The sequence below is a fragment of the Streptomyces sp. CA-106110 genome (genome assembly GCF_050936285.1).
Taxonomy (GTDB): Bacteria; Actinomycetota; Actinomycetes; order Streptomycetales; family Streptomycetaceae; genus Streptomyces.
In genome coordinates this window covers 6,314,045-6,773,285 of sequence record NZ_JBNJNB010000001.1, presented here as the reverse complement: position 1 = coordinate 6,773,285, position 459,241 = coordinate 6,314,045, and the positions used below count along the sequence as shown (strand labels likewise).

Below are 459,241 nucleotides of genomic sequence, written 5' to 3'. Positions count from 1 at the left end.
AGCGGCGGTGCTGGCGCAGCGGGTTCCTGCGGCTGTCCTCACCGCTCGCGGAGGAACCGGTTCCGCTGGGCGTGGGGTGGCTCTTCCAGGACATCACCGAGGCCAAACAGACCGAGCAGGAGGCGGCTCTGCTGCGCTTCCGCTCGAACCAGCTCCACCGCGCCGCCCGCGCGGCGGCCGAGTGCGAGGACCCTCTGGAGGGGGCCACCGTCCATCTGGACTTCGCGCTGGCCGGATTCGCCGATCACGCGCTGATCGACCGGGTCGCGGGCGGCGCCATGGCGGACGGGGAGAGTCCGGTGCGCCTGGTACGGGCCGCCGAGACGCCGTCCGGCACGCCGGGGCCCAGCGCGCTCACCGGCAAGGCGGGGCTGCCCGTGCGGTACGCCGAGGGACATCCGGCCCTGCAGTGCGTCGCGCGTACCGGATCCGTACGGGCCGGCGCGGGAGACGTGGACCCGGAGCAGGCACACCGGTGGGCACTCGACCGGCGCTGGCCCGCGGACGCGGTGCACGCGCTGTGCACGGTGCTGCGCAGCCGGGGCCGGACGCTGGGCGTGGTGACGTTCCTGCGCGCGGCGGGGCGGAGCCGGTTCGAACGGGCGGACGCGGTGTACGCGGAGAGCGTCGCGGCACGGATCGCCGCCGCGCTGGACCTCGCCGACATGGCGGCCCCGGAGGCGTAGCCGCCCTTCCGGCCCCTGCTGCCGGGGACGCGGCTGGCTACTGCCGGTAGAAGATCCGGTCGCCGTACTCCCGCATGACCCGGCCGTTCCACTCGTGGCCGCCGTCCACGTTCCCCGACCTGAGCAGGGGCGGTTCGATGCCGCGGTCCGCGAGGGCGCCCGCGGCCTGGGCCATCACCGCCTGGAGCAGGGCGGTGGTCACCACCGTGGAGGCCGGGGCGAAGGGGGCGGGGATGTTGTCGACGCTGAGCTCCGCGTCCCCCACGGGGATCTTCGAGTCGAGGACGATGTCGCAGTGGTCCTTCAGATAGGTGCCCGAGGCGTGCCGGGACTTCGTCTCCGAGGCGTACGCCACCGAGGTGACGCCGATGACCTTGACGCCGAGGGCGCGCGCGTTCGTCGCCATCTCGACGGGGAGCGCGTTGCGGCCGGACAGGGAGATGATCACCAGCAGGTCGCCGGCACGGAGCGGGCTGGAGTCGAGGACCGCGCCCGCCAGCCCGTCGACCCGCTCCAGGGCGGAGCCCAGGGTCGCCGGCATCACATCGACCCCGACGACGCCGGGGACGGCCAGCAGGTTCATCAGGGCGAGGCCGCCCGCGCGGTAGACGAGGTCCTGGGCGGCCAGCGAGGAGTGCCCGGCGCCGAAGGCGAACAGCCGGCCGCCGTCGGCGACGGTGTCCGCGATCAGGGTGCCCGCCGCCGCGATCTGCTCCGCGTCCTCGTCCCGCACCCGGCGCAGCAGCCCGATCGCCGCCTCGAAGAACCGCCCGGCCAGCTCGCTACCGCTGCGCGGCTTGCCGCCGCCCGGCTCGTCACTCATCGGCGACGCCCCTTCGAAGTCTCGGTGTCCCGTTCCCGACGGACGGCTGACGCACGGCGCACCGCCACGCACCGGCGTCCGTGACGGTCCGTGTCGCGGATCACGTTGCGGTCTGGACCAGTGCCGTGTCAATACGGTCGGTGGGCCCCCGGGACGGCCACGCTGTCCCGGGGGCGCGGCGAACCTTACGAGAGCCGTGACCCCTGGTTCGGCCGGCGCTCCACGGTTGTCAGTGCGATGCGTCAGAATTGAATCCAGGGCCAGCGCACACGCCGGTGAGCCGTCGAGCCTCCGGCAGATCTCATCGAGGGGCACGTATGTCCGGACTGATCGACACGACGGAGATGTACCTCCGCACCATCCTCGAGCTCGAGGAGGAAGGCGTGGTCCCCATGCGCGCCCGGATCGCCGAGCGGCTCGACCAGAGCGGCCCGACGGTCAGCCAGACGGTGGCCCGGATGGAGCGCGACGGACTGGTGTCGGTCGCCGCGGACCGCCACCTGGAGCTCACGGACGAGGGCCGCCGCCTGGCCACGCGCGTCATGCGCAAGCACCGTCTGGCCGAATGCCTGCTGGTCGACGTGATCGGCCTCGAGTGGGAGCAGGTGCACGCCGAGGCGTGCCGCTGGGAGCACGTGATGAGCGAGGCGGTCGAGCGCCGCGTCCTCGACCTGCTGCGCCACCCCACCGAGTCGCCCTACGGGAACCCGATCCCGGGCCTGGAGGAGCTGGGCGAGAAGGACGGAGCGAACCCGTTCCTGGACGAGGGCATGGTGTCCTTGGCCGAGCTGGACCCGGGCTCGGACGGGAAGACCGTCGTCGTACGGCGGATCGGCGAGCCCATCCAGACGGACGCACAGCTGATGTACACGCTGCGGCGCGCAGGCGTGCAGCCCGGTTCCGTGGTCAGTGTGACGGAGTCCGCGGGCGGGGTCCTGGTCGGCAGCGGCGGCGAGGCGGCCGAGCTGGAGTCCGAGATTGCATCCCACGTCTTCGTGGCCAAGCGCTAGGGCGGCGCCGTGAGGGCCCAGGGTCGCCCCTGGGCGCGCCCGGCCGCGCTCCGGCGCGGAGCCGGGGCCTCCGCAACCGCCGGAATCGACGGCTCTGGATGTCCTGATCATCCGACGATCCGTCAAGCGGTGTGACCCCTGCGCCTGCTGTGACGGCCCCGCGATCCGGCCCAAAACCAAGATTCAGTGTGCGGAATCGCAGCGCTCGCGCCGTCGGCATGCGAGGCTGTCGCATGAGGCATATGACCTGAGAGCTCTTGGCCAGCGGGTGACACCCATATCCCCTGGACAGGGAGGGGGCGGAAGGATGTGCCGCAGGCATGGGAAGGGCCCCGGCGCCCCAGGGCGCCGGGGCCTGTCCTCCCCTGTTCCGACCCGGAGCCCCGAGCTCTCAGGGTCGTCCCCCGCGGACCGTTTTTCCCCGAGCGGTCCGCCTCTCGGTGAAGATCTCCCCCCGGAATCGGCGGCCAACCCTCGAGGGAGGTCACTCGAAGGAGGGGTGTTGCCTCCAGAAGCAGCATTTTCGAATAGCCATTCGATAGCGTGGGCGTGACGGTCCCACCGGACCATCGCTGCACCGACCGGCGCGTCCCGCACCGGAGCGAGCACCAGGCACGAGCGCACCAGGACGACCACCCGGTGACAGCGGTGACCAGCAGGAGCAGCACGACAGCGGTAGCAGGACCAGCGAGTGGACCAGCCGCTCCGGGCGAGCGGGCGGTCCGGGCCGAGCAGGGGGGTGCCAAGAGGATGGTGCGGCGCATCGACGTCACCGGAGCCGGCGGCTTACGCCTCGCCGCGTGGGAGTTCGCCGACCCTCCGAAGACCGGAGAGGGCGAGGGGGCACCGGGCGTGCTGTTATTGCACGGGCTGATGGGGCGCGCCTCCCACTGGGCGTCCACAGCCCGCTGGCTCTCGGGGCGGTACCACGCCGTGGCGCTCGACCAGCGCGGCCACGGCCAGAGCGACAAGCCCCCCGAGGGGGAGTACACCCGCGAGGTCTACGTCGAGGACGCCGAGGCCGCCCTCGAACAGCTCGACCTCGCCCCGGCCGTTCTCATCGGCCATGCCATGGGCGCACTGACCGCCTGGCAGCTCGCCGCCAAGCGCCCCGATCTGGTGCGCGGCCTGATCATCTGCGACATGCGGGCCTCCGCGCTCGGCGCCGCCTCCCAGCGCGAATGGGAGAAGTGGTTCAAGTCCTGGCCCCTGCCCTTCGCCACGATCGCCGACGTCCGGAAGTGGTTCGGCGAGGACGACCCCTGGGTCGAGCGCCCGAACCGGGCCCGTGGTGAGTTCTACGCCGAGGTGATGACCGAGTCGGAGGACGGCTGGCGGCCCGTCTTCGAACCGGAGCAGATGCTGAAGTCCCGCCACACCTGGGTGTACGACGCGCACTGGGAGGAGCTGGCGCAGGTGCGCTGCCCTGCCCTGGTCGTCCGCGGCCTGGACGGCGAGCTGGGCCGCGCGGAGTCCCAGGAGATGGTGCGTGTTCTGCCCCGCGGCCGGTACGCGGAGGTCGCCGACGCCGGACACCTCGTCCACTACGACCAGCCCGAGGCCTGGCGAGCGGCCGTGGAGCCGTTCCTCGAAGAGGTTTTCCTGCCGTGACGGGCGGACATGGCGGCCGGCCGTAGGTCATCCACCGACATCCCGGAAAAACAGTTGATCCTGGCGCGATCGGTTCTTAGGGTGGCAGGTACTTCGGAAAGGAGGTGGTTCGGCAGATGTATGAATACCGGACGGAAGAGGTGACTGCGGGCTAGCGGCCCGCCGTCGTACTCGGTTCGGCGCCGGACCAGTGCATGGCACGCCCTGCGCAGCCGGCCAATCCAACGCAGTCACCCGACCCGCGAGCTCGCCGGTACGTCCGGCCGGCTCCCCCGCCGACAGGCGGAGGACCTGAGCTCGCGGGTCGTCTGCGTCTACGGGCGGCCGTCGAGGCCTCAGGGGCTCAGCCGCTCCACCCGCCACGACCCGTCCGGTTCCGCCACATAGCGGAGGCGGTCGTGGAGACGGTTCTCGCGGCCCTGCCAGAACTCGACCGTCCGGGGGGCGATACGGAAGCCGCCCCAGTTCGGCGGCACCGGGACCTGGGACCCTTCGGGGTAGCGGGCGCTCAGCTCTTCGTACGCGGTGTCGAGTCCGGTGCGGGAGGGGATCACCGAGGACTGGGCACTGGCCCAGGCCCCCAGCTGGGAGCCGTGCGGCCGGGTGCGGAAGTAGGCGGCCGTCTCGTCGCGGCCGGTGCGGCGGGCGATGCCCGTGACGATCACCTGGCGGGCCATCGGGTGCCAGGGGAAGAGCAGCGAGACATGGGGGTTGGCCGCCAGTTCGCGGGCCTTGCGGGACTCGTAGTTGGTGTAGAAGACGAAGCCCTGCTCGTCGTACCCCTTCAGCAGAACCGTGCGTGAGCTCGGGTGCCCGGCCGCGTCCGCGGTGGAGACGACCATGGCGTTCGGCTCATAGATCATCCCGGCCACCGAGGCCTGCGCCGCCTGCTTGAACCAGAGGGAGAACTGCTCCATGGGGTGGACGGCGAGGGCGGACTCGTCCATGCCCTCGGCGCGGTAGTGGGCCCGCATCTCGGCGGGATCGTGCGCCAGGTCCTCGGCGGGGGCCTGGGCCGCGGCGCGTTCGACGATGGGTTCGATCTCCGGCTCCGCGGCGGAGGATCCGGCGTCGTGGTGCGCGGTGCCTTCGGAGGCCGGATCGGCTGCGGGGCCGGGGGCGGGTTCGTCCGGGAAGCGGTCGGTCACGCCGTCATCTTGCCGTATGCCTGCGGCACTTCGGGGGGGGTGTGGTTCATCACTGCGTGGCACTCAGTGCCGCAACCTCTCCCCAAAGGTGGCACTCGGGGATATCGTGCAGATGCCGGTCGCGGTGGATGACCGCCGACCGATCGGGGCATCACCCGGGTGACCGTTTCGGACCGCGAGTCTTTCGTCAGTGACCGTGGATCCGGGACGGCAAGCTTCCCGGCAGCTGACGTCCAGCGCACGGTCCCGTCCCCTCGGCCCGTGGACGACGGCCGACGGGAATCCCACAGACCACATCCGCCGCACACATCACGAGGAGCCGCCTGATGTCCGACTTCGTACCCGGGCTCGAGGGAGTCATCGCGTTCGAGACGGAGATCGCCGAACCGGACAAGGAGGGCGGTGCCCTGCGGTACCGGGGTGTCGACATCGAAGACCTGGTCGGTCAGGTCTCGTTCGGCAACGTCTGGGGGCTGCTGGTCGACGGCGCCTTCAACCCCGGGCTGCCGCCCGCCGAGCCGTTCCCGATCCCGGTGCACTCCGGCGACATCCGGGTGGACGTGCAGTCGGCGCTCGCCATGCTCGCCCCGGTGTGGGGGCTGAAACCGCTCCTGGACATCGACGTCGAGGAGGCCCGTGACGACCTGGCGCGCGCCGCGGTCATGGCGCTCTCGTACGTCGCCCAGTCGGCACGTGGCCAGGGGCTGCCGATGGTGCCGCAGCGCGAGATCGACAAGGCGAGCTCCGTCGTGGAGCGGTTCATGATCCGCTGGCGCGGCGAGCCGGACCCGAAGCACGTCGCGGCCGTGGACGCCTACTGGACGTCGGCCGCCGAGCACGGCATGAACGCGTCCACGTTCACGGCGCGGGTCATCGCCTCGACGGGCGCGGACGTGGCCGCGGCACTGTCCGGCGCGGTCGGTGCCATGTCGGGGCCGTTGCACGGCGGTGCTCCCTCCCGTGTCCTCGGCATGATCGAGGAGATCGAGCGCACCGGTGACGCGGAGGCGTATGTGAAGCGGGCCCTGGACCAGGGCGAGCGGCTGATGGGCTTCGGTCACCGGGTGTACCGCGCCGAGGACCCGCGGGCGCGCGTGCTGCGCCGTACCGCCCGGGAACTCGGAGCCCCGCGTTTCGAGATCGCGGAGGCGCTGGAGAAGGCCGCCCTGGAGGAGCTGCACAACCGCCGCCCCGACCGTGTCCTCGCCACGAACGTGGAGTTCTGGGCGGCGATCATGCTGGACTTCGCCGAGGTCCCGGCGCACATGTTCACGTCGATGTTCACCTGTGCCCGGACGGCGGGCTGGTCGGCGCACATCCTCGAGCAGAAGCGGACGGGCCGCCTGGTGCGCCCCTCCGCCCGCTACGTGGGTCCCGGCCCGCGCGGCCCCCAGGAGATCGAGGGGTACGCGGCCATCGCGCGCTGAGCGATCGAGAAGGACCGCGAAGGGGGCGGGGCGAGCGCGGGACCGGTGCAGCCGGCCGCGCCGTCCCCGCCCCCTTCGGCCGACGGGGGCTTCGCGCTCCGCCCCGCTGTCACGCGGGGCTGAGCAGATCCGCGTGGTGGCGTTCGGCGGCCAGCGGGTGTGCCCGCAGCTTGCCCTTCAGCTCGTTGAAGCCGTACTCCGCGAACAGCGGGTTGGCCGGGTCGTCAGTGACACCGGGCGCGGTGGAGGCGTACGGGAAGGGCAGCGGTTCGATGCGGGCGTCCAGGCGCGGGTTGTAGAAGAACGGCACGGAGAACCGCTCGACGGCGCCGGGCGGGCTGACGACCCGGTGGTTGGTGGCGAGCAGATAGCCGTCGGTCGCCACTTCCAGCAGCTCGCCCAGGTTGACCACGAACGCTCCGTCGAGCGGCGGCACATCGTGGAACCGCCCGTCCGCGCGGTGCACCTGCAGTCCGCCGATCCGGTCCTGGAGCAGCAGGGTCAGGAACCCGTAGTCCTTGTGCGCACCGACGCCCTGCTCCGCGCCGTCCGAGGCGCTGCCCGGATAGCGCACGAGCTTGAGGTGGGGGTGGGCGTGGTCGCCGAAGACCGGGTCGTAGAAGCCGGCCGGTGCGCCGATCGCGGTGAGCAGTTCGTGGAGCAGCCGCCGGGCGACCCCGCTGAGCCGGTCGATCCAGGCGAGCGCGGCGGTACGCAGTTTGGGGAGGGCGGCGGGCCACTGGTTGGGGCCCTGGAGCCACCAGTACGCGGGCTCACCGGGGCCCGGGGCGCGGACAGGGCGTTCGGCGCCTATGTCGAGCTGGTCGCGCCAGTCCCGGGTACCGCCGGTGCGTTCGTCGCCGGTGCGGGTGTAGCCGCGGAAGTGGGGCGAGTTGACGTTGTCGAGGGCGAGGCGGTCGGCTTCGGGAAGCGCGAAGAAGGCGTGCATGGCGCCGAGCAGCGCGTCGGTCTCGGCCTTGGTGACTCCGTGGCCGACCAGCTGGAAGAAGCCCACGTCATGGGCGGCGCTGTGGAGCTGCGCGTGAAGCAGCGCCCGGGCCTGGGGGCCACGGTCGGCCGCGGAGAGGTCGATGATCGGAAGTTGGTCGTACGACGGTTTCGTCATGGGGGGCGTCCGCAGGGTGTACGGGGGCACGGATCGGCCGCCGGGGGTGGGGCGGCTCCTGGGTGCCACGGGGGCGGAAGAGGGGGCTGGATCAGGCAGAGCGCCGACAGCCCATGCTCGTGACGCGCACGTAGTCCACGTGCCGGCGTCGGACGAGCATCGGAAGCATGGGGCAAGAGTACTGCGGGGTACACGAGGCGTGAGTGTGGCGGTCCCCACGCATGCCGCCCTGCCCTCAGCCCAGCGCCTCCTCCAGCAGCTGCGCCCACTGGGCCACCACTCGCTCGCGGCGGGCCCCGTCGTCGGTGAGCAGGTTGGCGAGACCGAGGCCGCGGGCCATGTCGAGGAGGCCCTGGACGGTTTCGCGGACTCCGGGGCGGGATTCGTCGGCGTCGAGGAGGTCGACGGCGATGCGATGGGTCTCGCGGCCGACCCGGGCTTCCAGCTCCGTCACCCGCAGCCGCAGCTGGTCCTCGTTGGAGGCGGCCACCCACAGATGCAGAGCCGCCCGGAACAGCGGACCGGTGTACAGGTCGACGAGGGCGGCGACCACCGCGCGCCGGTCGGAGTCGGCGGCCCCCTGCGGGAACAGGGCCCGTGTCGCGGTGGAGCGCTCCTCGGCGACGTACTCGACGGCAGCCGTGAACAGGTCCTCCCGGGTCGGGAAGTGGTGCTGGGCGGCACCCCGGGAGACTCCGGCGCGTTCGGCGACGACGGAGACCGTGGAGCCCGCCCAGCCGTGTTCGGCGAGGCAGGCCACGGCGGCTTCCAGGAGCCGCTGCCGGGTGGCGCGGCTGCGGTCCTGCTTGGGGACGCGTTCGACCGTGTTCACTCCCATACCGTGCTCCCGGTCGCAGCGCCGGCACGCACCGCGTTCACACCACCCACACGGGATCCCGTCGTTCGAGGAAGGCCGTCATCCCCTCGCGGGCCTGCGGGGAGAAGAACAGCCGGGCCGAGAGCGCGGTCAGGTCGGCCGCGTCCCGGTCGAAGGTCTTCAGCACAGTAGCCGTGAGCAGCCGTTTCGTCTCGGTCAGGCCCTGGGGCGAGGCCCGGCGCAGCCCGTCGAGCATGGGCGCGAGCACCTCGTCGACGTCGTCGCTGGCCGCGGTGAGCAGCCCGGTGCGCACGGCCTCGGCGGCGTCGAAGCGTTCGCCGGTGAGGTAGTAGCGGGCGAGGGCCCGGGGGTCCGTGCGGGGCAGCAGGGGCAGGGAGATCACGGCCGGGGCGACGCCGATGCGCACCTCGGTGAAGGCGAAGTCGGCCGCGGCGGAGGCGGCCGCGATGTCGCAGGCGCCCAGCAGGCCGAGGCCGCCCGCCCGTACGTGCCCGGTGACCCGGGCGACGACGGGCTTGCTCAGCTCGACGATCTGCCGCAGCAGGGCGACCAGGGCCTCCGGGTGGGGCGGGTCCCGAAGGTCGGCGCCCGCACAGAAGGTGTTCCCGGTGTGGGTGAGGACGACGGCGCGTACCTCGCGGTCCTTGCCGCAGTGGGTGAGGGCGTCGGCGAGCGCGCCGACGAGCGAGGACGACAGGGCGTTGCGGTTGCCCGGGGAATCGAGGGTGAGGGTGGTGAGGCCCCGGTCGTTCGCCGTGCGTACGAGATCGGTCACGCGTGCTCCCTCAGCTGCCGGCGCAGGATCTTCCCGGAGACCGCCCTCGGCACTCCGTCGATGAAGGTGACGCGCCGGACCCGCTTGTAGGGGGCGACGCGTTCGGCGACGTACATCATGATCTCGCCCGCGGAGAGGTCGTCGGCGCCCGGACGGCGCACCACGAAGGCGTGCGGCACCTCGTTGTTCTCGTCGTTGTAGACACCGATGACGGCGGCGTCCACGATGCCCGGGTGGGTGAGCAGCAGGGCCTCCAGCTCGGCGGGCGCCACCTGGAAGCCCTTGTACTTGATGAGTTCCTTGACCCGGTCGACCACGAACAGCCAGCCGTCGGCGTCGACATGGCCGACGTCCCCGGTGTGCAGCCAGCCGTCCCGGTCGATCATCGCGTCGGTCGCCTCCGGCCGGCCCAGGTAGCCCTTCATCACCTGGGGGCCCCGGATGGCTATCTCGCCGGTCTCCCCGACGCCGAGGTCCTTGTCGGGGTCGTCGAGGGACAGGATGCGCATCTCGGTGCCGGCCACCAGCTTGCCGACGGTGCCGGGGGGCGCGTCGGGGGCGTCGAGGGGCACCACGTGGGTGCACGGGGACAGTTCCGTCATGCCGTAGCCCTGGCCGATGGGCGGCAGGCCGAGGCGCTCGGCGCAGGCCACCGCCAGGGTGGCGTCCAGGGGGGCCGCGGCGCTGATGATGTACTTCAGCGACGACAGGTCGTACTGCGCGACGGCCGGGTGCTTGGCGAGGGCCAGGACGATCGGCGGGGCCACGTACAGGCCGGTGATGCGCTGGTCCTGGATGGACGCCAGGAAGCTGTCCAGGTCGAAGCGCGGCAGCACGACGACGGTGGCCCCCTGCCGCAGGGGGGCGTTCATCAGGGCCGTCATGCCGTAGATGTGGAAGAAGGGCAGCACGGCGAGGATGCGCTCGCCCGGGCCTGTCCCGATGAGCGGGCGGATCTGCGCGAGGTTGGTGCCGATCTGCCGGTGGGTGAGCATCACGCCCTTGGGTATGCCCGTGGTCCCGGACGAGTACGGGAGCACGGCGACGTCCTCCACCGGGTCGATGTCGACCACCGGTTCCGGCGCGGCCGACGCCAGCATGTCGATCAGGGAGCGGTGGCCCGGCGCGCTGTCGCAGACGAAGATCTCCCGGATGCCGCCCGCGAGTTCGGCGGCGCGCCGGGCCGTCTCCAGCAGCGGGGAGACGGTGACGATCCAGCGGGCCGCGGAGTCCCGCAGTTGCTTGGCGAACTCCTCGGCCGTGGCCAGCGGGTGCACGGTCGTGACCGAGGCGCCCGCGCGCGTGGCGGCGTAGAAGGCGGCCGGGAAGGCGATGGTGTTCGGGCTGTGCAGCGCGAGCACGTCGCCCTTGCGCACGCCCGTCTCCGCGAGTGCGGCCGCGATGCGCCGGTGGAACCGGTCCAGTTGGTCGTACGTGAGGGTGGTGCCGTCCGTTCCGTCGATCAGGGCGGGCAGCTCACCGAACTCGGCGGCCCGGCCCAGGACCGTCTCGTGGATGGGGAGTTCGAGGGACGGGACGTCTGCGTACTCGCTTCGGAACACGGTTCCTCCTAGCGCGACGGGGTGCGCCTAGTACGACTTGGGCAGGCCCAGGGTCTGATGGGAGACGTAGTTGAGAATCATCTCCCGGCTCACCGGCGCAATACGAGACACGCGCGCGGCCGTAATGAGCGAGGCGAGCCCGAACTCACGCGTGAGGCCGTTGCCGCCGAGGGTGTGGACGGCCTGGTCGACCGCCTTGACGCAGGCCTCCCCGGCGGCGTACTTGGCCATGTTGGCGGCCTCTCCGGCGGCGACGTCGTCCCCCGAGTCGTAGAGGAAGGCCGCCTTCTGCATCATCAGGCGGGCCAGCTCCAGGTCGATGTGGGCCTGGGCGAGGGGGTGGGCGATCGCCTGGTGGGCGCCGATGGGCTGCTTCCAGACGGTACGGTCGCGGGCGTACTCCACGGCCCGGGAGATCGCGTAGCGGCCCATGCCGATCGCGAAGGCCGCGGTCATCACGCGCTCGGGGTTGAGGCCCGCGAACAGCTGGAGCAGTCCCGCGTCCTCGTCGCCGACGAGCGCGTCGGCGGGCAGTCTGACCTCGTCCAGGGTCAGTTCGAACTGCTTCTCCGCGCTGTTCAGTTCCATGTCGATCCGGCGCCGCCCGAAGCCGGGCGCGTCCCTGGGGACGATGAACAGGCAGGGCTTGAGCCGTCCGGTGCGGGAGTCCTCGGTGCGGCCGACGATCAGGGTCGCGTCGGCGATGTCGACGCCGGAGATGAAGACCTTGCGGCCGCTGAGGATCCAGTCTCCGTCGTCGTCACGGCGGGCGGTGGTGGTGATGCGGTGGGAGTTGGAGCCGGCGTCGGGTTCGGTGATGCCGAAGGCCATGGTGCGGCTGCCGTCCGCCAGACCGGGCAGCCACTGCTCCTTCTGGGCGGTGGTGCCGAAGCGGGCGATGACCGTGCCGCAGATCGCGGGTGAGACGACGAGCATGAGGAGGGGGCAGCCCGCGGCGCCCAGCTCCTCGAGCACGATGGAGAGTTCGGCGATACCGCCGCCACCGCCTCCGTACTCCTCCGGCAGGTTGACCCCGAGGTAGCCGAGCTTGCCCGCCTCGGACCACAGTTCGCTGGGCCGGCGGTTCTCGGCGACGACCGTGGTGAGGTAGTCGCGGCCGTAGCGCTTGCCGAGGGCGGCCACGGCCGCTCGGAGGTCTTGTTGCTCCTGAGTTTCCATGACGGCGGTCATTGCGGCTCCTCGGAAAGGTGCGGATTCGTCGTGGCTGGTCGCGCTCACGCGGCGGCGCCGCATGTCGATACGGTGCGGGCCCCTATCGGGGCGCGTCGTCCTGGACCACGGCCAGCAGCGTGCCCACGTCCACCTGCCGTCCCGGCGTCGCGTCGAGGGTCGTGACCGTCCCGGTCACCGGTGCCGTGATCTTGTGCTCCATCTTCATCGCCTCCAGCCAGAGCAGCGGCTGTCCGGCCTGTACGGCGGCGCCGACGGCCAGCCCCTCGGCGATGCGTACGACCGTGCCGGGCATGGGCGCGAGCAGGGAGCCGGGGGCGTGGTCGGCGGTGGGCTCCCGGAAGCGGGGCAGGGCCGTCAGGGCGGTGGGGCCCACATACACCTGGTCGCCGTACCGGGACACCGCGAACTTCCGCCGGACGCCGTCCGCTTCGAGGACCACGAGACGGGCGTCCGCGTGCACCACCCGCACCCCGTCGGCGGCCAGGCCCTCCCGCGTGTGCCGGTAGCGGACCTCGTGCTCCTCGCCCGCCATGAGGTAGCGCTTGACCTGCGCCTGGGACGGCAGGTTGCGCCAGCCGCCGAACCGCGAGCGGCCGTGGGCGTCGGCGAGGGCCGCGGCCAGAGGGGCGTACGGATCGGGAGCGGGCTCGGTCAGTTCGGCGAGGTGGCGGTCGTAGAAGCCCGTGTCCGTGCGGGCCGCCGTGAACTCCTCGTGGCGCAGGGAGCGCACGAGCAGGTCCCTGTTGGTCGCCGGTCCGTGGATCTCGGCCCGTTCCAGTGCGCCCGCCAGCCGGCGAATCGCCTCCGCACGTGTGGGGGCGTGGGCGACGGCCTTGGCGAGCATGGGGTCGTAGTGGACGCCGATCGCGTCGCCGTCCGCGTACCCGGTGTCCAGCCGCACGTCCGGTACGGAGAGGCGGTGCAGCGTGCCGGTCTGCGGGGCCCACGCCTGCGCCGGGTCCTCGGCGTACAGGCGGGCCTCGACGGCATGGCCGCGCGGGCGCGGCGGCTCGCTCTCGAGCGGCTCGCTCTCGAGCGCCTCGCCCTCCGCGACCCGGATCTGCAGGGCCACCAGGTCGAGGTCGTACACCGCCTCGGTGACCGGGTGCTCCACCTGGAGCCGGGTGTTCATCTCCAGGAAGTGCGCGGTGCCGTCCGCGACCAGGAACTCCACCGTGCCCGCGCCCACATAGTCGACGGCACGCGCGGCCCGCTCCGCCATGGCGCACAGGGAGTCGGTGAGTTCGGGCGAAAGGCCCGGTGCGGGGGCCTCCTCGACCACCTTCTGATGGCGGCGCTGGAGGGAGCAGTCGCGGGTGCCGAGCGCCCACACCGTGCCGTGTGCGTCGGCGAGGATCTGCACCTCGACGTGGCGCCCGCCCTCCACGTACGGCTCGACGAACACCTCGTCGTCGCCGAAGGCGCTCAGGGCCTCGGCGCGCGCGGCCGTCAGCTCGGCGTCGAGGGCGCCGAGGTCCCGTACGACGCGCATGCCCCGTCCGCCGCCGCCCGCCGCCGCTTTGACCAGGACGGGCAGGTCGTCGGCGGTGACCGTGGCCAGCGGCTCCAGGCCCATCAGCTTCTTCGCGCGGGTCTTGGAGGCCATCGCCTCGATCGCCTTCGGCGGGGGACCGATCCACACCAGGCCCGCGTCCAGCACCGCGCGGGCGAAGTCGGCGTTCTCGGACAGGAAGCCGTAGCCGGGATGCACGGCGTCGGCACCGGAGGCGAGGGCCGCCTTCACGATCAGGTCGCCGCGCAGATACGTGTCCGCGGGCGCCGCGCCCGGCAGCCGGACCGCCGCGTCGGCCACGCGCGCGTGGAGGGCGTTCGCGTCGGCGTCCGAGTGCACGGCGACGGTGCGGATGCCCAGCTCACGGCAGGTTCGGACGATACGGCAGGCGATCTCGCCGCGGTTCGCCACCAGAACGGAAGTAATCACGGGCCTCACATCCGGAAGACGCCGAAACCGCCACGCGCGCCCTCGTAGGGCGCCGTGTGGATCGCGGACAGGCACACGCCGAGGACGGTACGGGTGTCGCGGGGGTCGATGACGCCGTCGTCGTACAGCCGCCCGGACAGGAACATCGGCAGGGACTCGGACTCGATCTGCTGCTCCACCATGGCGCGCAGGGCCGCGTCCGCGTCCTCGTCGTAGGGGCGGCCGCGGTCCGCCGCGGACTGCCGGGCGACGATGGAGAGCACGCCGGCGAGCTGCTGCGGGCCCATGACCGCCGACTTGGCGCTGGGCCAGGCGAACAGGAAGCGCGGGTCGTAGGCCCGGCCGCACATGCCGTAGTGCCCGGCCCCGTACGAGGCGCCCATGAGCACGGACAGGTGCGGCACCCGGCTGTTGGACACCGCGTTGATCATCATCGCGCCGTGCTTGATGATGCCGCCCTGCTCGTACTCCTTGCCGACCATGTAGCCGGTGGTGTTGTGCAGGAACAGCAGCGGGATGTCGCGCTGGTTGGCCAGCTGGATGAACTGGGCGGCCTTCTGGGACTCCGCGCTGAAGAGCACGCCCTGGGCGTTCGCCAGGATCCCGACCGGGTAGCCGTGCAGGGCGGCCCAGCCGGTGCACAGGCTCGTCCCGTACAGCGGCTTGAACTCGTCGAAGTCGGAGCCGTCGACGATACGGGCGATGACCTCGCGCGGGTCGAAGGGCACCTTCAGATCACCGGGGACGATCCCGAGGAGTTCCTCCGCGTCGTACTTGGGCGGGGCCGCCGGGCCCGGATCGGGGTACGCCTTGCGGTGGTTGAGGCGGGCGACCACGCGCCGTGCCTGCCTCAGGGCGTCCTGCTCGTCGACGGCGAAGTAGTCCGCGAGGCCCGACACACGCGCATGCATCTCGGCACCGCCGAGGGACTCGTCGTCGCTCTCCTCGCCGGTGGCCATCTTGACGAGCGGCGGGCCGCCGAGGAAGACCTTCGCACGCTCCTTGACCATGATCACGTGGTCCGACATGCCCGGGATGTAGGCGCCGCCCGCCGTCGAGTTCCCGAAGACGACGGCGACGGTGGGGATTCCGTCGGCCGACAGCCGGGTGAGGTCGCGGAAGATGGCCCCGCCCGGGATGAAGATCTCCTTCTGGGACGGCAGGTCGGCGCCGCCCGACTCGACGAGGCTGATGCACGGCAGCCGGTTGGCGAGCGCGATGTCGTTGGCGCGCAGCGCCTTCTTCAGGCTCCACGGATTGCTGGCACCGCCGCGCACGGTCGGGTCGTTCGCGGTGATCAGGCACTCGACGCCCTCGACGACGCCGATACCGGTCACGAGCGAGGCGCTCACCGTGTACTCGCTGCCCCAGGCGGCGAGCGGGGACAGCTCCAGGAACGGTGTGTCCGGGTCGAGGAGCAGTTCGATGCGCTCGCGGGCGAGCAGCTTGCCGCGCCCCCGGTGCCGTTCGACGTACTTCTCGCCGCCGCCCGCCAGGGCCTTGGCGTGCTCGGTCTCCAGCTGGGCGAGTTTGGCGAGCAGGGCGTCGCGGTTTGCCCGGTGGTCTGGGTCGTCGACGTCCACGGCCGTGGAAAGGGCCGTCACGGGCGGGCCTCCGGGGTGTGGGACGGGCGGGCGGCGGTCACAGGAGGGCCTCCGGCAGATCGAGGTGGCGGGCGCGCAGCCATTCGCCGAGGGCCTTGGCCTGCGGGTCGAAGCGGTACTGCGCGGCGACGCCCTCGCCGAGGAGCCCCTCGACGACGAAGTTGAGGGCGCGCAGGTTCGGCAGGACATGGCGTACGACGGTCAAGGACGCGGTTTCCGGGAGGAGTTCGCGGAAGCGGTCGACGGTGAGCGTGTGGGCGAGCCAGCGCCAGGCCTCGTCCGTGCGCACCCACACCCCGACGTTGGCGTTCCCGCCCTTGTCCCCGCTGCGGGCCCCGGCGACGAGACCGAGCGGTGCGCGCCGGGACGGACCCGGGGGCAGCGGCTCGGGCAGGGGCGGTTCCGGTACGTCGTCAAGGGCGAGGGTGCCGTGGGCCGGGACCACGGGGATCCGTCGTCCGTCGTGGAGGACGGCCTCGTGGCCGACGGCGTCACGGTCGACGTGGACCGCCTCGAAGACCCCGTAGGGGGAGCCCTTTCCCGGTGGCGCGACCAGGTGGAAGCCCGGGTAGCTCGCGAGCGCCAGTTCGACCGCCGCGCCGCTGAACGCCCGGCCCACCGCCTCCTCGGTCCGGTCCCGTACGACCAGCCGGAGCACGGCGCTCGCCGTCTCCTCGGTCGGTGCGTCGGGGTGATCGGTACGGGCCAGGTCCCAGCGGACCTCGGCGGGGTGGGACTTGGCCGCGTCCAGGGCCGCTTCCATCTGGGCCCGGACGAGCCCGGCCTTGGCCTTGATGTCGAGTCCCGTCAGCACGAAGGCGACCTCGTTCCGGAACCCGCCGAGCCGGTTCAGGCCGACCTTGAGCGTCGGGGGCGGCGCCTCCCCGCGCACCCCCTCGATACGCACCCGGTCGGGTCCCTCCTGGGTGAGTCGGACCGTGTCCAGACGGGTGGTGACGTCCGGGCCCGCATACCGGGCGCCGGCCGTCTCGTAGAGGAGTTGCGCGGTCACCGTGCCGACGTCCACGACGCCGCCGGTGCCCTCGTGCTTGGTGATGACGCTGCTGCCGTCCTCGTGGAGCTCCGCGATCGGGAAACCGGGCCGGAGCAGCCGCTCGGTCGGGTGCTCGCCGAAGAAGGCGTAGTTGCCGCCGGTGGCCTGGGCCCCGCACTCCAGGACGTGCCCGGCGGCCACCGCGCCGGCGAGCCGGTCGTACTCCTCGGCGCCCCAGCCGAAGTGGGCGGCCGCGGGCCCGGTGACGAGCGCAGCATCCGTCACCCGCCCGGTGACCACGATGTCGGCCCCCTCGCGCAGGCACGCCGCGATGCCGTGCCCGCCCAGGTAGGCGTGGGCGGCGAGGGCCCCGGGGTGGGACGCGGTGAGGTCGTCGCCCTCCACATGGGCCACGCGTGCCGGGATGCCGAGCCGGCCGGCCAGTTCCCGGACCGCGTCCGCGAGTCCGGCCGGGTTCAGGCCGCCCGCGTTCGTCACGATCCGCACGTCCCGCGCACGGGCGAGGCCCAGGCACTCCTCCAACTGGCCGAGGAACGTGCGCGCGTAGCCTCCGGCAGGGTTCTTCAGGCGGTCACGGCCGAGGATCAGCATGGTCAGCTCGGCGAGGTAGTCGCCGGTGACGACGTCGAGCGGGCCGCCGGTGAGCATCTCGCGCAGGGCGTCGAAGCGGTCGCCGTAGAACCCGGAGGCGTTGCCGATGCGGAGGGGGCGGATGGGCGTCGGGAGGGTCAACGGGACTCCCTCTCGCCTTCCGCGCCCGATGCGCCCTTGGGTGCCCGCCCCTCGCCCGGCGGTCCCGCGAACGCCTGCGCGATGTCGAGCCATCGGTCGGCGTCCGGTCCTTCGGCCCGCACCGCGAGGTCGGCGCGGTGGGCGCGCTGGGTGACCAGCAGACAGAAGTCGAGCGCCGGGCCGGTCACGCGCTGGGCGGCGTCCTCGGGCCCGTACACCCAGACGTCGCCGCCCGTGGGCGCGGCCAGCTCCACCCGGAACTCCTCGCCCGGCGCGGTCAGTCCGCGTACCGCGAAGGCGAAGTCACGCGCCCGGACGCCGATGCGCACCACATGCCGCAGCCGGTCGGTCGGGGTGCGCCGCACACCGAGCGTGTCGGCGACGTCCTGCCCGTGCGCCCAGGTCTCCATCAGCCGGCCGGTGGCCATGGAGGCGACGGACATGGGCGGTCCGTACCAGGGGAAGCGAGTGCCCAAGGGGGCGGCGCGCAGGGCGCGGTCCAGGGCGGCGCGGCCCTCCCGCCACTCGGCGAGCAGACGGGCGGACGGCAGTGCGGCCCCCTCACGCGCGGCATCGTCGACCCAGGTGCCGGGGGACGCGAGCGCCTTCTCCACCTCCACCGCGAACGCGTCCGCGTCCGTCACGGCCAGCAGGGCGGCCCGGTCCGTCCAGGCGAGGTGTGCGATCTGGTGGGCGACGGTCCAGCCGGCGGCAGGTGTGGGGAGGGCCCATCGGCTGTCCGCCAACCCGGCCACCAGCCGGTCGAGTTCCTCGCTCTCCCGGCCCAGATCGTCGATCACTGACGATGCGTCGGACACGATGCGCTCCCCTCGGGGCACGACGGTGTGCGTGGGGAGCATGGCAGCGGGCGCAGAAACAAGCAAGCGTGCTTGCATTGATTTTCCCTCGCAGGACGGAGCGAGACGGCCGCGGGCACACGGCGCGCGGGTCCGCCAGGGAACGCACAGCGTGGGCCCCGGGGAGACAACCGGCACCCAGGTTCTCAAACCAACACCCAGGCATTTCTCAGCTTTTCACAGCCCCCGTTTGCCGTTCCTTGCCGTATTTCGCACTCAGCGGCGTGTAGGTTCTTCGATGTCGGGCGGAAAAGTAATTCCCGAGACAACAACCGGGAATTCCTCCGCCGCCCGTCAGAGAATTCTCGCACCCTTGCACGCAAAAACCCCAAGGAGTCGGAATGAGCTTCAAGAAGCTTGCCCCGCTGCCCGCCAAGCCCAAGTCGAAGCAGCTCCCGCCCCCGCCGCCGCCGAAGCCGAAGAAGAAGCACACGCCGAAGCCGCTGCTCAAGCCGCTGCCCGGCCACGCCAACTGAGTTCAGCGACGGTAAGGAGGACCGACGGTGCACCGTCGGTCCTCCTCGCTTTTCTCCGCCTGTTTTCCGAGCGATTCACAGCTTGCGCCGAGCTTTTTCAAAGGGGTGACCGATCCGTATGACAGAACCTTTTCCCGGGCCCCGGTTCCATTGATCGACCGCGCCCCCGGTCACGGATTGAGGAGGGTCATGGCCCGACACAGGAGCACCGCACGGCAGGACGACGAGCACACCTGCGAGGACGACGCCGCCGAGGCCACCCCGGCCGTCCCCGCCCGTACCGCCTTCCGGCGCTTCTGGCCCCTCACCAAGGGGCTGCGAGGCCGGCTGGTGGTCGTCTGGGTGTGCACGGTGCTGGTGGCACTCGCAGAGACCGAAGCCATCCTGCTGTTCGGCGAGCTCACCGACCACGCCCTGGAGAGGGGCTCGTTGAGCGCGTTCTGGGATCCGGCCGCCGCGTGGCTGGGCATCGCGGTGGCCGGCGCGATCGTGGCGTACGCGGGCAACTCGCTGGCCGCCTGGGTGACCGAGCGCTTTGTGATGCGGCTGCGGGAGCACGTCTTCGACCACGTACAGCAGTTGCCGCCGCACTTCTTCCAACGGCACCGGCAGGGTGACCTGTTGTCCCGGCTGACCAGTGATGTGGAGGCGATCGAGACGCTGGTCGTCTCGGGCCTGGTCGGCGCGGCGTCGGCGGCCTTCAGCGCGCTCTTCTACGCGGCCGCCGCGTTCTGGCTGCGCTGGGACCTGGCCGCCGCCACCTTCGTCCTGGCCCCCTTGTTCTGGCTGGCGGCCCGGCGGTTCTCCGGCTCCATCAAGGACGTCTCGCGCGCGGGCCGGGTCGCCGACGGCGCGATCACGTCCGTTGTGGAGGAGTCGCTCGGCACCATCGTGCTGACCCAGGCGTACGGCCGCCGGGACGCCGAGCGCAGGCGGCTGAGCGTGGAGGCCACCGCCTGGTTCCGGGCCTCGGTCCGCTCGACGCGTCTCAACGAGGCGTACGAACAGCTCGTGCAGGTCATCGAGACGGTGTGCGTGCTCGCGGTGATCGGCATCGGCGCCTGGGAGATCTCCACCGGCCGGATGACCCTCGGCCGGCTCCTCGCCTTCGCCGCCTTCCTCGGCTACCTCTACCCGCCCGTCCGCGGTCTCGCCCAACTCGGTCTCACCGTCACGGCCGCCACCGCCAGCGCCGAACGGCTGATCGAGATCCTGGACGTACGGCCCTCGGTGAGCGATCCGGACCGCGCCTCGCTCGCGCCGGCCGGCCGCCCCGACGGCGCCGTCGAGGTGCGCGACGTCTCCTTCCGCTACCCCGGCGCGGACAGGACGGCACTGGAGAGCCTGTCGTTCTCGGTACGGCCCGGCGAGCTGGTGATCGTCACCGGGCCGAGCGGCGCGGGCAAGTCCACGGTCTCCAGGATGCTGCTGCGCTTCTACGACCCCGACTCCGGCGCGATCCTCCTCGACGGGACCCCGATCAGCGCGTTCCCGCTGGCCCGGCTGCGCGAGTACATCACGCTGCTGCCTCAGGAGACCCTCGTCCTGCACGACACCGTCCGCGCGAACATCGCCTGCGGGCGGCCCGGCGCCGGCGACCAGGCGATCTTCGAGGCGGCGCAGGCGGCCGACGCGCACGACTTCGTCATGAGGCTGCCCGCTGGCTACGAGACCGAGGTCGATCCGAACGCGGCCCGGCTCTCCGGTGGGCAGCTCCAGCGCCTGGCGATCGCGCGCGCCATTCTGCGCGACGCGCCGGTCCTCGTCCTGGACGAGCCGACCACCGGACTGGACGCGATGGCCGCGCGCCGGGTCGTCAAGCCGCTGCGGCGCCTGATGGCCGGCCGCACCACGATCATGATCACGCACGATCTCAACCTGGCGCCCGACGCCGACCGCATCCTCGTCGTCGACCAGGGCCGCATCGTCGAGACGGGCCGCCACGAGGAGCTGCTGGCCCGGGGCGGGGCGTACTCCCGTCTGCACCACTCGCAGAACAACGCGCTGATGGACACGGGGGAGCTGCGGCTTCCGCTGTTCCCGCAGACGGCGGGGCCCGCAGATGGCGCACTCCTGGGCACCCCGATGGAGTACGCGGACGGGGTACCGGTGGGCCACCGGACCCTCGACGGCGACCACATCGGCCAGGCCTTCACCCCGAACGGTGTGCCCGCCGCGTACCACGGAGACCGGCGGGCCGATCCGTACGCCGTGCTCCAGCCCCCGGACGCCCCGGACCACGCATCCGGCGCCGCCCCCGGCCAACGGGCGGACGGCCGCCCGCTGTTCCGCGACGGGACGCCCTGGTACGGCATCTGACGCGCCCGCGACGCCACCCGTACAGGCGCATAAAGGGTTCACACGCCTGACTGAGTCCATTACCCTGGACCGTCAGGTGCACCATGCTGAACAAACTCCGCGTCGACTCCTCTGGAAGGCCCCGTGAACACGCCCAGCGCCGCCCCCTCCACCCCGGCTGCCGCGACCGGACCGGCTCCCGCGCACCCGGCGCCCGGCGGACCGCGCCTGCTGGGCGGCTCCCTGGGTCCCGTGGGCCTGGTGCTCGCCGGAGGCATCTCCGTCCAGTTCGGCGGGGCACTCGCGGTGACCCTGATGCCCCGTGCGGGCGCTCTCGGTGTGGTCACCCTGCGGCTCGTCGTCGCGGCCGTGGTGCTGCTTCTCGTCTGCCGGCCGCGGCTGCGCGGGCACTCGCGCGCCGACTGGGGCACGGTCGTCGTCTTCGGTATCACCATGGCCGCGATGAACGGCCTCTTCTACCAGGCCGTGAACCGCATCGCGCTGGGGCCCGCCGTCACCCTGGAGGTCCTCGGCCCGCTAGCCCTGTCCGTACTCGCCTCCCGGCGGGCGGTGAACCTCATCTGGGCGGGCCTCGCGCTGGCCGGCGTCTTCCTGCTGGGCGGCGGGGGCTTCGGGCACATGGACCCGGCGGGCGTGGCCTTCGCGCTCTCCGCGGGCGCGATGTGGGCGGGGTACATCGTCTTCAGCGCCCGTACGGGCCGGCGGTTCCCGCAGGCCGACGGGCTCGCGCTCGCGATGGCCGTCGCGGCGGTGCTGTTCGTGCCGCTGGGGATCGCCGAATCGGGCTCCAAACTGCTCGTGCCGACGACGGTCGGGCTCGGCGCGGCCGTGGCGATGCTCTCCTCGGTCCTCCCCTACACCCTGGAGCTCCTCGCCCTGCGCCGTCTGCCCGCCTCCACCTTCGCGGTCCTGATGAGCCTGGAACCGGCGCTCGCGGCGACCGCGGGCTTCCTCGTCCTCGGCCAGTCCCTGACCGCGAGTCAGACGGTGGCCATCGTCCTGGTCATCGCGGCGAGCATGGGCGCGGTCCGGACGCAGGTCGGGCGGGGCAAGGTGCCGGCGGAACCGGAGGCGTAGAGCACGGCGACGCTCACCGGCGCGACATGTAGAGACCCAGCGCCCTGTGCAGCAGCCGGTTGAGCGGGAGATCCCACTCGCCCAGGTACTCCACCGCGTGCCCGCCCGTGCCGGTCTTGAACCGGAGCAGGCCCAGCAGGGGGTCGGCCTCGTCCAGAGTGTCGGAGATGCCGCGCAGGTCGTAGACGGCGGCGCCGCTGCCATGGGCGTCGGTCATCATGCGCCACTGGATCGCGTTGCTCGGCTGGACCTCGCGCCGGCGGGCGGTGGAGGCGCCGTACGAGTACCAGACGTGTGTGCCGACCGTCAGCATCGTCGCGGCGGCCAGGACGTCGCCGTCGTGGTGGGCGAGGTAGAGCCGCATGCGGTCCGGGTCCTCCGCGGTCAGCGCGGCCCACATCCGCTGGAAGTAGGGCAGCGGGCGCGGGATGAAGCGGTCGCGCTCGGCGGTCTCCGCATAGAGGGCGTGGAAGACCGGCAGGTCGTCGTATCCGCCCTGGACCACCTTCACGCCCGCCTTCTCGGCCTTCTTCACATTGCGCCGCCACTGCTGGTTGAGGCCGCTCCGGACGTCCTCCAGCGTCCGTCCCTCGAGCGGCACCTGGAAGACGTAGCGGGGCTGACCCGCCGCGAAGCCGTCCTCGCCGCCCGCTCCCGTCTGCCGCCAGCCCATGCGGCGCAGCCGGTCCGCGACCTCCATGGCGCGCGGCTCGTGCTCGGTCGCCGGCACCTCCCCGAGCCGCCGGGCGTGCGGGTCCGCGATGGCCGCCTTGACGGCGTCCGCGCTCCAGCGGCGGACGACCACCGGAGGGCCCATCCTCACCGAGAAGGCCCCACGGCTCCTCAGATGCGCGACCATCGGCCGGAGCCACCGGTCGAGGTCCGGCGCATACCAGTCGATCACCGGGCCCTCGGGCAGATACGCCAGACACCGCTTGAGCCTCGGCAGCGGGCGGAGCAGGACCAGGCCCACACCGACCGGCCACCCACCGCCCTCCTCGAACCAGCCGAGGCTCTCCGCGTGCCAGTCCGGCTTCACGTCTCCCCACGACGGCACCTGCATATGGCTGACCGACGGACGCGAGGCGACGAACTCCAGGTGCTCCTCGCGGGGGATCGGGCGGATGCGGAGGGTCATGCGGAGCTCCTCGGATGGTGGACGGCACGTCGACGCCGATACGGACGCGGCCGGCCCGGAATCCGGTTCAGGACACCGGGGGTCCGTCACCGGCCGGGCCGAGGGGCACGCTCAGCCCCGCTTCTTCATCCTTCCGGGCAGCTCCGGTGCCGCCACGTCGTCCGCGTGGAGTTCACCGCGTTGGTCGTCACCTGCCGGTCCCCTCCAGCCCCTCCGCCAGCACCTCGGCCAGATGCCGCGCGCGGCGGCCCGCGAGCTGCTCCATCTGGGTACGGCAGGAGAATCCGTCCGCGAGGAGGACCGCGCCCTGAGGAGCCGACCGCACCGCGGGCAGCAGGCGCTCCTCCGCGACGGCCCGCGACACCTCGAAGTGGCCCTTCACGAAGCCGAAGTCGCCCGCGAGTCCGCAGCAGCCGCCTTCCAGTTCTCCGGTGAGGCCCGCCGCCTCGCGCAGCCGGCGGTCGGCCGTGTCGCCCAGGACCGCGTGCTGGTGGCAGTGGGTCTGGCCGACCACCGGGCGGTCCACCGCGGGAGGAGTCCAGCCGGGGGCCAGGCCCTCCAGGGCCTCCGCGAACGTGAACACTCCGGAGGCGAGAGCGGCCGCCCGCGGGTCGTCGTGCAGCAGCTCCGGCAGATCGGTGCGGAGCGCCGCCGCACAGCTCGGTTCGAGGACGACCACCGGGAGACCCTCCTCCAGCACCGGTTCCATCAGGTCGAGCGTGCGGCGCAGAACGGTGCGGGCCCGGTCCAGCTGGCCCGTGGAGACATAGGTCAGGCCACAGCAGACCCGGCCGCGACGGGCCGCCGGCCGTGCGCCGCCGTCCCGTGCCGAACGCGCGCGTGCCGTCGGCGGCAGGACCGGTCTCAGTCCCGCCGCCTCCAGCACGCGCACGGCCGCCTTGCCCACCGCCGGGGACAGATGCTCCGTGAAGGTGTCGGGCCACAGGACAAGCCGCGGTCCGCCACCCGCCTCGGTGCGCGTCCGTCCGTCCCACCACCGGCTGAAGGTCTCCTCGGCCAGCCGCGGAATCCCCCGCTCGGGTGCGACGCCGCCCAGCCGCCTGCCCAGCGCCGCCAACGGCCCGGCGGATGCGAGGGCGTTGACGACCGGCGCCGTGCGCGTACGGGCGACCGCCCGCAGCCACACCGGCAGCCACCCCATCGCGTAGTGCGCGGCCGGTCTGCGCCGCCCCGCGTAGTGGTGGTGCAGGAACTCCGCCTTGTACGTGGCCATGTCGACGCCGACCGGGCAGTCCGTGCGGCAGCCCTTGCAGGACAGGCACAGGTCCAGGGCGTCCCGCACCTCGGTCGACCGCCAGCCTTCGGTGACCACCTCGCCCGCCAGCATCTCGTGCAGCAGCCGGGCCCGCCCGCGTGTGGAGTGCTCCTCCTCGCCCGTCACCCGGAAGGAGGGGCACATCACGTCCGTCCCGGACACCGTCGTGGTACGGCACTTGGCGACGCCCACGCACCGGCGCACCGCGGCCGAGAAGTCGCCGCCGTCCGCGGGGTAGCCGAAGGCGACCTCGACCGGCTCGCGGGGCAGGACCGCGAACCTCAGGTTCTCGTCGAGCCGGGCCGGGCGCACCAGCATCCCCGGGTTGAGCAGGTCGTCCGGGTCCCAGACGGCCTTGGCCCGCTCGAAGAGGGCGACCAGTTCCGGTCCGTACATCTTCGGCAGCAGCTCCGCCCGCGCCTGGCCGTCGCCGTGCTCCCCGGAGAGCGAGCCGCCGTGGGAGACGACCAGGTCCGCGATGTCCTCGGAGAAGCGGCGGAAACGGGCGATACCCGCATCGGTCAGCAGGTCGAAGTCGATGCGGACGTGGATGCAGCCGTCCCCGAAGTGGCCGTACGGCCGCCCGCGCAGACCGTGGTCGGCCAGCAGGCGTCTGAAGTCCCGGAGATACGGGCCGAGTCGGGCCGGCGGCACCGCGCAGTCCTCCCAGCCGGGCCAGGCCTCCGTACCTCCCGGGGCCCCCGTCCCGGAGGTGTCCGCGGGGATCCGCGTGGCCGTACCGCTCGCGTCCTCGCGCAGGCGCCACAGCGCACGCTGTGCCGCCGGGTCCGTGACCACCAGGGAGTCCGTCGCGTCGGCCGCCCGGACGATGGCCTCCGCATGCGCGCGTGCCTCCGGCGCGCTCGCTCCGCCCACCTCCACGAACAGCCAGGCGCCACCGCGCGGCAGCCCCGCCGACGGCGGCACGAGGTCGGCGGCCATGCCCTCCAGCGTCAGCGGGCCTTCCCAGCCCCCGACTTCGCCCGAGCGGGGGGACCGCGACGGCCGCAGTCCTGCCGCGGCCTGGGCCGCCGCGCTCTCGTCCCCGTACGCCAGCACGGCGAGCGCATGCGCGCGGGGTGCCTCGACGAGGTCCACGACCGCCTCGGTCAGCACGCCCAGCGTGCCCTCCGAACCGCAGAGGGAACGCGCCACGTCCGCGCCCTTCTCCGGCAGCAGCGCGTCCAGCGCGTACCCGGAGATACGGCGCGGCAGCTCCGGATACCCCGTGCGCAGCAGCGCCAACTCGCCCTCCACGAGGGAGCGCAGACCCTCCGGGGCGCCCCGCCAGTCGCGGCCGGGGGTCAGCGCGGCGCCCCGCGCGGTCAGCACCGACAGCTCGCGCACGTTGTCCGCCGTGGTGCCCCAGGCCACCGAGTGGGAGCCGCATGCGTTGTTGCCGATCATCCCGCCCAAGGTGCAACGGCTGTGCGTGGAGGGGTCCGGGCCGAAGCGCAGGCCGTGCGGCGCGGCGGCCTCCTGAAGACGGTCCAGGACCACGCCCGGCTGCACCACCGCCGTGCGTGCACCGGGATCCAGGGACACGATCCTGTTCATGTGCCGGGTGAAGTCGAGGACCACGCCTGTGCCCGTGGCCTGCCCGGCGATCGACGTGCCGCCGCCGCGGGCGACCACCGGCACTCCGTGCGCCCGGCACACGTTCAGCGCCGCGGCCACGTCGTCGGCGTCCCGGGGGGCCACCACACCGAGCGGCACCCGTCGGTAGTTGGACGCGTCCATGGTGTGCAGCGCCCGCGCCGCCGTACCGAACTCGACCGCGCCGCGCATCGCCGCGCGCAGCCGCGCACCCAGCGCGCCGACGTCCACGCCCGCCGGCCCGTGCCCTCGTCCACCTGGATCCGTCATGCTTCCCAGCATGCCTCCCCTCACTGACAGTGACCGTCCGGGATCACGCCGATACCGTCTCGTGAGCCGGCGCCGACACAGAACGAACCGAGCCGAATCGCCATCGGCTGATCATTCGGCCCGTCATGGGTCCCCCGCTCGAGGGAAGCCGCGCGTGGGGGAGTTCGCGGGCAGGGCAGTTCGGGCCACGGCCGGGGCCTGGGGTGCGGCCTCCCGCGGACCGCCGACAGCCACGTCTCATCGAATGGATACGCTTCGCCCGGGTTTCGCGAAACGGATACGCTCCCCTGCGTGGCTGACATCCAGATTCCTGCTGACCTCAAGCCCGCTGACGGCCGTTTCGGCGCGGGTCCCTCCAAGGTGCGGGTGGAGGCGCTGGACGCCCTCGCCGCCACGGGTAGCTCCCTGCTCGGCACGTCCCACCGCCAGGCCCCGGTCAAGAACCTGGTCGGCAAGGTACGCGAGGGCGTCCGCGAGCTCTTCCAGCTCCCCGACGGCTACGAGGTCATCCTCGGCAACGGCGGCTCCACCGCGTTCTGGGACATCGCGACCCACGGTCTGATCGAGAACAAGTCGCAGCACCTCAGCTTCGGCGAGTTCTCCTCCAAGTTCGCGAAGGCGGCGAAGCTCGCCCCGTGGCTCGCGGAGCCCACGGTCATCTCATCCGACCCGGGCACGCACCCTCAGGCGGGGGCGGAGGAGGGCGTCGACGTCTACGCCCTCACCCACAACGAGACGTCGACGGGCGTCGCGATGCCGATCAGGCGCGTCGAGGGGGCGGACCCCGGGTCCCTGGTCCTCGTGGACGCCACCTCCGGCGCCGGCGGTCTCCCCGTCGACATCGCCGAGACGGACGTCTACTACTTCGCCCCGCAGAAGTCCTTCGCCTCCGACGGCGGCCTGTGGATCGGGATCTTCTCGCCGGCCGCACTCGAGCGCGCCGAGCGCATCCACGCCTCCGGGCGCCACGTGCCGGAGTTCTTCAGCCTCCCCACGGCGATCGACAACTCCCGTAAGAACCAGACGTACAACACCCCGGCCCTCGCCACCCTGTTCCTGCTCAACGAGCAGGTGGAGTGGCTGAACGGCCAGGGCGGCCTGGACTTCGCGGTCCGCCGCACGGCCACCTCCGCGCGCACGCTCTACGGCTGGGCCGAGGACGTGAAGTTCGCGACCCCGTTCGTCGCCGACCCGGCCAAGCGCTCGCAGGTCATCGGCACGATCGACTTCTCCGACGAGGTCGACGCCGCGGCCGTCGCCAAGGTGCTGCGCGCCAACGGCATCGTGGACACCGAGCCGTACCGCAAACTCGGCCGCAACCAGCTGCGCATCGCGATGTTCCCGGCGATCGACCCGGCGGACGTCGAGGCGCTGACGAAGTGTGTGGACTACGTGATCGAGAAGCTCTGACCTGTCGCCGCGTCACCGAGGGGCGCTCCGGTACTCACCGGGGCGCCCCTCGCGCATGCCTGACGGTCAGCGGGGGCCGCGGCGCAGCAGCCGTTTGAGGCCGAAGACGAGGACGAAGCCGACGGCGAGCACCAGGGCGCCGACCTTGTAGTCGGCTTTCATGGCCGCTCTCCCGCTGGCGTCGCCCTGCGCACTCTCCTTCCCGGACGGCGACTTGGAGCCGCCGGCGCCCTGCCGGTAGGGCACGCCCTCGGCCTGCACGTCGCTGTCGGTGCCCTCGCTGCCGTACAGGAGCTGCGACCCGTCGGTGGTGTACGTGACCGACTCGCCCTGCCGCTGCAGGGGCACCTCGAGCCGGCCCTGCCGCTTGATGTGCCCGTCGTTCCACGCGTACGCGATGCCGCCGAAGTAGCCGCGCACGGCGAGTTGCCCGCCGTCCGGTGAGAAAGCGGCGTCGGTGGCCCACAGGTCGACGGTGGCGACGGGCCGGAAGACGTTCGTCCCGGTGGACGACAGCTCGGCCGGGCCCTCGTAGAGGTGCCCGCCTTCCTCCTTCTTGTCGATGATGTAGACGCGCCCCGTCTTGGGGTGCACCACGAGGGACTCCGCGTCCCGGGGCCCGTTCGAGTACTTCACCACGTACTGGGTGGCGCGGACCGTCTGGTCCTTGAGCACCTTGGGCTCGGGCAGCTTGTAGATCCACACGTACGGCCAGGTGCCGCCGAGGTTGTCGCCGATGTCCCCGACGTAGATCTGGTTCCCCGGGCCGATGGAGATGGCCTCGACGTCGCGCGGTGTGCCGACGCCGCGGAGGGTGACGGTGGCGACCGTCTTCCCGGTGCGGCCGTCCACGGCGTAGATGTACGGGCCGTCGTCGCTGTCGTTGTGGGTCCAGTAGATGCCCGGGTGCAGCCGTGAGGCGGCGAGCCCGCTGGACTCGGTGATGCGGGGGTCCGTGATGGTGAAGCCGCCGCCGTCACCGGCGGCGGAGGCGGGCGCGGCGAGCGCACCGATGAGAAGGGCCCCGGCAAGGAACGCGAGCGATCGACGCATGCCCTCAAGCCTGCCATCCGCGGGCCCGTTCATCGGCCTCCTTGATCAACACAGCCGATTTCCACCGTGCGTGTCGATCCTCACACCCGCCCCGCCCCATACGTCCTCCCTGCGTCCGAGGACGATCGTCCATGATGAGCGGATGCTCAGGTTCATGCCCGTAGGCGATTCCATGACGATCGGGAGCGCGGGCGAACACACATGGCGCTACCGGCTGTGGCAGCACCTGTGCGCGACGCACGGCGGCCCGTTCTCGCTCGTGGGGCCGCGCGAGACACTCCATGACAAGGCGACGGACGCGCCGACGTCGTACGCCTACGCCGAACCCGGCTTCCCGCGGGCCCATCTGGCGGGCTGGGGCGAGGGCTGGTTCCACATGGTGCCGCTGATCGCCGACGCCGTACGGGAGTCGCGCGCAGATGTGCTGCTGGTCTCGCTGGGCCTGATCGACCTGGGCTTCTACACGAACGCGGAACAGACCGCGGAGAACGTGAGCAGATTCGTGGCCGAGGCCCGCACGGCGAACCCGCGCATCCGCATGGTCCTGCTCCCCGTGATCCCGAACATCCGGGCCGAGGCTGACGACTCGTTCGCGACCCAGGTGACCCTCTTCAACGAGCTTCTGGCGAAGGCGGTGGCGGATCTGGACGAGCCCCGCTCGCCGCTTCTGCTCACCTCGATCCCCCGGTCGTACGACTTCCACCGGGACACCTACGACGGCACGCACCCGAACGCGAGCGGCGAGCACAAGATCGCGGAGGCGTTCGCGGGGGCGATGTGGGAGGCATGGGGGGTCGGGCACACGTACGCGGCCGGAACAGGCTGACTCGATCCCGGCGTCCCCTGCTCACGGTGCGGCTCCCTTGCCTAGAGCGCACTCCACGCATTTGGCTAGGCAGTCATGAAGTACACGCAGCTCGGACGCACAGGACTCAAGGTCAGCCGGCTCGTCCTCGGGACCATGAACTTCGGCCCGCAGACCGACGAGGCCGACAGCCACTCGATCATGGACGCGGCGCTGGACGCGGGCATCAACTTCTTCGACACCGCCAACGTGTACGGCTGGGGCGAGAACAAGGGCCGCACCGAGAGCATCATCGGCAACTGGTTCGCCAAGGGCGGTGACCGGCGCGACAAGGTCGTCCTCGCCACCAAGGTCTACGGCAACATGGCCGCGGACGGCGACGCCTGGCCCAACCACGACAAACTCTCCGCCCTCAACATCCGGCGGGCGGTCGACGCCAGCCTCCAGCGGCTGCAGACCGACCACATCGACCTGTACCAGTTCCACCACATCGACCGGCGGACCCCCTTCGAGGAGATCTGGCAGGCCATCGACGTCCTGGTGCAGCAGGGCAAGATCCTCTACGCCGGATCCAGCAACTTCCCCGGATACAAGATCGCCCAGGCCAACGAGATCGCCGCGCGCCGGCACGGCACGATCGGCCTCGTCAGCGAGCAGTGCCTCTACAACCTCGCCGAGCGTCGAGCCGAGATGGAGGTGATCCCGGCCGCGCAGGACTACGGGCTCGGGGTCATCCCGTGGTCGCCGCTGCACGGCGGGCTGCTCGGCGGCGTCATCAAGAAGGAGGTCGAGGGCGGCCGCCGCGCCACGGGCCGCTCCGCCGACGCCCTGGCCAACACCTCCGTGCGGGCACAGGTCCAGGCCTACGAGGACCTGCTCGACAAGCACGGCGTCGAACCCGGTGAGGCAGCCCTCGCCTGGCTGCTGACCCGTCCCGGTGTCACCGGCCCCATCGTCGGCCCGCGCACCGCCGGGCAACTGGAGTCGGCCCTGCGGGCGGTGGAGCTGGAGCTGTCCGAGGAGCTGCTGGCCGGGCTGGACGACATCTTCCCGGGTCCGGGGCCGTCCCCGGAGGCGTTCGCCTGGTGAGCTCGCACGGCTCCCGGTAGGCCGGGCCGGCCGCGCTCCGCATCACCTGCCGAGCGCGGCCGCCACGGCTACGACGGCGAACAGCAGCACAAGCGCACCGGCCATGATCTGGTTCCGTGTTTTCGGGTCCACTCTTCGAGACTAACCGGCACGCTCTAGGAACCGTCCGCCGGACCATGCCCCGCGCGCCCGAGCGGCCAGCGGGCGACCGGCTCGTAGCGGGGCTGCTCACCGGGCACGCCGGACCTCGGCAGGTTGCTGCGGACCAGGACCAGCTCGTCCACCGTCCAGGTACTGCTGCGGAAGTCGCGCAGGGTCTCGACATACGGCCGCGCATCCACCGCGTCACGGCTGCGCGCCACCGTCAGGTGGGCCTTGTAGCGGCGGTGCTCCCCCATGGATACGCCCGCCTTGCGCGCCGCCGCCTCGGAGCGGTCGGCCAGCAGCCCCAGGGTCGGCAGGTCGCCCTCGGCGCCCGCCCACACTGCCCGCCCGTGCCCGAACTGCCCGCCGCCCCGCAACGCGAGCGGGAAGGACGGCGTACGGCGTGCCACGCTCTCCAGGCGCGCCGAGAGCTCCGGTAGGACCTCCTCGTCGACCTCCCCGTAGAAGGCCAGCGTGAAGTGCCAGCCGGGCCGGCCGGTCCAGCGCAGTGCGTCCGCCCCGGGCAGCCGCTTCAACTCGGCCACCTCACGGGCGAGCTCGTCGGTGACGTCTTCCGGTGGCAGGAGCGCGACGAAGAGTCTCATGGGACCAGTCTCCCCGGGGTGCCCTTGAAGGTCCGGGCGTGTCCTGGTCACCGTGCGTATCGTTGTACCGCGCGACTGCATGCAAACAGGCAGCAGCGCGGAGGAGCGGCACAGTGACTGTTCTGGCAGACAGGATCGAGATGGCCGACCAGGGCGAGGAGCTCAGCCTCGACACTATGTTCGACTGGCTGGAGCGGATGCACATCCCCGAGGGTTTCAAGACCGAGATCGTCGAGGGGGGCATCTTCGTGACGCCGCAGTGGGCCACGCACTGGCAAACCATCCTGGACATTGCCGAACAACTGCGCGCCAAGTACCCGCGGAGGAGCGTGCAATCAGACGTCCGCATCGACTACCCCGGTCATCTCAACGGCTTCGCGTCCGACGTCGTGGCGTTCGCGAAAGACGCCCGGGGGGACGCCAAGGGCCGCTGGCGTCACCAGGACGTCGAGTTCGTCGCCGAGGTGATCTCGAGGGACACCGCCCGCAACGACCACGGGCCGAAGAAGGCCGCCTACGCCGCCGCCGAGGTGCCGGTGTACCTGATCGTGGATCCGTACACCGGCACCTGGCATCTGCACACCCTGCCGAAGGACGGCGCATACCGCGGCGAGCTCACCCTGGACTTCGGCGAGGAGATCGACCTGACCGGGACCGTGGCGGGGCTGGTCCTCAAGACGGACGAGTTCCCTCGCGACTGACCCCCGGCCCACAGGGGCCAGGGGCCCGCTCTACGCCGCCGTCGCCAGCTCCTCCCGCCGCTCGCTCGGGACGAAGCGGACCTCCGGGCGGCCGCGGTTCCAGCCGACCGACAGGCGCAGCCCGCCGACCCGGGCCAGGACCAGGCCGATCGTGACGGCCGCCGCGGCCGAGACGGCACCGCCGAGGGCGAAGCCGACCCGCGGGCCCCAGGTGTCCGTGATCCAGCCGACCAGGGGCGCGCCCAGCGGCGTACCGCCCATGAAGACCATCATGAACAGGGCCATGACGCGGCCGCGCATCGCCGGGTCCGTGCCCATCTGGACAGTCGTGTTCGCGGTGACGTTCACGGTCAGACCGAAGATCCCTATCGGGACCATCAGCAGCGCGAACAGCCACAGCGACGGGGCCCCGGCCGCCACGATCTCCAGCACGCCGAAGGCGGCCGCCGCCGCGATCAGCACACGCAGCCGGGCCGCGCCGCGGCGGGCGGCGAGCAGCGCACCGGTCAGCGAGCCGAGCGCCATCAGCGTGTTGAAGAGGCTGTAGGCGCCGGCGCCCGCGTGGAAGACATGCCCCGCGTACGCCGACAGCCACACCGGGAAGTTGAAGCCGAAGGTGCCGATGAAGCCGACCAGGACGATCGGCCAGAGCAGCTCCGGTCGCCCGGCCACATAGTGCAGGCCCTCACGGAGCTGGCCCTTGCCGCGCGGGGCGCGCTCCACCGTGTGCAGCTCACGGGCCCGCATCAGCAGCAGGCCGGCGATGGGGGCGAGGAAGGACAGTCCGTTGAACAGGAAGGCCCAGCCCGTGCCGACGCCGGTGATCAGGACACCGGCCACCGCTGGGCCCACCAGACGGGCGGACTGGAAGTTCGCCGAGTTCAGGCTGACCGCGTTCTGCAGCTGTCCGGGGCCGACCATCTCGGAGACGAAGGACTGGCGGGCCGGGTTGTCCACGACCGTGGCGAGTCCCACGGCGAAGGCCGCGAGGTAGACGTGCCAGACCCGGACGTCGCCGGAGAGGGTGAGGAAGGCGAGGACGATGCCCGTGGCACCCATCGCCGACTGCGTGACCAGCAGCGCCGGGCGCTTGGGGAAGCGGTCGACGAGAACGCCGCCGTACAGGCCGAAGAGCAGCATCGGCAGGAACTGCAGCGCCGTGGTGACACCCACGGCGGCGGAGGAGCCGGTCAGGCTCAGCACCAGCCAGTCCTGGGCGATGCGCTGCATCCATGTGCCGGTGTTGGAGACGACCTGGCCGAGGAAGAAGAGCCGGTAGTTGCGCACGCGCAGCGAGCTGAACATGGAAGAGGTGCGGGGCTTCGCCCGTTCGACGGGCTCGGCGCTCCCGGCGGGGGTGGGGGCCTGGTCGGTCTCGTGGATGGACGGGGAGTCGTGGGTGGCTGGTGCGGGGGCGGAAGCTGCTCCGGTTCCCGAACTCAAAAGGGTTCGCCTCCTTGCGATGACGGCTTCGTGCGTACGCGGGTGGGGGCCGCGTCTGTCATGGGTGCGCACCGGTCACAGGTGCGCGAGCTTCTCCAGCACGGGGGCGGCGGCGCGGAGTTTCGCCCACTCGTCCTCGTCCAGGCCCTCGACCAGTCCGGCCAGGAAGGCGTTCCGCTTGCGGCGGCTCTTTTCGAGCATCGCCTCGGCCTGCTCGGTCTGGGTGACCACTTTCTGGCGCCGGTCCTCGGGGTGCGGCTCGAGCTGCACCAGACCCTTGCTCTCCAGCAGCGTCACGATTCGGGTCATCGAGGGCGGCTGGACGTGCTCCTTGCGGGCGAGCTCGCCCGGTGTGGCGGAACCGCAGCGGGCCAGGGTGCCGAGCACCGACATCTCGGTCGGGCTCAGCGACTCGTCGACCCGCTGGTGCTTGAGTCGGCGCGACAGGCGCATCACAGCGGAGCGGAGAGCGTTCACGGCGGCAGCGTCGTCGCCATGGGTCAGGTCAGCCATACCCTTAGGATAAGTCATTACTTTCCCTAAAGACCACCGGAGTGCGCCGCCTTTCGGGTGACACAGGCCACTGGCCGCCGCTTGCTCTTGATATTGTCCGTGAAGCTTCTGAGCTGCACTTATCACCCAAACGAGTGATCCATCGGCGGAACGTGACGCACCACCCGCCCGAGTCCGGCAACCCTCATAGCCATGGGGACCAACGTGCTCAGCGTGCGGATGGACCGGGAGCTGCTCGACCGCATCCGGCATCGCGCCGCCCAAAGAGGGATGAGCGTCCAGGACTATGTCGTCCGGACGCTCATCCGAGATGACTTCGACGAGCGGTTCAAGGCCGCCGTCGAAGAGACGGAACGGTTCTACGGGGTCACCTGACCTGATCCGCCGGCAGCCCCCGGCGGATCAGGTCAGGCCCAGTGCCGGCATCAGGTAGTAGAAGCCGAAGACCGCCGCCACCACGTACATCGGGGCCGGCACCTCGCGGCCGCGGCCGGCCGCGAGGCGCAGGATCACGAAGGTGATGAAGCCCATGCCGATGCCGTTCGTGATCGAGTAGGTGAAGGGCATCGTCATCATCGTCACGAAGGCGGGGATGGCGATCGTGTGATCCGACCAGTCGATCTCCTTCACGGAGCTGGACAGGATCAGGAAGCCCACCGCCACCAGTGCCGGGGTGGCCGCCTGGGACGGAACCATGGTGGCGACCGGGGTGAGGAAGAGGGCCACGGCGAACAGCGCGCCCGTGACGACGTTCGCGAAGCCCGTGCGCGCGCCCTCGCCGACGCCCGCCGTGGACTCCACGAAGCAGGTGGTGGCCGAGGAGGAGCTTGCACCGCCCGCCGCGACGGCGATGCCGTCCACGAAGAGGACCTTGTTGATGCCGGGCATGTTGCCCTCGGCGTCGGTCAGCTTGGCCTCGTCGCTGATGCCCATGATCGTGCCCATCGCGTCGAAGAAGCACGACAGCAGGACCGTGAAGACGAAGAGGATCCCGGTCAGCACACCGACCTTGCCGAAGCCGCCGAACAGGCTGACCTTGCCGATCAGGCCGAAGTCCGGGGTGGCGACGGGGTTGCCGGGCCACTTCGGAACGGTCAGGCCCCAGGACGGGATCTTGGCGACCGTGTTGAGGATCAGCGCGAGGACCGTCATCGAGACGATCGAGATCAGGATCGCGCCCTGCACCTTGCGGACGATCAGCGCGAAGGTGAGCAGCGTGCCCAGGATGAAGATCAGCACCGGCCAGCCGTTCAGATGGCCGTCGCCACCCAGCTGGAGCGGGACCGTGGTCTGCGCGACGTCCGGGATGCGGGTGACGAAGCCGGAGTCGACAAGACCGATCAGCATGATGAACAGGCCGATACCGATCGAGATGCCCTTGCGCAGGCCGAGCGGCACGGCGTTCATCACCCGCTCGCGCAGTCCGGTGGCGACCAGCAGCATGACCACGACGCCGGCGAGGACCACCATGCCCATCGCGTCCGGCCACGACATCCGGGGGGCGAGCTGGAGTGCCACGACCGTGTTCACGCCGAGGCCGGCCGCCAGGGCGATCGGGACGTTGCCGATGACGCCCATGAGCAGCGTGGTGAAGGCGGCGGTGAGGGCGGTGGCGGTGACGAGCTGGCCGTGGTCCAGGTGGTGCCCGTACATGTCCTTCGCGCTGCCGAGGATGATCGGGTTCAGCACGATGATGTAGGCCATCGCGAAGAAGGTGGCGAAACCGCCTCGGATCTCACGCGGCAGCGTGCTGCCCCGCTCGGAGATCTTGAAGTAGCGGTCGAGGGCTCCGGAAGGGGACCGGGTGCCCGGCTGCTGCGGGGCGGGGACCTTGGCGGGGGCCGAGGTGGGCATACAGGACCTCAAGGGTGCGGGGGATCTCGAACAAAAAGTGATCGAGTCTCACCGCCGTCGGATCTCCAGCGGATTCCCCATGTGCCCGTTGGAGGTTCCTACGAACATAAGCGGCCAGACTCGAACTGTTTCAGTATGAACATATAAGGCGCAGATCGCTATCTCCGCGCGTAGACCCTTGGCAGGCACAAGCCTCCGCGGAGCACTCGGGGTGTCCGCACCCCGCGGACACGCTCCTCGTAAGCTGTGCCCATGGCGAAGTGGACCCCCAGGCACGAGGCGCCGGAGCCCCTTGAGGGCCCCGTGGTCGCCACCATCACCGGCGGCACGATCCTCTGGTTCGTCCTCTTCCTGGCCCAGCTCCCCTTCTACGGCTGGTTCGCCGACCACGGCCACACCTGGTGGCTGTGGACGTGCCTGGCCGGAGCGGGCCTCGGCTGCATCGGCATCTGGTACGTCCGCAGGCGGGACGCGGCCATCAAGCGGGCGGCCGCTCAGCAGTAGGCGGGTTCCGTACAACCACCGCACGACCCCCGTCCCCCTCGGGTCGGATCTTTGGGGCCCTCGGCGGGTGAAGGCACAAATCCGCACGTACCGTCGAATGCATGACGCACATCGACGCGGGCGCCGAACTCGATCCCGTCCACCCCGCCCCCGTGCCGGGGCGGACGCGGGGACTGTCCGCCGCCGAGGTGGCCGAACGGGTCGCCCGCGGTCAGGTCAACGATGTTCCCGTCCGCAGCAGCCGCTCCCTGGGCGAGATCGTCCGCGCGAACGTCTTCACCCGCTTCAACGCGATCATCGGTGTGCTCTGGGTGGTCATGCTGTGCGTGGCGCCCTTCCAGGACAGCCTCTTCGGTTACGTGATCATCGCCAACACCGGCATCGGCATCATCCAGGAGTGGCGCGCCAAGAAGACCCTGGACTCGCTCGCGGTGATCGGCGAGGCGAGACCGACGGTGCGCCGGGAAGGGGTGGCCGTCGTCGTGGGCACCTCGGAGATCGTGCTGGACGACGTCATCGAGATCGGGCCCGGCGACAAGATCGTGGTCGACGGCGTCTGCGCCGAGAGCGACGGGCTGGAGATCGACGAGTCGCTGCTGACCGGTGAGGCGGACCCCGTGGTCAAACGGCCCGGGGGCCCGGTGATGTCCGGCAGCTTCGTCGTCGCCGGCAGCGGCGCCTTCAAGGCGACCAAGGTGGGGCGCGAGGCCTACGCCGCCCAGCTCGCCGAGGAGGCCACCCGCTTCACGCTCGTCCACTCCGAACTGCGCAGCGGTATATCCACGATCCTCAAGTACGTGACCTGGATGATGGTCCCGACCGCGATCGGCCTGGTCATCAGCCAGCTGGTGGTCAAGCAGTCCGGGTTCAAGGACTCCCTGGCCCGCACGGTCGGCGGCATCGTGCCCATGGTGCCCGAGGGGCTCGTCCTGCTGACCTCCGTCGCCTTCGCCATCGGGGTCATCCGGCTGGGGCGCAAGCAGGTCCTGGTCCAGGAGCTCCCTGCGATCGAGGGGCTCGCCCGGGTCGACACCGTCTGCCTGGACAAGACGGGCACCCTGACCGAGGGCGGGATGGACGTCACCGAGCTGCGGCCGTTGCAGGGCGCCGACGAGACGTACGTCCGCCAGGTCCTCGGCGCCCTCGGCGAGTCGGACCCGCGCCCGAACGCCTCCCTCCAGGCGATCATCGACGCCTACCCGGACAGCGAGGAGTGGCGCTGTGTCCAGGCGCTCCCCTTTTCCTCGGCCCGCAAGTACAGCGGCGCGTCCTTCAGCGAGGGCGACGGCGAATCCAGTACATGGCTCCTGGGCGCCCCCGACGTCCTGCTGGATCCCGACGACCCGGCCCTGACCGAGACCGTGCGACTCAACGAGCAGGGGCTGCGCGTGCTGCTGCTCGCCCGGGTCTCAGGGGACCTGGACGACCCCCGGATCACGGCGGGCGCCCAGCCCACCGCCCTGGTCGTGCTGGAGCAGCGGCTGCGGCCCGACGCCGCCGACACTCTGCGCTACTTCGCCGACCAGAACGTCCGCGCCAAGGTGATCTCCGGCGACAACGCGGTGTCCGTCGGCGCGGTGGCCGGAAAACTCGGCATCGCAGGCAAGGTCCTGGACGCCCGGCGCCTGCCCTCGAACCAGACCGAGATGGCGAAGTCGCTCGACAAGGGGACCGTGTTCGGACGGGTCACCCCGCAGCAGAAACGGGACATGGTGGGCGCGCTCCAGGCGCACGGGCACACGGTGGCGATGACGGGCGACGGAGTGAACGACGTGCTCGCGCTCAAGGACGCGGACATCGGCGTCTCGATGGGCTCCGGCTCGGAGGCGACCCGGGCCGTGGCCCAGATCGTGCTGCTGGACAACAGCTTCGCGACGCTGCCGTCGGTGGTCGGCGAGGGCCGGCGCGTGATCGGGAACATCACCCGGGTGGCCACGCTGTTCCTGGTGAAGACGGTCTACTCGGTACTGCTCGCGGTGCTGGTGGTGTGCTCGCAGGTGGAGTACCCGTTCCTGCCCCGGCACCTGACGCTGCTGTCGACGCTGACGATCGGCATCCCCGCCTTCTTCCTCGCGCTCGCCCCCAACAAGGAGCGGGCGAAACCGCACTTCGTGCGCCGGGTGATGCGGTACTCGGTCCCGGGCGGGGCCGTGGCCGCGATCGCGACCTTCGTCACCTATCTGATCGCCCGGCACCACTACACGGGTCCTGGCTCACTGGACGCGGAGACCAGCGCGGCGACCCTCACTCTGTTCCTGATCTCCATGTGGGTGCTGGCGATCGTCGCCCGGCCCTACACCTGGTGGCGCGTCACCCTGGTGGCGGCGATGGGCGTGGCGTTCCTGTTCGTCCTGATCGTGCCCGCCCTCCAGCGCTTCTTCGCACTGAAGCTGGTCGGGGTCGCCATCCCGTGGATCGCGGTGGGCATCGCGGCGCTGGCGGCGGTCGCCCTCGAGTTCGTCTGGAAGCGGGCCGACCGCCGCGTGCCCGCGTGAGCTGCACCGTGGGCCACATGCTCTGGCGGCCGTAGCCGGTCGAGCGCACGAAACGGTCCGGGGCCGCCCCGTCGGAGCGGCCCCGGCCTGAGGAATCGGGTAGGAGGGCCGGGTCGCCCGGCCCTCCTCCCACACCACCGGACATGCGGGTCACGCATCCGGCGGTTCATCGAGCTGATCTCAGTCGTTGCCAGGTCGGCTTGAGTGTGAGCAGACCGAGGTCGTCCCAGTAGGCGTTGGGCAGTGCCCGCTGGAGGACGGGAGAGCCCGCGATCCGCCAGTAAGCCTTGCTGCTGTTCCCCCACTGGTGGGAGAACGACTCGCTGATTCCGAGCCTGCGCAGGTTCGCCCGGCGGGTCCGGGGGATCTTCCACTCCTTCCAGCGGATCTGCCGCATCCTGCGGCGGAGCCACTCGTCCAGATCCCGGAACGGCCTGGAGGCGTCCGAGAGCTGGAAGTAGCCCATCCATCCGGTCATGAAGCGGTTGAGCATCGCGATACGTTCGTCCATCGCGATGCTCCACCGCCGCGAGGTCAGCTCCCGGATCTTCGTCTTCCAGCGCGCCAGCGCCCTCGGATCGATCCGGATCTTCACCCCGCTCCGGGTGAAGTAGAAGCCGAACCCCAGCAACGTCGCGACGGAGGCTGGGACTACCTTCGACTTCTCCCAGTTGACCTTCAGTTTCAGCCGCTGCTCGACCACGGCCGTGACCGAGTCGAGCACCCTGTGAGCGGCCCGTTCGCTCCGCACGAAGACACGCACGTCATCGGCGTAACGCACGAACCGGTGACCGCGCCTGAACAGTTCCCGGTCCAGGTCGTCGAGCATGATGTTCGACAAGACGGGCGAGAGCGGGGATCCTTGCGGGGTTCCCTCCGCGCTCGGCATCTTCACGCCGTCCACCATGATCCCGGCTTCCAGATACCTGCGGATCAGTCTCAAGACCCTGCGGTCACCGACCTTGCGCGCCACCCGCGCCATCAGGACGTCATGCTGGACGCGGTCGAAGAACCGGTCCAGATCAAGGTCCACGACCCACCGGTGGCCGTCCTCAATCGCCCGCCGCGCGACCCTGACCGCCTGGTGGGCGGACCGGCCGGGACGGAACCCGAAGGACGACCCCGAAAACTCCGGGTCGAAAATGGGCACGAGCACTTGCGCGATGGCCTGCTGGATCAAGCGGTCCAGCACCCGCGGCACCCCCAGCATCCGCTCGCCACCGCCAGGCTTCGGGATGACCACCTGACGGACCGGCGCGGGCCGGTAGATGCCCGCATCAAGAGCGGACCGGACCTCTGACCAGTGCACCAGCAGCCACGGACGCAACTCCGCCGTGGTCATGCCGTCCACCCCCGGAGCACCCCGGTTCGCCTCGACACGTCCAAGCGCCGCGAGCAGGTTCTCCTTCGAGAGCATCAACTCCCACAAGGACAGCTCCTGTTCGCGGTGAACGTCTTCCATGGAGTGCGCCGACCGGCCACTGCGCGCCGCCGTGGGCTCTGCCGGATGCACCGGCTCCTCCCCCTGCGGCCCTGCGGAAGCAGGTTTACTGCGGTCCACGTGACCGGCACGAGCAACCACCACATCACCCGTTCCACTCGATGTTCGGCCCTTCCCAGCCCGCCGCCCCGCGACTCATCCCGGCTGGTACTACGACCTCTGCTGACTTCTGCCCGGTCAGACAGCACCTTCCGGCGCTGCCCGTCGGCGCGGCGACGTCTTCAGCACAACCGACACCCGGACAGATCTCCCCAGGTAAGAACGATCACTGTCCCTGGATCCCCGCCGCGTTTACGCACTGGCCTTCTTGGCAGTGACGGGCTTCACCTTCTCGTGCAGGCTCACCCGACCAGCACGCCTCATACGCGGTTCGTGTTCCTCGGTACCCAGGTCTCGCCTCGGGCTTCCTCCAGACCCCATCTCACGATGACGCCCTTGCCTCCGGCTCGGGGTTAGCACCACCTCTTCCCCCAGGGGACTTCCACCCCCAAGCAATCGCCCATGCTGGGCACACACGGAATCGGCCCCCGCGTCCCGGACGGGACGCGGGGGCCGAGCCGTACCTGGGGTCAGATCACTTCACGTCGACGTAGTCAGCGGTGGCGCTGACGCCCGCGACGGTCGGGCTGCCCGCGAAGCTGTAGCGGAAGTAGCCGTCGGTGGACGCCTTGACCGTGGTCTTGAGGGCGCCCGTCGAGGACGTCTTGATGGACTTCACCGTGGTGTAGGTGGTGGAGCCCTTCTTGCGGAACTGGAGCTTGACGTACTGGCCCGCGTAGCCGGCGTACGTGCCGTTCTCCCAGTTGGCGCGGGAGAGCTTGCCCGCGACGGTGATGGTGCTGCCCTTCTTCACCGGCTCCGGGGTGGCGTCCGTGGTCAGCTTGCCGCCGCGCAGCACCTTGACGCTGCCGAGGTTGCCCTGCTGCTTGGAGTCGCCGTTCATGGTGATGGCGAGGCCACCGGCCGTCCAGGTGCCGGCGTCGGAGTTTGCGAGGTCGGACCGGTAGACCGTGAGGACGGCCGTGCAGCTGAGAACCGTCGACGAGGTGGCGGTGCAGGTGCCCGGGTCGTCGGCGATCTCCAGGTTGGTGGGCTTGGTGATCGAGGAGCCGCGGTAGATGAGCGGTCCGGTGGCGAAGTTGGCGGTGCTGGTGTCGAGACCGGCGGCGTGCGTCACGGTGTAGGTGACCGGCACGTTCACCTTGGTGCCGGTGCCGAGAACGATCGCCTTGCCCTTGTTGACCTTCATGTTGGAGAAGGTGACGTTGAGCGTGGCGGTGGCACCCGTCCTGGCGGTGACGGAGCTGAAGGAGGCCTTGGCGGACGGGGCAGCAGCCGCCTGGGCGGCCGGCACGGCGAAGGCGGAGATGGCCAGGGCGCCGGTGAGGGCGGCCGCAGTGGCGCGAATACGCATTGCGTTCTCCACGTGGAGAAAGGGGCCAGGGGTTGCCCACCCTGGGGCCCAAGTGTCTGGGGAGTCTGTTGACTCGGATGATCAGATCAACTGCCGAAACCCTTGGTTGTGCACGGCCAAGCTTTCTTTGCCGTCGCATTACCGGGGCCGCCCGGCGGCACGTTCCGCGCACACCGCCCGGAGCCGCGGGCACCGCCCGACGGCTCCGGGAGGAGGGTCAGGGCCTCAGTCGAACCAGCGGTCCCGCGCCAGTTCCTCGGTGCGGGACGGGTCCTCCAGCAGCGCCGCGACCTCGAAGCGGCGCGGCCACTGCCCCGCCGCCCAGGCGAGACCCGCGGCGACGCCCTCCAGGGTGGCGGCGTGGAGCACGCCGTCCGAGGCCAGGCGCCAGTCGATCTCCACACCGTCCACGACGAGCTCGTCGTGCTCGATGTACGACGCCGGCGTGGCCGGACCCAGCAGGACCCGTACGGACTCCGGTACGTCGTGCTCGACGCCCTCGGAGGTGACCTCGCCCGTCACCGACTCACTCAGCCGCCGCACCTGGAACAGCTCGGCGAGTTCGGCCGCCCGCGTCGGGCGCACCGGCAGCAGCGCGACGCCCTCGGTGAAGGGCAGCAGATCGGGCGAATCGACGACCACCGCGTCGGCGGCGTCCACGACGGCGACCCGGCCGTCCACGACCGCGCGCAGGTCGTCGGGCAGCGTCACCTGCTCCGGGTCCAGTTCGGCCAGGGCCCCGTACAGACCGTGGAGTTGGGCGGCGGACACGGGCCGCTCGGGTTCGGCGAGCCGGTCCAGCAGTTCCGCGGCACCACCGGGCTCCTCCAGCAGGGCCGCCACCGAAGTCCTCACGCCGAGGGCCCGCAGCACCTGTTCGTCGTCGAAGCCGGTCGCGTCCGCCTCGTCGTACAGACCGTGCAGCAGCGGATCGCCGCCCGCGGCCCGCAGACCGGCGGGGCGCCGTCCGTCGAGCACGGGGTGACCGCGCAGCCACCAGGCCGTGTACGGCCGGACGATCTCGTGCGTGCCGTCCGGCAGCAGGATGCGCACGGGCTGGGTGAGGGCGTCCCGCAGCGGGGGCTGCGAGAGCAGGGCGAGTGCCTGCGGCCAGCGGTCGTCGTCCACGAGGTCGAGGTCGCGTACGGCGACGATCTCGGTGGCCACCGGTGGTACGGGCGTGTCGGGCAGCCGGTCCAGGACGTCCTCGCACCACACGTCGACGGCGTCGAGGAGCCCGACGTCGTCGGGTTCGGCGAAGTCCGACTCGCGGGGCTCCAGTTCGTCCGGGTCGAGGACGACGTCGGTGGCACGCACCAGGGTGAAGTTGACCAGCACCCCGCAGGCAGCCAGCGGCTGTTCACCCCAGCGCTCGGCCAACTCGGAGTCGACGAAGGCCAATTCACCCTCACGCATGACGCGCGCGAAGTAGCTGCCGGGCAGGACCAGTTCCCCGGCGGGTGCGGGTTCGCCGTCCTCGTCGGGCAGGGCGAGCGCGCCGAGCCAGGGCTCCTCACCCGGTTCGAGCCCGGCGTCCCGGACGAGCGCGAGCACGGTGTCGGCCAGCTCCTCGGCGTCCAGGCCCTCCTGGTCCCAGCCGGGGCCCTCGTCGTCGAGCGAGGCGGCGACCGCTGCCCGCACCTGCGGGGTGGTGAGCACGGCGCGCGGGGTGGCCGGCAGGGCCCCCAGCTTCTCCAGCAGGGGGTGCGCCGCGTCCGGGTGCGCGACCTTGAGGCCCAGCCGGGCCAGGGTCTCCGGAGCCACCGGCGGACCCTCCACGGTCGGCAGCAGGATCTGCCGCGGTCCGATCGTCGTCCGTCCGTCGGCCAGCGGCACGGGCAGGCCGGACAGCCGGTCGGGGTCGACCCCGACCAGGCTGTTGTACAGCCGCCACCACCAGTCGGGCTCCTTCTCGAGACCCGCGAGCCGGTCGACCGCCTCCGTCAGCGGCACCCGGTCGACCCCCAGCGTCCGCAGCTCCACGCGGCGCTCCAGACCGGCGGGCAGCAGACTCGGCAGCACCTCGGCGAGGACCCGCACGGTCTCGGCGCCGGCGCCCTCCACGATCTCGGCGTCCCGCGGGCGCAGCGCCTCCGGCAGCTCCACGTCGTCGCCCGCGTCGTTAGCCGGCGGCAGGAAGGCGGTGCGCGGCAGCCGGTCGAGGACGGCCTGGCGCAGCGCGCCGTCCAGCGCGCCCTTGCCGAGCGGGCCGGGGACCAGGTCGATGATGCCCGGGGTCACCGGGCGCCAGACGCCGAGGAGTTCGGCGTACGCGTCGGCCGCCCGCTCCACCAGGAAGTCGGTCAGCGGGCCCGGGGCGGTGTGCCGGCGGGTGGTGTCCAGCGGGAACGAGGCGATGAGCAGGGCGGGTACCCCGAGGGCCTCGTCGCTCGGGGTGGGGGCGTGCACGACCGGTGCCGTACGGGGCCGGGCCGGGGTGCCGTCCGCGTTGACGGGGACGGCCCAGGTCACGGACCAGTGTGGGCGCAGCCGCTCCTCCACCGGGCGGTCGGCGAGGAGGTCAGGGGTGAGGGGGCCGTGCTGGGAGACGGTCCGCCAGCGGGTGGTGCCGTCCCGGGAGTCCTCGACGACGGTGTCGGTGCCGTCGGTGCGGCGGCGCAGCGTGCGCAGGCCCGTGCCCTCGATCTCGACGACGACCTCTTCGAGACCGGGCAGGGCGAGCAGGAGGGCGTCGTCGACGGCCTGGAGGAGCCGTTCGGCGAGGTCGGCGGCGGCCGTGTCGCGCAACGGGAGGATGACGACGGTGTCGTACGGGTCGGGAGCGGTCCCCTCGGCGGGGAACGGCAGCCGCAGCAGCGGTACGTGCCCGTCGCGGCGGCGGATCTCGTCGCCGAGGCCGGGGCTGCGCCGGGCGGTCTCGCCGGCCAGTTCACGGGCCTCGGCCAGGGACCAGCGGACACCGCCGTGCCGGCCGACGACCGCGGGCTCGTCGCTGACCGCGAGGACGGCCGCGAAGCCGACGCCGAAGCGGCCCACGGTCACGTCATGGCTGTCGCGCTTGGCGGAGGCCCGCAGCGTGGAGAGCGACTCGACGCCGACCGCGTCGAGGGGCGCGCCGGTGTTGGCGGCGACCAGCACACCTTCGCGGAGGGTGAGCCGCAGGCGGCCGGGGACCTGCGCCCGGGCCGCGGCGTCGGCGGCGTTCTGCGCGAGCTCGACGACCAGGCGGTCGCGGTACCCGCCGAGTACCAGGTCCTCCTCGGCGTTGGCGTCCTCACGGAACCGGGCCGGGCTGGTGGCCCAGGCGTCCAGCACCCCGTGCCGCAGGCGGGCCGTGCCGAACGGGTCCGCGCCCTCGGCTGCCGGCTGCACGAACTTGCTCACGGTTCACTCTCCCTCTCAGCGCGTGCGGGACGAAGGTACCGTGCGCCGGGGACACCGCGGCTCGCGGAATGCGCCGTCTGCCCGGTGGGCGGGCCGGGGCCGTCGCACCCGGACCGCGGCTTGCGGGACGCTCTGCCGGTTACGAGTGCCCCAGCTCCGCAGACGACTCGTCAGGCACCGCGGGCACCGAGCCCGAGTCCGGAGAGGGCCGCAGCGGGAAGGGCTCCACCTTCGTCTCGTCGACCACCGGGGGAGCCGGCCGCGGTGTCCTCGGCATGACCGCCGCCTCCGAGTGGGCGCCGCACCCGTACGACAGGGAGACCATACGGCCGTCCGCCGGGGAGAACTCGTTGGCGCACACGCCGAAGGCCTGGCCCAGCGAGCCGCCGACCGGCACCAGGAAGGCGCAGCTGGCGCAGGTCGCGGGCGCCGCCTGGGCCATTTGAGTCTTCGGACCGAACGCGTCCTCCCAGCGGTCCGCCGCCATGTGCAGTCCGTACCGGGACAGGACCCGGGCGCGTCGCATGCCCAGTTCCTCCGCCACCGCGGCGATCGTGCCGCGCGACGGGGCGATCGGCAGGTTCGCCGGAGCTCCCGCGGTCACCTCCGCGTCCTCCGCCTCGACCAGCTCCGCCATCTCACCGGAGACCGCGGAGTTCGGCGGCGGCTCGTCCTCGCCCGAGTAACCGGGCTCGAGACGCAGATCGTCCGCGTCCGTCGGCAGCAGGTCGCCGGGGCCGAGGTCACCGGGGCGCAGCCGCTCGCTCCACGGCACCCACTCCGGCGCGAGTAGCGCGTCCTCGCCGGGCAGCAGCACCGTCTCGTCGAGCGTGACCACCTTGGCGCGCGACGCCCGCGCCACCGTCACCGCCCAGCGCCAGCCCCGGTACCCGAGCTCCTTCGCCTCGAAGAAGTGCGTGACAACGCGGTCGCCCTCGGAGACCGTGCCGACGTGCTCGCCGACGACACCGGGCGCGGCGGCCTCCTCGGCGGCGGCTCGGGCGAGGTCGACCGCCTCGGCGCACAGACGGTCGGGGGTGCGGCTTCGCGTTGTCGCTGCGCTCACAGGTATCGCTTCTCTCCTACGCCGTCTCACGGTGCGCCCTTCCTCGGCTGGGGGAGCGGACGGAGCGGACCAACGGACCGCGTCGACGTCCGCGCCCGATCGCGCTCGGGCGCACCTACACCACCCATTCTGCGGGATGGATGAGAGGCGCGCGGCCGAGAACAATCGCCACGGCGCGCTAGGCACGCTACCTTCTCCCGGCCTCCCGGCCCACACCGAGTCGCTGGCCTTTCCCGGAGCCCGGTCCTCCGCGGGCCGGACCGGTGCGTCACGCGGACGGCCCCCCGGCCCGCCGGCCGGTTCCCGCCCTCGGGCCTGTCGGGCCCTCCGCGGACGCCACTCCGCCCCCGTACGCGCGGTAACCGCACTACCCCCGGCTTTCTCGGGGCACTATGACGGGGTGGCAGCCGCGAGGTCGTCCCATGGAACCGCCGGGGCAGGGGGAGTCAAGGGACGCAGCCAGGAGGGCGGTTCGGGCCGGTTCGGCGGGTCCGTCCGCGCGGTCGGCCGTGCCCTGCACCTGCCCGTCACCGGCGCCGCCCGCGGAATCCGCCGGGCCACGCACGCGCACGGCGCCGGCGAGTCCGGTCTCGGCAAACTGATCGAACTGCACGCGGTCAACGGCGCCGGCGATGTGATGATCACGGTCGCTCTCGCCTCGACCGTCTTCTTCTCCGTGCCGACCGACGAGGCCCGCGGACGCGTCGCGCTCTATCTCGCCATCACCATGGCGCCGTTCACGATCCTCGCACCGGTGATCGGCCCGCTCCTGGACCGGCTCCCGCACGGCCGCCGGGCCGCGATGGCGGGCGCGATGCTCGCCCGTGCCCTGCTCGCGCTGATCATCGCGGGCGCAGTGGCCGGCGGGGGCCTGGAGCTGTATCCGGCCGCGCTCGGCGTGCTCGTCGCCTCCAGGGCGTACGGCGTCATCCGCAGTGCCGTGGTGCCACGGCTGCTGCCGCCGGCCTTCTCCTTGGTGAAGGCCAACTCGCGGGTCACCCTCAGCGGCCTGCTCGCGACGGGCCTGGCCGCTCCCGTGGGCGCCGCGCTGCACACCGTCGGCCCGAGCTGGCCGCTCTACGGCGCCTTCGTGATCTTCGTCGCGGGTACGTTCCTGTCCTTCTCGCTGCCGCCGAAGGTCGACTCCGCCAAGGGTGAGGACATCGCGTTGCTGGCGGCGGACCCCGAGCACCTGCACGGGTCGCGCCGCACCACGGCCCGGCGCCCCGGGCTGCGCACGGTCGGGCCCGCCGTGACCCACGCCCTGGGCGCCAACGCCGCCCTGCGCTGCCTGTCCGGCTTCCTGATCTTCTTCCTCGCCTTCCTGCTGCGGGAGCACCCGCTCACGGGTGAGAGCGCGGCGGTCTCGCTCGGCGTAGTCGGCGTCTCGGCGGGCGCGGGCAACGCGCTGGGCACGGCCGTCGGGGCATGGCTGAAATCGCGCGCACCGGAAGTGATCATCGTGACGGTGGTGGCGATCGTGCTGGGCGTGGCGATCACCGCCGCGATCTTCTTCGGCGCGTTCCTGGTGGCGTGTCTGGCGGCGTTCGCCGGGTTCGCGCAGGCGCTGGCCAAGCTGTCGCTGGACGCGCTGATCCAGCGGGACGTGCCGGAACTGGTCCGCACCTCCGCGTTCGCGCGCTCCGAGACGCTGCTGCAGATGGCCTGGGTGCTGGGCGGGGCGATCGGCATCTCGCTGCCGCTGAACGGTGTGCTGGGGCTCGTGGTCGGCGCCGCCATCGTCGCGGCGGGCTGGCTGCCGACCGTGCGGGGCCTGCTCGCCTCGGCGCGGCGCGGCGGCACGGAGCGAAGGCAGGCCGCCTGACCACAACCCCCGGCACCTGATCGCACGAGTGCGCGGCACGTCGCGCACCCCAGGTGGGGAGCGGCTCGGCGGTGCCCGATAGCCTTCGGCCATGACCGCACTGCGTTCCCGCCGCGCCGTAGCCGCCCTCGGCGCCGTTTCCGCCGGACTTCTCCTGCTGTCCGCCTGCAACAAGCCGACCCCGCTGGCGACCATCACGGTCGGCACGAACTCGGTGAGCTCCCAGACCGACTGCTACAACGACGGCAACGAAGTCGCGGCCGCGGATCTGGCGAAGTGCCTGACGTCCAAGGACGTCAAGTCGATCAAGGTCGACCCCGATGAGACGGTCCGCTTCGGTGTGGACCCGAGCATCGCGGACCAGGGCTGGACGATCCTGCTGAACGGTCAGCCGCTGACCGAGTCCAGCAAGAAGACCTACCGCACGATCCCGGGCAGTGTGTTCTTCAACGCGCAGTACGGGGCGAGCGGCAACTCGACGCGCGTCTCCATCAAGGAGGGCACGACTAAGGTGACCGGTCTGTGGACCTTCAAGCTCGAGAAGGCCTCCTGACCACGCCCCGCGCACATGTCCTGGTGGCCACCGCCGTCCCGGTCGAGCGGGATGCGGTGGCCCAGGCGTTCCCGTCCCCGGCGGTCGAGATCCCCCTTCCCGGGGTGACCCTGCACCGCACGGGCGCCCTCGACCTGCTCGCGGCCGGCGTGGGCCCCGCCCTCGCCGCCTCCTCCACCGCCTGCGCGCTCACCGCCGCCGCGCTCGACGGCACCCCGTACGACCTCGTCGTCTCCGCCGGCATCGCGGGCGGATTCGCACCGCACGCCCCCGTCGGCTCGCTCGTGATCGCCGACGACATCGTCGCCGCCGACCTCGGCGCCGAGACCCCGGACGGATTTCTGCCCGTCACCGCACTCGGCTTCGGCACGGTCAATCACCGGCCACCGAATTCACTCGTACGAGACCTCGTCGCCGCCACCGGTGCGCTCACGGGGGGCGTCCTGACCGTCTCGACCGTCACGGGGAGCGCCGCACGCGCCGCGGAGCTGCGCACCCGGCATCCGCACGCGCTCGCCGAGGCGATGGAGGGCTTCGGCGTCGCCGAGGCGGCCATCGCGCACGGCACACCCGTCGTGGAGATCCGCGCCGTGTCCAATCCCGTCGGACCGCGCGATCGCGCCGCCTGGCGCATCGGCGACGCCCTCGCGGCCCTCACCGAGGGTTTCGGGAAGCTCGCGCCCGTATTGGAGAGTTGGAAACCAGCATGACCGCAACCAGTGAGCCCCTCCGGATCGCCTACTCCCCCTGCCCGAACGACACCTTCGTCTTCGACGCCTGGGCCCACGGCCGCATCCCGGGCACGCCGGCCCTCGACGTCACCTTCGCCGACATCGACATCACCAACGGCATGGCCGAGCGCGGCGAGCTCGACGTGCTGAAGGTGTCGTACGCCGTCCTGCCGTACGTCCTCGACGAGTACGCCCTGCTTCCGTGCGGCGGCGCGCTGGGCCGCGGCTGCGGGCCGCTGGTGCTCACCCGGGAGCCGGGAGCCGATCTCACGGGCCGCACCGTCGCCGTGCCGAGCGAGAAGTCGACGGCGTATCTGCTCTTCCGTCTGTGGGCCGCGGACACCGTGCCCGGCGGGGTCGGCGAGATCGTCGTCATGCCGTTCCACGAGATCATGCCGGCCGTGCGCGACGGGAAGGTCGACGCGGGCCTCGTCATCCACGAGGCGCGGTTCACGTACCAGAACTACAGGCTGCACAAGCTCGCCGACATGGGCGAGCACTGGGAGGACGCCACTGGCCTGCCCATTCCGCTGGGCGCGATCATCGCCAAGCGCTCGCTGGGCGCGGACACGCTGAAGCTGCTCGCCGAGTCGGCCCGCACGTCCGTACGCGTGGCCTGGGAGGACCCCGAGGTGTCGCGGCCCTACGTCATGGAGCACGCACAGGAGATGGACCCGGCCGTCGCGGACCAGCACATCGGGCTGTACGTCAACGAGTTCACGGCCGACCTCGGCGAGGACGGCTACGCCGCGGTCCGGGGGCTGCTCACCCGTGCCGCGGCCGAGGGGCTGGTGCCGCCCCTCGGCCCGGACGCGCTCGTCTTCCCCTGACCGGGATCAGACGTCCAACTGGTCGGCGACCGCGCGCAGCAGGCCCGCGATCTGCTTGCCGGAGGCCTTGTCGGGGTAACGGCCCTTCTCCAGCATCGGGGTGATGTTCTCGAGGAGGGTCGTCAGGTCCTGGACGATGGACGCCAGCTCGTCCGGCTTCTTGCGCTGCGCGGCGGCGACCGACGGGGCCGGGTCCAAAAGGGTGACCGACAGCGCCTGGTCGCCGCGCTGACCGGCGACGACTCCGAACTCCACGCGCTGGCCCGGCTTCAGGGCATCGACTCCGGCGGGGAGAACCGAGGAGTGGACGAAGACGTCGCCGCCGTCGTCGCGGGAGAGAAAGCCGAAGCCCTTCTCGCTGTTGAACCACTTGACCTTGCCGGTAGGCACGTCTGTCCTCGTCCTCGTACTCGTCGGAAACTGCGTCTGCAAAGTGTTTCGGTAAACGGCTCTGGATAGCACTGCAGCGGGCCGCACGGACCCGCCGGTACCAAGGCTAATGGTCCGGGGCCCGGTGACAAGACGTCGCCGAGTGGTTCCTCGCGATGGGAACTACCCTGGTCCGGTGCGTGACAAAACCCAAGCGAATTCCGCCGCGGCCGGCGACCGTCTGATCCGTGCCGGTGCCATCGTGTTCTTCGTCGGAGCGGTGGCCACTTTGGTCACGGTCGCCCCGTTCCTGCTCGGAACGAAGCCTTTCCCCACCTACATGTTCGGCCTGAGCATGCTCATGGCCGTCGGCTTCCTGATGGCCGGGGCGGGTGTGTTCCAGTCGATCGCGCAGGGCCGCCGGCGAGCGCGCGGGGCCCGTTCCTAGCGCCTCGGACCGAGCCCGGCCGCTACCGGGACCTGTACGCCGTCAGCCAGGCGGGGAACTCGGTGAGGCCGGCGAGGACGACGTCGGCGCCCGCGGCCCGCAACTCGTCGGCGGTGCAGGGCCCGGTGGCGACGGCGACGGAGAGGGCGCCGGCGCTGCGGGCGCCCCGGACGTCCCCGATGTGGTCGCCGACGTAGACGGCGGCGCCGTGCTCGACGAGTGCCTCCGCCTTCTGCTCCGCCCACAGGTCGCCGATCACCGCGTCGGGCTCGATACCGAGGTGCTCCAGGTGCAGCTTGGCGTTCGGCTCGAACTTGGCGGTGACGACGATCGCGCGTCCACCGGCCGCCCGTACCGCCTCGATCGCCTCACGGGCGCCGGGCATGGCGGGCGTCGCGGCGATGGCGATGGCGGGATACATCTCCCGGTACAGGTCCGCGGTGGCGGCGATCCCGTCCGCCGGGAACCAGTGGACGAGTTCGTCCTCCAGCGGCGGCCCGAGCCGGGTGATCGCCAGATCGGCGTCGATATACGTCCCCGTACGCGCGGAAAGCGCCTGGTAGCAGGCGTGGATTCCGGGCCGGGAGTCGATCAGCGTCATGTCCAGGTCGAAGCCGACGGTGAGGGCGCGAGAGGTCATATGGGCGATTGTCCCAGGAGGGCGTGCCCGAGGACACGGGGCTCCGGCCGTCGCCCCGCGCCGCGGCGCCGCCGCCTCATCTGACCCGTTGTGACCGCCAGGCCAGGTACAGGGCGGAGGCGACGGCGGCACCCCGGACCACCCACGGCCAGGTCTGCACCACCGCGTCGTTCATATGGCCCTGGGCGATCGGGTCGCCCCAGCGGCCGTCGGTGCGGCCCCAGATCCAGACGATGCCGGCGGCCGCGGCCAGGCTCGGCATGCCCACGACCGCCCACTTGGACTCGGCCCGCGTCAGCCGGCGGGACGCCCCTGCGATGAGCCAGCCGAGACCGAGGGCGATCCAACTGCCGAGCACCGCGCCCGCGACGAGCAGCCCGGCGGCCAGGAGAAGCAGCGGGTTGCGCCGGCCGGTGAGCCGGAGCAGCCGACGGCGCGGCGCCGCGGTGTCCTCGGCCGCGGGGGCGGCCTCCACGGCCGTCTCCGAGTCCTCGGCATGGCCGCCCTGCGGCTTCGGCGGGTCGGCCGGCGGCGGTTTCAGCAGTTCGGGGATCTCCACGCCGCCGACGAACCCGGGCACGGCGTCCCCGAGCTCGAACCCGCCGCCGCGCGGGCCGTCGACCCGCCACCAGTCCGGCACGGCGGCGCTGTCGCCCAGTTCGTCCGCACCGGCGAGATGGGGCGGGGACGGCGTGTTGCGGGAGGTGCCTGCGGGATCCGCGGACCGTGGCCGGGGCACGACGCGCCGCAGGCCCTTGGGCCGGTCCCCGGAGTCGTCGGCGCGCTGAAGGGGGACGGCGGCGGGACGGCTCACCGAGCCGCCGGGTGCGGAGTCGTCGGACGCGGCGGCCACGACCTCGTCCGGTGTGCCGAGGCGGGCGAGGATCCGGCGGACCGCGGCCGGGCTGTCGACCGGGGACTTCGCGCGCCGCCGGTCGATCTCGTTGCGCAGGTCGGACACGAGCCGCATCCGCGCGGCCGACGGCAGCTGGCGCTGCTGGGCCACGTCGCCGACCCGGCTCAGATAGTCGAAGACCAGTTGGTCGCTCTCGATCCCCACGAAACCCCTCCGGGGTGGGCCGATTTCACCCCGTACCGTATCCCGCGCATGCCCTCTCCGGGCGCTCCGCCCCGGGCCCGACGGGCCCGGGCGCCGCCCGCGTCCTCGATCGCCGGACGGGCCCGTGGCGCACGACCGGGCTGAACCGTGCCGTCCTCGGCACCACCGTGACATGACCCGCTACCGTGGACCGGATGACCCCCGAGGAGCGCTCACGCAAGGACTCGTCGGCCACGGGAAGCGGCGCCGCCGCCCCGCGTTCGCTGGCCGAGTCGCTGCGCGCGCGGGACGACGCCTCTCTGTCCGCTCTCCTTCGCGCCCGCCCGGACCTCATCACCCCCGTCCCCACCGACCTCACCCAGCTCGCCACGCGGGCCGCCACCCGGGCGAGCGTGGTGCGGGCGCTGGAGCGTCTGGACCGGTTCGCCCAGCAGACCGCGGAGGCCCTGGCCGTCGCCGGGGACCCGGCCACGTACGCCGAACTGCTGGGCCTGATGGCCGGTGACGCCGGCGCGGAGGGCGACCCCGCGGTCGCCGAGGCCTTCCCGCGCGCGCTCGCCACGCTGCGCGAGCAGGCCCTGGTGTGGGGCGACGACGAGCGGCTCCGGCTCGTGCGCACGGCCCGGGAACTGCTCGCCCCGTCCCCGCAGCACCCCTCCCCCACCGGCCTCGGCCCCACCGCCGCCGAGACGACGGCCGGCATGTCCCCGGGCCGTATCCAGGAACTCCTGACCACCGCCGGGCTGCCGACCACCCACGACGCCGTCTCCGCCGTGGCCTCCCTCACCGCCCTGTTCACGGACCGCGCGCGCATGGCCGCGCTCCTCGAGACCGCCCCCGCCGAGTCCCTCGAGGTGCTGTCCCGGCTGGTGTGGGGACCCCCTTACGGCCAGGTCACCCCCGATCCCGCGGCGCGGCTGCGCTGGCTGCTGGACCGGGGTCTGCTGCTGCCCACCGCTCCCGGCACCGTCGTCCTGCCCCGCGAGGTGGCCCTGCATCTGCGTTCGGGCCGCGCCCACCGGCACACCGAGCCGCTGCCACCCGCCGTGGAGGCCGCCGCCACGCACCGCCCGCAGATCGTGGACGCGACGGCGGCGGGCCAGGCCTGCACCGCGCTCGCGACCGTCGAGGAACTGCTGAAGGACTGGGACGAGGGCGGCCCTTCGGTACTGCGCGCGGGCGGGCTGAGCGTGCGGGACCTCAAGCGGACGGCCGTGGCACTCGACGTGTCCGAGCCCGTGGCCGCCTTCTGGGTCGAACTGGCCTACACGGCGGGCCTGCTGGCGTCGGACGGCGAGGCCGACGAGCGGTACGCGGCGACCCCGGCGTACGACGAGTGGCGGGAGCTGCCCGCCGCCGAACGCTGGACCCGGCTCGTCACCGCCTGGCTGGACGCGACCCGCACCCCTGGACTCGTCGGCGGTCGCGACGCCAAGGACCGTACGCTCTCCGCGCTCGGCCCCGGCCTCGACCGCTCGGCCGCGCCCGAGGTCCGCCACCGGGTCCTCACCCTGCTCGCCGGGCTCCCCGAGGGTGCCTCCGCCGCCCCGGAATCGGTCCTGGCCCGCCTGCGCTGGGAACGCCCCCCGCGCGCCGACCGGCCCGCGGCCGACGATCTGCGCACCCGCCTCGCCCAGTGGACCCTGTCGGAGGCGGAACTGCTGGGCGTCACGGGCCGCGGGGCCCTGTCCGCGCAAGGCCGCGCCCTGATCGGTGCGCCCGGGCCCGCGGACCACGCACCGCCCACCGAGGCGGCCGGCCCGGGCGACAAGCTCCCCGTCCACCGGCAGCACCACCGCCCCACCCCCCATGTCCCCCTCACCGCCGCCGAACAGGGCGCGGCGGCCTCCCGCGCCGCGCGTCTGCTCGCCCCCCTGCTGCCCGAACCCCTGGACCACGTCCTGCTCCAGGCGGATCTGACGGCGGTGGCACCGGGCCCGCTGGAGCGGCCGCTGGCCGACATGCTCGATGTGCTCGCGGACGTCGAGTCCAAGGGCGGCGCGACGGTGTACCGGTTCACGCCCGCCTCCGTGCGCCGCGCCCTGGACGCCGGCCGGACCGCCTCCGACCTGCACGTGTTCCTCGCGGCGCACTCCCGCACCCCGGTTCCGCAGCCGCTCACGTACCTGATCGACGACGTGGCCCGCAAACACGGCCACCTGCGCGTGGGCGCCGCCTCGGCGTATGTGCGCTGCGACGACGACGCCCTGCTGAACGAGATCCTCGCCGACAAGCGCTCGGCCGCCCTGCGCCTGCGCCGGCTGGCCCCGACGGTCCTGGCCGCCCAGACCGACCCCGCGGCACTCCTCGAAGGCCTGCGCGCGCTGGGCCTCGCGCCAGCCGCCGAGTCGGCGGAGGGCGACGTCCTGATCACCCGCGCCCACGCCCACCGCACCCCACCGCGCACCGCGCCCGAGCCGGTCCCGGAGGGTCCCCCGCCGCCCGACGCCACCCTGCTCACAGCGGCTCTGCGGGCCATCCGCGCCGGCGATCTGGCCTCCACGACACCGCGCAAGACCACGGGAGCCCCCAACGCGAGCGGGGACCTGCCCCGCACCACCTCCGCGGAGACGCTGGCCACCGTGCAGGCCGCCGTCCTCACCGGCGAGTCCCTCTGGATCGGCTACGTCAACGCCGAGGGGACCGCCAGCCAGCGGGTCATCGGCCCCATCCGCGTGGAGGGCGGCTTCGTCACGGCGTACGACCACACGGCCGACGAGGTCCGGACGTATCCCTTGCACCGGATCACGGGAGTGGCGGAGCTGGCGGACGAGGACTGACCGGCGGGCCCGGTCGGCGGTCCGCGACCGCGAGCTTCTCGTCCCGCCGCGCACCGCGCCGCTCCGGTCGGTCATGACCCGTATCGGCGGGCGGGAGCCGCACGTGGGGGCTGTGGGCCGTGCGCCATGCCCTGCCGTGATCACCCCCGGATGAGGCACACTGGACGTTTGGCCACAGGGAAAGGGTGCCGCGCGTGAATGGTCCTCTCATCGTCCAGTCCGACAAGACCCTGCTTCTCGAAGTCGATCACGAGCAGGCAGACGACTGCCGTCGGGCCATCGCGCCGTTCGCCGAACTGGAGAGGGCACCCGAGCACATCCACACCTATCGGGTGACCCCGCTCGGACTGTGGAACGCGCGGGCCGCCGGGCACGACGCCGAGCAGGTCGTGGACGCGCTCGTGCAGTACAGCCGCTATCCGGTGCCGCACGCGCTGCTGGTCGACATCGCCGAGACCATGGACCGGTACGGACGGCTGACCCTCACCAAGCACCCCGCGCACGGGCTGGTCCTGACGACCACCGACCGGCCCGTCCTGGAGGAGGTGCTGCGCTCGAAGCGGATCGCCCCGCTGGTCGGGACCCGGATCGACCAGGACACGGTCGCCGTCCATCCCTCCGAGCGCGGGCAGATCAAGCAGGCGCTGCTCAAGCTGGGCTGGCCCGCCGAGGACCTCGCCGGTTACGTGGACGGCGAGGCGCACCCCATCGAACTGCGCGAGGATGGCTGGGCCCTGCGGCCCTACCAGAAGCAGGCCGTGGAGAACTTCTGGCACGGCGGCAGCGGCGTCGTGGTCCTGCCCTGCGGCGCCGGCAAGACGCTGGTGGGCGCCGGTTCCATGGCACAGGCCAAGGCCACCACCCTCATCCTCGTCACCAACACCGTCTCCGCACGACAGTGGAAGCACGAACTGGTGAAGCGGACCTCGCTCACCGAGGACGAGATCGGCGAGTACTCCGGTACGCGCAAGGAGATCCGGCCGGTCACCATCGCGACCTACCAGGTGCTCACCACCAAGCGGAAGGGTGTCTACCCCCACCTGGAGCTGTTCGACTCCCGGGACTGGGGACTCATCGTCTACGACGAGGTGCACCTGCTGCCCGCGCCCGTCTTCAAGTTCACCGCGGACCTCCAGGCGCGGCGGCGGCTCGGGCTCACGGCGACCCTGGTGCGGGAGGACGGCCGTGAGTCGGACGTGTTCTCTCTCATCGGCCCCAAGCGGTTCGACGCTCCCTGGAAGGAGATCGAGGCGCAGGGGTACATCGCGCCCGCCGACTGCGTGGAGGTGCGGGTCAACCTCACCGACTCCGAGCGACTCGCGTACGCCACCGCGGAGACCGAGGAGAAGTACCGGTTCTGCGCCACGACCGACACCAAGCGGAAGGTGACGGAGGCCCTGGTGCGGCGCTTCGCGGGGCAGCAGATCCTCGTCATCGGGCAGTACATCGACCAGCTGGACGAGCTGGGTGAGCACCTGGACGCGCCCGTGATCAAGGGCGAGACCAGCAACGCACAGCGTGAGAAGCTCTTCGGTGCCTTCCGCGAGGGCGAGATCAGTGTGCTCGTCGTCTCCAAGGTCGCGAACTTCTCCATCGACCTGCCGGAGGCGACCGTCGCCATCCAGGTGTCGGGGACGTTCGGGTCACGGCAGGAGGAGGCGCAGCGGCTGGGACGGGTGCTGCGCCCCAAGGCCGACGGCCATCAGGCGCATTTCTACTCGGTCGTCGCCCGCGACACCATCGACCAGGACTTCGCCGCCCACCGCCAGCGCTTCCTGGCGGAACAGGGCTACGCGTACCGGATCGTGGACGCCGACGAACTGCTCGCCGAGAACTGAGATCGAGAGCGCGGAGCGAAGCCGGAGAAGAAGCCACAGACGGTGTACGAGTGGTCACGTTCCGTCAGCCATGGAGCGGACCCTCGCACTCCGGGCGGTGCCGCCCGTGCGTTCGGGCGCCGCGTGGACGCCGTCACCGGCTGCTGCGGACGCCCGCCTCTTCGCCGTACTCGCCGAGGAGGACCACGTCGATCGCGGCGCCGAGGAACACCTTGACGGCGCGCACGGCGTCGCCGAGGCGATGGCGGTGACGGTTGCCGTCGACGGCGGTCGCGCCGGACGGCGGCCCGTGCCGGGCCGGGGTGAAGGTACCTGCACTCATGTCTCCATGGTGGAACCGCCTGACCCGAATGGCGTCGGACCAAGGACGTAACCTGCGCGGCTTCCCCGTCCCCCTCCGGTCGGGGTCCGTGTACTCCTCCGGAGGGATCCCGTCCCCTAGGGCAGGCGGACACGCGACCCCGAGGCGCCGGAAAAACCGTTGGCCGACCCATTCACCCGTCACCTAGAATCTCCTCTCTTGCCCGCCTCCCTTCACGGAGGGCCGTCGTCCGGACGGAAACCGGACGGCACCACCGCCACCCGTCACCGCGCCGCCCGGCCGGTGCGCCCACGCGCCCCGCCCAGCCCGCCGCCCGCCCCGGAGGCACCTTTCCGTGTCCACCCCGTCCGCCCCGTCTGCTCCCGAGCCCGGCTCCCCCCTGTCCGCCCCGTCCGCGACCGATCCTCTCTCCCGTGAGCGCTCGCATCTCGCCGCCTCGCGGGCCGCGCTGCGCGCGATGCGCGAGGACGTCGAGAACCTCGACATCAGAGACGTCACCGCGAACTGGGTCAACGCCGAGGTGCTCGCCCGGCAGATCGACGAGCGCATCAAGGCCCTCGCCGATCTCAGCCACACCCCGCTGTTCTTCGGCCGCCTCGACTACCTGCACGCGCCGGGCGCCGATCAGGCGGAGGGAGCGGACGGCGAGCGCTTCTACATCGGCCGGCGTCATGTGCACGACGGCGACGGCGACCCGATGGTCATCGACTGGCGCGCGCCCGTCTCACAGCCGTTCTACCGGGCCTCGAAGAAGGACCCGATGGACATCGGGCTGCGCCGCCGCTTCGGCTACACCGGGGGCGACCTCACCGCGTACGAGGACGAGCACCTCTCCGACCCCGGCGAGGCCGCCGCCGTCAGCAAGCTGCTCCAGCAGGAGATCGAGCGCCCGCGCGTCGGCCCGATGCGCGACATCGTGGCCACCATCCAGCCCGAGCAGGACGAGATCGTGCGGTCCGGACTGTCGGGAAGCGTCTGCGTGCAGGGTGGTCCCGGCACCGGAAAGACGGCCGTCGGTCTGCACCGGGTCGCCTACCTTCTGTACGCGCACCGCGAGCGGCTCGCCCGCACCGGCACCCTCGTCATCGGGCCGAACAAGTCCTTCCTGCACTACATCGAGCAGGTGCTGCCCGCGCTCGGCGAGCTCGAGGTGCGGCAGGCGACGGTCGACGACCTGGTCGCGCATGTCGAGGTCCGCGGCACGGACACCGCGGCCGCCGCCGTCGTCAAGGGCGACGCGCGCCTGGCCGAGGTGCTCCGCCGCGCCGTCCGCTCGCACGTGACGACGCCCACCGAGCCCGTCGTGGTGGTGCGCGGCTCCCGCCGCTGGCGTGTGCCGGCCTACGAACTCGAGGAGATCGTGCGAGAGTTGCTCGACCGTGACATCCGCTACGGCGCCGCCCGCGAGGCCCTGCCGCAGCGGATCGCGCATGCCGTGCTGGTCCAGATGGAGCGGGCGGGAGAGGCACCCGACGACCGTGTGCAGGACGCCGTCGCCCGCAGCGCCGCGGTGAAGGCGGCGGTCAAGGAGATCTGGCCGGCGGTCGACCCGGCGAAGCTGGTCCTGCGGCTGCTCACCGACGCCGACTTCCTCGCCGTGCACGCGGACGGGATCCTCGACGAGGACGAGCGGAAGACGATCCTCTGGGCGAAGCCGGTGCGCTCGGTGAAGTCCGCCAAGTGGTCGCCCGCGGACGCCGTGCTGATCGACGAGGCCACCGACCTCGTCCAGCGCACCCACTCGCTCGGGCACGTCGTGCTCGACGAGGCGCAGGACCTCTCCCCGATGCAGTACCGGGCAGTCGGCCGGCGCTGCACGACCGGTTCGGCGACCGTGCTCGGCGACCTCGCCCAGGGCACCACCCCCTGGGCCACGCGGAGTTGGCAGGAGGCGCTCACCCACCTCGGGAAGCAGGAGGCGATGGTCGAGGAGCTGACGGCCGGTTTCCGTGTGCCGACGGACGTGATCACGTATGCCTCCCGGCTGCTGCCGCACATCGCGCCGGGCCTGACGCCGGTGGCGTCGGTGCGTGAGAACCCGGGCTTCTTCCAGGTCCGCCCGATCAGCGAGGCCGGCGAAGTGGTCTCCGCCTGTGCCGAGTTGCTGCGCAACGAGGGCTCGATCGGCCTGATCGCGGCCGACGCCAGGGTCCCGTCGCTCGCCGAGGCGCTCGCCGCGGCGGGCATCGGCCACCTCGTCCCGGGCGAGGAGACGACCCGGGAGACCCGGCTGACCCTGGTCCCGGCCTCGCTCGCCAAGGGCCTGGAGTACGACTACGTGGTCCTCGACGAACCGCAGGCGGTCGTCGACGGCGAACCGGACGAGCGAACGGGTCTGCGCCGGCTGTACGTGACCCTCACCCGAGCGGTCTCAGGCCTGATCGTCACCCACGCGGCCCCCCTACCGCCGCAGCTCGCCTGAACGGGCTGCTCGACAGGACGGCGACGGCCACCGCGCCCGCCCCACCACCCGGCGCCCGCCGCCGTGATCCGGACGCACACCCGCGTCGGCCCGCTGCAACACCGTCGCCTTCCGGTGATCGCGCTGGCCGGCGGACGCTGGTTCGTTGCGGCGGGCGCGGGGCCGATGGACGGCGAGGAGGGGCGGCCACCCCCACCGTGCGTCTACGTGTGCTGTCCTGGCAGCCGGAGACCGCCGCCCCCTGCACCCGACCGAGACCGGTGGCACGCGCGCCGGTCCCGGATCCCTCACGACCCGGCGACCAGGAGAGCCGGCCTCCGACACCGAACACCAAGGGCCGCATCCCGGCGACAGGGAGGTCGCTCGACCCCTGAGCCCGACTGTGGACGCTGCTGCCAAGGCCGCGGGCCGGTCCCCAATCCCTCACAGGCCGACGGCGAAGCCGGGCCCCGGCGACCGGACATCGTTCGGCGTCCGCGCGCCGCCCGTGGTATCCGTGGCCGCGCCAGGGGCACGCGGGCAGCGGGCCCAGGGGGCTCACCGGCAGGTGTCGACCGCCGTACGCCATTCCCGGACCGCCTCCACGGAGACCGGCGAGTCCCAGCCGTCGGTGCGGGCCGCCCCGCCGATGTGGAAGGCGTCGACCCCCGCGGCGCGCAGCCGGGGCACGTGTTCCAGACGCAGGCCTCCGCCGACAAGGAGCCGCTGGTTGTAGCCGGGCTCGCCGCGCCGCGCGGCCTCGGTGACGAGTGTGGGCAACCCGTCGTCCACGCCGTCCGGCGAACCCGCCGTGAGATAGGTGTCCAGGCCCGGCTGATCGGCGAGCTGCTTGCGCAGGGCGTCCCGGTCGGCGGCCCGGTCGATCGCGCGGTGGAAGGTCCAGCGGCAGCCCCCCAGCACCGCGACCAGCCGCTCCACGGCGCCGAGGTCCGGGCTGCCGTCCTCGCCCAGGAAACCGAACACGAACTCGTCGGCACCGGCAGCGCGCAGCTCGCGCGCGGTCCGGACGAGGTCCTCGACGTCACCGGCCGCGAAGCCGTCCCGCAGCCGGAGCATCACGCGCAGCGAGATGCCGACGGCGGCGCGGATCCCCGCGAAGGTCTCGGCGGGCGGGGTGAGCCCGTCGGCGGCGATGTCGGTGACCAGCTCGAGGCGGTCCGCGCCTCCGGCCTGGGCGGCGACCGCGTCCTCGACGCCGAGGGCGATCACCTCCAGGACTGCACGCGTGCTCATAGGACCCCTTCCATCGGTGTTCCCTGGAGCAACTATAGGTCTAGTCCAATTTAAGGGTACGGCGGCGCGGTGTTGGGGGCGAGAAGATCACGTAGCCCGGCGGTCCCCGGGGCGCGGACGGTCGCGGAAGTCGCCTGGTCCCCGCCGGCCGGCCGGTGGGCCGTCGGCCGCTCACCGTTCGTGCCGGCCGGGCACAGCGGTCCGCCCCCGGAACACGGAAGAATGCCCGCATGACCGATCTCGACGCGTTGCGTTCCCGTTGGCTGCGCACTCTGCTCGCGGCGCGGAAGGGCGCCCCGGAGCCCGACCCCGCGCCCTTCGCCGACAACCTGCTGCACCGCTGGTCGGAGCCGCAACGCCGGTACCACACGGTCGAGCATCTGGCGGCGGTGCTGGACCGCGTCGACGTTCTGGCGGAGTTCGCCGACGACCCGGAGGCCGTGCGTCTGGCCGCCTGGTTCCACGACGCGGTCTACCAGCCGGACCGCTCGGAGAACGAGGAGCGCTCCGCGCGCCTCGCCGAGCGCGCGCTCCCCGAGGCGGGGGTGGCGCGGACCACGACGGCCGAGGTCGCCCGTCTGGTGCGCCTCACGGTCACCCACGACCCCGCCGACGACGACCGCAACGGCCAGGTGCTGTGCGACGCCGACCTGGCGATCCTCGCCTCGCCCCCGTCCGCGTACGCCACGTACACGGCCGCCGTCCGCGAGGAGTACGGCTTCGTGCCGAACGACGCCTTCCGTGCGGGCCGTGCCACCGTCCTCCGCCAACTTCTGGAACTGCCCCAGCTGTTCAGAACCCCGTACGGGCAGGAGCGCTGGGAGGCGACTGCCCGATACAACATCGGGTCCGAGCTGGAAATGCTGTCGCTCTGAGAACCGGCGCCGCCTACCCTGCTCGGCATGCGGAGCATGGGTGGGGAACGGGTGACGGAAGCCGTCGAGGGGGCCGTGGCCGCGTTGCGGGTCGGCGTGGACCAGGACTGGAGCAAGGTCAGGGCGGGGCGGCTCGAGTGGGACTGCCGCCGCACCGCCGAGCACATCGCGGGTGACCTCTTCGCGTACGCCGGGCAGTTGGCGGGGCGGGCGCAGGACGCGTACGTGCCCTTCGACATCGTGCTCGAGGACGACGCCGGCAACGAGGGCGCACTGCAGGTGATCGAGACCGCGGGAGTGCTGCTCGCCGCCGTCGTCTCCACCACGCCCCGCCAGGTGCGGGCCTTCCACCCCTACCCCTTCCGCAGTGCGGAACGGGAGGGGTTCGCCGCGATGGGCGTCGCCGAGGTCCTGCTGCACACGCACGACATGGCGCAGGGCCTCGGACTCGCGTACGAACCGCCCGCCAAGCTCTGCGAGGACGTACTGACCCGGCTCTTCCCGCACGTGAGACCCGACCCCGACCACTGGCGCACCCTCCTGTGGGCCACAGGCCGCGGCGACCTGCCGGGACGCGCCCCCGTGACCGAGTGGCGCTGGAGCAACAACCCGGTGATCCCCACCGCACGAATCACTCTTCAGGGCGTCACTCCGGCGGCCGCCACCGATCTGCGTCTGGGCGGGACGGGCGGCTTCGAGTGGCTCGACGGCGGCCCCTTCGAGGGCACGCGCGACGCGGCCGGCATGCTCCTGAAGGCGTACGCGGCGGGGGTGCACCGGCCGGAGTGGGGGGTGTTCGTGCTCGTGCGGACCGAGGACGGCCGGGCCGTCGGGAGCATGGGCTTCCACGGTCACCCGGACGAGGAGGGCCGCGTGGAGGTCGGCTACGACCTGGTCGAGGGCGCCCGGGGGAACGGCTACGCCACCGAGGCGCTGCGCGCCCTCGCGGCTTGGGCACTGGCCGGGCGCGGCGTGCGGACCCTCCTCGCGACCGTCGACCGGGCCAACATCCCCTCGCAGGGCGTGGTCACACGGGCCGGGTTCACCCGTGTGAGTGAGGACGAGCAGACCTACGCGTACGCACTGGACGGCTGAGCCCGGGAACGCGGCCCTTGCGCCTGCGCAGCCCGGACGCGTGCAGCAGCCGCACCACGTCGCGGCTTCTGACCTCCACCGCCCCGGCCCGCACCGCGTCCGCGTACCGGTCGGACGGGAGGTCGTAGTGGTCGCGTTCGAAGGCGCGGCGCGGTAGGTCCAGGTCCTCGGCGAACGCGTGCAGTTCCTCGAACGAGACGTCGCTGATCAGGTGCGACCACATACGGCCGTGGCCCGGCCAGGTGGGAGGGTCGACATAGATCGTCACGAGGACGGCATCCCGCCCGTCGCCTGCGCGAGAGCGCCGACCGCCGCGACCTTCACGCCCGCCTGGGAGCACACCCAGTGCGGATCGGGGCCGAGTTCCGGCTCGACGTCGAGAGCGTGCGGGTCGCCGGTGCCGCAGACGGGGCACAGAGGCCAGCGCCCGTATCGCTCCAGCAGTGCGTCCTGGACGTCCTGCGCGACCAGTCCCGCCACGTACTCCGCACCGTCCGGCCACTGTTCGACCCACCATCGACGCTGTGCGACGGAGTCCTCGACGATCGAGACGACGTCCGCCTCGGCGACCTCGCCCGCGACCAGATCGGCCAGCACGAGGGCGCGAGCAGCGTGCAAGGCCTGCTCCAGGGGGCTGATGGGGTCCATGCACCTATTGTGCGCACTCTTGACCCGACGTCCGAACGGAAAATATCTTTCACTTCGTGTCCCAGGATGTGAAGGGAATTTTCCCGGGGTCCGTGGGCCCGGAGGCGCCGCCCGCCCCCGCCGCGCTCTCCGCAAAGGTGCGGACCCTCGCACCCTCGATGACCCGGTCCATGCAGCGCGTCGCCGAGGCGGTCGCCGGTGACCCGGCCGGCTGCGCGGCCCTCACGGTGACCGGGCTCGCCGAACTGACCGGGACCAGCGAGGCAACCGTCGTCCGCACGGCCCGACTCCTCGGCTATCCCGGCTACCGCGACCTGCGGCTCGCCCTCGCCGGACTCGCCGCCCATCAGCAGTCGGGCCGCGCCCCGGCCGTCACCGCCGACATCGCCGTCGACGACTCCATCGGGGACGTCGTCGCCAAGCTCGCCTACGACGAGCAGCAGACCCTCGCAGACACGGCGGCCGGAATCGACACCGTGCAGCTCGGAGCCGCGGTCGCGGCGCTCGCCACCGCTCGCCGCATCGACGTGTACGGCATCGGGGCGTCCGGGCTCGTCGCCCAGGACCTCGTCCAGAAACTGCTGCGCATCGGGCTCATAGCGCATGCGCCCAACGACCCCCATCTCGCGGTCACCAACGCAGTCCAGCTGCGCGCGAAGGACGTGGCGATCGCGATCACGCACTCCGGCTCCACCGGCGACGTGATCGAGCCGCTGCGCGTGGCCTTCGAGCACGGCGCGACGACCGTGGCGATCACCGGCCGTCCGGACGGGCCCGTGACGCAGTACGCCGACCACATCCTCACCACGTCCACGGCGCGCGAGAGCGAGCTCAGGCCGGCCGCGATGTCCTCGCGCACCAGCCAACTCCTGGTCGTGGACTGCCTGTTCGTCGGCGTGGCGCAACGGACGTACGAGACCGCGGCGCCCGCCCTGTCCGCCTCGTACGAGGCCCTGGCGCACCGTCACCGCCCACGCGGCGGAACGAAGCGGTGACGCTCCGCGGGAAGCCAGGACCGAACGAGGCAGTACGGCCGCGGGTCCCACGGCCGGTCACGCAGTTCCCGGCGCGCCAGCGAGGGCGCGACACCACACGCACCGGAAAGAGCCGTCCGTCATGACCCCCTCGTCCCGCCCCCGCGATCTCCGAGCCGAGCTGGAGACGCTGACCACCGAGGCGTTCCGGCCCGAACTGGCCAAGATCGACCAGCTCCCGACGCTGGAGATCGCGAAGATCATGAACGGCGAGGACGCGACCGTGCCAGCCGCGGTGGCCGCCCGGCTCCCGCAGATCGCCGCCGCGATCGACGACATCGCCGAGCGGATGGCCCGCGGTGGCCGCCTCGTCTACGCGGGCGCGGGCACCGCGGGACGGCTCGGCATCCTGGACGCCTCCGAGTGCCCGCCGACCTTCAACACGGACCCCTCGCAGGTGGTGGGCCTGATCGCGGGCGGCCCCGGCGCGATGGTGACCTCGGTCGAAGGCGCGGAGGACTCCCGGGAACTCGCGGCCGAAGATCTCGACGCGCTGGGGCTGACGGACCGTGACACGGTGGTCGGCGTCTCCGCCTCGGGCCGTACGCCGTACGCCGTCGCGGCGGTGGAACACGCCCGGGCGCACGGCGCACTCACGGTCGGCCTGTCCTGCAACGCGGACAGCCCCCTCGCGGCCGCCGCCGAGCACGGCATCGAGATCGTCGTCGGACCCGAACTGCTGACCGGCTCGACGCGTCTGAAGGCGGGCACCGCGCAGAAGCTGGTCCTCAACATGCTCTCGACGATCACGATGATCCGGCTGGGCAAGACGTACGGGAACCTGATGGTCGACGTCCGTGCCTCCAACGACAAGCTGCGGGCCCGCTCCCGCCGCATCGTGGCCCTGGCCACGGGTGCGTCGGACGAGGAGATCGAACGCGCCCTGGCCGCCACCGACGGCGAGGTCAAGGACGCGATCCTGACCATCCTGGGCGATGTGGACGGACCGTCGGCGGCCCGGCTGCTCGCGGAGAGCGGGGGGCGGCTGCGCCTGGCACTGGACAAGGCGGGGAGCTGACCCCGGTCCGCAGCCTTCTCCAGCCGGAGAGCGGTGAGGGCCCCCGCGCGGCTCGGCGCCGCATGAGGCACCCGGTACCTCATGCGCCGCCGGCCTGCGCATTCGTGCCGAAGCAGCGTCACGACGTGGCGCCGGAGACCTCACCTGCCGGTTCCTGCGCGCCTGATCCCGTGGCGGACGAGGACCGCTCGTCGGCCGGGCCGCGGCGCGGGATGAAGGACGCCACGGCGAAGGCGAGCAGTGCGGCACCGGCGCCGATGGCCAGGACGGTCTTGAATCCGCTCTCCGCGGGCAGGGTGACGGGCCCGAGAGTGGTGGTCATGTGGGCGAGGATGACGCCGGCCACGGCGCTCGCGGTGGACGTACCGATGGACCGCATCAGAGTGTTGAGGCTGTTGGCCGCCCCGGTCTCGGACGCGGGCACGGCGCCCATGATGAGGGCGGGCATCGCACCGTAGGTGAAGCCGACACCGGCGCCGATGACACAGGAGACCAGCACGAAGTGCCAGACCTGGTCCATCAGCAGGATGTTGATTCCGTAGCCGGCGGCCACGATCAGCGAGCCGATCATCAGGGTGACCTTGGGTCCCTTGGCGCGTGAGACGGCGGCGGAGACCGGGGCCGTGGCCATCATCACCAGGCCGGAGGGTGCCATGACCAGGCCGGCCGTCAGCAGGGACTTGCCGAGGCCGTAGCCGGTGGCCGCGGGCAGCTGCAGAAGCTGGGGGATGACGAGGGACATGGCGAACATGCCGAAGCCGAGCGCCACCGAGGCCAGGTTGGTGACCAGCACCTGACGGCGGGCCGTGGTGCGCAGGTCCACCAGCGGCTGCTCGATGCGCAGTTCGAAGAAGCCCCACACCACCAGGATCACGACGGCCGCGGCGAACAGGCCGAGCGTGGTGCCGCCGCTCCAGCCCCAGTCGGCGCCCTTGGAGACCGCCAGCAGAAGGCAGACCAGACCGGCCGCCATGCCGAGGGCGCCCAGCACGTCGAAGCGGCCGCCGCTGCGCACCGCCGACTCCGGTACGAATACCAGGACGAGCACGGCCGCGACCGCACCGAGCACCGCCGAGGTCCAGAACAGCACGTGCCAGTCGAAGTTCTCGGCGATCACCGCGGCGGTCGGCAGACCGAGGGCGCCACCGACCCCGAGGGAGGCGCTCATCATCGCGGTCGCCGATCCCAGCCGCTCGGCGGGCAGTTCGTCGCGCATGATGCTGATGCCGAGCGGGATGACGCCGGACGCCAGTCCCTGGAGGGCGCGTCCCACGATCACCGGCGTCAGGCCGTCGCTCAGCGCCACGGTGACCGAGCCCAGCACCAGCATGGCCAGCCCGACCAGCAGCATGCGGCGCTTGCCGTACATGTCGCCCAGTCGGCCCATCACCGGGGTGGCGACGGCGGCGGCGAGCAGGGTCGCGGTGACGGCCCAGGCCGTGTCCGCCGACGAGGCGTTCAGGAGCTTGGGCAGCTCCGGGACGATGGGAATCACCAGGGTCTGCATCAGCGAGACCACGATGCCGCCGAAGGCGAGCACCACGACCAGGAGGTTCGATCCGGGTGCTGGGGATGCTCCGGCGGGCCGGGTGGGTGCGTCGGACATGGGAGGGCGCCTCCGTCGGAGTGCAGGCGTGCTTGACTCAGGCAACCTTAATCCGATTGATTGACTTAAGCAAGCGAAAAACGAGGTCTCGGCGTTCTCCGTCCGGACGCGCAGCCACCCCGCGCCGCTCGGGACGCGGGGTGGCGCGGGTCGCTCAGTGCAGGGTCTTCAGGGCTGCGGCGTCGTAGGGCTTCAGCTCGTCGAAGCGGCCCTCGAGGACCTTCCGGGCCCACTGCGGGTCCTGGAGCAGCGCGCGACCGATGGCCACCATGTCGAACTCGTCGCGCTCGAGGCGGTCCAGCAGGTCGTCGATCCCCTTGAGCGGGGCGCCCTCGCCCTGGAAGCCCTTGAGGAAGTCGCCGTCCAGGCCCACCGAGCCGACGGTGATCACCTGCTTGCCGGTCAGCTTCTTGGTCCAGCCCGCGAGGTTGAGGTCGGAACCCTCGAACTCCGGGAGCCAGTACCGGCGGGTGGAGGCATGGAAGACGTCGACACCGGCCGCGGCCAGCGGGGTCAGGATCGCCTCCAGCTCGTCCGGGGTCTCGGCGAGCCGGGCGTCGTAGGCCTCCTGCTTCCACTGCGAGTAGCGGAAGAGGACCGGGAAGTGCGGCGAGACCGCCTCCCGCACGGCGGCCACGATCTCCGCGGCGAACTTCGTGCGGGCCACCGGGTCGCCGCCGTACCCGTCGGTGCGCCGGTTGGTGCCCGACCACAGGAACTGGTCGAGCAGATAGCCGTGGGCGCCGTGCAACTCGACGCCGTCGAAGCCGATCCGCTCCGCGGCGGCGGCACCCTCGGCGAACGCGCCGATGACATCGTCCAGGTCCTGCCGGGTCATCGCCTCGCCGGCGCCCTCGGTGCCGTCAAGGCGCAGTCCGGAGGGGCCGACGGCGGGCGCGTCCGCGAACGGCGGCTGACCCTGCCTGCGCACCATGCCGATGTGCCACAGCTGCGGCACGATCGTCCCACCGGCCGCGTGCACCGCTTCGGCCACCTTGGCCCAGCCGGCCAGCTGCCCCTCGCCGTGGAACCGCGGGACGCGGTCGCTCTGACCGGCCGAGTCGTGGCCCACATAGGTGCCCTCGGTGACGATCAGGCCGACGCCAGCGGCCGCGCGGCGCTCGTAGTACGAGACCACGTTCTCGCCGGGGACGCCGCCCGGCGAGAACTGTCGGGTCATGGGCGCCATGACGATCCGGTTCGGGACGGACAGGCCGTTCAGCGTGACGGGACGGGACAGGATCTGGGCCGCTCGGGAGGCGGAGGCGGGGGCAGTCACGTGGGGGAGCTCCTCGGCAGGGATCGGACTGGGGGAACCAGCTGGTATGTGCACATGCATCGATATCTGCGCGTAGAAGACAACCCGTCCGGTCGGTATGGCATTCCGGCACGCGGGCGGCCCCTCGTGTGATCCCGGGCACGCCCGAGGGCGGCACCCCCTGTCTGAAGGGGGTGCCGCCCTCGGTCTGAAGGACGGTCGATCAACCGGGGTTGATCAGAAGTCCATGTCACCGCCCGGCATGCCGCCACCGGCGGGCGCGGCGGCCTTCTCCGGCTTGTCGGCGATGACGGCCTCGGTGGTGAGGAACAGCGCGGCGATGGAGGCGGCGTTCTGCAGCGCGGAACGGGTCACCTTCGCCGGGTCGATGATGCCTTCCTTGACCAGGTCGACGTACTCGCCGGTCGCGGCGTTCAGGCCGTGGCCCGGGGTCAGGTTGCGCACCTTCTCCACCACGACGCCGCCCTCGAGGCCGGCGTTGACGGCGATCTGCTTCAGCGGGGCCTCGAGCGCCAGCTTGACCGCGGCGGCACCGGTGGCCTCGTCGCCCTCGAGCTCCAGCTTCTCGAAGACCTGGGAGGCCTGCAGCAGGGCCACGCCACCACCGGCGACGATGCCCTCCTCGACGGCGGCCTTCGCGTTGCGGACGGCGTCCTCGATGCGGTGCTTGCGCTCCTTGAGCTCCACCTCGGTGGCGGCACCGGCCTTGATGACGGCCACGCCGCCGGCCAGCTTCGCCAGGCGCTCCTGCAGCTTCTCGCGGTCGTAGTCCGAGTCGCTGTTCTCGATCTCGGCGCGGATCTGGTTCACCCGGCCGTTGACCTGCTCCGAGGAGCCGGCGCCGTCGACGATGGTGGTCTCGTCCTTGGTGACGACGATCTTGCGGGCGCGGCCCAGGAGGTCCAGGGTCGCGTTCTCCAGCTTGAGGCCGACCTCCTCGGAGATGACCTCGCCGCCCGTGAGGATGGCGATGTCGCCGAGCATGGCCTTGCGGCGGTCACCGAAGCCCGGGGCCTTGACGGCGACGGACTTGAAGGTGCCGCGGATCTTGTTGACGACCAGGGTCGACAGGGCCTCGCCCTCGACGTCCTCGGCGATGATCAGCAGCGGCTTGCCCGACTGCATGACCTTCTCCAGCAGCGGGAGCAGGTCCTTGACCGAGGAGATCTTCTGGTTGGCGATCAGGATGTACGGGTCGTCGAGGACGGCCTCCATACGCTCCATGTCGGTGGCGAAGTACGCCGAGATGTAGCCCTTGTCGAAGCGCATGCCCTCGGTGAGCTCCAGCTCGAGACCGAAGGTCTGCGACTCCTCGACGGTGATGACGCCTTCCTTGCCGACCTTGTCCATGGCCTCGGCGATCAGCTCGCCGATCTGGGTGTCGGCGGCGGAGATGGAGGCCGTGGAGGCGATCTGCTCCTTGGTCTCGACGTCCTTCGCCTGCTCGAGCAGGGCGGCGGAGACGGCCTCGACGGCCTTCTCGATACCGCGCTTCAGGGCCATCGGGTTGGCACCGGCGGCCACGTTGCGCAGGCCCTCGCGGACCAGCGCCTGGGCGAGCACGGTCGCGGTGGTCGTACCGTCACCGGCGACGTCGTCCGTCTTCTTGGCGACTTCCTTGACCAGCTCGGCGCCGATCTTCTCGTACGGGTCCTCGAGCTCGATCTCCTTGGCGATGGAGACACCGTCGTTGGTGATCGTGGGGGCACCCCACTTCTTCTCGAGGACGACGTTGCGGCCCTTCGGGCCGAGGGTCACCTTGACGGCGTCCGCGAGCTGGTTCATGCCGCGCTCGAGGCCACGCCGCGCCTCCTCGTCGAACGCGATGATCTTGGCCATGTGAAGTGGTCCCTCCAGGACTGGGGGTGATTACTTCGGACCGCGCCCGCGCCCGCGACGGACGGCCCCGGCCGGAGGTTCCTTGCCCCACCCGGTCCGCGGCCTCACCGACCCGGTCCTTCTTTTGTCACTCTCACCTTCAGAGTGCTAACGCCAATGATTAGCACTCGCCCCCTCCGAGTGCAAGGTGCGCCCGCGGAGCGGGCTCGTTGAGGGGTGGCGGCCGGGTGGCGGGTGGGCGCACGGGGATCACCAGGTGAACGGAGGCTGACCAGGGCGCGCCCGCGCGCCCCCGCCCCGGGCAAACCGAGGGGCTCGTACCCCGAACCGGGATACGAGCCCCTCGACACGTCGAACAGTTCAGTCGTCGGCGCGTTCTTCAGCCGGCCAGTCGGACCATGTCCGCCTGCGGCCCCTTCTGACCCTGCGAGATCTCGAACTCGACCCGCTGGCCCTCTTCCAGGGTGCGGTAGCCGTCCATCTGAATCGCGCTGTAGTGGACGAAAACATCCGCACCACCGTCGACCGCGATGAAGCCGTACCCCTTCTCCGCGTTGAACCACTTGACGGTGCCCTGAGCCATGCCTAACTCCCCTATTACTGGCCCTTGCACAGATCCACACTTCGCGGACCCGGGTCAGACCTCACCCCCCAACGGTTGGGGGCGTGCGCCGGAACGCGTCGACCGCGGCTGAATGTATCTGTCCAACTGCCGTCTGCAACAGGTCAATCGGACGAGAATTCCGGGCACGACCGGTCGGGAATGTACGGAGAATTCATCCGAATTCAGGGCAAGTCGGGCCCTGCAAAAGGAGCGAATGGCTCAAAAGCCCTGCCTACTTTGGCTACTTCTTATCGGCCTACGGCAGGAACTCAGAGCACCCGGCGGGGAAACCGGGAGCGGGTTCCCCAACTGTACCGTGCTCAACCATGCAGAATTGCCCCCTCCGCTTGTCTCACGGAGAGGGCAATTCGATGAACTCTCGGTGACCTGAGTTACCGAGGGTAATGATCGGGCGGGCCGAGTGACCGTCAGCCGCCCGCCACCGCCGGGATGATGGAGACGCCGGCGCCGTCGGGCGTCACCGTCTCGAGACCCTGCTCGAAGCGGACGTCGTCGTCGTTGACGTACACGTTGACGAAGCGGCGCAGCTTGCCCTGGTCGTCCAGGACGCGGGCGGCGATGCCGGTGTGGTTCTTCTCCAGGTCGGCGATGACCTCCGCCAGGTTCCCGCCCTCGGCGGGAACCTCGGCCTGGCCGCCGGTGTAGGGGCGCAGGATGGTCGGGATGCGGACGGTGACGCTCATGGGGTGTGACCTCCGGTGGGGTACGGCCGGCGGGACGGGCGCTCAGACGAGCCCGGCCGCGCGGAAGGAGTCCAGGTTCGGGCGGATCGTGGCGGTGAGCCCGGTGCCGGCCACCGCGTCCAGCGTCTTGAGACCGTCGCCGGTGTTGAGGACGACCGTCGTCTTCGCCGGATCGAGGACACCGCTCTCGATGAGCTTGCGCGTGACACCGACGGTCACGCCACCGGCCGTCTCGGCGAAGATGCCCTCCGTACGGGCGAGCAGCTTGATGGCATCGACGATCTGATCATCCGTCACGTCCTCCACCGCACCGCCCGTGCGGCGCGCGATGTCGAGGACGTACGGGCCGTCGGCCGGGTTGCCGATGGCCAGCGACTTGGCGATCGTCTTCGGCTTCTGCGGCCGTACGACGTCCTGGCCCGCCTTGAAGGCGACCGACACCGGCGAGCAGCCCTCTGCCTGCGCACCGAAGATCTTGTAGGGCGTGTCCTCCACGAGCCCCAGCTTGATCAGTTCCTGCAGCCCCTTGTCGATCTTCGTCAGCTGCGAGCCGGAGGCGATCGGGACCACGATCTGGTCGGGCAGCCGCCAGCCGAGCTGCTCGGCGATCTCGTACGCCAGGGTCTTGGACCCCTCCGCGTAGTACGGACGGAGGTTGACGTTGACGAAGCCCCAGCCCTCGCCGGCCGGGTCGCCGATCAGCTCGGAGCAGAAGCGGTTCACGTCGTCGTAGTTGCCCTCGATGCCGACGAGGTCGCCGCCGTAGATCGCGGCCATGACGATCTTGCCCTGCTCCAGGTCGTGCGGGATGAAGACGCAGGAGCGGAAGCCGGCACGGGCCGCCGCGGCGCCGACCGCGCCCGCGAGGTTGCCGGTCGAGGAGCAGGAGAGCGTGGTGAAGCCGAAGGCGCGCGCCGCCTCCAGCGCCTGGGCGACCACACGGTCCTTGAAGGAGTGCGTGGGGTTGCCGGAGTCGTCCTTCACATACAACCCGCCGGTGACGCCCAACTCGCGCGCCAGGTTGTCCGCCTTGACGAGCTTGGTCCAGCCCGGGTTGAGGTTCGGCTTGCCGGCGACGTCCGCCGGGACCGGCAGCAGCGGCGCGTAACGCCAGATGTTGGCGGGGCCGGCCTCGATGCGCTTACGCAGTTCCTCGGTGTCGTAGCCCGAGAAGTCGTACGCGATCTCCAGCGGGCCGAAACACTCCTCGCAGGCGAAGACCGGGCCGAGGGGCACCCGGTGGCCGCACTCACGACACGAGAGAGCCGCGGCGGGACCGAGATTCACGGAGTCGGTGGTGCTTGCAACTGTCTGCACAGCCATGTCAGGCGAGGCCCTTTCTCCTCATCTTCCTCACGACGCATCTCGCCGTGAGACGGATTTGGCACCTTCCCTAGTCGGGAGCCTCGCGAAGACGATCAGGAGCGATCTACGAGAACCGACTGGAGGGTTGCCGGGGCTTCATCGGGCCGTGTCCCTCTGCCCCTCTGGATGAGCGGTATGCGGTTGTTTCACCGTGGTGAGCGACGGCGACCCCCGACATGCGATGGTCACCGGCGTTGTTCAAGACTGTAACCGAAGGCCAGGACAGTTGAGAGAGTCGTCCGAACCGCGAGATGGACGGATCACCACCCGCACCCCATGCGAGTCCCACTCGGGGATCACTTCCGATCTCTTCTGCCGACCACCGCCGTACGAACGTGAGGAGCCGCAGACTGTGCTGGAAGAAGTAGAGCGCTGGCTGAGCACCCGCTCCTGGTCCGTCGCCGATCGCCCGCTCCACCAGATCCTGGCCGCGAAACGCTCGTCCGGCTCAACGGTCAGTGTGGTGCTGCCCGCGCTCAACGAGGAGGAGACGGTCGGCGACATCGTCGCCGCCATCCGCCACGACCTCATGCAGAAGGTCCCGCTCGTCGACGAGATCGTCGTCGTCGACTCGGGCTCCACCGACCGCACCTCCGAGGTCGCCGCGGCGGCCTGCGCGAAGGTGGTGCACCGCGACGCGATCCTGCCGCGGATCCCGGCCGTGCCCGGCAAGGGCGAGGTGCTGTGGCGGTCCCTGCTCGTCACCCGTGGCGACATCGTCTGCTTCATCGACGCGGACCTGAGGGAGTTCTCCTCGGAGTTCGTCTCCGGAATCGTGGGCCCGCTGCTCACCGACCCCGGCGTGGACCTGGTGAAGGCGATGTACGACCGGCCGCTCGGCGCCACGGCCGGCCAGGGCGGACGTGTCACGGAGATGATGGCCCGCCCGCTGCTCAACATGCACTGGCCCCAGCTGGCCGGATTCGTGCAGCCGCTCGGCGGCGAGTACGCGGCCCGCCGTTCCCTGCTGGAACGGCTGCCGTTCCCGGTCGGGTACGGGGTGGAGCTCGGCATGCTGGTCGACGCCCTGCACCTGGTGGGCCTGGACGCCCTCGCCCAGGTCGACGTGGGGGTGCGCAAGCACCGCCACCAGGACGGTCAGGCGCTCGGCCGCATGGCCGCCGCGATCTACCGCACCGCACAGCTCCGGCTGGCCCGCGGTCATCTGATCCGCCCGTCCCTCACCCAGTTCGAACGGGTGGCGGGTGGGTTCGAGCCACGGACGTACTCGGTGGACACGGAGGAGCGGCCGCCGATGGAACAGATCGCCGAGTACATGGAACGAAAGGCGGCCTGAATGGCTGCGGAACCCGTTGTATACGGCTCCGCATACGGCTGAATGGAACGTTTGAGCGTTTAGGCTCCGGGCTAGGTTTCGTGGCATGGCTTCCCCGCACACGGCTTCCGTACTTGTCGCCTCCAACCGCGGCCCGGTCTCGTACACGCTGGACGAGAGGGGGGAGCTCACCGCCAAGCGGGGCGGTGGCGGACTGGTCTCCGGACTGTCGGCGATCGGCCCGGACACGGACGCCGTCTGGATCTGCTCCGCCCTGAACGACGCCGACCGTGAGACCGTCCGGCGCACGGGCGGTGCGCTCGATCCGGCCGACACCGGCGGGCAGCGCGTACGGATGCTCGACATCGACGCGCGGGTGCACGCCGACGCGTACAACGGCATCGCGAACTCGGTGCTGTGGTTCGTGCACCACATGCTGTACCAGACGCCGCTCGAGCCGGTCTTCGACGCGGCGTTCCGGCGCCAGTGGAAGGCCTACGAGGAGTACAACCGCGCGTTCGCCGAGGCACTCGCCCAGGAGGCGGGCCAGGGCGCGGCGGTCCTGATCCAGGACTACCACCTCACCCTGGCCCCCCTGATGCTCCGCGGTCTGCGCCCGGACCTGCGGATCGGTCACTTCTCGCACACTCCGTGGGCGCCGCCGGAGTACTTCCGGATGCTGCCCGACGACATCGCGGCGCAGGTGCTCGGCGGGATCCTGGGCGCCGACCGGGCGGCGTTCCTGACGCAGCGCTGGGCGGACGCGTTCACCGAGTGCTGCCACGCGGTCCTCGGCCCCGGCAGCGCCTCGGGCACGCGCATCGGTGTGCACGGACTGGGCGCTGACGCCGACTTCCTGCGGTGGCGGGCGCACCAGCCGGACGTGAACGAGCGGATGGCGGCGCTGCGGCAGCAGATCGGCACGACTCCCGACGGCAGGCCCCGGAAGACGATCGTGCGGGTGGACCGCACCGAGCTGTCGAAGAACATCGTGCGCGGGCTGCTGGCGTACGAGGAGTTGCTGGAATCCCGGCCCGAGTGGCGCGAACGGGTCGTCCACATCGCCTTTGCGTACCCCTCCCGCCAGGACCTGGCCGTCTACCGGGACTACACCGCGGAGGTGGAGCGGGTGGCGACGGAGATCAACTCGCGGTACGGCACCGCGGACTGGACTCCGGTCGAGCTGCATGTGAAGGACGACTTCGCGCGCTCGCTGGCCGCGTACCGGCTGGCGGACGTGGCCCTGGTGAACCCGATCCGGGACGGTATGAACCTGGTCGCCAAGGAGGTCCCGGTGGTCTCCGACGGAGGCTGCGCACTGGTGTTGTCCCGGGAGGCCGGGGCGTTCGAGGAGCTGGCCGAGGACGCGGTGCCGGTGAACCCGTACGACATCGGGGGCATGACGGCGGCCCTGCACCAGGCGCTGTCCATGGGACCGGGTGAGCGCGCGGAGCGCACGAAGCGGTTGGCCGCGCAGGCCACGGCGCTGCCCCCGGCCCGGTGGTTCCTGGAACAGCTGGCCGCGCTGGAGGGTTGAGCGGTCCGCTCCGGGCCGCCGACCGTCCGCGGGCCGCTCGTGCCGACGGCCTGCCCCCTCGCCCCTATCGGGGCGGTTCGGCGAGCCGCTGTGCCAACGACCTCAGCAGCCGCACCACTCCTCCGGGGCCGTCGACCACCAGATCCGCGCGTTCGGCCAGTTCGGTGACCTCCTCGCTGCCGCTGCAGACGAGGAGACCGGACACGCCGTCCGAGCGGAGCTTTTCGACGGCCGCGAAGGCGGACAGGTCGCCGAGGTCGTCGCCGACGTACATGACCGCTCCCGCACCGATCTCGCGCAGGTACTCCAGCAGGGCCACCCCCTTGTCCATGCCCGGCGGGCGCAGCTCCAGGACCATGCGGCCCGGCTCGACGATCAGCCCGTGCCGGGTGGCGAGGTCGGCGAGGGGTTCGCGCAGGGCCTCGAATGCGGCTTGCGGATCCTCGGCGCGGCGGGTGTGCACGGCGACGGCACGCCCCTTCTCCTCGATCCACGTCCCCCCCCAGGCTCCGATCCGGTCGAGGACGCCGGGGAGTTCGGCGCGGACGGCGGCGACGCCGGGATGCGGGGCGGGGGCGTCGACAGTGCCGGTGCGGGCGTCCCAGCGTTCGGCGCCGTAGTGGCCGAGAACCACGAGGTGTTCGAGTCCAGGCACGTCCGCGAAGCCGCCGTGGCGGACGGCGACGCCGGCCGGGCGGCCGGTGACGACCGCGACGGAGGCGACCTTGGGGGCGAGGGCCGCGAGGGCCGGCACCGCGTCGGGGTGGGCGCGGGCCTGATCGGGGTCGGGGACGATCGGGGCGAGCGTCCCGTCGAAGTCGAAGGCGAGAACGGCCCGCTCGGGCCGGGCGAGGATGGCGTCGAGACCGTCGCGCCCCGCCGGGGTGGCGGGCGTCGGCAAGGAGTCCGTGTGGCTGCCCATGACACGACCCTATCCGCGCGAGGGCGGGCTCACGCATGGCTCGGGGATGCGCGGGCGGCGCGCCCCGCCGCGCGGCGCGCTCAGCGCTCGGCGCGGCGGGACTCGCGGACGCGGCGGAGCCGGTTGACGGTGACCGGGGCGTGCGCCAGGGCTCTCGGATCGTCGAGGAGGGCGTTGAGCAGCTGGTAGTACCGGATGGGGGCGAGACCGAGCTGCTCGCGTATGGCACGCTCCTTGGCCCCCGGGCCGGAGAAACCGCGTCCCTCCAGAGCGAGGATGGCCTTCTCGCGAGGGGTGAGGTCGTCCATGGAGGAACCGTAGCCGCAGGGTCCGACAGTCGGCCCGTCGCGGCCCCCCACCCCTCGGCCGAAGCCGAGAGGAAGATCGAGGGGCGAGAGCGAGCCCCAGGCCGGTCGGCCCGGGGTACGGAAGCGCGGTCCCCGGGGACTGATCCCCGAGCGGACCGGCACCTTTCCTGCCTGCCCCGCCGGAGGCTAGCCCGCGGAGCTGTTGTCGGCCGTCACCGCCGACCGCTGCAGCCCGCCCAGGATGGCCGCCGGGCTGCCGCCGGGGCCGACCGCCTTGCCTATCTGCTGCTTGATGTCCGCGCTGACGCCCGCCCAGGACGTCTTGCCGGCGGGATACAGCTCCGAGGTCGGCAGTTCCTCGAGGAAGGGCGACAGATCCGCGTCCTTGGGCGACGCCGTCATCGTCTCCTGTGCCGAGCTCGTGACCGGCAGCAGGTCGTACTCCCGCGAGAACGCCAGCACGTTCTTCTCGTCGTACACGTAGTCGAGGAACGCGCGGATCTGGTCCTGGTGGCCGCCCTGCCTGAACGCCGTCATCCAGTCCGCCACGCCCATCGTGGACTTCGCCCGGCCGTCGGCCCCCGGCATCGGCACCATGCCGAACCGCACGCCCTTCGCCCGCGCCGTCTTCATCAATGAGGGATGCCCGTTCAGCATGCCGACCTCGCCGCGGGTGAAGGCGGCGAAGGCGTCGGCGCGGTTCAGCTTCCCCGGCGCGACGGGACCCGTCAGGCCCTTGTCCACCAGCTCGTCCTTGAGCCAGTCGAAGGTGGCCACGGTCTGGGCGGAGTCGAGGTCGTAGGAACCGAAGCCGTCCAGGTATCCGTCGCCGCCGCTGAGCAGCCACTGCATCGTCTCCGCCTGCGCCTCCTCCGGGCCCAGCGGCAGCGCGTACGGGAACTTCACCCCCTTGGCCTTCAGCGCCCGCGCGTCCGCCGCCAGTTCGCTCCAGCTCGTGGGAGGGGTGATCCCCGCCTCGGAGAACAGCGTCTTGTTGTAGAAGAGGAGCCGCGTCGACGCCGCGAACGGCATGCCGTACTGAACGCGGTTCACCTTCCCGGCGTCGCTCAGCTCGGAGGCGAAGTCGGCCTGGACGGGGATCGAGAGCACTTCGTCGGCCCGGTACAGCTTCCCCGCCGCCCCGTAGTCCGCGTACGCCCCGATCTGCGCCATGTCCGGCGCGTGGCCTGCGGCGACCATCTCCTTGACCTTGCGGTCCACCTCGTTCCAGGAGTAGACGCCGACCTCGACCTTGATCCCCGGGTGCTCCGCCTCGAAGTCGTGGACCAGCTTGTCCCAGTACTTCTTGGAGCTGTTCGCCGGTGAGTCCCCGTAGTCCGCGGCCACCAGCCGCAGCGTCACGTCATCGGAGCCGGCCGGGCCTCCGCAGGCCGCCAGAGTCCCTGTCGCTCCCAGAGCGGACACCGCCGCGATCAGACCCTGCTGCCATGTCGTCCTACGCGTCCTGCGCCGCTGCACTTTTCTAGACCAACCCTGTTGTCTTGCTATTTGGACTATCGACATCAGGTCTACACCACGTGAGTGGACTAGACCTCTTACGGGTGCAGGCGCCACACTGTTTCCGTGAGACATGTCATCGCCCTCGACGTGGGCGGCACCGGGATGAAGGCCGCCCTGGTCGGGGCCGGGGGCGAGCTGCTGCACCAGGCGCGCAGGGCCACCGGCCGCGAGCGCGGGCCCGAAGCGGTGGTGGAGTCGATCCTCGGCTTCGCCGCCGAGCTGCGCGCACACGGCGAGCGGCACCTCGGCGAGCCGGCCGCCGCCGCGGGCGTCGCCGTCCCCGGCATCGTCGACGCCGACCGCGGCATCGCCGCCTACTCGGCCAACCTCGGCTGGCGCGATGTACCCCTGCGTGACCTGCTCAGTCACCGCCTGGCCGGGGCGCCCGTCGCCCTCGGGCACGACGTGCGCACCGGAGGGCTCGCCGAGGGCCGGATCGGCGCGGGCAGGGGAGCGGACCGCTTTCTGTTCGTGCCCCTCGGCACCGGCATCGCGGGCGCCATCGGGATCGGCGGCCGGGTGGAGGCCGGCGCCCACGGCTTCGCGGGCGAGATCGGCCATGTCGTCGTACGGCCCGGCGGGACCCCGTGTCCGTGCGGCCAGCACGGCTGCCTGGAGCGCTACGCGTCCGCGGCGGCGGTGAGCGCGGCATGGGCCGAGGCCTCCGGGAACCCGGAGGCGGACGCCTCGGACTGCGCGAAGGCCGTGGCGTCCGGTGAGCCGAACGCCGTCCGGGTCTGGCAGGAGGCGGTGGACGCACTCGCCGACGGCCTGGTCACCGCCCTCACCCTGCTGGACCCGCGCACGCTCATCATCGGTGGCGGGCTCGCCGAGGCAGGGGAAACGTTGTTCACACCGCTGCGGGACGCCGTCCGGCGGCGGCTCACCTTCCAGAAAGCGCCGTCGATCGTCCCCGCGGCCCTGGGAGACACCGCGGGATGCCTGGGCGCGGGACTCCTCGCCTGGGATCTCCTCGAATCCACCGACCGTTCGGAGGTAACCACCTGATGGCCGCTAGCAAGGTTCTCGCCGGTGCCCGGGTGGTGCTGCCCACCGGGATCGTCGACGACGGCCGCGTCGTCGTCGAGGGCACACGGATCGTCGACGTCGGTGCTCCAGGGCCGGAGGCCGCCGGAAGTGCGCAGGTGACCGACGTACGGGGCCACTGGCTGGTACCCGGATTCGTCGACATCCACAACCACGGCGGCGGCGGTGCCTCCTTCTCGGGCACGGCCGAGGACGCCCTGGCGGCCATCCGCACCCACCGGTCGCACGGCACCACGACCCTCGTCGCCTCGACCGTCACGAACGACATGGGCTTCCTGACCAAGCAGGCCGGGTTGCTGTCGGAACTGGCCGAACAGGGCGACATCGCCGGCATCCACTTCGAGGGACCGTTCATCTCCCCGTGCCGCAAGGGCGCGCACTCCGAGGAACTGCTGCGCGACCCCGATCCGGCGGAGGTCCGCAAGCTGATCAACGCATCCCGCGGCCACGCGAAAATGGTCACCCTCGCCACCGAACTGCGCGGCGGCATCGAGTCGGTGCGGCTGCTGGCCGAGCACGGCGTGATCGCCGCGATCGGGCACACGGACGCGACGTACGAGCAGACGGTGCAGGCCATCGACGCGGGTGCCACGGTCGCCACCCACCTCTTCAACGCGATGCCGCCACTCGGCCACCGCACCCCGGGCCCCATCGCGGCGCTCCTGGAGGACGAGCGGATCACGGTCGAACTGATCGACGACGGCACGCATCTGCACCCGGCCTCGCTCCAGCTGGCGTTCCATCACGCGGGCGCGGGGCGGGTCGCGTTCATCACGGACGCGATGGACGCGGCCGGTGGCGGCGACGGGCGGTACATGCTCGGCCCGCTCGAGGTGGAGGTGGCCGACGGCGTGGCGCGCCTGGTGGAGGGCGGCTCGATCGCGGGCTCGACGCTCACCCTGGACCGCGCGTTCCGGCGGGCGGTCACAGTCGACCGGCTGCCGGTGCAGGACGTCGTCGCGGCCATTTCGGTCAACCCGGCGAAGCTGCTGGGCGTTTACGACCGCACGGGCTCCCTGGAGCCCGGCAAGGACGCCGACCTGGTGCTGCTGGACGCGGAATTCGCCCTCAAGGGCGTGATGCGCCGCGGCGAGTGGGTGGTCGATCCCCAACTGGGGTGATTCATCCGCTTGTTGACGCAAGGCGGTCGGTCCGGGGTACTGGGCCGACCGCCTCTGATTTGGCATGATCGAGCCTCCGCACATGCCGACGGCACGCGCCATCCGGAACCCCTGGACCGCGCAGCGCACCGTCACCTTCGAGGGAGGTCCCCAGGTGATCCTGACGGTCACGCTGAACACCGCTCTCGACATCACCTATCGCGTGCGCGCGCTGAGGCCGCGCGGCTCGCACCGGGTGACCGAGGTCGCCGAACGCCCCGGCGGCAAGGGGCTGAACGTGGCCCGGGTGCTCGCCGCACTCGGCCACGAGGTGACCGCCACGGGCTTCGCGGGCGGCGCGACGGGCCGTTCCGTCCGCGACGGGCTCGGCCGCACGCCGGGCGTGGTGGACGCGCTCGTCCCGGTCGAAGGCGCGACCCGGCGCACGATCGCGGTCGTCGACCGGACGACCGGCGACACCACCCAGTTCAACGAGCCGGGACCGGTGATAACCCCCGCCGAGTGGGCCGCGTTCCTGAAGACGTACGGGGATCTGGTGCCCTCGGCCACGGCGGTGGCCCTGTGCGGCAGCCTGCCGCCGGGCGTGCCGGTGGGTGCGTACGCCCAGCTGGTGCGCACCGCACGAGCGGCGGGCGTGCCCGTGCTGCTGGACACGAGCGGTGAACCGTTGCGCCGCGGCGTCGCCGCGCGCCCGGACATGGTCAAGCCGAACGCCGAGGAACTGGCCGAACTCACGGGCTCCCACGAGCCGTCGCAGGCCACCCGGGACGCCCGTCGGCGCGGGGCCCACACGGTGGTCGCCTCGCTGGGCGCGGAGGGTCTGCTCGCCGTGAACGCGGAGGGCCGCTGGCGTGCCGCCCCGCCGCGCCGGTTCCAGGGCAACCCGACGGGTGCCGGCGACTCGGCGGTCGCGGGCCTGCTGTCGGGTCTGGTGGAACGCCTCTCGTGGCCCGCCCGCCTGGCCCGGGCGGTGGCCCTGTCCGCGGCGACCGTACTGGCGCCGACGGCGGGCGAGTTCGACCGGCGGGCCTATGAGGAGTTGCTGGAGCAGGTGACTATCACCCAGCAAAACGCCGCAGCTTGAGTCCTTATCGATTTTCTGCCACCCAAGTCGGCGCAAAAATGGCGGCAGCAAACCGCAACCCCGAAATAGCATGAGCGCGTCAACTTACCCTCTGGAAGAGGCTAGAAGATGCGTAAGTCACTCACAGCCGCAGGAATCGTCGGTGCTTCACTGCTCCTGGCTATCGGGATCTCGAGTTCCGCCTATGCAGCCGACCCCGTGTACCGAGGATGTACCACGACAGGCGCTTCTGGCCTGTTGAGGATATCCGACTGGGACAATCCCGGCTCCACCGTGGGCATTCACATGGAGATCAGCGACACCGCAGCCGATGGCCACCACGTGCGCATGCGCTTCGTGTCCAAGCAGACAGACGGCAAGGTTCACTATTGGGCGTGGCACAAGAACACCGGAGGTACGGGCACCATCACGTACAACACCACGGCGTCAGATAGTCGAGGTATCTTCGATGCCGGTGTCCAAGTGGCTCGCTTCGAAGGCGACACGCTCCTGAACTCGTGCACGGACTGGAATTAGGCATCTCGCGTATTCCGCGAATATAGCTAAAGTAAGTGGAGCCGTGCGGCGTGCAAGGCTCCACTTATTCTGAGTCGTTAATTGTCCCAGCCCTCAGTCAGCCAAAACTGGTCGAGATAGGTGTTGCACTGGTTCCCCTGCTCGCAGGAGATTCGGATGGTATTGGTGCCCTTGTTGAGCTGGACATAGTTGTACGTCTTCGTCCACCCCTTCTCCCAGTCCCCCTGGGGTGCCTGCGCCCAGTTCTTCAAGGACAGGGGGGTGGTCTGGGCAGTCCCGTTGACCGTGAGGGTGGCCGTGGCGTCGACGCCGGGCACGCCGTATCCGGTGTGCAGCGTGTACTTGCCGGTCGCGGGCACGTCCACACTCCAAGTCACGGCAGCGCCGACGTTGTTGAAGCCCTGGACGTAGATGCCGCCGTCGGACTTGGCGCCCTTCACGTCGGAGGCGAGTGCCGTACCGCCTTCCAGCCGCAGCGCCTTCGCGTCGACCTTCGGCAGTTCACCGGCGGTCGCGGAGGCGGACGCCGACGCGCTCGAGGAGGCGCTGTGCGAGGCCGCCGGGCTGTTCGACTGGCCGCCCGCCGCGTTCTTGTCGTCGTCCGAGTTGCCGCCGATCATGGCGACCGAGATGCCGATCACCACCGCGGCGACCACCGCGATCGCACCGATCAGCAGGCCCTTGGTGTTCGGGCCCCGGCCCCGTCCGCCGCCTCCCCCGCCGACCGGGGTCTGACGGGTCGTGGGCGCGGCCCCCGGCACGGTCTCGGGCGCGGCGTAGTGCGCGTTCGGCTGACCGTAGGCGGTCTGGCCGTACGTCTGCTGCTGCTGCGGGACCTGGCCGTAGGCGGCTGTCGCGGGCTGCGGCTGGGGCTGCGGCTGGCCGTACTGGCGCTGCCCGACCGCACGCACTCTGTTGACAGAGCCCGGGTAGCCGTAACCCCCTGTGGGCGGCTGTGCGCCGTTGGCCTGACCGTCGGCGTAGAGATAGCCGAACGGATCCTCGTCCTCGGGCGTGCTCTCGCCGTTGTTGCCGGCCGTCATCCCTAGGTCTCCTCAGCAGGTGCGGGTCCAGATACATACGGGGCTGAATGGCGAGCCTACCCGTTCCGCGGACCCCAGACGGATGTTCTTCCCGTCACCCATACGCCGACCTGCGGCCTAACCGGCGCGCCGATGCTGTTTGGGACGAGATCGTTTCTCTACGTACATGCGTTCGTCAGCGGATTTCAACACTTCGTCCGCCGTCATTCCACAGTGCGCCCAGCCGATGCCGAAACTCGCGCCGACCCGCATGGCGCGGCCGTCGACCCGGATCGGCTGGATGATCTCGTTGCGCAGGCGCACCGCGAGGTCCTGGGCGTCGGCCTTGCCGAGCCCGTTGGCGAGGACGACGAACTCGTCGCCGCCGAGCCGGGCGACCGTGTCCCCGTCGCGCACGCCGCGGCTGAGCCGCCGGGCGACCTCGATGAGGACGGCGTCGCCCGCGTTGTGCCCGAACCGGTCGTTGATCGACTTGAAGCCGTCGAGGTCGCAGAAGAGCACCGCGAGCCCCTTGGTGCCGTCGTCGGTGTCACCGTCCGGGGCGACGGTGTGCACATGGTGGTCGAAGGCGTCGTACGGGCCCGGGGCGGCATGGAAGTCGAAGGTGTGCCCGGGGCCGTCGAACGCCGGGTGGCCCACCCCGTGATCCCCGTACGCGGCGTCCAGGGAGTCCGCCGCGCCCGGTGGCAGGGACTGCGGGCGCTGGCAGAGACGGGCGGACAGCCGGGAGCGCAGCTCGGCGGAGTTGGGCAGGCCGGTGAGCGAGTCGTGCGAGGCCCGGTGGGCGAGCTGCAGCTCGCGGCGCTTGCGCTCCTCTATGTCCTCGACGTGGGTGAGCAGGAAGCGGGGCCCGTCGGCGGCGTCCGCGACGACGGAGTTGCGCAGGGAGACCCAGACATAGGTGCCGTCCCGGCGTCCGAGCCGCAGCTCGGCCCGCCCGCCCTCGGCGGAGGTCCGCAGCAGCGTGCCTATGTCCTCGGGGTGCACGAGGTCGGAGAAGGAGTAGCGGCGCATGGCGGAGGCGGGCCGGCCCAGCAGACGGCACAGCGCGTCGTTGGTCCGCAGGATGCGCCCGTGCTGCTCGCCGCCCATCTCGGCGATGGCCATGCCGGAGGGGGCGTACTCGAAGGCCTGCCGGAAGGACTCCTCGCTGGCGCGCAGAGCCTGCTGCTCCCGCTCCAGGCGGACCAGGGCCCGCTGCATGTTGGCCCGCAGCCGCGCGTTGCTGATGGCGATGGCGGCCTGGAAGGCGTACATCTGCAGCGCCTCCCGGCCCCAGGCCCCGGGGCGCCGCCCGTTGCGCGGCCGGTCGACGGATATGACCCCGATGAGCTCACCGCAGGAGCCCTGCACGCCCGGCGTGTACATGGGTGCGAAGAGGCGGTCGGAGGGGTGCCACTCGTCCTCGAAGCGGGGCTCGGGACCCTCGGTGTGCCACTGCGGCACATCGTCCTCGTCGAGGATCCAGCCCTCGGTGTGGGATATGAACCTGAGGTCGCCCCAGGCCTCGCCCATGCCCAGCCGGCGCTCCCAGGCGGCGCGGGAGCCGACCCGTCCGGTGATCAGCGACTCCGCGGCGGAGTTCCCGGCGAATGCCGCGACGACGAGGTCGCCGTCCGGGCGTACGAGGTTGACGGCCGCCAGCTCGTAGCCGAGACCGGTCACGATGCCGTCGGCGACGGTCTGCAGTGTGTCGGCCAGGCTGCGGGCGGTGTTCATGTCCGCCATGACCTGATGCAGCTGCCGCAGGGTCGCAAGGCGGACATACGGCTCCGACTCGGTCTCCATTCGCCCTCCCCTCGAGGTCTCGCAGCAACTCCAGGGACGCGTCGGCGTACTACGGTTCTCCCGGTTTTCCTAGGTGCGCTACCCGGCGTACTCCGCGCGTAGCGTCGTACAGCGCCCCCGCCACTGAATCACAGCGCGCTCCCCACTAGGTACACAGGGTCAACAAATAACGGCCCCTGTGACTCAAGTCACAGCGAAAGATGAACAATTGAGTGGTGATTCCGCGTTTTCTCTGTGCGTTTACAGAACACAATTGGGCGCCTGTGCAGATCTTGTGATCATACGCGCCAACGGAGTGCGGTCCAGAGTCTGTTGACTTTACGGCATGCCTCCCGTCGCGGCCGGTCCGGGGTGCGCGCAGGCCTCCCGCAGCGCCCCGGGGGGGGCCTCCCCCGGCGTCCGCCGATGGTCCTAGGTCGCGGTTCGGGCCCGGGCCCGATGTGCGGGTTCGAGGGCGCCGACTAGCGTTCCCGACGTGCTGAAGACTCCCCCTGCCACGCCCGTGCCCGTCGCACCGCCCGCCTCCGGGCATGCTGAGGGGGTGAGCAACGACGAGTTCCGCGCCGCCATGTCCCGGCTTGCCGCGGGTGTGGTCCTGGTGACCTCGCGCGAGCCGGCGCTGGACCCCGAGGGGCCCGGCGCCGAGGACGTCGGCATGACCGCAACCGCTTTCATGTCGGTGTCCCTGGACCCGCCCCTGGTACTGGTCAGCCTGCGCGAGGGTTCCCGTATGGACGACCTCCTCGCCGAACAGCCCCTGTGGGCCGTCTCGGTGCTCGCGGAGAGCCAGCGGCACATCGCGGGCCGGTTCGCCATGAAGGGCCGCATCAGCGACCGGCTCCTGTTCGAGGACATCCCGTACGTCCGCGGGGAAACCTCCGACGCCCTCCTGGTCGGCGGCGCGCTGGCGACCCTGGAGTGCCGTACGGAGCAGCGCGTGGCGGCCGGCGACCACACCCTGGTCATCGGCCGCGTGCTCGGCGCCCGGGTACCGAGTGCGGAAGGCGGGCCGCTGATGTACTTCCGGGGCCGCTACCGGCATCTGGGTTGAGGGAGTTCGCCTTCCCCGGACGCCCTGTGAAGGCATGGAGAATTCGCTTTCCTGCTCCGCCGTTTTCCGTCGCTAATTCGAAAAGGAGCCTTTTAACTCCAGTCCCTCCCCGACCGGCCGCGCTTGGTTTCCGAGCGCTGCTTCTTCTCGCGCAACCGGCGCTCGTTGATCCCCCGGGGGATGCGGGTCGCCCTCCTGGGTCTGGGCGGTGGCGCCGTCGCCTCGGCGAGCAGCGAGGCGAGGCGCACGGCGGCGGCCTCGCGGTTGCGCCACTGCGAACGGTGCTCGGAGGCGCGCACGGTGACGACTCCGTCGACCAACCGCCCCGCCAGCCGCTCGAGGGCCCGCTCCTTCCACACCGGGGGCAGCGCCTCGGTCCTCGCGAGGTCGAAACGCAGCTCGACCTGCGTGTCACTGGTGTTGACGTGCTGCCCGCCCGGCCCCGACGACCGCGAGAAACGCCACATGAGCTCGGCCTCGGGAAGCGAGACGGAGCCGCGGATGGTGTACGGACCGGACATGCCCCCATGGTCGCGCGGACCCGCGGCCCGCGTCACGCGAATATCGCCGGCGCCCGGCGCCGCCCGAGACCGCAGGTAAAGAAAGTAAAGAGATACGGAACCATCAGGACCCCTCTTGGCGTTGATACCGGTAGCTGTAGCTTCGTCCCCGTACGAAGCCAGCGCACAGGTACCGCACCGCGTACGCGACCGAGGGAAGGGACTCCCAACAATGGCTGTAAGCCTGTCCAAGGGTGGCAACGTCTCGCTCACCAAGGAGGCTCCGGGCCTGACCGCCGTCACCGTGGGCCTCGGCTGGGACGTCCGCACCACCACCGGCACGGACTTCGACCTCGACGCCTCGGCGATCGCGGTCAACAACCAGGGCAAGGTCTACTCCGACGCCCACTTCGTCTTCTTCAACAACAAGCAGACCCCGGACAACACGATCGTGCACACCGGTGACAACCGCACGGGTGAGGGCGCGGGCGACGACGAGGCGATCAACGTCAACCTGGCGGCCCTCCCGGCCGACATCGACAAGATCGTCTTCCCCGTCTCCATCTACGACGCGGAGTCCCGCTCGCAGAACTTCGGCCAGGTCCGCAACGCCTACATCCGGATCGTGAACCAGGCCGGCGGCCAGGAGATCGCCCGCTACGACCTCTCCGAGGACGCGGCCACCGAGACCGCCATGGTCTTCGGCGAGCTGTACCGCAACGGCGCGGAGTGGAAGTTCCGCGCGGTCGGCCAGGGCTACGCCTCGGGCCTGGTCGGCATCGCCCAGGACTTCGGCGTCAACGTCTGACATCCCGCAGCAGGCCTGAGCGGGAGCCCCCGGCGCGGTGTGCCGCGCCGGGGGCTCCCGTCTGTCCTCCCGGGGCGCCGGGTCCCAGCTTCCCGAAGGTGCGCCGCCGGGTCCGCGATACGTTGACTCCGTGATCCTCGAGCCCCTCCGCCTCACCCGCGACCACGACATCCCGGCGCCGCTGCTCACCGAACTCACCGCGCTCTACGCGTCCAACCGCGACTTCCACGCGCTCAGCGGTGACTTCCCCGACCCGGCCGACATCCGCCCGGAGCAGGTGGCGACGGCGCTGGCCGGGGAGTTGGTCAACCCGGACGTGGAGGTCCTCCTCGCCCGCAGTGCCGGGCGCCTGGCGGGAGTCGTGATCACTCTCGTCCACCACCCGGACCCGGCCGACCCGGACCCGTGGATCGGCCTGCTGATGGTGGACGCGGGCATGCAGCGGCAGGGCCACGGCCGGCGGCTCGTGTCCCTGGTCGAGGACCGTTTCCGGGCCGCGGGCCGCACCGGCCTGCGTCTTGCGGTGCTGGAGAACAACCCCAGGGCGCTGGCCTTCTGGACGGCACTCGACTACGAGACGATCGCCCGCCGGCCGGACCTGCAGCACGGCCGCCCCTGCTTCGTGATGCGCAAGGAGCTGTAGGGAACCCCCGTCACCGTCGCGCCCTGGGCCGAGGCCACCGACGTAGACCAGTCCCCGGAACGGGTGTCTCCCGTCTCCGCGGGTGGGCCGGAGACGGGAGGGACCGCTCACTTGCCGGTGAGGAACTCGTCCCTGGAGAGGGGGCGGTTCACGATGCGGATGTCACCGACGTTGCCGTGGAAGACCATGTCGATGGCGCCCGCGTACGCGTGGCCACCCACCAGCCAGGGCAGTCCGAGCGAGGTGATGCCCTGCGACACCCGGCTCGGGTTGTCGGCGACCGGGGCGCCCTCGACGTACAGCCTCGTGTAGCGGCCATCGTTGACCACCGCGAGGTGCCACCACTTGAGCTCCACCAGGCCGTGACCCCAGTTGGTCGTCGGGTAGGTGTTGTTCAGCGGGTAGTGGTTGAACTGCGGCTCGCGGCCGTTGTTCGAGATGGAGAGCTGGGCCAGGGGCTCGCCCGGGTCGGTGTTCTTGCCGTGCTTGCCGGCGTCTCCGGCCGAGCCCCGGCGGCTGAGTATCGACGCCCAGCCGTTCTTGCCGGCGTCCCAGTCCAGCGGCATCATCACGAACGTCTCGATGGTGTACCCGCTCTTGAACGTCTCGGCGTTCAGCGGAGCCTTCTCCCCCGTGGTCAGGTACGTGCCGTGAAGCGGGTTCCTGCCACCGACGAACTTCAGGCTCGCGTGCGCGGGCTGGTCGGTGTGGTGGTCGGCGGACCAGGTCAGCGCGTCTGCGGCCGTGCCCGGCAGGGTCACCACCGTCAGGTCGTTGCCCTTGCCGGACAGGTCGTGGATCGTCTGGCCCGCGGTGAGCGAGGTGCCGGGCGCGCCCTGGCCGTCGAAGCGCCAGTACGCCAGCGTGCCCTTCACCAGCTCCTTGCTTGCCGGGCGGGCGGGCCGGACCGCGACCGGGGCGAAGCTCGCGAACCGCTCGTCGAAGTCGATCGCCATCGAGAAGTCGTCGACCGGGCCGGTGACCTGGGCGATCTCGGCGGCCAGCTCGGTGCGGGACTCCGGGTCCTGGGCCAGGATCCACGGGTTGATCGTCTCGACGTCGATCGTGTTGCGGGCCAGGTCGAAGTGGTACAGCCGGATCATGCCGCCACCGCCGAAGTACCGGTTCTGGTAGTTCGTGATGTGCATGTGCACGTCGTTGCCGGAGGCGTTCTTCTGCGTCATGCGCCCGGGCGGCCAGTAGTGGCCGTTGAGGGTCAGGAAGACCTGGTCGTTGTCATTGATCAGCTTGTCCCACATCGCCTGGCCGTTGCCCACGATCACGGCGTTGTTCTCAGGGTCGCCGGACTCGTACGGGAAAACGTTGTCATCGTACGGCGAGGCGACGATGTCGTGAGACGTGACGATCACCGGCATCTTCGGGTGGGCCTTGATGACCTTGTTCGCCCACGCGTAACCCTGGTCGGTGGTGCGCCAGTCCAGGGCCAGCAGCAGCCACGAGCGGCCGGCGGCCTGGAAGATGTGCGCCGTGTTGTAGCCGGTCTCGTCCGACCCGGCGAAGGTCTTCGAGTGCCGGAACCGCTGCGGGCCCATGGTCTGGAGGTACGGCGTGTCGCCGCGGCTGTCGTCGCCCGAGACGTCGTGGTTGCCGGCCAGCACGCTGTACGCGGCACCGTGCGCGTCCAGCACGGCGAACGCCTTGTCGACCTCCTGGAACGACAACGGGTCGGCGTCCTGCGTCAGGTCACCGAGGTGCGCCATGAACACGATGTTGTTGTCGGCGGTCCCGCTGTTTTCGATGATGTAGCGGAACGACTCCTCCTGCGGCGTCCGGTTGACGCTGTCCTGGGAGCCCCAGTACAGGAACTGGGTGTCGGGCATGACCGCGAGGGTGAACTGGAGGGCGGTCTGATCCGGTCTCCACGTCCCGGACTTGCCGGTCTTGGCGGCGTCCGCGGCGAAGGCGGGCGACGCGCCGACTCCTACGGCTGCCGCTCCCGCACCGGCCAGCGCCGCGTTGCGCAGAAAGCCTCGCCGGCTCTGCCCGGTCGTGTCGTGTGACGGAGTATCACCGTGAATGGACATAGGGGCCCTTCCCGGGTCGATGGTTCAAACAGCAACGACGCTAGTCAGAAGCGACCCAAGGCGGGCAGACGTCAGATGACGAACGAAGACCGAGTGTCTGTCCGGGACTGAAAGCTCGCCACAAGTGATGCCCACAAGCTGATCTCTTGATGAGCACGCGGTGACCGACAAGGAACCGGGGCTCAGGCCGTGCGAGTCCGCCTAGGCGTGTGACGGTTTCCCGTCCCCGTACAGCCAGTCGCGCCAGATCGCGCGGAAGTCCTTGCCCGGCGCCTTCTTCTCGACGTACGCGGTGAAGTCGGCGGTGCTCGCGTTCCCAAGACGGTGGGTGGCGGCCCAGCCCTGGATGATCCCGTAGAAGGCGTCGTCGCCGACGGTCTGGCGGATCTTGTGGAGGACCATCGCGCCACGCTCGTAGACGGGCTTGTCGGAGACGTGCGCGGCGCTCGGCGGCCTCCCGGGCGGAAACGCCCAGATCGCCTCGTCGTCAGCCGGGTCGTCGTAGTAGTCGCCCCGGTAGAGCGCGTCGAAGATCTGCTGGACCGTGTCGCCGCCGTGGTCCTCCTGCCACAGCCACTCCGCGTAGGTCGCGAAGCTCTCGTTGAGCCACATGTCCTGCCAGCTCTCCGGTGTGACGGAGTCGCCGTACCACTGGTGGGCGAGCTCATGGACGAGGGTCTCGGTGTCGGGGGGGCCCGGGAAGACCGGACGGGTCTGGGCCTCCAGGGCGTACCCGGCGTCCTCCGGCCGGTCCACGATGGCGCCGGTGGAGGAGAAGGGGTAGGGGCCGAAGTTGTGCTCCTCCCACTCCAGGATCTCCGGGATCTTCGCCAGGACATCTCGGCTCGCCCGCGACTGGGTCGGGTCGACGGCGACGTACACGGGCAGGCCGTCGCGCAGGGTGGAGCGGGTGACGGCGTAGTGCCCGATCGCGACCGTGGCGAGATAGCTCGCCATCGGCTGTGCGGTGCGCCAGGCGTAGGTGGTGCGGTCGTTCTTCGTCGTCTCGCTCGTCAACTCGCCGTTGGAGACCGCCTGGAGTCCCTTGGGGACGCTGACCGTGATGTCGTACGTGGCCTTGTCGGACGGGTGGTGGTTGCCGGGGAACCACGCCATCGAGCCCGTCGGCTCACCGAGCGCCAACGCGCCGTCGGCGGTCCTCAGCCAGCCCTCCTTCGAGCCGTCCGTGTCGGTGATCGTCTCGGGGGTGCCCGCATAGCGCACCGCCGTGCTGAACGTCTCGCCCTTGTCGAGGTCGCCGGCCGGGCGCACGGTCAGCTCCTGGCCCGCACGGCTCCAGCGCGCCGCACGGCCCTCGACCGAGACGCCGGCCACGTCGAGCCCCTTCAGGTCGAGGTCGAACGCGGACAGGTCGCGGGTCGCGCGTGCCGTGATCACCGCCTTGCCGGTGAGGTGACGGCGGCCCGGGTCGTAGTCCAGGGTGAGGGCGTAGTGGGTGACGTCGTACCCGCCGTTGCCCATCCTCGGGAAGTACGGGTCGCGCAGACCGGATCCGCCGGGCGTACCGCGCACACCGCCGTCGCACGCGGCGAGCGCCAGCGCCAGGACGACGGACGGGACAAGCCGTACGGAACGGGACATGCCTGAGATCCTATGGGGCGGCCCACGACGGCGCGGGCGACCACGGCGTGACACCATCGCCCCCGTGCTCGACATCGGCTACGCCCTCTCCAATCGCTTCCCCGACCCCCCGCAGACCGACTACCGCCGCGCGGACGTCCACGCGCTGCGGCACGACCTGTTCTGCGGTGACGTCTACCTGGCGGACACGGAGGCGGACCGCGAGCTGTCCACAGCCTGGGGATGGGTGCCGGTGCTCGACTTCGCGTGGGCGCTGTGTGACATCGCCGAACGGCTCGATCGCGACCCCCTCGGCAGCCGGGCCGCACGGCCGCAGCACGCGGAGCTGGACTTCACCGAGTCTCCCGACCGCCTGCTCTTCGAGCGCCGCTTCGGCTGGGTGGACATCGAGGCGGAGTGGCTCCCGGCGGCCGAGCCGCCGCTGACCTTCTCCCACACCGAAGTGCGCCGGGAGGCCCGCGACTTCCTGCACGACCTGATCGCCGACCTCACCGACCTGCACGAGGACCTCGGCGAGAACCCGGCGATCTGGACGCTTCAGGCCCGTTTCCCGAGGATGCGCCAGACGCCGCGTCGGTAGGGCACGGTCGGCCCGCACCCTTCTTTCCTGGTCCGCGGGGGAGGCCGGAGGTGATTGTCAGTGGCACAGGGCACGATGGAGGGCATGGTGCGAGGCGATCGGGTGGTCAAGACGGCGCGGCGGCCCGAGATCCGGCTGCCGGAGCTCGTGGCTTTCGAGGACGGCGTCCTGGAGCCGGACGGGGACTACGACGGGCTCGAGTTCCAGGACGCGGACTTCGCAGGGCAGGACGGCGGGGGCGTCCGGTTCATGGACTGCGCGCTGACGGGCTGCGCCATGGATGAGACGCAGCTGCGCCACGCGCGCGTGCTGGACTCCGTACTCACGGGTGTACGGGGCGTGGGTACGGACCTCGCCGAGGCGAGTCTGCGCGACGTGGAGCTGGTGGACGCCCGGCTCGGCGGGGTGCAGCTGCACGGCGCGGTGCTGGAGCGTGTGCTGGTGCGCGGCGGCAAGATCGACTATCCGAATCTGCGCAAGGCACGGCTCAAGGACGTCGTCTTCGAGGGCTGTGTCCTGATCGAGCCGGACTTCGCAGGCGCCCGGCTGGAGCGGGTCGAGTTCGTGGACTGCGTCCTGAAGGGAGCCGATCTCACGGCGGCGACCCTGGTGGACGTGGATCTGCGCCGCGCGGCGGAGCTGGACATCAACCGCGGGATCGACCGCCTGTCCGGCGCGGTGATCAGCCACGCCCAGCTTCTGGACCTGGCCCCCGTGCTGGCGGCGGAGATGGGCGTGCGGGTGGCGGGGGACGACTGAGGCGGGGGCTCCACCCGGGCCCCCGGCGTTCCTACGCCTGACGCCCGAACTGCGCCAGCGCCGCGTCCGTCAGCCGATACACCGTCCACTCGTCCTGCGGACGGGCGCCCAGTGCCTCGTAGAAGTCGATCGCCGGCCGGTTCCAGTTCAGGACCGACCACTCCAGGCGCTCATAGCCGCGCTCCACACAGATACGCGCCAGTTCCCGCAGGAGTGCCTTGCCGTACCCGGCGCCGCGGGCCTGCGGGCGCACGTAAAGGTCCTCCAGGTAGATACCGTGCACGCCCCGCCAGGTGGAGAAGTTCAGGAACCACAGCGCGAAGCCGACGACCGCGCCACCCTCCTCCACGACATGCGCGAACGCCGCCGGGCGCTCACCGAACAGGGCCTCGTGGAGCTGCTCCTCGGTGGCCCGCGCCTCGTCGAGGGCCTTCTCGTACTCGGCCAGTTCGCGGATCAGGGTATGGATGACGGGGACGTCGGCGGGGGTCGCGGTGCGTATCACCGTCGCAGTCTCACACAGAACGGGCGGGACCCGCAGGCCCCGCCCGTCCTCTCAGCCGCTGGTCAGCGCGGCAGCCACCGTCAGACCCCAGCCCGGCGGGCACGGCGAGCACCGCCGCCCCTGCCCGTCTCCCGCGGTACCTCTCGATCCGGTCAGCGGACAACCGGCCTTGTCGGTCTGCTCACTGCGGATCCGTCCTTGTGACCGCCAACTCCCTTGAGTGGCAGGTTCTTCAGTGCCGCCCGGCCACCCGGTCGGCGAACTGGGCCAGCTTCGAGGACTCGGCGCTGTGCGTGGTCAGTTCACGCCGGTCCGCCGTGCGGTAGGTGGCGTACATACCGTGCACGCCGAGCCACCGCAGTGGCTCCGGCTCCCACTTGCGCACCCGGTGGTTCACCCAGGGCAGTGTGGTCAGGTTGGTCGCGCCCGCCTGGCCCGAGTCCTGCCGGACGAGGTCGCGCAGTGTGCGGGCGGCGAGATTCGTGGTGGCGACGCCCGAGCCGACGTAACCGCCCGCCCAGCCGAGGCCCGTCGACCGGTCCAGGGTCACCGTGGCGCACCAGTCGCGCGGCACCCCCAGCACACCCGACCAGGCGTGGGCCACCTTCACCCCGGCCAGCGACGGGAAGAAGCGGATCAGGATGTCGTACAGCGCCTCGACGGTGGCCGGCTGCGTACGGCCGTCGTTGTCCGTGCGGGAGCCGAAGCGGTAGGGGACGCCGCGGCCGCCGAGCGCGATCCGGCCGTCGGCGGTGCGCTGCGCGTACATGTACGCGTGCGCCATGTCGCCCAGCGTCTCGCGCCCCTCCCAGCCGATCCGCGCCCACTGCTCGTCGGTGAGCGGCTCGGTCGCGATCATCGAGGAGTTCATCGGGAGCCAGGTGCGCTTCTGGCCCTTCAGCGACGCGGTGAAGCCCTCGGTGCAGCGCAGGATGTAGGGCGCCCGGACCGTGCCGTACGGCGTCACCGCGTGCTTCGGACGGATCTCCGTGACCGGTGTGCACTCGTGGATCGTGACTCCGAGCGCCTCGACGGCCGCCGCGAGACCCTTGACCAGCTTGACCGGGTGCAGCCGTGCCCCGTGCGGGGTCCAGGACGAGCCGACCGCGTCGGCGACCCTGATCCGCTCGGCGGTCTCCCGGGCGCCGTACAGCTCGCGGTCCTTCTCGCCGAACGACAGCTCGTGCTCGTGGAACGCCTTCAGCCGGGCGAGCTGCGCGGGGGTGTAGGCCACTTCCAGGACGCCGCCGACATGCACGTCGGCGTCGATGCCCTCCTCCTGGGTGACCCGCACGACTTCGGCGACGGTCTCGTTCATCGCCTGCTGCAGCCGTACGGCGGCCTCGTGACCGTGCAGCGCCGCGTACCGGTCGCGGCCTGCGACGCCGTTGTAGAGCCAGCCCCCGTTGCGTCCGGAGGCGCCGTAGCCGCAGAACTTCTGCTCCAGCACGGTGATGCGCAGGAAGGGCGCGGCCTTCTTCAGGTAGTACGCGGTCCACAGACCGGTGTAGCCGCCACCGACGATGACGACGTCGGCGGACCCGTCCCCGGCGAGGGGCTCCCGCTGGGCGGGGAGGCCGTCGTCGGCATACCAGAAGGAGACGCCGCCGTTGACGGCGCTGCTCACTGCGCTGCTCATGTGCCGGACGTTAACTCCTGAGGAGGGCCAGTGTCTCCTTCGGATTCCATGGTTTTCCGCGGCCCCGGGTCAGCGGACAGCACGCCAGACCGATCAGCACCGCGATGAAATGCCCGAAATCGGTGAACGTGGGCGAGGCAGCGAGGGGGACGGCGTACACCAGCAGCACGACCGCCAGATAGGCGTACCGCCAGGGCACCGCGATCCGGTACGTGAGCACGGCGACCACTCCGGCCAGTGCGTAACTCACCCCGATGTCGAGCGTGTTGGCCGCGGACTCCGGGGCCGCCCCGTCCCGTATGGCCTGCAGCAGCGCGCCCTCGCCGGCCAGTGTGGCCAGCACGTGCGCGGCGACGCACACGGCCAGCCAGCGCGCGGTGCCCAGCCAGCGCTCCGCCTGCGCGTGGAAGACCGTGTAGAGCGCGGCGCAGGGCAGCCAGTGCCCGCCGTCGATCCACATCGCACTGCTGATGAACACGCGCACCGGGTCGGACGACAGCTGGTTGATGTTGGTGGACCGGTGCCGCAGGAAGTTCTCCTCGAACTGCGGCGGCATGTGGTGCAGGGCCACGGTGGTGACGAACAGGATCAGCAGCCAGACGTAGGTGCCCGGGGCGCTGCGGACGTAGCCCGCCACCGCCGCCACCCCGCGTCTGATTCGTATGGCCCTGTACACATACGCAAGTATGGTCGGGAAGGTGATCGACATGCCTGGCAAGCAGGCCACCGCACAGCGGAAATTCAGCGGCGCGGCGGGGCCCTCGCACAGTTGACCGCCGGCCGGGTCCGGCGCGGACCCCACGGGCCGACTCCCGTGCCACACACGGCGATCGGCCTCGAGGGGACGCGGCCGATGCAGACACGCCGCCGGATGGCCGATCCGGCTTTCAACGGCCCATCCGGTCATAGCGTACAGAATATGACGAAACGCAATACCGCCTATCTCCTGTGCACCACCGCGCTCCTCGGGTCGGGAATCAGTTGCTCGGCCGCCACCGCCGCGGGCCCCATGTCCCACATGGTGCGTCCCGGGGATTCGCTTCAGAAGGCCGTGGACGCCGCCGGGCCCGGCGACACCATCGTCCTCGCCTCCGGCACCTACCGTGAGAGCGTCCGGGTGACCAAGTCCGGGCTGACCCTGCGCGGCACGGGGAACACCGTGATCGCGCCGGCCGCATCCTCCTCGAACGCCTGCGCGCGAGCCGGTAGCGGCATCTGCGTCGAGGGGACGAACGGCCACCCGGCCGAGAACGTCACGATCGAGTCACTGACCCTGTCCGGCTTCTCCAAGAACGGACTGTGGTCGTCGCGGGCGGACGGGCTGACGGTCCGCCAGGTGACCGCTGAGAAGAACGGTCAGTGGGGCATCTCGCAGGAACGTTCCATCCGCGGCACGTTCGTCGACAACACCCTCCGGGACAACGGGAACGCGGGACTGTATCTCGCCAACACGTTCACGACCGAGGCAGGAGCCACGGACACCCGCGGGACGCTGATCGGACGGAACCGTCTGCAGGGCAACCGGATCGGCATCACCCTCAAGCGCCTCAGAAACCTGACCGTCGCGACCAACGACATGACCGCGAACTGCGCGGCGGTGTTCGTCATCGGTGACGAGAACAAACCGCGGGCCGGGGCCCTGACCCTGAGCGACAACTACATCCACAAGAACAACAAGCTCTGCCCGAAGACCGCCCGGGTGCCTGTCGTCCAAGGCGCCGGGATCGTCCTGACGGGCGGCACCGAGAACATCCTGATGACGCGCAATACGATCACCGACAACGTGGGCAACTCCCCCTTCGCGGGCGGCATCGTGTTCTTCAAGAGCTGGTTGGGCGTCCCGAACGAACGGAACCAGGTCATCGGCAACACGCTGCAGCGCAACTCCCCGGCGGACCTCGTCAAGGCGGACACCGGACAGGGCAACACCTTCCAGGGCAACTCCTGCCGGGCCTCCAAGCCCGCGGGACTGTGCTGACCCGGCCGGCGACCGGCCGCGGACCAGAGAGGAAAGGCAGCACATGACGACCGCAACCACCGCCCCGCCGACGACCGCGAACCCTGCGCCCCCGCCGTCCATGCGGCTGAGGGAACTCGTCTTCGGGGCCGCGTGCGCCGCCGCCCTCCGCGCGGCGGCCCGCCTGGGCGTCGCCGACGCCCTCGGCGACGCACCGATGCGCGCGGAGGACCTCGCGGCCGCCGTAGGGGCCGAGCCCAAGCCGCTGCGACGGCTGCTGCGAGCCCTGTCCTGCTACGGCGTCTTCACCGAGCACGAGGACGGCACCTTCACGCACACCGACATGTCCCGGCTGCTGCGCGAGGACGACCCGAACAGCCTGCGCAACATCTCCCTGTGGTGCACCGAGCCCTGGACCTGGGAGGCATGGCCGCGTCTCGACCAGGCCGTGCGCACCGGCCGGAACGTCGTACAGGACCTGTACGGCAAGGAGTTCTTCGTCTATCTCAACGAGGACGCCCCGGAGTCGGCCGACGTCTTCAATCGGGCCATGACGACCTCCAGCAAGCAGTCCGCGCAGGACGTCGCCGAACTCCTCGACCTGTCGGGAAGCTCGTCGGTGGCGGACATCGGCGGCGGCCAGGGCCACGTGGTGGCCAGCCTGCTGGAGAAGTACCCGTCGATGCGGGGCACCCTGCTCGATCTGCCCCGCGTGGTGGAGAAGGCGGACCCGCGGCTGCGCCCGGGAGGCGCGCTCGCGGACCGCATCAGCATCGTGCCCGGCGACTGCCGTACGTCCATCCCGGTCCATGCGGATGTGTACATCATCAAGAACATCCTGGAGTGGGACGACGAGAGCACTGCCCGGACCCTGCGCAACGTCATCGAGGCGGGCGGCCCCAAGGCGCGGGTCGTGGTCATCGAGAACCTCGTCGACGACACCCCCTCCATGCGGTTCAGCACCGCCATGGACCTCTTGCTGCTGCTCAACGTCGGCGGGGCCAAGCACACCACCAAGAGCATGGTCGACCGGCTGACCGCCGCGGGTCTGATCATCGACACGATCGACCCGGTCAACCCCTATCTGCACGCCTTCGACTGCACCGTCCCGGCATGAACGGCTGCGGCCGGCCCCGCGGGGCCGGCGCTCGCACACCACCGGTCGCCGGGCCCGCGCCGACGCGGGCCCGGCGACCGGTGGCCGTGCGGGGGGTTCAGACCGCGGCGTGCCGCTCCCACAGATAGAAGCGCTGCGCCATGGCGTCCTTCGGGGAGCGCCAGGTCGCGGGGTCGTACGCGCTGACGTACGCCGACAACCGCTCGCTGATGTCCCGGAAAGCAGGGTGCTCGGCCACCTTGACGATGGCGGGACCGGGCTCCCGCTCCGACTCGACGAGATGCATGTACACATCGCCGAACTGGAAGAGGCTGCGCCGGGTGACCCCGACGAGGTGCGGCAGTTCTCCCCGGTCCGAGTCCTCGAACACCTTGGCGATGTCGGGGGCCGATCCGGGGGCCATGCGGGCGACGATCAGGGCCTGGTGCATGAGCTCCTCCGTGCGGTTCAGTCGGCCAGGACCGGCGCGGGCCGTTGCCCGGCGGCGGCCTTCTCGATCTTGTCCCGGATCAGGCCCATCTGGACCTTGGAGTTCCGGTTGATGTTGTCGGTCATCCAGGCGTCGTCGACCGGTGCGTCCGGCCGCATCTCGAAGTCCTGCGTCCAGACCATCCGGGTGCCCTCGGGGACCTCCTCGTACTGCCACCGGATGTTCATGTACGCGAAGGGGCCGGGTTCGACGCGGCGGGCCTTGACGCTGAGCGAGGGGCGGTCCGTCTCCCGCTCGGAGACCCAGCTCCACACGGTGCCCTTCTCGTCGGGATGCATGGTCAGCCGGAAGGTCGTCCGGTTCCCCTCGCGCGAGAGCACGTCACAGGCGGCGTACTCGCTGAACAACTGCGGCCAGTTCTCGAGGTCGTTGGTCATGTCCCAGACCAGATCGACCGGGGCGGCGATGGTGACGGCGTTCTCCGTGTGTCCGGCCATGTCAGGCTCCTGCCATGAGAGTGCTGTTGACGAGGTCGAGGAACTGTCGGGGGGTCTTGCACCGTTCCGCGTCGGGCGGCATCTGCGTGCCGTGCCGGTTCTCCAGCTCTCCCACGATGCCGAGCAGGCCGAGCGAGTCGACGCCGAGGCTGTCGAAGCCCGTGTCGTAGCACTGCTGGAGTTCCTGCGGGGCGACGGTGACCCCGGCGGCCTTCTTCATCAGGTCGGCCAGTTCTTCCAAGGTGATGCGGTCACTCATGCGGTTTCTCTCCTTTGCTCCAGGACGGCCTCAGAACGAGGCGTCGCCGGCGTCGCGCCGCAGCACGAGCGCCGAGTTCGACCCCATGAGTCCCCGGCTGAGGACCAGCGCCGTGCGCAGCTCGGCGGAGCGGGCGCGGCCGGTCACCAGGTCGAGGTCATGGTTGATGTCAAAGACGTTGGGGGTGGGCGGGATCAGTTCGTGCTCCATCGCGAGCACCGCGGCCGCGGTGTCCAGGACGGGTGCCGCGCAGTAGCCGCGGCCTATCGCCGTCTTGGGCGCCGTGACCGGCACGCGGCGGCCCAGGGCGTCGGCGATGGCCAGCGCCTCGGCACGGTCCGCCTCGGGCACACCGAGGGCGTCGGCGAAGACGACGTCGACCTCCTCGGGGGCGCAGCCCGCCTCGTCCAGCGCACCGCGGATCGCATGGACCAGTCCCTCCCGGGACAGATCCCAGCGGGAGGCGCCGGTGAAGGTCGCCGCGTGTCCCGCGATGGTGGCCCGTACCCGGGCACCTCGCTCACGGGCCGAGGCCGCGTCCTCCACGACGAGCATGGCGCCGCCCTCGGCGGGCACGAACCCGGAGGCCTCGGCGGTGAACGGGCGGTAGGCCCGTGCCGGGTCGTCGACGGTGCTGAGCTCCTCGTAACCGAGCTGGCAGACCATCGAGTACGGGGCCAGCGGGGCCTCGGTGGAACCGGCGACCATCACGTCGGTACCGCGTGCCACGGCCCGTGCGGCGTGCGCCAGGGCGTCCAGGCCGCCCGCCTCGTCGGCGGCGACGACCGAGCAGGGGCCCTTGAAGCCGCGGCGGATGGAGATCTGGCCGGTGCTCGCCGCGTAGAACCAGGCGATGGACTGGTAGGGGCCGACGTAGCGGCTTCCCTTCCCCCACAGCTGCTGGAGTTCCCGCTGGCCGAACTCACCACCGCCGGAGCCGGCCGCGGTGACCACACCCAGGGAAAACGGCGCCTCTTCGGCACCGTCCCGGCCGATCCGGGCGTCCTCCAGCGCGAGATCGGCCGCGGCCATCGCGAAGTGCGAGAACCGGTCGGTCTGCACGATGAACCGTTCCTCGATCACCGACGCCGGCTCGAAGGAGCGGACCTCGCCGGCCACCCGCAGCGGCAGATGGTCGCAGCCTTCGCGGGTGATCCGGTCCAGGACGCTTATGCCCTCCCGAGTGGCCTTCCAGAAGGTATCGATACTCGTTCCGTTGGGCGCGACGACGCCGATTCCGGTGACGGCGGCGCGCCGGGCGCGGGCTGCACTCATCGTGTCCTCTCCCTCTGCCGGGTCATGATCACCGCGGACTGGAAGCCGCCGAACCCGCTGCCCACGGAGAGGACGCTGTCCAGTCTCCGCTCGCGTGCGACGCGAGGCACATAGTCCAGGTCGCACTCGGGGTCCGGGATCTCGTAGTTCGCGGTCGGCGGTACGACCTGGCGGTCCAGGGCCAGCACACAGGCCACGACCTCGATCGCGCCGATCGCCCCGAGGGAGTGCCCCACCATGGACTTGATGGAGCTCATGGGCGTGTCATAGGCGTGATGGCCGAGGGCCTTTTTCACTGCCGCCGTCTCGTGCCGGTCGTTCTGCCGGGTGCCCGAGCCGTGTGCGTTGACGTAGTCGATCGCCGAGCCGTCGAGGCGGGAGTGGTCGAGCGCCGCCTCGATGGCCCGGGCCATCTCCACGCCCTCGCTGGTCAGACCGGTCATGTGGTAGGCGTTGCCGAAGGTGGCATAGCCGCTGAGCTCGCAGTACACGCGCGCGCCACGGGCCCGGGCGTGCTCCAGCTCCTCCAGGACCAGCACCGCGCCACCCTCGCCCATGACGAACCCGTCACGGTTGTTGTCGAAGGGCCGGGAGGCGTGCGCGGGGTCGTCGTTGTTCGGGGATGTGGCCTTGATCGCGTCGAAGCAGGCCATGGTGATCGGTGAGATCGGTGAGTCCGAGGCACCGGCGATGCAGACGTCCGCCCGGCCCTCCTCGACGGCGTGGAAGGCGTATCCGACCGCGTCGAGCCCGGAGGTGCAGCCCGTGGAGACGGTCTGCACGGGCCCGCTCGCGCCGAAACGTTCCGCCACCGCCGAGGCGAGTGTGCTCGGCGAGAACGCCCGGTGCAGATGGGGCTCGGCCTCACGAGGGTCCACGTCCCAGCGCTGCCCGTGCCGGCTGACCAGGACGTAGTCGTGCTCCAGACGGGTGGTGCCGCCGACCGCGGTCCCCAGGGACACCCCGACCCGCCAGGGATTCTCCCGGGCGAGGTCGAGGCCGGCATCCCGTACCGCCTCGTCGCCGGCGACGAGGGCGAACTGGATGTACCGGTCGGCGCGTGCGATCTGCTCCGCGTCCAGCCCGTGGGCCGCCGGGTCGAAGTCGCACTCGGCGGCGATCCGCGAACGCAGGCTGCTCGGGTCGAAGAAGGTGATGCCCCGCGTCGCGGTACGGCCGTTGGCGAGCAGATCCCAGAACGCCGGGACGCCGATGCCGCCCGGTGCCACGATGCCTATGCCGGTGACCGCCACGCGCCGGGTCATGAACGGACCTGACCTCGGTCGGCCGCCCGGGCACCGCCCGCCTCGGCTCCTTCCGCGGCGCCGACCGCGACGGCGTCGGACTCCTCCGTGTCCACATGGCCGAGCTGCGGGCGCGGCGCCAACGGACCCAAGTGGAAGACGATGCGGGCCTCGTCGTCCCCGACGTTGCGGAAGCGGTGCCGCATGTACGCGGGGATCATGAGCCCCTGCTCGGGCCGCAGCGGATAGGGGTCGCCGTCCAGGTCGACCCCCAGCTCGCCGCAGACGACGTACACGAACTCCTCGGAGTACGGGTGGTAGTGCTCGCCGATGCGGTCGCCGGGCTGCACGATGGCCACGCCCATGAAACCGCTGGTGGAGCCGACCGTGGCCGGCGTGAGCATGGCGCGCAGATCGCCGCCGCGTCTGCGGTTGGGGTCGACCTCGTTGAGATCCACGATTCTGGGACGGGGTTTGATCACGTCGTTTCCTCCGATGGTGTGCTTCGTCGACATGGGGGCGTGGCCGCCGCGGCCCGCGGGGTTCCGCTCAGGCGTCGGGCGAGGACCGGCGGTCGGTGATGGGTTCCATGCGGGCGAACGCGAGGAATCGCGCGAAATCGCCGTTCTGCAGCGCGGCACCGTCCGCGCCGACGGCCGCTTCGTCGAGGAGGGCGCCCATCTCGGCCGCCCGTGCGCGGTCCGCGAGACCGAGGGACAGGCCCGGGTCGGCGTCGACGTCGCCCCGCACGTCGATCAGCCGCACCACGATCTCGTCGCGCTGGAAGATCGTGCTGCTGCAGACCGGGTAGCGGGGATCCTCGGCCGCCGCCGCGTCCTGCTGGGCCAGCAGCCGGGCCAGCTGCATACCGCAGCCCTGCCGGGCCGGGTAGTACAGGGCGTGCCGCTGCGCCTCCGAGCAGGACTGATCCCCCGTCACATGGTGCACGGCGGGCAGCGCCGCCCGGGTGAAGAAGACTCGGGCGGCCTCCGGGTCGTTGAGGTCCCGTTCGAGCTCCAGATACGGGTTGATGGCCTCCTCGACGGCCCGGATCTCGGGCTGCTGTGCGACATGGCGCAGCGCGGCGAGCAGATCGCCCTCCACCTCGATCGCCCGCACGACCCGGTTGCCGTGCATGAACAGCGAGGTGCGGCACAGCCGTGTGGTGTCGTCGACCTCCGACTCGGGCGAGGCGTAGTCGGCGAGGATCTTGGCGACGACCTGCTCGCTGCCGGGCTTGACCGTGAAGGTGAGCGCATGACGGATCTTGCCGTCGCCGATCCGGGGAGCGACCTGGAGACGGCGCTCGGAGGCGCCGGCCCGCGCCTGTGTCCCGGTCTCGCGAACGATGTGGAAGCGCAGCGAGCGGGTGTCCCGGACACAGCTGTGCAGCGGTCGCACCATCTGCACGTGCTCCTCGCTGTTCACCCAGTCGAGGAAGGGCGGGGCGCTCTCCCACTCACTGGTGATCAGCCACTGGGACGGATTTTCAATCGACTGGCAGAGCTGGTCACTCATGTGTCCGGGTACGGACGCGACCTGGCTGCACAATTGCTCGTACGCCTCCAGGAACTGCTGCTGAGCTCCGTCGTAGACATCCACCAGCAGCACGACACGCAGCCCGGAGCCGTCGAAGACGGACTGGGACACCCGTTTCGACACCTGTCGCGCCAGCGGTTCTGAAACACGTTCAGACGTTGTGGTCATCCTGGACACTTCTCCTTCACGAGGGGGCGGAGGCAACGTCGAGCCGCGGGTGACGCGACGTCAGCGTTCCTCGATCGTGTGCCGGTCGCAGGGAGTGCGCGACTCGTATGAACCACGTGGGTGACTGCGCAGGCGGACCCTCTCCCGGAGGGCACGGAAACTGCGGCGCGCCTCACACCCGCGCCTTTTCCTCCGGAGGCAACCGATGCGTGAAGGAGCCGACCACCGGGTTCCGGTCCTCGTCGCCGGCCGCTCCGTGATGGGCCTGTCCATGCCGCTTTTCCCGGGCCACCACGGGGTGCGGCACACCCTCACCGAGCGGCACGCCGCACCTTCCGTCCACCCACGTGGACGCGGCAACTACGCCCGGACGATGGAACTACAGCCAGAACGACCTCGAATCCGTCCTGCTGCGCGGCGCCCGGGAACTCGGCGGCGACCTCAGGTACTTCCACCTCATGGAGGCCTTCGAACAGCACCCCGAAGGAGTGACCGCGGGCGTGCACGACCGGAGCAGCGGACGGCGCCGCACGGTCTGCGGGGACTACCTCGTCGCGGCCGACGGCCCGCGCAGTCCGGTCCGAACTGCACGCCGACGCGGTCGGTGTTCCATGCCGGTGACTGTGCCCACGAGATGCCCTCTCACCTGGGCCGCCGGCTCGAACACCGGCATCCAGGACGCGCCCGATCTGGCGTGGAAGCCGGGCGCCGTGCTCGGCGGCTGGGCACGGACAAGGGCTGCTGGAGAGCTAGGGAGCCGAGCGCCGGCCCTGACCACCGGTACCCGCGCCTCCGCCCGCTCCGTGGAACACAGCCACCCGGGCTTCTCCCCGGTCACCGGCGCAGGACTCGACGGCACCCGGAGCGGCATGCTCGCCGTCGCCCTCAGACGCCGCTCCCCCCGGGGGTGCCGCCGTGGGTGCGGATCCGACCAGCCGGTGGTGCCCGCCCCGGATGCGGCTGATCGGCGGACCCAGGAGCCGGGTCCGCAGCTGTGGCTTCGGCGCGCCGGCGCCCGGCTGTCCACGCTCGACCCGCACGAGCGCTCGATGGTGCAGACCCGTCGTTGACGGCATGTCACACAGCGAGCCCCCTGCCGGATTCGAACCGACGGCTTTCGCAGGACGGTCCGGCCGATCGGGAGCCGGATGTGCGAGGCAGGTCCTGTTCGGCCCACACGACCTTGCCGCCCGATTCCCAGCGGGAGCCCCAGCTGCGGGACATCTGCGCGACCAGGCCGAGTCCGCGGCCGTTCTCGTCCACGGGGCTCGCCCGGCGCGGACGCGGGGCGTAGGCCTCGGTGTCGGACACCTCGCAGGTCAGGACCTTGTGCCGCTTCAGGCACAGACCTATCGGGCCGGAGGCGTGGCGGACGGCGTTGGTGACCAGTTCGCTGACGATCAGCTTTGTGGAGTCCTCGAGATCCTCCAGGCCCCAGGCGCTCAGCTGACGGGACGCCAGGTTGCGCGCGCGGCAGACGGAGGTCTCGTCGGGGGGAAGCGTCCAGGAGGCCACCTGGCTCGGGGCGAGGAAGCGGGGGCGGACGAGGAGCAGGGTGATGTCGTCGCACGACGCCTGGCTCGGGAAGGACCTCGTCGCGATGTCGCAGAGGTCTTCCAGGGACCGGCCCGGTTGTGCCAGGGCGGTACCCAGGCGGTGCATCCCCTCCTCGATGTCGTGGTCGCGGGCCTCGATCAGGCCGTCGGTGTACAGGGCGAGCAGGTATCCCTCGGGCAGTTCCAGCTCCACGGCCTCGAAGGGGTCCCCCAGCCCGATACCCAGGGGGGTACCGGTGGGCAGGTCGGGGAAGGTGACCCGGCCCTGCGGGTCGACGATCGCAGGCGGGGGATGTCCGGCTCCCGCGATGGTGCACCGGCGGGTGGCCGGGTCGTAGACGGCGTACAGGCAGGTGGCGCCGACGGTCGGCGGGAGCTGGTCCGGGGCGTCGACGTCTTCTTCCTCGGCCAGCCGCTGGACCGTGTCGTCGAGACGGGTCAGCAGTTCGTCGGGGGGCAGCTCCATGACGGCGAGCGTGCGCACGGCTGTGCGGAGCCTGCCCATGGTCGCGGCGGCGTGCAGGCCGTGCCCGACCACATCACCGACGACGAGGGCCACCCGCGCGCCGGACAGCGGGATCACGTCGAACCAGTCGCCCCCGACTCCGTGGTCCACATCGGCGGGCAGGTAGCGCGCGGCCGCCTCGACCGCCATGCCGCCCTTCAAACGATGGGGGAGCAGGTTGCGTTGGAGCGTGAGGGCCGCGGTGTGCTCACGGGCGTACCGGCGGGCGTTGTCCAACGACAGCGCGGCGCGGCTGACGAGTTCTTCGGCCAGGAGCAGGTCGGCCTCCTGGAACGGCACGGGATGCTCGGTGCGCACGAACAGCACCACGCCCAGCAGGCCGCGGCGCGCGCGGATGGGAACGGCCATCAGCGAGTGCATGCGGTTCTCCCGCATCCTCTGGGCCAGCACCGGTACGCCGTCGGTCCACAGGCCCGGAGCGATGTCCAGGGTGGGCTCCAGATGCGATCTCCCGGTGCTCAGGACGGCGGCGAACGGTGAGGCGGGAAGCACGGGGACCGGCTCACCGCGCACCCACGGGGATTCCGGCACTCCTTGGTGGATCGAGGCCAGACCGGCCCGTCGGAAAACGGGGAGGCGCCCGTCCGTCGGCCCGATGCGGACCGGGGGCCCCTCGCCGAACGAGACCGACTGTTCCAGGTCCACGGCGACATAGTCGGCGAGCAGGGGCACGGCGAGGTCGGCCAGCTCCTGGCTGCTCTGCATCACGTCCAGGGTGCCGCCGAGGCGCGAGTTGACCTCCCCGACGACGGCGAGACGCTCGCGGACCTGCCGGTTCTCCGTGACGTCGGCGCTGATGACGCACACCCCCAGTGATTCACCGTCAGCGCCCTGGAGGCAGTTGAACGAGACCGCGAACGGGTGCTCCGGGCCCTGGTTCGTCGGCAGCCACGTCCGGTACTCGTGGACCTTCGTCGTACCGCTTTGGATGACCTGCCGCATCACCGCCTCGTGTGCTTCGGCCTTGGCACCGGGCAGTGCCTCGGTGAAGCGGCGTCCGAGCCGCCGCTCAGGGGCAAGGCCGTCGTGGCTCTCCATCACGTCGTTCACGAAGGTGCACCGCAGCTGCCGGTCGCGCACAGCGACACCGATCGGCGCGCGCGCCAGGAGCAGCCCCCGCACCGATCCGTTCACCACCTCCCCGGACAGCGCGCCGGTGTCGGTCACCGACGCGAGCCAGCGCGCTGCTCCGTCCTGACCCCGCAACATCGTGATCCGCAGGCTGACGTCGAGCACCCGGCCGTCCCGGTGGCGCACCGCCGTCACACCCGGCCAGCCGCTTCGGGCACGGCACTGCTCGACGAACGCCGATGTCGTCGCCGCTTCCCAGAAGGACGGCAGCACCAGTGCGGCGGACCGGCCCACGACGTCCCGGGCGGAATATCCGACGAGGCGTTCTGCGGTCTTTGTCCATCCGGCGACCACCCCCTGATCGTCGAGCAGCGCGATTGCCGTGTCGGACATGTCGGACGCAGTCAACTGCTTACCGAGTGTCGCTGCGTCGAGGGTGGTCATCGTCATCGAGTTGCTGTCCTCGGGTGTCTGTAGGGTCGGCTGCACAGGACGCGAAAGCATGATTCGCCCCTTTTGGATATATGACCGACTAAAGCCCTGTTTTATGACGGCACTGCAGTGGTGGCCGATACGGCCACGGCCCAGGTCGATGTCCCCCGTGAATGCCGAACGCCCCGGACCGACCATCGGCCCGGGGCGTTCGTACCGCTCAGCGGTGGAGCCCCTGTCGAATTCGCCCCGTGAGCACGTACCCGGCGCCGAAGCGGCGTCGGGATGCCCGGAACGAATCCCCCCTGCCGACGAGTGCCCGGGGGCACGGGATGTCGGGCAGGTGCTAGCGGATTTCGTAGGTCCCATCCAGTCGGGCGCGGCCGATGACGTGGCCGGCGATGGCGGCGATCACCTCATCGAGGGCACAGCCGGCCGGCAGCCCGGGGGCCTGGTCGAGGGCGAAGAGCTGGAAAACATAGGCGTGGGGTCCGTGCGATCGGATCGGCATGGGTCCGGCCCAGCCGCGGCGGCCGAGGCCGCCTTTCCCGTGCCGGATGCCCGGAACCGGGCTGGGGTCGGCGAGGCCGTTCTCCGGGATGCCGTCCAGGGAGGGGTCGATGCCCAGCGTGAGCGCATGGGTGGCCGGCTTCCCGAGAGGGACGTCGGGATCTTGCACGATGAGCACGAGCTCGACGGCGCCGGCCGGCGGCCGCGTCCAGGTGAGGGCGGGTGAGATGTTCGCGCCGAACAGCCTGCCGCGATGCCTTTCCGGCATGGGTGCCCCGTGATCGAAGGCGGGGCTGGTCAGGGTGAAGTTCTCCGGGGCCTGCAGGTCGGGGCGGACCCAGACGAGGGTGTGGTGACCGGCGCGCCGGTTACGCAGTGCGACGCCAAGGGGGTTTGCGGGCATGACTGCAACTCCTCCTAACTGTGAATCTCGCTGCCTATGAGCCCGAGTTGCGGCCGGCGGCCGGCCGGCGACATGAGCACGGCCGTCGTCGCGTCGTCGCATGCCTCGGGGTACGGGGCACGGGGCACCGCGCAGTGAGCGCGGAGCCGGTGCTCACTGTTTAGGTATAAGAAAGATCTCTTTAGGTATACTAAAGAACTATGGAGAAGAAGGCAACTGAAGATCAGCCCGCCGAGGCAGAGGCGGCCGACCTCGGTGGACAGTTGCGCTCCGCCGTCGGACGCCTGTACCGCCGCTTCCGCAGCGAGCGCCCCGAAGGCAGCCTCGGAGACGCGGCACTCGCCGTGCTCACCCGTCTCCACAAGCACGGACCACAGACCCTCACCGAACTCAGCGAGCACGACCGGGTGTCGCCTGCCTCCATGAGCCAGACGGTGAACCGCCTCACCTCAGCCGGCTACGCCGTACGCACCCGCGACCCGGACGACCGCCGCAAAGTGCTCTTCAGCGCCACCGCAGAAGGCGACGAACTCGCCGGCGCCGCCCGGGCCCAGCGCAACGCCTGGCTAGACGAACAGCTACGCGCCCTCAGCGCCGAGGACCGCGCGGTGATCGCCCGCGCCTCAGCACTGCTCATCAGCATCGCCGACTCCTGACTGGCCTTCACCACCCGCACGGGCCGCCGGATCCTTCGTACCTCCGTGCGGCTCAGCCGGCCGTTGGGACCGCCCCGAACCTGCTCGGCATCTTCGTCGTCCTTCCCACACATCTGGTCGCATGCGGCAAGGCCGGCGTGGCGCCGCAGCCCGGGGCGGGTGAGGTGAGGCCGACTCAAAGCAACCTGACATGATCGCATCGCCCCAGCTCACGCGCGGTAGGGCCTGTGAAAAGAGGGCGATCATGGGGTTGCTGATCTCGGACGTATTCCTCATTGTTCTCGAATGTGGCCTGATGGGGATACAGCTTGTCGGTGCGATCCTTATTCTTTTGAGTTTGACTTTGTTCGTCAGGCATTACGCGACTGCGCGTAGGCGAAAAATCGGTGGCGGCCTGCCGGAAGTGACGCCGTGGGCGGCGTATGCGCTTGGCGGCATCGGTGTTTTCTTCCTGGTTCCCGCCTCAGTAGCGCTCTTTACCGGGAAGTGGCTAGGCGTTTTCGAAACCTGGGTGGTGTAGGTGCAGCGGCTCTGGACGGACCGTCACCCCTGCTAACGTCCCCTCGTGCCTTCGGAGATACCGCGCCTGGTACTCCAGTCGCACTTCGTGATCTGACGGGGCGACGGGCGGGGTGGGGGCGCCGGGGCATGGGCGAGGCCACCTGTTGATCATGGTGTTGTGACGCAACATGAAGATCAGGCGGCCTCTGCCGTCAGCATAGATCCCTCGCTGTTCCAGGAGAAGTTCGACGAGCTCTCCGCCGAGCTGGCCCCGCTGTTCGCCCGCCGCGAGCCTCGGGCACACGCCTGCGCGTACATGCGCGGCCTTCTGGCCGACCTGCCGCGCAAGAACTGCTGGACCGTGGCCGAGCACGCCGGGCAGACGCGGGCGTTCGGGATGCAGCGCCTGCTCTACCAGGCCACCTGGGACGAGGACGGCGCCCGCGACGCGGTGCGGGACTTCGCCATACGCCACCTGGCCGCGCCCGGGGCAGTGCTGGTCTTCGATGAGACCGGACAGGAGAAGAAGGGCACCGCCACCGCCGGGGTCGGACGCCAGTACACCGGCACCACCGGGCAGGTCAGCAACGCCGTGGTCGCCGTGTACTGCACCTACGCTAGCGCCCTGGGGCACTGCCTGATCGACGGCGACCTGTACGTCCAAGACCACTGGGCCAAGGACCCCGACCGGTGCGAACAGGCCGGACTGGGAAGGAACTTCACCTTCCGCACCAAGACCGCCATCGCCCTGGAGCAGGCCCGGCGCACGCTCGCCGTCGGCGTCGAGGTCGACTGGGCGGCGGGCGACGAGGTCTACGGCCGCAGCTCCAAGCTGCGCGGCTTCTTCGAGGAACAGGCCATCGGCTACGTCTTCGCCGTCGGCGTCAACTTCCAGGTGCCCACCGGAGCCGGGCCGATCCGGGCCGACCTGCTCGCGGCATGGAAGGTCCCCAAACGAGCGTGGAACCGACTCTCGTGCGGACAGGGCGCCAAGGGGCCACGCGCCTACGACTGGGCGCTGGTCGCCACGGCCGGCCCCCGGCACCATCTGCTGGTCCGCCGCTCCCTCACCGACCCCACCGACCTGGCCTTCTTCTACACCTACGTGCCACCGGGCCGGTCCATGGCACTGGCAGACCTCGTCAAGATCGCCGGGATCAGGTGGGCGGTGGAGGAGGACTTCGCCAACGGGAAGGACGCCGTCGGCCTGGACCACACCCAGGCCCGCCGCTACCGCTCCTGGCGCCGACACGTGGTGCTCGCGATGGCCGCGCTCGCCCTGCTCGCCGTGATCGCCAGCCTGGACCGACGCACCCATCCCGACCCGGTCCTGCCCACCGACGGAGCTGCCGAACCGCCCGAGGACTTCGGTCAGATTGCCCTGACCGTCACCGAGGCCCGCCGCCTGTTCCAACTGTTCACCGCTCTACTGCGGGACCTGCCCACCGCCCTGGCGACCCGCCGCATGGCCTTCCACCTGCAATGGTCCACCTGGCGACGTCGCCACCAAGCCCGCTCCCGCTGGCACCACTACAAGCGACGCCTCGCCGCCCTCGCCTGAACCCACGCCCCGACCACCCGTCAGATCACGAAGTGCGACTGGAGTACTGGTGGACGAACTCGTCACACAGATGAAGTCCGGCTCCGCTCCCGCTTACCGAGCCGCGATGGAGCGGCTTGCGGACACCGCTCAGGCAGGAGGTCCCGAGAGCCTAACGGCCACCGTGGAAGCCCTCGCGCCCTTGCTGCCGGGTCTGGGCGGGGACTTCGCGATGACCGCGGTTCTGGCGGGCGCCTGCGTCGAGTGGGGTGCGTCCCCCATGGCTCTCGTCGACGTGCTGCCGCAGCGTGCCTCGGAAGCCATGATGCTCAACGAGGTGGTGCCGGAATTCTGGGCCAAAGCAGCACGCGGGCGGCCACTGCCCGAACCGGTGAGCGCCAGCAGCCCTCAGTTGGTGCGGACGCTGACCAGACTGACTCGATGGCGCCGGGGTGTCGACAAGGGCACGATGACCCGCATCGCCATGTCCTGGTTCGACATGGAGGACTGGCTCAAAGCCCTGATCACCGTCATGGCGGACGCAGGTTTCCGTGCGGCAGTCTCCGACGACGTCAAAGCCGAGTTGCGCGAACATGCCGCCGCGGTCGGACACCGGTCTCAGCTGGCTGCCTGGGTCGGCGCGCTGGCTGCCGTCCTTGACGATGAGCCGCTGGTCGTCATCGACCCCCGCACACATCGGGGATACGCCTTCACGATGAGTGGTATCGGGGACAACGGCCAGTTGCACATCCTCCTGGCGGATCGACTCGTCGGGGACCCCGGGCAAGGCCTGGTCGCTGGGAATCGCCCAGCGCGGTCCTGGGTCGAGGCGGCGACCAGCGGCAACCCCTACCTCGGCCCCGACGACCCGGCGATCCGCTGCTTCCGCCTCTTTGACGGCCGGGGGACGTACATCAGCCCGGAAGGCGTGCCCGCCGACATAGACCCCCTCGACGGCACCCGCGTCCTCGTCCTGCACCCGCCGAACGGCAACTACGCCATGGGCGTTGGTCGAGTGTTCGAGCACATGATGCCGACCCTCCGTCTCGACCGGATCCTGGAATCGACCGAGACGCAGCACTGGCTCGCCCGACTGGCTCCCGCCGTCGAGAACGACCTGATGGCCAACTAAGAACCGCCGCACCCCCTCGTTCCGCGCACCCTGACATGGGCTGACACGACCATCGATCGCGGCTCAGCCTGAAGCCGCCTCGTTCGGCCGGCGCGACTCGGACGGCACCCGGGGCCAGGGTCAGGGCTTCGGCGTAGTCGGGTGGCGTCCGATTTGTACTCAGCGAGGCCGACCTCGACAAGATCAAGACGGTTCGCGCGAACGCCGTGCCATGGGAGGCGGCGGCGTCCCGCCACAGTGCGAAACCGCCGCCCACCCTCCCTCACAGCTCTTGCCTCATCTATCGAGATTCGATAGATTCCCATCGCAACTCGATGGAAGGATGGGTCATGGGAAAGCTGGCAGTACGTGCGCTGCGCGCCGTGCTCGTGGTGGTGCTCGCCGGCACCGTGTTCGTACAGGCAGGGATGGTGTGGGCGTTGGTCAGCGGGAACGACCCGGAGGACGGATCGCTCCCTCTGACGCCGCTGCGCGTGATCACGATCCTGGGCATGGTGTCGGCCCAGGTCGCCCTGGTCTGCGTATGGCGGCTGGTGACGATGGTGCGACGCGGAACCGTTTTCTCCCATGCCGCCTTCCGGTACGTGGACGGCGTGATCGGCGCGTTCGTGGCGGCTGCCCTCGTGTGGTTCGCTGTCACGATCATCAATGCGCCGGGCCAGCGGGACGACCCGGGCGTCACCGTCATCATGGGCGGGGTCGGCGTGGCCATCCTGGGCGTCGCGCTCATCGTGCTCGTGCTGCGGATGCTGCTCGCCCAGGCCGTGGCGCGCGACGCCGAAGCGGCGCAGATGCAGGCCGAGTTGGACGAGGTGATCTGATGCCGATCGTCGTCGACATCGACGTGATGCTGGCCAGGCGGAAGATGTCCGTGGGCGAGCTCGCGGAGCGCGTAGGGATCACGCCCGCCAACCTGGCGGTACTCAAGAACGGCCGCGCCAAGGCGGTGCGCTTCGCGACGCTCGCCGCGCTCTGCGAGGCGCTCACGTGCCAGCCGGGCGACCTGCTGCGCTGGGAGGCCGAGGACGCCGCGGGCGGATGACGTACCACCCGGGGGCGTGAAAACGCCCAAGAACGGCCGAGCCCTCCCCGTGCCTCTCCCGCTGATCTGCCTGTCGGCTCTGCGCCGGCACCGGATGTGACAGACCGAGGCGGCCCGGCGAAAGGGAGTGGAGCCGTCCCCGTCCTCGTACATGTTCACCACCCGCACCGGCCGCCCGATCGATCCGCAGAACATCAACCGGTCGTTCTTCCCGATTACGGCCGCCGCCGTCCTTCGGCGCATCCGCCCACACCACGCCCGGCACGGCTGCATCACGCTCCTCACCGCGGACGGCGTGGCTCCCCGCGAGATCCTCGGTAACAGCCAGATCAGCATCACGATGGACGTCTGCACCCACGTGACATCGGACACACAGCCCGAGGCCATCAGCCACTTGGACCGCCTGGTCAGGCGCCGCCTCGACCGTGAGTGACCGCCCCCGTTGATGTCACCCGTGGATGTCAAACGCCCCGGACCGATCATGGTCCGGGGCGTTGGTACTGCTGGGCAGGGGAGCCCCCTGTCGGATTCGAACCGACGACCTTCGCTTTACAAGAGCGGCGCTCTGACCAGCTGAGCTAAGGAGGCGTGCACATGCGCGCCTGTGCAGTGTACCCAGGTCCGGGACCGGCCCTGTCGAAAATTTCCGCGAAGTTCACAGTGGCCCGAGTGCTGACAGAGCAGGTGAACGCGAGGTACCGTCCTGAGCCAGTTCACTCGTGTGGACTACACCACGACGGAACCCCCGTAGTGGACACACCACCTTTACAACGGATCGTCCGGCACGTTCCTGCCGGTGAAGGGGGCCCATTCACCATGGCCACTGTCTCGTTCGACAAGGCGACCCGGATATACCCGGGTTCCGAGAAGCCCGCCGTCGACTCGCTCGACATCGAGATCGAGGACGGAGAGTTCCTCGTCCTGGTCGGCCCGTCCGGCTGCGGCAAGTCCACCTCGCTCCGCATGCTGGCGGGGCTCGAGGACGTGAACTCCGGCACCATCCACATCGGTGAGCGTGACGTCACGCACCTGCCGCCCAAGGACCGGGACATCGCCATGGTGTTCCAGAACTACGCGCTCTACCCGCACATGTCCGTCGCCGACAACATGGGCTTCGCGCTCAAGATCGCCGGCGTGAACAAGGCGGAGATCCGCAGGAAGGTCGAGGAGGCCGCGAAGATCCTCGACCTCACCGAGTACCTGGACCGCAAGCCGAAGGCGCTCTCCGGCGGTCAGCGTCAGCGTGTCGCCATGGGCCGCGCCATCGTGCGTGAGCCGCAGGTCTTCCTCATGGACGAGCCGCTGTCCAACCTCGACGCCAAGCTGCGTGTCTCCACCCGTACGCAGATCGCCTCCCTGCAGCGCCGCCTCGGCATCACCACCGTCTACGTCACCCACGACCAGGTCGAGGCCATGACGATGGGCGACCGCGTGGCCGTGCTCAAGGACGGCCTCCTCCAGCAGGTGGACTCGCCGCGGAACATGTACGACCGTCCGGCCAACCTCTTCGTCGCCGGCTTCATCGGCTCCCCGGCCATGAACCTGGTCGAGGTCCCGATCATTGACGGCGGAGTGAAGTTCGGCAACAGCGTCGTGCCGGTCAACCGCGAGGCCCTGAAGGCCGCCGCCGACAAGGGTGACCGCACGGTCACGGTCGGCGTGCGCCCGGAGCACTTCGACGTGGTGGAGCACAACGGCGACGCCGCCGCGTCCCTGTCCAAGCACGCCGATGACGCCCCGGCGGGTCTCGCCATCTCCGTGAACGTCGTCGAGGAGCTCGGTGCCGACGGCTACGTCTACGGCACCGCCGAGGTCAGCGGCGAGTCCAAGGACCTGGTCGTCCGCGTCGGCGGCCGCCAGGTGCCGGAGAAGGGCTCGAAGCTGCACGTCGTGCCGCGGCCGGGCGAGACCCACGTGTTCTCCACCTCGACGGGCGAGCGCCTCACCGACTGAGCACCGCCCGGAGCGGGTCGCACCGCCACGGACTGACGAAGAGGGCCCCGCAGCCTGCTGCGGGGCCCTCTTCGTTGTCGACAAATACCCCGGCAAACAAGGCATTTCGATGTCGGCGTCAACCCCATACCTCGGAATTCCCGCTTCTACATCCCCCGAACCGGTGACTAATTGTCGCCAAATCACTACCCCGCGCTACCCTCACTCGCGTGAAGCACACCACTACTCCACGGACTCGGCGCGGCCGTGGCCCCGCCCGCCGGATCGGCCGCACCCCCGCCCTCGTACTGCCTGTCGTCCTGGTGCTGTCGGGGACCCTGGCGGTCACCCGCGTCAACTGGTCGGGCGGTTCCTCGAACTCGGTGCTCGCCGCCTCCGCCGAAGACGTCTCGACGCGCGCCTCCTCCCGCGCCCCGCAGGACGTGCTGCGCGACAAGCTCCTGCTGGAACTCCAGGAGACGAACCCCGGCGTCGCGCTCACCCACCTCCAGCAGGCGGTCAACGGCCGCCCGTCGCTGGCGAGGCACTGCGCCGCCATCGCCCGTGCCCTGGGCCGGGCCGCCGTCCGCATGTACGGCCCCTCGCGCGCCCAGTCCTACGCCCGCCCGGTCTGCGACACCTCCTTCGCCTCGGGCGTCACCGCGCAGCGCGGCTGAGGCCGCCCGGCCGGGACGGGGCGCGCGTCGTACAGTTCGGTCATGACCGATCCGAGCGCCGCCGCGCGCCCCGTCCAAGCCGTCATCCTGGCCGGTGGCCAGGGTTCACGGCTGCGGCCGTACACCGACGACCGGCCCAAGCCGATGGTGGAGATCCCGGGCACCGGGACGCCGATCATCGGGCACCAGCTCGCCTGGCTCGCCGAAGAAGGCGTCACGGACGTCGTGGTCTCCTGCGGCCATCTCGCCGACGTCCTGGAGCGCTGGCTGGACTCGACCGACCTGCCCCTCCACGTCACGACGGTCGTCGAGTCCGAACCGCTCGGCCGCGGCGGCGGGCTGCGGTACGCCGCCGAGCACCTCCCTCACCCCGACAAGCCGTGGTACGCCACGAACGGTGACATCTGGACCCGTTTCTCGCTGCGCGACATGGCCGACTTCCACACCGAGCGCGATGCCGTCGCCACACTGGCGCTGGCCCGTCCGCGCATCCCGTGGGGCGCCGTCAAGACGGACGGCTTCGGACACATCACCGACTTCATCGAGGCCCCGCCGTCGACGTTCGAGATCAACGCGGGTGTCTACGTCTTCGCCGCCGAGTTCGCCAAGCTGCTCCCGGAGCGCGGCGACCATGAGCGCACCACCTTCCCGCGCCTGGCCCGGGAACGCCGCCTGGCCGGCTTCCCGATCCCCCAGGGCGCGTACTGGCGGGCCATCGACACCGCGAAGGACCTCACGGAGGCGGCGAAGGAACTGGCGGCGCTGGGGCGTTGACGCCCCGCGGAAGTCCCGCCCATAGCACTCCGTCCCGTCCTGCCACACGAAGGGGCCCCGCACACCGGCGAGTGTACGGGGCCCCTTCCGCAGAGCCGCCCCAGGGGCTATCCCAGCAACCCGCCCACCAGGTGTTCCGAGCCTCCTGAGCCACTGCCTCCGGTGCTGCCGCTCGCCCCGCCCGTGGAGCCGCCGGTGCCGGTGCCACCCGAGGACGACGGACCCGCGCTCGTGCTCGGTGCCTGCTGCGCCGGTGCCGAGTGACGCGGCGGGACGTGGCCCGTGGTGCCCTGGGTCTGGCTCGGGCTGCCGCCGGAGACCGTGCCGGTCGCACCGGCGGCCGTGCTCGGCGTCGTGGCCACGCTCGACGGCGACGATGTCGCGCCGTGCGTCGACGCCGGCGAGTGGGGGGCCGAGGGGCTCGCCTTGTGCTGCTGCTCGCCCGGTGTCTCGGGCAGTGGCGAGCCCGGCAGTTCGTTGCGCGGCGCCTCGCCGGGGCCGGGCACGACCACCCGGTTCGCGTCCCGCACCGCCCCGCCGAGCAGCGATCCGACCAGCAGCGTCACCCCGGTCACCAGGGCCGTCACCAGCGCGCCGCGACGCAGCACGTACTGCCGCAACTGCCAGATGTCCGCCCGCGGTCCGAGCCGGCGCCAGGCGCTGCCCGCGAGCCGCCCGTCCACGGAGTACACGGGCGCCCCGGCGATGATCAGCGGTGACCAGGCGGCGAGGTAGATGATGTCGGGCGCGTCGTACGCGGGCGCCGTCCGCCAGTTCACGGTGACGATCAGGGCGGCCGACAGGAGCCCTCCGACCGAGGCGGCGACCCGCTGCCACAGCCCGAGGACCGTGAGCACGCCCACGAGCACCTGGAGGAAGGCGACGACGAGACCGGTGCCGACGGGATGGTGGAGCGCGAACTGCCGCAGCGGTTCGGCGACTTCCCAGGGGTGCAGCGTGTTGAGCCAGGTGACCATGGAGCCCCGCTTGCCGCCGTCGAAGTAGACGGGGTCGCAGAGCTTGCCCATGCCGGCGTAGGCCGAGATGGAGCCGAGGAAGATGCGCAGCGGCAGCAGCACCACGCCGAGGTTCATCCGGCGGCCGGGGTAATAGGCGTGCCGCACCGGGTCGGCACTGTGCCGCGGCGCCCGCCGTGTCGGCTCCCCGCCCCGGCCCGCGAACTCCCCTTCGTCGTAGGGGGATCCGGGGTACGCGGGTGTGTCGTACGCGGGCTCGTCATAGCCGGGTGGCGCGTAGGCCGGTTCGTCGTACGCGCTGCCGACGCTCCGCATGCGCGGCAGGAGCCGGGTCTCGCCATGGCCGTGCCGGCCCCCGACGGCCGGCGGCTCGAAGGTCCGCGTGGCCGGCCCGTCGTCGTAGCCGCCTGCCCCCGGCAGACCGTCGACCCCGACCCGGGGGATGACCTGGGTGGCGCCCGCGTCCACGGCCAACTCCTCGCCGTGGCCCACGCTCGAGCTCCGCACGGCCTGCAGCAGCCGGTGGGCCCCGGTGTCGTCGGGCGCGGACCTGCCGCTCCAGACGACGGGCCGACGGCGGCCTTCGGACGCCCCGCCTCCGCCGGCCGGACCGACGACGGACATGTGCGCCATGGTGTGCGGGGAGGTCACGTCCCGCGCGATCCGCGGGGACTGAGCACGCCGCGTGGACGCGCCCAGCTGTACGCGGAAGCTCGCATGATTGACGATGACCTGCGCCGGGTCGCTCGGCACCTTCACCATGCTCAGCGCGGGAGTGTCGTCGAATCCCGACGATCGGTCCCCCGTGGGTGTGCGGGGCGTTCTGGTCTCCACACTCATCTAACCGAGTGACGTGTGGTTAGGACACTGCTTTGACCGCGCCGATCTGTCCGGACCCCGTCAAGCTCGTCCTGCACGACCGAATGAGCCTGTACGGGCGAACACATGAACACCCGTACAGGCTCTCAGCCATGGGTGTCAGGCCCGTCGGCGGGCCGTCTCGTACAGCACGATGCCCGCCGCCACACCGGCGTTGAGTGACTCGGCGCCGCCCGGCATCGGGATACGCACCCGGAAGTCGCAGGTCTCGCCGACCAGCCGCGACAGCCCCTTGCCCTCGCTGCCGACGACGATCACGACCGGGCCTTCCAGGGCCTCCAGCTCGTCGACTTCGACCTCCCCGTCGGCGGCGAGACCGACGACCACGATCCCCGCCTTCTTGTACGCCTCGAGAGCGCGCGTCAAGTTGGTGGCACGCGCGACGGGCGTACGGGCGGCCGTACCGGCCGACGTCTTCCACGCACCGGCGGTCATCCCGGCCGCGCGACGCTCCGGCACGACGACGCCGTGGCCGCCGAAGGCGGAGACGGACCGGACCACCGCGCCCAGGTTGCGCGGGTCGGTCACCCCGTCGAGGGCGACGATCAGCGGGTCCTCGCCCTCGTCGTAGGCGGCGTCGGCGAGGTCCTCCGGGTGGGCGTACTCGTAGGGCGGGACCTGGAGGACGAGCCCCTGGTGGTTGAGTCCGTTGGTCATCCGGTCGAGCTCGGGGCGCGGGGCCTCCATGAGGTTGATCCCGCCGCGCTCGCCCGCGAGCTGCAGTGCCTCGCGCACGCGCTCGTCGTTGTCGATGAACTGCTGCACATAGAGCGTGGACGCGGGCACACCCTCGCGCAGTGCCTCCACGACCGGGTTGCGCCCGACGACCAGCTCGGAGGAGGACTTTCCGCCCGTACGGCGCTGGGGGCGCCCCTGCGACCGGCGGATCTTCGACTGCGCGGCGCGCTGCTTGGCGTGCCCCTTGCGCATTTCGGCAGGGGGAGTGGGGCCCTTGCCCTCCAGGCCGCGGCGCCGCTTGCCGCCGCTGCCGACCTGCGCGCCCTTCTTGCCGGACATGCGGCGGTTGTTCGCGGCCATGACCTACCCGTCTCTTGAAAGCGTCGTACGTACGTCTATGAAGTGTGCCGCCCGGAAGGCCGGGCGGCACAATCGATCATCGGATCGGTGCTGGGCTCAGCGCGGGCCGAGCGTCCAGCGGGGACCCTGGGGGCTGTCCTCGATGACCAGGCCCGACTGGTTCAGCTGGTCCCGGATGGCGTCCGCGGTGCCCCAGTCCTTGCGGGTCCGGGCCGCCTCGCGCTGCTGGAGCACGAGACCCACCAGGGTGTCGACCACACCGTGCAGATCATCGCCGCGGTCGCCCTCCCCGGCCCACTGGGCGTCCAGCGGGTCGAGACCGAGGACGCCGAGCATGGCCCGCACCTCGGCGAGCCGGGCCACGGCGGCCTCCTTGTCGTCGGCGGCCAGCGCGCTGTTGCCCTGCCGGACCGTGGTGTGCACGACGGCGAGCGCCTGCGGCACGCCCAGGTCGTCGTCCATCGCCTCGGCGAAGGCGGGCGGCACCTCGGGGGCGGGCTCGACGACACCGCCGGCCTTCTCCACGACGCGCTGCACGAACCCCTCGATCCGGGCGAACGCGGACTCGGCCTCGCGCAGGGCCTCCTCGCTGTACTCGATCATCGAGCGGTAGTGCGGGGTGCCGAGGTAGTAGCGCAGGACGATGGGCCGCCAGCGCTTGACCATCTCGGAGACGAGGACGGAGTTGCCCAGCGACTTGGACATCTTCTCGCCGCTCATGGTGACCCAGGCGTTGTGCGCCCAGTACTGCGCGAAGTCGTCGCCGAAGGCCTTGGCCTGGGCGATCTCGTTCTCGTGGTGCGGGAAGATGAGGTCGAGTCCACCGCCGTGGATGTCGAAGGCGGAGCCCAGGTACTTGTGGGCCATGGCGGAGCACTCCAGGTGCCAGCCCGGCCGGCCGCGGCCCCACGGGGTCTCCCAGGAGGGCTCACCCGGTTTGGCGGCCTTCCACAGCGCGAAGTCGCGCTCGTCCCGCTTCCCGGTCTCCCCCTCGCCCTCGGGCTGGCGCAGATTGTCCAGCTCCTGGTTGGAGAGTTCGAGGTAGTCCGGGAAGGAGCGCACGTCGAAGTAGACGTTGCCGTCGGACTCGTAGGCGTGGCCGCGCTCGATGAGGCCGCACATCATCTCGATCATCTCGGGGATGTGCCCGGTGGCCCGGGGCTCGTACGTCGGCGGGAGGCAGCCGAGGACGTCGTACCCCTCGTTGAAGGCACGCTCGTTCTCGTACCCGATCGCCCACCAAGGGCGGCCCTGCTCGGCCGACTTGTTGATGATCTTGTCGTCGATGTCGGTCACGTTGCGGATGAACGTGACCTCGTAGCCGCGGTACTCGAACCAGCGGCGCATGATGTCGAAGTTGAGGCCCGAGCGGATGTGCCCGATGTGCGGCGGCGCCTGCACGGTGGCACCACACAGGTAGATCGAGACGCAACCCGGCTTGAGCGGGGTGAAGTCACGGATCTGCCGGGCGCTGGTGTCGTGCAGGCGAATAGTCACGAGTCCAGGGTAGTGGGCCGGGACCAGTGCCTCACGCCCCTTCCGGCCAAGGGCGACGCATTCGTGACGAACGTCAGGAACACCGGCGCCCCGGACACGGCGACTCCCGACCAGGACGCCGGCAGCCGCCTCTCAGAGACTCCCGGCCACCTTGCGCGGGACGATCCGCACCACGACGCGTTCCGCGTCCTGCGCCGACGCCGGGTCGAACTCCGCGTACTTCTTCCCGGTGTACTTGAGCGAGAGCTCGTCGATGAACGCCTGCCCGCCCTCCGTCGTGATCTCCGCCGTGCCGCGGAACTCCGCGTACTCGTACGGCGACTCGGGGTCCTCGACCACGACGCTCACCCGGGGGTCGCGGTCGAGGTTCTTCTTCTTGCGCCGGTCGACGGTCGTGGAGACGAGGAGATGGTCGCCGTCCCTCTTCACCCATACCGGGGACAGCTGCGGGCTGCCGTCCGGCTGAACGGTCCCGAGAACGATGAACACGGGACCGTCGAGCAGGGTCTTGAGCCGGTCGGACAGTGCGGCGGTCGGCATGGCCACCTCCGGAACCTGGGTCACTGGTGGCTCTGCGGGTACCCCCGCACGCCCTCAGCTCACCTGCACCACGAGCGCGGTGGCGATCGCCATCAGCCCTTCGTCCCGACCGGGGAAGCCGAGACCGTCCGTCGTCGCGCCGGACACGGAGACCGGTGCTCCTGCCGCCTCCGAGAGGATCTTCTGGGCCTCCTCACGACGTTTGCCGATCTTCGGACGGGGGCCGACCACCTGGACGGCGATGTTGCCGACCTCGAAGCCCGCCTCGCGCACGATCCGCGCGGCCTCCGTCAGCAGCGTGACCCCCGACGCACCGGACCACTCCGGCCGCCCGGTGCCGAAGTGCTGTCCCAGGTCACCGAGGCCGGCGGCCGAGAAGAGCGCGTTGCACGCGGCGTGCGCGACCACGTCCGCGTCCGAGTGGCCCGCCAGACCGGTCCCCTCGCCCTCCCACTTCAGGCCGGCGCACCACAACTCGCGCCCCTCCTCGAAGGCGTGGATGTCGGTACCGATGCCGACCCGGGGCAGCAGCGGCGCCTCAGAAGCCATCGTTCAGCCTCCTGCGGGTCAGGACCGCCTCGGCCAGCACCAGGTCCAGCGGCCGGGTGACCTTGAAGGCCTCCTCGTGGCCGGGGACCACCACGACCTGCAGCCCGAGCTGCTCCACCATGCTCGCGTCGTCCGTGACGTTGTCCGTCACCGTCTCGTGGGCCCGGATCAGCGTCGCCCGGTCGAAGCCCTGCGGAGTCTGCACCGCGCGCAGCCGGGCGCGCTCGGGCGTGGCGACGACCGGTTCCGGCTCGCCCGGCGTACCGGCCGGCTCGACCTCCTTCACCGTGTCCGCGAGCGGCAGCGCCGGCACGACGGCCGGCGCGCCCTCGCGGACGGCCTCGATCACCGAGTCCACCGTGTCCACGGGAACGAGCGGGCGGGCCGCGTCGTGCACGAGGACGATCTCGTACTGCGGCGGCAGCGCGTCGAGGCCCAGCTTCACCGACTCCTGCCGCGTCTCCCCGCCCGGGACGACCAGGAAGTCGGTCCTTTCGGGGAGGGCGTGCGCGTCGAGCAGCGACTTGACCTCGGGCGCCCCGTCGGGCGGGGCCACGACGACCACGAGGGAGACCGCGCGGGAGGCCGCCATCGCGCGCACCGCATGGATGAGCATGGGCGTGCCGTTCAGCGTGCGGAGCGCCTTGGGGGCACCCGGACCGAGGCGGACACCGCGGCCCGCGGCGGGGATCACCGCGGCGATGGGGGTCTCCCCCGCCCGAGAGGCGCCGAGAGCCTGTGAGGCTTCGGTGGGCGAAGTGCGCGAATCGTCAGACATCGGTTCCTGTCAGGTTTGTTTGCTCGGCGGGGGTGGGTATGGCCTTGGGGGTACCCCCGGCCCGAGGCTGGGGGAGTGCCGGGCGCGACGCCCTGACCGGTCCCTTCCGTGACCTCCGGTCGAGCGGCGGCCCGGGCCCGGCCCGCCAAGTATCGGGGGGTTTCCCGTACCGGGGGTGTCCCGCCGGCGTACGGCACCGGGGCAGAGTCCCACCTTTCGGCGAGGCCCCGTGCCGTGATACCCGGGCACGAACATGCCGCAGCGCCCGGCGACTGCAAAATGCGTCATCGGGCACCGCGGCATGTGCATACGTGCTGTGCGCCGGTCCGTCCACCGGACTCCCCCGTCGGGAAGCGGGCGGGGCGGAACGAGCGTCAGGACGCGAGGACCTCGTCGAGCAGCGCCTCGGCCTTGTCCTCGTTCGTGTTCTCCGCGAGGGCGAGCTCGCTCACCAGGATCTGCCGGGCCTTGGCGAGCATGCGCTTCTCGCCGGCGGACAGTCCGCGCTCACGCTCGCGCCGCCACAGATCACGGACGACTTCCGCGACCTTGATGACGTCGCCGGAGGCGAGCTTCTCGAGATTTGCCTTGTAGCGACGCGACCAGTTCGTGGGCTCCTCGGCGTACGGCGCGCGCAGCACCTCGAAGACCCGGTCCAGCCCGTCCTGACCGACCACATCACGTACGCCGACGAACTCCGCATTGTCCGCTGGCACACGCACCGTCAGGTCGCCCTGGGCGACCTTCAGCACCAAGTAGGTCTTGTCCACGCCTTTGATCTGGCGAGTTTCGATGGCCTCGATCAGCGCGGCCCCGTGATGGGGATAGACCACGGTGTCGCCAACCTTGAACGTCATGTGACAGGTACCCCTTCCGTGGCTATCCAGGGTAACACGGAAACCGCGTCTTCTGAATGGCGTTTTCGCAGGTCAGGGCATATCTCGGGGCTTGACAACCACGACAGGAACGTGCTGCGCAGGGGGAGCGGAACGGGGTATTCGCAGGTCGGAGCGGCTGCGCGGGCGAGGGGAAACCCGCACGTTACACACATCGAAGGGCTCTGAACAGGTCCGAAACATCCCCCTCTGTCCCGCCTCAAGCGATCGACTTCCGCTACTCCGTTCGGTGCCCGGGAGGCCGGTACGAGACGAATCTTGAATTGATCAAGGTGCCGGATGAACCCCCGGCTGTTGTCCCTGTGATCGATTTTCGGACCGCCAAGCATTCCTTAAGGTAAATCCCCGAGCCGGGATCCGAGACGCTTATGTGAATGCAGGACAACATCGAGGTCAATGCGGCTGGTGAGACATCTGGGAACTCTGCGGCGAACCGTGCGCCGAGATGGGCTCGCCGTCCGGAGCGCCCGCCTCCGCCGTCCGGCGCGGATGCCCCGCCCGGGGGAAGTCGACAGCTTGCCGCGATGTTGGGGAGGGTCGGGTGCGGAGGCCGGGGAACGGCTCGGTAACCTATGGCCGCTGACAAACACTTAGGGCGGCTTTATCAGGGAGTCGTCCTGCTCCGCCCACGTTCAAGGAGTTGCCGCCGCCGTGAGCAGCAGCCTTCGACGCGGCGCCCTCGCCGCCGCCGCCATCGCGTTCTCGATCGCCTCGCTCGCCGCGTGCGGTGCCGGCAACAACGCCCAGACGCTCGAGATCAAGCCGGACAACGCGGCGACCAGCGTCGGGAGCATCAAGGTCCAGAACGCCCTTGTGATCACCCAGCCCAATGCGCAGGCCACCGGTCCCGCCGCGATCTCGGCGACGATCTTCAACACCGGCCGCACCGCGCAGACGCTGGACTCGATCAGCGTGGAGGGCGGCGGCACCGCCGAGCTCCGCCCCGCGAAGGGCAGCGGCCCGCTGACCATTCCGGCCCTCAGCTCCGTCATCATCGGCGGCAAGGACAATGCCGCCGCCACGCTGAGCAGCCCGGGCTCGGGCGTCCAGGACGGCAACGCGCAGAAGGTCACCTTCACCTTCAGCCAGACCGGCGACGTCAGCCTGCGGGCGTTCGTCGTCCCGGCCGAGAGTTACTTCACCAAGTGGGGACCGAGCAACGTCCCCGCGATGCCGACCGCCACGGAGTCGCCGACCGGGTCCGCCGGGAGCCCCAAGCCGTCGAAGCCGGCGACGGGCTCCCCCGCGGCCGGCTCCTCCGCCGAGGGAACGGCGACCGAGTCGAGCTCGACCAGGCACTGACACCGGAGCGGGCCGGCAGCGTCACACGCTGCCGGCCCGCCTTCGTCTCTCCGGACCACGCCCTCGCGCCGGCGCAGCCGCGCCCCGCGACCGCGGCGGCAGCCGCGCACCCCGGCTCCGGTACGGATCACCCACGCCCAGCGCCCGGCAGGGGGCGCCCCCCGGTACGCGCGAAGGGCGGTACCCCTCGCGGGGTGCCGCCCTTGGTCGTGCAGTACGCGCGCGTGGAGGCCCGAGCACTCCCTCGCGCGCGTTCACGGCACGTACGCCGCGTTCCGCCTGTGCGGATCTGTGCGCCGATCGGCCGCCTGCGCGCTGTGTGCGCACTCGGCCGCCTGTGCGCAGTCCGGCGCGCATGCGCCCCTGCGGGGCCTCTGCGCGCCGCCGCCTACGGCTCGCCCTCGGTTTACGGCTCGAACTTGTAGCCGAGGCCGCGGACCGTCACCAGGTAGCGCGGAGCACCCGGGTCGGGCTCGATCTTGGCCCGCAGGCGCTTGACGTGGACGTCGAGGGTCTTGGTGTCGCCCACGTAGTCGGCGCCCCAGACGCGGTCGATCAGCTGCATACGGGTCAGCACACGGCCCGCGTTGCGCAGCAGCATCTCCAGCAGGTCGAACTCCTTCAGCGGCAGGTCGACCTTCGAGCCGGACACCGTGACCACGTGGCGGTCGACGTCCATGCGCACCGGACCCGCCTCCAGGGCGGCCGGTGTCACCTCCTCCGGCTCACCGCGCCGGCGCAGGACGGCACGGATGCGAGCGACGAGCTCGCGCGAGGAGAACGGCTTGGTGACGTAGTCGTCGGCCCCTATTTCGAGCCCGACAACCTTGTCGATCTCGCTGTCCTTGGCGGTCACCATGATCACCGGGACATTGGACCGGCCGCGCAGCTGCCGGCAGACCTCGGTGCCCGGCAGGCCGGGCAGCATCAGGTCGAGAAGGACGAGATCGGCGCCGTTGCGCTCGAACTCGTCGAGACCGTCGGGCCCCGTGGTCGCGATGGCGACTTCGAAGCCCTCCTTGCGGAGCATGTAGGACAGGGCGTCGCTGAAGGACTCCTCGTCCTCGACGACGAGCACTCGGGTCACGGAAGGACCTCCGGGGCGGGAAGCGGTTCGTACGGGGATGAGACGGTGGTCGTCCCGTCAGAGCGGCCGGCCTCGTCATCGAGGTCGGACGGGTGGTCGGTCGCGCGGTCGCGGGCCGCACCCGCCTCCGGCAGCCGAAGGGTGAACGTGGAGCCCTGACCCTCGGAACTCCACACCGTGACCTCCCCGCCGTGCGAGGCGGCCACATGCTTGACGATAGCGAGGCCCAGGCCCGTACCGCCCGTGGCACGGGAGCGGGCCGGGTCGACGCGGTAGAAGCGCTCGAAGATGCGCTCCTTGTCCTTGTCTGAGATGCCGATGCCCTGGTCGGTCACGGCGACCTCGATCAGATCCCCGCCGTGCGCGGACACCCGCCGGGCGGCGATGCCGACCCGGGTGCGGGCCGGCGAGTAGTTGACGGCGTTCTCGACGAGATTGCCGAGGGCGGCGGCCAGTTGGCCACGGTTGCCCCACACATGCAGGTCGGCGGTGCCGCCGGCGGCCATGGTGATCTGCTTGGTGCCGGCCTGGTGCCGGCAGCGGTCGATCGCCTCGGCGACCAGCTCGTCGACACGTACGGGTTCGGCGTCCTCGAGAGGGTCGTCGTTCTGCACCCGCGACAGGTCGATCAGTTCCTGCACCAGGTTGGTCAGCCGGGTCGCCTCGATCTGCATCCGGCCCGCGAAGCGCTCCACGGCCTCGGGGTCGTCGGAGGCGTCCATCACTGCCTCGGAGAGCAGCGACAGGGCACCCACAGGAGTCTTCAGCTCATGGCTGACGTTGGCCACGAAGTCGCGGCGCACCGCCTCTATCCTGCGGGCCTCCGTGAGGTCCTCGACGAGCAGCAGCACCAGCCGGGAGCCGAGGGGCGCCACGCGCGCGGACACGGCGAGGGCTTCGCCCCGTCCGGTGCCGCGCCGCGGCAGGTCCAGCTCGACCTGTCGTATCTCGCCGTCGCGCCGGGTGTCACGTGCCATCTGGAGCATGGGCTCGACGGCGAGTTTGCCGCCGCGCACGAGTCCGAGGGCGTACGCTGCCGAACTTGCCTTCACAACGGCGTCGGCCTCGTCCAGGACGACGGCCGAGGACCGCAGCACGGACAGCACCGTGTCCACGCCGGGCGGAAGCACCGGGTCCGTGTGCAGGGAAGTGCGCGTGGGCCGCTTCTGGTCGCGCTCGCTCCAGCGGAACGCCAGCATGGCGATGACGCCGGTGAGCACTCCGGCGATCGCAGCCGCTGCGGCGACCGCCGCGTTCACGTCCATGCGTCCAGGTTAGGCATGCCGATACGCGAGTCCACAGCCATCAGAGTGCGACCTCGACCACTCGTCGCCCAGAGTTCACCTTGGAGCCAGTATCGGTTCATTTGGGGTGCCGGAAACGGTCGCGTAGGGACCGGAACGTGGCACCGTGGGTGCCCAGGGTGCCGTGTACGCCGTGTTCGCCATGGTGACGTCGGCCCCGGCCCCCGGCCCCCGAAGCAGACGTGAGAGAGGGACATCCTGATGCGGGACGCGTACCACGAGGAACTTGACTCGATCGGTGAGGGTCTGGTCGAAATGGCCCGGCTCGTCGGGTCGGCGATCGGGCGCGCCACGACGGCGATCCTCGACGCCGACCTGAAGCTGGCCGAAGTCGTCATCGAGGGCGACAAGAAGATCGACGAACTCCAGCACGACCTGGAGGCGCGCGCGATAGCACTCCTCGCCCGCCAGCAGCCGGTGGCGACGGACCTTCGCATCGTCGTCACGTCGCTGCGGATGAGCGCGGACCTCGAGCGCTCGGGCGACCTGGCCCAGCACGTCGCCAAGCTGGCCCGGCTGCGCTTCCCCGAGCGCGCCGTACCGCACGACCTGGACGCCACCATCCTGGAGATGGGGCAGCTCGCGCAGCGTCTGATGGCGAAGGCCGCGGAGGTCATCGTCAGCAAGGACATCGACCTGGCGATGCAGCTCGAGCAGGACGACGACGAGATGGACCAGCTGCACCGCACGCTCTTCCAGCACCTGATCGACGAGCGCTGGAGCCACGGCATAGAGACGGCCGTGGACGTCACCCTGCTGGGCCGCTACTACGAGCGCTACGCCGACCACGCGGTCGCGGTCGCGAAGCGTGTGGTCTTCCTGGTGACGGGTGAGCACGCGGACGATCTCCAGCCGGACATCCAGCCGTAACGGGCGTCGAGGGCGGCGCCTGGCCCCGGCCTGACGGACGGGTGGTTTCCCCGGTTCCGGCGAGACGTCCGTCGCGGAACCGGTATCCGCCCCGGGGGCTTGAAGGAGCCCGGCCGGTCGTGCGCGAGCATCTGTGCGCCGTTGATGCGCCTGTCCGCAGGGGCATGAAATGGGAACAGGCACCAGTCTCGAGGAGGGACCCATGGCGGAGACCCCCAGCACGCCCGACCCCACGCAGGAGCGCGAGACCCAACAGCCCATCGAGATCAAGAGCCTCCCGCTGGTCGGCGCGTGCGGCTGCGGCTCCGGCTGCGGGTGCGGATGCCAGTCGGGCGCGCCGTGCCAGTGCGGCTGACGCCGTACGAAGCGGACGATCTCGCTGCGCTCTCGCACAAAGAGTGACCACGAAGGGCCCCGGCACGCAGCCGGGGCCCTTCGCGTCCGTAGCAGCCGCGGTCGGGCCGGAGCAGCATGGAGGGAGAGCAGGCGAGCGCACCCGGAAGGAGGTGCGAGGCCATGACCCAGTTCATGGACGTCCACCACGGTATGAAGGGCATCACGGACGACCAGCTGAAGCAGGCGCACAAGGCCGACCTCGCGATAGAGAAAGAAGAGGGAGTGCACTTCGAGAGGGCCTGGGCGGACCCGGAGTCCGGAACGATGTACTGCCTCTCCGACGCCCCCTCGGCCGATGCGGTCCGCCGCGTCCACGAACGCGCAGGCCACAAGCCCGACGAGGTCCACCCGGTCCCGCTGTCCATCTGGTGACCCTCCGACGGCCCGGGCGCACACCGCCACATGGTCCGTTTCTCCCTGAGCGGCTGTCATCGGCCGTCGCCGGCTGCTGCCTTCCTCGGTCGTGGGTCGCATGAGGCCGGGTCGGCGGATCGGCTGAGTCGCCGTCGACGTACTGCGGCGCAGGGAGCGGATGATTCCATGAACGACCTGTACTCGGGCACGGGCATCACCGCCGACCTGTCGGTGCGGGACCTCTACATGGCCGAGACGCTGCGCCGGCACGTGGAACACGCCGAGCCCGGCGCCCGGTTCGTGCTCGCGGCGCACAACAACCACATCCAGAAGACCCCGAACTTCTTCGGCGGAGCGACCACCGCGTTGCCGATGGGACAGCACCTGGCGCGAACGCTCGGCGAGAACTAAGTGGCGATCGGCGTCACGTGCACCGACGGCCATGTTCCCGAGATGCACCCGGACGCCACCGTGCCCGTGGGGTTCACCCTCGGCGACGTGGCTCTGCCCGACCCGCAGCCCGGCAGTCTCGAGGCCGCTCTGATCGAGGCCGGCCTGCGCGAGACGGCCACGCTCACCGACCTGCGCCACGCGCCCACCGGTCCTGACGGCGGTGAGCTGCTGACCAGCATCCGCACCCAGAGCGCCGCCATGCACACCCCGCTGGGCGAAGCATTCGATGCGGTCATCTCGACCCCGACGGTGACCAGGGACCGCACGGTCACGTTCTGAGCGGGCGCGACCGGCCCGCCAAAGGGCCGAGGAGCAGACCCGCGTCGCCCACTGGGGCGCGCCGAACGCAACCCGGTCCCGGTGCGTCATAGGAGCGGTACTGCCGGGAGCCCACACCGCGACGCCTGTGCTCGTCACCGTCGGACCCTGGGGGACCCATGCCCGCACGCACCGCCCAACTACTCCTCGTCCTCACCCTGTTCGCCGCAGCGGGCGGGGCCGTCACCGGCTGCGACAGCGAACAGGGAGGCGGTCGTGGTACTCGGTCCCACACCCCCGACCCGGTGGCGAAGGCCCGCGCTCGCCAGGTCGCCGACGCCTGGGACGGCTCCGAGGCCGCCCGGGCATGGCGGAAGGGTTACTACCCGATGGGCGAGACCGTCCAGCTGCCCGAGCACGCCTTCCATGACGGAGACGACAAGCAGGCCTACGGGGCCCAGAACTTCGTCCTGCGCGGCGAACTCCCCGCCGCTCCGCGGAAGAACGGCCAGGTGAAGTGGGAGAGCGGCGCCTCGCTCACGCTGCCGCTGATGGAGGCGCGGCAGGCGTACGAGACAGTGGCCCATGGCGGCCACGACGGACCGCACCTGACCGTGACCGGGGCGAAGCTCGGTGAGATGACCCTGGCCACCAGCCGCGGCCCGGCGACCGTCCCGGCCTGGCTCTTCACCCTGGACGGCTACGACACTCCGCTCAAGCGGGCCGCCCTGCGTCCCTCGAAGGCTCCCACGCCGCCGGTCACGCCGGTCGCGGAGGGGACCACCGCCACGTTGTGGCCGCTTCAGGGACTGGTCGAGACGGCGGGGGACGGCCGGTCCGTCACGGTGATGGCCGGTCACGGGGCCTGCGACGACGGTCCTGCCGTGGACGTACTGGAGACGGGCGGGAGCGTGGTGCTGTCCGCGTCCATCGTCGGGACGATGGACGGTCCCTGCACCAGCCAGATGCTTCGCGAGAAGGTGACGGTGAAGCTGGACCGGCCGCTCGACGACCGTGTGCTCCTGGACGCGTTCACGGGGCGGCCGGTGCGGCACGTGAACTGACCGGGCCAAAGCCAGTGCTGTGGCCGCATTGCTTCGCCGGCTCGGCGGTTGGACGGGCGTTGCCGTTCGTTCCGACCGCCGGCGGTGCGGTGGCCGAGCCTGTGCGGGTACGCAGACCGACGGATCAGTCCGCAGCGTCCACCCGGGGGGGTCCCTCGCGGAACTGGGCAGCGGCAACGCGGTGGCGTCGGCCCGCAGTCCGAACCGCTCGCGGAATCCGCGGGGGTTCGTCCTGCCCATCCGCTCCACTGATGTCGTACGCCGCCGGGCCGCCGACGCACTCCTCGCCTTGCGGGACGTGCTCGGCGGCGCCCGCACCGGCACCGCGGATCTCGGCCCGTCCGCTGCCCGCTTCGACCACAGCCTGGAACGGCTGGTCAAGGCGGCCCCGCCGCTGGAGGCCCACCGCCGACTGGTTCAGCACCGACTGGTGCCACAGTGGCCGGGCGCGCGGAGGCCCACCGGGCCGCACCCACCGGCGCGCGGTTGGCCACGCTGTGTCCGGTGGTGAAGTCGTGGCACTGCGCCCCTCCGCCTACAGGCCGGAGGGGCGCAGTGCCACATGTCCGCGACAGGGTTGAGCTGGGCGCTGCTCCTCTTCGGGAAGACCTCGAAGCCGGACCGCGGTAGCCGCTGGTCCAGTCAGCCGTGGCCCGACGCCCGCTGTCGGATCAGGTTCGCCCGGCGACAGCCCGCCGGGCGAACCCCATGGACCGGCCGGCTCAGTACCAGAGCTGGTTGTCCGCGTACGAGCAGGACCAGATCTGGACTTGGGTGCCGTCTTGCCAGCCGGCATCCCTGGCGTCCAGGCATTTGTTGGCGTAGACGTTGACGAATGCGTATTGCGGCGCGCAGATCGAATGATCTGCGTTGCAGTAGTTCTTCACGAAGACCTGCCGCCACTCCTGGCTGGTCGTGGCATAGCAGTGCCACTGATGCACGATGGTGCCGTCGTTCGTCCACGGGCCCTGGATGTCCATGCAGCTGTTGCTCTGCACATTGCGGAACTTGTAGACGTGGTCCGCCACCTTGTCGAAATACCAGCGCTGGTTCTGGGTCGGACCATTGTCGTGCCAGAGATGGATGGTCGTGCCGTCCCCGGTATACGGGTAGGCGACGTCGAGGAGTTGATGGTCGGCTATCTCACTCGCGTGCAGGTTGGCCCATACGTACGGGCCGTATGTCGCGGCCTGCGCGGCAGGAGCTGCGGCAAAGATGCCGAACACCATGAGGAAGCCGGCCAAGAGTACGGTCACTCTTCGACGCGGACGCAGCAGACGATTCTTCACTGAACCCCCCGGTTGTCGATTACGTCCCACTGGGCACGCACTCTGGCATGGACACGACGGGAGCCACAAGGAACTCGGCGCAGAGAAATAGTCAAATCCTGTGCAGCAAGGGGTAGTTCAGGCCACATGCGTCCCGGCCCATCGGCTTGTTTCGAAATGATCGTTCAGCACGCTTGGGGTGGTCTTCCCTTTGATCGTGGACACCGGGAGTCCGGGACTGTGGTTTCAGAGGAAATAGCGCCGGGTGGGAAGCAAGAGAAACCACGGCAAGCGGTACACGGAGCAATTCGAATGGGACGCGGTCACGCTCGCGCGCTCCTCCGGGAAGACCGTCACCGAGGCGGCCCGGGATCCCCCGGGCAAGGGCCGCGAGCATGCCGCCGCGCGCGAGCACGGCGAATCAGTCAGGGGCCGTTGCGCTGTGCGGCGCCCGCTCGAGACCGCAGGTCCCCGCGGTTCCCCGTGCGATCGGGCACGGATGGGGCACGGGCACCTTCCGATCCGTAGCTCTACAGAGATCGGCCGTTTCAAGGCCATACCGGACAGCGGGACACCGGTGAGGGCCACGGTGGGGCCCTTGGCGGGCCGGCGACCCTGACGCTTGGGGGGGACCGTGGTCTGGCTCATCTTGAGCGACGTCCCCTTCACGACACTCTGATCCCCGTCGGCGCGCGCCGCGCACTCGCTACCCGCACCCCGCCGGCCGGGCATAGCTGTTTCTCATCTCGTCGGAGAAGTTTCATTGGGCCGCCACAGAGATCAACGAGGCTCTCCCCTCGGCTACATCTCCCCCGCACGCCGGCCCGACCTCGTTCGGCGCGGCGCTCGTTTGATGTCATGGAGACAACGTTGTCAGAAACAAGTGCAGGCGGTCCGAACCCGCCTCGCAGAAGAAGGCGCGGCACGACCGCCGTGTCGCTCGCGGCGGCCGCCGCCCTGCTGGGCGGCGGCCTGGTCGTCGCGGGCAACGCGGCCGCGGACTCGCAGCCGGTCACGCCCGACCCCGGTGCCGCCGGCGCGGACGGCACGTCCTGGCTGCCCAAGTCGCCCGACCAGTGGCCGCTCGTGGTCAACGAGAGCCGGACCCCGGACGAGACGATCACCCGTGGTATCGACTACCACACCGACACGTACCAGACCGTGGGCGGCACCCAGCACGCCACCGAGCTCGACGTCGACCTCACCGACGAGAACCTGCGGATGGGCGTCGTCGAGTCCCACGACAAGCTCACCGATCCGAACAGCGAGATCGTCACCTCGATGGCGAACCGCACGGGCGCGGTCGCGGGCATCAACGGTGACTTCTTCAACATCCACGACACCGGCCGCCCCCAGGGCATGGTGGTCATCGACGGCCGGCTGGTGAAGAGCCCCAGCCCGAGCTGGAACCAGAACCTGGTGGTCCGGACCGACGGCTCGATCGGCATCGGCAAGGAGTCCTACTCCGGCACCCTCACCGACGGCTCGGTAAGCCACGTACTCAACTCGGTCAACACCGTCGAGGACATCGCCTCCCACAAGCTGGTGCGGCTCACCCCCGACCTCGGGGCCACCGGGACCATCGCGGCTTCCGTGGTGGTTACCGGGCACCGCGACCCGTCCGACAACGGCGTGCTCGTGATCGACCAGGTCTCGCAGAACGTCAAGTCCATCCCGGCGCTGCCGGCCGGCACCGAGGACCTGGTCGCCAACAGCACCGCGGGCCAGTGGCTGACCGCGAACGTGCACGTCGGTGACCACGTCTCGGTCTCCGAGAAGATCAGCCCGGACAACGCGCCGCAGCAGGCGCTGTCCGGCGGCGCCGTCCTGGTCCAGAACGGTCAGCGGGCCGTACCGCTGCAGGGCACCGGCGAGAACAACATCAACGACCCGGTCACCGCGCTCGGCGTCACCCAGGACGGCAAGCGCGCCGTCGTCGCGGTCTTCGACGGCCACAAGCCCGAGGACACCGCCGAGGGCCTGACCCGACCCCAGATGGCCGGCTGGATGATGGAGCACGGCGCGTACAACGCGCTGCTGTTCGACACCGGCGGCTCGAGCGAAATGGTCGTGCGCCGGCCCGGTCAGCAGCAGACCTCCGTGGCCAATGTGCCCTCGGACGGCCAGGAGCGTCCGGTCGCCAACGGCTTGTTCTTCTACACCACCGAGACCAAGCCGCAGCCCGCGGTCCAGGCCGTGGTCAACGGCGGCGCACCGCTCGCCATGCTCCCCGGCACCACGCTGCCGCTGGACGCCTACGCCCTGGACGAGCGGCACAACCGGGCATCCGACAAGGTGCAGTTGTCGGTCGCCCCGTCGGACCTGGCGTCCCTGCAGGCCGGCCCCGACGGTGAGACGATCACCGCTTCGGACCAGACCGGGCACGGCAAGATCCGCTTCTCCGCCGGCCGGGCCAAGGGCAGTGTCGACCTGGTGGTGACGGACAAGCTCGCGTCCCTCACGATGGACCCGGCGACTCCCAACCTGACCAACGGCGCGACCCAGCAGTTCACCGTCAGCGGCGTCACCGATCACAAGGACCAGCCGGTCGCGCTGCTGCCGAGCTCGCTGAAGTGGACGGTCACCCCGTCCGACCTGGGCACCGTCGACCCGGCCACCGGCGTGTTCACCGCGGCGAGCGACGGCAACGGTCTGGCGACCGTCACCGCGAGCGCCGGCGGCGCCACGGTGTCCGCCTCCGTCGCCGTCGGCGAGCGCTCCGAGCTGATCGCCCCGATGACCGACGTCGACAACTGGTCGCTCACCCCGCACAGCGCCACGGCCAGCCTGTCCCTGTCGACGACCGAGAAGGCGCAGCCCTCGGACGCCGGCTCGATGGACGTGCACTACAGCATCCCGGCCGGCAACGGCGTGAAGCAGATCGTGGTGTCCCCGAAGGTCAAACAGTCCTTCCCGCCCGCGGACGAGACCCAGCAGCCCCAGGCTGTCGGTATCTGGGTCAAGGGCACCGGCACCGGTGGTGACGACACCCCGCTGGGCACGGGCAACCTGACCCTGGCCGAGTCCTACAGCCAGGTCAACGGCCAGTCCGTCACCTTCTACCCGTCCACCGTGACCCACGACGGCTGGCGACTCATCGTCGCCGACCTGCCCGCCGGGCTGCAGTTCCCGCTGACCCTGGGCTTCGTGGACTTCCTGGTCATCAGCCCGTCCAAGCAGCTCTCGGGCGATCTGTACATGAGCGACCTGCAGGCGCTCTACTCGCCGCGTCCGCCGGCCAAGCCGACGTACGTGCCCATCCCGCAGAACCCGAAGTGGCTCCAGTTCACCGAGGACAAGTCGTCGTTCGGCTCCGACGGCACCACGATCGCCGCGCTGGACGACGCGCACACCAAGGCTGACGACCCGGGCTCCACCGGAAGCGTGGTCCTCAAGCAGGACGAGGACGAGCTGAAGGCGCTGCCGCAGGACCTGACCGGGCCGCTGTCGCTGCAGGCCCTGGGCGACATGAGCGACAACGGCACCATGCCGTACCTGTCGTACATGAAGTCCCTGCTCGACGCGGGCGTGCCGTACCACGAGATGGTCGGCAACCACGAGATCACGCAGGGTGGCGACCCGGAGAACAAGAACTGGACCAGCCTGTTCGGGGCGACGCACTACGCGTACACCCAGGGCGCGGCGAACGTCGTCGTCACTGACAACGCGCACGGCGGCATCCTTGCCTCCGATCCGTACCAGATCCCGGCCAACGACCCGCCGCAGTTCCAGTGGCTGGCCGACCAGCTCAGCGCCAACACCTCGCCGGTGCTGTTCGTGGTGACCCACATGCCGGCGTACGACCCGCACGCGGTGAAGAACAGCCAGTTCTCCGACCGGTGGGAAGCGCAGATGTACGAGGCGCTGGTCAACAAGTACCAGGACAGCCACCCGGACGTGCACGTCCTCATGCTGTACGGCCACGCCCGCGGGTTCGCCGAGAACGTGCTCAACGGCCTGGGCCAGGACGACCCGAACGGCGTGCCGAACTTCGTCATCGCCGATGCGGGCATGCCCGCCTACGCGCCCGTGGAGGAAGGCGGGTTCTACAACTACGCCCTCTTCCACGTGCTGCCCGACGGCCAGGTCCAGTTCTCGGTGGAGCCGACGCTGACCGGCATCGACGTGGCCAGCCCGGCTACGACGATCGAGCAGCACCAGAAGGTGCAGCTCACGGCCACCGGTACCACCCCGACCGGTGACGACCTGGCGGCGCTCCACGTGCCGATCGCCGACCCGGCCTCGCACGTGTGGAGCACCTCCGACCCGGATGTGGCCACCGTCGACGCGGCCACCGGCGAGGTCTGGGCCCATGGCCCGGGCACGGTGGAGATCTCCGTGAAGTCCGGCGGTCACACCGGCTCGATCACCCTGACGGTGACCAAGCCGGCGTCGGTCGGCTGATCCCCGCTCACCCATGGGCTGCCCGCCCCGGAGCCTCCGGTGTCCGGGGCGGGCAGCCGCATCGAACACGACACGGCACTGTGCGAGGCCGCGGCAGTACCAGCAAGGTGTTCAGGACCCCTCTGGGGCCGTGGGCGGCCGGGTCACGTGGACGGTGATCCACGCCGACGCCCTGCAGTCGCCGGTCGCCGGCTCCTAGCCGAAACACCCTGGGCCATCGGCGTCCTGCCGGAACCCACGCAACGGGCACGGTCCCGGCCGGGTAAGAGAAAAGTGCTGCCGGAGTACTAATCCGCTTCGAGACTGAGCTGGCAGATCGGACACGTCACTTCCGGCTCGCCCGCACCGAGCGACGCGATTCCCAGCAGGAACACAACGGCAACGGCAGCCAGCAGGCCGACCCAAGCCGGCTTGATGACCGCAGGCCAAATCACGAAGAGAAAGATCTTCTCGACCATGTCGAAAACGAACCCCTCGACGATGGGGCTCGCCGTTCTCCGGTCCACGGGGAGCGGGTAGTACTGCGCCACGACTGCGACGACCACCGCCGCCAACTCCGCGATCGCCAGCGCGCGGAAGTAATGGCAGACCTTGAGGTGCTTCACCGGCGGGACCCGCTGTTCGCAGTACCGGCAGTATCTCTCGATGTCCTCGACCGCTTGCCCGGCCATGCCCCGTTTCCCCCTGCGCACTGCCCAGTTGAGTGGATGGTGCCAGGGCGGACGAATCCGGTCAATGGGAACGGACTGCGTCAAGCCGTTGCCGCCGCCTTCGACGCCACCAAACCGACGCGACATGACGGTTGAGGACTCGTACGCTCCGAACCAGAGAGGGGTGGGGAGGGCAATGGCCGACGAGTACTACTTGCTGGTGTGCGACGACGTACCCCACGACGTAGTGCTCACTGATCCGGGCGTCCGCTTGCTGGATGTCGCTCAGGTCGTGCGCCGTCTGACGGGGCTGAGCCTCTGGCGCAGCAGGGTTCTGGCAACACAGGTTCCCACCGTGATTCTCGACGGCGTACCCAAGGAAGACGCCGCGGCAGCCGTCGCAGCCCTCCGCGGTGTGGGAGCACAGGCAGAGACCCTCACCCTCGGCACCTAAGTGGCGTTCGCCGTGTGACGCCCTCCGGGCCAGGCCGCGCGCCCGAAACGAGGCCGTCGGTCAGGTCACCCCGGCAGGCTACCGGCGCCACTCGCCCTCCAAGTAGCTCTGCTCTCCGAGCGGCCCGATGGGTGTGTCACCACACTCACAGGTCTCCGTCTGGCTGCGTCATACCCCTGTTCACCATGGTGTCAAGTAGGCGCAGCGGAACGGGGTTTAACACACACCTCACTGATAAGATCATCGGGCTTTCGGTACGCTGACGCCGCGTCATGCACGCGTCACGGGGGATAGTCCTTGCCCAGCGCGAAGGAGTAGCCGTTGGTCCGCGAATGAGCCCGCAGCGCGGTGCGAGGCCCGCGACTTCGGCCACCTCCGCGCGGCCCGCACATACCCCCGCGATGCGACTTGAAGAGAGTTTCATGACGTCATTGATGAAGGATCCACTACTGTGGATCTCGCTAGCAGTGCTGATCGCTGCGGTCACCGCAGTGATGCTCGCCCGGAGAACCAACATGGCTCTCCGGAAGCAGAGCGCGGATCTTCATACAAACGCGAGCAGACTCGGCTCAGAGCTCCAAAGGCTGCACCACGCGAACGCTGCCCTTCATACCGAGCAAGAGCGCTCCCTGGCGCAGGTCCGCAGTGACGCCGAGGAGGAGACGAAGGCCGTCCTCCGGGCGTGGATGCGCGACATCCAGGTCCTCGCCGATGAACAGCAGCGCTCCATCAGCGATCTGGCCCGGCTGAAGTACGGCAACGATCCCGAGATCCTCGTCGACTTCATGACGATCGACCACACCAACAGCCAGTTCGGCCGACGAGCCCAGGGCATCGCGGCCCTGTGCGGCGGCTGGCTCGGGCGCCGCGAGAGCGCGGCTCCCGTCCTTGACGTGGCGCGCAGCGCCCAGGGGCGCATCAAGCATTTCGACCGAGTGCGGATCCACAGTCAGGTCAACGTCGCGGTTTCCAGTACTGCCGTGGAGCCGGTCGCGGTCGTCCTGGCCGAGCTCCTCGACAACGCCACCAACTACTCGGCGCCCGGCACGCCCGTCGAGATCAACATCCAGGCTGTGCCGACGGGTGTGTGTCTGATCATCGACGACGCCGGTCTCGGCATCGCCCAGGAAGAGAAGGAGCGCGCTGCCGCACTGCTCAACACGCAGGGCCCCGTCTCGATCACCAGCCTCGGTAGCCCGCCGCGCGTCGGTTTCGCTGTCAGCGGTGTACTCGCTGCCCGGTATGGCTTCAAGGTCTCCGTCGATTCCGTTTCGCCGTACGGCGGCGTCCGCGCGGTCATCCTCCTGCCGGAGAGTCTCTTGACCCACGATGTCCCCGAACCTGAAGCCGAAACCACCCCGTCCGCCGAAATAGCAGAGCCTTCACCGCGTGGCGGCCCCGTCACGGCCCCGGTGGCGATCGTCGGGAGGACGGCGGGCGGTCTGCCCAAGCGTCAACGGGCGGTCGCAGTGGTGCCGCCGGCCGCATCGACGGCAGACGAGCCGGAACTGGAGCACGACAGTGAGGTGACCGCGGCGCGCCTTGGCGCCTTTGCACGCGGGACCGTCCGCGGGCGGGACATGACTATCACGGAAGGAACTCAAGACCAGTGAAGCGCGATCTGTCGTGGGTGCTGAATGACGTACTGACCGTGCGTGGTGCCCGCCATGCGATTCTTGTCTCCGCTGACGGCCTGCTCCTGGAACGCTCCAGCGAGATCCCCCGGGATGAGGCGGAGACCAACGCCGCCGCGATGAGTTCGATGCAGTCGCTCAGCCGCGCTGTCGCCGGCTTCGTAGCAGCCGGCAAGGGGGTCTGGAAGCAGACTTTGATGGAGTACGACGGCGGCTGGATCTTCCTGATTGCAGCAGGCAGCGGGGCCTACATGGCAGTCTCCGCGGACTTGGACGTCGACATGGAGGTCATGTCGATCCGCATGCAGCAGCAGGTAGCGGCTCTCGGGCAAGCATTGAGTACCGAACCGCGTCAGAGCGCTGGTGCTGAGGCATGAGCGAGCACGGCGAGGATGCTCCGGTCTCCAGCGAACTCGTCCGTTCCTACGTCATCACGGGCGGTCGGCGCCTGCCCTCGGCCGATGATCTTTCGCTGCACACGCTTGTCACGCTGGCGCCTGATCGGCAACTGCCCTTGGGCGCCAGCCCGGAAGCACGCGCCATCTGGGAACTGTGCTCGGGGGGCTACCTGGCCGTGGCGGAAGTGGCTGCGCACCTGGGGCTGCCGGTGGGTGTCGCCCGTTTGCTCCTGACGGATTTAGCGGAGCAAGGTCACCTGCTGCGTCGTTCTGCGCCACCCCGTGCCAAGACTGAAGAGAGAGCCGTGATCGAGAAGGTGTTGCATGGACTCCAAGCCCTCTATGCCTGAGCCCCGGTACGTCTCGGGCGCGGTGACGACCGCCGCCAAGATCCTCGTGGTGGGGCACTTTGCCGTGGGCAAGACCACGTTCATCGGCTCGCTGTCCGAGATCGCCCCGCTGCGCACCGAGGAGCGGATGACCCAGGCATCCGCCCACGTGGATGACCTGCGCGGTGCGCCCGACAAGGTGACGACCACGGTCGCCCTGGACTTCGGACGGCTCACCCTCGGCAACGAGGTCGTGCTGTATCTCTTCGGGACGCCCGGTCAGCAGCGGTTCATCCAGCTGTGGGAGGACATGGCCCGCGGTGCGCTGGGGGCGGTGATCCTTGTCGACCCCGTGCGGCTGGCCGACTCCTTCCCGGTGATCGAGCTTGTCGAGAAGTACGGCCTCGAGTACTCCATCGCGGTCAACTCCTTCACGCCGGACGTCCAGTACGACGAGGCCGAGATCCGCGAGGCGCTTGACCTGCTCCCCGACACCCCCGTCTCGTACTGCGACGCCCGGCACCGTGAGTCGTCAGCCAACGCGCTGATCACTCTCGTGCAGCATCTCCTTGCGCGTACGGCCTGATCCACCTGGCCGCCCCCAGCCTCTCCACCCGCCCGGACCGCAAGGATGCCGGGACCACAAAGGACCCGATCTCATGGACTTTCAGCAACAAGCCGCGCCGGGCGCCCCCGCACGGTGCCCCATGTACACGCCGGAGTTCGCCGCCGATCCGCACGGCGCTTACGACAAGATGCGTGCCGCCGGGCCCGCGGCTCCGGTCGAGCTCGCCCCGGGCGTCGAGGCCACTCTTGTCGTCGACTACCAGGCAGCTCGGAGCGTGCTGCAGAACCCCACGGACTTCGTCCGAGACCCTCGGCGCTGGAAGGCCCTCAACGAGGGCCTCATAGCATTGGACAACCCGGTGCTGCCGATGATGGCGTACCGTCCCAACACCTTGTTCACCGACGGCGCCGTTCACCTGCGGTTTCGTAAGGCAGTCACGGACAGTCTCGCCCGGCTCAACGTCGGGCGGATCCGCCGAGACGTCGAACCCATTGCTGCCTTCCTGATCGACCAGTTCAGCGAACGCGGGCGAGCCGACCTTCTCAACGACTACGCCAAACTGCTGCCGCTTCTGCTGTTCAACCGGCTCTTCGGCTGCCCTGCCGGAATCGGAGACAGGCTCACCAGCGCAATGTCGGCCATGTTCGACGGCAGGGACGCACTGAAGGCCAGTGATGAAATAACGGCCTGCCTCATGGAACTGATCAAACTCAAGCGGCGTGACCCCGGCGACGATGTCACCTCCTGGCTCATCCAGCATCCCGCCGGCCTGGCCGACGAGGAACTCAAGGACCAACTGGTCGTGCTCATGGGCGCTGGCATCGAACCCGAGCGGAACCTGATCGGCAACGCCCTGCTCCTGCTGCTGTCCCGCGGCTCCTCGAGCCGGGGCGCGGGCATGCTGCCCGAGGAGGCACTCGACCACGTCCTGTGGCACAACCCGCCCATCGCCAACTACGCCACGCACTACCCGGTGCGTGACGTCGACCTCGGCGGCGTCCGCGTCGAGGCCAACACACCCCTGGTCATCAGCTTCGGGGGCGCGAACAACGACCCGGCCCTCGGGGCAGCCCGCCAGTCACTCAGCAAGGGGGCTCACCTCGCGTGGGGCGCAGGCCCGCACTCGTGCCCGGCGAAGAGCCCGGCGACGGTGATCGCACTGACCGGGATCGAGGCTGTCCTCAACGCGCTGCCCGACCTGACTCTCGATGTGCCGGCGGAAGAGCTGCAGTGGCGACCCGGCCCGTTCCACCGGGCCCTGGCCACGTTGCCGGTCCGGTTCACGCCGACCCCGGGAACCCGGGTGGCCGCACTCCACAGCCCCGCACAGGCTCCGCGGACCACGGCGGAACCGACCCTTGTCCCCGCCGCCCCGTTCGTCCAGCAGGAGACTAAACCGGCGAAGAAGGGATTTTGGAGCACCTTCCTCGACATCTTCCGCGTATAGCGCAGGCGAGTGCACCCGCCTCGCCGCACACGACTGGCACCTCGCCGACACGGCCACGAAGTCGGCCTGGACGAGGCCCGGCTCGGCCGTCTGAGGTCAGCAGGCTTCGGCCACGTGTTGCGGCGGGGCGTGCTGGACTACCACCGCAGCCTGAGCGGGCAGTGTTGCTGCCCGGCGACGGGGGTATCTGCCACCACTCTGCCGCAGCCAATCGTGGTGATCCTCACGCTGTGAAGAGTGATCAATTCAAGCTACCGTTCGAAGCCGTGACTGCTTCTCAACTCCCCCACATACAGGGGATATCAGCGGATTTCGCCCGCACCCTATTCGGGCCTCACGCAGAGCAGATCCACGAGCCCTGGAGGCGCCTGTTCAACGGAACCCGGTTCGCCTTCCAGGAGGGCCTGAGCCCACAGGAGCGCACGGCGCTCTCCTACGAGCGACTGAACTTGATCAACGAGACTGTTCCCGACCCGGTCGGCCTGGCCACGGACATCGAATCCCTCACCGCGATGCACGAATGGGCTGGTGTCGTGGACGCCGGCATGGCAACCATCGCGAGCATCCACTGGAACCTCCACATCGGCAGCCTGGTGGACCATGACGTCAAAGGACGGGATCTGTCCTCGTACGCCCGCATGGACCGCATCGGCACGTTTCTCTGCACCGAACTGGACCACGGCAACGACGCCGCGTCGCTGGAGACAACCGCGACGTTCGACCGTGCAACGAGCGGTTTCGTCCTCCACACGCCGACGCCTGGTGCCTGCAAGTGGATGCCGAACACGTCCTCGACCGGGGGGGCCAAGAACGCCGTCGTGGCGGCGCGCCTGGTGGTGGACGACGTCGACCACGGTGTGTTCCTCTTCCTTACTCCTCTGACGGACAGTACGGGCCTCCACTATCCGGGCGTGGAGGTACGGCCCCTCCCGCAGACGGCGAGCGCTCCTGTCGACCACTGCGCCACGTACTTCCACCAGGTGCGGCTGCCGTTCGAAGCGCTGTTGCAGGGCGAGCACGGCCGCCTGTCCCGTGACGGCAGGTTCACCAGCTCGCTGGGCAATCCGCGCAAGCGTTTCCTGCAGTCTGTGCGCCGCGTCCATGCGGGCAAGCTCTGCATGACCGCCTACAGCCTCGGCGTAACCCGGCACGCTCTGGCCGTCGCGATGCAGCACTCCCACCGGCGGCTCACCTCAGGGATGACGACGGGTCGCAAGGTCTCGCTGATCGAGCACCGCAGTCACCACGCTCCCCTTCTGGCGGCTGTCGCCACCACCTACGCCGCGACGTTGCTGCACCGCGACGTCGTAAGGCAGTGGACAGGCGGGGCGGGGGCTGAGCAGGAGGAGACCGAGCGCCTGGCGGCCGTGGCCAAGGCGTGGGTCACCTGGCAGGCGAGGGCTGTGATGACGGAGTGCCGGGAGCGGTGCGGCGCGCAGGGCCTGCTGCTCTCGAATGGCATCGCCGGCCAGCTGGCTGCGAACGAGGGGACGATCACGGCGGAGGGCGACAACCGCGTGATCTGGGTCAAGGCCGCGGGCGAGATGCTTCTGGGCGGGTTCACCCCGGCACCGCTGTCCGAGTTGCCGCCGAACCGCCGCACTCTGGACGACCCCGCCTACCTCCAGGACCTGCTGGCGGATGTCGGACGGATCTGGCACGGTCGGGCCCGCAGCCGACTGCGCACAGGACGCCGCGGCGATCCCCTCGCGCGTTGGAACGGGACTGTCACGCCCGCGCTGAACCTGGTTGAATCGCACGTGTACCGCCTTGCGGCGCAGGCCCTGCTGGACGCCGCCGGACGGGCGTCCGGCCCGAAGACCCGGGCGGTTCTCGGGCACCTGCACGCCCTGTTCGCGTTGCGCCAGGTGAAGGCCCACAGCGGGGACTTGCTTGCCGCTGGCCGTCTCACCGCCGACCACGTGCAGCAGCTGCCGGACGTGGAAGAGGCCGCGATCGAGGCGCTCGTGCCGTACAGCCTGCAGCTGACCGAGGGCTTCGCTGTCCTGGACGGATTCATGGGCGAGCATCCGATGCTGCGCGCTCCGGCCCCCGCTGCCGAGCTGGCACCCGCCTAGCTCGGGCGGACTCTTTGCCGGCGCTGCTGCAAGACAGGCGGCAGCGCCCGGCTTTCACATGGCGTACAGGGCGCGGTGCGTGACGTAGGTGAACCTGTCGCCGGCGCTGAGGATCTGGACGACCTTCTCGCAGTGGTCCCGATACGCGCGCTCCTGCTCAGCATTGAGCGTGAGAGTCGTCTCCGGTCCCTCGAGCATTGCCCGGCGGATGCCGGGGAGCAACTGCGGCGGAGACGGCAGGCAGAAGACCTGCAGAACGCGGCGGAGGCGGTCCACAAGGTCGACGTCGCCACCGCCGTCGACGTCGCCACCGCTGTTGATCTCTCCCAGCACGCTGGTCAGCGGATCGCCCCACGCGTCCAGCTGTGCCCGCCGCAGCATCGTGTAGCAGGCCTGAAGATGACCGACGTGCTGCCCGTCGTCCAGGGCGTACAGCCGCGTCAGGCGCTGCCCTCTCCACCAGCCCAGCCGTCACCATCGCACGCATCCAGGGCAAAGCCATCGGCGCCGGCCTCGCCCTGGCCCTGCCTGCGATCTGCGCGTCGGGGCTGATACCGCCACCTTCCGGCTCCCCGAACTCGCCCTCGGCCTCCCCACCGCCTGGGGAGGCCTTCTCCCCCGCCTCCTCAACGAAGTCGGCGCCGCACGCGTCCGGGAGCTCATCCTCACCAGCCGCGCCTTCACCGCCCACGAGGCCCTGAGCCTTTCCATCCTGCAGAACGTCGTACCCGAACACGACCTCGACGCCGCGGTGACAGCCTGGGCCAAGCCCATCCTGCGCCGCTCCCCCTCCGCGCTTCGGATCAACAAACTCCTGCTCAACGCCCACGGCGCAGCCAGTCGCCTGGCCGACGCATCCAGCCTCGACGCCGAGCTGATGGCATCCGTACTCGCCGAAGCCGAGTACGGTCGCGCGCAAGTCCATCGGCGCACCGGGCACCTGATCTGAGCGCGTCGCCTCTCACTCGTCAGTCTCTCCAACAAGCCGATCTTCCTGAGGGACGCCACCTGCTCAGGCGGGAGGCGTCCCTCTCGGGTACAAGCGCTTGTGCCGAAGCATCAGGCCCCCTACCAGCGGAGAACCCGCAGGTAGGGGGCCTGATCAGTACCGTTTACTTCTTCTTGCCCTGGTTCTTGACCGCCTCGATGGCCGCCGCGGCTGCCTCCGGGTCGAGGTACCGGCCGCCCGGGGTGACCGGCTTGAAGTCGGCGTCGAGTTCATAGAAGAGCGGGATGCCCGTCGGGATGTTCAGGCCGGCGATGTCCGCGTCCGAGACGCCGTCGAGGTGCTTGACGAGGGCGCGCAGGCTGTTGCCATGGGCCGCGATCAGGACCGTGCGGCCCGAGGCGAGGTCCGGGACGATGCCGTCGTACCAGTACGGCAGCATGCGGAAGACGACGTCCTTCAGGCACTCCGTCCGCGGGCGCAGCTCCGGCGGCAGGAGCGCGTAGCGCGCGTCGTTCGCCTGGGAGAACTCCGAGTCGTCGTCGAGCGGCGGCGGCGGGACGTCGTAGGAGCGGCGCCACAGCATGAACTGCTCCTCGCCGAACTCCTCGAGGGTCTGCGCCTTGTCCTTGCCCTGCAGGGCACCGTAGTGCCGCTCGTTCAGGCGCCAGGAGCGGTGAACCGGGATCCAGTGCCGGTCGGCCGCCTCCAGCGCGAGCTGCGCGGTGCGGATCGCGCGCTTCTGGACGGAGGTGTGGACCACGTCGGGCAGCAGGCCGGCGTCCTTGAGCAGCTCACCGCCGCGGACCGCCTCCTTCTCGCCCTTCTCGTTCAGGTTGACGTCCACCCAGCCGGTGAACAGGTTCTTCGCGTTCCACTCGCTCTCGCCGTGGCGGAGGAGGATCAGCTTGTACGGTGCGTCGGCCATGGCCCCGAGCGTAATCGAAGCCTCCGCGCACTCGCGCCCGCGCCCGCCTGGCGGACCGCCACCCCCTCGGACGCCCACCGGTTGACGGCTTCTGTTAATTGAGTGGCCGGTCCCGACCGCTCGATCGTAAGTTGTGCTTGCCGCCCGAGCCGCTTACATACGTGGGGACCCGCCAATGCCACTCGCCGCCCTCAGACGTGCCGCCCGCGAGACCGTCTCGGGGCTCCCCCGTGAGTTCTGGTGGCTGTGGACCAGCACACTCGTCAACCGGCTGGGTGCCTTCGTCGCCACCTTCATGGCGCTCTATCTGACACTGGGCCGCGGCTACTCCGCGTCGTACGCCGGCCTCGTCGCCTCGCTGTACGGACTGGGCGGAGTCATCTCCTCCATCGGCTCGGGCGTGATGGCCGACCGGCTGGGGCGCCGGCCGACCCTTCTCGTCGCCCAGTCGTCGACGGCCGTCTCCGTCGCCGTGCTCGGCTTCATGCGTGATCCGGTCGCGATCGCCGCCGTCGCCTTCCTGGTCGGAATGGCGAGCAACGCCTCCCGGCCCGCCGTGCAGGCGATGATGGCCGACATCGTCCGGCCCGAGGACCGGGTCCGCGCCTTCTCCCTCAACTACTGGGCCATCAACCTCGGTTTCGCCATCTCCTCGGCGGCGGCGGGCTTCATCGCCGAGTTCAGCTACCTGGCGGGGTTCCTGATCGAGGCGGGGATGACGATGGTCTGCGCGATCGTGGTGTTCGCCAAGCTGCCGGAATCACGGCCCACCCGGATCGGCAAGGAGGCAGTCGAGGAGGTGGGACTCGGCACCGTGCTGCGCGACGGCCGCTACATGAGCGTGGTCGGCCTGTCCTTCCTCGTCGCGCTGGTCTTCCAGCAGGGGTCCGTGGGCCTGCCCGTGGCGATGGGCAAGGCGGGGTTCACGCCCGCTGACTACGGCATGGCGATCGCCGTCAACGGCGTACTGATCGTCGCGCTGCAGATCCCCGTCACGCGTGTCATCCAGAAGCGCGACCCGCGCCGGCTGCTGGTGTTCTCGTCCCTGCTGGCTGGATACGGGTTCGGGCTGACGGCCTTCGCCGGCTCGGTCGGGATCTTCGCGCTCACGGTCTGCGTGTGGACGCTTGCCGAGATCGTGAACGCGCCGACCCAGACCGGTCTCGTCGTCCGTCTCTCCCCGGTGCACGGACGCGGCCGCTACCAGGGCATGTACACCATGTCCTGGTCGGTGGCCGGCCTGGTCGCCCCGGTGATGTCCGGCTTCGTCATCGACCGGCTCGGCGCGGCATGGCTGTGGGGGCTGTGCGCGGTGGTCGGCACGGGCGCCGCGGCCGGGTACGGAGCACTGATGCGCCGCCTCCCGGCCGAGGGGACCGCAACGGGCCCGGCCATGGCGGTGGCCGAGGCGGAGGCCGGAGCGGCCTGACGGGGGCACCCCGTCCTGGGGTGCCCCCGCACCGGGCCCGGGCTAACGCCCGTCCCACACCTCGCTCGTCAGGAAATGGTTGTCGTACAGCTCCTGCACCTCCAGCAGCGTCTCCGGCGGTACCTTCCCGAGGCCGACGCGCGCCAAGTGGCGGAAGTACTCGAAGCGTTCGATGCCCGGGGTGATGACGATCAGGATGTCGGCGTCCTGTCCCGGGGCGGCGGCGAAGGCGTGCGGCATGCCCGGCGGCACGACGGCCAGGTCGCCCTGCTCCGCCGTGACGACCCGGTCGCCGGACAGCAGTTGGGCCGTGCCGTCGAGCATGTAGAACATCTCGGCCGAGCCGGCGTGGTAGTGGGGCCGCGCCCCGTCCGCGCCCCCGTTGAGGGTGACGCGTTGCGTGGAGAGCGCACCGCCGGTCGCGCTGCTGTCGGCCAGCAGCCGCACGGTCGTGGGGGCACGGCCGACGACCTCGGCGTCGGCGGAGCGGACGATCACGGACGAGTCGAAGTGCGGCACGAACAGCGACATTTCAGAACTCCTCGGTAGGCGCGTCGGCGGGTCAGGCGAGGAAGAGCAGCGCTGCGGCCGCGAGCACGACCACCGCCGTGGCGAAGTGGATGCCGAAGGCGGCGGCACGCGTACCGCCGTGGCGCAGCACGATCAGCGTGTCGCCGAGCGGCACCAGCGCGGCGGCCACCATGAACCAAGCCTCGACGCGCACTCCGGCGAACGCCAGCAGAGCGAGGCCCAGTATGCCGGTGGCGGCGTCGCGCAGGCCCTTGATCTCCAGGTAGGCGGCGTCGCCGGCGGGCTTGGCGGGGACGCCGTAGCCGGTGGCGGCCGCCCGGGGCTGGAGCAGGAAGCGGGCGCCGATCACGAGAACGAACAGGTCGAGCAGAAGGGCAAGGCCGTAGGCGGTGGTGGTGAGCACGTCGGACTCCTTGCTAGCGCTGCTAGGTATTGAAGCTAAGTTAGCAGAGCGTCGACAGGAAGTCTAGCAGTGCTAGAATCCCAAACATGTCGATCCAGACACGCCGCGAGCGCGAACGAGCGGAACGCGAGCAGCTCATCGTCACGGCCGCGCGGGAACTCGCGGAGGCCGAGGGCTGGGACGCGGTGACCACACGGCGGCTCGCCGACGGGATCGAGTACAGCCAGTCCGTCCTCTACAGCCACTTCAAGGGCAAGGAGGCGATCATGGCCGCCGTCGCCGTGCAGGGCTTGGAGGAACTGGCGGGCGAGCTGTACGCGGCACGCACCTCGGCGCCCTCACCGCGCGACGCGCTCGGCGCGGTGGGCCGGGCCTACGCCGGCTTCTGCGAGCGGCGCCCGGCACTGTACGACGTGATGTTCACGCTCACCGTGGATCTGCCGTTCGCGACCCCCGAGGCACCCGCCCCGCTGCACGCCGCCTTCGGCGAACTGCGCCTGGCCGTCAACCCGCTCGCCACCGACGAGGACCCGGGGGAGCTCACCGAGACCGTGTGGGCCGCTCTGCACGGCCTGCTCACGCTGATGCGCAGCGGTCGGCTGCGCCGCGAGCAGCACAACCGCCGGCTGGCCCTTCTGATCAGCCGTTTCTGCCCGCCGGACAAGTGACGGGGCCAAGCGACGGGCTACAACTCCCGCTGGGCTTCGTACAGGTTCCGCGGCCGTACGACGTCGGTCGTGCCGTACAGCTCCAGGCGGGAGTGCAGATCGCCGGTGAAGTCGGGCACATCGATCTGGTCGAACTCCGTGACCTCGTTCAGACCGACGGTGGCGGAGTAGGGCGCCAGTTGGTCGATCCTCATCAGGCCCGCCCGGCCGTTGGTCACACGGACGTTCCAGTGGGTGAAGCGGGCACCGAACAGCGGGCCGGCGGAGGCGTCCCCACCGTGGCGGCCGTTGTTGTTCACCGTGATGTCCGTGCGGACGTTCGCGAACGGCAGCCCCCGGTGCGAGTCGAAGGTGCCCATCTGCATCTCGCCGCGCGGCCAGACGTTGTAGGAGGACAGGCCCTCCACATTGATGCCGTGGAGCTGGGTGTTCGGCGGGGCCGGGACGGTGCGCTGCTCGATGGCGAAGTCTTCGATCAGGTTGTCGTGCGAGCCCTCCCGGCAGAAGTACGGGTGGTGCGAGCCCCGGCCGGCCACGCGGGTGCGGCGCAGGGTGCACGAGGAGGCGGAGACCAGGCCGAAGCCGTTGTCGACGTGCCGTACGACGACGTCGTCCGCCCAGCAGTCGTACGTGCACTGGAACACGACGCCGTTGTAGCCCTTGTCCAGCAGGTGCGGGGACTGCGGGGTCTCGACCGCCTGAAGGGTCAGCCCCTCCACGCCCGCACCGGTGAGGGCCCCCACGTGCGTGGTCAGACGCGGGTCCCACTCCGGACGCACGTCCAGCGGAAGGGGTCGCTCGAACGTGACCTTCCGGCCGGCCACGCGCGCGATGCGCACGGGCCACTCATAGGGCACGTACGACGTCAGCTTCGTCTTGTCGTCCCAGTAGTACGCCTCGGGGCCGGGGCCCCCGCCGGACATGTGCTCCAGGAGGGTGTGGCCGGCGTCGTCCGCCAGGCGCAGAAGGACGAGTTGACCCGGCCTCAGCCGCCCTGCGTCGGCGACCGTCACCGACCAGGAGCCCTGCTTGGCGGGGGACACCGCGGTCAACGTCTCCCACTCGTCGCGCTTGTTGCCCGTCCAGCCCTCGAAAGGCCACGCCTTGGCCTGGACGGCCGCGATCAGGGAGTCCCAACGGGCCGTCGGCGCCAGCCAGATGAGGCCTCCCGTCCAGGACCAGGAGGACTTGTCGCCGCCGTACCGGGAGCCATAGACGCCGATGAGCTCGGTGAGGTTCTTCGTGGCGTACAGCGTCGTACGGTCGCTGCCCGCGCCCCGCAGGACGACGTCGTCGTACCCGATGCGGATCAGGCCGTCGATGCGGTAGGTGCCGGGCGGGATGATGACCGTGCCACCACCGGCCCTTCCGGCGGCGGCGATGGCACGGTTGATCGCGGGGGCGCAGTCCGTCGTGCCGTCCGCCACGGCGCCGTAGGCGGTCACGTCGGCCACCGCGGGACGGCGGGGCAGACGCGTCGCTCCGGCGCGATAGCCGGCCCGGCCCACGCACGGAATCTGCGGGTGGGTGAACGGCGTGCGGACGAACTCCCGCCACAGGGCGGGAACCTCGCCCCTCGGTCGGGCAGGTGCGACGGCCGCCGCCGGCGTTCCGGTCACGGCGACGGCCGCCACGGCGATGGCGCTGCCGAGCAGGCCCCTTCTGCTGATGTCCGCGTGCCCCATGCCCATGCCCGAACCGCCTTCCAAGGACGTCAAGGACTCTCAGAGACGTACATATCCATGGATGTGAACAACGTTCAGAGGTGCGTTGGCGGTGAGCGTGCCACGCAGGCCATAGGCGGGAAAAGAGTCCTGCAGCGATTGACTGGTACGGACCGGGAGGTCAGCTCTCGGACCGCTCGGTCAGGTGACTGAACGCTTCCAAGTTGCGGGTCGACTCACCGCGGGAGACCCGCCACGCATACTCCTTGCGGATCGCGGACGCGAAACCGAGCTCGAGTAGGGTGTTGAAGCTGCCGTCGGCCGCCTCCAGGACGGAGCCGAGCAGCCGGTCCACCTCGTCCGCCGTGACCGCGGCCAGCGGCAGCCTGCCGGTCAGATAGATGTCGCCGAGCGGGTCGACGGCGTAGGCGACGCCGTACAGCTTGAGGTTGCGCTCCAGCAGCCAGCGGTGCACGGCCGGCTCGTTCTCGTCGGGATGCCTGATCACGAAGGCGTTGAGCGAGAGGGAGTGCCTGCCGACGATCAGCGAGAGGGTGGTCGACAGCTTGCGCGTCCCGGGGAGCTTCACGACGTACGAACCCGTCTTCGGACTCTCCCACTCCAGCTCGGCGTCCTTGAGAACCCCTTCGACGATCTGTGCCGCCCGCTGTTCGTCAGACATGCGGGCAGCGTACGCGACGGCTCTCAGGCGCCGTACGCGCGCGCCCGGCGCCGGTGCGCCTGCATGGCCGCCGTGTACACCCCGGCCGTCGCAGAGGCGGCCGTGTCCCAGCCGAACGACTCGGCGTGCCGCGCCGCGGCCCTGCCCATGCGGCCGCACAGCCCCGGGTCGTCCGCGAAGTCGCGCAGCACGCGCGCGTAGGCGGCGGGATCGTGGCCGTCGACGAGGACGCCCGTCTGCCCGTGTTTCACCGCCACGGGCAGCCCGCCGACCGCGGCCGCCAGCACCGGAGTACCGGCCGCCTGCGCCTCGATGGCGACGAGCCCGAAGGACTCGCTGTACGACGGCATGACCAGCACGGAAGCGGCGCGGAACCAGTCCGCGAGCTGGTCCTGCTCGACGGGCGGGCGGAAACGCACGACGTCGGCAACACCCAGCCGGGCGGCGAGTTTCTGCAGACCCTCCGGTTTGGCGAGGCCGCTGCCGCTGGGTCCGCCGACCACGGGCACGACGATGCGGGAGCGCAACTCCGGGCGTTCGTCGAGCAGGACGGCGACGGCGCGCAGCAGCACGTCGGGGGCCTTGAGGGGCTGGATGCGCCCCGCGAACAGGGGGATCAGCGCGTCCTGCGGCAGCCCGAGCCGGGCCCGGGCGGCGGCACGGCCGTCGGCGGGCCGGAAGCGGTCCAGGTTCACACCCGGATGGACGACGGCGACCTTGCCCGGGTTCGCCGCGTAGTGCCGTACCAACTCGCCGGCCTCTTCGGCGGTGTTGGCGATGAGCCGGTCGGCGGCGCCCACGATCTGGGTCTCGCCGATGACACGGGCCGCGGGCTCGGGGGTGTCGCCCGCGGCGAGAGAGGCGTTCTTGACCTTGGCCATGGTGTGCATGGCGTGCACCAGAGGGACGCCCCAGCGCTGGGCCGCGAGCCAGCCGACATGGCCGGAGAGCCAGTAGTGGGAGTGCACGAGGTCGTAGTAACCGGGGCGGTGACCGGCCCAGGCCTGCATCACACCGTGGGTGAAGGCGCACAGCTGTGCGGGGAGGTCCTCCTTGGCCAGCCCTTCGTACGGTCCGGCGTCCACGTGCCGGACGAGGACACCGGGGGCGAGCTCCACGGCGGGCGGAAGAGCGGCCGTGGTGGCCCGGGTGAAGATCTCCACCTCGACGTTGATCTCCGCGAGACGCTGCGCCAGCTCCACGATGTACACGTTCATGCCGCCGGCGTCGCCCGTGCCGGGCTGGTGGAGCGGGGAGGTGTGCACGGACAGCATGGCGACACGACGCGGCCTGCGGTGCGGCAGCCGCAGCCGCGAGGCAGCCGGGGAGCGACGCCCGAGCCTGCTCACGTACTGGCTCACGTGGCGTTCCTCCTTGTCGCGGGCATGCCGGGTGGGAGAGCGCAGAAGCCCTCTCAAGTGATCCGAACGCCGGAGGAAAGCAGTCCATTTCCCTCTCCGGCGGCTTTGCCGAATCATTACCCTCTATCGCTCAACCGTTCGACGCCGTTCGGCGTGCGGCGCGCCGCGGGACGGACGGCGCACGGCGGCGCCTTCCCCGCCGATCGGTTGTCCACAGGCCGGTGCGGTGGGTTGTCCACAGGCCGGTCCCGCCCCCTGGCCGGCCGCTTACTCTCGTACGCATGCCAACCCGCGCCGCGTCCCGCCCCGTGGGTACGGTGACGCGCGGGACCACCAATCCGAACCGCCTGCGCCGGATGGACCGCTGGATCGCCGCGGTCCACGGTGCGGAGCTTCGCCGTACGGCACACCCGGTGGCCGTCGACCTCGGGTACGGGGCCGCGCCCTGGACCGCGGTGGAACTACTGCAGCGGCTGCGCACGGCGGCACCGCTCACCCGTGTGGTCGGCGTCGAGATCGAACCGGCCCGGGTCGCGGCCGCGCAGCCGTACACCCGTGAGGGCCTGATCTTCCGGCACGGCGGCTTCGAGGTGCCCATAGCGGGCCGCCCGTCCCTCATTCGTGCCGCGAACGTCCTTCGGCAGTACGAGGAGGGCGAGGTCGCCGCGGTCTGGGAGCGGCTGCGTGCCCGGCTCGCCCCCGCGGACCCGGCGTCCGGTTCGCGCGGCGGGCTGCTCGTCGAGGGCACGTGCGACGAGATCGGCCGCCGCCACGTATGGGTGGCCCTGGGCCCCGAGGGTCCGCGCACGGTGACCTTCGCCACCCGGCTCGGATCCCTGGAGCGTCCGTCCGATCTGGCGGAACGGCTCCCCAAGGCGCTCATCCACCGCAATGTCCCGGGCGAGCCGGTGCACACCTTCCTGCGCGACTTCGACCGCGCCTGGGCCGCCGCAGCGCCCTACGCCTCGTACGGCGCGCGCCAGCGCTGGATACGCACCGTCCGCCGGCTGACGGCGGACTGGCCGGTCACGGACGGCCCGGCGCGCTGGCGCCAGGGGGAAGTCACCGTGGCCTGGGGAGCATTGGCGCCACGCCGCTGAACCCGGTCCCACCTGCGGGGAACGATCTCCCTGAGTCGTTCGTCACATTCGCGGGGAGATCGCCGCAAGAGGGCGCGCACGGGGGAGAGTGATCGTCGTACGAAGTGCGGCAGGGGAGGGAGTTTTTGCGCGGCTTGGCCCCGCCCTCTGTCACTTTGCACGCCGGCGTGCCACGATCCCCCAGGGCGACCGTAAGTTACTGACGGTAAATCAGATGTGAGGAAGAAGTATGGGATCCGGGAAGCGGACCCTGACCACGGTGGCCATTGCTCTGGTCTGTGCGGTCACCGTGCTGGGCACACCAGGAGGGGCTTTTGCCAGCCCCGGCCGGCCGACTCCGGCATCTACACCGTCCAGCGGTTCAACTCGCGTTGCCGGCAAGGACCTCGAAGCCGTCCGCAAGAAGCTGGACGACCTCTACCACGACGCAGCGGTGGCCACCGACGCGTACAACGCGGCCCAGGAGAGGACCAAGAACCAGTCGGCGCAGATCGTCCGGTTGGCCCAGGAGATCGTCAAGGGCCAGGAGAAGCTGGCCGATCTGAAGGACCGCGCGGGAGCCGCGGCCCGCGCGCAGTACCGCGGAGGCGGCCTGCCGCCGGGAGTCCGGCTCTGGCTGAGCGACAACCCGCAGCAGTTCCTCGACGGCGCCGGCACAGCCCTCCAGGGCGAGCACGCGACCGAGGGTCTGCTCGCCGACATGACGCGCACCCAGCACGACTTGGAGCAGTACGCGCGCGACGCCGCCGACCGGTGGCAGGAACTCGACGCCAACCGCGAGGCCAAGGCCAAGGCCAAGAAGAAGATCGAGAAGCAGATCGCCGCGGCGGAGAAGCTCGAGTCACAGCTGAAGAAGCAGGAACAGAAGCGGCTGCAGGAGCTCGAGGACGAGGCCGCGCTCAAGGCGCAGACGGCCTGGCTCGACTCCGGGATACTCAAGGAACTCCGCGGCAAAGCCTCCGGGGAGGGCCGGAAGGCCGTGAAGTTCGCCGCCGATCAGCTCGGCAAGCCCTATGTATGGGGAGCCGAGGGCCCGAAGTCGTACGACTGCTCGGGACTGACCTCCCAGGCCTGGGCCGCGGCCGGAACGGTCATTCCGCGCACCTCGCAGGAGCAGTGGAAACATCTCCAGCACGTCGACGTCAAGGACATGCGCCCCGGCGATCTGATCATCTACTTCCACGACGCCAGCCATGTGGCGATGTACGTCGGCGACGGCGCGATCATCCACGCTCCCCGGCCGGGCCGGACGGTGACGATCGCAGGCGCGGGCTCGATGCCGATTCTGGGGGTCGTACGGCCGGACGCGTAGGGCCGTCCCCCGTGAGCCTGTTGATCACCCGTCGGGCTCATGGGAGGACGGGCCCTACCCCTCAGCGAACGGCCGAGTGGCGTGCCTCACGTGACGCGCCCCACGTGACCGCGCGCACTCCACGCGACCCCCAAACCCAGGCCCCACGTGACATTCGTCATCCCCGTCCCGGGCCCACCGTGTCCAACTGCGGTAGGGGATGCGGCATATGACGCTGGCCGGTTGCCTTGCGCCCCTCACCAAGGCATTCCGTTGCGCCCTCTGCTACCGCTATGGTCCCGGTCGGTGGGTCGAGGTCCCTCGCCCCACCATGCCCTCGGGGGGAGGGAAGGAACCGACACGATGCCCGTACCCGTACCGCGGCCGAGGGCGATGCCGGCCGCGGAGAGTGGTCAGGCTCAAGCCGAGTCCCGGCCCGGGATCCAGGCCGCTCAGGGCCAGGCCCCCCGTGGCACGGCCCCGTCCGACACGCTCACCCTGCTGGTGATCGAGGACGACCCGACGGGCCCGCCGATCGTGCCCGAGATGCTCGATTCGGCAGGCCGCCCCATACGGCTGCGCACCGCCCGCAACCTCACCGAGGCCGAGCGGCTGCTCACCCATGACGTCCAGTGCATCCTGCTGGACCTCGCGCTGCCCGCTCCCGGCCGGGCGGCCGCGGAGGACGACGAGTTGGCCGTGCTGCGGCATGTGCTGCAGCTCGCGCCTCGCCATGCGGTCCTCGCCCTCACCGCGTCCTGCGACGCCGAGCGCGGTGCCGAGGCGGTGCGTGTCGGTGCCCAGGACTATCTGTTCCGCGACGAACTGGACGGGCGGCTGCTGAGCCGCGCGATCCGCTACGCGGTCGAGCGGAAGCGCTCCGAGACGGCCGAGCGGCGGCTGACCGAGTCCAGGCTGCGGGCCCAGGAGAACGCCCGTCTGGAGCGCGGCCTGCTGCCCAACCCGCTGCTGGACGGCTCCTCGCTGCGCTTCGCGGCCCGCTACCGCCCCGGCCGTTCCCGGGCACTGCTCGGCGGTGACTTCTACGACACGGTCCGTACGCCGGACGGCACGGTGCACGCCATGATCGGCGATGTCTGCGGGCACGGCCCGGACGAGGCGGCGCTCGGCGTGGAGCTGCGTATCGCCTGGCGCGCGCTGACGCTGGCGGGTCTGTGCGGCGACGAGTTGCTCTCCACGCTCCAGCAGGTCCTGGAACACGAGCGCGACAACGAGGAGATCTTCGCGACGCTGTGCACGGTGGACATCGCACCCGACGGTCGCCGCGCCGGACTGTGCCTGGCCGGTCACCCGTCCCCGCTGATCGCCCGCCCGGACCGGCAGGCCGAACTGTTGCCGTACAACAACAACGGCCCGGCGCTGGGTCTGCTGCCGCGCGCCCGCTGGCCGCGTATGCAGGTGGAGCTCGGCCCCGCCTGGAGTCTGATGCTCTACACCGATGGACTGATCGAGGGCCGGGTCGGCGAGGGCGGGGAGCGCCTCGGCCTGGAGGGCATGGTGGAACTGGTCCGTCGCCGGCTGGCCGAGGGCCTGGGCGGCGAGGACCTGCTGCGCGCGACGGTCAACGAGGTCCGCGACCTCAACGGAGGGGAGCTCGCGGACGACGTGGCCGTCGTCCTGCTCAGCCGCGCGCCGTAGGGCGAGGGCACGCCGCGCCGCAGGACGAGGACACGCCATAACCCGGCCGCGGCACGACAGCCGCGGTCCGACCCGCACCGCCGTCCTGCCGCGGCCGTCGGCCGTCGGCGCATGTGCCGCGGCCCGGTCGGTCACCGTCCGCCGTTGTACGGACCGTAGGGCCCGTCGCTGCTGCTTCCGCGGCGGCGACGGCCCCAGCCGCCGCCCGAGACCTGCTTGAGTGCGGGCCGCACGTCCACGAAGAAGACGATCGAGGCGACCAGGCCCGCGAGCTGCAGGAAGAGCATCGGCACCAACAGGTTCACCGCGACCGCGATACCCAGGATGATCAGCCAGAAGCCCTTGTTCTGCTTGTTGGCCGCCCGGTAGGCGTCATCCCGGTACAGCACCGCCATCACCAGTGCCACCACGGCGAGCACCAGCATGGCGAGATAAAGCAGCGACAGAACGCCGCCGAATGCCGTCATCAGCACAATGCCCACCACCCGGGTCGAGTCCTTTGTATGGCCACCGTACCCATGTCCTGCGGCCGTGTATCAATGAGAACGGGCCGGACACTCCAGGAGTGCCCGGCCCGTCGCATGTGGTCCGACACCCGGTGCTTACTTGGCCGGCGGCGTGGTCTTCTTCGCCACGGGCTTCTTGGTGGGGGCCGGGGCCTTCTTCGCCACCGGCTTCTTGAGGGCGGTGGGCTCGGCCTTGGCCTCGGCCTCCGCCGGCTTGGGCTCGTCCTTGACCACGACGGGCTCGGGCTTGCCCTCGACGGCGACGGCCAGGTCCTCGATCTCGTCGGCCGCCTCGCCGCGCCAGGTCTTCACGGCCTGCTCGCCGTGCTCGGCGACCTTCTCGTAGGTCTCACGGGCCTTGACCGCGTACTCGGCGGCCACGCCGACGCCGCGCAGGGCGAAGTCCTGGGCGGTCTCGCCGAGCTTCTTCAGGTCGGCGTCGAGGTTGTTGCCGAACTTCTTGATGTCCGAGTCCAGGCCGTTGAGGAACTGGCCGACCTTCGACTGGATGGTCGTCTGGGTCTCCTTGACACGGGCACCGGCCTCCTTGGAGAAGGCCGTGGCCCTGTCCTGGACCACCTTCCGGTCGGTGTTGCGCACGGCCTCGATACGGGCAGGGGCCTCGGTGCGCAGCTGCTCGACCAGAGCGGGCACCTTCCTGGCCTGCTGGAGGGCCAGGTCCGCGGTGCCCGCGGCGAAGTAGAGCGGGGTCGGGTCACTGAGGGTCTTGCGCAGGTCGTTGGTGATGGCCATGGAAATGGATCTCCCGCTTCGGCTTTCGGCTGAGGGTTTTGGGTGGTCCGCTGGGTGCTTTCCGCTCGTCCCGGTCATCCGATCTCCGGGTCAGCCTGCGGTCTGCAGCGGACCGGCATCGCCGTCGCCGGCCGTATGGGGGTCGGGCTCTGCGGTGTCCTGGGCTGCATCCGTGTCCTGGGCCTGCGGACCGCCCTCGCCGGACGTGTCCGCCCGGGCCGTCTCGAAGCCGTTCTCCTTGCGGAAGGACTCGTAGATCTGGAGAAGCACCTGCTTCTGCCGCTCGTTGAGTGTGGGATCGGCGAGGATGACGGCACGTGTCTCCACCTCGTCCCGGTCCCGCTCGGCGTCGAGAATGCCGGCCCGCACGTACAGCGTCTCGGCGGAGATCCGCAGCGCCTTGGCGACCTGCTGCAGCACCTCCGCGCTCGGCTTGCGCAGCCCGCGTTCGATCTGGCTCAGATACGGATTGGACACCCCGGCGGCGTCGGCGAGCTGCCTGAGCGACAGCTGCGCATTGCGCCGCTGTTCGCGCAGGTACTCACCGAGATTGCCGACGTTGAGCGATGCCATGTACCCACCATGCCGCACCGGCGCTAACAATTGCAAGCACCTGCTTGCAAAAGTGCGCTTCGCCACGCGCGGTGTCGCACGGTCGACGTACCTGACACCCCCGCCTGGACGGCGACAAGCCGAGGCACCACCACGCGGACGAGTGACGAACGAACCGGTGACAGGCCTCGCATACCCCACGGATCGGCGCCGACACGGGCACCCGGAAGGCACAAGCGCACCTTCCTCGACGTACATGAGAAGGGTGTGAACCCCGAAGGACAATCACCCGAAGGAGGTCTTCGGGTAAGTGGTTCGACCCGGACGCGCACGCGTCAGAACGCCACCGGGTGGCCCTGCTCCCGGAAAGCCGGATCCATCGCTTCCCGGGCTGTGCGCCCGTTCGTCGCCCACGGGGCGAGCGACGATGTGACACGGTCCAGGTCCGGCACGTGGGCGAGACCGAGGGGTTTCTCGGCGGCGGTCAGCACCTGGTGCACCTTGTGGGCCTCCTCCTCCAGGACGGGTTCGCCGGCCTCCGGCCAGGAGTCCAGGAGCTGGGTGGCGCGGATGACGTCGGTGAACACGGACTGGGCCCGCTTGAAGTCGAGCAGTCTGGGGAGATCCTCTTCCCAGCCGTTCGTGCTTCCCTCTCTCTCCTCTTCCATCGCCTCGCACCACCGCTTGGCCATCAGATCGTGCTGCGCCTTCGGATAGCGCATCAGATACAGATGAGTGGCCAGGTCGTAGAGAGGGTCACCGAACATCGCCAGTTCCCAGTCGATGGCCCACAGCCCGCCCAGGTCGTCGACGATGAAGTTCTCCCGGTGCAGATCGGCGTGCAGCAGGCAGAAGGGCCGCTCGCTCAGGCCGGCGACACGCTCTCTGAGCCGGTCGAAGGACGATCCGTCGAGCCCCAGCGAGGCGAACAGGTCCGGGAACCTGGTCAGGTTGTCCCGGTACACGCGCTCTTCGGCGAAACAGATGAGGCGCTCCAGGAACCCCTCGGTGTCCCCGTCGGCAGGCCGGTCCTCGGGCCTGCACTCGCGCTCCACCTCCAGCGACGTCGGCGTCACCTTGGCCATCTGGCGGAACAGGCGCAGGATCTGGGCCGTGATGCCGTCGGGAACCTCCGTGCCGGATGCGTACCGCGTCCCGAGCGTCTCCCCTTCGATGAACCTCTGCAGGCGCACCCCGTCGGCGACTTCGATGAGTTCGGGGATGCCCGAGATACGGCCCTGGAGAGCGAGCAGCAGCGTTTCCTCCGACGCGAAGCACCGGCGGTCGAACCAGAGCAGGTTGCTGCGCGGCTCCCGGCACTTGCCCCGCATGGAGTAGGACCCGGTGATCGCGGCGGGCAAGGGGATCACATAGGTCTCGTGGTGATAACCCGCAAGCGGCCCTTCGACCGCGCCCGGATCAGCGCTCATCTCGGTGGCGCGATCCCGCGCGGCGAAAGAGACACGTTCGGCTGACATCGTTCGTTCCCTGGCCTGAAAGCGCACCCGTGGTGCGGAAGTGATGCACGGTACTCCCCCGCGGTGAGCATGGTGCCAGAAAGGATTCTTGCAGCGTGTCGGTCGCCCCCGTGGCGGAACGAACGACCTGGCATACGCCAACCGTGTGGCCCGGCATGGTGGTCGCCCCCGGTCCTCGCACCTACGAACGCCGCGCGCCTGCTCCCGCCGAATGGCACGGTCGTCGACACTGACGAGGTGATCACCAGTGGAGGCACGCACGACGTACTCACCGACCAGGAGACCCTGAAAGGGCTTCTGAACCGTGTGCGCGCCGTGCTGTTCGACTTCGACGGCCCCCTGTGCGACCTCTTCCGGGGGCGGTCGACCGCGTCCATCGCCGACGAGGTCAAGGTCAGGGCCCGGCAGGAATGGAACCTGTTGGACGCCGGGGCCGAGGCGTGCACCGACTCTCACGGCATGCTTCGCGAGCTCGCCGGGATGCTGGACCGGTACGGGCAGAGCGCGCTCGGCGGACCGCCCGTCTGGGCCGACACCATCGTCAAGAAGCACGAATACGCGGCGGTGGCGTCCGCCGGGGCCGTCGACGGCGTGCACATCTTGGTGGACGCACTGCATGCCCTCGGGAAACGGCTGCTGGTCGTGACCAACAATGCCCCGGGGGTGGTGCGGGCCTTTCTGGAGCGAACCGGCCTCGAGCCGAAGTTCGACGGCATCTACGGCCGGGACCCCAGGGATCCGCGCCGCATGAAGCCGCATCCCGATCCGGTCCTGCGTGCCCTGCGGCGCCTTTCCGCGGTGGAATCGGACGCGGTGCTGCTGATCGGCGACCAGGTGACCGACTTCTTGGCGGCGCGCGAGGCGGGAGTGCTCTTCCTCGGTTACGCGCAAGCGGAGTCGCGCGCCCGGGAATTGGACGCCTTGCGGCCGGAGGGTGTGATCAGCTCCTACGCCCCGCTCATCGGTGCAGCGGCAGAACTTCTCCGCGAGGCCGCGACCCAGTCCCCGGGTCATCCCTGCGCATCGATGGCGATGAGGTCCCAGACCGAGTCGAACCAGGACTGCATGCGGTCCACGAACGCCGTCCCGTAGAAGTCCGGGTCCTCGCTCTTCTCGAAGTGCAGCAGACGGGCCCCGAGTCCATCGACGTCGATCGCGTCTATCTCCTCCATCGTCGGCAGCACGATGGGCCGCTGGATCACCTCGTACATACCGAACAGCGCTTCACGGCCGTTCAGGAGATAGAGCTTGAAGGGCGGCGGGATGGCGACGTACCGGATGCTCACGTCGACCTGCGGGACGTGGCCCTGAGCCCGTAGTTCCTCGAGCTTCCTCCGCAGCGACGTCGTGCTGTCGTGCGCGATCTTCCGCAGGCGCTCCAGGGGGCGTACGTCCTTCGGGTCCGCGAGGGCCCGCAGATAGGGCAGAGGAAGGTCCTCGGCGGGAATCAGCATGCGCAGGGCTATGCGCTGCGGTGCGATCTCCCCGGTCCGGATCCGTTCTCCCTGCAAGGTGATACTCGAGTCCAGGGACTCGGACGTCAGCGTGAAGACGTCGAGCGTCACCTCGGGTTGCTGGAACGCCTCGGAGATCCGCGATGAGACCGTGCTGTGCGACCGCCGGACGGGCGCCGTCGCGTCCGGACGAGGCTTACCCGCCGGCTCCGGCTGCTGCTCGCCCGTGGAGACCACACGGGACCCGCTGCCCTGCCGGGACTCGATGAGGCCTTCGTCCCTCAGCTTCGCCAGCGCTCGCTGCACGGTGTCGCGCGAGACACCGAACTGGTCGGCGAGCTCACGCTGGGTCGGCAGCAGCGAGCGAGGTGCGTAGCGGCCGACGACGATGCGGGACCGCAGTTCGTTCGAGACCCGCTCGAACTCCCTGCCGCCGCCCTCGTCACCGATGCGCTCGCCACCCACACGCCGACCGTACCGCTCCCGACTGACAAGCAAACCAGTTTCAGTCAAATAAGCATCCCAACCGGCCTGCCAGTTAACCGATCAACCTTCAAGGGGATGACCAGATTAAGTCAACCAGTCCAATAGGACCGAAGGTTGATCGCTTCTCTGCACCAGAGGCTACCCGGGGGAGTCATGGTCGTCCTTGAACTGCTCTACCGCGTACTGCTCATAGAGCTCCAGCAGGTCTTCGTCTCCCGATACGGCGTGTGGGGAGCCCTCTGTCTCTTCTTCATCGGCGTCGGAGCGCGGGCCCGGAACACGGCATGTCTGTCTGCCGGCGCCGTGCTCTTCGTTCTTCTGATGTCGCAGGCCTGAGGATCGCCCGGCCACCCACCCAGTCAACCAGTCCAATCGCGCGAGCAATCGGCGCGAGAGCGCGGCGGCGGATCAGGCCTGTGCGCGCAGGACCCGCAGCACCGACTCCAGCGAGCGCACGATCACCTGGGCGCCCGCGTCGCTGAGGAGTTTCTCCTTGTCCTCGTTGCGCGCATAGCCGAGGAAGGGCACGCCCGCCTGTTCAGCGGCCTGGAAGTCGGACGGGGTGTCTCCGATCATCAGGGTGGCCCTGTGAGCCGCTCCCATCGCCTGCAGGGCCCGGTTCAGGTGGTACGGGTCCGGCTTCTGCTGGTGGAGTTCGTGGGTGCGGCCGTAGATGTGCGGAGTGAAGCATTCGGCGAGTCCGCGATGCGTCAGGTACGCGGAGACCGTGCGCGCGGAATTGTTGGTGGTGACGGCGAGCCGGGCGCCGAGCGCGGTCCAGGTGCGTATCAGCGGGTCGGCGTACGGGGTGGGCTGCGCGCTGGAGACGGCCCTCAGTTCCCGCTGGGTGAGCATCTCCTCCAGGTCGGCCACCAGGTCGCTCCCCCGGTGCCGCTGATCCACCGCGTGCAGAACCGCCTGCGGGTCGGGGTCCTCCTTCTCCTCCTCGGTCAGCAGCCTCAGGAGCCCCTGCGCCTCCAGTCGCTCCACGAGTTCCCGTGCGATCTCCGACGCCGAGTAGCCCGCGAACAGCCGGCAGATCGGCCCGTCGAAGTCGAAGAGGACGAAGCGCGCGCTGGTGATCAGTTCGCGGAGTTGTTCCGTCAGTTCTGTCACCGGATCAGTCTGCGTCGTGTCAGGAGTCACTAGGAGAGTGTCAGGTCCGTCGTGATGGTTTCCCAGAGGGCGTCGAACCACTTCTGGGATTGGTCGACGAACGCCGCGTCCCGCTGGCTCGTCCTGCGCTCGAAGGAGAACAGGAGGGACGTGGTGCCCCAGGTGTCGTACATCTCCAGGGTCTGGCTCCCCACCTCCTCCTCGCGCTTGGTGAGCATGTAGTACGCGATCAGGGCTTCCGAACCGTTGAGGAGGTACAGCTTCACCGGTGGTGTGAAGGGGAGCGCCCGGAACGCCACATGGACGTCGATCTTGTGCGATGTGCGCAGGGCCTGGAGGTTGTGGCGCAGGACGTGGCCCTGGGCGTTGCGCTGCTCGAGCCAGCGCCGGTGGACCGGGTCCTCGTCGCCGGCGCTCTTGACCGAGATCGGGAACGCCAGGTTGATGTCCCGGGAGGGCAGGAGGATCCGCACGTCGATCGACTGGGGGCGGATACGGCCCTCGTGGATCAGGCGGACCGGTTCGCCGAGCGCCAGCATCAGCGTCTCCGCGGTCAGACAGGCCGCGTCTATACGGACGTGCGGCGCCGCGAACGCCTCCGTCAGCCGCGGGGCCAGGGCCACCATCGTCGGCTGGGGCTCGTCCCTGACCGGCTGCGGTTCCGCGACCCTGGGCGGGCTGCCCTTGGTGACATTGCTGAGCAGGCCGTCCTCCTGGAGGGCGCGCAGGGCCTGGCGGACCGTGCCCCGCTCCACTCCGAACTCCTCGGCCAGCTCGGCCTGGGTGGGCAGGCGGTCGCCCGTCTTCAGGTCGCCGGTACGGATGCGGTCCCGCAACGTGTCGGCGATCTCCTGTGGCGAGAGTCTTCTGCTGCCGTTCACTGCGACGTTCTCCTGGGTCACGACCAAACGCTACAACCCACGTCCATCTATGTGGAGTTGTCTGATGATTGTTTATAAGTAGATACCAACTGGGGATAACTTCAATGGAGTTGGTAGCCAACTCTACCGAGTTGGCGGAGGATTTGCCTCCTCTCGCCAATCAACCGCAGGTAGTCATCCCATGCACACGGCTCGTTCCCCCGCTGCCCCGTCCCCCGGATCCGGGAGATCCGAACTTCAGGAAAGAGGTGCCGCCGTGCCCGCCCTCGCACTCCTCTCCGCCCTCTTCGTCGTCGGCTTCGACCAGTTCGTCCAGTGGAAGTACGGCACGATGGGCATGATCGGCCTGCTGCTGCTCACCGTCGGCGTCAAGGCGAAGAGCCCCACCTGCAGCTCCGTCGGGGCCGTGGTCCTCGCCCTGACGGTCACCCAGCCCGCCCTGTGAACAACCCGCCCCGCGAACAAGGGGGCGGCTAGCTTTCGAACTCCAGCTCCGAACTGATGGTCTCCCACAGCGCGTTGAACCACAGATGCGACTGCTCCACGAAGGTCGTGTCCCGTAGGCCCGTCCCCTGCGCGAAGGGGAACAACATGGACTGGGTGCCCTCCGCGTCGTACATCTCCAGGTACTTGTGGTCGATCTCTGCGCCGCGGCGGGTCACCGTGTAGTAGGCGAACAGCGCCTCCGCCCCGTTGAGCAGGTACAGCTTCACGGGCGGAGTGAAGGGCAGCGCGCGGAAGGATACGTGCACATCGATGCCGTGCGTGCTGCGCAGTGTCAGCAGGTTGTGTCTGAGTACCTGGCCCTGTGCGTTGCGCTGGGCCAGCCAGCGCCGGCGCAGTCGGCCGTCGTCCGTGTCCTCCACCGGCGCGGGGAACGCCAACTCGATCCGGCCGCTCGGCAGCAGGACACGCACATCGACTTTGGCCGGTTTGATGCGCCCCGCGTGAATCGCGCGCAACGGCTCGCTCATCGCGAGCGTCAGCGACACCGACGTCAGGCACAGGGCGTCTATCTCCACGTGCGGAGCCGCGAAGGCGGCGGATATCCGTGGGGCGAGCGCCACCATCGTGGGCTGCGGCGTCGCCTCGAGGCCGGACGGCACCCCGCCCACGAACCGTGCGACGGTGGCCGGGCTGCCCTTGGACACATTGGTGAGCAGATGCTCCGACTGCAGGATGCGCAGCGCCTGGCGCACCGCTCCCCGTTCCACGCCGAACTCGTCCGCCAGCTTGGCCTGCGTGGGCATGCGCTGGCCCGGCCGCAGCGCTCCGGACCTGATCCGGCTGCGCAGCTCGTCGGCCACGTCGTGGTGTGACCTCTGTGGCCGTTGTGACCTCTCCCGCCCGTTGACGGCGGCACCTTCCGGCTCCACGGCGAAACATTACAACTTCACGCCATCTTTGGGCAGTTCAGCGATAGGTGGTTATGAGACGACTCCAGCTGGAGATAACTCAATTGAAGTTGGTCGCCAACTTCGGCGAGTTGAGCAAGCTTGAGCGGCCTTGCGAGACATGGTCCTACTTTCGGGAGGTTGGTCACGTTCCCGGGACGGGAACGCCAGGTGCTCAAGCCGGCAGGACGACTGATCGGACTCCCTTCCGGAGGGGAGCCGGGAGCTCGGTCGGTCGCCATCGCCCGCACCCTCACAACCACAACTGAATCGCTACGGATGCACAGCAAGGAATGCCACCACCCGCACGGAAGGAGTGCCACCCAAGGGCCCGCAAGGGCTCAGAAGATGTCCGGGCACCACGGTCGCCTGGATGTACGCAGCAGGGCGTCGGCGACAAGGGCGGCGCCCTTTTGCTGTTCCCGCACGCGCCCGAGCGCCGCGAGCCGGACCGCGGACTCGTCGCCCAGCCACAGCGTCGCCAACTCGGCCACAAGCATGGTCAGATGGGGCTCCCGGTCGGTCGGCACGCAGGTCGCGCCGTCCGGTCCCGCCTCCAGCAGGTAGCGGCCCGAGGCCAGCCCCGCCTCGTCGACGATCTCCAGGACGAGCGTGCCCCGGGCGTCGTACGTGCGTGCCTCCAGTGCCCTTGCGACGTCGAGTATCCGCACCCACAACCAGTCCGCGTACGTGGTGAGACGCGCGGCGCGCGGGTCCGGCAGGAGGTGCGGCAGCAGATCGTCCGGGGCCCGGTACCCCGACTTGACCGCGGTGACCCAGTCGATCGAGCAGAGGTAGTGCCACAGGGCACGCTCGGCGGCCGGGCCGGTGGTGATCAGGCTTCTGACCTTCGCCGTGTTCAGAGGCCTCTTGTCGTCGCCCCAGTGGTCGTCGCACACATACGTGGCGAGGCCGTCGACCTCGCCGGACGCGGAGCGGTGAACGGCGTAGAACGGCTCGGTCCAGGGCCGGGCGTCCAGACGGATCACGCCCGTGTGCTTCTGCCACCAGCGCTCGTCGCGGGTGACCACGCCGGGCCGGCTGCGGCGGAGGCGCTCGTGGAGCTCGGGGCCGAGCTTGCGTACGTCGGAGCCGTCCACGAGGTCGATACGGCCGCCGTCGTCCGGGGCGGGGCGGTGGCGGTCGAGGCCGGTACGCGGAACGTCCACGGTCCACTCGGCGGTGTGGGTGGCCGGGCCGAAGCCGTAGCGGCCGTAGATGGGGTACTCGGCGGCGATGAGTGTGGCGACCACGTCACCGCGCTCCTTCGCTGCGGCGAGGTCCCGCGCCATCATGCGGCTGAGGATGCCGCGGCGGCGGTGGGTGGCGGTGACGGAGACGTTGGTGATGGCGTCGGCGGGGACGGGCGCGCCCCCGACGGCGGTGAGCTCCTGCGGGAAGGAGCGGAAGGTGGCCACACAGCGACCGTCGTCGAAGGCGCCGAGGGTGCGGGACGGGATGATGTACGTGCCGAAGTCGGCGACGTCGTGGTCCGAGGGGTGCGGGGGCTGGAGGAAGCCGGTGCTGAGGGCGCGGCTCCAGTCCCGGATCTCGGGTTCGGTGATCGGGCGTACGTCGATGTCCTCGCTGCGGCTCATGTGAACACGCTAGGGGGACGGTCAGCAGGGTGTCGCGCGGATTTCCCGCGCGCGGAGCAGGGCGGTGCCGCCCTACCGCCCTCGCGGCCGGCCGCCCCGGACACCCCGCGAGCCTCGGCCGCCTGGCGTCCCGCGGGCGCACGCCGAGCCCCGGACCAGAAGGGCCTCCGGCCGCCCAGGAGCCCCGTCCCGGGGCGCCGCCCCGCACACCCCGCAGACCTCGGCCTCCTGGCGTCCCGCGGGCGCACGCCGAGCCCCGGACCAGAAGGGCCTCCGGCCGCCCAGGAACCCCCTGTCGCACTGACGCCCCTGTCCGCCCAGGAGCCACCGTCCACCGGACCGGCCGAGGACGAGGGCCGGCACGGCCGAATGAGCGCGGGCCGGCCAGCGGCAGCGCACGCCGTCCTCTCAAGGCCCTTCGCTCAAGAACGAGGCCACGGCCGCATCACCGAACGGCCTAGAACACCGCTCGTATCTCCCCGACCTCACGCTCCCCGCCCAGCAGCGGTGCCTTGCCTATGCGGTCCACCACCGGGGCGTCGATGCCCATCAGGTTCAGAGCGCGGGCCAGGACCGGGCCCAGTGCCCGGGTCGCGCCGTCGTCCACCTTGAAGGCCATGGCCCGGCCGTTCGGGAGGGCCACCGCCTGGACCGCCTCCGCGCCCATCTTCGACAGGGCGCCGGGAATCTCGCGCATCAGCCAGGTGTCGGGACGGCGCGTGCCCGCCACGTACTCCGGGTGGGCGTGCATCGCGTCCGCCACGCGGCGTTCCGGCGTGCCGGGCGCCGCCAGGACGAAGGAGCGGAAGGCGTGAGCCAGGCCGACGAGGCTGATCGCCATCAGCGGCGCCCCGCAGCCGTCCGTACCGACCGCCGCCACGGACTCCCCGGCCGCCTCCTCCACCACCGAGTGGATCAGCTGCTGCAACGGGTGCGCGGGATCGAGGTACGAGTCCATCGGCCAACCCCGCAGCGCGCAGGCCGCCAGCATCGCGGTGTGCTTGCCGGAACAGTTCATGGCGACCCGCTCGCGGACGGCGCCGGAGGCCAGGAACGCCTCCGCCTCCGCGGGGTCGAGCGGCAGATCCGGCGGGCACTGCAGCCGCTCATCGGTCAGACCGTGCTCGGTGAGCATCGTGCGCACCAGGTCCAGGTGGAACGCCTCGCCCGAGTGGCTGGCGGCAGCGATCGCGAGCCGTTCCCCGGTCAGGTCGAGGCCCGCCCGCAGAATGCCGGCGGCCTGCATCGGCTTGTTGGAGGAGCGCGGGAAGACCGGGGCCTTCACGTCACCGATCGCGAACTCCACGGAACCGTCGGCTGCCAGCAGCACCAGGCTTCCGCGGTGCCGCCCCTCGACGAACCCGGACCGCACCACCTCGGCGAGCACCGGGGACACGGAGGACGGAGCGGACGGGAGGGTCTGTACGGACGTCGTCATGGGCGGTGGCCTTCTGGACGGGAGGACCCGCCCCGGTGCCGCCCGCGGGGTCCACCCGGCACGGCGTCGCAGGCGGCCGCCGGGGTCCCGGGGCCGCCGTGCACACTCGGGGCCCCGGGTTCGCCGGGGCCTCCGCGTCACATGAGCAGGTCGTCTACTTGTGCTTCCCCCTCACGGTACCTGCGTGCGATTTCGGCGCTGCAGTCGTCCGCCGTGCGCTGCAACTGCTGCCGCCGCCGGGAGACCTGCCGCTCGTACCGCACGAGTCGGCCCATGCCCGCGCCCAACTCCTCGTCCGTACGCGCCTGGAGGTCCGACAGCTCGACCTCGGCGAGCATCTCGGCCGCCAGCCGCCGGTACTCCTCGCCGTGCGGTGTGCCGACCGTCACATGGCGGGCTGAGGAACGGTTGCGGGCGGGCGCGTCCCTGAGGATCTCGGGGAGCCGGTTCACGACCCCTTCGAGGATCCGTCCGCCGCGCCGGGCGAGCTCCGCCCGCAGGATGTCAATGCGGCCCTGGAGCAGCCGCCGTACGTAGCTGAGATCGGCCTCGTCCCGCTGCGCGTCCCGGCGCAGCGCGCGCAACTCGGTCAGCAGCAGCGCGGACAGGTCGGGTCCGGGCAGGTCCGCGGGCGACGGGCTGTCCGTGCGCTGCACGGGCGCCCGGCACTCCCCGGCGTTTCCCGTACGGGCGGCGGGCGCCACACCTCCGGGCCGCTGCTCGGCACTGGCTGTGCTCATGTACTTACCGTCCCCTCGACCGGAGCGGCACCCCCCACGGATGCGCCGCAACACACGCATCGTGCCACCCGAAGTGGCCGCTATGTGACCGAGTGTCCCTGATCTGCCCCGGATGGAGGGGTTGGGGGCCGATAAGAATCCCCTCTTAAGAGATCACCGCAGGACATCGAGCGGATGCGTTCGTGGGCCGTGGCGAGAAGACCCGGGGACCGTGGACGGCCGCTTCCCGGTGTCCTCGAGCGACACGGCATGATGGTCGGCATGCGTGCGGTGGTGCAGAGGGTGGACGGCGCGAGCGTCGTCGTGGACGGCGAGACGGTCGGCGAGATCAGCGGTGAGGGCCTGTGCGTGCTCGTCGGGGTCACGCACGAGGACACCAAGGAGAAGGCGGCCCAGCTCGCCCGCAAGCTCTGGTCGATCCGCATGCTGCACGACGAGAAGTCCTGCTCCGACATCGACGCGCCGCTGCTGGTGATCAGCCAGTTCACGCTCTACGGCGACGCCCGCAAGGGCCGCCGTCCCACCTGGAACGCGGCCGCCCCGGGCGATGTGGCCGAACCGCTCGTCGACGAGGTGGTGGCCCAACTCCGTTCACTGGGCGCGACGGTGGCGACGGGCCGGTTCGGTGCGCAGATGCGCGTGTCACTGGCGAACGACGGCCCGTTCACCGTGCTGCTGGAGATCTGAGCCCTACGGCTCCACGACCACTTCCTGTGCCGCCGCCGTCGAGTCCGCGACCAGCCGGGCGTCGACCGGGACGTTCCGCTTGACCAGGGCGAGGGCGATCGGGCCCAGTTCGTGGTGGCGTACCGAGGTCGTCACGAAGCCGATCTTGCGTCCGTCCGGGCCCTCGTCCGCGAGGTGCAGCTCGGTGCCGTGCGGCGGCAGGTGGACCTCACTGCCGTCGAGGTGCAGGAAGACCAGCCGGCGCGGCGGCTTGCCCAGGTTCTGCACCCGGGCGACCGTCTCCTGGCCGCGGTAGCAGCCCTTCTGCAGATGCACGGCCGAGCCGATCCAGCCCAGCTCGTGCGGGATGGTGCGGTGGTCGGTCTCGAAGCCGAGGCGGGGGCGGTGGTGCTCGACGCGCAGCGCCTCGTAGGCGAGCAGCCCGGCCGCGGGACTGTTCTTCTCCGCGTACGACTCCAGGTCGGCGCGCGGGAGGAAGAGATCGCGGCCGTGCGGGGTCTCACGGACCACGACGCCTTCGGGTGCCTCGGCGATGGAACCGGCCGGCAGGTGCACGACCGCGAAGTCGTCCGTGCGGTCGGCGACTTCGACCCGGTAGAAGAACTTCATCGACTCCAGGTAGGCGGCGAGGGCGGCCTGGGTGCCGGGCTCGACATGGGCCCAGACCGTCTTGCCGTCGTCCACCAGGTACAGCGCGTGCTCGATGTGGCCGTGCGCGGACAGGACGAGCGCCTCGGTGGCCTGGTGGGGCGGCAGTTCGCTGACGTGCTGGGTGAGCAGAAGGTGCAGCCAGCTCAGCCGATCCTCGCCGCTGACGGCGATGACGCCGCGGTGCGAGAGATCCACGAATCCGGAGCCGTCGGCAAGCGCACGCTGCTCGCGGAACAGGTCGCCGTAGTGGGCGGCGACGCCTTCGTCCACTCCCTCGCCGGGAACGGCGCCGGGCAGGGACAGCAGAGGACTCTTCATACCGTCCAGCCTACGATGGGGTAGTTGAATTCTTGAGGGAACAGTCCCGGCACCGGCCGAAGATCGCGAAGTGCTTCATATCGGTTTGGAAACCGAAGGTGTCGCGGAGCTTCGCGGTGAACTCGGCGGCCACGTCGAGGTCGGCCTCGATGACGTTCATGCAGTCACGGCAGACCAGGTGGATGTGGTGGTGCCGGTCCGCGAGGTGGTAGGTCGGCGCGCCGTGCCCGAGGTGGGCGTGGCTGACGAGACCGAGCTCCTCCAGGAGCTCCAGGGTCCGGTAGACGGTGGAGATGTTGACCCCCGACGCCGTCTTCCTCACCTCGCCGAGGATGTCGTCGGGGGTCGCGTGCTCCAGAGTGTCCACGGCTTCGAGCACGAGTTGCCGCTGCGGGGTCAGCCGGTAGCCGCGCTGCCGCAGATCGCTCTTCCAATCGGTGCTCACCACACTGGAAAGTCTAGAACTACTTGAAGAAGGCGATCCCGTCGTCCGGAAGGTCGTCGGGCAGCGCCTTCGCCCAGCGCTCGACGTCCTCCGGGGTGACGACCTTCTTCAGATGGGCCGACATGTAGGGACGCAGCGGGACCTCGGGGGTCTGCTTCTCACCCACCCACATGAGATCGCTGTTGACGTATCCGTACAGCCGCTTGCCGCCGGTGTACGGGCCCGATGCCGCCGTCCGGGCGACGGCGTCCGTGGCGATGTCGATCTGCGGCTTCTTCACGGCCAGCTCGCCGTACCAGACCTCGACGACCCCGTCGTCGCGGACCATGGTGACCTCGACCTTGCGGTTCGCGTCGATCCGCCAGTAGCCGGCCTCGGTCTCCAGCGGCCTGACCTTGTTCCCCTCGCCGTCCAGCACCCAGCTGTGGGAGTGGTACTCGAGGAAGTCCCGCCCGTCGTGGGTGAAGGACACCTCCTGGCCGAAGTTGCACTTCTCGGAGCCGGGGAAGTCGTGCACGCCCGCCCCTGCCCAGTTGCCCAGCAGGAAGGCCAGAGGGACGAGGTCCTTGTGGAGGTCGGACGGAATCTCGATCATGAGCAGCTTTTCGTAGTGGAGGTCGTGTACACCGGGGGTACGGGGCTCAGCGCTGGCCCTCGTACAGCTTCTTCACGGTCAGTCCGGCGAAGGCGAGCACGCCGAGGCAGACCAGGACCAGCAGGGTTTCGAAGAAGATCTCCACAGGTGCTCCTTGGTGGGCGAGGGTGGGTACGCAAGAGCCGGGTCCCACTCTAGTCGGGTGGAACCCGGCCCTCTCTCCGAGGTCGGCTCAGCCCAACAGCTCGCTCTGCAGGACGACCGTCTGCTGGAACGGCACGGCCTTCGCACCGCCCTTTCGGGACTGGACGACCAGCGCAAGGACGTCACCGGCGGCCAGGTAGGCGTGGCGAACCTGCTCAGCCCCGTACGGCTTGGACTCGGCGTACGCGAAGCGCTCGATCCCCACGACCCGGGACGCGACCGGGAAGTCGTCATCGGCGACCGAGGCCTCGGTTCCACGCAACGGGTACTCCGGCTCGCTGTAGGGAGCCAGTTCGGTCCGCAGTTCGTCCGCGACGGCCCCGGTGTCGAAGTGGAGCAGATAGATCCGGGTGTGCGTGCCGTCCTGCGTGGTCCAGCCCCGGGCCGCGATGTGCCGCAGACCGTCGTCGGTCAGCCGCTGGCCGAACTCCTTGCGGTCCTGCTTGTCGGAGTACTCCGCGAGGAAGCTTTCGGTCGGCAGCCAGCCGTCCTTCCCGCGCAGCGCCTTGTCCTCCTGAGCTCCCGCGGGGGCGGGCAGCACCAGGGCACGCAGGTCGGCGTAGTGCGAGCCGACCACGTTGGCCTCGGCGAACGGACCGGGGCTGCCTGACGGCAGCGGCGGCCGGACGATCTCGGGGAAGGTCCAGCGCCCGTCCGCCTCGGTGGCGAGGCCGGGCACGTCCGTACGGTCCATGCTCGTGATGCCGAACGCCGCGGACGCGCCGACCGCCGCGAAGACGGCGACCGCCGCGGTCCAGCGCAGCACGCCCCTCAGTACCCTGCGGTCCTTCTTCGCGGGCGGCGGCCCGGCGACAGCGAACGCGCCGGCACCGCCGGCCGCCGGAGCCGCCTCGGGCACCGGGGGAGCGGCCATCGGCTGCATGGCCGCGGCATCCATCGGGCTCTCCGGCACCACCGGCTGATCCGTGGTCTGCTGCTCGGTCATACCGCCTCCCGGGGTCCTTGATGCGGTCCAGTTGTGCGCGGAGCAAGGCCGCCGCGCCCTTCTTGTCCAGTGGCTTGGCCCCGGACACGGTGGCGCTGACCAGGACATCACCCTCGTACGCGGAGCAGACCATGTGGTCGATCTTCTCGTCGCGGACCGTCGGCGGCAGGAAGCAGCGGGCGTTCTTGTGGCCCTCGATCGTCGGCCCCGCCCGGAACACCTTCATGGCGCCGAGGAACTCCTGCTGGAAGGCCGCGATGGAACGCACCGTCCGCCGGCTCTCCATACGGGACAGCACGATCTCGACGGTGAAGGCGTCCTTCGCGTACGAGGTGGAGACGGTCGCGCTCTCCGAACTGAGGTAGCTGCGCATCGCCATGCCCTGGATGTGCTCCTTGTCGATCTCCTTCTCCAGCTGCAGCCGCTGCGAGCGGGGCAGGGTGCGGAGCGACTCCTTGCGCAGTTCGGTGGCCTGCCTACCGCTCAGCTCGGCGTCCGAGCCGAACTCGCCCATGTCCGGACCGCGACCGTAGCCGTTGGTGCCGAAGGGCAGCAGCATGCCCTTGAGGCCGGTGGCCTCGGCATGGACCTTCTTTTCCGCCTTGGCCTCCGGCAGGCGCCAGACCGGCGCGCCCGGATCGCGGTCGGCGTTCTGAACGGTGACCACGGTGTACCCGGCGCCGCCGAGCACCGCGAGGAGCAGCACGGCGCTTCCCGCGATCACTCCGGCGCGTCGGCGGTGGGCGGGTCGCGCACTGTCGGGTGCGGCCGCCTCCGGCGCCGCGAACGGGTCTCCGGCCGGGGCCACGAGCCCCGGCTGTCCGGCCTCGTCCACGGGTCCGAGGGGAGCGGGATTCTGCGGGTTCTCGCTCACAGCCGTCCCATCTGCTGCTCGGCCAGGCTCATGATCTCTTTCTTGGTGATCGCTTTGGTGTCGGTGACGAAGACGTCGACGGAGATGTCACCGCGCCAGGCGTGCGCCTCGGCCGAGTACAACGGGAGGTAGCCCGGCTTCTGGTCGGGCGTCGAGTCCACGTATGCCATGCCGTCGCCCGTACCGGGGATCGGCCAGCCGTGCGAGCCGGAGTCCCGTTCCGCCCAGTACGATCCGTTCTCCGCCTGATCCGCGGCGTCCAGGTCCTCCACCTGCCGGTACTGGACGAGGTGGATCTCGACGTAGTGCGTGTCGGTCGTCCGCCAGGAGGTGATGGCCGCACGCCGGAACTCGCTCGCGATCTGGTCGGGGAAGGCCTCGTCCGGCTTCTCGTAGGTCTCCGCGTACGAGGCGAGGCTCAACCAGCCGTCGTCACTCACCGAGTACGGGGCTTTCCGGGCCCCGGCCGGCCGCTCGACCAGCAGCTTGCGCAAGTCGCCGTCGGTCTTCACACGGCGGTCCTGCGCGGCCGACAGCGGCTCCGCCTCTCCCTTGGCCTGCTTGACCACCGGCTGGGACAGCGGCGGCAGCGGCGTGGGCGTACGGCCCGCTTGCACGACATAGCCCGTGCAGGTTCCGGCGACGATGCCGAGGACGGCGGCACCGCCGATGAGCATGGCGGTCCGGCCGCGCCGACGACGGCGGGGTGCGCCGTCCACGGGCCCGTCCGGTGCCTGCTCCCAACCTCCGGCCGGGCCCTCAGTCCCTTCCGGCACCCGCGCTTCCGGTGCTTCCGGTGTTTCCGGTGTTTCCGGTGCCACGACGGGACTTTCCGGCTGTCCTTCGGGTCTTTCCTGTTCTTCCAAGACGTCCCCCCACGGAACGTGAAGCGCGATCTTGTGTCCGCGCCTCGCAGAAGACCCATGGGTAACGTTAGGAGTTGTAAAGGAGTTGATTACGATTCAGGCATGGCGAAGAAGCTCGTGATCAAAGTGACGGCAGGATCGGACGCACCCGAGCGCTGCTCCCAGGCGTTCACCGTGGCGTCCGTCGCGGTGGCCAGTGGAGTCGACGTCTCGCTCTGGCTGACCGGTGAGTCCTCGTGGTTCGCGCTGCCGGGCCGGGCCGCGGAGTTCGAGCTTCCGCACGCGGCGCCGCTGCCCGACCTGATCGAGGCGATCATGGCGGCCGGGCGGATCACCTTGTGCACCCAGTGCGCGGCCCGCCGCGACATCACGGAGAAGGACGTCATCGACGGCGTACGGATCGCGGGCTCGCAGCTGTTCGTCCAGGAGGCGCTGGCGGAGGACACCCAGGCACTCGTGTACTGAGGCGTGCCCGGCAAGGGCGCCGGACACCGGCTAGTGGCGCTTCTTGCCGTCCAGCTCGTCCCACCACTCGTCGGACTTCGGGTCCCCGGACGGGTCGTCCCACCAGCGGTCGTCGGGGCCGCGACGGTTCGCCACCATGGCCGCCAGCGGCGGGATCACCATCGCGACCACGCACATCCCCACGGCTGCGGGAATGGACCACAGCCGTACGACGCCCCAGGCCAGGACGAACAACCCGATGCAGGTGGCCATCATGGCGAAGTAGACGTGACGCCGTCGTGCGTACATACCTCCAGGCTATGCCCGCACATGCCGAAGGGCCGCACCCCTGCCGGCGATCGTCCAACCCCCGGGGGATGCGGCCCTTCAGCCGTGCACGCACGGTCCCTCGGACCGTCGTGGAGTGCCGTCAGACGGCGATGGCGACCTCCGCGAGGCCGCCCGTCCGGGCGACGACCGTGCGGTCCGCGGTGCCGCCCGGCACCAGGGCGCGTACGGTCCAGGTGCCCTCGGCCGCGTAGAAGCGGAACTGTCCGGTCGCCGAGGTCGGGACCTCGGCGGTGAACTCGCCGGTCGAGTCCAGCAGGCGCACGTACCCGACGACCGGCTCGCCGTCGCGGGTCACCTGGCCCTGGATCGTGGTCTCACCCGGCTTGATCGTCGAGGCGTCGGGGCCGCCGGCCTTCGCTCCACACATGTGTACTTCCTTCGGTAGGTCGGTAGGTCCGGGGGTCCCGGGTTACTTGGCGGCGCCGAGCTCGATCGGGACGCCGACGAGGGAGCCGTACTCGGTCCAGGAGCCGTCGTAGTTCTTGACGTTCGGGACCTCGAGCAGCTCGTGCAGGACGAACCAGGTCAGCGCCGAGCGCTCACCGATGCGGCAGTACGCGATGGTGTCCTTGGACAGGTCGACGCTCTCCTCGGAGTAGAGCTCCTTGAGCTCGTCGTCCGACTTGAAGGTGCCGTCGTCGTTGGCGTTCTTCGACCACGGGATGTTGCGGGCGGTCGGGACGTGGCCCGGACGCTGCGACTGCTCCTGCGGCAGGTGCGCGGGAGCCAGCAGCTTGCCGGAGAACTCGTCGGGCGAGCGGACGTCCACCAGGTTCTGCACGCCGATCGCGGTGAGCACGTCGTCACGGAAGGCGCGGATGGACGCGTCCTGCGGCTTGGCCTTGTACTCGGTGGCCGGACGCGCGGGCACCTCGGTGCCGTCGACCAGCTCGCGGGCGTCCAGCTCCCACTTCTTGCGGCCGCCGTCCAGGAGCTTCACGTTCTCGTGGCCGTACAGCTTGAAGTACCAGTAGGCGTAGGAAGCGAACCAGTTGTTGTTGCCGCCGTAGAGGATCACCAGGGTGTCGTTGGCGATGCCCTTCTCCGACAGCAGCTTCTCGAAGCCGGCCTGGTCGATGAAGTCGCGGCGGACCGGGTCCTGCAGGTCCTTCGTCCAGTCGATCCGGACGGCGTTCTTGATGTGGTTCTTGTCGTAGGCCGACGTGTCCTCGTCGACCTCGACGACGGCGATGTCGGAGTCGTCCAGGTGCTCCTGCAGCCAATCGGCGTCGACCAGGACGTCGCTGCGGCTCATGCTCTTTCTCCTCCGGGGCAGTTGCGGCGGGGTGTGCGAGTCGGAAAGGGTGTGATACGCGGCTTGGCGGTGGCGTACACGGCACACGGATGGCCCGGTGTCAGGTCCGGGGCCGGGGATGCGGGAGACCGCTCTCCCGTTCAGGAAGTGCGACAGAGCATGGCGGCGACACGGCACAGGTCTACTGCCCGCCGCTTCGTGAGATCCGCCTGTCGCTGCATGATGTCGATCGTAGGGACGGACCGCCGGACGTGTCACCGGGGTGTCACATGGTGAGATGCGATCGTCCACGATATGAGAGCGATCGAGTGACACGACTGCCACGGCGCCGCCCCCGGGCGTCCCGGGCCGTCGTCCCATCTGCCGTACGGACGCGGGCGTCTCGCTCTACGGACACCCGCCGTCCACAGCCATGTGTCGTACTACCCCGCGAGCTTGACGTCCGAACCCTTCACCGTGACCTCCACACCGGCGGGTGCCGCCTGCACCTTGTCCAGTCGTATGCCGCCGGGCAGCTGGTCGATCGCCTGCTGGAAGTCGGTGACGGCGCGTATCCGGTCCTCGGCCGGCGCGACGCCGGCGATCTTGGGCAGGGAGTCGGCGTGCACCTTCATCTTGTTGTTCTGCACGGTGACCGAGCTGAGCACGTAGACCGTGGGCAGCTTCTTGCCGAGGAAGGTCGGCTCGACCGCGACCTTGAGCTTGCCGTTGCCGCCGTCCGAGAGGCCGACCACGCGGGCGGTCAGACCGGGCCCCGCCTGGGTCGGCTCGGCCTTGGCCGTCCTGAGCAGCTCGTCGTACGTGATGAGCGCGGTGCCGGTGGCATCGGCCGCGGTGGCGGAGCTGTAGTCCCCGGAGAACCTCACGTCCTTCATGTCCGCGTTCAGATCGTCTATGCGGATCTGCTCGCCGCCGTCGCCGGTAGGTGCCTGGTAGTTCTTGATACCGACCTCGACGTCGTCCAGCTCACCGCCCGCCATCTGGGTGAGGAAGGGGAAGCCCTTGATGGACACGTCCGGGGTCTGGGCCAGGTTCTGGGTGGTCCTCAGCTTGTCGGCGGCCTCGCTCTCCGCGAAGTGCACCGCGACGCGGTCCACGATCACGAAGAGAACGCCCAGGACGACGGCGACGATCAGCAGTATCCGCAGTGCGCGCATTCTCGGTGTTCCCCCACCTCGCCGTCATCGACAACGGCGGTCGCTGACGGCCGGGTGACCGCCGAGCGCGACTGTAACCCTGCACGGTCGGGCGGCCACCGAATTGTCGATCACCTGTGACATACACGCATCCGGCGGCCGGCCGTACGAGCGGGCGCGCACGGCCGGGCACCGTCAGCCGATGGCACGCCCCAGCAGGTAGACCACCGGCGCCGCCGCCGTCAGCGGCAGAGCGACGCCTGCCGTGAAGTGGACGAAGCGCGAGGGATAGTCGTAGGAGGCCACCCGGTGGCCGATCAGGGCGCACGCGCCCGTGCCCAGACCGAGGAAGGCCCCGGAGCTGCCGAGGCCGGTGGCGCCGCCCATCGCGATACCCGCACCCGCCGCCGCCAGCAGGGCCACGACCACGGAGGCCGCGGTCGGCAGCGGCAGCGCCCGCGCGAGGACCGTCACCGCGACCGCCACGGCGCCCACGGTGACGGCGTGCGGCGCGGCCGCGAGGTGGCCGGCCGCGGCGATCGACAAGGCGGCCGAGGCGACGGTCGCCATCAGGCCGTGCATCCGCGTGTCCGGGTCGGCGTGCGACCGCAGCTGCAGGACGAGGGCGAGCAGCACCCACACGCCGAGGGTGCCAAGGATCGCGGCGGGCGCGTGCTCCCGGCCTGCCACGAGCAGCGCGACGTCCGCGGTGACCGCGCCCAGGAAAGCCAGTGCGATGCCCTGACGGGCCGGCCACATGCCGTTCAGCCGGAACCACCCCGCGGCCGTCACGCCCTGGAGGATCACCAGCGGTACGACCAGGGCGTACGTCCCGAGAGCCGCGCCCCCGGCCAGCAGCGCCCCCAGCGCGGCCGTCAGCGCGGCGGGCTGCAGCCCGGGTTCGATGATCGGCGAACGCCCCTCCAGCCGGGCCCGCTGGTTGGCGGGGAGGGCGGAGACGTCGACGACCGGGGCCTGGGGCGCGGTCGTCGTCCGGGTACCGCCGCCGCCCTGGTCCGCCGCCCAGCCGCCACCCTGGGCTGCCGCCGCCCAGCCGCCGCCCTGGGCTGCCGCCGCCCAGCCGCCGCCCTGGTCCGCCGCCCAGCCGCCGCCCTGGGCGGTCGTGCCGCCGGGGCCCGACGGATGGGCGCGGCCGTCGGCCCCGGACGCCGGGTAACCGTGCGGCCCGTAGCTCTGGGCCTCGGGCGGCAGGGGCTGTGCGGCCCCGTAGGGCTGCCCCTCCCACTGCTGCGCGTAGGGCTGCTGCTGTTGCGGATACGCGGCGTTCGGGTCGTACCACCCCTGCTGCTGCGCCTGCTGCGGGTGGGGCTGCTGCTGATAGGGGTCGTACCCCGCGTCGTAGCCCTCGTACGGCTGGTTGCTCATCGCTTCGCTCATCCTCCTGCGAACGGCGGGAGCACCTCGACCGTGCCGCCCTCGGCCAGCCGTACCGTCTCATGCTCACGGGTGCCCACGGGATCACCGTCGACGAGGAAGGAGCATCGCCGCAGAACGCGGACGAGTTCGCCGGGGTGTCGCTCGCGGGCCGTGTCGAGCGCCTCCGCGAGCGTGATCGCGTCGTACGGCTCCTCGGCGGTCCCGGCCGCGGCCTTGGCGGCGGCCCAGTAGCGCACCGTGCCCTTTGCCATCTGCTTCCTCAACTCGGTCGTGGTGAACACGGTCAGGCTAGCCCGCGCGGGAGACGACCCATGCGCCGATCCGCTCCAGCAGCTCGTCGTCGCTGGCGTGCTCGGCGTGGCCCATGCCGGGCTCCAGCCACAGCTCCGCGTGTCCGGGGGCGGCCTCGGCCAGCATCCGGGGGTGGTCGAGGGGGAAGTAGCCGTCCTGGTCACCGTGCACGATCAGCAGCGGGGTCGGCGCGATCAGGGGGACGGACTCCACGGGCGAGACCGGGACCGGGTCCCAGCCGCGGTGTTGGATACGGGTGCGCAGACCGTAGCGGCCCACCAGGCGTCCTGCGGGACGGGTCACCAGCCAGTGCAGCCGCCGCATGGGGGCGGTGCCCCGGTAGTACCAGCGCGCGGGAGCGCTGACGGACACCACCGCGTCCGAGTGCGCTCCTTCCTGATGGAGCGCCGCGTGCCGCAGCACCACCGACCCGCCCATCGAGAAGCCGACGGTGGCCACCCGCGTGTGCCCCAGCTCGCGCGCCCATCGCACCGCGGCCGCCAGGTCGAGCACCTCGCGGTCACCGACCGTGGACCTTCCCCCGGACGCCCCGTGGCCCCGGAAGGAAAAGGTGACCACCGCGCCGTGACGTGCGAGGGCGCCGGACACCCGGCGGACGTGGGGCCGCTCCAGATCCCCGGTGAAGCCGTGCGCGACGACGATCACGAGATCTCCGAGGTGGCCGGAAGATGCACGTCCGGTGTCGTGGGCAAAAGGGCCCGGATCGTATGCGGCGTCGATCGACACCCCGTCGGCCGTGCGCAGGAACGTCCGTACCGGCCCCCGACGTGCCGTCTCAGAGTGCGGACCAATCGTGGATGGTGCCATGTGACCTGCCCGACCAGTGCTCATGTGGGCTATTCTGCTGGGCAGAGGACTCGGGCAGCGCAGCCCCCGGGTCCTTTTGTGCTTTCGGAAGCGCTGTATACGAAGCGGGAAACCGCTGGTGTACGGGCCGTGGAACGCATAGTTGAGTCCCCGGGCGCGGGATTCACCACCGTACGAAGCAGTGCCGCAGACTCCCCCACGGCCTCAGGGCGTGGGAGGTGCCCCACTCGCAGGGACCGAGGAGGAACCAGACGTTATGGGCGAGCGAACCGTGCACGGACGTATGTGGACCAAGGCGGGTGAGGCACGATGAGTTCTCTGCTGCTCCTGACCAATGCCCTTCAGCCGTCGACGGAGGTGCTTCCCGCTCTCGGCCTGCTCCTGCACAACGTGCGAGTGGCTCCGGCGGAAGGCCCTGCTCTGGTCGACACCCCGGGCGCAGACGTCATCCTGATCGACGGACGCCGGGACCTCCCCCAGGTGCGCAGCCTGTGCCAGCTGCTGCGGTCCACCGGCCCCGGCTGCCCCCTGATCCTCGTCGTCACCGAGGGCGGCCTCGCGGCCGTCACCGCCGACTGGGGCACCGACGACGTCCTGTTGGACACCGCGGGTCCCGCCGAGGTGGAGGCGCGGCTGCGCCTTGCCATGGGTCGCCAGCAGCTCGTCAACGACGACTCCCCGATGGAGATCCGCAACGGCGACCTCTCCGTCGACGAGGCGACCTACAGCGCCAAGCTCAAGGGCCGCGTCCTCGATCTGACCTTCAAGGAGTTCGAGCTCCTGAAGTACCTCGCCCAGCACCCGGGCCGCGTCTTCACCCGCGCCCAGCTGCTGCAGGAGGTCTGGGGCTACGACTACTTCGGCGGTACACGCACGGTCGACGTCCACGTACGAAGGCTGCGGGCCAAGCTCGGACCCGAGCACGAGTCGCTGATCGGCACCGTGCGCAACGTGGGCTACCGGTTCGTCACCCCCGAGAAGGGGGACCGCGGGGCGGAGGACGCGAGGGCCAGGGCGGCCCAGCCGAAACCAGAGGACAGGGACGAGGCGGCAGCCGTGTCGGCAGCCGAGGTCACGGCTGAGGCATAGAACCTCGTACGCCCTGCCCAGGGGCGGTCCATCCGCGTAGACTCCGCGCGTGGCCAAGGTGACTCGGGACGATGTGGCAAGGCTGGCGGGCACGTCCACCGCCGTCGTGAGCTACGTCATCAACAACGGACCCCGGCCGGTCGCCCCGGCCACGCGCGAGCGTGTCCTCGCCGCGATCAAGGAACTGGGGTACCGGCCCGACCGGGTGGCCCAGGCCATGGCGTCGCGGCGCACGGACCTCATAGGCATGATCGTCCCCGATGCACGGCAGCCCTTCTTCGGCGAGATGACGCACGCGGTCGAGCAGGCCGCCGCCGAGCGCGGGAAGATGGTCCTCGTCGGCAACACCGACTACGTGGCCGAGCGAGAGGTCCACTATCTGCGGGCCTTCCTCGGTATGCGCGTCTCGGGCCTGATCCTCGTCAGCCACGCGCTCAACGACCACGCCGCCGCCGAGATCGAGGCGTGGGACGCCCGGGTGGTGCTGCTGCACGAGCGGCCCGAGGCGATAGACGACGTCGCCGTCGTCACCGACGACCTCGGCGGCGCCCAGCTCGCCGTCCGCCACCTCCTGGAGCACGGCTACGAGTACGTCGCCTGTGTGGGTGGCACCGCGCAGACCCCGGCGGTCGGCGACCCGGTCTCCGACCACGTCGAAGGCTGGCGGCGCGCGATGCAGGAGGCCGGGATCCCGACCGAGGGCCGGCTCTTCGAGGCGCCGTACAACCGCTACGACGCCTACCGGGTGGCCCTGGAACTGCTGTCCGGCCCGAACCGTCCGCCGGCCGTCTTCTGCTCCACCGACGACCAGGCGATCGGCGTGCTGCGGGCGGCGCGCGAACTGCGCATCGACGTGCCGGGTGAGCTGGCGGTGGCCGGCTTCGACGACGTCAAGGAAGCCGCGCTCACCGACCCGCCGCTGACGACCGTCGCCTCGGACCGCTCGGGGATGGCCCGGGCCGCCGTCGACCTGGTACTGGACGACGGGCTGCGGGTCGCCGGGTCCCGGCGGGAGCGGCTGAAGCTGTTCCCGTCCAGGCTGGTCGTGCGGCGTTCCTGCGGGTGCGAGGGCTGAACCCGGGCCCGGCCGCCACCCCGCTGGAGAGTCTCTGCCGCGGGCACCGTTGATCGAGCCGTGCCCTCTGCCGTGCCACGTGCGACGGCTGCTCTCTCCTTGCTGAGGGACCGCTCCTCTGCGAACTCCGCGAGCTCCGTGAACCGCTCAGGTTCCGTGAACTGCTCGGACTCCGCCCGCTCCGCGGTGCCTTCACCTCCGCGCGCACCTTCCCCAGCCCGGCCCGGAGGGAAATCGCCCGGGCGGGGCTGTCGGTTGTCCGCCCGGACCTTGAACACCGGCCTTTCAGGGCCGGTCGCCGCAGTGAGGTGCCGCCGCCGGGTGTCCGGGACGCGGAACGGCCCGCCGGTGAACCGGCGGGCCGTCACAGACGCTGCGTGCAGCGCGCTCAGAACAGCAGGTTGTAGCCGTTGAAGCCGGTGCCCAGCTTGATGCGAGCGCCGAAGAGGCCGGTGGAGGCCTTGTTCGTGCCCCGGTACAGCCACAGCGTGCCGCTGGAGTCACGGGTGATGACGTCGGCGATACCGTCACCTGTCACGTCGCCGTTGGTGACGTACTGGGTGAAGTTCCAGCCGGTGCGTGCCAGGATCCTGGGCGACCACGGCGTGTGCGCCTGCTGGGTACCGCGGTACAGGTACAGGGTGCCGTTCGGGTAGCGGACCAGCAGGTCGGCCTTTCCGTCGCCGGAGAAGTCGCCGCGCCCGAAGATCTTCATGCCCTTCCAGGACTTGCTGACGACCTTGATCTTGGCGTTGAACTGGCCGTTGCCCTTGCCCGGGTAGAGGTACACAGAGCCGTCGGAGTCCACCGCGACCAGGTCGGGGCGGCCATCACCGGTCATGTCGCCCGGGATGGCGTACGACTTGTAGCCGCCCCACACCGTGCTGATCTGCATCCAGGTGAACTCCTGCGAGGCGTGGTCGAAGTAGCTGCGGTACAGCTTCCCGTCGCCCTTGTCGCGGATGATCAGGTCCTGGTAGTAGTCCCGGTCCAGGTCGGCCTGAAGACCCCAGCTGATGGTCTGCCAGCCCTTGCTCTGGTAGGCGGCCCGCCCCAGCGAGGTGCCCTTGCTGTCCAGCTCGAACAGACCGCCCGAAGGCGTACGGGCCAGCAGGTCGGCGCGGCCGTCGTACGACAGGTCGGCGTCGTCGATGCGCGGCTGGGCGCCCACGGTGTACGTGGAGACCTTGGTGAAGACCGGGTAGGCGCCCTGGGCCGTGCAGCCCTCGACGCCCCACGAGACGATGCCGACGATCTTGCCACCGACCACCAGCGGGCCGCCGGAGTCACCGTTGCAGGTGCTCTTGGTGCCCTCGTCGGTGCCCGTGGCCGGGGTGCCGGCACAGATCATCGAGCCCTCGCGGAAGTAGTCCGCACCGAGGACCGAATTCATGGCGGAGTTGCAGGTGGAGTCGGCGACCAGCGGCAGGGTGGCCTTGCGCAGGTTGGCGGACAGATCCGAACCGCCACCCGCGGTCAGGCCCCAGCCGTACACCGTGGCACTCGTGCCCGCGCGGTACAGCGTGCTGTCGTTCGAGGCAGCGAGCTGCAGCCAGCGCTGCTCCAGCGGGCGGTCCAGGGTGAGGACGGCGATGTCGTTCTGGACGGTGTCGGGGTTGTAGTGCTGGTGGCTCCACTGACGCATGACGCCCGCGACGGTTCCGCTTGCGTAGTCGTCGAGTGCGGTGGCACCGGCCAGCACCGTGCCGTTCTTCGCCCAGTTCAGGCCCGCGACGCAGTGTGCGGCGGTGAGGACCTTGTTCGGGGCGACCAGGGTGCCGCCGCAGAAGTAGCCCTCGTCGGTGGCGGGGTCGTAGTAGCCGAGCTGGACCATCCAGGGCGCGGAGGCGATGGTGGTCTCGGTGCCGCCGATGATGAACGGGGACACCTTGCTCGACCCGGTGGAGGCGGCAGGTGCCCCGGAGGCGGCCTGTCGCTTCTGCTGCGTGTTCTGGGCCGCCTGCTTCCTGGCGGCGTTGAGCAGTCGGTCGCGCAGTTCCTTGTCCGAGGCCTTCGGCTTCGGGGTGGTGGTCTGCTGCCGGAGTACTCCGGGCTTCGGGAGTCCGCCCGCGGCGGCGGCCGGCTGGGCCGCCAGGGCGCCGGCGCCGGCGAGGGCCAGCGCGAGGGCGGCCCCGGAGAGCGCTGTGGCGGGCTGTCTCCAGCGGCCGCGCAAGGCACGTATCACTCAGGGCTCCTGGGGTGATGTCGTAGAAACGGGCCCGAGAAGGGCAAACGACACACCGGCCCGACGCAGCGCACGCATGGCATGGCAGCGCTGTACGGTCGGGCGAAACCGCGGAGCCCCCCTCCGGCGCCATGATCGTAGGCCCCGGGAGTTCCCTCGCACACTCATCGCACAGACGTCAGACAAATGTTCGCCCGTCGGACACCTGATGTTTCCTTGCCCTTCGGTGTCGCGATTCTCTGGGCCCATCGCACCCCGGACACCCTTCCCGGGCCCGAGCCCGTCGGAGCCGCTCTCACAGCGACCCGGAGCGACTCCGAGCCGCCTTTAAATCGGGCATACACGGTTCTGTCGGGCTTCTCAGGGACGACTCAGGTGGCTCTCATGATCCCGGGACACTCTCTATTACATGACCGAGAGCTACCGCCGCAGCGGCGAGTACCAGTACCCCGAGGGTGACGGGCACCAGTTCGCACACCCCGGGCAGCAGCACACCTCCTCCTCCGTGAACCCCGAGTGGCCGCCCCCGCCGGCGTACCAGCCGGCGCAGCCGGTGACCGTCGAACCGGGGACCACGGTGTGGCCGGGCCGGCAGGCCGCCTCGGGTCACGGCGGCGACGGCAACGGCGGTGACACGGCTCTCCTCACCGCGGTCCCCGGCGGTTCCGGGGTGCCCACGCCGAACAAGCGCGCCAAAGGCCCGCTGGCCCTCGTCGCCGCCGTGGCGATCGTCGCCGCGGCCATCGGCGGCGGCACGGCCTACGGCATCCAGGAGCTAACCGGCAAGACCACCGTCTCCTCCAGCTCCACCAGCACCACCGTGGTGCCCTCGAGCAAGAGGGGCACGGTGGCCGGAGTCGCCGCCGCGGTCAGCCCGAGCATCGTGGAGATCAGCGCCACCTCGAACGCCGGCGAGTCGACCGGCTCCGGGGTGATCATCACGGGCAACGGCGAGATCATCACCAACAACCACGTCATCTCCGGCGCCTCCTCGATCAAGGTGACGACGAGCAACGGCAAGTCGTACCCCGCCCAGCTCGTCGGCACCGACAGCAACAAGGACCTGGCGCTGATCAAGGTGCAGGGCGCCTCCGGCCTGAAGACCGCCACGCTGGGCAACTCCGACGGCATCCAGGTCGGCGACACGGTTGTTGCCATCGGCTCCCCCGAGGGCCTGACCGGCACCGTCACCAGCGGCATCGTCTCCGCCCTCGACCGCGACGTCACGGTCTCGACCGACGAGAACCAGGACCAGGGCAACGGCCGGTGGCCGTTCGAGTTCGGCGGCCGGCAGTTCAACGGCGACACAGGCTCGTCCACGACGACGTACAAGGCGATCCAGACGGACGCGTCCCTGAACCCGGGCAACTCCGGCGGCGCCCTGATCGACATGAACGGCAACATCATCGGCATCAACTCGGCGATGTACTCGGACGCTTCCGACTCGACCTCGTCGAGCGCCGGCAGCGTCGGCCTGGGCTTCGCCATCCCGATCAACACCGTCAAGTCCGACCTGGCGAAACTGCGCTCCGGCTCCCAGAGCTGAAGCGGGCGTCCCGCCGGGCGATCGGTAAGGAGTACGACATGATCAAGCAGGTTCTGCACGAGGCGACCGCTCCCGTCGGCCCCGCCGGGGTCTCCCTGGCCCTCGCCGTGGCGTACGAACTCCACGCGCCCGCGGCACGGACCTCGCGGAGGATCGTGGTGAAGACGCCCGAGCCGCGGGTCCCGGAGGTCGCGGTGCCGCAGCTGATGGGCCTGCGCACCAGCGCGGCACGCGTCCACCGCCGCAAGGTGCCGCTGAACCGCCTCACCGCGGTCCTGGGCTGACCCCCCGCCCAGGAGTCCCCGGCGAAAAGCCCGAGCCGTCCTTTCCGTCCCCCGCCGGGAAACGTGCGAGGCTGAATGTGTGCAGCCCCGTCCCACCGCATCTCGAGGAACACCACACCCATGAGCCCCGCCGAAGGCGACCGTGAACCCCAGCGCATCCTGATCGTGGACGACGAGCCGGCGGTGCGCGAAGCACTCCAGCGCAGCCTCGCCTTCGAGGGCTACGACACCGAGGTCGCCGTGGACGGCGCGGACGCGCTGCAGAGGGCGACCGCCTACCAGCCCGACCTGGTCGTCCTGGACATCCAGATGCCGCGCATGGACGGCCTCACCGCCGCGCGCAGGATGCGCGGCGCGGGCACCACCACACCCATCCTCATGCTCACCGCCCGTGACACGGTCGGCGACCGCGTCACCGGCCTCGATGCCGGAGCCGACGACTACCTGGTCAAGCCGTTCGAACTGGACGAGCTGTTCGCCCGTATCCGCGCCCTGCTGCGCCGCAGCTCGTACGCCGCCGCCGCGGTCGGCACCCCGGAGGACGAGGCACTGACCTTCGCCGACCTGCGCATGGACCTGGCCACGCGTGAGGTCACCCGCGGCGGACGGCCGGTGGAGCTGACCCGCACCGAGTTCACGCTCCTGGAGATGTTCATGGCGCATCCGCGCCAGGTGCTGACCCGTGAGCAGATCCTGAAGGCCGTATGGGGCTTCGACTTCGAGCCGTCGTCGAACTCCCTCGATGTGTACGTGATGTACCTGCGCCGCAAGACGGAGGCGGGCGGCGAGCCGCGCATCGTGCACACGGTCCGGGGTGTGGGCTACGTCCTGCGGCAGGGCGGCGCCGAGTGATCAAGCGGGTCCGTTCACTTCCACTCCGCTCACGGCTGGCCCTGCTGGTGGCCGCGGCCGTGGCGTTCGGTGTGGCGGCGGTGTCGATGAGCTGCTGGTTCATCGTGCAGGGCAAGCTGTACGCGCAGGTGGACAGCAACCTCAGGAGCAACAGCGGACCGGTCCGGGCCGGAGGCCTGGCGAGCGTCCGGGCCGAGTGCACGACCACCCCGTCCCCGCAGGACGACCGCGGCCCCGAGGTCAACATCTACTACACGCAGGTCGTCAGTGCGACCGGGCAGGTCTGCGTCTACCAGAACTCCGCCGGCCTGGTGAAAGTCACGGACAGCGACACGGAGATCGCCGCCAACCCGACCCACGGCATCCTCCACAACAGCACCGACAGCAAGGGCAACCCGGTACGGGTGCTGACGACCCCCCTGCTGAGCGACGGCCCGGCGGGCCCGCAGCTCTACCCGGGCTACGCCCTGCTCCGGGCCTACCCGCTGAAGGACACGGACAAGACGCTCAAAGACCTCGCCGTGATCCTCCTCATCGTCTCCGGCCTCGGCGTCGTGGCCGCCGGAGCCGTCGGACTGGCCGTGGCCCGTGCGGGCCTGCGCCCCGTCGACAAGCTCACCGAGGCGGTCGAGCACATCGCCCGCACCGAGGACCTGACCACGCACATCCCGGTGAACAAGGAGAGCGAGGACGAGATCGCCCGGCTGTCCCGCTCCTTCAACTCGATGACCTCGGCTCTCGCCAGCTCCCGCGAACTGCAGCAACAGCTGATCGCCGACGCGGGCCACGAACTGCGCACACCGCTGACGTCACTGCGGACGAACATCGAACTCCTCACCCGCAGCGAGGAGACCGGCCGCCCGCTCCCCGCGGAGGACCGCAAGGCGCTGCTCGCCTCGGTGAAGGCACAGATGACGGAACTGGCCTCACTCATCGGGGACCTGCAGGAACTCTCGCGTCCCGAGAAGGACCAGCACGCCGGCAAGGCGCAGGTGGTGGAGATGCAGGACATCGTGGAGTCCGCGCTGCGCCGCGCCCGGCTGCGCGGTCCGGAGCTGACGATCACGGCGACCCTCCAGCCGTGGTACGTACAGGCCGAGCCGACCGCGCTGGAGCGGGCGGTGGTGAACATCCTCGACAACGCGGTGAAGTTCAGCCCCGAGGGCGGCACGATCGAGGTCTCCCTTCTGCGCGGCGCCCTCACGGTCCGCGACCACGGCCCGGGTATCGCGGCCGAGGAACTGCCGCATGTCTTCGACCGCTTCTGGCGCTCCCCCTCTGCCCGCGCCCTGCCGGGCTCCGGCCTCGGCCTGTCGATCGTGGCCCGCACGGTCCAGCAGGCGGGCGGCGAGGTGTCCCTGCGGCCGGCGGAAGGCGGCGGCACGGTGGCGACGGTACGGCTGCCGGGGGCGTCGATCGCACCGCCGGAGACGGCACCGAGCGAACTTCCCTGATCCGGCCGCCCCTTCACCGTCGCGCGTCGACCGGAACCCGGCGGGACTGCTGCGCGTCGTGGCCCCGGTCCCGCGAGGTCGCCTCAGCGCGGGCCCGTCGCCTCGCTCGGAAGAGTGACATGTACGAGTACCAAGTTGCCGTCGGTCTGCTTGGCTCCGCCCGCCAGAAGGCCCGTCCCCGCCGGTGGCGGGAACGGGCCTTCGATCAGGCGCGTCGATCAGTGCGCCCGGGTCACTGCACCAGGGTGATCCGGTCCGCCGCCGGCACCGGATAGGGCGCCGCGGCCGACGAGTTGGCCGTCAGATAGGCGCCGAGGGCCGCCAGGTCGTCGCCACCGACCAGCACGTTCGCGCCCTTGCCGAGCTCCGCGAAGCCGTCGCCGCCGCCCGCGAGGAAGGAGTTCATGGCGACGCGGTAGGTGGCGGCCGGGTCGATCGCCGTGCCGTTCAGCTTCACCGAGTCCACGACCACGCGCGCGGCGCCCGACTTCGTCAGGTCCAGCGTGTAGGTCAGGCCGCCGGACACCTGCAGGATCTTCGGCGAGGCCTCGTTCGCTCCGCTGATCTGCTGCTGCAGCGCCGTGATCAGCTGGGCTCCGGTCAGGTCGACCAGGTTCACCGTGTTGGCGAACGGCTGGACCGTGTACGCCTCCCCGTACGTCACCACACCGTCTCCCTCACCACCGCTCGCCGCGTAGGTGAGCGGCCCGCGGATACCGCCGGGGTTCATCAGCGCGACGGCGGCCTTGGGGTCGAGGGACTTGGCGTACGCGAGCTGCGCGTCCGCGATCAGGTCGCCGAGCGGGGACTCGGTGCCGCTGGTGCCGATCTCGCCCGCGATGTACCCGATGGGCCGGGAGGCGACGGGGGCCGCGAGCGTCTTCCACTTGTTGATCAGGTCCGTCAGGTCGGCCGCCTTGGCGACGTCACGAGTGACCACGCGGTTCGCCGACTTCACGGCCGTACGGGCGATGTCGCCGGTCCAGCGGTCGTACGTCAGCGTGGTGTCCGTGTACAGCCGGCCGAACGAGGACGCCGACGTCACCATGCGGGGGCGGCCCGCCGGGTCGTCGATCGTGCACACGTACGCCTGGTGGGTGTGGCCGGTGACCAGCGCGTCCACGGCCGGGGTGACATGCCGGGCGATGTCGACGATCGGACCGGAGATGCCGTCCCCCGCACCCGGGCTGTCGCAGTCGTAGTTGTACGCGCCCGACGCGGGCGCGCCGCCCTCGTGCACCAGGGCGACGATCGACTGGACGCCCTGCCGCTGGAGCACCTTGGCGTACTTGTTGATCGTCTCCACCTCGTCGCCGAACTTCAGGCCCTTGACGCCCTCCGCGGTGACGATGTCCGGGGTGCCCTCGAGCGTCACGCCGATGAAGCCGACCTTGATGCCGTGGTTCTTCCACACCCAGTAGGGCTTGAGGATCGGCTTGCCGGTCTTCTCGTCGGTGACGTTCGCGGCGAGGTAGGGGAAGTTCGCCCCCTGGAACTCTTCGCTGTCGTCGTAGCAGCCGTCCGTCGGGTGGCAGCCGCCGTTCTGCAGCCGGGCCAGTTCCCTGGCACCCTCGTCGAACTCGTGGTTGCCGACGCTGGTGACGTCCAGGTCCAGCTTGTTGAGGGCGTCGATGGTCGGCTCGTCGTGGAACAGCCCGGAGATCAGCGGCGAGGCGCCGACCATGTCACCGGCGGCCGCGGTGATCGAGTACGGGTTGCCCTTGCGGGCCTGCCGCAGATGTGTGGCGAGGTACTCGACACCACCCGCGTCGATGCTCTTGGTGGTGCCGTCCTTCTCGAGCTCGGTGACCCGTCCCGAGGAACCGGCCGGCGGCTCCAGGTTGCCGTGCAGGTCGTTGAAGGACAGCAGCTGGACGTTCTGGTAGCGGCCGGGGAACTCGTGACCGTGGCCGGGCCGGCTGCTGTGGGCGTCGGCCGGCAGCGCGGCCACCAGGGCTCCGACGGTGGCCAGGCCCGCGGCGGCGCCCAGGATGCGGTGAAGACGTCTGTGCCGGTAGATCGGCGGCATGTGCCCCCCTCTGTGAAGTGCGCAGGGTGCTGCCCGGCGCACGCAGCCGGACCCCGACGCACGCGTTGTGTAAAGAGCGTGCCAAGACGGCGGTCCGCGCAGCTTAGGGTCAACGCGCGTAGCGTAACAGGGGGTTCAGGGTTACAACCAGGTTGCCTTTACCTCCCCTTTCCCCGGTCCTCCCCTTACCCTCGTACCCATGACCAGCGACGACACCGACCGCCCGGCACTGCCCCGCTCCCTCGAGACCGTCACGACGCTCTCGCCCGAACAAGCCGAGACCGTCCTCGCGCTGCTCGCCGAGGCCGCCCGGGTGGACGGCCAGCAGGCCGTGTCCGAACAGGGGCGGCTGCAGCTGCGCGGCGGTGAGCGGGAAGGCGTGTCCCATCTGCTGCTGTCGGTCGACGGCACGCTCGTCGGTTATGCGCAGTTGGAGGACACGGACCCGGTGGAGGCCCCGGCGGCCGAACTGGTCGTGCACCCCTCGTACCGCGGCCACGGGCACGGCCGGGCCCTGGGCGCCGCGCTCCTTGCAACCTCCGGCAAGCGACTGCGGGTGTGGGCGCACGGCGGTCACTCGGCCGCCCGGCACCTCGCCCAGGTTCTCGGCCTCTCCCTCTTTCGTGAACTGCGGCAGCTGCGCCGCCCGTTGACCGACCTCGACCTGCCCGAGCCGAAGCTGCCCGACGGCGTGACCGTACGCACCTTCGTGCCCGGCCAGGACGACGCGGCCTGGCTCGCCGTCAATGCGGCGGCCTTCGCCCACCACCCCGAACAAGGCTCTCTCACCCAGCGCGACCTCGACGACCGCAAGGCCGAGCCGTGGTTCGACCCTCAGGGCTTCTTCCTGGCGGAACGCGAGGGCGAGCGGGGCCCCGAGCTGATCGGCTTCCACTGGACCAAGGTCCACGCGGAGGAGCAGCTCGGCGAGGTCTACGTGCTGGGCGTCCGCCCTGGCGCCCAGGGCGGCGGCCTCGGCCGGGCCCTCACCACGATCGGCCTGCGTCACCTCGCTGCCCAGGCCCTGCCGACCGCCATGCTCTATGTCGACGCGGACAACAAGGCGGCGCTCACCGTCTATGAGCGGCTCGGCTTCACGACCCACGAGACGGATCTGATGTACCGCACGGAGACGTGAGGAGCGGTCGGCCCTCAGCGGCCGCCTGGTTGTGTCAGCGGTGGGCCCGGCCCAGTGCAAGGCGCCTCGCGGTCGGCTCCGGCAGAAGCGCCGCGCCCACCGGCAGACTGAGCACCAGGAGTGCCGCCCACCGCTGATGGGCCGCCACCCAGCCGGGGGCGCCCACCGCGGCGAACAGCGCCCACCGCTCGGGCAGCAGCACCGCGAGTACCGTGCCCGCCAGCAGTGCCGCGGCCACGCCCGGCCCCGGCTGCGGCTCCTCGGTGAACCGCACGGCCGCCATCGCGCCGGTGAGCGCCAGGGCCGCGAGGACCGCCGCCTCCAAGCTGACATCCGCGACCGGAGGCCGTATCTCCCCAGGTACCAGGAGCAAGGCCACCCCCCAGCCGAGGGCGGCCTGCGGTACGACCAGCGCCAGCCGCAGTTCGGTCCGCACCGTCCGCCGGACCGGCACCACCGCGGTGATCTGCCGTGCCGGGTCGTCCAGCAGGAACGCCAGCCCCAGTGCGAAGGCGACCGCGGCGGACCTCAGGAGGGCAAGGGCCAAGCCGGCGTCGGCACCGCCGGGTGCCAACCGGGTGACGGCCGGGAGAGCGAGGCCCAGCCCGCCCGCGGCGCCGAGTACGCGCCGGGGGAGGGAGCGCCACACCGGCGGAAGAAGAGCACGGATCTCTGCGTACCTCTGCGCTACCCCTGGCATGACTTCTCGATCCCGGCACCCTCGGCCCCCGGTACGCCGAGCAGCTCCGCCGCCCGCGCCTCCGTTGTCTTCGGGGAGGTCAGCTCCGTCCAGTGCGCCTTCACCCTGGCCGTGACGCTGTAGCGCGGACGCTTGAGCAGTTCGCGGACGATCCGGGTCTGTTCGGCACTCATGGCGAGCGGGTCGGTGGGCGTCAGCGCCACGGCGGCGTCCCCGAGGCCGTCGTCCACGCGGACGCTGCGGAACGCCGCCATCGGATCGTCCTGCGCGGCCAGCGCCAGCCACATGACAGTCACCACCCGTGCGTCGCACATTCCGGAGGCCGCCTGCTCGTCACCGGCGACGAGGACGGAGGCGACCCCGACGGCGAACTCGGGGATGCGATTGCCGCCCCAGCGTGTGCCCACCGTGACCTCGCCCGGTGTGTGCCGGGGAGCGGTGGAGGAGTCGCTGTGCAGGTCGTGGACCATCGGTATCCGCTGGCGGATCGTCATCCGCGCCCCTGCGGCACCGCCGCCCGCGAGGGCCTGGACCCGGTCGGCCGCCCGCGCCCAGTCGTCCCGCCAGGCGGTCCACTCGGGGAAGGAGCAGTACGTCGATCGGCCGTACACCGCGCACGACTGGAACTTCTCCGGCGTACGGCTCAGCTTTGCGCGTGCGGCGGCCAGGGCGGGCTCGTGGCTCGGTGACTGTCCCGCGATCCCCGCGCCGGTGGCGACGAGCGCGACGACCGTCAGTGCCTTCAGCATGCGTGTGCGTCCGCCGCTCAGGAGGACCGTGACGCCCAGCAGCAGTGCCGTGAGGCCCGCCAGATACAGGGCGTGCCAGGCGGCCGGGCGGCCCAGGACCTCGGAAGGGATGGGCGAGGCGCCGTGGTCGGAGACGACCGGGTCCAGCCAGGTCAGCCAATGGGTCTCCCCTCCGGTGACGGTGGAGGCGACCAGGAGCGCGGCGAATCCCACGACCACGAACAGCGGACCGCCGGCCGTGCTGGGGTACAGCCGCGCGATGAGTACTCCGAGCACTCCGGACAGGAGCACCACAAGCGGCGCCACCACCAGTTCGGCCGGCGATCCGTGCCCGACCGCCCCGGGCCGCAGCGCCGCGGCACCGAACTCGACGGCGGCGACCACCGCGGTGACCGCCGCGAACGGCACGACGGACAGCATGTGCGCCACCGCGCGCTGCCAGCGCTCCATCACCAGCACGTCGAAGAGCCGGTCCGTGCCATGGCGCCGGGAACGGAGCGAAGCGACGTTCACACACATGAGGACGGCGACACCGAGGAGCATGGCGCCGGACTGGGTGGCACGGTCCGCGTCGTGGAGGACCGGGAAGTCGTCCATGCCGTCCCGGGAGAAGAGCAACTTCCAGACCGCTGAGCCGACGTACAGCGTGAAGAACACGAACACCGGGATGGTCAAGAGAAGTTCGCGCGCCTCGAGGCGGGCGAGCGCGAGAACGGCGGAGGCCGACGTGCGAGCGGCCCGCGTGGGTGCGGGGACCACCGGGGCCTCCTTGTCGAGGACCGTGCTCATACGGACGCCACCTCCGCGGGCTCCCCGTCGAGGACGAGCAAGTACCCGTCCTCCAGTGTCGGTTCGAGGAGGTCGGCGCCCTTCGGAGGGTCGCCGACGTTACGGAAGGTGCCCAGGCCCGTGCGCCAGCCGGCGCGGGCGCCCGGGTCCCGTTGCGTACTGCTCCAGACCCGGCCCGCCGCCCGAGCGGTCAGCTCGGCCGGGGTGCCCTCGAAGCGGACCCAGCCCCGGGCCATGACGATCACACGGTTGCAGAGCATGGCCACGTCCTCGGTCTGATGGGTGGACAGCAGGACCGTGCGGCCCTCGCCCGCGTCCGCGATCAACTCCCGGAACCGCATGCGCTGTTCGGGGTCGAGACCGACGGTCGGTTCATCGAGGAGCAGCAGACCCGGGTCCCCGACGAGGGCCGCGGCGAGGACGACGCGCTGGCGCATACCGCCGGACAGCCGCTTGATGCGCTTGCCGCGCACATCGGAGAGGTCGACGGCTTCGAGCACACGCCGCACCTCGAGGTGACGGGCGGCGCGGTCGGTCAGCTCCTTGAGGATGGCCACGTAGTCGACGAACGCGAAGGCCGTGAACTCTGGGTGGAAGCCCGGGTTCTGCGGCAGATAGCCGAGCCGGCGCCGTACCTCCTGGCGTCCGGCGGCCGTGTTCGGATCGTGCCCGAGGACGGTGAAGGCGCCCCTGTCGGCGGGCACGGCGGTGGCGAGCACCCGCAGCAGGGTCGTCTTGCCCGCGCCGTTGGGCCCGAGAAGACCGGTGACCCCCTCACTCAGACGCAGAGAGACATCGTCCAGAGCGGCCGTGCCGCCGTAGCGCAGGGTCAGGCCGGAGGCCGAGACGGTGGGAACGGTGGTCATGAGGTGCTCCTGTTGACGAAGTCGGTGAACAGCAGGGAGGGCGCCGGGGAGGCGTCGAACCTGTCGCGCAGACGGTGCAGCACGGCGGCCGCGACGACGGCGACCGCCGCCGCCACGCCCTGGCCCGCGCCGGTGAACGGGGCCGGCGTGCCGTCGGCGGTCACCTTGGCGACCACCAGCAGGGCGACCCAGCCGCCGCTGACCAGGGCGGGAGCGAGGACCGGGCCCAAGCGGGCGGTCAGCGCGAGCCCGGTGGCGGTCAGCGCCAGGGCGGGAAGCAGCCAGGCGAGGGCCCGGAGCCCGTATCCGGGGAGGGCCAGCGTCGCCAGCCCGTTCAGCGCCAGGCTCGCGACGAGCACCGCGACCGTGCGGATCATGAGCAGGCGGAAGCCGTGCAGCGGGGCGACGAGAGTGAGCTCGTACGTCCTGTCGAGGGCCGGGCCGTAGGACAGCGCGACACCCGCCAGCGGGAGCAGCGGGGCCAGTGCCAGGAAGTAGGCGGGCGAATCCGCTGCGTACACGCTGGCCACCGTCATCACCAGGACCAGCAGGACCGCTCCCAGCCAGGAGGCGCGCAGCACCGGTGTCGCGGCGAGCAGTCGCGCTGTGTGATCGGCGACCCCCACCCTCGTGAGCAGTCCTTCGAAAAGTCCCGGCCGGGGAGCGTCGAGCTCGGCGTCCAGCCGCTCCCAGCCCCGGTCCAGGGCGAGCGGGTCGCCGACCTCGGCAAGCGCCCCGCGGCAGGACGCGCACGTGACCAGGTGTGTGTCGACCGACCACAGCCGCGGCGCCTCGAGTTCGCCGCGTACATAGGCGCGAAGATCGTCGGCGTCCGCATGCCATCCGGTGGCGCCGTGCTTCTCGTCCCTCATGCCAGCTCCTCCCGCAACCGCCTGCGCGCACGCAGCGCCCTCGTCTTGACCGTGCCCGGGGGAATGCCGAGCAGGACGGCCGCCTCCCTGGTGCTGAGCCCGTCGATCACCGTCGCCTGGAGGACGGCCCTCAGCTCGGGCGAGAGCCTGGTCAGGGCGCCCGCCAGGCCCCCGTGCTCCACTCCGGCCAGGACGCGCTCCTCCGCCGAGGCCTCGTGGCGGTGCCGCAGCCTGGCCAGGGTCTGGCGCAGACGGCCGCGCGCGCCGTCACCGCGCAGCGCGTCCACCAGCCGCCGGGCGCCGATGCGCCAGATCCAGCCGGCCACGTCGCCGTCCTCGTGGTAGCGCGCGGTACCGCGCCAGACCGCCAGGAACGTCTCCTGCACGACGTCGTCGACGACCCCCGGATCGGCGCACCGGCCGCGCAGCCGTGCCGTGAGCCACGGCGCGTACCGCCGGTACAGCTCCTCGAAAGCGTGGCGGTCACCGTCTGCCGCGGCACGCAGCAGCTCCCCGTCACTTCTCGTTTCCCTCACGCCCCTTCATCGGACGAGCCCTCGCGACCGGTTCACGTTTCAGGGCAGAATTTCAGTGGCGCGGCGGCCCGTGCCCACTGAGCCCCAGGACCGGGACGGTGCGCGCCCCCCTTCCAGCTCTCCCGTACGCCGCAGCGCCGCCCGTAGACGTCCGCGAGCCCCTCCGCGCTATCCCGCACGTCATGTCGCTGTAACCGCTGATTCAGACGGGCTTGCGACGCTCGGCCAATGAACGCCGCCGTGCCAGAGCCCTCACCGCCCCCGAAGAACGGGGCCGGTGCGGAAAGCGGGCGTCCTTTCGCCGACATGCCGCCCGGTCGCTTCGACGCGCCCATCACCCGGTCGGCGCGGAACAATGGGTATATGAGCCAGCAGAACGCCCAGGCACCGGCCCACCCGTCGTCCCCCGCCACTGACCATGACGGAGAGTCCTCGGGTCGCGCGAACGTGCAGAATGAGCAACCCTCTGTAGGGTCCCTCGCCGCGCACCGCCCGCACCCCGTGCCGGCGACGGTCTCCGACCTGGAACCGGACATCGACTCCGACCTCTCGTCGTACGAGGTGGCCGAGGGCGCCCAGCTGCCGCAGGGCCGCTTCCTCGACCGGGAGCGCAGCTGGCTCCAGTTCAATGAGCGCGTGCTCGAACTGGCCGAGGACCCGAACACGCCCCTCCTGGAGCGGGCGAAGTTCCTGGCGATCTTCGCCAGCAACCTGGACGAGTTCTTCATGGTCCGGGTGGCAGGACTGAAGCGCCGCATCGCCACCGGCGTCGCCACCCGGTCCGCGTCGGGTCTGCAGCCCCGCGAGGTGCTGGAGATGATCTGGGCCCGTTCCCGCGAGCTCATGGCCCGGCACGCGGCCTGCTTCCAGGAGGACATCGCCCCGGCGCTCGCCGAGGAGGGCATCCACATCGTCCGCTGGAGCGAGCTGACCGACAAGGAGCAGGCGCGCCTCTTCACGCTCTTCCGGCACCAGATCTTCCCGGTCCTCACGCCGCTGGCCGTCGACCCCGCGCACCCCTTCCCCTATATCTCGGGGCTCTCGCTCAATCTCGCGGTCGTCGTGCGCAACCCGGTCTCGGGCCACCGCCACTTCGCGCGCGTCAAGGTCCCGCCGCTGCTCTCCCGCTTCCTGGAGGCCTCCTCGCAGCGGTACGTCCCGATCGAGGACGTCATCGCCGCGCACCTGGAGGAGCTGTTCCCGGGTATGGAGGTGCTGGAGCACCACACCTTCCGGATAACCCGCAACGAGGACCTCGAGGTCGAGGAGGACGACGCCGAGAACCTGCTCCAGGCCCTGGAGAAGGAGCTCATGCGGCGCCGCTTCGGGCCCCCTGTGCGCCTGGAGGTCGAGGAGTCCATCGACCAGTACGTCCTCGACCTGCTGGTGCGTGAGCTGAAGATCTCCGAGGCCGAGGTGTACCCGCTGCCCGGTCCGCTCGACCTCACCGGTCTGTTCGGCATCGCCAACCTCGACCGGCCCGAGCTGAAGTACCCGAAGTTCATCGCGGGCACCCACCGCGACCTCGCGGAGGTCGAGTCGGCGTCCGCGCCCGACATCTTCGCGGCGCTGCGGGAGCGGGACGTGCTCCTGCACCACCCGTACGACAGCTTCTCGACCTCGGTACAGGCGTTCCTCGAGCAGGCGGCCTCCGATCCGGACGTGCTCGCCATCAAGCAGACGCTGTACCGGACCTCGGAGACCTCGCCGATCGTCGACGCGCTCGTCGACGCCGCAGAGGCAGGCAAGCAGGTCCTCGTGCTGGTCGAGATCAAGGCGCGCTTCGACGAGCAGGCCAACATCAAGTGGGCCCGCAAGCTGGAGGAGGCCGGCTGCCACGTCGTGTACGGACTGGTCGGCCTGAAGACGCACTGCAAGCTGTCGCTGGTCGTGCGGCAGGAGGGCGAGACGCTCCGGCGCTACAGCCACGTCGGGACGGGCAACTACCACCCGAAGACCGCACGCCTGTACGAAGACCTGGGGCTGCTGACCGCGGACCAGCAGGTCGGCGCCGACCTGTCCGACCTGTTCAACAGGCTCTCGGGCTACTCGCGCCGCGAGACCTACCGCCGGCTGCTGGTCGCCCCCAAGTCCCTGCGCGACGGGCTGATCTCGCGGATCAACAAGGAGATCCAGCACCACCGGGCCGGGCGTCCGGCCTACGTCCGCATCAAGGTCAACTCGATGGTGGACGAGGCGGTCGTCGACGCCCTGTACCGCGCGTCCAAGGCGGGCATCCCCGTCGACGTCTGGGTGCGCGGCATATGCGCGCTGCGCCCGGGTGTGACCGGCCTGTCCGAGAACATACGGGTGCGGTCCATACTCGGCCGCTTCCTCGAGCACTCCCGGGTCTTCGTCTTCGGCAACGGAGGCGAGCCCGAGGTGTGGATCGGCAGCGCCGACATGATGCACCGCAACCTGGACCGCCGTATAGAAGCACTGGTCAGGGTGGCCGACCTGGCGCACCGGGCGGCCCTCAACCGGCTCCTCGAGACTGGTATGTCCGACACGACCTCCTCCTGGCACCTGGGCCCGGACGGAGAGTGGACACGGCATGCCACCGACGCGGAGGGCCAGCCCCTGCGGAACATCCAGGAGATGCTCATAGACGCCCGGAGGCGCCGGCGTGGCACAGCAACACCTTGATCCTCACACCGACCCCGCGGCCGGGCGCTCTGCCGGGCTCTCGACTCCGCTGGAGCGGGGGGATCCTCAAGAGCAGGGCGGCATCCCCACGAGGGACGTCCTCGCGAGCTACCTGCGGGCTCAGGCGACCGAGTTCCTGCGCTCGCTGCGGCAGCACCGGGAGACCGGTGCTGCCGGGGGTCCGCCTGCCCGAGCCGAGGCACGGGTGGAGGAGCGCGGAACGGACGACTCCGGCGACGCGGCGCTCGCGCTGCGCCGCTCGGCCCGCCGTATCAGCGGGACGCTCCACACGTTCCGCCCGCTCCTCGACGCGGACTGGTCCGAGGAGATGCGACCCGAACTCGCCTGGCTGTCCGGCACGCTGGCCCGCGAGCACGCGTACGCGGCCCGGCTCGAGCGGCTGCTCCTCGCGCTGCACCGGCTCTCGGGCTCCTCCGTCTTCCCGGCGCAGGCGGGGGGCGCCGCGGAATCCACCGGTAGTGGACCGCGCACCCAGACCGCCGCTCCGGAGCGCGGCAATCTGACCGTGGGCGCGGCGAAGGCGGGCGCCCTGCTGGAGCGCCAGCTGACCCTGGCCCGGACGCGCGCCCACTCCGCGGCCCTGCAGGCCCTCGGGTCGAGCCGCTTCCACGCGGTGGCGGACAGCGTCGCCGTGCTCGCCAGCGAGGTACCGCTCACGCCCGCCGCGGCCGGCGCCGACCTGCGCCCGCTGGCCGCCGCGGCCGAGGAACGCATGTGCGACGCGGTGGCGGCGCTGCCGCTGGTCACCGCGGGCCACCCGTACAACGCGGAGGCTCTGATCTACGGGCTGTCCCCGGACCCGGCCCCGCACCCGCAGGATGGCCCCTGGCATCAGGTCCGACTGCTGCTGCGACTGCACCGCTACGCCCGTGAGGTGCTGCACGGCGGGTACGGGGAGGCGCCCGTCGACGTCCGGCTGCTGGCCGCGGGCCAGGCCCTGAACCGGCACCGGGACGCCTCGGAGGCGGCCGCCGCTGCCGCCGCCGCTGCGCGCACCCCGCGCATCGCCCCGGCGACGGCCTACGCCCTCGGCGTCCTGCACGCCGACCAGCGCCACGAGGTGGAGGCCGCCCGCTACGCCTTCCAGCAGTCATGGCAGCGGCAGGCGGTGGGTACTCCGTAGGTCCGGCGTTCTGCGACAGGCACTCGTACGACGGCACGGCGCGCTCCCGGGCGCGCCGCAGGCACGAGGAAGGAGCGGGAACACTCCATGACCGAGGACGACATCATCCGGGCGGCGGGCTGTGTGCTGTGGCGCCGCTCCCCCGTCGACGGCGAACTGGAGATCTGTCTCGTCCACCGGCCGAAGTACGACGACTGGTCCCACCCGAAGGGCAAGCTCAAGCGCGGGGAGGTCCCGCTCACGGGCGCGCTGCGAGAGGTGGGGGAGGAGACGGGTTACGGCGCGGTGCCCGGCGCCCGCCTGCCCACCGCCCACTACGAGGCGGGCGGCCGCCCCAAGCAGGTCGACTACTGGGCGGCCGAGGCGACGGAGGGCTTCTTCACCCCGAACCACGAGGTGGACCGCATCCTGTGGCTCCCGCCGACTACGGCCCGTCACCGCCTGACCCAGCCCCGCGACCGGGATCTGGTCGACGCCCTCCTGAGCGCACTGAACCTCACGTGATCGCCTTCGCAAAGGGCCGCCCCGGCATTCGGAGCGGCCCTTCGCTCTCCGCGGCGGGGCGGCCGCGCAGCGCGGCCCGGCGCCCTTGGACACTCGGCGTTCACCATCACGGACCGTGTCCGGACCATCATGGGCGTGCCATAAAGCGCTTCGGTGATCAGGATCTTCCGGACATGAATGACCTTGCTCAGATGCGTAGAGTTACGAGCATCCGGAGTGTCACTCGGAACCACCCTGTGTCCTTTATGTAAGCGTTCCGTGATCTAACCGCACCGTCTATAGGGGTTCACCCTGCGTTCACTTATGGCCATAAGCGGCTTCACCTGATCTGCCTACTTTCGGCCTTACCTGATGGAGGACGCGATCTGGAAATGCGCGTCCGCATCAACCACAACTTCGCACGCCGCCGATCAGGACGGCGGCAACTGGAAGGAACTCCCGAAAGTGAAGCTTCAGCGCATGAACCGGCGGGCCATCACCCTCGGTGCTCTCGCCGTCTCCGGCGCCCTGGCCCTCACGGCGTGCGGCTCCGACGACACGGGCAGCAAGAACGGTGGCAGCAGCGCCTCCGCCTCGTCGTCGACGAACGCCAGCTCCATCAAGTGCGACGCCAAGGGCGGCCAGCTTCTCGCCGACGGCTCCTCCGCGCAGAAGAACGCGATCGACGCCTGGGTCGCGCAGTTCAGCCAGGCCTGCCAGACCCAGATCAACTACAAGGCCGGCGGCTCCGGTGCCGGTGTGACCTCCTTCACCCAGGGCCAGCTGGCCTTCGCCGGCTCGGACTCCGCGCTGAAGCCCGAAGAGGTCGCGGCCTCCAAGAAGGTCTGCACCGGCGGCCAGGGCATCGACCTCCCGATGGTCGGCGGCCCGATCGCCCTCGGCTACAACCTGCCGGGCGTGGACAACCTGGTCCTGGACGCCAAGACCATCGCCGAGATCTTCAACAACCAGATCAAGACCTGGAACGCCCCGGAGATCAAGAAGCTGAACCCGAGCGCGAAGCTTCCCTCCACCAAGATCCAGGCGTTCCACCGCTCTGACGAGTCCGGCACCACGGACAACTTCACCAAGTACCTCAAGGCCGCTGCCCCGTCCGTCTGGGGCAAGTACGAGGGTGGCAAGGCCTGGCAGGCCCCGGGTGGCCAGTCCGCGCCGCAGTCCGCGGGTGTGGCCCAGCAGGTGAAGCAGACCGCCGGCGCCATCGGCTACTTCGAGCTCTCCTACGCCAAGGACATGTCCACGGCCAAGATCGACACGGGCGCCTCCGCCCCGGTCGAGGCCAACATCGACAACGCCACCAAGGCCATCGCCGACGCCAAGGTCGTCGGCACCGGCAAGGACCTGTCGCTGCAGCTGAACTACAACACCAAGGCCGACGGTGCCTACCCGATGGTCCTGGTCACCTACGAGATCATCTGCGACAAGGGCAACAAGGCGGACACCCTGCCCGCCACCAAGTCCTTCCTGCGCTACATCGCGAGCGAGGACGGTCAGAAGATGCTGACCGACAACAGCTACGCGCCGATCCCCGACGCGATCATCTCCAAGGTCCGCACCACCATCGAGGGCCTGAGCTGATTTGAGAGTGCGGTCCGGTCCCCTCGCGGGACCGGACCGCACCGTCCGGTGCACCGCCGCCAGGAGCCGCATCACACGTGCGGCTCCGCAGACCGGAGAACCCGATGGACATATCTACACACAACACACAAGCACCTCCCCCCGCCCCACGGCCGTCCACAACCGAGCGCAAGCGCGCAGCCCGTGGCGCCACCCGACCCGGAGACCGGATCTTCCTCGGTCTCTCCCGTGGGTCGGGCATTCTGCTGCTGGTGATCATGGCCGCGATCGCGGTCTTCCTCACCTACCGTGCGTCCCTCGCCATCAGCAAGGACCACGGGAACTTCCTGACCACCTTCGAGTGGAACACCAACGTCACGCCGCCGGTCTTCGGTATCGCCGTACTGGCCTTCGGCACCGTGGTCTCCTCGATCATCGCGATGATCATCGCGGTCCCGATCGCGGTCGCCATCGCGCTCTTCCTGACGCACTACTCGCCGCGCAGGATGTCCGGGCCCATCGCCTACGTGATCGACCTGCTCGCCGCCGTGCCGTCCATCGTCTACGGCCTGTGGGGCGCCCTGGTCCTCGTACCGAACCTGGGCGGCCTCTTCAGCTGGCTGAACGACTACTTCGGCTGGACGGGCATCTTCTCCTGGGAGGGCGGCGCCCCCCGCTCGATGCTCACCGTCGGCATCCTGCTCGCGATCATGATCCTGCCGATCATCACCAACGTGAGCCGCGAGGTCTTCCGCCAGGTCCCGCAGATGCACGAGGAGGCGGCCCTGGCCCTCGGCGCCACGCGCTGGGAGGTCATCCGCATGGCCGTCCTGCCCTTCGGCCGCTCCGGTGTCATCTCCGCCTCGATGCTCGGCCTCGGCCGCGCGCTCGGCGAGACGATGGCCGTGGCCACCGTGCTCTCCCCGGACTTCCTGATCCACGCCAGCCTGCTCAACCCGGGCGGCGGCACCTTCGCCCAGAACATCGCCAGCAAGTTCAGCGAGGCGACCGAGGACGGCCGTGACGCGCTGATCGCCTCCGGCCTCGTCCTGTTCGTCATCACCCTGCTGGTCAACGGCGCGGCCCGCGCGATCATCGCCCGCCGCAAGGAGTACTCGGGGGCCAACGCATGAGTCACGCAGCCGTCGCCGACAAGCGCCACAGCACCTTGCGCGGCGCCAGCCTCCCCAAGTGGTCCCCCTGGGCCATCGCCCTCGGCTCGATCGTCGTGGCGTCCGCCATCGGCGCCGTCGCCGGCCTGACGAGCCACATCCAGTGGGGCGTGATCGCCGCCATCCTCTTCCTGCTCGGCACGTACGGCATCGCCGCGCGCGTCGAGGGCCGCCGCCAGGCCAAGGACCGCGTCGCGACCGCCCTCGTGTGGGTCGCCTTCCTGCTCGCCGTCGTGCCCCTGGTCTCCCTCGTCTGGACGACCGTCGCGCGCGGTGTGAAGGTCCTCGACATCTACTTCCTGACCCACTCGATGGGCATCGTCGCGGACTCCCAGCCCGGCGGTGGCATCTACCACGCCATCCTCGGCAGCCTCGAGCAGGTCGGTCTCGCCACCGTGATCGGCGCGCCGATCGGTGTGCTCACCGCGATCTACCTCGTGGAGTACGGACGGGGCCGGCTCGCGCAGGCCGTCACCTTCTTCGTCGACGTGATGACCGGTATCCCGTCGATCGTCGCCGGTCTGTTCATCCTCAGCCTGATGCTGATCTTCAAGATGCAGCCCTTCGGCTTCGCCGGTTCGCTGGCCCTGGCCATCCTGATGATGCCGGTCGTCGTCCGCTCCACCGAGGAGATGCTCAAGCTCGTCCCGAACGAGCTGCGCGAGGCCTCGCTGGCGCTGGGCGTGCCCAAGTGGCGCACCATCCTGAAGGTGGTCCTGCCGACCTCCATCGGCGGCATCACCACGGGCATCATGCTGTCGATCGCCCGTATCGCGGGCGAGACCGCGCCGGTGCTGCTGCTGGTGTTCGGCAACCGCTTCATCAACGCCAACCCCTTCGAGGGTGCACAGCAGTCGCTGCCGCTGTACATCTACCAGCAGTACGCGAACAGCGCGGGTGCCAACGCGGCGTACGACCGTGCCTGGGCGGCGTCGCTCACACTGATCGCCTTCGTGATGATCCTCAACCTGCTGGCCCGCGGCATCGCGCGCTGGAAGGCCCCGAAGACCGGTCGCTGACGCGGCCATCAGCGACTGATACTGGAAGTGAAGTAGTCATGGCCAAGCGAATCGACGTAAGCGGACTCACCGCCTACTACGGCTCCCACAAGGCGATCGAGGACATCTCGATGACGGTCGAGCCGCGATCGGTGACGGCGTTCATCGGTCCCTCCGGCTGCGGCAAGTCGACGTTCCTGCGCACGCTCAACCGCATGCACGAGGTCACCCCCGGCGGGCGCGTCGAGGGCAAGGTGCTCCTGGACGACGAGAACCTCTACGGCGCCGGCATCGACCCGGTCTCCGTCCGCCGTGAGGTGGGCATGGTCTTCCAGCGCCCGAACCCCTTCCCCACGATGTCGATCTTCGACAACGTGGCCGCGGGTCTGCGCCTGAACGGCAACTACCGCAAGTCGGAACTGAACGACATCGTCGAGAAGTCCCTCAAGGGCGCGAACCTCTGGAACGAGGTGAAGGACCGCCTCAACAAGCCGGGCTCCGGCCTGTCCGGTGGTCAGCAGCAGCGTCTCTGCATCGCCCGCGCGATCGCGGTCGAGCCGAACGTCCTGCTGATGGACGAGCCCTGCTCCGCCCTGGACCCGATCTCCACCCTCGCCATCGAGGACCTGATCGGCGAGCTGAAGGAGCGCTTCACGATCGTCATCGTGACGCACAACATGCAGCAGGCGGCGCGTGTCTCGGACCGCACGGCGTTCTTCAACCTTTCGGCCGTGGGTCAGCCCGGCCGGCTGATCGAGATCGACGACACCGAGCGGATCTTCTCCAACCCGTCGGTCCAGGCGACCGAGGACTACATCTCGGGCCGTTTCGGCTGAGCCGACGGTCTGCGGATGACCCCTCGCGGTGCTGCATGGCGGTGCCACCGCGAGGCCGAAGAGGGCCCGCCCCCGGCTCCCGGGGGCGGGCCCGTTCGCGTGGTCGTCCACGTCGTCATTCGGCCACTTCTGTCCGTTCCCACCACTGGTACACGGTCACCCGTCCTTCCCCGCTGCCCTCGTGGCGCGTCGTGACCTTGTAGTGCTCGTAGCCACCGCGGTGCGGGATCTTCAGCTCTTGTCCGGGAGGAACGATCGGCACGGTGCTGCCCGCCAGATCGTCCGGCCCGCCTTCGAGAAGTGCCTTGGTAGTCATAGCTCCAGTCTTGCCACCCCACCGACACCCGCATCTCGAGACGACCTCGGGCACTGATCCGCGCCGGAGGGGAGGCCCGGCAGGATGCCGGGAAACCGGGCGGGGCAGAGGGACCGGGGGAGAGACGGGGCAGCGTGGGACGCGGGAGCAGGGATACAGAAACCCAGGAGCGCGGCGGCGCGAGGCTTCGGGTGGCAGCAGCCGGTAGGCATCCAGTGCGGAAAGGCACCGGTGCAAGCGCCGCACGGCGGTCGCGGGCCGGGATCCGGGGGCCCGGAGGCGGGTCGAGGGACCCGGAGTGCGGTCGCGGTCGACGGGCCCAGTCTTCGATCGCGGCAGGCGACCCAACCCCAGAAAGGGCAAGCGCCTGAGGCGGAGGGAAATCCCGGTATCCGGACGGCCGACGCCTCTGCGCGCCTCATCCTCCGCAAAGCCGGCGCCTCTGCGCGCCCCGCGTACGTGCGTCGGGCGCGTCCTGGAGAGGTCCTACCGGCCGTCGCCCGCGGCTACAGGAACGCCAGGTTGATCACCCAGAAGCTCGCCGCGGCCACGAGCGCCGCCGCCGGCATGGTGATGAACCAGCCCAGGACGATGTTCTTCGCCACGCCCCAGCGCACGGCGTTCAACCGCTTCGTTGCGCCCACACCCATGATCGCCGACGTTATGACGTGCGTGGTCGAGATCGGGGCCCTGAACAGGTACGCCGTCACGAACATGATCGAGGCGCCGGTGGTCTCCGCCGCGAACCCCTGGGGCGGATCCAGTTCGATGATCTTGCGGCCCAGCGTGCGCATGATGCGCCAGCCGCCCGCGTACGTCCCGAGCGAGAGCATCGCCGCGGAGACGAGCTTGACCCACACCGGGATCGGTTCCCCGTAGTTCTCGACATTCCCGATGACCAGCGCCATCACCACGACGCCCATCGTCTTCTGTGCGTCCTGAAGACCGTGGCCGAGCGCCATTCCGGCAGCCGACACCGTCTGCGCTATGCGGAAGCCCCGCTTGGCCTTGAGCGGATTGGCCCGCCGGAAGATCCACAAGATCGCCAGCATCACGAGGTAGCCGACGATGAGGCCGACCACGGGCGACAGGAACATCGGCGTGATGATCTTGTCCAGGACCCCGGACCAGTAGACCGTCGTGCCACCTGCCAGCGCCGCTCCCACCAGTCCGCCGAACAGGGCGTGCGACGAGGAGGACGGCAGACCGAAGTACCAGGTGATCAGGTTCCAGACGATGGCCCCGGTCAGCGCCGCGAAGAGGATGCCCATACCCTTGCCGCCCTGTGGCGTCTGGATGAGGCCCTCACTGACCGTCTTCGCCACGCCACTGCCCAGGAACGCACCGGCGAGGTTCATCACCGCCGCCATCACCAGCGCCGCCCGCGGCGTCAGCGCGCGCGTCGACACCGATGTCGCGATGGCGTTCGCCGAGTCGTGGAAGCCGTTGGTATACGCGAAGAAGAGTGCGACCAGGATGGTCAGGATCAGAGCAAAGGTGTCCATGGACGCCTCAGGACTCCTTGACCGCGATGGTCTCCACCGTGTTGGCCACGTGCTCGAAGGCGTCCGCCGCCTCCTCCAGCACGTCCACGATCTGCTTGAGCTTCAGCACCTCGATCGCGTCGTACTTGCCGTTGAAGAGATGGGCGAGCAGTTTCCGGTGGATCTGGTCCGCCTGGTTCTCCAGACGGTTGACCTCGATCCAGTACTCGGTGAGGTTCTCCATCGTGCGCAGGTGCGGCATCGCCTCGGCCGTGAGCTCCGCCGCCCTCGCCAGCACCTCGATCTGCTGCTCGACGCCCTTCGGCAGTTCCTCGACGTTGTAGAGGACGACCAGGTCGACGGCCTCCTCCATGAAGTCCATGATGTCGTCGAGGGAGGATGCGAGGGAGTAGATGTCCTCGCGGTCGAACGGAGTGATGAAGGAGGAGTTCAGCTGGTGGAAGATCGCGTGCGTGGCATCGTCACCGGCGTGTTCTGCGGCCCGCATACGCTCTGCGATCTCGGCCCGAGCGGAGGCGTCCGCCCCGAGCAGTTCCATCAGGAGTTTCGAGCCCGTGACGATGTTGTCCGCGGATGCGGCGAACATGTCGTAGAAGCTCGTCTCCCTGGGGGTCAGACGAAAGCGCACGTGGGGTCCTCAGGATGCTTCGGTTTCGGTCAGGCTGATGCTAAGTGCATCATCCGGCCACGGCTAAGGGGCCGTCCTCCAGTGTCGCCCATCGAACACAGTGGTCGGCACGGGGGCGGTACGAGGGCGGCCAGGGGCCTGGCCAAGGGCCGTATACCCAGCAAAGTTCGTTACCATATACCCACCAGGGGTATGTGTCCGTCCCGCGGTGCGAGGAATCCGGACCCGCGGACCGACTGTCCGATTTCGTATCCCCGGGCAACCTTCAACGGGAGGACGCGATGACGACCGAGGCCGGCGCGGCGGCGCCCTCCGAGGACGCCGCGACCGTGGTGACCGACCACGACCGTGGCATCCACGGCTATCACAAACAGAAGGACGAGCACCTCAAGCGGCTGCGCCGTATCGAGGGCCAGATCCGCGGTCTGCAGCGGATGGTCGACGAGGACGTGTACTGCATCGACATACTCACGCAGGTCTCCGCCTCCACGAAGGCCCTGCAGTCCTTCGCGCTGCAGCTCCTGGAGGAGCATCTGCGCCACTGTGTGGCCGACGCCGCACTCAAGGGCGGAGCGGAGGTCGACGCCAAGGTGGAGGAAGCGACGAAGGCGATCGGCCGCCTCCTGCGCACATGATCTTCCGGCCGCCCGGGCGAGAACGGGCGGCAGTATCTACTGCGGTGCGGCTCACCGGCGGGAGGCGTCCCGCTCCTCGGCGACCTTCAGGACCTCGTCGATGCTCTCAAGACTGAGCCGGTCCTCGTGGGCGGCCGAGGCCGCGATGATCAGGTCACTGCACAGCTCGATCTCGGCGAGGGCCACGTGGTCCTGAACTGCCGTACCGCCGACCGGAGCCACGTGCATCACCTCTTTCTGCCGTCACCAGCTTCCTAGAGTAGGGAGCGGGCTACACACGGCGCATGGCACGGATGGACCATTTCCAGCCCCTCACCCGCGCCACTTCCACGATCACCTTCGTGCCCTTACTGCGCGGCGATCTTCCCGGCGTAGATGTCCCCGGCGGCCGGCAACCGTACGTCGACGGGGGCCCCGAAGTCATACAGCAGGGTCGTCGAGGCCACCGCCACCACGGCCTTCTGCCCGCCGTTGACGAAGCTGAACCGGTGCCGCACCTTCCGGATGCGCCCCTGGTCGTCGAGGTAGGCGTCGAACGGCACCTCGGCCGTGGCGAACCCTTTCGCCGCCGCCCGCAGCGGCGCCCTGTTGTCCGCGGACGCGTCGCGTGCCGCGAGCCCGATGTCCGCGACCCCCTGGTAGTGCCGGACCGGCGTCCCCGCGACCTCCGTCCGGCCGAGGTACGTCGCCTCCCTGACCCCGCGCAGCAATTCGGCCGCGGCGTAGGGGTCGGTGGCGCCGCCGGTGACGAGGTTGCCGTCGGTGAGTGTGGCCGTGTCCACCCGCACCCACTTGTCGGCCGGGACTCCGGCTCCCCGGTTCTTCATGAAGAGGGCACCAGGGGCAAGCAGTTCGGTGATCGGACGGTGCTCCTCGTCGCCCGCGGGATCCTGGGGCAGCGTCACCTTCAGCCGGCCCAGCCGGCCGCGATAGTCGTAGACGCCCTCACCGCGGATGGTGACCCGGGTCCCGCCGGTGGCCATCTCCATCGACGTCCGGGCCCGGGAGCTGCCCGCGCGCACCAGGGTCGCGGCGGCCTGCCGGAGGGTCTCGAGGGCGCCCGAGCCGGAGCGCGCGTCCTCGACGGCGGCCCCGCCTCTCGAACATCCGGTGAGCGAGGCGCCGTAGACGAGCAGTCCCACCGTCGCGAGGATCGCCGCACCGACCCGACCGTGCCGCCGCACCACCATCACCTGCCTACCCCCAGCCGGTCCGTCCCGGTGCCCTCCTGTCGTTCCGCTTAACGACGGGTGGGGGGACCCGTCACGCGCCACGCAGGGCAAGTACTTGCCCGGGGTAACCTTGTCGGAGTGGAGCGACAGGACGTACCCCCCGGTCCGGACGAACACCTCACGACGACCGCCGAACAGGGTCGTTTCTGCGTGGCCCGGTGCACCTGCGGATGGCGGGGACCTGCGCGCAGAGCCCGCAGCCTGGCCAGAACTGACGCCGAGAAGCACGCCAGGGCCTAGACCCGCTAGACCCGGAGCCGCTTCCGCGCCCCCTGGCTGCGCAACCCACCCGAGGGGCAGGCATGCTGAAACCCCCTCCGGGCATTTCGGTCGCCCCCGGCACGGACGTCGTAACCATTCCGTGGCATTTCCGCGCGAACTTTTCCGCCGCAAGGCCTCATCTCAGTCCACGGAACTCATGGGAGGCGCAATGCAACGGCGTACGTTCATCGGCGGTGCCACCGCCACGGTCGCGGCGGCGGTCACCACCGCCTGCAGCAGCGGCGGCACATCGTCCGCCACCGGCACGACCGTGCGTGCGACCACGACGACCGCGATGCCGGCCTCGGCCACGACCACGAACGGCACGCACGCCGCCGCCACCGACTGGAACGCCCTGGCCAAGGACTTGGACGGCCTTCTGGTCCGGCCCGGCGACCGCGCCTGGGCCACGGCCCAGCAGCTCTACAACACCCGCTTCGACTCCCTGAAGCCCGCGGCGGTCGCCTACGTGGCGCGCGCCGACGACATCCGCACCGTGCTGTCGTACGCCCACGCCCAAGGCGTCAAGGTCGCGATACGCAATGGCGGCCACTCCTACGCCGGTTGGTCCTCCGGGGACAACCGTCTGATCATCGACGTGGGCAAGCTGAACACGATACGGGCGAGCGCCGGCGAGGCGGTCGTCGGCGCCGGTTCCAAGCTCATCGACGTCTACCGCGCGCTGACCGCGAAAGGCGTGACCATCCCCGCCGGATCGTGCCCCACCGTCGGCGTCTCGGGTCTCACCCTCGGCGGCGGCCACGGTGTGGTCTCCCGGGCCTACGGGCTGACCTGCGACAGTCTCACCCAGGCGACCCTGATCACCGCGGACGGCAAGCAGCTCGTCGCGAACGCCACCGAGAACAAGGACCTGTTCTGGGCCCTGCGCGGCGCGGGCAACGGCAACTTCGGCGTCGTCACCGAACTGCGGTTCAGGACACATCCGGCACCTCAGGCCGTATCGGCCTATATGACCTGGCCCTGGTCCAAGGCGGCCGCCGTCCTCAAGGCCTGGCAGGAGTGGGGCCCGAACCAGCCCGACGAGATCTGGTCGTCCTGCCACCTCGAGAACGGCGGCACACCGACCGTCTCCGTCGCCGCGTTCTCGATCGGCACCTACGGCGAACTCCAGAACGCGGTCGACCGCCTGGCCGCGCAGGTGGGCTCCCCGGCCCGCAGCGTCTCGCTCAAGCGGCATTCCTACGAGGGCGCGATGGAGGCGTACGCGGGCTGCTCGTCCTTCCCGACCGCCGCCCAGTGCCATCTGCCGGGCTCGACGCCTGGCCGCTCCGCGCAGGGCGCCCTCGGCCGCGAGACCTACGCCGCCCGCTCGGACTTCTTCGACCGCTCGATCCCGGCCGCCGGCATCCAGACGCTCCTGAACCAGGTCGCGCAGGCGCGGGGCGGCGCGGGCAGCATCGCGTTCACCGCGCTCGGCGGTGCGGTCAACCGCGTCTCGCCGACGGCCACGGCCTTCGTGCACCGCCGCTCGCGCATGCTGGCGCAGTACATCGCGAGCTGGCCCGCGGGAACCGCCGGTTCCACGGCGCAGTCCTGGCTGACGTCCGCGCACACGTCCATGGGTCCCTACGCGTCCGGGGCCGCCTACCAGAACTACACGGACCCGACCCTGACGAACTGGCGGAAGGCCTACTACGGGGACGCGGCCGCCCGACTGGCACAGCTCAAGCACCAGTACGACCCGAACGGCTTCTTCACCTTCCCGCAGTCGCTGTAGCGGCGCCCGCACGCGGGGGGCGGCACACACGCATCGCCCCTGCGGCCGCACGACGACCGGGCCGACGGCTACGCGGCCAGGTCCCGTTCCTCCGCCGCCTGGTCGGCGCGGGCGCCAGGGATCACGGTCTCCGGGGGCCGTGCCCCGCGGGGGCGGATCAGCCGTCCGGCGCGCGGCGAGCCCTCGACCGCCCTGACGAGCGGCGTGAGCAGGACCGAAGCAAGCGGTGAGAGCAGCAGGGCCACGGCGGTGCCGAGAGCGAAGCCTCCGATGACGTCCGTCGGGTACTGCACGCCCAGGTAGACCCTGCAGAAACCTTCCAGGAGCGCCAGGCCGAGGCCGATGAAGCCGAACTTCCGGTGGGCGACGAAGAGTCCGACCGCCAAGGCCATCGTGAGGGTGGCGTGGTCGCTGACGAAGGAGTAGCCGGTCGTGCCGGAGGCGAGGACGTCGAGTCCCTGGTGGTCGGCGAACGGCCGGGGACGTTCCACGAAGCCCCGGATCGGCACGTTCACCAGCACGGCGAGCGCGGCGGCCAGCGGAGCCCAGACGAGCGCGGCCATGGCACCGGCCACGTCCGCGCCGCCCCGCCGGCGCAGGCTCCACCAGCACCACAGGACCAGCAGGACCATGCCGAGCAGCAGGCCGTACTCGCCGACGAACTCCATGACGCGGGCGAACCAGTGCGGCGAGTCCTTGGCCAGGCCATTGATGTCGTAGAGCAGATCGACGTCGGGGTTCGACCCCGATTCGGCGAGTGCAGCCATCGTGCGCGGCCCCTTCGTCCTCTGTCGCGTCCGCGGACGCGCCCGTGCGCGCCGCTCGTCCACCACCCCCGTGGTCGTAGATCCGCTCCACGCCGAGCCGGCTGCCGTACGTCGACGCTCTACGTCAGAAGGAACGCACAGTCCTCTTCGCCACGTTCCGCATTCCACCGAATGATCACGCAGACGTTACCGAAGAGAGACACGTCTTCCCAGCTCAGGGGGTGCGCATAACGAAGGGTTCCGGCCAGCGCGCGCCCTTTCGCGCGCCGTTCACGCCCCGGTTCACACCGTCGTGGGCAGCGCTTTCGCGCCATCTTCGGTGACACGCGTCGCCCCGAAGTAGTCCGAGGTGTCGATGGGGTCGAAGCGGATCACAGCACCTGTCCTGGGCGCATCGATCATGTAGCCCCCGCCCACGTAGATCCCGACGTGGTGAATGGCACGGGAATCGGTCGGATCGTGCGAGAAGAACACCAGGTCGCCCGGGAGCAGTTCGTCCCTTTTCGGGTGCGGTCCGGCGTTGTACTGGTCGTTGGCGACACGCGGCAGACCGATGCCCACGCTCGCGTAGGCGGCCTTGGTCAGCCCCGAGCAGTCGAAGCGTCCACCCTGGTCGGCGGTGCCGTTGCCACCCCACAGATAGGGGGTGCCGAGCTTCTTCTGGGCGTAGTAGATGGCGCCTGCCGCCTGCCTCGACGGGTCGAGCCGCCGGACGGGCGCGGCGAAGCTCTTCGCCAGCGTCGTGATGGTCTTCACATAGTTCTGGGTCTCCCGATACGGCGGCACACCCCCGTACTTGATGACCGCGTACGCCCCCGCGTTGTAGGCGGCAAGCATGTTCTCCGTCGGGTTCCCGGGCGCGTCCTTCACATAGGAGGCGAGCTTGCAGTCGTACGAGGCGGCCGACGGGATCGCGTCGCGCGGGTCCCAGACGTCGGCCACGCCGTCGCCGTTGCCGTCGATGCCGTGGATGGCCCAGGTGCCCGGGATGAACTGCGCTATCCCCTCCGCTTTCGCGGGGCTCTTGGCGTTCGGGTTGAAGCCACTCTCCTGGTAGAGCTGGGCGGCGAGCAGCGCCGGGTTGATTGCACCGCACAGGTTGCCCCACCTCCGCACGAGGGACGCGTACGCGGCGGGCACGGCGTTCTTGGCGAGCCCGACCGACCCCGCACCGATGCCGTTGGCCAGGTTCCCGGCGATCGTGTAGACCCCGATGACGAGCAGCATGACGAGACTGAGCGCGGCACCGACGGCAACGGTCGCCCAGATCCAGGCCCTACGCACCGTCAACCGCCCCTCGCCGCACCGGAGTCCGCCGAGGGTCAGTGTAGGGGCGTCAGAGGGCGCCGGACCCGAAAAGTCCTGGTCCGGCCACTTGGACGTACAGGATCGGCCAATGTGGTGTGCAGTACCGCCGGTAGGACCTCAACGGCCTTGGGTGCGACGCGTATCGATGGGCGTGGGACGCGGGCCGCAGCGGGTAGGGGCCCCCACCGTCGTGCGTACGAGGCGGACCGCTGTGCTTGGGACGCGGGCTGACACGAGTAGCGGCCCCAACCGTCGTGCGTACGAGGCGGACCGCTGTGCGTGGGACGCGGGCTGACGCGGCTAGGACCGGCCGTGCGACGAGGCGGACCGTGAGGCGCCCGCCCCGGGTCGCGCCTCCGCCGCGCCGCTAGTCGCCCGAGGCGGTCGCGTAGAGATCCGCGGCCTCGTCCCCCAGCACCACGCTGTAGGAGACGTCCGCGGTGGAGCCGCCCTGCTCGTGGCCGCCGAGGACGCCCACGACCTCGCCGTCGCCGTTCACCCAGGGACTGCCGCTCGTGCCGCTGGTGAAATTGGGGCAGTCGATGCGCTGTTGCGTACTGCTGTGGACGGTCGGATTGTTGGTGCAGGCGATCGGGGTGTCCTGGGAGTCGGGGTAACCGGTGACGGTGACGGCGGTGGCACCCGTCTCCCGTCCCGTGACGAACCTGTTGGCCCCCACGAGATCCTCGACGTCGACGCCGTCGATCGGCCTCAGCGTCGCGAAGGCGATGTCGCTGTCCTCGTCCTCGTCACCGCTCCAGGCGTCGTCGACGTACGCCCTGTCCACCTGCCACACCCCGTACGGCGCCCTGCCGTCCCGGTAGCCGGGCGCGAACCACATCGTGCTGCTGCCCAGGCAGTGTGCGGCGGTGACGATCAGATCGTGCTCTTCGCTGTGCACCACGGAAGCCGTACAGAAGTGGTCGCCCGCCAGTGCCCCACTCGTGCTGAACAGCGCGCCGACCTTGGCGGTGGCCCTGCTGGGAGCCGCCTCCGTGGTCACGCCCAGGGGCCCGGGACCGCCGTCGGCGGCCGACACGGACGATGTCGCGACGGCCAGCAGCACGACAGCACCGAGGAACGCGTGCCGGCGGTTGCCAGGGGGGCGTGTGATGCGGTTCATCACGGTCATACTGTGACCCGGCAAGGTGAGAAAAATCCTGTGAGCATTCTGAATTTTCTCTGTGAGGTTCCATTGCCGCAGGTCAGCCGGTTCGTCCGAGCCACGGCGACCTCCTCCCATCGGACGCATTTCCGCTTTGCAGGCAGCCGTACCCCCCTGAGTCGACGCACACACGTACGACTCCATGGCCTGCCATCGCACCCAGAGGGACGTCCAAGCGGGCGTCCCCACGGGGCGCCTCCTGGAAGGGAGAGCGGAGGGGAGGAGTACTAGCTGCCCGTGTACGCCGCGGTCGTCCGGTCCGCAGCCGCCCTCGCCGACTCCTCCGGCTCGCCCGCCGCCACGTTCGCCTCGCCCCACGCCTCGCTGATCGCGGTCACGAAGCGGCGGCCTTCGTCCGACGTCAGCCACGCCATGCTCTCGGCAGGGTCCACGGAGGCCCCGGAGGCCAGATGACGGGACAGGCCCATCAGACCCAGGTCCCAGCCCACGCCCACCGCGCCCGGGCCGAACTCCGCCCACCGCTCGTCGTCCACATGTGCGATGTGCTCGAGTACGAATTGCGTCCCGCCCTCCTCCAGCGACGTCAACCGCAGTTCGATCCAGCTCACCTCACCCCCATACTCCCAGGTCGCGAGGAAACTCCGGGGCGGATCGCACTGCTCGATGGTGCCGCTCGCGTTGCCCTGGAGCTGGAAATGGCCGCCGACCCGAAGGTCTCCTGAGACCGGCAGGAACCAGCGCGGAATGCGCTCGGCGTTCGTGCACGCGTCCCAGACATCCTCCAGCGACGAGTCGTAGGTCCGCGAGACCGTCACCACCCGCGCCTCGCCGGCCTTGAACTCCCGCCTGCCCACCTGCCGTCCCACCGCATTGACCTCATGCGCGACGTCGATGCCGTCAGCCATCACCCTCTCCTTCCCGGCGCGCCAGACGGCGCTCCCGCTTCCCTCGTGCCAGTTCCGTCTCCAGCGCGTCCAGCCGTGGGGCCCAGAACCGCCGGAAACGACCGATCCACTCATCTACGTCCCGCAGCGGCTCCGAGTTGACCGCGTACAACCGTCGCGTCCCCTCCGGCCGCACCGTGGCGAAGCCGTTCTCGCGCAGCACCTTCAGATGCTGCGAGACACCGGGCTGCGATATCCCGAACTCCGCCGTGATGACCTCGCAGACGGCCCCGGACGCCATCTCTCCGTCCGCCAGCAGTTCGAGGATCCTGCGACGGACGGGGTCTCCGAGCACATCGAATGCGTGCATGGCGGCAACGTATCAGCATCTACTTATATAAGCCAGGGCTGAAGCAATTGCACGGCCCTCGCGCTCTTGGCACACATATATCCGGCAATGCGGTGCAGAGGGGAGCGCTTTGCGCAGCACGCCCACCAACTGGCGGTTCCACCGGGGAGTTGGCGGACCTCACATGGACGGCATCCCCGTCGAACGGGCCACGATCGCCTTCTTGACCCAAATCCCTTGAGCCGCCGGCGCATTCAGTCAAGCGCCGCCCAGCGCGGCGCAATCGAGCAGCCATGGACACGCAAGGCGTAACCCTGATTCGGTAAGGCGGAAGTCAGGATCCCCGAAGCCTCTTGTTGTCGCGTACTCAACAAGTCATCGTCGCAGACGGGCCACGCCGGCCCGACCGGCTGGGGGCCCCGGGAGACGCGGCCTTCACGGGCTGACCTCCGGGCGGGGAAGCCGGCAGCGGGGACACGTGGGGATCCTGTCCGCCGGCGCGCAATGAACGGGCCGTGGCACCCAGCCGCGGCCCGTTTCGCGGTTCAGGGATAGCCTTTCCGCTCGTATGGGTGACACTCATACGGAACGGCCCGGGCAGCCGGGCCACGCCGCAGGCCGCCCCAGGGTTCTCGCGGCACAAGAAGAGTCAACGACGGACCACATCACAGGTTCCGCTTGGGACCTCGTTGCCCGGCGTGACCTGCCATGATACACAGAGTGACCAAACCCTCCTTCAACCAGCGTCCCACGCTCCCGCGACGGTCCCACGTGGGCCGGAAGCAAGGGACGCGTACGAAACCCGCCAATCAATGACGCCAAGTCGACATACGACAGGCCCATTGTCGGCAAGAATGACCCTGACCTCTGCGACGGTGACAGAGGGCACGGAACTACCCGCTAGGGGCGGTGACTTACATGCATCTCGCGGCCGCAAAAGGCGACATCAACACGATCATCGGCGGTATCGCCCCAGACTGGGGTCCGTTCGGCAGCCTGGGCAACGAGGCTCGTGTCATGGTCGAGGTGGTGATGGCCGTCGCCATCCTCCTCTGCCTGGCGATCGCGATCTGGGGCGCCGCCAAACAGCGCATCGGCGCGACGGCCCTGCGCGACACGTTCAGCGCCGAACAAGGCAAAGGCCTCATCATCGCGGGCCTGACCGGAGTCTTCATCATCGGCTCGCTCGGCACGCTTTTCACGATCGTGTACGGCATGGCCGTCTAGGCCCGGCCCCGGACCGCCATGTCCCTGGCGCGCCGTCAGTCCCCCGCCGGATGCGCCCGCTTCCCACCCTCCAACCCATCCGTCCGTCGCGCCCACCGGCTGAGGTTGCGTTTCCCTGATGTCGAGTCACCACACCGCGCCCGCGCGGGAGCCAGCACGGCTACCGTCGTACTTCTACGTATTCCGACACGAGGTGCGAACCGGCTATGAGGTCGAGGGGGCGTGCACAGCGTGAGTCTCGGTGACGGTGCCCCCGGCGGGGGCGACGAAGAGTACGGCGGTGTCGGGCAGACCCGAACACGCCTGCCCGAGCGGGGCGGTGACGTATACGGAGGGGCACGGCGCGGCCGGTCGTCATCCAGAAGCCTGGTCACGGTCGTCGGGGTCGTCGTCCTCCTGATCGCGGCGATCGCCTTCGCGAACCGCGGCGGGGACTCGGCATCGAGCGGCACCAGCAACAAGCCCGGCCAGGCCTCCACGGCCGCATCCGGCACCCGCCCGGTCCAGTCGAAGCCGGACGGAATCCCATCGGGCTTCGCCCACGACGAGCAGGGGGCACAGTCGGCTGCGGCGAACTATGCGGTGGCGTTGGGGTCGGACGGCATGTTCAACACCGCCAAGCGGCACCAAATCGTTCAGACGCTGGCCGACTCCGGTGCGCTGAGCCGGCTGCAGAACGGTTTCGACGCCGATTACTCGACAGAGCTTCTCAAGAAGATCGGCCTCAACAACGACGGCAGCGCTCCCGCCGGTACCACGTTCGTCAACCGCACCTTGCCCGTCGGAGCGAAGGTGATGTCTTACAGCGCCGACGCGGCGACCGTCCAGGTCTGGTGCAACGGCCTCTTCGGACTCACGGGCGAAAGCTCCACCAACCCCGTGACCAGCAGCTGGTTCACCGTGACGGTAAGGCTGAACTGGACCCGGGGCGACTGGAAAGTCACGGAGACGAGCCAGAAGACCGGCCCGACTCCCGTCAACGGAGACAACCCCGTCTCCGGGTCCGATGAAATCAGCAAGGCGGTTGAGGAGTACGGAGGGTTCACGTATGCCCGCTAGCCCGCACCGCGCGCTCAAGCTCACCGGCGTCATGGCCTCCCTGCAGACGGCGGTCGTACTGCTGGCCTCGCACGCCTACGCGGCTCCCAACCCAACGCCCAAGCCCTCGAGCGACCCTTGCTCGCTGATCGCAGGCCCAGCCAAGAAATACTGCGAAAAGGGGGACTCCTCCCCCTCAAAAGGACTTGACTCCAACCCCCTCACCGACACCCTCGACCCCCTCTCCTCCCTCGCCAAGGGCTGTGCCGACGCTGCCTCCTGGACCGTCGACAAGCTCAGTGAGGCCGTGAAGCAGACCGCGAGCGTCGACTTCACCAACCAGGCGTTCCTGCACCAGTACGAGATCGTCTTCGCGGCGTCGACCATCCTCACCCTCCTGCTGTGGCTGCTGGCCGTCGCCAAGAGGGCGGTGCGGGGCGTCCCGCTCACCACCGCCCTGTCCGAAGCGGTCGGCTTCCTCTGGCTCACCGTGCTGGCCTCGGCGTTCACGCCCCTCGTCCTCTACACCGTCGTCTCGGCGACCGACAGCGTCAGTGACGTCCTCGCCAAGACCACGGGGGACCAGACCAGTACGTTCTTCGGGGCGTTCTCCGGCGCGCTGAGCAAGGGGACGGACATCGGCGGCGGCCCCATCATGCTGATCCTGGTGTCGTTCGTGTCGATCCTCGCGGCCGGCGTCCTCTACCTGGAACTCTTCCTGCGGGCCGTCCTGCTGTACGTCGGCGCCCTCCTCGGTGTCGTCGTCTACTCGGGCCTCGTGGACAAGAACCTCTGGGGCCATGTCCGCCGCTGGGCGGGCATCATGATCGCGGTGATCCTGGTCAAACCGGTCATCGTCATCGTGCTCGGGCTCGCCGGCGCCCTGGCCACGGAGAACGGACCCGACTCCCTCGCGGCCGTCGTCTCCGGGCTCGCCATCATCCTGCTCGCCATCTTCGCAAGCGCGATGATCTACCGGTTCGTACCCGGCTTCGGCGACGAGATCGTCGCCTCCCGCAACAACCGCATCATGCAGGGCGCTGAAAGCAAGGCCGCCGCCGTCATCAGCTCTCCGGCGACCCTCGTCGCCCAGGGCATCAAGACCCACAGCACACGCGCCGACAGCAACGGCGGCGGTGGCGGAGGTGCCAGATCGCCCCGCCCCGCCAACCCTCTCAGCGGCGGTGTGGCCGCGCATAGCACTCGTACCCCGGGCAACGGATCCGTCCCCACCCCCGCGCCCCCGCCGCGTACCAGTCCGGCGGACACTCCGCACGCAAGCAGCACCCGCAACAGCAGTACCAACCGCACGGGAGGTGAAGGGCGTTGACGACCGAGTCCCACCTGTCCCATCCGATCACGCCCCGCCGGACATATCTGATCGGCCGCGCCCGGCCGAACGCGATCATCGGCCGGAACCGCGAGTCCGGCGAGATCCTGCTGATCATCGGGGGCGCGTTCGTCGGCATGATGTGCGGGCTCCTCGTCCCCCTCCTCGCCCTGCGGATCGTCTTGTTGATGGGCTTCCCGCTGCTCGCGCTGGCCGCCGTGTACATCCCGTACAAGCACCGCACGTTCTACAAGTGGTTCGAGATCAACCGCAGTTACAAGCGGACCCTGCGGCAGGGGACGGTCTACCGGAGCGGCGTGATGGAGGCCGGCACCCGTTTCGACGGGCGCGAGGTCGAGATCGGGCCGCCCCCGGGCATCGGCCGGATCAGCTGGCTCGCCGCCCCCTTCGGGCCCGACGAGATCGCCGTACTGCTGCACGCCGACCGGCGGACCGTGACCGCCGCCATCGAGATCGAGGGCCCCGGCGTCGGCCTGCGCGACAGCGAGGACCAGGAGGCCCTCGTCGACCGCTTCGGCACGCTTCTGAAGCATGTCGCGAACGGCGACGGCTTCGTCACCCGGCTCCAGATGCTCGCCCGCACCCTGCCCGCCGACCCGGACGCCCACGCCAAGGACGTCACCCAGCGCGGCGACGACCGCTCCCCGACCTGGCTGCGGCAGTCGTACGACCAGCTGCAGTCCATGGTGTCGACCAGCAGCGAGCAGCACCGCGCCTACCTCGTCGCCTGCATGCACTACACACGCGAACTCGCCGCCGAGGCCCAGGCCATGGCACGCGCCGCACGGCCGCAGGGAGGCAAGAAGGTCGACCGGGACGCCGGCCTCGCGGTCGTCATGGCACGCGAGCTCACCGACATCTGCTCACGGCTCCAAGAGGCCGACATCCGGGTACGGCAGCCGCTGGGCCAGGGGCGGCTCGCCTCCCTCATCCACTCCATGTACGACCCCGACCACCCCATCGACCACATCCAGGCGATGACGAGGCGCAACGCCTGGCCCGCCGAGCTCGACGCCATGGAGCCCACCTACCTCCAGGCGAAGACCCGGGAGTCGTCGACGCGCGCGCCGTGGTGCCACGCCACCGCATGGGTCAAGGAGTGGCCGATGACCCCGGTCGGCGTGAACTTCCTCGCGCCCCTGCTCGTCCACACCCCGGACGTCATCCGCACGGTCGCCGTCACCATGGACCTCGAACCCACCGAGGTCGCCATCGAGCGCATGCTGACCGAGAAGACGAACGACGAGGCCGAGGCCAGCCGCGCCGCCAAGATGAACCGCACCGTCGACCCCCGGGACATCGCCGCCCACTCCCGCCTCGACCAGCGCGGCGAGGACCTGGCGAGCGGCGCCGCGGGCGTCAACCTGGTCGGCTACATCACCGTCTCCTCGCGTTCTCCGGAGGCCCTCGCCCGCGACAAACGGACCATCCGGGCCTCGGCCGGCAAGTCGTACCTGAAACTGGAGTGGTGCGACCGCGAGCACCACCGCGCCTTCGTCAACACGCTCCCCTTCGCCACCGGCATTCGGAGGTAAGGACCTGATGCGGGATCCGCTGTCCGTCCTGACCGACGCCTTCACGTCCTTCCTGTTCGGCAAGGTGGAGACGACCCGGCTGCCCGTCCGCACCTCCACAGGGCAGGCCCAGGCCGTCTATCTTCCGACGGCCGCGCCCGGCCTCGGCGACTCCGGCGTGATCATCGGCCGCGAGGTGTACTCCGGCAAGGGGTACATCTACGACCCCTTCCAGCTGTACGGCCAGCAGCTCCCGGCGCCGCACTGGCTCGTCCTCGGCGAGTCCGGCAACGGCAAGTCGGCGCTGGAGAAGACCTACGTCCTGCGCCAGCTGCGCTTTCGCGACCGGCAGGTCGTGGTCCTCGACGCCCAGGGCGAGGACGGGGTCGGCGAGTGGAACCTCATCGCCGAGGAGCTGGGCATAACCCCCATCCGGCTCGATCCGACGGCGGCCCTCGACCACGGCATCCGGCTCAACCCGCTCGACCCGGCCATCACGACGACGGGCCAGCTCGCCCTGCTCCGCACGATCATCGAGGTCGCCATGGGGCACGGCCTGGACGAGCGGTCCGGCTTCGCCCTGAAGGTCGCGCACGCTTACGTCAACGAGACCATCGTCGAGCGGCAGCCCGTGCTCACGGACATCGTGGAGCAGTTGCGGCACCCGGAACCGGAGTCGGCCGAGGCGATGAACGTCGCCCTGGACGACGTACGCGCCTGGGGCCTTGACGTGGCCCTGGTCCTGGACCGTCTGGTCGACGGTGACCTGCGGGGCATGTTCGACGGACCGACGACGGTCGGTATCGACCTGGACGCACCGCTGATCGTGTTCGATTTGTCTCACATCGACCGCAACTCGATCGCGATGCCGATCCTGATGGCGATCGTGGGTGTCTGGCTGGAGCACACCTGGATCCGTCCCGACCGGAAGAAGCGCATCTTCCTGGTCGAGGAGGCCTGGCACATCATCAACAGCCCGTTCGTCGCTCAGCTGTTCCAGCGGCTGCTGAAGTTCGGCCGACGGCTCGGTCTGTCCTTCGTGGCGGTCGTCCACCACCTCAGCGACGTGGTGGACGGAGCGGCGGCGAAGGAGGCGGCCGCGATCCTGAAGATGGCGTCGACTAGGACGATCTACGCCCAGAAGGCCGACGAGGCGCGGGCGACAGGACGTGTCCTGGGTCTGCCACGCTGGGCCGTGGAGATCATCCCGACCCTGACGCCGGGCATCGCGGTCTGGGACGTCAACGGCAATGTGCAGGTGGTCAAACACCTGGTCACGGAGATGGAGCGGCCGCTCGTCTTCACCGACCGCGCGATGACGGAATCGTCCAGCGACCGCGCTGCCGACGACGCCCTGCGCGCCGCGGAGCTGGAGGCGGAGGAGCGTGCGGCGGCGTTCGTGGAACAGCGGCTGAACGACCTGGACGGCTCGTCCGAGTCCACGGTGGCGTAGACATGGGATCCCTATGAGACCAGGCAAGGAGCAGCGGGAGCAGCACGACGGCCAGGGAGGCGTCCCCGACGGCCTGTTGGTGGGCGTACTGGCCTTTCTGCTCGGTGTGACGCTGATGGTGTGGACGGCCACGGGCCTCGCGGGCTGGTTCTCGCGGGGTGCCTGGCCGGACGGCGTCGGATTCACCCGTACGCCGGTGGCGATGCGCCATCTGATCGCGGAGCCCCACGACATCACGGGGGCGTGGCCGGACGCCCCGGGGGACCAGCTCTCCGGGTACGGGCTGTTCTGGGGCCTGTTCATAGGCGAACTGATGGTGCTGTTCGTGGTCACCGTGTTCGTGATCGGCACCGTGGCCCGGTGGAAGGCGGTGAGGGCGCGCCGCAGAGCCGCCACCTCTCTGGCCCATGGCCAAGCCACGGCCACCGCCGGTACGCCTGCCTGGGACGCCGTCGCCGCGCCCGCCGGCCCCGTCACGACCCCCGTTCCCACCCCACGCCCCGCGGCGGCGGAGCACGGTGCGGCGGATCCGGAGCCGGCGCAGCAGATTCCTCTCGCGGTCGCCTTGGAGCAGGTGGCCGCCACCCAGCAGGCCGCAGCGAGCACTGTGCAGACCGGACCCGGCCACGACCGGCCCGAAACCGGCCTCGAACAGCCCGGAAACGGCCTTGGACCGGCGCCCGGCTCCGCCACAGCGCGTTCCGCAGCCTGGACGTCCGTCTCCGTCGTCCTCGGCGATCCCGGCACCCGTCACCCCGTCGCCGCCCAGGCCGTACGGGACGCCGAGGGGCCGGCGGTCGTCATCACGTCCGCTGCCGCCCTGTGGGCCGACACCAAGGACGCTCGCGCCAAGCTCGGACCCGTCCTCCTCTACGACCCCTCCCACCTGTGCGACACCCCGGCCCGGCTCCACTGGTCCCCGTCGTCCGACTGCGAGGACAAGACGGTCGCGGCGGCCCGCGCAGCCGCGCTGCTCGCCCCGGTCCGCCCGACGGCCCGTATCGACCAGGCGGTCGCCGATGTCGCGGAAACGCTCCTGCGGAGCTACCTGCACGCCGCCGCCGTCGAGGGCCGCACGATCCGGCACCTCCACCGCTGGGCCCAGGGAACTCAGGTCCAGGAGGCGGTACGGGCCCTGCGCACCAACCCGAAGGCGTCGTCCGGCGCCGGGGGCGAGCTGGAGGCCGCGCTCACCTCGCACCCCGAACGCAGGGACGTGGCACAGGAACTGACGGCACGGGCCCTCTCCTGCCTCTCCACCGTCAATATCCGCGAGGCATGCACATCCAACCGAAATGACGCCCTCGCCTTGGATTCCTTCGCCAACGAAGGGGGCACGCTTTATGTGGTGGGTGAATCCATCGAGGATCCCCGCCAGCAACCCGGTGCCATGCCCTTGCTGACGGCACTCGCCTCCAGCGTGGTCGAGCGCGGCCGGCGCATGGCCGAACGGTCATCCTCCGGTCGCCTCGACCCACCACTCACCCTCGTCCTGGACGACGTGGCGGCCGTGGCTCCGCTCCCGCAGCTACCGGAGCTCCTCTCCACCGGCGCGGACCGCGGCCTGCCGACGCTGGCTCTGCTCCGCTCCCGCGAGCAGGCCCGCGCACGCTGGCCGCAGTACGAACTCCCGACGCAGGCCCGCTAGGACCGCTCCATCACCATCTCGAGCTCCGAGTCGCCGGAGTCCTCCGACAGCGGCACGGTGACCCCGCTCGGCACGAATCCCATCTTTCGGTAGAAGCCCCTGGCCCGCTCGTTGTCCTCGTGCACGATGAGCCGTACCCGCTCCGCACCGTGCGTCCAGGCCCACTCAAGTCCGGCGTCGAACAGCGCCTTCGTCAGGCCGGTTCCACGGTGCTCGGGACGTACGAACACGCCGACGAGATGGCCCTGCCTCCGTTCTACCGGCAACCCTGCCCAGTCCGTCGTGCCGGCCTCTTCCATGAGTACGGTCACGGTGCCGGCCCACGTTCCGTCCGAGGTCTCGGCGACGATCTGCTGCACGTCCTCCGCCCCTTCGGCCCCGCTGACCGTCCGCTCCTGCCAGAAGGAGTCCGGCTTGGCGACGGCGGCCTCGTAGGTCTCCAGGAAGGCGAGGTGAGCGACCGGGTCTTGGAGCGCGGCGAGACGCAGCTCCTTCACGGCGGGCCACTCTTCGGGGCGTATGGACCGGATCACGGGATGCATGCGGCAACGGTAACGGCCGGCCGCGAGAGGGGCTGCCCATTTTTTGTGGGGCCACAGCCGAGCGCCATCACTCGATTCAGCCCGCGACGGCCTGACCCCGCGGGAGCTTGGCCGCAAACGCGAAAGAGCCCCAACTCACGGATAATACCCGGAGTTGGGGCTCTTTCTGAAGATTTGTTCGGCGGTGTCCTACTCTCCCACAGGGTCCCCCCTGCAGTACCATCGGCGCTGTAAGGCTTAGCTTCCGGGTTCGAAATGTAACCGGGCGTTTCCCTCACGCTATGACCACCGAAACACTATGAAACAGACAACCCGCCCAGCACATCAGTGCGGGGATTGTTCGTGGTTTCAGAACCAACACAGTGGACGCGAGCAACTGAGGACAAGCCCTCGGCCTATTAGTACCGGTCACCTCCACACGTTACCGTGCTTCCAGATCCGGCCTATCAACCCAGTCGTCTACTGGGAGCCTTACCCCATCAAGTGGGTGGGAGTCCTCATCTCGAAGCAGGCTTCCCGCTTAGATGCTTTCAGCGGTTATCCCTCCCGAACGTAGCCAACCAGCCATGCCCTTGGCAGAACAACTGGCACACCAGAGGTTCGTCCGTCCCGGTCCTCTCGTACTAGGGACAGCCCTTCTCAAGACTCCTACGCGCACAGCGGATAGGGACCGAACTGTCTCACGACGTTCTAAACCCAGCTCGCGTACCGCTTTAATGGGCGAACAGCCCAACCCTTGGGACCGACTCCAGCCCCAGGATGCGACGAGCCGACATCGAGGTGCCAAACCATCCCGTCGATATGGACTCTTGGGGAAGATCAGCCTGTTATCCCCGGGGTACCTTTTATCCGTTGAGCGACGGCGCTTCCACAAGCCACCGCCGGATCACTAGTCCCGACTTTCGTCCCTGCTCGACCCGTCGGTCTCACAGTCAAGCTCCCTTGTGCACTTACACTCAACACCTGATTGCCAACCAGGCTGAGGGAACCTTTGGGCGCCTCCGTTACTCTTTAGGAGGCAACCGCCCCAGTTAAACTACCCATCAGACACTGTCCCCGATCCGGATCACGGACCCGGGTTAGACATCCAGCACGACCAGACTGGTATTTCAACGACGACTCCACAACCACTGGCGTGGCTGCTTCAAAGTCTCCCAGCTATCCTACACAAGCCGAACCGAACACCAATATCAAACTGTAGTAAAGGTCCCGGGGTCTTTCCGTCCTGCTGCGCGAAACGAGCATCTTTACTCGTAGTGCAATTTCACCGGGCCTATGGTTGAGACAGTCGAGAAGTCGTTACGCCATTCGTGCAGGTCGGAACTTACCCGACAAGGAATTTCGCTACCTTAGGATGGTTATAGTTACCACCGCCGTTTACTGGCGCTTAAGTTCTCAGCTTCGCCCCACCGAAATGGAGCTAACCGGTCCCCTTAACGTTCCAGCACCGGGCAGGCGTCAGTCCGTATACATCGCCTTACGGCTTCGCACGGACCTGTGTTTTTAGTAAACAGTCGCTTCTCGCTGGTCTCTGCGGCCACCCCCAGCTCAAGCAGCAAGTGCTCTCACCAGGCATGGCCCCCTTCTCCCGAAGTTACGGGGGCATTTTGCCGAATTCCTTAACCATAGTTCACCCGAACGCCTCGGTATTCTCTACCTGACCACCTGAGTCGGTTTAGGGTACGGGCCGCCATGAAACTCGCTAGAGGCTTTTCTCGACAGCATAGGATCATCCACTTCACCACAATCGGCTCGGCATCAGGTCTCAGCCCCATGTACGACGGATTTACCTATCGCACGGCCTACACCCTTACCCCGGGACAACCACCGCCCGGGATGGACTACCTTCCTGCGTCACCCCATCACTCACCTACTAACCGCTTGGTTCGGCGGCTCCACCACTTTCCTTTCCCCGAAGGGTCCGGAACGGCTTCACGGCCTTAGCATCACGATGCTCGATGTTTGACGCTTCACAGCGGGTACCGGAATATCAACCGGTTATCCATCGACTACGCCTGTCGGCCTCGCCTTAGGTCCCGACTTACCCTGGGCAGATCAGCTTGACCCAGGAACCCTTAGTCAATCGGCGCACACGTTTCTCACGTGTGAATCGCTACTCATGCCTGCATTCTCACTCGTCAACCGTCCACGACTACCTTCCAGTGCCGCTTCACCCGGCAGACGACGCTCCCCTACCCATCCATACACCCGTTGGGGCTTATATATGAATGACACGACTTCGGCGGTACGCTTGAGCCCCGCTACATTGTCGGCGCGGAATCACTAGACCAGTGAGCTATTACGCACTCTTTCAAGGGTGGCTGCTTCTAAGCCAACCTCCTGGTTGTCTGTGCGACTCCACATCCTTTCCCACTTAGCGTACGCTTAGGGGCCTTAGTCGATGCTCTGGGCTGTTTCCCTCTCGACCATGGAGCTTATCCCCCACAGTCTCACTGCCGCGCTCTCACTTACCGGCATTCGGAGTTTGGCTAAGGTCAGTAACCCGGTAGGGCCCATCGCCTATCCAGTGCTCTACCTCCGGCAAGAAACACACGACGCTGCACCTAAATGCATTTCGGGGAGAACCAGCTATCACGGAGTTTGATTGGCCTTTCACCCCTAACCACAGGTCATCCCCCAGGTTTTCAACCCTGGTGGGTTCGGTCCTCCACGAAGTCTTACCTCCGCTTCAACCTGCCCATGGCTAGATCACTCCGCTTCGGGTCTTGAGCGTGCTACTCAAACGCCCTATTCGGACTCGCTTTCGCTACGGCTACCCCACACGGGTTAACCTCGCAACACACCGCAAACTCGCAGGCTCATTCTTCAAAAGGCACGCAGTCACGAGAAGCACCGAAGTGCTTCCGACGCTCCCACGGCTTGTAGGCACACGGTTTCAGGTACTATTTCACTCCCCTCCCGGGGTACTTTTCACCATTCCCTCACGGTACTATCCGCTATCGGTCACCAGGGAATATTTAGGCTTAGCGGGTGGTCCCGCCAGATTCACACGGGATTTCTCGGGCCCCGTGCTACTTGGGTGTCTCTCAAACGAGCCGCTGACGTTTCGACTACGGGGGTCTTACCCTCTACGCCGGACCTTTCGCATGTCCTTCGCCTACATCAACGGTTTCTGACTCGTCCTGTTGCCGGCAGACAACAGAAGAGAGATCCCACAACCCCGTATACGCAACCCCTGCCGGGTCTCACACGCATACGGTTTGGCCTCATCCGGTTTCGCTCGCCACTACTCCCGGAATCACGGTTGTTTTCTCTTCCTGAGGGTACTGAGATGTTTCACTTCCCCTCGTTCCCTCCACACTGCCTATGTGTTCAGCAGTGGGTGACAGCCCATGACGACTGCCGGGTTTCCCCATTCGGAAACCCCCGGATCAAAGTCTGGTTGACGACTCCCCGGGGACTATCGTGGCCTCCCACGTCCTTCATCGGTTCCTGGTGCCAAGGCATCCACCGTGCGCCCTTAAAAACTTGGCCACAGATGCTCGCGTCCACTGTGCAGTTCTCAAACAACGACCAACCACCCATCACCCCGAACCATCACGGTCCGAGTTCACTGGGGCCGGCACCGAAGGACGACCAACACGGCCGTACCTTCAGACACCCAACAGCGTGCCCGACACCCTCACCTCTCCAACTCGCGTTCCACGCCGAAGCAGTACTAACAACCAGAGCAGGTCAAGTGTGCCGAGTAGTCAACGTTCCACCCATGAGCTGACCACCGTCGGTCATTCGCCGACGTAGTGGCTCTGGATCTCTTACGAGACCTAGATGCTCCTTAGAAAGGAGGTGATCCAGCCGCACCTTCCGGTACGGCTACCTTGTTACGACTTCGTCCCAATCGCCAGTCCCACCTTCGACAGCTCCCTCCACAAGGGTTGGGCCACCGGCTTCGGGTGTTACCGACTTTCGTGACGTGACGGGCGGTGTGTACAAGGCCCGGGAACGTATTCACCGCAGCAATGCTGATCTGCGATTACTAGCGACTCCGACTTCATGGGGTCGAGTTGCAGACCCCAATCCGAACTGAGACCGGCTTTTTGAGATTCGCTCCACCTCACGGTATCGCAGCTCATTGTACCGGCCATTGTAGCACGTGTGCAGCCCAAGACATAAGGGGCATGATGACTTGACGTCGTCCCCACCTTCCTCCGAGTTGACCCCGGCGGTCTCCCGTGAGTCCCCAGCACCACAAGGGCCTGCTGGCAACACGGGACAAGGGTTGCGCTCGTTGCGGGACTTAACCCAACATCTCACGACACGAGCTGACGACAGCCATGCACCACCTGTACACCGACCACAAGGGGGCACCCATCTCTGGATGTTTCCGGTGTATGTCAAGCCTTGGTAAGGTTCTTCGCGTTGCGTCGAATTAAGCCACATGCTCCGCCGCTTGTGCGGGCCCCCGTCAATTCCTTTGAGTTTTAGCCTTGCGGCCGTACTCCCCAGGCGGGGCACTTAATGCGTTAGCTGCGGCACGGACGACGTGGAATGTCGCCCACACCTAGTGCCCACCGTTTACGGCGTGGACTACCAGGGTATCTAATCCTGTTCGCTCCCCACGCTTTCGCTCCTCAGCGTCAGTATCGGCCCAGAGATCCGCCTTCGCCACCGGTGTTCCTCCTGATATCTGCGCATTTCACCGCTACACCAGGAATTCCGATCTCCCCTACCGAACTCTAGCCTGCCCGTATCGACTGCAGACCCGGGGTTAAGCCCCGGGCTTTCACAACCGACGTGACAAGCCGCCTACGAGCTCTTTACGCCCAATAATTCCGGACAACGCTTGCGCCCTACGTATTACCGCGGCTGCTGGCACGTAGTTAGCCGGCGCTTCTTCTGCAGGTACCGTCACTTTCGCTTCTTCCCTGCTGAAAGAGGTTTACAACCCGAAGGCCTTCATCCCTCACGCGGCGTCGCTGCATCAGGCTTTCGCCCATTGTGCAATATTCCCCACTGCTGCCTCCCGTAGGAGTCTGGGCCGTGTCTCAGTCCCAGTGTGGCCGGTCGCCCTCTCAGGCCGGCTACCCGTCGTCGCCTTGGTGAGCCGTTACCTCACCAACAAGCTGATAGGCCGCGGGCTCATCCTGCACCGCCGGAGCTTTCCAACCTCCACCATGCGGAGGAGGCTCGTATCCGGTATTAGACCCCGTTTCCAGGGCTTGTCCCAGAGTGCAGGGCAGATTGCCCACGTGTTACTCACCCGTTCGCCACTAATCCCCACCGAAGTGGTTCATCGTTCGACTTGCATGTGTTAAGCACGCCGCCAGCGTTCGTCCTGAGCCAGGATCAAACTCTCCGTGAATGCTTCCCCGTGATCGGGGCGACACCACGAGAGCGGAACAGTCGGAGGAATAATCCGACCGTTCACAGCGTCCTCGCTGTGTATTCTTCAAAGGAACCACGACCATCGGAAATATCTCCGACGGACGGGGTATCAACATATCTGGCGTTGACTTTTGGCACGCTGTTGAGTTCTCAAGGAACGGACGCTTCCTTCGTACTCACCCTCTCGGGCTTTCCTCCGGGCGCTTCCCTTCGGTGTTTCCGACTCTATCAGATCTTTTCTCGACCCGATTTCCTCGGTTGCTTTCCGGCCTTTCGGCCTTCCGGCTTTGTTGACTTTATCAGATCCCTTGGTTCTCTTCGGACCTGACCCCCTGTCAACCGGGGCTGTCTTCCTGGCCGTTGGCCGTTCCGACGCCCCAAACCTTAGCCGATCTCTCCGGCGATTCCCAAATCGAGGTGAACTCGACCGGCGCAAAGTCGCCATGACCCAGCGGAATCGAAATTCGGACACGCCGAAATTGATCCCGTTGCGAGATCGTGCTGGTTGGTTTGGTTGCCGCTGCTGCGGCGGAGGTGGCCCCGAGGACCGTTACGGCCTCGTGGCAACTCGAAGAACTTTACGGATCGAGCAAGGGGCAGTCAACCCCTCATCGCAAGATTTTTTCGAGCCCCTGCGACTGCACCCGTCCCTGCCAGGGGGCGGTCTCACGCCGCAGCGGCTGCATAAACGTACGATGCGGACATTCCGGTGTCAATCCGGCGCCTCGGTGAGTCCCCGAATGGGTGAGTGCCCCGGCTCATCTCAGTCGAGGTCCGTGAGCCTGCCGCCGGCGTCCGGCTGGGCGTGCTCCACCCGGCGGAGCAGCCGGGTCAGGGCCTCGCCGAGGATGGTGCGCTCCTCCGGAGAGAGGTCCTGCAGGAGGTCCTCCTCGAAACCGGAGGCCAGGCGCATCGCCTCCAGCCACTTCTCGCGGCCGTCGGCGGTCAGCTCCACGATCACGCGGACCCGGTTGGCTTCGTCGCGCTCACGGGTGACGAGCCCTTCGCTCACCATGCGGTCGATGCGGTGGGTCATCGCGGCCGGCGTCAGGCCGAGCCGCTTGGCGAGCTCACTCGGGCCCATGCGGTAGGGGGCGCCGGAGAGGACGAGCGCCTTGAGGACCTCCCACTCGGCGTTGCTGATGCCGAGTGCCGCGGTCTGGCGTCCGTAGGCGACGTGCATCCGGCGGTTGAGCCGGGACAGCGCGGAGACGATCTTCTCGACCTGGGGGTCCAGGTCCCGGAACTCGCGCTGGTAGGCGGCGATCTGTTCGTCGAGGGTCGGCTCGCTGCAGCCGGGGTTGTCGCCCATGGCCGCAGTATGGCACGCGGTCCCTTGGCGTCGAAGTCCTTCGAGGTGTATTGTTTAGATCCTAACTTTAGCTTCGAAGTCTTCAGGGCTAATCGCTTTCAGGATTAAGACGTACGGGTCGGTCCTGGGCGTGCCCTCTACACAAGGCAGGTGAACGTGACCAGGGCGACGGGCGCGGCGATGCGCCGGATCCATGTGGGCAACACGCTCGGCGCGTTCGGCCTCGGCTTCACCGTCCCGTATCTGTACGTCTACGTGGCGCAGGTGCGGGCTCTCGGTGCCATGACGGCGGGTCTCGTGCTCGCCGTCTTCGCCGTGGCCGCGCTCGTGGTGCTGCCGTTCGCCGGGCGGGCCATCGTCCGGCGCGGTCCGCTTCCGGTGCTGATCGCCGCCCTGATCACCGCCGCGGTCGGCGCGATGGGCCTGGGACTGGCGAGCAGCGCGGCGAGCGTGCTGGCGTCGGCGGCCGTACTGGGCGCCGGACAGGCCGTCATGCAGCCCGCGCTGGCCACGATGATCGTGGACTGCTCCACCGCGGCGACCCGGTCGCGGGACTTCGCCATGCAGTTCTTCCTGCAGAACCTCGGCCTCGGGATCGGCGGTCTGATCGGCGGCCATCTCGTCGACGCCGAGCGCGCCGCCTCCTTCACGCTCCTGTTCTCGATCGAGGCCGCGATGTTCCTGCTGCTCGTCGTGATCATGGCGACGGTACGCCTGCCCCACGCGCCGAACGTCGGGACCGCCGCGCCGTCCGCCGGCCGGGCGAGCTGGAAGCAGCTGCTGGGCAACCGGGCCATGGTTCAGCTGTGCGTGCTGGGCTTCGTGCTGTTCTTCGCCTGCTACGGACAGTTCGAGTCGGGGCTGAGCGCCTACGGCGTCGTGGCGGCCGGTATCTCGACGTCGGCGCTGGGTACGGCGCTGGCGGCGAACACGATGATGATCGTGGTGGCGCAGTTCGCGGTGCTGAAGTTCGTGGAGCGGCGGAGGCGGTCCCGGGTGATCGCGGCCGTGGGTCTCATCTGGGCCGTCGCGTGGGCCGCCGCCGCGTTCGCGGGGCTGGGCCACGGCAGCCAGAGCATGGCGACGGCAGTGTTCGTCTCGACGTACGCGCTGTTCGGGCTCGGTGAGGCGATGCTGTCGCCCACGCTCGCGCCGCTGGTCGCCGATCTCGCGCCGACGGGCATGGCCGGCCAGTACAACTCGGCGTTCGCCCTGGTGAAGCAGCTCGCCCTGGCCGTGGGCCCTGCCGTGGGCGGTCCGCTGGCCGCGTCGCTGCCCGCACCGTACGTGGTGACATTCCTGCTGTGCTCGCTGGGCATCACCTTCCTGGCGATCCGGCTCGGACGCCGGCTCACGCCCGCCCAGGACCAGGCGTCGTCCGCGCGGAGCCTGGTGGTGGCACAGGGCGGTGCGTCGATGGAGCCCGCCGCGACGCACGCCTGACCGCACGGCGCCCAGATCGCCGGACGGGCCGGTCTTCCGCCCGTCCGGCGCTCACTCGTTCAGCCCGCGCCCCGCGGCAGCGCGAACTCGCACCACACCGCTTTCCCGCCCCCGGGCGTGCGCCGCGATCCCCAGTTGGAGGCGATGGTCGCCACGATGGCGATGCCCCGCCCTGCCTCGTCCGCCGGCTCCGCGCGGCGTCGGCGCGGCAGACTGTCGTCGCCGTCCGTCACCTCGATGATCAGGCGTCGGTCCGTGCGCCTGAGGCGCAGCCTCATCGGCGGGATGCCGTGCTGCAAGGAGTTGGCGACCAGCTCGCTTGCCGCCAGGACGCCGAGATCGTGCAGATCCGTGGGGAACCGCCAGCTCGTCAGCACCCCCGAGGCGAAGGCACGCGCGCGTGGAGCCGCCTCCACTCCGCCGAGCAGTTCCAGCGCGGCATTGCGGAAGAGGTCGCCGTCGGAGCCCGTGCGCGCCGGGTGCTGGAGGACCAGGACCGCCACGTCGTCGTCGTGGTCCGCTGTGACGCCCGCCGAGCGCAGCAGGCGGTCGCAGATCACCTGGGGCGTGCCCGTGGCGCCTGCGAGCGCCCTCTCCAGGGCCTCGATGCCCTCGTCGAGGTCGGCGTCCCGGCGTTCGACCAGACCGTCCGTGTAGAGGACGGCCGTGGAACCGGGACCGAGCGGCACCGAGCCCGACGTGTGCACCCAGCCGCCGGTGCCGAGCGGCGGGCCGGTGGGTTCGTCGGCGCGCAGGACCGCTCCGCTCTCGTCGCGGACGAGGATCGGCAGGTGGCCCGCCGACGCGTACACCAGCCGGCCCTCGTTCGGATCGTGGATGGCGTACACGCAGGTCGCGATCTGGTTGGCGTCGATCTCCGCGGCCAGGCCGTCGAGGAGCTGGAGCACCTCGTGCGGAGGCAGGTCCAGTCGGGCGTAGGCGCGCACGGCCGTGCGCAACTGGCCCATCACGGCCGCCGCGCGGACGCCTCTGCCCATTACGTCGCCGATCACCAGCGCCGTGCGGCCGCCGCCGAGGGTGATGACGTCGTACCAGTCGCCGCCGACCGCGGCCTCCGTACCGCCCGGCTGGTAGGTGGCGGCGATGCGCAGATCGTCGGGCTGTTCCAGCTCCTGCGGCAGCAGGGAGCGCTGGAGGGTCACGGCGGTCTCGCGCTGCTCGCGCTCGCTGGCGCGCAGCCGTTCGGCGGCCTCGGCGTGGTCGGTGACGTCGGCGGCGAAGACGAGCACGCCTCTGGCCTTGTCGCCGGGCACGTCCACCGGGGTGCACGTGAACGTGTACGAACGGCCGTCGGCCGCCTTGCGGGACTTGACCGTACGTGGCTTGGAACTGCGCAGCACCTGGTCCAGGAGCGGCAGGAGGCCGAGTTCGTCCAGCTCGGGCAGCGCCTCACGGGCGGCTCCGCCGACCGGCCGGGGTCCGAAGGCCGCCGCATAGGCGTTGTTGACGTACGCGATGCGATGGTCGGGGCCGTGCACCAGTGCGACGAGGGCCGGGATGCGGTCGATGACCTCGCGCACCGGAAGCCCGTCGACGGCGGGTACGCCCGGCATGCCGTCGGTGAGCCGCTCGACGCGGGCAGCGGGCACGGAGCCCTCCTCCCGCCGGTCCTGAGCGACCGCCTGCTCGGTCCGCGCTGCTGCGCGGCGCTGCGTTCCGGGGAGCCGGGCGCTCCAGCGGGTGAAGTTCACCGATTCCTTGCCTCGTCGTTGTCGTCGCCGACCGGCTCCGGACCCGGTCGGGGGTCCGGGGCCTGCCCCCCGGGGGTACGGCACAGTGGGGAAAGCCTGGTGGATGCGTCCGGGCGAGGGTCGGCCCGCCCTGGGTCGTGGACCAGTCTGTCCGAACAGACCGACATCCGTCAGACGTCGGTCCCTTCGGCCGAGTTCCTCGGTCCGGTCAGAACGACTCCTTCGGGTCACCAGAATGCTTTCCACCGGCCGCCAGTTCGAACTCCGCACGGGGATGTTCGAGTGAACCGAGGGAGACAATCTCCCTCTTGAAGAGCCCGGCCAGCGTCCATTCGGCCAGTACCCGCGCCTTGCGGTTGAAGGTGGGCACCCTGCTGAGGTGGTACACGCGGTGCATGAGCCACGCAGGATAGCCCTTCAGCTTGCGCCCGTAGACGTGTGCGACACCCTTGTGGAGCCCCAGGGACGCGACCGAACCGACGTATTTGTGCGCATACGGCTCCAGGGCCTGGTCACGCATGGCGCGCACGATGTTGTCGGCGAGCACCCTGGCCTGGCGCACCGCGTGCTGCGCGTTGGGGGCGGTCTCCTTGCCGGGCTCCGCGGCGGTGACGTCGGGAACGGCGGCCGCGTCCCCCGCGGCCCACGCGTGCGTGACGCCATCCACGGTCAGCTCCGGGGTGCACTTCAGACGGCCGCGCCCGTTCAGGGGGAGATCGGTGGCCGCGAGGATCGGGTGCGGTTTCACGCCGGCGGTCCACACGACGGTGCGCGTCGGGAAGCGCGCGCCGTCCGACAGCACGGCCACCCGGTCGGCGCACGACTCGAGGCGTGTTTCGAGGCGTACGTCGATGTTGCGGCGACGCAGTTCCGTCACCGTGTAGCGGCCCATCTCCTCACCGACCTCGGGGAGGATACGGCCGGTGGCCTCCACAAGGATCCACTTCATGTCCTCGGGCTTCACGTTGTGGTAGTAGCGCGCCGCATAGCGGGCCATGTCCTCCAGCTCGCCGAGCGCCTCCACCCCGGCGAAACCGCCGCCCACGAAGACGAAGGTGAGGGCCGCGTCGCGAATCGCGGGGTCGCGGGTGGAGGAGGCGATGTCCATCTGTTCGATGACGTGGTTGCGCAGGCCGATGGCCTCCTCGACGGTCTTGAAGCCGATGCCGTACTCGGCGAGACCGGGGACCGGGAGCGTGCGCGAGATGGAGCCGGGGGCGAGGACGAGTTCGTCGTACGACAGCTGCTCCGTCTGCCCCGTCTCCTCGGTGGCGAGCGTGGCGACGGTGGCGGTGCGCTTGGCGTGGTCGATGGCCATGGCCTCGCCGATGACCACATGACAGCCTTCCAGGACCCGGCGCAACGGGACGACCACATGGCGCGGCGAGATGGCGCCGGCGGCGGCCTCGGGCAGGAACGGCTGGTAGGTCATGTACGGATCGGGCGAGACCACCACGATCTCCGCCTCGCCCCGCGCGAGTTCCGCCTTCAGTCTCCGCTGCAGGCGCAGGGCCGTGTACAGACCGACGTAGCCACCGCCGACGATGAGGATGCGCACACACTTCGGGAGGTCGGGGGGCGTCCCCCGATGGATTGCAGCCGTCACCATCCCATGACGCACCCGACTCTTGAGTTTGTCCACAGCCCCGGCAAATTGTGTGACCGGACGACGGCGCCAGGCAGAGTTGGCCGAATTGCCCGAGTGCGGAGAAGAACCGCAGGTCAGCGGGTGGGGGCAGGGTGAACTTAGGGGGTGCAACCGGGACGTAACCGCCCCGTACTCCGATCGGGGGGCGCTCCGTGCGGAACCTGCCCCTTCTGAATTGACTCCTGCTCAACTATGTTCGTGTCGACGGAGTGTAGGGGGGATGCACTCGAGGGGTCCGCGACGGGCGGATCCGCTCACGTACGACGCCTGTTCCGTACGCTCCGGCTTCCAATGGCGCGGGAGAGTCTCCGGGGGGAGACGTCATTACCGGGGGATCGCTTATGCATATTCAGGACTCTCATTGGTCGTCCGCGTCCGCCGTCGCACCGGCGGGCGTGGTGAGCGCGGCGGGGAACGGACGCGGGGACAGTTCGCGGACGACGCCGTTGCGCGTGGACGCACAGCGCAATCTGGAGCACGTACTGCGCGCGGCGCGCGAGGTGTTCGGCGAGCTGGGGTACGGCGCGCCGATGGAGGACGTGGCGCGGCGCGCCAGGGTCGGCGTCGGCACGGTGTACCGGCGCTTCCCGAGCAAGGACGTCCTGGTGCGGCGGATAGCCGAGGAGGAGACCTCCCGGCTGACCGACCAGGCCAGGGCGGCGCTCGGCCAGGAGGACGAGCCGTGGTCGGCGCTCGCGCGCTTCCTGCGGACGTCGGTGGCGTCGGGTGCGGGGCGGCTGCTGCCGCCGCAGGTGCTCAAGGTGGGGGTCCTCGAGGAGGACGCTCAGGGGACGGACGAGCTGCGGGTTCCGCTGCAGCGCTCCCAGGCCACCGAGCTGCGGCTCGTCGAGCAGCAGCCGGAGCCGGACGACGCGGGTGCGGCGACGCTGCTGGAGGTCGTCGGACAGCTCGTGGAGCGGGCCCGTACGGCGGGTGAGCTCCGGGCGGACGTCACCGTCTCGGACGTGCTGCTGGTGATCGCGACAGCGGCGCCGTCACTGCCCGACGCCGCCCAACAGGCGGCGGCCTCGGCGCGGCTGCTCGACATCCTCCTGGACGGCCTGCGGTCCCGTCCGGCGTAAGGCGGACGGGGTGGAGGTGCCGGGGCCGCTCCGGCGACGGCCTCCGATGCGCGGGCGGGGCAGTGCGCGGCCCGTGTGACGAGGTGTGGCTCCGACACGACGGCTGCCGGGCATGCGGGCGGCCGGAGGCCGGGTCCGTCTGCCGGACGCTGTGACGACCCTCGCCGTCCGTTCCGCTGATCTGCTGTGTGCGGCGCCCGCGTTGGCCGCTCCCCGGTCGGAGTACCGGTGGGGCGGCCGCGCGGGTGTCCGCGCCGGCGAGTGGCTCGGTACGGGTCCTTCCGGGAGCGAGGCGCGGCATGCGGCGGCGAGGCTCACGGCCGGGGCCGGGTCGCGGCTCAGCCGCCAGGAGGACGGAGCCGGCTCACTCCGTGGCTGCCCGCGCCAGCTCCCGCAGGACATCGTCCGTGGTGAACGCCGCACCCTTGGCGCGCTCGGCGCCGAACCGGGCCGGTCCCAGGGCCTCAAGGGCCGCGGCCTGCGTGCGCTCGGCCCGGGTCCGCTCGGGTTCGGGACGTACGGACGCTCCGCGCCAGTGGTCGGCCGCGCCGAACAGCCGGACCGCGCAGGAGTGCGCGCCCATGCTGCCCAGAACATTGGCCGCCATCTCCAGCAGCCCCGCCGTCACCGACTCCGCGCACCCGCTCACCAGGGCCTGGCGCAGTCCTTTTCGTAGGGGGTCGCGACGATCAGGGACTTGTCGACGAGCGACCCGATGAGCTCCGCGGCGGGCCCGGTGCACACCGCCTCGGCCGCGGCGAGGTCCCAGCCGCCGGCGAAGACGGAGACCTCGCGCAGCACATTGCGCTCGCGCTCGTCGAGCAGGTCCCAGGACCAGTCGACGACCGCGCGCAGGGTCTGCTGGCGGGGCAGCACCGTACGGCTCCCGGAGGTGAGGAGCCGGAAGCGGTCGTCGAGGCGGTCGGCGATCTGCCGGGGGGTCAGCACCCGGAGGCGGGCGGCGGCCAGTTCGATGGCCAGCGGGAGGCCGTCGAGACGGCGGCAGATCTCGTCGACGGCCGCCTGGTCGTGGACGGCGCGCGCGTCGGGGCGCACGGCGGCCGCGCGCTCCAGGAAGAGCCGGCGCGCGGGGTCGGGCGGCAGGGGCTCGACGGGGCGGACGGCCTCGCCGGGCACGCCGAGGGGTTCGCGGCTGGTGGCGAGGATCGTGAGCCCGGGGCAGTGCGTCAGGAGGGTCTCCCCCAGCTCGGCCGCGGCGTCGATGACGTGCTCGCAGTTGTCGAGTATCAGGAGTTCGCTGCGCGGTGCGCAGTACTCGATCAGCAGGGCGACCGGGTCGTCCTGCGGCATCGCCATCTCGTTGGTGATCAGCACGGTCTCGCGCAGGCCGAGGGCGCTGACCACCGCGGCTGGGACCGCCTCCGGCCGGTCGAGCGGGGCCAGTTCCGCCAGCCACGCCTGTGGCAGCCCGGCGGCGGCCTCCTCGGCGAGACGGGTCTTCCCTGAGCCGCCCGGTCCGGTGAGGGTGACGAGGCGGGCCGTGCGCACATCGGAGCGGATGGCGTCGAGTTCGGGGTCCCGGCCGTCGAAGGAGTTCAGGCGGGGACGGAGGTTGCCGGTGCGGACGGCGCGGGAGCCCGCCGGAGAGGGGCCGCTACGCGCGGGCGGCGGCGTGGACGTGGACGGCTGCTGGGACAGCAACTCGTCATGGAGTGCCTGCAGTTCCGTCCCCGGATCGGTTCCCAGTCCCTCCGCGAGCGCGCGGCGCACGCTCTCGTACGCCGCCAGGGCCTCGGCGCCGCGGCCCGTGGCCCGCAGGGCTCGTATGAGGAGGGCGTGCAGGGGTTCGTCGTACGGATGGGCCGCGGTCAGTTCCGTCAGCTCGGGCACGACGTCGGGGGCGCGGCCCAGGCACAGGTCGGCCTCGACGCGGGAACGGGTCGCCGTCAGGCGGAGGGCCTCGGGACGGGCCGCGGCGCCGCGGTCCGCGAGGTCGGCGAGAGCGGGACCGTGCCACAGGGCGAGGGCCTCGCGCAGATCGCGGGCGGCGGTGTCCGCCTCGCCGCGGGCGAGGGCCGAGGTGCCGCGCTGGACGAGGTCCTCGAAGACGAACAGGTCCACGGCCTCGCGGTCGGCGACGAGCCGGTAGCCGCCGGGCTCCGAATCGACGGCCTCCCGGCCCACGGCACGGCGGAGACGTCCGACGAGGGCCTGGAGGGCGGCCGGTGCGTCGAGCGGCGGGTCGTCGGCCCAGACCTCGTCGATCAGGGTGCCGCGGGCGGTGGTGCGGCCGGGGCGCAGGGCGAGCGCGGTGAGCAGGGTGCGGACACGGGGGCCGCCGAGGGGTACGGGGACTCCCCGTTCGTCCTCGGCTTGGGCGACGCCCAGAATCCTGTACCGCACCGGCCCATTCTCCCTGGGACGGCGGTACGAGGCACACGGTTTCCACGGCGAGCCGCAGGGCGGTCGGGGGACGGCGTACCCAGGTACTCCGACGACGCGGCAGGGCGCCGCACCAGGCACTGCTCGATCGTGGGCCCACGCCCCGCCTCGACGCGCACCCCCGCGGCGGGCTACCCGCTGGGACCACCCGAGCCCGGGCCCGGCCATCCCGACGACGCGGCGAGGCGCCACGCCGGCAACCGCCCGGTGCTTGGCCTGCGCCCCGCCCTCAAGGCGCGGCCCTGTGGACAGATGCCATCCGAGCGCTCCGAAAACACCAGGGCACCACACCACCCGGCTGCCCCACCGACGAGTCAAAGCACCCCGCCCGACCGTCGCCCTACGCCCCCGCCCCCAACGCACGCCCCTGTGGCGAGATGCCCGCCGGGACCGCGCGGGCCATGGCCGGGGTGCCTGTCCAGCAGGTGCCTCGGCGGGCCAGCAGGCGGCGCAGCCACAGTTCCAGGGAGACCAGGTCCGCGAGCCCGTCCAGGGGAAGCGGCTCGCCGTCCGCGGCGGCGCGGACCGCCTTGCGGACCACGCGGGCCTCCACCAGTCCCGCCTCCGCCAGCAGCGGTGTGGCGAACAGGGCCGTCAGGGAGTCGGCGGACACGCGCAGGCCCGTGCGGGCCGCCGCCGCCGAGGACGCGTGCGAGGGGGCGCCCCAGCCGGGCGGCAGACCGCGGACGCCCGCGCCCTCGAGGACGGTGCGCAGAATCGCCGCCCGCGCTCCCGGCTGCACCCGCAGGGCCTCGGGAAGCGCCCGGCAGGCGCGGACGACCTGGTTGTCGAGGAACGGCGTGTGCAGCCGCTGGGAGCGGATCTCGACGGCCTGTTCCAGCACCCGTAGATCCGCCGCATGTCTCGCCAACGCGGCACGCGCGCGGAAATCGCCCGGCCGCTGCCCGGGCCCCACCCCCGTCCGACCTGCGGCTCCTTGCAGGCGAACCGATACTTCAGCCAGGGCCTCACCGGTCAGCCAGCGCGCCGCCGGCCCAGGTCTCGCCCAGGTGAGCGCGGCGAGCGAGGCGCCCACGGCGCCCCCCGGCTCGTCGAACCGCCGCTGCATCAGCCGGTCGGCGAGTGAGTCGACCCCGGCCCGGTACGGCGTGCGGGCCAGCTTCCGTGCCGCGCCGTACACGCGCGCGGGGACCAGCACCGAGCCGTCCGCCTTCGTCAACGCGGCCAAGGGGCGCACGAGATGGCGCCGCTTGCGGTCCATCAGCAGGTCCGCGAGCCGGGCAGGGTGCGCGTCGAGGACCTGCCGTGCGCCGTAGCCCGTGAAGTGGTCGGCGCTGCCGGCGGCCAGCCGGGCGCGGTGCCTGACCGCCGTCACCAGGGACGGGCTTGGTTCGTCCGTCAGCGGGCCCTCCAGGTCGGCGTATGGGAGCACTTCCTCGCCGCCGGTGACCACGACGTGGTGCAGGCGGGGGTTGGCCGCCAGCGTGCCGGCCCGCTCGAGCTCGGCCTCGCGGCCCCTGACGGCAAGGTCGTTGAAGGTGACCGCCAGCAGGCGCTCGCCCGCGCCGGTGCCGTGCCCGAGGACCGTGCCGGGCATCCCCGGCAGCCCGGCCGCGAGCAGCGCCAGCGTGCCGGAGGCGGGTCCGCCGGAGAGGTCGGCGCCGATCCCGGGAACCGGCACCCCGCGCGCGCCACTGCGTTCCGCCGGCCCCATGCCGGGGACGGGCCCGGGGTCGATGTCAGTGCCCGGGACGTGCCGAGGGGCCGCCAGCCGCGCGCGCACCGCGTCAACGAGGGCGTCGCGCACCGCGTCCACCGCGGCGGCCGGATCCGCGGGGGGCGCCGCCACCGCGAGCGAGGCGACCGGCTCGTACCCGGCGATCTCACGCGATCCCGCGCGCAGGATGAGCGCGTGGCCCGGCGGGATGCGACGGACGCCGTCGTACGGGGTCGAGTCGTGCACCGCGGCCGGGACCTCGGGGGCGGCGAGGAGGGCCGCCAGGTGCCCGAAGTCCAGGTTGGCCTCGATGAGGTCGGCGAGGGGGAGCGCCGCGGTCGCGTACGCCGTGCCGCCCGCCCATGGGGTGTAGAACACCGGCCGTGCGCCCGCGAGGTCGCCGCACACCGTGATCCTGCGCCCCACCTGGACCACGGCGGTGTAGCCGCCGGACCAGGCGGTCAGATGGCGAAGCGCGCCTCCCCGCGCGGCGAACAGGCTGAGGCGCAGCTCTTCGTCGGAGGCACCGCACGTGCCGAGAACCGCGATCCGGGTCTGTGCGTCGGCCTTCACGACGCGCACCTCGTCGGGACGCCAGTCGCCGACCACCCACAGCGGATCGGGGTCTCCCCACAGGAGTTGGGAGCCCACCGGGTGCAAGGTCTCGCCGTCGTATCCGGTGGCTCCGGCGGCGCCGGGCTCGGCGACGCCCGCGGCGGTGCTGCTCCATCCCACCAACCACCGCATCGACGCCTCCACAGGCTGTGGACAACCAGTGCACCGCAGGAACGCGTCCATGCTGCCACGAAGAGTGCCTGGAGGAGGGGGTCTGCCACGGCTTGCGCGCCCCGGAATGCGCCCTTGCGGAAACTTCCGCGAGCCGGTGAACTCCCCCTGCGGACACCGTGGTCGGACGGAGAACATCGGGTGGGAGCGACGTGAATGCGCCCCCGAAACGCTCCCCGAAAACGCCCTTCGCGCCCCCAAGAGCAGTGGTAGGAGGCTTGATCGCCCTTGAGAACCAGGGTCGGTTTTCAGCCAAATCGACTGTGCGAGAGCTGCGTTGCGCACGCTCCGTACAGGCCTCCCGCAACGCACAGTCCGGGAGGCGGAGTTCGCCTCCCGGACCGGTCCGCCGCCTGCGGGGATGGAGGCGGCGGTATCCCCCAGCCCACTGGATCCAGTACAGCGGGCCGACCCACGCAGAGCCCATGGAACCGCCGTCCCGGTGGCCGGAGTAGAGCGCACGGACGGGCGCACAGCCACACGCCGGTAGCACGCCGCAACCCTCCGTGCTGAGGTGCGGACCACAATCCCGCCATCCGGATTTAAGCCCCTTAACGCTTGGGATGTGGCGAACTACGCTGGGTTTACGAATGCCGCGCGGTTATGCCATCGCCGCGGCAGCCGTCTGTGTCGAGGGGTGGCGCATGTCCAGGGAGCAACGCGGGCCGAACGAAAAACTCGGCGCCGTTCTCGCCCTCGCGGGAATCAGCAACGCGGGCCTCGCCCGGCGCGTCAACGACCTTGGCGCCCAGCGCGGTCTGACTCTTCGCTACGACAAGACCTCGGTGGCGCGCTGGGTGTCGAAGGGCATGGTGCCGCAGGGCGCCGCGCCGCACCTCATCGCCGCGGCCATCGGCCAGAAGCTCGGCCGCCCCGTACCGCTCCACGAGATCGGTCTGGCGGACGCGGATCCCGCACCGGAGGTGGGCCTGGCCTTCCCCCGGGACGTAGGACAGGCGGTGAAGTCGGCGACGGAGCTGTACCGCCTCGACCTCGCCGGGCGCCGGGCCGGCGGCGGCATCTGGCAGTCGCTGGCCGGATCCTTCGCGGTGAGCGCCTATGCAACCCCCGCTTCCCGCTGGCTGATAACCCCGGCCGACAGCTCGGTGGCGCGCGATCCCGGCCTCGGCGAGGGGTCCGGCGCACCGCTGAAGGTCGGCCACAGCGATGTCCAGAAGCTCCGCGAGGCCGCCGAGGACGCAAGGCGCTGGGACTCCAAGTACGGGGGCGGCGACTGGCGCTCCTCGATGGTGCCCGAGTGCTTACGGGTGGAGGCGGCGCCGCTGCTGCTCGGCTCGTACTCGGACGAGGTGGGCCGGGCGCTGTTCGGGGCGAGCGCGGAACTGACCCGGCTGGCCGGCTGGATGGCGTTCGACACCGGGCAGCAGGAGGCCGCCCAGCGCTACTACATCCAGGCGCTGCGCCTCGCGCGCGCGGCCGCCGACGTGCCCCTCGGGGGCTATGTCCTGGCGTCCATGTCGCTCCAGGCGACCTACCGCGGCTTCGGCGACGAGGGTGTCGACCTCGCCCAGGCCGCTCTCGAGCGCAACCGCGGTCTGGCCACGGCGCGCACCATGAGCTTCTTCCGTCTCGTCGAGGCACGGGCGCACGCGCGCGCTGGCGACGCCCAGGCGGCCGGCGCGGCCCTGAAGGCCGCAGAGGGCTGGCTGGAGCGGGCCCGCGAGGGCGACAACGACCCGACGTGGCTCGGCTTCTACTCCTACGACCGTTTCGCGGCCGACGCCGCCGAGTGCTATCGGGACCTCAAGGCACCCCGTCAGGTCCGCCGCTTCACCGAGCAGGCCCTCTCCCGGCCGACGGAGGAGTTCGTCCGTTCCCATGGGCTGCGCCTGGTCGTGTCGGCGGTCGCCGAGTTGGAGTCCGGCAACCTGGACGCGGCGTGTGAGCAAGGGGTGCGTGCGGTGGAGGTCGCCGGGCGCATATCGTCGGCGCGAACGACGGAGTACGTGCGCGACCTGCTGCACCGGCTCGAGCCGTACGGCGACGAACCGCGCGTGGCGGAGCTGCGGGAGCGGGCACGGCCGCTGCTGATGGCTCCCGCCTGAGTCCGCCCGCGCGCATCGCCGGGCGTCTCCCGGGTTTGAGGGCATTGTCAGTGGCGCAGTGCACTATCGAAGACCGGGAGGTGAAGCAGGTGCGGAAGATCGCCTATGACTGCGACGTGCTGGTGATCGGAGGCGGAATCGTCGGCCTGTCGACGGCCTATGCGATCACACGTGCCGCTCCGGGCACGCGGGTGACGGTCCTGGAGAAGGAGCCAGGCCCGGCCCGCCACCAGACGGGGCGCAACAGCGGGGTCATCCACAGCGGGATCTACTACCGCCCCGGCTCCCTCAAGGCGCAGTACGCAGTGCGGGGCGCCGCCGAGATGGTCAAGTTCTGCGCGGAGTACGACATCGCGCACGCCGTGACGGGCAAGCTGATCGTCGCCACCGAGCGGGAGGAGCTGCCGCGTCTGCACGGACTGATCCAGCGCGGCCGGGAGAACGGCATTCCGGTGCGGGAGCTGGGCGCCGCCCAGATCTCGGAGTACGAGCCGGAGGTGCAGGGCCTTGCGGCCATCCATGTGGGCACGACCGGGATCTGCGACTACGTGGCGGTCGCCCGGCAGCTGGGCGAGGCGTCGGGGGCGGAGATCCAGTACGGCGCGCAGGTGGTGCAGATCGACCGGCGCCCTTCCCTCGGGGTCGCGGCGCGCACAGACGACGGAACGGTCCTTCGCGCACGCGTTCTGGTCAACTGCGCCGGGCTGCACTGTGACGAGGTGGCCCGGCTGACCGGTGACGACCCGGGCATGCGCATCGTGCCCTTCCGGGGCGAGTACTACGCGCTGCGGCGGCCCGAGCTGGTGCGGGGCCTGGTGTACCCGGTGCCGGACCCGGCGTTTCCGTTCCTCGGGGTGCATCTGACGCGGGGGATCGACGGAGAGGTGCACATCGGGCCGAACGCGGTGCCTGCGCTGGCGCGCGAGGGGTACGGCTGGGGAGTCGTACAGCCGCGGGAGCTGGGCGGGACGGTGGCCTGGCCGGGCGCGTGGCGGATGGCCAGGCGGCACTGGCGCTACGGGGCAGGGGAGCTGCGGCGGTCGGTGTCGAAGGCGGCGTTCACCCGGGCCGTGCGCAGACTGCTGCCGGGTGTCGGCGAGGACGACCTCGTACGAACCGCGGCCGGGGTGCGGGCGCAGGCCGTGCTGCGGGACGGGACGCTGGTGGACGACTTCCTGATCCGTGAGGGCGCGCGGACGGTCCATGTGCTGAACGCTCCGTCGCCCGCCGCCACCGCTTCGCTGCCAATCGGCCGGGAGGTGGCACGGCGGGTGCTGGCCGGGCTGGACCAAGGGTGAGCCGCTGCCCGGCACCAAGCAGGGACGACGGTCCGGTTCACGGGCCCGTGCTCGCGGGTGTCGCCACGGCGCCCACGCCTGCCCTCATGTGCACCGGACGGCACGATCGCCCGCGGCCGTGGACGGACTCGACCGACCGGGCCGCATCGGCCCGTAAAATTGGTCCCACTGTGTCTGAGTCCATCGACTTCGCTTCCGAAGACCACCACGTCATCGCCCCCCGCGGACCCCTCACCCCTGCCGCCGGAGCGTCCCCTCGGCCTGCCCGGGCCAAGGGCGAGCCGCGCTTCCCCGACGGGCCGATGGCCGATCCGGCCGGGTCGCACTTCGAGCGCCGGATCCGCAGTTTCCAGCCACGGCGCAGCCGGGTGACGGCCGGGCAGGCGGACGCGCTGCAGCGGTTGTGGCCCGCTTGGGGGCTGGACATCGACGGGCAGCGGATCGTCGATCTCGCGGAGCTGTTCGGGAACACGGACCCCGTCGTGCTCGAGATCGGCTTCGGCATGGGCGAGGCCACCGCGCGGATGGCCGCGGCGGACCCGGCCACCAACATCCTGGCCGTCGACGTGCACACCCCCGGCCAGGGGAACCTGCTGAGTCTCGCCGACCGAGGCGGGCTGACCAACGTCCGGGTGGGCAACGGCGACGCGATCATCCTGCTCCGCGAGATGCTGGCACCCGACTCGCTCGACGGGCTGCGCGTCTACTTCCCCGACCCCTGGCCCAAGAAGCGCCACCACAAGCGGCGCCTCATCCAGCCCGAGTTCCTCGCACTCGCCGCCACCCGCCTCAGGCCCGGCGGGCTGGTGCACTGTGCGACGGACTGGGAACCGTACGCCGAACAGATGCTCGAGGAACTCACCGCACATCCGGAGTTCGAGAACACACAGCCCGACGGCGGTTTCGCGCCCCGTCCCGACTTCCGGCCGCTGACCCGTTTCGAGGGCCAGGGGCTGGACAAGGGTCATGTGGTGAACGACCTGCTCTTCCGGCGTGTACAGCACCGGGACCAGCCTTCCGCGGGTGACTGAGCCGCGGGCCCCTCACCAGGCCCCGTCGCGGGCGGCGCCCCTTCCTCGTTAGGGTCGATGCCGTGGCCACGTTTCCCCCGTACCTGTCGCATCCGGCCGGCGACTCCGGTGGAGGCACCCTGGGGCACCCGCACTGGTGGCAGAGGCGGTGGGTGCGCTACGGCGCGTCGATCACACTGCTGACGCTCTCCGGGCTCGTCATCCTCGCCCTCGTACGGGAGCAGACCGGCACCAAGGGCTTCCTGGTGGGGCTGGGCCTCGCGGTGCTGCCCGTGCCCCTGCTCGTGGCCGCGTTCCGCTGGCTCGACCGGGTCGAACCGGGGCCGTGGCGCAATCTGCTCTTCGCCTTCGCCTGGGGTGCGTGCGCGGCCGCGCTCATCGCGATCGTCGCGAACAGCTTCGCGACCAAATGGATAGCGACCGCCACCGCCGACCCGCACGGCGCCGACACCCTCGGTGCGACCGTCATAGCGCCCGTCGTCGAGGAGTCCGCGAAGGCCGCGGCCGTGCTGCTGGTCTTCCTCTTCCGCAGACGGGACTTCACCGGGATCGTCGACGGCGTGGTGATCGCCGGGGTCACCGCGACCGGCTTCGCCTTCACCGAGAACATCCTCTACCTGGGCACCGCCTTCGGCACGGACGAGCTGAGCGGGCAGCGGGGGCTCGCCTCCGTGACCGCCGCGACCTTCTTCGTCCGCGTGGTGATGTCCCCCTTCGCCCATCCCCTGTTCACCGTGCTCACCGGCATCGGCTTCGGCATCGCCGCCCTCACCTCGGAGCGCAAGCACCTGCGCCGGGTCCTGCTGCCGCTGGTCGGGCTGCTGCTCGCGATGGGCATGCACGCCATGTGGAACGGGTCCTCGGCATTCGGCGACTACGGGTTCTTCGCGGTCTACGCGTCGTTCATGGTGCCCGCGTTCGCGCTGCTGACCTGGCTGGTCGTCTGGACGCGGCAGCGGGAGCTGCGGACCGTGCGGGAGGAGCTGCCGGTGTACGCGGTCACCGGGTGGCTGGGCCCGGTGGAACCGTTCGTCCTCGGCTCGATGCGGGCCCGGCGGCTGGCCCGGGAGTACGCACGCCACCACTTCGGGAAGCCCGCGGCACGTTCGGTGGCGCAATACGAGGCGTACGCCACCTCGCTCGCGTTCCTGCGCCACCGGGGGCGCCGGGGCCGGGCCGACGCCGATTTCGTCGTACGGGAACGGGAACTGCTGGACGAGCTGTGGGCGCGGCGGTCGGTGGCACGGCCGGCGCTCGCGTACGCCGCGCGGGCCACGACACCGGTGGCCCCGCCGGTGGTGACACCGCAGGTCCCACCGATCTACGGGTACGCCCCGGCGTACTGGCCGGGGCCCTACGGTCCGGCGGCGCCGTATCCCACCTACAACCCGTACCGCTCGTAGCGGTCGCGGAAGGCTCGGCGCCGCCGGACCCGCGGGGACGATGGGGGAAGCGGGCGGCCCTTACGCCGACGCCGCCGTCAGCTTCGCCGCCTCGTCGTCCGTCAGCGTCAGGTCCCCCACCGCCAGCAGGGCCGGCAGCTGTTCCAGCGTGCGGGCGGAGGCGATCGGGGCCGCCACCGTCGGCCGGCCCGCGAGCCACGCCAGGGCCACCGTCGCGATCTCCGCGCCCCGCTCCTGCGCGACCTCGTCCAGGGCCGCCAGCACGCGCAGTCCTCGCTCCGACTTCAGGTACTCGCCGGCCCGCCCCGCACGCGCCGAGTCCACCGTCGTACCCGGCCGGTACTTGCCGGTCAGGAATCCGGCCGCGAGGGAGTAGTACGGGACGGCCGCGAGACCGGCGCGGGAGGCGACGCCCTCCAGCGCGCCCTCGTACGTGTCGCGCGAGACCAGGTTGTAGTGCGGCTGCAGCGCCACGTACCGCGCGAGGTTCTCGCGGTCGGAGAGGTCGAGGGACTCCTGGAGGCGTTCGGGGGAGATGTTCGAGGCGGCGATGGCACGCACCTTGCCCGCCTTCACCAGCTCGTCCAGTGCGCCGATGATCTCCTCCACGGGCACCTCGGGCTGGTCGAAGTGCGTGTAGTAGAGGTCGATGTAGTCGGTGTCCAGACGGCGCAGGGACGCGTCGGCCGCCGCCCTGATGTTGGCGGCGCGCAGGCCCTGGTACTCCGGGTGCTGGCTGACCTTGGTGGCGATGACGACGTCCGGGCGGTTGCCGCGCGCCTTGACCCACTTGCCGATGATGGTCTCCGACTCGCCGCCCTTGTTGCCCGGAGCGAAGGCCGAGTAGGAGTCAGCGGTGTCGACGAAGTTGCCGCCCGCCGCCGCATAGGCGTCGAGCACCGCGAAGGACTCGGCCTCGTCGACGGTCCAGCCGAAGACGTTGCCGCCGAGAGAGAGCGGGAAGACCTCGAGGTCGGAGGAACCGAGCTTGCGAAGAGAAGTCATGCTCAATCCCAACGCCCGTACCGGACGGGCGCCTTCCGGAACCGCAGCAAAATTCGCGTAAACAACCGGATCGACATATTCCGACCCGGAACGACCACGACCGGCAGTCCTGACGTGGGGGGGTTACGTCAGGACTGCCGGAGCCGGGGAGGGAGGGCCGCGGAGGGCCCGCCCGAACCGTCAGGGGTTGAGGCCCCTGCTCTGCAGCCATGCCATCGGGTCGATCGCGTCGCCGCCGCCCGGGTGGACCTCCAGGTGCAGGTGCGGCCCGGTCACGTTGCCCGTCGCGCCCACGCGGCCGATGACATCGCCCGTGGTCACCTTCTGGCCCACGCTGACGCTGATCGACGACTGGTGGCAGAACCACAGCTGCGTGCCGTCGTCGAGGGTCAGGATCGTGCGGTAGCCGTACGATCCGGCCCAGCCCGCCTCCGTGATGGTGCCGCTGTGGATCGCCTTGATGAGCGTGCCCGTGGGAGCGGCGAAGTCGAGGCCCGTGTGGTACCCGGAGGACCACATGGCGCCGGCGTCACCGAAGCGGGAGGTGAGGGTGTAGGAGGAGGTCGGCAGCGTGAACTGCTTGGCCAGTTCCGCCAGCCGTTCCGCCTCGGCCTTCTTCTTGGCCTCTTCCGCGGCCTTCTGCTTGTCCGCGGCGGCCTTCGCAGCCGCGTCCTCCTGCGCCTTCTTGGCCGCGGCGGCGGCCTTCTGCGCGGCGGCGTCCTCGGCGGCCCGGGCGGCCTCGACGGCGATCCGGTCCTGCTGGGCCTCGGCCTGCTGGATGATCCGGGTGCGCAGCGCCTCACCCGCGTCCTTGGTGCCCGCGGCGGCGTCGGCGGTGGAGACGCCCGCGGTGCTCAGAGGGGTGGCGGAGCCCTTGGGGGCGGCGGTGTCCTGGCCGATGAGGGCCTTGGCCGATTCGGTGACCGAGGAGAGGTCCGGCATGGATATGGACACCGGCGGCTTGCCGGTCTGCGCGGTGGCCATGCCGCCCGCGCCGACGGCGGCCATCACACCGACGCCCAGAACGGTGGAGCTGCGTGCGAGTCCTCCTCCGCGCTGCTTGCCGACGCGGTGCCGGCCGCGGACGGGACGGAGGGACTCCTCAGTGGGGTTCCACTCCTCCCAAGTGCCCTCCTCGGCGCCGGGTGCGAACCCGAACGTCTGAGTGGCGTTGGGAGCGGACGAGGTGCTCTGGGCAGGCGGGTTGGACGCCACGTGGGCGCACTCCTTTCCTTCCGTCTCGCCTACCGGGTTAGCTGACGGGTTCGGAGAGGAAGGTCTCCTACGCGCGTATACCGGCCGTGCTTCCGCGGCGGTATACGCCCGATTCACCCCAAGTTGGTGGTTCCCCGGTTCCCTTGCGGGATTCGGCATGCGCACGGAGCCGCCTCTTGTGACGGCTGGGACGACCGCGCTGCGTTATCGAACGTTAATAGACGCGGAGCCCGGATTCCAAGCTGTTGAACAGATCCTTGACGTACTTGGCCAGGACTTTCATGCCATGACCGACCCAAAACGGGCGAGTTGGCCACGCCTCATATACCTCACAAGTGTTGACGGTGTATCAGTTGTTATGCGCAGGGGCACCGCTCGACCACCGAGCGTCACCCGTCAAGGGCGCTCGGGCCGGCGCACGGCCAGCAAGGCCATGTCGTCGGTGGCGCGGCAGCCGGTGTGGCGGGCGACCTCCTCGGTGACCGCGGCCAGCAGCGCGCCGGGGCCGGGGAAGACGCGGCCTGCGAGTCGGGCGGCGGGATCGTAGAACTCGCCGTGCGCGTCCCGTGCCTCCGAGACGCCGTCGGTGTAGAGGAGCAGCGTCGCCCCGGGCGGGAACTCCCACTCCTCACTGCGGTCGGGCCAGACCCCGAGATCTCCCATGCCGAGCGGCAGCGCCGGCTCACGGGCCTCCAGTACCCGCAGCGTGCCGTCCGGGAGCAGGAGGAGGGGCGCGGGGTGGCCGCGATTGACGATCCGGACGACCCCACCGCCGTGCGGGATCTCGGCGAGGACCGCGGTGGTGAACCCCTCGCACGCGTCGAGTCCGTCCCGCCGGGTGCCCTCGCGCGACAGCGCCCGCTCCAGACGCTGGGCCACCGCCTCCGGGGTCGACTCCTGCTCGGCGGCCTCCCTGAAGGCGCCGATGACCACGGCGACCGCGGCCACGGCTCCCATGCCCTTGCCCCGCACGTCGCCGGCCACGAGTCGTACCCCGTGCGGGGAGTCCTGCACGGCGTACAGGTCGCCGCCGATGAAGGCCCCGGCCTGCGCGGCCTCGTACCGGGCCGCGACGTCCAGCCCGCCGATCCGTGGGGCCGGCTCGGGCAGCACGGCACGCTGAACGGCCTCGGCGATCCCCCGGGCGGAGGCGAGGCGTTCGTTCTTGCGTCGGACGAGCAGGTTGATGAGGACCGCCAGGACGGCGACGGTCACGACAGTGCCCATCTCGGTGACCGCGTCGGGCCTCCCGGGAAGGCCGAACCTGAGGTGGACGGCGAGGACGGCGAGCACCGCGGCCACGCCGGTGAGCACCGTGCCGCGCAGCGTGTAGAGCGGCGCGGCGACGAGCGGCGCGGCGGTGAACAACGGGCCGGCCGTGACATCCGACGGGGCGAGGAAGTCGTAGCCGGTCCCGACGGCGATGAGCAGGGCGGGCAGGGCGCTCAGGAACGCCCGCGCGCAGAAGAAACGACGGTTCTCGCGCTCGACACGACGCGATGACGGGGTGTCCCCGGCACCGGCGGCCGGCACGGGTTCGCCGGACGGTCGGCCGCCGGGCTGGTCGTGGTCGTCGTACGACTCCTCGAGCCACAGCGGGCCTGCTTGCTGCACCACGCGTCCAGGCTTCACGGAAGGGGAGCGGAGGGCGACCGCTGTGGGCCGGCCGGGGTATGGACCGGGAGCGAACCGGTGGCCTCGCGTCGGACGGAGGAAACGCCGAGGGCCGGAGCCCTTTCGGACTCCGGCCCTCGGCCATCAGTAGCGGGGACAGGATTTGAACCTGCGACCTCTGGGTTATGAGCCCAGCGAGCTACCGAGCTGCTCCACCCCGCGTCGGTGATACCAGTGTAAGCCATACGCGCGACGTGAAGCGCACGGGTTTACGCCCACCCGCTTTCACCAGCTCATTCCGGCCCGTGCACGCAGTCGTGGCAGGCGTCTCAGGGGCGGGTCGAAGGGGACAGCAGATGCGCGTTCGGAGCCTTCGCCAGGTCCTCGTACTGCGGCAGGAGCACCACGTCCGCCCCGGCCTCCGTCAGCACGGCGTTCCCGTCGGCAGCCCGCACGAACGTGTCCGGCTCGCGCCAGGCGGTGACCACGCGCCGCACCCCGGCGTCCAGGATCAGCCGGGCGCACGGCGCGGGCCGGGAGGCACGGCGGGCGCACGGTTCCAGGCTGCTGTACACCGTGGCGCCCGCGAGCCGCGGATCGGCGGGGTCCAGCTTCGCCAGGGCCGCCTCCTCGGCGTGGACCACGGGGTCGCCGCCCTCGCGGGAGTGCCCGCGCGCCAGCTCCGTACCGTCGGCCGCGACGACCACCGCCCCCACGCTGAAGGCCGTGCGGGACGGCGGGCACTGCGCGGCGAGCTCGCAGGCCGTCTCGAGCCAGCGCCGGTCCGCGGCGGCGGCGAGCGCGCCGGTGCCGGGCGCCGTGGGCACGTACCGCAGCAGCACGACGTCCCCGACCGGCCGTGTCTCCACCAGCCGCATCCGTCCCGGCGGGTAGGCGCCCGGCCCGAACATCCGCGGTGCGCCCGGTTCGCCCACGAACAGCGGAGCGACGACGAGCTGCAACTCGTCCGCGAGACCCTGCCGGAGCAGCTGGGTGTGCACGCGCCCGCCGCCTTCGACCATCAGCCGCCGTACGCCCTTGACGTCCCCGAGGTGGGCGAGCACCGCGCGCCAGTCCACGTCCGGACCCAGGGCGACCACCTCGACGTCCGCGGGCAGCGATCCACGCAGCCGCTCGGCGCCCGAGTCCGTCGTGTAGACGGCCTTCTCGCCGCCCGTGTGCCAGAAGAGGGCGTCCGGGTCCAGGGCACCGGACGCGCTCACCGTGACCTTCAGCGGGTACTCCGGCAGCCCTGCGGCGACCCGGGCCGCGCGTCGCTCGTCGGAGTAGACCAGCAGCCGCGGGTTGTCCGTGCGCAGCGTGCCCGCGCCGACGAGTATCGCGTCGCTGGCCGCCCGCACCTCGTCGACCCGGTCGAAGTCCTCCGGTCCGGACAGCAGGAGCCGCTGGGGGCCAGTGTCGTCCAGGAAGCCGTCGAGGGAGACGGCCGCGGACAACAGGACGTAGGGGTGGGCCATGGATTGCGCTCCGGTGGTCGGGATCCGGTGATTCCGGGTCGAGGGTCGAGGTCCGGCGGGACCGGGGGCGGGATGTGTGGTTCAACTTTTAAACAATAACTACACTGGCGGTATGACGACCCGCTGGCTCACCCCCGAGGAGATGCGCGCCTGGCGTGCCTACCTCGCCGCATCGTGGCTCCTGGAGGACACGATCGACCGGCAACTCCAGCAGGAGGCCGGCATGCCGCACCTGTACTACTCCGTCCTGGCCAACCTCTCGGACGCACCCGGCCACCAGATGCGGATGACCGACCTCGCCGAGACGCTGAAGATCACACGCAGCCGGCTGACGTACGCGGTCACCCGCCTCGAGAAGGACGGCTCGGTCCGCAGGGAGGGTTGCCCCACGGACAAGCGCGGCAGCACCGCGGTCCTGACGGACGCCGGCATGGCTCTCCTGGAGCGTACGGCGCCGGGCCACGTCGAGACGGTACGGGCAGCCGTGTTCGACCAGCTCACGCCCGAGCAGGTGGCACAGCTGGAGGCGATCTGCACCCGGATCACCGACACGCTCCAGGGCGACGACGAGCAGTCGCCGTGCGGCGGAGTGCCCTGGCGCCGGCGTTCGTCCACGGCGTGAAGCCCGGCCACTCGCCGATGCGCTGAATCACCGGTCCGAAGGCCCGCGGGCCTGGAGTCGCGGATCCGAGCAGGTCCGAATCATGGCGGCCCCCGCAGGTCCGAAACAGGTTGCTTGAATTTTGAAGCACGACTAGAGTCTGCCGACGAGGTTGTGCTTCAAATCTGAAGCATGAGGTGCACCCTCCGCACCCGACCCGCAGGACCGGAGAAGGACGACAGACATGCGCGAGCTTGGCGAAGGCACCGTCCCCAGCGACAGCAGCAACCCGACCGACGTCCCCGCCGCCACGGTGCGCACCCGCGTGACGGTCCCGCTGCGCTTCGGCGACGGTTACACGGTCACCGCCGACCTCGTCACCTTCCACGGCCTCGTCGACGGCCTGGAACACGTGGCCGTGATCCTCGGCAAGCCCCCGGCCGACCGGCCCCCGCTGGTGCGGCTGCACTCCGAGTGCCTGACCGGCGACGTCTTCGGCTCGGCGCGCTGCGACTGCGGCCCCCAGCTGCGCGAGGCCGTGGAGCGCATTGCCGACCAGGGCGGCATCCTGCTCTACCTCCGCCAGGAGGGCCGCGGCATCGGCCTGTACAACAAGCTCGACGCCTACGCCCTCCAGGACCAGGGCCTGGACACCTACGAGGCCAACGCCGCGCTCGGTCTGCCGGAGGACGCCCGCGACTACACGGCCGCCGCGCAGATGCTCCGCGCCCTCGGCGTCGACGCCCTGGACCTGCTCTCCAACAACCCCGACAAGGCGGCCCAGCTGCGCTCCCACGGCCTCACGGTCACCCACCACGTCCCGACGGGCGTCTTCACCACGGCGCACAACGTCCGCTATCTCCGCGCGAAGGTGGTGCACACCCAGCACACCCTGCCCCTCACGGAGCTGACCGCGGGCTGACGCCGGTGCCATGAGCCCGCGTGGTCGATACGCCCACGGGTGGGCCGAGTTCATGCACGTGCCGTCGGGCGAGTCGAACAGGCTCGTGCCGGGCGCGTACGGCAGGGAGCCCGACGGCCGTCCGCCGTGCATGAGCGCCCGCGCCCAGCCGGTCAGCCCGAGACTCCGACAACGGCCGAGCCCCCAGCTCTGAATGCCTCTGAGCTGGGGGCTCTTGGGTAGGCCCTGTAGGACTCGAACCCACAACCAATGGATTACTAAAAGTTCACCCCGCAACGTGTCGCCCGGTGATGCCGGATGACGACCGTTCGCGTTTCCGCAGGCCAGAAGGCCAGGGCTCCACCTACTGATGCCGCCCCGTACCGAACGAGTTTGGCGCGTACGAACCCAGCTGTGTTCCCAACATGCGCCCCGGTACAACGGCGGCGCCGCCCGGTGTGCAACCACCGAACGGCGCCTTGATCCGAACCCCTTCCGATCAAGGAGTCAGACCCATGCAGGACCGTACCCCGGTCGGCGCCCTGCGCGAGCTGCACCAGCAGTGCCGCGCCGACTACGACAGCAACGCCGCCCGTCGCGCGCAGAACCACCGCGACGACGCCCACCTGATCGCGGGCACTACCGAAGTCCGCTGCCCGGCCGCGCACCCGAACGACCCGACCCCGTGCGATGGACCGGTCGTCGTGACCGTGCTGGACGCGACGAACGTCGGCGCGAACGGCTGCGAGCACCACTCCGCCCGCCTGCTCGCCTCCCTCGAGGGCGGCCGCGTCTACGCCCTGCCCGACGCCCCGGACGGCGCAGCCATCCGCGTCTTCAAGGCGGCCGACGGCCTGCGCCCGTTCTGCTGGTACGAGGACGCCCCGTGCACCCGGCCGGAGCAGCTCAGCCACGCCGAGAACCGCGCCGAGGGGGAGGGCCGATGAAGTTCCGCGAAGAGATCCGTACCCGGCTCGTCGACCACACCGTCGACGGGATCACGCACCAGGTTGAGCAGACGCACAAGGTGCGGGTGCCGGTCCTGCCGCGCGACTGGGACGCCGTGGCCGTCCGGAGCGCGACAGGCCTTGTCCTGGGCCTCACGACGCTGGCGATCGTCTGGTCGACGTACAGCATCGGCCAGCTGCTGCACGGCGGCATCGGCTACGCCGCCGCGGCCATCTTCGACATCGCATGGCTGGTCAACGTCCTGCTGGAGTGGCTGTCCCGCTTCGACGCCAGCAAGCGGGCGTTCTCCCGGCGCCTGGGCTGGGCGCTGCTCGCCTGCACGATGGGCGCCATCTTCTGGCACGGCCTGCTCGCCGGCAGCGTCGCCTTGGGCGTCGTCGGCGCCGCGGTGAGCATGTTCGCGAAGGTGCTGTGGATGGACGTCATGCGCTTCATCGACAAGGACCTGTCGCCGGAAGACGCGGCCTGGGTGCGTGCCGAGATCAGCAAGGCGAACGCGAAGCTGGCGATCGCCAGTGTGCGCCGCCAGGTCGCCCGGGTGGAGCAGACGGCTGCGCTCGAGTTGCTGGCCGCGGAGAAGTCCCTCGGCGAGGTCGACGAGCAGCAGGCGAACACGCCCGAACAGCAGGTCGAGAAGCGGCCGTTGCGGGTGCCCTTGAACAGCGCGAACACGGTTCCCGAGCAGGGTCTGAACATGGCTGAGCTCGCCCGTCAGCAGCTGTCGGCCAGCGCCTCCAACAAGGACGCGTTCGACGAGATCATGCGCCGCCTGCCCACCGCCAACCCGGAGTCCGTACAGGCCACGGTGCGCCGCGAGGCACGCCGCCAGACCCGCTACATGTGACCCCGCCACGGGGCGGCCGTACCCGGCAAGGCAAATCGGCCGCCCCGTGCCTCCCGTCCATCGGAGAAGGAAGGAAGCGCCAGCATGACGGATACCGCCCCAGAGCGGATCAACGGGCACGCCGAGCCGAAGGTCCGCCTGATCAAATTTTTGCCGGAACCAAAGACGGAGCCTGCCGCCGAGCAGGCCGAACAGGGTTCGCCGCGCGTTCGCCGCAGGGTCCGTATCGACTCTCTGCGGCGCGTCGTCGTCGAGACCCGCCAGAACGGCGCCTACCGGCTCGCTGTCCGCCACAGCGCCTACGTGTGGGGCGGCGCCCGCATCCTCACCCGCAGGGCGTGGGACGCCCGCACGACGGCCCGCCACGAGCGGATGATGCGGATCGCCGAAGCCTCAGGCAACGAGGAGATGGTGCAGAAGTGGAAGCAGCGCGCCTACGCCTACCGGTTCGCCCGGCACAAGCGGCGCATGGACCTGATGCAGATGGTCCTCAACGCCCCGCGGATGCTGTTCCAGGGCGCCACGGCCGCCGCCGGGCTGCTGCTCCTCATCGGCGTCCTGGTCACCTGGTACAACCACGACGTCCGCGACGTCCTCGCTCCGCTCGCCGCGGTCGTCCAGTTCGTCGGCTGGATCGCGTTCCTCGTCTCCGTGATCTGGGACCCGCTGCTGTTTTCCCTGCCGTTCCTCGGCCTGGCCGGGGTGTGGGCGGTCGGCCGGCACGCAAAGGCCGCGCCGGTGTGGGCGCTGCCCGTCGACGGCGACGAGCGGGACGTCGTGCCCGACGAGAACGCCATCATGCGGGCGCTCGGCAACCTCGGCATCGCCCCGCTGAACAAGGCCATCAAAGAGGGCTGGCAGCCGCGTTGGGTGCAGCCGTCGACCCGCTCGGGCAACGGCTGGCACACCCAATTGCAGCTCCCACTCGGCGTCACCGTCGAGATGGTCAACGGGAAGAAGAACGTCCTGGCCCACAACCTGATGCGGAAGCCCGTCGAGACGTGGCCGACCGAGCCGCCCAACCAGCCTGGCGTGTTGGACTTGTGGGTCGCTGACCAGGGCTCTCTATCGGGCAAGGTGGCGCCGTGGCCGCTGCTGCACGAGGGAACGACCGACTACTTCAAGGGCGTGCCCGTCGCCCTGTCGCAGCGCGGCGAGCCCATCATCGGCAAGCTGATGGCCGCGAACTGGATCGTCGGCGGCATCATGGGCTCCGGTAAGACGTCCATTGTCGTATCCCTGCTGCTCGGCGCGATCCTCGATCCGCTCGTCGAGGCCGAGGTGTACGTGATGGCGACGAACGTCGACTACGACCCGCTGAAGCCGCGCCTGCGGACGCTGGTCAAGGGCGACGACGACGAGCAGCTGAAGGCCGCCCTGGACCGTCTGCGCACCCTGACCAGCGAGGTCACCGAGCGCGGCAAGCTGCTGGAGGAGCTCGGCGGCGACTCGCCGAAGCTGACGCGTGAACTGGCCCTGAAGGACCCGCGGATGCGGCCGAGGGTCGTCGTCTTCGACGAGTGCCACGAGCTGTTCATGCACAAGGGCTACGGCAAGGAGGCCGCCGAGCTGGCCATCAGGGTGATGAAGAAGGCCCGCAAGGTCGGCATCACCCTCATCTGGGTCACTGTCTCCCCGACCGCGGACAGCATCCCGCGGGACGTCACCCGCAACACCTCGCACCGTGTGGCGTTCGCGGTCGGCGACCAGGTCGCCAACGACGGCCTGCTCGGATCGGGCAAGTACAAGGCCGGCATCAGGGCGACCGAGCTCGTCCCGGGCCAGGACATCGGCACCGCGGTGACCTACGGCTTCACCAGCAAGCCGTTCGAGGTCATCCGGTCCTACTACGTGGCGCGGGACCCTGGGAAGGGCGTCGACGAGGTGACGCCGGTCGTCGAGCGGGCCATGGGCCTGTACGAGGGCACCGGGCCCGTGGACGCGCCGACGTTCGAGCCGGCCGACCCGCTCGCCGACACGGCCGCGGTCCTGGGCGACGAAACCCGCGTCCTGGTGCAAGAGGTCCTGCACCGGCTCGCCGAGCGCAACCCGGATGCCTACCGGGAGTGGGGCCCAGCCGACCTGAAGCGAGCCCTCGAGCCGTACGGCGCCGAGCAGTACAAGTCGGCCGGGCGCATGGTCGTCGCCCGCGAGCGTGTACAGGACGCCATCCTCGAGCGGCTCGCCGAGGACATCGACGAGGAGGGAGGCGACGAGATCTGAGGGAGTTCTCCCTCACCGCCTCCCTGACCCGCCTCCCTCGGAGTGACCTGCACAAACGTTCGCTGAGGGAGGCGAGGGAGGCAGACGCCAGGGGGCACCCACAGGCCCGTATCCGGGTCTCTGGGCGCCCCTTTCGGCTTCCCTCCCTCGAGGGAGCGGAGGGAGCTGCAGGGTGGTCGCTGTAGTGCTCGCCGTCGCGGCCGCCCTTCCCGACGCGCCCGATGCGGACACAGACGCGCCGGGGGTCTTTCACTGGCGCGGGTACCTCAGGGGCTGAGCGGCAGCGACTCGCTGGCACCACGCGTGTAGGAAGATGATCGCCCCGGGCCGGACGCTGTCTCGATGTCCCGCGTGACGTACTGCTGGTCCTTCTTGATCGGCTCGTCGCAGCGTGCCCAGATCCATCGTCTGCACTCCCGGATCAGCCGCTGCAACTGCACGCCGATCTCGCAACTGCCGGCATCCTTGATGCAGGCCTCGCAGTCCGGGGCGTGGTCGAACAGCGCTCGGTACGCGGCCTCGCCCGCGTGGCGACGGCAGCCCTGCGGGAAGATGCTGCGGTAGTCGTCGAGGAATCGGACGCGGCGGACGCCAAGGTCGACGACCGTGGCGGGACTGAGGGTGATCCCGCACCATGCGCAGTCTGCGCCCTGCTCTTGCCGCTTGGACAGTCGGACGCCAGCGGGCAGTCTCAGCAGGGTTGCGGCATTGGTGCGGTCCTCGAGGGGGTGCGTACTCGCGAACAAGTCAACTCCATCCCGGTCGGCCGGCCCCCGGGCCCGTCACATCCGCGGGGGTTTTCCCAGTTTTCTCTGCGTATGGCGTGCCAAAAGTGTGACTGCCTCGCTGACCGGGGCGCGCGCGGTGCTGGGTGAGGACGCGCCGGCCAAGGGATGGACTGCCGACGAGCTGCCCGCGCCCGGCTGGAGGACGGCACCGTCGCCGCCAGGTAGCAGGCAGATGCCAAGGAGCGTCCAGAGACCCGGAAACGGGCTTGTGGGTGTCCCTTCCGACTTCCCCCCGGCTACCGATCAGTAGTCAAAGAATGACCCTGGGTAACAGGTGCCTCCCCGGAACGTCCGTGAGATGCTCACGCCACCTGCATAGCCGTCCGCCGCCCCCACCGGCGACCCGAACCGCGTCACGATCCGGGGGGACACCGCATGCGCACCAGCGTCGCATCGGCCGCGGTAGCCGCTGCTGCCTGCTCACCTGCGCCAACTGCCGTGAGACCCACGGCCTGGTCCCGCTCACCGACCGGCCGTGACCCGCAGGAACCCCCGCCCACCTCAGATTTGAGCTACGAGCAGTACGCCGGGCGCGCCTGCTGCTGGTGCGGCAAAACGCTGTCGGGCGGGGCCGTCAGCGCGGGCATCTCCCGCGGCCGGATCGGTGCTCATGTCCTCGACACCGAGGTATACGCCTGCCCGGAGTGCGCGGGCGACCACGTGCAGGAGTGAGGGGTACCCGCCGGCGGGTACCCCTCGTACACAGCTTGTTCCCGACCTACCGCTGACCAGCGGATACGGGCGTGTCAGTGGATGTGTGATCCGCTGGGGTGCGCCCGGCGTACCAGGCCAGCCGGGCGCGACCGTGACCGGGCCGCCAGGACCTCAAGGGCCGCCTGGCGACAGCGTCACCGGACCCCCAGACCCACAGGGCGAGCGCGGCGAGCAGGGTCCCGCAGGCCCCGCATCCTCGGGCTGGACGTTCGAGTACAAGGGCACCACCTACGAGTGCACCCCCGACTCGGACGGCTCCACCCACTACACATGCCGGGACACCAGCGGCGGCGGCAGCAGTACCGGCGGCCTGCTCGGCATGGGCCTTGAACCGCGCCGCAGATACGCATGAAGACGCCCCCTGCACGGCCCCATCGCGGGCTGTGCAGGGGGCGTTTCGTCATGCCTGCTCGGTAACCGTGGCGATATCGCAACGGTCGGTTGCTATCGTTTGGGTAGCTCGGTAACGAAGGTCCCGATGCCCGGCTGCATCTGCGCCAGGCCCGCAGCGCGTAGCTCCGTGAGGACGCGGCGAGCGGTCATCTGTGCGATGCCGAACTCGGCGACGATCGCCATGACGCCCGGCAGCTTCGTGCCCGGCGGGTACGTGCCGTCGGTGATGCGCTCCTCGTAGACCGCGTACACCTGCTTCCACCGCGGCACGTCCGGCTCCCATTCCATGATCTCGAAGCTAGGTTCGCTCGGCCAGATCGGCGAGACGAGATTGCCTAGCCAACCTAGCTAGCTAGGTCTAGGCTGCAAAGACGTGAATGCCCCCGCGGCTGCCGGGCCCGGGGGCGTGGCCGACGCTTCAAGGGAGCGACGACATGTCCGAGCCTACGGTCATTACCCCCACGGCGGAACCAGCAGCAGCCGAGTACAAGGCACTGCTGGACCACTGCTCCACGTGCCGCACCTGCCGCCGGGCCACGGCCATCGCCTGCCCCGAGGCAAGCCGCCTGCGCCGTGCCTGGTCCGCAGCCCGCAAGGCTGCCCGCGGAGGTGCACGGTGAAGATCTGCGCACGCTGCGACCGCGTCATCAAGGACACGCCCGTGAAATGGGACCACGTCTCCGCGTCGGCCGGCGGCATCACCGTGTACGTCTGCCCGAACCCGTGCAGGCCTGCGACGCCGCGCCAGACCTACCCCGTCGGCCGCAGCCGCTGAAGACCCCCGGCGCGCCTGCGAGCGGAGCGCGTTGGGAAGGGCGGCCGCGACGGCGAGCACTACCGCGGCCGCCCTGCACAACATCGGCGTGGCGCTGCGTCGCCTGATGCGCGAGGCCCGACGATGACCTGAGGCGGCCTGACCCCCGCCCGACTGCCCCAGCCGGCCTCTTCCCCCCGGGCCGGTTGGGGCTTCTTCATGCCTTGATCGTCTGCAGTTCGTCCGAGCATCGGCCGAGCTAACGATCTCTCAGGCCCCAAAAACGTCGGAAGCCCCAGCTCAGATGCGATCTGAACTGGGGCTTCTCTGTAGGCCCTGTGGGACTCGAACCCACAACCAATGGATTAAAAGTCCACTGCTCTGCCAATTGAGCTAAGGGCCCACGCGATGTTGCCTCCCTGAGCATAGCCGGAGGAGGCCGGGACTCCGATCGGGTATCGGTGACCCGGCCACACCGGCGGCCGAGATCCTGCGGATGGCCCCGCCCGTCCGCCGCGTCCCTAGGGGTCCACCACCTCCACCGTTCCAGCCCTCGCCGCCTCCCGAGCACGGGTGCGCTCGTGGTGCGGATTCAGGAACCAGTGCCGGGCCGACGCCAGCCACCAGGTCGCCGCGAAACCGAGCACCACCAGGACAGCCACCGGTGCGTAGTTGAAGGTCTCCCAGGTGACCGGGGAGACCTGCGGGAGCATGAAGAGAACCGTGATCACCCCGACCCACACCACCGAGACCACCCCGATCACCTGCGACCAGCGGCCCAGGTGCCACGGCCCGCGTTCGAACGCCTCGCCCTTGCGCACCCGCAGCAGGGTCGGGACGACGTAGGCGACGTACAGTCCGATCACGGCGATCGAGGTGACCGCCGCGTAGGCCGTGTAGTTGATCAGGTACGGCAGGCCGAGGACCAGGGCGCCCAGCGCGGCGAGCCACACGGCGGCCACGGGGGTGCGGGTGCGCGGGCTGACCGTGTGCCACACATGCGAGAACGGCAGCGCGCCGTCGCGCGAAAAGGCGTAGATCATCCGGCTGTTGGCCGTCACCGACGCCATGCCGCAGAACAGCTGGGCCCCGACCACCACGAGCAGCAGCAGCTTGCCCGCGGTCGCGCCGAGAGCGTCCAGCAGGATCTGCGCGGGCGGCGCGCCGGTCGGTGAGGCGAGCTCCTTGTCGTACGACTGGATGGCGAAGGTGAAGCCGAGCAGCAGCACGAAGCCGGCGATCCAGGAGGTCCAGATGGACCGGACGATGCCCCTCGGGCCCGCCGTCGACGCGTCGTGGGTCTCCTCCGTCATATGGGCGGAAGCGTCGTAGCCGGTGAAGGTGTACTGGGCCATCAGCAGACCCAGCAGGACGACGTAGACCCCGCTGCCCCAGCCCGTGTTGTTCACGAACTTGGTGAACACGAAGGACGCCGACTGGTGGTGGTCCGGTACGAACGCCAGTGCGCCGACGATCACCGCGACGCCCAGCACGTGCCACCACACGCTGACGTTGTTGAGGAAGGCGACGATGCGCACGCCGAAGGTGTTCAGCAGGCCGTGCAGGAACAGGATGGCCGCGAAGAGCAGAACCGTGCGGCCTGGGGTGATCTCGAAGCCGAACTGGAGATTGAGGTAGGCGCCGAGGAAGGACGCGGCCCCGAAGTCGATGCCCGCCGTCACCGCCACCTGGCCCAGCACGTTGAACCAGCCCGTGAACCAGGCCCAGGCTGCCGCCGAGCGCGGGGGCGCGAGGCGGTGGGCCCAGAAGTACAGGCCCGCGGAGGTCGGGTACGCCGAGCAGATTTCGGCCATGGACAGCCCGACGAACAGGGTCATCAGGCCGACGGCGACCCAGCCCCAGGTCATCACGGCCGGGCCGCCCGTGTTCATGCCGAACAGGTACAGGGTCAGACAGCCCGAGAGGACCGAGATGATCGTGAAGGAGACCGCGTAGTTGGAGAACGCCGACATGCGGCGGGCGAGGACCTGGGTGTACCCGAGCTGGGCAAGCCGTTCCTCGTCGGACACGGTGGCGCCCGGTTTCCCTGAGGGATCACGTGCGCTGATGGGCGAGGGAGATGTCATGCCCCCAGCAATGCCCATGCCGGGGGCGTGACATGCGTCACAGTGTGGCCGAAAAGTGGGGCTAGAAAATCCCCTTGTACTGCTGCCAGCCAGTGCCGATCTTCACCCGCGGCGCGAACGACCCGTTGCCGTAGCCGGACTGGCGGTAGAGGTTGCCGGCGGTGTCCCGGGCGACGATGTCCGCCTTACCGTCGCCGGTGATGTCGCCGACGCCGACGACCACGTTGTAGGAATTGCCCCAGTTGGTGAAGAGCCGGACGCGGGACGCGAAGGTGCCCTTGCCGGTGCCGTAGTAGTGGTACAGGACGTTGGACTTGTCCTGCGCGATCAGGTCGCCGATCCCGTCGCCGTTGAGGTCACCGACACCGACAACCTTCTTGTACGTCTTCCAGTTGTCGTACAACTTCACGCGCGCGGACAGGCTTCCGGTGCTGGTGCTCTTGTACAGGTAGACCGCACCAGTCGACGCGTTACGGGCGAGCAGGTCGGCCCGCCCGTCACCGCTGATGTCCCCGGGCGAGGTCAGCATGTCGTACTGGTTCCAGCCAGTGCCGAGGGAGGTGTGGCTGCTCGACGGCGTGTACGGGTCGCCGCACTTGCCGGCGTAGCGGCGCAGTTCGCCGTTCGGCATGCGCACCAGCATCTCGGCACAGCGGTCGGTACCCATGTCGCCGAACGGGACGGCGACGGTCCCGGCCGGCCAGCCGGAGGCCGAACGCTTCCAGTCGAAGGTTCCCTTCCCCTCGGTGTAGTGCAGCGTCAGGGCGCCGTTGGAACCAAGGGTGACGAGTTCGCCGTAGCTGTAGCCGCCCTGGTCGTGGAAAGCCTGCCGACCGCCGCTCAGCGCGATGGTGCCGCCCGAGGTGTACGTGCCCCCGCCGTCGGCGGCCGTGGCGGTCAGCGTCCAGGTGTACTTGCCGTTGTACGCGTACGAACCCGAGTCCGTCTTCCCGTTCCAATCGACGTCGATGTCGGTGCCGCTACCGGTGAGCGTGCGCACGGTCCGGCCGATGGAGTCCTTCACTCTGAAGGTCCAGGTGGCCGGCTTGGTGAGCTGCCAGGTGCTCTTCCAGAAGTCGTCCTTGGCGCTCGCCAGTTCGTCGTCCATCTCGGACTCCATCGCGGCGAGCGGCTGCGTCGGGACCCCGCTCTGCACGATCCGGATCATCTGGTCCTGGTCGACGTAGGCGATGTCGCCGCCGAACTTGTCCACCGTCCAGGTCAGCCGTCGCTGGTCCGCGATGTTCCCCGCCGGGAGGTCGGCGACGGCGCGCGCGGGCGCGGCCGTACCGGAGTGGTAGTCCGTCAGCATGAGCTTGCCGGCGCTCCGGTCGTGCTGGACGAGGTAGCCGTCGCCGACGAGCACGAGGCCCGAGGGGACGGTGATGTTCTTCTTCGCCGTCCGGTCGTACACGCCCGCGGCACCGGTGGGGCCGCAGTTCCAGTAGATCCAGCGGCCGATGACCTGGAGTTCCTTGACCGTGCACGGCGCGCCGGTGGAGACGGTCTGAACCGTCTTGCCCTTCTCCAGGTCGTAGACGGTGACCACACCGTTGCCCGAGCCGGGTGCCCACAGCGCCTGGCCCCAGAGGGAGGCGGCCGTGATGGAGCGCGTCAGCCGGACGGGGTGGTGGTAGTACCCCTGCACGGCGTCGACGTACTGCTTGCCGGTCGAGGTCGCCTGGTAGACGTAGTAGCGGCCGGTGGCGTCGACGAACCTCGCGCCGGTGACGACCGGTTCCGCCGCCCCGTTGGACGAGTTCTCGTCCAGGTCGATGTGGGCGGTCAGCTTGCCCGTGCCGTCGTCCATGAAGTAGCCGACGTACGAGTTGCCAAAGGAGCGCATCGGCACGCAGCCCGAGCCGTCCGCGTCGCACGGCACGCGCTGCGCATGGCTGCCGACGGCGAAGGTGCCGGCGTACCCGCGCGTGGTCCTCTGCAGCACCGTCGAGCCGTCGGCCGAAATCCGACGGCCGATCACGAACTGATCACCGCTCGGGGTGTTCTCCACGGTCGTCAGGAAGCCGCCCGCGTAGTCGATGCCCCACACGCCGTCGGTCCGGACGGGTGTGGGAGTGGTGTCCGCGGCGACCGGTCCCGCGGTGGTCAGCGAGCCGGCGCCCAGAGCCGCCAGGCTCGCGAGAGTGAGGGCGATCCGGCCACGCCGGGTCGCCGAAGAGCGTGCGTTCACACGCCGAACCAAGGGTCCCTCCCCAGGGAAGCGAGAACGGCATGGCGGCCGGAGGCCGTTCCCCCCGACCCGGTGCACGGCCGCGCGAATCCCCCCGGCCGCACCGCTCCATGCCAAGTCGAGGGATGTTAACAACCGCCTCACAGGTAAAGGAAGCGAAAAAGTGAACGTGTGTCGCGTCTCCCCGGAAACGCGGAAGGGCCCGCACGACGTGAGTCGTGCGGGCCCTCCGCCGGTCGGTGACCCGGCGTCAGCCGTTGCGCTTCCAGCGAGGCTTGTCGTCGCGGCGGCCGAAGGAGCCGGTGCCGCGGTGGTCGTCACGACGGCCGTACGGGCGGTCGTGGGTGCCGGAGCGGAACCCGGGCCGGTCGCCCTGGCGGTCGCGGTTGAACGGGCGGTCGCTGCTGCGGTGTCCGCCGCGGTCGTCGCGCCGGTCGAACGAACGCCGGTCGTTGTCGCGGCGGAAGCCGCCACGGTCGTCACGCCGCTCGAACGAACGCTGGTCGTTGTCCCGGCGGTCGCGGTCGAAGGGGCGACGGTCACGGTCGTTGTCGCGGCGGAAGCCACCACGGTCGTCACGCCGCTCGAACGAACGGCCACCACGGTCCCCGTCCCGACGGTCGAAACCACGGTCACGGTCGCGGTTGAAGCCGCCCCGGTCGTCCCGGCGGTCGCGGTCGAAGGGGCGACGGTCACGGTCGTTGTCGCGGCGGAAGCCACCACGGTCGTCACGCCGCTCGAACGAACGGCCACCACGGTCCCCGTCCCGACGGTCGAAACCACGGTCACGGTCGCGGTTGAAGCCGCCCCGGTCGTCCCGGCGGTCGCGACGCTCGTACGACGACGAACCGGACGTACGCTCCCCACGCTCGGTCACGTCGGTGCGCTCGACCCGCTCGGCGTCCTGAGCCGTCGGCTGCTCCGGAACGAAGATCTCCGCCACCGGCGCCTCGCCGGCCTCGGAAGCCGCCGGGTTCTCCTCGGCCGCCGCGGCGGCCGCGATCGCCGCCTCCGGGTCCTCGCCCCGCTCGCGCGCCGCGCGGGCAAGCAGCCGGTCGGCCTCCTCGCGCAGTTCGGCCGCGCGCCGCGTGGCCCGTTCCAGCTGCTTGGCCAGCTGGGCCACCTCACGCTCGGCCTGCTGCGCGGCGGTCCCGGCGGACTCGGCCTGGAGCTCGGTCATGGACCGGGCACCGGTGATCTCGGCGACCTCGGGGTCGAACACGGCGCCGCCCTGGATGATGTGGCGCGAGGCGTCGACACCCGCGTCCTCCATCAGCCGGAAGATCGTGCGGCGCTGGTGCGGCAGGGCGAGGGAGACCACCGTGCCCGTACGGCCGGCGCGGGCCGTACGCCCGGCACGGTGCAGATAGTCCTTGTGGTCGCCGGCGGGGTCCACGTTGAGGACGAGGTCGATGCCGTCGACGTGGATGCCGCGGGCCGCGACGTCCGTGGCGACGAGGACGTTCACGTACCCGTCCTTGAAGTCCGCCAGCGTCCGGGTGCGCGCGCCCTGGGTCATGCCGCCGTGCAGCGCGTCCGCCTTGGCACCGGCCTCGCGCAGCTGTTCGGCGACCCGGTCGGCGCCGAGCTGCGTGCGCACGAAGATGATGGTCCGCCCCTTGCGGGAGGCGATGGCGGCGGTGACCGGGGCCTTGTCCTTGGGCTTCACGATGAGGATGTGGTGCGACATGGTCGTCACGGCGCCCTGGGCGGCGTCGACCTCGTGGCTCACCGGCTCGTGGAGGTAGCGCTCCACGAGAGTCTGGATCTCGTTCTCCATGGTCGCGGAGAACAGCATGCGCTGGCCGTCGGTCGGCACCTGGTCGAGCAGCTCGGTGACCTCGGGCAGGAAGCCCAGGTCGGACATCTGGTCGGCCTCGTCGAGCACCGCGATCTGCACGTCCTCGAGGGAGCAGGCACCGCGGTTGATGATGTCGCGCAGTCGGCCCGGAGTGGCGACGAGGATGTCGACGCCGCGCTCGAGGGCGTAGATCTGGTTGCCCATGGAGGTACCGCCGCAGACGACCTTCATCTTCAGCCCGAGGACGTCGCCGTAGGGCTGAAGGGCGTCCGCCACCTGCATGGCGAGCTCACGCGTCGGGGTGAGGATGACCGCCCGCGGCCTCTTCTTCTCGGTGTGGCCGCCGGCCAGCGTGGCCAGGGTCGGCAGACCGAAGGAGAGGGTCTTGCCGGAGCCGGTCCGGCCACGGCCGAGGATGTCCTTGCCGGCCAGGGCGTCCGGGATGGTCGCGGCCTGGATCGGGAAGGGGACGGTGACGCCGTTCTGGGCGAGCTTGCGGACGATGCCCTCGGGGAGACCGAGGTCCCCGAAGGTGACCTCGGGAGCGGTGTCCTGGTCCTGGGTGTCCTCGGACACGACAACGTGGTCAGTACTGGCAAAAGACATGCGAAATGCGAACCTTCCGGAGTTCACGGCACGCGCCCAAACATCCGTGAAGTCGCAATCGACCGCCTCTATGCGGTCCGGCCACGGCAAGGGAGAGTACGCGCCACACGCGGCGCGTCCTGTAGGCGCCGGGCAAATGGGATCAAACGATCTACCACCATACGCACTCGCACCCGCCGAACGCAAACCAAGCATCGCGCATCCCGGGTGACACTCACCACACGGCTGTTCCGCCTCACCTGTTCGGCGGCTAAACGGCCGGAGCCCCCGCCTGGGGCGCCGGTTCGCGCTGCATCAGCTTCGTGGTCTACTCGTGCGCCGAGGACGACGGCTCGGCGGTGGTCGGCGTCGGCGACGGCGGATCCGGCTGGCTCGGCGGCGGGGGATCCGGCGGCGTGTCCGTGGAGCTCGGCTCCCCGTTCGTCGGTGCGGGCGGCACGCCCCCGTCACCCCCGTCGCCGTTCTTCGACGTCCCCTTGGCGGTCGGCTGGTCGCCCTTGCCCTTGGCGCCCTTCTTGGATTCCGACGCGGAAGGCGAGGCGGAGGTACCGGACGCCGATGCGTCCGGCTCGTGCTTGCCGCCCTTGACCGCCGCCCCGCCCCGGCCTCCGCCGACGCCCTCGCCCACCACCGTCCCGCCGTCCAGTGCGGCCCCGCCGTGCCGTCCTGTGGAGTGCGACGGCGAGGGGCTGCCGGCGTCGTCCCCCACGCTCATACAGCCGGCGGCCGCGGCGACGGCCAGCGCCGTGGCGACCAGGCGGACGGGTACGTAACAGGCGCGCACGGGCAGCCACCCTCCGGTAGGGGTCTCCCTGCCGGGAAGGGGCGAGGAGTCCCCCTACCCAACTCCCTTCGCCCGCGGGAGGACACGCGCCCCACGGGGACAACGTCACGCCCCCCTTGGCACCGCGGGCCCAGCCGCCGTCACCCGTACCCGAGTGCGTGCAACCGGGCGTCGTCGATTCCGAAGTGGTGCGCGATCTCATGGACCACGGTCACTTCGGTCTCGGCCACCACGTCCTCGCGTGTGTCGCAGATACGCAGAGTCGGCCCCCGATAGATCGTGATCCGGTCCGGCAGCACCCCCGCGTACCACTCGCCGCGCTCCGTCAGCGGAGTCCCCTCGTACACCCCGAGCAGCTCGGGGTCGTCCGCGGACGGCTCGTCCTCCACGAACACCGCCACGTTGTCCATCAACCGCGTCAACTCCGGCGGAATCCGGTCGAGCGCCTCGGCGACCAGTTCCTCGAACTCCTCACGCGTCATCTCCAGCACAAGGCCATTGTCCGGTACGACACCGCCATAGGAGAGCCGGGAACCGTGCTGCATACCGGCCGGGAAACTTGGGCATACGCGACCAATGGCCCGCGTCCCCGCCACAGCAGTACACCGCATTCGAAGGGCGTCAGGCACGCTCGCCCGGTACTACCGCTCGCTCCGTCCCCGCCCCTCCGCCGAACTCGTCCCGCCGTCAAACCCCTGGCTCCGGGCCCTCGGCATGATCGCCGTCGTCCTGCTGGGCACCTGGCTCGGCCTGCTCGTCGTGGGCAACGTGCGTGTCCCGGTGGGTCCCATGAACACCACCATGGCCCTGCGCCCCTCGCTCACCGGCGGCACCAAGATCAATGTCTCTCCGCTCGGGGCCTTGGAGCTGAACAGTCACAAGGCCCCCCTCCGCCTCGACGTCAACGTCGACCAGCTCGACCCGGTCCGCGCCCAGGCCCTGGTCGACCATCCAGAGCGGATCTCGGGGCTCCAGGAGGAGATCACCCACGACGTCGAACACGGCACGCTCGACCTCGCCGTACGGTCCTGCATAGCCGTGGTCGCCGGAGCGACCGCCCTCGGGCTGGCCGTCTACCGCCGCCCGGGCCGCGCCCTCGCCGCCGGCGGTCTGGCGCTCACCCTCCTCGCCGCCTCCGGGGCGACGGCCTACGCCACCTGGAACCCCAAGTCGGTGCTGGAGCCGAAGTTCTCCGGCCTGCTCTCCTCAGCCCCGTCCCTGGTCGGCAACGCGCGCAGCATCGTCACCGAATTCAACGTCTACCAAGAGGAGTTGGCACGCCTGGTGACGAACGTGACCAAGCTGTACGACGTCACCTCCACCCTCCCGGCATACGAACCCGATCCCACGACCATCCGGGTCCTGCACGTCTCCGACATCCATCTCAACCCGGCGAGCTGGAAGATCATCGCGTCGCTGGTGGCGCAGTACAAGATCGACGTGATCGTGGACTCGGGCGACACCATGGATCACGGCACGGCGGCGGAGAACGGCTTCCTCGACCCGATCGCCGACCTGGGCGCCCCGTACATCTGGGTCCGCGGAAACCACGACTCCCGCACCACCCAGCGCTACCTGGAGCACATGAAGAACGTCCACGTCCTGGACGACGGCAAGGCGGTCACGGTCGCGGGGCTGCGCTTCGCCGGGATCGGTGATCCGCAGTTCACCCCCGACCGTTCGGTCGTGCCGGGCGGCGACCGATCCGAGGAACTTGCGGGCGCCCGTCTGGCCGCCGCCCTGAGCGACCAGAAGGCCGCCGGCACCCCCGTCGACATCGCGATCGCCCACGAGCCCACGGCGGCGCGCCAGACGGACGGCGAGGTACCCCTGGTCCTGGCCGGGCATCTGCACCACGAGGGGACGGAGATCATGCAGTACGGCACCCGGCTGCGTATCGAGGGTTCGACGGGCGGTAGCGGGCTGCGTGCGGTCGAGCACGAGTACCCGGCGCCCATCGAGGCCTCGGTCCTCTACATGGACAAGGACACCCGCCGCCTCCAGGCCTGGGACGAGATCAGGCTGGGCGGCCTCGGGCAGACGACAGCGGAAGTGGCCCGCCACCTGGCCGAGGAGAATCAGCCGGGAACAAGCCCCACGCCGGGCGCCACGCCCCCGTCCGCCACGCCCGGAGGCAGTCCCGCTGCGAGCCCGGCCCGTACCGGTGCGAGCCGCACGCCCGCTGCCCCGTAAACCGTTTTGGCGAACCCTCCCCCCATCCCATATGCTTCTCACGTCCCCGACGCGCTGTGAAGCGCCCAGGCGGGCCGATAGCCCTCATCGTCTAGCGGCCTAGGACGCCGCCCTTTCAAGGCGGTAGCACGGGTTCGAATCCCGTTGGGGGCACGCACCACGGTGTGCGACACTGTCGTACGCATGCTTGGTCCTGTGGAGCAGTTTGGAGTGCTCGCCACCCTGTCAAGGTGGAGGCCGCGGGTTCAAATCCCGTCAGGACCGCTGGGGTTTCACGTGAAACCCCTTGGCTGGGTAGCTCAGTTGGTACGAGCGTCCGCCTGAAAAGCGGAAGGTCGCCGGTTCGACCCCGGCCCCAGCCACCGCCGCCCTACCAGGGCAAACGGCCCCACCGAGGATTTTCGGTGGGGCCGTTTTCGTGCCGCCTACGCCAACCGGTACGCCAACGGGTCTCAGGTGAGAGTCTCGCCCAGCTTGCGGAGCGCCTTGCGCTGCTCGTCGAGCGACGCGTGGGCATAGACCTTCATGGTCACCCCGATGTCGCTGTGTCCGACGATCTGCCGGACGATGTGCGGCGGCACTCCCAGGTCGAGCAGCAGGGAGACGGCGGAGTGCCGGAGATCATGAAACCGGATCTCCAGCCCCAGCCGCTTCCGGAGCGGGTACCAGCTTCGCCGCAGGTTGTCCGGCTCCAGCGGGGTGCCGATGCGGGACGTGAAGATCAGCCCCTGTTCCTTCCACTCCATGCCGGCCGCCGCTCGCTCCTGCGCCTGGCACTCATGGTGCTCGGTGAGCGCCTTCACGACGATCGGCGGGAGCGGGACGGTACGGACCGACGCCAAGGTCTTCGGCTTGACCAATCGCAGCTCTCCGCCCACGCGCTGTAGCGCGCGCTCCACTGTGAGCGTCTCGCGGTCAAGGTTCACCGCGTCCCACCGGAGCCCCAGGATCTCACCCCGGCGCATCCCCAGGACCAGGGCGAGCACGTAGAGCGCGTGCAGCCGGTCGTCTGCGGACTCACGGAGCAGGAGACGAGCCTCTGCGACGCTGAGCCCCTTCCCGGTGTCGTACGACGGTGTGGGGACCTGTACGAGCTGGGCGACGTTCCGAACGATCAGCTCCTCTCGAACGGCGTTCTGCAGCGCGTTCCGCAGCACCGCATGGACGGACTGCACCATGCGGCGGGACAGCAGGGTCTTGCAGCACTCGCCGGCGACGCAACACTGCGGCTCGCCGCGTTCCTTGTCCCAGCCGTGCTTGCAGCACTGGCACTCGGAGGCGACCCGGGCGAGCCACGTGCGCACTTCGGCGGCTCGCAGGGTGCGGATCTTCTTCCGCCCTAGTTCGGGCACGAGGTGGACGCGCGCCACGCTCTCGTATCCCTGGTAGGTCTTCGGGCGCCGGTGGACCTTGACGACCGTGGCGAGCCAGTAAGTCAGGTACGCCTCAAGCGTCATGTTCGTGTCCGGCACGGGAATGCCCTTGTTCTCCTGTGCCTGGAGCTCGGTGATCTTCTGCCGTACCTCGTCGCGCGTCTTGCCGTAGACCGAGACGCGTTTGCGGATGCCGCTGGTCGTCGTCACGTACACGCGGCCATGAAACGTGCCGTCCTTGCGCTTGGTGATGCTGCCTTCGCCATTGGCCCGCTTGGCCATCAGGCGGCCTCCCTCAGTTGGTTCTGAATGAACGTGTGGAGCGCATCGGCGGGGATCCGGCGGGACCGGCCGATGGTGAAGCTCTGGAGCTGCTTGGAGCGGATGAGGTCATAGACCTTGAAGCGGCTGAGGCTCAGTGCCTCCATGACTTCGGGAACCGTCAGCGCTTTGTGAGTGGTGGGCAGGGCGGACCCCACTACGGCCTCCAAAACGGGTCTGTGGCTCTTCTTCCGGGAGATCCGCCACGTCCGCCACGCCGCCACACCGCAGGTCAGAGCCTTGATCGTGTGGCGGATAGCGGCTTTGTGGCGGATAGGTGCCGCCACACCCGGACGGTGTGGCGGCACTGGAGAGGGCCGGTTCGGCTACCCGGCGGCGGTGAGCTGTGTGGCGGTTTCCGCGGGCGTGTGGCGGATGCCGGTGGCGGTATCCGCCACGTATTCACCCCCGCTGACCTGCGGTGTGGCGGACGTGGCGGACGTGGCGGATTTTCTGAGGGGTGGGGGGCAGTACCGGGTCCAGGCGTCCGTGAGGTCTTCCGCGTAGTAGCCCTTGGGGAAGCCCGAGGGGGTGCGGATGCTGCGCGGCTTGATGGGCTTGTTGGCGGGGGTGACGTACTGCCCGAGCAGCTTGGCCAGCATCCGGGAGTTGAGCGGTTTGTCGTCCACGTCGCCCCAGGGGGCGTCGTCCAGGTCGAGCAGCATTTCGAGGATGACGGCGGTGGGCATGCGGTCCTCACCGCAGAACACCTTGTCGCGCAGGTCGGTCAGCAGACGGACTCCGAGGGATGCTTCGTCGTTGTCGTGGGCTGCGTTGACCAGTTCCAGGCAGGCAATGCGAGCCCGTGCGGGCCACGGGCCGCCGGCCGCGTCGGCGACGGCGAGCAGGGGTTCCCACACGTCCGCCGGGCGGTCGGTGACGCCCTCGGGCATCTCGGGCCAGGCACCTGCGACTTGATCGCGGACGGTGTCGGCCCACTTGGCGAGCCGGTCACGCAGGGCATGGCCCTGGCCTTCGTGCTTGCGCTGGCGGTACGGCTCCGCTTTCTCGTTGGGGGCGCGCTTGCGCATGCGGATGATGACGGATCGGGTCAGGACGGTGTCCGGCAGGGAGCCGAGCCCGGCCATGGCCACAGCGCAGTAGGAGTTGAAGATCTGCGCGTTCTGATTGGAGCCTTCGCCGACGCACCGCAGGGCACCCGCCGTGCGCCGGTACCCTGCGTTCAGGAAGCCGCGTAGTGCCTCATCCGTCCCGGCCTTGGGGCCGAAGATGGTGTCTACCTCGTCGAACAGCACCGTGGGCAGTCCGGCTGCGGAGTCGACCAGGCGGTAGAGGGCGTTCGCGGACGCGGACACAGTGGTGACCGGGCGTGGGGTGAGGAGTTCCACGATCTCCAGCGCCCGGGACTTGCCCGATCCTGGCTCCGGGGAGAGGAACGCGATCCGGGGCGTGGTCTCGAAGCACTCGATGAGGTGGGCGTGTGCGTCCCATAGGGTGACGGCGACGTAGGCGGCTTCGGTAGGGAAGACGTTGAAGCGCCGGTGGAAGGCTTCCACCTCGTCGAGCAGCGCGGCCCCGTCGATGGTGGGGGTCATGCGGCGGCCCTCCCTTCGAGCGTGGTCGTGGGAGCTCCCGTGCAGACGGCATTGTGCGTGTCGTAGTCCGTGACCAGGTCGGCCACCTCTTGCTGTCCGCGGGCGGTGCCGGTCTGACCGCAGGGGCAGGCGTAGGCGGCGGTGGGGGTGGCGCCGTAGCGCTTGGACCAGCGGGCCCCGTCCCAGTGGTGCCGGTAGGCCGGTGGGGCGTAGATGCGAATGCCGGGCCGGTCCGGTGTGGGGTTGTCGGCGTCGCCGGTCTGTCGGTCAGGGCGAAAGGCAGAAGTGACGCCCTTGCGGGCGGCGTCTTTCGGCTCGCCCACGGCCGCCTTGTCCACAGGCTGTGGAGCGTCCTGCGGGCCAGTCGGGGTAACGGTGATGCTCTTCAGAGGGGGATGGGATCGAGGGTTCATGCCGCACCCCGCTTGACCTGGTTGTGGGCGATGGACCAGTTAAGGGCGCTGCGGAGGGTGGAGCGGCACTCGGACGCGGACAGTCCGGCCGCCTCCCCCGCCTCCTGAAGAGCCTGTTCAACCACGTGCCGGGGGAGGTCGCCCCACGCGACGAACCGCCCCAAGGCTCGCGCCGCTCGGAGCAACGTCGCTTCCCGCGCGCCATGTTGGGCCGTGGCGACGTTCCGGGTCTCGTTGGCGAGTGCTACATCCGTGTATCTGCGGGATTGCCCCGCTACGGCCCCTGAGGGGACCTCAGACGCTTTAGGGGCGGGTTGAAGGATGGTTTGGAGCCAGGAGGGCAGCGGGGCCGCCAGACGGTCATACGGGGCTTCGTAGCGTCCGGTGGGGGTGGTGCTGCCCGCGGCGACGACGTAGCCGCCCCACGCGCGGGTGTCGACCAGCGGGGCGATGGTGCCGGCCGTGTTGCCCAGCCGGATCCCGTGGGGTGCGGTGAAGTACAGGTGCTCTCCGCCGCTCGCGGTCCGGGTGCGGTAGGTGTCGGGGACGGCGTGCCCGGCGCGCTCGCAGAGCGCCGCAAAGGTCGTCGCGCCGCAAGGCGCGTCCGAACTACCCTTGTCCTTGGGCACGTCGAGATCGACGACGACGAGCCGGGAGGTGCCAGTGGCGATACCGACGTTGTACGGGGCGTGCGACCAGGCGGCACGGATACGGTCCGGGTCGTTGGTCGCCCGGTCCTCCCACTTGCGGTGCCCGTCAGCGCAGGGCCCCGTGCCGGGGCATGCGCTCTCGCCGTGCAGGGCGGGCCGCTTCGTGCCGGGGCGCAGGGGGAAGACGTACCAGCCGTGCACCACGGCGTCCAACGCCGCGTGCATCAGGTACTCGTTCACGCGGCCACCCGTTGGGCGCGGTAAGGCCGGTGCTCGCCGGATGGTGGTGGGTTGGGTCATGCTGGGAGACCTCCAACGGGTCTGATGAGGACTGGAGACAAGGGCGGCCCCGCGTTCTTGGCGGAAGAGGGGCCGCCCTTGGCGTAGCTAGGCCGCATCGAGCAGGGGCTGTTGCCAGGGCTTGAGGCTGGCCAGGACGCGGGTACGCCAGCGCAGCGCGTACGGCAGGCAGTTGGCGCAGTTCCTGTGCGTGTGGCCGGGCAGCGGGGGCCTGCGACGGGCGTGATAGCTCCACGCCGCGGAGTCCGCAGAGGCGAGCAGGTGGCCGACCCGTTCCAGGCCGAGAATCTTGAAGCCAAAGCCGTGGAGCTTCAGCCCTCGTGCGGCCATCGCGGTGACGATGGCGGCCCCCTCGCGGGTGGATTGCAGACGGCAGACCGAGCCGAGTCCGACGGTGGGTTCACGGGTCAGGTCGACCCCGGCGCGCTCGTAGAGTTCCGCGCACCACTCGTAGTCCGCGACCGTCCGGCCCTGGAGCACCGGGGCTATCCGCAGCTCGGGGGCGAGGGAGCGCAGTTCCAGGAAGTTGGCGACGGTACGACGCTGGTGTTCCTTGACGCTGAGGTGGGTGCCGACGAAGACGTTCGGTCCGGCGGTGCCGCCGTGGATGATGAGGTCTTCGCACATCCAGTCCTGTGGGGCGGCCCAGTCGTAGGGGCCGACACATTCCCAGATCCGGCGCAGGTCGTTGACGTATTGGCGTGGGGTGCGGGTCCAGCGGCCGTGGCGCTGGAGCTCCGAGAAGCCACCAGAGTCCACCGCGTACGGGCCACGTGCCGGGTCCAGTTTGGCGGCGCTGGCGAAGTGTTCGGACTTCAAGAACAGCGGCACGTCAGTTAACCGGACCCAGTGGCGTTTGTGGGTGGTCAGGTAGAAGCGCAAGGCAGCTCCCTTCAGCCGTGGAAGTGGTTGCGCTTGAAGATGGCTTTGCGGATGTTGACCGTCGTTCCGGCGCCCTGGTGGCGGCCCGTGCTGAAGACCTGCACGGCGATCCAGCCGCCGAAGATGACGGCGGCCAGGGTGATGAGCTGGGTGATCAGCGCCGTGAGTGCGGTGATGAACGTGGTGAGCAGGAGCAGTCCGCCGCAGACGGCGAGGAAGCCGACGCCTCCGAGGGCGACGTTCACCGCGGCGCGGGAGACGGCGGGTTTGGCGGCGAGGGGTTCGGGTTGGGCGGGGTTGATGGCGTAGCCGGTGACGACGCGGCCGTCCGGCAGGACGACGCTGGCCACGTTCGGCAACGCTGTCGGCTGCAGGGGGACGATCGGCGCCGACACGGCGACGGTGGGGTTGATGGGGGTGGGCTGGTGGACGTCCACGGCCCGCTCGGTGGGCGCGTGGCGGACGTGTTCGGGGTACATGCGGAATCCCTTCCGGCGCTTGGTCAGGGAGGCGGAACCACCCTCTTGGGGGTGGCGTGTGGAGGGGGTTTCAGGGCCCTGAGCTGGGATGCCTCCCTGCCTCCCTGGTGATCATTCGTGCAGGTCAGGGGGAGGGAGGCGGGTCAGGGAGGGGTTCAGGGAGTTCTCCCTGCCTCCCTGACCCGGCGGGGGTGCGGCTCCCTCTACTCGGAGGCGGAAGCGGAATCCGTCTCGCTCCGGTTGGCGAGGGCCCGCAGGACGCGGTCGCGGGCGACGACCATGACGCCGTCGGACTTGTAGGGCTCGGCGCCGGCGTCGTCCAGGACGCGCTTGAGGTCGATGAACGACCACTTGCCGTAGGCGTCCGCGTTCAGGCTTGCGAGCCGCGCGAGCACGTCCTTTGTCCGCACCCGGGCAGCGGTGCCGACCACGGAGGCGATGTCGGCGAGCGGGTCACGCTCCTCGCCCCGCTCGATGACGTGCAGCGTGGTGACGCCGTCCCGCTCGGCCTTGGCCCGGGCGGCGATCTCCTTCGCGTCGTCGGTGCTGATGTAGTGCGTGCGCACCGTGATGGACGACTGCCCCTTGGGGACTTCGATCCCGTCGGACGCGACGACGACCGTGCCCTTGTCCAGACCGGGGCGCAGCAGGTTCGGCGCGGCCCCGCCATCCACGGCCTTGTCCCCGAGCGCCATGCGGGCTTGGGAGTCGGTGCCCAGGGCAAGCGAGGCACGCGTGTGCGCGCCCTCGCGCACGAGCTTGGGAAGGTTCTGGTCGGTGGGGTCCTGGGTGCCCTGCCACATCAGCACATTGACCGCCCGCCCCTGGTTGTGGATTTTCCGGACGGCCATGAAGTACCGGGAGGTGGCCTTGGAGCCGCCGTAGGGGCGCTTGTCTTCATCCTGAGCCGGGCACATGAACGCCACCTGCGCCTCATCCACCAGCACGATCAGCGGCGGGAAGACGGTGCCGGGCGGGGCCTGGAGACGGCGGTTCATCTCATCCACCGCGCCCTCGACCATCTCAGTCACCTCGATCACGTGCTTATCGGTCGGCCCCTGGATAAGCACCCGCGCCAGCCCGTCGAACATGGCCCAGTCGCCAGCACCCTTGAGGTCGCCCATCAGGAACTCCACGCTGCGGTCCAGCGCCAGCCACAGGGCGAGCGAGCGCAGGGCAGCGGTCTTGCCCTGGTTCGACAGACCCGTGATGAGCAGGTGCCGCTGATACAGGCTCAAAGCGGCGGCATCGCCCCGCAGGTCCTGCCCCCAAGGGGCGCGGCCCTTGGCGTAGTCGGCCGTGAGTGTGTCGTCGGTGACCAGCGGGGACGGGCCGATCGGCTCATCGAGCGCGCCGGAGTCGGCGATCCACAGCCGCACCGTGCGGGCGGCGGTCGGGATGGTGATGAACACCTCGTGCTCATGTCGGGTCAGATTCTCCGCGAGCTTGCGGCGCCGGTTCTGCACCTCATTCGTCGACACCCCGGACGGCAGGGTGACGTCGACTTCCACGCCGCATCCGGCGATTCGGATCGGACCGAGCATGGAGGCGCCGGCGTCGCCCATCTCCTTGATGGCGTTCCGCAGCGCGGGCACTCCCAGATCGCGCAAGGCCTTGACCACGATCGATGGAGTGATGGGCTCGCCCTCATCGCTGCGGGCGTTGGCGGGCATGGTCCAGGCGGGGGCGGCTTGCTGCTTGCTGCCGACAGCCCACAGGGCGAGCAGGGCGAGGAACGGGCCGATCGTGACGAGCGGGCCCCACACGATCTGCACGATGCGGATCAGCAGGGCGATGAAGTCGATGACCGCCGTGATCGGGGTGATGACGTCGGTGACGTCCTTGTTCGCGATGGCCAGGACGACCCCGAGGGCGACCAGACCGCCTATGCCCATCCCGGTGCCGACCAGGGCGCCTTTGGTCACGTCGACGGGCGAGTGAAGCAGGTCCATACGGCGGCGGTGCCGGGCGTCGCGGAAACGCTGCCCGCGCTCCTCCCACTCCGCCGCAGCCTCGAAGTTCCCGGCAGCCTCGGCCGCGCGGAGCATGCGCTCGTAGCGGGCGGCGGTACGCCCGTCCCAGGTCCGGCGGGCCACGATCCGCGCCCCGCCCGCGACGTAGAGGGAGTGGCGGGCCACCGCGCGGGCGGCGGTGCGGGTGTTCTCGTGCGTCACGGCCGTCTTGACGGCGCGCCCGGAGCGCACCCACAGCGGCACAGGCGCGGCCGGTGCCGGATCCGGAACCACCGTCAGCACGGTTGGCCCGGCGGGGGTGGTGTCTTTGTGCAGGTGAACGACGGTGTCACCCATGACGGGGAAACTCCTGACTGCCCCGGGACGGGGCGGGAAGTTGAGAGGGAAGGCCGGTCCCGGCCGGCGTCGGCACGGGCGGGACTGCGGCGGTTCAGCGGCGGTGCCGGGCGCGGTTCTCCGCATGGCTGAGCTGGGATGGGTCGAAGCGCGGGCCGCTGAACCAGCAGAAAGGGCGGATGATGTCGGCAGCCTTGAACACGCGGATCGCGACGCCCTCCGGGGCGTCCGGGAGGGCGTACACCCTGCCGCCGTCCAGCGAGGCGAGGATGCGGGCACCGTGGTGCCCGCATCCGTCGGCCCCGGCGTTGAAGGCGTCCAGCACGGTCACGACGGGCGGGCCGTCGCAGGGGGTCGGGTCGTCCGGGTGTGCGGCGGGGCAGCGGCGGCCCATGCTCACCACCACCCCGACGACTTCGTGGCGGCTTTGGCGGCGGCGGCTTCGTTCACGATCCGCTGCCGCTCGGTCTGCAACGCGGCGATCTCCGCTGCCAGGCGGGTCTCCGCGGCGCTCCACGCAGTCTCCAAGCGGCGATCCGCGCTGCCGGTGCTACGGCCCCGGGCGATGCGGTAGGAGCCGCTGGCCAACGCGCCGACGATGGCGCGGCGTTCGGGACCGGTGAGGGGCCACATCTCGCGCTGACGGACCGCTTCGAGCTTGCGGGTTGTCCTCTGGATCTCGCGGTCTACCTGGCGGGTGTCGGGCTTGCCCATGGTCAGGAACTCCTCAGGGAGTCGCAGGGATCGGGGTAAGCGCAGGGCACGCACGTGCCGAGCGAAGCGGGGATGACGTATCCGGCATCACGCCGACAGGCCGGGCAGACACGGCGAGCGGCATTGGCCATGGCCACTGCCGCCCGCCGCGCCGGCGTCATGGGTCGGACCGGTTTGGCCAGGTCGACGCGGTACAGGTAGGCGACCAGCGGGCCACGCCGTCGGCGCGGCCGTTCGAGCTGAGCGGCCACCTGCTGACCACCGGGGCGCAAACCGCGCGCCCTCAGTTGGCGGCGGGTGGCGTAGCCGTCCGGGGCCAGACGCCACCGATAGACGGCAGCGTGGCCATCACACCGCCACGCGCTTCCACGCCGCACGGAGGCGGACCTCGGAGGCGGAGTGGCCAGCCGCACGGAACCGGGCGGCCATCTCCCGGTAGGACAGGGCAGGGACTTCGCTGTGACGGATCTCGTCCACCAGCACGTCCAAGACCTCATCGGTGAGCGCGGGCCCCACCTCCAGCGGAAGCGCCGTAACCGACTCCGTGGGTCCCCAGACCGGGAGCTCCCAGCGGGGCGTGACACCGGGCGTGACGCGGCTCGTCACGCTGGTAAACGCCCTGCCGGTGTCCTCGCCGTCCCGCGCCGTCTCCAATGTCGACCACGCCCGCGACAGCGTCTCGGCGGTCTTGGCCTGGACGCGGGCGACGCGGGCGCCGGCCTCCGTCACGGCCGTCAACCGGGTCTCCTCGGTGGCCGCTTCCGCCCGCAGCCGGGCACGAGCCACGGCCGCCTCGTCGCGCGCCTCCTGCTGAATGCCCCGGATCGCCCCGAGGGCCGTCGAGGTGAGGGCGGTGCGCTCCCACAGGCCGTGGACCAGCCACAGGGCCTTGGCCGCGATCGGCAGCCAGGCCACGGCCAGCCACGCGCCGGCGGACTGTTCGGCGGTGAGCGCGTGTGCGACCAGGATGCCGGTGGCGATCAGACCGAAGGACCAGCCGACGGCGGTGACCGCGCGACTGTGGTCGCCCTGCGCGGCCAGACGGCGCTCATAGGCGAGGGTGGCCAGCCAACCGCCGTCGATACCCAGACCGACGACCAGGGCGACGGGCCACGGCATCGCCGTGCCCAGCCACATCACGACCACGGCCAGGGTGAGGACCATGGACACGGCCGTCATCGCGACGGCGGGCAGAACGGTTTTGGTCTTCATGCAGCACCGTCCGTCACACCCGGCGTGCGGTTGACCAGGTCCCGCCGGGCGGCCAGCACCCGGTTGCGGGCCCGGCGGATGCGGCGGGCGTCCAGCTCATTCAGGGTGCGGTCCAGCATGGTGATCTGTGCGTCGAGCAGGTCGACCTCCGCCAGGATCAGCGGGGACTCCACCTCGATCGCGTCCAGCTCCGCGGCCGTCGGCTCGCGGTCGAACTCATCGGCGGTAACAACCACCTGAAGTGCACCGATGTGCTCCATGGGTCGTTTTCTCCTCACAGGTGCAACGGCCCGAACAGCGGCTCCCGGGAGGCACCCCGGGAGCCGCGCGCCGTTGGGATCGGAACATCCGGCTCCCCTCAGCGCTGCTCGTACGAGACGAGCAGCGGAGGCAACCGGCGCGGCGAGGGCCGCGAAGGTCGATGCGTGATCCAGTCGCGCGGTCCGCCTTTTCGACTCGGGGAGGCGGGGCCCACCTGTGCAGTTCTCAAGCAACTCCCAGCGCGGGGCCCCTCGTTGTGGCAGGCCATCCCGAACCAGAACCGCTCCTCCCTGAGGCGGTGCGGCGTTGCACCTATAGACTGGACCGGTGGACCGGTCCAGCCAAGCAGTGAATTTGGAGTTGCTGAACAGTGCGGCTCGTTTCCGCAGCTCAGTGCGCTTGACGGGGCATCAAAAAAGCTGGACCGGCGGACCGGTCCAGCTCTAACTCGGCGCTCTCCTACATTGCGTAGGTGTCCGCCTGCTCGAAGAGTGAGGCAGGGGTGACACCCTCTTCGCAGACCAACGGGCGCCCTTCCTGGTCGTGCGCCGTGTGGAGGAGAACTGCGACCGCACTCCCCTCGGCAACCCCCAACCGCTCCGCCTCCACGTCGGTGGCCAAGCGCACGGTGGTGACATCCACCCCTTCCACCGGGAATCGTCCGGTCTGCCGACGGACGTAGCGGGTCGTGCCCTCGGCGATCGGGGCGGTGTCAGAAAGACGGGGGGCCGCCTCTGCGATCTCAGGCGGGAACCACGCTTCCACGCAGCTATTCGGGCTTCCGTCCGGGAGCTGGAGGATGCGGACACGTCGGAGCGCCAGGACCCCGGGCGCGAGGCCAAGGGCGTTGGCGACGCGCGTGGGAGGCTCGGCCCAGTCAGGCGTACCGATCCGCAGGAACGGCATCCCGCCCAAGATGCGCGCCGACCCGGCTCGGCGGGCGCCGGCAGGGCGCGCCACGGGGGTCTCCGTGACGACGAAACCGGTCCCCTGCTTGGCCACAACTACGCCGTCGTTGCGGAGCACGTCTACGGCCTTGATGGCGGTGGCCCGCGACACGTCCCACTGCTCGGCCAGGTCTCGGCCGGACGGGATGGTCTCGCCAGGGGCGAATTCACCTGCGGCGATGCGGGTCCGCAGCGACTCGGCGATCTCCTCGTACTTCAGAACAGCCATGGCCTTCCTTCCTCGCGCGCTGGACTGGTCCACCGGTACACACGATACTGCGGGCATGTCGAATCTCGAATTGGCTCCCTCCGTGATGCGGTTCTATGGCGAGACGGTGAACGAGGACGGCCGTCTGCGAAGCTCGGCAGACGGGCGGATGGAGCTGGTCAGGACGCAAGAGCTTCTCCGACGTTTTTTGCCCCCCGCGCCAGCCCGTGTGCTCGACGTGGGCGGGGGAACCGGGATTCATGCCGAGTGGCTTGTGAAGGACGGCTACGACGTCACGCTGGTGGACCCGGTGCCCCGCCATGTCGAGAGCGCGTCAGCCGTATGCCCAGCGGTCGTGGGAGACGCCCGCGATCTGAGCGAGCCGGACGACAGTTTCGACGTTGTGCAGCTCCTCGGACCGCTCTACCACCTGCCCGACCCCGAAGATCGGCGCACGGCGTTGGCGGAAGCCCACCGCGTAGTGAAGCCGGGCGGGCTGGTCGCAGCGGCAGCGATCAACCGTTACGCCTCGCTCTTTGAGCACGTGACGTACTCCCACCTCCACACCGAACGGATTCGTGACTCCGTCTCGAGGATTCTTGAGACGGCCGTCTACGACGGCGTGCGAGGGTTCACCCTGTCCTACTTCCATAGGGCTGAGGAGTTGGTTTCGGAGCTGGTGGCCTCCGGACTGACTGACGTGCAGGTCTTCGGGATCGAGGGGCCAGCATGGTCGCTCGTGAAGGCAGCCGAGCAGCAGCCGGGCGAGGGTCCTACGGATGAGCTGATCGCCTCCGCCCTGGAGGCGGCCCGCATGGCAGAGCCGTACCCGGAACTGCTTGCTGCCAGTTCGCATCTACTGGCCGTGGGAAGGGCTCCCGCTGACATCCACACCTGACATCAACGGTGGCGAACACTGACGGACAGCGGCAGCCGCCCCGTCGGGTTCCCGTGCTGGTGTAGGTGCGGGGGAGAGGGTGCGCAGGGCGCGCGCACCCGCCTCAACCTCAGGTGATTGGCGCTTATCTGTTCGCCATAGCTGGGCCTTAGTGTAAATGCGAAAAAGAAGGAGCTGATCGGCGAGTACGCCAACAAGGGCCGCACCTGGCGGCCGGTCGGCGAACCGCGTCGGGTCGACGTCCACGACTTCCCCGGCGAGCAGGGCAAGGCCGTGCCCTACGGCGTGTACGACCTTGGCGCCGATACGGGCTGGGTCTCGGTCAGCAGCGACGGCGACACCGCCCAATTCGCCGTGGAGACCATCCGCCGCTGGTGGAACACCGTCGGCAGTGTCGCCTACCCGGATGCGACCGCACTCCTGATCACCACGGACGCTGGTGGCTCCAACGGCTACCGTCTGCGCTTGTGGAAGCGAGAGTTGGCCGCTCTCGCCGACGCCACCGGACTTTCGATCACGGTCTGCCACATGCCGCCAGGCACCTCGAAATGGAATCGGATCGAGCACCGCCTGTTCAGCCACATCTCGATGAACTTGCAACCGGTCTGCCAGGCGGCGCCCAGGGGCCCGCCTGGCGGTTCGGCGCGAAGTGGTCCGGTCTTTTGCTCAGAAAATGGTCCGCACATGTTGGCGGACGCGCGCATACGGTCGGGTCGCGACGCATCTGATGGGAACCATGATGATGAGCACTGACCAGGCCGCACTCTTGGAGCCGCTGGGGCTCCGCGAGATATCCGACGCAGCGATAGCGATGATCGACGAGCAAGGGACGGTGGTCGCGTGGACGCAAGCCGCTCAGCACGTTGTTGGGTACTGCGCTGAGGACGTGGTGGGCCGGTCCGCCACACTCCTGCTGCCGTCCTCCGAGGAGGCGCTGGGGGTATCAGCGTTCGCCGAGCAGTGCCGTGCCCAAGGTGGCTGGTCCGGCACCGCGGCGGTCCGCCACCGCGACGGCCGTACGCTCAACCTGAGCCTGCGCCTCTCGCTGCTGTGGGGACAGGATGCAACCCATCGGTGGTTGGTATCCCTGACCGACATAGGCACGCTCTCCTCGGGGATGATGAACGGATCGGTGCGGGAGTCGCTGCTTGCCCGCGCGCCGGTCGGCATCGCCATTCATGACTCGCAGCTGCGCTGTACCTGGGTGAACGACACGATGGAGCACGACGGCATTTCCCGTGACCGGAGGTTCGGACGCCGCCTGAAGGATTCACTGCCCGGCTTCGAGGCCGAGGCCCTTGAAGCGGTGATGCGGCAGGTGCTGGCGAGCGGCACTTCCGCGGTCCACGAGTACCGGGCGTGGCCGCCGGAAGATCCGCGCCAGGAGCACGCATTCTCGGCCTCGTTCTTCTGTCTCCAGGGCGCGGACGGCCAGGCACTGGGGGTGTGCAGCATAAGCGTGGATGTCACCAGCAACCAGCGGGCGCGCGAGCGCCTTGCCATCCTCAGCCAGGCCAGCACGTGCATCGGCAGCACCCTGGACATCATGCAGACCGCACAGGAACTGGCCAACCTCGCCGTGCCCCTGTTGGCCGACTACGCCGTCGTCGACCTGGCGAAGTCCATCCTCCCGTTCGGCGAAGAGCCCGTTGCCCGAATCGACACAATGTCCGATCGCCCCTCTGTCTTCCGCCGTGCCGGTTTGGCCTCGATCCACCCAGGGATCCCAGAGTCGACGTTTGCGCGAGGGGAGACAATTTCCGTCCTCCCAAACTCGCCGCTCGCCAGCGCATTGCGCACGGGAAGGTCCCACCTGGAACCGGTACTGGACACCACCCCTGGGACATGGATCGACCACGACCCGGCACGGGCGCAGAAAATCCGTGAGAACGGGGTGCACTCCCTGATGATCGTGCCCATCCGTGCCCGGCGCTCCGTGCTGGGCGTGGCGTTGTTCGCACGCACCGAGGACCCGACGCCGTTCCGGGAGGACGACCTGCTCCTCGCCGAGGAGCTGGTCACCCGGGCGGCGCTGTCCTTGGACAACGCCCGCCAGTACGCTCGCGAACACACCACGGCCCTCGCCCTCCAGTGCAACCTGCTCCCACACCGTTTGAGGGGCGGCGTCGCCGTCGAGGCGGCCGGGCGCTACTTGCCGGCCGACACGGACGCCGGCGTCGGAGGCGACTGGTTCGATGTGATCCCGCTGTCTGGCGCCCGGGTGGCCCTCGTCGTCGGTGATGTGGTCGGACACGGCATCAACGCCGCGGTGGCCATGGGCAGGCTCCGCGCCGCCGTCCGCACCCTCGCGGACCTGGACCTGCCCCCCGACGAACTGCTGGCCCACCTCGATGACAGCGTCCGGCGGCTGACCGGGGAAGATGACGACGCCGCGGACCAGATCCCCGCGATTATGGGCGCGACCTGTGTGTACGCCGTCTACGATCCGGCCACCCGGCAGTGCACGATGGCACGGGCCGGGCACCCCCCGCCCGCGATCATCGACGCACAAGGCCAGGTCACCTTCCCCGACCTGCCCGCCGGAGCCCCACTCGGCCTCGGCCTCGGGCTGGTCCCCTTCGACGCCGGGGAAGTGGAACTGCCCGAAGGCTGCCTGCTCGCGTTCTACACCGACGGCCTGGTCGAATCCCGTGACGACGACATCGACGTCGGCATGCACCGCCTCGGCACCGCCCTGGCACAACCCGAACAGTCCTTGGAAGACTTGTGCTCCTCAGTGGTGGAAACCGTGCCGACTCAGGCAGCATCCGACGACATCGCCCTGCTCCTTGTCCGGATCCACACACTCAACGCGGCCCACATTGCCTCCTGGGACCTGCCGACCGAGCCGGCCGCCGTCAGCACCGCCCGGCACCTGGCCGCCCATCAACTCAGCGAATGGGGACTGGAGCAGCTCGTGCCCACCACGGAGCTGATCATCAGCGAACTGGTCACCAACGCTATCCACCACGGCGCCGGCCCGATCCGGCTACGGCTCATCCAGCACCAAGTCCTGACCTGCGAAGTCTTTGACAGCAAAAAGTGTTACCCGCGTCTGCGCCATGCCCGCATCGTCGACGAAAACGGCCGGGGACTGTTCCTGATTGCCCACTTGTCCAGCAGGTGGGGCGCCCGCCTGGAATCGGGCGGCAAGCTCGTCTGGGTCGACCAAGACCTGCCGTCCACACTGTAAAGCGGGGATCGATGAGGGCTTCCCCCTCGGTCCCCACGCCAGCACACCAATGCCGCCGCGTCCGTGGCTGACCTGCCCTGGCTTCCGCTCGTCGGCTCCTACGACATACCGGCGGCCCGGCTCGCCCACGACGGCATCCCCGTCTGGCCCCAGTCGGCCCTGATCCGCCGGCGTGACCTAGCCGAGAAGATGGCGGACTGCCTCGGGGACCGTCCTGTGGTCGTACTGCGGGGGCACGGACTCGTGGCCGTCGGCACCGGCGACCCCGCCCATGCCGTCGCGGAAGCCGTCACCCGGGCCCTGGCGGTGGACTCCCTGGCACGCATGACCCTGGCCGTGGCCGCCACCGCCGCGCCCCTGCGCCCGATTCCCGACGAGGACATCGAGGAACTGCCCGACCTCGGACCGGCGTTCAACGTGGCGGCGATGTGGCGCCACCTTGCGGCCCGCGCGGAGCACGAAGGCCCGAGCACACCCCTGCGCCCCTGAACGGCCCGCGTGACCAGCCCGGCCCCGGGCACGCCCCCTCCCCCGCACGGCCGAACGGAGGATCATGCTCGTCCTGAACAACGAGGTCACGGCCGCCGTGCTCACGATGCCCGACGTGGTAAGCGCTCTCGAGGAGTCGTACCGGGACCTGGCCGCCGGCATCGGCGTGTGCCGCCCGCGCATCGACCTGTCCCTGCCCGTGGACGACGAGCGCGTCTACCAGTGGGGGACGATGGAAGGCGGCTCGGCACGCAGCGGCTATGCGGCCATCCGGATGAAGTCGGACGTGCTCACCGAAGCCGGTCCCCCGGGCGGTCGCACCCAGGAGAAGTACTGCGTGCGCCCCGGGATGTTCTGCGGTCTGGTGCTCCTGCTGGACGCCCGCACCGGCGAGCCCGTCGCGCTGCTGAACGACGGGCTGCTGCAGCACCTGCGCGTGGGTGCCGACTCGGCCATCGGCGTGCGTCTCGGCGCCCGCGTGCTGGGCCTGCTCGGCTCCGGCGGCATGGCGCGCAGCCACATCGAGGCCTTCCTCACCGTCCGCCCTCTGGAGCGGGTCCAGGTCTACAGCCCCACCCGGTCCCACCGCGAGCGCTTCGCCGCACAGATGCGGGAGTTGCACGGCGTGGAGGTGGTGGCGGTCGATGATCCCGAGACCGCCCATCACGGCGCCGACCTCGTGGCCGGCTGCACCGACGCGGTCGGCGACGTCGTCCTGGGCCGCCACCTGCGCCCGGGCACGCACGTCACCTGCATCGGCGGACGCCCCGATGCTCACGCTCGACAGCGCTTCGACGTGTGGCTGCGGCTCGGCAGTGCCAGCGTGCCCTCGTCGGCGCCCGACTGGGCCACCGACGACGAATACGTGACCTATCGGGCCCGCCCGGAAGCCGCCGTCTGGGACCACCACCAGCACGGCAGAGGATCGCGCCGGCCCCCCAGCGGGACACGGGTGGTCCGACTCGACGCCGTGCTGGCCGGGCGCGCCCGCGCGCGGGACGACGACCGGCAGGTGACGTTCTCCGAGCGCGGCAACATCCAGGGCGCCCAGTTCCACGCCCTCGCGGCGATCGTCTACGAGCGGGCCCGTGAGCGCGGCCTGGGCCACGAGATCCCCCGTGAGTGGCTGTTGCAGGACATCCGGGACTGACCGTTCCTGACTAAGGACTGAGCATGAGGTGCACGGGCTCAGTCGGACGCTCCGAACGGTGTTGGGCGTCCTGGTCTCCCGCGTTCGCGCCGCGTCTGGTCCCAGTGGATCGTGTCCGTGGTCCGGGGATGCGGGGGCGGGTTCCCTCACGCCCTGAACTGCAGCTCCTGGCTTGGTTGAGTTCCAGCGACAGCGACTGCCTGCGAGTTCGAGCAGCAGTTAGTGATCTTGAGGCTCGTGGAGGTTCACGAGAAATGACGTCAGATGAGCAGGGGGCTGTTTGACTGGCCCGCATGTCATCGACTCTTGGCGTGCCCCGGCCTAATCAGGCTTCGTACATGCTTCGGACTGCTGCCGGTGATGCCGGCCGTGCGTACAAGCAGCAGTTACTCGACTTGTTGGACATTCAGGCGGGCCAGACCGTCATGGATCTGGGGTGCGGCCCGGGCACCGATCTGCCGGCGCTGGCAGAACTGGTCGGGGACGGTGGCACGGTGATCGGTGTCGACCGCGACCCGACGATGCTTGCCCGGGCTCGCGAACGCACGAACGGACTGCACCAGGTGGAGATCCGCGAAGGGGACGTGCATGCCCTGCCTATTGAGCCGGGCACGGTGGACCGAGCCAAGATCGACCGAGTCCTGATGCATGTTGCCGAACCCGCAGTCGCTCTTGCACATCTTCATCGTGCAACCCGGCCAGACGCGCGGATCGGGCTTGTCGAACCTGACTGGGACACCTTGATCGTCGACGCTGAGGATCTTGAAACGAGCCGCACGTTCACGCGCTACACCACTGGGGAATTGGTCCGCCACGCGACCATCGGACGCAGCCTCGCACGCCTCGCCGAACAGGCAGGCTTCCGCGTCGAAACTGTGCTCGCCACGACACCGGTCTTCCGTGACTTCCAAGAGGCGGACCGCACCCTGGGTCTCGGCCGCAACATGCAGAAGGCCATCGACGAGGGCCGCATCGACCGAGACCGTGGCCATCGCTGGTTTGCCGGCCTTTCCCAGGGGCCGTTCTACGCATCCTTCACTCTCGTCAGCGTGACCTGCTCCCGTTGACTCAACCGGCCTTAGCGGGTCCTTCAGCGCGAGAGGCACCGAGCCAGACAGCGATGCCGGGAGTCAAGCCCACCCGCGCGGCGCTACTGCACTGGCTCAGTGACACCGCCTACGACGAGTGCGTCGCCAGCGGCGAACGCGTGTGTGGCGACACGTTTCTCGACGACTACCCGGAGATGCGCACGTTTCGGGACGTGCGCCCGGCGATCTACGCCGCCGTCCGGCCTCTCCTCGGCCACGACAACGCGGATGTACGCTACGCGGCGCTTGTCGCCGCCACCCTCCTGGCTGAGCACGCTGCCCTCGCTCGATACCGAGGCGAACTGGCCGAGCATGCCCGCCGTCTGCTCACCACTAGTACAGACCGCTACCTGCGAGACCGCGCTCTGGAGGCGCTCAAGGCATGGGGTCACGACACCGACACCGTGGAGAACGCGGACGACGTTGCAGCCCGCGAATTTCGCGCCCGTCAGGCCGCGGAACACGAATCTTGGGCGGGTGGCTGGTCCGAAGAGCCACCGTTCTGACTCATCGACTCCGTCCATGCGCCGAGCTGCATGATGCGCTCTACCGACTCTCCGGCCGCCAGCGCGCCCTTGCTGCGCATGTCGCGGCAGAACGCGCAGCGGTTGATCTGGGACGCACGGATCTTGACCAGGTGCAGCACCGTCGCGTCGACGCCACGATGCGAGGCCGCACCGAGACGAAGCATGACTTTGAGGGCCTCAGGGGGCGAGCTTCGCCCAGTCCATACGCGTCGTGTCCTCCGGGAGACGAGCGGTGGTCTCGCGCTGAGTTCATCGTCCTGCCCGCAAGGCTACGTTGCCCGTGGTACGGGAGTAGGGTCCATATATGTGAACGATTCCCGGACCAATTTCGCAAACGGCCCGCCCACCGTGTTCGGCACCGACCTTCATCTGGAGCTGCACGGACCCGGGCTGCGCGCAGGGCTCACGGACGCCTTGAGGGAGGCCGTGCGCACGGGACGTCTGGCACCCGACAGTCGGCTGCCGGCCTCCCGCTCACTCGCCGAGGACCTCGGCGTCTCCCGCAACACCGTGGTCGAGTCCTACGCCGAGCTGGTCGCCGAGGGCTGGCTCACCGCCCAGCAGGGCTCCGGCACCCGGGTGGCCACCCGGGTCGAGCCGCACAGGGCGGCCGCGCCCATCGCTCCCCGCGCCAGGCCGGACAAGCCCCGCCCCCGGTACGGCCTGCTGACGGGTGCACCGGACCTCGCGAACTTTCCGCGCACGCAGTGGCTCACCGCGGCCCGCCGCGCTCTGACCGCCGCGCCGCACGACGCCTTCGGCTACGGCGACGCCCGCGGCCGCGTCGAGCTGCGCACCGCACTCGCGGACTACCTGACGCGGGCCCGCGGGGTATATGCCGAGCCGGAGCGGATCATCATCTGTTCCGGTTTCCACCACGGCCTGGCGCTGATGGCGCAGGCGCTCAGGGTGCGGCGGGTGCGGGCGGTGGCCGTCGAGGCCTACGGCCTCGACCTGTATCGCGGCCTGCTGGCGAACGCCGGTCTGCACACCCCGCCCCTCTACGTCGACGACCATGGCGCACGCATCGAGGACCTCGCGCGACTGCACGACGTGGGCGCGGTGCTGATGACCCCGGCGCACCAGTACCCGACGGGGGTCGCGCTCTGCCCGGACCGGCGCACGGCGGCCGTCGAGTGGGCACGTGCCGCTGGCGGCCTGATCCTGGAGGACGACTATGACGGGGAGTTCCGGTACGACCGGCAGCCGGTGGGGGCCCTGCAAGGCCTCGATCCGGAGCGGGTGGTGTATTTCGGTTCCGTGAGCAAGTCCCTGGCGCCGGGGGTACGGCTCGGGTGGATGGTGCTGCCGGAGGAACTCATCCCGGAGATCGTGAGGGCCAAAGGGCACGGCGACTACATGACGAGCGCGCTGGAGCAGCTGACGCTCGCGGAATTCATCGCCTCGGGTGCGTACGACCGTCATGTGCGCTCGATGCGGCTGCGCTACCGGCGTCGCCGCGATCAGCTGATCGAGGTCCTGCGCCAGAGGGCTCCCGGCATTCGTGTGGCCGGCATGGCGGCAGGACTGCAGACGGTCCTCGAACTCCCGCGTGGAACCGAGAGCGCGGTGGTCCAGGACGCGGCCCGGCAAGGTCTGGCGATCAGGGGGTTGACGCAGTTCCGCTACGAAGTGGCGGACTGCGGATGGCAGTTGCCCGAACGGGATGCCCTGGTGGTCAACTACGCGGCGCCCTCGGACAGCGCGTGGGCAGGCGTACTGGACGCACTGTGCAGGGTGATGCCCTAGTGGGGCTTGGTTATCTTGGGGGAAGGAGGGCGTGTTGGCCTCGCGGAGGTGAGGGCCATGACTCCGCAGGAGCTCGTGGAGGCCCAGGACCGGTTGGCGGCGTTCGCGGCCGAGGTGTTCGCCCCGTTGGGACGGTCCGACCAGCGGCGGTGGGGCGAGCGGTATGTGCGCGGGCTGCTCGGTGCGGGCCGCCGCAAGTCGATGGAGCCGATGGCGGCCCGGCTGGGGGTGGACCGGCAGGGCCTGCAGCAGTTCCTGGCCGACGCCCCGTGGTCCCATCAGATGGTGCTGGCCGAGCTGGCCTGGCGCATGGAGCCGGTCATCCGCCCGGCCGCCTGGGTGATCGACGATGTGTCCTTTCCCAAGGACGGCCACGCCTCGCCCGGCGTGGCCGCGCAGTACTGCGGGGCGCTGGGCAAGACCGCCAACTGCCAGGTCGCCCCGAGCGTGCACCTGGTCACCGACGCGGCCTCCTGTCCGGTGAACTGGCGGCTGTTCCTGCCCGAGCAGTGGGACGTGACCGCCGCGCCCGCCGAGGACGCCGACCAGGTGGCCAAGCGCCGCCGCCGGGCCCACATCCCCGACGAGGTCTGGCATGTCGCCAAGTGGCAGCTGGCCGTCGACATGGTCGACGAGCTGCGGTGCTGGGGGCTGGACCCGCCGCTGATCGTGGCCGACGAGGGCTACGGTCAAGACGGTGCCTTCCGGCTGGCGTTGGAAGAGCGCGGCATCGACTACGTGGTCGGGGTGCGTTCGGACACCGCGGTGCTGCCCGAGACCGCCACGCGTACCGCTCCGGCCTGGTCGGGCACCGGCCGGCCCCCGGTGCCCCGCTACCGGCAGGCACCCACCTCGGTGCGCACGCTGGTGCAGGACGCCGGGCACGGCGCCCTGCACCGGGTGACCTGGCGGCAGGGCTCCAAGGGCCCGTTGCGCTCGCGGTTCGCCGCACTGCGGGTGCGCCCCGCCGGAGTGCGGCTGCGCCGGGCGCACCCCGGCGAGGACCTGCCGGTGTGCTGGCTGCTGGCCGAGTGGCCCGCCGGCGAGAAGGAGCCGACCAAGTACTGGCTCTCCACGCTGCCCGCGGACACCCCCCTGCGGCACCTGGTGCGCTCGGCGAAGCTCCGCTGGCGGGTCGAGCACGACTACCGCGAGCTGAAGACCGCCTTGGGGCTGGGTCACTTCGAGGGCCGCACCTGGAACGGCTTCCACCGGCACCTCACCCTGGCCTCGGTCGCCCAGGCGTTTTGCACCCTGGAGCGACTGTCCCCGAAAGCGGCGGCCACGGCCTGACGACCTACCAGGTCGTGGCCGGACTGCAGGTCCTGCTGGCCTGCTGGGCCGGGCGCTGCCCGCTGTGCCGGACGCCGCTGCCCCCACCCAGACACACCAAGCCCATCCCAACCTAACCAAGCCCTACTAGCCCACCGAGCCCCAGTTGCGCCGTTGCCTCAGACGCGGCAAGGGCTTGCTGGGATCTGTGAAGAGTGGTCCTGCCGGGGTCTCCAGAATCACGCGCGCCGAACCGGCAATGTCGGCACGCGAGTATCCAGTGGTCGGATCCAGACGCAACGCCGTCGCGCCTCTCTCTGGTTTCTCCGCTTCACGGACCTGGCTTCTATTCCAGCAGACCTGTGGCTGAGTGTCCGCATCGGGCGTGAACTCGTACCCAACGTGATCGAAGAGCAGGATGCCGTCGATCACGGGCTCGCCCTCCTCGGTCGGATGCAGGATGCAGGCGAATGCAATCGGCCGTTCCTCCCACCATCCGATGCGGTACTGCTCCGAGCGCTGCCAGCGGGAAGCGAAGCGTTCGTTGAATGCCTTGGCTACTCCCCAGGCCCTCACGAGCCCACCCCGGACGTTGTAGTGAGCGGCGTACTGGTCGAGGGCGATCCGGAGCGCTTCCTGCACTTCTGGGTGCATGACGTCTACTCGGCCCGTCCGGTGCTCGGCAACGCGCACGGCGCTGTTGTGCAGAGAGGCAATATCGCCCACCAAGTCCCATGTCCCTGCTGGCCCTGGGGTATGGCCGGCCGCTTCGAAGCTGCGCACGCGGACGAGGTACTCCCGGATCAACTCTTGGTAGAAGCGCCTCGTTGCGCGGCTCGCACCCGGCAGATCGGTGATCCAGTCAGGACCATCGTTGCCGCGACGTCTGAACAGACCCATGCTGCATCCCCTCCCCGGCTGATCAGCCCTGCCCCTGGAGCCTGTTGCCCGATTATGGCGGGTCACGGCAACACAGGCTTTCCACTTGTGTTCCCCCACCCCGCAGTGCTCGCGTTGGTTGGCGCTCTCGTGCATCCTCCCCCCAGGGGGATCAGGGCGCCATGGATCTGCTCGTGCTCGCCGCCGTACGCCAACCGGTACGCCAACAGCAGCGCACAACGGCAACTGTCGGCGGTGCTGGACGCCCCAAGAGAGCAGCTCTTGTCACTCCAGGACACGGCCTGAAAAGCGGAAGGTCGCCGGTTCGACCCCGGCCCCAGCCACAACCGCCCCACCAGGGCAAACACCCCCTCCGGGATCTTCCGGAGGGGGTGTTTTCGTATCGGATACGCCAACGGCCTCAACTGTGCCCTTCGTGCATGCCCCTCGACGGCAGCCGTTGAGGGGCATGTACGAGTGCACATCCCGACCGTGCGGCTCAGCCTTTCGGACGAGTCAGAACCATGCATCGGCCTCGCCCAAGGGCCGTCCCGTAGCGGCCTCCAACCCGCGAGAGTGACAGCCCGCTCGGCCATCTGGCTGATGCCGGGCGTGTCCGGTTCGGGGGTCTTTCGGTGGGGGCCATCCTCGCCCGCAGAAGCCGGGGCGACGCTGCCGAAAGCCGAAAGGTGCTGCTGCACGATGAATCAGACCCTGACCCGCATCCGAGCGTGCACCGTCGCGGTGTCCGCCGTGCTGGCCCTGGTGACGGCCCTGGCAGGTGGCGCCACGGCCCAGGCACAGGCGGTTGACCATGCCGCCACCGTGGACGTGCCGTGCAAGGTCCGGGCGCTCGTCGAGGCGATCAACACGGCCAACGCCTCACCGGGCGCCGACACCCTCCGGCTGGCCCGCAAGTGCACCTACAAGCTGACGTCCCCGGACACGGCCAATCCCGCCAACGGCCTGCCCACCATCACCAGCGAGATCACCATCGACGGCAACGGTGCGACCATCACACGCGCCAAATCCGCCCCAGACTTCCGCATCCTCCTCGTGGCCGACACGGGCACCCTGACGCTCAACAAGACCACCATCAGCGGCGGCCGGGCGACAGACTGCCCCATCATCCCCGGAGGAGCGGGAGCGGTCTGCGGGGGCGGCATCAACAACCAGGGAACCTTGACGGTGAACCACTGCCGGGTGGTCCACAATGCCGCCGATTCCGCCACCGACGGCATCCCCGTGGAGGGCGGCGGCATCGACAGCGATGGCCCCGCGGCGACTTTGAACGACACCGATGTCAGCAACAACACCGCCATCTACACCGGCAAGACTGCGGGCACCGCCGACGGCGGCGGGATCGGCAACGACGGCCCTCTCACGCTCAACCGCAGCCGCGTGACCAACAACACCGTGAGCGTCACCGAGAACCCCGACAGTTTCGCGTTCGGTGCCGGCCACGCCGCTTTCGCGGAGACGACGATCGACCACAGCACCATCAGCGACAACCACGCGAGCGCCCCGGGCGGCACCGCGCGCGGCGCTCTGTCCAACGCCGTTGACATGACGGTGACCGACACCGTCATCAGTCGCAACACCACCAGCGCCCCGCGCGGCCTCGCCACGGGCGGCGGAGTCGCGAACAACGCCCCCATGCGCATGGTCAACACCCGCGTCATCGACAACACCGCCACCGCTGCAGGCGGTACCGCGCGGGGCGGCGGGATCAGGAACGGTGCCTTCGGCGAGCTCACCCTGACAAGCAGCAAAGTGCTCGGCAACACGGCCAGCGCTCGCGGCGGCACCGCCCAGGGCGGGGGCATCGACAACCCTGAAGGCGGCACCGTGACGACTCATCGGTCGGACATCAGCGGCAACACCGCCAAGGCTCCGGGCGGCGGCACCGCCCAGGGCGGGGGCATCTACAACGCCATCGGCTCCACGACTCTGAACGACAGCGCCGTCACCGACAACAAAGCCAGCGACGGGGGCGGCATCTTCAAAGCCTCTGGCACAGTCACGCTGAACAACACCGTGGTCAAGCGCAACAAGCCGAACAACTGCGCCCCGCCGAACAGCGTTCCTGGCTGCATTGGCTGAGCCCATCGGCGAGGCCCGTACCGGGCGCGGTACGGGCCTCGCCTGCAAGCTGATGTCAACGTGAGGTCGCCTCGCCCCCCGGGCCAGTCCTGCTGCCACCGGGCGCCCCCGAAGACGGCCTGCAAAGCGGGCGGCCGTGACATCAACGCTGACATCAACGTCCGCAGACAACAGCATCCGAGTACGGATGTGCACTGCCATCACCTCCGCCCGGTACCCCACCCCGCAGGGACCGGAGATCGCCTGAAAAGCGGAAGGTCGCCGGTTCGACCCCGGCCCCAGTCACCGCCGCCCTACCAGGGCAAACACCCCCTCCGGGATCTCCCGAAGGGGGTGTTTTCGTATCGGTTACGCCAACGGCCTCAACCGTGCCTTCGTGCATGCCCCTCGACGGCAGCCGTTGAGGGCAGCACGGGTGCACCTGGCGGGCCCTGGTCCGCGATGGCGCCCATCAGGGCAAAGTCCCCTCCGAAGATCTTCGGAGGGGACTTTTTCGTGTCCGTGACATCACCCAGTGATATCAACGCATCACGTGAGTGCCTCGTCCAGTCGGTCCAGGGCTCGGCGCTTTTCGTCGAGTGACGGGGATCCATCCCCACCTCTCTCAGGGGGTCGCTCCCGGCCTCTCAGCAGGTCAGCGCCCCCACACGGTCTGCTGGCGCGACGTGCTCACGCACCGTGACGCTGCTCGAGTTCTGACTTGCACGGCCTGGTCGCCTGCGTTGCGATGGAAGAAGAGGCGAGCATACGGCCCTCGATGTTTATCGATCTTTCCTTGCGGGGCGCGGACGGTGAGAGACGGGTGACAGCTCACGGGAGCGAACAGCCTCCGACGTCCCAGCCTGACCTGGGCGGCCAGTTGGAGCAGATCGCTGATCAGCTGGTCTCACTCGCCCGTGTGCAGGAGCGGCTGCACAGTTTGTACGAAGTAGCTCTCAGCCGCGACGTGGATCTGCGGGCTGTGTTGCGGACGATCGTGACGACCGCCATGGATCTCGTCGGCGCGCGGTACGGCGCGTTGGGTGTGCTGGACACGGACGGGGAGGGAAACGGCGGACTGGCCGAGCTCATCGGGGTCGGGCTGAGCGAGAAACAGCGCACGGATATCGAAGGGCTTCATTCCCCCGAAGGGCGCGGGTTGCTGGGGCATCTGATCCACGCCCCTGTGCCGCTGCGCGTGGACAGCATCTCGGAGCACCCGGCCTCAGCCGGCTTTCCTCCCGGCCACCCGGAAATGCGCACGCTGCTCGGAGTGCCGATCCACATCCGTGGTCAGATCTACGGCAACTTGTACATCGCTGATCGTCTCGACGGATGCCCCTTCAACGCCCAGGACGAAACCATGGTCGTTGCTCTTGCGGGCGCAGCCGGCCTGGCCATCGACGACGCTCGCCTGTTCCGCCAACTCCGGGATGATGCGGAGGAGTTCCAGCGGCTGCTGGTCCCGCGTCTGCCGGACCTGAGCCCCTTTGAGGCTGCTGCGGTCTATCGTCCCGCCCCGTCGCCGGGCCTTCTCGGCGGTGACTGGTACGACGCGCTCCTGGTGTGCGAAGACACCTGCGTAGCTGTCATTGGTGACGTTCTCGGGCATGACGTCCCTGCAGCCGCCGCCATGTCGCAGGCACGGCAGATGCTCCGGGCGCTTCTGTACGACAGCGACTCGCCCCCCAGCAATATCCTCGCCCGACTCGATCGCGCTCTTCAGGCAATCACGGACGTCCCTGTCACGACCGCTTGCCTGGTGCGGCTGGAGCCGGCAGCGCCTGGGCTCTGGACACTGCGGTGGAGCTCCGCCGGTCACTGTCCGCCCGTGTTCATCGCCCCGGATGGACAGGTGCGATGCCTGACCATCGACTCCGATGCGCCTCTTGGCGTCGACCTCACGATGCCACGCCGCGACCACACCCACCCTGTACCGGCCGGCTCGACCATCGTCCTCTTCACCGACGGGCTGATCGAGTGCTCGCAGCAGCCCATCGACACCGGGTTGCAACGTCTTGTCGCCCTCGCTGCGGAATGCGCGCAGATGCCACTGCGCACGTTCGTGCAGGCCTTGTCCGATCGACATCCCAGTGACGGACACGACGACCTCGCGGTCCTCGCCCTGCGGCCTCCGGTGTCGGCTTGATCATCGCGCGGCGCGGTCACGACTTCTTGAATTTTTGATCCAACCCGTAGCCCCAGGGCCTGTCGGTACGGCACATCAACGCAGCAGACGAAGCGGCTGAGCGGGATCGAATGCGTCGAATCGCCGGCGCCGCATGCCACGCCAGGCCGAACCACGCAAAGGCATAGCGGGTGCCACACGTGTGGTGCTGTCGCTGGTTCGGGTGCGGGGCGCCTCATGGCGTCCCGGCATCACGCCTCGGCTCGTTGGGTGATGGCTGCCTCGGTGCGGTCTCCCAGGAACTCGTACCACCGGCGTTCCAGGCAGACGTAGCGCACGTCCGCTTCGACGAGGCTGAGGAAACCCGACACGGTCTCGCTGAGACGTTGCTGGAGCCCCCGGTCGGCCAGGGTTCCGTCTTCGGCGAAGGCCTGGTAGCTGTCGGCCAGGCTGAACATGTCCGGGTAGACCCGGGTGCCCAGGTGTTCCAGGGGAATCCTCAGGGTCCACAGCCCGCGGTTGCCGCCGACCAGGGACGGCGAAGCGGAGACGAGCATCGCGTGCTTGGTCTTGAAGGGCTGCGGCCGTACGCGGGAGACCCAGTCGATCGCGTTCTTCAGCACTCCCGGCACGGAGGCGTTGTACTCCGGCGAGGAGATGACGAAGGCGTCGCTCTGCTCCAGCCGGTCGCGCAGGGCGAGGGCGCCGGGCGGCAGCCCTTCGGTGGCCTCCATGTCGCCGTCGTACAAGGGCATGTCGAAGTCGCGCATGGCGGCGAGGTCGACGGTGGCACCGGTGTCGGAGACGAGCCGGGCCACGAGGGCGGCGAGGCGGGCGTTGGTCGAATCGGCTCGCAGTGCCGCGCCGAAGACCAGGACCCGGAGCGGGCCCGGAGCAGTGTCCGTGGGCATGGGGCGGTCCTTCCGTCGTGGGCACGCGCCTCCAGTGGGGCGCCCCACTGACCAGTGTGATTCCGGGAGGGCCGCGGTGCGACAGGGCCGGAACCGACCGCCCGGAGCCGGCCGGGTCGATGATCTGGCGCCCGCTCGGGGTCGGCGGGGCACCAGGGCAAGGCAAATCCCCTCCGAAGATCTTCGGAGGGGACTCTTTCGTGTCCGTGGCATCACCCGTTGGCATCAACGCGTCACGGACATGCCGCGCTCAGCCGCTCCAGGGCCCGCCCCCTCCCCGCCTACTGCATCACCTGCAGGTGAGGGTGGTCGAAGGACTCCGGGCACAGGTAGATCTGCATCGTGTAGCCGCGACCGATGTTGATCATCGTGGGTTCATGGGGGTGCGGGTAGAGCGGTCGTTCGCTCTGGGGTGGTTCTTCCTGGGGGCACCAGCTTCCCGTGCCCCCGTCCCATTCGGAGCTGTCCACCGTCAGGAGGGGCTGCATCGTGCTGCCGCATTCTTCGCAGAGCATCGGCCAGGGGTCGCAGAAACTCCAGTTGCCCCACCCGCCGAGCTTCCATCCGGGAGCGACAGCGAGGTCGAACTGGTAGCCGTACGGGCGGCCCTCCTCCCAGGAATGGATTCGTTTGCGAAGGTCCGCATCGAGCTCGTGCGGGGCCGGGTACTCGCGGACCGGCTCGGGGTGGAGGAGACAGGGTTCCGGCAGGGCCTCGTCGCCGCTGACCACGGCCGGCGGAGGGGCGTCCCGCGCCGCGCTCACCGTGTCGGCCGGGCGCCAGCGCAGCTGCACTCCGGGCATGCAGTCCTCGCCGTGGTCGAAGGAGCACCAGAGCACCTGGAGCAGGTCGGTGCCGGGCGGTCGGGGCAGCGAGGGAACGTCGCGGGCGTACAACTGCAGCACGGGCAGCAAGGGGACAGGACCGTCGACGGGCAGCCGCACACCTGTGAAGCCCATGCCGTTCACAAAGGCACGCTCGTCCGGGGTGAGGAAATCGGTGTTCGGTGTCCGAGGGCGTGCCCAGCCCTCGGACAGAATGCGGCGCCGTTTCCGAAGGTCGTACGGGGTGTGGCCGACCAGCCAGGGGCCCGTGTGTTCCGGGCACGTCGGCCATGGTTCTTCGACAGGCCACAGCAGCGGTCCGCCGACCGAGCTGTCGGCCGCCGTCGGGGCACCGGGCCGCGGATGCAGACGGACGGCGGTACGCGCAAGCGGCGCCAACTCCGGGAAAACCGCGGCGACATCAACGGGACGGGGCGGTGTCGTACGGGACATGACGTGAGGCTAGCGGCCGGGTCCGACATCGCCGTTCCTCCGGCAATCGACGGTCCCAGATCCCGCGCACGGCGGACGGAACGGCCCGCAGACCGCGGGTTGGGACCGGACGCCGGCGCCGACCCGGCTCCCGTCCGCGGCCTCGGGTCAGCCGTGCTCGGCGAAGGCCGCGGTGACGGCCTCGCGATCGGCACCGCCGGCCAGCAACAGCCGAAGGAGGATCCGGGCCTTGTAAGGATCGAGGAGGCCGCCGTTGATGAGGCCGCGGCGTTGCAGGTCGGCCTCCGAGCCGATGGCTCCATAGGTGTGCCGCAGAACGGATCCGCTGCCGGTGCGGGAGGTGAGCACGACGGGCATGCGTTCGGCCAGAGTCCCCAGAAGATCGGCCAGTCTGCCCGGGACGTGACCGACGCCGAAGCCGGCGATGACCAGTCCGTGACGTGCGTCGGCGACGGCGGCGACGGTGTCCACGTCCTCGTCGAGGGTGACGGTGTGCAGCGCGACTCGAGTGTTGTCCAGCGCCTCAGGCCGCGGGTACGGGGCGCGGAGTCGTACCGGAGCAGTGAGTATTCGGGTGTGGCCTTCGATGACGTGGCCGATCGGGCCGGTGTTGGGGGAGGCGAATGTGGCGGTGCTCGTGCTGTGGGTCTTGCGCACCCAGCGGGCTGCGTGGATCTCGTCGTTGAAGACGACCAGTGCCCCCAGGCCGCGGGCGGCGGGCGAGGCAGCGGTGCGGGCGGCGGCGAGCAGGTTCGCAGGGCCGTCGGGTCCCGCGAGTGTCGGGTTGCGCATGGCTCCGGTCAGCACGAACGGCTCGGCGTGCGGCCAGACCAGGTCGACAAGGAAGGCGGTCTCTTCCAGAGTGTCGGTCCCCTGGGTGACCACCACCCCGCAGGCCCCGGCCTTCACCGCTTGTGACGCGGAATCCACCAGGTCCAGGATGTGCGCGAAGGTCAGATTCGCGCTGGGGACGGCTTCGATGTCATGGATGTCCAGGGGCATTCCGAGTCGGGCGAGTCCGGGCACGGCCGCGGTGAGGTCCGCTCCGTTCAACCGGCTGACGACACCTTCGCCGCCCGGGGTGTGGCCCGCCATCGAGATCGTGCCGCCGAGCGTGAACAGTGCAACGCCCATCCCCTGTGCCTCCCGCTCGTATGCGGGCAACGACCGATCGCTGCCCTCGGTTGCCCTCGGGAGTGGATCACGTCTGCCGATCCTCTGCCAAGGCGCCTTCTCGATTGCTTGCGCAGGCAGGGTGGGCGAGGGCCCAACGCCTCGTGAACCGCCACACTCCAGAACGATGTGGCGACGGTCCTCCGATCCTCTGACCAGGACCGCACTCCGGCACGACGACGGCGACGGCAGCGACGACAGGGCGCGTCAGACGTGCGCGAGGAGACGCTCCAGCGGCCGGGGCACGCGCTCGAGGTCCAGGTGCGCGACCAACGCCTGTGCGTAGAGCGCCTTGCGCCCGCTGTGGGTGCCCATGAAGCGCCGCAGCTGGTGCTCCACGGGTCGTTCCCGCTGCGCGGGCTGGCCCTGGAAGGTGTGGAAGGGGCGCATCTCGCCCTGGGCCTCGATCACCTGCTGCACCCCCTCGGCCCCGAGAGCGCGGATCAACTCGTCCTCCAGGTCGGCGACGCACACATGGAACCCGAGTGTCTCCAGTCCGGCGTGCGTGAGACCGGACCCGAGCCCGACCCGCTCCAGATGACGCCGGAAATGCCGCTCCTCGCCGATGTCGCAGAGACCGGCCAGCGGGAGGCCGAGTCCCGGAGGACCACACACGTCCAGGAAACGCCCGATGCTCGTCGCGCCTCCGAGCGGTACCACCGCGACGCCCTCCGCGCCGAGGTCGCGGCCGTGGCGCGTGGCCAGCGCCTCGACCGCGACCTGGTCGCTGCTCCCTTCGACGAGCACGATCGTCCGCACGCGCCCGGCCAGTTCCCGCGCCACCGTGGCGGCCGCATCCGCCCCCGCTCCGCCGGCCGCCCACGCGACCAGCGCCCGGCGGAATCGCCTCAACTCGTCCACGAGACCTCGCCTCCCGACGCGATCCTGACACGGCCGAGATCCCGTACGCATGCACGTTTTTCCGGGGCGAGGATCCGAGAAATCGAGGGAAGTGCGGCTGCGCGTGAGCGGTCAGGCTCGGGTGGACTGGTCGAGGGGGACGCACCCGCACGTCGGCATGGTCGCTGTGCCCGGCAGCCACCCGGACAACCTCCATGCGGCGCAACTCCAAGATCCAGAAGCAGCGAGACGAACAAATAGGCTGGCGCGGCCCCACCCACCGGGCAGTAGCCTGCGGGCCACCCCAGAGAGGCGGACCCGATGGCCTTCGACGCAGAACGATCGGCGCGCATCGCTGCGATGCGGGAAACCGCCCGGCCCGTCTGGGAGGCAAGTGGCGACACAGACGTCCTGCAGCAGTTCCTCAAGGACAACGGGTGCCATGGAGTGGAAGCGGTGTTCGTCACCATGGGCCTGTTGAACTGCGATCTTGCCGAAGCCCAACGGGCCTTCTTCAGCGCCCCGTGCCGCGACGCCGAACTCCGGTTCCAGAACGACTTCCTGGACCTGCTCTCCAGGGCCGCCGACGACACCTGACAGCACCGGCGGACGGCGGTGCGTTGACTGGGCCATCAAGACTCCACCGACCTCGGAGTACGGTGCGCGTGGCCAGGCCCGCCACACCGGCCACATGACTCCGTGCAGCGTGCGCAAGGGCGCCGGCGGTTCCGACGACCAGCAGACCGCAGCCTCAACAGATCCCGCCCCCAAGGCATATGAGATCCCCGCACGTCATGCCGATCATGTGATCGAGTCGGCTGACCGCCCCGGCGAGTGTACTTGGCATGTCCCGGCTCTGACGCTACGTTCTGGCGCGTCGGGGCAGAGTCAGCCGTGCGGGTGGGGAGAACATGGGCGGGGACCGGACGAAGGTCATGGGGGACGTCGAGCTCGAGAAGGACCGGGCTCGCTTCGGGCTCCTCGCGGTGATCGTCAGCAATCTCGCGATCGCCGGTGTCGCGATCTTCGGGGTGTGGCGCCTGAACGGCGACACGTCCGTCATCGTCGGCGTCCTCACCGCGGCCTTCACCGCCGTCAGCAGCATGACCACGGCGTATCTGGGCATCAAAGCCGTCTCCAACACCGCGAAGTCGATGGTCCAGGAGCGGACCGCCCAGCCCCACCCGACGCCCCCGGCACCCCAGCAGCCGGCCTCGGTGCCCCAGCAGTCGGGCGACCACTGAGCCGACGGGGGCACGACGGCCACGCCCCGTCCCCATCCCCGTAGAAATCGCACGCGTGGTCGGGCGAAACGCGGCGCCGAACCGCCGGAGACAAATCGTTAGCCACGAATTTCGCCGAGGTGAGATCCTGGATCGCGTATGTCTACGCATCCCGCCCCCGCCCTCGGCACCCTTGCCCCCCGCCTGACCGAGCTGTCCCTGCGCGACGCGCACCGGCTCGGCCGCAGGCTCGAAGGCGCGCGCAAGATCCGCAAACCCGAGGCCAGGGCCGCCGTACTCGCCGAGATCGAGGCGGAGGTCGCCAAGGCCGAGGGCCGGATGACCGAGCGCACCGCCCGTGTCCCCGCCGTCAGCTACCCCGAGCAGCTCCCGGTCAGCCAGAAGAAGGACGACATCGCCGCCGCCATCCGCGACCACCAGGTCGTGATCGTGGCCGGTGAGACCGGGTCCGGCAAGACGACCCAGATCCCGAAGATCTGTCTGGAGCTCGGCCGGGGCGTGCGCGGCATGATCGGCCACACCCAGCCCCGCCGGATCGCGGCCCGTACCGTCGCGGAGCGGGTGGCGGAGGAGATGGACACGCCGCTCGGCGAGGCCGTCGGCTGGAAGGTCCGGTTCACCGACCAGGTGAACCCGGACGCCACGTTCATCAAGCTGATGACGGACGGCATCCTGCTCGCCGAGATCCAGACGGACCGCGAGCTGCGCGCCTACGACACGATCATCATCGACGAGGCCCACGAACGGTCCCTCAACATCGACTTCCTGCTGGGCTACCTCGCCCAGCTCCTGCCCAGGCGCCCGGACCTCAAGGTCGTCATCACCTCGGCCACGATCGACCCCGAGCGCTTCTCCCGGCACTTCGGCGACGCGCCGATCATCGAGGTCAGCGGGCGGACCTATCCCGTCGAGGTGCGCTACCGACCCCTCCTCGAAGAGGAGTCCGACGACGCCGACCGCGATCAGATCACCGCGATCACGGACGCCGTGGAGGAGCTGATGGCCGAAGGCCAGGGCGACATCCTGGTCTTCCTCTCCGGTGAACGCGAGATCCGCGACACGGCGGACGCGCTGACCAAGAAGCAGTACAGGTTCACCGAGATCCTGCCCCTGTACGCCCGGCTCTCCCACGCAGAGCAGCACCGTGTGTTCCAGCCGCACACGGGCCGCAGGATCGTCCTCGCCACGAACGTGGCCGAGACCTCCCTCACCGTCCCGGGCATCAAGTACGTCATCGATCCGGGCTTCGCGCGCATCTCCCGCTACAGCCACCGCACCAAGGTCCAGCGCCTGCCCATCGAGCCGATCTCGCAGGCGAGCGCCAACCAGCGCAAGGGCCGCTGCGGCCGTACGTCGGACGGCATCTGCATCCGGCTGTACGGCGAGGAGGACTTCGAGGCCCGGCCGGAGTTCACCGACGCCGAGATCCTGCGGACGAACCTCGCCTCCGTCATCCTCCAGATGACCGCGGCCGGCCTCGGCGACATCGAGAAGTTCCCCTTCATCGACCCGCCGGACCACCGCAACATCCGCGACGGCGTCCAGCTCCTGCAGGAACTGAGCGCGCTGGACCCGGCCCAGAAGGACCCGCGCAAGCGCCTCACCGACACCGGCCGCAAGCTCGCCCAGCTGCCCGTCGACCCGCGCCTCGCCCGCATGGTCCTGGAGGCGGACAAGAACGGCTGTGTCCGCGAGGTCATGGTCATCGCCGCCGCCCTGTCCATCCAGGACCCGCGTGAGCGGCCCGCCGACAAGCAGGCCCAGGCCGACCAGCAGCACGCACGCTTCCGGGACGAGACGAGCGACTTCCTCGCCTACCTCAATCTGTGGCGCTACATCCGCGAGCAGCAGAAGGAGCGGGGCTCGTCGTCGTTCCGCCGGATGTGCAAGCAGGAGTACCTGAACTTCCTGCGCATCCGCGAATGGCAGGACATCTACACGCAGCTGCGCACGGTCGCCAAGCAGATGGACATCCATCTCAACGAGGAGGAGGCCCCCGGCGACCGTGTCCATGTCTCGCTGCTCGCCGGCCTCCTCTCCCATATCGGGATGAAGGACGTGAAGGAGTCCAAGGACTCCGCGCCCGGCGCCCGCAGGGACGGCGGACGGAACGAGTACATCGGCGCCCGCAACGCCAAGTTCGCGATCTTCCCGGGCTCGTCCCTGTTCAAGAAGCCCCCGCGCTTCGTGATGTCCGCCGAGCTCGTGGAGACGTCGCGTCTGTGGGCGCGGGTCAACGCGAAGATCGAGCCGGAGTGGGTGGAGCCGCTGGCCGGCCACCTCCTCAAGCGGACCTACAGCGAACCGCACTGGGAGAAGGACCAGGCGGCGGTGATGGCGTACGAGAAGGTCACGCTCTACGGCGTACCCATCGTCGCCCAGCGCAAGGTGAACTACGGCCGCATCGATCCCGAGGCCAGCCGCGAGCTGTTCATCCGCAACGCGCTGGTGGAGGGCGACTGGCGCACCCACCACAAGTTCTTCGCCGACAACCGCAGGCTCCTCACCGAGGTCGAGGAGCTGGAGCACCGCGCCCGGCGCCGGGACATCCTGGTCGACGACGAGACGCTCTTCGACTTCTACGACCAGCGGGTGCCCGAACACGTCGTCTCCGGCGCGCACTTCGACTCCTGGTGGAAGCGCAAACGGCAGGAGCAGCCCGACTTCCTCGACTTCGAGCGCGAGATGCTCATCAACGAGAAGGCGGGTGCGGTCACCAAGGACGACTACCCCGACTCCTGGCTCCAGGGCCGGCTGAAGTTCAGGGTCACCTACCAGTTCGAACCGGGTGCGGACGCCGACGGCGTGACCGTCCACATCCCGTTGCAGGTTCTCAACCAGGTGACGGACGAGGGCTTCGACTGGCAGATCCCCGGCCTGCGCGAGGACGTGGTCACCGAGCTGATCCGGTCCCTTCCGAAGCCCATCCGCCGCAACTACGTCCCGGCACCGAACTATGCGAAGGCGTTCCTGGAGAAGGCGTCCCCGGACGGGGCCGCCCGGTCGCAGCCGCAGGAGCCGCTGACCGTGACCATGGCGCGCGAGCTGAAGCGCATGGTCGGTGTGCCCTTCGAGGCCGAGGACTTCGACTGGTCCAAGGTGCCCGATCACCTCAAGATAACTTTCCGGATCGTCGACGAGCGGCGCCGCAAGCTCGACGAGGACAAGGACCTTCAGGCGCTGAAGCTCCGGCTGAAGCCGAAGGCCCGCAAGGCCCTCTCGCAGGCCGCGGCGGCCACGGCCGAGCGGCAGGGCGGTGAGTCGCTGGAGCGTACGGGCCTCACGGACTGGACGATCGGCACGCTCACCCGCGTCTTCGAGACCCGTCGCGCCGGCCAGCCGGTCAAGGCGTACCCCGCGCTGGTCGACGACGGCGACACGGTCTCCGTACGCCTCTTCGACACGGAGGAGGAGCAGGCGCAGGCGATGTGGAAAGGCACGCGGCGCCTGATCCTGCGGAACATCCCGGTGAACCCGGCGAAGTTCGCGTCCGAGAAGCTGACCAACCAGCAGAAGCTCGGACTGTCCGCCAACCCGCACGGCTCGATCCAGGCCCTGTTCGACGACTGCGCGATGGCGGCCGCCGACAAGCTGATCGGGGATTTCGGGGGGCCGGCGTGGGACGAGGAGTCGTACCGGAAGCTGTACGACAAGGTGCGCGCGGAGATCGTCGACACGACGGTCCGTACGGTCGGGCAGGTGCAGCAGGTGCTGGCCGCCTGGCAGGCCTGTGAACGCCGCCTGAAGGCCGTACGCAGCCCTGCGCTGCTGCCGAACCTGGCGGATGTGCGGGCGCAGCTGGACGCCCTCGTGCAGCCCGGCTTCGTCACCGAGGTGGGTATCCGGCGGCTGCCCGACCTGATGCGCTACCTGGTCGCCGCGGACCGCCGGTTGCAGCAGATGCCGACCAACGTCCAGCGGGACACGACGCGTATGGCGAAGGTGCAGGAGATGCGGGACGAGTACGCGTGGCTGCTCGAGCAGCTGCCGCAGGGCCGGCCCGTCCCCTCCTCGGTGCTGGAGATCCGCTGGATGATCGAGGAGCTCCGGGTCAGCTACTTCGCGCACGCGTTGGGCACTGCGTACCCGGTCTCCGACAAGCGCATCGTGAAGGCGATCGACGCCGCGGCGCCGTGACGGCGCGGTGACGTGGGGTGAGTTCGACCAGGGGCTCACCCTCCTGTACAGTTCTTTTTCGCAGCGCACCGCAAGGAAGAGCGCCGCGAAACCTGGTCCTGTGGAGCAGTTTGGAGTGCTCGCCACCCTGTCAAGGTGGAGGCCGCGGGTTCAAATCCCGTCAGGACCGCCCGATGAAAGGCCCCGTGTCGTCAGATGCGGGGCCTTTCGCATGCCCGCCGTCGGCCGGCCGCCTTCGCGGGGAGGGGCCAGGCACGATGGCACAGGCCTCAAGCGCCCGGCCGGGAACGCCCGCCGGTGCCCGGCTCCGGCCCGGCCCGGAGAGGGCTCCGCGGCGGTGGCACGGACGGGCGGCACGCGACTCTGAGCCCTCGTCAGAGTCGCCGTTGCCGAGCGCCTGCGGGCCCGTGCGCGTTCCAGAGTGTCTTGACGGCGTCACATTCCACCGGTACCCAGAAAACAGGGACCCCGGTTGCCCGGGCCCAGGGGGAGGTGGCGTATGGCGGCGTCCGCTCGGCACGAGACGCGTGCCTTACTCCGTGCCCATCTGTCCGCCGCGGCCGGCTATCGCCATCTGACGCGGCACTGCCCGGTCTGCCATCAGCTCCTGCGCCTGGCGATGGAACCCGCCCAGCGCGGCGAGGAAGACCCTGAGGCGACCGCCGAGGACGACACACCCTCCACAGTGTGAGCCGAGCCCGCCGAGCACCCCGGGACACGGTGACGCGACTGCCGAGCGGAAGGTTCGAAGCAACTGCGGGTGGGCACTTCTGGACGTACGGTCCGCTCAACGCACCATCCGGACCGCTGTGTTCCATTAGCAAAGAGACCGTGATCGCAACAAGGACCCGGTCATGTGACGGGAGTCACCGCATGAGTTTTGTGAGGTGCGGTACTTACTCCCCTCCTACAATGAGTCAATTTAATATGTGCAATTGCACTGCTCTCGGAGGTCCTCCACAGCGGATCCGACACCCCTCCCCAGACTTCGACAAGGCCGCTCACAGAGGGGTCCCGGGCGCCCTGACAAGGGCACAAAAAAGATCGCGCTGGACTCGGCGGAGTCCAGCGCGATAGACGACGCACCCTTGGCGTGCCTCTACTGACCTTGGGCGAGGGCGCTGTTGGGGCAGCACCCGCGTCGCTTGGAGCTGTGGTTCGGACGTCGCGGCAGATTGGGGAACCTGCCGATATGTCCGGCTATTCGGCTGTTCAGGCCTCGCTGCGCTGCTGCGGGATGCCCGCGAGCAGCGCGCGGACCTCGGCCTCGCGGTAGCGGCGGTGCCCGCCGAGCGTACGGATCGAAGTGAGCTTGCCGGCCTTCGCCCACCGCGTGACCGTCTTGGGGTCGACGCGGAACATCGTGGCGACCTCAGCCGGGGTCAGCAGCGGCTCGGCATCAGGGGTGCGAGCGGTCATGAGCGGCCTCCTCGGGAGAACCGAACCTTCGGTTCTTTCCTCTAAATTCTGCACCTTGACCCGCGTTGCCCGAAATGGCGGACGCGAGTCGAGTCGGTTATAGGACGAACGGCTTGTCCTCGGCACTACAACTACACCATCTGTCCAACCGCGTCGGCCAAACCGATGGAATTGCCCTCCCAGGTGTTCATCAGCGACGGAAGCCGATGGACCATGCCATAGCGGACAGTCACGCCACTGTGACGATCAGTCACAGGACGATCAGGAGTCACCAGACCCCAAAGAGTGCAATGCTGAACTTCCGCCCATAAGTGGACAGAGGGAACCTCCCCCGGGCTCCTTGTCCTATTTTGGCATGAGGAGGGCCGTAAGGCGCAAGGTCCTTGTAAGTGCCGTCCGTCACGCTTGACGGCAAAAGCCCGGATCGAGACCTACGCCCCCGCTGCTGACGTGCGGTACGTCAACCATGGGCCAAGGGTTGGCACTTCACCATGTCTTGCGAGTCACAATTCGCGCACCGGTTCGCCGAGGTTCCGGCCGGAACGCGCCCCTCAGTTCGCCGAGCGGCGGTCCCGTACGGCCCGCCAGCGCTCCACCAACCGCCCGTAGGCCTCCCCGGCCGTGGCCCCGTCCCCCAGTCGCAGGGCCTCGATCCCCTCGGCGACGTCCGCCGCCGAATGGTCCCCGTCCAGCTCGGCGGCCGGCAGGACATGGACGAGCCCGCCGTAGTCCAGCTCGACCAGCGAACGCGGGTGGAACTCCTCCAGCCACCGGCCCACATCGACCAGGCCGTCGATCAGGGGCCCCTCGTCGATGGCCTCCTTGAGGGTCCGCAGGGCCCGTGCGGTGCGCCGCCGGGCCTGCACCATGGGCGTGCGGTAGCGCAGCATCGGCGGGACCTCGCCGGTCCCCTTCTCGTATCTGCGCTCGTCGTCCGAGACCAGGACGAACCAGTTCAGCGGCACCTGCCAGGTCGCGGTACGGATCCAGGGGCGGGCGTCCGGGTTGTCCTCCAGCCAGCGCTCGTAGTCCTGCGTGGCCTGGCGGCGCACGACGGGCGGCAGGATCGCGTCCAGGACCGGGCCGGGCAGCTCCTCCGCCAGCTCCCCGAGCGCCTGCCAGCCGCGCAGCCGGGTACGCCACGGGCAGATGTACGGGGCCCCGTCGACCTCGGTCACGAAGGCGTCGCCGCTCTCGTGCACCGGCACCGGCACCGGCGGGGTGGGCAGCAAATCGGCCAGGGAGCGCCGCAGTTCGTCCTGATACGAGGGGCGGTCGGGGCGCCGGGCGTACCGCTCCCACTGACCGCGCTCCGGCTCCGGGAAGGCGGCCAGCGGTTCGTACACGCGCAAGTAGGACGCGTACGGGACGATCACCGAGGACACCTTGGGCACGCCTGCTCCCTCCCCATCGGACCTGACCCGAAACCCGGCCGGGCGGCACCCGGCGGGTGTGGAAACCATTGCAAATCGTCCCACGAACCCGTCCGGGCGTACTCCGAGGGAGGGTGATCCAGAGCACTGCGAGGTTCGCGGGCGCCTCCACGCTCTACGCTCATGCCACGGGCCCCGCCACCCGCACGGGACCCACTCCTCAACCGCCGCTACCCACTCGGGAGTCACCACCGTGACCGACGTAACCGACGGCGTCCTGCACACCCTGTTCCACTCGGATCAAGGGGGTCATGAGCAGGTCGTGCTCTGCCAGGACCGGGCCACCGGCCTCAAAGCCGTCATCGCGATCCACTCCACCGCCCTGGGCCCCGCCCTCGGCGGCACCCGCTTCTACCCGTACGCGACGGAGGAGGCAGCCGTCGCCGACGCGCTGAACCTCGCGCGCGGGATGTCGTACAAGAACGCCATGGCCGGTCTCGACCACGGCGGCGGCAAGGCCGTGATCATCGGTGACCCCGAGCGGATCAAGACCGAGGAGCTGCTGCTGGCGTACGGCCGCTTCGTGGCCTCGCTCGGTGGCCGGTACGTCACCGCCTGTGATGTCGGCACCTATGTCGCCGACATGGATGTGGTCGCCCGGGTGTGCCCGTGGACCACCGGGCGCTCCCCGGAGAACGGCGGTGCGGGTGACTCGTCCGTGCTGACCGCCTACGGCGTGTTCCAGGGCATGCGGGCCTCCGCCCAGCACCAGTGGGGCGACCCCACCCTGCGCGGCCGCAAGGTCGGCGTCGCGGGCGTCGGCAAGGTCGGGCACTACCTGGTCCAGCACCTGCTGGAGGACGGTGCCGAGGTCGTGATCACGGACGTGCGGCCGGACGCCGTGCGCCGGGTCACCGACGCGCACCCCGAAGTCTCCGTCGCGGCCGACACCGATGCCCTCATCCGCACCGAGGGCCTCGACATCTACGCGCCCTGCGCCCTCGGCGGGGCGCTGAACGACGACTCCGTGCCGGTACTGACGGCGAAGGTGGTGTGCGGCGCGGCCAACAACCAGCTCGCTCACCCGGGCGTGGAAAAGGACCTCGCCGACCGCGGGATCCTCTACGCGCCGGACTACGTCGTCAACGCCGGCGGTGTCATCCAGGTCGCCGACGAACTGCACGGCTTCGACTTCGACCGGTGCAAGGCCAAGGCGTCGAAGATCTTCGACACCACGCTCGCCATATTCGCACGCGCGAAGGAAGACGGTATTCCGCCGGCCGCGGCGGCCGACCGGATCGCGGAGCAGCGGATGGCCGAGGCTCGCAGGCCGGGCCTCGGCGGGGAGGCCACGCAGGTTTGAGCGGTACCCGCCGATGGGAGGTTGGAGAGAACTCTCACTCTTATCGGCGGGTCGTCCGCCAATAAGTGGTTAAAATCGGCTGTGACCAGCGAGGACGGGGCGCCTCGCAGGTTCTGTGCACACGCCCGTCCTGCGGGCGACGTACCGTATGGGCGTGGGCTCAGGTACCGTGGAAGCCCTACGGACCGGTCTCTCCACGGAGAGCCCGTTCCGGTTCATGAACGCGTGTCAAGACTCTGGGGCCGTCGAGCCCCGTCGTTGAGGGGGTCGAGCCATGGGGCGCGGCCGGGCCAAGGCCAAGCAGACGAAGGTCGCCCGCCAGCTGAAGTACAACAGCGGTGGGACGGATCTCTCACGCCTGGCTGAGGAGCTGGGCGCATCGACGTCGAACACGTCGCCGAACGGCGACCGATTCGAGGAAGATGAGCACGACGACGAACTGTACGCACGGTACGCGGACCTTTACGCGGACGATGACGAGGACGAGGACGACGATTCCTCGCAACACCGTCGCGGCGCTTGACCCTGCACTGAATTCCCACCCGGTCCGTGGCCCAGCCACGGACCGGGTTCTGTGCTGTCCCTGAGGACTCAGCCCGCGTAGTCACCTACCAGGGCCGCGCCCGTCGCGTGGTCACCCCGGTCGGTGATCTCGCCGGCGACCCATGCGTCCACGCCGCGGTCCGCCAGTGCGGAGAGCGCGACGTCCACCGAATGCTCGGGGACGATCGCGATCATGCCCACGCCCATGTTCAGGGTCTTCTCCAGCTCCAGCCGTTCGACATCGCCGCTCTTCCCGACGAGGTCGAACACGGGGGCAGGGGTCCAGGTGGAACGGTCGACCACGGCGTGCAGGCCGTCCGGGATCACACGAGCCAGGTTGGCGGCGAGTCCGCCGCCGGTGATGTGACTGAACGCGTGCACCTCGGCGGTACGCGTGAGCGCCAGGCAGTCCAGGGAGTAGATCTTCGTGGGCTCGAGCAGCTCCTCGCCGAGGGTGCGGCCGAACTCCTCGATGTGCTGGTCGAGGCCGAGCTTCGTCCGGTCGAGGAGCACGTGCCGCACGAGGGAGTACCCGTTGGAGTGAAGTCCGGAGGCGGCCATGGCGATCACGGCGTCACCCTCGCGGATGCGCTCGGCACCGAGCAGCCGGTCGGCCTCCACAACGCCCGTACCGGCGCCCGCGACGTCGAAGTCGTCCGGACCGAGCAGACCCGGGTGTTCGGCCGTCTCACCGCCGACCAGGGCGCAGCCTGCCAGCACGCAGCCTTCGGCGATGCCCTTCACGATCGCTGCGACGCGCTCGGGGTGCACCTTGCCGACGCAGATGTAGTCGGTCATGAACAGCGGCTCGGCACCGCACACCACAATGTCGTCCATGACCATGGCGACCAGGTCGTGCCCGATGGTGTCGTAGACGCCCATCCGGCGCGCGACGTCGACCTTGGTGCCGACACCGTCGGTGGCGGAGGCCAGCAGCGGGCGCTCGTAGTTCTTGAGGGCGGAGGCGTCGAAGAGGCCGGCGAAGCCGCCGAGGCCGCCGAGGACCTCGGGCCGCCGCGTCTTCTTCACCCACTCCTTCATGAGCTCCACCGCGCGGTCGCCCGCCTCGATGTCGACGCCCGCGGCGGCGTAGGAAGCACCCTCGGAGGTTCCCGTCGACGGGGTCGACTGATCGGACACAGCAGACATTGCCTGGATCTTTCGGGGTCGGTGGAAGTGCTCAGGGGCGACGGATGGCGTCGGCCGCGGCCGTGGCGGCGGGACCGGCCGCCAGCTCCGTCTCCAACAGCTGCTTGCCCAGCAGCTCCGGGTCGGGCAGCTCCATCGGGTACTCGCCGTCGAAGCAAGCTCGGCACAGGTTCGGCTTGGCGATGGTGGTCGCCTCGATCATGGCCTCGAGCGAGATGTACGCCAGCGAGTCCGCGCCGAGGGACCGGCCGATCTCGTCGACCGACATGCCGTTGGCGATCAGCTCGGCGCGGGTGGCGAAGTCGATGCCGAAGAAGCACGGCCACTTCACGGGCGGGGAGGAGATCCGGATGTGGACCTCGGCGGCGCCGGCCTCGCGCAGCATCCGCACCAGCGCGCGCTGGGTGTTGCCGCGCACGATCGAGTCGTCGACGACGACCAGGCGCTTGCCGCTGATGACTTCCTTCAGGGGGTTCAGCTTCAGACGGATGCCGAGCTGGCGGATCGTCTGCGAGGGCTGGATGAAGGTACGGCCGACGTACGCGTTCTTCACCAGACCGGAGCCGAACGGGATGCCGGACGCCTCCGCGTAGCCGATCGCGGCGGGCGTGCCGGACTCGGGCGTCGCTATGACCAGATCGGCCTCGGCGGGGGCCTCCTTGGCGAGGCGGCGGCCCATCTCGACGCGGGACAGGTAGACGTTCCGGCCGGCGATATCGGTGTCCGGGCGGGCCAGGTACACGTACTCGAAGACGCAACCGCGAGGCTTCGCTTCCGCGAATCGCGACGTCCGCAGACCGTTCTCGTCTATCGCGACGAACTCGCCCGGCTCGATCTCGCGGACGAAGCTCGCACCCGTGATGTCGAGCGCGGCGGTCTCGGAGGCGACGACCCAGCCGCGCTCCAGACGGCCGAGGACCAGCGGCCGGATGCCCTGCGGGTCACGGGCCGCGTAGAGCGTCTGCTCGTCCATGAAGACCAGCGAGAAGGCGCCCCTCACCTGGGGCAGGACCTTGGCGGCCGCCTCCTCGACGGTCAGCGGCTTGCCGTCGTCGTCCACCTGACCGGCCAGCAGGGCCGTGACGAGGTCGGTGTCGTTCGTGGCGGCGACCTGGGTGGCGCGGCCGTTCTCCTTGGGGAGGGCCGCCACCATCTTGGCCAGCTGCGCCGTGTTGACGAGGTTGCCGTTGTGGCCGAGGGCGATCGAACCGTTCGCCGTGGCCCGGAACGTCGGCTGGGCGTTCTCCCAGACGGAGGCACCGGTGGTCGAGTACCGGGCGTGTCCGACCGCGATGTGGCCCTGGAGCGATCCGAGGGAGGTCTCGTCGAAGACCTGGGAAACCAGGCCCATGTCCTTGAAGACGAGAATCTGGGAGCCGTTGCTGACCGCGATACCCGCGGATTCCTGACCTCGGTGCTGGAGGGCGTAGAGCCCGAAGTACGTCAGTTTTGCGACCTCTTCACCCGGAGCCCAGACACCGAAGACGCCACACGCGTCCTGGGGGCCCTTCTCACCGGGGAGCAGATCGTGATTGAGTCGACCGTCACCACGTGGCACGGGTCCGAGTGTAGGCGAGATCGTGCACTGGTCCGAATCCAGGCCTCCGTGTCTCTCCGTCACGGGCCCGGTCGGAGGGGCCGCCTCACGGCTGGGCGAGCGCGCTGACCCCCTTGCCGTTTTCGCTGGTCAGCGTGATGCTGCGGTGATCGATTCGATAGGTGAGCGGGCGGTCGAAGATCTTGCTCAGCGTGTTCTCGGTGTCCATGAGTGAGGCGTCGCACATCCTGCGGGTAGCCCTGGGGACGCCCAGCGTGAGGTGACCGTCGCGTACGGTCGCCTTCGCCGTGAACCGGTTGCAGCCGAGGCTGCCCGACGCCGTGCCGGCCTTCTCGTCGAGGGTGACCCAGGCCTTGCCCGTCGCCGCCGCGGGCAGCGAGGAGGCGGTGTCGCCGTCCACCAGGGACGTGACCTGCCACCTGGTGCCGGACAGGGACGCGTCGCTCTCCTTGGTGAGGCGCACGCGGTCGCCGTTCTCGGCGGTGAGCGTCAGCCGTCCCCCGTCTACGGCTGCCGTCAGCGCACCGTCCGCGAGCGTGTGGGAGAAGGCCGCCTCGAAGGCCATCGGGGCCTTGTCGCAGGCCATGTCGGTGGACCGGGCCGAGCCGAAGTCGACGCGGTCGCCCCGGACGGCGGCGGAGGCGCCGAAGCTGTTGCACCCGTAGTTCCCGTGCGCCTGTCCGGAGTCGTCGATCTGCAGGTACGCGCCGATCGGGGCCTTCTGGGTGGTGTCGCCCGTGGTGAGGCTGTCGACGCGCCAGTGGATGCCGGTGACGGGTGGTTTGCCGTCCGGCGCCACAGAACCGCTGCCGCTGCCCGAACCGGTGTCGGTACCGCAGGCCACCGCGAGCGGGAGCAGGGTCAGAACGGTGAGGGTCAGTCGGTGCTTGTCCATGGCGGTGGGACGGCTGGAGTGCAGGGGCGGTTCCACGGCGGGCCCCCTCCCAGGACGTCCCCTCACGCCATGAGGGGCAGCAGGTCGCTGAGGTCGGCCCGTTCACCGCTGGCCGCGATCCGCGCGTCGGCGCGGGCGGCGGCCCAGTCCGTGCGGCCGGTCGCCAGCCTGACCCAGGTCAGCGGGTCGGTCTCGACGACGTTGGGCGGGGTGCCGCGGGTGTGGCGCGGTCCTTCGATGCACTGCACGACGGCGTACGGCGGAACGCGCACCTCGGTCGAGGCGCCGGGCGCCTTGACGGCAAGCGCGTCGGCGAGCAGCCGGGTCGCGGCGGCGAGGGCCTGACGGTCGTACGGGATGTCGAGACCCGGGACGGCGGCGTTCAGGTCGTCGGTGTGGACGACGAGTTCGACGGTACGGGTGACGACACAGTCGGCCAGCGGCATGGCGCCCGCGCTGGTGGCCAGCAGCCGGGTGCCGGGGTAGGCGTCGAGGCCGGCGGTGAAGTGCTGCTCCACGTCGGCCAGGAAGGCGTCCAGGTCGGGGTGCTGCTCGGCGAGCCGACGGGCATCCGCGGCGATGGCGGCCGAGTTCGCCGCGGTCGCGAACGGCCAGTCCAGTGCCGTGGCGTCTTGCCGCACCGGCTCGGGCCCGTCCAGGAGCCGGCGGACCCCCGCCAGCGCCGTTCCGATGTGCGCGACCAGTTCCCGCACGGTCCAGTCCCCGAGCCGGGTGGGAAGCCCCAACTGCTCCGGCGTCAGCGTCCCGACGGCCTGTCGTACGTTCCCGAACTGGGCGAGCACGGCGGTGCGGGTCTTGACGGGGTCGTACGTCCGGGTGCGCTTCTTGGCCGGGGGCATAGGGGCGAGCCTATGCCTTCACCGCGTAGCCGCTCAGGCCCTTTTGGACCAGGTCGACGGGCTGACGGGCGGCGGCCGACGGCGCCGGCGACTCGGCTGGGCTGTCCCCGACGGCGATGCGGCTGTGGTGCTGCTCGACCAGGGCGTTGCGGACGGCGCTCGGCATCCCGGCGGCCGGGACGGGCAGCGAGGTCTCGGGTGCCCCTTCCGAGCGCGAGGAACGCACGCTCCCTCAGGACCGTTGTCTCGATGACGATTCCGCGCACCGGACGGGCGAACGGCTCACCGGGCAGGCCGACCGGCGGGTCGCGGGCCTCGGCCATCTCCAGGACCGCCGGCGGGACAGCGTCCACCGCGGCGTCCCCGGGCCGGCGCTCGCGCACAGCACGGGCCGTGTCCCCGACATGCTCCGTCAAGGGGGAGAAGACCGGGCCCCGACACCGCCATCGGCGCACCGACGCACCGGCGTGGCTGACGGCAGCGGCCCCTGCCGACGGGTTACGTGCCTGCCTTTCGTCCACGCGACGCAGGTCGCCTCCTGGAGCGGCGCTGAGCTGCTGAACCTCGTCACCGCCCCCTACGGCTCCCGAAGTCCCCCGCCCCGACGGCGATCCGGTCCCGGGCCGGGAGGCCGAGCCGGTCGCGGTAGGACGAAGGCCCCGCCCGGCGGACCGGGCGGGGCCTTCACCGTCATACGGGCGGGGGCTACTTGAGCAGTGCCGGGATGGTTCCCTCGTGCGCCTCGCGCAGTTCCGCCAAGGACAGCTCGAACTCGCCCTGGAGCTCGACCGTGTCCCCGTCCACGACACCGACACGGGTCGCGGGCAGGCCGCGCGCGCCGCACATGTCGTTGAAGCGGACCTCCTCGGAGCGCGGCACCGCGACGATCGCACGGCCGGCGGACTCGGAGAAGAGGAAGGTGAACGCGTCGAGTCCGTCCGGCACGATCAGCCGCGCACCCTTGCCGCCGAGCAGCGCCGACTCGACCACGGCCTGAACGAGGCCGCCGTCGGACAGGTCGTGCGCGGAGTCGATCATGCCGTCGCGGGAGGCCGAGATGAGGATCTCGCCGAGCAGCCGCTCGCGCTCCAGGTCGACCTGCGGGGGCAGACCGCCGAGGTGGTCGTGGACGACCTGCGACCAGGCCGAACCGCCGAACTCCTCACGCGTGTCGCCGAGGAGGTAGAGCAGCTGCCCCTCCTCCTGGAAGGCGACGGGCGTACGGCGCGCGACGTCGTCGATGACACCCAACACCGCCACCACCGGCGTCGGGTGGATGGCCACCTCGCCGGTCTGGTTGTACAGGGAGACATTGCCGCCGGTCACCGGGGTGCCCAGCTGCTGACAGGCGTCCGCGAGCCCACGCACGGCCTCCGCGAACTGCCACATCACGGCCGGGTCCTCGGGCGAGCCGAAGTTCAGGCAGTCGGAGACGGCCAGCGGCTTGGCCCCGGTGGTCGCCACATTGCGGTACGCCTCCGCGAGCGCGAGCTGCGCGCCCGCGTACGGGTCGAGCTTCGCGTAGCGGCCGTTCCCGTCGGTGGCGATGGCGACGCCGAGCCCGGACTCCTCGTCGACGCGGATCATGCCGGAGTCCTCGGGCTGGGCGAGGACCGTGTTGCCCTGCACGAAGTGGTCGTACTGCGAGGTGATCCACTTCTTGGAGGCCTGGTTGGGCGACGCGACCAGCTTCAGGACCTGGTCCTTCAGCTCCTCGGAGGTCTCCGGCCGCGGCAGCTTGTTCGCGTCGTCGGCCTGGAGGGCGTCCTGCCACTCCGGACGGGCGTAGGGGCGCTCGTACACCGGGCCCTCGTGCGCCACCGTCCGCGGGTCCACGTCGACGATCTTCTCGCCGTGCCAGTAGATCTCGAGGCGGTCCCCGTCGGTCACCTCACCGATGACGGTGGCGATGACGTCCCACTTGGCGCAGATCTCCAGGAAGCGGTCGACCTTCCCGGGCTCGACGACCGCGCACATGCGTTCCTGCGACTCGCTCATGAGGATCTCCTCCGGCGAGAGCGTCGAGTCGCGCAGCGGTACGTCGTCCAGGGTGACGTGCATGCCGCCGGAGCCGTTCGAGGCCAGCTCGGAGGTGGCGCAGGACAGGCCTGCCGCACCCAGGTCCTGGATGCCGACGACCAGCTTCTCCTTGAAGGCCTCCAGGGTGCACTCGATGAGCAGCTTCTCCTGGAAGGGGTCGCCGACCTGCACGGCGGGGCGCTTGGAGGGCTTGGCGTCGTCGAAGGTCTCCGAGGCGAGGATCGAGGCGCCGCCGATGCCGTCGCCGCCTGTGCGGGCGCCGTACAGGACGACCTTGTTGCCCGTGCCGGACGCCTTCGCGAGGTGGATGTCCTCGTGCCGCATCACGCCGATCGCACCGGCGTTGACCAGCGGGTTGCCCTGGTAGCAGGAGTCGAAGACGACCTCGCCGCCGATGTTGGGCAGGCCCAGGCAGTTGCCGTAGCCGCCGATGCCGGCGACGACACCCGGCAGCACACGCTTGGTGTCCGGGTGGTCTGCCGCACCGAAGCGCAGCGGGTCGACGACGGCCACCGGCCGCGCGCCCATCGCGATGATGTCGCGCACGATGCCGCCGACACCCGTGGCCGCGCCCTGGTAGGGCTCGACGTACGAGGGGTGGTTGTGCGACTCGACCTTGAAGGTGACCGCGTAGCCCTGGCCGACGTCCACGACGCCGGCGTTCTCGCCGATGCCGACGAGCAGGGCGTCGGACTCGGGGGCCTTCTCGCCGAACTGGCGGAGGTGGACCTTCGAGGACTTGTACGAGCAGTGCTCGGACCACATGACCGAGTACATGGCGAGCTCGGCGCCGGTCGGGCGACGGCCCAGGATCTCGACGATCCGCTCGTACTCGTCCTTCTTCAGGCCGAGTTCGGCCCAGGGCAGCTCGACGTCGGGGGTCTCGGTCGCATGCTCGACCGTGTCCAGAGGCGTCCGGCTCATGCGCCCACCAGCTTCTTGAGGATCGAGGTGAAGAACGGGAGCCCGTCGGTACGACCGGTACCGATCAAGGACTCGACGGCGTGCTCCGGGTGCGGCATGAGACCGACGACGTTCCCGGCCTCGTTGGTGATGCCGGCGATGTCCCGCAGGGAGCCGTTGGGGTTGAAGTCGAGGTACCGGAAGACGACCCGGCCCTCTGCCTCCAGCTTGTCCAGCGTGTACTCGTCGGCGACGTACCGGCCGTCCATGTTCTTCAGCGGGATATGGATCTCCTGGCCGGGCGCGAAGTCACTCGTCCAGGAGGTCCCCGCGTTCTCGACCCGCATCTTCTGGTCGCGGCAGATGAAGTGGAGGTGGTCGTTGCCGAGCATCGCGCCCGGAAGGAGATGGGCTTCGGTGAGGATCTGGAAACCGTTGCAGATGCCGAAGACCGGGAGCCCGTCCTTCGCCTGCTCGATGACGGTCTCCATCACCGGGGAGAAGCGGGAGATGGCACCGGCGCGCAGATAGTCGCCGTACGAGAAACCGCCCGGAAGGACCACCGCGTCGACCTGCTTGAGGTCCTTGTCCTTGTGCCAGAGGGCGACGGGTTCCGCGCCCGCGAGACGGATCGCGCGTTGCGTGTCCCGGTCGTCCAGGCTGCCCGGGAAAGTGACGACGCCAATACGAGCGGTCACTTCGCGGCCTCCGCGACTTCCTCCACCTTGACGGTGAAGTCCTCGATCACGGTGTTGGCGAGGAAGGATTCCGCAAGATCGTGGATGCGGGCCAGCGCGGCGTCGTCGACCGGACCGTCCACTTCGAGTTCGAATCGCTTTCCCTGACGTACGTCGGAGATGCCTTCGAAACCGAGCCGCGGCAGTGCGCGCTGCACCGCCTGGCCCTGGGGGTCGAGGATCTCCGGCTTGAGCATGACGTCGACTACGACGCGTGCCACTGGCACTCCCGGTGTGTGGTGCTGAGCAGGTTCCTTCAGACTACCTGCACAAAATTTCTACTCGCGTAGATTCGTAGCATCCTACGTGACCCTCATCACGATCCCGCATCGGCGCGGGGCCCCTGCACGGAAAATCCTCGGAAAACCCGCAGAAGAGCGGTGACAGACATTGCGCGCGGACACGCGGAGGTATTCAGTCGGTCTTCACAATGCAATGCCGGGCACTGTACAAAGGAATTGGCAATAGCCGATACTTTGCCCAATTACTGCCGGACAGTCGACATCTCCTCGACATCTGCCGGACGTCTGTGCACGTCATGGTCTGTGATCGCGGAGGTGCCGCACGAAGGGACCGATATTCGTGGCGCAGCGTGTCGTGGTCACTCTCTTTGACGACATCGACGGCTCAGAAGCGGCGGAAACGATCGTCTTCGGACTGGACGGCAAGTCGTACGAGATCGACCTCAATCAAGCCAATGCCAAGAAACTGCGTAAGGTGCTGGCACCCTACGTCGAGGCCGGCCGCAAGAAGGCGAAGTCCGGGAAGGCGTACACGCACACGGCGTTGACGCCGGACCCGGCCGCCGTCCGCGCCTGGGCGCGCTCCAACAAGATGGAGGTCCCGCCGCGCGGCCGCATCCCGAAGAAGGTCTACGAGGCGTTCGCAGAGGCGCACTGACGCACTCGCCGCTCCGGCCGGGCACGGGCCGGAGCGGCCCCGCGCGTTCGCCGGAGCCGCTCCCCCCGCGTCCCGTGCGCCGCTGCCTCCCGCACCCACTGCACGAAGGCCCCATCGGACCCCGCGTCCAATCGACTTGCGTTTCACCCCCGGTGATCAGCTAGAGTCTGGGACACGCCGAGGGGCAAGGCCGGAAGGCAGGGCCCCGAGGAGCCATGCGGGTGTAGTTCAGTAGCAGAACACCCCCTTTCCAAGGGGGAGGCGCAGTGTGCAATCCCTGTCACCCGCTCTACGGCATCGGTCCGAGCATCCTTGTGGATCAGGTAGGCTGGTGTTCGCACCGATCGGTGAAAGCCGGTCGGGAGCAATGCGGACGTAGCTCAGTTGGTAGAGCGCAACCTTGCCAAGGTTGAGGTCGCGAGTTCGAGCCTCGTCGTCCGCTCCAAAAAGGAAAGGCCCCGGTCGATCGACCGGGGCCTTTCTCGTATGCGCCCGCCGGGTCCGTCGGCCTCTGACATGCGTCGTGCGGAGTGATGCGCGGGATCACCTTCTCGGTGGCCTGCGCCGGGCTCTTCACATTTCTCGGGGTCGACGGCACGGGCAAGACATCCAGCCATCCACGGCCGAACCGCTGGAGAGGCTCGCACCCACCCACCGGCCGCGCGGTGCGGATTCTGGGACGCGATCCATACGAGGAGAGGCGGCCGTCCGCCCCAGGACCGGCGTGATGCTTGCGAGGACGGCTTCTCCTCCGAGCCGGCGGCGCCGACCGAAAGCCGCCGATACACCTGGAATTGGTGAGGTGCAGCGGTTCGCCCAAGAGTCGCAGCGAGAGGTTCCGGAGGTGGTGCGCGGCTACCGCGAGGCCGACCTGAACGCCGAACTGGCGGGGGCCCGGGGCGCGCTGATGGCTGCGGGCGGACCCAGGGGGCGGAGCATGCTCCGGCCGACCACCGAGGTGCGCCTGCCTTAGGCTCCCTCGTCGTCGTCCGCTTGTCGCACTGTGAGTGAGGTCACTTCATGACATCCCCACGGGCGGTCCGGCCGTGAACGCCTCGTCCGGGGAGCGCGCTGCTCGCCCTGAGGACGATCTCGTGGTCGTCGCACAAGCCGCGACCAGGCCCGAGGCACGCGCGACGGCACGGGCACACCTTCCCCACGTGGCCGTCCTGGATCTTCGGATGTCCGGGACGGACGGTGTGAGGGTCGCCACATCGCTGCGGCCGAGGTCCCGGGGTGCCAGGCGCTGATCGTCCACGGCCACGGACGGCCCGGGCATCTGAAACGGGCGCTGCAGGCGGGTGTGCGCGGACTCGTCCCGAAGACCGTTCACGCCCCGCGGCTCGCCGAGATCATCCGCATGGCGCAGGCGAGAAACCTCTGCGTGGCCCCGAGTTGGCCGCCGAAGCGATCTCGGCCGGGGGCTCACCGCTGACGGCGCGGGAGGCCGAGGTGGTCGAATTCGCCGCCGACAGCGCGCCGGTGGCAGAGATCGCGGAACGGACCGCGCTGCGGCCGGGGACGTGCGGAACCACCTGTCGTCGGCCGTCTCGAAGCTCGGCGTGGAGAACCGTCATGTGGCGGTGCGTCTCGCACGCGAACGAGGTTGGGTATAGTTGCTCTCGCGCAAGCGCGCAGTGCGGACGTAGCTCAGTTGGTAGAGCGCAACCTTGCCAAGGTTGAGGTCGCGAGTTCGAGCCTCGTCGTCCGCTCCAGAAAAAAGCCCCCGGCCCAGGCCGGGGGCTTTTTCGTGGACGTCCGGATCCCGAGGACAGGCACTCGGGGGCCGGGGACGGATGTGCTCCGGGGGCCCGGCGGGTCGCCAGGCCCCGCTCGGTCAGGACCAGGCGACGCCCGTCAGGCGCTCGTACGCCTCCGTGTACTTCGCCCGGGTCGCCTCCACGATCTCCTGCGGCAGCGGCGGCGGAGGCTCCTCGCTCGTGCGGTCCCAGCCGGAGGCGGGGGACGTGAGCCAGTCCCGTACGAACTGCTTGTCGAAGGAGGGCTGGGACCGGCCCGGCTCCCACCGGTCGGCCGGCCAGAAGCGCGAGGAGTCCGGAGTGAGGACCTCGTCGGCCAGGACGAGCGTGTCCCCGTCATACCCGAACTCGAACTTGGTGTCCGCGAGGATGATCCCGCGGTCACGGGCGATGTCGCGGGCGCGGCCGTAGACGGCGAGGGTCGTCTGCCGCAGGTTGGCGGCGGTCTCGGCACCGACCTGGCGGGCGACCTCCTCGTACGAGACGTTCTCGTCGTGGTCGCCGACCGCTGCCTTGGTCGCGGGCGTGAAGATCGGCGCGGGCAGCTCCGAGCCGTCGACGAGGCCCTCCGGGAGGGCGAGGCCGCAGACGGTACGGGACTCGTTGTACTCGGCGAGGCCCGAACCGGTGAGGTAGCCCCGGGCCACGCACTCCACCGGGATCATCTGCAGGGACTTGCAGACGAGGGTGCGGCCGGCCCAGTCGGCGGGAGCGCCGGGCGGCAGTTCGGTGCTCAGGACATGGCTCGGGGCCAGATCGGCGAATTTGTCGAACCACCAGAGCGAGAGCTGGGTGAGGATCCTGCCCTTGTCCGGGATCACGGTCGGCAGCACCCAGTCGTATGCGGACGTACGGTCACTGGCGACCATCACGAGGTCGCCCGCCTCGTTCTGGTACAGATCGCGCACCTTGCCAGTGTGCAGATGCACCAGGCCCGGCACCTGGACGGGCTCGGGCTTTTCGACGAATCCGGACACGGTTCCTCCCCGTGGTTCTCTCCAATTGGCTCGATTCTCCCGTATGCGGATGGCGAACCGGTGCCGGGGGCCGGTACAGGGTGCGGTCAGTCCCGTTTGCAGATGCGGTCGAGGAGGTTCGCAGTCGCCTGCTGGATGCGGGCGTCCACGTGGCCGGGGCGGTCCAGCGCCGGGGACCAGGCGAACGTCCCGGACGCGAAGACCAGGGCGCCGGACGGGGCGCGGTACAGAGAGGTCTCCTGGTGGCGCAGCGCACCGTCGCTGTCCCGGTAGGGGGAGTGGGCGAGCAGGATGCGGCCCTGGTGGTCGGGCAGCGGCGCGCGCGGGAAGTAGCGGTCGGCCTCCCCGGCCACCATCCCCGACAGTTCGGCCCCCTCCTCCGCGCCGGTCGTCTCCCACAGCCAGTGGTCGGCGTTGCGCACGACGAGGGGGTGCGGCTCGGGCACCCGGCCCGCGTACTGGATGCCGATCATCTCCTGCTCGGGGCGGTCGATCTCCCGCCACAGAGCGGGCTTTCCGGGACCTCGGCGCTTGCGGCAGGTGAGCAGGCGGTCGGCGACGCCGGACGGGGACGGACCCAACTCCACTTGCCAGTACATGGTGTTGGCGGAGAGGAAGACGACCGAGGTGCCGGTCTCCCGGGCGAGTTCCACGGTGCGGCGCATCTGCGGCGACCAGTACTCGTCATGGCCGGGGAAGACGAGGCCGCGGTAACGGGTGGGGTCGATGCGTCCGGCGTGCAGATCGCGCGCGTCGGCGTAGGAGAGGTCGTAGTGGTAGCGCTCGGCCCAGCGGATGAAGTCGTACGCGTGACCCACGTGCAGCGGGAGGCCCGCGCCCGCGTAGGGACGGTCGAAGGAGACCGTGGTGGCGGCGTCGGCCTCACCCAGCAACCGGCCGTTCTCGTCCCAGGCGTGGTAGAGGCTGGCACCGGTGCGGCCGTCCTCCGGGTAGAGGTTGTACGCCTGCCAGGTGATGTCCGGGAGCAGCAGGAGAAGGTCCGCCAGGCGGCTGTCGCGCACGGTGAAGGGCACGTGGGAGCGGTAGCCGTCGACGGTGGTGAGGACGGCGACGTACGCGCCGATGCTCCAGTAGGACGGGATCTGCATCCGCCAGGACAACCACCAGTGGTGGCAGGAGACCGTGCGGTCGGCGGTCAGCGGGGGCGGCTGGACGATGCCGGAGAGCCTGGGGCTGGTGGTGATCTTGGACGCCCCGTCACCGCCGTAGTGCCCGATCCGGTACACGTCGACGGCGAACTCCTGGGGTGGGTCCACCGTGATGTGGAAGTCGATGGCTTCGCCCGGCGCCACCGCGCCGCTGGAGGTGAAGCCCTTGATCTGACGGTGTACGTCGTCGGCGGAGCGCGGGCCGCCGGTGCGGGGCGCCGGAATCCGCGCCCCTTTGTGGCCCTGGGACGGGACCTGGGCGGGTGCCGCTTCCACGTACCAGGGGACCACGTGGCCCGTGTCGTCGAAGTACGTCTCACTTCCCCGGAGCCAGGGGACGGGGCCCTGGCCGAAAGGATCCGTCACGGCATGTGCGAGAGCGCCCGACTCCCAGCGGCGGATGTGCTCCGACCCCATGCGATGTCCCCTCCCTCGTCCCCCGTGAGCCGTCGTAAGCCCTTGCGTCGTACCCGATCGGTCCCAGCACATCACATTACGCACGCACTCCGTCACCCTTCGTCGCGAATTGACGTGAACGGAATGGGATTCTCCGGCCATGGGTCGGGGTTGCGGGTGCGTGACGGGATGTGTTTCCGCAGGTGGGAAGAGGTGAGGGACGGGCGGCGATGCGTGGGGCGGAGGCGGGGAGCGGCCGTGTGGGGCCTGAGGCGGGCGGGGTTTGCAGGGGCTGAGGGAAGGGGGAGGGCGGGCTGATTGCGGGGGAATGATCGCTGGACCGGCCGCTTTGCCGCGACGTGAACGGTGGCGGGTCGAGCGCCGCAGGACGAGCGGTCGTACGAGGCCCGGGGTGGCGGGTGGCGAGTGACGGGCTGTGGGCCCCCGGTGCCGCCCGCCGTCGGGCATCGCGGGGTCCGGGCTATCCGGGCCCTCAGACCAGCCGGACCGGCTTCTCGGGGCGTATGCCCAGGTGAAGGAGCCAGGCACGGAGAGGAACCGGGTCGCCCTCACGGACGAGAGTGAGGACCCGGGGGGTCAGATCGGCCGCCCGCTCGCCCCTGACCAGCAGGGACGGGCCGTCCAGCCAGTCGAGCCCCGGTGCCGCGCCGGCGGTGTCCATCGCGGCGCAGCAGACCATCGCGGTGACGTGGTCGACAAGCAGTTCGCGACCGGTGCGCGGTGGCTGGAGCGGGAACAGCGGGAGCAACGCGTCGTCCCACAACGTACGGTCCGGCCCCGTGGGCTGCCCGGTGCCACCACCGCACGGTGTCGCCTCGGGGACCGCCTCCTCCCGTGCCATCGCGGCGCTGAGCCCGGCGACGAGGGCGGCGGTCCGCACGCTGCCGACCACACCGTCCTCCTCGTCGGTGACGGGTGTGCCGGTGAGGGGTGCGTTGACCGGGGCTTCCGCGACACAGTCGGCAGTGGCCTCTGCGCTCGGCCCGCCCTGCTCGTGGGGAACCGGCCCTTCGCCGTCATCGAGGGCATTCTCGCTGGTCTCGCTCTCCACGCGGGGCGCGTGGACAGCGGAGTCGGCGGAGGCCGCCGCCCGGCGCGGACCGCTGCCGCCGTCGGCAACCTGCTCATCGCCGTCCCGGAGAAACTCTTCGGCCGGGGCACCCTCGACACGGGGCGCACCGGAGTCGATGGCGGCCTCCCGACGCGCGCCGCCGCCCTCGTCGGCGGGCGGCTCCCCGCCGTCCCGGAGGGGCTCTCCGGCAGGGGCACCGCCGGTGTGCGCAGCGTCCCCGACAGCGCTTCCGCTGTCGTCCGTCGGCGCGGCTGCACGGCATGCGCCTTCCTGGACCGTCAGATACTCCAGCACCCGCTCCAGCGTGGGGCCGTCCGCGCGGGGCGCGGCCGGGTGCACGGTGTGGCGGACGCCCAGGGCGTCGAGAACACGGTGAAGGCGGGCCGCGTCCGTGCGCCACTTGCGGTCCACGACCTCGTCCGGGTACTCCTGCCAGCCCACCGGGGCCCAGCCAGGGCCCGGCGCCGCCGGGCCTCCGTGGAAGAGGCGGGCCGCCAGCAGCGACGCGGCCTCGTCGACCGCTCCGGGCTCCTCCAGCAGGTCGCAGGCCGGCCTCTCGCCCAGCCGGGAGGCGAACCCCTCGGCCAGTCGGTCCCGGCGTGAGAGCTCCGTGAGCGCCGCCACCACCCCCGCGTCCAGACGGGACGGCCAGCGGCCCATCCGCCAGGCCGGCAGGGCGACCCGGGTCAGCAGCCGGTCCCAGCCGGCGTAGGCGAGACCCACCTGCTCCTGGGCGACGATCCGCAGACCGTAGTCCACAGCCTGTGCACGCTCTGCCGCGGCCGCCGCAACCCCCCGCTCCATCTCCTCCGCATGTCCCCGGCAGCTCCGCAGCAACAGCCGGGCCACCCAGCCGACCCCGCCGAGCACCACGCGGACGAGCGGACCGCGCTCCGGGGCGGAGGTCACGGCGACGGCGGCGTCCAGTCCTCGGACGAAGCGTCGCGCCGCGGCTATGTCCGGGTGCGCCGACGGCCCCGTACCGGCGACGACCGGGGCGAGCACCGCGCGCAGTTCGCCGACCCGCATCCACCACAGGAACGGTGAGCCGATGACGAGCACGGGCGCGGTCGGGACCCTCTGGTGCCGAGGGGCCGACAGACCACGTATGCCTCGGACACCGGATATGTCGTCCCCCGGCCGCGCCGGAGGGCCATGGGCGGGGTGGGTGCGGTCCTCGAGCCAGCTGTCGCAGTCCGGAGTGAGCGCTATCGCGGACGGGGCGGGGACGTCGAGGCGGTCGGCCAGGTCGCGAACCATCCGGTACAGGTCAGGGGCCGCGGCCTCCGTGATCGGGACCGTCGGGCTCACGGCCGGGCGGGCGCGGGCGACGACCAGGGCGATACCCGCGGCGGCGAGCAGGGTCGCCACGGCGATGCCGATGACGATCCAGCGCACGATCCCCCAGTGCGCACCGGTGATGTGGCCGGTGGAGCGACCGGCCAGGAGCACGACGGCCACGGCGGCGGGCAGCAGAGCGACGGCCAGCGCCCTACTGCGGATCCGCAGCACGGCAAGGGCCCGAGAGCGCGCAGCCTGCGCGCCCACCTCCACACCCATCTCGTTCACGACCGGACGTCACCCCCTCTGTCCCACCTCTGTGCCGCGTCCCGCCTCTGATCCACGCGCCATGCGCCGCGACGGTCCCCGTCACAGAGACCGTCGCCGGATGCCCGTGCGTTGCTCACTCCCCCACTGTGGCACCCGTCACCGACATCGCAATGCCGGTGGGCCAAGTGCCGGAACGCTTGCGCCGCACCCTAGTTGGGGCTCCGCCCCTCGTCAGCCGGATGGGTCACCGCTCACTCGATGGAATGGCTTTGGGGAAAGCTGGATGACGCAGGGCAAGGACCAGGCCCCGAATTGCACGCCGGCGCGCAGCACTGGGCACCGGGCTGGGCACAGGTCCGGATCCCTTCCCCGGCACGCCGAGGGCCCCGCATCCTCAGACGGATTCGGGGCCCTCAGGGTTCATCGCCGGGCCGGATCTCGGCGTCAGCTCTGCTCCTGCGCTGCCTTCGCCGCGATGTCCGTACGGTGCTGGGAGCCCTCGAGTCCGATACGGTCCACCGCCGTGTAGGCCCGGCGGCGCGCCTCGGCGAGGTCGGCGCCGGTCGCCGTGACGGACAGCACGCGGCCGCCCGCGCTCACCACCGCGTCCTCCTCGCGCCTGGTGCCGGCGTGCAGGACGTACGCGTGGGGGGCGTCCTGGGCCGCGACCTCCGCGAGCCCGGTGATCGGGTCGCCGGTGCGCGGGGTGGCCGGGTAGTTCTGCGAGGCCACGACCACGGTGACAGCCGCGTCCTCGCTCCAGCGCAGGGGCTCGATGTCGGCGAGAGTGCCGTTCGCCGCGGCCAGCAGCACTCCGGCGAGCGGTGTCTTCAGCCGGGCGAGCACGACCTGGGTCTCCGGGTCGCCGAAACGGGCGTTGAACTCGATGACCCGTACTCCGCGCGAGGTGATCGCCAGACCCGCGTACAGCAGGCCGGAGAAGGGAGTGCCGCGGTGGAGCATCTCGTCGACGGTCGGCTGCAGAACGGTCTGCACGACCTCTTCGACCAGCTTCGGGTCGGCCCAGGGCAGCGGTGAGTACGCCCCCATGCCGCCGGTGTTGGGCCCCTCGTCGTTGTCCAGGGCGCGCTTGAAGTCCTGGGCGGGCTGGAGCGGGACGACCGTCTCACCGTCGGTGACGGCGAACAGGGACACCTCGGGGCCGTCGAGGAACTCCTCGATGACGACCCGCTCGCAGTGGGCCGCGTGCTCCTTCGCGGTGTCCAGATCGGCGGTGACGACGACGCCCTTGCCGGCCGCGAGGCCGTCGTCCTTCACGACGTACGGGGCACCGAAGGCGTCGAGCGCCTCCTCGACCTCGTCGGCGTCCGTACAGACGTAGGACCGAGCGGTGGGTACGCCCGCGGCCGCCATCACATCCTTGGCGAAGGCCTTGGAGCCCTCCAGCTGCGCCGCCTCCTTGGAGGGCCCGAAGACGGGGATCCCCGCCTCGCGCACCGCGTCGGCGACGCCCGCCACGAGCGGCGCCTCCGGACCGATGACGACCAGCCCGACGCCGAGCTCGCCGGCCAGCGCGACCACGGCGCCTCCGTCGAGGGCATCGACCTGGTGCAACTGGGCCACCTCGGCGATGCCGGCGTTGCCCGGGGCGCAGTGCAGCCCGGTGACGTCGGGGTCGAGGGAGAGGGAACGGCACAGGGCGTGTTCGCGGGCGCCGCTACCGATGACGAGGACCTTCACGGGGTCAGCCTAACCGGCGGGGACGGGTGGCTTTGTGGGGGCCGCCGAAAGATGACGGGGCGCGGGGTTGTCGTTTCCTCCAAGGCGTCACACGGCCCGACGGGTCCATCCGTCACCACATACCCGGTCCGGGCACTACTCGTTCGAGAACTCCTCCATCACCGTGGCCCCCAGTTCACGGACGATCAGTTCGTGGCCCGAGAGGGCCGACTCCTCGAGGTCGGGGTCGTCGTCCTCCGGCATGTCGTCCTCGGGGGCCACCACGTGCCGCTCGGGGGCGGTCGGCGCGGACGGAGCCGGGGCGGGGGCCGGCGCGGCGGGGGTCGCCTGTGCCGCCGGACGCGCCGCCGGAGCGGACTGGTGAGGCTCGGGACGCGCTGCGGCGGGGGCTCCACCGCCGTAGCCACCGCCTCCCCCGGCCTGGAAACCGCCGCCGCTCGCGACGGCCGGCGGTGCCGAACCGCCCGAGGGGTCGACGATCGCCTCGATCTTCCACTGCACGTTGAACTGCTCGGCCAGACACTGCCGCAGGACGTCCTCGCTGCCGCTGCTGAGGAAGTTGTCCCGGGCGCCCGCGTTCACGAAGCCGAGTTGCAGGGTCGTCCCGTCGAAGCCGGCCACCTGGGCGTTCTGGCTCAGCAGGATCCAGGTGAAGCGTCGGCGGTTCTTCACCGCCTCCAGAACGTTCGGCCAGAGCATGCGCGGGTCGAGCCCACCGGACGCCGGCGCGGCAGCCGACGCCGCGGCGGCTGCCGGAGCACCTGTGGCGGGGGCGGCCGGCGGCGCGGACGCGGCGGCGGGCTGCCCCCCGCCCGCGGAGGCCGCCGTGGGCCAGCCGCCGGGTCGTCGCCCGCCACCTGCGGGCGCGGCGGTCGGCCACGCACCGGGAGCGTTGGGTGCAGAGGGGGCGGAAGGCTGCGGCTGAGCCGCCGCGGGGGCGGGCGGCGCGGAGGACGCGGTCTCCTGGGGCGCGGACGGCGGTCCGGACACCGGCATCGCGCCGCCGTCCTGAGAGCCTGGGCCCCCGGCGTTCTGTGCACCTGGAGTCGGGGCAGGCCCGGTCCCACCGGTTCGTACCGCGGCACGGGCGGCCGCCGGACCGCCGGGCGTAGCGGGTGCCGCACCCTGCGGCACCGGCCCCCCGGCCATCCCACCGTGCACCTCGGGCCCCGGCACGTATCCCATGGCGGGCGCCACGCCACCGCCGGAGAAGTTGACGCCCCGTTCCAGGCGGTCCAGTCGCGCCATGAGGGACCGCTCGTCGCCGTATGCGGCGGGCAGCAGTACCCGGGCGCAGATCAACTCGAGCTGCAACCGGGGCGAGGTGGCTCCGCGCATCTCGGTCAGCCCCTCATTGACGAGGTCGGCGGCGCGGCTGAGCTCCGCCGGGCCGAAGACGCCCGCCTGGGCCTGCATGCGCTCCAGTACGTCGGCCGGGGCGTCGATGAGCCCCTTCTCGGTGGCGTCGGGCACGGCGGCCAGGATCACCAGGTCCCGCAACCGTTCCAGCAGATCCGCGACGAACCGCCGTGGGTCGTTGCCCCCTTCGATGACCCGGTCCACGACCTCGAAGGCGGCGGCCCCGTCCCCGGACGCGAAGGCCTCCACGACGGAGTCGAGGAGCGACCCCTCGGTGTAGCCGAGCAGCGAGGTGGCCATGGCATACGTCACACCGTCGGCGCCCGCACCTGCCAGCAGCTGGTCCATGACAGACATGGAGTCACGCACGGACCCGGCACCCGCGCGCACGACGAGCGGCAGGACCCCGTCCTCGACGGGGATGTCCTCCTTCCGGCACACCTCGGCGAGGTAGTCCCGCAGGGTCCCCGGCGGGACGAGCCGGAAGGGATAGTGATGGGTGCGCGACCGGATGGTCCCGATGACCTTCTCGGGTTCGGTGGTCGCGAAGATGAACTTGAGGTGCTCGGGGGGCTCCTCGACGACCTTGAGGAGCGCGTTGAAGCCGGCCGGCGTGACCATGTGGGCCTCGTCGATGATGTAGATCTTGTAACGACTGCTCGCCGGCCCGAAGAAGGCCTTCTCGCGAAGGTCACGGGCGTCGTCCACACCACCGTGCGACGCGGCGTCGATCTCGATGACGTCGATCGACCCCGGACCGTTCCGTGCCAGGTCGCGGCAGGACTGGCACTCGCCGCACGGCGTCGGGGTCGGCCCCTTCTCGCAGTTCAGGCATCGGGCCAGGATCCGGGCGCTGGTCGTCTTCCCGCAGCCTCGCGGCCCGCTGAACAGGTACGCGTGGTTGACCCGGTTGTTCCGAAGCGCCTGCTGCAACGGGTCGGTGACATGCTCCTGCCCAATGACCTCGGCGAAGGACTCCGGGCGATAGCGGCGGTACAGCGCGAGAGACGACACGCATACGAGGTTATAGGCGCCCAGTGACAAAGCGGCTGCCCGCGCCGCTCCTCCGACCGCTCCGCCGGGGGCCCGCGCCCGCGTACTTCCCCATGACGTAGAAGACCCCCCACGCACCCGCCAGAGCCAACCTACCCTTGCTGCCTTCCGGCCCTGGGGGAGTTCAGTCAGATAGCGCCGCGTGAGGGGCTGAGCCCAAGCCTACCTGATCGCAGGGGCCCGAACGAGTTCGCTAGCACTCCCCGGCGTCATGTAATGTTTCCGGCGGAGGATTCGCCTAGAGGCCTAGGGCGCACGCTTGGAAAGCGTGTTGGGGGCAACCCCTCACGAGTTCGAATCTCGTATCCTCCGCCAGTGCCTCACCGGGCACGATGTCGAAGGGCCCCCTGGAAACAGGGGGCCCTTCGACGTTGTGCTCACCCCTCGTTGTCCTGGTCTTTGTCCACAGCGGGGTTTTCCGGGGCAGCACGGGAGGAACATGGGCCGCCCTGCCTGCCAGGGTGAACAGCACGGCCGGAACACTGCCGCCGGCGGCCAGCAGCATGGTCACGCCGATCACGGACGGCGAGGTCGACTGATGGCCCGTTTGCTCAGCGGACTGTGATCAGCAAGCCGTGCCATGCATCTCGGCCCAGATGGTCTTGCCCTGCGCCGCGTGGCGGACGCCCCAGCGCTGAGCGAACTGGGCGACGAGCATCAGGCCGCGTCCGCCCTCGTCGAAGACGCGAGCCCGCCGCAGGTGTGGGGAGCTGTCGCTGGCGTCGGAGACCTCGCAGATGACTCTGCGGTCGTGAATCAGTCGCAGCTGGATGGGGGGCTGGCCGTAACGGATGGCGTTGGTGACCAGTTCGCTGACCACCAGTTCGGTGGTGAAGGCCAGCTCGTCCAGTCCCCAGGCGGCCAGCCGCTGGGAGGCGTTCGTGCGCGCCTGGGCAACCACGGCAGGGTCGGAGGGCACATCCCAGGTGGCTACCTGGTCGGCGGGGAGAGCCCGGGTGCGGGCAACGAGCAGGGCGATGTCGTCGGGACGGTCGGGAAGCAGCCTCGCGAGCACGGCGTCGCAGAGGGCGTCCAATGACGGTGCGGGTTGGGTGAGGGCGTGGCGTAGTGCGTCAATCCCCTCATCGATGTCGCGGCCGCGGGACTCAATGAGGCCGTCGGTGTAGAGGGCGAGGAGACTGCCCTCGGGCAGGTCGACCTCGGCCGCTTCGAAGGGCAGTCCCCCCAGGCCGAGCGGCGGGCCCGCGGGTAGGTCAAGGAGATCGACCGTGCCGTCCAGACCTACTACGACGGGTAGGGGGTGTCCGGCGCGGGCCAGGCGGCAGCCCTGGGAAACCGGGTCATAGATCGCGTACAGACAGGTGGCGCCGAGGCCGCCCGCGATTTCGGCAGCGGCGCCGATGCCCTCGGTCGGACCGGCTTCGGCATAGGTGCGGGTGACCACGTCGTCGAGGTGGGTGAGCAGCTCATCGGGCGGAAGGTCGATGTCGGCCAGGGTGCGTACTGCTGTGCGCAGCCGACCCATGGTGGCGGAGGCCTGGACGCCGTGGCCGACAACGTCGCCGACGACCAGCGCGACCCGGGCGCCGGAGAGCGGGATCACATCGAACCAGTCGCCGCCCACGCCGGCCCCGCCTCCAGCGGGTAGATAACGGGAGGCGATCTCGACGGCCGCCTGGTCGGGCATCTTCAACGGCAGCAGGGTGCGCTGTAGGGTCACAGCGGTGGTGCGCTCGCGGGTGTAGCGGCGGGCGTTGTCGATGCATACGGCCGCCCTGGCCGTGATCTCCTCGGCCAGGAGTATGTCGTCCGGTACGTACGGTTCGGGGCGCTGGCTACGGGCGAAGAGGACGATGCCTAGGGTGACGCCGCGGGCTTGTATCGGCGCCACCATCATGGAGTGCGCACCCAGGTCGCGTATACGGGCAGCGCGGGCGGGGTCGTGGGTCGCCCACCGGGCGATGGCGGAGTCGGTCATCTCGTATGCGGCGGGTCGGCCGGTGGCCAGGCACTCGGCCGGGGGTGAGAACCTCGGGTAGGTGGTCGCCTTGCCCGGCCTCACCAGGGACTCCGGGATCTTGACTATGGATGCCAAGGCGGTCCGGTGCATGGTGACCGGCCCGGACAGCGGACCGGAAGGTGGCTCGTCGCCGCGGTCGATGAAGGCGAGCAGGTCCACAGCTGCGAGGTCCGCGAGCCGGGGGACGGCCACCTCGGCCAGTTCCTGTGCGGTTCGGGTGATGTCCAGGGTGCTGCCGATACGCCTGCTGGCCTCGTTGATCAGCGCGAGGCGCTCGCGGGCGACGGCCTGCTCGGTGAAGTCGAGCGCGGCCAACTGGACGCCGTGCACCCGTCCTACCGGGTCCTTGAACGGGGCGAAGTGGGCGATCCAGGCGTGCGGGTGGGGCTCTCCCGGAACCCGGACGTAGTGCTCAGAGTGCTCCGGCTCACCAGCCGCGGCCACACGGTCGACGCACTGCTCGGGGGCCTGGAACGCGGGATCTGTCATGTGCTCGGTGATCCGCAGCCCACGAACCTCCTGCTCGGTCGCGGCGAGCTGCCGGGCCATGGGCTCGTTGATGCGCAGGAACCGTCCCTCGGTGTCGAAGATCGCCAGAGCGAACTGGGACTGGTCGAATGCCCAATGAAGCAGCGGGTCCGTCTCGCGGTCCTCGTCCTCCGGCAGTGGGGTGGCCTCCAGCAGCCAGCCGGCCCGCCCGTCACCAGTGGGCAGCGGGCGCGCCCGCAGTCCGCATTCCACCCAGTGGCCGTCGCGGTGGCGCAGTACTACTCGACCGAGCCAGTCGTGCTGCCCGGCGAGCCGCTTGCGGGCGGACGCGGGAAGGCGCGCCGCGAGCAGAGCTGCTGCAGGCCGGCCCACGGCCTCAGCGGCTGAGTATCCGAGCATCAGCTGCGCGCCGGGACTCCAGCCGGTCAGTGCCCCGTCCGGCGCCGCCACGGCCACGGCTGCGGTGGAGGAGGCACTGTGACCGCAGATACTGGCTGGAGTGTCCATGATCGATCATCTCGCCTTCAAACCCCCATATCGACAAGGATCTCCCCGAGCGGCAGCAGCCGCATCGACATGTACGCCGCTCCCGGGCAGGGCAGGCCGCACAGGCGTCCGTGGGCCGTTCGCCGGAGCGGATCGACAGGTACTGCGAGCCGGGGATCACAGTCGTGGACCAGGCCGAGACCCAGTGGGTGGCTGCGCTCCGGCGGCCTGCCCGGTGCTGAGCCCGGAGGACCAGGAGGTGACCCTCCAGTCACTCAAACGGCCTTCAGGGTGGAGACCTCGTTCACCCACGCACGGGGACAGAGCGGCGCGAAGTCTCAAACCGCTGCCTGACATCCATCGTTGACATCAACGAACACGGACAGCGGCGTACCTCCTGGATGACCGGCGTACGGCGCGCAGCAGTAAGACTGCCGACACAGCCTGGCGCCGCGCCCTGCCACTTCCCTTCAGTGGTGGCGCCGAGAAAGGCACTGGCTGACAGCAGCAACAGGACGGGGAACGCGATGTCGGCGATTCAGGACAGACCCGGCCAACGCGGAGACGGAGGACCTGCACGCCTTCCGCCCGGCCGGGCCCGGGCCCGGTCGCGGAACCACGCAGCCGCCCCCACCAGCACCGCCACCCCCACCCCGTACAAGGGCAGCCACAGAGTCGTCGTGGCCGCCAGGCACTCGGCGACGGCCTTGCGGGCCTGGGTCCCCTGCGCGAACGCCAGGGCGGCGCCGTCACTGCCGGCCAGGTTCCCCAGCGCGGCCTTCACCTGGAGAGCCTCGTACCTGCCCATCAGATCGCACTCGCCGCGCGTGCCCGGCATGGGGAACAGCCAGGCCCGGCGCTGCAGCAAGGGAGCAAGTGCGATCGCCACACACAGGCCGACGACCAGCGCGTACGCGACCAGGCCGCGCATGTACGCCGAGCGAACGTCCGGCGTCCACGCCGCCCGTCGCTGGAAGGCGAGCATCACCGCGAGGAGCGTCACCCCGATGAACGTGGCGAACCACTGCCACGAGCCCTGGGCGAGCGCGAAGGTCAGCACCGCGGCGAGTCCGATGCCGATGACCCCGGGACCGGGAACGTCCTCGCCTGCTGCGACGGATGCCGACCTCGGGGTCACTCGGGGGCTGGGATCACTCACGGGGCTCTCCTGCAGGGGGAGGCCTCAGCATCCGCCGCGGGCCGCCGCGGCCCTGGTCACCATGCCGTACGGGCCCGGCGCCTCGCCCGGATGGCTCGCACCTGGTCGGCCGCGCGGGCCACTGGCCGGGGCGCGCCCGGGCCGCCTCTTCCGGGTCACGCCCTCGGTGTCCTGAGCCCGCATCTTCTGAGCGCTCGGCTCCGCTCGGGCAGCGGGACCCCGGCGTGGAAGGGGCCCGGACTCGTCCGGGCCCCCTCCTTGTGCTCAGGGCGCCAGGGCCACCCCGTCGGCGCCGGGTGCGGACTCGGTGCCGTCCGTGTACTGGGCGGTCACCCAGTAGAAGTGAGTGGTGCCCTTGGCGGCGCCGGTGTCCTCGTAGGAGGTCCCCGTCGGGGCCGCCAGCTTCTCGTACGCCTTGGCGTCCGAGTTCCAGCGGTAGACCTGGTAGCCGGTGGCGTCGGTCACCGGAGACCAGGACAGCTCGACGCCCGCCTCTTCCGAGGTGGCCGTCAGCTCTATCGGCGAGCCCTCCGGCGTCGCCACGCTCGGCGTCATGTCGAGCTCGGTCGCGGTCACGACCTGCGCCTCGCCGGTCGAGTCGAAGGAAGAGTTCCAGGCGTCGTCGACGGCATCGACGATGAAGCAGGATTCCTCGCCGTCCGGGACGGTGGTGTACGCGTACGAGGTGGTGTCGGCCGACACGTAATAGCCGGGGTAGAGGGAACACACCTGCTCCTCCTCGTCCCCCCACAGCTCGCCCCGTCGGACCACGTACCTCGCCAGGTCGGCGGTCGGGTTGGCGTCCCAGTGCACCTCGAAGCCGTACTCGGTCGGAGTGACGGTCACCCCGGTGACGGCGGAGGGCGGGGTGAGGTCCCAGAGCGTGCCGCTGGCGGCGACGGACCGCGCCGACTCGTTGCCCGCGGCGTCGAGAGCCGTCACCCGGTAGTAGTAGGTGGTGCCCTCGGCGGCCGAGGCGTCCACGTACGAGACCTGGGCGGTAGCGCCGATGCCGGTGTAGGTCCCGTCCGCGCTGGTCGCCCGGTACACCCGGTACGACGCCGCTCCTTCGACCGCGCTCCACCGGACCCGCAGATCTTCCGGTTCCCGGGCGATGCTCAGTCCGGTCGGCGCGGGCGGCGCGGTGCGGTCGACGGTCGTGACCGCCTGATCGGCGGTGCCCGTCGACTCGTTGCCCGCCTTGTCGTAGGCGCGGATCTCGTAGTAGTACGCCGCGCCGGTCACCGGCAGGGTCGCGTCCGTGTACGTCGTGGCGGTGGTGGTCGCCAGCCTCGTCCAGTCGGCGCTGCCCTTCGTGCGCCGGTAGACCCGGTAACCCGCCAGGTCCATCTCCTTGTTCTTGGACCAGGCGAGCTTGGCCTTCCCCGTCGCTTTGTCGTACGACACGGAGGTCCCGGTCGGGGTGAGCGGCCTGACCTTGTCGACGGTCGCGGAAGTGCGGGGTGAGTAGGCGAACTTGACGTTCGCCGCCCCGGTCCAGTTGACGTAGTCGACGCGGAGGGTGTGCTTGCCGGAGGGGATGGTCAGGTTGACGGTCTTGGAGACCGTCGACGAGACGTTCTTCCACAGGTCGATCTTGCGGGTGCTGTCGAGGTAGACGCGGATGCCGTCCTGAGCCGACGCGGTGAGGGCGAAGGGACCGCCGGAGCCGAAGTCGCGCGTCAGTGTCCAGCGGACGGAGAAGTTGTTGGACGGCAGGCCCGAAGCGGGTGCGCCCGTACGCCAGTTCTCGCTGATCGTGGAGTCGCAGTCGGTCTTCTTCGGTGCGCCCGAGAACGTGGTGTTCGCGAAGAACTGTCGCTTGTAGACAGGGGAAGTGCAGCTGACGGCCGCTGAGGCGGGCGTGGCGAGCGCGGTGAGCAGACCGCCCGCGGTGGCGAGCACGACGGCGCCGGCGGCCGCGGAGGTCGTGCGTCGTCTGGCTGAGTTCATTCGGTCCTCTGATCGGATCAGGACGCGGAGAAGAGCGTTCGTGATCACGACACGCGAGGCCGGGAAGAGGTTGTACCGATCTTTACGGTCCCATGACCAGGGCTTTACGCGGCGCGTCCGTGCGGACGGCACGCCTCGGCTCACGGATTCCCGGACGCGGACGTCGAGGAACTGATCGCCACTCGCGACTGGTGAGTCCGGCCGAGGTCCACTTTCGCAACAGGCCCTGGGTACGTCGGTCGATGGCACGGGCGCTCCAGCCCGGATCGTCCACAGTTACGCGAACGTCAGGCGGTGGCGTCCCTCGCGTCCGCGGCAGCGGGGAAAAGGCGTTGGACCGCGTTGACGACGGCCGCCCTACGGGCCGCCGTGTCGGGGTCGAGGGTCTGCTCGGCCGCCAGCCGGGCCAGCTCTTCCTGGGCGACCCAGGAGCTGGCGATCTGGTGGACGAGGGCGAGGACGTCGATCGGATCCCACGTCGGGTCCAGATACCCGTCCTGCTGCCCTGCGCGGATCTGCTCGACCTTGTGAAGGATGGCCGCCTGATAGGCGTCCTCCAGTTCGGCGAGGAAGGTCGCGCGTTCCAAGCGGCCCCAGCTGAGCAGCCGGAAGTGCTCGGGGTTGGTGTTGAAGTAGTCGAAGAGCCGGCCGGCGTACTCGGGCAGGTCGGTGGGGTCCATGGGCGTCGCCTCGATCACCGCCAGTAGCTCCTGGCCTGCGATGAAGGTGTAGAGCGCCTCTTTGCTGCGGAAGTACGCGTAGACGCGTTCCTTGCTGGTCGTGGCCTCCTTGGCGATCCGGTCCACTCGCGCCCCGGCGATCCCGTACCGGGAGAACTCGGTCTTCGCCGCGGCGGCGATGCGTGCGCGCGTGGAGTCTGCGGGGCTGGGGGCGGTCATGATCCCAGAGTATCAAACCAAACTGTTCGGTTTGACCTCGGATCCGACCCGGAGTACTGTCCAAACCGAACCGTTTGGTTTGGGCACATTGGCACGGCAGCTGACCGGACCGGACCCATCACAAGTGGCAACACATCCAGAGGAAGCACCGCATGAGCACGTCTTTGAGTTCCTACGTCAGCCTCGGCCGCTCCGGGCTGCGGGTCAGCCCGTTCACCCTCGGCACGATGACGTTCGGGGAGGACCACGGCTGGGGCGCCAGTGCGGAGGAATCCAACGCCATCCTGACGGCCTACCTCGAGCGCGGCGGCAACTCGATCGACACCGCCAACATCTACACCAACGGACACTCCGAGAAGATCATCGGAGACTATTTCGCGCGCCGTCCCGAGCTGCGCGACCGCGTGGTGATCGGCACCAAGTTCTTCGCCAACCTCTACGAGAACGACCCCAACGGCGGCGGACCCGGCCGCAAGGCGATCGTGCAGCAGCTGGAGAACTCGCTGCGCCGTCTGCAGACCGACTACGTCGACCTGTACTGGCTGCACAACTTCGACCCGGCCACCCCCGTCGAGGAGACCCTGCGCACCCTGGACGACCTGGTCCGCGACGGCAAGATCCGCTACGTCGGCTTCTCCGATGTGCCGGCCTGGGCGACCGCCGAAGCGGCCACCATCGCCCGGTTCCGCGGCTGGGCCCCGATCACCGCGCTGCAGCTGGAGCACTCCCTGCTCGAGCGGACGGCCGAGGGCGAACTGCTGCCCATGGCCGAGGCGATGGGCATGGGAGTGCTGGCCTGGAGCCCGCTGAAGGGCGGGTTCCTGTCCGGCAAGTACTCCCGTGCCACAACCGGCCGCGTGGACACCCGCCGCGCGCATCTGGTCGGTGAACCCAGCCAGAGCGACTACGTCGTCATCGATGCGCTCAACGACGTCGCCCGCGAGATCGGCGCCACCTCCGCCGCGACGGCGCTGGCCTGGGTGCAGAGCCGCACCCCGATCACGTCCACGCTCCTCGGTGCCCGCCGTCTCGACCAGTTCGAGGCGAACCTCGCCGCGCTCGACGTCACCTTCACCGACGCCCAGCGCACCGCGCTCGACGCGGTGTCCGCGCCCATCCTCAACTTCCCCGCGGAGAACAACCGGACCCTGGCGCGGATGCTCCAATTCGCCGGCGCCACCGTCGACGGCACCCCGTCGATCGTCTCCCCGCTGCTGCAGGCCAGTCCCACTCGCTACTGACCCGGAGCCGGGCTTTGTCACGGGCATCGCCCTACCCGTCGACGGCGGCTACTCCGTGCCCCGACCTCCTCCGCGCCGCGCAGCAGGGCAAGCGAGGGTCCCGGCCGATCATCGGCCGGGACCCTCGTCATGTCGTGCCTTGTGCCCCGCCGCCGACCTGTGCGACGGGGCGGCGGGGGCTGATGCGTGGGGAGGGCGTCAGGTCGAGGTGGGCGCCGCGGGGCGGGTGGCGGGGACCGCCGCGTCGCCGATCCGGGATGTCGCGCCGCTCTCCTCGCCGTACACCTGCACCCGGTAGTACGCGGTCGCCCCGGCCGGTGCGGTGGTGTCCAGGTAGGACACCTCGGTGCCGGACAGGGTCGACGTCAGCTCGTCCCACACCTGGGTGGCGGGGTTCCAGCGCTCGACCGTGACCGAGGACGGGGCCGGGCACGAGTCGAACCGGCAGGCCCAGGACCAGGTGAGCAGCACGCCGTCCGTGGAGCTGCTCGCGGCCAGGGTCATGGAGGTGCCGTAGCCGTCGCCCGTCCACGGCAGCACCGCCGCTTCGGAGCGCACCCCGGCGGCGTCCACGGCCACCACCGCGTAGTAGGTGCCGAAGCCGGGGCCGGGCGCGCTGGTGTCGGCCACCGTGGTGCCTGTCACGGGCTGGTCCTGGACCGGGGTGCCGGGGTGGGCGGCGTCCACCCAGTTCCGGTAGACGCGGTACCCGGTGGCGCCGGGGACGGGCTGCCAGGACAGCACCGCGTGGTCGCCGTCCTGCCGTGCGGCCAGGCCCGCGGGCCGGTCGGGACGTGTGGTGCCCTCGGGGTACGGGCGCACCGCGCAGTCGTAGTCGGAGAAGTTCGAGCGGTTCCCGGCCGCGTCGACGGCGACCGTCCGGTAGCACGTGGGCACGCCGGCCGGTGCGTCGGCGTCCGTCCAGTCCGGGGACGTCGCCGCGGTGATGTTCGCGGTCTTGATGAACACGGCGTCCGTCTCGGTGCGGCGCCAGACCTCGTAGCGGGCCGTGCTGGGGTCCTTGGTCGACCAGGTCAGCCGGATCCCGTCGGTGGTGCCCTGCGCGGTCGGCCTGCCGGCCGCCTGCGGACCGGGGCCGGGCTCGTCGGACACGTCGATCCAGATCGGGTCGCTGTAGGTGCCCTGGAAACCGCGCACCGTCAGGCAGTAACGGGCCTTTCGGTACGGGGTGGTGTCCAGGTAGTAGGAGTCGGCCGTGTCGTAGGTGACGGCGTTCGCGCACTGGCTGCCGTACGTCGTCCGGTACAGGTAGTAGCGGTAGGCCTCGGACGACGGGGAGTCGTCCCAGTCGAGCAGGATGCCGCCGCTGTCGTCGCGCGTGGCCGTCAGACCGGTGGCCGGGGACGGCCTGGGCGCCGGAGAGGGCAGCCGCTTCAGCTGCACCACGGTGCCGGAGGAGCGGTTGCCCACCCGGTCCACCGAGACGACCCGGTAGTACGGGGTGGCGTCGGTGGCGATCGGGCCGTCGGTGAGGGTGCAGCGGACCTGAACGGTACCGGGGACGTCGGTGCACTGGGGAGTGCTGGGGCTTCCGGAGTCGGTGAACGGGCCGCCGGCGCTCGCGCTGCGGGTCACCTGGTAGCCGGCGAAGTCCTGCTCATAGCCGGGCCAGCCGTCGGTGACCCAGGTCAGGGTGGCGGTGGTGCCGCCGTCGGGTGCGGTGACCTCGGGAGCGGCGGGCGCGGCGGGCGGGGTGGTGTCCGGCGGCACCGGGCGGCTGACGGCGACCGGCGTGGTCCAGGCCGAGTACGCGCGAGGGGTGTAGGCGTCGATCACCTTGCCGACGGCGCGGACCCGGTAGTAGTGCGTCGCGCCCAAGGGCAGGCCGCTTTCGGTGAACTCCGACGGGACGAGCGGGGCGTTGCTGCCCGCGAGCAGGGTCCAGGGGCCGGAGGCCGAGGGGGCGGACTGCACCTGGTAGCCGGTGGTCAGGCCGTGCACGGGGCTGCCGACCGGGTTGTCGGCCCAGTCCAGCACGGCGTCGGCACCGCTGAGCCGGCCCTGGAGCCCGGTGGGCTGCGCCGGCGGGTACAGGCCGGTGTCGGGGCGCAGCCCCGAGGCGATGTTCTTGGCGTACTCGCCGGGCTCGGTGGCGGCCGGGGCGGACTCGTTGCCGGCGGTGTCGACGGCTGTCACCCGGTAGTAGGCGGTGATGCCGATCGGGGCGTTCTTGTCGGCGTAGGCGTTGTCCTGGACGACCCGGGCGTCGGCGCCCCGGATCCTGGTCCAGGGACCGCCGGGGGACGTGGCGCGGTAGACGTGGTAGCCGGCGAAGGAGTCCTTGGTGCTGTAGTCGTCGTCCCAGCTCGGCCCCCAGGTCAGGTAGTTCTCGCCGAGGTCGTCGTCGGGGTCGGGCACGCCGTTGCCGTTGAGGTCGATGTCGCCGTAGCCGTCGGCCCCCAGGTTGTCCGGTGCCCGCGGCGGGGTGAGGTCGGCCGGGACGGCCGAGACGTTGGCCGAGGAGCGGGACTGATTGCCGGAACGGTCCACGGCGGTGACGGCGAACCAGTACTTGGTGCCGTTGCGCAGCCCGGTCGAGGTGAACGAGCCGCCGGTCAGCAGACCGGAGCCGCTGATCCGGTGTGCGGTGTCGATCGCCACGGGGGTGCTGGTGGAGCGGTAGACCCGGTAACCGGCCAGGTCCGCTTCGGCGTTGCGGCCCCAGCTGACGGTGGCCTTGCCGTCACCCCTCGCCGCCTTGACGGAGGCGGGCGCCAGCGGGGCGACCTTGTCCGGGGTGGTCGGAGCGAGGCTGACGGCGACGTTGGCCGAGCCCGTGAACGCCACATAGTCGACCCGCACGGTGTGCGTCCGGGAGGGCACGGTCACCTTGACGCCGGCGTGCTGGGTGGAGGCGTAGTCGCGCCACAGGTTGACGTAGCGCTTGCCGTCGATCCAGACCCGGATGCCGTCCTGGGCCGCGGTCTTTAGCAGGAAGGGGCCGCCCCCGCCGAAGTTGCGGCGCATCGTCCAGCGGGCGCCGAAGCGGTCGTTCGGCAGGGATATCCCGGCGGGATGGCCCTTGCCCCAGTTCTCGCCGATGGACTTGTCGCACAGCGACTTGCGGGGTGTGCCGGTGAGGGTGGTGTTGGCGTAGTAGTCGGCCTTCCACACACCGTCGGCGCAGCTCAGGGCCGCGACCGGCGCTGTGTCCGATCGCGCCTGGGGCGGGGTCTGCACGGTACTGGCGATGAGCGCGGCCCCGGCGGCGGCCGCGGTGACCGGCCACAGCAGCCGGTGCGGCGCTCGGGCGCGGGATTGCGGGGGAACGGGTCTGCCCATCCGGGGCGTCATCCTTCCTCAGGCCCGGCGCACCTGGTGCGGCATGACGGCTCGGGTGTCCACCGGGTGATCGCTTCTGCCGCCGGAATGATGGCATGCGAACAGCTATTCGCATGAAGGTTTCGTGCAGAAATCGTGTCCTCGTTCGGTAACACTCGCCGTGCGGCAGCGGGCTCTTCGGCGGAGCGGCGACGCGGTCATGAGCCGGGCAGACCGCACCCGGGTCCCTGATATCGACTCGCTCCCCGGGTGAGGCGCCCACGCTTACCGTGCGGTGTTATGAAGGGGTCATGAGGTTGTATCTCCGGCTTTTTCGGAGCTCGTCGTGTCACCTTCCACCGGAGGCTCGCACAAGGGTCGCGCTTCCCTGTTGAACCCGCGCAGCATGGCCGGACAGGTGTTCCTCATCCAGTTCGTGATCGTCGTGCTGCTGGTGCTGGCCGCGGTCGCCGCCGTGGTGCTCCAGGCGGCGCGTGACGCGCTCGCTCTGGGGCGGCGGGAGTCGGTCGTCGCGGCCCAGTCCTTCGCCAATGCGCCCGGGGTGGCCAAGGCGTTCCGCAGCTCGGACCCGAGCGCGGTGCTCCAGCCGAAGGCCGAAGCGGCCCGCAAGAAGGCGGGCGTGGACTTCGTCATCGCCCTGAGCACAGAGGGAATCCGGTACACGTACCCCTACCCCGGTCAGATCGGGAAGAAGTTCGTCGGGAACATCGGGCTGGCGCTGCGGGGCCACACGATCGTGGAGCAGGCCGGCGGCCCGCCTCTGCCCGCGGGCCGGGGAACGGACGTGCAGGCGGTGGTTCCGGTGACCGACGCCCGGGGCAGGGTCGTCGGCCTGGTCTCCGCCGGGATCACCGTCAAGAACGTCACGCGGCTGTGGGTGCCGCAGCTGCCGCTCATCGCCGGGGCCGGTGCGGGCGCGCTGGCGCTGGCCACGGCCGGGACCTCGATCATGGCGGGGCGGCTGCGGCGGCAGACACGCGGACTGGGCCCTCCGGAACTCGCCCGGATGTACGAGCACCACGACGCGGTGCTGCACGCGGTCCGGGAAGGGGTGCTGATCACCGACGCCGACGGGCGGCTGGTGCTGGCCAACGAAGAGGCGAAGCGACTGCTGGCTCTGGGCCAGGGCGAGCTGGGGCGTCCGGTGCACGAGCTGGGACTTCCGAAGGAGATCACGCGCCTGCTCGCGTCGCCGGGAACGGCGACCGACGAGGTGCATCTGGCCGGGGACCGCTTGGTGGCGGTGAACAAGCGGCCCACGTTCCCCGACGAGGGCCGGGGAGGCAGCGTGGTGACCTTGCGCGACACCACCGAGCTGGCGACGGTCTCCGGACGGGCCGAGGTGGCGCGGGAGCGGCTGAAGCTGCTGTACGAGGCGGGGGTGCGGGTCGGAACGACGCTGGATGTGGGGCGTACGGCCGAAGAGCTGGCCGAGGTCGCCGTGCCGCAGCTCGCCGATGTCGTCACGGTGGATCTGCTGGACGCGGTGCTGTGCGGCTGGGAACCGACGGCGGAGGGCTGGCGGCAGCAGCGGCGTGTGGCCCTCGGCGGTGATCACATGGTGCTGCCGGTGTACCCGCTGGGGGAACTGATCACGTTTCCGATGGGCGCCCCGCAGATGTGGGCTCTGCGGCTGGGCCGGGGTGTGCTGGAGCCGGACCTCAAGGAGGCGCGCGGCTGGCAGGAGCAGGACCCCGAGCGCACCCGGAAGGCCCTGGAGCTCGGGCTGCATTCCCTGGTGACCGTGCCGCTGCAGTCTCGGGGTGTGCCGCTGGGCGTGGCGAACTTCTACCGAATGGGGGACTCCCCGGCGTACGTGCCGGAGGACCTGTCCTTCGCGGAGGAACTGGCCGCGCGCGCGGCGGTGGCCATCGACAACGCCAGGAGGTTCACACGGGAGCACGCGATGGCGGTGGCGCTGCAGCGCAGTCTGCTGCCGCGAGGACAGCCGGAACAGGACGCGCTGGAGGTGGCCTGGCGGTATCTGCCCGCGGAGGCCGGGGTGGGCGGGGACTGGTTCGACGTCATCCCGCTGCCGTGCGCCCGGGTGGCCCTGGTGATGGGCGACGTCGTCGGTCACGGGCTGCACGCGGCCGCCACGATGGGGCGGCTGCGCACCGCGGTGCACAACTTCTCCACGCTGGACCTCCCGGTGGACGAGGTGCTCGGGAACCTGGACGACCTGGTGGTGCGCATGGACAGCGAGGAGGGCGCCGAGGGCCACGAAGGCGAGGGGGTGACGGGAGCGACGTGCCTGTACGCGGTCTACGACTCGGTGACGGGGTCCTGCACGATGGCCCGCGCGGGACACCCCGACCCGGTGGTGGTGTGCCCGGACGGGACCGTCACCTGGCTCGACGTGCCGGCCTCTGCCCCGCTCGGGCTGGGAGGCTACCCCTTCGAGACAGCGGAGCTGCGTCTGCCCGAGAACGCACAGCTGGTGCTGTACACCGACGGCCTGGTGGTCGACCGTCGCCGCGACATGGACGTCGGGCTGCGCGGGCTGCACCTGGCGCTGGAAGGAGACGACGAGCGGAGTCCCGAGGAGGCCTGCCGGGCCGTGATCGACGCCCTGAAGCCGGCCCATCCCTCCGACGACATCGCGCTGCTGGTGGCGCGTACCCGGCTCCTTCCCCGCTCGTACGTGGCCGAGTGGGAGGTGCCCTCGGACCCGGCGGTGGTGCCCTCGGTACGGGCGCGCTGCACGCAGAAGCTGCGGGAGTGGGAGCTGGAGGAGATGGCGTTCACCACGGAACTCATCCTCAGCGAACTGGTGACGAACGCGATCCGGTACGGATCCCCGCCGGTCGGGGTACGGCTGCTGAAGGGGCACTGTCTGATCTGCGAGGTGTCGGACGGCAGCAGCACCTCGCCGCGCCTGCGCCGGGCGGCGGCCACGGACGAGGGCGGGCGTGGGCTGTTCCTCGTGTCGCAGTTCGCACAGCGATGGGGAAAGCGGTACACACCCGACGGAAAGGCCATCTGGGCGGAACAGACCCTGGACGAAGGCCCGTTCGCCGCCGTTCCGACCCTCACACCGGTCGACGTTCTCCTGGAGCAGTTCGGCGAGGCCACCCTCTGAGCGCGCCGGCCGCCGGAGACCATCCGGCCGCCGGCGGCGTCGACACATGCCGTCCCGCGCCCGCCACTGTCCATGGCCGGGCGGGCGCGGTCGCGAACCGTGCTGCCGGTCAGCCCTTGTTGGAGCCCAGGGTCAGCCCGCTGACGAACTGGCGCTGGAGCACGAAGTACACGACCAGCGTGGGGATCGCGGTGAGCAGAGCGCCGGCGGCGACCAGATTGGGGTCCGTGAAGTACTGGCCGGAGAGGTTGTTCAGCGCCGAGGTGATCGGCATGTTCTCGCCGGTGGAGATCAGCACGAGGGCCCAGAAGAAGTCGTTGTAGATCCAGATCGACAGCAGGGTCGCCAACGCAGCCATCGCCGGCTTGCACAGCGGCAGAGTGATCTGCCAGTACAGCCGCCACACCGAGGCACCGTCGACCAGCGCCGCCTCCGTCAGTTCGTGCGGCAGGGAGCGCATGTAGTTGCTCAGCACGAACGCGCAGAAACCGGACTGGAACGCCACATGGATGAGGACCAGGCCGAGCGCGGAGTCGTACAGCTTGCCGCTCGGGGTGATGCCCGGGAGGTCGGTGAGCAGGTACAGCCGGTACAGCGGGGTGATGATGACCTGCTGCGGGAGGAGGTTGCCCGCCGTGAAGACCAGCAGCAGCGCGAGGTTGAGGCGGAAGTCGAAGCGGGCGACGTAGAAGGCGACGCAGGAGGACAGGAACAGCGTCAGCAGCACGGCCGGGACGGCGATGATCAGCGTGTTGCCGAAGTAGTGCAGCATGTCCGACTGCGTGAACGCATTGGTGAAGTTTTCCAGACTCAGCTTGTCCGGCCAGGACACATAACCCTTGTTGCTGGTCTCGCTGTACGGGCGCAGGGCCGAGAAGATTGCCCACAGCAGGGGCGCCAGCCAGGCCAGGGCGGCGCCGGCGAGGAAGACGTGCAGCAGGATCCGGGCCGGCCGCACCGGGGCGCGCCGCTTGAGTGCGGCGGTGGAGGCGCTCACGATCGCCGCTCCTTCCGGAAGGTGGCCACCAGGTAGGGAATGATGACCGCGAGGGAGATCACCAGCAGGACCACGGCGATCGCTGAGCCGTAACCGATGCGGCTGGACTCCCCGATGATGTTGTTCGTCACCAGGATGGACAGCAACTCCGTGCCCTGGGCGCCCTTGTTGAAGACGAAGACGAGGTCGAAGGCGCGCAGCGCCTCGATGATGGTGACGACGAGGACGACCGTGTTGGTCGGCCTCAGAGTGGGGAAGATGACGTTCTTGAACGTCTGCCACTCGTTCGCGCCGTCCAGCGCGGAGGCCTCCCGCAGCGACGGGTCGACGCTCTTCAGGCCGGCCAGGTAGAGGATCATCATGTAGCCGGTGTGACGCCAGGACGCGGCGATGAGCACGGCCCACAGGTTCAGCTTCGGGTCGCCGATCCAGTCGATGTAGTGGCCGGGCTTGTTGGCCCCGATGATGCTGTTGATCAGGCCCGTGTCGGGGTTGTACACGAGTTGCCAGACGAACCCGATGCAGGCCATCGAGATGACGACCGGCAGGAAGAACGCGGTCTGGTAGACACGGCTGAACCGGATCTTCTTGTCCAACTGCACGGCCAGGAACAGGCCGAGCGGGGTCGGGATCAGGATGAGCACCACGAACCAGATGACGTTGTGCTCGACGGCGGGCCAGAACTGCGGGTTGTCGGAGAACAGTTGCTTGAAGTTCTCCAGGCCCACCCACTTGATCGAGTCGAACCCGATGCCGTCCCAGGTGGTGAAGGCCAGCGCGATGGAGGCGAGGGCGGTGACCCAGACCAGGGCCACGTGCAGGACCGTGGGCACGCCCGCCATCAAGGCGAGTGTGAACCGGTCACGGCGGGTCAGCAGACGCCGGTGGCTCTGGGTGGCCCGCTTGGTTCGGGAAGCAGCGCCCGGAGGCGGCACGGCGGCCGCCTCCGGGTTCTTCGTCGTCGTGTCTGTCGTCATGGCGCTGGTCACGAGGACGCGAAGATCGTCTTCTTCTGGCGTTCGATCGAGGACAGCAGGCTGTCGACGCCCTTGGGGTTCTGGACGAACTTCTGCAGCGCGGGCTGCATCACCGTGGAGGTGAAGTCCGGCCGGCTGTCGCGGTCCATGAACTGGGTGAGGGACTTGGCGCCGCTGATCATGTCGAACGCCTTCTTCTGCAGCGCGCTGTACGAGGAGGTGTCGGCCTTGGAGGAGGCGGCCACCACGCTCGGGTCGGTCTTGAGGTAGGTCTCCTCGGCCTCCGGGGAGCCCAGGTACTCCATCAGCTTCACGACACCGTCGTGGTTCTTCGGGGCCTTGCTGACCATGAAGCCGTCGGTCGGCGCCTCGACGGTGTCCTGACCGTACGCGGAGTCGATCTCCGGGAAGGCGAAGAAGTCGAGGTCGTCCAGGTCGGCCTGGTTGGTGAACTGCTGCGCCACGAAGCTGCCCAGGAGGTACATGCCGGCCTTCTTCGCGACCAGCGTCTGCGCGGCGTCCTGCCAGGTGCGGCCGAGGGCGCCGTCCTGGTGGTAGGGGAGGATCTCGGTCCAGTGGTCGAAGACGGCCTTCACCTTGGCGTCGGTCCAGGACGCCTTGCCCGCCATCAGCTGGACGTGGAAGTCGTAGCCGTTGAGGCGGAAGTTGATCTGGTCGAACGTGCCCATCGCCGGCCACTGGTCCTTGTCGCCGAAGGCGATCGGGACCAGTCCGTCCTTCTTCATCTGCTTGCACAGGGCCACGAACGCGTCCCAGGTGGTGGGGACCTGGTAGCCGTGCTGCTGGAAGACGCTCTTGCGGTAGAAGACCGCCCACGGGTACGTCGTCAGCGGCACGAAGTAGTACTTGCCGTCCTCGCCCTTGCTCAACTTCTTCATCGCGTCGGGGAAGTTGTCCCCGATCTTCTGCCACACGTCGTCGATCGGGGTGGCGAGCTTCTTCGCGGCGAAGAACTGCATGCGGAAGCCAGCGAACCAGTTGAACACGTCGTCCGGCGTGCCCTGCAGGTAGGAGTTGATCTGCTCCTGGAAGGTGTTGTGGTCCTTGGTGTTCACGTCGACCGTGATGCCGGACTGCTTCTTGAAGGCCGCGTAGACCTGTTCGAAGGCCTTCTTCGGCACCGCGTCCGAGGCATTGGAGCCCACGGTGACGGTCTTGGAGTCGGCAGCCGCGCCGCTGCCGCCGCAGGCGCTCAGCAGGGGTATGCCGGCACCGGCGAGGAGGGCTGCTCCACCGACTCCGCGCAGCAGGGAACGGCGGCTCGGGCTGGGGAGGGAGAGACCGGAGGGTGTCTGGTGCATGACGGCTCCTGGAGGGCAGGGTCGGCGATGACTGGCACTGGGGACCGGGTCAGAATCAATCAGAAACCAACTTGACCGAACATTGTGGCCGTCATCCCACTCGCATGTCCGGTGTACGTCAAGAGGTACAACGACCGTTTTGGAAACGTAATCGACACCGCATCGATTGCCCCTGCTGACGAGCGGACCGCCCACAGGGCGTGCGGCGCCCGCGTCCGTCCGGCATTTCGAATCGCTTTTCCGCACCCATGAGGGCCGGGCCTGTCAAGGGGCGTAGATGGCTCTCGCCTGCGGCTTCCTGGTCGAAGCAGGGGCGTTTTCCTTGTTGGGCTTCTTCGTGTTCGTCTGTGAGCCCGCCGCGTGGGAGGGGTCCAGTTGGAGCTCCTGGAGCCCCGCGAGGGATGATCGGGGCGAGGACGAACGAGCTGGAGGCCGACGAGCGGCGGTCGAGAATGAGGGCGAGGAAGCGTCACGGATATTCACAGGTACGGTCGTTGACATCCCCGGCGGGTCCTGACCGGCGGAGTGGTCTCACAGGCACCCATTCGGCACCGGGCCGGCGCTCGGCGCCATGATCGTGATGCGGGGATCCGGGCTGCTCAATCAGGTCATCGAGCGCGGCCGTTGGGCCGTCTCATGCGGAAAGGCGAGCTCACCCGGGGTCTGCGACCGTCTGCGGCGATTGTCGTCTGCTGGAGTCATCGGCGCCTCTGAAGCTGGGTGGATCCAACCTCGCGCAGGACGTGGTAGGCGCGAGCCAGCAGGCGGCGGGCCACCGCGGTGGTGGCGATCTTCTTGCCCCGGCGATGAGCGAGGCGCTGGTAGGCGACGGAGAAGTCCGGCGACCGCTTCGCGGTCTGGGCGGCCTCGCACAAGATCCACCGCAGCCAGTCCGAGCCTTGCTTGGAGATGTGCCCGTGCCTGACGGTGAGATCCGATCCCCGGACGGTAGGCGTCAGCCCGGCCCAGGCGGTGAGCTTGCGCGCGGACGGGAAGCGGGTGACGTCGCCGATCTCGGCGACCATGACCAGGGCGGTGAGCGTGCCCACCCCCGGCAGCTGGGTGAGCGCCTTGACCCTGGGGTCGCCCCGCGCCTATGCGAGCAGCTGTGCGTCCAAGGCGTCGATCGGCTCCTTGAGGGCGTCCATCAGGACCAGAAGATCGTCGACCACGCGGCGCGAGGCATCCGGCAGATCCAGGGCCTGCAGCCAGGCCCGGCCCGGAGCGGTGAAGTAGCCACCGGGCCGGTCGCAGCCGTGATCCGCCAGGACGGCGTGGACGCGGTTGCGCAGCAGGGTGCGCAGCCGCACCAGCTGGCAGCGGTGCCGCACCAGGACCCGCTGCTGCCGCACGTCCAGCGGGGCGATCCACGCTTCCGGCAGCAGATCTGCGCGCAGCAACTGGGCCAGGGTAGCCGCGTCCACCTTGTCGTTCTTCAGTCGCGCGGAGGCGATCGCCTTGCACCGCAGCGGATGCACCAGATGCGGCTCGAATCCGTAGTCCTCCAGCAGCTCCACCAGCCATCCCCAGCCGTAGGCGGCCTCGAAGGCGACCGGCGCCCCGATCGGAAGATCACCGATCACCGAAAGCACCGGCTCCACCCCGTTGGGCACGTTCCGGTTCACCCGCACCGCGCCGCCGTCCTCGACCACCGCGATCTGCGACCGCTTGCGGTGCACGTCGATACCGACGGAGACAGACATTGAGGGCCTCCCTCCTGAGCTCGTACATACCCGGACGATAGGTATCGCCGGGCTGAGCAGGGAAGGGGGCCCGGCCCTCATAGGATCAGGTCAGCGGCGGTCCTACGGTCGCCGAAGGACGCCGGACCGGGGCGGGGCCGCGAGCCGCGGCCGGCCGGGAGGCAGGTGAACCAAACAGTTTCCCGCACCGGCCACGGCTGACCCGTCACGAGTGACGCTCCGTCAGATCCCGCCGCGGCTAGCCGATCCGTACCGTCCTCGACACCGTGACCTGCTCGATGTCCGACGTGCGGACCGTCACCTTCATCGTCCAGGTGCCCGGCAGCGGAAGGTTCAGCGCGTCCGCGGTCCAATAGCCGCCCCGGTCCCTCACCTTGGCGTCCAGTGGACCGATGTCCCCCAGCTTGAAGGCCAGTCGCAGTTCCGGGACGGTCGCGATACCGCCGTCGGGACCGTAGACCACCGCCTGGATCTGGTTCTCGCCCACCCGCCCCGGCGTCAGTTCGATCTGCACCTTGCCGTGCCCACCGGGCGTCCCCACGTCGAACGGCACCACCGTGGTGGCGCCGAGGGGCTGTTCGGCCGCGGTCTGCGCCGCCTGCGCCTCGGCGGCCGCCCGGCCCGGCTGCGTACCCGTCAGCAGGGTCGTGATCACCAGCACCACGATCCCGATCGTGATCTCCGCCAGCACCGAGCGGCGCAGGGCCCTCCGGTACGGCGCCGGGTCGCCCCCGGACGCCCTGCCCGGCCCGGAATCCGCGCGGCCGCTCTCCTCTTCACCGTCCCCGGGTGCGGCATCCGGCTCGGTGCGCGGCTGCCGCGGAGCGCCGTCTCCGAGGGCCGCCTCCGCCCGTGCCCTCGCCGCTCCCACCGGTTCCCGCACCCGTTCGGGCACCGTCACGTCCGGCGCCGTCATCTCCGCCGGCACCCCGAGCCGTGCCGTCCAGCGGCGCGAGAACGCCGCCGCCGTGAGCAGCAGCACGACCGCGACCAGCTTCACGGTCAGCAACCTGCCGTAGGGCGTGGAGGTGAGCGCGCCGAGGGAGCCGAGGCCGCGCCAGGACTGGTAGGCACCGGTGACGACCAGGACGGCGACCGCGGCGAGGGCCAGCCGTGAGAAGCGGGTCACGGCGGCGGCCGGGAGTTCGTCGGGTGCCCGGTACAACACCGTGAAGAGGGCCGCCAGACCGCCCAGCCACACTGCCATCGCCAGCAGGTGCAGCACGGCCGAGGTCATCGCGAGCGGCACCTGGATGCCCGCCGCGGCATGCTCGGCCACCGCCCAGGTGAGCGCGAGGGCGAGCGCCGTCAGACTCACGACCGCAAACCGCAGCCGGCCGCCGAGCACCTCGGCACCCACCGTCCCCGGACCGTCGGCCGTCTGCTTCCCGCCCCGTGAGGGCGCCGGCCCCAGCCGCGCGGCGACCACCGCCGCCGCGCCCAGAAGCACCAGCCGAGCGAGCAGGGCCAGACCCGGGCGGCTCGTCAACGACTCGCGCAGGACCGGCAGTTCGAAGGCCGTGGCCGGGCTGCTGCCGCACTCGTACGGCCCCCGCAGCACCAGCAACGCGAGCGTGGACGCCAGCAGCGTCCACCAGCCGCCCACGAGCAGACCTCGGGCCGGCTCCACACCGGTCGCCATCGCGAACACGGTCACACCGAGCAGTAGGACCAGACCGCCGTAGGCGATGTAGCGGGCGATGTCGTAGAGCCGCACGGAGGCCGTGTCCGGGACCTCGTCGTACGGCAGCGCTGCGGTCGTCGCTGAGGGCTTGCCGACGGAGAAGGTGAGGGCGCCGGACACCGGGTGGCTGTCGGCGGACACCACACGCCACGCCACGATGTACGTGCCCTGCGCAAGGCCGGGAAGGGTGACGCGGGCGGTGTCCGACCGGCCGTCGGCGTGCTCCTGCTTGCCCGTGTGGACCCTCCGGTTGCCCGGGTCGAACACGCGGATGGAGTCGTCCAGCAGGCCCACCGACTCGGAGAAGGTGAGCGTGACGGCCCTGGGCGACGCCTTCAGTACGCTGCCGTCCGCCGGGTCGGTGCCCTTCAGGGCCGCGTGCGCGGAGGCGGAGCCCGCGCCCGCGAGGAGCATCAGGGGCACCACGAGCAGCACGAACGCGAGGTGCCGCAGCCGCCCTCCGCGCGCGACCGCTCCCGCACGCCCTGCGCCCACGCGTTCTGCGCCCACGTCATGTCTCCCGTGTCGGCCGGTCCCGGGTCCTGGTTAGGTACGGACGGGGCCCGCCGCGCGCTCAGCGCGGCGGCGACGAGGCACGCCCGTACGTGCGTCACGCCATCATGCCGGGGAGCCGTGTCACCACGTCGGCCGGGCCGACACCCCGCCGTCCACCACCAGATCGTGGCCGGTGATCCAGGACGCGAGCGGCGAGGCCAGGAACACACAGGCGTCGCCGATGTCCTCGGGGCGCCCCAACCGGCCGGTGGGCACCGCCTGCTGCCACCGGCGCACCCCCTCCGGCCACTCCTCGGCCAGGCCCTCGCGGTCGATCAGACCGGGCGAGACGGTGTTGACCCGGACGCCGTACGGGCCGTACTCGAGGGCCGCCGACCGCGCGTGCATGACGACGGCCGCCTTGGACGCGCAGTAGTGGGCGTGCAGCGGTGCCGGGTTCCTGGCCTCGATGGAGGCGATGTGGGTGACGGTCCCGCCGCCCGCCGTTCGCATGGCCTCTGCCGCCGCCTGGGTACAGGCGAACACGCCGGAGAGATTGGTGTCGACCACGGCCCGCCAGTCGGCGGCCGTCATCCCGGTCAGCTCCTGGACCGGCTGCACCCCCGCGTTGTTGACCAGCGCGGTCAGCCGGCCACCGCCCCACTCGGCCGTGTCGCGGACCAGACGCCGGCATGCGTCCTCGACGGTGAGATCGGCCCGCAGGACCACGGCACGGCCGCCCGTGTCACGGATGCGCGCCGCCACGTCGTGGGCCGCCCGGACCGAGGTGCGGCAGTGCACCGCGACCGCGGCCCCCTCCTCGGCGAACCGCAGCGCGATCCCCCGTCCGATGCCCCCGCCCGCCCCGGTCACCAGGGCCACCTGTCCCGCCAGCAGCCCGCTCACGACCGGCACAGCCCGGCGATCCGGGCCGCCTCGGCCGGGTAGCGGGCGGTCAACTCGGCCGCCTCGCCGTGCTCGTAGCCCTCGTACGTGAAGCCCGGTGCCATCGTGCAGCCGAACAGCGTCCACGCCCCGCCCGCGGCGACCCGTCCGCCCATCCAGGTGCCGGCCGGCACGGTGAACTGGACGTGCTGGCCTTGCAGGACCTCGGGGCCGAGGACGGCGGTACGGGCGCTGCCGTCCTCGCCGAGGAGCAGCAGCTCCAGCGGGTCGCCGAGGTAGAAGTGCCAGACCTCGTCCGCCGGGAGGCGGTGCAGCGCCGAGTAGTCGTCCGGTTCCGCGGTCAGCAGGGCGACGATCGCGGTGCCCGCCGGACGCCCGTCGGGCAGCCGCGGCCCGGCCCAGGTCTGCCGGAACCGGCCGCCCTCGCGCGGGATCGGTTCCAGGCCGTAGTGCGCGATGAGGTCGTCAGGGGTCACGGCAGGCAGGCTAGTTGCCGGAGGCGGCCCGCAGGGTGAGGAACGCGAGCTGGGCACGCTTCTCGGGCAGGTACACGTCCGGCAGGTCGACCTCGGGCAGCACGACGACCGGCCCGGCCTCGAAGCCCTGGCGCAGGAAGCGGGCGATCGCCTTCTCGTTGCGCTCGTCGGGGTCGACGACGATCCGCTGCCGGTGGAGCCCGGTCAGCACGTAGGACGCGAAGACGGTCAGCAGGGCCGACGTCCAGCCGGCACGCGGACCCGCGGAGCCGGGCGGAGCGAGGAGGACATGGACTCCCATGTCTCCGGGTTCGACCGCGTAGCACTCGCCGACCCGGTCGGCCTCCGGTTCGTAGGTCCGCAGAAGTGCCACCGGTTCGCCGTCCTTCACGGCGAGGAAGGCGTGGTGGGTGTCGAGGGTGGCCATATGGGCGTAGATCCCGGCCACTTGCTGCCTGGTCATTCCGTTCATGCCCCAGAAGGAGGCGCGTTCCTCACTCACCCAGGCGTGGACGACGTCCAGATCGGCTTCGGGGTCCAGGGGCAGGAGCTGGACGGTGCCGAAGCCGTCGAGGACCTGCTCGTGGACGGCCTCGCGGGCGACGGCGTTCGGCTCGGTGGTCATCGGTGTCTCTCTTTGGTCAGACGGTTCCAGTCGGTGACGACCGGGACGAGATCTCCCCTCAGCCACAAGGGGAGTTGGTCGCGGTGATGGGGCGAGTCCGGGACGCCGTCGGCTCCGAAGGGGACCACCCAGAGGCTGTCGTCACGCCGGGCGAGGTCCCAGACGTAGCGGGCCGCCGGGCCGCGTGCGCTCAGATCGGTCAGCCCGGGGACCGACGAGGTGCACAGAACGCAGTCGTGGTCGCCGGACAGACCCGGTTCGTCGTACGGCGTCCCCGTGAGCGCCCGCCAGGGAGCGAGCCGGTGCGTGCCGCCCCAGGTGTCCTGCGGCGGGTTCCCGGCGACCTCCTCGACGGCCTCCCGCACGATCGCGGCACGGTCGATGCCGTACAACTCGTCCGCGGCCAGGAGGTGTTCGAGGGCGAGTCCGATCCGGGGGAGCAGGGCGAGCCAGGGCTGGAAGACCTCCGGGTAGGCGGGTGGGGCGGTGAGCCCGGCGAAGGCGGGGTGCGCCGCGAGCCGCCGTACGACCGCGCCGCGCACCGCCGCGTACGCCGCCGCCTCTTCGCTGTCCGCGCCCATGTGCCGGTCCCAGCGCAGCAGGCGGTCGCGCAGCGCGGCCGCCGCGGGGGTGAGGCCGTCGAGGTCCCCGAGGCGGTCCAGCAAAGGGCCGGCGGAGCCGAGGTGGGTGTCCATGTGGAGGGCCGGCATCTCCTGGGCGGACCAGGCGGACCGCTGCTCCAGCAGATGGCGGATGCGGGCGGCCCGGTGCCCGGGGGCGAACCCGACCCCGAGCGGGGCGGCCGGTCCGCGCTGGTTGGCCATGACGGCGATGCCGTTCTCCACCGTTCCGTAAGGGGTGTCATGCCGCCCCCGCCACTCGTGGCCGGGCTCCCAGGCGGGAACGAGCCGCGTCCGGTTGGCGGCGGCGCGCAGGGGCACCGTGCCCGCGACACGGTGCAGCACTCCGCCGTGGACGTCAGCCGCCAGCACCACGTTCACGGGCTCGGCCCACCGGTCGAGTGCCCGGTCCAGATCGGCGACGCGCCGGGCACGGAGGAGGGGAAGCAGCGCGCTGAATCCGAGGTCCTCGGTGACGCGGGGCGGATGGCGCAGGGAGACGGCCAGGGGGATGTCCGCGTCGGGGCCGGTTCGCTCGGATCCGGATTCCTCCGGGCCGGCTCCCTCCCGGCCGGCTCCCTCCGCGCCGGTTTGCTCGGGGCCGCCGATGACGACCGGGCCGCGCTCCGTCTCGATCACCTCAACTTCGACGGGATCGCCCCCGGCGACCTCGACGGTCTCGACCAGCCGGGTCACGGCCCGCCATCGCCCGTCTGGGTCCAGGGCCTCGACACCACCGTCCGCCGTCCGCCGCAGGCACTCGCGGTACAGGTCCTGGTAGTCGGCCATCGCGTTGGTGATCGCCCAGGCGACCGGGCCCGCGTGACCGAAGTGGGCGATGCCGGGGACGCCCGGGACGGCGAGCCCGACGACGTCGAACTCGGGGCAGGCGAGGCGGATCTGCTGGTAGACGCCGGGGTCCTCGATGAAGCGGTGGGGGTCGCCTGCGATGACGGCCTGCCCGGTGACCGTGCGCTCACCGCTCACCAGCCAGCCGTTGCTGCCCGAGGTGCCGGGCCCGTCGGCGGCGAAGAGGCCCACGGCGTCCTCGCCGAGATGCCTTACGGCCTCCTCGCGCCAGAGCTTGGCCGGGAAACCGGCGAACAGGATGTGGGTGGAGAGCCAGATGCCGAGAGGGTGCCAGGGCTCCCAGTGGCCGGGGACGAGACCGGTCCCGGCGAACTCGGGGGTACGCCGGGCGCCCTCGCCCAGCCCGTCGTTGACCCCGTCGGTGTACGCGCGCACCCAGGCGGCGGTCTCGGGGTCCTGTCTCTCAAGGGCCGCGAAACAACGTCTGGCCGTGTCGTCGAGCCGGGCGCGGCGCGCGAAAAGGTCCCAGGCCAGGTCGGTTGCACCGAGGAAGGACGCCGAGGTGCCCTGTACGCGATGCCGCTCCACCTCCAACTGCCACGCCCGGTCCGAAGCGGTGACCCGGCCCTGGGCGCGGGCCAAGGCGAGCGCGTCACCGGCTCGCAGGTGCGGGATGCCCCAGGCATCGCGGTAGGTCTCGGTTGTCACCCCAGTGACCTCCTCTTTAGGTTAGCCTTGCCTAACTTATTCGCGGAGATCGTACGCCAAGGGGAGGACCCGATGGGGCAGGGGCAGGGGCGCGGCTGGGAGGGCACCGTCCTCAGGCTGCTGCGCGCGAAGGACTTCATGTGCACCGTGACGGACACGGAGGACGTCACGCCGCTCTACCGGCGCCTGTGCCTCACCGACGGCGGCATGCTCGCGGCGACCGGAGTTCACCCCACGATGTGGATACGGCTGTGGTTCCCGGGCGCGGGCCGGCCGCACCAGCGGGCGTACACCCTGATCGACCCGGATCCCGTGGCCGGCACCTTCGGCCTGGAGTTCGCCCTCCATGACGGGCGTGCCGCCGACTGGGCGCGGGCGGCGAGGCCCGGCGACACCATCGAGGCGACGGTCCAGGGCTCCGCCTTCCAGCGGCCCGACCCGGAGCCCTCCCATGTCTTCGCGATCGCCGACCCGGCCTCACTTCCCGCGCTCAACTCCCTTCTCCACGCGCTGGCGGACACCCCCGCGACCATCTGGTTCGAGGGCGATCCCGACGGCCTGCCCGTGCGCACCGACCCGGCCCGGCACGATCTGCGTGCCGTCCCGCGCAAGGATGCGGGCACCCATCTGGCCGCCGAGGTGAGGTCGGCGCTGCCCGCGCTGCTCACGACGACGCCGGACCCGTACGTGTGGATCGCTTGCGACACCGCGACGACCCGGACGCTGAGCGCGTACGTGCGCAAGGAGCTGGGCGTCCCGGGGCGGCGGCTGAACGCTCTGGGGTACTGGCGCGCAACCTGATCCCGCACGCGGGATCATCGGGGCATGGACGTCTCCCTTCACCTCGCCCAGGACCCCGAGGCCGACGCGCTCCTCGGGCGCAGTCCGCTCGCCGCGCTGATCGGGATGCTGCTGGACCAGCAGATTCCGATGGAGTGGGCCTTCAAGGGGCCGTGGACCATCGCGCAGCGGCTCGGCGCGGACGACCTCGACGCGCACGAGATCGCGGCGCACGACCCGGAGGCCTTCGCCGGACTGCTGTCCGAGAAGCCCGCGGTGCACCGCTACCCGGGCTCCATGGCCAAGCGCATCCAGCAATTGAGCCAGTACCTCGCCGAGCACTACGACGGGGACACGGAGGCCATCTGGAAGGACGTCTCCGACGGACGGGAACTGCTGAAGCGGCTCGAGGATCTGCCCGGGTTCGGCAAGCAGAAGGCGCAGATCTTCCTCGCCCTGCTCGGCAAGCAACTGGACGTGCACCCCACGGGGTGGCGCGAGGCCGCGGGCGCGTACGGCGAGGCGAAGTCGTACCGCTCGGTCGCCGACATCACCGGACCGGAGTCCCTGGCGAAGGTCCGCGCCCACAAACAGGAACTGAAGGCAGCGGCGAAGGCCGCCAAGGCGGGGGGCCGGTAGGGGCGGAGCGGACAAGGCCGGTAGGCCGGGGGCCCCAGGCCGGGCCGGTGGGAACCGGACCCGCTGGGCCGGAGGCCGGCCCGACAGGACCGGGAGCCGCCAGGCCGGGGCCGGTAGGAATGCCGGACCGGGAGCCGGTGGAGCCGAAACCGGTAGAGCCGAAATCGGGCCGGGAACCGGTGGAATCGGGGCCGATTGGCGTCAGTCGGTTGGACCGTCCGGGGTGGCGGGGTGGCCCAGCCCGGTCCAAGCATGGACCATGACCGACGCACCGACCGGCTCCGACCAGGGGCCCGAGTTCGACGACCGCCGTGTGCACGCCATGCGTGACGCGGGGGCACCCAGGCGTTCGGCGGAGGACGTCGAGCCCGTCGAGGGCTTCCTGCACGTCCTGTCGCGCACCGCCTGGCAGGTCGTCCTGGCCACCGGCGTCGCCTCCCTGATCCTGGGAGTCCTGATCCTCGTCTGGCCGGGGCCGTCCCTGCTCGCCGCCGGGATCCTCTTCGGCCTCTACCTCATCATCAGCGGTGTGCTCCAGCTGGCGTCCGCCTTCGGCACCCACGCGGCCACCTCGCTGCGTGTCCTGGCCTTCATCAGCGGCGCCCTGTCGATCCTGCTGGGTCTGTTCTGCCTCCGCGGCCCCCTGGAGTCGATCCTGCTGCTGGCCCTGTGGATCGGTATCGGCTGGCTGATCCGCGGGATCACCCAGACCATGGCCGCGGCCCACGACTCCTCGGTGCCCGCGCGCGGCTGGCAGGTCTTCCTCGGCCTCGTCACCTTCATCGCCGGGATCGTGCTGATCACCTCGCCGTTCAAGTCGATCGCCGTGCTCACCCTGGTCGCCGGCTGGTGGCTGGTCGTCGTCGGCATCGTCGAGATCTTCACGGCGATCCGGATCCACGGCCGGGCGAAGCAGATCCCTCGTACCGTCTGACCGTCGGACCAGCGTCAACGTCCACGTCCGGCAGGTACGCCGAGCGAGCGGTTCAGCGACCGACACGATGAAGGGTGCTCGCGCAGCGGGCACATGACCTCCCGTGAGCCTCACCCCGCACGCCCCGCGCACCGCCCGACGGTGCGCCTGGGTGCGGGTGCTGGTGGTGCTCGTCGCGCTGCTCGCGGCGGGCGCGCACACCGGGGTGGTGGCGGCTCCCTCCGTCACCGCCTCCGTCGGTCAGGCGTGCGACGGGGAGTACGACGTACCCGCCTCGGCTCTCGGAGGCGTGCGTTCTCAAGGACAGCGCACCGTCGCGTCACCGCGATCGGGTCCGCGCCCCGGCCCCAGGCCGCGCGGCGCCGGCGACTTCCCTCCCGCCCCCACGCGCCAGGGCCACTCCCCCGCCCTCGGCGCCCTGCGCACCGTGGTCCTGCGCTGCTGACAGATCCGGCTCCCCCGAAACGTCAGATCTGCCGGCACTCGCGAAGGACACAGTCATGCTCATCGACCCGTACGCGGTCCTGCACGCCCTGCTCCGTGCCGAAGCCGCACGCAGCACCAAGCCGCGGCCCGAACCCGAACAAGAACACGAGGCCGGGGATGAGCCCCGGCCGTCGGCCCCGCCCGAAAGGGACAGCGAGTAGTACACCCAGCGGCCGCCCGCGGAACCGGCGGCCGCGCCCGGGCTTCCAGGGGTCCGGGCTGACAAGCGGACCGGCTTCCAGCGGAAAGGAACGTCTCCGACGAGCCCTGGCCGTCTCGGGTCCGCCGTACCCGATCGGCCGGGGGTACCCAATCGACCGGGGGCGCATCCGGGTTGTTCGTGGGGGCGCATTTGGGCGTTCCAGGGTGCGCGGAAGCGCTATCGAGTGCGCCCGGCGCGAAGCACCCGGGCGCACTCCGGCTGTGACCCGTCCGCGCCCCGCTGCCGTTTTGCCCATGTTTACCGCAGCTTTTCCCGTGCCGTACTCCGTCGCCATGGCTGCGCCCAGAACGTCTTGACCGGTAGGCTTTCCGTGTGATCTTCAAGCGCATCGGAAACGGCCGGCCGTACCCCGACCACGGCCGGGAGAGCACCCGGCAGTGGGCGGACGTCGCGCCACGCCCGGTCCGCCTCGATCAGCTCGTGACGACCAAGCAGCAGCTGGACCTCGAGACCCTCCTGGCCGAGGACTCGACCTTCTACGGCGACCTCTTCGCACACGTCGTGAAGTGGCAGGGCGACCTCTACCTGGAGGACGGCCTCCACCGCGCGGTCCGTGCCGCGCTGCAGCAGCGTCAGGTCCTGCACGCCCGAGTGCTCGAGCTCGACTGATCCCGGGTACGCCCGCCTCATCCGGAACGCGCTCCACCCTGCCCGGCAGGCCGCTTCATCCTTGCGACCGTTCCGCACCCCTGTGCGCCCTAGCCCGCTCGCGGGCGCCTCTTTGACCCTTTCGGGTTGGAGTGGGCAGCACCCAATGATCATCTAGTAGGCATTGCCGTCTCGGCGCACTACGCTGCGCCTCATGAGCATGCTGACTCCCCCCGGCATGGGCGGCCAGTACCGGATCACGGGGGACAAATACCCGCGCATGCGCCGACCCCGGCGCCGCGGCAGGCTGGTGTTCGCCATCGTCGCCTCCGCGGCCGCCGTCGGGCTGATCGGCTGGGGGAGCCTGCAGCTCATCGACGTCTTCACCGGTCGCGGCGGCAAGTCGTCGGCGTCCGGTGCGAAGGCCGACTGCGCGACGAAGGCGAGCCCGTCGCCCGCGGCGAACGCCAAGGCGCTGCCTCAGCCCGCCCAGATCACGGTCAATGTCCTCAACGCCACGCCACGCAGCGGCCTGGCCAAGGAGACCGCGGACGAGCTGAAGAAGCGCGGTTTCCACATCGGCACCGTGGGCAACGCGACCCAGGAGTTCGACAAGAAGGTCAAGGGCATCGGAGTGCTGCTCGGCCCCAAGACCGCCCTCGACACCACCCTGCCGGTGCTCGGCACTCAGCTCGCGGGCGTCGACCGCCGCACCGACATCTCCCGCACCGGCGCGTCGGTGGACCTGATCCTGGGCGACAAGTTCAAGTCACTGAGCAGCAAGGCCGACGCCGACAAGGCCTTGGCCGCACTGACCGCCCCCGCTCCGGCGGCCGACAAGAAAGCCGGGAAGAACTGCTGAGCAAGCCGGCGCCGCACTCGAACCGCTGAGGAAACCGGCCCCGTACGCCAACCGCTGAGAGGTCCGGCCCCGTACGCGACCGGAAAGCCGAACGGGGCGCGGTTCCTCTACGGAACGCGCCCCGCGATGCGTGCCGAACGCCGCCTACTCCGCGGCCCCGTAGAGCCGGTCACCCGCGTCGCCCAGTCCCGGCACGATGTAGCCGTGCTCGTTGAGGCGCTCGTCGACCGCTGCCGTCACCACGGTCACCGGCGTACCCGCCAGTTCGCGCTCCATGAGCTCGACACCCTCAGGGGCGGCGAGCAGCACCACGGCCGTCACATCGTCCGCGCCGCGCTTGATCAGCTCCTGGATCGCCGCGACGAGCGTGCCGCCGGTCGCCAGCATCGGGTCCAGGACGTACACCTGGCGCCCCGAGATGTCCTCCGGCATGCGCGACGCGTACGTGGAGGCCTGGAGCGTCTCCTCGTCGCGGATCATGCCCAGGAAGCCCACCTCGGCGGTCGGCAGCAGCCGGACCATGCCGTCGAGCATGCCGAGGCCGGCCCGCAGGATCGGCACGACGAGCGGACGCGGGCGGGCGAGCTTCACACCGGTGGTCGCGGCGACAGGGGTCTCGAGGTCGACCTGTTCGGTGCGCACGTCACGCGTGGCCTCGTAGGCGAGCAGCGTGACGAGCTCGTCGGCGAGCCGACGGAAGGTCGCGGAGTCGGTGCGCCGGTCGCGCAGCGTGGTGAGCTTGTGGGCGACCAGGGGGTGGTCGACGACGTGGAGACGCATGTCCATAACAGTAACCGGGCCTCACGGCCCCGACGCGCCCCCGTACGCACGCGCACACCGGCCCGCTCGGCGGACCGTCCGCCTCGCACGACTCCGTCTGTGGCATCGAACCCCCCCATCAGAGGGAAAGTGAGAGGGACACAACTGGGGTGGTGTGTCTATGTCCGACGGGGAGTCCCAAGAGGAGCCCGAAACGCTGAAGACGGATGCCGACCGCATCCGGCGCAGGGCCCGGTTCCTGCGTGAACTCGCCGAGGCACGCGAGCTGCGCGACCGCGTCCAGCCCCGCCGTGCCAAGGCCGCGCGGCTGCGTCACGTCATGCGCATGCGCACCTTCCGCTGGTAGCGACTCGGCCGCCTTGGGGGTGGCCGTGCGGCCACAGCGCCCCGGGCCGCGTACGATCCGCAGGTGGCGGCAATGAGTGTGCTGGTGAGTGCACTGCTTTTGATCGGAGCAACCGCGATCAAAACGGCCAGACACAGGGAGCCGAAGACGTCCCCTGAGCGCCTTGTTTCTGCCACGATTCCGAGTGGGCGGGGCTCGGAGAAGCACTCCCCGCCCGCAACCTCCGCCGGGGGGAACCCCAACCGGCACGCCTATGACCAGTGGGAGAGTCACGGTGTACTTCGCCGCACTGCTCGCGCGCACCGAAGACGGGTGGGAAGCGAGCGACACAGAGCTCGACGATGTGGAGACCCTGTCGGACCTGACCGACCTGGCCCGCGACGTCTCCGTCGACGAGGACACGGTGCTCGTACTCATCGAGCAGGAGGACGCGTGGTTCGGCGTCGTCCGCCTGGACGGCGAGGACGACCCTCGTATCTACGTCTCGGACGCCGCGGCCGCGGCCCGCAGTTCGTACGGCGAGATCCTGCTCACCGACGAACTGCTCGGAAGGGAGCCCGGTGACGACGTCGCCGACCTGGACTCCCTCGACCTCGACGGCACAGAGGACGGTGAGCCCGCCGACGACGACGCCGACGAGGACGGGCCCACGGCGGACAACGCCGTGCCGCACGGCCCCGTCGGAGACAGTGAGATCCTCGACGACCTCGGTGTCAGCGAGAAGGAGCTGCGCATCCTGGACGCCGAGGACGCGCTCAGCTCCATCGCCGAAGCCCTGGGCGCCTCGGAGGTCCTGGAGACCGTCCGCTAGGCCCCTGGGTGACCGAGGACGGGACGCCGGCCCCCGATCCGGTGCGCGACCGGTGGCGGGCCGCGATGCGGCTCGCCCTGGACGAGGCCGGGCGGGCCGCCGAAGGCGGTGACGTCCCGGTCGGCGCCGTCGTGCTGTCCCCGGACGGCGCGGTGCTCGCCACCGGTCACAACGAACGCGAGGCGACGGGCGATCCGTCGGGCCACGCCGAGATCGTCGCGCTGCGCCGGGCGGCGGCGACGCTCGGCGAGTGGCGGCTGCCCGGCTGCACACTCGTCGTCACGCTGGAGCCCTGCACGATGTGCGCGGGCGCGGTGCAGCAGTCCCGGGTGGACCGGCTGGTCTACGGCGCGCGCGACGAGAAGGCCGGCGCGGTCGGGTCACTCTGGGACCTGGTGCGCGACCGGCGCCTCAACCACCGCCCCGAGGTCATCGACGGCGTGCTCGCGGACGAGTGCGCCAGGATTCTCACAGACTTCTTCCGGAGCCGCTGAGCCCCACGCCGAGGACCACCGAAAACGGATTTCAGACCACGGCCCACCTTGGGGTAGGGTCTCCCTCGGTAGCGTGTCCGAGCGGCCGAAGGAGCTCGCCTCGAAAGCGAGTGTGGCGCAAGTCACCGAGGGTTCAAATCCCTCCGCTACCGCAGGTGAACGAAGGGGCGGTCCCAATGGGGCCGCCCCTTCGTCGTGCTTGGTCCCAGTTCTGGTCTCAGTCGGCTTCGTCCGTCTGCTTCCAGATGAGCCCGTCGACCTGATCCGCCACGGAGGTCCGCACGCTGTCGACCATGTGCTGACAGCGCGCCGCCATCGCGGTCGTGGACCACCCCATGAGGCCCGTCACGGCCCGTTCCGAGACGCCCAGGATCAGCAGCACGGTCGTCGCAGCAGTGTGCCGGGCGTCGTGCAGCCGACCGTCACGGGCCCCGGCGTCTTGAAGAAGTTCCCTCCAGTCGTCTACGCAACTGATGCCAGGACGGGGGCGACGGGAACTGGTGGGGCCGGCTGCTCGGCCCAGACGATCTTCCCGGTGGGGGTGAAGCGGGTTCCCCACCGCTCGGCGAACTGGGAGACGAGGAAGATTCCGCGACCGCCTTCGTCCATGTCCGTTGCGTAGCGCAGGTGCGGGGAGGTGCTGCTGCCGTCGCTCACCTCCACCACCAAGCTGTTGCCGCGCAGAAGGCGCAGGTGGACAGGAGGCGCCCCGTAGCGGATGGCGTTGGTGACCAGCTCGCTGAGGATCAATCTGGTAGTGAATGCCGTCTCCCCCAGGTTCCAGTCGGCCAGCTTGGCGAGCACCTCGGCGCGCACGGCGGGCACTGCGGCGGGGAGGGCCGGGATGTCCCATTCGGCGATACGGTCACGCGGAAACGCGCGGGTGCGGGCGATCAGGAGAGCGACGTCATCGACTCGACGGGCGGGCAGCACCGCCTTCAGCACCGTCTGGCACGTCTCCTCCGGGTCGGTCCCCGCGCCGGAGAGCGTGTCGCACAGCAGCTTCAGGCCGGCCCCGATGTCGCGATACCGGTTCTCGATGAGCCCGTCGGTGTAGAGCACCAGCTGCGTGTCCTTGGGCAGCTGCCGCTCGAGAGCCTCAAAGCGCAGGCCGCCCAGACCGAGCGGGGGTCCTTCGGGCAGGTCGAGAATCTCCACGCGACCGTCCGGATAGGCGATGGCGGGCGGAAGGTGACCGGCTCTTGCCATCGCGCAGCTACAGGAGAGCGGGTCGTAGATCACATACAGGCACGTCGCCGCGACGGTCGCATAATCGTCGGCGCCTGCCTCCGCATCCATCTGATTGACCACGTCGCCAAGGCAGGCCAGCAGCTCGTCGGGCGGCAGGTCAAGGGTGGAGAAATTGAGGACCGCGGTGCGCAGCCGACCCATGGTGACCGCGGAACTCAGGCCATGGCCGACCACATCCCCGACCACCAGGGCGGTGCGGTGGCCTGGGAGAGGGATCACGTCGAACCAGTCCCCGCCGACCTCGGCCTCGGCGGGCACGTACCGGCACGCCACCTGGACGGCGCTGGTGTCCGGCAGCACCCGGGGCAGCAGGCTGCGCTGCAGCGTGGTGGCGATGGCACGCTCACGGGAATAGCGGCGAGCCAGCTGAGAGACCGCAAGGCCGACGACGAGCAGCAGCCCGGCGGTGACGATGTCGTCCGCGTGGTTGAAGTGGATGAAGCTTTGGTACGGAGTGGTGAAGAAGAAGACGTACCACACGGCTGCGGACAGGGCCGTGAGGACCGCGACCCAGCGGTAGCTGAAGGTAGCCACCGCCGCGACGACCAACATCAGGATCAGAGCCACGTTGGTTTGGGACACGGTGGCTCGCGCGGGTAGCAGAAGCGCGCACACGGCGAGCGGGACTGCCACAGCCGCAAGGAGCGCGGTCAGCCCCTTGACCAGATCACGAGGCATGCCACACCTCCCTTCACTCTGGTCTAACAGTGCTCACGTGGCGCTGCCAGTCGATACGGGTCTGGCGCTGGCGACGACACCAGTGCCTGCGGTCACGAATCCGCTATGCAGGTTCGTCCGCGCAGGGCAGAGCATGATCCGGGCTCGTCATCGACGTTCGCCCCGGTGCGCCAGCCGTGCCCGCCGGGGATGCGCGAACGGCTCCGGAGGGCCGCGCACGGGGATGAACGAGACGGAAACCGAGACGGGCTGCGGTCACGTACGGGCACAACGCCTATGAACTCTGCGCCCTTGTGGTTTCCCAGGATGCGCGCGAAGCCGTGGCCGGCGGCGCAAGTCAGGTCGACACGCACATACCGCCGCGGGTACCGATCGGACTGTCCTAGGCATCCCTGTCAGGCTGGACAGTTACGGCTTCCTCGTCGGTGAGGCGCTGCTGGCCATGGTGGGCAAGCCGCTGCATGCCCGCGCACGAATCGGGTGATACTTGGTATTTCGCCCGTAACAGGTGAAACTTGAGCACGCCGAGGGAACCGGCCAGAGGAAGTGGATCAAGTGACGGTCAGGCCGGACGTTGCTGCTCTCTCCGAAGCCCACGAGCGGCTCCTGGCGGACACGCCAGTGGGGTCGCTTGTGCGCGATCCCGTTCTGGCCTCCTGGCGAAGGTGCCGGTCCCTGGGTCTCGAGCCGGACCACCACGTGGACCTCCCTTACCAGCAGGACCCGGACGACGCCTACAGTCTTACAGTCTCGCCGACGCCGCCCGCCCCGTACTCGAGACCCTGGGGTCCCGCCTCTCGGGTCTAGGGGTGACCGTGCTCCTCAGCGACGAACGCGCCCAGCTGCTCCACCGAGGGGTGGGCGATCCCGTGCTCCACCGGTATCTCGACTCCATCCAGGTCGCTCCGGGGTTCGCCTTCCCTGAGGAGATCATCGGCAATAACGGCGTCGGCACCGTCCTGGCCACGCGGCGACCCGCCTTCGTAACCGGCCGCGAGCACTTCACCGACCAGTTGGGCGGGACCGCCTGTGCGGGCGCGCCCGTGCGCGATCCCCTGAGCGGGCAGATCATCGGGGTGTTCGACCTGACCGGTCTGAGCAGTCACGCCGATTCCTCCATGTTGACCGTGGCCCTCGAGGCGGCCCGCGGCATCGAACAGCGGCTGCTGCAACGCGTCACCTCCCGCGAGCGCGCCCTGCTCCAGGCGTTCCACGAGGCCCGCCGCCGGACGATGGCCAACGAAGGTGTCGGGGCGAGCGTCCCGGCGACCAAGCCGCTCGACCGCCACGATCAGCGGATTCTGGAGGAGAGCGCGGCTGCGCTGATCTCCTCGGGGCGGACCGGTCTCGCCGAGGTACGCCTCCCGCGCGGGCGCACGGCCGTCCTCCTCTGCCGACCGGTCACCAGCTCCTGCGGCGTCACAGGCTTCGCCGTCGAGGCCGCCCTTCCTGCCGGTGTCCTGCGTCGCCTCGCCCCGGCGGCGCCCGAGGCCGCATCGCCGGTCGCCGTGCCCTGCCGCAGGCCCGCTGTCGTGACCACGCCTCAGATGGCGACCCCTGCCCCGGCCGGCCCTCCCGCCCAGCCCTCCGCGTGTACCGGCCCATGGCTGCTGGCTGTGGGGGAGCCTGGGATCGGCAGGCTCGCCGTACGGGCCCGGGAGCGTCTGGGGCTGCTCTACGACGCCGGTGCCTGCGTGGGCACCACGCTGGACGTGACCCGGACCGCCGAGGAGCTGACCGAGGTGGCCGTCCCACGGTTCGCCGACTTCGCCGCTGTCGACCTGCCGGTGGCAGTCCTGCTCGGCGAGGAACCGATCCGCGTGGACGGGCCGCTGCGCCGGGCCGCGATCACCGGTGTCCACGAGGGCTCCTACCTCCGTGCGGCAGGCGATCTGATCACCTACACCGCGTCCACCCCGCAAGCCAGGTCCCTCATGAGCGAAGAGCCGGTCCTGGAGCCGGAGCTGGCCAAGGCCGCGGGCTGGGTCGCCCAGGATCCGGTCCGCGGCGAGAAGATCCTGGACGCCGGGGTCCACTCACTCATCACTGTGCCCATGCTCGCCCGCGGCACCGTGCTCGGCGTGGTCAGCTTCTACCGCTCCCAGCACCAGGAGCCCTTCGAGGAGGACGACCTGTCGCTGGCCGAGGAACTGGTCGCACGTGCGGCGCTGTGCATCGACAACGCCCGCCGCTTCACCCGCGAGCACGCCGTGGCCCTGGCCCTGCAGCGCAGCCTGCTGCCGCGTGGCCTTCCCACACAGCACGCCGTGGAGGCGGCCCATCGCTACCTGCCCGCGCGATCCGGGGTCGGCGGCGACTGGTTCGACGTCATCCCGCTGTCCGGGGCGCGGGTGGCGCTGGTCGTCGGCGACGTCGTCGGCCACGGTCTGCACGCCGCCGCCACCATGGGCCGGCTTCGTACCGCAGTCCACAACTTCTCCTCCCTCGATCTCGCCGTGGACGAGGTCCTCACCCAGCTGGACGACCTGGTCGGGCAGCTGCACCTCGACCAGGAGGAGGCGGAGACGGGCAGCCGGGAGGAGACGGGCAGCCACGAGCTCATCGGTGCGAGCTGCCTGTACGCCGTCTACGACCCGACCACCCGGTGCTGCACCCTGGCCCGCGCCGGCCACCCCCCGCCGGCCCTGGTCCTGCCCGACGGCACCGTGGAGTACCTGGAGCTGCCCGCGGGACCCCCGCTGGGCCTGGGCGGCCAGCCCTTCGAGACCGCCGAGGTCGAGGTGCCCGAAGGCAGCCTGCTGGTCCTCTACACGGACGGACTGATCAAGCACGTCGGCAACCGGGATGTCGAGCTCGGGCTCGATCGGCTGCGCAGAGTGCTCGCCCACCGGGGCCGGACCCCGGAGCAGACCTGCCGGGTACTGGACGCACTGCTGCCAGCCCACCCCGCCGACGACATCGCCGTGCTCGTGGCCCGCACCAAGGCGCTGGATGCCGGCCAGGTCGCCACCTGGGAGGTGCCCGCCGAGCCCGCCGTCGTCTCCCGGATCCGCGCAGAGGCGATCGCACGACTGACGCAGTGGGGCCTGGAAGAGCTGGTGTTCACCACCGAGCTGACCGTCAGCGAGCTGGTCACCAACGCGATCCGCTACGGCGCAGAGCCCATCACGTTGCGTCTCCTGCGCGACCGCACACTGATCTGCGAGGTGTCCGACGGCAGCAGTACCTCCCCCCACCTGCGCCGGGCCCGCACCACCGACGAAGGCGGTCGCGGGCTGTACATGGTCGCCCAGCTGGTCCAGCGCTGGGGCACCCGGTACGGCGCCCACGGCAAGGTCATCTGGACCGAGCAGCCCCTCACGCTCCTGTGAATGCGTCGTTTACTTGCTACAGGCAAGCGGCTGTTAGCGCGTAGCCAAGGCGTCGGCGGGGCGTGCGTGACGTGGGAAGCCGGAGGCAGTGAGGCACCACGAGTAAGACGTCGGCCAGGTTCAGGAGGGGGAAGCCACGTGCCGCAGGCCTCGTGAACGAAGGGGCGGCCCGGTGGGGCCGCCCCTTCGTCGTCTTGCCGCCTGTCCGAGGCAGCGCTCACCGACGCCGACCCGTCCAGGGCGACAAGGCCACGTCGTGATGCTCGTGCGGGATGCGTGCGGTGGAATGTCCTCAGGGAACGAATCCGGCCGGCCCGCCCCGCGGGTTGTGCAGGACCGGCCTGGCCTTGGGTCTGACGGCACCGTGGTTGTCCTGGTTCACCCGGGCTCCGCATTCCGCAGGCCGGAAAGGAGCCCGATATGGACGACGCCCTCTCCACCGGTGTGCTCATTGTCGGTGCCGGGCCGTACGGACTGTCGGCGGCCGCCCTCGCCCGCGAGCGCGGCATGGATACGCAGGTGGTCGGACGCCCGATGGGTTTTTGGCATGAGCACATGCCTGAGGGGATGCTGCTGCGCTCGGGGACGGACTGGCACCTGGACGCAGCCGACGTACACACCTTCGAGGCTTATCTGTGCGAACGAGGCCTCAGCCGCGACGAGGCCGTCCCGATCCCCCTCGCCCTGTTCCGTGATTACGCCGAGTGGTTTCGCCGTGTCAAGCAGGTGCCCGTCCGGCTCGAACACGTGCTGGACATCGCGCAACGCGAGGGAGGGTTCGACGCGGAACTCACCGACGGGGGACGCATCCGCGCCCAGGCCGTGGTCGCCGCTCCCGGCGTGGGATATTTCCAGCAGATGCCCGGCTGGGCGGCCGGAGTACCGGAAGCGCGGGCGACGCACAGCGGTGACCTGGTCCGATTCGACGCCTTGGCGGGCCGGAGCGTCCTGATCGTGGGCGGCCGGCAGAGCGCGTACGAGTGGGCGGCCTTGCTGGCCGAACACGGTGGCGGCCGCGTCGACATCGTCCACCGCCACCCCGTTCCCCGCTTCGAGGCAGTGAGCTGGAAGTTCTTCGACGACTGCGTCGAGGGCACGGTGCAGGTGCGGGGGTGGTGGCGTCGGCTGACGGCCACGGAGCGGAAGGCGATCATCACGCAGTGCTGGGAGGCCGGGCGGGGGACGCTGGAGCCATGGCTGCCCGCCCGGCTGAACCCCGAAGTGGTGCACGTCTGGCCCAATGCAGAAGTCGTCCATGCGCGCGGCGGCGAAGGGGACGACGGGGTGCGGGTGATGTTGTCCGGTGACGAATCCCTGACGGTCGATCAGGTCATTTTTGCCACCGGATACGCACCTGACCTGGCACGTGTCCCCTACCTCGCCGGCCTCCACGACCGGATCGCAACCCGCGAGGGCTTCCCCGTGCTGGACGAGAACTTCCAGACATCCGTTCCCGGTCTCTACCTCACCGGCTTTGCGGCCGCCCAGGATTTCGGCCCGTTCCTGGGTTTCGTCAAAGCCGCCCCGGCCTCGGCCACCATCCTTGTGCGTCACCTCCAGGCCCGCTTGGGATGACGCGGGAGCCCGGCCCGTTCAGAACGCCGACTGGCGGCGATGACGGCGTGCTACGCGGGGCGGGATCTGCACCGCCGGAACGGCGGCAGCGATGCCCCGCCCCCTTGTGGCACCGTTCGCGGCGGCCGCCCGCTGTTCGCGTTACTCGGGCCACACGGGCGGGCGCTTGCCCAGGAAGGACGCGATCCCCTCGCGGGCCTGAGGGGTCTGCGAGGAGTCGGCCATGACCTCGCGGGCGATGGCGTAGGCGTCTGCCTCCGGGCGGTCCAGTTGCGCATACAGGGTGCGTTTGCCCAGGGCCTTGCTGGCCGCGCTGCCACGGGTGGCCCGGGCGAGGAGTTCTTCGACCGCCTCGTCCAGCTCGTCGTCCGGTACCGCGCGGTTGATCAGACCCCACTCCAGTGCGGTGCGGGCGTCGATCACGTCGCCGGTCAGGGCCATCTCCATCAGCCGCTTGCGCCCGATGGACCGGGCCACCGGCACGGCAGGGGTGTGGCAGAACCAGCCCCCCTTGCCGCCGGGCAGCGCGAACCCGGCGGACTCTGCGGCCACGGCCAGGTCGCAGGATGCGACAAGCTGGCACCCGGCCGCCGTGGCCAGCCCCTGCACCCGGGCCACCACCACCTGGGGAACGGACTCGACCAGCCGCATCACGTCGGTACACAGCTGCAGCAGTTCGCGCGTGCCGGGACGATCCAGGGCCAGCATGTCGGCGAAGTCGTGCCCGGAACTGAACACCGGTCCCTTCGCCGCCAGCACGATCCCGCGCGCGGGGGAGTCGGCCGCGTCCGTCAGGGATTTCTGCAGCTGTTGCAGCATGTCCCAGCTCAGGGCATTCCTGCGCTCGGGGTGATTCAGGGTGACCCAGGTGAAATCGCCCCGGGTGGACACGGTCACACGCTCGGAACCGATCACAATCCCAGCGTACGCCCGGGCCACGCCGGGCACCGGTTCTGCCACGACACGTCGACCATCGGCCACAGCCTTGGCCGAAGAGAGCAGGTCACCCAGGGACTGCCTTCGGTTGGGATCAAGCCCAGGGTGCGGTGTCGGTCCGACGGGACTGCGGTGTAACGCGTACTCAGCTCACCGACAGCGGGTGAGAGTTCCTGGGACCGTTCCCGCCGGTCGGCAGGTTCGGCCCGTACCCTCAGCGGCTGCGTGAGCAGTTCGAGGGGGGATCCGGCGGTGCCGCACCGGCGGCGGGATAGCCTCCCGCATGCCCATTCCATGGAAATCCAGCGCTAACGTCTTCGCGCAGATCTTGAGACAGCACGGGGTCGATCCCGATGCCGTAGGCAACGTCGACGCCGCCTGGGATGCCTTCGTCGAGTTTCTCCAGACCGAGATCGAGGGGATCGAGCAGCCCGAGAACGACGGCGACGGCTTCATCGTCGAATGGGGCAGGTGGAGTTGGAACGACGACCAGCCTTCGTTGTCCTTCGGGCGCCTGCTTGCGGTCAACGACGCCGACGACCGTGATGACCCCGACTGGCAGCCGGAGTACTGGAAAGTGGATCTGCAACTCATCTTCGCCGAGGGGCCGGCATGGGCAGATGTCGACAGCCTCGGGCACCAAGACACCGGGTTCGACCACGACGAGATCGGCGCGCCAAGGATCGCCGCGCTGAGAGAAGTGCGCCGGTTCATCGAGTCCTACCCCCAGCTGGCGGCCATGTGGCGAGCCGAGCCCATTCACAGCGGCCTGACATTTGAGCAAGCGGGGTAGCCGCCGCGCCCGGTACAGCACGGAAGTACAGCAACTGCAGCAACCGTCATCGCCCAGGAGGGTCCTTCAGCGCCTTCAAAGCGACCGCTGTGGCCCGCCACTGACCCATCCGTATGGAGCTACGGATCTGAAGGCACCCGTGCCCCATCCGTGCCGATAGGGCGGGAACCGCCCATGCCGCTGCAACCCGGACAGTCGAAATGCCGGTGCTCGACGGAGTCGCGGCCGCGGCAGCCCTACGGGAGAAGGTGCCGGGCAGCGCCGTACTGGTGCTGACCACCTATATGGACGACAACTCCGTCTTCCCGGCGCTGCGGGCGGACGCGCGGTGCTATCTGATCAAGGACGCGGACGACGAGGAGGTCGAGACGGCGATCCGGCGTGTGCACGGCGGACGTACATGGCTCGACCCCGTGGTTCAGGCCCGACTGGTCGCCACCCGCCGCACAGGGCTCCCCGCGGCGGGAGCGGACGCACTGCCGGGCGGTCTGACTCCGCGTGAGGCCGAGGTGCTCACCCTCATCGCCCAGGACCTGTCCAACGCGCAGATCTGCGCCGGGCTCGTGGTGAGCCAGGCCACGGTGAAGACGCACATCAACCGGATCTTCGCGAAGGTCGGCGCGACCGACTGCGCCCAGGCCGTGGGCTACGCCTACCGGAACAACCTGGCTGACGGCGGCTGATCGGGACGTTCGGCCGCGACGAGCCCGTGGAGCTCCGGCAGCGTGAGTCGCACGGACAGCCTCCCAGGACCCGCACGTCTCATTCACCGTGCACCGGCACGTCACCCACCTGGCGTCCGAGGTCTCGGCATCGAGGTCGCACGGGCATGAATGGCGTGAGGATGTAGTGCATACGTGATCATTTGCGAGCCCCGAACACTCGGCCGGGTTACACTCACGCCGGCGAACGGGCCCGCGGGGCACAGCAGACGGGGGAGGCCGCTGTGGCGGTACAGGGAAAGAAGATCGCGCTGTACGCTGTCGTGGTCTTCGTGCTCTACTTGATCATCACGGACCCGGCCAAGGCCGCCGACTACGTCCAGATAGGGTTCGAGGGCATCTCGAACGCCGCCAAGGCCATCGGCCACTTCATGACCTGGCTCGCCGACGGGGCCAAGTGAGGCTTCCCGCGGCCGTGCGGCCACCGTCGTCGTCGCACCTGGAGCGCCCGTGATCCGGCATCTGGTCCTCTTCAAGCTCAACGAGGGCGTCCAGCGCGACGACCCGCAGGTCGTGGCGGGCGTACGCGCCTTCGAGGCGCTCGGCGACCAGATCGAGGAGCTGCGGTTCTGGGAGTGCGCCTGGAACATCACCGACCGCCCCATCGCGTACGACTTCGCGATCAACTCGGCGGTGGACGACCCGGACGCGCTGCGGCGCTACCTCGAGCATCCGGCGCACCAGGCGGGCGTCGCGCTCTGGCGCGAGTTCGCCACTTGGGTGATCGCCGACTACGAAATCTGAGCGACACCGCCCGCCAATTCCGGGCGACACCGCCGCGGAGCCCCTCACCGGAAACGGTGGGGGGCTTTCCTGCGTGATGTACCCCAACTCTCCCTCAACACGGAGTTATGGGGTGCTTGCACAGAGTGTCCATTTCTTGTGATGCTATGACCGCTTTTGACGGTGAATTTAAGGGATACGTAAACGGATGAAGAGGTGGCGTTGACCGTGTCGGCCAGTACCGCGCCGCCTCAGGACGAGGCTTCGGCCCCCGCTCCCGGCCGGCTCCAGGAGTCCGCCACGACCGATGCCCCCTCTCAGGAAACCCCTCCGTCCGACATCGCCCCCAAGCGCCGAGGCGCCGACACCCGGGCCCTCACCCAGATGCTCTTCGCCGAGCTCAAGGACCTGGAGCCGGGTACGCCGGAGCACCACCGCGTGCGCGGGGCGCTCATCGAGGCGAACCTCCCGCTCGTGCGCTACGCCGCCGCCCGCTTCCGCTCCCGCAACGAGCCCATGGAGGACGTCGTCCAGGTCGGCACCATCGGCCTGATCAACGCGATCGACCGCTTCGACCCCGACCGCGGTGTGCAGTTCCCGACCTTCGCGATGCCGACCGTCGTCGGCGAGATCAAGCGCTACTTCCGCGACAACGTTCGCACGGTCCACGTGCCGCGCCGGCTGCACGAGCTGTGGGTGCAGGTCAACAGCGCGACGGAGGACCTGACGACGGCGTTCGGACGCTCCCCCACCACCGCCGAGATCGCCGAGCGGCTGCGCATCACGGAGGAGGAGGTGACGAGCTGTATCGAGGCGGGCCGCTCGTACCACGCGACCTCGCTGGAAGCCGCCCAGGAGGGAGACGGTCTGCCGGGCCTGCTCGACCGGCTCGGCTACGAGGACCCGGCACTCGACGGGGTCGAACACCGCGACCTCGTACGGCATCTGCTCGTCCAGTTGCCCGAACGGGAGCAGCGGATCCTGCTGCTCCGTTACTACAGCAATCTGACCCAGTCGCAGATCAGTGCCGAGCTGGGAGTCTCCCAGATGCATGTGTCAAGGCTCCTCGCCAGGAGTTTCGCGCGACTTAGATCCGCAAACAGGATCGACGCCTAGCTCGCACGAGCGAATCGCCCGCAAGGTCTCTTCCTGACAGTTCTGCGCCGAAAAACCCTCAGAACCCTTCCAACCAGGGCGCATTCTCATCTCGCATATCGACATGTCACTACAGCGCGTTGCCGACATGTGACATTCTTCCGGGAGCGCGTTTGCCGCAGCCTCGCGGCCGGTATTCAGGTGGAGGCTGCGTTCCTCCGACGGGAGCGTCCGCCGCGACCGTCCCGCGACCCAAAGGGGGTGGCATGTCCGCAGACCAGGGCAGCTCGAAGGTGCTCACGCTCATGCAGAGCGACTCCGCGCCCGATGTGCTTCAGGACCTTCAGGCCCCGCAGGACCTCCCGGATGCCGAGACCCTTCCGGCCCCCGAGGTCCAGGACCTTCCGACGTCCGGAGCCATCGACACCCGCACCCTGTCCCGCTCCCTCTTCCTGCGGCTCGCCGCCCTCGACGAGCACAGCCTTGAACGTGCCTACGTCCGGGACACGCTCATCGAGCTGAACCTCCCGCTCGTCCGGTACGCGGCAGCCCGCTTCCGCAGCCGCAACGAGCCGATGGAGGACATCGTCCAGGTCGGCACGATCGGGCTGATCAAGGCGATCGACCGCTTCGACTGCGAACGGGGCGTGGAGTTCCCGACGTTCGCGATGCCGACGGTCGTCGGCGAGATCAAGCGGTTCTTCCGGGACACGTCGTGGTCGGTGCGCGTACCGCGCCGCCTTCAGGAGCTGCGCCTGGCCCTCACCAAGGCCAGCGACGAGCTGTCGCAGAGGCTGGACCGCTCCCCGACCGTCACCGAACTGGCCGCCGTGCTGGGCGTGTCGGAGGAGGACGTGGTCGACGGCCTCGCCGTGGGCAACGCCTACACGGCCTCCTCGCTGGACTCCCCGGCGCCGGAGGACGACGGCGGCGAGGGCTCCCTGGCGGACCGCCTCGGCTACGAGGACTCGGCTCTCGAAGGCGTGGAGTACCGCGAGTCCCTCAAGCCGCTGCTGGCCAAGCTCCCGCCCCGCGAGCGGCGGATCATCATGCTGCGCTTCTTCGCGAACATGACGCAGTCGCAGATCGGCGAGGAGGTCGGCATCTCCCAGATGCACGTCTCCCGGCTGCTCACGCGCACGCTGGCGCAGCTGCGCGAGGGTCTCATCTCGGACTGAGTCGCAGTCGGCCCCTGGAACACCCCGCGGATTCACCGTCCGCCCCGGGGCTTCCTAACTGACGGGACGTCAGTCACACTGGCGCGATGCTGCGAGCGACGTGGTTGCGGGGCCGTCGAGGGGCCGTGATCGGTGCCTCGACGGCGGTCGTGTGCCTGGGCGGAGTGCTGGCGGCGTCCGCGGGTGGCGCGGGCGGCGAGGGATATGTGGCGGTCGGACCGGCGGGCGGCTCTCCTCGCGCCTCCGGTTCGGCGGTGGCTCCGACGGGCGATGTGACGCTGGTGCCGCTGGAGCGGGCCGGCAGTCAGAGGCGCGAGGCCGGCAGCGGTGCGTCCACCGCCTCCGGCTCCCCTGCTCCTGGCCCGGGTGCAGCCGGCACCGTCGCCCCGGGTTCAGCCGGCGCCCTCGGCCCGAGCGGTGGACCTGCGGGCGGGGACACCTCCGCTCACCCCGCCGAGCCCTCGCCCAACCCCGCTCCGGCGGACACGAATTCGCCCTCGCCCACACCGACGGTCCCCCGCGCGACGCCGAGCGGACCGGCCGCGCTGAGCGTGGGAGAGACCGTACGGAAGACGACAGACCGACGCTGGTGCGAAAAGGTGACCGTCCCCTTCCGCAACACCGGTGGCAGTGCGGTGCGTTCGGGGACAGTGACCTTCGGCACGCACGTCATCGGGGCGCTCGGGATCGACTGGGCGACGATCGAGTCCAAGGACGCGCTTCCCGCACCGATCGCCGCCGGGGCGTCGGTGAAGAAGACCTGGACGGTGTGCGTCGACGCATGGCGTGTACCGCTGGGCATGCACATCGAGACACGAGACGTCTCCGTCCAGTGGAAGTAGGGCCCGGTCTCCCGTACCGCGGCAGCCGCGACCCTGAAGCCGTACTACTTCAGCGCCAGCCAGGCGACCGCGGCGACGACCACCACGGCGACGACGACGCCGATGATCAGTCCGACGCGGGAACCCGAGGAGGCGGTCTCCTGCGGGCCGCCCTGCGGGGCCTCGTCGACGAAGGCACGGAACATCTGGGTGTTGCCCGCGGGGTCGTAGTTGCCCTGGGGGCCCTGGGTGTTTGCCATGGCCCCGGACCCTAGCGAATACGTGGGGTGCAGCCCAAGTGGGGGCCCACGTCCCCACAGCTTTGCTCCGCCGTGAACACCCCACCCCCACACGCCTCAGAGTGCACGGGCGTCACTCCACCAGCGAGTTTACGGTTGCCAATACTTGCCTTTGCCAAGTTTTTAGCTCTGCGACCCCGACTTAGTTTGCCTGCAGCAACCAATCTCCTTATGGTTGCCCTAAGCAACAACCTGGGAGGTGTGATGGCCGCGCGAGCGCAGTACGAGGAACTTGCGCGTCAGCTCAGCGCCATCGGCGCCGTGAAGAGGGACATGGGGCGCATCCTGCCGCACCACTGCTCGACCGGCTCCGCCGCCGTGCTGACCCTGCTGGGCAGCCATGGCGAGATGCGCATGAGCAAGCTCGCGGAGCTGCTCGCCGTCGACATGTCGGTGACCAGCCGCCATGTCGCGCATGTCGCGGACCGCGGATGGATCGAGCGCCTTCCCGACCCCGCGGACAAACGCTCCCGTATCCTCCGCCTGACGGCGCCCGGCAAGGTCCAGCTCGACGAGCTGTCCCGCAGAGCCGTCGAACTGCTGGCCGAACGGCTGAGCGACTGGTCCGACGACGACGTCGGCCGGCTCATCCAGTTGATGGGACGCCTGCGAGAGAGCTTCGACTGCCGCGCGGCCCCCCGGCTCACACAGTTCGCCCCCGCGGCGGAGACCGTTGCAGAACAGACCACCCGTACACCCGCATAACGAACGTAAGAAAAGGAAGCCCATGGCAACGACCACACCAGCCGGTGTGCGGGCCCACGCCAAGCACGGGGGAGGCTCCCCGGACGGCGCTCCGATGACGCACCGGCAGATCATGGAGGCGCTCTCCGGGCTGCTGCTGGGCATGTTCGTGGCGATCCTGTCGTCCACGATCGTCTCCAACGCGCTGCCGCACATCATCGGCGACCTCGGCGGCGGCCAGTCGGCCTACACCTGGGTCATCACGGCCTCCCTGCTGGCCATGACCGCGACCACCCCGCTGTGGGGCAAGCTCGCGGACCTGTTCAGCAAGAAGGCGCTCGTCCAGATAGCCCTGATCGTCTACGTGCTCGGCTCGATGGCCGCGGGTCTGTCGCAGAACCCGGGCATGCTCATCGCCTGCCGAGTCGTCCAGGGCATCGGCGTCGGCGGTCTGTCCGCTCTGGCGCAGATCGTCATGGCCGCGATGATCTCCCCGCGTGAGCGCGGTCGCTACTCCGGCTACCTCGGCGCCACCTTCGCCGTCGCCACCGTCGGCGGCCCGCTGATCGGCGGTGTCATCACCGACACCTCGTGGCTCGGCTGGCGCTGGTGCTTCTACGTCGGTGTCCCCTTCGCGATCATCGCACTGATCGTGCTGCAGAAGACCCTGCACCTGCCCGTGGTCAAGCGGGACGTCAAGGTCGACTGGGCCGGCGCGTTCTTCGTCTCCGCCGCCGTCTCCCTGCTGCTGGTCTGGGTGACCTTCGCCGGAGACAAGTACGACTGGCTGTCCTGGCAGACCTACACGATGGTGGCCGGATCGATCGTCCTCGGCCTGGTCTTCATCCTCGTCGAGTCCAAGGCCAGCGAGCCGATCATCCCGCTGCGTCTGTTCCGCAACCGCACCATCACCCTGTCGTCCCTCGCCTCGCTCTTCGTCGGCGTCGCGATGTTCACCGGCACCGTCTTCTTCGCCCAGTACTTCCAGCTGGCCCGGGACAAGTCCCCGACGCTGTCCGGTGTGCTGACCATCCCGATGATCGGTGGTCTGTTCGTCTCCTCCACCGTCTCCGGCCAGATCATCACCAAGACCGGCAAGTGGAAGGCCTGGCTGGTCACCGGCGGTCTGTTGGTCACGGCCGGTCTGGGTCTGCTGGGCACGATCCGCTACGACACGGCCTACTGGAAGGTGGCCGTCTTCATGGCGGTGATGGGTCTCGGCATCGGCATGATGATGCAGAACCTGGTGCTGTCGACGCAGAACCAGGTGGCACCCACCGACCTCGGCTCGGCCAGCTCGACGGTCACCTTCTTCCGGTCCCTCGGCGGTGCGGTGGGCGTCTCCGCGCTCGGCGCGATCATGGCCCACCGGATCACCACCTACTTCACGGACGGACTCGCCGACCTCAGCCCGAAGTACGCGCGGCTGGCGGCCCACGCGAGCTCCGACGGCGCCATCCCGGACCTGGCCAAGCTGCCCCGGCCGCTGCGCACCCTGATGGAGAGCTCGTACGGCCACGCCATCGCGGACGTCTTCCTGATCGCGGCGTGCCTGGCGTTCCTGGCCTTCCTGATCACGCTGTTCATCAAGGAGGTCCCGCTGAAGACCAAGGGCGGTCTGGCGCAGGCCGCGGCCGCCGAGTCCGAGGCCGAGGCCGAGGAAGCCCCGGCTGCCGCGGCTGCCGCGCCCGTCGAGGAGCACGTCCCGAGCTGGGCGGTGTCGAGCACCGAGGCCGCTCCCGACGGCGCACAGAAGCTGGCCGCGGTCGCCACTCTGGCCCCGCCCACCTCCGCCGGTGAGGGCGGTGGCGTGCCGGTCCGCGGATTCGTCCGGGGCGCCGAGAGCGCACCGGTTCCGCAGGCAGCCGTCACGCTGATCTCCCTCGGGGGACGCCAGCTGGGCCGGTCGGTCGCACGGCCGGACGGTTCCTACGGGGTGGACGCCCCCGGCGCCGGCAGCTACGTCCTGATCGCCTCCGCCGACGGCCACCAGCCGCAGGCCTCGACGATCCTCGTGCACGAGGAACCGGTGTCCTACGACATCCTGCTCAGCGGCACCAGCGGTCTGAGCGGTGTCGTCCGGGCCGCCGAGACCGGGCTGCCGGTCAAGGACGCGATGGTGATCGTCACGGACGTCCGGGGCGAGCTGCTGGCCACCGCGGCCACCGGTGAGCAGGGCGAGTTCTCGTTCGCCGACCTGGTGCCGGGCTCCGTGACCGTGGCGGTGAACGCCGCCGGCCACCGGCCGCGGGCCCTGCCCGTCGAGATCGGCGCCACCGGGGTCACCCGGCTCGAGGTCGACCTCGACTCCGGCGCCCGGGTCCAGGGCGTCGTGCGGGCCCCGCACGGGCCCCTGGCGGACGCCCGCGTGACCCTGGTGGACGCGGCGGGCAACGTGGTCGGCTCGGCCACGACCGGCACGGACGGGGCGTACGCCTTCACCGACCTGAACAGCGGCGAGTACACCGTCATCGCGACGGGCTACCCGCCGGCCGCGACGGCGGTGTCGGTGAGCGGCCGCGGCGTCGACGACCACGACATCGAACTGGCCCACCCGGGCGAGTAGGAGGACCTCGGCTCGTGGGGGCGCGCTCCGAGCGGAGGTGCGCCCCCACAGGCCGGGGTTTTTTGAGCCTTCTACGGGGATATTCAAGGATTTAGAGGGAGACCACACGATGGCACTGACCGCACGCATCCGTACGCGGGACGGATGGGCCGTGTCGCACGCGGTCGTCACCGTGACCGACATGACCGGCACCCAGGTGCTGCGCGCCGAGGCCGACGGGGACGGGGCCGTACGGGACGCGACCGCCCTGGCGCCCGGCGCGTACACCGTGATCGTGACCGCGATCGGCTATGCGCCCGTCGCCTCCAGCGCGATCGTCACGGCGAGCGGGCGGGCCGAGATCGGGACGGTGACACTGGCCCGTCAGGGCGGTACGGAACTGCCGCCGCCCGGACCGTGGACCATCGACCCGGCGCACTCCTCCGTCGGCGCGGTCGCCCAGCACCTGGGGATCTCCAGCGTGCACGGCCGTTTCACGGAGTTCTCCGGGCTCATCGAGATCGCCCCGGACGACGTGACGAAGTCCCGCGTCGAGGCCGTCATCCGCGCCGCGTCCATCGACACCGGCAACGGGATGCGCGACAACCACCTGCGGTCCGCCGACTTCCTGGACATCGAGAAGTACCCGGAGATCACCTACCGCTCGACGGGCCTGACGGCCGCCGGCGCCGACCGCTGGACGGTCCACGGCGAGCTGACCATGCGCGGTGTCGTACGCCGGGTCGACCTGGACCTCGCCTACCTCAGCACGGGGTCCGACCCGTGGGGCGGCACCCGGGCGGCCTTCCGTGCGACGACGGAACTGCGCCGGGAGGACTTCGCGATGAACTACAACCAGGTGGTCCAGGCGGGCGTCGCTCTGGTCGGTACCACCCTCAAGGTCGAACTGGACATCCAGGCGGTGCAGGGCGACTCGCTGCCGCAGGCGTAGGCACCGCAGGGTCACCCTGAATCGCCGCGTCTGCCCCTAGGCTGCCCCCATGGCACCGAACATCGCGACGAACACCGCTGTATCGCTGGACGAGCTGCTCGACTTCGTGCGCCCCCGGCACCATGCCATCCTGCTGACCCGGCGCACCGACGGAGGCCCCCAGGGCTCGCCGCTGACCTGCGGGGTCGACGATGCCGGACGGATCGTGGTCTCCACCTACCCCGAGCGCGCCAAGACCCGCAACGCCAAGCGCGACGAGCGGGTCAGCCTGATCGTGCTCAGCGACGACTGGAACGGGCCGTGGGTCCAGATCGACGGCACCGCCGAGGTCATCGACTCACCGGACTCCGTCGAGCCGCTCGTCGAGTACTACCGCAACATCGCGGGCGAGCACCCGAACTGGGACGAGTACCGGGAGGCCATGGTCAAGCAGGGCAAGTCGATCATCCGGGTCACCCCGGTGCGCTGGGGCCCGGTGGCGACGGGCGGCTTCCCGTCCCGCCTGGTGCAGTCGGAGGACTGACCACCGCGGCGGCCGTCAGGACCGGCCCCGGGCGACCATCGCCTCGATCCCCGCGATCAGCGTCTCCAGCGCGAACGTGAAGTCCCGGTCGCGCATCTCCTCCACCGTGTCACCGCCGCGGGCCTCCATGAGGTCCGCGGACCGGCGCACCACCTCACCGAGTTCCGGACTCTCCGTCACCGCGCTCATCGCCTGGTGGAAGTACTCGTCCTGGCTCGTGCCGGCCGCCGCGCAGCGGTCGATGAAATGGCCCTCGATCGTGCCGAACCCGTACACGAACTGGAAGACCGCCGAGATGGCGCCCGTCCGGCCGTGCACGGGCAGCCCGGTCAGCCGGATGACCCGCTGCACGGCGAGCGAGAAGGCGACGGAGTGCGGGCCGATGTTGAGGAACCGCCCGGCGAGCGGCGAGAGCCAGGGATGGCGCACCAGCAGCGCCCGGTACTCGGTGGCGAGCCCCCGCAGCTGCTCGCGCCAGTCCTCGTCCGAGTCCGCGGCCGGCAACCGCACCTCTCCGAAGGCCGCGTCCAGCGCCAGCTCCAGCAGGTCGTCCTTGGTGTCCACGTACCAGTAGACCGACATCGCCGTCACGTCGAGTTCCGCGGCGAGCCGGCGCATGGAGAACTTCGCGAGTCCCTCCGCGTCCAGCAGCCGTACGGTCGCGTCGGTGATCCGGTCGCGGTCCAGCCCGGACGGCTGACCGCCGCCTCGCGTCCCGCCGCCCCGGGGTGCCTTGCCGTCCAGCCAGACGCTGGCACGCGCCGGACGTCCCGCCTGCCGGGCTGCCTTCACCATGGCGCACCTTCCTCGAGACTCCGACCGCTGATCACGATGCTAGGCGCCCGCGCCCCGGCAGGTACCCGGGGAAGGGCGCGGCCGACCCCGAACGGCGGCGGCCCGACGACCACTTCGCCCACCGAGCTGCCGGGCGACACCATCTCCGAGTCTGCCCGCTCCACCCCCGGCACACCGTCTTCGCGACGAACGACACAGGGGCGGTGGTCCGGGCGAGCTCGCCCGGACCACCGCCCCTGGGAAGCGAACCGTCAGCCGTTCGTCTTCTGCGTGAGGTCGTAGAAGGTGGCCGAACCGGCCGTAACCTTCTTGAAGTTCTTCTCCACCCACGAGCTGATCTGCGAGGCGACGTCCGAGCCGCCGTTGCTGCCGCCGCGGCCGCCGAAGCCACCACCGGCGATGAAGTAGTGGATCCTGCCCTCCGTCACGTACTTCTGGAACTGGGCGAGCGTCGGAGACGGGTCGCTGCCGTTGAAGCCGCCGATCGCCATCACCGCGTCACCGGTGGCGAGTTGGTAGCTCGCGGCGTTCTGCGAGCCGATGGAAGCGGCGACCCAGGTGTACTTCCCGGCGTCCTTCGTCAGCAGCTTCTTGGCCGCGGAGCCGACGTTCGCGCCGTTGAGCAGTCCGCCGACACCGCCTGCTCCTCCCATGCCGCCCTCGCCCGCCCGGCCGCCGCCGGGGAAGCCTCCCTGCTGGTTGCCCTGCTGGTTGCCCTGCTGGTTCTGGCCGTTCTGGCCGTTCTGGCCCGGCATCCCGCCGCCGGGGAAACCGCCGCCCGGGAAGCCCTGCGTGTTCCCGTTGCCGTTCTGCTGGTTCTGGCCGGGTGTGCCGCCGCCGAACCCGCCGGCCGTGCCACCGCCGAAGCCGCCGCGGCCGAAGCCGCCGCGGCCGGGGCCGCCGCGACCGCCCATCATGCTCGCGCCCGCCGGGCCGGCCGTGACGATCGACCCGGAGTGGCCCTCGTTCACCGTGGTGAGCGTGTACGCCGTCGGACCCGCGACCGACGCCACCAGGCTCAGGCCCACCGCCGCAAGGGCGAGTCGCCGGGCAAGCCGGGTCACGAAGATCAGACCGAGGGCGCCGGCCAGACCGCCGATGAGGACGAGCCACTTCAGCCAGGGCAGGTAGTCCGGCGTGCGATTGAGGAGCGTGTAACCCCAGGCTGCGGTGGCGGTGACGGTGGCCGCGAGCGTGAGCGAAGCCCACGTCCTCGACCGCTCCTCCCACAGGACCGTGACACCCATGCCGACCAGGGCGGCGATATAAGGAGCCAGGGCCACCGTGTAGTACTGGTGGAAGATGCCCGCCATATAGCTGAAGACGATCACGGTCATCAGCAGCGAGCCGCCCCAGGCGAGGAACGAGCCGCGGACCAGATCCGTGCGCTGCGCCTTCCTGGTCAGTACGAGGCCCGCCACCAGCAGGATCAGTGCGGCCGGCAACAGCCAGGAGATCTGGCTGCCGATCTCCGAGTTGAACATCCGGTTCCAGCCGGTGGTGCCCCACTGTCCGCCGCCGGCGCCCCCCATGCCGCCGACGCTGCCGGTCTCGTCTCCGTTGATGCGGCCGAACCCGTTGTAGCCGAAGGTCAGTTCAAGGAAGGAGTTGTTCTGCGAGCCGCCGATGTAGGGACGCGAGGACGCGGGCCACAGCTCGACGATCGCGACCCACCAGCCGCCCGAGACGACCATCGCGACGGTCGCGAGCCCCAGCTGTACGAGCCGCTTCCTCAGCCTCACGGGCGCGCAGACGCCGTACACCACCGCCAGCGCCGGCAGGATGAGAAAAGCCTGGAGGGTCTTCGTCAGGAAGGCGAAGCCCACCGCCACCCCCGCCCACACCAGCCACTTGGTGCGGCCGTCCTCCAGGCCCCGGACGACGAAGTAGACGGTGAGCGCCATCAGCAGCGCGAGCAGTGCGTCCGGGTTGTTGAACCGGAACATCAGCGCCGCGACAGGGGTCAGCGCGAGCACGGCGCCCGCGATCAGGCCGGCCGCGGGGCTGAACCGGCGCCGGACGGCCGCGTAGACCACGGCGACCGTGAGGACGCCCATGACGGCCTCGGGGACCAGGATCGCCCACGAGTTCAGGCCGAAGATCCGCACCGAGAGCGCCATCGGCCACAGCGCGGCCGGAGGCTTGTCGACGGTGATCGCGTTGCCCGCGTCCAGCGAGCCGAAGAAGAACGCCTTCCAGGATGTGCTGCCCGCCTGGACCGCCGCCGAGTAGAAGGAGTTGGCGTACCCGGAGGCGCTCAGGTCGTACAGGTACAGGAGCGCGGTGGCGAGCAGCAGACCGAGAAAGGCGGGACGTACCCAGCGCGGGTCCTCGGGCCGGCCGCGCCGGATTCTGCGCGCGAACGGCTGCTTGGGTTCACCGGAGCCGGGAGCGGGCGCCGACGGTACGGCGGGCTCCTGCGGGGGAGCGGCCTGGGGTGGTCCCCAGGAGTGGTGGCCCGCCCCCGACTGGTGGGTCGACTGGTCGTAATGGGTGGTCATCGGTAGTCCCTCGGGTCGGTGTCCTGCGGGTGCACCGGCTGCAGCGGTGTGGTCGCGTCCCCCCAGGTGGTGTCGTCCGCGGCGGCACCGGCGCGGAACCGGGTCGTGTCGTACGCGGACTGCGGCGCCGCGGTCCGCCGGGGCAGCGGCGCATGCTGCTCGTAGGGTTCGTAGAGCTGCCGGTACGGCCCCCCGTGCTGGGTCGCCGTCGTGAAGCGGGTGGGCGAGGACGGTTCCTGAGCGACGACGGACCGTGCGGTCGCCGGGCAGTTCTCGCGCTGGTCCGGGAACACCCAGGCCCTGAACAGCAGGAACCGCAGCACCGTCGCCGCGAGATTGGCGGCGATCAGCACTGCCAGCTCCGTGGAGTGCGCGGGGTCGGCCGTCGCCACGTTCAGGGCGGCGAGCGAGCCACTGGTGAGGACGAGGCCGATCCCGAAGACCACCAGGCCCTGTGCCTGGTGGCGGACCGCACCCCGCCGGCCGCGGATCCCGAAGGTGAGCCTGCGGTTGGCCGCCGTGTTGGCGAGCGCCGAGACCAGCAGGGCGAGGGCGTTGGCGATCTGCGAGCCCGAGAACTGCCGGAATAGGCTGTAGAGCACCAGGTAGAACAGGGTGGACAGGCCGCCCACCACGCAGAAGCCCACCAGTTGGCGGGCCAGGCCCCGCGGCACGTCCGTGATGTCCCGGTCCCGCGGATCGTCGCCGAAGGGCCGGACGAGCCGGTCCAGCGGAAGCGAACCGGTGGCCAGTGCCTTGCCGATGCGCCACACGCCCCTGAGGTCCTCGGTGGCGGTCTTCACGAGGTGCACCGTGGAGTCGGGGTCGTCGACCCAGTCCACCGGCACCTCGTGGATGCGCAGTCCGGCGCGCTCGGCGAGCACCAGCATCTCAGTGTCGAAGAACCAGCCGGTGTCCTCGACCAGCGGCAGCAGAGCCTGGGCCACATCCCGGCGGATCGCCTTGAATCCGCACTGGGCGTCCGAGAAGCGGGCCTGCAGCGAGCCGCGCAGGATCAGGTTGTAGGCCCGGCTGATGAACTCGCGCTTGGGACCTCGCACGACGCGGGAGGTACGGGCCAGCCGGGAACCGATCGCAAGATCGGAGTGACCCGAGATGAGCGGCGCCACCAGCGGCAGCAGCGCGTTGAGGTCGGTGGACAGGTCCACGTCCATATAGGCGAGGACGGGGGCGTCAGAGGTGGACCAGACGGTGCGCAGCGCGCGGCCGCGGCCCTTCTGCTCCAGCCGGAAGGACCTCACCCCGGCGATCTCCGCCTCCAGCCGCGCGGCCACCAGGGGGGTGGCGTCCGTGGACGCGTTGTCCGCGATCGTGATCCGGAACGCGTACGGGAAGGTGCGCTCGAGGTGATCGTGCAGTCTGAGCACACATGGCCGGAGGTCCTTCTCCTCGTTGTAGACGGGGATCACTACGTCCAGGGCAGGCGTACCGGCGTCGCCGGCCGGGAGGTGCTCCCGCGCCGGCAGAGTGCCGGGAGAAGAGTCGGTTCGCATGGCACCGACTCTTCTCAACCGCCCTGTCGCACCCATGTGGTGGTGCTGTGGTGCGCCTGTGAGTGCTGCTGCCGGCTTGTTTCGGGCGCGGGCGAGGGCACGTAGGGGGTGAGCGCCGGCAGATGCACGGTGAACACCGTCCGGCCGGGCGCCCTGTCGACGGTCACCGCGCCGCCGTGCGCCGTCGCGACGGCCTGCACGATGGCGAGGCCCAGGCCGGTCGAGCCGGTGGCCCTGGAACGTGCCGAGTCACCGCGCGCGAACCGCTCGAAGACGTGCGGCAATAGATCCGGCGGGATGCCCTGGCCGTCGTCCTGGACGTCCACGCACAGCCATGGACCGCGTCGTTGCACACGTGCGACGACGGTCGTACCGGGCGGAGTGTGGGTGCGCGCGTTGGCGAGCAGATTGACGAGCACCTGCTGCAGCCGTGCCGCGTCCGCCGACACGAGCGCGGGCTCGTCGGGCAGTTCCAGCCGCCAGTTGTGGTCGCGTCCGGCCGCGCGCGCGTCGCTGATGGTGTCCACGACGAGCGGTACGAGGTCGGTCCGCTCGAACCGGAGAGGGCGGCCCGCGTCCAGCCGGGCGAGCAGCAGCAGGTCCTCGACGAGCAGGGTCATCCGGTCGGCCTCGGACTCGATCCTGGCGAGGGCGTGCCGGGTGTCCGGGCCGGTCTGCTCCCGACCGCGCCTGGTCAGCTCTGCGTACCCGCGGATCGAGGCGAGCGGCGTGCGCAGCTCGTGACTGGCGTCCGCGACGAACTGCCTGACCCGCGTCTCGCTCTGCTGCCGTGCGTGCAGGGCGCCATGGACGTGGTCCAGCATGCGGTTGAGCGCCGCCCCGACCTGCCCGACCTCGGTGTGCGGATCGGTCTCGGACTCCGGAACCCGCTCGTCGAGGGTCACCTCACCGCTGTGCAGCGGCAGTTCGGACACCCGGGTGGCGGTCACGGCGACCTTGCGCAGGGGGCGAAGTGCGATCCCGACCAGTACGGATCCGGCGATCCCGGCGGCGACGAGCCCGGCGGCGGTGACGCTGACCTCGACGATGATGAGGGTGTTGATGGTGTTGGTGACGGACCTGGTGGGCAGGGCGACATAGAAGGTGCCCCGGCCGCCGGTGACGTACTTGACGCGGTACTCGCCGAGCCCCGGGAGCGTGACGGTGTGCAGCTTGTCGTCTCGGGGGACGGAGGCGAGCGCGGTGGTCTGCGCCCCGGACAGCAGGACGGCGTTCATCCGCTCGAAGCCGCCGCTGTCGGAGGAGACGGCCTTGGCTATGACCGCCTTGGTGACCGCGCCACTGGAGTCGACCTCGGCGGCGACCGTGTCGAGCTGGGTCGGCCCCCTGGTGACGAACTCGCTCAGCCTGTCCTGCCCCGAGGTGCTGCCGGAGCCGGCCGCCGACAGGTCGCCGTACCGGTTGCCCGGGTCCGGACTGCCGTTGCCCAGGCCTGCCAGCTTCCCTGGCGGGCCGGAGACCCGCGTGCCGGTGTCGGCCACCTGCCCGTCCAACTGCCCGTACAGGTGCTGCCCCAGCGCGATGGTCGTCACGGTGCCGATCACGGCGCACACCACGGCGATCAGACTGACCGCCGAGACGACGAGCCGCGTTCGCAGTGTGCGCGGCTGTCGTCCTCGCTGCTTCTGCGTACGCGGCCGTCGCCGACTGCTCATGACGCCGCTGGCTTGATCAGATAGCCGGCTCCGCGCCTGGTGTGGATCATCGGCTCGCGTCCCGCGTCGATCTTCCGCCGCAGATAGGAGATGTACAGCTCGACGACATTGGCCTGGCCGCCGAAGTCGTACGACCACACGCGGTCGAGGATCTGCGCCTTGCTGAGCACGCGCCGCGGGTTGCGCATCAGGAAGCGCAGCAGTTCGAACTCGGTGGCCGTGAGATGGATGCTCTCACCGGCCCGCCACACCTCGTGGCTGTCCTCGTCGAGGGTGAGGTCACCGACGACCAGCACCGAGTCGGAACGGCGGTCGGCGGCACCGGCCCGCCGGATCAGCCCACGCAGCCTGGCCACGACCTCTTCGAGGCTGAACGGCTTGGTGACGTAGTCGTCGCCACCGGCGGTCAGACCCGCGATCCGGTCCTCGACGGCGTCCTTGGCGGTCAGGAAGAGGACGGGCACGTCCGGCAGTTCGCGCCGCAGCCGCCCCAGCACGGCCAGACCGTCCATGTCCGGGAGCATCATGTCCAGGACGACGGCGTCGGGCCGGAACTCGCGCGCGGTCTGCATGGCGCCGTGTCCGTCACCCGCGCTGCGGATCTGCCAGCCTTCGTAGCGGAGGGCCATGGACAGCAGTTCGGTGATGGACAGCTCGTCGTCCACCACCAGCACTCGGACGGGGCTCCCGTCCGGCCTCAGCAGTTCGGTGCGCCCCTGGGGCGAGGTCGTGGTCATGGTGGACACCATGTCCGGGCCCTCTGAGAGCGCCCTTTCACGAATCTGTGATTTCCCTGAGAAACGCACAGACGTCTCTCAGGGAACTCCTGGGAAGATCGCGAAGCGGCCTGGTTTCCGGGGTCCGTGGCCCGGCCCGGGCACAAGGATGAGACGCGGATGAGCGGGCGTCGTCATGAGTCCCCTGTGAGCGCCCTGGGTTGACGGGGACTCAGGCAGGGCGTTGCCCGGGACGTCGATGCGCCGCCCGAGCCTGCCGGAGCATCTCGAGGGCCTCCGCGAGGCCGGACCCGGTGCGGCCCGGCGCGTGGCTCACTCGGGCGCCCGCCGGAACGTGTGGCTGCGCTCGGCCCTGGCCACGTGCAGCGTGTACGACTCGTACCAGTGCGCACGCCCGTGCTCCTGGGCCGCGCGGTGCTCCAGATCGCTCCGCCACTCCTCGATGGCGCCAGGTCCCGGAAGGACCCGACGGTGATCGAGAACCTGCCCGGGGTACAGGCGTGTCCTGCGGCGGGGCCCTCAGAACAAACCGTCCTGCACCTCAGCCTCCCCCATCTTCCGCACCGGAACGGTGACTTCGTCGCGCGTGGCGGCCGTCAGCTCCCAGCCCGTCATCAGCCGCGTGTCCAGCACGAGAACCCCGCATCCCGTCAGCAGGTGAAGATCGGGTCCGGCGGCGGCCAGCACCTCTCCGCTCAGCACCCCGCCGGCCACGAGCTCGCTCACCACACCGTCCGCACGGGGCAGCCCGTCGAGGCCGAACACCGCACTGTGGTCGACGGCCCGGAACGGCGCCCGCTCCAGCGAATCCGGCCAGCCATCGAGTGCCACCGCCCGCGCGTGCAGCTCCGCCAGCTCGGCGACCCGCTCCCCGGCCGGGGGCAGCGCGGCGCGCACCACCCGTTTGCCGGCGTACGGAATCCGGTCCGGCACCCGGAGCGCTGCCCTCAGCAGCTCCTCCGCGCGCCGAGCCGCCATCAGCGGCCCGCGCCCCAGCCAGCTGAAGGAGACGGCACCCTGCTCGAGAAGCCGCGCCGAACCGCGCTCGGCCGCGGTGATCCCGACCTTGACCAGACCAGGCCCGAACCAGGCGAGATACACCCGGTAAGGCCGCGGATCGTCGGCGACGGTATCGGCGGCGACGGAATGCGCCCGGTCGAGCCGAGCGCACTCCTCGCACCGTGCCCCCGTGCTGCGCCCGGACACCTCGGCCCGCACCGGACACGCGTGGCCGCGGGCGCCCACACACGTCCGCACGCCCCCGCCCACGACCGCGAAGGCCACCCGCTTCCCGCGCCCGACACCACTGCGCCGCCCGCCTTCCCATCCGAGCACGGGCCCGTCCTCACCCCACCGCAGCCCCGTGCATCTCCACACCTGAGTCATCGCTCTCGACAGTAGGGGCCACCACTGACAACGCCCGGGGCGTGAGGCCCCGGCAGTGGCCCGCGCCGTCCCAGCCGGGGAGCTCATGGACGGCGTCAGCCGAGGGAAACGGCCTGCCCCTCGGCGGTGATGCGGCTTTAGAGTAGAGCGATCGACTGCTCTGACGGATGAGTCAGGAGCGGTGCTCAAGGGGAAGGCTGGGGGGCGTCTCATGTCCAAGGTTCTGCACGGGCGTATCCGAAGACCTGCCGAAGTGGGGTTGTGCGGCGCGTTGTTGGCCGCCTCGGTGCTGGTCGCGCCCGCCGCGACCGCGTCGGGCGGGGAGCCTGCCGCAGGGCGAACCGTGGGAGTGGTTTCCAAGGCGACGGACACGGTGGACCACCGGGCGCCGAACGCCGAGTTGGGGGACGGCGGACGCGTCGAACTCGTCGGTGGTCACGACATCCACGTCACGAAGCAACCGAAGGGCGCCGCGGGTCAGGCGGCCCGCTATGCCTTCGGCGCCATGAACGGGACGGTGACCGTACGGCCGGCCGGGCCGCACGCGGCAGACCGTAGGGCCGCGGACCTCCCGCTGACCTCGGCGGGTGCCGACGCCACGCGCACGCCCGCCACGCGGAGCGGTCTCACCGCGCTGAGGGCCGCCACGTCGACGTACTCGGTGAAGCTGAGCATCACGAACGCCGACGTCACGAGCAAGTACTTCTATGTCTGGAACCGCAAGACCTGGGCGGCATACCTGGTCAACAGCGACGCCGCCGGTCCCACGGCGACCGTGAAGCTGCCGCCGGGTGACTACTTCTCGGTGGCTCTGCACATGGACTGGCGACAGCCGAGCTATCTCCTCACCCGTGCCTTCACCGTCGGGTCGGCCGCCACGACTGTCACCTTCGACCAGCGTGCAGCCAAGGAGGCCGGGATCCGGTCCGACGACACCACCGCCACACGGCTGGACTCGTCCGTGTGGATCAGCGTCCCGGGTGGTGACCTGGCGGGTTTCGCCGGCGGAGGCGCCGACAAGGTGTACGTCACCCCGTTCTCGGTGCCGGGCGTCGCGCTGCGCATCCACGACGTGCTGGGGAAGAAGGGCTCCTCGGCGAGCGCGCCGAGCCCCTACCGGTACGACCTTGTGCACAGCTTCACCACCACGGTGCCGAGCTCACCCGTTGCGACGGTCCGTACGTCAGCGCTGTCGAAGACCGTCACGCAGGTCGACGCCCCCGGTGCCCACACGACCGCGTACCTGGAGACGGCCCCGGATCTCGGCGAGTGGACGGGCGTCTTCCTCGGCAGCAACGTGCCGGTGGCCGGCTCCGTCACCGAGTACGTCACCCCCGGAGTCAGCTACATGCGCTCGCTGGACTACGCCGTGGGTGATCTGTACCTGATCCTGCCCGACCGGACCCTGCCCGCCGGGACCAGTCCGGGCGAGGTCCTGGGCGCGGCTCCGCTGCAGCCGGTGCGCGGGCCGTCCCCCGGATCGCAGTGGTACAACGGCAAGGCCTCGCTGTTCGAGACGCGCACCTTCGGTGACACCACGGGCCACTACGGCTACGACCGCAGGGCGACGTACTCGTACAAGCTGACGGGCTCCGATGGCGTCACCTACGCTCAGGCATCGGGTCTCGACTCCGGCCACTCCCTGACGTCGGCGACGGTGCCTACCGCTCCGCAGACGTACACCCTCGAGCAGACCATGCACCGCCATGTCCCCTACTCCCGGCTGTCCACGGACGTACACAACCAGTGGACGTTCCGGTCGGGCTACGCCAGCGGCAAAGAACTCCCCCTGATCGACACCGATTTGAAGGTCTCCGGGCTCGACGCGATGGGACGTGCGGCCGCCGGGCCGGTCCGGATCGACGCGAGTGCCACCACCCGCGCCACGGACGCGGCGCAGGCGAACACCAGGATCACGGGCCTCGCGTACTCCACCGACGACGGCACCACCTGGACCGATCTCCCCGTCACGGCCGACGGCTCGGCGACGCTGGACGTCCCCCCGGCCGCCTCCTTCATCACCCTGCGCGTCACCGCCGTCGACGACCAGGGCGGCAGCCTCAGCCGCACCATCGACCGGGCGTTCGCCGGGCCCGCCCCGCAGGGCAACGAGACCGTTGGCGCGACCCGCATCTCGAACGTCACCGTGAACGGCGGCAAGCCGGTGGAACTGACCGACCAGCCGCTCCAGCACTTCGATGCGAAGTTCACCGCCACCGACCCCTCGGGGATCGCACGCGGGGACATGTACCTCTACCGGGGTTCCTACGACGCTCCCGGCGCCGTCCTCTACAGCCTGTGGCCGGGAGCGTGCACCAAGGTCAATGCGACCACGTCCACCTGCCAGGTGTCCTTCGCCTACATCGAGCCGCGCTGGACCCTCGGCCGCAACTCCCTTGCCGGGCCCTGGAAGGTCGCAGCCTGGGCCGAGTCCGCGGACGGCACAGGACGCATCGACCTGCACGCAGCCGCCACGCAGTCCCTGCTGCGTGACACGACCCTGTCGGCCAACGCGTCCCCCGAGCCGGTGACCAAGGGCAAGACGCTCACCGTCACCGGCAAGCTCTCCATCGTGGACTGGGAGACGCTCGGCGGCTATCACGGGAACCCCCGTCAGAAAGTGCAGCTCCAGTTCCGCAAGAAGGGGGCGTCCACGTACACGACCGTCAAGACGGTCACGACGGACAGCTCCGGAAACCTGAAGACCACGGTGAAGGCATCCGTGGACGGCTACTGGCGCTACAGCTACGGGGGCACCTCCACCACGGCTCCCGTCAACGCCGGCGGCGACTTCGTCGACGTCCGCTGACATCACGACCGCGTAAGGCCCCGGCCTCACCGGCCGGGGCCTCTCCGTCACTGGAGTGCCGACAGGTTCACAGCCCTCGAGCCCGTTCAGCGGGGCTCCGGGCCGGGGGCCGTGGTTCAGTCCTCGTCCAGGCGCCAGGTCTCCCAGACCGAGTCAAGGCGCCGGTAGGCGTCGTCGAACCAGGCGTCGTTCAACGAGACGGTCACGGTCACCGTGGTCAGGGACATCGAGTGGTCCTCGATCGTGGCACGGCACCGGTCATCGTCCTCGTCGAGCTCGATGAACAGCCACGGGGCACGTGTGCGCTCACGCCAGGCGATGTCCAGCCCTGCGTCGAGCATGTCCAGGGCCTTCTGCCACTGCCGCAGGTCCTCGGGCCCGATCCAGGTCTTCAGACTGCCGCGCACGAAGGGCGTGTCGACCAGGAACTCCCCGACCAGCACATCGGACTCCGTCGGGCTCGTCCGCCCCTGCTTCCCCATGATCCGGAGAACGACGCTGTTGCCCTCGCCCTCCAGGCGGATCAGGTCGATCGGATCCTCAGCCATGACTACCCCTCCCGGCTCGCGCTTGTGCCGAACCCTAATCGTCGGCAGCCACGCGAAGGCGACCGAGAGGTGACCAAGAGTGGCTCGTGTCTTGTGCCACCCACCCATGTCAGATGCCCCGCCGGATGATCCGGCGGGCCGTCTGATCCCTGCGCGTTCGGCAGGATCCGAACCTGCCGGGACGGTGACGAGAGCCGGTGTTCAACCCTCGTCAGCCGGCCCACGGCGACCGTAGAAGTCCTCCCATGCCTGCCGCTGGATCTCGTCGGCGTTCGCGAGGAGTTTCTCCAGAGGCTCCGCGGCCCCTGAAGGAGGAGCGGGCATCTGGGTCAGCGTGTCGTACAGGTACTCGCAGGCCTCTGCTTCGGTGCCGAAACGCCGAATGACCCTGTCCTGGGAGCGTTGGCGCAGACCGACGGTCCAGGCATCCGCCTCACGGCGCAGGAAGTAGTAGGCGTCCGGTTGGACGGGCACATCGTGGACGTCGGCAATCTCGTAGAACGCCTCGGGAACGTCCGCTTCGCGGAGTCTTTCGACGAGTTCTGCGCTGTCCATCAGGTTCGTCCCGTCGCCCGGCTCAAGGTGGGCCCCGACGCAGGGGGTTGAGGCCACCCCGGACGCCGCGGGTCAGGTCACCGGCAATGCTTGCAGATACTTCAACGTGACGAGGTCGGAGACCGCCGATTTCGTCACGTACTGGAGACCGAGCCCACGCTGGCCGAACCACGGCCTGATCGGGCCGGCATCGACGGTGAACGGCCTGATGACCCGGTAGAGGTGGTAACTGTACGGATAGTCCTCGGTGTAGGTGTCGAGATTGCTCGGCGGAATGGCACGGCTGGCGTACGGCGTGCCTGCGGGGGCGAGGAAATTGCCGAAACCGCTGCCGAAGAGGTCGACCAACTGGCCCCTGTGGAGCGTCGTGGAATGCTCGACCGGCTTGCCGTTCCTCAGCACGAAGCCATTGTTGTCGGGATACCACCAGCCCGGCTTCCCTGTCTGGGGATCCGTCTGCCAGTAACACGCGAGGAACTGGGACACGGAGAGGTGGTCCGTGTGCTCATAGCCCCTCAGCATCCTGCCGAGGGCACCTCTCTGAGGAAGGTATGCCGGTCCCAGCCGCCAGTCGTTGCGGTAGTAGCGCTGATCTGTCGTCTCCGGGGCGCCGTTGGACCCGCGGCTGCGGTTCTCGGTCGGGCAGTGCGCGGTGTTCCCCGCACGGGGATGGACGGCTTGGGCCGTCGCCGGTGAGATGCCGGTCAGCAGGAGGAGCGAAGCGAGAGCACTCCCCATGAAGGCGCGCAGTACGCGCATTCGGTGTCCCTTCTCTTCCGGCGCCAACCCGGCGCCGCCTGGGGGCGGGCAGCCGGTGTCGGTCACCAGTTGCCGGCCTCATCGGACAGGGCTCATTTCATGCGCGGTACAACCGTCAGGGGCGAAGGTGTCGCAGATAGTCACCCGAACCGATAAACACAAGTCCTCGGACAGCCGAAGAGCGGAGACGATGACCGGACCGCGCGGGACCCCGAAGTGGTGATGCGCTCCTCTTCCACGCGGGGTGATCCACGGCAGGCGGGGTGATCCGTGGCAGCAACCCTGGTGGTGCGGGCTGAGCTGCGCACGATCGAGGGACGCCACGGGCGTAGGGCAGCCTGTCAGTCCCCGCGGCTAGGCTCGCGGACGCGCGGTCGGCCTCCGAGGTGTCCAGCTCTGTAGAGCAGCTGCATCCCCGGCTTTGTCCGGGGGCGGCCCGGGACCAACCCGGGACCTAACCGACGGTCGGGCTTCGCCGATGGCCAAGAGTGAGACCTGCCAGTGCCGACCGCGCACCAAATCACTGGCGTACTTCGAGTGAAGGCGCACGTTTTCCCTGGAACTTGCAGACGGTCATGCTGACCGATTCATCCGCCGCGCGCAGCACCCGGCGCAGTTGTAAGGCCACCACTCGTACAACTCATGCATGTCTGCCGCGAGATCCCGTCGGCGGATCGACCAACACAGGTTCTACCGGCAGCGGTTCGCGGCTTCCCCGACGCTCGCCGCCCGACCGGGCACGCGGAGGGCACCGATGGCGTTCTCCCGACCTTCGGCGCCCCAATCCTGCGTGTATGTGGGCCTACTTGCGGTAATGGTCGGTCATGGTGGGCGAGGAGTCGTGCATCGTGTTGGCGTTGAAGGACACCCGGTCGTTGTACGCCTGCACCCGTCGTGCCTGCTCGACAAGGAGCCCTTCGGCGCTCTCAGTGGTACCGCTTCTGCGCCGTACGAGCTTGACGATCAGAACGATCGCCAACGTCACCATGAGTCCGAACAGGACTCCCAGCTCGATCATGAAACCCCCGTTGTGATCGGCATCAGTGCTCAGTTCGGATGATAACGATGGACCTGGTGGCGACCTAGACCAAAAGCCTCGCGGTCAATCCCCCTCGGTACAGAACGAGATGGGCGAGGTCGCCGTGGAGCCCGAGGTGCAGGACACAGTCGGACGATGCCGCATCCGGCCAGGGCGGGTGGTTGCGGCAACTGACCAAACGGGTGCTGGAGTCCTTCCTTGGAAGGCGAGATCACCGATCACCTCGGCCACGAGAAGCACGACCCAGCCAGGAAGGACAACGGCAACAGCCGCGACGGAGGGGGCGAGGGGCCGGGCCGGGGAGCGGTGAACGCCCGATGAAGAATGTCCGGCCGGATTCCGCGTGGACTCGTGCGGAGACGATCACCTGCCTATCGTGCGGCGGTGATACATCCCCGGGGCATCACCGCCCTCCTGTTCTGCCTTCTGGCGGCCGTGGGCGCCGTCGCGTGCGAGGTGACGCCGCCGCCCGACGACACGGTCGTGGCTCCGGCTCCGCGCTCCAGCGCGCTGCACGCCGCGGTCACGCCGTCGGCGGTTCCCACGACGGCCCGACAGAGCGCCACACCCGCCCCGAGCGCGCCCCCGACGCGATCCGCCGTGTCCCCGTCCCCCGCGAACGACTGCGCCGCGCGCGATCTGGTACTCACTTCCGACAAGCCGAGGCGGGCCGTCCTGGGCAACCCGGGGGATGTGGCCATGGACATGCGGCTGCGCAGCCGCTCCGGCATCAGCTGTGTACTCGACGGGTGGCCGGGCGTCGTCTTCGTCGGTGGGGAAGCAGAGCCCCCCACGAAGTGCGTGCCGGGCTATCCGGGCCCGCAGTGCCTCGGCCGCATCGACACGACGAGCCGGCGGCCCCTGTCGGTGACGCGCTACGGTCCGGGGCGCCCCACAGCTGTCCGGCTCGCTCCCGGGCGGAGCACATCGTTCAGCCTCGTCTGGAAGTCGGCCACGGAGACGGTCTGCAACGGCGCCGACTTCTACGGCCCGCCGTACGCCGCGGACATCTGGGTGCCCGGCGACTCCGCGCCTGTGGTCGTGACCCTGCTGCCCATCTCGCCTTGCCACGGAAAAATCGGAATCACCCCGTTCGGAATCACCGGCTGAGACCCATCGCCCCACCTCAGCGGGGTGACCTCGCCCACCGAGGTGGAGGTCTCCTTCGACTTCGGACCGCACATCGACACACGCGCATGGGGCGGCTACGTCATCGCCCCATGCAGTACGACCCCGACAACACCTACGAGGTCTCCCAGAACGCGCCTGCGGCCGAACCGACGCTCGCACGATCACGGAGAGGCTCGGTCACGACACGATCACGATGACGCTCGACACACACGCACATGTGCTTGGGACGACGCTGCGGGTCGCCGCCGATCAGGTGGACGACGCTCTCGGCCTCGATGACTCCGACGAGGGTTCGGAGGACGTGGTGGAGCCCGGCACCGACGACTGAGCACGGTTTCCGGCCACGTTGATGTCACCGGCTGATGTCAAAGACCCCCCGGGCTGAGCCCGGGGGGTCTTTGATCGGTGCGCACTCGGCAGGATTCGAACCTGCAACCTTCTGATCCGTAGTCAGATGCTCTATCCGTTAAGCTACGAGTGCTTGTTCTCTTTTTTCTCCGCCGTTCCCGGTCCTTCCGGCCCGCTCACGGCGACAGGAAGAACATTACATGACTGCCGCCGCCATGTGAAATCCATTTGCCCTACCCCTTGTGACCTGCGGAAACACCCTCAGCCGGGGGGTCGAGGGCGAGGCTCCGAGCGGCCCTGGAAACACCGAAGCCCCGGCCGTACGGACCGGGGCTTCGGTGATCAAGCGCGGAGGCGGAGGGATTTGAACCCTCGATGGGCTTTAAGGCCCAAACCGCATTAGCAGTGCGGCGCCATAGACCGGACTAGGCGACGCCTCCAGCACAACCGCCCGCGCGAGCGCGAGTGGTGCGTGCAGATGATGACACAGCTGAGCGCGCTGTCACCAATCGCCCCCCACGGTACTAGGCGGAAAGGCCACAGGGCAAAGCACTGGGCCGCAAAACGCGGGTCGCGATCCGGCGACGTCACCCCGCGGGCCGCCCCGGGCGGGCTCTCCCTCGGCGGTGCGCTCGCGGAACCTGGCCGGCCGGGCGTGTGCCGCGCCCCACCGGCCCCATCCGTCACTCCGCCGACAGGCGGACGGCGGGGCCAGGGGCGCAACCGTCCCGCTTCTCCGCCGTTGGTCAGGGCATGGTCCAGTTCACCTCGCGCGGCCTGATCATCGGGGCCCTCACCCTTCTCTCCGCGTCCGCCGTGCCCGCTGTGTCCGTCGCGGCGGACGCCCACAGCCGGCCCCGGGTGCCGGGCACCGACCGGCTCGTCCTCACCGTGCGCCACGCGGGGCAGGCGGACGGCACGTACGTCCTGCGCTGCCATCCGGGGGGCGGCACCCATCCGAGAGCCCTGGAGGCCTGCGGCGCGCTCGACCGTCGGACCGTCTGGGGCCGGGACCCCTTCGCACCCGTCCCGCCACGCAGCCTGTGCACGATGCAGTACGGCGGCCCCGCCACCGCGCGCGTCACGGGGGTCTGGGCGGGACGTCCGGTCGACGCCCGCTACGACCGCAGCGACGGCTGCCAGATCGCACGCTGGAACGACCTCGTGCCGCTGCTTCCGGACGTTCGTTCGGAAAACGTGCCCAGTCGGACCACCTCGGGCAGCGGCCGGCGCCACGGGTAATGTCCGGGTTCCGCCCGGTCACCTGTGCAGTCACACGATCTGCGTCACTTCCGCGTGCGACCTCCCTCTCATCCGGCGCCGCAGGCTGGGCCGCTGCCCGTAGACTCGCTCACGTGACACGCTGCGGGCCGGTTGGCAAGATGGCCCCCGCGGTCGGCAAGGTGCGGTAACAGGGAGGAAGCGTCTCGTGAGCAGCAGGCCATCCAGAGGCGCTGCTCGCCTCGCTGCCATACTGGACGCGCTTCCCGACGCGTTGGTACTGGTCAACGCCAACGGAACCGTCGTCAACGCCAACACCATCGCCCTGGAGGCCTTCGAGACCCCGGGCACCGCCCTGGTGGGGCGCGGCCTGCTCGATCTGCTGCCCGAGTTCGACTCGCGCCTGATCCCCGGGTCCATGCGGCGACCCGACTCCGTGGACCCGAGCGGGCGGACCAAGCCGACGCGGATGATCGCCCGCCGGACGGACGGCAGCGAGTTCCCCGTCGAGGTCACGAGCGCCAATCTCGAGGACGGCCGCCAGGCGTACGACGGCTACGGCTATACCGGCGACGAGCTCCTGATGCTCGTCGTCCGCGATCTGTCCGGCACCGTCGACACGGAGGCCGAACTCGCCCGCTCCCAGCGGCAGACCGAGATGATCCTGCGAGCCGCGGCCGAGGGCGTGGTGGGCACGGACACGGACGGGCGGATCGTGCTCGTCAACCCGGCCGCCGCCCAGATCCTCGGCTACCGTGCCAGCGACCTCGGCGGCAAGGAGCTGCACACCCTGGTGCTGCACTCCCGTGAGGACGGCTCGCCGTTCCCGTACACGGAGTCGCCGCTGCACGACACCCTGCGCTCCGGACGCAAGCACCGGGTGCGCGGGCAGGTGCTGTGGTCCAAGGCCGGGGACAAGGTGTCCGTCGACCTGACGACCGCGCCGGTACGCGACGGCGATCAGCTCGTCGGCGCCGTGCTGACGTTCACGGACCGGCGCCCCTTCGACACGCTCGTCGCGGATAAGGAAGAGGCCGCGAAGCAGCACGAGCAGGAGCTCGAGCGGATCGCCGGCGAGCACAAGGAGGAGCTGGAACGGCTGCGCGAGGAGCACGCCGCCGAGCTCGCCGAGCTGCGCGAGCGGCACGCGGAGGACATCGCGGCGGGCGACGAACGCTACGCCGCCCTCGGTGAGCGCGAGAAGGACCGCTACGAGGCGCTGGCCGCCCGGCACGATCAACTGCTCGCGGTGCTCGCTCAGTCGCTGCGTGGCCCCCTCGACCAGCTGCGCGGGGAGCTGTCGAAGCTCGCCGCGGACGACGCCGGCCAGCTGTGGCCCGAGGCCAACCAGGTGCTCCACCACCTCTCGGCCGGCTACTCGCGTATCACCACCCTCGTCGACAACGTGCTCGGCTACCAGCGGCTGGACGCCGGTGACGACGAGCTCGTCCGTACGGCCGTCATGCTCGACGCGGTCGTCGCCGCCGGTGTCGAAGGCGCCATCGAACTGATCGGGCCCGGGCGCGTGCAGTTCGCCGTGCACGCCCCGCCCATCGAGGCCGAGGTGGACCCGCAACGGCTCGCACTGGCGCTCGCGCACCTCGTCGCGGATGTGGCGGGCGTCGACGCCACCGGCAACGCGCCCGTCTCGGCAGGCGGTTACATGGACAGCACCGTGGTCGTGGCGGCCGCCCAGCGCGGGGAGGTCGTCCGGATCGAGGTGCGCGGCCCGTACCCCGGGGGAGACCCGGTGCACCAGCCGATCGTCGGCGGCATCGTGCGCGCGCACGGCGGTGTGCTGCAGACGCACGAGGTGCCGGGCATGAGCGGCAACGCCTACGTGCTCGAAGTGCCGATCGGCGGCGGTGCCGGGGCCGTCCCGCCGCCTGTTGCCACGGCTCTCGCGCTGGAGCCCGGCACCGGCCCGGCACCCGAGCAGACCCCCCAGCAAAGCGGTGGACGGCGGCGGGCCCGCCGGTCGTCCGTGGACGCCTTCCTGGAGAGCGAGGGGGGCGAAGCCGCGCCCGCCGACACGACCACCGCGCCCACCGGACGGCGCAGGCGGCGCGCGGCGGAGGAGTCCGCCGCCGAGGCGTCGGTTCCCGCACAGGCGACCGCGTCCGAGGACGGCACCGCCAAGTCCCCGGCGTCCGGCGGCACGGGACGGCGGCGCGGACGTCCGAGCCCGGCCGAAGGGACGGCCGAGGGCTCGGTCGTGACCGCCGCCGAGCACGCCGCGGGCGCCCCGGCCGGCGGGCTGGGGGAGACCGTGCCGCCGCAGGGCATGCCCGAGCCCACGGGACGGCGTGCCCGCCGGGGCGGCGAGCCCCAGGCACTGCCGCCCGCTCTGCCCGCCGCCTCGGACACCCCGTCCGCCGACGACCCCGATGCCTCCTCCGGGGGCGGACGCCGGCGGCGCGCCCTGGCCGCCGCCAACGAGCGTGCCGCCGCGGCGGATGCCGCGCCGCGGACGGTGTTCGCACTGCCGCCCGCCGAGGCGGACCGCGCCCCGCAGCAGAGCACTCCCGCTCCCGGCTGGGACGACGAGGGCCGCCATGACGCGGTCCCGCACGACCGGACCGAGGACCACACGCCGCCGCAGCCGCACCCGGCGCCCTCGCCCAAGGGCCGCCGCCGGGCGCGCCCGGCCTCGGCGCCCGAGCAGCAGCCGGCCGGGGCCGGCACGACCGCGACGGTCCCTCCCCAGGGCGTACCGGTCCAGCCGACGCGTCCCCAGAGCCTGCCCGCTCAGATGACGCCCGGGACTCCGGCCGGGGGTGTCCCGGTGCAGGGGGGCCCGCAGCCCGTTCCCGCACAGGGCCTGCCCGCGGCCGCCGCGCGGGCCGTTCCCCCGCACGGCCTTCCGGCTCAGGGCGCTCCGGTGGCGCCCGGGCAGCCGCTACCCGGGCAGGCGCTTCCGGGGCAGCCCGTTCCCGGCCCCGGCGGTCGGCCCGCGCTGGTGGCGCCGGGTCAGCAGGTGTCCGCCGTCGCTCCCGCTCAGCCCCTTCCGGGGCAGCCCGCCCTCGCGCCGCAGGCCCAGCCGGTCCCGCAGCAGCCCGTACCTCCGCAGTCCACTCCGGCGGGCGGTGTTCCGGGAGCAGCCACGCCCGCCCCCGGCACCCCGGTCCCCCCGCAGGCCTGGCCCGCTTCCGGCGCGGCCACTCCCGTCGCGCAGTCGACTCCTTCGGCGGGCACCCCGCTCCCTCCGGAACACGCCCCACAGCCCCGGACCGCTCAGCCGCTGCCCGCCGAGTCGGCCGCGCCCGTCGACGCCAACTCGACCCAGGGGCGGGCGATCAGTGTGCGGACGCTCGGCCAGGGTGTGCCGTTCGCCCGCCAGGGCGCACAGCCGCAGGCTCAGCCCCGCTCCCAGACACCGACGCCTCCTCCGCACCAGTCGAACGGTGCGGGCCGCCGTCGCAAGCTCGGCACGCCTCCCGAACCCGCCGACGAGCGGCCGGAGACGGCGGCGCGCGCGCACCCGCAGGGCGCGGGGTCTCCCCTCCCGGCGCAGTCCACCCGGGCCGGGCAGTCCCGTCCGGCCGGGGTCAGCGAGGGCGCCGGGCGGTCGTACGCCATAGGAGCACCGGACAAGAACGCCGACGAAGGCCCCGAGCCGCTCGACGGTCCCGGCGGTGCCGTGGAGATCGCCGACCAGCCCCAGGCGCGACCGATGGACGCCGAGTTGCCCCCGGAGCCGCTGGACAACCCGCGGCGGCTGCTCGTGTGGCCCGCGCCGGACGTGACGACCCAGCAGGCGCTGAGCGACCGCGGCTACCGGCCCGTCATCGTCAACTCCCGTGAGGAGGTCGACGCCCAGATCGCCGCCTTCCCGGCCGCGCTCTTCGTCGACCCGCTGACCGGGCCCATCACGCGGACGGCGCTCCAGTCGCTGCGCCAGGCGGCGGTGGCCGCCGAGGTGCCCGTGCTGGTCACAGCGGGACTCGGACAGGCCACGCGTGAAGCGGCGTACGGTGCCGATCCGGCCGTGCTCCTGAAGGCGCTCGCCCCGCGCGACTCGGAGCAGCACCCGCCGCGTGTCCTGCTCATCGAAGAGCACGCGGAGATCGCGCTGGCGCTCACGGCGACGCTGGAGCGGCGTGGAATGCAGGTCGCACGGGCGGCCTCGGACGCGGACGCGGTCACGCTGGCCGCGCAGATGCGGCCGAACCTAGTGGTGATGGACCTGATGCAGGTGCACCGCCGCCAGGCCGGAGTCGTCGACTGGCTGCGCGCGAACAACCTGCTCAACCGCACCCCGCTCGTCGTCTACACCGCTGCCGTCGATCAGGCCGACCTGCCCCGGCTGGTCTCGGGGGAGACGGTCCTGTTCCTGGCGGAGCGCTCGACGAGCGCGGAGGTACAGGATCGGATCGTGGACCTGCTGGCGAGGGTCGGCACCAACTGACCGGACATTCCTGGAACACAGGGACATAAGGGCGTTGGGCTGGCGTTTCACGTGAAACGCCAGCCCAACGCCCTTGTTTCTGCTGTCAGATCTTTGTGACGTCCAGTTCGCCCGCCGCGTACTGCCTGCGCAGCACCTTCTTGTCGAACTTGCCGACGCTCGTCTTGGGCACCGCCTCGACGATCGTCCAGCGCTCCGGCAGCTGCCACTTGGCGATCTTGGCTTCCTCCGCGAGGAACAAGCGCAGAGCATTGAAGTCCGTGGTGGCGCCCTGCTTCAGCACCACGGTGGCCAGCGGACGTTCGCCCCACTTGTCATCCGGCACGGCGACAACCGCGGCCTCGGCGACATCCGGGTGGGACATCAGGGCGTTCTCCAGGTCCACCGAGGAGATCCACTCGCCACCGGACTTGATGACATCCTTGGCGCGGTCGGTCAGGGTGAGGAAGCCGTCGGGGCTTATGGTGCCGACGTCTCCGGTCTTGAGCCAGTCGTCCTCGCTGAACTTGTCGGCGGGACGCAGCGGCTCGGCGTCCGGGCCGTTGTAGTACGCCCCCGCGATCCACGGACCCCGTACTTCCAGCTCGCCCGCGGACTTGCCGTCCCAGGGCAGCCGCTCGCCGCCGGGGCCGGTGAGCCGCGCCTCGACGCCGGCCGGGAAGCGGCCCTGGGTGAGCCGGTAGGCGAACTCTTCGTCCGTACCGACAGCATGGGCCGGCGGCCGGGCCACCGTGCCGAGGGGGGAGGTCTCGGTCATGCCCCAGGCATGGCAGACACGCATGCCGAGCTTGTCGAAGGCCGCCATGAGCGAGGGCGGGCAGGCCGAGCCGCCGATGGTGACCTGGCCGAGGAAGGAGACGTCGCGAGGCCGGGCGGTCAGCTCGGCGAGCAGGCCCTGCCAGATGGTGGGGACGGCGGCGGCATGCGTCGGCCGCTCGCGCTCGATCATCTCCGCGAGCGGCGCGGGCTGGAGGAAGCGGTCGGGCATGAGGAGGTTGACGCCGGTCATGAAGGTGGCGTGCGGCAGACCCCAGGCGTTGACATGGAACTGCGGGACCACGACGAGCGAGGTGTCCTGGTCGGTCAGCCCCATCGACTGGGTCATGTTGACCTGCATGGAGTGCAGGTAGACGGAACGGTGGGAGTAGACGACGCCCTTGGGATCTCCGGTGGTGCCGGAGGTGTAGCACATGGCGGCGGCCTGACGTTCGTCCAGCTCGGGCCAGTCGTAGGTGGTCGGCTTGCCGGCGATGAGGTCCTCGTACTCGTGCACCTGGGGGGAGGCACCGTCGAGCAGCGAGCGGTCACCGGGACCGGACACGACCACGTGCTCGAGCGTCGGCAACTGCGGCAGGAGCGGGGCGATCAGCGGCAGCAGGGAGCCGTTGACGATGACGACGCGGTCGGCCGCGTGGTTCACGATCCAGGTCAGCTGATCGGCCGGAAGGCGCAGGTTCAGCGTGTGCAGAACGGCACCCATGCACGGGATCGCGAAGTAGGCCTCCACGTGCTCCGCGTTGTTCCACATGAGCGTGGCGACCCGGTCGTCGTCCTGGACGCCGAGATCCTCGCGCAGGGCGTGGGCCAACTGAGCGGCATGGGCGGCGATTTCCGCGTAGGAGCGGCGATGCGGCTCGCCCTCGCCGGTCCAGGTGGTCACCTGGGAAGTTCCGTGGACTGTCGACCCGTGGGTCAGGATCCTGGAGATCAGCAGCGGTACGTCCTGCATCGTGCTCTGCACGGAGTCCTCCCGGGGCGACGTTTCCTACGCGGTAGTAGGGGGTTGCGCTGATTCTGCGCACATACCGCGCGGTATGTCACTATGCCCGGGCATGATCGATCAGGCGTCGCACCGTGGTGTCCGGCGCACCGGCTCCAGCTCGGGATCCTCCCGGAGTTTCCCAAGGGCCCGCGAGACCGCCGACTTGACCGTACCGATGGAGACATCGAGCACCTCGGCGGTCTGCGCCTCGCTCAGGTCCTCGTAATAGCGCAGGACCACCATCGCCCGCTGGCGCGCCGGCAGCTTCATGATCGCCCGCCACATGGCGTCGTGCAGCGCCTGCTCCTCGGCGGGATCCGCCTCGGGTATCCCCTCGGGTTCGGGCAGCTCGTCACAGCTGAACTCGTCGACCTTGCGCTTGCGCCACTGCGAAGTCCGCGTGTTCAGCAGCGCCCTGCGCACATACCCGTCCAGGGCGCGGTGGTCCTCGATCCGGTCCCAGGCGACGTACGTCTTCGCCAGGGCGGTCTGCAGCAGGTCCTCCGCGTCGCTGGGGTTCGCGGTGAGCGACCGGGCGGTGCGCAGCAGCACCGGCTGGCGGGCCCTCATATAGGACGAGAAGGACGGGTACGGAAGAGTCTGCCTCGCTGACGTAGCAGCGTTCGAAGCGCTGGTGCAGACGGGTGTGGTCATGGCTCCACGCTAGGTTCACCACGTGTTCCGGCGGATCGCCCGCAGGTCCCGAAGCGGCCTCCGCCTCAGGTTGTAGGCGGGGGGTTGGCCCCACCTACTGAAGGTGGACGAGACGATGCGCACCCCTGAGGGTTCACCCCTGAGAGACGGGGCGGGGCGCCGGCCGTCGGCCCTCGGACGTCAGTCGTCAGTTCATGGATCACCGGTCGTCGGTCCGCAGGCGTCGGTCCCCGGGCGTCAGGACCCACCCTCGTCGGCGTCAGCGGTCGGCCGTCAGGATCAGACCCGACGTGGGGACGCCGGTGCCCGCCGTGACCAGGGTCCGGGCGGCACCGGGGACCTGGTTCACCGCGGTGCCGCGCAGTTGCCGTACCGCCTCCGCGATGCCGTTCATCCCGTGCAGATACGCCTCTCCCAGCTGCCCTCCGTGGGTGTTCAGCGGCAGCATTCCCGCGGCCACGAAGTCCGCCGCCGCGCCCGGCTCGCAGAAGCCGAACTCCTCCAGCTGCATCAGCACGAACGGCGTGAAGTGGTCGTAGAGGACCGCCACATCGATGTCCGCGGGACCCATTCCCGACGTGCGCCACAGCTGGCGGGCCACGACGCCCATCTCCGGCAGTCCGGTCAGGTCGTCCCGGTAGAAGCTGGTCATCTGCTCCTGGGCGCGGCCCGCGCCCTGAGCGGCCGCCGTCACCACGGCCGGTGGCTGCGGCAGATCGCGCGCCCGCTCCACCGAGGTCACCACCAACGCCTGCCCGCCGTCCGTCTCCTGGCAGCAGTCGAGCAGGCGCAGCGGCTCCACGATCCAGCGCGAGGCCGCGTGGTCGGCGAGCGTGATGGGTCTGCCGTGGAAGTACGCCGCCGGGTTCGTCGCCGCGTACCCTCGGTCCACGACGGCCACCTGGCCGAACGCTTCAGGGGTCAGTCCGTAGGTGTGCAGATACCGCTGGGCCGCCATCGCGACCCAGGAGGCGGGGGTGAGCAGCCCGAACGGCAGGGACCAGCCCAGCGCGGCGCCCTCCGCGGACGGCTCGCGATGCTGCACGCCGGAGCCGAAGCGGCGGCCCGAGCGTTCGTTGAACGCGCGGTAGCAGACCACCACCTCGGCCACTCCGCTCGCCACCGCCAGCGCGGCCTGCTGGACCGTCGCGCACGCCGCCCCGCCCCCGTAGTGGATCCGCGAGAAGAAGGACAGCTCGCCGATACCGCTCGCCTGGGCCACGGTGATCTCGGGGCTGGTGTCCATGGTGAACGTGACCATGCCGTCCACGTCCGCGGGTTCGAGTCCCGCGTCGTCCAGCGCGGCGAGCACGACTTCCACCGCCAGCCGCAGCTCACTGCGCCCCGAGTCCTTGGAGAACTCGGTGGCCCCGATCCCCACGACGGCCGCCCGGCCGCCGAGGGCGTCCTTCCTCCGTACGCTCATCCGGCCCTCCCGCTCGGGACGGTGACCGTGACCGTGCCCGTGACATGCCGGCCGATGCCGTTCGTCCCGACGACCCGCACCTCGGCCGTGTCCCCGTCCACTTCCTCCACCGTGCCGGTCAACACCATCGTGTCCCCCGCGTGGTTGGGGGCGCCGAGTCGTATCGCCACCTTGCGCAGGACCGCGTCCGGCCCGAAGTGGTCGGTGACGTACCGCCCGACCAGGCCGTTGGTGGTCAGGATGTTCATGAAGATGTCCGGCGAGCCCCTGCGACGGGCGAGCTCCGCGTCGTGGTGCACGTCCTGGTAGTCGCGCGAGGCCATCGCCCCGGCCACGATCAGCGTGGGCGTGATCTCGATCTCCAGCGGCGGCAGGCGCGTACCGGGCTCCAGCGCACCGGCCTCCGGTCCGGGCTCCCTCATTCCGCACCCCGTTCCCGGACGACGGGCACCGGTTCCACGTCCCGGGCCCGGAAGACGGGGAGTTCCAGTTCCTCGTCGCACCGCAGGAATTCGAGGCGCACCGGCATGCCGATCCGCACCACCTCGCAGGGCACCCCGACGACGTTGCTGACGATCCGCACGCCCTCCGCGAGTTCGATGAGGCCGACCGCGTACGGAAGGTCGAAGGCCGGAAAGGACGGGTGGTGCATCACGACGTACGAGTAGACCGTTCCCTCGCCGCTCGCCTCGATCGTGTCCCAGTCCTGGCAGCCGCACGCGTTGCACCCCGGTAGCCAGGGGAAACGCAGGGTGCCGCAGCCGGCGCACCGCTGGATCAGCAACCGGTGGCGGGCCACGCCCTCCCAGAATCCGGCGTTGTCCCGGTTGATCACCGGCCGGGGCCTTCTGCCACGGGGTGTCTCACGGGCGGGGGCGTACTTGAGGATCCGGAACCGGTGGATTCCCACCGGTTCCCCGTCCACCCGCACCTCCATCCGCGTCGTGACGAAGTACCCGGCGCCGAGCTTCGTGCGCTTCCGGTCCGACACGGACTCGATCACCGCGTCGAACGTGACCTCGTCCCCGGGCCGCAGCGGGCGCAGATACTCCTGCTCGCAGTCGGTGGCGACGACCGAGGTGCAGCCGGCCTCGTCGAGCAGTCCCAGCAGTTCGTCGTACGCGTCCGAACGCCCCGCGTGGCCCGACAGGCCGCCCATCGTCCACACCTGGAGCATGGTGGGCGGGGCGATCGCGTCCGGGCCGGTGTACGCGGGGTTGGCGTCGCCCATCGCCTCGCACCAGTGCCGGATCATCGGCAGGTTGACCGCGTCCTTGCCGACTCCGGCGACCGCCGCGGCCCGCCCCTCGTACGTCTTCAGCCGCGCGGCGAACTCCTCCGGCTCCGGAGGCTGCGTCTCAGGCCTCCCGGCGGTCGTCAGTCGGGGCGCGCCGCGTTCGACGGGCGGCGCCTCGACCTTCTCGTTGCTCCCGCCCCTCATCGCCGCTGCCCCCTCGTCCGCGTCTCGGCCACCGTTCCATGGTTTTCTGACTGTCTGTCAGATTGCAAGGGCTGTCAAGGTCGCCGTGGACGCGCGGGGCGGCCGCACGCACCCGCGTGCACCAGAACTCGTGGGGCGGAAAACGCCCGCACGGCGGCACCGAAGTACCGCCGCGCGAACGTGTGATGACCCTTGAAAGCACATGTCACGGAAGTTCAGGACCGATGTCGGGGCACCGGCCCCTCGCTCACCACAGGTGACTGAAGTTGATGAGCACGTTCTCGTTCCTCTGGTCGATGGCCGTGAACGCCGAGCGGTTCACCTGGGCGGTGTTGCTCCGGTTCGAGGCGCCGAAGCCGACCGCCTGCTGCTGCGTGGTGGAGGAGTTGCCGTTGTTGTCGCGTCCGACCCCACTGCGGGAGACGCTCGCAGCCGCCGCGTTCGATCCGTCGTCCGCGTAGGCGCCGTTGTCTGCCGAGGCGACGCCCGTGAAGAGCGCCGCGGCCAGCGGCAGCGCCGCCACGGCGGCAAGGACGCGGGCGTTACGGATGGTTGCCATGTTCTTTCCTCCAGGACCCCGTGTGTTCCGGCACGGTGGCCGGGACGTGCGTGAAGTAGCTCTGATTCCGGGGGAGTTGGCCGACTGCCTCGGCCGGTGTACGACGTCGCGACTTCAGAGTTGCCCAGCGGATCACCGCCGAATCGCCCCTCAGGACGTGATTCGCCCTCAAGCGTGAGGAAATGTCGATAAACCCCTTTCGCCGTGCTTCACCTTCCTTGACCGGTGTTCGATCACCTCACCCCCTTCCCTTTTTCGAACATGCGTACGAATATAGAGGCATGGCCACCATCGACCGGCAGGCCACCACCCTGGCCCTGGCCCACGCCCTGTCCGCCGCGGAGCGCGGCCTCGCGGTGATCCCGCTGTCCCGTACGAAGCTGCCGGCCCTGCGCTCCCCCCACCGAGACGACCCCGATCCGACGGCCCGCGCCTGCCACGGCGAATGCGGCCGATTCGGACACGGCGTGTACGACGCCTCAATCGACCCCCGCCGCATCCGCGAACTGTTCGCCGCCGCGCCCTGGGCCACCGGCTACGGCATCGCCTGCGGCCTCCATCCCCATCACCTCATCGGCATCGACCTCGACACCAAGTCCGGAACCGACTCCTCGGTGGCGCTGCGCGAACTCGCCCTGCGCCACCTGTTCACCATCCCCGACACCGTGGTCGTGCTGACCCCGAGCGGCGGCCGCCACCTGTGGCTGAGCGGACCGCCGGACGTCGTCGTGCCGAACTCCGCTAGCCGCCTGGCCTCCGGCATCGACGTACGCGGCGCAGGCGGCTATCTGGTCGGCCCCGGATCGCGCACCGAGCGCGGTGTGTACGGCACCGCCCCGGGCACCGCGCACCTGCCGCCCGCACCCTGCCCGCCCGCCCTGCTGCACCTGCTCACACCCCCGCCGCGCACCCGCCACCCCACGCCGTCGTCCACCGGTCGGCACGGCCAGGGCCTGGTCCAGTTCGTCCTCGCGGCGCACGAGGGCCAGCGCAACACCCGCCTCTTCTGGGCCGCCTGCCGGGCGTACGAGAACGGCATCGGGCCCGAACTGACCCCTGCCCTGATCGACGCGGCGGTCCGCACCGGTCTCACCCCGCGCGAGGCCCGTTCGACAATCGCGTCGGCGGCCCGGATGACGGCGCGGCAATGACCGGCTTCACCGGCCACCGGCGCCGGCCACGTGCCGCGGCAGTGCACACGCGACGACAGTCATGACATCCACCTGCCGCCGGGAGTCCGCTTCTCGGGCGGCTGGCGGCTACAGGGCGGGGTTCCGTGACCACGCGCCGCACCCACGATCGAGTGGGCGTGCCGCACCCGCGATCGAGTGGGCGTCACTGACCGCCTGGCCGGTGCCGAGCCGGCCAGGCCGCATCTCCGCTGTCAGTGGTGTTCCCAGTGGTGGGGGCGGACCTCCAGCGCTGCCCGGTCCCAGTGGGCCAGCTCGGCGGTCGCCTCATAGGTACTGTGCAGAAACTCGCCCAGCGCCCGGTCCGGATCGGCGGCCACGGCGACCGCCTCGTAGGGCAGCACGAACTCACCGCTCACCCGCTGGTACGACGCCGCTGCGGGGCGGACCGGGTACTCGGGGAAGCCGGCCGGTTCGGGGTAGGCGTAGGCGTAGAACGCGCCCTCCTCACCGCCGCCGGGCCAGAACCCGCAGCTGGCCAACTCGACGGAGTAGGCCTCCGTCGTCACCCAGTCCGGCACGTTGGGGAGACCGCCAGGGGGATGCGGCGGCGCGGGCCGCCCGGAGAAGCGGGTGCAGGCCAGGTCCATCGACCCCCAGAAGAAGTGCACCGGGCTTGCCTTGCCGACGAATTGGGACCGGAACTCGCCGAAAGCCCGGTTCGCCTGCAGCAGTTGGCCCCAGAACAGCCGCACGGCGTGCGGGTCGTAGGAGGCGTGCCGGTAGTCGTCCGCGAACGGGATGGCGGGCTCCACCTCGTTGGGCCGCGGGTAGATCCGCGTCTGAATGCCCAGCTCTCCCAGCGCGCCCATGATCTCGGCGTAGAACCGGGCCACCGGTTTGGACTCCAGCACCAGCTCACGCCTGCTTCCGTCGCTGGTACGAATGCCCAGCCGGTGGTCGACGAAGTCGAACTCGATCTCGAACGCACCGGTCCGGTACGGGATCGAGGACGTGGTGAACCCCCGAGGGGTGACATAGAGGGTGACCTGCCACCAGTGGTTGACCATGGGTGCGTGGGCCAGCCGGATCTTGCCGACGATCTGGGTCCACATGTGCAGTGTGTCCCGGGCCTCGACCCAGTCGGCCACCCGCAATCGTGGCCAGGTCCCGACCTGCTCCGTCTTGTGCCCGGCGTGTGCTTTGTGCGCGGCCATCGTGCCTCCCACGGGCCTCGCCGCTCCGGCGGCTCGCAGTCGCCCGCTCCCGGCGTCGCCGAAACCGTGCCCCGATCACCACCCCTGGCACCCGCACCGACGAGCAGACTGCCCGAAAAGATCCGATACGCCCAGACTATTCCCCGGGGTCGGGACCGACCAGATGGGACCGATGCGGTGGGCGGCAGGCGCGCGGTGTTCACGGCGGTCATTCCCTGTGCTGGTCAGCGGCTCTGCCCGGCGGGCCGGCTGCCGATGACCACGGCGCGCAGGCGCGCGACGGTGCCGGGCAGGAGCGCATAACGGGCGCCGGCAGCGTCGGAGAGCGCGCCGATGATCGGCGAGCCGATGAACGCTGTCGACCACAGGGCAGTCACCCGGCCGCGGCAGTCGGGATCGGATGCGAGCTGGATCGTGGCGTTCCCTGCGGCGAGGAAGACGATGCCGGCCGCGCCGACCAGCACGCATGCTCCGACGGCGGTCGCGATGGTGGGAATGGCGGCGACCAGGCCGACCGCGATCCGCTCTCCGTCGGAGGCGGCTGCCCCTGCTTTCAAGACCGCTCGGGTGCCGCCGCAGAGTTTGACGGTGCCTTACGAGCGGACGGTCTTACGAGCGGGAGTCACGATCCCGCAGGGCACTGACGCCGCTGGAGTCGCTGAAGTGCTGGTAGGCATGCGCCTGGCGGCGCGCATCGCGCAGACCCCTCGTAGCCGCCGCTTCGATTCGCCGCGCTTCCGGACTCGAAACCGACCGGCGCCGTTCACGACGCACCAGCACGATCATGGCGGCCGCCACGACGGCCCCGACCGCCGACGCAGCCAGTACCAGGTAGACCACGGTCATCCCCTCCTCCACCTCAGACCGCGCCGCGCGACATGGCGCTCAGGCACTGATCATCAGAGGCTGCCCGGAAGCGTACCCATCGGCCAAGGCCGCTGAATCAGCATCGATGCCCGACGGGGAAGGGCGACCGAAGGCTGCCCGACGGTGCGCACCTGGCAGGCGCCGAAGTGGCCACAGGACGGCCACGAGACAGGTGCCGTTGCCCGGCGCTCAGTGAAGACGGTGGATCCCCGGGGTGATCGCACCCCGGGGATCCACCGTCAGCGCGTCGCTCAGTGGCGCGTCAGGGCCTGGCGCAGCACGTCGTACACGTAGGTGTTGGCGTGCTTGCCGGTGAAGCGGTCGGACAGCGGGCCGGCCGCGGTCACGGGCACGTCCACACCGGTGTGGCCGGACGTCGTCCAGTCCATGTAGAAGCTCTTCTCGCTGCCGTGGATGGTGAACGGACCGTCCTCGGCGGAGATGCCGGTGCCGGACTCGTCGGCGGCGTCCGACTCCTCGACGGCCAGGCCGCCGGTCTCGTGGTCACCGGTGACGACCAGGAGGGTGTCGGGGTGGGTGGCGACGTAGGCGCGGGCCACGGCCACGGCCTTCTCCAGCTCCTGCATGGACTGCAGGACGCGGGTGCCGTTGTTCGAGTGACCGAACTCGTCGGTGCCCTCCTCCTCGACCATGAGGAAGAAGCCCTTCTTGTTCTTGTCCAGCGTGCTCAGCGCCTTGCTGGTCATCGTGGACAGACCGACCACCGGGCTGTACACGTCGCCCTGGCCCTCGGGGCGCTGCTGGAACATCTCCTCGTTGGCGAAGAGGCCGAGGAGCTTGCCGTCCTTGACGCGGTTGAGCTGGTCCGCGCTGGAGACGTAGGAGTAACCGGCCTTCTGGGCCTTCTTGATGAGGTCGCCCTTGGTGCCCTTGCTCGCCTCGGACGGGTCCTCGGCGGGCTGGTCCTTGAACGCGCCGGCGTCGCCCGCGGGCAGCCACCAGTCCTCGCCGCCGCCCAGGATGACGTCGGGCTTGCTGACCTCGATGTACTGGCGCGCGATCTCGTCCTGCGCCGAGCGGTTGGCGGTGTTCGCGAAGAACGCCGCCGGCGAGGCGTCGGTGACCTGCGCGGTGGTGACCAGGCCGGTGGCCTTGCCGGCCGCCTTGGCCTGCTGGCCGAGGGTGGCCAGCGGGTTGCCGTCGACGTCGACGCTGATGGCGCCGTTGTAGGTCTTCTCGCCCGTGGCCCACGCGGTGGCGGCGGCGGCCGAGTCGGTGACGACGGCCTTCGGGTCGTCGGGCTCGGTGGTCAGCTGGCCCGAGACGGGGAGCTTGTCCATCGCGAGCTGGCCGCCGAGGCCGGTGAAGTGCAGGCGGGCGGCCTGGCGCATCGCGGCGCCCATGCCGTCACCGTTGATGAAGATGACGTTCTTGGCAGCCGGGGCCTTGGCCTTGGCCGGGGCGTGCGGAGCCGAAGCCGACGCGCCCAGCGTCGGGTTGACCACCATCGTCACGACGGCCGCGGCGATTGCGGCAGCCGCAGGAGCAGCGAACCGCCGCGCCCTACGAACATCCTGGGACACAACATCCTCCGTTGGTGTTCTTGCCCATTGCTTGACCGCGAACATAAGGAGCTTTGGGAGGTGATTGACCAAGGGAAGATGTCCGGCACGCGACGAGATCTTCAGTGGGAGGTAAAGGCGCTGGCCGTACTTGTTCGAACAGCTCACGCGAGAACGGACTCCGTCCCCTCCTGGTCGCACGCCCCACACCCCGGCGACGGCACGCCCCTATCCGGTCGACGTCGCAGGTCAGCGCTGTGCCGGGACTCCGCATTCCGCTGCGTGGTCGAGGGCGTGACCGGGGGTTGGGCGCGTGCTTCGGTCGCGTGGTGTGCGCGGCGCTGTGCCGGTCCTCCGTAGTGCTGGGAGCCGGAGCGGGTGGTGGGTCGAGGAGGGACGATGCCGCCATGGCAAATGAACCGAGGCGCCCCCTCAGCGAGCTCCGTCAAGGCGAGACAGTCCAGGCAACAATCACCAGTCGCGAGCCATGGGGCCTCATGGCAGAACTCCATGAATACGAGCCCGTGGGCGCCTCGCTGGACGTCGTTCGCCGCGGCAAACAACCCGGAGTGCAGCGACTCGCCCAGGAACTGCCGCCAGTTGGAGCGACCGTCGACCTCGTCATCGGCGAAGTACGCACGTGGCAGTACGAGCCGTGGATATGGGTGGACCTCACGGCGCCCAGTCACGGCGAAGGCTGACTGTGCCCGTAGGGCCACGGATCAAAAGTTGCCAAGTCCCATCCGTGCCCGATCGTGCGGGGAATCACGGCTCGCCGACTTTCTGCGCCGCCGCCGTGAGGCGATCCGCCCGGCCGAGGTCGGCCTCGCCGACGGCCCCCGACGCCGCACCACCGGTCTGCGCCAGGAAGAGGTGGCCATGTTCGCCGGTGTGTCGGTGGACTACGTCGTACGTCTCGAGCAGGGCCGCAGCAGTCAGCCCTCGACCCAGCTGCTGGGGGCGCTGGCTCGGGCGTTGCGTCTGTCCGACGACGAGCGCGACCACCTGTTCCATCTGGCGGGCCACCAGCCCCCGCCCGCCGACGGGGTGGCCGGCCTGGCCCGCGCCGGCCTTATACGCATGCTCGATCTTCTCGGCGACACCCCGGCCCTGGTGCTGTCCGACTTGGGCGAGGTCCTCGCCCAGAACCGGGCAGCCGTCCTGCTGTCAGGCGACCACACCCGCTTTTCCGGCGACCGGCGCTACGTCGTACATCGCTGGTTCACCGACCCTGCTGCCCGCGCCATCTGCCCGCCCGAGGAGCAGGAGTACCACGCCCGCCAGCTCGTGGCCGACCTGCGCGCGGCCGCCGGCCGCCGCTCCGGCGACCCCACAGTCACCGGGCTCGTCGACCGGTTGCAGGCCGCGAGCGCCGACTTCCGCCGGCTGTGGACCGAGCACGAGGTGGCGGTCCGGCGTGCTGACCGCAAGACCTTCCTGCACCCACGGGTGGGCCGCCTGCTGATGGACTGCGAGACGCTGGTCACCCCCGACCAGGGCCAGCAGCTGGTGGTACTCACCCCGGCGGACACCGAGACCCGCGAGCGGCTGGACCTGCTGCGGGTACTCGGCATCCAGGAATTCCCCGCAGGGCAGACCGGCCCGCCCGTACGGTGAAGCCGCCGACCACGGGACACCGACATCGGCATCCGGCGGTCCGGTCGGCGGAAGACGCCCCTGAGCCCGGGCCACAGGTGGGCCGCATGCGCTGGTCAAAGGTGGGATACCGCGGATCAGGACGGGACAGAGCGCATGCAGAGGGGGTGCCCCCGATGACGGGGGCACCCCCTCTGACCTGCGATGCTTCTGACCTGCAAGCGGTGGGTGTGGGATTTGAACCCACGGTGACTCGCGCCACGACGGATTTCAAGAGCGGCGTGGTGTCGGTATCGATTCAGCCCCTGACCTGCGTCAACGCCTCGCAGGAGACAGATTGCCCTCGTGCTGGCCCACACATGGCCCACACTGCCGCGCCAGACCCGTGACTGGACCGCAGCGACCGTTCGCTTTTCAGGCGATCACCGGCTCCTCCGGGGGTGGGGTATCCAGTGAAGACAATGACAGTGCACGTCCGTACTCGGATGCTGTTGTCTGCGGACGTTGATGTCAGACGGCGATTCGAGTTGGCGCTGAAAGAGCGCTCCCGGCCTTCGATGCGGCAGGTCCACACAATCGACTCTCAGAGCGCCTCCCGGTGCGGCAGGTTCTCCGCGTTGCCGGCCAGCAAGAGCCGCAGCACGGGCTCCGAGGTCGCGAAGTCGTCTATCGAGCGCAACTGTGGCCTCCGGTCCTTCCGTTAAGCATGGCGAATGAACGTGGCGAGGGTGCTTCAAGTGGTGGATGGTGATTTTGAGGGGGGACTGGCATTCGGTGCGGCCGTTCGGAGCGAGGCCACTGAAAGAGCCCTCTGCCCGCGGCCTTTCCGCGGGCAGAGGGCTCCTTCGTCGGGTGTGGCCGACCGGTCAGCCGATGGTTGCGATGCCGTCGGTGGTGACGGTCGGGCGGCCCGAGGTGCCGACCACGACGATCTTCAGAGTGTGTTTGGCGGGGCTGGACCAGCTCTTGGTCCAGATCGCCTGGCGGTACAGGGTCGTCGAGGACTTCAGGTCCACCGTGGTGACCTTGGTGCCGTCGACGTAGACGTACGCCTGGCCCGAAGTGGAGGCCCGGGAGACGATCCAGGCCACCGAACGTCCGGTGAAGGTCCAGCTGATCGACGCCCCGGCGGACGAGGAGCTGTAGGAGTAGCCGCCCAGGTAGCTGGTGCTGTTCTTGTGGGTCCAGGTGCCGGTCCGGGTGGTGGAGGTCTCCTGGATGATGTTCGGCGTCCGGGAGACGGAGACGCCGCCGGTGTTGCCGGCCACGTCGTACGCCTTCAGCGCGAACAGATCCGAGGCGCCGGGCTTAGCGCTGGTCGCCCAGGAGGTCACCGTCGGGCCGAAGGTGGCCGAGGACGGCGCGGTCGCCATGACCTTGGCGAGCGCCGCATTGTCGGCGGCCTTCCAGCTCACCGTGACCGGGACCGCGGTGGAGCTCACCGTGCCGGTGCGCACCTGCACGCCGGGAGAGGTCGGGAAGGTGGGCGCGGTGGTGTCACCGACCAGAGTGACCGAGCCCGACAGCGTGGTCGACCCGCGCACGTGGGTGGCGCGCACCTGGACGGTGTGGCTGCCGGCGGCCACCGAGATCGAGGCGGAGCGGGCGGAGCCGGAGGTGTGCGCCACGGCCTTGCTGTCGACCAGGACGTCGAACCCGGAGATCACCGCAGACGGCGTGGCGGTCGTCCAGCTCACCGTGGCCGCGCCCTTGGTGTAGTAGCTCGTCCCGGACTTGGTCGCCCCGCCGGACATCCCGGTGACGGAGAGCGCGCCGACCGGGCCGGCCGCGTAGGAGCGGATCGTGCTCAGGGCGTTGTAGAGCTGGTTGCCGGGGCAGTCGGTGGCGAATCCGTTGCGGTGCCCGGAGATCGCGTTGAAGCTGTAGTTCTTGCCCAGGGTGAAACCATAACTGTCGGAGGCGCCCTCGGGCAGCGACGCGGTAGCGGTGCCCGGGTTCACGCCGGTCATGCCGAACTTCCAGGCTGCGATGCGGGCGATGGAGGCCAGCATCGCCTGGCTCGGCGCGACCCCGGGGAAAGTGCTGGCCGTGGAGTCGCCACCGCTGAGGTCGGTGTACGTGCCGATGGCGGCCACGCCCATGCTGTTGGTGTTGAACCCGTAGGTCTGGGCGCCCACGATCGGCAGCGCCATCCCGCCGAAGCGGCCCTCGAAGATGGTGCCGCACTTGTCGACGAGGAAATTGTAACCCAGGTCGCGCCAGCCCTGGTTGAGGTGCTCGGCGTAGATGCCGCGCACGATCGCCGGGGAGTCCGCGCAGGAGTAGTTGTTGGTGGTGTCCGTGTGGTGGACGAACATCACCTTCACTGCCGAGCCGTACGTCGGGTAACCCGATTCCCGGGCGCACTCGTCCGCGCCCCAGCCGGCCCGGGTGACCACGGTGGGCGGGGCCACCGTCGAGGTGGTCGCGGCCGGCATCGGGTTCGGCGGGGTCGGTGACGCCGACGCTGAGGGGCTGCTGGAGGAGGTCGTGCAGGACGGGTACGCCTGGGACAGCGACGGAAGTTGGCTGGGCCAGGACGTCGGGGACGCGCTCGGCGAGGTGGAGGCGGGGCTGGAGGCGCTGAAGGACGGCGCGGCGGAGGCGGAGTCCGTGGCCGTCGCGGTGTCCGTGGGTGAGGCGGAGTCCGTTGCGGTCGGGGTGTCCGAAGCGCCGGTGCCTGTGGTAGCCGTTGCGGTGTCGGTCGGGGCGGCGCTGTCCGTTGGCGGTGTGGTGTCGGTGGCGGCCGAAGACGCCGTGTCGGTGGCGGTTGCGTCCATGGCGTAGCCCGCCAGGTCCAATCCGGAGGCTTGCGTCCCGCCGGCGGCGGGCTTGCCCGGGTCGACCAGGTCCACCCGCAGCCCGGCGGGCAGCGCGGTCGTCTTGCCGGTGCCGGTCGCGCGGACCTGGATTCCGTTCGACGACCCCGACCACATAGGCGACATCCCGCCGCGCACACCGGGACGGTTCAGCTCGGCCGCGTCGGGCAGGTCGTCCGGCTGCTGCATCTTCAGCCACTGGGTCCAGTGGCCGCTGACGGCGGAACGGGTCCGCACCTCCACCGTGCCGCGCAGCTTGGCGCGCGCGCCGTTCCAGGTGACGCCCACCATGCTGAACGCGGCCGTGGACTGGGCCCCCAGCGTCTTGAGCGACGCGCTGGTCCCGGTCAGGGCCAGCGAGTGGACATGCGTCTTGATCGGCGCTGGCGCGGCCGACGCATGGCCGCCCGATCCGGCCATCGCGACGGTCGCGACAGCCGCGCTACCCCCGGCTATCACCGCCCCGAGCGCCACCCACGTGCGCGTTTTCAGTCCGGCTCGACGACCACGCCGAGCCCCGTGTTCAGTTTTCATGCCCGCCCTGAAGCCTCATCGTTGTCATAACTGTCCCAACAGGGCACAGCTGTCACATGAGTGCCCTGGAGTAACAGCGCGCCAGAACGTTCAAGCGTCACAGATCCCGAACCCGGGTAGGGAACGGACGCACGCCGACCATCGGGCCCGCAACGCGCCCCCGGCTCCGTCTGAGCCGGCGTGGCGCGTTCGATCAAGAGCCGTCGATGACGCGGTCGAGCAGCGCTCGTGCCTCGGTCGCCTGGCTACGCAATTCTGATCAAGGATTTACCTGTTCCGCATTGTTCGTGGTCGGCGGTGTGGCTAGCGTTCCTGCGCCCCCCATCTGCGGATCTCGCATCGGCATTGATCGGCAGCATCCGACTGTCATGGGCAAGCCATTCGGTCGCTACCACCACAAGAAGGGCATTTCCTTGCTCTCAAGGAGACGTCGGGCGGCATCCACCGCCGCCCTGCTGTCCACCACGGCACTCATATCGACCGGATGGCTCACGACCACCGCGTCCGCCGCACCGTCGGCCACCGGGGCGCCCCATGTCAAACACCTGTGCGCCCACGCCACCACGCCGGGCCACGTGGCGTGCCTCGCCGAGGCCCGCACCGACGTCGTCCAGCACCTGACTGTCAGCCCGGACACCACCCCGTCCGGCTACGGCCCATCGGACCTGCAGAGCGCCTACAACTTGCCGTCCGCCACAGCCGGTTCGGGCCGGACCGTGGCGATCGTCGACGCCATGGACGACCCCAACGCCGAGTCCGACCTCGCCGCCTACCGGTCCCAGTACAACCTTCCCGCCTGCACCACGGCGAACGGCTGCTTCCGCAAGGTCAACCAGAGCGGCGGCACCACCTACCCGAGCGCGGACTCCGGCTGGGCCGGCGAGATCTCTCTCGACCTCGACATGGTCAGCGCCGCCTGCCCGCAGTGCCACATCCTGCTCGTCGAGGCCTCCTCCACGGACATGACCGACATCGGCAAGGCCGAGAACGAGGCCGTCGCTCTCGGCGCGAAGTACGTCTCCAACTCCTTCGGCGGAACCGAGGACCCGACCGAGACCACCGCCGACGTCCAGTACTTCAACCACCCCGGCGTCGCCATCACCGTCAGCGCGGGAGACAGCGGCTACGGCGTCCAGTACCCGGCCTCCTCCCCGTACGTCACCGCGGTGGGCGGCACCTCGCTCAGCCGCGCGAGCAACTCCCGCGGCTGGAGTGAGTCGGTGTGGTCCACCGACTCGACCGACGGCACGGGATCCGGATGCTCCGCGGACGAGGCCAAGCCCACCTGGCAGTCCGACACCGGCTGCAGCAAGCGCACCGTCGCTGACGTCTCGGCGGTCGCCGACCCGGCCACCGGCGTCGCGGTCTACGACACCTACGGCGCCTTGGGTTGGGACGTCTACGGCGGAACCAGCGCCTCGTCGCCCCTCATCGCGGCCACCTACGCGCTCGCCGGCACCCCGACCGCGAACAGCTACCCGTCCTCCGACCCCTACGGCCACAGGTCGGCGCTGAACGACGTCACCGCGGGCTCCGACGGCACCTGCTCGACGAGCTACCTGTGCACCGCGGGCTCCGGGTACGACGGCCCGACCGGCCTCGGCACCCCCAACGGCACCACCGCCTTCGCCGGCGGCGCCAACACGGTCAACTCGCTGCAGCCCGGCCAGAAGCTCACCTCCGGCCACCGCCTGAGCAGCGCGAACGTCACGTTTGCGATGGGCAGCGACGGCAATCTGGTCGCCTACCTCAAAACGAACGGCACGAGCAGCAGCGGCCCAGCGATCTGGTCCAGCCACACCTCCGGCCACTCTGGCGCCTACGCCTACATGCAGACCGACGGCAACCTCGTCGTCTACTCGAGCACCGGCAGCGCGCTCTGGTCCACCCACACCAACGGCCACACCGGCGCGTACTTCCTGGTGCAGGACGACGGCAACGTGGTGGTCTACGGCTCCGGCGGCGGGCCCAGCACCGGCGGCTCGCTGTGGTCGGACGGCACCTACACGCGGTCGACGAAGATCGGCTCGGGCCAGAAGCTCCTGGGCGGCTGGTGGACCCAGACCCAATACACCCGCCTGGTAATGCAGCCGGACGGCAACTTCGTTATCTACCGCAAGCGCGACGGCAAGGCGATCTGGTCCAGCCACACCTCCGGCCACTCCGGCGCCTACGCCTACATGCAGACCGACGGCAACCTCGTCGTCTACTCGAGCACCGGCAGCGCGCTCTGGTCCACCCACACCAACGGCCACACCGGCGCGTACGCCCTACTGCAGAGCGACGGCAACCTCGTCGTCTACACAAGCACCGGCGGACCCGGCAAGGGCGGCGCCCTGTGGGCCAGCAACACTCGGTCGTACGTGCCCTGAGCCGTACATTCTCTGGGAAAATGACGATGACCTGGGGAAAACCCCAGGTCATCGCCTAAGTAGAGTCCCTTGCCGGATTCGAACCGACGACCTTCGCTTTACAAGTTCGACTTCGGCTCACAGCGATCTGCCGGAACAATGAGCGGCGGCGGCTCTCCGATCCGCTGGAGGCCCGTTGGATCCGCCACCGTCCGACGACGTTGATGTCAGCAAGGGATGTCAGAGACTTTCTGATCCGTAGGCGCATGCAGCACCATCACAAACCGCTCGCCTGCTCGGATCTGTCGGCTCGTCCACCGATTACGGGCGAGCCACCGTACGCGGTTGTACGCCTCTGTTGATGTCAGCTACTGATGCCACGCAACCGGTCCTGAAAATACGGCTTCGCTCATGAAGCCGTGAACGGTCGCCCCGGACAGCACACTGACCGCTGTCTACCCCGCGCGGGCAGGTTTGCAGGTGAGCCGCCGCCCTACCTTGTCCGGACCGTAGCCGTGGCCTCCGCGCCGATGCGTGTGTAGTCGCCCGGGTACGTGACGGTGTAGACGACCGCTCCGGCCACGGGCGGGGTGTCGGTGAGGGTGAAGCTGCCGTCGCTGGCGACAGACGGCGTGCCCACCATGACGCCGCCGGGCGAGGCGGAGTCGGTGCGGGTCACCGTAACGGTGTACCCGTCAGTGAGCGGGATTCCCGAGGTGATCACACCCGTCAGGGTCAGCGGCTTGCCCCGGTGAGCAGTAGCGGGAGCCTGCAGCGAGAGAGTGGTGGAGACCCTGGCGGGCGAGCCGATCACGCGCAGTGTGACGGGGCCACCGCCCTGTGGCTGCGTGAGGGCGAGAAGTCGGTCAGCGAGGGGAGTCCACGCCAGACCTGCGGGCACCAGTTCATCGGTGAGGTCGTAGCTCTGCAGGGCTGTGCTGTCGTCGGGCTGGAAGATGGAGAGGTCATGCGAGTCCTGCCCCAGGACACCGGCAGCGATCCTGCTGTCCATCGCGACGGCCACCGCGTTCGCCCCGGGTCCGGTCGTGTAGCTGCCGTCAACGCTCAAGTCCGACATACGGAATGCCTGCTCGTCGGACGCAGATCCGCCGGCCGTCACGATATGGGTGCCGTCCTGCGTGACGGCCATGTCCTGAAGCCCACCGCTGCCCGCGTCGGAGGGGAAAGCTGTGTACGCCGTCGGCACCGGTGGGTTGGACGACATGTCGTACACCTGGATTTCTGTTGTGCCCAGCCAGGTCGAACCGGCGGCCAGCACCGGAGCAGTGTTGGACGTCGTCAGGACCGGCGCGGACTCGAAGTGGTGGCTACCGTCCTGGTCCAGAGCGACATTCCATGTACTGCGGTCGAAAAAGCCCAGTTTTCCCTCCTGTGACGAGTCGTAGCCGAACCACACCCTGTCGCCTACGACAGCCAGATGACGCGGCTGGACATTGATGCCTGTCGGGATGCGGTTCGACTCCTGCAGAGTGCTCGTGTTGATCATGGATATAGCGTGGGCATCCGGTAGCGCTACGTAGAGGAAGCTCGAGTCGCCGCTCAACGCCAGTCCCTGCGCGCCGGGCTCGGAGTCGATCTCGCCGACTACCGAACCACTGAAGTCGGTGACCAGAACACTGTTGTCGGCGGGAGAACTGATGAACACACGCTGGTGGTCACGGTCCACCACGATGTCCGAAGCCGACGAAATCGGCAGCGTGGCACTGCTGTCGGCGACGCCGTCCGCGGCGGCCGGTACGGTGCCGGCGCCCAGCAGAGCCATCGAGCAGACCAGGGCGAAGGACACTGCATTTCTCTTGCCAGTCAAGTCCAGGATCTCTTCCGGTAAGTGACGGACCGAAACTGGTTTTCGGCCACGTGAGGGAGGCTAGAGGAGGGCTCTGACAACAGCGTCAACTTGAGTCACGCAGGAAGTCACAGGGATCGCACGGGCGTTGACCTCGATTGTTCTGCGGCGTGACGGCCTCGCCATGGGCGGCTGTCTGCCCGTTATGTCCCGTGCCGTGTCGGGGTGGGCCGTCGCATGACGCTGCGGGGGCGTCGGGTTCCACGGACCCGAGGGTGGTGCGGGTCTTCTCCTTCCTGGTCCTCGTCGGGGTGGTGACCAGCCGTCAGGGGGCGGCCGGGAGTTCGGTGGTGCGCTGCCAGGCGGTGGCGAACGCGGCCGCCCATGGCCAGGTGCGGTCGAGGTGGAGGGTGCGTCGGCGGGCATGGGCGGTGAGGCGGGCGGGCAGGTGGTACAGCTTCATCCGGATCGTCTCCGGCTCGGCACCGGCCAGCTCCGGCTCGTCATGCAGGAGGAGGAGTCGCATCCAGGCGTCGAGGTCTGCCGCGAGGGCGGCGGCCAGGATCCAGGCGGCGTTGAGCTGCCAGGACTTCGAGGGCAGCAGGGCGAGCCCGACCCGCTTGATTGCTTTCACGCGGTCCTCCACCTCAGCGTGATCGCGATACAAGGCATCGACGAACCACATCTGCCCGGAGGCTGGCACCCCGGAAAGCCCGTGGTGGGCGGGGATGTTGGTGGCGATGATCTGGTAGCGCCAGCCGGTGCGCTTCTCGAAGGCGGTCAGCTTCTTCGCATCCCGGCGCGAGGGTTTACCCGGCGCACGATCAGCCGCATCCCCTCGGGCCAGCCGGTCAGGTCGCGCACCCCGGTCAGCTCGGCGACCTGGTAAGACAGCCACTCGCCGTCGGGGCCCTTGATCTCGTGCACCTGGCCGTCCTGCCGCAGCGCGCAAGTCCACACCTGCTCGGGCAGCAGCGCGATCGCCCGCTCGTCCGCGGTGTTGATCGCCCAGCCGGTCACCCAGCGCACGCGGCGCCGGCTGGTGGTCAGCGCCTGCAGGTGCTCGAGGAGGGCGTGACTGAAGGCCGCACCGTCGATCCGGATCAGCAGCTTCGACCATATGGGCAGCGGTAGCTGGCGCAGAGCTGCGGCCAGGACGCTCTTGTGGTCGGCGACGTCGTTGGCGGCGGCGTTGCCACACCGCAGTAGCATCGCCGCGCACTCGCGGGTATTGGCCACCCACGCCCCCAGCGGATGATGCCCATAGCTGCCTTTGAACGTGCCGGCCGCCCCCTCCTTTCGGCTGCTGCAGGTCACGATGGTCGCGTCGAGATCCAGGACGTACCAGCCGGCCAGCTCCCGCCCGCACACCGAGATCCAGGGAAAGCCCCCGGGGCGCAGGGCGAGCATCGTCCACACCACGCGTCGTATCGCAGCGCGGACGCGCTCAACCCGCGCCGCCACCGGGCCGTCGATCGCCTCCAGGGCGCGGCGCAGGGTGCTGTCTGAGATCGGGCGCGGGAACAATCGCCGCCAGTGGTGCTGGAGTTGCTCGGCCTCCAGGACGTTGGTGGCGCCGAGCATGATCGCGCAGGCGAGCATGACCAGGGCCTCGCCGCGGTCACGCCAGCCCGGCCCGGTTCCCTGGGGCAGGGCTCGGGCCAGGGCCGTGGTCAGTCCGGTCTTGTCAGCGATCCTGCGCAGGAGCACGACGCCGGCGTGCCCCACGAGGTTGCGGTCGTCGGCCCGCACGCCGAGCCGGTGGTCCCAGCGGGTACTCTTCACCTTCCGGGTGCCTCTTCCCCGCGACGTTCTTGATCTAGGCAATCCAGATCATCGCAGGTGAGAGGCACCCTTCTGCTGTCAAGGCGTCAGTTCCACTTCATAGCTGAATACATGAGGTTGATGCGACGTTCCGCTTTTCAGGCCGTGTCCTGGAGTGACAAGAGCTGCTCACTTCGGGCGTCCACCACCGCCGACAGTTGCCGTTGTGCGCGGCTGTTGGCGTACTGGTTGGCGTAGATGCGAGGGCCGAGGTCGCGGTAATCGGGGCCTGCAACCACCGCTCAGCACCAATGGATCCCTGCTGGTGGACGCGGTCAGGACGCGTGCGATGATGCGCGCCTCTCGTCCGAAAGGAACCCCGACGCTATGCCATCGCGCAAGTGTCATCTGCTCGCCGTCACGGCCGTCACCGGCGCACTGCTGCTGCCGCAGGCTGTCGCCCTGGCCCCCGCCACAGCCGCAGCGGCGACTGCGACGGATGTGTCCACATCGCTGCCCGCCCGGCCGACCTCGGCACCGTCGGCGGACCAGATATCCGGGTCCGGTCAGGTGGTTGTCTGGAGCCAGCAGACGTCCGCCGACTTCCGGCCGCACGGCTGGGTCGCGACCCAGGGAGGCACGCCCCAGGATCTCGGGCCGCTCGCCGACACCACTGATACCGTGCAGGTCAACGCGGTGTCCGTACAGAACGGCGTGGTGGCCGTCGCCACCTCGACGAATCCCAACGGCGCCCTGGCCGACCACGTCACACTCCGCCATCTGGACTCTGGAGCCGAGAGCACGCTCCCGGTCAATTACAACGATTCCGGGGCAGCGGGCACCGAGCGCTACCGTGGGCAGGCCGGTGACGGCATCCTCATCGAGCAGAGCTACCTGCAGGGCTCGGAGTATCGGGTTCGCCTGATTCTGCGTACTCCTGGCAGCGAGGACCGGACGCTGCTCTCCGACGACTCGCAGTACGAGGTCCTCGCCTCGGACACGAACGGCGCCCTGGTGTTGAGGAAGACCGCCACCTGGCAGTACGTCGTGGCGTATGTCGACTTCACCACCTCTGAGGTGGTCACCGTCGCCCAGCCCGCGTCCCAGATGCTGCCGCAGGGGCTGGAGCTCACTCCCAGCAGGGTGGGGGTCATCGACGGTGCCGTCCTGACGGAGTGGCAGCGGTCGGCGCCGGGCGATGGCCCGACCACCGTCACCCTGCCTGTCGACGGGGTTCGCTGGATCAGCGACGACACCCTTGCCTGGACCAGCTGGAACCCGGCGGGCACCGGCAGCGAACTCTTTGCCATGTCCAGGGACGGCTCCGCGCCGGCGGCGGATCTCGGCGGGACGTTCACCGACGTCTCGGTGGGCGACGACGGCCGGATGCGGGTGTCGCTCTACCGGCCGGACGTCGACGCCCGGATCCAGACCCTCGTCGCCGGACGGGTGTCCACGGCCGCGGGCGATGCCACCACGATCCCTGCCGGCCCGGCCCGGTTGGACGCCATGGCGCTTTCCGACGGCGTCCTTTACACCAGCGACGACTCCTCCCGGCGCAGCGGCGTCCTGCTCAGCAGCAAGCTCTCGGTGGGTACGGCCGCCGCTTCGGCGAGCGGCCCCTCACGGGTGATGGCCTACTCCAACGGGATCGTGCATCCCACGCTGGCTGCCGCCGGCGGCCGGGTCCTGACCGATCAGGGCAGTGGCTACGAGGTCTACCAGGCCGGCAAGCAGATCGGTGCCGCCCTCCCGCACCCCGGGGGCGCCGAGGTGATGGACTTCGACGGGGAGCATGTTCTGTCGAATGACCCCAGCTCCATTGCCGGGCCTCTGCTGCAGACCGTCAGCAGCGGTGCGAGCAAGCATGTGCCGGGCGGCTCTGCACTTGACGGAGGCACCCTCTACTCCTCCGTCTCCGACGCCAGTGGCTCCGCCTGGTCCATCCGGCGTACAGACCTGGCAACTGGCACGGTGAGCACTGTAGCCACGGTGAACTGCCTTCCTGGAGGCCTGCAGGTGCGAGGCTCCTGGATCCTGCTGACCACCTGCGGGGCCGCGTCCACCAACGGCCTGCTCCTCAAGGCGGGGACCTCGACGCGCACCGCCGTGGACGCCTCCGTCCACACGCCGATCCTCGGCGCGAACGTGCTGTACACCTTCACCAGGACCTCGGGCAGCAGCACCGTCATGCTGAATGCCCAGGCGCTGGGCGTGGCAGGAGCCCAGACGCAGCCTCTGTTCGCCCTCCCGGAAAAGGCCGACAGTGCCGCCGCCGAACGGTGGGCCGTCGATCGCGATGCACCCTGGGCAGCCTGGATGGATGGCGCCGGAGTCACCCACGTGATCTGGGCCGGCGTTCCCACCGCCGCCTCGGCCGCCGCCCCGAGCGGCTTCAGCCCCAACGGCGACGGATCGGCCGACAACTGGAACCCCACCTGGGCCTACAACCGGCCGGTGAGCTGGACGCTCACCCTCAAGTCCGGCACCACGCAGGTCCGTTCCCTGACTGGTACCGCCTCCGACGGCAGGATCGCACCGGTGTGGGACGGAAAGACGGAAGCGGGCACAGCAGCCGCCGAGGGCGCATATGCCTGGACACTGACAGTGCGCGATACGGTGACCGGCCGGGCGGCGCCCGACATCAGTGGCAAGGTGACCCTGCGTCGGGCGGTCCCTGCGGCCTCCATCACGGCTCCGACCGTCGCGAGCACCGCGGCGACGAGCGCCGCGGTGCCGGTCGCCTGGTCGGCGAAGACCGCGGGCGTGAAGTCGTACGACGTCGGCTGGCGCGTCGCCACCCGTAACAGCAAGGGCTCTTGGCAACTGGGGCCGCTGCAGACCTGGCGCACCGGCACCACGTCCACCTCCGCGGTCTTCGGCAAAGCGAGCAGCCCGGTGAAGCCGGTACCCGGACTCACCTACCGGTTCTATGTCCGCGCTCACGACGACGTCGGCCAGACCGGTCCCTGGGGCAAGGCGGCGGCCACCGGCATCCCGATCGATGACCGTGCCGCGGCACTGCACTACTCGGGCACCTGGCAGTCGGTAGCGGCATCCTCCGCCTGGTCCGGCACCGAGCGCGCCTCCGCCGTCAAGGGCGCATCCGTGTCCTTCTCGGCGGACGGCACCCAACTGCGCATAGTGGCGACCCGGAAGTCGAACGGCGGGCGCTTCGCGGTCCTGGTGGACGGAAAGACGGTCGGCACGGTGAACACGTACGCCGCGAAGACCGCCTACCGGCAAGTGGTGTTCACCCGCACGCTGGGCGCCACGATCACTGCCCACAGAGTGCAGTTGAAGGTCCTCTCCGGCAGCGCACCCGGACGATCCACCGTCACCCTGGACGCCGTCATGGTCACCCGATAAGCCTGCCTGCCCGGCCGTGAGACTGCCACGACAACCGTCGTCTCACGGCCGGGGCCACCCTCAAGGACACGATGGTCGGCGCCGGCCAGTCCTTGGAGAAGGCAGCGTTGAGCTACCAGCACTCCGACGACGATCGTCTGCAGCAGGTTGCAACCGGACTGGACGCCATCGTCAGCAAGGCACGCCAGGAAGCTGCGGCCGTGCCAGAAGCTAAGCCCGCCGAAGCCGACGATCAACCTTCTGGCACGAATCCGGCACGCGACAACTGATCACGGTGGACAGCAAAAAGGGGCTCTCCTGCCGTATGCGTGGGTGCTGTGGCCTGGGCTGATACGTGAAACACGCCGCTTCCTGTGATCCTTGAGGTGTCTAGGCTCAAGTTTGATCAAGCAGAGAAACGGCGTGTCTGTCTTCAGCATATGGAAGCGGTCCCTGACGGCGGAAAACACCGTGGTCGAGGGCGTCCGGATCGATGAGAACGAACAATGTGTGGTCGTGTCGGTACGGCCCGATGCCCGCCGTCGGCAGCGGTGCGGCCGGTGCGGACGGCCGGCGCCCTGGTTCGACGCGGGGCGGGGCCGGCGTCGGTGGCGAGACCTCGACCACGGCGTGATGCGGGTCTTCCTGGAGGCCGACGCGCCGCGGGTGGACTGCCGCCGACACGGGGTGACGGTGACGGCGGTGCCCTGGGCCCGTCACGGTGCCAGACACACCTACGCCTTCGATCAGCAGGCCGCCTGGATGGCCTCGGAGTGCTCCAAGAGCGCGGCCGCACAGTTGATGCGGACTTCCTGGCGCACGGTCGGGGCGATCGTGGAGCGGGTGGTCGCCGACCGTGACCGGGCCGTCGACCGGCTGGCGGGGCTGACCCGGATCGGCATCGACGAGATCAGCCACCGCAAGGGGCAGAAGTACATGACCGTCGTGGTGGACCACGAGACCGCGAAGGTGGTGTGGATGGCCGACGGACACGGCAAGGACGTCCTCGACCGCTTCTTCGACGCCCTCGGCAAGCAGCGCACCGCCAAACTCACGCACATCAGCGCCGACGGCGCCGCCTGGATCGCCCAGGTCCTGGCCGACCGGGTCGCCTCGGCGGTGCGCGTGATGGATCCCTTTCACGTGATCGCGTGGGCCACCGACGCCCTGGATGTCGAACGCCGTGCCTCGTGGAACCGCGCCCGCCACCAGGCCGCCGACCCGGACACCGCCCGGGCGCTGAAAGACTCCCGCTTCGCGCTGTGGAAGAACGAGGCAGACCTCACCGATCGGCAGGCCGCGAAACTCACCTGGATCGCCGCCACCGATCCCCGCCTGCACCGCGCCTGGCGCCTGAAGGAAGCCCTCCGCGCGGTATTCACCCTGGCCAAGACCCGGCCTACCGCCGCCCTGTCCGCTCTGGACCGCTGGATCGGCTGGGCCCGCCGCTGCCGCATCGACAGCTTCATCGACCTCCAGCGCCGCATCCGCCGCCACCATCAGGCGATCCGCGCCGCCTTGACCACCGGCATGAGCAACGGACTGATCGAGAGCACGAACACCAAGACCCGCCTGATCATCCGACGCGGCTTCGGCTTCCACACCGCCGACGCCATCATCGCCCTCGTCATGCTCACCCTCGTCGGCGACCGCCCCACCCTCCCCGGCCGCCAACCCACCACAGAATGACCCACGCATACGGCAGGAGAGCCCAAAAAGGCCCGGGTCTCTGACCTGGGCCTTCTTTGTGGAGCGGGTGACGAGAATCGAACTCACGCCCTCAGCTCGGGAAGCTGCGATCATTTGAGGTCGGTTCGGGCGCTGACCTGGGCGAACGGCAGCGAGGCTGCTCTGTCGGGCCCGGCTGCTTTCACCGCGGTTCCCCGCTGTTCCCCGCTCGGTCTGGTGCGCTTGTGGTGCGGCGGTCACCTAAGGGCGCTCCAGGTGCTTGCCGATCACACGGCTGCTCTGCTCGATGAACGAGTGCATGGCGGTACGGCACCGATCCCGCCGGGATCGGTACTCAGGCTCTTCCGCGTTACCCTGTCGCCAGTAGGCTCCCAAGGCTTGGCCGGCGTCATTGACCTCGCGCAGTGCAGCCAACAGCCCAGCGTCGTTGGACAGGATCTGTAGCGCGCGGAAGCCAGACGATGACTCGCTAGGTCCCACTCGACCACGCGACCCTCATGGCTCAGGACTTGCTCTTCCCACACGCGGTTGAGGAAATCTCTGCTTGATGCCGCGACTTGAGCACACGCGTCCATGAGCAGCTCAACGGTCTTGGCGCGTGCCTCACTGCGTTTGTTCAGGTGCTGCCCCAGCAGAGCGATCGCTGCGCCGGTAATGGTTACTAGAAGCGTCCCCCTGCGTCCATGTCAGGAAGGCTGCCCACCAACACGCTTTCCAACTGTGTTGGTGGCGTGGTACGCGTCGTTCGGGGGCGTTCACCTGGGTTCATGGGTGGACGGTCGCCGGGTCGGGCTCGGCCATGGGTCTCGCCTGAACGGCGGTGAACGGGGCTGAATGAGACGGAAATCGAGACGGCCACGGTCGTGACTGATGCACCACCGAGCCCTCTACGAGAGATGGTCGTCGCAGTACTGGGCGAGCAAAGCGCTGGTGCCGGCACTCGCGGGGTCGGCGACGGCATCCAACTGTCCCTTGAACGTGGCTATGTCTGCCTTGCGCGAGCCCGGGCGCTGGGGCGGGACAGTCTTGACGATGTTCTGACACGTGGCCGGTTGACCCCGCGTTTCGCGCGGCGTTGGATCTACCCTGCCCGTGCGGGTGTCCGGGCAGAGAGCTGAGACGATGACTGAGGGTGCCGGACCCGGGCTGATAAGGGTGGTGTACTTCCATCAGACGTCTGCGCTGATGATGGGCGCGGGCGCGGTGTTGTCCGAAGGGTTGTTGCTGCTCTTGATCGGGACGACTCACCGGCTGGAGACCCTGCTGGTGGGCACGGTTGCGGTCACTCTGGGGTGCCTGGCGCTGCTGCCACTCGGTTTCCGTCTCCCCGCCCGGCTCCGCCGCAAGTACGAGCAGGCCGCGCAGATCGACGGTGTCGACGAACCGCGCGCCGGCCAGGACGCGGCGCGACGGCTGTCGCTACGGCGCACGGCCGGATTCGTCGGCGCGGGAGGCTGCTGGATGGTGCTCATCGGCGTTGCGTTCCATGAGGTGATGCCGCCCGTCATGTTGATTCCGGCAGCCCTGGCCGCGTGGGTGCGGTCCCGGGCGACAGCGGGCTGGGAGCGGGAGAACGGTGCAGCCCTATGGCAGGGCGTGCCCGGGGTCCTGGGTGCCCGAGGCCCGGTATTCCGTGTGCCTGCAGATGGCGGGATGTGAAACCACGACCGCTTCGTCCCGAAGCAACTTGAGCGGGCGCCCGACCTTGGGTTGGTGTGCTCCCTACCTGCGGCGACGGTCCACAGATGTGCGTGCACGTCCGCCGCTGTTCGTCGGCGTTGTCACGCACTTAGCCTCGATCCACCGGTCGGCTTTGAAGGGGTCTTTTGAGGTTTCGAGGGTCGGGCGTTGGGGCTGTGACTGGACGTGGGCGGGGGGTATTTGCTGGTCTGCCCAGCGTTTCCACGGTTCTGCTCCGGTCGGGCCCCTGGCGGGGCGGGATGGTCAGTGACGTCGGGCCGCCTCGGGTGGCGGGTGGACGGTGTCGAACAGTCGTGTCCAGGCGTGCTGCCAGGGCCATCGCTGCGGTAGGTGCAGTGTGAGGCGGCGGGCGGAGCGGGCGATCCTGGCGGGGACGTGGACGAGGTGGGCGCGCAGGGTGGCGGTGGTGGCTTTGGCGTGGAAGGCGGAGGTCAGGGCGCCGGTGGCCCGCAGCAGGTTGTAGGCCATGGCCCACAGGGTGAGCCAGGCGGCGTTGGCGTGGAAGTGCCCGGACGGCAGGTGGGCCAGTGCGGAGTTCTTGCTGTCGGCGATGACCTGCTCGACGACGGCGTGGTGGCGGTGTTCCCGCTCGGCCTGGAGGGTGGGGGCGGGGTTGTCGGTGAAGAACGGGTGGTAGCGCCAGGCGGGGAAGAGTTCGCCCTGCTCGCCGATGGTGTTGGGTTTGGCCAGGTCGCGGACCCGGCGCACGATGAGGCGGGCGGTGACCCGATCTGCTTTCTTCCGGCCGGCGAACGCGGTGTAGGCGGGTATCTCGGCGACTTCGGCGTCCGAGATGAGCTCGCCGCTCTCCGGGTCGGGCACGGCGGTGGGGTAGGTGATCTGCTGCCAGGCGGTGTCGTCGATGGCGGCGATGGCCCGTTTGATGGAGGGGTTCATGCCGGTGGTGAGGGAGAAGCGGGCGCCGGCCCGGCGGCAGGCGGCGATGACGCCGGCGTTGTAGAACTGCGAGTCGGCGCGCAGGATGCGCAGGCCTGTGCAGCCGGCCTCACGGGCGGTGGCCAGTGCCTCGCTGACGAATTTCGGGGCGCCGCGGGAGTCGGCCGCTTTGCCGCGGCGCATCCGCACGGTGGCGATCACCGGTCGGGAGGTGGGGGTGCAGATCGTGGCGAGCAGGGGGTGCAGGGTGCGGATGCCCTTGAACCGGCCGTACTCGCCACCCTGCTTGGTGCGGCCGTAGACGCGTTTGTGAGTGGAGTCGACATCGATGAACGCCTTCTCGCCCGCGCCGGGCAGCAGCGGGGTGTTCGCGGCCAGCGCGGCCAGGAACTGGCGGTGCACCGCGTGGAGTTGGAGGGCATGACCGTGGGTGAACGAGCGCAGGAACGTGCCCAGAGTGGACGGGGCACGGATACCTGCGAACAGCAGGGGCATCGCACCGTGCCGCAGCACGTCCAGGTCGTCGATGCTGTCCGCGCCCGCGGCCATGCCGGCCACGATGCTGGTGACCTTGGCGTCCGCCGCGGCACCCGCCCCGTTCTTCGCCCCCCTCAGCTTCACCTTGTCCGCCGTCAGACGGGCAAGCCCGCACCGCTCAGCCAACCGCATCACCGGGACCAGCCCGGCATACGCGACCAGATTCGCCTCATCGAACGCGGCGGACACCGCCGAAGTGGCATGGGAAGATTGCATCTCGCGGATGCACTCCGATTCTGTGGACATGGAACCCTAGGAAGTCCCATCGTCCCAGCTCAGAGGGCATCCGCGTCTTCATGTCCAAGCCCTGGACCGGCTATTGCCCGGTGGATCGAGGCTTAGACACTCACTGTTGCTGCCCGTTGATTCCGATCAATCGGACATACGGTGGATGCGACGGAATCGCCAGGCGCGGATCTCGCAGTAGAGCACGGCTGCCGCAAGTACGAAGAGCATGTCCTCTATGCACGCTGACCACGGTTCAGACATCCACCGGTGACCTATGACCGCCCACCCAGCGAGGAGCGCCACGGCGATGAGGTAACCGCGCAGACGCTCACGCAGCCGACGCGTCTCGTGTCGTTGTTCAACTGCCATGATGGCCCCGTGTCATCGCAGGATGGTGCCTGGTCACAAGCGTATGCTGTCCACCTTTGCACGGTAGGTCAACGCTCGTGCGGGGACTGGGTGTTGGATCACGTATCGGCTCGTTCTTCTGGAAGTGTCGCGGCCGCGTTGGCTATGCCAGCGGACCACTGCCTTGTAAGCCTGGTGGTCCTGGTTGGATGGTCTGCGCTGGTCACGCCACGGATGCTGCGACCAGGACGCTGGCTCGTTCCTGCACCGTCACGGACTTCGAGAGACCGTGGTTGACAAGTCGATGTGGCACGCCTGTGGCACACGAGCATCTGATCCGTAGCTCTATGTGGATCGGTCGCTGACGGTCATACCGGTCGCACCAAGGCCCTTCAAGGTCGCTACTGGACGGGATCAATTCTTGTGGTTGCGGTATTTCGCTGCTGTACGCCTTCGGCGGCGACCGAGGCACTGCTTGTGGCCGGCCAGTCCATCACCCTCAGCTCGGGCCACTGCTCGCGCCATCGCGCTGCCTTCGTCTCATAGACCGACCGAGGGGCAAGTGCCGGGTTCGGGCGGAGGACGAGGTTGAACATGTCCGACAGTCCGTGCGGGGCATAGACGCGCCAACGGCCGTCCGTCTCCACACGAATTCCCAGACAACACGTCGTTGCGGCGAAACTGTCGATCGCTGCCTCGGCGGAGTCATACGGCGGACACGGCACCCCGAACTTGGCTTCATACCAGAGGTGGACCCGCGCCTCGTTCCTGATCTCAACGTCTGCAGGCAGATCGGCGAAGACGTTCCGTCCGGCCTTGATTACTGCGTCCTCTGCTTCCCAAGAAAGATCGCTGCCGTCGAAGTAGATGACGTCGTAGTCCTTGATGCCGCTGGTCGGAGGCCTCTCTGTGACCACGTTCCATATGGTCTGGAACAGACACCCGGCCGCCACGTACCACCCAGGAAGGCCCAACGTCGCGGTCCGCGCCAGCACCTCCGTCAACACGTCATTACGCGAAAGCACCGCATGCAGAGAATCAAGTTGCTGGTCGAGAGGCAGTCGACTGATCACCAGCCCTGCCTACCACAAGTCGCCCATGGCCAGACCGTGTCTGCCTCAACAGGAGGCTCTACCTACACACCACTACGCGCGGCCCCTCGGGGCCGCCCTCGCGTCGCTCCCTCGTCAAGTGCGATCAGTAGTCGAAGAAGTGAAGGGCCGGGTCCCTGACCTGCCGCCGGTTAATCGATCAACGCTGCGACCTGCGACTTAGTTGTCGGTGGTTGTCAGCGTTGGTCGTCGTTGAGCACCCCCGTACGGCCCGGAGACGGCCCGAGGGGGTGTCGCCGTGTGCCCCTCGATGCGAACTACGGGCAGGACGGTCACTGAGGTCTGCTCGGCAGGTCAGTCGGTGGTCCGGGATCGGTGGTGGACGGCCGCGGTTGCTGTGGTTGCTGTACTTCCCTGCTGTACAGCGGTGGGGGATCATGTCGTGACTGGCGGCGTTGGTCGTGGGGGCAGGGACGGGAACGGCGTTGGTTCTTCGTGGGGTGGTCGAACTACTTGCGGCGAGTGTCTTGATCGCGGTGGCCTGCAACTACCGCAACGTTGCCCCATGGATCTGGGGTTGGTTGGACGCGGTCAATACTCGGGGGCGGATGATCGGGAAGACCCCTGAGCGCATGAGGGTCGTGCTTGGGATCATGGGCGTCGTAATCGCTGTGAAGGGACTCGTGACTCTGAGGAGCTGAGTCGGTGAGCCTGCCCACGCGATCGTCGGAGCGACTTTGGCCGGGAGTTTCAATGACCAAGTCAAGCGCCGCTGTCCTGGTCCTGGAGCACCACTTGGAAGATCGCGTAACCGCGCTGGGCCTGATCTGGCAAGAAGCTGACCTGCGAGTCTCCGGGCGACTCGTCGACGTTCCCCGCCTGTGGCCGTCCGATCGGGCATGCAGGGGGCACGCGTGGTCTTCTCCTGGCTTCCCCGGCCGTGAGTGCGATTCTTCCCATACTGAGCCTGCTCGACGCTCACGCGGTCGGCGGAGTCTCGCGAGCCCAGGCGAAAGGCATCGGTGCGCCCTGCGGGATCACCCAAGGATGGGGATAGCGAGCGTGGCAATCGGTGCAGCGCGCGACGAATGGATCGGCCTCGAGGTTCGTGAGAACGCTGTAGTGGCTGGAGGGCTGAGCCGGGAGCACGTACCCGTTCGCCGTCGTCTCCAAGCTGGGCCACGCCGGCGAGCATTGGCACGCGCGCTCTTCCGCGAACGGGTCGCCGTCGGGAGTCTTGGCCGTGTTCTTGAAGAGCTTGGCAGGTCCACAGACTGCCCGACGCGCCATCAGCTTACGGGGCCATGATCACTCGCCCCATGGCAGCTCCCGCCCAAAGCCGCTCCGCCGACCTCCGCGAGCATCGTGACCGTGGCGTTAGGCGTTGTAAAAGGGTTGATCCACCTCGGACGGATCGGCCTTGACCCAGTTGCGCTGCTGGTGGTCTAGGTGTTCACCAACCACTGACGCCCGTCGATGAGTTCGCGAACCGCATCAAGGTGGCCAGCGTGGCACGCGGTCTCAGTGATCACATGGAGCAGGACATCCCGAAGATTGTGCAGGCGCCACTCACCCTCCGGAAAGGGCCACCAGACCAAGTCGGCATCTGCAGATGAGGCGGCGATGACGGCATCCGCCAGGGACGCCTCATGGCGATAGCGGTCAAGGACATCGGCGGCCGGCAGCCCCGAAGCCACCTGCCATGCGCTGTCTTGGCTGCTCACCAGGTCGATGACCACCGGATCCCCAGCCACAACGGCACGGAAGTACAAACGTTCCACCGACAGCGTGAGGTGCTGCACCATCCCCAGGCAACTCCACCCAGAGGGCAGCACCGGGCGCCGCAGCGCCTCCTCGCTGAGCCCTTCCACTGCCCCCAACACGTGGTCTCGCTGCACCTGCAAGACACTCAGCAGCGCCGTGATCTCAGCGTCCACCACCACGGTCACTTCGCCACCTCCCGGATGCCACACTGCTTGATTGCTGCCAGGCACTCGATGGCGGCAGCGAGCGCGGTGATGCCACCCGCGCCTGCGTACTCGCTCGTGCAGTTCATGTGCTGCTTCCTCTCCCGAAGGGCCACCTGTGTACAGAGTTGGAAACGCTTTGAGCTGGGACTTCACTACCCCCAGCGGTCATCCTCCTCTCCGCGGTTGTGGTGTTGCCAGGCCCGGGAGGGCCCCGCCGGTTCGTTCTCCAGTCGACGCAGTGTCACCGCTTCACCAAATGCGACGACCTTTTAAGCCCAGAGAACTGGCAGTGCGTCACATCGAAAGGGCTACCACCTGCGCTTTTGGCCCAGACGGGGCCTCTTCGCGCTTGCTCGGATGTGGCCCGTTGAAGCACGCACACCGTAACCGGGTGTGGACGGTCCGCAGGAATACGGGGCCTCGACCGTGCAGCCGGGACCGCCGTCGGGTTCCAGTTCAGGAGCAGCAGCCTGAGCCGTCCGTGATGGGCTGTCCGCTGTGGAGGTCGTCGTCGTGGCCTGCGGTGATCCGTGCCCATTGCGCGGTCGGCAGTCCGTCCTTGCGGAACTGCTGACCGAGGGTTTCGTACGGCTGCGGCCAGCCTGGCGGGGAGTCCTCCCAGGTTTCCTGCCGTCCGTGGACGGTCATGTCGAGGATGCCGTAGGAGGGCGCCATGGGTTCGACGCCGCGACCGGTGGTCCAGTACGTCTCGTAGACGCGTTCTCCGTCGCGGAGGTAGCTCGCTTTCATTCCGAAGTGGCGGCCGGCGAGGAGCGGTTCGCGTGACTCGGCGGGTACGGAGTACCAGGGCATGTCCCAGCCCATGAAGCGACGGTAGCGTTCGGACTCGTCGAACGGGCCTTGGCAGAAGACGGCGAAGGTGACGTCACGCTGGTGCAGATAGGACAGTTCGCGGACCTGGCCGGTGAAGAAGGTGCAGCCCTCGCACTGGTCTGCGGCGGGGCGGCCGTCGTGCCACATGTGATACGAGACGAACAGTTGGGTGCGGCCCTCGAAGACATCGATCAGGGGGACCTCTCCGTTGCCTCCGACGAGCGGAGTTGATGGGTCCACCTCCGTCATGGGCAGCCGTCGCCGCGCGGCGGCGATCGCATCGCCCTCCCGGGTGTGCGCCTTCTCCCGGGCGCGCAGGGTGTCGACGGCGGTCAGCCACTCCCGGCGGGAGGCGACCGGTGGTTTGTTCACAGCAGTCATGCCCGTACTGACCCGACCGCACACAAGAACTCATCGGTAGAGCCTGAGGCAGGCCCTGCTGACCACGACCTCGCCGGAGTACACGGTCCTGGCGATGGAGAGGGCCCGTTGGCCGTGCGCAACGTCGGCTTGGCCTGCGGTCTGACGCCGGCCGCCGATAATCCCGATACAGACATAACCGAGGGCGACGATGCCGGCTGCCCGGGGCGCCGTCCGAACCATGGCCAGCACGCCGCCGAGCTGGTGAGCGGGGATCGCTGCCGCCCGCCCGGTCACTTTGTGCCGCGCAAGGCGGCGGGAAAAGGTGAGAGTGCAGGCAAAGGGACACCACCCAAACCCGCTCCGGCCCCAAACAACGCGTGGTCTCATCCCCAGTCCCGGTGAACTTGGAGCTGACGGTCCGACAGTTGCCCAGAACTGCTTGCGGAACCTGCGTGTACCGAGGTGTCCAGGCCACAGATCCAGCCGGCGAGGATCCGCAAGGCTTCGGAAGACGGCGAGCCGGGTTGAGCCGTATCCACGCACAACCACTGGCCCGGGTCACCGGGAAAGCTGAGGTTCTCGTACTCCAAAGTGACTTCGCCGAGCAGTGGGTGCCAGAGGTGTCTGGTGCCGTAGGAGAACTCTTCCACGTCGTGCTCGGCCCACCACTGGCGAAAGTCTTCGTCTGCGGCTGACAGCTGACTAATCAGCTCGGCCAGGTGCGGATCGTCCGGATTGCGACCCGCGTACAGATGCAAACCTGTGACGATCATCCGGGCAGCGTTGTCCCAGTCGAGAAACAGTTCACGTGCCACGGGATCGAGAAATGCGAATCGCGCCATATTGCGGTCGCTGGCCGGCACGGCCTCGAAATCGACAAACATGGCGCGGGCCATCCGATTGAGGGCAAGGACGTCCATGCGATCGCCCAGAATCATGGCAGGGGTATCCCGGAGAACCTCGAGCAGTGCGTACGCCCCGGGACGCACTCGCCGCGGAACCGCGGACCGGCTCACTCTGGCCACGGACCGCGGCCTGGCGAGGTTGAACAGGTGCACACGCTCGACGTCATCCAGTCGCAGGGCCCGGGCCACGGCCTCCAACACTGCTTCTGAGACGTTGCCCACCCGCCCGCGTTCCAGACGGATGTAGTAGTCGGCGCTCAATCCTGCTATTAGCGCGACTTCCTCACGGCGGAGTCCCGGGACGCGGCGACTCGCCCCGGCCATAACCCCGACCTCTTCAGGAGTCACCCGGGCGCGCCGCGAACGCAGAAAATCGCTCAGCTCCTTGTTGCCACCTGAGCCAGACGACGACGTAGCCATACCTTGAGGCTAGCTCTCCATCTGCAAGCCCAGCAAGACACACCGTAGAAACGCGTGGTCACATTACCGTCTCTCTTTCAGCGAGAAAGAGGGCCTTTAGAGCAGTCGCACGACAACCCCAAAGGGGGACGAGTGCCCGCTTCCCGTCAGATCGGCCAGCGACGTCAAGCAAATAGGAATTTTGCGAATATGGGCTCGGCGAAAAATGGTCGAAATTGTTTCAATGTCCTGATGAGTGATTTCGGACGTGGGCCGTTGAGGAATATCCGAAGGCGTCAGGGTCGCACAGCCGGTGGAACCGGATGCTCGGCGATGGGAAAGGGGGCCTGCCGGTACCTGGGTCAGTAGGCCCTGGCCGAGGGATGCCTGCTGGACCGCCCCCGGATGCCTCTCCGGCTGGTTCTCTGGTAATGCAGGCCGGCACAAAGGCCCGCAGGACACGATCCCGCGGACCTTGCCAACCATGGCGAATCCCCGGTTGGCGGGCCGGTTGCGGGCAAGTCGCCACGCGACGCTGGCCGACACCCTGACGATCGGCTTCTCCTCGCACCTACGCCCCATACCTGATAGGACCTGGAATGACGAGCACTCACCAGACAGCACTCGTTGAGTCACCGAAAACCCGCGAGATATCCGACGCAGCAATAGCCCTCGCGCTGCAGCGCAACCTGCTCCCACACCGTTTGAGGGGCGGCGACGCCGTGGAGGTGGCCTCGTGCTACCTGCCGGCTGACGTGGACGCTGGAGTGGGGGGCGACTGGTTCGATGTGATCCCGCTGTCCAGTGCCCGGGTGGCCCTCGTCGTCGGCGACGTGGTCGGACACGGCATTGACGCCGCGGCGGCCATGGGTAGGCTCCGAACCGCCGTCCGCACGCTCGCGGACCTGGATCTGCCCCCCGACGAACTACTGACCCACCTCGATGACAGCGTCCAGCGCATGACCGAGGAAGATGACGACGTCCTGGACGAGGCCCCACTGGTGGTCGGCGCGACCTGTCTGTACGCCGTCTACGACCCCGTCGCGGGGCGGTGCGCTATGGCGCTGGCCGGGCACCCGCCTCCCGCGATCATCGATCCGCAGGGGCAGGTCACCTTCCCCGACCTGCCGTCCGGTGCGCCGCTTGGCCTCGGCCTCGGGCTGGTTCCCTTCGAGACCATGGAAGTGGAGCTGCCCGAGGGAAGCCAGCTCGCGTTCTACACGGACGGCTTGGTCGAGTCCCGCGACCAGGACATCGACGTCGGCATGCAGCGACTGGCCGCCGCCCTGGCGCAGCCTGATCAATCCTTGGAGGACCTGTGCTCCTCGGTGATGGAAACCGTGCCGGTTCAAACACTATTCGATGACGTCACCTTGCTCCTTGTCCGGCTCCGTGTACTCAACACGGCCCAGATCACCTCCTGGGACCTGCCGCCCGAGCCAGCCGTCGTTCGCACCGCCCGGCACGAGGTCGCCCGTCAGCTCAGCGAATGGGGGCTGGAGCATCTGGTGCCGACCACGGAGCTGGTCGTCAGCGAACTGCTCACCAACGCCATCGACCACGGCGACGGCCCTATCCGGCTGCGGCTCATCCAGCACCAAGTCCTGACCTGCGAAGTCTTTGACAGGGGAAACTGCTACCCGCGCCTGGGCCATGCGCGCATCGACGACGAGAACGGCCGTGGCCTGTCCTTGATTGCCCATCTGTCCCGCAGGTGGGGCTTTCGCTCCGCATTGGACGGGAAACTCGTCTGGGTCGAACAAAACCTTTCCTGATTTCCCATTTGTCCCGCAGGTGGAGTTTTCGCTCCACATTGGTCCGATCCACGTAGAGCTACGGATCAGAAGGCTCCCGTGCCCCATCCGTGTCCGATCGCACGGGGAACCGCGGGGAATCACCGTGTCGAGCGGGCACCGCACAACGCGACGGCCCCTGACCGTATCGCCTGGTCAGGGGCCGTTCACCTGCGCGGTGGGTGTGGGATTTGAACCCACGGTGACTCGCGCCACGACGGTTTTCAAGACCGTTCCCTTAGGCCGCTCGGGCAACCCACCCCGCGTCCGCCGGGATCGGCGGGCGCGGGGACAAGAGTAACGGGTGGCACACGCGCGCGTGGTTCAGCATCGGTCGCGCGGCCCCATGGCAGGGATCAGCTGTCGCCGGCCCGGGAGCCCAGGGTGAGTTCCACCGTGTGGGACTGGCCGCCACGCAGGTAGGTGATGGTGACCTTGTCGCCGGGCTGGTGGGTCCAGATCTCGCCGATCAGGGTCGGGCCGCTGTCGATCACCCTGTCGTCCAGCTTGGTGATCACGTCGCCCGGCTTGAGGCCGGCCTTGGCCGCGGGGCCGCCCGCCTCGATCGCGGAGGAACCGCCCGAGCCCTGGTCGGTGATCTTCGCACCGTCGGTGCTGTCGTCCAGCGACACCGTGGCGCCGATCTTCGCGTAGACCGGCTTGCCCGTCTTGATCAGCTGCTGGGCGACGTACTTCGCCTGGTTGATCGGGATCGCGAAGCCAAGGCCGATCGAACCGGACTGGCCGCTGCTGCCCAGCCCGCCGCTGCTCGTGGACTGGATGGCCGAGTTGATGCCGATGACCGCGCCCCGGGCGTCCAGGAGCGGGCCGCCGGAGTTGCCCGGGTTGATCGAGGCGTCCGTCTGAAGGGCGCTCATGTACGACGACTTGCTGCTGGAGTTGCCGTCGCTGGAGGCCACGGGGCGGTTCTTGGCGCTGACGATGCCCGTGGTCACCGTGTTCGAGAGGCCGAAGGGCGCACCGATCGCGATCGTCGCGTCGCCGACCGACACCTTGTCCGAGTCACCGAGGGGGAGCGGCTTGAGGTCCGACGGGGCGTTCTTGAGCTTGATGACGGCGACGTCGTAGCCCTGCGCATGGCCGATGATCTCGGCATCGTACTTCTTGCCGCTCGGGAACGTCGCCGTGAGCTTGCCGCCGTCGGCCGCGTCGGCGACGACGTGGTTGTTGGTGACGATGTGGCCCTGGGTGTCGAAGACGAAGCCCGTACCGGTGCCGCCCTGGCCGTTCGAGCTCTCGGCCTCGATGGTCACCGTGCTCGGCACCGCCTTGGCGGCCACGCTCGCGACCGAGCCGTTGTCGTGCTTGACGTCACCCCCGCTGGTCGCGGCCGAGACGGTCGTGGAACCGCCGGAGTCGTCGTTCTTGGCCAGCTGGTAACCGATGCCGCCACCGACACCGCCCGCGACCAGCGCGGCGACGAGGACCGCCGCGACCAGACCGCCACGGCCGTTCCTCGGCTTCGGTGCGGGCGCCTGGTACGAGGCACCCCAGGCGCCGCCCGCGCCGCCACCCGCGTAGGCAGGAGTGGCCGGCGGAGGCGGGGGCCAGCCTGCCTCGGCGGCCGAGAAACCTCCCGGCTGTCCCTGCGGGAACTGAGCGGTCGGCGCGCCTTCCTGCTGCGGCGCGCCGGGCCCGTACGGTGTGCTCCCCTCGGGCGCGGTGCTGCCCCCGTCGTGCCGGGGCGCATCCGCCGCGGGCGTGTGCCCTTCGGGAGCCGCGCCCGGCGCGGAAGCGGGAGCGTCCACCGGCACGGGGGGTGCAGACGGGGCCGGGGGGACCGCAGTGCCCTCGTTCTCGGTGCTCACAGCTCTTCTCCTCGTTCCACGGCAGTCATTCTGGGTTCGTTCCGGCGCCTTCGCTCACCCTGCGCGGCGTCGGGCGCGTTCAGCTGTGCCAGTCTGTTGTACGCCGTCAAGCTTTTCCCACCGGACGTCAGGCCACCATAAGCAGTGGCTGTGGGTCGCCGACCTACCTTTATATGGGACCTGTCCGAACAAAAATCTGCATTCCCGACGCCTCGCCGACGCCCTGGCGTCGCCTTCCGACCCCACACATGCCCCGTGACGGTGGCACCATGACGCGGTGACCCACGCACGACAGCACCTGGTCCAGGTGGTGGCCCACCGAGGAGCCTCCGAAGAGGCCCCCGAGCACACCCTGGCCGCGTACAAGATGGCGATCGAGGACGGTGCCGACGCCCTCGAGTGCGATGTCCGGCTGACCGCGGACGGACATCTCGTCTGCGTTCACGACCGACGCGTCAACCGTACGTCCAACGGCCGCGGTGCGGTCTCCGCGCTGGAGCTCGCCGACCTCGCCGCCCTGGACTTCGGTTCCTGGAAGAGCCGCGACGAGGAGCCGGACTGGGAGCACCGCCCTCAGGACCCGGAGGACACCTCGGTTCTCACCCTGGAACGTCTGCTCGAACTCATCGCCGACGCCGGACGCACCATCCACCTGGCCGTCGAGACGAAGCATCCGACGCGCTGGGCGGGACAGGTCGAGGAGCGGCTGCTGCTCCTGCTCAAGCGATTCGGCCTGGAGTCCCCGGCCTCCCCGGCCGAGTCGACGGTGCGCGTCATGAGCTTCTCGGCGCGCTCGCTGCACCGGGTGCGGGCCGCCTCCCCGACGCTGCCGACCGTGTATCTGCTGCAGTTCCTCTCTCCCCGGCTGCGCGACGGACGCCTTCCGGCGGGTGTCAGGATCGCCGGCCCCTCCATGCGGATCGTGCGCAGTCACCCGGCGTACATCCAGCGGTTGAAGCAGGTCGGTCACCAGGTGCACGTGTGGACTGTGAATGAACCGGAGGACGTCGACCTCTGCCTCGAGCTGGGCGTCGACGCCATCATCACCAACCGGCCGCGCGCGGTGCTGAGCCAGCTCGGTCGCTGAGAGGCATCGGTTCCGGGTCCTTTATTGCTCCCCATAGGCGTCGAAATCCGGCCACCCCCATGACGAGGAGTGCTCCGGCGCGTTCGGATGGTGTTCGACCGTTACGAGTGCGTCAGCACACGTACGCGGACGGTTTCCGCCCCAGTCCATTGGGGCATTCACACCGTGGCGTGGGGCGAAGGAGGTCTCGGGGGTGGCGTTGGTGGTGGCACAGGAGGTGCCCACGTCGTCGAGCATGGCCGTACCCCATGGTCCTGCGGGCGTGGGGAAAGCAAGACACCGGATGCGTGATCAACTGCGAACCGGTGGCGTGTCGGAATCGGTCATCGACGATGCCGTACTGATCCTTTCGGAACTACTCAGCAATGCCTGCCGGCACGGCAGGCCGCTCGGCGACAGGCTGACGGGGGACGGGGACGTACTCGCCGCATGGCGTGTCGACGTCTCCGGGCGGCTCACGGTCGAGGTGACGGACGGTGGTGGTCCCACCCGTCCCGTACCGGCGACGCCCTCGGTCACCGCACACGGCGGTCGCGGGCTGAACATCATCACGGCACTGGCCAAGGACTGGGGCGTACGCGACGACGCCCGAGGCGAGGTCACGGTCTGGGTGGTGGTGCAGGACGACGTCGGCACGGCTCACCGTCGGGACGACTTCGCCACGCGCATCACGGCGCCGCCCGTGTCGCAGATACCCGACCTGGACTTCACCGACGCGTTCGAGGACGTGGACTGAGGTCGCGAGGAACGAAGCCTACGGACGCGAGGACGGGGCTGAGGCCGTCGCGACCGGGATGACCGCGGACCCGGCCGACGCACCGGCGAGCGTCCGGACCGAGCCGTCCGCACCCGAACGACCGGCTGCGCAAGCCCGCACCGAGCCGGTCAGACTCGAACGGGTCGGCCTGTGCAAGTCCGCACCGAGCCGATCGGACCTGAACGGCCGGACTGCGACAGCCCGCGCCGACAACCGGGCCGATCCGCCCACATCACCAACCAGACCGACACGGTCACATCGACAATCGGACAGCGGCGGTCACCCTGACAACGGAACCGACCCACTCCCACCGACAGCCGGACCGAAGCGGTCACACGGGCAACGGGGCCGAAGCGCTCGCCCCCACGGTGGCCCGCTCCCGACACCGCCCGCCGAGCAGGCCCGTACGGATGATTCCGGCCCGGGCCGAAGCATCCCTTCGGGCACGACTCGGTGCGTTGTCCACAGGATCCCGTCGGCCGTCGTACGAGCGACTAGGCTCGCGCCCGTACGAAACGAGCCGTAACCGGGAGACATCCACGATGGCCAAGAAGCGACCCCAGACCAAGGCCGAGCGCCCGCAGCTCACGGATGCCGAGATCCCGGTCGTCGGCGCTCGCGAACCCTGCCCCTGCGGCAGCGGACGCCGCTACAAGGCCTGCCACGGTCGGGCCGCCGCGCATGCGGCGACCGAGCTGGTGCAGCGCCCGTTCGAGGGGCTTCACAGCGAGTGCGACTGGGTGGCGCTGCGCGAGCTGGTGCCCGCGGCGACCGTCGAGCTGAAGCTGAGGGACGAGCTCCCCGAGGGTGTCCCCTCCGTCACACTCGCCACGGTGCTGCCGATGGCATGGCCGGCGCTGCGCCGCGACGACGGTTCGGTCCTGATCGGCCTGCAGAACGACACGGCGTCGGGCGACATCAGCCGCGATCTCGCGGACGTCCTCGAGCGTGCCCTCACCGCCGCACCGGGCAGCCCGGTCCAGGCCAGGCGTGCACCCGCCGGCGGCCCGCGGCTCCAGGATCTGCTCGACCCGCAGGGCGCCTTCGAGCCGGTGGTGCACAGCGGCTTCGAGTTCTGGGTCCCGGACGTGGAGAACGCGACCCCCGAGGTGACCGCCTCGCTGGAGCGGGCCAACGAGGCCGCCATCCCCACCGTGAAGCTCAAGGGCGTGGACTCCGCGTACTGGTGCGAGACCCCCGAGAAGAACCATCTGCGATGGGTCATGCCGCACCCGGAGGAGCGGCTTCTGGACGCTCTCGCGCGGCTGCACGCGGCCGGGCGGTCGAGCCTCGGCGAGGGCACGCGTCTGGTCGGCTCCTTCCGTGCGCACGGGCTCACGGTGCCGGTCTGGGACCTGCCGAGCGAAATGAGCGCGGAGGACGTCGAGAAGCCGGCGGCCGAGTTCGCCGAGCGCCTCGCGGACGCCCTCGCCTCGGACGCGCCGCTCACCGCGGACGAGCGCCGGGCGCGCGGCGGACTGACCAACCGCCAGGTCACACTCAGCTGAGCCACGGCGTTCCGCTGACCGACCGGTCAGCTCGTCGCGGGCTCACGCGATAGGTGACTCCCGTCACAAGTCCCGTCTGCGACCGGCGAATCCGTGTCCGAATAGCCGAGACCGAATTTGCGAACCGCCGATCTCTTGTTACCGTTCCAGTAGCCCGGTTGCTGGTGCATCCCCCGTCGCCAGCAACCGGGTCTTTCCATGTGTGCGTACGGCCCCGAACCCGGGTCGGCGCCAACTCCCGTGCGGATCGGCCGAATTACTCTGCGTTCCCCCTGGCGGTGTCGCTTCCGGCACGCAGCAGCAGCGGTCCGCTCCCCTCGGCCCCGGCGAACTCCGCGACCGCCGAGTACACGACCGGCTCCCCCTTCAGCCGCTGCCGTGGCGTCTCGCAGGCCCCCGGGTCGTCCGCGGCGGCCACCGCGCAGTGCATCTCGATACTGCGCCCCTGTGGGCCCATGAAGCTCAGCACGGAACTCAGCCGCTCCCCTGTGGCATTGCGGTAGTACGTGCGTGCCCAGGTCTCCTGGCCCTGTGTCATCACGCACGTCTGCGCCTCGATGCCGTCGGCGGAGGACAGTTGGGGACCGCAGCGGGCGGCCGTGGTGAGCCCCGGGCCCAGGAGCGGGGAGCGGGCGGAGGCGGGCAGCTTCACGTCATGGTGCGCGGGCTCGCGAAGCGCCGCGCGATCCGCTTCGCCGACCGGACCGGCGGATGCCACGGCGAGGGGCAGCGCGAGCACGGCCGCCACCACGCCCATGAGCCCCAGCAGCCTGAACCTGCCGGTTTCGGGTCGGTCGACGGCTCGCGATCCCCTTCCGTGCCCCAGATCCCCGTGTCCCCCGGGACGCATCACCATGAGGCCGAAGATATCGGCCGATCAGGGGCGCCCGGTTCGCCGAACGCCCGACACCCCTACAACTCGGGCGCACTCACACCCGTACGAGTGAGGGCTTCCACAACGGCGTCCACGACCGCCTCCACATCGGGCACCCAGGGCGAGGCGGATCCGGGCAGCGGCGCCCGCTCCCAGCGGATCTCCCCGTGGCCGGTCTCCGACGGCGGAAGCGCGAGATAGCCGCCCTCACCGTGGAAGCGGAGTGAGCCGGGGACGAAGTCCTTGGCGTAGAGCAGCTCGCCCAGCTGCTCCATCGAGTAGGGCGCCACGAGGATCGCCCAGCGGTGCGGCGTCGCGACGACCGGGCCGAGGCGCATGCCCTTGCGGTCGAGTGCGGCAAGGGCCCGCGAGGCCGCGAGGGCCGGCAGGCTCACCGCACAGGGCGCCCGGCCCCCGGTGGCCAGCACGATGGGTGCGGACGGCCGGTTGGTCCACCACCAGCGCACCATGCGCTCGTCCGTGGTGGCCGCGAGCAGTCCGGGATCGAAGGGGTGTGCGCCGGGCACCGTGCACTCCGGGTCGGGGCACCCGCAGCGGGCTCGCCCCTGCGGGTCGGCTGCGACACCCGGGAGAACGGGCCACTGCCATCGGGTCGCGAAGGTCAGGGCCGCGCTGATCAACTCAGGCCTTCCGTTGTTCCGCCTGGACAGGAGCCTGCGTCGCCTTCCGAGGATCTCGCGCATGAGCGCTCGTTCCTTTCCGTTGCACGCCTGGCAACACCGTGGGTCACATCACACCATGTGTCGATCACTTCACTGTGCGTACCTACTGGCGCATCACACCCTTGTCTTGGACAAGGGGAACCCCTGTGGGTCGAGCGTTGGCTGCGTCCGCGTCCATACTGCGCCCATCACAAGCATGGGCATGGCGTGGGGTGGCGGCACCTGGCGATTTGCCGTCCCGCTCTTCTTCTCCGCCTCCGCCAGGGGAGGATGGGGCACGGTCGTCGGTGGTTAAGACGCCCGGGTCCGGCGCCAGGTTCCGGGTGGTTCCCGACCACCCCTGGCCTTCACCGAGTACGTACCCATCACGACCGCTGTGACGCTCCGTCGAACGAGGCCAGTCGACCCCAATTGGCGGATACCTGAGGCTGTTTTAAGCCAACTTTGCGTTGGCGCAGGAGAGTAGGAGCGCCCCTCGGACACCAGGAATCCCAGCAGGACAATGCTGGACATCTCCTCACGAGTGCGTGTACATGTGGAGCCACTGCTAGCGGCGCAGATTGACATGGGGGTTTGCGATGCTATCGAGCAATATGCACCGGTGCGAAAGCCGGATGCCATGAACGCCCCTCACCCTTCGAAAGTGGCCGGAATCGATTCAACGGTTCTCCCGTCCGCACACACTGTCGCGCCGCCGGCTGCCTCCGCGGATGTCCCCTCGGGCGTCTCACCCGGGTCCGTCGGCGAGGTCGCCCTCCTCCAGGACCGGCTCGCCGGCTGGGTCTCCGATCTGACGACGCTCCACGAACTCACCGAGCGTCTGACGCGCACGTCCGCCCTCGCCGAAGCGCTGCAGGAAGTACTGCGTGCGGGGGCCGCCCTCGTGGGCGCCCGGCGCGGGCTCCTCGTGCTGGAACCGCGTGACGGCCTGGGCCCCGACAGAACGATCGGCCTCGGGCTGGCCCGTGCCGACCTCGGGCACATCGAGACCGTGCCGCGCAGTTCCATGTCGTACGGCCGGATCCTGGACGGGCTGCCGGGCGGTGAACGCGAGATCGCCGAGCCCGATCTTTTCTCCGAGGACGGACTCGACCCCCGTCACCGCGAGGTGGCCGCCCAGCTCGGCTACGCCGCCAGCTACGCCCTCCCCCTGTCCACCGACGCGGCCGGCCGTCTCGGTGCCGCCGTGTGGTTCTACGACGAACCGGCCGAGCCGGTCGAGCGCCAGCGTCACCTCGCCGGTCTCTACATCCGGTACGCAACCGAGCACCTGGCCCGGATCGTGGAACTCGAGCGCACGCGCGCGTGCATGGCGACGATCGCCGAAGAGCTGCTCCCCGCCCGGCTGCCCCGGCTCCCCGGCGTCCAGCTCGCCGCCCGACGCAGCAGCGGCCCCTACGGAGGCGGCGACTGGTACGACGCGCTGTCCCTGCCGGACGCCGCGCTCGGTCTCGCGGTCGGCTCGGTCACCGGGTCCGGGCCCAGCGCGGTCGCCGCGATGGGCCGGCTCCGGGCCTCCCTGCGGGCGTACGCCGTGATGGAGGGCGAGGACCCGGTGGCGGTCCTGTCGGACCTGGAGCTGCTGCTGCGACTCACCGAACCCGCCCGGACGGCCACCGCCTTGTTCGCGTACTGCGAGCCCGCGCTGCGCAAGCTCACGCTCGCCGGTGCCGGGCACAGCCCGCCGCTGGTGACCGGCCCGCGCCGCACCGAGTTCGTGGAGACCTCCCTGTCGGCGCCGCTCGGGATGCTGGCCTGCTGGGAGGCGCCGAGCATCGAACTGACCGCCGAGCCCGGCGAGACCGTCCTGCTCTACACCGACGGCCTGCTGCACCGCACCGGCGACCCCATGGACCGCGCCTTCGCCCGGCTGCACGCGGCGGCCGTGAGCGTGCCGAGACCGATGCGCGTCGACCCGGGAGCCGTCGCCGACCACGTCCTGCGGACGGTGCTGCCGGACGGTCCCGGCCGGACGGAGGGCACCGAGGACGTGGTCCTGCTGGCCGCGCGCTTCGAGTGAGGGCGCGACTGCCTGCGGTAACAGGTCCTCCAGGCCCGGGCCCCCTTCAGTACGACCGTACGATGGAGGAGGCCCAGTGCCGTATTCAAGGAGGATGACCGTGGCGGACGAGCTCACTCCGGAGACCCCGGAAGAGACCGAAGAGCCGATCAAGCAGCGCAAGAACGGCCTGTACCCGGGCGTTTCCGACGAGCTGGCCGAGAACATGAAGTCCGGCTGGGCCGACACGGAGCTGCGCGACCTGCAGCCGATCGCCCAGGCCACCGAGACCGCCGGCCGCCGCGCCGCGCTCTCCGCGCGCTTCCCGGGCGAGCGTCTCGTGATCCCCGCGGGCAACCTGAAGACGCGCTCGAACGACACGGACTACCCCTTCCGCGCCTCCGTCGAGTACGCGTACCTCACGGGCAACCAGATCGAGGACGGCGTCCTGGTCCTGGAACCGACCGCCGACGGCCACTCGGCGACGATCTACCTGCTGCCCCGCTCCGACCGGGAGAACGGCGAGTTCTGGCTCTCCGGCCAGGGCGAGCTGTGGGTCGGCCGCCGCCACTCGCTCACCGAGTCCGAGCAGCTGTACGGCATCCCCGCGGCGGACGTGCGCAAGCTGCCGGAGGCGCTGAAGGAAGCCACCGGCCCGGTCCGGGTCGTCCGCGGGTACGACGCCGCCATCGAGACGGCGCTGCACGACAAGGTGACCGCCGAGCGCGACGAGGAGATGCGCGTCTTCCTGTCCGAGATGCGGCTGGTCAAGGACGCCTTCGAGATCGGCGAGCTGCAGAAGGCGGTCGACTCGACCGTGCGCGGCTTCGAGGACGTCGTGAAGGTCCTCGACAAGGCGGAGGCCACCTCCGAGCGCTACATCGAGGGCACGTTCTTCCTCCGCGCGCGCGTGGAGGGCAACGACGTCGGCTACGGGTCGATCTGCGCCGCCGGCCCGCACGCCTGCACCCTGCACTGGGTGCGCAACGACGGCCCGGTCCGCCCCGGCGACCTGCTCCTGCTGGACGCGGGTGTCGAGACGCACACCTACTACACCGCGGACGTCACGCGCACGCTGCCGGTCAACGGCACCTACAGCGAGATCCAGAAGAAGATCTACGACGCCGTCTACGAGGCCCAGGAGGCCGGTATCGCGGCGGTGAAGCCGGGCGCCAAGTACCGCGACTTCCACGACGCCTCCCAGCGGGTGCTGGCCGAGAAGCTGGTCGAGTGGGGTCTGGTCGAGGGCCCGGTGGAGCGCGTCCTGGAGCTGGGCCTGCAGCGCCGCTGGACCCTGCACGGCACGGGCCACATGCTCGGCATGGACGTGCACGACTGCGCCGCCGCACGCGTCGAGACGTACGTGGACGGCACGCTGGAGCCGGGCATGGTGCTCACGGTCGAGCCGGGTCTGTACTTCCAGGCGGACGATCTGACCGTCCCGGAGGAGTACCGCGGCATCGGCGTCCGCATCGAGGACGACATCCTGGTCACGGAGGACGGCAACCGGAACCTCTCGGCGGGTCTGCCCCGGCGCTCCGACGGGGTCGAGGCATGGATGGCCGCCCTGAAGGGCTGATACGCGATCGAACGGCCGGGTACCGCAGGGGCGGTACCCGGCCGTTCGAACTGCGAAAGCCGTGCACGACCAGCTCGTCGTCGAGGGGCACTTGACGGAACGACAGGGGTTGTGTCGCTGCCCGGGCGGGCGGTACCCACGCGCGCGCCCCGCGTTTCGGACTGCGGCCGCACGTCGCGTCCGCTCCCCCGAAAAGCTCCGGCCCCTCGCTACACGGCGACCAGCGGGGCGTCCTTCTTCCATTTCAGGATCTTGTCGAAGCTCACCACCGCACCGGTCCGGTCCGGCCTGTTGCCGATGTGGACGTGGTCGGCGAGTTCCTGGATGAGACAGAGGCCACGCCCGTTTTCGGCGTCGGCGCGGGCCGGCCGGATCACGGGCCGGGTTCTGCCGGTGGGGAAACCGGGGCCCGAATCGGCTACTTCGATACGGCACGTCTCGCCGTCGAGGTAGGCCGTGACCCGGTACGCCTCGGACGTACCGCCGTGCGCGGTGCCGCCGCCGTGCTCGACCGCGTTGGCGCAGGCCTCGCTGAGGGCGACGGAAAGGTCGTAGGAGATGTCCGGGTCGACGCCCGCGGTCTCCATCGTGCCCAGAAGGAGCCGTCGGGCGAGCGGTACGCTCGCAGCTTCGCGCCGCAGATGGAGTGACCACCAGATGCTCATGCTCCAGCCTCCTGGCCGCGGCTCGACATACCGTTACGTATTGCCGCGCGTGGCGGACCGCAATCGCCCGACGGACGAGATCCCGCTCATTCGGCGGATGCGCCGGGCAGCGGACCGGTGTATGCGCTAGGCCGTTCTCGCCAGAATGCGATCTTCCGGATCGCCCCTCCGACAACCGTACGGATGTCACCTTGCGGACCTGCCGTACGAAGCCCGCGTGGCCAGTGGGATGATGAGGCCGCCATGAGTGCCCCCCACCAGCGCACGGTACGCACCGGAGGTGATCTCCGGACCCTGCGGGCCGCGGTGTTCGCCGCGGTCTGCGTCGTGCTGGCTGCCGCGGGGCACGGGCTCGCCTCCTGCGCCACGGTTCCGCTGTGGACGCTGGGTGCGGGCTTCCTCGGTGTGTTCTCCGTCGCCGCTCCGCTCGCCGGGCGGGAGCGTTCGCTGCCGGGCATCGCCGCGGTCCTCGCGGTGGGCCAGGTCGCGCTGCACACGCTCTTCGGACTGGGACAGCACTCCGGTGCCATGTCGGTGGCCCCGAACACGATGTCCTCGTACGACGCCTCGCTCGTGGCGCGGGCGGCGCACATCATGTGCGGCGCCACCGCGGCGGCGATCTCCCCCGCGCAGGCCCAGAAGATCCTCACCGACGCACGTCTCGGCACGGGCCCCGACATGGCCGCCATGCACCACCCGGCCACGGCCGGTTCATGGTGGTCGGTGCTGCCCTCCGTGCCCATGCTGCTCGGACACGTCCTCGCGGCCGTCGCCGCCGGATGGGTGCTGCGCCACGGGGACATGGCGCTGACCCGGCTCATGCGACTGTCGGCGCACGGGGTCGCGGAGGGGGCGCTCGTACGGTCCCTTCGGTCGGCGTTCACGCTCGCGCGCGCCCTGCTGGCCGGGCTCCCGGCGACACCGGAAGCCGGGCCGCGCGCCCCGCACACCGTCTTCCTCGTTCCGCCGAAGGCGCGGACGACCGCACTGCAGCACACGGTGATCCGGCGCGGACCGCCGTCCTTCACTCCTCAGTTCCTCGCTGCCTGACGCGACGCGCCACTCCACCCGTCACGGGGAGGGGCTGCCGTCGTGCGGCATGCGCGCGTGCCCGCGGTGTGCCCCAGAGGTCACCCCTGCGCACGCGTACCCCTCTTCATCAACGGACTCTCACTCGGAGTGGAGTGCTCTTTGCCATGAAGGCCATCAACGGGTCCCTGCGGGCTTCCCGCGTCGCCGTCGCCGGTGCCGCCGCCGCATCGGCCGTGCTCGTCCTGTCCTCGCCCGCGTTCGCGCACGTCACGGTTCAGCCGGAGGGCCAGGCCGCCAAGGGCGGCTACGCGGTCGTCGACTTCAAGGTGCCGAACGAGCGCGACGACGCCTCGACCACCAAGCTCGAGGTCAACCTCCCGGCCGACCACCCGCTCGCCTCGGTGATGCCGCAGCCGATCGACGGCTGGACGGTGCAGATCACCAAGTCCAAGCTCGACAAGCCGCTCACGATGCACGGCGAGCAGATCGACGAGGCCGTCACCAAGATCACCTGGACCGCCACCGGCAAGGGCATCGAACCGGGCTACTTCCAGAAGTTCCCGCTCTCCCTCGGCCCGTTGCCCGAGGACGCCGACCAACTGGTCTTCAAGGCCCTGCAGACGTACTCCAACAAGGAGACCGTCCGCTGGATCGAACTCCAGAAGGACGGCCAGGAGGAGCCCGAGAACCCCGCCCCGGTGCTCGAACTGGCCTCCGCCTCCTCCTCCGGCCACCACGGCTCCACGGCCGAGGACGCCTCCGTCACCTCTCCCGGCAAGGACACCACGGCCGAGGGATCCTCCGGCGGCAGTGACACCACCGCCCGCGTCCTCGGCGTCGTGGGCATCGTCGTCGGCGCGGCGGGCGTGGCGTACGGCGTCCTGGCCGGCCGTCGGCGCGTCACCGGGGCCTGACCTCCATCTCGCCTCCGGGCCCGCGCCGGGGCCGTGCGACACGCCGTGCCGCATGGCGCACGGCTCCGGCGCACACCGAGCACTCACATCTGGGACATTTTTCAATGCACAAGAAGAAAACGCTCATCGCGGCCGGCCTTCTCGCCGCCGCCGCGTTCACCCTCTCCGCCTGCGGTTCCGGCGACGACGCCGGCAAGCCGGTCGCGCAGGTCTCCATGGAGCCGGGCTCGGACAAGGCCGGGACCGTGCTCGACCAGCCGTTCGCAAAGCCGGACCTCGTCCTCACCGACACCCATGGCAAGAAGTACGACCTCAGGGCCGAGACCAAGGGCAAGCCCACGTTGATCTACTTCGGCTACACCCACTGCCCCGACGTCTGCCCGCTGACCATGAACAACCTCGCGGTCGCCAAGAAGGAGGTGGAGAAGAGCAAGGAGCTGACGCAGGCGCAGAAGGACTCACTGCGCATCGTGTTCGTCACCACCGACCCGGAGCGCGACACACCCACCGCGCTCAGCACCTGGCTGGGCGGCATCGATCCCGATGTCGTGGGCCTGACCGGCGACTTCGCCACCATCCAGGCCGGGGCCCGCAGCCTCGGCATCAGCATCGAGGCGCCGAAGAAGGAGAAGGACGGCAAGATCGTCTCCACCCACGGCACCCAGGTCATCGCGTTCTCGCCGAAGACCGACGGCGGCTATGTGGTGTACGGCGAGGACGCGACCGTCGACGACTACATCAAGGACCTCCCCAAGATCGTCAAGGGGGAGAACCCGTGAACCGCCGTCTCGGCTGCGCCGCCGCGGCGACAGCGGCGGGGCTGGTGCTCGCGGGCTGCGGCGGCTCCGCTTCGGCGCATCCCCAACTGAAGGTGACGGGCGCCTATATGCCGGCCCCGGTCTCCGGCGACTTGGCGGCCGGCTTCTTCACCGTCGCCAACTCGGGCGGCGAGGACACCCTCACCTCCGTCACCAGCGGCCTCGCCGCGGACGTCACGCTGCACTCCACCAAGGGCGGCGAGATGGAGGAGGAGAAGTCGTTCGCCGTGCCGGCCGACGGCAAGCTCGACTTCGCGAGCGGCGGCAACCACCTCATGTTCGAGAAGCTCACCCACAAGCCGAAGCTGGGCGAGAAGGTGTCCGTGCAACTGCACTTTGCCAAGTCCGGAACAGTCACGGTCGAGATGCCGGTGAAGTCGGCGACGTACAACCCGATGACCGGGCACTGAGAGAGGGATCACCGTGACGCAGGCCATCGCTTCCGACGGGCACGTCCCCGGGACCGTCCGCACGACGTTCCCGCGCACGCTGCGGACCAGGGCTGTCCGTGTGCTGCTGGCACTGCTGCTCGCCGTCGCGGGCGCGCTGTTCGGCGCTGCCGCCCCCGCCTCCGCGCACGCCGCGTTGCTCGGGAGCGACCCCGCGCAGGGAACAGTGGTCGACAAGGCGCCCACCCAGGTCACCCTCACCTTCTCCGAGAAGGTGGCGCTCTCCGACGGCTCGCTGCGGGTCCTCGACCCGAAGGGACAGCGCGTCGACACCGGCCAGGCGTCCAACCTGAGCGGCACGATGTACGGCGTGAAGCTGCACGCGGGGCTGGCCCGCGGCACCTACACGGTCACCTACCAGGTGGTGTCCGCGGACAGCCACCCCGTCTCCGGCGCCTTCACCTTCTCCATCGGCGCCCCGTCCGCGACCACGGTCGTCGCCTCCGGCCAGGGCGCGGGAGGCGGAGTGGTCGGGGGGCTCTACGGGTTCGCACGGTACGTGTCCTACGCCGGGTTCATCGTGATGATCGGCGGTGCGGCCTTCGTGCTGGCCTGCTGGCAGCGGGGCGCCGGCGTGCGGGCGGTTCAGCGGCTCGTGGTCTCCGGATGGGTGGCGCTCACCTCCGCCACGCTCGCGCTGCTGCTCCTGCGCGGTTCGTACACGGGGTCGGGGAAGGTCGCGGACATCTTCGACCTCTCCCTGGTCGGCCCGGTGTTGCAGACGAAGGCGGGAGCGGCCCTGGTCTCCCGGCTGCTGCTGCTCGCGGCGGGCGCGCTGTTCATCGCGGTGCTCTTCGGGGCGTATGTGAAACGGGACGCCGACGGTGAGGAGGACGGGTCCGGTGTGCTCGGCAACGAGAAGAGCACACCGGGTGACGGCGCCTCGGACGGGGAGGACGCGGACCGGGCGGCGGAGAAGAAGGACTTGACCTTCGGGCTCGCCGTCGGCGGGACGGTCGTCGCGGCGGGGCTCGCGGCGACCTGGGCGATGGCCGAGCATGCCTCGACCGGCATCCAGACCGGGCTCGCCATGCCGGTGGACATTCTGCATCTGCTGGCGGTCGCCGTCTGGCTCGGCGGACTCGCGTCGCTGCTCGTCGCCCTGTACTGGGCGCCGTCGATCGAGGCGGCGTCCGTACGGCGTTTTTCGCGGCTCGCCTTCGGGAGCGTCGCGACGCTCGCGGTGACCGGCGTCTACCAGTCGTGGCGTCAGCTCGGCTCGTGGTCGGCGCTGACCGGGACGGGCTACGGCCAACTGTTGCTCGTGAAGGTCGGTCTGGTCGCCGTCCTCGTCGGCCTCGCCTGGATCTCACGGCGCTGGACCGCCCAGCTGGCGGATGCGCCGGCCTCGGGGGTGACGGTACGGCGTACGACGTCGAAGAAGCGGTCGCCCGTGGCGGCCAAAGCGTCGGCCAATGGTCGCGTGTCCGCCAAGGGCAGGGTTTCCAAGGCGGCTGCGGGCCGGAGCGGGGCCGCCCAGGAGGGCGGCTCCGCAGGCAAGGGGTCCGGAGCGTCCAAGCGGTCCGAGCGCGCCGCGCAGCTGGCCCGGCAGCAGGCCGCGATGGCCGCCGCCCGGGCCAAGCGGACCCGGGACTCCGACCCTGTCCGTTCGGGGCTGCGCCGCTCCGTGCTCGCCGAGGCGGCCGTGGCGATCGTCGTGCTCGCCGTCACCACCGCGCTGACGACCACCGAGCCGGGACGCACGGAGGAGGCGGCCAGCGCCGCCACCGCCTCCGCGACACAGCGGTCCGGACCCCTGTCGCTGAAGATGCCCTTCGACACGGGCGGCCAGGACGGCAAGGGAACCGTGCAGTTCACCCTCGACCCGGCCCGCGTCGGCGGAAACGAGATGC

General features: G+C 70.1%; 399 protein-coding genes, 15 tRNA genes, 3 rRNA genes, 1 other RNA gene, 10 pseudogenes and 2 riboswitches (2 of these 430 cut by a window edge). Of the genes and pseudogenes, 196 read left to right on the top strand and 232 right to left on the bottom strand.

Translation table 11 applies throughout. The annotated features are described in order from the left end of the window. Positions 1–686: the end of a PAS domain-containing protein gene (locus ACQEXA_RS31230; RefSeq protein WP_432929332.1), read on the top strand. The gene continues 700 nt to the left of window position 1, outside the view; the window shows 686 of its 1,386 coding nt (coding positions 701–1,386); its start codon lies off the left edge, out of view; the stop codon is at positions 684–686. A gap of 37 nt (positions 687–723) precedes the next feature. On the opposite strand, the gene ACQEXA_RS31225 is transcribed toward ACQEXA_RS31230, so the two are convergent. After that, positions 724–1,509: an SIS domain-containing protein gene (locus ACQEXA_RS31225; RefSeq protein ID WP_432929334.1), complete on the bottom strand. Its 786-nt coding sequence runs from the start codon at positions 1,507–1,509 to the stop codon at positions 724–726. 317 nt (positions 1,510–1,826) lie between these two features. Between ACQEXA_RS31225 and ACQEXA_RS31220 the strand changes: the two genes are divergently transcribed. Both ACQEXA_RS31220 and ACQEXA_RS31215 read left to right on the top strand, forming a co-directional pair. Continuing rightward, positions 1,827–2,519 carry a metal-dependent transcriptional regulator gene (locus tag ACQEXA_RS31220; protein WP_432929335.1) on the top strand — a complete coding sequence of 231 codons (693 nt, stop codon included), beginning with the start codon at positions 1,827–1,829 and terminating at the stop codon, positions 2,517–2,519. A gap of 750 nt (positions 2,520–3,269) precedes the next feature. After that, positions 3,270–4,130 (top strand): alpha/beta fold hydrolase, encoded by an 861-nt coding sequence (locus tag ACQEXA_RS31215; RefSeq protein WP_432929337.1) that lies wholly within the window; start codon positions 3,270–3,272, stop codon positions 4,128–4,130. 335 nt (positions 4,131–4,465) lie between these two features. On the opposite strand, the gene pdxH is transcribed toward ACQEXA_RS31215, so the two are convergent. Then, the gene (pdxH, locus tag ACQEXA_RS31210) at positions 4,466–5,104 is read right to left on the bottom strand and encodes a pyridoxamine 5'-phosphate oxidase (protein WP_359394167.1); all 639 of its coding nucleotides are present in this window, start codon (positions 5,102–5,104) and stop codon (positions 4,466–4,468) included. A gap of 500 nt (positions 5,105–5,604) precedes the next feature. On the opposite strand from pdxH, the gene ACQEXA_RS31205 reads away from it, so the two are divergent. Continuing rightward, complete coding sequence (locus tag ACQEXA_RS31205; protein ID WP_433131705.1) at positions 5,605–6,705, top strand: citrate synthase 2; 1,101 nt, start codon at positions 5,605–5,607, stop codon at positions 6,703–6,705. Between the two features lie 109 nt (positions 6,706–6,814). Here the strand turns inward: ACQEXA_RS31205 and ACQEXA_RS31200 are convergent, their stop codons facing one another. The 9 genes from ACQEXA_RS31200 to ACQEXA_RS31160 form a co-directional block, all read right to left on the bottom strand. Beyond that, the gene (locus tag ACQEXA_RS31200) at positions 6,815–7,831 is read right to left on the bottom strand and encodes an isopenicillin N synthase family dioxygenase (RefSeq protein ID WP_432929339.1); all 1,017 of its coding nucleotides are present in this window, start codon (positions 7,829–7,831) and stop codon (positions 6,815–6,817) included. Between the two features lie 235 nt (positions 7,832–8,066). Beyond that, positions 8,067–8,669 (bottom strand): TetR/AcrR family transcriptional regulator, encoded by a 603-nt coding sequence (locus ACQEXA_RS31195; RefSeq protein WP_432929341.1) that lies wholly within the window; start codon positions 8,667–8,669, stop codon positions 8,067–8,069. A gap of 37 nt (positions 8,670–8,706) precedes the next feature. Further along, the gene (locus ACQEXA_RS31190; RefSeq protein WP_433131703.1) at positions 8,707–9,444 is read right to left on the bottom strand and encodes an enoyl-CoA hydratase family protein; all 738 of its coding nucleotides are present in this window, start codon (positions 9,442–9,444) and stop codon (positions 8,707–8,709) included. Next, entirely contained in the window at positions 9,441–11,006 is a 1,566-nt protein-coding gene (locus ACQEXA_RS31185; protein ID WP_433131701.1) for a 4-coumarate--CoA ligase family protein, read from the bottom strand. Before ACQEXA_RS31185 ends, ACQEXA_RS31190 begins: the two co-directional genes overlap by 4 nt. Positions 11,007–11,033: 27 nt before the next feature. Then, positions 11,034–12,197 (bottom strand): acyl-CoA dehydrogenase family protein, encoded by a 1,164-nt coding sequence (locus tag ACQEXA_RS31180; RefSeq protein ID WP_432929347.1) that lies wholly within the window; start codon positions 12,195–12,197, stop codon positions 11,034–11,036. An 82-nt stretch (positions 12,198–12,279) separates the two neighbouring features. Then, a complete protein-coding gene (locus ACQEXA_RS31175; protein WP_433131699.1) occupies positions 12,280–14,142 on the bottom strand; it encodes an acetyl/propionyl/methylcrotonyl-CoA carboxylase subunit alpha in 1,863 nt (620 codons plus the stop codon). 5 nt (positions 14,143–14,147) lie between these two features. Continuing rightward, the gene (locus ACQEXA_RS31170) at positions 14,148–15,746 is read right to left on the bottom strand and encodes an acyl-CoA carboxylase subunit beta (protein ID WP_433131697.1); all 1,599 of its coding nucleotides are present in this window, start codon (positions 15,744–15,746) and stop codon (positions 14,148–14,150) included. 37 nt (positions 15,747–15,783) lie between these two features. Beyond that, positions 15,784–17,493, bottom strand: coding sequence for an acyclic terpene utilization AtuA family protein (locus tag ACQEXA_RS31165; protein ID WP_432929352.1), 1,710 nt, complete (start codon positions 17,491–17,493; stop codon positions 15,784–15,786). Continuing rightward, positions 17,490–18,311 carry a TIGR03084 family metal-binding protein gene (locus ACQEXA_RS31160; RefSeq protein WP_433131695.1) on the bottom strand — a complete coding sequence of 274 codons (822 nt, stop codon included), beginning with the start codon at positions 18,309–18,311 and terminating at the stop codon, positions 17,490–17,492. Before ACQEXA_RS31160 ends, ACQEXA_RS31165 begins: the two co-directional genes overlap by 4 nt. A 380-nt stretch (positions 18,312–18,691) precedes the next feature. Between ACQEXA_RS31160 and ACQEXA_RS31155 the strand changes: the two genes are divergently transcribed. The 3 genes from ACQEXA_RS31155 to ACQEXA_RS31145 all read left to right on the top strand — a co-directional run bounded on the left by ACQEXA_RS31155 (position 18,692) and on the right by ACQEXA_RS31145 (position 22,222). Further along, positions 18,692–18,826 (top strand): hypothetical protein, encoded by a 135-nt coding sequence (locus ACQEXA_RS31155; protein ID WP_432929356.1) that lies wholly within the window; start codon positions 18,692–18,694, stop codon positions 18,824–18,826. Between the two features lie 189 nt (positions 18,827–19,015). Then, on the top strand, positions 19,016–21,145 hold the full coding sequence (locus tag ACQEXA_RS31150) for an ABC transporter ATP-binding protein (protein ID WP_433131693.1): 2,130 nt from the start codon (positions 19,016–19,018) through the stop codon (positions 21,143–21,145). Between the two features lie 123 nt (positions 21,146–21,268). Then, positions 21,269–22,222: an EamA family transporter gene (locus ACQEXA_RS31145; protein ID WP_432929359.1), complete on the top strand. Its 954-nt coding sequence runs from the start codon at positions 21,269–21,271 to the stop codon at positions 22,220–22,222. A gap of 13 nt (positions 22,223–22,235) precedes the next feature. Here ACQEXA_RS31145 and ACQEXA_RS31140 read toward each other — a convergent pair whose 3' ends face one another. Further along, positions 22,236–23,360, bottom strand: coding sequence for a lipid II:glycine glycyltransferase FemX (locus ACQEXA_RS31140; protein ID WP_432929361.1), 1,125 nt, complete (start codon positions 23,358–23,360; stop codon positions 22,236–22,238). A 187-nt stretch (positions 23,361–23,547) separates the two neighbouring features. After that, positions 23,548–26,502, bottom strand: coding sequence for an FAD-linked oxidase C-terminal domain-containing protein (locus tag ACQEXA_RS31135; protein ID WP_433131691.1), 2,955 nt, complete (start codon positions 26,500–26,502; stop codon positions 23,548–23,550). Positions 26,503–26,793: 291 nt separating this feature from the next. Between ACQEXA_RS31135 and serC the strand changes: the two genes are divergently transcribed. After that, positions 26,794–27,912, top strand: a complete 1,119-nt coding sequence (gene serC / locus ACQEXA_RS31130) for a phosphoserine transaminase (RefSeq protein ID WP_359393966.1) — start codon at positions 26,794–26,796, stop codon at positions 27,910–27,912. 66 nt (positions 27,913–27,978) lie between these two features. On the opposite strand, the gene ACQEXA_RS31125 is transcribed toward serC, so the two are convergent. Beyond that, entirely contained in the window at positions 27,979–28,965 is a 987-nt protein-coding gene (locus ACQEXA_RS31125) for a WD40 repeat domain-containing protein (protein WP_433131689.1), read from the bottom strand. A gap of 142 nt (positions 28,966–29,107) precedes the next feature. On the opposite strand from ACQEXA_RS31125, the gene ACQEXA_RS31120 reads away from it, so the two are divergent. Together ACQEXA_RS31120 and ACQEXA_RS31115 are read left to right on the top strand one after the other, a co-directional pair. Next, positions 29,108–29,791 (top strand): GDSL-type esterase/lipase family protein, encoded by a 684-nt coding sequence (locus tag ACQEXA_RS31120; protein WP_432929368.1) that lies wholly within the window; start codon positions 29,108–29,110, stop codon positions 29,789–29,791. A 75-nt stretch (positions 29,792–29,866) separates the two neighbouring features. Continuing rightward, positions 29,867–30,859 (top strand): aldo/keto reductase, encoded by a 993-nt coding sequence (locus ACQEXA_RS31115; RefSeq protein WP_359393959.1) that lies wholly within the window; start codon positions 29,867–29,869, stop codon positions 30,857–30,859. A gap of 155 nt (positions 30,860–31,014) precedes the next feature. On the opposite strand, the gene thpR is transcribed toward ACQEXA_RS31115, so the two are convergent. Then, positions 31,015–31,608, bottom strand: a complete 594-nt coding sequence (gene thpR / locus ACQEXA_RS31110; RefSeq protein ID WP_432929370.1) for an RNA 2',3'-cyclic phosphodiesterase — start codon at positions 31,606–31,608, stop codon at positions 31,015–31,017. A gap of 113 nt (positions 31,609–31,721) precedes the next feature. Here thpR and ACQEXA_RS31105 point away from each other — a divergent pair, with 113 nt between their 5' ends. Next, positions 31,722–32,309, top strand: a complete 588-nt coding sequence (locus ACQEXA_RS31105; protein WP_432929372.1) for a Uma2 family endonuclease — start codon at positions 31,722–31,724, stop codon at positions 32,307–32,309. A gap of 30 nt (positions 32,310–32,339) precedes the next feature. On the opposite strand, the gene ACQEXA_RS31100 is transcribed toward ACQEXA_RS31105, so the two are convergent. Both ACQEXA_RS31100 and ACQEXA_RS31095 read right to left on the bottom strand, forming a co-directional pair. Next, positions 32,340–33,752, bottom strand: a complete 1,413-nt coding sequence (locus ACQEXA_RS31100) for an MFS transporter (protein WP_432929374.1) — start codon at positions 33,750–33,752, stop codon at positions 32,340–32,342. A 75-nt stretch (positions 33,753–33,827) separates the two neighbouring features. Continuing rightward, positions 33,828–34,265, bottom strand: coding sequence for a MarR family winged helix-turn-helix transcriptional regulator (locus tag ACQEXA_RS31095; RefSeq protein ID WP_433131687.1), 438 nt, complete (start codon positions 34,263–34,265; stop codon positions 33,828–33,830). 192 nt (positions 34,266–34,457) lie between these two features. On the opposite strand from ACQEXA_RS31095, the gene ACQEXA_RS31090 reads away from it, so the two are divergent. Then, a complete protein-coding gene (locus ACQEXA_RS31090) occupies positions 34,458–34,640 on the top strand; it encodes a plasmid mobilization protein (protein WP_359393950.1) in 183 nt (60 codons plus the stop codon). Positions 34,641–34,667: 27 nt separating this feature from the next. Here the strand turns inward: ACQEXA_RS31090 and ACQEXA_RS31085 are convergent, their stop codons facing one another. Then, positions 34,668–36,119, bottom strand: coding sequence for an NCS2 family permease (locus ACQEXA_RS31085; RefSeq protein WP_432929378.1), 1,452 nt, complete (start codon positions 36,117–36,119; stop codon positions 34,668–34,670). A gap of 252 nt (positions 36,120–36,371) precedes the next feature. Here ACQEXA_RS31085 and ACQEXA_RS31080 point away from each other — a divergent pair, with 252 nt between their 5' ends. Both ACQEXA_RS31080 and ACQEXA_RS31075 read left to right on the top strand, forming a co-directional pair. Beyond that, entirely contained in the window at positions 36,372–36,623 is a 252-nt protein-coding gene (locus tag ACQEXA_RS31080; protein ID WP_359393946.1) for a DUF2530 domain-containing protein, read from the top strand. 101 nt (positions 36,624–36,724) lie between these two features. After that, on the top strand, positions 36,725–39,118 hold the full coding sequence (locus ACQEXA_RS31075) for a cation-translocating P-type ATPase (RefSeq protein ID WP_432929380.1): 2,394 nt from the start codon (positions 36,725–36,727) through the stop codon (positions 39,116–39,118). 166 nt (positions 39,119–39,284) lie between these two features. Here ACQEXA_RS31075 and ltrA read toward each other — a convergent pair whose 3' ends face one another. The 4 genes from ltrA to ACQEXA_RS31055 form a co-directional block, all read right to left on the bottom strand. Then, positions 39,285–40,631, bottom strand: coding sequence for a group II intron reverse transcriptase/maturase (gene ltrA, locus ACQEXA_RS31070; RefSeq protein WP_432927578.1), 1,347 nt, complete (start codon positions 40,629–40,631; stop codon positions 39,285–39,287). A gap of 562 nt (positions 40,632–41,193) precedes the next feature. Beyond that, on the bottom strand, positions 41,194–42,033 hold the full coding sequence (locus ACQEXA_RS31065) for a hypothetical protein (RefSeq protein WP_432929382.1): 840 nt from the start codon (positions 42,031–42,033) through the stop codon (positions 41,194–41,196). A 225-nt stretch (positions 42,034–42,258) separates the two neighbouring features. Beyond that, positions 42,259–45,378: a sacsin N-terminal ATP-binding-like domain-containing protein gene (locus tag ACQEXA_RS31060; RefSeq protein WP_432929384.1), complete on the bottom strand. Its 3,120-nt coding sequence runs from the start codon at positions 45,376–45,378 to the stop codon at positions 42,259–42,261. 139 nt (positions 45,379–45,517) lie between these two features. Next, on the bottom strand, positions 45,518–46,444 hold the full coding sequence (locus tag ACQEXA_RS31055) for a DUF3027 domain-containing protein (RefSeq protein WP_432929386.1): 927 nt from the start codon (positions 46,442–46,444) through the stop codon (positions 45,518–45,520). Between the two features lie 400 nt (positions 46,445–46,844). On the opposite strand from ACQEXA_RS31055, the gene ACQEXA_RS31050 reads away from it, so the two are divergent. From ACQEXA_RS31050 to ACQEXA_RS31035, 4 genes are all read left to right on the top strand, one after another. Next, a complete protein-coding gene (locus ACQEXA_RS31050; RefSeq protein ID WP_432929388.1) occupies positions 46,845–48,269 on the top strand; it encodes an MFS transporter in 1,425 nt (474 codons plus the stop codon). 91 nt (positions 48,270–48,360) lie between these two features. Beyond that, the gene (locus ACQEXA_RS31045) at positions 48,361–48,822 is read left to right on the top strand and encodes a DUF2771 domain-containing protein (protein ID WP_432929390.1); all 462 of its coding nucleotides are present in this window, start codon (positions 48,361–48,363) and stop codon (positions 48,820–48,822) included. Then, positions 48,792–49,532 (top strand): futalosine hydrolase, encoded by a 741-nt coding sequence (locus tag ACQEXA_RS31040; protein ID WP_432929392.1) that lies wholly within the window; start codon positions 48,792–48,794, stop codon positions 49,530–49,532. Before ACQEXA_RS31045 ends, ACQEXA_RS31040 begins: the two co-directional genes overlap by 31 nt. Next, the gene (locus ACQEXA_RS31035; protein WP_432929394.1) at positions 49,529–50,383 is read left to right on the top strand and encodes a 1,4-dihydroxy-6-naphthoate synthase; all 855 of its coding nucleotides are present in this window, start codon (positions 49,529–49,531) and stop codon (positions 50,381–50,383) included. The genes ACQEXA_RS31040 and ACQEXA_RS31035 overlap by 4 nt, the downstream gene beginning before the upstream one ends. Before the next feature lie 6 nt (positions 50,384–50,389). Here the strand turns inward: ACQEXA_RS31035 and ACQEXA_RS31030 are convergent, their stop codons facing one another. After that, positions 50,390–50,773: a cold-shock protein gene (locus tag ACQEXA_RS31030; protein ID WP_359399790.1), complete on the bottom strand. Its 384-nt coding sequence runs from the start codon at positions 50,771–50,773 to the stop codon at positions 50,390–50,392. A 175-nt stretch (positions 50,774–50,948) separates the two neighbouring features. Between ACQEXA_RS31030 and ACQEXA_RS31025 the strand changes: the two genes are divergently transcribed. Then, a complete protein-coding gene (locus ACQEXA_RS31025) occupies positions 50,949–51,200 on the top strand; it encodes a hypothetical protein (protein ID WP_432929396.1) in 252 nt (83 codons plus the stop codon). Between the two features lie 22 nt (positions 51,201–51,222). Here the strand turns inward: ACQEXA_RS31025 and ACQEXA_RS31020 are convergent, their stop codons facing one another. Next, positions 51,223–51,840, bottom strand: coding sequence for an HAD family hydrolase (locus ACQEXA_RS31020; RefSeq protein ID WP_432929398.1), 618 nt, complete (start codon positions 51,838–51,840; stop codon positions 51,223–51,225). Positions 51,841–51,916: 76 nt separating this feature from the next. Beyond that, complete coding sequence (locus tag ACQEXA_RS31015; protein ID WP_432929400.1) at positions 51,917–52,900, bottom strand: hypothetical protein; 984 nt, start codon at positions 52,898–52,900, stop codon at positions 51,917–51,919. Between the two features lie 194 nt (positions 52,901–53,094). Here ACQEXA_RS31015 and ACQEXA_RS31010 point away from each other — a divergent pair, with 194 nt between their 5' ends. After that, positions 53,095–55,680, top strand: coding sequence for a helicase-associated domain-containing protein (locus tag ACQEXA_RS31010; RefSeq protein ID WP_433131685.1), 2,586 nt, complete (start codon positions 53,095–53,097; stop codon positions 55,678–55,680). 194 nt (positions 55,681–55,874) lie between these two features. Beyond that, entirely contained in the window at positions 55,875–57,518 is a 1,644-nt protein-coding gene (locus ACQEXA_RS31005; protein ID WP_432929404.1) for a DNA repair helicase XPB, read from the top strand. 133 nt (positions 57,519–57,651) lie between these two features. Here the strand turns inward: ACQEXA_RS31005 and ACQEXA_RS31000 are convergent, their stop codons facing one another. Continuing rightward, positions 57,652–57,840: a hypothetical protein gene (locus ACQEXA_RS31000; RefSeq protein WP_359399818.1), complete on the bottom strand. Its 189-nt coding sequence runs from the start codon at positions 57,838–57,840 to the stop codon at positions 57,652–57,654. A gap of 457 nt (positions 57,841–58,297) precedes the next feature. Here ACQEXA_RS31000 and ACQEXA_RS30995 point away from each other — a divergent pair, with 457 nt between their 5' ends. Next, positions 58,298–60,262: a HelD family protein gene (locus ACQEXA_RS30995; protein ID WP_433134657.1), complete on the top strand. Its 1,965-nt coding sequence runs from the start codon at positions 58,298–58,300 to the stop codon at positions 60,260–60,262. A 537-nt stretch (positions 60,263–60,799) separates the two neighbouring features. Here the strand turns inward: ACQEXA_RS30995 and ACQEXA_RS30990 are convergent. After that, positions 60,800–61,495: a copper homeostasis protein CutC gene (locus ACQEXA_RS30990; protein WP_432929406.1), complete on the bottom strand. Its 696-nt coding sequence runs from the start codon at positions 61,493–61,495 to the stop codon at positions 60,800–60,802. Between the two features lie 230 nt (positions 61,496–61,725). On the opposite strand from ACQEXA_RS30990, the gene ACQEXA_RS30985 reads away from it, so the two are divergent. Beyond that, entirely contained in the window at positions 61,726–62,370 is a 645-nt protein-coding gene (locus tag ACQEXA_RS30985; RefSeq protein ID WP_360993258.1) for an HD domain-containing protein, read from the top strand. 27 nt (positions 62,371–62,397) lie between these two features. Continuing rightward, the gene (locus tag ACQEXA_RS30980) at positions 62,398–63,465 is read left to right on the top strand and encodes a GNAT family N-acetyltransferase (RefSeq protein WP_432929408.1); all 1,068 of its coding nucleotides are present in this window, start codon (positions 62,398–62,400) and stop codon (positions 63,463–63,465) included. Here ACQEXA_RS30980 and ACQEXA_RS30975 read toward each other — a convergent pair. Both ACQEXA_RS30975 and ACQEXA_RS30970 read right to left on the bottom strand, forming a co-directional pair. After that, positions 63,413–63,733 (bottom strand): DUF4031 domain-containing protein, encoded by a 321-nt coding sequence (locus tag ACQEXA_RS30975; RefSeq protein ID WP_432929410.1) that lies wholly within the window; start codon positions 63,731–63,733, stop codon positions 63,413–63,415. The two genes, ACQEXA_RS30980 and ACQEXA_RS30975, sit on opposite strands and share 53 nt — an antisense overlap. Continuing rightward, positions 63,730–64,113 (bottom strand): hypothetical protein, encoded by a 384-nt coding sequence (locus ACQEXA_RS30970; RefSeq protein WP_432929412.1) that lies wholly within the window; start codon positions 64,111–64,113, stop codon positions 63,730–63,732. The genes ACQEXA_RS30975 and ACQEXA_RS30970 overlap by 4 nt, the downstream gene beginning before the upstream one ends. Before the next feature lie 56 nt (positions 64,114–64,169). Here ACQEXA_RS30970 and ACQEXA_RS30965 point away from each other — a divergent pair, with 56 nt between their 5' ends. Both ACQEXA_RS30965 and murQ read left to right on the top strand, forming a co-directional pair. Then, the gene (locus ACQEXA_RS30965) at positions 64,170–65,108 is read left to right on the top strand and encodes a MurR/RpiR family transcriptional regulator (RefSeq protein ID WP_359399836.1); all 939 of its coding nucleotides are present in this window, start codon (positions 64,170–64,172) and stop codon (positions 65,106–65,108) included. Positions 65,109–65,229: 121 nt separating this feature from the next. Further along, a complete protein-coding gene (gene murQ, locus ACQEXA_RS30960) occupies positions 65,230–66,165 on the top strand; it encodes an N-acetylmuramic acid 6-phosphate etherase (protein WP_433131683.1) in 936 nt (311 codons plus the stop codon). A gap of 118 nt (positions 66,166–66,283) precedes the next feature. On the opposite strand, the gene ACQEXA_RS30955 is transcribed toward murQ, so the two are convergent. From ACQEXA_RS30955 to thrC, 6 genes are all read right to left on the bottom strand, one after another. Next, a complete protein-coding gene (locus ACQEXA_RS30955; RefSeq protein ID WP_432929416.1) occupies positions 66,284–67,771 on the bottom strand; it encodes an MFS transporter in 1,488 nt (495 codons plus the stop codon). Between the two features lie 154 nt (positions 67,772–67,925). Further along, positions 67,926–69,110 carry an NADH:flavin oxidoreductase gene (locus ACQEXA_RS30950; protein WP_433131681.1) on the bottom strand — a complete coding sequence of 395 codons (1,185 nt, stop codon included), beginning with the start codon at positions 69,108–69,110 and terminating at the stop codon, positions 67,926–67,928. A gap of 156 nt (positions 69,111–69,266) precedes the next feature. Next, positions 69,267–70,889, bottom strand: coding sequence for a chaperonin GroEL (gene groL, locus ACQEXA_RS30945; RefSeq protein ID WP_359399848.1), 1,623 nt, complete (start codon positions 70,887–70,889; stop codon positions 69,267–69,269). 379 nt (positions 70,890–71,268) lie between these two features. Beyond that, positions 71,269–71,472, bottom strand: a complete 204-nt coding sequence (locus tag ACQEXA_RS30940) for a cold-shock protein (protein ID WP_009339379.1) — start codon at positions 71,470–71,472, stop codon at positions 71,269–71,271. A 449-nt stretch (positions 71,473–71,921) separates the two neighbouring features. Then, the gene (locus ACQEXA_RS30935; RefSeq protein ID WP_359399853.1) at positions 71,922–72,197 is read right to left on the bottom strand and encodes a MoaD/ThiS family protein; all 276 of its coding nucleotides are present in this window, start codon (positions 72,195–72,197) and stop codon (positions 71,922–71,924) included. A 42-nt stretch (positions 72,198–72,239) separates the two neighbouring features. Then, positions 72,240–73,520 (bottom strand): threonine synthase, encoded by a 1,281-nt coding sequence (thrC, locus tag ACQEXA_RS30930; protein WP_432929421.1) that lies wholly within the window; start codon positions 73,518–73,520, stop codon positions 72,240–72,242. Between the two features lie 18 nt (positions 73,521–73,538). Next, a riboswitch (SAM riboswitch) is annotated at positions 73,539–73,695 on the bottom strand. 219 nt (positions 73,696–73,914) lie between these two features. Here thrC and ACQEXA_RS30925 point away from each other — a divergent pair. Both ACQEXA_RS30925 and ACQEXA_RS30920 read left to right on the top strand, forming a co-directional pair. Next, positions 73,915–74,859 (top strand): glucosyl-3-phosphoglycerate synthase, encoded by a 945-nt coding sequence (locus ACQEXA_RS30925; RefSeq protein ID WP_432929423.1) that lies wholly within the window; start codon positions 73,915–73,917, stop codon positions 74,857–74,859. A gap of 85 nt (positions 74,860–74,944) precedes the next feature. Beyond that, positions 74,945–76,375 (top strand): alpha,alpha-trehalose-phosphate synthase (UDP-forming), encoded by a 1,431-nt coding sequence (locus ACQEXA_RS30920; protein ID WP_433131679.1) that lies wholly within the window; start codon positions 74,945–74,947, stop codon positions 76,373–76,375. Positions 76,376–76,439: 64 nt separating this feature from the next. Here ACQEXA_RS30920 and otsB read toward each other — a convergent pair whose 3' ends face one another. The 3 genes from otsB to ACQEXA_RS30905 all read right to left on the bottom strand — a co-directional run bounded on the left by otsB (position 76,440) and on the right by ACQEXA_RS30905 (position 79,084). Next, positions 76,440–77,297 (bottom strand): trehalose-phosphatase, encoded by an 858-nt coding sequence (gene otsB / locus ACQEXA_RS30915; protein WP_432929427.1) that lies wholly within the window; start codon positions 77,295–77,297, stop codon positions 76,440–76,442. Between the two features lie 80 nt (positions 77,298–77,377). Beyond that, positions 77,378–77,605, bottom strand: a complete 228-nt coding sequence (locus ACQEXA_RS30910) for a DUF3263 domain-containing protein (RefSeq protein WP_432929429.1) — start codon at positions 77,603–77,605, stop codon at positions 77,378–77,380. Positions 77,606–77,791: 186 nt separating this feature from the next. Beyond that, the gene (locus ACQEXA_RS30905) at positions 77,792–79,084 is read right to left on the bottom strand and encodes an ABC transporter substrate-binding protein (RefSeq protein WP_433131677.1); all 1,293 of its coding nucleotides are present in this window, start codon (positions 79,082–79,084) and stop codon (positions 77,792–77,794) included. Positions 79,085–79,189: 105 nt separating this feature from the next. On the opposite strand from ACQEXA_RS30905, the gene ACQEXA_RS30900 reads away from it, so the two are divergent. The 4 genes from ACQEXA_RS30900 to ACQEXA_RS30885 all read left to right on the top strand — a co-directional run bounded on the left by ACQEXA_RS30900 (position 79,190) and on the right by ACQEXA_RS30885 (position 82,894). Then, the gene (locus tag ACQEXA_RS30900) at positions 79,190–80,134 is read left to right on the top strand and encodes an ROK family protein (protein WP_432929433.1); all 945 of its coding nucleotides are present in this window, start codon (positions 79,190–79,192) and stop codon (positions 80,132–80,134) included. After that, on the top strand, positions 80,134–81,294 hold the full coding sequence (nagA, locus tag ACQEXA_RS30895; protein WP_432929435.1) for an N-acetylglucosamine-6-phosphate deacetylase: 1,161 nt from the start codon (positions 80,134–80,136) through the stop codon (positions 81,292–81,294). Before ACQEXA_RS30900 ends, nagA begins: the two co-directional genes overlap by 1 nt. Before the next feature lie 154 nt (positions 81,295–81,448). Beyond that, positions 81,449–82,378, top strand: a complete 930-nt coding sequence (locus ACQEXA_RS30890) for a 1-phosphofructokinase family hexose kinase (protein WP_432939287.1) — start codon at positions 81,449–81,451, stop codon at positions 82,376–82,378. Between the two features lie 285 nt (positions 82,379–82,663). Next, entirely contained in the window at positions 82,664–82,894 is a 231-nt protein-coding gene (locus ACQEXA_RS30885) for a hypothetical protein (protein ID WP_432929437.1), read from the top strand. Between the two features lie 77 nt (positions 82,895–82,971). Here ACQEXA_RS30885 and ACQEXA_RS30880 read toward each other — a convergent pair whose 3' ends face one another. Beyond that, positions 82,972–83,937: a CBM35 domain-containing protein gene (locus ACQEXA_RS30880; protein WP_432929439.1), complete on the bottom strand. Its 966-nt coding sequence runs from the start codon at positions 83,935–83,937 to the stop codon at positions 82,972–82,974. A 117-nt stretch (positions 83,938–84,054) separates the two neighbouring features. Further along, positions 84,055–85,725 carry a diguanylate cyclase CdgB gene (cdgB, locus tag ACQEXA_RS30875; protein ID WP_432929441.1) on the bottom strand — a complete coding sequence of 557 codons (1,671 nt, stop codon included), beginning with the start codon at positions 85,723–85,725 and terminating at the stop codon, positions 84,055–84,057. 475 nt (positions 85,726–86,200) lie between these two features. Here cdgB and ACQEXA_RS30870 point away from each other — a divergent pair, with 475 nt between their 5' ends. Then, complete coding sequence (locus ACQEXA_RS30870) at positions 86,201–86,776, top strand: flavin reductase family protein (protein WP_432929443.1); 576 nt, start codon at positions 86,201–86,203, stop codon at positions 86,774–86,776. A gap of 92 nt (positions 86,777–86,868) precedes the next feature. On the opposite strand, the gene arfB is transcribed toward ACQEXA_RS30870, so the two are convergent. Continuing rightward, positions 86,869–87,297: an alternative ribosome rescue aminoacyl-tRNA hydrolase ArfB gene (gene arfB, locus ACQEXA_RS30865; protein WP_433131675.1), complete on the bottom strand. Its 429-nt coding sequence runs from the start codon at positions 87,295–87,297 to the stop codon at positions 86,869–86,871. Between the two features lie 211 nt (positions 87,298–87,508). Here arfB and ACQEXA_RS30860 point away from each other — a divergent pair, with 211 nt between their 5' ends. After that, positions 87,509–88,084: a TerD family protein gene (locus tag ACQEXA_RS30860; RefSeq protein WP_359399889.1), complete on the top strand. Its 576-nt coding sequence runs from the start codon at positions 87,509–87,511 to the stop codon at positions 88,082–88,084. 130 nt (positions 88,085–88,214) lie between these two features. Further along, on the top strand, positions 88,215–88,727 hold the full coding sequence (locus tag ACQEXA_RS30855) for a GNAT family N-acetyltransferase (protein ID WP_432929448.1): 513 nt from the start codon (positions 88,215–88,217) through the stop codon (positions 88,725–88,727). A 107-nt stretch (positions 88,728–88,834) separates the two neighbouring features. On the opposite strand, the gene ACQEXA_RS30850 is transcribed toward ACQEXA_RS30855, so the two are convergent. Together ACQEXA_RS30850 and ACQEXA_RS30845 are read right to left on the bottom strand one after the other, a co-directional pair. Continuing rightward, the gene (locus tag ACQEXA_RS30850; protein ID WP_433131673.1) at positions 88,835–90,772 is read right to left on the bottom strand and encodes a LamG-like jellyroll fold domain-containing protein; all 1,938 of its coding nucleotides are present in this window, start codon (positions 90,770–90,772) and stop codon (positions 88,835–88,837) included. Between the two features lie 201 nt (positions 90,773–90,973). Beyond that, positions 90,974–92,374, bottom strand: a complete 1,401-nt coding sequence (locus ACQEXA_RS30845) for a M1 family metallopeptidase (RefSeq protein WP_432929452.1) — start codon at positions 92,372–92,374, stop codon at positions 90,974–90,976. 64 nt (positions 92,375–92,438) lie between these two features. On the opposite strand from ACQEXA_RS30845, the gene ACQEXA_RS30840 reads away from it, so the two are divergent. Next, complete coding sequence (locus tag ACQEXA_RS30840) at positions 92,439–92,954, top strand: hypothetical protein (protein WP_432939290.1); 516 nt, start codon at positions 92,439–92,441, stop codon at positions 92,952–92,954. 75 nt (positions 92,955–93,029) lie between these two features. Next, positions 93,030–93,713 (top strand): pentapeptide repeat-containing protein, encoded by a 684-nt coding sequence (locus ACQEXA_RS30835; RefSeq protein ID WP_432939292.1) that lies wholly within the window; start codon positions 93,030–93,032, stop codon positions 93,711–93,713. Positions 93,714–93,744: 31 nt separating this feature from the next. Here ACQEXA_RS30835 and ACQEXA_RS30830 read toward each other — a convergent pair whose 3' ends face one another. The 3 genes from ACQEXA_RS30830 to ACQEXA_RS30820 form a co-directional block, all read right to left on the bottom strand. Continuing rightward, the gene (locus tag ACQEXA_RS30830) at positions 93,745–94,218 is read right to left on the bottom strand and encodes an N-acetyltransferase family protein (protein ID WP_432929454.1); all 474 of its coding nucleotides are present in this window, start codon (positions 94,216–94,218) and stop codon (positions 93,745–93,747) included. A gap of 232 nt (positions 94,219–94,450) precedes the next feature. Next, the gene (locus ACQEXA_RS30825) at positions 94,451–95,857 is read right to left on the bottom strand and encodes an NAD(P)/FAD-dependent oxidoreductase (RefSeq protein ID WP_432929456.1); all 1,407 of its coding nucleotides are present in this window, start codon (positions 95,855–95,857) and stop codon (positions 94,451–94,453) included. A 10-nt stretch (positions 95,858–95,867) separates the two neighbouring features. Continuing rightward, positions 95,868–96,566, bottom strand: a complete 699-nt coding sequence (locus ACQEXA_RS30820; RefSeq protein WP_432929458.1) for a rhomboid-like protein — start codon at positions 96,564–96,566, stop codon at positions 95,868–95,870. A gap of 210 nt (positions 96,567–96,776) precedes the next feature. Between ACQEXA_RS30820 and ACQEXA_RS30815 the strand changes: the two genes are divergently transcribed. Together ACQEXA_RS30815 and ACQEXA_RS30810 are read left to right on the top strand one after the other, a co-directional pair. Beyond that, on the top strand, positions 96,777–97,835 hold the full coding sequence (locus tag ACQEXA_RS30815; protein ID WP_432929460.1) for a right-handed parallel beta-helix repeat-containing protein: 1,059 nt from the start codon (positions 96,777–96,779) through the stop codon (positions 97,833–97,835). A 43-nt stretch (positions 97,836–97,878) separates the two neighbouring features. Beyond that, positions 97,879–98,931 (top strand): methyltransferase, encoded by a 1,053-nt coding sequence (locus tag ACQEXA_RS30810; RefSeq protein ID WP_432929462.1) that lies wholly within the window; start codon positions 97,879–97,881, stop codon positions 98,929–98,931. Between the two features lie 97 nt (positions 98,932–99,028). Here ACQEXA_RS30810 and ACQEXA_RS30805 read toward each other — a convergent pair whose 3' ends face one another. The 8 genes from ACQEXA_RS30805 to ACQEXA_RS30770 form a co-directional block, all read right to left on the bottom strand. Continuing rightward, positions 99,029–99,361 carry a TcmI family type II polyketide cyclase gene (locus ACQEXA_RS30805; protein WP_432929464.1) on the bottom strand — a complete coding sequence of 111 codons (333 nt, stop codon included), beginning with the start codon at positions 99,359–99,361 and terminating at the stop codon, positions 99,029–99,031. 17 nt (positions 99,362–99,378) lie between these two features. After that, on the bottom strand, positions 99,379–99,858 hold the full coding sequence (locus tag ACQEXA_RS30800) for an SRPBCC family protein (protein WP_359399919.1): 480 nt from the start codon (positions 99,856–99,858) through the stop codon (positions 99,379–99,381). Position 99,859: 1 nt separating this feature from the next. Further along, positions 99,860–100,117: an acyl carrier protein gene (locus ACQEXA_RS30795; protein WP_359399922.1), complete on the bottom strand. Its 258-nt coding sequence runs from the start codon at positions 100,115–100,117 to the stop codon at positions 99,860–99,862. 30 nt (positions 100,118–100,147) lie between these two features. Next, positions 100,148–101,392 (bottom strand): ketosynthase chain-length factor, encoded by a 1,245-nt coding sequence (locus tag ACQEXA_RS30790; RefSeq protein WP_432929467.1) that lies wholly within the window; start codon positions 101,390–101,392, stop codon positions 100,148–100,150. After that, the gene (locus ACQEXA_RS30785) at positions 101,389–102,657 is read right to left on the bottom strand and encodes a beta-ketoacyl-[acyl-carrier-protein] synthase family protein (protein WP_433131671.1); all 1,269 of its coding nucleotides are present in this window, start codon (positions 102,655–102,657) and stop codon (positions 101,389–101,391) included. Before ACQEXA_RS30785 ends, ACQEXA_RS30790 begins: the two co-directional genes overlap by 4 nt. Continuing rightward, positions 102,654–103,118: a cupin domain-containing protein gene (locus tag ACQEXA_RS30780; RefSeq protein ID WP_433131669.1), complete on the bottom strand. Its 465-nt coding sequence runs from the start codon at positions 103,116–103,118 to the stop codon at positions 102,654–102,656. The genes ACQEXA_RS30785 and ACQEXA_RS30780 overlap by 4 nt, the downstream gene beginning before the upstream one ends. A gap of 67 nt (positions 103,119–103,185) precedes the next feature. Continuing rightward, positions 103,186–104,343: a SchA/CurD-like domain-containing protein gene (locus tag ACQEXA_RS30775; RefSeq protein ID WP_432929473.1), complete on the bottom strand. Its 1,158-nt coding sequence runs from the start codon at positions 104,341–104,343 to the stop codon at positions 103,186–103,188. Positions 104,344–104,515: 172 nt separating this feature from the next. Next, entirely contained in the window at positions 104,516–104,668 is a 153-nt protein-coding gene (locus ACQEXA_RS30770) for a hypothetical protein (RefSeq protein WP_432940056.1), read from the bottom strand. On the opposite strand from ACQEXA_RS30770, the pseudogene ACQEXA_RS30765 reads away from it, so the two are divergent. Then, positions 104,603–104,873: pseudogene (locus ACQEXA_RS30765) on the top strand (FAD-dependent monooxygenase); the annotation flags it as partial. The gene ACQEXA_RS30770 and the pseudogene ACQEXA_RS30765 sit on opposite strands and share 66 nt — an antisense overlap. Before the next feature lie 81 nt (positions 104,874–104,954). Beyond that, positions 104,955–105,413: an FAD-dependent monooxygenase gene (locus ACQEXA_RS30760; RefSeq protein WP_432939294.1), complete on the top strand. Its 459-nt coding sequence runs from the start codon at positions 104,955–104,957 to the stop codon at positions 105,411–105,413. 7 nt (positions 105,414–105,420) lie between these two features. Here ACQEXA_RS30760 and ACQEXA_RS30755 read toward each other — a convergent pair whose 3' ends face one another. Together ACQEXA_RS30755 and ACQEXA_RS30750 are read right to left on the bottom strand one after the other, a co-directional pair. Further along, positions 105,421–107,946: a SpoIIE family protein phosphatase gene (locus ACQEXA_RS30755; RefSeq protein ID WP_432929474.1), complete on the bottom strand. Its 2,526-nt coding sequence runs from the start codon at positions 107,944–107,946 to the stop codon at positions 105,421–105,423. Between the two features lie 328 nt (positions 107,947–108,274). Beyond that, complete coding sequence (locus ACQEXA_RS30750) at positions 108,275–108,841, bottom strand: YbhB/YbcL family Raf kinase inhibitor-like protein (RefSeq protein WP_432929476.1); 567 nt, start codon at positions 108,839–108,841, stop codon at positions 108,275–108,277. A 200-nt stretch (positions 108,842–109,041) separates the two neighbouring features. Between ACQEXA_RS30750 and ACQEXA_RS30745 the strand changes: the two genes are divergently transcribed. The 7 genes from ACQEXA_RS30745 (at position 109,042) to ACQEXA_RS30715 (ending at position 114,145) form a co-directional block, all read left to right on the top strand. After that, a complete protein-coding gene (locus tag ACQEXA_RS30745) occupies positions 109,042–109,497 on the top strand; it encodes a MarR family winged helix-turn-helix transcriptional regulator (protein ID WP_432929478.1) in 456 nt (151 codons plus the stop codon). A 244-nt stretch (positions 109,498–109,741) separates the two neighbouring features. Further along, positions 109,742–110,017, top strand: a complete 276-nt coding sequence (locus ACQEXA_RS30740) for a hypothetical protein (protein WP_432929480.1) — start codon at positions 109,742–109,744, stop codon at positions 110,015–110,017. Between the two features lie 159 nt (positions 110,018–110,176). After that, complete coding sequence (locus ACQEXA_RS30735; RefSeq protein ID WP_433130520.1) at positions 110,177–111,559, top strand: IS701 family transposase; 1,383 nt, start codon at positions 110,177–110,179, stop codon at positions 111,557–111,559. Between the two features lie 49 nt (positions 111,560–111,608). Next, positions 111,609–112,670 (top strand): hypothetical protein, encoded by a 1,062-nt coding sequence (locus ACQEXA_RS30730; RefSeq protein ID WP_433131667.1) that lies wholly within the window; start codon positions 111,609–111,611, stop codon positions 112,668–112,670. 329 nt (positions 112,671–112,999) lie between these two features. Continuing rightward, on the top strand, positions 113,000–113,491 hold the full coding sequence (locus tag ACQEXA_RS30725) for a DUF2975 domain-containing protein (protein WP_432929483.1): 492 nt from the start codon (positions 113,000–113,002) through the stop codon (positions 113,489–113,491). Next, the gene (locus ACQEXA_RS30720) at positions 113,491–113,712 is read left to right on the top strand and encodes a helix-turn-helix domain-containing protein (protein WP_432929485.1); all 222 of its coding nucleotides are present in this window, start codon (positions 113,491–113,493) and stop codon (positions 113,710–113,712) included. Before ACQEXA_RS30725 ends, ACQEXA_RS30720 begins: the two co-directional genes overlap by 1 nt. Before the next feature lie 151 nt (positions 113,713–113,863). After that, the gene (locus tag ACQEXA_RS30715; protein ID WP_432929487.1) at positions 113,864–114,145 is read left to right on the top strand and encodes a hypothetical protein; all 282 of its coding nucleotides are present in this window, start codon (positions 113,864–113,866) and stop codon (positions 114,143–114,145) included. Positions 114,146–114,226: 81 nt separating this feature from the next. On the opposite strand, the gene ACQEXA_RS30710 is transcribed toward ACQEXA_RS30715, so the two are convergent. Beyond that, positions 114,227–114,300 (bottom strand) — tRNA-Thr (locus ACQEXA_RS30710). Positions 114,301–114,528: 228 nt separating this feature from the next. Here ACQEXA_RS30710 and ACQEXA_RS30705 point away from each other — a divergent pair. From ACQEXA_RS30705 to ACQEXA_RS30695, 3 genes are all read left to right on the top strand, one after another. Continuing rightward, complete coding sequence (locus ACQEXA_RS30705; protein WP_432929489.1) at positions 114,529–115,665, top strand: ABC transporter ATP-binding protein; 1,137 nt, start codon at positions 114,529–114,531, stop codon at positions 115,663–115,665. Between the two features lie 209 nt (positions 115,666–115,874). After that, positions 115,875–116,321, top strand: coding sequence for a hypothetical protein (locus tag ACQEXA_RS30700; RefSeq protein ID WP_432929491.1), 447 nt, complete (start codon positions 115,875–115,877; stop codon positions 116,319–116,321). 42 nt (positions 116,322–116,363) lie between these two features. After that, positions 116,364–117,095, top strand: coding sequence for a nucleotidyltransferase family protein (locus tag ACQEXA_RS30695; protein WP_432929493.1), 732 nt, complete (start codon positions 116,364–116,366; stop codon positions 117,093–117,095). Between the two features lie 107 nt (positions 117,096–117,202). Here ACQEXA_RS30695 and ACQEXA_RS30690 read toward each other — a convergent pair whose 3' ends face one another. The 7 genes from ACQEXA_RS30690 to ACQEXA_RS30660 form a co-directional block, all read right to left on the bottom strand. Then, on the bottom strand, positions 117,203–118,912 hold the full coding sequence (locus ACQEXA_RS30690) for a DoxX family protein (RefSeq protein ID WP_433131665.1): 1,710 nt from the start codon (positions 118,910–118,912) through the stop codon (positions 117,203–117,205). A gap of 138 nt (positions 118,913–119,050) precedes the next feature. Continuing rightward, positions 119,051–119,989 (bottom strand): 23S rRNA (guanosine(2251)-2'-O)-methyltransferase RlmB, encoded by a 939-nt coding sequence (gene rlmB, locus ACQEXA_RS30685; protein WP_359405050.1) that lies wholly within the window; start codon positions 119,987–119,989, stop codon positions 119,051–119,053. Between the two features lie 96 nt (positions 119,990–120,085). Continuing rightward, positions 120,086–121,486 (bottom strand): cysteine--tRNA ligase, encoded by a 1,401-nt coding sequence (gene cysS / locus ACQEXA_RS30680; protein WP_432929498.1) that lies wholly within the window; start codon positions 121,484–121,486, stop codon positions 120,086–120,088. Positions 121,487–121,618: 132 nt separating this feature from the next. After that, on the bottom strand, positions 121,619–122,026 hold the full coding sequence (locus ACQEXA_RS30675; protein ID WP_432929499.1) for a PPOX class F420-dependent oxidoreductase: 408 nt from the start codon (positions 122,024–122,026) through the stop codon (positions 121,619–121,621). 54 nt (positions 122,027–122,080) lie between these two features. Next, positions 122,081–122,575 (bottom strand): 2-C-methyl-D-erythritol 2,4-cyclodiphosphate synthase, encoded by a 495-nt coding sequence (gene ispF, locus ACQEXA_RS30670; RefSeq protein WP_432929501.1) that lies wholly within the window; start codon positions 122,573–122,575, stop codon positions 122,081–122,083. Beyond that, on the bottom strand, positions 122,565–123,353 hold the full coding sequence (gene ispD / locus ACQEXA_RS30665) for a 2-C-methyl-D-erythritol 4-phosphate cytidylyltransferase (protein WP_432929503.1): 789 nt from the start codon (positions 123,351–123,353) through the stop codon (positions 122,565–122,567). Before ispD ends, ispF begins: the two co-directional genes overlap by 11 nt. Positions 123,354–123,727: 374 nt before the next feature. Continuing rightward, entirely contained in the window at positions 123,728–124,210 is a 483-nt protein-coding gene (locus ACQEXA_RS30660) for a CarD family transcriptional regulator (RefSeq protein WP_003953493.1), read from the bottom strand. Between the two features lie 690 nt (positions 124,211–124,900). Between ACQEXA_RS30660 and ACQEXA_RS30655 the strand changes: the two genes are divergently transcribed. Beyond that, positions 124,901–125,551: a DUF461 domain-containing protein gene (locus ACQEXA_RS30655; RefSeq protein WP_432929505.1), complete on the top strand. Its 651-nt coding sequence runs from the start codon at positions 124,901–124,903 to the stop codon at positions 125,549–125,551. A 406-nt stretch (positions 125,552–125,957) separates the two neighbouring features. Here the strand turns inward: ACQEXA_RS30655 and ACQEXA_RS30650 are convergent, their stop codons facing one another. Both ACQEXA_RS30650 and ACQEXA_RS30645 read right to left on the bottom strand, forming a co-directional pair. Then, positions 125,958–126,638, bottom strand: coding sequence for a response regulator transcription factor (locus ACQEXA_RS30650; RefSeq protein WP_009340348.1), 681 nt, complete (start codon positions 126,636–126,638; stop codon positions 125,958–125,960). Continuing rightward, positions 126,635–127,903 (bottom strand): sensor histidine kinase, encoded by a 1,269-nt coding sequence (locus tag ACQEXA_RS30645; protein ID WP_359405068.1) that lies wholly within the window; start codon positions 127,901–127,903, stop codon positions 126,635–126,637. Before ACQEXA_RS30645 ends, ACQEXA_RS30650 begins: the two co-directional genes overlap by 4 nt. A 240-nt stretch (positions 127,904–128,143) precedes the next feature. Between ACQEXA_RS30645 and phoU the strand changes: the two genes are divergently transcribed. From phoU to ACQEXA_RS30610, 7 genes are all read left to right on the top strand, one after another. Beyond that, positions 128,144–128,812 carry a phosphate signaling complex protein PhoU gene (phoU, locus tag ACQEXA_RS30640; RefSeq protein WP_432929508.1) on the top strand — a complete coding sequence of 223 codons (669 nt, stop codon included), beginning with the start codon at positions 128,144–128,146 and terminating at the stop codon, positions 128,810–128,812. Positions 128,813–129,014: 202 nt separating this feature from the next. Continuing rightward, a complete protein-coding gene (locus ACQEXA_RS30635; protein ID WP_359405074.1) occupies positions 129,015–129,167 on the top strand; it encodes a hypothetical protein in 153 nt (50 codons plus the stop codon). Between the two features lie 161 nt (positions 129,168–129,328). After that, positions 129,329–129,580 (top strand): SCO4226 family nickel-binding protein, encoded by a 252-nt coding sequence (locus tag ACQEXA_RS30630; protein WP_359405077.1) that lies wholly within the window; start codon positions 129,329–129,331, stop codon positions 129,578–129,580. 168 nt (positions 129,581–129,748) lie between these two features. Continuing rightward, on the top strand, positions 129,749–129,973 hold the full coding sequence (locus ACQEXA_RS30625; RefSeq protein ID WP_432929510.1) for an erythromycin esterase family protein: 225 nt from the start codon (positions 129,749–129,751) through the stop codon (positions 129,971–129,973). Beyond that, positions 129,974–130,294: a hypothetical protein gene (locus tag ACQEXA_RS30620; protein ID WP_432929513.1), complete on the top strand. Its 321-nt coding sequence runs from the start codon at positions 129,974–129,976 to the stop codon at positions 130,292–130,294. Positions 130,295–130,452: 158 nt separating this feature from the next. Continuing rightward, the gene (locus ACQEXA_RS30615) at positions 130,453–131,337 is read left to right on the top strand and encodes a hypothetical protein (protein ID WP_433131663.1); all 885 of its coding nucleotides are present in this window, start codon (positions 130,453–130,455) and stop codon (positions 131,335–131,337) included. A gap of 181 nt (positions 131,338–131,518) precedes the next feature. Then, positions 131,519–131,848, top strand: a complete 330-nt coding sequence (locus ACQEXA_RS30610; protein WP_433131661.1) for a hypothetical protein — start codon at positions 131,519–131,521, stop codon at positions 131,846–131,848. Between the two features lie 211 nt (positions 131,849–132,059). Here the strand turns inward: ACQEXA_RS30610 and ACQEXA_RS30605 are convergent, their stop codons facing one another. Next, positions 132,060–132,593, bottom strand: a complete 534-nt coding sequence (locus ACQEXA_RS30605) for an RICIN domain-containing protein (RefSeq protein WP_359405083.1) — start codon at positions 132,591–132,593, stop codon at positions 132,060–132,062. Between the two features lie 945 nt (positions 132,594–133,538). Between ACQEXA_RS30605 and ACQEXA_RS30600 the strand changes: the two genes are divergently transcribed. Next, positions 133,539–137,009 (top strand): phosphodiester glycosidase family protein, encoded by a 3,471-nt coding sequence (locus ACQEXA_RS30600; RefSeq protein ID WP_432929521.1) that lies wholly within the window; start codon positions 133,539–133,541, stop codon positions 137,007–137,009. 287 nt (positions 137,010–137,296) lie between these two features. On the opposite strand, the gene ACQEXA_RS30595 is transcribed toward ACQEXA_RS30600, so the two are convergent. Next, the gene (locus tag ACQEXA_RS30595) at positions 137,297–137,680 is read right to left on the bottom strand and encodes a hypothetical protein (RefSeq protein WP_433131659.1); all 384 of its coding nucleotides are present in this window, start codon (positions 137,678–137,680) and stop codon (positions 137,297–137,299) included. 175 nt (positions 137,681–137,855) lie between these two features. On the opposite strand from ACQEXA_RS30595, the gene ACQEXA_RS30590 reads away from it, so the two are divergent. The 7 genes from ACQEXA_RS30590 to ACQEXA_RS30560 all read left to right on the top strand — a co-directional run bounded on the left by ACQEXA_RS30590 (position 137,856) and on the right by ACQEXA_RS30560 (position 144,567). Continuing rightward, positions 137,856–138,113 carry a ribosomal protein L7/L12 gene (locus ACQEXA_RS30590; protein ID WP_432939296.1) on the top strand — a complete coding sequence of 86 codons (258 nt, stop codon included), beginning with the start codon at positions 137,856–137,858 and terminating at the stop codon, positions 138,111–138,113. 422 nt (positions 138,114–138,535) lie between these two features. After that, positions 138,536–139,726, top strand: a complete 1,191-nt coding sequence (locus ACQEXA_RS30585) for an ATP-binding protein (RefSeq protein WP_432929525.1) — start codon at positions 138,536–138,538, stop codon at positions 139,724–139,726. Beyond that, the gene (locus tag ACQEXA_RS30580; RefSeq protein ID WP_432929527.1) at positions 139,723–140,124 is read left to right on the top strand and encodes a roadblock/LC7 domain-containing protein; all 402 of its coding nucleotides are present in this window, start codon (positions 139,723–139,725) and stop codon (positions 140,122–140,124) included. Before ACQEXA_RS30585 ends, ACQEXA_RS30580 begins: the two co-directional genes overlap by 4 nt. Beyond that, positions 140,121–140,495 carry a DUF742 domain-containing protein gene (locus ACQEXA_RS30575; protein ID WP_359405098.1) on the top strand — a complete coding sequence of 125 codons (375 nt, stop codon included), beginning with the start codon at positions 140,121–140,123 and terminating at the stop codon, positions 140,493–140,495. The genes ACQEXA_RS30580 and ACQEXA_RS30575 overlap by 4 nt, the downstream gene beginning before the upstream one ends. Then, positions 140,470–141,060 carry a GTP-binding protein gene (locus tag ACQEXA_RS30570; protein ID WP_359405101.1) on the top strand — a complete coding sequence of 197 codons (591 nt, stop codon included), beginning with the start codon at positions 140,470–140,472 and terminating at the stop codon, positions 141,058–141,060. Before ACQEXA_RS30575 ends, ACQEXA_RS30570 begins: the two co-directional genes overlap by 26 nt. 73 nt (positions 141,061–141,133) lie before the next feature. Beyond that, positions 141,134–142,489 (top strand): cytochrome P450, encoded by a 1,356-nt coding sequence (locus ACQEXA_RS30565; RefSeq protein ID WP_432929529.1) that lies wholly within the window; start codon positions 141,134–141,136, stop codon positions 142,487–142,489. A gap of 266 nt (positions 142,490–142,755) precedes the next feature. Then, entirely contained in the window at positions 142,756–144,567 is a 1,812-nt protein-coding gene (locus ACQEXA_RS30560; RefSeq protein WP_432929531.1) for an acyl-CoA dehydrogenase family protein, read from the top strand. Between the two features lie 54 nt (positions 144,568–144,621). On the opposite strand, the gene ACQEXA_RS30555 is transcribed toward ACQEXA_RS30560, so the two are convergent. After that, positions 144,622–144,948, bottom strand: coding sequence for a hypothetical protein (locus ACQEXA_RS30555; protein WP_432929534.1), 327 nt, complete (start codon positions 144,946–144,948; stop codon positions 144,622–144,624). 68 nt (positions 144,949–145,016) lie between these two features. Here ACQEXA_RS30555 and ACQEXA_RS30550 point away from each other — a divergent pair. After that, positions 145,017–145,516 (top strand): annotated as a pseudogene (locus ACQEXA_RS30550) (enoyl-CoA hydratase/isomerase family protein); the annotation flags it as partial. Positions 145,517–145,679: 163 nt separating this feature from the next. On the opposite strand, the gene ACQEXA_RS30545 reads toward ACQEXA_RS30550, so the two are convergent. Further along, positions 145,680–146,441 carry a phosphoglyceromutase gene (locus ACQEXA_RS30545; RefSeq protein ID WP_432929536.1) on the bottom strand — a complete coding sequence of 254 codons (762 nt, stop codon included), beginning with the start codon at positions 146,439–146,441 and terminating at the stop codon, positions 145,680–145,682. Between the two features lie 175 nt (positions 146,442–146,616). Between ACQEXA_RS30545 and ACQEXA_RS30540 the strand changes: the two genes are divergently transcribed. After that, complete coding sequence (locus ACQEXA_RS30540; protein WP_432929538.1) at positions 146,617–147,870, top strand: MDR family MFS transporter; 1,254 nt, start codon at positions 146,617–146,619, stop codon at positions 147,868–147,870. Positions 147,871–147,912: 42 nt separating this feature from the next. On the opposite strand, the gene ACQEXA_RS30535 is transcribed toward ACQEXA_RS30540, so the two are convergent. Further along, a complete protein-coding gene (locus ACQEXA_RS30535; RefSeq protein ID WP_432929540.1) occupies positions 147,913–148,401 on the bottom strand; it encodes a cupin domain-containing protein in 489 nt (162 codons plus the stop codon). A 31-nt stretch (positions 148,402–148,432) separates the two neighbouring features. Further along, positions 148,433–148,804, bottom strand: coding sequence for a DUF4267 domain-containing protein (locus ACQEXA_RS30530; protein WP_432929542.1), 372 nt, complete (start codon positions 148,802–148,804; stop codon positions 148,433–148,435). Positions 148,805–148,890: 86 nt separating this feature from the next. On the opposite strand from ACQEXA_RS30530, the gene ACQEXA_RS30525 reads away from it, so the two are divergent. Beyond that, positions 148,891–149,472: a TetR/AcrR family transcriptional regulator gene (locus ACQEXA_RS30525; RefSeq protein ID WP_432929544.1), complete on the top strand. Its 582-nt coding sequence runs from the start codon at positions 148,891–148,893 to the stop codon at positions 149,470–149,472. A 17-nt stretch (positions 149,473–149,489) separates the two neighbouring features. On the opposite strand, the gene ACQEXA_RS30520 is transcribed toward ACQEXA_RS30525, so the two are convergent. The 3 genes from ACQEXA_RS30520 to mshA all read right to left on the bottom strand — a co-directional run bounded on the left by ACQEXA_RS30520 (position 149,490) and on the right by mshA (position 153,179). After that, positions 149,490–151,157, bottom strand: coding sequence for a glycosyl hydrolase family 28-related protein (locus ACQEXA_RS30520; RefSeq protein WP_433134655.1), 1,668 nt, complete (start codon positions 151,155–151,157; stop codon positions 149,490–149,492). Between the two features lie 160 nt (positions 151,158–151,317). Beyond that, on the bottom strand, positions 151,318–151,818 hold the full coding sequence (locus tag ACQEXA_RS30515; RefSeq protein WP_359405989.1) for a YbjN domain-containing protein: 501 nt from the start codon (positions 151,816–151,818) through the stop codon (positions 151,318–151,320). Between the two features lie 23 nt (positions 151,819–151,841). Further along, positions 151,842–153,179, bottom strand: coding sequence for a D-inositol-3-phosphate glycosyltransferase (gene mshA, locus ACQEXA_RS30510; protein WP_432929546.1), 1,338 nt, complete (start codon positions 153,177–153,179; stop codon positions 151,842–151,844). Positions 153,180–153,460: 281 nt separating this feature from the next. Here mshA and ACQEXA_RS30505 point away from each other — a divergent pair, with 281 nt between their 5' ends. From ACQEXA_RS30505 to ACQEXA_RS30495, 3 genes are all read left to right on the top strand, one after another. Continuing rightward, entirely contained in the window at positions 153,461–154,279 is an 819-nt protein-coding gene (locus ACQEXA_RS30505; RefSeq protein WP_432929548.1) for a class I SAM-dependent methyltransferase, read from the top strand. A 229-nt stretch (positions 154,280–154,508) separates the two neighbouring features. Beyond that, on the top strand, positions 154,509–155,591 hold the full coding sequence (locus ACQEXA_RS30500) for an NlpC/P60 family protein (RefSeq protein ID WP_432929550.1): 1,083 nt from the start codon (positions 154,509–154,511) through the stop codon (positions 155,589–155,591). Between the two features lie 342 nt (positions 155,592–155,933). Beyond that, positions 155,934–157,229: a PP2C family protein-serine/threonine phosphatase gene (locus ACQEXA_RS30495; RefSeq protein WP_432929551.1), complete on the top strand. Its 1,296-nt coding sequence runs from the start codon at positions 155,934–155,936 to the stop codon at positions 157,227–157,229. A gap of 131 nt (positions 157,230–157,360) precedes the next feature. Here the strand turns inward: ACQEXA_RS30495 and ACQEXA_RS30490 are convergent, their stop codons facing one another. The 4 genes from ACQEXA_RS30490 to ACQEXA_RS30475 all read right to left on the bottom strand — a co-directional run bounded on the left by ACQEXA_RS30490 (position 157,361) and on the right by ACQEXA_RS30475 (position 160,518). Further along, the gene (locus ACQEXA_RS30490) at positions 157,361–157,696 is read right to left on the bottom strand and encodes a DUF2516 family protein (RefSeq protein WP_432939301.1); all 336 of its coding nucleotides are present in this window, start codon (positions 157,694–157,696) and stop codon (positions 157,361–157,363) included. 135 nt (positions 157,697–157,831) lie between these two features. Next, positions 157,832–158,488 carry a hypothetical protein gene (locus ACQEXA_RS30485; protein WP_432929552.1) on the bottom strand — a complete coding sequence of 219 codons (657 nt, stop codon included), beginning with the start codon at positions 158,486–158,488 and terminating at the stop codon, positions 157,832–157,834. A gap of 90 nt (positions 158,489–158,578) precedes the next feature. Next, on the bottom strand, positions 158,579–159,061 hold the full coding sequence (locus ACQEXA_RS30480) for a helix-turn-helix domain-containing protein (protein WP_432929553.1): 483 nt from the start codon (positions 159,059–159,061) through the stop codon (positions 158,579–158,581). A 314-nt stretch (positions 159,062–159,375) separates the two neighbouring features. Then, on the bottom strand, positions 159,376–160,518 hold the full coding sequence (locus ACQEXA_RS30475; RefSeq protein WP_361825414.1) for a phosphotransferase: 1,143 nt from the start codon (positions 160,516–160,518) through the stop codon (positions 159,376–159,378). Positions 160,519–160,755: 237 nt separating this feature from the next. Between ACQEXA_RS30475 and ACQEXA_RS30470 the strand changes: the two genes are divergently transcribed. Beyond that, complete coding sequence (locus tag ACQEXA_RS30470) at positions 160,756–161,610, top strand: HAD family hydrolase (RefSeq protein ID WP_432929556.1); 855 nt, start codon at positions 160,756–160,758, stop codon at positions 161,608–161,610. Here ACQEXA_RS30470 and ACQEXA_RS30465 read toward each other — a convergent pair. Next, positions 161,529–162,437, bottom strand: a complete 909-nt coding sequence (locus ACQEXA_RS30465; protein ID WP_432929558.1) for a winged helix-turn-helix domain-containing protein — start codon at positions 162,435–162,437, stop codon at positions 161,529–161,531. The genes ACQEXA_RS30470 and ACQEXA_RS30465 overlap by 82 nt on opposite strands. A gap of 135 nt (positions 162,438–162,572) precedes the next feature. On the opposite strand from ACQEXA_RS30465, the gene ACQEXA_RS30460 reads away from it, so the two are divergent. Further along, a complete protein-coding gene (locus ACQEXA_RS30460; protein ID WP_433131657.1) occupies positions 162,573–162,794 on the top strand; it encodes a hypothetical protein in 222 nt (73 codons plus the stop codon). 72 nt (positions 162,795–162,866) lie between these two features. Here the strand turns inward: ACQEXA_RS30460 and ACQEXA_RS30455 are convergent, their stop codons facing one another. Beyond that, positions 162,867–163,655, bottom strand: a complete 789-nt coding sequence (locus ACQEXA_RS30455) for an HAD family hydrolase (RefSeq protein ID WP_432929562.1) — start codon at positions 163,653–163,655, stop codon at positions 162,867–162,869. Beyond that, a complete protein-coding gene (locus ACQEXA_RS30450) occupies positions 163,604–164,482 on the bottom strand; it encodes a GntR family transcriptional regulator (RefSeq protein ID WP_433131655.1) in 879 nt (292 codons plus the stop codon). The genes ACQEXA_RS30455 and ACQEXA_RS30450 overlap by 52 nt, the downstream gene beginning before the upstream one ends. A gap of 229 nt (positions 164,483–164,711) precedes the next feature. On the opposite strand from ACQEXA_RS30450, the gene ACQEXA_RS30445 reads away from it, so the two are divergent. Continuing rightward, entirely contained in the window at positions 164,712–164,900 is a 189-nt protein-coding gene (locus tag ACQEXA_RS30445; RefSeq protein WP_432929566.1) for a hypothetical protein, read from the top strand. Positions 164,901–164,928: 28 nt separating this feature from the next. On the opposite strand, the gene ACQEXA_RS30440 is transcribed toward ACQEXA_RS30445, so the two are convergent. The 4 genes from ACQEXA_RS30440 to ACQEXA_RS30425 form a co-directional block, all read right to left on the bottom strand. Further along, positions 164,929–165,762 carry a winged helix-turn-helix domain-containing protein gene (locus ACQEXA_RS30440; protein ID WP_432929568.1) on the bottom strand — a complete coding sequence of 278 codons (834 nt, stop codon included), beginning with the start codon at positions 165,760–165,762 and terminating at the stop codon, positions 164,929–164,931. 428 nt (positions 165,763–166,190) lie between these two features. Next, positions 166,191–167,447 (bottom strand): GNAT family N-acetyltransferase, encoded by a 1,257-nt coding sequence (locus tag ACQEXA_RS30435; RefSeq protein ID WP_432929570.1) that lies wholly within the window; start codon positions 167,445–167,447, stop codon positions 166,191–166,193. Between the two features lie 457 nt (positions 167,448–167,904). Next, complete coding sequence (locus ACQEXA_RS30430) at positions 167,905–168,885, bottom strand: asparaginase (protein ID WP_432929572.1); 981 nt, start codon at positions 168,883–168,885, stop codon at positions 167,905–167,907. A 137-nt stretch (positions 168,886–169,022) separates the two neighbouring features. Then, entirely contained in the window at positions 169,023–169,625 is a 603-nt protein-coding gene (locus tag ACQEXA_RS30425) for an RsiG family protein (protein ID WP_432929574.1), read from the bottom strand. Positions 169,626–169,886: 261 nt separating this feature from the next. Between ACQEXA_RS30425 and dtd the strand changes: the two genes are divergently transcribed. Beyond that, a complete protein-coding gene (dtd, locus tag ACQEXA_RS30420; RefSeq protein ID WP_433131653.1) occupies positions 169,887–170,312 on the top strand; it encodes a D-aminoacyl-tRNA deacylase in 426 nt (141 codons plus the stop codon). Between the two features lie 3 nt (positions 170,313–170,315). Here the strand turns inward: dtd and ACQEXA_RS30415 are convergent, their stop codons facing one another. The 4 genes from ACQEXA_RS30415 to ACQEXA_RS30400 all read right to left on the bottom strand — a co-directional run bounded on the left by ACQEXA_RS30415 (position 170,316) and on the right by ACQEXA_RS30400 (position 173,471). Then, a complete protein-coding gene (locus ACQEXA_RS30415; RefSeq protein WP_432929576.1) occupies positions 170,316–171,281 on the bottom strand; it encodes a YgfZ/GcvT domain-containing protein in 966 nt (321 codons plus the stop codon). A gap of 10 nt (positions 171,282–171,291) precedes the next feature. Beyond that, positions 171,292–171,729 carry a Fur family transcriptional regulator gene (locus ACQEXA_RS30410; RefSeq protein WP_432929578.1) on the bottom strand — a complete coding sequence of 146 codons (438 nt, stop codon included), beginning with the start codon at positions 171,727–171,729 and terminating at the stop codon, positions 171,292–171,294. Between the two features lie 16 nt (positions 171,730–171,745). Further along, positions 171,746–172,321 carry an FABP family protein gene (locus ACQEXA_RS30405; RefSeq protein WP_432929580.1) on the bottom strand — a complete coding sequence of 192 codons (576 nt, stop codon included), beginning with the start codon at positions 172,319–172,321 and terminating at the stop codon, positions 171,746–171,748. A gap of 232 nt (positions 172,322–172,553) precedes the next feature. Continuing rightward, entirely contained in the window at positions 172,554–173,471 is a 918-nt protein-coding gene (locus tag ACQEXA_RS30400; protein ID WP_432929582.1) for a hypothetical protein, read from the bottom strand. Positions 173,472–173,533: 62 nt separating this feature from the next. Between ACQEXA_RS30400 and ACQEXA_RS30395 the strand changes: the two genes are divergently transcribed. Next, positions 173,534–173,836 carry a hypothetical protein gene (locus ACQEXA_RS30395; protein ID WP_432929584.1) on the top strand — a complete coding sequence of 101 codons (303 nt, stop codon included), beginning with the start codon at positions 173,534–173,536 and terminating at the stop codon, positions 173,834–173,836. Positions 173,837–174,341: 505 nt separating this feature from the next. On the opposite strand, the gene ACQEXA_RS30390 is transcribed toward ACQEXA_RS30395, so the two are convergent. Then, positions 174,342–175,121: a hypothetical protein gene (locus ACQEXA_RS30390; protein ID WP_432929586.1), complete on the bottom strand. Its 780-nt coding sequence runs from the start codon at positions 175,119–175,121 to the stop codon at positions 174,342–174,344. A 192-nt stretch (positions 175,122–175,313) separates the two neighbouring features. Here ACQEXA_RS30390 and ACQEXA_RS30385 point away from each other — a divergent pair, with 192 nt between their 5' ends. After that, positions 175,314–175,676 (top strand): DsrE family protein, encoded by a 363-nt coding sequence (locus tag ACQEXA_RS30385; protein WP_360993093.1) that lies wholly within the window; start codon positions 175,314–175,316, stop codon positions 175,674–175,676. 30 nt (positions 175,677–175,706) lie between these two features. Here the strand turns inward: ACQEXA_RS30385 and ACQEXA_RS30380 are convergent, their stop codons facing one another. From ACQEXA_RS30380 to ACQEXA_RS30345, 8 genes are all read right to left on the bottom strand, one after another. Then, entirely contained in the window at positions 175,707–175,964 is a 258-nt protein-coding gene (locus ACQEXA_RS30380) for a DUF3099 domain-containing protein (RefSeq protein WP_359406063.1), read from the bottom strand. 121 nt (positions 175,965–176,085) lie between these two features. Further along, positions 176,086–176,373 (bottom strand): DUF1416 domain-containing protein, encoded by a 288-nt coding sequence (locus ACQEXA_RS30375; protein WP_134033173.1) that lies wholly within the window; start codon positions 176,371–176,373, stop codon positions 176,086–176,088. Positions 176,374–176,415: 42 nt separating this feature from the next. Beyond that, a complete protein-coding gene (locus tag ACQEXA_RS30370) occupies positions 176,416–177,261 on the bottom strand; it encodes a sulfurtransferase (RefSeq protein ID WP_432929589.1) in 846 nt (281 codons plus the stop codon). Between the two features lie 140 nt (positions 177,262–177,401). Then, complete coding sequence (locus ACQEXA_RS30365; protein WP_355139345.1) at positions 177,402–177,482, bottom strand: putative leader peptide; 81 nt, start codon at positions 177,480–177,482, stop codon at positions 177,402–177,404. Positions 177,483–177,683: 201 nt separating this feature from the next. Continuing rightward, positions 177,684–178,418 carry an LmeA family phospholipid-binding protein gene (locus ACQEXA_RS30360; RefSeq protein WP_432929591.1) on the bottom strand — a complete coding sequence of 245 codons (735 nt, stop codon included), beginning with the start codon at positions 178,416–178,418 and terminating at the stop codon, positions 177,684–177,686. Between the two features lie 174 nt (positions 178,419–178,592). Continuing rightward, a complete protein-coding gene (locus ACQEXA_RS30355) occupies positions 178,593–179,783 on the bottom strand; it encodes a hypothetical protein (protein ID WP_432929593.1) in 1,191 nt (396 codons plus the stop codon). An 8-nt stretch (positions 179,784–179,791) separates the two neighbouring features. Next, positions 179,792–180,046, bottom strand: coding sequence for a MoaD/ThiS family protein (locus tag ACQEXA_RS30350; protein ID WP_359403602.1), 255 nt, complete (start codon positions 180,044–180,046; stop codon positions 179,792–179,794). Positions 180,047–180,083: 37 nt separating this feature from the next. After that, positions 180,084–180,938 (bottom strand): alpha/beta hydrolase, encoded by an 855-nt coding sequence (locus ACQEXA_RS30345; RefSeq protein WP_432929595.1) that lies wholly within the window; start codon positions 180,936–180,938, stop codon positions 180,084–180,086. A 285-nt stretch (positions 180,939–181,223) separates the two neighbouring features. Here ACQEXA_RS30345 and ACQEXA_RS30340 point away from each other — a divergent pair, with 285 nt between their 5' ends. Both ACQEXA_RS30340 and ACQEXA_RS30335 read left to right on the top strand, forming a co-directional pair. Beyond that, positions 181,224–182,003 carry a winged helix-turn-helix transcriptional regulator gene (locus ACQEXA_RS30340; RefSeq protein ID WP_433131651.1) on the top strand — a complete coding sequence of 260 codons (780 nt, stop codon included), beginning with the start codon at positions 181,224–181,226 and terminating at the stop codon, positions 182,001–182,003. A gap of 49 nt (positions 182,004–182,052) precedes the next feature. After that, complete coding sequence (locus tag ACQEXA_RS30335; RefSeq protein ID WP_359403491.1) at positions 182,053–183,078, top strand: LacI family DNA-binding transcriptional regulator; 1,026 nt, start codon at positions 182,053–182,055, stop codon at positions 183,076–183,078. Positions 183,079–183,466: 388 nt separating this feature from the next. Here the strand turns inward: ACQEXA_RS30335 and ACQEXA_RS30330 are convergent, their stop codons facing one another. Then, a complete protein-coding gene (locus tag ACQEXA_RS30330; protein ID WP_433131648.1) occupies positions 183,467–185,263 on the bottom strand; it encodes a trypsin-like serine protease in 1,797 nt (598 codons plus the stop codon). A gap of 409 nt (positions 185,264–185,672) precedes the next feature. On the opposite strand from ACQEXA_RS30330, the gene ACQEXA_RS30325 reads away from it, so the two are divergent. From ACQEXA_RS30325 to ACQEXA_RS30310, 4 genes are all read left to right on the top strand, one after another. Continuing rightward, a complete protein-coding gene (locus ACQEXA_RS30325; RefSeq protein ID WP_433131646.1) occupies positions 185,673–186,809 on the top strand; it encodes a S1C family serine protease in 1,137 nt (378 codons plus the stop codon). Between the two features lie 38 nt (positions 186,810–186,847). Further along, positions 186,848–187,093 (top strand): hypothetical protein, encoded by a 246-nt coding sequence (locus ACQEXA_RS30320; RefSeq protein ID WP_432929605.1) that lies wholly within the window; start codon positions 186,848–186,850, stop codon positions 187,091–187,093. A 120-nt stretch (positions 187,094–187,213) separates the two neighbouring features. Then, positions 187,214–187,945, top strand: a complete 732-nt coding sequence (locus ACQEXA_RS30315; RefSeq protein ID WP_432929607.1) for a response regulator transcription factor — start codon at positions 187,214–187,216, stop codon at positions 187,943–187,945. After that, positions 187,942–189,399 carry a sensor histidine kinase gene (locus ACQEXA_RS30310; RefSeq protein ID WP_432929609.1) on the top strand — a complete coding sequence of 486 codons (1,458 nt, stop codon included), beginning with the start codon at positions 187,942–187,944 and terminating at the stop codon, positions 189,397–189,399. Before ACQEXA_RS30315 ends, ACQEXA_RS30310 begins: the two co-directional genes overlap by 4 nt. 232 nt (positions 189,400–189,631) lie before the next feature. Here the strand turns inward: ACQEXA_RS30310 and ACQEXA_RS30305 are convergent, their stop codons facing one another. Further along, the gene (locus ACQEXA_RS30305) at positions 189,632–191,428 is read right to left on the bottom strand and encodes a bifunctional metallophosphatase/5'-nucleotidase (RefSeq protein WP_432929611.1); all 1,797 of its coding nucleotides are present in this window, start codon (positions 191,426–191,428) and stop codon (positions 189,632–189,634) included. A 199-nt stretch (positions 191,429–191,627) separates the two neighbouring features. Between ACQEXA_RS30305 and mshD the strand changes: the two genes are divergently transcribed. After that, positions 191,628–192,566, top strand: a complete 939-nt coding sequence (mshD, locus tag ACQEXA_RS30300; protein ID WP_359403512.1) for a mycothiol synthase — start codon at positions 191,628–191,630, stop codon at positions 192,564–192,566. 34 nt (positions 192,567–192,600) lie between these two features. Here mshD and ACQEXA_RS30295 read toward each other — a convergent pair whose 3' ends face one another. Genes ACQEXA_RS30295 through ACQEXA_RS30275 form a run of 5 tightly spaced genes read right to left on the bottom strand, consistent with a single transcriptional unit; the run spans position 192,601 to position 197,078 of the window. Further along, complete coding sequence (locus tag ACQEXA_RS30295) at positions 192,601–193,215, bottom strand: ABC transporter (protein ID WP_432929613.1); 615 nt, start codon at positions 193,213–193,215, stop codon at positions 192,601–192,603. A gap of 38 nt (positions 193,216–193,253) precedes the next feature. Further along, on the bottom strand, positions 193,254–194,804 hold the full coding sequence (locus tag ACQEXA_RS30290) for an ABC transporter permease (protein WP_432929615.1): 1,551 nt from the start codon (positions 194,802–194,804) through the stop codon (positions 193,254–193,256). Further along, complete coding sequence (locus tag ACQEXA_RS30285) at positions 194,801–195,670, bottom strand: ABC transporter ATP-binding protein (RefSeq protein ID WP_432929617.1); 870 nt, start codon at positions 195,668–195,670, stop codon at positions 194,801–194,803. The genes ACQEXA_RS30290 and ACQEXA_RS30285 overlap by 4 nt, the downstream gene beginning before the upstream one ends. Next, positions 195,667–196,542, bottom strand: coding sequence for a zf-HC2 domain-containing protein (locus ACQEXA_RS30280; RefSeq protein WP_432929619.1), 876 nt, complete (start codon positions 196,540–196,542; stop codon positions 195,667–195,669). The genes ACQEXA_RS30285 and ACQEXA_RS30280 overlap by 4 nt, the downstream gene beginning before the upstream one ends. Then, complete coding sequence (locus ACQEXA_RS30275; RefSeq protein WP_432929621.1) at positions 196,539–197,078, bottom strand: RNA polymerase sigma factor; 540 nt, start codon at positions 197,076–197,078, stop codon at positions 196,539–196,541. Before ACQEXA_RS30275 ends, ACQEXA_RS30280 begins: the two co-directional genes overlap by 4 nt. A gap of 228 nt (positions 197,079–197,306) precedes the next feature. Between ACQEXA_RS30275 and ACQEXA_RS30270 the strand changes: the two genes are divergently transcribed. From ACQEXA_RS30270 to pstB, 7 genes are all read left to right on the top strand, one after another. Continuing rightward, on the top strand, positions 197,307–199,724 hold the full coding sequence (locus ACQEXA_RS30270) for an RNA degradosome polyphosphate kinase (protein ID WP_432929623.1): 2,418 nt from the start codon (positions 197,307–197,309) through the stop codon (positions 199,722–199,724). Further along, positions 199,705–200,868, top strand: a complete 1,164-nt coding sequence (locus tag ACQEXA_RS30265; protein ID WP_433131644.1) for a CHAD domain-containing protein — start codon at positions 199,705–199,707, stop codon at positions 200,866–200,868. Before ACQEXA_RS30270 ends, ACQEXA_RS30265 begins: the two co-directional genes overlap by 20 nt. 87 nt (positions 200,869–200,955) lie before the next feature. Beyond that, entirely contained in the window at positions 200,956–201,372 is a 417-nt protein-coding gene (locus ACQEXA_RS30260; RefSeq protein ID WP_432929626.1) for an NUDIX hydrolase, read from the top strand. A gap of 444 nt (positions 201,373–201,816) precedes the next feature. Continuing rightward, positions 201,817–202,950 (top strand): phosphate ABC transporter substrate-binding protein PstS, encoded by a 1,134-nt coding sequence (gene pstS / locus ACQEXA_RS30255; protein WP_432929628.1) that lies wholly within the window; start codon positions 201,817–201,819, stop codon positions 202,948–202,950. Positions 202,951–203,054: 104 nt separating this feature from the next. Further along, positions 203,055–204,062 (top strand): phosphate ABC transporter permease subunit PstC, encoded by a 1,008-nt coding sequence (gene pstC, locus ACQEXA_RS30250; protein ID WP_432939305.1) that lies wholly within the window; start codon positions 203,055–203,057, stop codon positions 204,060–204,062. Further along, entirely contained in the window at positions 204,059–205,120 is a 1,062-nt protein-coding gene (gene pstA, locus ACQEXA_RS30245) for a phosphate ABC transporter permease PstA (protein WP_359403541.1), read from the top strand. The genes pstC and pstA overlap by 4 nt, the downstream gene beginning before the upstream one ends. A gap of 38 nt (positions 205,121–205,158) precedes the next feature. Then, entirely contained in the window at positions 205,159–205,935 is a 777-nt protein-coding gene (pstB, locus tag ACQEXA_RS30240; RefSeq protein ID WP_359403544.1) for a phosphate ABC transporter ATP-binding protein PstB, read from the top strand. Positions 205,936–206,050: 115 nt separating this feature from the next. Here pstB and ACQEXA_RS30235 read toward each other — a convergent pair whose 3' ends face one another. From ACQEXA_RS30235 to ACQEXA_RS30225, 3 genes are all read right to left on the bottom strand, one after another. Next, complete coding sequence (locus tag ACQEXA_RS30235; RefSeq protein ID WP_359403547.1) at positions 206,051–206,251, bottom strand: DUF5988 family protein; 201 nt, start codon at positions 206,249–206,251, stop codon at positions 206,051–206,053. A 506-nt stretch (positions 206,252–206,757) separates the two neighbouring features. Further along, positions 206,758–207,756, bottom strand: a complete 999-nt coding sequence (locus tag ACQEXA_RS30230) for an anion permease (protein WP_432929631.1) — start codon at positions 207,754–207,756, stop codon at positions 206,758–206,760. A 7-nt stretch (positions 207,757–207,763) separates the two neighbouring features. Next, the gene (locus ACQEXA_RS30225; RefSeq protein WP_020269925.1) at positions 207,764–208,384 is read right to left on the bottom strand and encodes a DUF47 domain-containing protein; all 621 of its coding nucleotides are present in this window, start codon (positions 208,382–208,384) and stop codon (positions 207,764–207,766) included. Between the two features lie 281 nt (positions 208,385–208,665). Between ACQEXA_RS30225 and ACQEXA_RS30220 the strand changes: the two genes are divergently transcribed. Continuing rightward, positions 208,666–209,019, top strand: a complete 354-nt coding sequence (locus tag ACQEXA_RS30220; protein WP_359403554.1) for a metal-sensitive transcriptional regulator — start codon at positions 208,666–208,668, stop codon at positions 209,017–209,019. Positions 209,020–209,070: 51 nt separating this feature from the next. On the opposite strand, the gene ACQEXA_RS30215 is transcribed toward ACQEXA_RS30220, so the two are convergent. Beyond that, positions 209,071–209,241, bottom strand: a complete 171-nt coding sequence (locus ACQEXA_RS30215; RefSeq protein WP_433134837.1) for a hypothetical protein — start codon at positions 209,239–209,241, stop codon at positions 209,071–209,073. 125 nt (positions 209,242–209,366) lie between these two features. Continuing rightward, entirely contained in the window at positions 209,367–210,209 is an 843-nt protein-coding gene (locus ACQEXA_RS30210; RefSeq protein ID WP_432929635.1) for a hypothetical protein, read from the bottom strand. Between the two features lie 472 nt (positions 210,210–210,681). Here ACQEXA_RS30210 and ACQEXA_RS30205 point away from each other — a divergent pair, with 472 nt between their 5' ends. After that, a complete protein-coding gene (locus ACQEXA_RS30205) occupies positions 210,682–212,250 on the top strand; it encodes an FAD-binding oxidoreductase (protein WP_433131641.1) in 1,569 nt (522 codons plus the stop codon). A gap of 68 nt (positions 212,251–212,318) precedes the next feature. On the opposite strand, the gene ACQEXA_RS30200 is transcribed toward ACQEXA_RS30205, so the two are convergent. The 5 genes from ACQEXA_RS30200 to ACQEXA_RS30180 form a co-directional block, all read right to left on the bottom strand. Then, on the bottom strand, positions 212,319–213,017 hold the full coding sequence (locus tag ACQEXA_RS30200) for a phosphatase PAP2 family protein (protein ID WP_432929638.1): 699 nt from the start codon (positions 213,015–213,017) through the stop codon (positions 212,319–212,321). A gap of 282 nt (positions 213,018–213,299) precedes the next feature. Further along, a complete protein-coding gene (locus tag ACQEXA_RS30195; RefSeq protein ID WP_432929640.1) occupies positions 213,300–214,307 on the bottom strand; it encodes an NlpC/P60 family protein in 1,008 nt (335 codons plus the stop codon). 385 nt (positions 214,308–214,692) lie between these two features. Next, positions 214,693–215,448, bottom strand: a complete 756-nt coding sequence (locus tag ACQEXA_RS30190) for a trypsin-like serine peptidase (protein WP_432929642.1) — start codon at positions 215,446–215,448, stop codon at positions 214,693–214,695. 269 nt (positions 215,449–215,717) lie between these two features. Beyond that, positions 215,718–216,356, bottom strand: coding sequence for an SRPBCC family protein (locus ACQEXA_RS30185; RefSeq protein WP_432929644.1), 639 nt, complete (start codon positions 216,354–216,356; stop codon positions 215,718–215,720). Continuing rightward, positions 216,349–216,705 (bottom strand): ArsR/SmtB family transcription factor, encoded by a 357-nt coding sequence (locus tag ACQEXA_RS30180; RefSeq protein ID WP_432929646.1) that lies wholly within the window; start codon positions 216,703–216,705, stop codon positions 216,349–216,351. Before ACQEXA_RS30180 ends, ACQEXA_RS30185 begins: the two co-directional genes overlap by 8 nt. Before the next feature lie 897 nt (positions 216,706–217,602). On the opposite strand from ACQEXA_RS30180, the gene ACQEXA_RS30175 reads away from it, so the two are divergent. From ACQEXA_RS30175 to ACQEXA_RS30150, 6 genes are all read left to right on the top strand, one after another. Continuing rightward, complete coding sequence (locus ACQEXA_RS30175) at positions 217,603–217,911, top strand: hypothetical protein (RefSeq protein ID WP_043441655.1); 309 nt, start codon at positions 217,603–217,605, stop codon at positions 217,909–217,911. A gap of 231 nt (positions 217,912–218,142) precedes the next feature. Continuing rightward, positions 218,143–218,970, top strand: coding sequence for a hypothetical protein (locus ACQEXA_RS30170; protein WP_432939307.1), 828 nt, complete (start codon positions 218,143–218,145; stop codon positions 218,968–218,970). Beyond that, a complete protein-coding gene (locus ACQEXA_RS30165) occupies positions 218,960–220,279 on the top strand; it encodes a hypothetical protein (protein ID WP_432929648.1) in 1,320 nt (439 codons plus the stop codon). Before ACQEXA_RS30170 ends, ACQEXA_RS30165 begins: the two co-directional genes overlap by 11 nt. Continuing rightward, the gene (locus tag ACQEXA_RS30160; RefSeq protein WP_432929650.1) at positions 220,276–221,835 is read left to right on the top strand and encodes an SCO6880 family protein; all 1,560 of its coding nucleotides are present in this window, start codon (positions 220,276–220,278) and stop codon (positions 221,833–221,835) included. The genes ACQEXA_RS30165 and ACQEXA_RS30160 overlap by 4 nt, the downstream gene beginning before the upstream one ends. Before the next feature lie 7 nt (positions 221,836–221,842). Continuing rightward, positions 221,843–223,267, top strand: coding sequence for an ATP-binding protein (locus tag ACQEXA_RS30155; protein ID WP_432929653.1), 1,425 nt, complete (start codon positions 221,843–221,845; stop codon positions 223,265–223,267). Between the two features lie 13 nt (positions 223,268–223,280). Next, positions 223,281–224,915: a TraM recognition domain-containing protein gene (locus ACQEXA_RS30150; RefSeq protein ID WP_432929655.1), complete on the top strand. Its 1,635-nt coding sequence runs from the start codon at positions 223,281–223,283 to the stop codon at positions 224,913–224,915. Here the strand turns inward: ACQEXA_RS30150 and ACQEXA_RS30145 are convergent. The 5 genes from ACQEXA_RS30145 to ACQEXA_RS30125 all read right to left on the bottom strand — a co-directional run bounded on the left by ACQEXA_RS30145 (position 224,912) and on the right by ACQEXA_RS30125 (position 232,115). Further along, positions 224,912–225,457, bottom strand: a complete 546-nt coding sequence (locus ACQEXA_RS30145; RefSeq protein WP_432929657.1) for a GNAT family N-acetyltransferase — start codon at positions 225,455–225,457, stop codon at positions 224,912–224,914. The genes ACQEXA_RS30150 and ACQEXA_RS30145 overlap by 4 nt on opposite strands. A 176-nt stretch (positions 225,458–225,633) precedes the next feature. Further along, positions 225,634–225,750: ribosomal RNA gene (rrf, locus tag ACQEXA_RS30140) — 5S ribosomal RNA — on the bottom strand. 85 nt (positions 225,751–225,835) lie between these two features. After that, positions 225,836–228,952, bottom strand: a 23S ribosomal RNA gene (locus ACQEXA_RS30135). A 305-nt stretch (positions 228,953–229,257) separates the two neighbouring features. Beyond that, a 16S ribosomal RNA gene (locus ACQEXA_RS30130) occupies positions 229,258–230,780 on the bottom strand. Together the 16S, 23S and 5S rRNA genes form the textbook arrangement of a ribosomal RNA operon. A 786-nt stretch (positions 230,781–231,566) precedes the next feature. After that, positions 231,567–232,115, bottom strand: a complete 549-nt coding sequence (locus ACQEXA_RS30125) for a MarR family winged helix-turn-helix transcriptional regulator (RefSeq protein WP_432929659.1) — start codon at positions 232,113–232,115, stop codon at positions 231,567–231,569. A 180-nt stretch (positions 232,116–232,295) separates the two neighbouring features. Between ACQEXA_RS30125 and ACQEXA_RS30120 the strand changes: the two genes are divergently transcribed. Then, complete coding sequence (locus ACQEXA_RS30120) at positions 232,296–233,558, top strand: MFS transporter (protein ID WP_433134654.1); 1,263 nt, start codon at positions 232,296–232,298, stop codon at positions 233,556–233,558. Between the two features lie 59 nt (positions 233,559–233,617). On the opposite strand, the gene ACQEXA_RS30115 is transcribed toward ACQEXA_RS30120, so the two are convergent. Beyond that, on the bottom strand, positions 233,618–235,270 hold the full coding sequence (locus tag ACQEXA_RS30115; RefSeq protein ID WP_432929661.1) for an ATP-binding SpoIIE family protein phosphatase: 1,653 nt from the start codon (positions 235,268–235,270) through the stop codon (positions 233,618–233,620). 208 nt (positions 235,271–235,478) lie between these two features. Continuing rightward, on the bottom strand, positions 235,479–236,879 hold the full coding sequence (locus ACQEXA_RS30110; protein WP_433131639.1) for an NAD(P)/FAD-dependent oxidoreductase: 1,401 nt from the start codon (positions 236,877–236,879) through the stop codon (positions 235,479–235,481). Positions 236,880–237,259: 380 nt separating this feature from the next. Here ACQEXA_RS30110 and ACQEXA_RS30105 point away from each other — a divergent pair, with 380 nt between their 5' ends. Then, entirely contained in the window at positions 237,260–238,000 is a 741-nt protein-coding gene (locus ACQEXA_RS30105; protein WP_432929665.1) for a TetR/AcrR family transcriptional regulator, read from the top strand. 364 nt (positions 238,001–238,364) lie between these two features. On the opposite strand, the gene ACQEXA_RS30100 is transcribed toward ACQEXA_RS30105, so the two are convergent. The 3 genes and pseudogenes from ACQEXA_RS30100 to ACQEXA_RS30090 all read right to left on the bottom strand — a co-directional run bounded on the left by ACQEXA_RS30100 (position 238,365) and on the right by ACQEXA_RS30090 (position 242,828). Next, positions 238,365–238,649 (bottom strand): hypothetical protein, encoded by a 285-nt coding sequence (locus tag ACQEXA_RS30100; RefSeq protein WP_432929667.1) that lies wholly within the window; start codon positions 238,647–238,649, stop codon positions 238,365–238,367. 20 nt (positions 238,650–238,669) lie between these two features. Beyond that, positions 238,670–240,364, bottom strand: a pseudogene (locus ACQEXA_RS30095) (BTAD domain-containing putative transcriptional regulator); the annotation flags it as partial. Positions 240,365–240,743: 379 nt separating this feature from the next. Beyond that, positions 240,744–242,828 (bottom strand): asparagine synthase-related protein, encoded by a 2,085-nt coding sequence (locus ACQEXA_RS30090; protein WP_432929669.1) that lies wholly within the window; start codon positions 242,826–242,828, stop codon positions 240,744–240,746. Positions 242,829–243,511: 683 nt separating this feature from the next. Between ACQEXA_RS30090 and ACQEXA_RS30085 the strand changes: the two genes are divergently transcribed. The 4 genes from ACQEXA_RS30085 to ACQEXA_RS30070 all read left to right on the top strand — a co-directional run bounded on the left by ACQEXA_RS30085 (position 243,512) and on the right by ACQEXA_RS30070 (position 248,665). Further along, the gene (locus ACQEXA_RS30085) at positions 243,512–244,933 is read left to right on the top strand and encodes an MFS transporter (protein WP_432929671.1); all 1,422 of its coding nucleotides are present in this window, start codon (positions 243,512–243,514) and stop codon (positions 244,931–244,933) included. A 50-nt stretch (positions 244,934–244,983) separates the two neighbouring features. Beyond that, on the top strand, positions 244,984–246,231 hold the full coding sequence (gene lhgO, locus ACQEXA_RS30080) for an L-2-hydroxyglutarate oxidase (protein ID WP_432929672.1): 1,248 nt from the start codon (positions 244,984–244,986) through the stop codon (positions 246,229–246,231). Between the two features lie 170 nt (positions 246,232–246,401). Next, the gene (gene trmB / locus ACQEXA_RS30075; protein ID WP_432929674.1) at positions 246,402–247,262 is read left to right on the top strand and encodes a tRNA (guanosine(46)-N7)-methyltransferase TrmB; all 861 of its coding nucleotides are present in this window, start codon (positions 246,402–246,404) and stop codon (positions 247,260–247,262) included. 62 nt (positions 247,263–247,324) lie between these two features. After that, on the top strand, positions 247,325–248,665 hold the full coding sequence (locus ACQEXA_RS30070; RefSeq protein ID WP_432929676.1) for a PrsW family intramembrane metalloprotease: 1,341 nt from the start codon (positions 247,325–247,327) through the stop codon (positions 248,663–248,665). Between the two features lie 60 nt (positions 248,666–248,725). Here the strand turns inward: ACQEXA_RS30070 and ACQEXA_RS30065 are convergent, their stop codons facing one another. The 5 genes from ACQEXA_RS30065 to ACQEXA_RS30045 form a co-directional block, all read right to left on the bottom strand. Beyond that, positions 248,726–249,670 (bottom strand): aldo/keto reductase, encoded by a 945-nt coding sequence (locus ACQEXA_RS30065; protein ID WP_432929677.1) that lies wholly within the window; start codon positions 249,668–249,670, stop codon positions 248,726–248,728. A gap of 180 nt (positions 249,671–249,850) precedes the next feature. Next, the gene (locus ACQEXA_RS30060; protein WP_432929679.1) at positions 249,851–250,885 is read right to left on the bottom strand and encodes a M23 family metallopeptidase; all 1,035 of its coding nucleotides are present in this window, start codon (positions 250,883–250,885) and stop codon (positions 249,851–249,853) included. A gap of 11 nt (positions 250,886–250,896) precedes the next feature. Further along, a riboswitch (cyclic di-AMP (ydaO/yuaA leader) is annotated at positions 250,897–251,053 on the bottom strand. 228 nt (positions 251,054–251,281) lie between these two features. Beyond that, a complete protein-coding gene (locus tag ACQEXA_RS30055; protein WP_432929681.1) occupies positions 251,282–252,502 on the bottom strand; it encodes a PP2C family protein-serine/threonine phosphatase in 1,221 nt (406 codons plus the stop codon). 145 nt (positions 252,503–252,647) lie between these two features. Then, positions 252,648–252,721 (bottom strand) — tRNA-Met (locus ACQEXA_RS30050). Between the two features lie 107 nt (positions 252,722–252,828). After that, positions 252,829–253,977: a dihydrofolate reductase family protein gene (locus tag ACQEXA_RS30045; protein WP_433131636.1), complete on the bottom strand. Its 1,149-nt coding sequence runs from the start codon at positions 253,975–253,977 to the stop codon at positions 252,829–252,831. A 112-nt stretch (positions 253,978–254,089) separates the two neighbouring features. Between ACQEXA_RS30045 and ACQEXA_RS30040 the strand changes: the two genes are divergently transcribed. The 5 genes from ACQEXA_RS30040 (at position 254,090) to ACQEXA_RS30020 (ending at position 259,515) form a co-directional block, all read left to right on the top strand. Continuing rightward, positions 254,090–254,599, top strand: a complete 510-nt coding sequence (locus ACQEXA_RS30040; RefSeq protein WP_360999119.1) for a MarR family winged helix-turn-helix transcriptional regulator — start codon at positions 254,090–254,092, stop codon at positions 254,597–254,599. A gap of 223 nt (positions 254,600–254,822) precedes the next feature. Then, positions 254,823–255,500 carry a GTP cyclohydrolase II gene (locus ACQEXA_RS30035; RefSeq protein WP_433131634.1) on the top strand — a complete coding sequence of 226 codons (678 nt, stop codon included), beginning with the start codon at positions 254,823–254,825 and terminating at the stop codon, positions 255,498–255,500. 494 nt (positions 255,501–255,994) lie between these two features. After that, the gene (locus ACQEXA_RS30030) at positions 255,995–256,426 is read left to right on the top strand and encodes a hypothetical protein (RefSeq protein ID WP_432929687.1); all 432 of its coding nucleotides are present in this window, start codon (positions 255,995–255,997) and stop codon (positions 256,424–256,426) included. Continuing rightward, on the top strand, positions 256,423–257,292 hold the full coding sequence (locus tag ACQEXA_RS30025) for a hypothetical protein (RefSeq protein WP_432929689.1): 870 nt from the start codon (positions 256,423–256,425) through the stop codon (positions 257,290–257,292). Before ACQEXA_RS30030 ends, ACQEXA_RS30025 begins: the two co-directional genes overlap by 4 nt. An 84-nt stretch (positions 257,293–257,376) precedes the next feature. Further along, a complete protein-coding gene (locus tag ACQEXA_RS30020) occupies positions 257,377–259,515 on the top strand; it encodes a cell division protein FtsK (protein WP_432929691.1) in 2,139 nt (712 codons plus the stop codon). Positions 259,516–259,781: 266 nt separating this feature from the next. Here the strand turns inward: ACQEXA_RS30020 and ACQEXA_RS30015 are convergent, their stop codons facing one another. Beyond that, a complete protein-coding gene (locus tag ACQEXA_RS30015; protein WP_432929692.1) occupies positions 259,782–260,261 on the bottom strand; it encodes a hypothetical protein in 480 nt (159 codons plus the stop codon). 549 nt (positions 260,262–260,810) lie between these two features. On the opposite strand from ACQEXA_RS30015, the gene ACQEXA_RS30010 reads away from it, so the two are divergent. After that, a complete protein-coding gene (locus tag ACQEXA_RS30010; RefSeq protein WP_432929694.1) occupies positions 260,811–260,975 on the top strand; it encodes a hypothetical protein in 165 nt (54 codons plus the stop codon). Between the two features lie 85 nt (positions 260,976–261,060). Then, on the top strand, positions 261,061–261,369 hold the full coding sequence (locus ACQEXA_RS30005) for a hypothetical protein (protein ID WP_433131632.1): 309 nt from the start codon (positions 261,061–261,063) through the stop codon (positions 261,367–261,369). Between the two features lie 92 nt (positions 261,370–261,461). Here the strand turns inward: ACQEXA_RS30005 and ACQEXA_RS30000 are convergent, their stop codons facing one another. After that, entirely contained in the window at positions 261,462–261,698 is a 237-nt protein-coding gene (locus tag ACQEXA_RS30000) for a winged helix-turn-helix domain-containing protein (protein ID WP_432929696.1), read from the bottom strand. Between the two features lie 146 nt (positions 261,699–261,844). Between ACQEXA_RS30000 and ACQEXA_RS29995 the strand changes: the two genes are divergently transcribed. Together ACQEXA_RS29995 and ACQEXA_RS29990 are read left to right on the top strand one after the other, a co-directional pair. Continuing rightward, entirely contained in the window at positions 261,845–262,030 is a 186-nt protein-coding gene (locus ACQEXA_RS29995) for a hypothetical protein (RefSeq protein WP_432929698.1), read from the top strand. Beyond that, complete coding sequence (locus ACQEXA_RS29990) at positions 262,027–262,185, top strand: hypothetical protein (RefSeq protein WP_432929699.1); 159 nt, start codon at positions 262,027–262,029, stop codon at positions 262,183–262,185. Before ACQEXA_RS29995 ends, ACQEXA_RS29990 begins: the two co-directional genes overlap by 4 nt. Positions 262,186–262,494: 309 nt before the next feature. Here the strand turns inward: ACQEXA_RS29990 and ACQEXA_RS29985 are convergent. The 6 genes from ACQEXA_RS29985 to ACQEXA_RS29960 form a co-directional block, all read right to left on the bottom strand. Beyond that, positions 262,495–262,567, bottom strand: a tRNA-Lys gene (locus tag ACQEXA_RS29985). 118 nt (positions 262,568–262,685) lie between these two features. Then, positions 262,686–264,137, bottom strand: coding sequence for an amino acid permease (locus tag ACQEXA_RS29980; RefSeq protein ID WP_432939312.1), 1,452 nt, complete (start codon positions 264,135–264,137; stop codon positions 262,686–262,688). Between the two features lie 175 nt (positions 264,138–264,312). Then, complete coding sequence (locus ACQEXA_RS29975; protein ID WP_433131630.1) at positions 264,313–266,442, bottom strand: FG-GAP-like repeat-containing protein; 2,130 nt, start codon at positions 266,440–266,442, stop codon at positions 264,313–264,315. A 250-nt stretch (positions 266,443–266,692) separates the two neighbouring features. After that, positions 266,693–268,849, bottom strand: coding sequence for a DEAD/DEAH box helicase (locus tag ACQEXA_RS29970; RefSeq protein ID WP_432929735.1), 2,157 nt, complete (start codon positions 268,847–268,849; stop codon positions 266,693–266,695). Positions 268,850–269,156: 307 nt separating this feature from the next. Continuing rightward, positions 269,157–269,633 carry a hypothetical protein gene (locus tag ACQEXA_RS29965; protein ID WP_433131628.1) on the bottom strand — a complete coding sequence of 159 codons (477 nt, stop codon included), beginning with the start codon at positions 269,631–269,633 and terminating at the stop codon, positions 269,157–269,159. Between the two features lie 140 nt (positions 269,634–269,773). Continuing rightward, on the bottom strand, positions 269,774–270,124 hold the full coding sequence (locus ACQEXA_RS29960) for a metallopeptidase family protein (RefSeq protein WP_359397560.1): 351 nt from the start codon (positions 270,122–270,124) through the stop codon (positions 269,774–269,776). A gap of 85 nt (positions 270,125–270,209) precedes the next feature. Here ACQEXA_RS29960 and ACQEXA_RS29955 point away from each other — a divergent pair, with 85 nt between their 5' ends. The 4 genes from ACQEXA_RS29955 (at position 270,210) to ACQEXA_RS29940 (ending at position 272,188) form a co-directional block, all read left to right on the top strand. Next, positions 270,210–271,826: a metallophosphoesterase family protein gene (locus ACQEXA_RS29955; RefSeq protein WP_433131626.1), complete on the top strand. Its 1,617-nt coding sequence runs from the start codon at positions 270,210–270,212 to the stop codon at positions 271,824–271,826. Positions 271,827–271,906: 80 nt separating this feature from the next. Then, positions 271,907–271,979 (top strand) — tRNA-Glu (locus tag ACQEXA_RS29950). Positions 271,980–272,015: 36 nt separating this feature from the next. Then, positions 272,016–272,090 (top strand) — tRNA-Asp (locus ACQEXA_RS29945). Between the two features lie 24 nt (positions 272,091–272,114). Further along, positions 272,115–272,188, top strand: a tRNA-Phe gene (locus ACQEXA_RS29940). Between the two features lie 90 nt (positions 272,189–272,278). Here the strand turns inward: ACQEXA_RS29940 and ACQEXA_RS29935 are convergent. From ACQEXA_RS29935 to ACQEXA_RS29870, 14 genes are all read right to left on the bottom strand, one after another. Next, positions 272,279–273,481 carry a site-specific integrase gene (locus ACQEXA_RS29935; protein ID WP_432929742.1) on the bottom strand — a complete coding sequence of 401 codons (1,203 nt, stop codon included), beginning with the start codon at positions 273,479–273,481 and terminating at the stop codon, positions 272,279–272,281. Then, positions 273,481–273,678 carry a helix-turn-helix domain-containing protein gene (locus ACQEXA_RS29930; protein WP_401842663.1) on the bottom strand — a complete coding sequence of 66 codons (198 nt, stop codon included), beginning with the start codon at positions 273,676–273,678 and terminating at the stop codon, positions 273,481–273,483. Before ACQEXA_RS29930 ends, ACQEXA_RS29935 begins: the two co-directional genes overlap by 1 nt. Positions 273,679–273,846: 168 nt before the next feature. Beyond that, positions 273,847–275,076: a DUF3631 domain-containing protein gene (locus ACQEXA_RS29925; protein ID WP_433131624.1), complete on the bottom strand. Its 1,230-nt coding sequence runs from the start codon at positions 275,074–275,076 to the stop codon at positions 273,847–273,849. Beyond that, on the bottom strand, positions 275,073–275,399 hold the full coding sequence (locus tag ACQEXA_RS29920; RefSeq protein ID WP_432929746.1) for a hypothetical protein: 327 nt from the start codon (positions 275,397–275,399) through the stop codon (positions 275,073–275,075). The genes ACQEXA_RS29925 and ACQEXA_RS29920 overlap by 4 nt, the downstream gene beginning before the upstream one ends. A gap of 86 nt (positions 275,400–275,485) precedes the next feature. Continuing rightward, positions 275,486–276,364, bottom strand: coding sequence for a bifunctional DNA primase/polymerase (locus ACQEXA_RS29915; protein ID WP_433134652.1), 879 nt, complete (start codon positions 276,362–276,364; stop codon positions 275,486–275,488). Positions 276,365–276,526: 162 nt separating this feature from the next. Next, positions 276,527–277,321, bottom strand: a complete 795-nt coding sequence (locus ACQEXA_RS29910) for a DUF7221 family queuine tRNA-ribosyltransferase-like protein (RefSeq protein ID WP_433131622.1) — start codon at positions 277,319–277,321, stop codon at positions 276,527–276,529. A gap of 11 nt (positions 277,322–277,332) precedes the next feature. Next, positions 277,333–277,800, bottom strand: coding sequence for a hypothetical protein (locus ACQEXA_RS29905; protein ID WP_433131620.1), 468 nt, complete (start codon positions 277,798–277,800; stop codon positions 277,333–277,335). A gap of 203 nt (positions 277,801–278,003) precedes the next feature. Further along, on the bottom strand, positions 278,004–280,109 hold the full coding sequence (locus ACQEXA_RS29900; RefSeq protein ID WP_433131618.1) for an ATP-binding protein: 2,106 nt from the start codon (positions 280,107–280,109) through the stop codon (positions 278,004–278,006). A 94-nt stretch (positions 280,110–280,203) separates the two neighbouring features. After that, positions 280,204–280,503, bottom strand: a complete 300-nt coding sequence (locus tag ACQEXA_RS29895; RefSeq protein WP_432929753.1) for a hypothetical protein — start codon at positions 280,501–280,503, stop codon at positions 280,204–280,206. Positions 280,504–280,505: 2 nt separating this feature from the next. Further along, a complete protein-coding gene (locus ACQEXA_RS29890) occupies positions 280,506–280,823 on the bottom strand; it encodes a hypothetical protein (RefSeq protein ID WP_432929755.1) in 318 nt (105 codons plus the stop codon). A gap of 2 nt (positions 280,824–280,825) precedes the next feature. Next, positions 280,826–281,200, bottom strand: coding sequence for an RRQRL motif-containing zinc-binding protein (locus ACQEXA_RS29885; RefSeq protein WP_432929757.1), 375 nt, complete (start codon positions 281,198–281,200; stop codon positions 280,826–280,828). Then, positions 281,172–282,035 carry a protein spdB gene (locus ACQEXA_RS29880; protein ID WP_432929759.1) on the bottom strand — a complete coding sequence of 288 codons (864 nt, stop codon included), beginning with the start codon at positions 282,033–282,035 and terminating at the stop codon, positions 281,172–281,174. Before ACQEXA_RS29880 ends, ACQEXA_RS29885 begins: the two co-directional genes overlap by 29 nt. Then, a complete protein-coding gene (locus ACQEXA_RS29875; RefSeq protein ID WP_432929761.1) occupies positions 282,032–282,295 on the bottom strand; it encodes a DUF6284 family protein in 264 nt (87 codons plus the stop codon). The genes ACQEXA_RS29880 and ACQEXA_RS29875 overlap by 4 nt, the downstream gene beginning before the upstream one ends. Positions 282,296–282,755: 460 nt before the next feature. Beyond that, the gene (locus ACQEXA_RS29870; RefSeq protein ID WP_432929762.1) at positions 282,756–283,472 is read right to left on the bottom strand and encodes a GntR family transcriptional regulator; all 717 of its coding nucleotides are present in this window, start codon (positions 283,470–283,472) and stop codon (positions 282,756–282,758) included. Between the two features lie 55 nt (positions 283,473–283,527). Between ACQEXA_RS29870 and ACQEXA_RS29865 the strand changes: the two genes are divergently transcribed. The 7 genes and pseudogenes from ACQEXA_RS29865 (at position 283,528) to ACQEXA_RS29835 (ending at position 290,775) form a co-directional block, all read left to right on the top strand. Further along, on the top strand, positions 283,528–284,349 hold the full coding sequence (locus tag ACQEXA_RS29865; RefSeq protein ID WP_433131616.1) for a class I SAM-dependent methyltransferase: 822 nt from the start codon (positions 283,528–283,530) through the stop codon (positions 284,347–284,349). A 147-nt stretch (positions 284,350–284,496) separates the two neighbouring features. After that, a pseudogene (locus ACQEXA_RS29860) lies at positions 284,497–284,943 on the top strand (ISAzo13 family transposase); the annotation flags it as partial. A 142-nt stretch (positions 284,944–285,085) separates the two neighbouring features. After that, positions 285,086–287,542 carry a SpoIIE family protein phosphatase gene (locus ACQEXA_RS29855; protein ID WP_433131613.1) on the top strand — a complete coding sequence of 819 codons (2,457 nt, stop codon included), beginning with the start codon at positions 285,086–285,088 and terminating at the stop codon, positions 287,540–287,542. Positions 287,543–287,605: 63 nt separating this feature from the next. Beyond that, on the top strand, positions 287,606–288,031 hold the full coding sequence (locus tag ACQEXA_RS29850) for a class II aldolase/adducin family protein (RefSeq protein ID WP_433131611.1): 426 nt from the start codon (positions 287,606–287,608) through the stop codon (positions 288,029–288,031). Between the two features lie 64 nt (positions 288,032–288,095). After that, entirely contained in the window at positions 288,096–289,181 is a 1,086-nt protein-coding gene (locus tag ACQEXA_RS29845; protein WP_432938195.1) for an ornithine cyclodeaminase family protein, read from the top strand. A 338-nt stretch (positions 289,182–289,519) separates the two neighbouring features. After that, positions 289,520–290,248: a methyltransferase domain-containing protein gene (locus ACQEXA_RS29840; protein ID WP_432929771.1), complete on the top strand. Its 729-nt coding sequence runs from the start codon at positions 289,520–289,522 to the stop codon at positions 290,246–290,248. A gap of 53 nt (positions 290,249–290,301) precedes the next feature. After that, positions 290,302–290,775: a hypothetical protein gene (locus ACQEXA_RS29835; RefSeq protein WP_432929773.1), complete on the top strand. Its 474-nt coding sequence runs from the start codon at positions 290,302–290,304 to the stop codon at positions 290,773–290,775. A gap of 5 nt (positions 290,776–290,780) precedes the next feature. Here ACQEXA_RS29835 and ACQEXA_RS29830 read toward each other — a convergent pair. Further along, positions 290,781–291,000 (bottom strand): annotated as a pseudogene (locus ACQEXA_RS29830) (carboxymuconolactone decarboxylase family protein); the annotation flags it as partial. Positions 291,001–291,102: 102 nt separating this feature from the next. On the opposite strand from ACQEXA_RS29830, the gene ACQEXA_RS29825 reads away from it, so the two are divergent. Beyond that, positions 291,103–292,545: a PLP-dependent aminotransferase family protein gene (locus tag ACQEXA_RS29825; RefSeq protein ID WP_432929775.1), complete on the top strand. Its 1,443-nt coding sequence runs from the start codon at positions 291,103–291,105 to the stop codon at positions 292,543–292,545. A 57-nt stretch (positions 292,546–292,602) separates the two neighbouring features. Further along, positions 292,603–293,838 carry an IS701 family transposase gene (locus ACQEXA_RS29820; protein WP_432937488.1) on the top strand — a complete coding sequence of 412 codons (1,236 nt, stop codon included), beginning with the start codon at positions 292,603–292,605 and terminating at the stop codon, positions 293,836–293,838. Between the two features lie 126 nt (positions 293,839–293,964). Here the strand turns inward: ACQEXA_RS29820 and ACQEXA_RS29815 are convergent, their stop codons facing one another. Continuing rightward, the gene (locus ACQEXA_RS29815) at positions 293,965–294,717 is read right to left on the bottom strand and encodes a hypothetical protein (protein WP_433131609.1); all 753 of its coding nucleotides are present in this window, start codon (positions 294,715–294,717) and stop codon (positions 293,965–293,967) included. A 681-nt stretch (positions 294,718–295,398) separates the two neighbouring features. On the opposite strand from ACQEXA_RS29815, the gene ACQEXA_RS29810 reads away from it, so the two are divergent. Further along, positions 295,399–296,799 carry a hypothetical protein gene (locus ACQEXA_RS29810; protein WP_432929785.1) on the top strand — a complete coding sequence of 467 codons (1,401 nt, stop codon included), beginning with the start codon at positions 295,399–295,401 and terminating at the stop codon, positions 296,797–296,799. A gap of 859 nt (positions 296,800–297,658) precedes the next feature. Further along, positions 297,659–298,927 (top strand): PP2C family protein-serine/threonine phosphatase, encoded by a 1,269-nt coding sequence (locus tag ACQEXA_RS29805; RefSeq protein WP_432929787.1) that lies wholly within the window; start codon positions 297,659–297,661, stop codon positions 298,925–298,927. Between the two features lie 230 nt (positions 298,928–299,157). On the opposite strand, the gene ACQEXA_RS29800 is transcribed toward ACQEXA_RS29805, so the two are convergent. The 4 genes from ACQEXA_RS29800 to ACQEXA_RS29785 form a co-directional block, all read right to left on the bottom strand. After that, a complete protein-coding gene (locus tag ACQEXA_RS29800) occupies positions 299,158–299,817 on the bottom strand; it encodes an NADPH-dependent FMN reductase (protein ID WP_432929789.1) in 660 nt (219 codons plus the stop codon). Between the two features lie 281 nt (positions 299,818–300,098). Further along, entirely contained in the window at positions 300,099–301,094 is a 996-nt protein-coding gene (locus tag ACQEXA_RS29795) for a hypothetical protein (RefSeq protein ID WP_432929791.1), read from the bottom strand. Positions 301,095–301,241: 147 nt separating this feature from the next. After that, complete coding sequence (locus tag ACQEXA_RS29790) at positions 301,242–302,228, bottom strand: asparaginase (RefSeq protein WP_433131607.1); 987 nt, start codon at positions 302,226–302,228, stop codon at positions 301,242–301,244. A 246-nt stretch (positions 302,229–302,474) separates the two neighbouring features. After that, positions 302,475–303,128 carry a TOPRIM nucleotidyl transferase/hydrolase domain-containing protein gene (locus ACQEXA_RS29785; RefSeq protein WP_433131605.1) on the bottom strand — a complete coding sequence of 218 codons (654 nt, stop codon included), beginning with the start codon at positions 303,126–303,128 and terminating at the stop codon, positions 302,475–302,477. Between the two features lie 300 nt (positions 303,129–303,428). Between ACQEXA_RS29785 and ACQEXA_RS29780 the strand changes: the two genes are divergently transcribed. From ACQEXA_RS29780 to ACQEXA_RS29760, 5 genes are all read left to right on the top strand, one after another. Next, a complete protein-coding gene (locus ACQEXA_RS29780) occupies positions 303,429–303,704 on the top strand; it encodes a hypothetical protein (protein ID WP_432929797.1) in 276 nt (91 codons plus the stop codon). Positions 303,705–304,018: 314 nt separating this feature from the next. Further along, a complete protein-coding gene (locus ACQEXA_RS29775) occupies positions 304,019–304,351 on the top strand; it encodes a hypothetical protein (RefSeq protein ID WP_432929799.1) in 333 nt (110 codons plus the stop codon). Between the two features lie 138 nt (positions 304,352–304,489). Then, on the top strand, positions 304,490–308,488 hold the full coding sequence (hrpA, locus tag ACQEXA_RS29770; protein ID WP_433131603.1) for an ATP-dependent RNA helicase HrpA: 3,999 nt from the start codon (positions 304,490–304,492) through the stop codon (positions 308,486–308,488). A 94-nt stretch (positions 308,489–308,582) separates the two neighbouring features. After that, a tRNA-Asp gene (locus tag ACQEXA_RS29765) sits at positions 308,583–308,657 on the top strand. A 330-nt stretch (positions 308,658–308,987) separates the two neighbouring features. Beyond that, entirely contained in the window at positions 308,988–309,179 is a 192-nt protein-coding gene (locus ACQEXA_RS29760; RefSeq protein ID WP_359397490.1) for a DUF6274 family protein, read from the top strand. 521 nt (positions 309,180–309,700) lie between these two features. Here ACQEXA_RS29760 and bldC read toward each other — a convergent pair. Beyond that, entirely contained in the window at positions 309,701–309,907 is a 207-nt protein-coding gene (bldC, locus tag ACQEXA_RS29755) for a developmental transcriptional regulator BldC (RefSeq protein ID WP_003949541.1), read from the bottom strand. Positions 309,908–310,458: 551 nt separating this feature from the next. Then, positions 310,459–311,301: a hypothetical protein gene (locus tag ACQEXA_RS29750; protein ID WP_432929803.1), complete on the bottom strand. Its 843-nt coding sequence runs from the start codon at positions 311,299–311,301 to the stop codon at positions 310,459–310,461. A 232-nt stretch (positions 311,302–311,533) separates the two neighbouring features. Here ACQEXA_RS29750 and ACQEXA_RS29745 point away from each other — a divergent pair, with 232 nt between their 5' ends. Both ACQEXA_RS29745 and ACQEXA_RS29740 read left to right on the top strand, forming a co-directional pair. After that, on the top strand, positions 311,534–312,643 hold the full coding sequence (locus tag ACQEXA_RS29745; protein ID WP_432929805.1) for a Leu/Phe/Val dehydrogenase: 1,110 nt from the start codon (positions 311,534–311,536) through the stop codon (positions 312,641–312,643). 274 nt (positions 312,644–312,917) lie between these two features. Beyond that, positions 312,918–313,166: a DUF3073 domain-containing protein gene (locus ACQEXA_RS29740; protein WP_359397483.1), complete on the top strand. Its 249-nt coding sequence runs from the start codon at positions 312,918–312,920 to the stop codon at positions 313,164–313,166. Between the two features lie 68 nt (positions 313,167–313,234). On the opposite strand, the gene purM is transcribed toward ACQEXA_RS29740, so the two are convergent. The 8 genes from purM to purS all read right to left on the bottom strand — a co-directional run bounded on the left by purM (position 313,235) and on the right by purS (position 321,549). Beyond that, positions 313,235–314,335, bottom strand: a complete 1,101-nt coding sequence (purM, locus tag ACQEXA_RS29735) for a phosphoribosylformylglycinamidine cyclo-ligase (protein WP_432929807.1) — start codon at positions 314,333–314,335, stop codon at positions 313,235–313,237. A gap of 31 nt (positions 314,336–314,366) precedes the next feature. Next, positions 314,367–315,893: an amidophosphoribosyltransferase gene (purF, locus tag ACQEXA_RS29730; RefSeq protein WP_432929809.1), complete on the bottom strand. Its 1,527-nt coding sequence runs from the start codon at positions 315,891–315,893 to the stop codon at positions 314,367–314,369. A gap of 85 nt (positions 315,894–315,978) precedes the next feature. After that, the gene (locus tag ACQEXA_RS29725) at positions 315,979–316,824 is read right to left on the bottom strand and encodes an META domain-containing protein (RefSeq protein ID WP_432929811.1); all 846 of its coding nucleotides are present in this window, start codon (positions 316,822–316,824) and stop codon (positions 315,979–315,981) included. A gap of 26 nt (positions 316,825–316,850) precedes the next feature. Then, positions 316,851–317,648 (bottom strand): sterol carrier family protein, encoded by a 798-nt coding sequence (locus tag ACQEXA_RS29720; RefSeq protein WP_432929813.1) that lies wholly within the window; start codon positions 317,646–317,648, stop codon positions 316,851–316,853. Between the two features lie 10 nt (positions 317,649–317,658). After that, on the bottom strand, positions 317,659–317,874 hold the full coding sequence (locus ACQEXA_RS29715; protein WP_432929815.1) for a hypothetical protein: 216 nt from the start codon (positions 317,872–317,874) through the stop codon (positions 317,659–317,661). A 479-nt stretch (positions 317,875–318,353) separates the two neighbouring features. Next, positions 318,354–320,612, bottom strand: a complete 2,259-nt coding sequence (purL, locus tag ACQEXA_RS29710; protein ID WP_432929817.1) for a phosphoribosylformylglycinamidine synthase subunit PurL — start codon at positions 320,610–320,612, stop codon at positions 318,354–318,356. Beyond that, positions 320,609–321,289, bottom strand: coding sequence for a phosphoribosylformylglycinamidine synthase subunit PurQ (gene purQ, locus ACQEXA_RS29705; protein WP_433131600.1), 681 nt, complete (start codon positions 321,287–321,289; stop codon positions 320,609–320,611). The genes purL and purQ overlap by 4 nt, the downstream gene beginning before the upstream one ends. Continuing rightward, positions 321,286–321,549 (bottom strand): phosphoribosylformylglycinamidine synthase subunit PurS, encoded by a 264-nt coding sequence (gene purS, locus ACQEXA_RS29700; RefSeq protein ID WP_019982969.1) that lies wholly within the window; start codon positions 321,547–321,549, stop codon positions 321,286–321,288. Before purS ends, purQ begins: the two co-directional genes overlap by 4 nt. Positions 321,550–321,910: 361 nt before the next feature. On the opposite strand from purS, the gene ACQEXA_RS29695 reads away from it, so the two are divergent. The 6 genes and pseudogenes from ACQEXA_RS29695 (at position 321,911) to ACQEXA_RS29670 (ending at position 323,943) form a co-directional block, all read left to right on the top strand. Further along, positions 321,911–322,228, top strand: coding sequence for a histone-like nucleoid-structuring protein Lsr2 (locus tag ACQEXA_RS29695; RefSeq protein WP_359397457.1), 318 nt, complete (start codon positions 321,911–321,913; stop codon positions 322,226–322,228). A 217-nt stretch (positions 322,229–322,445) separates the two neighbouring features. Then, positions 322,446–322,517 (top strand) — tRNA-Gly (locus tag ACQEXA_RS29690). 80 nt (positions 322,518–322,597) lie between these two features. Next, positions 322,598–322,673, top strand: a tRNA-Gly gene (locus ACQEXA_RS29685). A 309-nt stretch (positions 322,674–322,982) separates the two neighbouring features. Then, a pseudogene (locus ACQEXA_RS29680) lies at positions 322,983–323,147 on the top strand (sensor histidine kinase); the annotation flags it as partial. Between the two features lie 106 nt (positions 323,148–323,253). Beyond that, a pseudogene (locus ACQEXA_RS29675) lies at positions 323,254–323,844 on the top strand (response regulator transcription factor). 23 nt (positions 323,845–323,867) lie between these two features. Beyond that, positions 323,868–323,943 (top strand) — tRNA-Gly (locus ACQEXA_RS29670). Positions 323,944–324,065: 122 nt separating this feature from the next. Here the strand turns inward: ACQEXA_RS29670 and ACQEXA_RS29665 are convergent. The 6 genes from ACQEXA_RS29665 to ffs all read right to left on the bottom strand — a co-directional run bounded on the left by ACQEXA_RS29665 (position 324,066) and on the right by ffs (position 333,442). Further along, complete coding sequence (locus ACQEXA_RS29665) at positions 324,066–324,965, bottom strand: phosphoribosylaminoimidazolesuccinocarboxamide synthase (RefSeq protein ID WP_433131598.1); 900 nt, start codon at positions 324,963–324,965, stop codon at positions 324,066–324,068. Between the two features lie 86 nt (positions 324,966–325,051). Next, positions 325,052–326,551 (bottom strand): N,N-dimethylformamidase beta subunit family domain-containing protein, encoded by a 1,500-nt coding sequence (locus ACQEXA_RS29660; protein ID WP_432929824.1) that lies wholly within the window; start codon positions 326,549–326,551, stop codon positions 325,052–325,054. Between the two features lie 472 nt (positions 326,552–327,023). Further along, a complete protein-coding gene (locus ACQEXA_RS29655) occupies positions 327,024–329,183 on the bottom strand; it encodes a hypothetical protein (RefSeq protein WP_432939319.1) in 2,160 nt (719 codons plus the stop codon). A gap of 435 nt (positions 329,184–329,618) precedes the next feature. After that, complete coding sequence (purD, locus tag ACQEXA_RS29650; RefSeq protein ID WP_432929826.1) at positions 329,619–330,875, bottom strand: phosphoribosylamine--glycine ligase; 1,257 nt, start codon at positions 330,873–330,875, stop codon at positions 329,619–329,621. A 135-nt stretch (positions 330,876–331,010) separates the two neighbouring features. Then, on the bottom strand, positions 331,011–333,248 hold the full coding sequence (locus tag ACQEXA_RS29645; protein ID WP_433131596.1) for a DNA polymerase III subunit gamma and tau: 2,238 nt from the start codon (positions 333,246–333,248) through the stop codon (positions 331,011–331,013). 97 nt (positions 333,249–333,345) lie between these two features. Continuing rightward, positions 333,346–333,442, bottom strand: an RNA gene (ffs, locus tag ACQEXA_RS29640) — signal recognition particle sRNA small type. A 72-nt stretch (positions 333,443–333,514) separates the two neighbouring features. Here ffs and ACQEXA_RS29635 point away from each other — a divergent pair. Continuing rightward, a tRNA-Ser gene (locus tag ACQEXA_RS29635) sits at positions 333,515–333,602 on the top strand. Between the two features lie 250 nt (positions 333,603–333,852). On the opposite strand, the gene ACQEXA_RS29630 is transcribed toward ACQEXA_RS29635, so the two are convergent. The 4 genes from ACQEXA_RS29630 to ACQEXA_RS29615 form a co-directional block, all read right to left on the bottom strand. Next, positions 333,853–336,264, bottom strand: a complete 2,412-nt coding sequence (locus ACQEXA_RS29630) for a SpoIIE family protein phosphatase (protein ID WP_433131594.1) — start codon at positions 336,262–336,264, stop codon at positions 333,853–333,855. 517 nt (positions 336,265–336,781) lie between these two features. Beyond that, positions 336,782–337,402 (bottom strand): hypothetical protein, encoded by a 621-nt coding sequence (locus tag ACQEXA_RS29625; RefSeq protein WP_432929832.1) that lies wholly within the window; start codon positions 337,400–337,402, stop codon positions 336,782–336,784. A gap of 264 nt (positions 337,403–337,666) precedes the next feature. Then, positions 337,667–339,355 carry a fibronectin type III domain-containing protein gene (locus ACQEXA_RS29620; protein ID WP_432929834.1) on the bottom strand — a complete coding sequence of 563 codons (1,689 nt, stop codon included), beginning with the start codon at positions 339,353–339,355 and terminating at the stop codon, positions 337,667–337,669. Positions 339,356–339,642: 287 nt separating this feature from the next. After that, on the bottom strand, positions 339,643–340,254 hold the full coding sequence (locus ACQEXA_RS29615) for a TetR family transcriptional regulator (protein ID WP_432929836.1): 612 nt from the start codon (positions 340,252–340,254) through the stop codon (positions 339,643–339,645). Positions 340,255–340,406: 152 nt separating this feature from the next. On the opposite strand from ACQEXA_RS29615, the gene ACQEXA_RS29610 reads away from it, so the two are divergent. Further along, a complete protein-coding gene (locus ACQEXA_RS29610; RefSeq protein ID WP_433131591.1) occupies positions 340,407–341,495 on the top strand; it encodes an aldo/keto reductase in 1,089 nt (362 codons plus the stop codon). A 198-nt stretch (positions 341,496–341,693) separates the two neighbouring features. On the opposite strand, the gene ACQEXA_RS29605 is transcribed toward ACQEXA_RS29610, so the two are convergent. Next, the gene (locus ACQEXA_RS29605) at positions 341,694–344,798 is read right to left on the bottom strand and encodes a fibronectin type III domain-containing protein (protein WP_433131589.1); all 3,105 of its coding nucleotides are present in this window, start codon (positions 344,796–344,798) and stop codon (positions 341,694–341,696) included. 385 nt (positions 344,799–345,183) lie between these two features. Here ACQEXA_RS29605 and ACQEXA_RS29600 point away from each other — a divergent pair, with 385 nt between their 5' ends. After that, entirely contained in the window at positions 345,184–347,880 is a 2,697-nt protein-coding gene (locus tag ACQEXA_RS29600) for a SpoIIE family protein phosphatase (protein WP_433131587.1), read from the top strand. A 109-nt stretch (positions 347,881–347,989) separates the two neighbouring features. On the opposite strand, the gene ACQEXA_RS29595 is transcribed toward ACQEXA_RS29600, so the two are convergent. The 10 genes and pseudogenes from ACQEXA_RS29595 to ACQEXA_RS29550 all read right to left on the bottom strand — a co-directional run bounded on the left by ACQEXA_RS29595 (position 347,990) and on the right by ACQEXA_RS29550 (position 359,203). Next, positions 347,990–348,877 (bottom strand): carbohydrate ABC transporter permease, encoded by an 888-nt coding sequence (locus ACQEXA_RS29595; RefSeq protein WP_359397430.1) that lies wholly within the window; start codon positions 348,875–348,877, stop codon positions 347,990–347,992. Continuing rightward, positions 348,874–349,854, bottom strand: a complete 981-nt coding sequence (locus tag ACQEXA_RS29590; protein WP_432929842.1) for a carbohydrate ABC transporter permease — start codon at positions 349,852–349,854, stop codon at positions 348,874–348,876. Before ACQEXA_RS29590 ends, ACQEXA_RS29595 begins: the two co-directional genes overlap by 4 nt. 8 nt (positions 349,855–349,862) lie before the next feature. Then, complete coding sequence (locus ACQEXA_RS29585; RefSeq protein WP_432929844.1) at positions 349,863–351,176, bottom strand: ABC transporter substrate-binding protein; 1,314 nt, start codon at positions 351,174–351,176, stop codon at positions 349,863–349,865. A 698-nt stretch (positions 351,177–351,874) separates the two neighbouring features. Further along, positions 351,875–352,237, bottom strand: a pseudogene (locus ACQEXA_RS29580) (transposase); the annotation flags it as partial. Positions 352,238–352,270: 33 nt separating this feature from the next. Next, on the bottom strand, positions 352,271–352,879 hold the full coding sequence (locus ACQEXA_RS29575) for an IS110 family transposase (protein WP_433131585.1): 609 nt from the start codon (positions 352,877–352,879) through the stop codon (positions 352,271–352,273). 238 nt (positions 352,880–353,117) lie between these two features. Next, positions 353,118–355,073, bottom strand: a complete 1,956-nt coding sequence (locus tag ACQEXA_RS29570) for a copper resistance protein CopC (RefSeq protein ID WP_433131583.1) — start codon at positions 355,071–355,073, stop codon at positions 353,118–353,120. Between the two features lie 126 nt (positions 355,074–355,199). After that, positions 355,200–355,973, bottom strand: a complete 774-nt coding sequence (locus ACQEXA_RS29565) for an SDR family NAD(P)-dependent oxidoreductase (protein ID WP_432929849.1) — start codon at positions 355,971–355,973, stop codon at positions 355,200–355,202. Continuing rightward, a complete protein-coding gene (locus ACQEXA_RS29560; protein WP_432929851.1) occupies positions 355,961–356,440 on the bottom strand; it encodes a cupin domain-containing protein in 480 nt (159 codons plus the stop codon). Before ACQEXA_RS29560 ends, ACQEXA_RS29565 begins: the two co-directional genes overlap by 13 nt. A 10-nt stretch (positions 356,441–356,450) precedes the next feature. After that, entirely contained in the window at positions 356,451–357,065 is a 615-nt protein-coding gene (locus ACQEXA_RS29555; protein WP_433131581.1) for a GNAT family N-acetyltransferase, read from the bottom strand. After that, complete coding sequence (locus tag ACQEXA_RS29550) at positions 357,062–359,203, bottom strand: penicillin acylase family protein (protein ID WP_433131579.1); 2,142 nt, start codon at positions 359,201–359,203, stop codon at positions 357,062–357,064. Before ACQEXA_RS29550 ends, ACQEXA_RS29555 begins: the two co-directional genes overlap by 4 nt. A 72-nt stretch (positions 359,204–359,275) precedes the next feature. Here ACQEXA_RS29550 and ACQEXA_RS29545 point away from each other — a divergent pair, with 72 nt between their 5' ends. From ACQEXA_RS29545 to ACQEXA_RS29515, 7 genes are all read left to right on the top strand, one after another. Next, on the top strand, positions 359,276–360,004 hold the full coding sequence (locus ACQEXA_RS29545) for a siderophore-interacting protein (RefSeq protein ID WP_432929857.1): 729 nt from the start codon (positions 359,276–359,278) through the stop codon (positions 360,002–360,004). A gap of 24 nt (positions 360,005–360,028) precedes the next feature. Then, a complete protein-coding gene (locus ACQEXA_RS29540) occupies positions 360,029–360,622 on the top strand; it encodes an HhH-GPD-type base excision DNA repair protein (protein WP_432929859.1) in 594 nt (197 codons plus the stop codon). A gap of 259 nt (positions 360,623–360,881) precedes the next feature. Further along, the gene (locus tag ACQEXA_RS29535; protein WP_433131577.1) at positions 360,882–361,556 is read left to right on the top strand and encodes an HdeD family acid-resistance protein; all 675 of its coding nucleotides are present in this window, start codon (positions 360,882–360,884) and stop codon (positions 361,554–361,556) included. A gap of 103 nt (positions 361,557–361,659) precedes the next feature. Next, complete coding sequence (locus tag ACQEXA_RS29530) at positions 361,660–362,001, top strand: hypothetical protein (RefSeq protein ID WP_433131575.1); 342 nt, start codon at positions 361,660–361,662, stop codon at positions 361,999–362,001. Positions 362,002–362,056: 55 nt separating this feature from the next. Continuing rightward, positions 362,057–362,203: a hypothetical protein gene (locus tag ACQEXA_RS29525; protein WP_359410867.1), complete on the top strand. Its 147-nt coding sequence runs from the start codon at positions 362,057–362,059 to the stop codon at positions 362,201–362,203. A gap of 374 nt (positions 362,204–362,577) precedes the next feature. Then, positions 362,578–362,874 (top strand): type II toxin-antitoxin system VapB family antitoxin, encoded by a 297-nt coding sequence (locus ACQEXA_RS29520; protein WP_004943146.1) that lies wholly within the window; start codon positions 362,578–362,580, stop codon positions 362,872–362,874. 193 nt (positions 362,875–363,067) lie between these two features. Further along, positions 363,068–363,715, top strand: coding sequence for a LytR C-terminal domain-containing protein (locus tag ACQEXA_RS29515; RefSeq protein WP_433131573.1), 648 nt, complete (start codon positions 363,068–363,070; stop codon positions 363,713–363,715). Positions 363,716–363,859: 144 nt separating this feature from the next. Here ACQEXA_RS29515 and upp read toward each other — a convergent pair whose 3' ends face one another. Continuing rightward, positions 363,860–364,495, bottom strand: coding sequence for a uracil phosphoribosyltransferase (upp, locus tag ACQEXA_RS29510; RefSeq protein WP_433131571.1), 636 nt, complete (start codon positions 364,493–364,495; stop codon positions 363,860–363,862). Positions 364,496–364,655: 160 nt separating this feature from the next. Here upp and ACQEXA_RS29505 point away from each other — a divergent pair, with 160 nt between their 5' ends. From ACQEXA_RS29505 to ACQEXA_RS29490, 4 genes are all read left to right on the top strand, one after another. Next, positions 364,656–364,841, top strand: a complete 186-nt coding sequence (locus tag ACQEXA_RS29505) for a hypothetical protein (RefSeq protein ID WP_432929867.1) — start codon at positions 364,656–364,658, stop codon at positions 364,839–364,841. A gap of 274 nt (positions 364,842–365,115) precedes the next feature. Beyond that, the gene (locus ACQEXA_RS29500) at positions 365,116–365,652 is read left to right on the top strand and encodes a hypothetical protein (RefSeq protein WP_433134650.1); all 537 of its coding nucleotides are present in this window, start codon (positions 365,116–365,118) and stop codon (positions 365,650–365,652) included. A gap of 65 nt (positions 365,653–365,717) precedes the next feature. Then, on the top strand, positions 365,718–366,146 hold the full coding sequence (gene tadA / locus ACQEXA_RS29495; protein WP_433134648.1) for a tRNA adenosine(34) deaminase TadA: 429 nt from the start codon (positions 365,718–365,720) through the stop codon (positions 366,144–366,146). 67 nt (positions 366,147–366,213) lie between these two features. Further along, a tRNA-Ser gene (locus ACQEXA_RS29490) sits at positions 366,214–366,298 on the top strand. A gap of 65 nt (positions 366,299–366,363) precedes the next feature. Here ACQEXA_RS29490 and ACQEXA_RS29485 read toward each other — a convergent pair. Together ACQEXA_RS29485 and ACQEXA_RS29480 are read right to left on the bottom strand one after the other, a co-directional pair. Beyond that, positions 366,364–366,609: pseudogene (locus ACQEXA_RS29485) on the bottom strand (site-specific integrase); the annotation flags it as partial. Continuing rightward, positions 366,609–368,075 (bottom strand): ATP-binding SpoIIE family protein phosphatase, encoded by a 1,467-nt coding sequence (locus ACQEXA_RS29480; RefSeq protein WP_432929869.1) that lies wholly within the window; start codon positions 368,073–368,075, stop codon positions 366,609–366,611. The pseudogene ACQEXA_RS29485 and the gene ACQEXA_RS29480, both read right to left, overlap by 1 nt. 809 nt (positions 368,076–368,884) lie before the next feature. Here ACQEXA_RS29480 and ACQEXA_RS29475 point away from each other — a divergent pair. Continuing rightward, positions 368,885–371,407 carry a SpoIIE family protein phosphatase gene (locus ACQEXA_RS29475; RefSeq protein WP_433131569.1) on the top strand — a complete coding sequence of 841 codons (2,523 nt, stop codon included), beginning with the start codon at positions 368,885–368,887 and terminating at the stop codon, positions 371,405–371,407. A gap of 420 nt (positions 371,408–371,827) precedes the next feature. Then, positions 371,828–372,982, top strand: a complete 1,155-nt coding sequence (locus ACQEXA_RS29470; protein ID WP_433131567.1) for an NAD(P)-binding domain-containing protein — start codon at positions 371,828–371,830, stop codon at positions 372,980–372,982. Positions 372,983–373,123: 141 nt separating this feature from the next. On the opposite strand, the gene ACQEXA_RS29465 is transcribed toward ACQEXA_RS29470, so the two are convergent. Next, the gene (locus ACQEXA_RS29465; RefSeq protein ID WP_432929875.1) at positions 373,124–373,897 is read right to left on the bottom strand and encodes an enoyl-CoA hydratase-related protein; all 774 of its coding nucleotides are present in this window, start codon (positions 373,895–373,897) and stop codon (positions 373,124–373,126) included. A 304-nt stretch (positions 373,898–374,201) separates the two neighbouring features. Between ACQEXA_RS29465 and ACQEXA_RS29460 the strand changes: the two genes are divergently transcribed. The 7 genes from ACQEXA_RS29460 (at position 374,202) to ACQEXA_RS29430 (ending at position 379,271) form a co-directional block, all read left to right on the top strand. After that, positions 374,202–374,711 (top strand): hypothetical protein, encoded by a 510-nt coding sequence (locus tag ACQEXA_RS29460; RefSeq protein ID WP_432929877.1) that lies wholly within the window; start codon positions 374,202–374,204, stop codon positions 374,709–374,711. 200 nt (positions 374,712–374,911) lie between these two features. Next, positions 374,912–375,394, top strand: a complete 483-nt coding sequence (locus tag ACQEXA_RS29455) for a LuxR C-terminal-related transcriptional regulator (RefSeq protein ID WP_432929879.1) — start codon at positions 374,912–374,914, stop codon at positions 375,392–375,394. A gap of 263 nt (positions 375,395–375,657) precedes the next feature. Next, entirely contained in the window at positions 375,658–375,834 is a 177-nt protein-coding gene (locus ACQEXA_RS29450; protein ID WP_359404831.1) for a hypothetical protein, read from the top strand. Positions 375,835–375,883: 49 nt separating this feature from the next. After that, entirely contained in the window at positions 375,884–376,177 is a 294-nt protein-coding gene (locus ACQEXA_RS29445; protein ID WP_359404828.1) for a Dabb family protein, read from the top strand. A 201-nt stretch (positions 376,178–376,378) separates the two neighbouring features. Beyond that, entirely contained in the window at positions 376,379–377,272 is an 894-nt protein-coding gene (locus tag ACQEXA_RS29440; RefSeq protein WP_432939330.1) for an RNA polymerase sigma factor SigF, read from the top strand. Positions 377,273–377,517: 245 nt separating this feature from the next. After that, complete coding sequence (locus tag ACQEXA_RS29435; RefSeq protein ID WP_432929883.1) at positions 377,518–378,429, top strand: RNA polymerase sigma factor SigF; 912 nt, start codon at positions 377,518–377,520, stop codon at positions 378,427–378,429. A gap of 86 nt (positions 378,430–378,515) precedes the next feature. Beyond that, positions 378,516–379,271, top strand: coding sequence for a hypothetical protein (locus ACQEXA_RS29430; protein ID WP_433131565.1), 756 nt, complete (start codon positions 378,516–378,518; stop codon positions 379,269–379,271). Positions 379,272–379,315: 44 nt separating this feature from the next. On the opposite strand, the gene ACQEXA_RS29425 is transcribed toward ACQEXA_RS29430, so the two are convergent. Continuing rightward, positions 379,316–379,510 (bottom strand): hypothetical protein, encoded by a 195-nt coding sequence (locus ACQEXA_RS29425; RefSeq protein ID WP_360990757.1) that lies wholly within the window; start codon positions 379,508–379,510, stop codon positions 379,316–379,318. A 243-nt stretch (positions 379,511–379,753) separates the two neighbouring features. On the opposite strand from ACQEXA_RS29425, the gene ACQEXA_RS29420 reads away from it, so the two are divergent. From ACQEXA_RS29420 to ACQEXA_RS29405, 4 genes are all read left to right on the top strand, one after another. Then, positions 379,754–380,254, top strand: coding sequence for a MarR family winged helix-turn-helix transcriptional regulator (locus ACQEXA_RS29420; RefSeq protein ID WP_359404816.1), 501 nt, complete (start codon positions 379,754–379,756; stop codon positions 380,252–380,254). Positions 380,255–380,276: 22 nt separating this feature from the next. Next, positions 380,277–382,799: an MFS transporter gene (locus tag ACQEXA_RS29415; RefSeq protein ID WP_432929887.1), complete on the top strand. Its 2,523-nt coding sequence runs from the start codon at positions 380,277–380,279 to the stop codon at positions 382,797–382,799. Between the two features lie 109 nt (positions 382,800–382,908). Next, the gene (locus ACQEXA_RS29410; RefSeq protein WP_433131563.1) at positions 382,909–383,730 is read left to right on the top strand and encodes a YceI family protein; all 822 of its coding nucleotides are present in this window, start codon (positions 382,909–382,911) and stop codon (positions 383,728–383,730) included. A 49-nt stretch (positions 383,731–383,779) separates the two neighbouring features. Further along, complete coding sequence (locus ACQEXA_RS29405; RefSeq protein WP_359404807.1) at positions 383,780–384,253, top strand: PPOX class F420-dependent oxidoreductase; 474 nt, start codon at positions 383,780–383,782, stop codon at positions 384,251–384,253. A 15-nt stretch (positions 384,254–384,268) separates the two neighbouring features. Here the strand turns inward: ACQEXA_RS29405 and ACQEXA_RS29400 are convergent, their stop codons facing one another. The 6 genes from ACQEXA_RS29400 to ACQEXA_RS29375 all read right to left on the bottom strand — a co-directional run bounded on the left by ACQEXA_RS29400 (position 384,269) and on the right by ACQEXA_RS29375 (position 392,862). Continuing rightward, positions 384,269–385,048, bottom strand: a complete 780-nt coding sequence (locus tag ACQEXA_RS29400) for a TetR/AcrR family transcriptional regulator (RefSeq protein WP_433131561.1) — start codon at positions 385,046–385,048, stop codon at positions 384,269–384,271. A gap of 251 nt (positions 385,049–385,299) precedes the next feature. After that, positions 385,300–387,549, bottom strand: coding sequence for a glycosyltransferase family 39 protein (locus ACQEXA_RS29395; protein WP_433131559.1), 2,250 nt, complete (start codon positions 387,547–387,549; stop codon positions 385,300–385,302). Further along, positions 387,546–389,063: a glycosyltransferase gene (locus tag ACQEXA_RS29390; protein WP_433131557.1), complete on the bottom strand. Its 1,518-nt coding sequence runs from the start codon at positions 389,061–389,063 to the stop codon at positions 387,546–387,548. Before ACQEXA_RS29390 ends, ACQEXA_RS29395 begins: the two co-directional genes overlap by 4 nt. Positions 389,064–389,077: 14 nt before the next feature. Next, positions 389,078–390,739 (bottom strand): sensor histidine kinase, encoded by a 1,662-nt coding sequence (locus tag ACQEXA_RS29385; RefSeq protein WP_433131555.1) that lies wholly within the window; start codon positions 390,737–390,739, stop codon positions 389,078–389,080. Beyond that, positions 390,736–391,476, bottom strand: a complete 741-nt coding sequence (locus tag ACQEXA_RS29380; protein ID WP_433131552.1) for a response regulator transcription factor — start codon at positions 391,474–391,476, stop codon at positions 390,736–390,738. The genes ACQEXA_RS29385 and ACQEXA_RS29380 overlap by 4 nt, the downstream gene beginning before the upstream one ends. 519 nt (positions 391,477–391,995) lie before the next feature. Beyond that, a complete protein-coding gene (locus ACQEXA_RS29375) occupies positions 391,996–392,862 on the bottom strand; it encodes a DUF2797 domain-containing protein (RefSeq protein WP_433131550.1) in 867 nt (288 codons plus the stop codon). A 211-nt stretch (positions 392,863–393,073) separates the two neighbouring features. Between ACQEXA_RS29375 and ACQEXA_RS29370 the strand changes: the two genes are divergently transcribed. Beyond that, entirely contained in the window at positions 393,074–395,671 is a 2,598-nt protein-coding gene (locus ACQEXA_RS29370) for a hypothetical protein (RefSeq protein WP_433131548.1), read from the top strand. A 116-nt stretch (positions 395,672–395,787) separates the two neighbouring features. Here ACQEXA_RS29370 and ACQEXA_RS29365 read toward each other — a convergent pair whose 3' ends face one another. From ACQEXA_RS29365 to ACQEXA_RS29350, 4 genes are all read right to left on the bottom strand, one after another. Beyond that, positions 395,788–396,219: a DUF5959 family protein gene (locus ACQEXA_RS29365; protein ID WP_433131546.1), complete on the bottom strand. Its 432-nt coding sequence runs from the start codon at positions 396,217–396,219 to the stop codon at positions 395,788–395,790. Between the two features lie 201 nt (positions 396,220–396,420). Further along, a complete protein-coding gene (locus ACQEXA_RS29360) occupies positions 396,421–396,774 on the bottom strand; it encodes a hypothetical protein (RefSeq protein ID WP_359404782.1) in 354 nt (117 codons plus the stop codon). Positions 396,775–396,846: 72 nt separating this feature from the next. Then, positions 396,847–397,533 (bottom strand): TNT domain-containing protein, encoded by a 687-nt coding sequence (locus tag ACQEXA_RS29355; RefSeq protein WP_433131543.1) that lies wholly within the window; start codon positions 397,531–397,533, stop codon positions 396,847–396,849. An 802-nt stretch (positions 397,534–398,335) separates the two neighbouring features. Further along, positions 398,336–398,551 (bottom strand): hypothetical protein, encoded by a 216-nt coding sequence (locus ACQEXA_RS29350; protein WP_433131541.1) that lies wholly within the window; start codon positions 398,549–398,551, stop codon positions 398,336–398,338. A 164-nt stretch (positions 398,552–398,715) separates the two neighbouring features. Between ACQEXA_RS29350 and ACQEXA_RS29345 the strand changes: the two are divergent. The 3 genes and pseudogenes from ACQEXA_RS29345 to ACQEXA_RS29335 form a co-directional block, all read left to right on the top strand. Beyond that, positions 398,716–398,851, top strand: a pseudogene (locus tag ACQEXA_RS29345) (IS256 family transposase); the annotation flags it as partial. Positions 398,852–398,956: 105 nt separating this feature from the next. After that, a complete protein-coding gene (locus tag ACQEXA_RS29340; RefSeq protein ID WP_432929909.1) occupies positions 398,957–399,682 on the top strand; it encodes a DUF4232 domain-containing protein in 726 nt (241 codons plus the stop codon). Between the two features lie 214 nt (positions 399,683–399,896). Next, complete coding sequence (locus ACQEXA_RS29335; RefSeq protein WP_432929911.1) at positions 399,897–400,031, top strand: hypothetical protein; 135 nt, start codon at positions 399,897–399,899, stop codon at positions 400,029–400,031. Positions 400,032–400,111: 80 nt separating this feature from the next. Here the strand turns inward: ACQEXA_RS29335 and ACQEXA_RS29330 are convergent. After that, positions 400,112–400,184, bottom strand: a tRNA-Arg gene (locus ACQEXA_RS29330). Positions 400,185–400,400: 216 nt separating this feature from the next. Further along, positions 400,401–400,491, bottom strand: a tRNA-Ser gene (locus ACQEXA_RS29325). A 313-nt stretch (positions 400,492–400,804) separates the two neighbouring features. On the opposite strand from ACQEXA_RS29325, the gene ACQEXA_RS29320 reads away from it, so the two are divergent. Both ACQEXA_RS29320 and ACQEXA_RS29315 read left to right on the top strand, forming a co-directional pair. Continuing rightward, positions 400,805–401,293, top strand: a complete 489-nt coding sequence (locus ACQEXA_RS29320) for an SSI family serine proteinase inhibitor (RefSeq protein WP_432929912.1) — start codon at positions 400,805–400,807, stop codon at positions 401,291–401,293. A gap of 187 nt (positions 401,294–401,480) precedes the next feature. Beyond that, positions 401,481–405,680, top strand: a complete 4,200-nt coding sequence (locus tag ACQEXA_RS29315; protein ID WP_433131539.1) for a PAS domain-containing protein — start codon at positions 401,481–401,483, stop codon at positions 405,678–405,680. Between the two features lie 85 nt (positions 405,681–405,765). On the opposite strand, the gene ACQEXA_RS29310 is transcribed toward ACQEXA_RS29315, so the two are convergent. The 6 genes from ACQEXA_RS29310 to ACQEXA_RS29285 all read right to left on the bottom strand — a co-directional run bounded on the left by ACQEXA_RS29310 (position 405,766) and on the right by ACQEXA_RS29285 (position 411,522). Beyond that, positions 405,766–407,421 (bottom strand): long-chain fatty acid--CoA ligase, encoded by a 1,656-nt coding sequence (locus ACQEXA_RS29310; RefSeq protein WP_432929916.1) that lies wholly within the window; start codon positions 407,419–407,421, stop codon positions 405,766–405,768. A gap of 99 nt (positions 407,422–407,520) precedes the next feature. Next, the gene (locus ACQEXA_RS29305) at positions 407,521–408,096 is read right to left on the bottom strand and encodes a SigE family RNA polymerase sigma factor (RefSeq protein WP_432929918.1); all 576 of its coding nucleotides are present in this window, start codon (positions 408,094–408,096) and stop codon (positions 407,521–407,523) included. Positions 408,097–408,355: 259 nt separating this feature from the next. Further along, positions 408,356–409,522, bottom strand: a complete 1,167-nt coding sequence (locus tag ACQEXA_RS29300; RefSeq protein WP_432929920.1) for a lipid-transfer protein — start codon at positions 409,520–409,522, stop codon at positions 408,356–408,358. Beyond that, on the bottom strand, positions 409,519–409,944 hold the full coding sequence (locus ACQEXA_RS29295) for an acyl dehydratase (protein WP_432929922.1): 426 nt from the start codon (positions 409,942–409,944) through the stop codon (positions 409,519–409,521). The genes ACQEXA_RS29300 and ACQEXA_RS29295 overlap by 4 nt, the downstream gene beginning before the upstream one ends. Next, positions 409,941–410,963 carry a bifunctional MaoC family dehydratase N-terminal/OB-fold nucleic acid binding domain-containing protein gene (locus ACQEXA_RS29290; protein WP_432929925.1) on the bottom strand — a complete coding sequence of 341 codons (1,023 nt, stop codon included), beginning with the start codon at positions 410,961–410,963 and terminating at the stop codon, positions 409,941–409,943. The genes ACQEXA_RS29295 and ACQEXA_RS29290 overlap by 4 nt, the downstream gene beginning before the upstream one ends. Before the next feature lie 247 nt (positions 410,964–411,210). Then, positions 411,211–411,522 carry a hypothetical protein gene (locus ACQEXA_RS29285; RefSeq protein ID WP_432929927.1) on the bottom strand — a complete coding sequence of 104 codons (312 nt, stop codon included), beginning with the start codon at positions 411,520–411,522 and terminating at the stop codon, positions 411,211–411,213. A gap of 281 nt (positions 411,523–411,803) precedes the next feature. Between ACQEXA_RS29285 and ACQEXA_RS29280 the strand changes: the two genes are divergently transcribed. Then, positions 411,804–412,673, top strand: coding sequence for a bifunctional DNA primase/polymerase (locus ACQEXA_RS29280; protein ID WP_433131537.1), 870 nt, complete (start codon positions 411,804–411,806; stop codon positions 412,671–412,673). A gap of 233 nt (positions 412,674–412,906) precedes the next feature. Here the strand turns inward: ACQEXA_RS29280 and ACQEXA_RS29275 are convergent, their stop codons facing one another. The 4 genes from ACQEXA_RS29275 to ACQEXA_RS29260 form a co-directional block, all read right to left on the bottom strand. After that, complete coding sequence (locus ACQEXA_RS29275) at positions 412,907–413,869, bottom strand: DUF5996 family protein (RefSeq protein ID WP_432929931.1); 963 nt, start codon at positions 413,867–413,869, stop codon at positions 412,907–412,909. A gap of 224 nt (positions 413,870–414,093) precedes the next feature. After that, entirely contained in the window at positions 414,094–414,426 is a 333-nt protein-coding gene (locus tag ACQEXA_RS29270) for a hypothetical protein (RefSeq protein WP_433131535.1), read from the bottom strand. Positions 414,427–414,478: 52 nt separating this feature from the next. Continuing rightward, positions 414,479–414,715, bottom strand: a complete 237-nt coding sequence (locus ACQEXA_RS29265) for a hypothetical protein (RefSeq protein WP_432929934.1) — start codon at positions 414,713–414,715, stop codon at positions 414,479–414,481. A gap of 272 nt (positions 414,716–414,987) precedes the next feature. Continuing rightward, positions 414,988–416,280, bottom strand: a complete 1,293-nt coding sequence (locus ACQEXA_RS29260; RefSeq protein ID WP_432929936.1) for an alkaline phosphatase — start codon at positions 416,278–416,280, stop codon at positions 414,988–414,990. 476 nt (positions 416,281–416,756) lie between these two features. Between ACQEXA_RS29260 and ACQEXA_RS29255 the strand changes: the two genes are divergently transcribed. Further along, the gene (locus ACQEXA_RS29255) at positions 416,757–416,960 is read left to right on the top strand and encodes a hypothetical protein (protein WP_432929937.1); all 204 of its coding nucleotides are present in this window, start codon (positions 416,757–416,759) and stop codon (positions 416,958–416,960) included. A gap of 28 nt (positions 416,961–416,988) precedes the next feature. Next, positions 416,989–417,876 carry a helix-turn-helix transcriptional regulator gene (locus tag ACQEXA_RS29250; RefSeq protein ID WP_432929939.1) on the top strand — a complete coding sequence of 296 codons (888 nt, stop codon included), beginning with the start codon at positions 416,989–416,991 and terminating at the stop codon, positions 417,874–417,876. 845 nt (positions 417,877–418,721) lie between these two features. On the opposite strand, the gene ACQEXA_RS29245 is transcribed toward ACQEXA_RS29250, so the two are convergent. Further along, on the bottom strand, positions 418,722–421,094 hold the full coding sequence (locus ACQEXA_RS29245) for an N-acetylmuramoyl-L-alanine amidase (protein WP_433131533.1): 2,373 nt from the start codon (positions 421,092–421,094) through the stop codon (positions 418,722–418,724). 482 nt (positions 421,095–421,576) lie between these two features. On the opposite strand from ACQEXA_RS29245, the gene ACQEXA_RS29240 reads away from it, so the two are divergent. After that, positions 421,577–423,580 carry a hypothetical protein gene (locus tag ACQEXA_RS29240; protein WP_432929943.1) on the top strand — a complete coding sequence of 668 codons (2,004 nt, stop codon included), beginning with the start codon at positions 421,577–421,579 and terminating at the stop codon, positions 423,578–423,580. A 472-nt stretch (positions 423,581–424,052) separates the two neighbouring features. On the opposite strand, the gene ACQEXA_RS29235 is transcribed toward ACQEXA_RS29240, so the two are convergent. The 4 genes from ACQEXA_RS29235 to ACQEXA_RS29220 form a co-directional block, all read right to left on the bottom strand. Beyond that, entirely contained in the window at positions 424,053–425,387 is a 1,335-nt protein-coding gene (locus ACQEXA_RS29235) for a YncE family protein (protein ID WP_432929945.1), read from the bottom strand. A 304-nt stretch (positions 425,388–425,691) separates the two neighbouring features. Then, positions 425,692–426,069: a transposase gene (locus tag ACQEXA_RS29230; RefSeq protein ID WP_433130488.1), complete on the bottom strand. Its 378-nt coding sequence runs from the start codon at positions 426,067–426,069 to the stop codon at positions 425,692–425,694. Positions 426,070–426,146: 77 nt separating this feature from the next. Then, the gene (locus ACQEXA_RS29225; RefSeq protein WP_433131531.1) at positions 426,147–427,151 is read right to left on the bottom strand and encodes a transposase; all 1,005 of its coding nucleotides are present in this window, start codon (positions 427,149–427,151) and stop codon (positions 426,147–426,149) included. A 137-nt stretch (positions 427,152–427,288) separates the two neighbouring features. Continuing rightward, positions 427,289–427,429, bottom strand: a complete 141-nt coding sequence (locus ACQEXA_RS29220; protein ID WP_432929948.1) for a hypothetical protein — start codon at positions 427,427–427,429, stop codon at positions 427,289–427,291. 88 nt (positions 427,430–427,517) lie between these two features. Between ACQEXA_RS29220 and ACQEXA_RS29215 the strand changes: the two genes are divergently transcribed. The 4 genes from ACQEXA_RS29215 (at position 427,518) to ACQEXA_RS29200 (ending at position 433,826) form a co-directional block, all read left to right on the top strand. After that, on the top strand, positions 427,518–430,499 hold the full coding sequence (locus tag ACQEXA_RS29215; protein ID WP_433131529.1) for a hypothetical protein: 2,982 nt from the start codon (positions 427,518–427,520) through the stop codon (positions 430,497–430,499). Between the two features lie 107 nt (positions 430,500–430,606). Then, positions 430,607–430,768, top strand: coding sequence for a hypothetical protein (locus tag ACQEXA_RS29210; protein ID WP_432929952.1), 162 nt, complete (start codon positions 430,607–430,609; stop codon positions 430,766–430,768). Between the two features lie 133 nt (positions 430,769–430,901). Then, on the top strand, positions 430,902–432,167 hold the full coding sequence (locus ACQEXA_RS29205) for an ISL3 family transposase (protein WP_433131527.1): 1,266 nt from the start codon (positions 430,902–430,904) through the stop codon (positions 432,165–432,167). Between the two features lie 1,122 nt (positions 432,168–433,289). Then, a complete protein-coding gene (locus ACQEXA_RS29200) occupies positions 433,290–433,826 on the top strand; it encodes a hypothetical protein (RefSeq protein ID WP_432929956.1) in 537 nt (178 codons plus the stop codon). Between the two features lie 285 nt (positions 433,827–434,111). Here the strand turns inward: ACQEXA_RS29200 and ACQEXA_RS29195 are convergent, their stop codons facing one another. The 5 genes from ACQEXA_RS29195 to ACQEXA_RS29175 all read right to left on the bottom strand — a co-directional run bounded on the left by ACQEXA_RS29195 (position 434,112) and on the right by ACQEXA_RS29175 (position 441,422). After that, positions 434,112–435,518 (bottom strand): IS1380 family transposase, encoded by a 1,407-nt coding sequence (locus tag ACQEXA_RS29195; RefSeq protein ID WP_433131525.1) that lies wholly within the window; start codon positions 435,516–435,518, stop codon positions 434,112–434,114. Positions 435,519–436,279: 761 nt separating this feature from the next. Next, the gene (locus ACQEXA_RS29190) at positions 436,280–436,951 is read right to left on the bottom strand and encodes a nucleotidyltransferase family protein (protein WP_432929958.1); all 672 of its coding nucleotides are present in this window, start codon (positions 436,949–436,951) and stop codon (positions 436,280–436,282) included. 1,424 nt (positions 436,952–438,375) lie between these two features. Next, positions 438,376–438,879 carry a DinB family protein gene (locus tag ACQEXA_RS29185; protein ID WP_432929960.1) on the bottom strand — a complete coding sequence of 168 codons (504 nt, stop codon included), beginning with the start codon at positions 438,877–438,879 and terminating at the stop codon, positions 438,376–438,378. Between the two features lie 477 nt (positions 438,880–439,356). Then, on the bottom strand, positions 439,357–440,115 hold the full coding sequence (locus tag ACQEXA_RS29180; protein WP_432929962.1) for a DUF899 family protein: 759 nt from the start codon (positions 440,113–440,115) through the stop codon (positions 439,357–439,359). Between the two features lie 365 nt (positions 440,116–440,480). Then, the gene (locus ACQEXA_RS29175) at positions 440,481–441,422 is read right to left on the bottom strand and encodes a helix-turn-helix transcriptional regulator (protein WP_432929964.1); all 942 of its coding nucleotides are present in this window, start codon (positions 441,420–441,422) and stop codon (positions 440,481–440,483) included. Between the two features lie 578 nt (positions 441,423–442,000). Here ACQEXA_RS29175 and ACQEXA_RS29170 point away from each other — a divergent pair. Then, a complete protein-coding gene (locus ACQEXA_RS29170) occupies positions 442,001–443,176 on the top strand; it encodes an ATP-binding SpoIIE family protein phosphatase (RefSeq protein WP_432929966.1) in 1,176 nt (391 codons plus the stop codon). A 194-nt stretch (positions 443,177–443,370) separates the two neighbouring features. Here ACQEXA_RS29170 and ACQEXA_RS29165 read toward each other — a convergent pair. Further along, positions 443,371–443,455 (bottom strand) — tRNA-Ser (locus ACQEXA_RS29165). 95 nt (positions 443,456–443,550) lie between these two features. Continuing rightward, on the bottom strand, positions 443,551–445,023 hold the full coding sequence (locus ACQEXA_RS29160; RefSeq protein WP_432929968.1) for a S1C family serine protease: 1,473 nt from the start codon (positions 445,021–445,023) through the stop codon (positions 443,551–443,553). A gap of 277 nt (positions 445,024–445,300) precedes the next feature. Here ACQEXA_RS29160 and ACQEXA_RS29155 point away from each other — a divergent pair, with 277 nt between their 5' ends. The 3 genes from ACQEXA_RS29155 (at position 445,301) to ACQEXA_RS29145 (ending at position 448,375) form a co-directional block, all read left to right on the top strand. Then, complete coding sequence (locus ACQEXA_RS29155) at positions 445,301–446,110, top strand: glycerophosphodiester phosphodiesterase (protein ID WP_360990842.1); 810 nt, start codon at positions 445,301–445,303, stop codon at positions 446,108–446,110. 193 nt (positions 446,111–446,303) lie between these two features. Then, positions 446,304–446,846, top strand: a complete 543-nt coding sequence (locus ACQEXA_RS29150; protein ID WP_359390716.1) for an ATP-binding protein — start codon at positions 446,304–446,306, stop codon at positions 446,844–446,846. A 563-nt stretch (positions 446,847–447,409) separates the two neighbouring features. After that, on the top strand, positions 447,410–448,375 hold the full coding sequence (locus ACQEXA_RS29145; protein WP_432929971.1) for a DUF5926 family protein: 966 nt from the start codon (positions 447,410–447,412) through the stop codon (positions 448,373–448,375). Between the two features lie 256 nt (positions 448,376–448,631). Here the strand turns inward: ACQEXA_RS29145 and ACQEXA_RS29140 are convergent, their stop codons facing one another. Further along, positions 448,632–449,132 carry a hypothetical protein gene (locus ACQEXA_RS29140; RefSeq protein WP_432929973.1) on the bottom strand — a complete coding sequence of 167 codons (501 nt, stop codon included), beginning with the start codon at positions 449,130–449,132 and terminating at the stop codon, positions 448,632–448,634. A gap of 155 nt (positions 449,133–449,287) precedes the next feature. Next, a complete protein-coding gene (locus tag ACQEXA_RS29135; RefSeq protein ID WP_432929975.1) occupies positions 449,288–449,953 on the bottom strand; it encodes a bifunctional DNA primase/polymerase in 666 nt (221 codons plus the stop codon). Positions 449,954–450,434: 481 nt separating this feature from the next. On the opposite strand from ACQEXA_RS29135, the gene ACQEXA_RS29130 reads away from it, so the two are divergent. Beyond that, positions 450,435–451,952 (top strand): PP2C family protein-serine/threonine phosphatase, encoded by a 1,518-nt coding sequence (locus ACQEXA_RS29130; protein WP_433131523.1) that lies wholly within the window; start codon positions 450,435–450,437, stop codon positions 451,950–451,952. Between the two features lie 100 nt (positions 451,953–452,052). Next, complete coding sequence (locus ACQEXA_RS29125; RefSeq protein ID WP_432929979.1) at positions 452,053–453,510, top strand: aminopeptidase P family protein; 1,458 nt, start codon at positions 452,053–452,055, stop codon at positions 453,508–453,510. Positions 453,511–453,719: 209 nt separating this feature from the next. On the opposite strand, the gene ACQEXA_RS29120 is transcribed toward ACQEXA_RS29125, so the two are convergent. Further along, positions 453,720–454,175, bottom strand: coding sequence for an ATP-binding protein (locus tag ACQEXA_RS29120; RefSeq protein WP_432929981.1), 456 nt, complete (start codon positions 454,173–454,175; stop codon positions 453,720–453,722). A 243-nt stretch (positions 454,176–454,418) separates the two neighbouring features. Between ACQEXA_RS29120 and ACQEXA_RS29115 the strand changes: the two genes are divergently transcribed. From ACQEXA_RS29115 to ACQEXA_RS29095, 5 genes are all read left to right on the top strand, one after another. Continuing rightward, positions 454,419–455,225, top strand: a complete 807-nt coding sequence (locus tag ACQEXA_RS29115; RefSeq protein WP_432929983.1) for a hypothetical protein — start codon at positions 454,419–454,421, stop codon at positions 455,223–455,225. A 146-nt stretch (positions 455,226–455,371) separates the two neighbouring features. Next, positions 455,372–456,121 carry a YcnI family copper-binding membrane protein gene (locus ACQEXA_RS29110; protein WP_432929985.1) on the top strand — a complete coding sequence of 250 codons (750 nt, stop codon included), beginning with the start codon at positions 455,372–455,374 and terminating at the stop codon, positions 456,119–456,121. 104 nt (positions 456,122–456,225) lie between these two features. Continuing rightward, the gene (locus tag ACQEXA_RS29105; protein ID WP_432929987.1) at positions 456,226–456,900 is read left to right on the top strand and encodes an SCO family protein; all 675 of its coding nucleotides are present in this window, start codon (positions 456,226–456,228) and stop codon (positions 456,898–456,900) included. Then, entirely contained in the window at positions 456,897–457,349 is a 453-nt protein-coding gene (locus ACQEXA_RS29100) for a copper chaperone PCu(A)C (RefSeq protein ID WP_432929989.1), read from the top strand. Before ACQEXA_RS29105 ends, ACQEXA_RS29100 begins: the two co-directional genes overlap by 4 nt. A 79-nt stretch (positions 457,350–457,428) precedes the next feature. Further along, positions 457,429–459,241, top strand: partial view of a copper resistance CopC/CopD family protein gene (locus ACQEXA_RS29095; protein WP_433134646.1) — the 5' portion only. The gene runs 239 nt beyond the window's last position; the window shows 1,813 of its 2,052 coding nt (coding positions 1–1,813); it begins with the start codon at positions 457,429–457,431; its stop codon lies off the right edge, out of view.

Bases quoted from the DNA above. Each gene is read 5' to 3' on its own strand.
- ACQEXA_RS29175 (WP_432929964.1), bottom strand. From the start codon at position 441,422: ATGGCTACGTCGTCGTCTGGCTCAGGTGGCAACAAGGAGCTGAGCGAT.
- ACQEXA_RS30490 (WP_432939301.1), bottom strand. From the start codon at position 157,696: ATGACGGCATTCGGCGGCGTTCTGTCGCTGCTTTATCTCGCCATGCTG.
- pstA (WP_359403541.1), top strand. From the start codon at position 204,059: ATGAGTCACGCAGCCGTCGCCGACAAGCGCCACAGCACCTTGCGCGGC.
- ACQEXA_RS30695 (WP_432929493.1), top strand. From the start codon at position 116,364: ATGACCGATCCGAGCGCCGCCGCGCGCCCCGTCCAAGCCGTCATCCTG.
- ACQEXA_RS31225 (WP_432929334.1), bottom strand. From the start codon at position 1,509: ATGAGTGACGAGCCGGGCGGCGGCAAGCCGCGCAGCGGTAGCGAGCTG.
- ACQEXA_RS31215 (WP_432929337.1), top strand. From the start codon at position 3,270: ATGGTGCGGCGCATCGACGTCACCGGAGCCGGCGGCTTACGCCTCGCC.
- ACQEXA_RS29525 (WP_359410867.1), top strand. From the start codon at position 362,057: ATGCTCATCGACCCGTACGCGGTCCTGCACGCCCTGCTCCGTGCCGAA.
- ACQEXA_RS30750 (WP_432929476.1), bottom strand. From the start codon at position 108,841: ATGCCCGCAAACCCCCTTGGCGTCGCACTGCGTAACCGGCGCGCCGGT.
- ACQEXA_RS30320 (WP_432929605.1), top strand. From the start codon at position 186,848: ATGATCAAGCAGGTTCTGCACGAGGCGACCGCTCCCGTCGGCCCCGCC.
- ACQEXA_RS30555 (WP_432929534.1), bottom strand. From the start codon at position 144,948: ATGCTGCGGCGGGCACAGCTGGACGCGTGGGGCGATCCGCTGACCAGC.
- ACQEXA_RS29615 (WP_432929836.1), bottom strand. From the start codon at position 340,254: ATGACCGCCCCCAGCCCCGCAGACTCCACGCGCGCACGCATCGCCGCC.
- ACQEXA_RS30755 (WP_432929474.1), bottom strand. From the start codon at position 107,946: ATGACGATGACCACCCTCGACGCAGCGACACTCGGTAAGCAGTTGACT.
- ACQEXA_RS30105 (WP_432929665.1), top strand. From the start codon at position 237,260: ATGCATATTCAGGACTCTCATTGGTCGTCCGCGTCCGCCGTCGCACCG.
- ACQEXA_RS30575 (WP_359405098.1), top strand. From the start codon at position 140,121: ATGAGCGAGCACGGCGAGGATGCTCCGGTCTCCAGCGAACTCGTCCGT.
- bldC (WP_003949541.1), bottom strand. From the start codon at position 309,907: ATGACCGCTCGCACCCCTGATGCCGAGCCGCTGCTGACCCCGGCTGAG.
- ACQEXA_RS30435 (WP_432929570.1), bottom strand. From the start codon at position 167,447: ATGAGCCGCAGCGAGGACATCGACGTACGCCCGATCACCGAACCCGAG.
- ACQEXA_RS30800 (WP_359399919.1), bottom strand. From the start codon at position 99,858: ATGGCCGGACACACGGAGAACGCCGTCACCATCGCCGCCCCGGTCGAT.
- ACQEXA_RS30505 (WP_432929548.1), top strand. From the start codon at position 153,461: ATGCCAACCCGCGCCGCGTCCCGCCCCGTGGGTACGGTGACGCGCGGG.
- ACQEXA_RS29840 (WP_432929771.1), top strand. From the start codon at position 289,520: ATGCTTCGGACTGCTGCCGGTGATGCCGGCCGTGCGTACAAGCAGCAG.
- ACQEXA_RS29110 (WP_432929985.1), top strand. From the start codon at position 455,372: ATGAAGGCCATCAACGGGTCCCTGCGGGCTTCCCGCGTCGCCGTCGCC.
- upp (WP_433131571.1), bottom strand. From the start codon at position 364,495: ATGCGTCTCCACGTCGTCGACCACCCCCTGGTCGCCCACAAGCTCACC.
- ACQEXA_RS30585 (WP_432929525.1), top strand. From the start codon at position 138,536: ATGACGTCATTGATGAAGGATCCACTACTGTGGATCTCGCTAGCAGTG.
- ACQEXA_RS29335 (WP_432929911.1), top strand. From the start codon at position 399,897: ATGACGCTCGACACACACGCACATGTGCTTGGGACGACGCTGCGGGTC.
- ACQEXA_RS31115 (WP_359393959.1), top strand. From the start codon at position 29,867: ATGAAGTACACGCAGCTCGGACGCACAGGACTCAAGGTCAGCCGGCTC.
- ACQEXA_RS29600 (WP_433131587.1), top strand. From the start codon at position 345,184: ATGGCCGGACAGGTGTTCCTCATCCAGTTCGTGATCGTCGTGCTGCTG.
- ACQEXA_RS30745 (WP_432929478.1), top strand. From the start codon at position 109,042: ATGGAGAAGAAGGCAACTGAAGATCAGCCCGCCGAGGCAGAGGCGGCC.
- ACQEXA_RS30370 (WP_432929589.1), bottom strand. From the start codon at position 177,261: ATGAGCCGCAGCGACGTCCTGGTCGACGCCGATTGGCTGCAGGAGCAC.
- ACQEXA_RS29545 (WP_432929857.1), top strand. From the start codon at position 359,276: ATGGGGCAGGGGCAGGGGCGCGGCTGGGAGGGCACCGTCCTCAGGCTG.
- ACQEXA_RS29630 (WP_433131594.1), bottom strand. From the start codon at position 336,264: ATGGACACTCCAGCCAGTATCTGCGGTCACAGTGCCTCCTCCACCGCA.
- ACQEXA_RS29480 (WP_432929869.1), bottom strand. From the start codon at position 368,075: ATGCCTCGTGATCTGGTCAAGGGGCTGACCGCGCTCCTTGCGGCTGTG.
- ACQEXA_RS31220 (WP_432929335.1), top strand. From the start codon at position 1,827: ATGTCCGGACTGATCGACACGACGGAGATGTACCTCCGCACCATCCTC.
- ACQEXA_RS30040 (WP_360999119.1), top strand. From the start codon at position 254,090: ATGACGACCCGCTGGCTCACCCCCGAGGAGATGCGCGCCTGGCGTGCC.
- ACQEXA_RS29120 (WP_432929981.1), bottom strand. From the start codon at position 454,175: ATGAGCATCTGGTGGTCACTCCATCTGCGGCGCGAAGCTGCGAGCGTA.
- ACQEXA_RS30935 (WP_359399853.1), bottom strand. From the start codon at position 72,197: ATGAGCGTCACCGTCCGCATCCCGACCATCCTGCGCCCCTACACCGGC.
- ACQEXA_RS30775 (WP_432929473.1), bottom strand. From the start codon at position 104,343: ATGACCACAACGTCTGAACGTGTTTCAGAACCGCTGGCGCGACAGGTG.
- ACQEXA_RS29390 (WP_433131557.1), bottom strand. From the start codon at position 389,063: ATGCGAACCGACTCTTCTCCCGGCACTCTGCCGGCGCGGGAGCACCTC.
- ACQEXA_RS30535 (WP_432929540.1), bottom strand. From the start codon at position 148,401: ATGTCGCTGTTCGTGCCGCACTTCGACTCGTCCGTGATCGTCCGCTCC.
- ACQEXA_RS30045 (WP_433131636.1), bottom strand. From the start codon at position 253,977: ATGGCCCACCCCTACGTCCTGTTGTCCGCGGCCGTCTCCCTCGACGGC.
- ACQEXA_RS31150 (WP_433131693.1), top strand. From the start codon at position 19,016: ATGGCCCGACACAGGAGCACCGCACGGCAGGACGACGAGCACACCTGC.
- ACQEXA_RS29170 (WP_432929966.1), top strand. From the start codon at position 442,001: ATGACGAGCACTCACCAGACAGCACTCGTTGAGTCACCGAAAACCCGC.
- ACQEXA_RS29375 (WP_433131550.1), bottom strand. From the start codon at position 392,862: ATGACTCAGGTGTGGAGATGCACGGGGCTGCGGTGGGGTGAGGACGGG.
- ACQEXA_RS29590 (WP_432929842.1), bottom strand. From the start codon at position 349,854: ATGACGACAGACACGACGACGAAGAACCCGGAGGCGGCCGCCGTGCCG.
- ACQEXA_RS30850 (WP_433131673.1), bottom strand. From the start codon at position 90,772: ATGTCCATTCACGGTGATACTCCGTCACACGACACGACCGGGCAGAGC.
- ACQEXA_RS30270 (WP_432929623.1), top strand. From the start codon at position 197,307: ATGAACGCCGCCGTGCCAGAGCCCTCACCGCCCCCGAAGAACGGGGCC.
- ACQEXA_RS30220 (WP_359403554.1), top strand. From the start codon at position 208,666: ATGACGACCGAGGCCGGCGCGGCGGCGCCCTCCGAGGACGCCGCGACC.
- ACQEXA_RS29890 (WP_432929755.1), bottom strand. From the start codon at position 280,823: ATGGGCAAGCCCGACACCCGCCAGGTAGACCGCGAGATCCAGAGGACA.
- ACQEXA_RS30125 (WP_432929659.1), bottom strand. From the start codon at position 232,115: ATGGGCGACAACCCCGGCTGCAGCGAGCCGACCCTCGACGAACAGATC.
- ACQEXA_RS30200 (WP_432929638.1), bottom strand. From the start codon at position 213,017: ATGGCTGCACTCGCCGAATCGGGGTCGAACCCCGACGTCGATCTGCTC.
- ACQEXA_RS29470 (WP_433131567.1), top strand. From the start codon at position 371,828: ATGGACGACGCCCTCTCCACCGGTGTGCTCATTGTCGGTGCCGGGCCG.
- ACQEXA_RS31080 (WP_359393946.1), top strand. From the start codon at position 36,372: ATGGCGAAGTGGACCCCCAGGCACGAGGCGCCGGAGCCCCTTGAGGGC.
- groL (WP_359399848.1), bottom strand. From the start codon at position 70,889: ATGGCCAAGATCATCGCGTTCGACGAGGAGGCGCGGCGTGGCCTCGAG.
- ACQEXA_RS29395 (WP_433131559.1), bottom strand. From the start codon at position 387,549: ATGACCACCCATTACGACCAGTCGACCCACCAGTCGGGGGCGGGCCAC.
- ACQEXA_RS29350 (WP_433131541.1), bottom strand. From the start codon at position 398,551: ATGATCGAGCTGGGAGTCCTGTTCGGACTCATGGTGACGTTGGCGATC.
- ACQEXA_RS30120 (WP_433134654.1), top strand. From the start codon at position 232,296: ATGCGCCGGATCCATGTGGGCAACACGCTCGGCGCGTTCGGCCTCGGC.
- ACQEXA_RS29300 (WP_432929920.1), bottom strand. From the start codon at position 409,522: ATGAGCGTACGGAGGAAGGACGCCCTCGGCGGCCGGGCGGCCGTCGTG.
- tadA (WP_433134648.1), top strand. From the start codon at position 365,718: ATGCGGCTCGCCCTGGACGAGGCCGGGCGGGCCGCCGAAGGCGGTGAC.
- ACQEXA_RS29305 (WP_432929918.1), bottom strand. From the start codon at position 408,096: ATGACCACACCCGTCTGCACCAGCGCTTCGAACGCTGCTACGTCAGCG.
- ACQEXA_RS29415 (WP_432929887.1), top strand. From the start codon at position 380,277: ATGGCAACGACCACACCAGCCGGTGTGCGGGCCCACGCCAAGCACGGG.
- ACQEXA_RS29265 (WP_432929934.1), bottom strand. From the start codon at position 414,715: ATGACCGTGGTCTACCTGGTACTGGCTGCGTCGGCGGTCGGGGCCGTC.
- ACQEXA_RS30260 (WP_432929626.1), top strand. From the start codon at position 200,956: ATGACCGAGGACGACATCATCCGGGCGGCGGGCTGTGTGCTGTGGCGC.
- ACQEXA_RS30795 (WP_359399922.1), bottom strand. From the start codon at position 100,117: ATGAGTGACCGCATCACCTTGGAAGAACTGGCCGACCTGATGAAGAAG.
- thrC (WP_432929421.1), bottom strand. From the start codon at position 73,520: ATGGCTGTGCAGACAGTTGCAAGCACCACCGACTCCGTGAATCTCGGT.
- ACQEXA_RS29655 (WP_432939319.1), bottom strand. From the start codon at position 329,183: ATGGGTGTGGAGGTGGGCGCGCAGGCTGCGCGCTCTCGGGCCCTTGCC.
- ACQEXA_RS30920 (WP_433131679.1), top strand. From the start codon at position 74,945: ATGGCTTCCCCGCACACGGCTTCCGTACTTGTCGCCTCCAACCGCGGC.
- ACQEXA_RS30950 (WP_433131681.1), bottom strand. From the start codon at position 69,110: ATGCATGTGCACATACCAGCTGGTTCCCCCAGTCCGATCCCTGCCGAG.
- ACQEXA_RS30090 (WP_432929669.1), bottom strand. From the start codon at position 242,828: ATGCGGTGGTTGGTGGGATGGAGCAGCACCGCCGCGGGCGTCGCCGAG.
- ACQEXA_RS29800 (WP_432929789.1), bottom strand. From the start codon at position 299,817: ATGCCCACGGACACTGCTCCGGGCCCGCTCCGGGTCCTGGTCTTCGGC.
- nagA (WP_432929435.1), top strand. From the start codon at position 80,134: ATGGCCGCTAGCAAGGTTCTCGCCGGTGCCCGGGTGGTGCTGCCCACC.
- ACQEXA_RS31205 (WP_433131705.1), top strand. From the start codon at position 5,605: ATGTCCGACTTCGTACCCGGGCTCGAGGGAGTCATCGCGTTCGAGACG.
- ACQEXA_RS30280 (WP_432929619.1), bottom strand. From the start codon at position 196,542: ATGAGGGACGAGAAGCACGGCGCCACCGGATGGCATGCGGACGCCGAC.
- ACQEXA_RS31125 (WP_433131689.1), bottom strand. From the start codon at position 28,965: ATGCGTCGATCGCTCGCGTTCCTTGCCGGGGCCCTTCTCATCGGTGCG.
- ACQEXA_RS30690 (WP_433131665.1), bottom strand. From the start codon at position 118,912: ATGAGTGTGGAGACCAGAACGCCCCGCACACCCACGGGGGACCGATCG.
- ACQEXA_RS29775 (WP_432929799.1), top strand. From the start codon at position 304,019: ATGGGCGGGGACCGGACGAAGGTCATGGGGGACGTCGAGCTCGAGAAG.
- ACQEXA_RS29740 (WP_359397483.1), top strand. From the start codon at position 312,918: ATGGGGCGCGGCCGGGCCAAGGCCAAGCAGACGAAGGTCGCCCGCCAG.
- pstC (WP_432939305.1), top strand. From the start codon at position 203,055: ATGGACATATCTACACACAACACACAAGCACCTCCCCCCGCCCCACGG.
- ACQEXA_RS29320 (WP_432929912.1), top strand. From the start codon at position 400,805: ATGGTCCAGTTCACCTCGCGCGGCCTGATCATCGGGGCCCTCACCCTT.
- ACQEXA_RS29245 (WP_433131533.1), bottom strand. From the start codon at position 421,094: ATGGCCGGATCGGGCGGCCATGCGTCGGCCGCGCCAGCGCCGATCAAG.
- ACQEXA_RS30305 (WP_432929611.1), bottom strand. From the start codon at position 191,428: ATGCCGCCGATCTACCGGCACAGACGTCTTCACCGCATCCTGGGCGCC.
- ACQEXA_RS30940 (WP_009339379.1), bottom strand. From the start codon at position 71,472: ATGGCTCAGGGCACCGTCAAGTGGTTCAACGCGGAGAAGGGGTACGGC.
- ACQEXA_RS29875 (WP_432929761.1), bottom strand. From the start codon at position 282,295: ATGGAGCACATCGGTGCACTTCAGGTGGTTGTTACCGCCGATGAGTTC.
- ACQEXA_RS31010 (WP_433131685.1), top strand. From the start codon at position 53,095: ATGACCCCCGAGGAGCGCTCACGCAAGGACTCGTCGGCCACGGGAAGC.
- ACQEXA_RS30630 (WP_359405077.1), top strand. From the start codon at position 129,329: ATGACCCAGTTCATGGACGTCCACCACGGTATGAAGGGCATCACGGAC.
- ACQEXA_RS31075 (WP_432929380.1), top strand. From the start codon at position 36,725: ATGACGCACATCGACGCGGGCGCCGAACTCGATCCCGTCCACCCCGCC.
- ACQEXA_RS29505 (WP_432929867.1), top strand. From the start codon at position 364,656: ATGTCCGACGGGGAGTCCCAAGAGGAGCCCGAAACGCTGAAGACGGAT.
- thpR (WP_432929370.1), bottom strand. From the start codon at position 31,608: ATGAGACTCTTCGTCGCGCTCCTGCCACCGGAAGACGTCACCGACGAG.
- ACQEXA_RS30345 (WP_432929595.1), bottom strand. From the start codon at position 180,938: ATGAGCACTGGTCGGGCAGGTCACATGGCACCATCCACGATTGGTCCG.
- ACQEXA_RS29180 (WP_432929962.1), bottom strand. From the start codon at position 440,115: ATGACTGCTGTGAACAAACCACCGGTCGCCTCCCGCCGGGAGTGGCTG.
- arfB (WP_433131675.1), bottom strand. From the start codon at position 87,297: ATGTCCGGTCCGTACACCATCCGCGGCTCCGTCTCGCTTCCCGAGGCC.
- ACQEXA_RS29105 (WP_432929987.1), top strand. From the start codon at position 456,226: ATGCACAAGAAGAAAACGCTCATCGCGGCCGGCCTTCTCGCCGCCGCC.
- ACQEXA_RS29140 (WP_432929973.1), bottom strand. From the start codon at position 449,132: ATGGGCGTGGTGGCGGCCGTGCTCGCGCTGCCCCTCGCCGTGGCATCC.
- ACQEXA_RS30020 (WP_432929691.1), top strand. From the start codon at position 257,377: ATGACGGATACCGCCCCAGAGCGGATCAACGGGCACGCCGAGCCGAAG.
- ACQEXA_RS29430 (WP_433131565.1), top strand. From the start codon at position 378,516: ATGCTGCGAGCGACGTGGTTGCGGGGCCGTCGAGGGGCCGTGATCGGT.
- ACQEXA_RS29870 (WP_432929762.1), bottom strand. From the start codon at position 283,472: ATGGCTGTTCTGAAGTACGAGGAGATCGCCGAGTCGCTGCGGACCCGC.
- ACQEXA_RS31195 (WP_432929341.1), bottom strand. From the start codon at position 8,669: ATGGGAGTGAACACGGTCGAACGCGTCCCCAAGCAGGACCGCAGCCGC.
- ACQEXA_RS29255 (WP_432929937.1), top strand. From the start codon at position 416,757: ATGGCAGAACTCCATGAATACGAGCCCGTGGGCGCCTCGCTGGACGTC.
- ACQEXA_RS30150 (WP_432929655.1), top strand. From the start codon at position 223,281: ATGAGACCAGGCAAGGAGCAGCGGGAGCAGCACGACGGCCAGGGAGGC.
- ACQEXA_RS30030 (WP_432929687.1), top strand. From the start codon at position 255,995: ATGCAGGACCGTACCCCGGTCGGCGCCCTGCGCGAGCTGCACCAGCAG.
- ACQEXA_RS29935 (WP_432929742.1), bottom strand. From the start codon at position 273,481: ATGGCCAAGCGGGCCAATGGCGAAGGCAGCATCACCAAGCGCAAGGAC.
- ACQEXA_RS29275 (WP_432929931.1), bottom strand. From the start codon at position 413,869: ATGGCCGCGCACAAAGCACACGCCGGGCACAAGACGGAGCAGGTCGGG.
- ACQEXA_RS30910 (WP_432929429.1), bottom strand. From the start codon at position 77,605: ATGGACGACCTCACCCCTCGCGAGAAGGCCATCCTCGCTCTGGAGGGA.
- ACQEXA_RS31085 (WP_432929378.1), bottom strand. From the start codon at position 36,119: ATGCCCACCTCGGCCCCCGCCAAGGTCCCCGCCCCGCAGCAGCCGGGC.
- ACQEXA_RS30845 (WP_432929452.1), bottom strand. From the start codon at position 92,374: ATGTCCCGTTCCGTACGGCTTGTCCCGTCCGTCGTCCTGGCGCTGGCG.
- ACQEXA_RS30405 (WP_432929580.1), bottom strand. From the start codon at position 172,321: ATGATCGAGATTCCGTCCGACCTCCACAAGGACCTCGTCCCTCTGGCC.
- ACQEXA_RS30110 (WP_433131639.1), bottom strand. From the start codon at position 236,879: ATGGTGACGGCTGCAATCCATCGGGGGACGCCCCCCGACCTCCCGAAG.
- ACQEXA_RS29215 (WP_433131529.1), top strand. From the start codon at position 427,518: ATGCCATCGCGCAAGTGTCATCTGCTCGCCGTCACGGCCGTCACCGGC.
- ACQEXA_RS30000 (WP_432929696.1), bottom strand. From the start codon at position 261,698: ATGGAATGGGAGCCGGACGTGCCGCGGTGGAAGCAGGTGTACGCGGTC.
- ACQEXA_RS30880 (WP_432929439.1), bottom strand. From the start codon at position 83,937: ATGACGGCCGGCAACAACGGCGAGAGCACGCCCGAGGACGAGGATCCG.
- ACQEXA_RS30520 (WP_433134655.1), bottom strand. From the start codon at position 151,157: ATGGGGCACGCGGACATCAGCAGAAGGGGCCTGCTCGGCAGCGCCATC.
- ACQEXA_RS29835 (WP_432929773.1), top strand. From the start codon at position 290,302: ATGCCGGGAGTCAAGCCCACCCGCGCGGCGCTACTGCACTGGCTCAGT.
- ACQEXA_RS30825 (WP_432929456.1), bottom strand. From the start codon at position 95,857: ATGAGCAGCGCAGTGAGCAGCGCCGTCAACGGCGGCGTCTCCTTCTGG.
- ispD (WP_432929503.1), bottom strand. From the start codon at position 123,353: ATGTCTGACGATTCGCGCACTTCGCCCACCGAAGCCTCACAGGCTCTC.
- ACQEXA_RS29720 (WP_432929813.1), bottom strand. From the start codon at position 317,648: ATGCCCCCGGCCAAGAAGCGCACCCGGACGTACGACCCCGTCAAGACC.
- purM (WP_432929807.1), bottom strand. From the start codon at position 314,335: ATGTCTGCTGTGTCCGATCAGTCGACCCCGTCGACGGGAACCTCCGAG.
- ACQEXA_RS29515 (WP_433131573.1), top strand. From the start codon at position 363,068: ATGAGCATGCTGACTCCCCCCGGCATGGGCGGCCAGTACCGGATCACG.
- ACQEXA_RS29115 (WP_432929983.1), top strand. From the start codon at position 454,419: ATGAGTGCCCCCCACCAGCGCACGGTACGCACCGGAGGTGATCTCCGG.
- ACQEXA_RS31120 (WP_432929368.1), top strand. From the start codon at position 29,108: ATGCTCAGGTTCATGCCCGTAGGCGATTCCATGACGATCGGGAGCGCG.
- ACQEXA_RS30360 (WP_432929591.1), bottom strand. From the start codon at position 178,418: ATGCGCGCACTGCGGATACTGCTGATCGTCGCCGTCGTCCTGGGCGTT.
- cdgB (WP_432929441.1), bottom strand. From the start codon at position 85,725: ATGGAGACCGAGTCGGAGCCGTATGTCCGCCTTGCGACCCTGCGGCAG.
- ACQEXA_RS30985 (WP_360993258.1), top strand. From the start codon at position 61,726: ATGACCGATCTCGACGCGTTGCGTTCCCGTTGGCTGCGCACTCTGCTC.
- ACQEXA_RS29290 (WP_432929925.1), bottom strand. From the start codon at position 410,963: ATGAGGGGCGGGAGCAACGAGAAGGTCGAGGCGCCGCCCGTCGAACGC.
- ACQEXA_RS29145 (WP_432929971.1), top strand. From the start codon at position 447,410: ATGGCCAAGAAGCGACCCCAGACCAAGGCCGAGCGCCCGCAGCTCACG.
- ACQEXA_RS29900 (WP_433131618.1), bottom strand. From the start codon at position 280,109: ATGGGTGACACCGTCGTTCACCTGCACAAAGACACCACCCCCGCCGGG.
- ACQEXA_RS30375 (WP_134033173.1), bottom strand. From the start codon at position 176,373: ATGTGTGGAGCGAAGGCCGGCGGCCCCGACGCCTCGACGATCAAGCCG.
- ACQEXA_RS30165 (WP_432929648.1), top strand. From the start codon at position 218,960: ATGCCCGCTAGCCCGCACCGCGCGCTCAAGCTCACCGGCGTCATGGCC.
- ACQEXA_RS29240 (WP_432929943.1), top strand. From the start codon at position 421,577: ATGGGCAAGCCATTCGGTCGCTACCACCACAAGAAGGGCATTTCCTTG.
- ACQEXA_RS30595 (WP_433131659.1), bottom strand. From the start codon at position 137,680: ATGGCCGGGCAAGCGGTCGAGGACATCGAGAGATACTGCCGGTACTGC.
- ACQEXA_RS29880 (WP_432929759.1), bottom strand. From the start codon at position 282,035: ATGAAGACCAAAACCGTTCTGCCCGCCGTCGCGATGACGGCCGTGTCC.
- ACQEXA_RS30725 (WP_432929483.1), top strand. From the start codon at position 113,000: ATGGGAAAGCTGGCAGTACGTGCGCTGCGCGCCGTGCTCGTGGTGGTG.
- ACQEXA_RS30285 (WP_432929617.1), bottom strand. From the start codon at position 195,670: ATGACCACCGTTCCCACCGTCTCGGCCTCCGGCCTGACCCTGCGCTAC.
- ACQEXA_RS31090 (WP_359393950.1), top strand. From the start codon at position 34,458: ATGGGGACCAACGTGCTCAGCGTGCGGATGGACCGGGAGCTGCTCGAC.
- ACQEXA_RS29405 (WP_359404807.1), top strand. From the start codon at position 383,780: ATGGCACCGAACATCGCGACGAACACCGCTGTATCGCTGGACGAGCTG.
- ACQEXA_RS30990 (WP_432929406.1), bottom strand. From the start codon at position 61,495: ATGAGCACGCGTGCAGTCCTGGAGGTGATCGCCCTCGGCGTCGAGGAC.
- ACQEXA_RS30810 (WP_432929462.1), top strand. From the start codon at position 97,879: ATGACGACCGCAACCACCGCCCCGCCGACGACCGCGAACCCTGCGCCC.
- ACQEXA_RS29925 (WP_433131624.1), bottom strand. From the start codon at position 275,076: ATGACCCCCACCATCGACGGGGCCGCGCTGCTCGACGAGGTGGAAGCC.
- ACQEXA_RS29845 (WP_432938195.1), top strand. From the start codon at position 288,096: ATGCTCGTCCTGAACAACGAGGTCACGGCCGCCGTGCTCACGATGCCC.
- ACQEXA_RS29535 (WP_433131577.1), top strand. From the start codon at position 360,882: ATGACCGACGCACCGACCGGCTCCGACCAGGGGCCCGAGTTCGACGAC.
- ACQEXA_RS30790 (WP_432929467.1), bottom strand. From the start codon at position 101,392: ATGAGTGCAGCCCGCGCCCGGCGCGCCGCCGTCACCGGAATCGGCGTC.
- ACQEXA_RS29820 (WP_432937488.1), top strand. From the start codon at position 292,603: ATGACTCCGCAGGAGCTCGTGGAGGCCCAGGACCGGTTGGCGGCGTTC.
- ACQEXA_RS31000 (WP_359399818.1), bottom strand. From the start codon at position 57,840: ATGAGTGCAGGTACCTTCACCCCGGCCCGGCACGGGCCGCCGTCCGGC.
- ACQEXA_RS30645 (WP_359405068.1), bottom strand. From the start codon at position 127,903: ATGGACGTGAACGCGGCGGTCGCCGCAGCGGCTGCGATCGCCGGAGTG.
- ACQEXA_RS29365 (WP_433131546.1), bottom strand. From the start codon at position 396,219: ATGGCTGAGGATCCGATCGACCTGATCCGCCTGGAGGGCGAGGGCAAC.
- ACQEXA_RS30720 (WP_432929485.1), top strand. From the start codon at position 113,491: ATGCCGATCGTCGTCGACATCGACGTGATGCTGGCCAGGCGGAAGATG.
- ACQEXA_RS29865 (WP_433131616.1), top strand. From the start codon at position 283,528: ATGTCGAATCTCGAATTGGCTCCCTCCGTGATGCGGTTCTATGGCGAG.
- ACQEXA_RS31140 (WP_432929361.1), bottom strand. From the start codon at position 23,360: ATGACCCTCCGCATCCGCCCGATCCCCCGCGAGGAGCACCTGGAGTTC.
- ACQEXA_RS30065 (WP_432929677.1), bottom strand. From the start codon at position 249,670: ATGACTTCTCTTCGCAAGCTCGGTTCCTCCGACCTCGAGGTCTTCCCG.
- ACQEXA_RS31135 (WP_433131691.1), bottom strand. From the start codon at position 26,502: ATGACGGATCCAGGTGGACGAGGGCACGGGCCGGCGGGCGTGGACGTC.
- ACQEXA_RS30210 (WP_432929635.1), bottom strand. From the start codon at position 210,209: ATGGTGGTGCGGCGGCACGGTCGGGTCGGTGCGGCGATCCTCGCGACG.
- ACQEXA_RS30860 (WP_359399889.1), top strand. From the start codon at position 87,509: ATGGCTGTAAGCCTGTCCAAGGGTGGCAACGTCTCGCTCACCAAGGAG.
- ACQEXA_RS30325 (WP_433131646.1), top strand. From the start codon at position 185,673: ATGACCGAGAGCTACCGCCGCAGCGGCGAGTACCAGTACCCCGAGGGT.
- ACQEXA_RS30475 (WP_361825414.1), bottom strand. From the start codon at position 160,518: ATGTCAGCCGAACGTGTCTCTTTCGCCGCGCGGGATCGCGCCACCGAG.
- ACQEXA_RS29585 (WP_432929844.1), bottom strand. From the start codon at position 351,176: ATGCACCAGACACCCTCCGGTCTCTCCCTCCCCAGCCCGAGCCGCCGT.
- murQ (WP_433131683.1), top strand. From the start codon at position 65,230: ATGACCCCCTCGTCCCGCCCCCGCGATCTCCGAGCCGAGCTGGAGACG.
- ACQEXA_RS30590 (WP_432939296.1), top strand. From the start codon at position 137,856: ATGGCCGACGAGTACTACTTGCTGGTGTGCGACGACGTACCCCACGAC.
- ACQEXA_RS31020 (WP_432929398.1), bottom strand. From the start codon at position 51,840: ATGACCTCTCGCGCCCTCACCGTCGGCTTCGACCTGGACATGACGCTG.
- ACQEXA_RS29895 (WP_432929753.1), bottom strand. From the start codon at position 280,503: ATGGGCCGCCGCTGCCCCGCCGCACACCCGGACGACCCGACCCCCTGC.
- ACQEXA_RS31065 (WP_432929382.1), bottom strand. From the start codon at position 42,033: ATGCGTATTCGCGCCACTGCGGCCGCCCTCACCGGCGCCCTGGCCATC.
- ACQEXA_RS30230 (WP_432929631.1), bottom strand. From the start codon at position 207,756: ATGGACACCTTTGCTCTGATCCTGACCATCCTGGTCGCACTCTTCTTC.
- ACQEXA_RS30365 (WP_355139345.1), bottom strand. From the start codon at position 177,482: ATGCAGCGACAGGCGGATCTCACGAAGCGGCGGGCAGTAGACCTGTGC.
- ACQEXA_RS29380 (WP_433131552.1), bottom strand. From the start codon at position 391,476: ATGACCACGACCTCGCCCCAGGGGCGCACCGAACTGCTGAGGCCGGAC.
- ACQEXA_RS29955 (WP_433131626.1), top strand. From the start codon at position 270,210: ATGGCCCGCGTCCCCGCCACAGCAGTACACCGCATTCGAAGGGCGTCA.
- ACQEXA_RS29200 (WP_432929956.1), top strand. From the start codon at position 433,290: ATGACTGAGGGTGCCGGACCCGGGCTGATAAGGGTGGTGTACTTCCAT.
- ACQEXA_RS30760 (WP_432939294.1), top strand. From the start codon at position 104,955: ATGCCGGTGACTGTGCCCACGAGATGCCCTCTCACCTGGGCCGCCGGC.
- ACQEXA_RS29810 (WP_432929785.1), top strand. From the start codon at position 295,399: ATGAATCAGACCCTGACCCGCATCCGAGCGTGCACCGTCGCGGTGTCC.
- ACQEXA_RS29280 (WP_433131537.1), top strand. From the start codon at position 411,804: ATGGCCACCATCGACCGGCAGGCCACCACCCTGGCCCTGGCCCACGCC.
- ACQEXA_RS30155 (WP_432929653.1), top strand. From the start codon at position 221,843: ATGCGGGATCCGCTGTCCGTCCTGACCGACGCCTTCACGTCCTTCCTG.
- ACQEXA_RS30495 (WP_432929551.1), top strand. From the start codon at position 155,934: ATGCCCGTACCCGTACCGCGGCCGAGGGCGATGCCGGCCGCGGAGAGT.
- ACQEXA_RS30565 (WP_432929529.1), top strand. From the start codon at position 141,134: ATGGACTTTCAGCAACAAGCCGCGCCGGGCGCCCCCGCACGGTGCCCC.
- ACQEXA_RS29135 (WP_432929975.1), bottom strand. From the start codon at position 449,953: ATGCGCGAGATCCTCGGAAGGCGACGCAGGCTCCTGTCCAGGCGGAAC.
- dtd (WP_433131653.1), top strand. From the start codon at position 169,887: ATGCGTGCGGTGGTGCAGAGGGTGGACGGCGCGAGCGTCGTCGTGGAC.
- ACQEXA_RS30400 (WP_432929582.1), bottom strand. From the start codon at position 173,471: ATGACCGAGCAGCAGACCACGGATCAGCCGGTGGTGCCGGAGAGCCCG.
- ACQEXA_RS30185 (WP_432929644.1), bottom strand. From the start codon at position 216,356: ATGGCTGACGGCATCGACGTCGCGCATGAGGTCAATGCGGTGGGACGG.
- ACQEXA_RS30350 (WP_359403602.1), bottom strand. From the start codon at position 180,046: ATGGCAAAGGGCACGGTGCGCTACTGGGCCGCCGCCAAGGCCGCGGCC.
- ACQEXA_RS29400 (WP_433131561.1), bottom strand. From the start codon at position 385,048: ATGGTGAAGGCAGCCCGGCAGGCGGGACGTCCGGCGCGTGCCAGCGTC.
- ACQEXA_RS30035 (WP_433131634.1), top strand. From the start codon at position 254,823: ATGCGCGAGCTTGGCGAAGGCACCGTCCCCAGCGACAGCAGCAACCCG.
- ACQEXA_RS30740 (WP_432929480.1), top strand. From the start codon at position 109,742: ATGGGGTTGCTGATCTCGGACGTATTCCTCATTGTTCTCGAATGTGGC.
- ACQEXA_RS30625 (WP_432929510.1), top strand. From the start codon at position 129,749: ATGAACGACCTGTACTCGGGCACGGGCATCACCGCCGACCTGTCGGTG.
- ACQEXA_RS30570 (WP_359405101.1), top strand. From the start codon at position 140,470: ATGGACTCCAAGCCCTCTATGCCTGAGCCCCGGTACGTCTCGGGCGCG.
- ACQEXA_RS29610 (WP_433131591.1), top strand. From the start codon at position 340,407: ATGAGCACGTCTTTGAGTTCCTACGTCAGCCTCGGCCGCTCCGGGCTG.
- ACQEXA_RS30190 (WP_432929642.1), bottom strand. From the start codon at position 215,448: ATGAACCGCATCACACGCCCCCCTGGCAACCGCCGGCACGCGTTCCTC.
- ACQEXA_RS30615 (WP_433131663.1), top strand. From the start codon at position 130,453: ATGCCCGCACGCACCGCCCAACTACTCCTCGTCCTCACCCTGTTCGCC.
- ACQEXA_RS29660 (WP_432929824.1), bottom strand. From the start codon at position 326,551: ATGGGGTCGGAGCACATCCGCCGCTGGGAGTCGGGCGCTCTCGCACAT.
- ACQEXA_RS30025 (WP_432929689.1), top strand. From the start codon at position 256,423: ATGAAGTTCCGCGAAGAGATCCGTACCCGGCTCGTCGACCACACCGTC.
- ACQEXA_RS30970 (WP_432929412.1), bottom strand. From the start codon at position 64,113: ATGGACCCCATCAGCCCCCTGGAGCAGGCCTTGCACGCTGCTCGCGCC.
- ACQEXA_RS31095 (WP_433131687.1), bottom strand. From the start codon at position 34,265: ATGGCTGACCTGACCCATGGCGACGACGCTGCCGCCGTGAACGCTCTC.
- ACQEXA_RS30385 (WP_360993093.1), top strand. From the start codon at position 175,314: ATGGCGAAGAAGCTCGTGATCAAAGTGACGGCAGGATCGGACGCACCC.
- ACQEXA_RS30480 (WP_432929553.1), bottom strand. From the start codon at position 159,061: ATGGCATCGCTCAACGTCGGCAATCTCGGTGAGTACCTGCGCGAACAG.
- ACQEXA_RS30785 (WP_433131671.1), bottom strand. From the start codon at position 102,657: ATGACCCGGCGCGTGGCGGTCACCGGCATAGGCATCGTGGCACCGGGC.
- ACQEXA_RS30835 (WP_432939292.1), top strand. From the start codon at position 93,030: ATGGAGGGCATGGTGCGAGGCGATCGGGTGGTCAAGACGGCGCGGCGG.
- ACQEXA_RS29620 (WP_432929834.1), bottom strand. From the start codon at position 339,355: ATGAACTCAGCCAGACGACGCACGACCTCCGCGGCCGCCGGCGCCGTC.
- ACQEXA_RS30340 (WP_433131651.1), top strand. From the start codon at position 181,224: ATGAGTTCTCTGCTGCTCCTGACCAATGCCCTTCAGCCGTCGACGGAG.
- ACQEXA_RS30500 (WP_432929550.1), top strand. From the start codon at position 154,509: ATGGGATCCGGGAAGCGGACCCTGACCACGGTGGCCATTGCTCTGGTC.
- ACQEXA_RS29285 (WP_432929927.1), bottom strand. From the start codon at position 411,522: ATGGCAACCATCCGTAACGCCCGCGTCCTTGCCGCCGTGGCGGCGCTG.
- pstB (WP_359403544.1), top strand. From the start codon at position 205,159: ATGGCCAAGCGAATCGACGTAAGCGGACTCACCGCCTACTACGGCTCC.
- ACQEXA_RS29130 (WP_433131523.1), top strand. From the start codon at position 450,435: ATGCTGGACATCTCCTCACGAGTGCGTGTACATGTGGAGCCACTGCTA.
- ACQEXA_RS30815 (WP_432929460.1), top strand. From the start codon at position 96,777: ATGACGAAACGCAATACCGCCTATCTCCTGTGCACCACCGCGCTCCTC.
- purL (WP_432929817.1), bottom strand. From the start codon at position 320,612: ATGAGCCGGACGCCTCTGGACACGGTCGAGCATGCGACCGAGACCCCC.
- ACQEXA_RS29555 (WP_433131581.1), bottom strand. From the start codon at position 357,065: ATGACCACCGAGCCGAACGCCGTCGCCCGCGAGGCCGTCCACGAGCAG.
- ACQEXA_RS29455 (WP_432929879.1), top strand. From the start codon at position 374,912: ATGCCGGTGCTCGACGGAGTCGCGGCCGCGGCAGCCCTACGGGAGAAG.
- ACQEXA_RS30885 (WP_432929437.1), top strand. From the start codon at position 82,664: ATGGAGATCAGCGACACCGCAGCCGATGGCCACCACGTGCGCATGCGC.
- ACQEXA_RS31035 (WP_432929394.1), top strand. From the start codon at position 49,529: ATGACCGCAACCAGTGAGCCCCTCCGGATCGCCTACTCCCCCTGCCCG.
- ACQEXA_RS30980 (WP_432929408.1), top strand. From the start codon at position 62,398: ATGCGGAGCATGGGTGGGGAACGGGTGACGGAAGCCGTCGAGGGGGCC.
- ACQEXA_RS31200 (WP_432929339.1), bottom strand. From the start codon at position 7,831: ATGACGAAACCGTCGTACGACCAACTTCCGATCATCGACCTCTCCGCG.
- otsB (WP_432929427.1), bottom strand. From the start codon at position 77,297: ATGGGCAGCCACACGGACTCCTTGCCGACGCCCGCCACCCCGGCGGGG.
- ACQEXA_RS30355 (WP_432929593.1), bottom strand. From the start codon at position 179,783: ATGAGCAACCAGCCGTACGAGGGCTACGACGCGGGGTACGACCCCTAT.
- ACQEXA_RS29355 (WP_433131543.1), bottom strand. From the start codon at position 397,533: ATGCGCGTACTGCGCGCCTTCATGGGGAGTGCTCTCGCTTCGCTCCTC.
- ACQEXA_RS29360 (WP_359404782.1), bottom strand. From the start codon at position 396,774: ATGGACAGCGCAGAACTCGTCGAAAGACTCCGCGAAGCGGACGTTCCC.
- ACQEXA_RS30820 (WP_432929458.1), bottom strand. From the start codon at position 96,566: ATGTCGATCACCTTCCCGACCATACTTGCGTATGTGTACAGGGCCATA.
- ACQEXA_RS29790 (WP_433131607.1), bottom strand. From the start codon at position 302,228: ATGGGCGTTGCACTGTTCACGCTCGGCGGCACGATCTCGATGGCGGGC.
- ACQEXA_RS29435 (WP_432929883.1), top strand. From the start codon at position 377,518: ATGTCCGCAGACCAGGGCAGCTCGAAGGTGCTCACGCTCATGCAGAGC.
- ACQEXA_RS30705 (WP_432929489.1), top strand. From the start codon at position 114,529: ATGGCCACTGTCTCGTTCGACAAGGCGACCCGGATATACCCGGGTTCC.
- ACQEXA_RS29410 (WP_433131563.1), top strand. From the start codon at position 382,909: ATGGCACTGACCGCACGCATCCGTACGCGGGACGGATGGGCCGTGTCG.
- ACQEXA_RS29915 (WP_433134652.1), bottom strand. From the start codon at position 276,364: ATGCACGCGGCGTTGGACGCCGTGGTGCACGGCTGGTACGTCTTCCCC.
- ACQEXA_RS30545 (WP_432929536.1), bottom strand. From the start codon at position 146,441: ATGGCCGACGCACCGTACAAGCTGATCCTCCTCCGCCACGGCGAGAGC.
- ACQEXA_RS30145 (WP_432929657.1), bottom strand. From the start codon at position 225,457: ATGCATCCCGTGATCCGGTCCATACGCCCCGAAGAGTGGCCCGCCGTG.
- ispF (WP_432929501.1), bottom strand. From the start codon at position 122,575: ATGGCTTCTGAGGCGCCGCTGCTGCCCCGGGTCGGCATCGGTACCGAC.
- rlmB (WP_359405050.1), bottom strand. From the start codon at position 119,989: ATGGCCGCGAACAACCGCCGCATGTCCGGCAAGAAGGGCGCGCAGGTC.
- ACQEXA_RS29295 (WP_432929922.1), bottom strand. From the start codon at position 409,944: ATGAGGGAGCCCGGACCGGAGGCCGGTGCGCTGGAGCCCGGTACGCGC.
- ACQEXA_RS30315 (WP_432929607.1), top strand. From the start codon at position 187,214: ATGAGCCCCGCCGAAGGCGACCGTGAACCCCAGCGCATCCTGATCGTG.
- ACQEXA_RS30425 (WP_432929574.1), bottom strand. From the start codon at position 169,625: ATGAGCACAGCCAGTGCCGAGCAGCGGCCCGGAGGTGTGGCGCCCGCC.
- hrpA (WP_433131603.1), top strand. From the start codon at position 304,490: ATGTCTACGCATCCCGCCCCCGCCCTCGGCACCCTTGCCCCCCGCCTG.
- ACQEXA_RS30380 (WP_359406063.1), bottom strand. From the start codon at position 175,964: ATGTACGCACGACGGCGTCACGTCTACTTCGCCATGATGGCCACCTGC.
- ACQEXA_RS30205 (WP_433131641.1), top strand. From the start codon at position 210,682: ATGCAACGGCGTACGTTCATCGGCGGTGCCACCGCCACGGTCGCGGCG.
- ACQEXA_RS31180 (WP_432929347.1), bottom strand. From the start codon at position 12,197: ATGACCGCCGTCATGGAAACTCAGGAGCAACAAGACCTCCGAGCGGCC.
- ACQEXA_RS30660 (WP_003953493.1), bottom strand. From the start codon at position 124,210: ATGACGTTCAAGGTTGGCGACACCGTGGTCTATCCCCATCACGGGGCC.
- ACQEXA_RS29460 (WP_432929877.1), top strand. From the start codon at position 374,202: ATGCCCATTCCATGGAAATCCAGCGCTAACGTCTTCGCGCAGATCTTG.
- ACQEXA_RS29195 (WP_433131525.1), bottom strand. From the start codon at position 435,518: ATGCAATCTTCCCATGCCACTTCGGCGGTGTCCGCCGCGTTCGATGAG.
- ACQEXA_RS30525 (WP_432929544.1), top strand. From the start codon at position 148,891: ATGTCGATCCAGACACGCCGCGAGCGCGAACGAGCGGAACGCGAGCAG.
- ACQEXA_RS29815 (WP_433131609.1), bottom strand. From the start codon at position 294,717: ATGGGTCTGTTCAGACGTCGCGGCAACGATGGTCCTGACTGGATCACC.
- ACQEXA_RS30175 (WP_043441655.1), top strand. From the start codon at position 217,603: ATGCATCTCGCGGCCGCAAAAGGCGACATCAACACGATCATCGGCGGT.
- phoU (WP_432929508.1), top strand. From the start codon at position 128,144: ATGCGGGACGCGTACCACGAGGAACTTGACTCGATCGGTGAGGGTCTG.
- ACQEXA_RS30180 (WP_432929646.1), bottom strand. From the start codon at position 216,705: ATGCACGCATTCGATGTGCTCGGAGACCCCGTCCGTCGCAGGATCCTC.
- ACQEXA_RS30485 (WP_432929552.1), bottom strand. From the start codon at position 158,488: ATGGCCATCACCAACGACCTGCGCAAGACCCTCAGTGACCCGACCCCG.
- ACQEXA_RS29795 (WP_432929791.1), bottom strand. From the start codon at position 301,094: ATGTCCCGTACGACACCGCCCCGTCCCGTTGATGTCGCCGCGGTTTTC.
- ACQEXA_RS29385 (WP_433131555.1), bottom strand. From the start codon at position 390,739: ATGAGCAGTCGGCGACGGCCGCGTACGCAGAAGCAGCGAGGACGACAG.
- ACQEXA_RS29905 (WP_433131620.1), bottom strand. From the start codon at position 277,800: ATGTACCCCGAACACGTCCGCCACGCGCCCACCGAGCGGGCCGTGGAC.
- ACQEXA_RS30995 (WP_433134657.1), top strand. From the start codon at position 58,298: ATGCGCGAGGACGTCGAGAACCTCGACATCAGAGACGTCACCGCGAAC.
- ACQEXA_RS29780 (WP_432929797.1), top strand. From the start codon at position 303,429: ATGGCCTTCGACGCAGAACGATCGGCGCGCATCGCTGCGATGCGGGAA.
- ACQEXA_RS31045 (WP_432929390.1), top strand. From the start codon at position 48,361: ATGACCGCACTGCGTTCCCGCCGCGCCGTAGCCGCCCTCGGCGCCGTT.
- ACQEXA_RS30675 (WP_432929499.1), bottom strand. From the start codon at position 122,026: ATGCCGACCGCCGCACTGTCCGACCGGCTCAAGACCCTGCTCGACGGT.
- ACQEXA_RS29995 (WP_432929698.1), top strand. From the start codon at position 261,845: ATGTCCGAGCCTACGGTCATTACCCCCACGGCGGAACCAGCAGCAGCC.
- ACQEXA_RS29855 (WP_433131613.1), top strand. From the start codon at position 285,086: ATGATGATGAGCACTGACCAGGCCGCACTCTTGGAGCCGCTGGGGCTC.
- ACQEXA_RS29980 (WP_432939312.1), bottom strand. From the start codon at position 264,137: ATGTCGGCGTTCTCCAACTACGCGGTCTCCTTCACGATCATCTCGGTC.
- ACQEXA_RS29760 (WP_359397490.1), top strand. From the start codon at position 308,988: ATGGCGGCGTCCGCTCGGCACGAGACGCGTGCCTTACTCCGTGCCCAT.
- ACQEXA_RS29540 (WP_432929859.1), top strand. From the start codon at position 360,029: ATGGACGTCTCCCTTCACCTCGCCCAGGACCCCGAGGCCGACGCGCTC.
- ACQEXA_RS30515 (WP_359405989.1), bottom strand. From the start codon at position 151,818: ATGTCTGACGAACAGCGGGCGGCACAGATCGTCGAAGGGGTTCTCAAG.
- ACQEXA_RS29425 (WP_360990757.1), bottom strand. From the start codon at position 379,510: ATGGCAAACACCCAGGGCCCCCAGGGCAACTACGACCCCGCGGGCAAC.
- ACQEXA_RS30635 (WP_359405074.1), top strand. From the start codon at position 129,015: ATGGCGGAGACCCCCAGCACGCCCGACCCCACGCAGGAGCGCGAGACC.
- ACQEXA_RS30805 (WP_432929464.1), bottom strand. From the start codon at position 99,361: ATGCACCAGGCCCTGATCGTCGCCCGCATGGCCCCCGGATCGGCCCCC.
- ACQEXA_RS29575 (WP_433131585.1), bottom strand. From the start codon at position 352,879: ATGTCTGTCTCCGTCGGTATCGACGTGCACCGCAAGCGGTCGCAGATC.
- ACQEXA_RS30715 (WP_432929487.1), top strand. From the start codon at position 113,864: ATGTTCACCACCCGCACCGGCCGCCCGATCGATCCGCAGAACATCAAC.
- ACQEXA_RS30955 (WP_432929416.1), bottom strand. From the start codon at position 67,771: ATGTCCGACGCACCCACCCGGCCCGCCGGAGCATCCCCAGCACCCGGA.
- ACQEXA_RS29370 (WP_433131548.1), top strand. From the start codon at position 393,074: ATGTCCAAGGTTCTGCACGGGCGTATCCGAAGACCTGCCGAAGTGGGG.
- pdxH (WP_359394167.1), bottom strand. From the start codon at position 5,104: ATGCGGGCCCACTACCGCGCCGAGGGCATGGACGAGTCCGCCCTCGCC.
- mshD (WP_359403512.1), top strand. From the start codon at position 191,628: ATGACCAGCGACGACACCGACCGCCCGGCACTGCCCCGCTCCCTCGAG.
- ACQEXA_RS30540 (WP_432929538.1), top strand. From the start codon at position 146,617: ATGCCACTCGCCGCCCTCAGACGTGCCGCCCGCGAGACCGTCTCGGGG.
- ACQEXA_RS29970 (WP_432929735.1), bottom strand. From the start codon at position 268,849: ATGTCTTTTGCCAGTACTGACCACGTTGTCGTGTCCGAGGACACCCAG.
- ACQEXA_RS31155 (WP_432929356.1), top strand. From the start codon at position 18,692: ATGAGCTTCAAGAAGCTTGCCCCGCTGCCCGCCAAGCCCAAGTCGAAG.
- ACQEXA_RS30430 (WP_432929572.1), bottom strand. From the start codon at position 168,885: ATGACGACGTCCGTACAGACCCTCCCGTCCGCTCCGTCCTCCGTGTCC.
- ACQEXA_RS30415 (WP_432929576.1), bottom strand. From the start codon at position 171,281: ATGAAGAGTCCTCTGCTGTCCCTGCCCGGCGCCGTTCCCGGCGAGGGA.
- ACQEXA_RS30085 (WP_432929671.1), top strand. From the start codon at position 243,512: ATGTCCAGGGAGCAACGCGGGCCGAACGAAAAACTCGGCGCCGTTCTC.
- ACQEXA_RS30290 (WP_432929615.1), bottom strand. From the start codon at position 194,804: ATGAGCACGGTCCTCGACAAGGAGGCCCCGGTGGTCCCCGCACCCACG.
- ACQEXA_RS29420 (WP_359404816.1), top strand. From the start codon at position 379,754: ATGGCCGCGCGAGCGCAGTACGAGGAACTTGCGCGTCAGCTCAGCGCC.
- ACQEXA_RS29605 (WP_433131589.1), bottom strand. From the start codon at position 344,798: ATGGGCAGACCCGTTCCCCCGCAATCCCGCGCCCGAGCGCCGCACCGG.
- ACQEXA_RS30235 (WP_359403547.1), bottom strand. From the start codon at position 206,251: ATGACTACCAAGGCACTTCTCGAAGGCGGGCCGGACGATCTGGCGGGC.